The organism is Phycicoccus mangrovi (assembly GCF_018729305.1).
Taxonomy (GTDB): domain Bacteria; phylum Actinomycetota; class Actinomycetes; order Actinomycetales; family Dermatophilaceae; genus Phycicoccus; species Phycicoccus jejuensis.
Genome location: NZ_JAHHWP010000006.1, coordinates 1 through 325,342, shown reverse-complemented (window position 1 = coordinate 325,342; position 325,342 = coordinate 1). Strand labels below are relative to the sequence as shown.

At 73.6% G+C, this 325,342-nt stretch carries 307 protein-coding genes, 5 tRNA genes, 1 pseudogene and 1 riboswitch; of the genes and pseudogenes, 192 read left to right on the top strand and 121 right to left on the bottom strand.

Annotation, left to right across the window (positions count from 1 at the left end; translation table 11 throughout):
- The first annotated feature begins 100 nt into the window (after positions 1 to 100).
- Both KMZ30_RS04195 and aat read left to right on the top strand, forming a co-directional pair.
- Entirely contained in the window at positions 101 to 1,084 is a 984-nt protein-coding gene (locus KMZ30_RS04195) for a carbohydrate kinase family protein (RefSeq protein ID WP_215511460.1), read from the top strand.
- A 16-nt stretch (positions 1,085 to 1,100) separates the two neighbouring features.
- Positions 1,101 to 1,805, top strand: a complete 705-nt coding sequence (gene aat / locus KMZ30_RS04190; protein ID WP_215511461.1) for a leucyl/phenylalanyl-tRNA--protein transferase — start codon at positions 1,101 to 1,103, stop codon at positions 1,803 to 1,805.
- Here the strand turns inward: aat and KMZ30_RS04185 are convergent.
- Together KMZ30_RS04185 and KMZ30_RS04180 are read right to left on the bottom strand one after the other, a co-directional pair.
- Positions 1,763 to 2,008 carry a sulfurtransferase TusA family protein gene (locus KMZ30_RS04185; protein ID WP_215511462.1) on the bottom strand — a complete coding sequence of 82 codons (246 nt, stop codon included), beginning with the start codon at positions 2,006 to 2,008 and terminating at the stop codon, positions 1,763 to 1,765. The two genes, aat and KMZ30_RS04185, sit on opposite strands and share 43 nt — an antisense overlap.
- Positions 2,005 to 3,135, bottom strand: a complete 1,131-nt coding sequence (locus tag KMZ30_RS04180; protein WP_226901682.1) for an aminotransferase class V-fold PLP-dependent enzyme — start codon at positions 3,133 to 3,135, stop codon at positions 2,005 to 2,007. Before KMZ30_RS04180 ends, KMZ30_RS04185 begins: the two co-directional genes overlap by 4 nt.
- A 130-nt stretch (positions 3,136 to 3,265) precedes the next feature.
- On the opposite strand from KMZ30_RS04180, the gene ctaC reads away from it, so the two are divergent.
- Genes ctaC through KMZ30_RS04165 form a run of 3 tightly spaced genes read left to right on the top strand, consistent with a single transcriptional unit; the run spans position 3,266 to position 6,347 of the window.
- On the top strand, positions 3,266 to 4,159 hold the full coding sequence (gene ctaC, locus KMZ30_RS04175; RefSeq protein ID WP_215511464.1) for an aa3-type cytochrome oxidase subunit II: 894 nt from the start codon (positions 3,266 to 3,268) through the stop codon (positions 4,157 to 4,159).
- Positions 4,160 to 4,184: 25 nt separating this feature from the next.
- The gene (ctaD, locus tag KMZ30_RS04170) at positions 4,185 to 5,930 is read left to right on the top strand and encodes an aa3-type cytochrome oxidase subunit I (protein ID WP_226901712.1); all 1,746 of its coding nucleotides are present in this window, start codon (positions 4,185 to 4,187) and stop codon (positions 5,928 to 5,930) included.
- A 3-nt stretch (positions 5,931 to 5,933) separates the two neighbouring features.
- Entirely contained in the window at positions 5,934 to 6,347 is a 414-nt protein-coding gene (locus KMZ30_RS04165; protein WP_030528228.1) for a cytochrome c oxidase subunit 4, read from the top strand.
- Between the two features lie 76 nt (positions 6,348 to 6,423).
- Here KMZ30_RS04165 and KMZ30_RS04160 read toward each other — a convergent pair whose 3' ends face one another.
- The 6 genes from KMZ30_RS04160 to ctaE all read right to left on the bottom strand — a co-directional run bounded on the left by KMZ30_RS04160 (position 6,424) and on the right by ctaE (position 12,750).
- Complete coding sequence (locus tag KMZ30_RS04160; RefSeq protein WP_215511466.1) at positions 6,424 to 6,777, bottom strand: metallopeptidase family protein; 354 nt, start codon at positions 6,775 to 6,777, stop codon at positions 6,424 to 6,426.
- Positions 6,765 to 8,189, bottom strand: a complete 1,425-nt coding sequence (locus tag KMZ30_RS04155) for a serine hydrolase domain-containing protein (RefSeq protein WP_215511467.1) — start codon at positions 8,187 to 8,189, stop codon at positions 6,765 to 6,767. The genes KMZ30_RS04160 and KMZ30_RS04155 overlap by 13 nt, the downstream gene beginning before the upstream one ends.
- 97 nt (positions 8,190 to 8,286) lie before the next feature.
- A complete protein-coding gene (gene qcrB / locus KMZ30_RS04150; RefSeq protein WP_215519859.1) occupies positions 8,287 to 10,026 on the bottom strand; it encodes a cytochrome bc1 complex cytochrome b subunit in 1,740 nt (579 codons plus the stop codon).
- Position 10,027: 1 nt separating this feature from the next.
- On the bottom strand, positions 10,028 to 11,173 hold the full coding sequence (qcrA, locus tag KMZ30_RS04145; protein ID WP_215511469.1) for a cytochrome bc1 complex Rieske iron-sulfur subunit: 1,146 nt from the start codon (positions 11,171 to 11,173) through the stop codon (positions 10,028 to 10,030).
- 41 nt (positions 11,174 to 11,214) lie between these two features.
- Positions 11,215 to 12,027, bottom strand: a complete 813-nt coding sequence (gene qcrC / locus KMZ30_RS04140; RefSeq protein ID WP_215511470.1) for a cytochrome bc1 complex diheme cytochrome c subunit — start codon at positions 12,025 to 12,027, stop codon at positions 11,215 to 11,217.
- 54 nt (positions 12,028 to 12,081) lie between these two features.
- Positions 12,082 to 12,750 carry an aa3-type cytochrome oxidase subunit III gene (ctaE, locus tag KMZ30_RS04135; protein WP_443678498.1) on the bottom strand — a complete coding sequence of 223 codons (669 nt, stop codon included), beginning with the start codon at positions 12,748 to 12,750 and terminating at the stop codon, positions 12,082 to 12,084.
- Between the two features lie 137 nt (positions 12,751 to 12,887).
- On the opposite strand from ctaE, the gene KMZ30_RS04130 reads away from it, so the two are divergent.
- Together KMZ30_RS04130 and trpD are read left to right on the top strand one after the other, a co-directional pair.
- The gene (locus tag KMZ30_RS04130) at positions 12,888 to 13,334 is read left to right on the top strand and encodes a response regulator transcription factor (RefSeq protein ID WP_030528235.1); all 447 of its coding nucleotides are present in this window, start codon (positions 12,888 to 12,890) and stop codon (positions 13,332 to 13,334) included.
- A gap of 5 nt (positions 13,335 to 13,339) precedes the next feature.
- On the top strand, positions 13,340 to 14,413 hold the full coding sequence (gene trpD / locus KMZ30_RS04125) for an anthranilate phosphoribosyltransferase (protein WP_215511471.1): 1,074 nt from the start codon (positions 13,340 to 13,342) through the stop codon (positions 14,411 to 14,413).
- Between the two features lie 25 nt (positions 14,414 to 14,438).
- Here the strand turns inward: trpD and KMZ30_RS04120 are convergent, their stop codons facing one another.
- From KMZ30_RS04120 to KMZ30_RS04110, 3 genes are all read right to left on the bottom strand, one after another.
- Positions 14,439 to 14,720 carry an Lrp/AsnC family transcriptional regulator gene (locus KMZ30_RS04120; protein ID WP_030528237.1) on the bottom strand — a complete coding sequence of 94 codons (282 nt, stop codon included), beginning with the start codon at positions 14,718 to 14,720 and terminating at the stop codon, positions 14,439 to 14,441.
- Positions 14,721 to 14,743: 23 nt separating this feature from the next.
- Positions 14,744 to 15,499, bottom strand: a complete 756-nt coding sequence (locus tag KMZ30_RS04115; protein ID WP_215511472.1) for a dienelactone hydrolase family protein — start codon at positions 15,497 to 15,499, stop codon at positions 14,744 to 14,746.
- A 126-nt stretch (positions 15,500 to 15,625) separates the two neighbouring features.
- Positions 15,626 to 16,027 (bottom strand): VOC family protein, encoded by a 402-nt coding sequence (locus KMZ30_RS04110; protein ID WP_215519858.1) that lies wholly within the window; start codon positions 16,025 to 16,027, stop codon positions 15,626 to 15,628.
- Between the two features lie 158 nt (positions 16,028 to 16,185).
- Between KMZ30_RS04110 and KMZ30_RS04105 the strand changes: the two genes are divergently transcribed.
- Positions 16,186 to 17,001: a polysaccharide deacetylase family protein gene (locus KMZ30_RS04105; RefSeq protein ID WP_215511474.1), complete on the top strand. Its 816-nt coding sequence runs from the start codon at positions 16,186 to 16,188 to the stop codon at positions 16,999 to 17,001.
- Positions 17,002 to 17,017: 16 nt separating this feature from the next.
- Here KMZ30_RS04105 and KMZ30_RS04100 read toward each other — a convergent pair whose 3' ends face one another.
- Complete coding sequence (locus KMZ30_RS04100) at positions 17,018 to 18,736, bottom strand: DEDD exonuclease domain-containing protein (RefSeq protein ID WP_215511475.1); 1,719 nt, start codon at positions 18,734 to 18,736, stop codon at positions 17,018 to 17,020.
- A gap of 160 nt (positions 18,737 to 18,896) precedes the next feature.
- Between KMZ30_RS04100 and KMZ30_RS04095 the strand changes: the two genes are divergently transcribed.
- The 3 genes from KMZ30_RS04095 to KMZ30_RS04085 are packed head-to-tail and all read left to right on the top strand — an operon-like array spanning position 18,897 to position 26,842.
- Positions 18,897 to 25,250, top strand: a complete 6,354-nt coding sequence (locus tag KMZ30_RS04095; protein WP_308279545.1) for an Ig-like domain-containing protein — start codon at positions 18,897 to 18,899, stop codon at positions 25,248 to 25,250.
- A gap of 57 nt (positions 25,251 to 25,307) precedes the next feature.
- Positions 25,308 to 25,556 carry a hypothetical protein gene (locus KMZ30_RS04090; protein ID WP_226901683.1) on the top strand — a complete coding sequence of 83 codons (249 nt, stop codon included), beginning with the start codon at positions 25,308 to 25,310 and terminating at the stop codon, positions 25,554 to 25,556.
- A 23-nt stretch (positions 25,557 to 25,579) separates the two neighbouring features.
- Positions 25,580 to 26,842 (top strand): gluzincin family metallopeptidase, encoded by a 1,263-nt coding sequence (locus KMZ30_RS04085; RefSeq protein WP_215511477.1) that lies wholly within the window; start codon positions 25,580 to 25,582, stop codon positions 26,840 to 26,842.
- On the opposite strand, the gene KMZ30_RS04080 is transcribed toward KMZ30_RS04085, so the two are convergent.
- Both KMZ30_RS04080 and KMZ30_RS04075 read right to left on the bottom strand, forming a co-directional pair.
- Complete coding sequence (locus tag KMZ30_RS04080; protein WP_215511478.1) at positions 26,799 to 28,181, bottom strand: hypothetical protein; 1,383 nt, start codon at positions 28,179 to 28,181, stop codon at positions 26,799 to 26,801. The genes KMZ30_RS04085 and KMZ30_RS04080 overlap by 44 nt on opposite strands.
- On the bottom strand, positions 28,174 to 29,964 hold the full coding sequence (locus tag KMZ30_RS04075; RefSeq protein WP_215511479.1) for an AMP-dependent synthetase/ligase: 1,791 nt from the start codon (positions 29,962 to 29,964) through the stop codon (positions 28,174 to 28,176). The genes KMZ30_RS04080 and KMZ30_RS04075 overlap by 8 nt, the downstream gene beginning before the upstream one ends.
- Before the next feature lie 74 nt (positions 29,965 to 30,038).
- Between KMZ30_RS04075 and KMZ30_RS04070 the strand changes: the two genes are divergently transcribed.
- Genes KMZ30_RS04070 through KMZ30_RS04055 form a run of 4 tightly spaced genes read left to right on the top strand, consistent with a single transcriptional unit; the run spans position 30,039 to position 32,585 of the window.
- Positions 30,039 to 30,482: an SRPBCC family protein gene (locus tag KMZ30_RS04070; RefSeq protein WP_215511480.1), complete on the top strand. Its 444-nt coding sequence runs from the start codon at positions 30,039 to 30,041 to the stop codon at positions 30,480 to 30,482.
- 8 nt (positions 30,483 to 30,490) lie between these two features.
- Positions 30,491 to 30,859, top strand: coding sequence for a hypothetical protein (locus KMZ30_RS04065; RefSeq protein WP_215511481.1), 369 nt, complete (start codon positions 30,491 to 30,493; stop codon positions 30,857 to 30,859).
- Entirely contained in the window at positions 30,852 to 31,892 is a 1,041-nt protein-coding gene (locus tag KMZ30_RS04060) for an ROK family glucokinase (RefSeq protein WP_215511482.1), read from the top strand. The genes KMZ30_RS04065 and KMZ30_RS04060 overlap by 8 nt, the downstream gene beginning before the upstream one ends.
- A gap of 9 nt (positions 31,893 to 31,901) precedes the next feature.
- Positions 31,902 to 32,585 carry an endonuclease/exonuclease/phosphatase family protein gene (locus KMZ30_RS04055; protein ID WP_215511483.1) on the top strand — a complete coding sequence of 228 codons (684 nt, stop codon included), beginning with the start codon at positions 31,902 to 31,904 and terminating at the stop codon, positions 32,583 to 32,585.
- 9 nt (positions 32,586 to 32,594) lie between these two features.
- Here the strand turns inward: KMZ30_RS04055 and KMZ30_RS04050 are convergent, their stop codons facing one another.
- Complete coding sequence (locus KMZ30_RS04050; protein ID WP_215511484.1) at positions 32,595 to 33,146, bottom strand: hypothetical protein; 552 nt, start codon at positions 33,144 to 33,146, stop codon at positions 32,595 to 32,597.
- 144 nt (positions 33,147 to 33,290) lie between these two features.
- On the opposite strand from KMZ30_RS04050, the gene KMZ30_RS04045 reads away from it, so the two are divergent.
- The 5 genes from KMZ30_RS04045 (at position 33,291) to KMZ30_RS04025 (ending at position 38,463) form a co-directional block, all read left to right on the top strand.
- A complete protein-coding gene (locus tag KMZ30_RS04045) occupies positions 33,291 to 34,097 on the top strand; it encodes a lysophospholipid acyltransferase family protein (protein ID WP_215511485.1) in 807 nt (268 codons plus the stop codon).
- Positions 34,098 to 34,104: 7 nt separating this feature from the next.
- Positions 34,105 to 35,286: a MacS family sensor histidine kinase gene (gene macS / locus KMZ30_RS04040; RefSeq protein WP_215511486.1), complete on the top strand. Its 1,182-nt coding sequence runs from the start codon at positions 34,105 to 34,107 to the stop codon at positions 35,284 to 35,286.
- Positions 35,283 to 35,984, top strand: a complete 702-nt coding sequence (locus tag KMZ30_RS04035) for a response regulator (protein WP_308279546.1) — start codon at positions 35,283 to 35,285, stop codon at positions 35,982 to 35,984. The genes macS and KMZ30_RS04035 overlap by 4 nt, the downstream gene beginning before the upstream one ends.
- 70 nt (positions 35,985 to 36,054) lie before the next feature.
- Positions 36,055 to 37,407 (top strand): class II 3-deoxy-7-phosphoheptulonate synthase, encoded by a 1,353-nt coding sequence (locus tag KMZ30_RS04030; protein WP_372447500.1) that lies wholly within the window; start codon positions 36,055 to 36,057, stop codon positions 37,405 to 37,407.
- A 9-nt stretch (positions 37,408 to 37,416) separates the two neighbouring features.
- On the top strand, positions 37,417 to 38,463 hold the full coding sequence (locus KMZ30_RS04025) for a threonine aldolase family protein (RefSeq protein WP_215511489.1): 1,047 nt from the start codon (positions 37,417 to 37,419) through the stop codon (positions 38,461 to 38,463).
- A gap of 23 nt (positions 38,464 to 38,486) precedes the next feature.
- On the opposite strand, the gene KMZ30_RS04020 is transcribed toward KMZ30_RS04025, so the two are convergent.
- From KMZ30_RS04020 to KMZ30_RS04010, 3 genes are read right to left on the bottom strand one after another with little or no spacing between them, the layout of a single operon-like run.
- Positions 38,487 to 39,416 (bottom strand): DMT family transporter, encoded by a 930-nt coding sequence (locus tag KMZ30_RS04020; RefSeq protein ID WP_215511490.1) that lies wholly within the window; start codon positions 39,414 to 39,416, stop codon positions 38,487 to 38,489.
- A 5-nt stretch (positions 39,417 to 39,421) separates the two neighbouring features.
- A complete protein-coding gene (gene pknB, locus KMZ30_RS04015) occupies positions 39,422 to 41,332 on the bottom strand; it encodes a Stk1 family PASTA domain-containing Ser/Thr kinase (protein WP_308279547.1) in 1,911 nt (636 codons plus the stop codon).
- 50 nt (positions 41,333 to 41,382) lie between these two features.
- Positions 41,383 to 42,498, bottom strand: a complete 1,116-nt coding sequence (locus KMZ30_RS04010) for a LysM peptidoglycan-binding domain-containing protein (RefSeq protein ID WP_215511491.1) — start codon at positions 42,496 to 42,498, stop codon at positions 41,383 to 41,385.
- Positions 42,499 to 42,660: 162 nt separating this feature from the next.
- On the opposite strand from KMZ30_RS04010, the gene KMZ30_RS04005 reads away from it, so the two are divergent.
- Positions 42,661 to 43,050, top strand: a complete 390-nt coding sequence (locus KMZ30_RS04005) for an Rv2175c family DNA-binding protein (protein WP_308279548.1) — start codon at positions 42,661 to 42,663, stop codon at positions 43,048 to 43,050.
- Between the two features lie 9 nt (positions 43,051 to 43,059).
- Here KMZ30_RS04005 and KMZ30_RS04000 read toward each other — a convergent pair whose 3' ends face one another.
- On the bottom strand, positions 43,060 to 44,145 hold the full coding sequence (locus KMZ30_RS04000) for a polyprenyl synthetase family protein (RefSeq protein ID WP_308279549.1): 1,086 nt from the start codon (positions 44,143 to 44,145) through the stop codon (positions 43,060 to 43,062).
- A gap of 94 nt (positions 44,146 to 44,239) precedes the next feature.
- Between KMZ30_RS04000 and KMZ30_RS03995 the strand changes: the two genes are divergently transcribed.
- A complete protein-coding gene (locus tag KMZ30_RS03995) occupies positions 44,240 to 45,145 on the top strand; it encodes a methylenetetrahydrofolate reductase (protein WP_215511493.1) in 906 nt (301 codons plus the stop codon).
- Positions 45,146 to 45,670: 525 nt separating this feature from the next.
- Positions 45,671 to 46,081 carry an MmcQ/YjbR family DNA-binding protein gene (locus KMZ30_RS22240; RefSeq protein WP_215511494.1) on the top strand — a complete coding sequence of 137 codons (411 nt, stop codon included), beginning with the start codon at positions 45,671 to 45,673 and terminating at the stop codon, positions 46,079 to 46,081.
- A 39-nt stretch (positions 46,082 to 46,120) separates the two neighbouring features.
- On the opposite strand, the gene KMZ30_RS03985 is transcribed toward KMZ30_RS22240, so the two are convergent.
- The 3 genes from KMZ30_RS03985 to KMZ30_RS03975 all read right to left on the bottom strand — a co-directional run bounded on the left by KMZ30_RS03985 (position 46,121) and on the right by KMZ30_RS03975 (position 48,494).
- Complete coding sequence (locus tag KMZ30_RS03985; protein ID WP_215511495.1) at positions 46,121 to 47,440, bottom strand: hypothetical protein; 1,320 nt, start codon at positions 47,438 to 47,440, stop codon at positions 46,121 to 46,123.
- Positions 47,437 to 47,952 carry a SigE family RNA polymerase sigma factor gene (locus KMZ30_RS03980; protein ID WP_308279550.1) on the bottom strand — a complete coding sequence of 172 codons (516 nt, stop codon included), beginning with the start codon at positions 47,950 to 47,952 and terminating at the stop codon, positions 47,437 to 47,439. The genes KMZ30_RS03985 and KMZ30_RS03980 overlap by 4 nt, the downstream gene beginning before the upstream one ends.
- A 206-nt stretch (positions 47,953 to 48,158) precedes the next feature.
- Positions 48,159 to 48,494, bottom strand: coding sequence for a hypothetical protein (locus tag KMZ30_RS03975; protein ID WP_215511496.1), 336 nt, complete (start codon positions 48,492 to 48,494; stop codon positions 48,159 to 48,161).
- A 424-nt stretch (positions 48,495 to 48,918) separates the two neighbouring features.
- Between KMZ30_RS03975 and KMZ30_RS03970 the strand changes: the two genes are divergently transcribed.
- Positions 48,919 to 50,970 carry a beta-propeller domain-containing protein gene (locus KMZ30_RS03970; RefSeq protein ID WP_215511497.1) on the top strand — a complete coding sequence of 684 codons (2,052 nt, stop codon included), beginning with the start codon at positions 48,919 to 48,921 and terminating at the stop codon, positions 50,968 to 50,970.
- A gap of 189 nt (positions 50,971 to 51,159) precedes the next feature.
- On the opposite strand, the gene KMZ30_RS03965 is transcribed toward KMZ30_RS03970, so the two are convergent.
- Positions 51,160 to 51,984: an SDR family NAD(P)-dependent oxidoreductase gene (locus KMZ30_RS03965; protein WP_215511498.1), complete on the bottom strand. Its 825-nt coding sequence runs from the start codon at positions 51,982 to 51,984 to the stop codon at positions 51,160 to 51,162.
- Positions 51,985 to 52,360: 376 nt separating this feature from the next.
- On the opposite strand from KMZ30_RS03965, the gene KMZ30_RS03960 reads away from it, so the two are divergent.
- The 20 genes from KMZ30_RS03960 (at position 52,361) to KMZ30_RS03870 (ending at position 72,074) form a co-directional block, all read left to right on the top strand.
- A complete protein-coding gene (locus KMZ30_RS03960; RefSeq protein ID WP_215511499.1) occupies positions 52,361 to 53,539 on the top strand; it encodes a pyridoxal phosphate-dependent aminotransferase in 1,179 nt (392 codons plus the stop codon).
- Positions 53,536 to 53,949, top strand: a complete 414-nt coding sequence (locus KMZ30_RS03955; RefSeq protein WP_215511500.1) for a Rid family detoxifying hydrolase — start codon at positions 53,536 to 53,538, stop codon at positions 53,947 to 53,949. The genes KMZ30_RS03960 and KMZ30_RS03955 overlap by 4 nt, the downstream gene beginning before the upstream one ends.
- Positions 53,950 to 54,256: 307 nt before the next feature.
- Positions 54,257 to 55,315 (top strand): ABC transporter ATP-binding protein, encoded by a 1,059-nt coding sequence (locus KMZ30_RS03950; RefSeq protein WP_215511501.1) that lies wholly within the window; start codon positions 54,257 to 54,259, stop codon positions 55,313 to 55,315.
- 37 nt (positions 55,316 to 55,352) lie between these two features.
- A complete protein-coding gene (locus tag KMZ30_RS03945; protein ID WP_215511502.1) occupies positions 55,353 to 56,957 on the top strand; it encodes an ABC transporter substrate-binding protein in 1,605 nt (534 codons plus the stop codon).
- Positions 56,958 to 56,960: 3 nt separating this feature from the next.
- Complete coding sequence (locus KMZ30_RS03940) at positions 56,961 to 57,914, top strand: ABC transporter permease (protein ID WP_215511503.1); 954 nt, start codon at positions 56,961 to 56,963, stop codon at positions 57,912 to 57,914.
- Complete coding sequence (locus tag KMZ30_RS03935) at positions 57,911 to 58,801, top strand: ABC transporter permease (protein WP_207021614.1); 891 nt, start codon at positions 57,911 to 57,913, stop codon at positions 58,799 to 58,801. The genes KMZ30_RS03940 and KMZ30_RS03935 overlap by 4 nt, the downstream gene beginning before the upstream one ends.
- Before the next feature lie 41 nt (positions 58,802 to 58,842).
- Complete coding sequence (locus tag KMZ30_RS03930; protein WP_215511504.1) at positions 58,843 to 59,883, top strand: ABC transporter ATP-binding protein; 1,041 nt, start codon at positions 58,843 to 58,845, stop codon at positions 59,881 to 59,883.
- Positions 59,880 to 61,004, top strand: coding sequence for a Gfo/Idh/MocA family oxidoreductase (locus tag KMZ30_RS03925; RefSeq protein ID WP_207021616.1), 1,125 nt, complete (start codon positions 59,880 to 59,882; stop codon positions 61,002 to 61,004). The genes KMZ30_RS03930 and KMZ30_RS03925 overlap by 4 nt, the downstream gene beginning before the upstream one ends.
- The gene (locus tag KMZ30_RS03920) at positions 61,001 to 62,512 is read left to right on the top strand and encodes a TldD/PmbA family protein (RefSeq protein ID WP_215511505.1); all 1,512 of its coding nucleotides are present in this window, start codon (positions 61,001 to 61,003) and stop codon (positions 62,510 to 62,512) included. Before KMZ30_RS03925 ends, KMZ30_RS03920 begins: the two co-directional genes overlap by 4 nt.
- Positions 62,509 to 63,909, top strand: a complete 1,401-nt coding sequence (locus tag KMZ30_RS22235; protein ID WP_215511506.1) for a TldD/PmbA family protein — start codon at positions 62,509 to 62,511, stop codon at positions 63,907 to 63,909. Before KMZ30_RS03920 ends, KMZ30_RS22235 begins: the two co-directional genes overlap by 4 nt.
- The gene (locus tag KMZ30_RS03910; RefSeq protein WP_215511507.1) at positions 63,906 to 64,772 is read left to right on the top strand and encodes a DUF4438 family protein; all 867 of its coding nucleotides are present in this window, start codon (positions 63,906 to 63,908) and stop codon (positions 64,770 to 64,772) included. Before KMZ30_RS22235 ends, KMZ30_RS03910 begins: the two co-directional genes overlap by 4 nt.
- The gene (locus KMZ30_RS03905; RefSeq protein ID WP_215511508.1) at positions 64,769 to 65,644 is read left to right on the top strand and encodes a DUF4438 family protein; all 876 of its coding nucleotides are present in this window, start codon (positions 64,769 to 64,771) and stop codon (positions 65,642 to 65,644) included. Before KMZ30_RS03910 ends, KMZ30_RS03905 begins: the two co-directional genes overlap by 4 nt.
- Positions 65,641 to 66,300, top strand: a complete 660-nt coding sequence (locus KMZ30_RS03900) for a GntR family transcriptional regulator (protein ID WP_215511509.1) — start codon at positions 65,641 to 65,643, stop codon at positions 66,298 to 66,300. The genes KMZ30_RS03905 and KMZ30_RS03900 overlap by 4 nt, the downstream gene beginning before the upstream one ends.
- Entirely contained in the window at positions 66,297 to 67,265 is a 969-nt protein-coding gene (locus KMZ30_RS03895) for a Gfo/Idh/MocA family protein (RefSeq protein WP_207021622.1), read from the top strand. The genes KMZ30_RS03900 and KMZ30_RS03895 overlap by 4 nt, the downstream gene beginning before the upstream one ends.
- A 56-nt stretch (positions 67,266 to 67,321) precedes the next feature.
- The gene (locus KMZ30_RS03890) at positions 67,322 to 68,368 is read left to right on the top strand and encodes a D-2-hydroxyacid dehydrogenase (RefSeq protein WP_215511510.1); all 1,047 of its coding nucleotides are present in this window, start codon (positions 67,322 to 67,324) and stop codon (positions 68,366 to 68,368) included.
- 43 nt (positions 68,369 to 68,411) lie between these two features.
- Positions 68,412 to 69,257 carry an LLM class flavin-dependent oxidoreductase gene (locus tag KMZ30_RS03885; RefSeq protein ID WP_207021624.1) on the top strand — a complete coding sequence of 282 codons (846 nt, stop codon included), beginning with the start codon at positions 68,412 to 68,414 and terminating at the stop codon, positions 69,255 to 69,257.
- A 91-nt stretch (positions 69,258 to 69,348) separates the two neighbouring features.
- Positions 69,349 to 70,269 (top strand): LysR family transcriptional regulator, encoded by a 921-nt coding sequence (locus tag KMZ30_RS03880; protein WP_207021625.1) that lies wholly within the window; start codon positions 69,349 to 69,351, stop codon positions 70,267 to 70,269.
- Positions 70,270 to 70,535: 266 nt separating this feature from the next.
- Positions 70,536 to 70,754 carry a hypothetical protein gene (locus KMZ30_RS21450; RefSeq protein WP_226901687.1) on the top strand — a complete coding sequence of 73 codons (219 nt, stop codon included), beginning with the start codon at positions 70,536 to 70,538 and terminating at the stop codon, positions 70,752 to 70,754.
- A complete protein-coding gene (locus KMZ30_RS22605; RefSeq protein WP_264318884.1) occupies positions 70,751 to 70,852 on the top strand; it encodes a hypothetical protein in 102 nt (33 codons plus the stop codon). The genes KMZ30_RS21450 and KMZ30_RS22605 overlap by 4 nt, the downstream gene beginning before the upstream one ends.
- Positions 70,853 to 70,949: 97 nt before the next feature.
- Positions 70,950 to 72,074: a threonine aldolase family protein gene (locus KMZ30_RS03870; protein ID WP_215511512.1), complete on the top strand. Its 1,125-nt coding sequence runs from the start codon at positions 70,950 to 70,952 to the stop codon at positions 72,072 to 72,074.
- On the opposite strand, the gene KMZ30_RS03865 is transcribed toward KMZ30_RS03870, so the two are convergent.
- Both KMZ30_RS03865 and KMZ30_RS03855 read right to left on the bottom strand, forming a co-directional pair.
- On the bottom strand, positions 72,034 to 72,441 hold the full coding sequence (locus KMZ30_RS03865) for a heme-degrading domain-containing protein (RefSeq protein ID WP_215519861.1): 408 nt from the start codon (positions 72,439 to 72,441) through the stop codon (positions 72,034 to 72,036). The two genes, KMZ30_RS03870 and KMZ30_RS03865, sit on opposite strands and share 41 nt — an antisense overlap.
- 123 nt (positions 72,442 to 72,564) lie before the next feature.
- Positions 72,565 to 73,101 (bottom strand): YbaK/EbsC family protein, encoded by a 537-nt coding sequence (locus KMZ30_RS03855; protein WP_215511513.1) that lies wholly within the window; start codon positions 73,099 to 73,101, stop codon positions 72,565 to 72,567.
- 222 nt (positions 73,102 to 73,323) lie between these two features.
- On the opposite strand from KMZ30_RS03855, the gene KMZ30_RS03850 reads away from it, so the two are divergent.
- The 6 genes from KMZ30_RS03850 (at position 73,324) to KMZ30_RS03825 (ending at position 80,484) form a co-directional block, all read left to right on the top strand.
- Positions 73,324 to 73,596 carry a DUF6504 family protein gene (locus tag KMZ30_RS03850; RefSeq protein WP_372449518.1) on the top strand — a complete coding sequence of 91 codons (273 nt, stop codon included), beginning with the start codon at positions 73,324 to 73,326 and terminating at the stop codon, positions 73,594 to 73,596.
- A gap of 14 nt (positions 73,597 to 73,610) precedes the next feature.
- On the top strand, positions 73,611 to 74,024 hold the full coding sequence (locus KMZ30_RS03845) for an SAV_6107 family HEPN domain-containing protein (RefSeq protein WP_036830319.1): 414 nt from the start codon (positions 73,611 to 73,613) through the stop codon (positions 74,022 to 74,024).
- An 8-nt stretch (positions 74,025 to 74,032) separates the two neighbouring features.
- On the top strand, positions 74,033 to 77,905 hold the full coding sequence (locus KMZ30_RS03840; protein ID WP_308279551.1) for a DNA polymerase III subunit alpha: 3,873 nt from the start codon (positions 74,033 to 74,035) through the stop codon (positions 77,903 to 77,905).
- Positions 77,906 to 77,950: 45 nt separating this feature from the next.
- On the top strand, positions 77,951 to 78,724 hold the full coding sequence (locus tag KMZ30_RS03835) for a class I SAM-dependent methyltransferase (RefSeq protein ID WP_215511515.1): 774 nt from the start codon (positions 77,951 to 77,953) through the stop codon (positions 78,722 to 78,724).
- An 18-nt stretch (positions 78,725 to 78,742) separates the two neighbouring features.
- Positions 78,743 to 80,041: a DNA polymerase IV gene (gene dinB / locus KMZ30_RS03830; RefSeq protein WP_215511516.1), complete on the top strand. Its 1,299-nt coding sequence runs from the start codon at positions 78,743 to 78,745 to the stop codon at positions 80,039 to 80,041.
- Between the two features lie 62 nt (positions 80,042 to 80,103).
- A complete protein-coding gene (locus KMZ30_RS03825; RefSeq protein ID WP_030528973.1) occupies positions 80,104 to 80,484 on the top strand; it encodes an SCO2097 family morphological protein in 381 nt (126 codons plus the stop codon).
- Between the two features lie 51 nt (positions 80,485 to 80,535).
- Here KMZ30_RS03825 and KMZ30_RS03820 read toward each other — a convergent pair whose 3' ends face one another.
- Complete coding sequence (locus KMZ30_RS03820; protein ID WP_215511517.1) at positions 80,536 to 81,018, bottom strand: DUF456 domain-containing protein; 483 nt, start codon at positions 81,016 to 81,018, stop codon at positions 80,536 to 80,538.
- A 31-nt stretch (positions 81,019 to 81,049) separates the two neighbouring features.
- On the bottom strand, positions 81,050 to 81,262 hold the full coding sequence (locus KMZ30_RS03815; protein WP_030528975.1) for a DUF7455 domain-containing protein: 213 nt from the start codon (positions 81,260 to 81,262) through the stop codon (positions 81,050 to 81,052).
- Between the two features lie 236 nt (positions 81,263 to 81,498).
- Here KMZ30_RS03815 and KMZ30_RS03810 point away from each other — a divergent pair, with 236 nt between their 5' ends.
- Complete coding sequence (locus KMZ30_RS03810) at positions 81,499 to 83,625, top strand: DNA gyrase/topoisomerase IV subunit B (protein WP_215511518.1); 2,127 nt, start codon at positions 81,499 to 81,501, stop codon at positions 83,623 to 83,625.
- Positions 83,626 to 83,760: 135 nt separating this feature from the next.
- The gene (locus KMZ30_RS03805; RefSeq protein ID WP_226901688.1) at positions 83,761 to 85,206 is read left to right on the top strand and encodes an APC family permease; all 1,446 of its coding nucleotides are present in this window, start codon (positions 83,761 to 83,763) and stop codon (positions 85,204 to 85,206) included.
- On the opposite strand, the gene KMZ30_RS03800 is transcribed toward KMZ30_RS03805, so the two are convergent.
- The 6 genes from KMZ30_RS03800 to KMZ30_RS03775 all read right to left on the bottom strand — a co-directional run bounded on the left by KMZ30_RS03800 (position 85,199) and on the right by KMZ30_RS03775 (position 92,994).
- Positions 85,199 to 86,200 carry a LacI family DNA-binding transcriptional regulator gene (locus tag KMZ30_RS03800; RefSeq protein WP_308284302.1) on the bottom strand — a complete coding sequence of 334 codons (1,002 nt, stop codon included), beginning with the start codon at positions 86,198 to 86,200 and terminating at the stop codon, positions 85,199 to 85,201. The two genes, KMZ30_RS03805 and KMZ30_RS03800, sit on opposite strands and share 8 nt — an antisense overlap.
- A 41-nt stretch (positions 86,201 to 86,241) precedes the next feature.
- Positions 86,242 to 87,192, bottom strand: a complete 951-nt coding sequence (locus KMZ30_RS03795; RefSeq protein ID WP_030528978.1) for a carbohydrate ABC transporter permease — start codon at positions 87,190 to 87,192, stop codon at positions 86,242 to 86,244.
- Positions 87,193 to 87,195: 3 nt separating this feature from the next.
- Positions 87,196 to 88,215: a carbohydrate ABC transporter permease gene (locus KMZ30_RS03790; protein WP_226901689.1), complete on the bottom strand. Its 1,020-nt coding sequence runs from the start codon at positions 88,213 to 88,215 to the stop codon at positions 87,196 to 87,198.
- Positions 88,216 to 88,305: 90 nt separating this feature from the next.
- Entirely contained in the window at positions 88,306 to 89,679 is a 1,374-nt protein-coding gene (locus tag KMZ30_RS03785; RefSeq protein ID WP_215511519.1) for an ABC transporter substrate-binding protein, read from the bottom strand.
- 171 nt (positions 89,680 to 89,850) lie between these two features.
- Positions 89,851 to 92,295 (bottom strand): DNA gyrase/topoisomerase IV subunit A, encoded by a 2,445-nt coding sequence (locus tag KMZ30_RS03780; RefSeq protein WP_215511520.1) that lies wholly within the window; start codon positions 92,293 to 92,295, stop codon positions 89,851 to 89,853.
- Between the two features lie 93 nt (positions 92,296 to 92,388).
- Entirely contained in the window at positions 92,389 to 92,994 is a 606-nt protein-coding gene (locus KMZ30_RS03775; RefSeq protein ID WP_215511521.1) for a nitroreductase family protein, read from the bottom strand.
- A gap of 53 nt (positions 92,995 to 93,047) precedes the next feature.
- Between KMZ30_RS03775 and KMZ30_RS03770 the strand changes: the two genes are divergently transcribed.
- From KMZ30_RS03770 to KMZ30_RS03755, 4 genes are read left to right on the top strand one after another with little or no spacing between them, the layout of a single operon-like run.
- Positions 93,048 to 95,711 carry a bifunctional acetate--CoA ligase family protein/GNAT family N-acetyltransferase gene (locus KMZ30_RS03770; protein WP_215511522.1) on the top strand — a complete coding sequence of 888 codons (2,664 nt, stop codon included), beginning with the start codon at positions 93,048 to 93,050 and terminating at the stop codon, positions 95,709 to 95,711.
- A 49-nt stretch (positions 95,712 to 95,760) separates the two neighbouring features.
- Positions 95,761 to 96,351, top strand: coding sequence for a DUF5998 family protein (locus KMZ30_RS03765; protein ID WP_215511523.1), 591 nt, complete (start codon positions 95,761 to 95,763; stop codon positions 96,349 to 96,351).
- Between the two features lie 2 nt (positions 96,352 to 96,353).
- Positions 96,354 to 97,487: an alkaline phosphatase family protein gene (locus tag KMZ30_RS03760; protein WP_215511524.1), complete on the top strand. Its 1,134-nt coding sequence runs from the start codon at positions 96,354 to 96,356 to the stop codon at positions 97,485 to 97,487.
- Positions 97,488 to 97,498: 11 nt separating this feature from the next.
- Positions 97,499 to 98,176 carry a thymidine kinase gene (locus tag KMZ30_RS03755; RefSeq protein WP_030528987.1) on the top strand — a complete coding sequence of 226 codons (678 nt, stop codon included), beginning with the start codon at positions 97,499 to 97,501 and terminating at the stop codon, positions 98,174 to 98,176.
- Positions 98,177 to 98,409: 233 nt separating this feature from the next.
- On the opposite strand, the gene sepH is transcribed toward KMZ30_RS03755, so the two are convergent.
- A complete protein-coding gene (gene sepH, locus KMZ30_RS03750; RefSeq protein ID WP_215519857.1) occupies positions 98,410 to 99,555 on the bottom strand; it encodes a septation protein SepH in 1,146 nt (381 codons plus the stop codon).
- A 108-nt stretch (positions 99,556 to 99,663) separates the two neighbouring features.
- Here sepH and KMZ30_RS03745 point away from each other — a divergent pair, with 108 nt between their 5' ends.
- The 7 genes from KMZ30_RS03745 (at position 99,664) to KMZ30_RS03715 (ending at position 104,450) form a co-directional block, all read left to right on the top strand.
- Complete coding sequence (locus tag KMZ30_RS03745; RefSeq protein WP_215511526.1) at positions 99,664 to 100,770, top strand: ferrochelatase; 1,107 nt, start codon at positions 99,664 to 99,666, stop codon at positions 100,768 to 100,770.
- Positions 100,770 to 101,636: an inositol monophosphatase family protein gene (locus KMZ30_RS03740; protein WP_215511527.1), complete on the top strand. Its 867-nt coding sequence runs from the start codon at positions 100,770 to 100,772 to the stop codon at positions 101,634 to 101,636. The genes KMZ30_RS03745 and KMZ30_RS03740 overlap by 1 nt, the downstream gene beginning before the upstream one ends.
- A gap of 160 nt (positions 101,637 to 101,796) precedes the next feature.
- Complete coding sequence (locus KMZ30_RS03735; RefSeq protein ID WP_030528991.1) at positions 101,797 to 102,096, top strand: DUF4193 domain-containing protein; 300 nt, start codon at positions 101,797 to 101,799, stop codon at positions 102,094 to 102,096.
- Positions 102,097 to 102,128: 32 nt separating this feature from the next.
- On the top strand, positions 102,129 to 102,581 hold the full coding sequence (gene dut, locus KMZ30_RS03730) for a dUTP diphosphatase (protein WP_308279552.1): 453 nt from the start codon (positions 102,129 to 102,131) through the stop codon (positions 102,579 to 102,581).
- A 35-nt stretch (positions 102,582 to 102,616) separates the two neighbouring features.
- A complete protein-coding gene (locus tag KMZ30_RS03725; protein ID WP_215511529.1) occupies positions 102,617 to 103,360 on the top strand; it encodes a DUF3710 domain-containing protein in 744 nt (247 codons plus the stop codon).
- Positions 103,360 to 103,719, top strand: a complete 360-nt coding sequence (locus tag KMZ30_RS03720) for an OB-fold nucleic acid binding domain-containing protein (RefSeq protein ID WP_030528994.1) — start codon at positions 103,360 to 103,362, stop codon at positions 103,717 to 103,719. The genes KMZ30_RS03725 and KMZ30_RS03720 overlap by 1 nt, the downstream gene beginning before the upstream one ends.
- On the top strand, positions 103,716 to 104,450 hold the full coding sequence (locus KMZ30_RS03715) for a DUF3159 domain-containing protein (RefSeq protein WP_215511530.1): 735 nt from the start codon (positions 103,716 to 103,718) through the stop codon (positions 104,448 to 104,450). The genes KMZ30_RS03720 and KMZ30_RS03715 overlap by 4 nt, the downstream gene beginning before the upstream one ends.
- Before the next feature lie 27 nt (positions 104,451 to 104,477).
- Here KMZ30_RS03715 and KMZ30_RS03710 read toward each other — a convergent pair whose 3' ends face one another.
- Both KMZ30_RS03710 and KMZ30_RS03705 read right to left on the bottom strand, forming a co-directional pair.
- Entirely contained in the window at positions 104,478 to 105,170 is a 693-nt protein-coding gene (locus tag KMZ30_RS03710) for a potassium channel family protein (protein ID WP_207021645.1), read from the bottom strand.
- Positions 105,171 to 105,187: 17 nt separating this feature from the next.
- Complete coding sequence (locus KMZ30_RS03705) at positions 105,188 to 105,850, bottom strand: potassium channel family protein (RefSeq protein ID WP_215511531.1); 663 nt, start codon at positions 105,848 to 105,850, stop codon at positions 105,188 to 105,190.
- Positions 105,851 to 105,938: 88 nt separating this feature from the next.
- Between KMZ30_RS03705 and KMZ30_RS03700 the strand changes: the two genes are divergently transcribed.
- The 4 genes from KMZ30_RS03700 (at position 105,939) to KMZ30_RS03685 (ending at position 113,098) form a co-directional block, all read left to right on the top strand.
- Positions 105,939 to 107,945 (top strand): APC family permease, encoded by a 2,007-nt coding sequence (locus tag KMZ30_RS03700; RefSeq protein ID WP_372447501.1) that lies wholly within the window; start codon positions 105,939 to 105,941, stop codon positions 107,943 to 107,945.
- A complete protein-coding gene (locus KMZ30_RS03695; RefSeq protein WP_215511533.1) occupies positions 107,945 to 109,240 on the top strand; it encodes a class I SAM-dependent RNA methyltransferase in 1,296 nt (431 codons plus the stop codon). The genes KMZ30_RS03700 and KMZ30_RS03695 overlap by 1 nt, the downstream gene beginning before the upstream one ends.
- Positions 109,237 to 110,082: an alpha/beta hydrolase family protein gene (locus KMZ30_RS03690; RefSeq protein ID WP_215511534.1), complete on the top strand. Its 846-nt coding sequence runs from the start codon at positions 109,237 to 109,239 to the stop codon at positions 110,080 to 110,082. The genes KMZ30_RS03695 and KMZ30_RS03690 overlap by 4 nt, the downstream gene beginning before the upstream one ends.
- A gap of 235 nt (positions 110,083 to 110,317) precedes the next feature.
- Positions 110,318 to 113,098: an aconitate hydratase gene (locus tag KMZ30_RS03685; RefSeq protein ID WP_215511535.1), complete on the top strand. Its 2,781-nt coding sequence runs from the start codon at positions 110,318 to 110,320 to the stop codon at positions 113,096 to 113,098.
- 85 nt (positions 113,099 to 113,183) lie between these two features.
- Here KMZ30_RS03685 and KMZ30_RS03680 read toward each other — a convergent pair whose 3' ends face one another.
- Genes KMZ30_RS03680 through KMZ30_RS03665 form a run of 4 tightly spaced genes read right to left on the bottom strand, consistent with a single transcriptional unit; the run spans position 113,184 to position 117,579 of the window.
- Positions 113,184 to 114,116 carry a carbohydrate ABC transporter permease gene (locus tag KMZ30_RS03680; protein ID WP_215519856.1) on the bottom strand — a complete coding sequence of 311 codons (933 nt, stop codon included), beginning with the start codon at positions 114,114 to 114,116 and terminating at the stop codon, positions 113,184 to 113,186.
- Positions 114,113 to 115,273, bottom strand: coding sequence for a carbohydrate ABC transporter permease (locus KMZ30_RS03675; protein ID WP_308279553.1), 1,161 nt, complete (start codon positions 115,271 to 115,273; stop codon positions 114,113 to 114,115). Before KMZ30_RS03675 ends, KMZ30_RS03680 begins: the two co-directional genes overlap by 4 nt.
- Entirely contained in the window at positions 115,270 to 116,520 is a 1,251-nt protein-coding gene (locus KMZ30_RS03670; RefSeq protein ID WP_215511537.1) for an extracellular solute-binding protein, read from the bottom strand. The genes KMZ30_RS03675 and KMZ30_RS03670 overlap by 4 nt, the downstream gene beginning before the upstream one ends.
- Positions 116,521 to 116,559: 39 nt before the next feature.
- Positions 116,560 to 117,579: a LacI family DNA-binding transcriptional regulator gene (locus tag KMZ30_RS03665; RefSeq protein WP_215511538.1), complete on the bottom strand. Its 1,020-nt coding sequence runs from the start codon at positions 117,577 to 117,579 to the stop codon at positions 116,560 to 116,562.
- 92 nt (positions 117,580 to 117,671) lie between these two features.
- Here KMZ30_RS03665 and KMZ30_RS03660 point away from each other — a divergent pair, with 92 nt between their 5' ends.
- Positions 117,672 to 119,780, top strand: coding sequence for an amylo-alpha-1,6-glucosidase (locus KMZ30_RS03660; protein ID WP_215511539.1), 2,109 nt, complete (start codon positions 117,672 to 117,674; stop codon positions 119,778 to 119,780).
- An 83-nt stretch (positions 119,781 to 119,863) separates the two neighbouring features.
- On the top strand, positions 119,864 to 121,138 hold the full coding sequence (locus KMZ30_RS03655) for a NupC/NupG family nucleoside CNT transporter (RefSeq protein ID WP_308279554.1): 1,275 nt from the start codon (positions 119,864 to 119,866) through the stop codon (positions 121,136 to 121,138).
- A 21-nt stretch (positions 121,139 to 121,159) separates the two neighbouring features.
- Here KMZ30_RS03655 and KMZ30_RS03650 read toward each other — a convergent pair whose 3' ends face one another.
- Together KMZ30_RS03650 and KMZ30_RS03645 are read right to left on the bottom strand one after the other, a co-directional pair.
- Entirely contained in the window at positions 121,160 to 121,885 is a 726-nt protein-coding gene (locus KMZ30_RS03650; RefSeq protein ID WP_215511540.1) for a phosphoadenylyl-sulfate reductase, read from the bottom strand.
- Positions 121,882 to 123,591, bottom strand: a complete 1,710-nt coding sequence (locus tag KMZ30_RS03645) for a nitrite/sulfite reductase (protein WP_215511541.1) — start codon at positions 123,589 to 123,591, stop codon at positions 121,882 to 121,884. Before KMZ30_RS03645 ends, KMZ30_RS03650 begins: the two co-directional genes overlap by 4 nt.
- A gap of 107 nt (positions 123,592 to 123,698) precedes the next feature.
- Between KMZ30_RS03645 and KMZ30_RS03640 the strand changes: the two genes are divergently transcribed.
- Positions 123,699 to 124,157 carry a hypothetical protein gene (locus KMZ30_RS03640; protein ID WP_308279555.1) on the top strand — a complete coding sequence of 153 codons (459 nt, stop codon included), beginning with the start codon at positions 123,699 to 123,701 and terminating at the stop codon, positions 124,155 to 124,157.
- Between the two features lie 113 nt (positions 124,158 to 124,270).
- On the opposite strand, the gene KMZ30_RS03635 is transcribed toward KMZ30_RS03640, so the two are convergent.
- Together KMZ30_RS03635 and KMZ30_RS03630 are read right to left on the bottom strand one after the other, a co-directional pair.
- On the bottom strand, positions 124,271 to 124,891 hold the full coding sequence (locus KMZ30_RS03635) for a DUF305 domain-containing protein (RefSeq protein WP_215511542.1): 621 nt from the start codon (positions 124,889 to 124,891) through the stop codon (positions 124,271 to 124,273).
- Positions 124,888 to 125,520 carry a thioredoxin-like domain-containing protein gene (locus KMZ30_RS03630; RefSeq protein WP_308279556.1) on the bottom strand — a complete coding sequence of 211 codons (633 nt, stop codon included), beginning with the start codon at positions 125,518 to 125,520 and terminating at the stop codon, positions 124,888 to 124,890. The genes KMZ30_RS03635 and KMZ30_RS03630 overlap by 4 nt, the downstream gene beginning before the upstream one ends.
- A 200-nt stretch (positions 125,521 to 125,720) precedes the next feature.
- Between KMZ30_RS03630 and dxs the strand changes: the two genes are divergently transcribed.
- From dxs to KMZ30_RS03615, 3 genes are read left to right on the top strand one after another with little or no spacing between them, the layout of a single operon-like run.
- Positions 125,721 to 127,589 (top strand): 1-deoxy-D-xylulose-5-phosphate synthase, encoded by a 1,869-nt coding sequence (gene dxs / locus KMZ30_RS03625; RefSeq protein ID WP_215511544.1) that lies wholly within the window; start codon positions 125,721 to 125,723, stop codon positions 127,587 to 127,589.
- Between the two features lie 8 nt (positions 127,590 to 127,597).
- Entirely contained in the window at positions 127,598 to 128,245 is a 648-nt protein-coding gene (locus KMZ30_RS03620) for a class I SAM-dependent DNA methyltransferase (RefSeq protein ID WP_308279557.1), read from the top strand.
- A 10-nt stretch (positions 128,246 to 128,255) separates the two neighbouring features.
- Positions 128,256 to 128,585 carry a VOC family protein gene (locus tag KMZ30_RS03615; protein ID WP_215511545.1) on the top strand — a complete coding sequence of 110 codons (330 nt, stop codon included), beginning with the start codon at positions 128,256 to 128,258 and terminating at the stop codon, positions 128,583 to 128,585.
- Positions 128,586 to 128,592: 7 nt separating this feature from the next.
- Here KMZ30_RS03615 and KMZ30_RS03610 read toward each other — a convergent pair whose 3' ends face one another.
- Positions 128,593 to 128,937, bottom strand: a complete 345-nt coding sequence (locus tag KMZ30_RS03610; protein ID WP_215511546.1) for a putative quinol monooxygenase — start codon at positions 128,935 to 128,937, stop codon at positions 128,593 to 128,595.
- Positions 128,938 to 129,005: 68 nt separating this feature from the next.
- On the opposite strand from KMZ30_RS03610, the gene KMZ30_RS03605 reads away from it, so the two are divergent.
- Entirely contained in the window at positions 129,006 to 129,590 is a 585-nt protein-coding gene (locus KMZ30_RS03605; RefSeq protein WP_215511547.1) for a DUF1349 domain-containing protein, read from the top strand.
- 12 nt (positions 129,591 to 129,602) lie between these two features.
- Here the strand turns inward: KMZ30_RS03605 and KMZ30_RS03600 are convergent, their stop codons facing one another.
- The 4 genes from KMZ30_RS03600 to KMZ30_RS03585 all read right to left on the bottom strand — a co-directional run bounded on the left by KMZ30_RS03600 (position 129,603) and on the right by KMZ30_RS03585 (position 132,272).
- A complete protein-coding gene (locus KMZ30_RS03600; RefSeq protein WP_215511548.1) occupies positions 129,603 to 129,833 on the bottom strand; it encodes a hypothetical protein in 231 nt (76 codons plus the stop codon).
- Positions 129,834 to 129,873: 40 nt separating this feature from the next.
- Positions 129,874 to 130,185, bottom strand: coding sequence for a PLD nuclease N-terminal domain-containing protein (locus KMZ30_RS03595; RefSeq protein WP_215511549.1), 312 nt, complete (start codon positions 130,183 to 130,185; stop codon positions 129,874 to 129,876).
- A 184-nt stretch (positions 130,186 to 130,369) separates the two neighbouring features.
- Positions 130,370 to 131,284 carry a cysteine synthase CysM gene (cysM, locus tag KMZ30_RS03590; protein ID WP_215511550.1) on the bottom strand — a complete coding sequence of 305 codons (915 nt, stop codon included), beginning with the start codon at positions 131,282 to 131,284 and terminating at the stop codon, positions 130,370 to 130,372.
- Between the two features lie 58 nt (positions 131,285 to 131,342).
- Positions 131,343 to 132,272, bottom strand: a complete 930-nt coding sequence (locus KMZ30_RS03585) for an SDR family oxidoreductase (protein WP_215511551.1) — start codon at positions 132,270 to 132,272, stop codon at positions 131,343 to 131,345.
- A gap of 125 nt (positions 132,273 to 132,397) precedes the next feature.
- Between KMZ30_RS03585 and KMZ30_RS03580 the strand changes: the two genes are divergently transcribed.
- The 3 genes from KMZ30_RS03580 to KMZ30_RS03570 are packed head-to-tail and all read left to right on the top strand — an operon-like array spanning position 132,398 to position 133,991.
- A complete protein-coding gene (locus KMZ30_RS03580; RefSeq protein WP_215511552.1) occupies positions 132,398 to 133,270 on the top strand; it encodes a helix-turn-helix transcriptional regulator in 873 nt (290 codons plus the stop codon).
- Positions 133,267 to 133,551: a VOC family protein gene (locus KMZ30_RS03575; protein ID WP_215511553.1), complete on the top strand. Its 285-nt coding sequence runs from the start codon at positions 133,267 to 133,269 to the stop codon at positions 133,549 to 133,551. Before KMZ30_RS03580 ends, KMZ30_RS03575 begins: the two co-directional genes overlap by 4 nt.
- Positions 133,548 to 133,991: a hypothetical protein gene (locus KMZ30_RS03570; protein WP_215511554.1), complete on the top strand. Its 444-nt coding sequence runs from the start codon at positions 133,548 to 133,550 to the stop codon at positions 133,989 to 133,991. The genes KMZ30_RS03575 and KMZ30_RS03570 overlap by 4 nt, the downstream gene beginning before the upstream one ends.
- A 21-nt stretch (positions 133,992 to 134,012) precedes the next feature.
- Here the strand turns inward: KMZ30_RS03570 and KMZ30_RS03565 are convergent, their stop codons facing one another.
- The 5 genes from KMZ30_RS03565 to KMZ30_RS03545 form a co-directional block, all read right to left on the bottom strand.
- On the bottom strand, positions 134,013 to 134,255 hold the full coding sequence (locus KMZ30_RS03565; protein WP_215511555.1) for a hypothetical protein: 243 nt from the start codon (positions 134,253 to 134,255) through the stop codon (positions 134,013 to 134,015).
- A 51-nt stretch (positions 134,256 to 134,306) separates the two neighbouring features.
- Positions 134,307 to 134,648, bottom strand: a complete 342-nt coding sequence (locus tag KMZ30_RS03560) for an antibiotic biosynthesis monooxygenase family protein (protein ID WP_215511556.1) — start codon at positions 134,646 to 134,648, stop codon at positions 134,307 to 134,309.
- 10 nt (positions 134,649 to 134,658) lie between these two features.
- The gene (locus tag KMZ30_RS03555) at positions 134,659 to 136,200 is read right to left on the bottom strand and encodes a helix-turn-helix domain-containing protein (protein WP_308279558.1); all 1,542 of its coding nucleotides are present in this window, start codon (positions 136,198 to 136,200) and stop codon (positions 134,659 to 134,661) included.
- A 141-nt stretch (positions 136,201 to 136,341) separates the two neighbouring features.
- Complete coding sequence (locus KMZ30_RS03550; RefSeq protein WP_215511558.1) at positions 136,342 to 138,468, bottom strand: 3-hydroxyacyl-CoA dehydrogenase NAD-binding domain-containing protein; 2,127 nt, start codon at positions 138,466 to 138,468, stop codon at positions 136,342 to 136,344.
- Between the two features lie 3 nt (positions 138,469 to 138,471).
- Positions 138,472 to 139,683, bottom strand: coding sequence for a thiolase family protein (locus tag KMZ30_RS03545; RefSeq protein ID WP_030529026.1), 1,212 nt, complete (start codon positions 139,681 to 139,683; stop codon positions 138,472 to 138,474).
- Between the two features lie 130 nt (positions 139,684 to 139,813).
- Here KMZ30_RS03545 and KMZ30_RS03540 point away from each other — a divergent pair, with 130 nt between their 5' ends.
- Positions 139,814 to 140,449, top strand: a complete 636-nt coding sequence (locus KMZ30_RS03540) for a pyridoxamine 5'-phosphate oxidase family protein (protein ID WP_215511559.1) — start codon at positions 139,814 to 139,816, stop codon at positions 140,447 to 140,449.
- Positions 140,450 to 140,515: 66 nt separating this feature from the next.
- The gene (locus KMZ30_RS03535) at positions 140,516 to 140,797 is read left to right on the top strand and encodes a YrhK family protein (RefSeq protein ID WP_308279559.1); all 282 of its coding nucleotides are present in this window, start codon (positions 140,516 to 140,518) and stop codon (positions 140,795 to 140,797) included.
- Between the two features lie 42 nt (positions 140,798 to 140,839).
- On the opposite strand, the gene KMZ30_RS03530 is transcribed toward KMZ30_RS03535, so the two are convergent.
- Both KMZ30_RS03530 and KMZ30_RS03525 read right to left on the bottom strand, forming a co-directional pair.
- Positions 140,840 to 142,096, bottom strand: coding sequence for a ribonuclease D (locus KMZ30_RS03530; RefSeq protein ID WP_215511560.1), 1,257 nt, complete (start codon positions 142,094 to 142,096; stop codon positions 140,840 to 140,842).
- A gap of 7 nt (positions 142,097 to 142,103) precedes the next feature.
- A complete protein-coding gene (locus tag KMZ30_RS03525; protein WP_030529030.1) occupies positions 142,104 to 142,688 on the bottom strand; it encodes a DUF3000 domain-containing protein in 585 nt (194 codons plus the stop codon).
- 308 nt (positions 142,689 to 142,996) lie between these two features.
- On the opposite strand from KMZ30_RS03525, the gene KMZ30_RS03520 reads away from it, so the two are divergent.
- Genes KMZ30_RS03520 through KMZ30_RS03505 form a run of 4 tightly spaced genes read left to right on the top strand, consistent with a single transcriptional unit; the run spans position 142,997 to position 145,925 of the window.
- The gene (locus KMZ30_RS03520; protein WP_215511561.1) at positions 142,997 to 143,821 is read left to right on the top strand and encodes a DMT family transporter; all 825 of its coding nucleotides are present in this window, start codon (positions 142,997 to 142,999) and stop codon (positions 143,819 to 143,821) included.
- A gap of 25 nt (positions 143,822 to 143,846) precedes the next feature.
- Entirely contained in the window at positions 143,847 to 144,923 is a 1,077-nt protein-coding gene (gene hemE, locus KMZ30_RS03515; RefSeq protein ID WP_215511562.1) for a uroporphyrinogen decarboxylase, read from the top strand.
- 32 nt (positions 144,924 to 144,955) lie between these two features.
- Positions 144,956 to 145,411, top strand: a complete 456-nt coding sequence (locus KMZ30_RS03510) for a DinB family protein (protein ID WP_215511813.1) — start codon at positions 144,956 to 144,958, stop codon at positions 145,409 to 145,411.
- Between the two features lie 4 nt (positions 145,412 to 145,415).
- On the top strand, positions 145,416 to 145,925 hold the full coding sequence (locus tag KMZ30_RS03505; RefSeq protein WP_308279561.1) for a GNAT family N-acetyltransferase: 510 nt from the start codon (positions 145,416 to 145,418) through the stop codon (positions 145,923 to 145,925).
- A gap of 3 nt (positions 145,926 to 145,928) precedes the next feature.
- Here the strand turns inward: KMZ30_RS03505 and KMZ30_RS03500 are convergent, their stop codons facing one another.
- A complete protein-coding gene (locus KMZ30_RS03500) occupies positions 145,929 to 146,888 on the bottom strand; it encodes a DUF4349 domain-containing protein (protein ID WP_215511563.1) in 960 nt (319 codons plus the stop codon).
- 174 nt (positions 146,889 to 147,062) lie between these two features.
- On the opposite strand from KMZ30_RS03500, the gene hemG reads away from it, so the two are divergent.
- From hemG to KMZ30_RS03485, 3 genes are all read left to right on the top strand, one after another.
- Positions 147,063 to 148,535, top strand: a complete 1,473-nt coding sequence (gene hemG, locus KMZ30_RS03495; RefSeq protein ID WP_215511564.1) for a protoporphyrinogen oxidase — start codon at positions 147,063 to 147,065, stop codon at positions 148,533 to 148,535.
- Positions 148,532 to 149,257, top strand: a complete 726-nt coding sequence (gene hemQ / locus KMZ30_RS03490) for a hydrogen peroxide-dependent heme synthase (protein WP_215511565.1) — start codon at positions 148,532 to 148,534, stop codon at positions 149,255 to 149,257. Before hemG ends, hemQ begins: the two co-directional genes overlap by 4 nt.
- A 211-nt stretch (positions 149,258 to 149,468) precedes the next feature.
- Entirely contained in the window at positions 149,469 to 150,344 is an 876-nt protein-coding gene (locus tag KMZ30_RS03485) for a type IV toxin-antitoxin system AbiEi family antitoxin domain-containing protein (protein ID WP_215519855.1), read from the top strand.
- A 162-nt stretch (positions 150,345 to 150,506) separates the two neighbouring features.
- Here the strand turns inward: KMZ30_RS03485 and msrB are convergent, their stop codons facing one another.
- Positions 150,507 to 150,938: a peptide-methionine (R)-S-oxide reductase MsrB gene (gene msrB, locus KMZ30_RS03480; RefSeq protein ID WP_215511567.1), complete on the bottom strand. Its 432-nt coding sequence runs from the start codon at positions 150,936 to 150,938 to the stop codon at positions 150,507 to 150,509.
- Positions 150,939 to 151,019: 81 nt separating this feature from the next.
- Here msrB and KMZ30_RS03475 point away from each other — a divergent pair, with 81 nt between their 5' ends.
- Positions 151,020 to 153,188, top strand: a complete 2,169-nt coding sequence (locus KMZ30_RS03475; protein WP_215511568.1) for an ATP-dependent DNA ligase — start codon at positions 151,020 to 151,022, stop codon at positions 153,186 to 153,188.
- Positions 153,185 to 154,369, top strand: coding sequence for an alpha/beta hydrolase family protein (locus KMZ30_RS03470; protein WP_215511569.1), 1,185 nt, complete (start codon positions 153,185 to 153,187; stop codon positions 154,367 to 154,369). Before KMZ30_RS03475 ends, KMZ30_RS03470 begins: the two co-directional genes overlap by 4 nt.
- 19 nt (positions 154,370 to 154,388) lie before the next feature.
- Here KMZ30_RS03470 and KMZ30_RS03465 read toward each other — a convergent pair whose 3' ends face one another.
- Positions 154,389 to 155,132, bottom strand: a complete 744-nt coding sequence (locus tag KMZ30_RS03465; RefSeq protein ID WP_215511570.1) for a dihydrofolate reductase family protein — start codon at positions 155,130 to 155,132, stop codon at positions 154,389 to 154,391.
- 39 nt (positions 155,133 to 155,171) lie between these two features.
- On the opposite strand from KMZ30_RS03465, the gene KMZ30_RS03460 reads away from it, so the two are divergent.
- Positions 155,172 to 156,143 carry a polyphosphate kinase 2 family protein gene (locus KMZ30_RS03460; RefSeq protein WP_215511571.1) on the top strand — a complete coding sequence of 324 codons (972 nt, stop codon included), beginning with the start codon at positions 155,172 to 155,174 and terminating at the stop codon, positions 156,141 to 156,143.
- Here the strand turns inward: KMZ30_RS03460 and KMZ30_RS03455 are convergent.
- Positions 156,133 to 157,812 carry an acyl-CoA dehydrogenase family protein gene (locus KMZ30_RS03455; protein WP_215511572.1) on the bottom strand — a complete coding sequence of 560 codons (1,680 nt, stop codon included), beginning with the start codon at positions 157,810 to 157,812 and terminating at the stop codon, positions 156,133 to 156,135. The two genes, KMZ30_RS03460 and KMZ30_RS03455, sit on opposite strands and share 11 nt — an antisense overlap.
- 32 nt (positions 157,813 to 157,844) lie before the next feature.
- Between KMZ30_RS03455 and KMZ30_RS03450 the strand changes: the two genes are divergently transcribed.
- From KMZ30_RS03450 to KMZ30_RS03425, 6 genes are all read left to right on the top strand, one after another.
- The gene (locus KMZ30_RS03450) at positions 157,845 to 158,966 is read left to right on the top strand and encodes a YihY/virulence factor BrkB family protein (RefSeq protein WP_215511573.1); all 1,122 of its coding nucleotides are present in this window, start codon (positions 157,845 to 157,847) and stop codon (positions 158,964 to 158,966) included.
- Positions 158,967 to 159,074: 108 nt separating this feature from the next.
- A tRNA-Gly gene (locus tag KMZ30_RS03445) sits at positions 159,075 to 159,147 on the top strand.
- 22 nt (positions 159,148 to 159,169) lie between these two features.
- A tRNA-Cys gene (locus tag KMZ30_RS03440) sits at positions 159,170 to 159,240 on the top strand.
- Positions 159,241 to 159,257: 17 nt separating this feature from the next.
- Positions 159,258 to 159,332, top strand: a tRNA-Val gene (locus KMZ30_RS03435).
- Between the two features lie 893 nt (positions 159,333 to 160,225).
- The gene (locus KMZ30_RS03430) at positions 160,226 to 160,819 is read left to right on the top strand and encodes a DUF6328 family protein (protein WP_215511574.1); all 594 of its coding nucleotides are present in this window, start codon (positions 160,226 to 160,228) and stop codon (positions 160,817 to 160,819) included.
- A 118-nt stretch (positions 160,820 to 160,937) separates the two neighbouring features.
- Complete coding sequence (locus tag KMZ30_RS03425; RefSeq protein WP_215511575.1) at positions 160,938 to 161,726, top strand: ANTAR domain-containing protein; 789 nt, start codon at positions 160,938 to 160,940, stop codon at positions 161,724 to 161,726.
- Positions 161,727 to 162,023: 297 nt separating this feature from the next.
- Here the strand turns inward: KMZ30_RS03425 and KMZ30_RS03420 are convergent, their stop codons facing one another.
- Positions 162,024 to 162,497: a MarR family winged helix-turn-helix transcriptional regulator gene (locus KMZ30_RS03420; RefSeq protein ID WP_215511576.1), complete on the bottom strand. Its 474-nt coding sequence runs from the start codon at positions 162,495 to 162,497 to the stop codon at positions 162,024 to 162,026.
- A 72-nt stretch (positions 162,498 to 162,569) separates the two neighbouring features.
- On the opposite strand from KMZ30_RS03420, the gene KMZ30_RS03415 reads away from it, so the two are divergent.
- The 3 genes from KMZ30_RS03415 to KMZ30_RS03405 are packed head-to-tail and all read left to right on the top strand — an operon-like array spanning position 162,570 to position 165,573.
- On the top strand, positions 162,570 to 163,571 hold the full coding sequence (locus KMZ30_RS03415) for an SDR family oxidoreductase (protein WP_215511577.1): 1,002 nt from the start codon (positions 162,570 to 162,572) through the stop codon (positions 163,569 to 163,571).
- On the top strand, positions 163,568 to 163,825 hold the full coding sequence (locus KMZ30_RS03410) for a hypothetical protein (RefSeq protein ID WP_215511578.1): 258 nt from the start codon (positions 163,568 to 163,570) through the stop codon (positions 163,823 to 163,825). The genes KMZ30_RS03415 and KMZ30_RS03410 overlap by 4 nt, the downstream gene beginning before the upstream one ends.
- Entirely contained in the window at positions 163,825 to 165,573 is a 1,749-nt protein-coding gene (locus KMZ30_RS03405; protein ID WP_215511579.1) for a glycoside hydrolase family 15 protein, read from the top strand. The genes KMZ30_RS03410 and KMZ30_RS03405 overlap by 1 nt, the downstream gene beginning before the upstream one ends.
- Positions 165,574 to 165,586: 13 nt before the next feature.
- On the opposite strand, the gene KMZ30_RS03400 is transcribed toward KMZ30_RS03405, so the two are convergent.
- The 5 genes from KMZ30_RS03400 to KMZ30_RS03380 form a co-directional block, all read right to left on the bottom strand.
- Positions 165,587 to 165,883 (bottom strand): hypothetical protein, encoded by a 297-nt coding sequence (locus KMZ30_RS03400; protein WP_215511580.1) that lies wholly within the window; start codon positions 165,881 to 165,883, stop codon positions 165,587 to 165,589.
- A gap of 2 nt (positions 165,884 to 165,885) precedes the next feature.
- Positions 165,886 to 168,999 carry an FAD-binding and (Fe-S)-binding domain-containing protein gene (locus KMZ30_RS03395; RefSeq protein WP_215511581.1) on the bottom strand — a complete coding sequence of 1,038 codons (3,114 nt, stop codon included), beginning with the start codon at positions 168,997 to 168,999 and terminating at the stop codon, positions 165,886 to 165,888.
- Positions 168,996 to 170,147, bottom strand: a complete 1,152-nt coding sequence (locus KMZ30_RS03390; protein ID WP_308279563.1) for an enolase C-terminal domain-like protein — start codon at positions 170,145 to 170,147, stop codon at positions 168,996 to 168,998. Before KMZ30_RS03390 ends, KMZ30_RS03395 begins: the two co-directional genes overlap by 4 nt.
- Entirely contained in the window at positions 170,144 to 171,943 is a 1,800-nt protein-coding gene (locus KMZ30_RS03385; protein WP_215511582.1) for a thiamine pyrophosphate-requiring protein, read from the bottom strand. The genes KMZ30_RS03390 and KMZ30_RS03385 overlap by 4 nt, the downstream gene beginning before the upstream one ends.
- Positions 171,944 to 173,020: 1,077 nt before the next feature.
- Complete coding sequence (locus KMZ30_RS03380; protein WP_308284301.1) at positions 173,021 to 173,926, bottom strand: LysR family transcriptional regulator; 906 nt, start codon at positions 173,924 to 173,926, stop codon at positions 173,021 to 173,023.
- 105 nt (positions 173,927 to 174,031) lie between these two features.
- Between KMZ30_RS03380 and KMZ30_RS03375 the strand changes: the two genes are divergently transcribed.
- Positions 174,032 to 175,195 (top strand): TDT family transporter, encoded by a 1,164-nt coding sequence (locus KMZ30_RS03375; RefSeq protein ID WP_215511584.1) that lies wholly within the window; start codon positions 174,032 to 174,034, stop codon positions 175,193 to 175,195.
- A gap of 110 nt (positions 175,196 to 175,305) precedes the next feature.
- Here KMZ30_RS03375 and KMZ30_RS22710 read toward each other — a convergent pair.
- The 4 genes and pseudogenes from KMZ30_RS22710 to KMZ30_RS03355 all read right to left on the bottom strand — a co-directional run.
- Positions 175,306 to 175,800 (bottom strand): annotated as a pseudogene (locus KMZ30_RS22710) (uracil-DNA glycosylase family protein); the annotation flags it as partial.
- Between the two features lie 152 nt (positions 175,801 to 175,952).
- Positions 175,953 to 177,122: a Nickel transporter NicT gene (gene nicT, locus KMZ30_RS03365; RefSeq protein WP_308279564.1), complete on the bottom strand. Its 1,170-nt coding sequence runs from the start codon at positions 177,120 to 177,122 to the stop codon at positions 175,953 to 175,955.
- A gap of 234 nt (positions 177,123 to 177,356) precedes the next feature.
- Positions 177,357 to 177,962, bottom strand: coding sequence for a thioredoxin-like domain-containing protein (locus KMZ30_RS03360; protein WP_215511586.1), 606 nt, complete (start codon positions 177,960 to 177,962; stop codon positions 177,357 to 177,359).
- A gap of 73 nt (positions 177,963 to 178,035) precedes the next feature.
- Positions 178,036 to 178,425, bottom strand: a complete 390-nt coding sequence (locus KMZ30_RS03355) for a DUF302 domain-containing protein (protein WP_215511587.1) — start codon at positions 178,423 to 178,425, stop codon at positions 178,036 to 178,038.
- Between the two features lie 524 nt (positions 178,426 to 178,949).
- Here KMZ30_RS03355 and KMZ30_RS03350 point away from each other — a divergent pair.
- Both KMZ30_RS03350 and KMZ30_RS03345 read left to right on the top strand, forming a co-directional pair.
- Positions 178,950 to 179,543, top strand: coding sequence for a DUF305 domain-containing protein (locus KMZ30_RS03350; protein WP_308279565.1), 594 nt, complete (start codon positions 178,950 to 178,952; stop codon positions 179,541 to 179,543).
- Positions 179,544 to 179,727: 184 nt separating this feature from the next.
- Entirely contained in the window at positions 179,728 to 180,039 is a 312-nt protein-coding gene (locus tag KMZ30_RS03345; RefSeq protein WP_215511588.1) for a rhodanese-like domain-containing protein, read from the top strand.
- Positions 180,040 to 180,051: 12 nt separating this feature from the next.
- Here KMZ30_RS03345 and KMZ30_RS22230 read toward each other — a convergent pair whose 3' ends face one another.
- Both KMZ30_RS22230 and KMZ30_RS22225 read right to left on the bottom strand, forming a co-directional pair.
- Positions 180,052 to 180,921, bottom strand: a complete 870-nt coding sequence (locus KMZ30_RS22230; RefSeq protein ID WP_308279566.1) for a multicopper oxidase family protein — start codon at positions 180,919 to 180,921, stop codon at positions 180,052 to 180,054.
- Positions 180,922 to 181,053: 132 nt separating this feature from the next.
- Positions 181,054 to 181,515 carry a multicopper oxidase domain-containing protein gene (locus tag KMZ30_RS22225; protein ID WP_308284300.1) on the bottom strand — a complete coding sequence of 154 codons (462 nt, stop codon included), beginning with the start codon at positions 181,513 to 181,515 and terminating at the stop codon, positions 181,054 to 181,056.
- Between the two features lie 345 nt (positions 181,516 to 181,860).
- Here KMZ30_RS22225 and KMZ30_RS03335 point away from each other — a divergent pair, with 345 nt between their 5' ends.
- The 4 genes from KMZ30_RS03335 to KMZ30_RS03320 all read left to right on the top strand — a co-directional run bounded on the left by KMZ30_RS03335 (position 181,861) and on the right by KMZ30_RS03320 (position 185,217).
- Positions 181,861 to 182,274 (top strand): DUF2752 domain-containing protein, encoded by a 414-nt coding sequence (locus KMZ30_RS03335; RefSeq protein ID WP_215511589.1) that lies wholly within the window; start codon positions 181,861 to 181,863, stop codon positions 182,272 to 182,274.
- Between the two features lie 79 nt (positions 182,275 to 182,353).
- Entirely contained in the window at positions 182,354 to 182,647 is a 294-nt protein-coding gene (locus KMZ30_RS03330) for a metal-sensitive transcriptional regulator (RefSeq protein WP_215511590.1), read from the top strand.
- 32 nt (positions 182,648 to 182,679) lie between these two features.
- Complete coding sequence (locus tag KMZ30_RS03325; protein WP_215511591.1) at positions 182,680 to 182,898, top strand: heavy-metal-associated domain-containing protein; 219 nt, start codon at positions 182,680 to 182,682, stop codon at positions 182,896 to 182,898.
- A gap of 39 nt (positions 182,899 to 182,937) precedes the next feature.
- Entirely contained in the window at positions 182,938 to 185,217 is a 2,280-nt protein-coding gene (locus KMZ30_RS03320) for a heavy metal translocating P-type ATPase (protein WP_215511592.1), read from the top strand.
- A 38-nt stretch (positions 185,218 to 185,255) separates the two neighbouring features.
- Here the strand turns inward: KMZ30_RS03320 and KMZ30_RS03315 are convergent, their stop codons facing one another.
- Positions 185,256 to 186,119: a F510_1955 family glycosylhydrolase gene (locus KMZ30_RS03315; protein WP_226901692.1), complete on the bottom strand. Its 864-nt coding sequence runs from the start codon at positions 186,117 to 186,119 to the stop codon at positions 185,256 to 185,258.
- A 189-nt stretch (positions 186,120 to 186,308) separates the two neighbouring features.
- On the opposite strand from KMZ30_RS03315, the gene KMZ30_RS03310 reads away from it, so the two are divergent.
- From KMZ30_RS03310 to KMZ30_RS03265, 10 genes are all read left to right on the top strand, one after another.
- Complete coding sequence (locus tag KMZ30_RS03310; protein ID WP_215511818.1) at positions 186,309 to 187,001, top strand: response regulator; 693 nt, start codon at positions 186,309 to 186,311, stop codon at positions 186,999 to 187,001.
- Positions 186,998 to 188,128, top strand: coding sequence for a sensor histidine kinase (locus KMZ30_RS03305; protein ID WP_215511593.1), 1,131 nt, complete (start codon positions 186,998 to 187,000; stop codon positions 188,126 to 188,128). Before KMZ30_RS03310 ends, KMZ30_RS03305 begins: the two co-directional genes overlap by 4 nt.
- Positions 188,125 to 188,466: an NADH-quinone oxidoreductase subunit A gene (locus tag KMZ30_RS03300; RefSeq protein WP_215511594.1), complete on the top strand. Its 342-nt coding sequence runs from the start codon at positions 188,125 to 188,127 to the stop codon at positions 188,464 to 188,466. Before KMZ30_RS03305 ends, KMZ30_RS03300 begins: the two co-directional genes overlap by 4 nt.
- A gap of 95 nt (positions 188,467 to 188,561) precedes the next feature.
- Positions 188,562 to 189,599: a hypothetical protein gene (locus KMZ30_RS03295; RefSeq protein WP_215511595.1), complete on the top strand. Its 1,038-nt coding sequence runs from the start codon at positions 188,562 to 188,564 to the stop codon at positions 189,597 to 189,599.
- Positions 189,592 to 190,536, top strand: coding sequence for a complex I subunit 1 family protein (locus KMZ30_RS03290; RefSeq protein ID WP_215511596.1), 945 nt, complete (start codon positions 189,592 to 189,594; stop codon positions 190,534 to 190,536). The genes KMZ30_RS03295 and KMZ30_RS03290 overlap by 8 nt, the downstream gene beginning before the upstream one ends.
- Positions 190,537 to 190,541: 5 nt before the next feature.
- Positions 190,542 to 191,105, top strand: a complete 564-nt coding sequence (locus KMZ30_RS03285) for an NADH-quinone oxidoreductase subunit J (RefSeq protein ID WP_215511819.1) — start codon at positions 190,542 to 190,544, stop codon at positions 191,103 to 191,105.
- On the top strand, positions 191,102 to 191,404 hold the full coding sequence (locus KMZ30_RS03280) for an NADH-quinone oxidoreductase subunit NuoK (RefSeq protein WP_215511597.1): 303 nt from the start codon (positions 191,102 to 191,104) through the stop codon (positions 191,402 to 191,404). Before KMZ30_RS03285 ends, KMZ30_RS03280 begins: the two co-directional genes overlap by 4 nt.
- A gap of 13 nt (positions 191,405 to 191,417) precedes the next feature.
- On the top strand, positions 191,418 to 193,292 hold the full coding sequence (locus tag KMZ30_RS03275; RefSeq protein ID WP_215511598.1) for a proton-conducting transporter transmembrane domain-containing protein: 1,875 nt from the start codon (positions 191,418 to 191,420) through the stop codon (positions 193,290 to 193,292).
- Complete coding sequence (locus tag KMZ30_RS03270) at positions 193,289 to 194,782, top strand: complex I subunit 4 family protein (RefSeq protein ID WP_308279569.1); 1,494 nt, start codon at positions 193,289 to 193,291, stop codon at positions 194,780 to 194,782. The genes KMZ30_RS03275 and KMZ30_RS03270 overlap by 4 nt, the downstream gene beginning before the upstream one ends.
- Positions 194,783 to 194,796: 14 nt before the next feature.
- Positions 194,797 to 196,200, top strand: a complete 1,404-nt coding sequence (locus KMZ30_RS03265; protein ID WP_215511821.1) for an NADH-quinone oxidoreductase subunit N — start codon at positions 194,797 to 194,799, stop codon at positions 196,198 to 196,200.
- 96 nt (positions 196,201 to 196,296) lie between these two features.
- Here the strand turns inward: KMZ30_RS03265 and KMZ30_RS22600 are convergent, their stop codons facing one another.
- Entirely contained in the window at positions 196,297 to 196,566 is a 270-nt protein-coding gene (locus tag KMZ30_RS22600; RefSeq protein WP_215511599.1) for a cupredoxin domain-containing protein, read from the bottom strand.
- A 400-nt stretch (positions 196,567 to 196,966) separates the two neighbouring features.
- On the opposite strand from KMZ30_RS22600, the gene KMZ30_RS03255 reads away from it, so the two are divergent.
- A complete protein-coding gene (locus KMZ30_RS03255; protein ID WP_215511600.1) occupies positions 196,967 to 197,728 on the top strand; it encodes a GVDTG sorting domain-containing protein in 762 nt (253 codons plus the stop codon).
- A gap of 1 nt (position 197,729) precedes the next feature.
- Positions 197,730 to 198,419 (top strand): class F sortase, encoded by a 690-nt coding sequence (locus tag KMZ30_RS03250; protein ID WP_308279570.1) that lies wholly within the window; start codon positions 197,730 to 197,732, stop codon positions 198,417 to 198,419.
- A 238-nt stretch (positions 198,420 to 198,657) separates the two neighbouring features.
- Here KMZ30_RS03250 and KMZ30_RS03245 read toward each other — a convergent pair whose 3' ends face one another.
- Entirely contained in the window at positions 198,658 to 198,864 is a 207-nt protein-coding gene (locus tag KMZ30_RS03245; RefSeq protein ID WP_308279571.1) for a helix-turn-helix transcriptional regulator, read from the bottom strand.
- 310 nt (positions 198,865 to 199,174) lie between these two features.
- On the opposite strand from KMZ30_RS03245, the gene mobF reads away from it, so the two are divergent.
- The gene (gene mobF, locus KMZ30_RS03235; RefSeq protein WP_215511603.1) at positions 199,175 to 202,996 is read left to right on the top strand and encodes a MobF family relaxase; all 3,822 of its coding nucleotides are present in this window, start codon (positions 199,175 to 199,177) and stop codon (positions 202,994 to 202,996) included.
- A 45-nt stretch (positions 202,997 to 203,041) separates the two neighbouring features.
- Here mobF and KMZ30_RS03230 read toward each other — a convergent pair whose 3' ends face one another.
- Entirely contained in the window at positions 203,042 to 203,608 is a 567-nt protein-coding gene (locus KMZ30_RS03230) for a hypothetical protein (protein ID WP_215511604.1), read from the bottom strand.
- A complete protein-coding gene (locus KMZ30_RS03225) occupies positions 203,566 to 204,543 on the bottom strand; it encodes a plasmid pRiA4b ORF-3 family protein (protein WP_215511605.1) in 978 nt (325 codons plus the stop codon). Before KMZ30_RS03225 ends, KMZ30_RS03230 begins: the two co-directional genes overlap by 43 nt.
- A 90-nt stretch (positions 204,544 to 204,633) precedes the next feature.
- Between KMZ30_RS03225 and KMZ30_RS03220 the strand changes: the two genes are divergently transcribed.
- Positions 204,634 to 204,915 (top strand): hypothetical protein, encoded by a 282-nt coding sequence (locus tag KMZ30_RS03220; RefSeq protein WP_215511606.1) that lies wholly within the window; start codon positions 204,634 to 204,636, stop codon positions 204,913 to 204,915.
- A 203-nt stretch (positions 204,916 to 205,118) separates the two neighbouring features.
- On the opposite strand, the gene KMZ30_RS03215 is transcribed toward KMZ30_RS03220, so the two are convergent.
- Positions 205,119 to 205,679 carry a hypothetical protein gene (locus KMZ30_RS03215; RefSeq protein ID WP_215511607.1) on the bottom strand — a complete coding sequence of 187 codons (561 nt, stop codon included), beginning with the start codon at positions 205,677 to 205,679 and terminating at the stop codon, positions 205,119 to 205,121.
- A gap of 328 nt (positions 205,680 to 206,007) precedes the next feature.
- Positions 206,008 to 206,574: a hypothetical protein gene (locus KMZ30_RS03210; protein WP_215511608.1), complete on the bottom strand. Its 567-nt coding sequence runs from the start codon at positions 206,572 to 206,574 to the stop codon at positions 206,008 to 206,010.
- 286 nt (positions 206,575 to 206,860) lie between these two features.
- On the opposite strand from KMZ30_RS03210, the gene KMZ30_RS03205 reads away from it, so the two are divergent.
- Positions 206,861 to 208,060: an IS110 family RNA-guided transposase gene (locus KMZ30_RS03205; protein WP_215511823.1), complete on the top strand. Its 1,200-nt coding sequence runs from the start codon at positions 206,861 to 206,863 to the stop codon at positions 208,058 to 208,060.
- Positions 208,061 to 208,237: 177 nt separating this feature from the next.
- Here the strand turns inward: KMZ30_RS03205 and KMZ30_RS03200 are convergent, their stop codons facing one another.
- From KMZ30_RS03200 to KMZ30_RS03180, 5 genes are all read right to left on the bottom strand, one after another.
- Positions 208,238 to 208,495: a Txe/YoeB family addiction module toxin gene (locus tag KMZ30_RS03200; RefSeq protein ID WP_215511609.1), complete on the bottom strand. Its 258-nt coding sequence runs from the start codon at positions 208,493 to 208,495 to the stop codon at positions 208,238 to 208,240.
- Between the two features lies 1 nt (position 208,496).
- Positions 208,497 to 208,754 carry a type II toxin-antitoxin system Phd/YefM family antitoxin gene (locus KMZ30_RS03195; protein WP_215511610.1) on the bottom strand — a complete coding sequence of 86 codons (258 nt, stop codon included), beginning with the start codon at positions 208,752 to 208,754 and terminating at the stop codon, positions 208,497 to 208,499.
- 76 nt (positions 208,755 to 208,830) lie between these two features.
- Positions 208,831 to 209,997 carry a tyrosine-type recombinase/integrase gene (locus tag KMZ30_RS03190; RefSeq protein ID WP_215511611.1) on the bottom strand — a complete coding sequence of 389 codons (1,167 nt, stop codon included), beginning with the start codon at positions 209,995 to 209,997 and terminating at the stop codon, positions 208,831 to 208,833.
- 248 nt (positions 209,998 to 210,245) lie between these two features.
- Positions 210,246 to 210,947: a haloacid dehalogenase type II gene (locus tag KMZ30_RS03185; protein WP_215511612.1), complete on the bottom strand. Its 702-nt coding sequence runs from the start codon at positions 210,945 to 210,947 to the stop codon at positions 210,246 to 210,248.
- A 56-nt stretch (positions 210,948 to 211,003) separates the two neighbouring features.
- On the bottom strand, positions 211,004 to 211,477 hold the full coding sequence (locus KMZ30_RS03180) for a hypothetical protein (RefSeq protein ID WP_215511613.1): 474 nt from the start codon (positions 211,475 to 211,477) through the stop codon (positions 211,004 to 211,006).
- A 13-nt stretch (positions 211,478 to 211,490) separates the two neighbouring features.
- Here KMZ30_RS03180 and KMZ30_RS03175 point away from each other — a divergent pair, with 13 nt between their 5' ends.
- Together KMZ30_RS03175 and KMZ30_RS03170 are read left to right on the top strand one after the other, a co-directional pair.
- Positions 211,491 to 211,706, top strand: coding sequence for a hypothetical protein (locus KMZ30_RS03175; protein WP_215511614.1), 216 nt, complete (start codon positions 211,491 to 211,493; stop codon positions 211,704 to 211,706).
- A gap of 28 nt (positions 211,707 to 211,734) precedes the next feature.
- Positions 211,735 to 213,009, top strand: a complete 1,275-nt coding sequence (locus KMZ30_RS03170) for a competence/damage-inducible protein A (RefSeq protein WP_215511615.1) — start codon at positions 211,735 to 211,737, stop codon at positions 213,007 to 213,009.
- A 7-nt stretch (positions 213,010 to 213,016) separates the two neighbouring features.
- Here the strand turns inward: KMZ30_RS03170 and KMZ30_RS03165 are convergent, their stop codons facing one another.
- The 5 genes from KMZ30_RS03165 to KMZ30_RS03145 are packed head-to-tail and all read right to left on the bottom strand — an operon-like array spanning position 213,017 to position 217,272.
- On the bottom strand, positions 213,017 to 213,532 hold the full coding sequence (locus KMZ30_RS03165; RefSeq protein WP_215519854.1) for an RrF2 family transcriptional regulator: 516 nt from the start codon (positions 213,530 to 213,532) through the stop codon (positions 213,017 to 213,019).
- On the bottom strand, positions 213,529 to 214,533 hold the full coding sequence (locus KMZ30_RS03160; protein WP_215511617.1) for a sulfate/molybdate ABC transporter ATP-binding protein: 1,005 nt from the start codon (positions 214,531 to 214,533) through the stop codon (positions 213,529 to 213,531). Before KMZ30_RS03160 ends, KMZ30_RS03165 begins: the two co-directional genes overlap by 4 nt.
- Positions 214,530 to 215,339, bottom strand: coding sequence for a sulfate ABC transporter permease (locus KMZ30_RS03155; protein WP_215511618.1), 810 nt, complete (start codon positions 215,337 to 215,339; stop codon positions 214,530 to 214,532). Before KMZ30_RS03155 ends, KMZ30_RS03160 begins: the two co-directional genes overlap by 4 nt.
- Positions 215,336 to 216,229, bottom strand: a complete 894-nt coding sequence (gene cysT / locus KMZ30_RS03150; protein WP_308279573.1) for a sulfate ABC transporter permease subunit CysT — start codon at positions 216,227 to 216,229, stop codon at positions 215,336 to 215,338. The genes KMZ30_RS03155 and cysT overlap by 4 nt, the downstream gene beginning before the upstream one ends.
- An 8-nt stretch (positions 216,230 to 216,237) precedes the next feature.
- Positions 216,238 to 217,272, bottom strand: coding sequence for a sulfate ABC transporter substrate-binding protein (locus tag KMZ30_RS03145; protein WP_215519853.1), 1,035 nt, complete (start codon positions 217,270 to 217,272; stop codon positions 216,238 to 216,240).
- 250 nt (positions 217,273 to 217,522) lie between these two features.
- Between KMZ30_RS03145 and KMZ30_RS03140 the strand changes: the two genes are divergently transcribed.
- From KMZ30_RS03140 to KMZ30_RS03130, 3 genes are read left to right on the top strand one after another with little or no spacing between them, the layout of a single operon-like run.
- Positions 217,523 to 220,597: a bifunctional diguanylate cyclase/phosphodiesterase gene (locus KMZ30_RS03140; protein WP_215511621.1), complete on the top strand. Its 3,075-nt coding sequence runs from the start codon at positions 217,523 to 217,525 to the stop codon at positions 220,595 to 220,597.
- Complete coding sequence (locus tag KMZ30_RS03135; RefSeq protein ID WP_308279575.1) at positions 220,594 to 222,048, top strand: glycosyltransferase family 2 protein; 1,455 nt, start codon at positions 220,594 to 220,596, stop codon at positions 222,046 to 222,048. The genes KMZ30_RS03140 and KMZ30_RS03135 overlap by 4 nt, the downstream gene beginning before the upstream one ends.
- Complete coding sequence (locus KMZ30_RS03130) at positions 222,045 to 222,293, top strand: hypothetical protein (protein WP_215511622.1); 249 nt, start codon at positions 222,045 to 222,047, stop codon at positions 222,291 to 222,293. Before KMZ30_RS03135 ends, KMZ30_RS03130 begins: the two co-directional genes overlap by 4 nt.
- On the opposite strand, the gene KMZ30_RS03125 is transcribed toward KMZ30_RS03130, so the two are convergent.
- Positions 222,283 to 222,963, bottom strand: a complete 681-nt coding sequence (locus KMZ30_RS03125; RefSeq protein ID WP_308279576.1) for an alpha/beta hydrolase — start codon at positions 222,961 to 222,963, stop codon at positions 222,283 to 222,285. The two genes, KMZ30_RS03130 and KMZ30_RS03125, sit on opposite strands and share 11 nt — an antisense overlap.
- Positions 222,964 to 223,042: 79 nt before the next feature.
- On the opposite strand from KMZ30_RS03125, the gene KMZ30_RS03120 reads away from it, so the two are divergent.
- From KMZ30_RS03120 to KMZ30_RS03080, 9 genes are all read left to right on the top strand, one after another.
- Positions 223,043 to 223,837: a lysophospholipid acyltransferase family protein gene (locus tag KMZ30_RS03120; protein WP_215511623.1), complete on the top strand. Its 795-nt coding sequence runs from the start codon at positions 223,043 to 223,045 to the stop codon at positions 223,835 to 223,837.
- 232 nt (positions 223,838 to 224,069) lie between these two features.
- On the top strand, positions 224,070 to 225,923 hold the full coding sequence (locus KMZ30_RS03115; RefSeq protein ID WP_215511624.1) for a phosphoenolpyruvate carboxykinase (GTP): 1,854 nt from the start codon (positions 224,070 to 224,072) through the stop codon (positions 225,921 to 225,923).
- Between the two features lie 73 nt (positions 225,924 to 225,996).
- On the top strand, positions 225,997 to 227,037 hold the full coding sequence (locus KMZ30_RS03110; protein ID WP_215511625.1) for a chorismate-binding protein: 1,041 nt from the start codon (positions 225,997 to 225,999) through the stop codon (positions 227,035 to 227,037).
- Positions 227,034 to 227,879, top strand: a complete 846-nt coding sequence (locus KMZ30_RS03105) for an aminotransferase class IV (RefSeq protein ID WP_215511626.1) — start codon at positions 227,034 to 227,036, stop codon at positions 227,877 to 227,879. Before KMZ30_RS03110 ends, KMZ30_RS03105 begins: the two co-directional genes overlap by 4 nt.
- Complete coding sequence (locus tag KMZ30_RS03100; protein WP_215511627.1) at positions 227,876 to 228,319, top strand: TIGR02611 family protein; 444 nt, start codon at positions 227,876 to 227,878, stop codon at positions 228,317 to 228,319. The genes KMZ30_RS03105 and KMZ30_RS03100 overlap by 4 nt, the downstream gene beginning before the upstream one ends.
- 77 nt (positions 228,320 to 228,396) lie before the next feature.
- Positions 228,397 to 228,473: transfer RNA gene (locus tag KMZ30_RS03095), tRNA-Val, on the top strand.
- A gap of 112 nt (positions 228,474 to 228,585) precedes the next feature.
- Positions 228,586 to 228,930, top strand: coding sequence for a hypothetical protein (locus KMZ30_RS03090; protein ID WP_215511628.1), 345 nt, complete (start codon positions 228,586 to 228,588; stop codon positions 228,928 to 228,930).
- Positions 228,927 to 230,309, top strand: coding sequence for an FAD-binding oxidoreductase (locus KMZ30_RS03085; RefSeq protein WP_308279577.1), 1,383 nt, complete (start codon positions 228,927 to 228,929; stop codon positions 230,307 to 230,309). The genes KMZ30_RS03090 and KMZ30_RS03085 overlap by 4 nt, the downstream gene beginning before the upstream one ends.
- A 21-nt stretch (positions 230,310 to 230,330) precedes the next feature.
- Positions 230,331 to 231,590 (top strand): class I SAM-dependent methyltransferase, encoded by a 1,260-nt coding sequence (locus KMZ30_RS03080; protein WP_215511629.1) that lies wholly within the window; start codon positions 230,331 to 230,333, stop codon positions 231,588 to 231,590.
- Positions 231,591 to 231,596: 6 nt separating this feature from the next.
- Here KMZ30_RS03080 and KMZ30_RS03075 read toward each other — a convergent pair whose 3' ends face one another.
- Positions 231,597 to 232,211, bottom strand: a complete 615-nt coding sequence (locus tag KMZ30_RS03075; RefSeq protein WP_308279578.1) for a TetR/AcrR family transcriptional regulator — start codon at positions 232,209 to 232,211, stop codon at positions 231,597 to 231,599.
- A gap of 100 nt (positions 232,212 to 232,311) precedes the next feature.
- Here KMZ30_RS03075 and KMZ30_RS03070 point away from each other — a divergent pair, with 100 nt between their 5' ends.
- From KMZ30_RS03070 to KMZ30_RS03055, 4 genes are read left to right on the top strand one after another with little or no spacing between them, the layout of a single operon-like run.
- Positions 232,312 to 233,595 (top strand): acetyl-CoA C-acetyltransferase, encoded by a 1,284-nt coding sequence (locus KMZ30_RS03070; RefSeq protein WP_215511631.1) that lies wholly within the window; start codon positions 232,312 to 232,314, stop codon positions 233,593 to 233,595.
- A 1-nt stretch (position 233,596) separates the two neighbouring features.
- Positions 233,597 to 234,946, top strand: coding sequence for a 3-oxoacyl-ACP reductase (locus tag KMZ30_RS03065; RefSeq protein WP_215511632.1), 1,350 nt, complete (start codon positions 233,597 to 233,599; stop codon positions 234,944 to 234,946).
- A gap of 2 nt (positions 234,947 to 234,948) precedes the next feature.
- The gene (locus tag KMZ30_RS03060) at positions 234,949 to 235,800 is read left to right on the top strand and encodes a MaoC family dehydratase (protein WP_215511633.1); all 852 of its coding nucleotides are present in this window, start codon (positions 234,949 to 234,951) and stop codon (positions 235,798 to 235,800) included.
- A gap of 44 nt (positions 235,801 to 235,844) precedes the next feature.
- Complete coding sequence (locus KMZ30_RS03055; protein WP_215511634.1) at positions 235,845 to 237,119, top strand: aromatic acid exporter family protein; 1,275 nt, start codon at positions 235,845 to 235,847, stop codon at positions 237,117 to 237,119.
- Here the strand turns inward: KMZ30_RS03055 and KMZ30_RS03050 are convergent.
- Genes KMZ30_RS03050 through KMZ30_RS03040 form a run of 3 tightly spaced genes read right to left on the bottom strand, consistent with a single transcriptional unit; the run spans position 237,102 to position 241,328 of the window.
- Positions 237,102 to 238,979 (bottom strand): alpha/beta hydrolase family protein, encoded by a 1,878-nt coding sequence (locus tag KMZ30_RS03050; protein WP_215511635.1) that lies wholly within the window; start codon positions 238,977 to 238,979, stop codon positions 237,102 to 237,104. The two genes, KMZ30_RS03055 and KMZ30_RS03050, sit on opposite strands and share 18 nt — an antisense overlap.
- Positions 238,980 to 239,004: 25 nt before the next feature.
- Positions 239,005 to 240,348, bottom strand: a complete 1,344-nt coding sequence (locus tag KMZ30_RS03045) for an HNH endonuclease (RefSeq protein ID WP_215511636.1) — start codon at positions 240,346 to 240,348, stop codon at positions 239,005 to 239,007.
- Positions 240,349 to 240,404: 56 nt separating this feature from the next.
- The gene (locus KMZ30_RS03040) at positions 240,405 to 241,328 is read right to left on the bottom strand and encodes an aminoglycoside phosphotransferase family protein (protein ID WP_308279579.1); all 924 of its coding nucleotides are present in this window, start codon (positions 241,326 to 241,328) and stop codon (positions 240,405 to 240,407) included.
- A gap of 50 nt (positions 241,329 to 241,378) precedes the next feature.
- Between KMZ30_RS03040 and KMZ30_RS03035 the strand changes: the two genes are divergently transcribed.
- The 6 genes from KMZ30_RS03035 (at position 241,379) to KMZ30_RS03010 (ending at position 247,475) form a co-directional block, all read left to right on the top strand.
- Positions 241,379 to 242,401 carry a phosphotransferase enzyme family protein gene (locus KMZ30_RS03035; RefSeq protein ID WP_215511637.1) on the top strand — a complete coding sequence of 341 codons (1,023 nt, stop codon included), beginning with the start codon at positions 241,379 to 241,381 and terminating at the stop codon, positions 242,399 to 242,401.
- Between the two features lie 43 nt (positions 242,402 to 242,444).
- A complete protein-coding gene (locus KMZ30_RS03030) occupies positions 242,445 to 243,170 on the top strand; it encodes a GOLPH3/VPS74 family protein (protein ID WP_215511638.1) in 726 nt (241 codons plus the stop codon).
- A gap of 105 nt (positions 243,171 to 243,275) precedes the next feature.
- Positions 243,276 to 245,261: a threonine--tRNA ligase gene (gene thrS, locus KMZ30_RS03025; RefSeq protein WP_215511828.1), complete on the top strand. Its 1,986-nt coding sequence runs from the start codon at positions 243,276 to 243,278 to the stop codon at positions 245,259 to 245,261.
- Positions 245,262 to 245,605: 344 nt separating this feature from the next.
- Positions 245,606 to 246,079 (top strand): GNAT family N-acetyltransferase, encoded by a 474-nt coding sequence (locus tag KMZ30_RS03020; RefSeq protein WP_215511639.1) that lies wholly within the window; start codon positions 245,606 to 245,608, stop codon positions 246,077 to 246,079.
- 9 nt (positions 246,080 to 246,088) lie between these two features.
- Positions 246,089 to 246,904: an SDR family NAD(P)-dependent oxidoreductase gene (locus tag KMZ30_RS03015; RefSeq protein ID WP_215511640.1), complete on the top strand. Its 816-nt coding sequence runs from the start codon at positions 246,089 to 246,091 to the stop codon at positions 246,902 to 246,904.
- 31 nt (positions 246,905 to 246,935) lie between these two features.
- Positions 246,936 to 247,475: an HIT family protein gene (locus tag KMZ30_RS03010; RefSeq protein ID WP_207021713.1), complete on the top strand. Its 540-nt coding sequence runs from the start codon at positions 246,936 to 246,938 to the stop codon at positions 247,473 to 247,475.
- 7 nt (positions 247,476 to 247,482) lie between these two features.
- On the opposite strand, the gene KMZ30_RS03005 is transcribed toward KMZ30_RS03010, so the two are convergent.
- On the bottom strand, positions 247,483 to 249,588 hold the full coding sequence (locus tag KMZ30_RS03005) for an elongation factor G (RefSeq protein WP_215511641.1): 2,106 nt from the start codon (positions 249,586 to 249,588) through the stop codon (positions 247,483 to 247,485).
- 70 nt (positions 249,589 to 249,658) lie between these two features.
- On the opposite strand from KMZ30_RS03005, the gene pgsA reads away from it, so the two are divergent.
- The 5 genes from pgsA to pdxS are packed head-to-tail and all read left to right on the top strand — an operon-like array spanning position 249,659 to position 253,951.
- A complete protein-coding gene (gene pgsA / locus KMZ30_RS03000; protein WP_030529114.1) occupies positions 249,659 to 250,273 on the top strand; it encodes a phosphatidylinositol phosphate synthase in 615 nt (204 codons plus the stop codon).
- Positions 250,270 to 251,211 (top strand): phosphatidylinositol mannoside acyltransferase, encoded by a 942-nt coding sequence (locus tag KMZ30_RS02995; RefSeq protein ID WP_308284299.1) that lies wholly within the window; start codon positions 250,270 to 250,272, stop codon positions 251,209 to 251,211. Before pgsA ends, KMZ30_RS02995 begins: the two co-directional genes overlap by 4 nt.
- Positions 251,208 to 252,395 carry a glycosyltransferase family 4 protein gene (locus KMZ30_RS02990; RefSeq protein WP_215511642.1) on the top strand — a complete coding sequence of 396 codons (1,188 nt, stop codon included), beginning with the start codon at positions 251,208 to 251,210 and terminating at the stop codon, positions 252,393 to 252,395. Before KMZ30_RS02995 ends, KMZ30_RS02990 begins: the two co-directional genes overlap by 4 nt.
- Positions 252,392 to 252,985 carry a hypothetical protein gene (locus tag KMZ30_RS02985; RefSeq protein ID WP_308279581.1) on the top strand — a complete coding sequence of 198 codons (594 nt, stop codon included), beginning with the start codon at positions 252,392 to 252,394 and terminating at the stop codon, positions 252,983 to 252,985. Before KMZ30_RS02990 ends, KMZ30_RS02985 begins: the two co-directional genes overlap by 4 nt.
- A 54-nt stretch (positions 252,986 to 253,039) precedes the next feature.
- The gene (gene pdxS, locus KMZ30_RS02980; protein ID WP_215511643.1) at positions 253,040 to 253,951 is read left to right on the top strand and encodes a pyridoxal 5'-phosphate synthase lyase subunit PdxS; all 912 of its coding nucleotides are present in this window, start codon (positions 253,040 to 253,042) and stop codon (positions 253,949 to 253,951) included.
- 10 nt (positions 253,952 to 253,961) lie between these two features.
- On the opposite strand, the gene KMZ30_RS02975 is transcribed toward pdxS, so the two are convergent.
- Together KMZ30_RS02975 and kynU are read right to left on the bottom strand one after the other, a co-directional pair.
- Entirely contained in the window at positions 253,962 to 255,794 is a 1,833-nt protein-coding gene (locus KMZ30_RS02975; protein ID WP_215511644.1) for a DHA2 family efflux MFS transporter permease subunit, read from the bottom strand.
- A gap of 26 nt (positions 255,795 to 255,820) precedes the next feature.
- A complete protein-coding gene (gene kynU, locus KMZ30_RS02970) occupies positions 255,821 to 257,059 on the bottom strand; it encodes a kynureninase (protein ID WP_215511645.1) in 1,239 nt (412 codons plus the stop codon).
- Positions 257,060 to 257,249: 190 nt separating this feature from the next.
- Here kynU and KMZ30_RS22220 point away from each other — a divergent pair, with 190 nt between their 5' ends.
- Entirely contained in the window at positions 257,250 to 258,782 is a 1,533-nt protein-coding gene (locus tag KMZ30_RS22220; protein ID WP_215511646.1) for a GGDEF domain-containing protein, read from the top strand.
- A gap of 18 nt (positions 258,783 to 258,800) precedes the next feature.
- On the opposite strand, the gene KMZ30_RS02960 is transcribed toward KMZ30_RS22220, so the two are convergent.
- Entirely contained in the window at positions 258,801 to 259,316 is a 516-nt protein-coding gene (locus KMZ30_RS02960) for a GNAT family N-acetyltransferase (RefSeq protein WP_308279582.1), read from the bottom strand.
- Positions 259,317 to 259,357: 41 nt separating this feature from the next.
- On the opposite strand from KMZ30_RS02960, the gene pdxT reads away from it, so the two are divergent.
- The 10 genes from pdxT to KMZ30_RS02910 all read left to right on the top strand — a co-directional run bounded on the left by pdxT (position 259,358) and on the right by KMZ30_RS02910 (position 269,340).
- The gene (gene pdxT / locus KMZ30_RS02955; RefSeq protein ID WP_215511647.1) at positions 259,358 to 259,978 is read left to right on the top strand and encodes a pyridoxal 5'-phosphate synthase glutaminase subunit PdxT; all 621 of its coding nucleotides are present in this window, start codon (positions 259,358 to 259,360) and stop codon (positions 259,976 to 259,978) included.
- A complete protein-coding gene (locus KMZ30_RS02950; protein ID WP_030529124.1) occupies positions 259,975 to 260,736 on the top strand; it encodes a YebC/PmpR family DNA-binding transcriptional regulator in 762 nt (253 codons plus the stop codon). The genes pdxT and KMZ30_RS02950 overlap by 4 nt, the downstream gene beginning before the upstream one ends.
- A gap of 91 nt (positions 260,737 to 260,827) precedes the next feature.
- Positions 260,828 to 261,340 carry a crossover junction endodeoxyribonuclease RuvC gene (gene ruvC, locus KMZ30_RS02945; protein WP_215511648.1) on the top strand — a complete coding sequence of 171 codons (513 nt, stop codon included), beginning with the start codon at positions 260,828 to 260,830 and terminating at the stop codon, positions 261,338 to 261,340.
- Positions 261,337 to 261,942, top strand: a complete 606-nt coding sequence (gene ruvA, locus KMZ30_RS02940; RefSeq protein ID WP_215511649.1) for a Holliday junction branch migration protein RuvA — start codon at positions 261,337 to 261,339, stop codon at positions 261,940 to 261,942. The genes ruvC and ruvA overlap by 4 nt, the downstream gene beginning before the upstream one ends.
- On the top strand, positions 261,939 to 263,069 hold the full coding sequence (gene ruvB, locus KMZ30_RS02935; protein WP_215511650.1) for a Holliday junction branch migration DNA helicase RuvB: 1,131 nt from the start codon (positions 261,939 to 261,941) through the stop codon (positions 263,067 to 263,069). The genes ruvA and ruvB overlap by 4 nt, the downstream gene beginning before the upstream one ends.
- Positions 263,070 to 263,225: 156 nt before the next feature.
- Complete coding sequence (gene yajC / locus KMZ30_RS02930) at positions 263,226 to 263,504, top strand: preprotein translocase subunit YajC (protein WP_207021723.1); 279 nt, start codon at positions 263,226 to 263,228, stop codon at positions 263,502 to 263,504.
- Between the two features lies 1 nt (position 263,505).
- The gene (gene secD, locus KMZ30_RS02925; protein WP_215511651.1) at positions 263,506 to 265,299 is read left to right on the top strand and encodes a protein translocase subunit SecD; all 1,794 of its coding nucleotides are present in this window, start codon (positions 263,506 to 263,508) and stop codon (positions 265,297 to 265,299) included.
- Entirely contained in the window at positions 265,296 to 266,459 is a 1,164-nt protein-coding gene (gene secF, locus KMZ30_RS02920) for a protein translocase subunit SecF (protein ID WP_215511652.1), read from the top strand. The genes secD and secF overlap by 4 nt, the downstream gene beginning before the upstream one ends.
- Positions 266,456 to 266,998, top strand: a complete 543-nt coding sequence (locus KMZ30_RS02915) for an adenine phosphoribosyltransferase (protein ID WP_215511653.1) — start codon at positions 266,456 to 266,458, stop codon at positions 266,996 to 266,998. The genes secF and KMZ30_RS02915 overlap by 4 nt, the downstream gene beginning before the upstream one ends.
- Positions 266,999 to 267,018: 20 nt before the next feature.
- Positions 267,019 to 269,340, top strand: a complete 2,322-nt coding sequence (locus KMZ30_RS02910; RefSeq protein ID WP_215511654.1) for a RelA/SpoT family protein — start codon at positions 267,019 to 267,021, stop codon at positions 269,338 to 269,340.
- Between the two features lie 39 nt (positions 269,341 to 269,379).
- On the opposite strand, the gene KMZ30_RS02905 is transcribed toward KMZ30_RS02910, so the two are convergent.
- Positions 269,380 to 270,741 (bottom strand): DUF349 domain-containing protein, encoded by a 1,362-nt coding sequence (locus KMZ30_RS02905; RefSeq protein WP_215511655.1) that lies wholly within the window; start codon positions 270,739 to 270,741, stop codon positions 269,380 to 269,382.
- Between the two features lie 2 nt (positions 270,742 to 270,743).
- Positions 270,744 to 271,556 (bottom strand): peptidylprolyl isomerase, encoded by an 813-nt coding sequence (locus KMZ30_RS02900; protein WP_215511656.1) that lies wholly within the window; start codon positions 271,554 to 271,556, stop codon positions 270,744 to 270,746.
- 77 nt (positions 271,557 to 271,633) lie between these two features.
- Between KMZ30_RS02900 and KMZ30_RS02895 the strand changes: the two genes are divergently transcribed.
- Both KMZ30_RS02895 and hisS read left to right on the top strand, forming a co-directional pair.
- The gene (locus tag KMZ30_RS02895; RefSeq protein ID WP_215511657.1) at positions 271,634 to 272,335 is read left to right on the top strand and encodes an MBL fold metallo-hydrolase; all 702 of its coding nucleotides are present in this window, start codon (positions 271,634 to 271,636) and stop codon (positions 272,333 to 272,335) included.
- Positions 272,332 to 273,681: a histidine--tRNA ligase gene (hisS, locus tag KMZ30_RS02890; RefSeq protein WP_215511658.1), complete on the top strand. Its 1,350-nt coding sequence runs from the start codon at positions 272,332 to 272,334 to the stop codon at positions 273,679 to 273,681. Before KMZ30_RS02895 ends, hisS begins: the two co-directional genes overlap by 4 nt.
- On the opposite strand, the gene KMZ30_RS02885 is transcribed toward hisS, so the two are convergent.
- Complete coding sequence (locus tag KMZ30_RS02885) at positions 273,665 to 274,285, bottom strand: hypothetical protein (protein ID WP_215511659.1); 621 nt, start codon at positions 274,283 to 274,285, stop codon at positions 273,665 to 273,667. The two genes, hisS and KMZ30_RS02885, sit on opposite strands and share 17 nt — an antisense overlap.
- Positions 274,286 to 274,408: 123 nt before the next feature.
- Between KMZ30_RS02885 and ald the strand changes: the two genes are divergently transcribed.
- The 10 genes from ald to KMZ30_RS02835 all read left to right on the top strand — a co-directional run bounded on the left by ald (position 274,409) and on the right by KMZ30_RS02835 (position 283,849).
- Positions 274,409 to 275,524 carry an alanine dehydrogenase gene (gene ald, locus KMZ30_RS02880; RefSeq protein ID WP_215511660.1) on the top strand — a complete coding sequence of 372 codons (1,116 nt, stop codon included), beginning with the start codon at positions 274,409 to 274,411 and terminating at the stop codon, positions 275,522 to 275,524.
- Positions 275,525 to 275,562: 38 nt separating this feature from the next.
- A complete protein-coding gene (xerD, locus tag KMZ30_RS02875) occupies positions 275,563 to 276,501 on the top strand; it encodes a site-specific tyrosine recombinase XerD (RefSeq protein ID WP_308279583.1) in 939 nt (312 codons plus the stop codon).
- 128 nt (positions 276,502 to 276,629) lie between these two features.
- Entirely contained in the window at positions 276,630 to 277,445 is an 816-nt protein-coding gene (locus KMZ30_RS02870; protein ID WP_030529140.1) for a ParA family protein, read from the top strand.
- A 4-nt stretch (positions 277,446 to 277,449) separates the two neighbouring features.
- Positions 277,450 to 278,337 carry a segregation and condensation protein A gene (locus tag KMZ30_RS02865; RefSeq protein WP_215511661.1) on the top strand — a complete coding sequence of 296 codons (888 nt, stop codon included), beginning with the start codon at positions 277,450 to 277,452 and terminating at the stop codon, positions 278,335 to 278,337.
- Entirely contained in the window at positions 278,330 to 278,956 is a 627-nt protein-coding gene (gene scpB, locus KMZ30_RS02860; RefSeq protein WP_215511662.1) for an SMC-Scp complex subunit ScpB, read from the top strand. Before KMZ30_RS02865 ends, scpB begins: the two co-directional genes overlap by 8 nt.
- On the top strand, positions 278,953 to 279,864 hold the full coding sequence (locus tag KMZ30_RS02855) for a pseudouridine synthase (RefSeq protein ID WP_215511663.1): 912 nt from the start codon (positions 278,953 to 278,955) through the stop codon (positions 279,862 to 279,864). Before scpB ends, KMZ30_RS02855 begins: the two co-directional genes overlap by 4 nt.
- Positions 279,864 to 280,946, top strand: a complete 1,083-nt coding sequence (locus KMZ30_RS02850; RefSeq protein WP_215511664.1) for a prephenate dehydrogenase — start codon at positions 279,864 to 279,866, stop codon at positions 280,944 to 280,946. The genes KMZ30_RS02855 and KMZ30_RS02850 overlap by 1 nt, the downstream gene beginning before the upstream one ends.
- Positions 280,947 to 280,970: 24 nt before the next feature.
- Positions 280,971 to 281,666 (top strand): (d)CMP kinase, encoded by a 696-nt coding sequence (gene cmk, locus KMZ30_RS02845; RefSeq protein WP_215511665.1) that lies wholly within the window; start codon positions 280,971 to 280,973, stop codon positions 281,664 to 281,666.
- A 550-nt stretch (positions 281,667 to 282,216) separates the two neighbouring features.
- A complete protein-coding gene (gene der / locus KMZ30_RS02840) occupies positions 282,217 to 283,686 on the top strand; it encodes a ribosome biogenesis GTPase Der (protein ID WP_308279584.1) in 1,470 nt (489 codons plus the stop codon).
- An 89-nt stretch (positions 283,687 to 283,775) separates the two neighbouring features.
- A tRNA-Pro gene (locus tag KMZ30_RS02835) sits at positions 283,776 to 283,849 on the top strand.
- A gap of 139 nt (positions 283,850 to 283,988) precedes the next feature.
- Here the strand turns inward: KMZ30_RS02835 and KMZ30_RS02830 are convergent.
- Positions 283,989 to 285,146, bottom strand: a complete 1,158-nt coding sequence (locus KMZ30_RS02830) for a MalY/PatB family protein (protein ID WP_215511667.1) — start codon at positions 285,144 to 285,146, stop codon at positions 283,989 to 283,991.
- Positions 285,147 to 285,229: 83 nt separating this feature from the next.
- Here KMZ30_RS02830 and clsA point away from each other — a divergent pair, with 83 nt between their 5' ends.
- From clsA to gcvP, 10 genes are all read left to right on the top strand, one after another.
- Positions 285,230 to 285,826, top strand: a complete 597-nt coding sequence (gene clsA, locus KMZ30_RS02825) for a cardiolipin synthase ClsA (protein ID WP_215511668.1) — start codon at positions 285,230 to 285,232, stop codon at positions 285,824 to 285,826.
- Positions 285,823 to 286,716 (top strand): DUF881 domain-containing protein, encoded by an 894-nt coding sequence (locus KMZ30_RS02820; RefSeq protein WP_215511669.1) that lies wholly within the window; start codon positions 285,823 to 285,825, stop codon positions 286,714 to 286,716. The genes clsA and KMZ30_RS02820 overlap by 4 nt, the downstream gene beginning before the upstream one ends.
- On the top strand, positions 286,713 to 287,045 hold the full coding sequence (locus KMZ30_RS02815; protein ID WP_215511670.1) for a small basic family protein: 333 nt from the start codon (positions 286,713 to 286,715) through the stop codon (positions 287,043 to 287,045). Before KMZ30_RS02820 ends, KMZ30_RS02815 begins: the two co-directional genes overlap by 4 nt.
- Positions 287,042 to 287,812 (top strand): DUF881 domain-containing protein, encoded by a 771-nt coding sequence (locus KMZ30_RS02810; RefSeq protein ID WP_215511671.1) that lies wholly within the window; start codon positions 287,042 to 287,044, stop codon positions 287,810 to 287,812. The genes KMZ30_RS02815 and KMZ30_RS02810 overlap by 4 nt, the downstream gene beginning before the upstream one ends.
- A 27-nt stretch (positions 287,813 to 287,839) precedes the next feature.
- Positions 287,840 to 288,226 carry a glycine cleavage system protein GcvH gene (gcvH, locus tag KMZ30_RS02805; RefSeq protein WP_030529152.1) on the top strand — a complete coding sequence of 129 codons (387 nt, stop codon included), beginning with the start codon at positions 287,840 to 287,842 and terminating at the stop codon, positions 288,224 to 288,226.
- A gap of 106 nt (positions 288,227 to 288,332) precedes the next feature.
- Positions 288,333 to 288,791, top strand: a complete 459-nt coding sequence (locus KMZ30_RS02800; protein WP_030529153.1) for an FHA domain-containing protein — start codon at positions 288,333 to 288,335, stop codon at positions 288,789 to 288,791.
- 10 nt (positions 288,792 to 288,801) lie between these two features.
- Entirely contained in the window at positions 288,802 to 289,530 is a 729-nt protein-coding gene (gene ftsR / locus KMZ30_RS02795) for a transcriptional regulator FtsR (protein WP_215511672.1), read from the top strand.
- On the top strand, positions 289,527 to 290,018 hold the full coding sequence (locus KMZ30_RS02790; protein ID WP_215519852.1) for a bifunctional nuclease family protein: 492 nt from the start codon (positions 289,527 to 289,529) through the stop codon (positions 290,016 to 290,018). Before ftsR ends, KMZ30_RS02790 begins: the two co-directional genes overlap by 4 nt.
- Before the next feature lie 159 nt (positions 290,019 to 290,177).
- Positions 290,178 to 290,765: a MerR family transcriptional regulator gene (locus KMZ30_RS02785; protein ID WP_215511673.1), complete on the top strand. Its 588-nt coding sequence runs from the start codon at positions 290,178 to 290,180 to the stop codon at positions 290,763 to 290,765.
- Between the two features lie 49 nt (positions 290,766 to 290,814).
- Positions 290,815 to 290,911: riboswitch (glycine riboswitch) on the top strand.
- 72 nt (positions 290,912 to 290,983) lie between these two features.
- On the top strand, positions 290,984 to 293,860 hold the full coding sequence (gene gcvP, locus KMZ30_RS02780) for an aminomethyl-transferring glycine dehydrogenase (protein ID WP_215511674.1): 2,877 nt from the start codon (positions 290,984 to 290,986) through the stop codon (positions 293,858 to 293,860).
- Positions 293,861 to 293,864: 4 nt separating this feature from the next.
- On the opposite strand, the gene KMZ30_RS22215 is transcribed toward gcvP, so the two are convergent.
- Positions 293,865 to 296,864, bottom strand: coding sequence for an AAA family ATPase (locus tag KMZ30_RS22215; RefSeq protein ID WP_215519851.1), 3,000 nt, complete (start codon positions 296,862 to 296,864; stop codon positions 293,865 to 293,867).
- Positions 296,861 to 298,033 carry an exonuclease SbcCD subunit D gene (locus KMZ30_RS02770; RefSeq protein WP_215511676.1) on the bottom strand — a complete coding sequence of 391 codons (1,173 nt, stop codon included), beginning with the start codon at positions 298,031 to 298,033 and terminating at the stop codon, positions 296,861 to 296,863. Before KMZ30_RS02770 ends, KMZ30_RS22215 begins: the two co-directional genes overlap by 4 nt.
- Positions 298,034 to 298,125: 92 nt before the next feature.
- Between KMZ30_RS02770 and KMZ30_RS02765 the strand changes: the two genes are divergently transcribed.
- Positions 298,126 to 299,607: a glutamate-cysteine ligase family protein gene (locus KMZ30_RS02765; RefSeq protein WP_030529160.1), complete on the top strand. Its 1,482-nt coding sequence runs from the start codon at positions 298,126 to 298,128 to the stop codon at positions 299,605 to 299,607.
- Between the two features lie 4 nt (positions 299,608 to 299,611).
- On the opposite strand, the gene KMZ30_RS02760 is transcribed toward KMZ30_RS02765, so the two are convergent.
- A complete protein-coding gene (locus tag KMZ30_RS02760; RefSeq protein WP_215511677.1) occupies positions 299,612 to 300,220 on the bottom strand; it encodes a histidine phosphatase family protein in 609 nt (202 codons plus the stop codon).
- Between the two features lie 85 nt (positions 300,221 to 300,305).
- Between KMZ30_RS02760 and KMZ30_RS02755 the strand changes: the two genes are divergently transcribed.
- Positions 300,306 to 300,758, top strand: coding sequence for an OsmC family protein (locus KMZ30_RS02755; RefSeq protein ID WP_215511678.1), 453 nt, complete (start codon positions 300,306 to 300,308; stop codon positions 300,756 to 300,758).
- 20 nt (positions 300,759 to 300,778) lie between these two features.
- Positions 300,779 to 301,402 carry an L-threonylcarbamoyladenylate synthase gene (locus KMZ30_RS02750; protein WP_207021746.1) on the top strand — a complete coding sequence of 208 codons (624 nt, stop codon included), beginning with the start codon at positions 300,779 to 300,781 and terminating at the stop codon, positions 301,400 to 301,402.
- A 315-nt stretch (positions 301,403 to 301,717) separates the two neighbouring features.
- On the opposite strand, the gene KMZ30_RS02745 is transcribed toward KMZ30_RS02750, so the two are convergent.
- The 6 genes from KMZ30_RS02745 to KMZ30_RS02720 form a co-directional block, all read right to left on the bottom strand.
- Entirely contained in the window at positions 301,718 to 302,542 is an 825-nt protein-coding gene (locus KMZ30_RS02745; RefSeq protein ID WP_215511680.1) for a DUF1028 domain-containing protein, read from the bottom strand.
- Between the two features lie 37 nt (positions 302,543 to 302,579).
- The gene (locus tag KMZ30_RS02740; protein ID WP_215511681.1) at positions 302,580 to 303,710 is read right to left on the bottom strand and encodes a methyltransferase domain-containing protein; all 1,131 of its coding nucleotides are present in this window, start codon (positions 303,708 to 303,710) and stop codon (positions 302,580 to 302,582) included.
- A 28-nt stretch (positions 303,711 to 303,738) separates the two neighbouring features.
- Positions 303,739 to 304,467, bottom strand: a complete 729-nt coding sequence (locus KMZ30_RS02735; RefSeq protein ID WP_215511682.1) for an SGNH/GDSL hydrolase family protein — start codon at positions 304,465 to 304,467, stop codon at positions 303,739 to 303,741.
- A gap of 229 nt (positions 304,468 to 304,696) precedes the next feature.
- A complete protein-coding gene (locus KMZ30_RS02730) occupies positions 304,697 to 305,488 on the bottom strand; it encodes a 2-phosphosulfolactate phosphatase (RefSeq protein WP_215511683.1) in 792 nt (263 codons plus the stop codon).
- Positions 305,485 to 307,839, bottom strand: a complete 2,355-nt coding sequence (locus KMZ30_RS02725) for an ATP-binding cassette domain-containing protein (protein WP_215511684.1) — start codon at positions 307,837 to 307,839, stop codon at positions 305,485 to 305,487. Before KMZ30_RS02725 ends, KMZ30_RS02730 begins: the two co-directional genes overlap by 4 nt.
- A 9-nt stretch (positions 307,840 to 307,848) precedes the next feature.
- A complete protein-coding gene (locus KMZ30_RS02720; protein ID WP_215511685.1) occupies positions 307,849 to 308,211 on the bottom strand; it encodes a single-stranded DNA-binding protein in 363 nt (120 codons plus the stop codon).
- 343 nt (positions 308,212 to 308,554) lie between these two features.
- On the opposite strand from KMZ30_RS02720, the gene KMZ30_RS22210 reads away from it, so the two are divergent.
- The 3 genes from KMZ30_RS22210 to KMZ30_RS02705 all read left to right on the top strand — a co-directional run bounded on the left by KMZ30_RS22210 (position 308,555) and on the right by KMZ30_RS02705 (position 312,014).
- The gene (locus KMZ30_RS22210) at positions 308,555 to 309,883 is read left to right on the top strand and encodes a D-alanyl-D-alanine carboxypeptidase family protein (protein ID WP_308279585.1); all 1,329 of its coding nucleotides are present in this window, start codon (positions 308,555 to 308,557) and stop codon (positions 309,881 to 309,883) included.
- Between the two features lie 70 nt (positions 309,884 to 309,953).
- Positions 309,954 to 311,516, top strand: coding sequence for an MFS transporter (locus tag KMZ30_RS02710; RefSeq protein ID WP_215511686.1), 1,563 nt, complete (start codon positions 309,954 to 309,956; stop codon positions 311,514 to 311,516).
- 138 nt (positions 311,517 to 311,654) lie between these two features.
- Entirely contained in the window at positions 311,655 to 312,014 is a 360-nt protein-coding gene (locus KMZ30_RS02705; RefSeq protein ID WP_030529172.1) for an RNA polymerase-binding protein RbpA, read from the top strand.
- A gap of 72 nt (positions 312,015 to 312,086) precedes the next feature.
- On the opposite strand, the gene KMZ30_RS02700 is transcribed toward KMZ30_RS02705, so the two are convergent.
- From KMZ30_RS02700 to kamD, 6 genes are read right to left on the bottom strand one after another with little or no spacing between them, the layout of a single operon-like run.
- Entirely contained in the window at positions 312,087 to 312,575 is a 489-nt protein-coding gene (locus KMZ30_RS02700; protein WP_308279586.1) for an FxsA family protein, read from the bottom strand.
- A complete protein-coding gene (locus KMZ30_RS02695; RefSeq protein ID WP_215511687.1) occupies positions 312,572 to 313,351 on the bottom strand; it encodes a polyprenol monophosphomannose synthase in 780 nt (259 codons plus the stop codon). The genes KMZ30_RS02700 and KMZ30_RS02695 overlap by 4 nt, the downstream gene beginning before the upstream one ends.
- Positions 313,344 to 314,906 carry an apolipoprotein N-acyltransferase gene (lnt, locus tag KMZ30_RS02690; protein WP_308279587.1) on the bottom strand — a complete coding sequence of 521 codons (1,563 nt, stop codon included), beginning with the start codon at positions 314,904 to 314,906 and terminating at the stop codon, positions 313,344 to 313,346. The genes KMZ30_RS02695 and lnt overlap by 8 nt, the downstream gene beginning before the upstream one ends.
- 14 nt (positions 314,907 to 314,920) lie before the next feature.
- Entirely contained in the window at positions 314,921 to 315,313 is a 393-nt protein-coding gene (gene kal, locus KMZ30_RS02685; protein WP_173028750.1) for a 3-aminobutyryl-CoA ammonia lyase, read from the bottom strand.
- The gene (gene kamE, locus KMZ30_RS02680; RefSeq protein ID WP_215511689.1) at positions 315,310 to 316,101 is read right to left on the bottom strand and encodes a lysine 5,6-aminomutase subunit beta; all 792 of its coding nucleotides are present in this window, start codon (positions 316,099 to 316,101) and stop codon (positions 315,310 to 315,312) included. Before kamE ends, kal begins: the two co-directional genes overlap by 4 nt.
- Complete coding sequence (gene kamD / locus KMZ30_RS02675) at positions 316,098 to 317,705, bottom strand: lysine 5,6-aminomutase subunit alpha (RefSeq protein WP_215511690.1); 1,608 nt, start codon at positions 317,703 to 317,705, stop codon at positions 316,098 to 316,100. Before kamD ends, kamE begins: the two co-directional genes overlap by 4 nt.
- A 465-nt stretch (positions 317,706 to 318,170) precedes the next feature.
- Between kamD and KMZ30_RS02670 the strand changes: the two genes are divergently transcribed.
- Entirely contained in the window at positions 318,171 to 318,389 is a 219-nt protein-coding gene (locus KMZ30_RS02670; RefSeq protein WP_308279588.1) for a GNAT family N-acetyltransferase, read from the top strand.
- 105 nt (positions 318,390 to 318,494) lie between these two features.
- Positions 318,495 to 319,937: an HNH endonuclease gene (locus tag KMZ30_RS02665; RefSeq protein ID WP_215511691.1), complete on the top strand. Its 1,443-nt coding sequence runs from the start codon at positions 318,495 to 318,497 to the stop codon at positions 319,935 to 319,937.
- Positions 319,938 to 319,967: 30 nt separating this feature from the next.
- Here the strand turns inward: KMZ30_RS02665 and KMZ30_RS02660 are convergent, their stop codons facing one another.
- From KMZ30_RS02660 to kdd, 3 genes are all read right to left on the bottom strand, one after another.
- A complete protein-coding gene (locus KMZ30_RS02660) occupies positions 319,968 to 320,381 on the bottom strand; it encodes a hypothetical protein (protein WP_215511692.1) in 414 nt (137 codons plus the stop codon).
- A 122-nt stretch (positions 320,382 to 320,503) separates the two neighbouring features.
- Positions 320,504 to 322,057 (bottom strand): amidohydrolase, encoded by a 1,554-nt coding sequence (locus tag KMZ30_RS02655; protein WP_215519850.1) that lies wholly within the window; start codon positions 322,055 to 322,057, stop codon positions 320,504 to 320,506.
- Between the two features lie 27 nt (positions 322,058 to 322,084).
- Positions 322,085 to 323,143: an L-erythro-3,5-diaminohexanoate dehydrogenase gene (gene kdd, locus KMZ30_RS02650; protein WP_308279589.1), complete on the bottom strand. Its 1,059-nt coding sequence runs from the start codon at positions 323,141 to 323,143 to the stop codon at positions 322,085 to 322,087.
- 87 nt (positions 323,144 to 323,230) lie between these two features.
- Here kdd and KMZ30_RS02645 point away from each other — a divergent pair, with 87 nt between their 5' ends.
- A complete protein-coding gene (locus KMZ30_RS02645; protein ID WP_207021761.1) occupies positions 323,231 to 324,676 on the top strand; it encodes a KamA family radical SAM protein in 1,446 nt (481 codons plus the stop codon).
- 24 nt (positions 324,677 to 324,700) lie between these two features.
- Positions 324,701 to 325,186, top strand: a complete 486-nt coding sequence (ybaK, locus tag KMZ30_RS02640) for a Cys-tRNA(Pro) deacylase (protein ID WP_215511694.1) — start codon at positions 324,701 to 324,703, stop codon at positions 325,184 to 325,186.
- Positions 325,187 to 325,199: 13 nt separating this feature from the next.
- On the opposite strand, the gene KMZ30_RS02635 is transcribed toward ybaK, so the two are convergent.
- A partial coding sequence (locus tag KMZ30_RS02635) for an integrase core domain-containing protein (protein ID WP_215512587.1) occupies positions 325,200 to 325,342 on the bottom strand: 143 nt, incomplete at its 5' end.

The following is a 325,342-nucleotide window of genomic DNA, read 5'->3' as shown; positions in this document are numbered from 1 at the left end:
GCGGGGCCCCCCGATGCTGCGGACGCCCCGCGGCGGGCCCGCCCCCTCCGGGGGGGGCCGGGCCCCGTCCGCGTCCCCGGCCGCCGGGTAGGTTGCCGGTGTGCAGATCGCCGTCACCGGGTCCATCGCGACCGACCACCTCATGACCTTCCGCGGCCGCTTCGCCGACTCCCTCGTCGTCGAGCAGCTCGACAAGATCTCGGTCAGCTTCCTCGCCGACCAGCTCGACATCCGGCGCGGGGGCGTCGCCGGCAACATCTGCTTCGGGATGGGCGTCCTCGGGGCCCGTCCGCTCCTCGTCGGCGCGGCGGGCGAGGACTTCGCCGACTACCGCAGCTGGCTCGGCCGGCACGGCGTCGTCACCGACCACGTGCTCGTCTCCGGCACCCGGCACACCGCCCGGTTCGTCTGCACGACCGACGACGACATGGCCCAGATCGCGACGTTCTACGCCGGCGCGATGAGCGAGGCCCGGATGATCGAGCTCGGCCCGATCCACGACCGCTGGGACCTCGACCTCGTCCTCATCGGGGCCGACGACCCCGAGGCGATGCTCCGGCACACCGACGAGTGCCGCGAGCGGGGCATCCCCTTCATCGCCGACCCCTCGCAGCAGCTGGCCTTCGCGGACGGGCCGTTCATCCGCAAGCTCGTCGACGGCGCCGAGATCCTCATCACCAACGAGTACGAGTCGCACCTCACCTCGACCAAGACCGGGTGGAGCCAGGACGAGATCGACTCCCGGGTCACGACCCGCGTCGTGACGCTCGGCAAGGACGGCGCCGAGATCAGGACCCGCGGGCAGGAGGCGGTGCACGTCCCCGTCGCGGGCGATGTCGAGCGGGTCGACCCGACCGGGGTCGGCGACGCGTTCCGGGCCGGGTTCCTCGTCGGGCTCTCCGGCGGCCTCTCGCACGAGCGCTCGGCGCAGATCGGCTCGGTCCTCGCGGCGTTCGTCCTCGAGACGGTCGGCACGCAGGAGTACCAGGTCGGTCGCGCCGGGTTCCTCGCCCGCGTGGAGGCGGCCTACGGCAGCGACGCGGTGGCGGAGATCGCGCCGCACGTGCGCTTCGCCCGCGACTGACCCCGGCGCCCCCGCCGTGGCCTTCCCTCCCGTCGAGCCGCCGCCCACCGGCTGGCTGCTCGACGCCGCCGACGCGGTCGAGGGCGACGACCTCGTCGCCGCCGGGGCCGACCTGGACCCCGGGACGCTCCTCGCCGCCTACCGCCTCGGGCTGTTCCCGATGGGCCTGGGTCGCGACGGCGCCGGCACGGTGGGCTGGTGGTCGCCGGACCCGCGCGGCGTCATCCCGCCCGGTGCGCTGCGCGTGCGGTCCTCCCTGCGCAAGGTGCTGCCGCGCTTCGAGGTGACCGTCGACACCGCCTTCGCGGACGTCGTCGCCGGGTGCGCCGACCCCTCACGGGAGGGGCGGTGGATCACCGACGAGTTCGCCGCGGCCTACGAGGAGCTGCACCGGCTGGGATGGGCCCACAGCGTCGAGGTCTGGCAGGACGACGCCCTCGTCGGAGGGCTCTACGGCGTGTCGGTCGGGGGTCTCTTCGCCGGCGAGTCGATGTTCCACCGGGTCCGTGACGCCTCGAAGGTCGCGCTCGTCGGGCTCGTCGGGCGCTTCTTCGCCGACGGTGACCCGCGCCGGCTCGTCGACGTGCAGTGGGCGACCGACCACCTGCGCCGGATGGGGGCCCAGGAGTGGTCGCGGGCGGACTACCGCGCCGCGCTCGCGCGCGCCCTCGAGGCGCCTCAGGTTGACCTGGCGGCCGTCGCCCCGACGACGACGGTGTAGCGCGTCCAGGACCCCTCGTCGTCCAGGGTGAGGGCGTGGCCGCGCATCCGCGCCCACGCGGGGACGTCGGACCGGGCCGCGACGTCGTCGGCGAGCAGGACGACGGTGCTGCCGGGGGAGAGGTCCTTCGTGGCGCGCGCCACGCGGATGACCGGCACGGGGCAGCGCGTGCCCCGGGCGTCGACGACGGGCGCGTCGCTCACAGGTCCTCGGTCCCCATCCGCACCCGGACGGCCCGGACGGCGTCCGGCAGCTCCCGGCAGAGGAGCGCGACCGCCTCCTCCCGGTCGGGGGCGACGGACGCCAGCGGGAGGGTCACCCGGACGTTCCCGTGGGTGAGCACGCCCATCGCGGCGAGGACGTGGCTCGGCCGCAGCGTGCTCGAGGTGCAGGCCGACCCGGAGGCGACGGCGACCCCGCGGGCCGCCAGCTCGTCGACGAGGGCCTCCCCGTCCGCGAGCAGGACGCTGAAGGTGACGACGTGGGGGAGCGCGTCCGTGGGGTCGCCGAGGACCTCGACGTCGCGCACGTCGGCGGCGGCGGCCCGGATCCGAGCGACGAGGGAGCGTGCGTCCCGCGCGTCGTCGGAGGCGGCGTGCTCGGTCTGGCGCCACGCCTCGGCGGCGGCCAGCGCGAGCGGCACCCACGGCGCCGCGAGGGCGCGCCCGTGCTCGGCCTCGCGGCGGGGGGCGGGCAGGGCGGACCGGGTGCCGGTGCGGACCACGAGCAGGCCGAGCGGCGGCCCGCCGAAGGAGGCGGCGTCGGCGACGACGACGTCGCCCGCGCCGGCGGGGAGGGGCTCGCGCCCGACCGTGGCCGTCGCGTCGAGGAGGAGCGGCACCCCGACGGCCCGCGCGGCGCGGGCGAGCCGCTCGACGGGCTGACGCGTCCCGACCTCGCCGTTGGCGGTCTGCAGGACGGCCGCGGCGACCCCGGGGGCCGCGACGGCCCGCTCCCACGCGTCCGCGTCGACCCGGCCGGTCCCGTCGACGGGCACGGCGTCCTCGGCGTCGGCGCGCAGCAGGAGCACGGAGCGCTCGGCGGCGCCCGCCACCGTCCGGTCGCCGGTGCGCCGCCGGGCGTGGAGGAGGCCGTCGAGCCCGACGGCGAGGGCCTCCTCGGCGCTGCCGTGCAGCGACAGCTCGTCGGGGCGGGCGCCCAGCGCGCCGGCCAGCACCGCGCGCGCCGTGTCGAGGTGCGCCCGGGCGGCGCGACCCGGTGCGTGGCGGGCGCCCGGGTCGGCCCAGGCGACCCCGAGGGCCGCCGTCAGGGTCTGCGCCGCGAGGGGGTGGAGGGGGCCGCGCGAGGCGTCGAGGAGGCCCGCCGTCAAGGAGGCTGTGGAAGGTTGAACGGTGGTGTGCGCCACGGCTCGACGGTAGCCCCCCTCCATGCCCGGTGAGGTACCCGTGCAGTAGGGTTTGCCTCGATCGTCCTCGCTCCACGACACGAAGGGTGCAGCGGTGCGCCAGCACGACTCCTCCTCGCCCCGTCGCCCACGGCGGCGGCTCGGCACGACGGTTCTCGTCGGTGCCCTCGCCACCCTCGCGCTCGGCGGCTGCGCCAGCGGCGACCTGCGCGGTGACGCCTCCACCGGATGGCTCCCGCACGCGGTGACCGAGGGGGGCGAGCGCGTCACGACCCTCTGGATCGGCGCGTGGATCGCGCTCATCGCGGTCGGCCTGCTCGTCGTCGGCCTCACGGTCTGGTGCATCGGCGCCTACCGCCGCCGCCAGGACGACACCGAGCTCCCGGTGCAGCTGCGCTACAACATCCCGATCGAGATCCTCTACACGGTCGTCCCGATGCTGATGATCGTCGTGTTCTTCTACTACACGGCGCGCGACGAGGCCGCCCTCATCGACACCTCGAAGAAGCCGGACGTCACCGTCAACGTCGTCGGCAAGCAGTGGAGCTGGGACTTCAACTACCTCGAGGACGACGTCCACGAGGTCGGCACGCAGGCCATCCTCACCGGCGAGCCCGGAGCCGAGGAGACCATCCCCACCCTGTACCTGCCGGTCGGCGAGCGGGTCGAGTTCGTCCTCACCGCCCGTGACGTCATCCACTCGTTCTGGGTGCCCGCCTTCCTCCAGAAGATGGACATGATCCCCGGGCGGGTCAACCGCTTCCAGGTCGTCCCGACCGAGGAGGGGCAGTTCAAGGGCAAGTGCGCCGAGCTCTGCGGCGCGTACCACTCCCAGATGCTCTTCAACGTCAAGGTCGTCTCGCGCGCCGAGTACGACCAGCACATGGCCGACCTCCGGGCGGCCGACCAGACCGGCCTGCTCAACAACACCCTCAACCGCGAGGCCCTGATGAGCGGCCAGAACGTCCAGCCCGGCGGAGGTAACTGACATGAGCGCCGCGACCGACACGACGATGCTGCGCGAGGCGGGCGTCCGCCAGCGCACCCGCCGGCTCTCGCCCGGTGCCACCGTCGTCAAGTGGGTGACGACGACCGACCACAAGGTCATCGGCAACCTGTACTTCATCACCTCGTTCGCGTGGTTCCTCATCGGCGGCGTCATGGCGCTGCTCATCCGGGCCGAGCTCGCCGAGCCCGGTCTGCAGATCGTGGACAACCCGGACCAGTACAACCAGCTGTTCACGATGCACGGCACGATCATGCTGCTGCTCTTCGCGACGCCGCTGTTCGCCGGGTTCGCCAACGCGCTGATGCCGCTGCAGATCGGGGCGCCCGACGTCTCGTTCCCGCGGCTCAACATGTTCGCGTACTGGCTCTACCTCTTCGGTGGCCTCATCGCCGCGGCGGGCTTCATCACCCCCAACGGCGCCGCCGCCTTCGGCTGGTTCGCCTACGCGCCGCTGTCGGACAACACCTACAGCCCGGGCATCGGCGGTGACCTCTGGGTCTTCGGCCTCGCGCTCGGTGGCTTCGGCACCATCCTCGGTGCCGTCAACTTCATCACGACGATCCTCACGATGCGCGCCCCCGGCATGACGATGTTCCGGATGCCGATCTTCACGTGGACCGTCCTCGTGACCTCGATCCTCGTCATCCTCGTCTTCCCGGCCCTGGCCGCCGCGCTCTTCGCGCTCGGCGCCGACCGGAGGTTCGGGGCGCAGATCTTCGAGCCCGCCAGCGGTGGCGCCATCATGTGGCAGCACATCTTCTGGTTCTTCGGGCACCCGGAGGTCTACATCATCGCGCTGCCGTTCTTCGGCATCATCTCCGAGGTCCTCCCGGTGTTCTCGCGCAAGCCGATCTTCGGCTACAAGACCCTCGTCTACGCGACCATCGCCATCGCGGCCCTCTCGGTCAGCGTCTGGGCGCACCACATGTACGTGACCGGCCAGGTGCTCCTGCCGTTCTTCGCGATCATGACGATGCTCATCGCCGTCCCGACCGGTGTGAAGTTCTTCAACTGGATCGGCACGATGTGGGGCGGCAAGCTCGACTTCTCGACGCCGATGCTCTGGGCGCTGGGCTTCCTCATCACCTTCCTCTTCGGTGGCCTGACCGGCATCATCCTCGCGAGCCCGGCGCTGGACTTCCAGCTCTCCGACAGCTACTTCGTCGTGGCGCACTTCCACTACGTCGTCTTCGGCACCGTCGTGTTCGCGATGTTCGCCGGCTTCTACTTCTGGTGGCCGAAGTTCACCGGGCGGATGCTCGACGAGAAGCTCGGCAAGATCCACTTCTGGATGCTCTTCCTCGGCTTCCACCTCACGTTCTTCGTCCAGCACATCCTCGGTGCGCAGGGCATGCCGCGGCGCTACGCCGACTACATGCCCGAGGACGGGTTCACCCTCGGCAACCAGATCTCGACCGCCGGGGCCTTCCTGCTCGGCGCCTCGATGCTGCCGTTCTTCTACAACGTCTGGAAGACGTGGAAGTACGCGCCGCTCGTCGAGACCGACGACCCGTGGGGCTACGGCGCCTCGCTCGAGTGGGCGACGTCCTGCCCGCCGCCGCGGCACAACTTCGACCGCATCCCGCGGATCCGCTCCGAGCGCCCGGCGTTCGACCTGCACCACCCCGAGGCGGCCGTGGCCGGCGTCCACGACGCCGCGCACAGCTCCGACAGCGGGCTGGTGTCCGCCCTCGGCCCGGCCGACCTGCACGGCGAGGCCTTCGTCGACGAGAAGAACAAGGAGGCCTGAGCCATGCGGGCGATGGAACGGATCGGCATGCTCATCGGCGTGTTCGCGTTCGTCATGGCGGCCATCTACGGCACGTGGACGTCCTCGACGGTCATCGGCACGGAGTGGGTCGGCACGATCGGCCTCATCCTCGGTGGCCTGCTCGGGATGATGATCGCGTGGTACCTCTGGATGACGCGGCGGCGCCTCGACCGCGACCCGGCCGACGACCCGCTGGGCGAGATCGACGAGATCCAGGGCGAGTACGGCTTCTTCAGCCCGCACAGCTGGCAGCCGCTCTTCCTCGCGGGCGCCGCGGCCGTCTGCTTCCTCGGCCTCGCGGTCGGTTGGTGGCTGTTCATCATCGGCGCGTTCTTCGCGATCCCCGCGCTCGTCGGCTGGACCTTCGAGTACTGGAAGGGCCCCAACGCGCTCTGAGCACCCGACCCACGACGAGGGCCGCCCGGGAGGTTCCGGGCGGCCCTCGTCGTCGTCCGACCGGGCGCGGGTGGCCTCAGCCCCAGCCGAGCTCGTGGAGCGCGGCGTCGTCGATCCCGAAGTGGTGCGCGATCTCGTGGACGACCGTGACGGCGATCTCGTCGGTCAGCTCGTCGAGGTCCTCGCACATCCGGGTCAGGGGACCGCGGAAGAGCAGGATGCGGTCAGGCAGGGCGCCGGCGCCCCAGCCGTCGCCGCGTTCGGTCAGCGGGACGCCGTCGTACACGCCGAGCAGCTCGGGGTCGTCGGCCGGCGGCTCGTCCTCGACGAGGAAGACGACGTTGTCGAGCATCGCCATCAGCTCCTCCGGCACCTCGTCGAGCGCCTCCTCGACGATGGCGTCGAACTGCTCGGGCGTCAGGGGGTCCACGGTCGGTCCCGGGGGGCCTGGAGGGCGACGAGGGCCGGCCACCCGAGCGGACGACCGTTCCACGCCGCGGTGAGGACGCCGTCCTGCGCCCGCAGGCGCAGGACGTGGGGTGTCTCGCGGGCGACGACGACCGCCTCGAACACGTGCGGGGCGGTCCAGCCGGCCGAGGCGGACCACGGTCCGTCCCCGGCCCAGGCGCCGTCACCGGCGGTGAGGACGAGCACCTCCCCGTCCTCGACGGTCAGCTGCCAGGGGGCGTGCGGGTCCTCGGTGACCCGGACCGAGAGCGACCGGAGCGAGGGGTGGTCCTCGTCGGGCTCGTGGTGGGCCGTCACGGGCGCGTCAGCGGCCTCGGGGACCGAGGTGTGGTCCGAGGCGACCGGCGGCAGGTGGGCGCCGGAGAGGCGCTCCTCGAGGCGTGCGTGGGCCTCGTCGTCGCGGGGGAGCGGCGCGGGGGAGAGCCTGGGCAGCAGCTCCTCCCAGAGAGCGTCCAGGAGGGCCTGGGTGTCGGTGGCCATCGAGGTGACGGCGACGACGAGCCCGGTCGCCGGGTGGACGACCGAGAACTGCCCCCAGGCGCCGTCGGCGCGGAAGGCGTCGTGCCGGCAGCGCCAGACCTGGTAGCCGTAGCCCTGCTGCCAGTCCACCGTCTCCGGGTGGGGTGCCGTGTCGACGTGGACCGACGTCATTTGCGCGACCCATCCCTCGGGCAGCACGCGGCGGCCCTGCCAGACCCCGTCGGCGCGCAGGAGCTCGCCGAGCCGGGCCAGGGCCTCGGTCGTCACGTGCAGGCCGGAGTAGCCGAGGTCGAGGCCGTCGGTGCCCTGCCAGGCGGCGTCGTCGAGGCCGAGCGGGTCGAGCAGGCGGGGGCGCAGGTGGTCGAGCAGGCGCTGCCCGGTGGCCCGCTGGACCGCCAGGGCCGCCATGAGCGTGGCGCCGTTGTGGTAGACGAACCAGGAGCCCGGCTCCTCGTCCGGCTCGGTGGCGAGGAACTGCGCGGGGAAGTCGGCGACGTCGAGCCCGCGCCACGTGAGGGTGTCCGTGCGGTGCCCGGTCGACATCGACAGGACGTGGTGCAGCGTGAGGCGGCGAGCCCGGGGGCCGGCGGCGTCCGCGGCCTCCGGGAAGAGGTCGACCAGGCGGTCCTCGAGGCGCAGCAGGCCGTCGGCGACCGCGAACCCGACGGCGCACGCGGTGAACGTCTTGCTCACCGAGTACACGAGGCGGATGCCGTCGGCCGTGTACGGCGCCCAGTCCGCCTCCGCGACGACCTCTCCGTGCCGCAGGACGACGAGCCCGTGCGCCTCGACACCCACGCGCTCCCAGCGCTCGAGGAGGGCCTCCACGGCGTCCGGGGGCACCCCCGCGTCCTCGGGCCGGGTGCGGGGCAGGGGAGGTGCCGGGGTCGTCACGGGACCCACCCTAGGTGGCGGCCCGTCCGCCGGCCCCGGACGCGACGAGGCCGCACCCGGCGGACGGGTGCGGCCTCGGTCGGTCGGGCGGGGCGCCTCAGTGGCGGCCGGCCGTCTCGGCGGACTCGATCTCGCCGGCGGCCTGCGAGCCCTCGATGGCCTCGGTCTCGTGGCCGTGGTGGTGCGCCGCCGCGAGCTCGGCCGGGGTGACCGGGTTGACGGCGTCCTGGAAGTAGAACCGCGACAGGCGGGCGCGCATCCGGTCCTTGCGGGCCGCCGGTCGGGCGACGCCGTGCTCGTCGACCTCGGGCTCCAGCTCGAGCGGCGCGACGGCCTCGTGCTGGACGAGGATCCACTGGTCCTCGGGCAGGCCGGCCTCGTGGCGCTCGAAGAAGCGGCCGTCGGGCGTGCGGATGATCGTCCCGGACTCGCGGCCGTGGAGGACCGTGTCGCGGTCGCGGCGCTGGAGCGAGAGGCAGACCCGCTTGGTCACCCAGAAGACGATGGGCGGGGCGACGAACAGCGCGATGCGGAAGAACCACGTGATGTCGTTGATCGACATCCCGAGCTTGATCGCCATGATGTCGTTGCCGGCGGCGAACATGAACACCGTGTAGGCGGTGATGCCCGCCATGCCGATGCCGGTGCGCACCGGGGCGTTGCGCGGACGGTCGAGCAGGTGGTGCTCGCGGTCGTCACCGGTGACCCAGCGCTCCACGAACGGGTAGACGCCGAGCACGGTGTAGACGAGCGGGAGCAGCACGAGCGCGCCGAGCGCGATGTTCAGCGACAGGGTGAACCCGAGGAAGCTGAACTCCAGCCAGCCGGGGAGCAGGCGCAGGGCGCCGTCGGCGAAGCCCATGTACCAGTCCGGCTGCGACCCGGCGGTCACCGGCGACGGGTCGTAGGGGCCGTAGCCCCAGATCGGGTTGATCTGGACGAGGGCGGCCATGAGGGCGATGACGCCGAAGACGATGAAGAAGAAGCCACCGGCCTTGGCCGCGTAGACCGGCATCACCGGGTAGCCGACGACGTTGTCGTTCGTGCGGCCCGGGCCGGGGAACTGAGTGTGCTTCTGCAGGGCGACGAGCGCGATGTGCGCCGTGAAGAGGCCGATGAGGATGGCCGGGATGAGCAGCACGTGCGCCGAGTACAGGCAGGGGATGATCATCTCGCCGGGGAAGGGGCCACCGAAGATCCCGTAGACCAGGTAGGAGCCGATGACCGGCGCCGTCTGGACGAAGCCGGCCATCGCGCGGATGCCGGTGCCGGAGAGCAGGTCGTCCGGGAGGGAGTAGCCGGCGAAGCCCTCGATGATCGCGAGGAGCGCGAGCACCGAGCCGATGACCCAGTTGAGCTCGCGCGGCTTGCGGAAGGCGCCGGTGAAGAACACCCGGAACATGTGCACCGTGAGCGCGACGATGAACATCAGCGCGGCCCAGTGGTGGATCTGGCGGATGATCAGGCCGCCCTTGATGTCGAACGAGATGTGCAGGGTCGAGGCGTACGCCTCGGACATCTGCACGCCGCGCAGCGGCACGTACGAACCGTCGTAGATCGTGTGCCCGGCGCTGGGGATGAACCAGAAGGTGAGGAAGGCCCCGGTGATCAGGCAGATGATCATCGAGTACATGGCGATCTCGCCGAGCATGAAGGACCAGTGGTCGGGGAAGACCTTCTTCATGAGGTAGCCGACCGGCTTGGCGGCACCGGTGCGGTCGTCGACCCAGCCGGCGAGCCCACCGATCTTCTTCGCCCCCGCCGACGGCGCCACGTGGCGCGGGCCGTCACCGGTGCGCAGGGCGTCCGCGGGACGCTGGTTCGCGGTCGTGGTCATGTCAGCCACGCTCCCAGAAGCTCGGGCCGATCGCTTCGCGGAACGGCTGGGCGGAGACGAGGTAGCCCTCGTCGTCGACGGTGATCTTCAATTGTGGCAGCGGACGCTTCGCAGGGCCGAAGATGACCTTGCAGTCCTGGGTCACGTCGAAGGTCGACTGGTGGCACGGGCACAGCAGGTGGTGCGTCTGCTGCTCGTAGAGGCCCACCGGGCAGCCGACGTGGGTGCAGATCTTCGAGTAGGCGACGATGCCCTCGTAGCCCCAGTCGAGCTCCTTCTGGGACTGGATCTGCGCCGGGTCCAGGCGCATGACGAGCACGGCGGCCTTGGCCTTCTCCTCGAGCAGGTGCTCCGCGCCGCCGTCACCGGTCTCGGGGTCGGGCAGGAGGCCCTGCGGCATCACGTGGTAGACGGACCCGATCGTCACGTCGGCGGCCCGGATCGGCTCGTTCTCGGGGTCCTTCATGAGGCGCAGCGGCTTGAAGGTGGGCTCCTCGCCGGGGCCGCTCGGGCCACCGTTCCACCAGGTGAGGGAGAGGCTCTTCTTCGGCAGCTCGCCGAGCGAGCCGCCGACCTGCAGCACGAGCGGGACGGCGAAGAGGCCGAGCGCGCCACCCATCGTCATCTTGATGAGCGGACGGCGGGTGATCTGGGACTTGCCACCCTCCTCGGTCATGACCCGGACGACCTCGGCGCGGTCGGCGTCGCTGGCGCGCATCGGGTGGCGCTCCTCGACGACCTCCTCGTCGGGCATGAGGGTCTTGGCCCAGTGCACGGCACCGAGGCCGATCCCGAGCAGGCTGAGCGCGAGCGCGACGCCGAGGCCGACGTTCGTGGCGCTCGTGGCGCCGATGCCGGGGACGAACACCGTCTGGTCCACGTCGAGCGCGAAGTACAGGACGATGAACAGGAGCGTGCCGACGATGGAGAGGCCGAAGAGGGCCGCGACCTGCTTCTCGGCCCGCTTGGCGGCGGACTCGTCGAGGTCCGCCATCCGCGGCACGTGGTGGGGGAGCCCGGGGTTGGCGAAGCGGTCCGGGAGGCCGCCGGTCCCGACGACGTGGCCCTCGTCGAGGCGCACGGCCTCACCGTGGGACCCGGTCGGGGTCACCTCGGTGCCGGGGGTGTGGGGGTCCTGCTCGTTCATCGGGGTACCGATCTGTCGTCGACGGAAGGGAACGGTGGGGGTCAGGCGGCCTTGGAGCCGAGCCAGACGGCGCAGCCGACGAGGATGCCCAGGCCGAAGACCCAGGCGAACATGCCCTCGGTGACCGGGCCGAGCGACCCGAGCGTCATCCCGCCCGGGTTCTCCTGCTGGTTGAGCGTGTCGAGGTAGGCGATGATGTCGCGCTTGCTGTCCGGGGTCATGTTGGCGTCGTTGAACACCGGCATGCTCTGCGGGCCGGTGGCCATCGCCTCGTAGATGTGCTTGCCCGAGACGTCCTTGAGCGACGGGGCGTACTTGCCGCGGGTCAGCGCGCCACCGGAGCCGGCGAAGTTGTGGCACATCGCGCAGTTGACGCGGAAGAGCTCCCCGCCGACGGCCGCGTCACCCTTCGTGGGGTCGACCGCCTCCTCGGAGGGGACCGACGGGCCCGGGGCGAGGGACGCGATGTAGGCGCCCATCGAGGCGATCTGCTCGTCGGTGAACTTGACGGTGTCGGAGCGGGCCGCCTGGACGCCGGGCTGCGTCATCGGCATGCGGCCGGTGCCGACCTGGAAGTCGACCGCGGCGGCGCCGACCCCCGCCAGCGGCGGGCCGGCGATCTGGTCGCCGTTGCCGGTCTGGCGGCCCTCGGCGTTGAGGCCGTGGCAGGAGGCGCAGTTGGCGCGGAAGAGCGCCTTGCCCTCGGCGACGGACTGGGCCGGCAGGGCCTGCGTCGTCGCGTCGGCCGGCTCCGGGGCCACCGCGGCGTACACGGCCCCCGTGAGGAACAGGCCGATCATGAGGAGGACGGCGATCGCTGCGGGGTGCCGGCGGCGGGCTGCCAGTGCGTTCACGGAGGGGTTCCTGTCGTCTGCTGCGTTACGTGTCGAGTCGGCGTGCGGGAGAACTTACTTGAGGACGTAGATCATGAGGAACAGCGCGATCCAGACCACGTCGACGAAGTGCCAGTAGTAGGACGTGACGACGGCGCCGGTGGCCTGCGCGTGCGTGTAGCGGCGGGTCGTGAAGGTGCGGCCGATGATGAGGAGGAAGGCGATGAGACCGCCGGTGACGTGCATCCCGTGGAAGCCGGTCGCGAGGTAGAAGATCGACCCGTAGGAGTCGGACGAGAGGGTGACGCCCTCGGTGACGAGCGTGGCGTACTCGAGCACCTGGCCGGCGATGAAGATCGCGCCGAAGACGTAGGTGACGACGTACCACTCGCGCATGCCCCAGGCGCTCACCTTCGTGAGGCGGGTGCCCGCCGGGCGGGCGACGACGCCGCGCTCGGCCTGGAGGACACCGAGCTGGCACCACACGGAGGAGACGACGAGGATGATCGTGTTGGCCGTGGCGAACGGCACGTTGAGGATCGCGCTCTCCTCCGCCCACATGTCGGGGAGGTGCCCCCGCAGCGTGAAGTAGAACGCGAAGAGCGCCGCGAAGAACATGAGCTCGCTGGAGAGCCAGACCATCGTCCCGACGGCCACCATGTTCGGCCGCGTCGCGGGGCCGGAGCCGGGGATGGACGGGACCGGTCCCGCGTTCTTGACGGAAGCTGCTGCAGAAGTCGCCACGGACGCATTATGCCGACACCGGAGGGGGTGTGACGAGGCGACCCCCCGAAAGGCTCGACAACGCCCCGCACCGGTGGTGTGTTCCCGCCGAGCGGTCGGGTCCGGCGCCCCGGGACGTCCTCGCTACGATGCACGTCATGACCGATGCGCACGCCCCCGCGGGCCCGTCCACCTCGAGCGCCGACGGCATCCACCGGGTGCGCGTCCTCCTCTACAGCGACGACATCACGACCCGTGACGCCGTGCGCGCCGCCGCCGGTCGCCGGCCCGCGCGTGACGTCGAGGTCGCGTCGTGGCAGGAGTGCGCCACCGCCGAGGCGGTCATCGAGGCGATGGACGCCGGCGGGTTCGACGTCGTCGTGCTCGACGGCGAGGCCGCCCCGGTCGGCGGGCTCGGGCTGTGCCGCCAGCTGAAGAACGAGATCTTCCGCTGCCCGCCGATCCTCGTGCTCACCGGCCGCCCGCAGGACGCGTGGCTCGCCGGCTGGTCGCTCGCGGACGACGCGGTCCCGCACCCGCTCGACCCGATCGCGGTCGCCGAGGCCGTCGCCGGTCTCGCGCGCGGCCGGGCCACCGTCGGCTGAGCGGCGTGACCGCCTCCCCGTCCGGCGCGCTGACCTGGCCGGACCTCCTCGCCGCGCTGCTGCGCGGGGAGGACCTGTCGACGGACGCCGCCCGCTGGGCGATGGACCGCGTGATGTCCGGCGAGGCCTCGCCGGTGCAGCTCGCAGGCTTCCTCGTCGCGCTGCGCGCCAAGGGCGAGACCGTCGACGAGCTGCGCGGGCTCGCCGACATGATGCTCGAGCACGCGAACCGCATCGAGGTGCCCGGCGAGAGCGTCGACATCGTCGGCACCGGCGGCGACCGGATGCACTCGGTCAACATCTCGACGATGGCCTCCGTCGTCGTCGCCTCGACCGGCCTGCGCGTCGTCAAGCACGGCAACCGGGCGGCGTCGTCGTCGTCCGGGTCCGCCGACGTCCTCGAGGCGCTCGGGGTCGACCTGTCGCTGCCGCCGTCGCGAGTCGCCGAGGTCGCGGTCCGGGCCGGCATCACCTTCTGCTTCGCCGCGGCCTTCCACCCCTCGATGCGGCACGCGGCCCAGGCCCGCTCCGGTCTCGGCGTGGGGACGGCCTTCAACGCGCTCGGGCCGCTGACCAACCCAGGGCAGCCGACCTACGCCGCCGTCGGGGTCGCGGACGCCCGCATCGCGCCGCTCATCGCCGGCGTGTTCGCCGGGCGCGGCCGGGCGGCCGCCGTGTTCCGGGGCGACGACGGCCTCGACGAGCTGACCCTCGCGACGACCTCGACCGTCTGGTGGGTGCGCGACGGCGTCGTCACCGAGCTCGCCGTCGACCCGACCGACGTCGGCGTGCCGACCGCGCCGGTCGAGGCGCTGCGCGGCGGGGACCCGGCCTTCAACGCCGACGTCGCCCGGCGGGTCTTCGCCGGAGAGGCGGGCGCCCCGCGCGACGCGGTCGTCCTCAACGCCGGGATGGCCCTCGCCGTCGCGGCCGGGCTGGACGGCGAGCCGACGCGGGAGTCGCTGACGGCCGCCCTCGCCACCGGCGTGCGCCGGGCCCGGCAGGCGCTCGACTCGGGCGCCGCGGCGGGCCTGCTCGAGCGCTGGGTCGCGACGACCCGCGAGATCGCCGGGGCCTGAGGGCCCGTCGCCCTCGTCCCGACCCTCAGTCCTCGAGGCCGAGGCTGAACGCCGACTCGAGGTCGTGCGAGGAGTAGGTGCGGAACGCGATGTGCGTGTTCGTCCCGGTGACGCCCGTGACCTTGTTGAGCCGGTCCGCGATGACGTCGGCGAGCGCTTCGTGCTGGCGGACGCGGACCATCGCGACGAGGTCGGCGTCGCCGGCGACCGAGTAGACCTCGGTGACGCCGTCGATGTCGGCGATCTCCTGGGCGACCTCGGGGATGCGGTCGACGTCGGCGGTGATGAGGACGATGGCGGTGATCACGCGGCCAGCCTAGCCAGCCGCCGTCAGGGCCGCAGGATCCGGTCGAGCAGCCCGCGCAGCTCGGCGAAGTGCCGCTCGGCGCCCGCCTCCTGGTACATCGAGGTGTCGGCCATCGAGTAGCCGTGGGGAGCGTCCGGGTACACCGCGTTGCTCACGGTGAGGCCTGCCGCGGCGGCCGCGGCGCCGAGCGCCTCGACGGCCTCCGGCGGCATCGAGCGGTCGTGGTCGGCGTGGCCGAGGACGAGCTCGGCCCGGGCGGTCGCGAGCGAGAGGTGGGGGCTGTCGGGCTCGTCGGTCACCAGCCCGCCGCCGTGGAAGCCACCGCAGGCCGCGACGACGTCCGGGTGGTCGCCGGCCGCGCGCAGGGCGATGCGCACGCCCATGCAGTAGCCGGTGACACCGACCGGCCCGTCGTCGGTGGCGTCGAGACCGCGCAGGTGGTCGAGGTACGCGGCGACGTCGGGCCGGGAGAGGTCGCTCGTCAGGTGCCCGACGCGCGGCATCGCGAGCTGCATGAACGCGTCGCGGCCCTCGGGGGTGCGCAGGTCGCCGGTCGGCATCAGCTCGGCGACGGTGCCCTCGCGGTGGAACACGTTGGGGGCGAGGACCGTGTAACCCCACGAGGCGATGCGCTCGCACATCGCGGCGATCTGGGGGCGCAGGCCTATGGCGTCCATGACGAACAGCACGCCGGGGCCGTGGCCGTCGGGCGGGAGGGAGAGGTGGGCCTCGGCGGAGCCGCCGGGCACGGGGACGTCGACGAGGTGGAGGTCGCTCACGGGGGCGACGCTACGCCGCGCGCCGTGTGCCGAGCTCGCACGTGCGGGGTTATCGCTGTCTCACGACCGGACGGACAGCGATAACCCGGCACGTGCGGGCTTGTCGGAGGTGGGGAGGCCGGCGCCTCAGCCGCGCACGAGGCAGAAGGGATGGCCGGCCGGGTCGAGGTAGACGCGGAACCCGCCGTCGGGGGAGGGCTGCTCGGCGTGCACGCTCGCGCCGGCCGCGAGCACGGCCGGCTCGGCGGCGTCGATGTCCTCGACCGAGAGGTCGAGGTGGAACTGCTGCGGGTGGGCCCCGCCGGGCCAGGTCGGGGCCACCCAGTCGTCGATGCGCTGGAAGGCGAGGGTCGTGCGCCCGTCCGGCCGCTCGGGAGACACGCCGCCACCCGGCGGGACGAGGGTCGCCCAGTCGGCGTCCGACCCCTCCTCCGCGTCCCAGCCGAGGACGTCGCCGTAGAAGCGGGCGAGGCGCATCGGGTCGGGGCAGTCGAGGACGACGAGGTCGAGGATCGGGTGCGTTGCCATGGGAGGGACCCTAGGAGCGGAAGCGGACGGGACGCGTCCGCATCGGCCGAACGGCCCCTCGGAGGGCCGGCCCGAGCGCTCACGGGCGGAGCCGACCCTAGGGTCGGCGGGCGGAGAGTCCGACCGACCGGGTCGGCTCCCGGGGGAGAGGGGTGGATGTGCTCGCGCGTGCTCGCAGGACGTCGGTCGTCGGCGTCGTGGCCCTGGTCGTGTCGGTGCTGGCGGGCGGGGTGGTCGGCGCCGCTCCGGCGCCGGCCCGCAGCAGCTGCCCGACGCCGGAGCGAGGGGTCCTGTCCACGGCGCCCTCGCGCACGGCGGCGCGCACGGTGGCGCTGACCTTCGACGACGGCCCGAGCCGCTTCACGCCGCAGATCCTCGCCGTGCTGAAGGCGAAGAACGTCCGGGCGACCTTCTTCGTCACGGGACGGGCGGCCCGCCGCGACCCGGCGATGCTGCGACGCATCGTCGCCGCCGGGCACCGCCTCGGGAACCACTCCGACACCCACCCCCAGGACGCGCGCGGATCCGTCCCCCGCGGGGCGTTCGACCGGTTGTCCTCGCGGGTCCGGGCGGCCCAGATGGACGCCACCACCCGCGCGATCGTCGCCGCCACCGGCCGTCGGCCGTGCCTCTTCAGGGCGCCGGGCGGGAGCCACTGGTCGACGACGACGGGCAGCCTCGCGCGGGCCCGGGGGATGAGCGTCGTCAACTGGACGGTCGACACCCGCGACTGGACCCAACCCGGGCACTCGACCCGCGCCTCGCGCGACGCCATCGTGCGGGCCGCGACGGCCACCCGGTCCCGGCACGCCATCGTGCTGTTCCACGACGGGAAGGAGTCGCCCGAACCCGAGAGCCGGGTGTCGTCCAACCGCTCGAACACGGTCGCCGCGCTCGGCCGGGTCATCGACACCTACCGGGCCCGGGGCTACGTCTTCGTGGACCCGACCGGGAGGGCCCTGCCGGCACCCTGAGCCGACGGGGGCGAGGTCAGGAGACGCCGGCGAAGCCGGCGGTGCGGCGGCGCGAGGTCTCGAGCGGCTCGAGCTGCTCGCGCACGGCCGCGGCGCCGCCGACCGGGCAGGTCCAGTCGCCGTCGACGTCGACGACGCGCACCCCGGGCGACTCGAGCCAGCGCAGGACCTTCTCGCTCTCCTCGGCGGTGGCCGCGGTGGCCGGGGCGACCGGCGCCGCCACGACCTCCGCGCTCGCCCGCAGCGCGCCGATGTACGGCATCGGGTCCGCGCCCCGCGGCGAGCTGGTGCTCCCGGCGAGCCGGCCGTAGCGGACGCAGACGACCTCCCATCCGCCGGTGACCGAGCGCCGGGCGGCGACGAGCTCGGGGATGCGGGCGAGCGGGTGCAGCCGCTGGCTGCGGGTCGTGCCGCGCACGAGGGCCACGAGCCGGTCGCGGACCACCTGGGCGTCCTCGAAGCGTTCCGCTCCCGAGAGCGCGGCCATCCGCTCCTGGAGCGCGGTGAGGAGACCGCGGGCGTGGCCGTCGAGGAGGGCGGCGGCCTCGGCGACGACCTCCGCGTACTCGTCGACGCCCTGAGCGCCGGTGCAGGGCGCCCCACAGCGGCCCATCTCGGCGAGGGCGCAGGCGGTGCGCGGGCGGCTGGGGGAGAGACGCTCGACGCACTGGCGCAACGGGAGGACCTCGTGGACCGCGGACACCGCGGCCTCCGCCGCCTGCCGCGAGCCGAACGGCCCGGCGTAGCGGGCGCCGTCGGCGGCGACGGCGCGCACGATCGAGAGTCGAGGGAAGGGCTCGACGGTCAGCTTGACCCACAACGCCTTCTCGGGATGGCGCGAGCGGCGGTTGTAGCGCGGCTTGTGCTGCGCGATGAGGCGCAGCTCGCGGACCTCCGCCTCGAGCGTGGTCGCGCAGACCACGGGCGAGACGGACTCCGCGAGACGCACCATCTCGCCCATCCGGCGACGGTGCTCGGACGCCGTGAAGTACGAGCGGACGCGGGTGCGGATGGACACGGACGTGCCGACGTAGAGGACGCGGTCGTCGCCGTCCTTGAAGAGGTAGACGCCGGGCGCGTCCGGGAGGCCGTCGGCGAGGTGGCGCTTGCGGCGCCGCGCCGGGGAGACCCGGGCGGTGTAGTCGAGGAGCTCCTCGAGCGAGTGCACACCGAGGCTGCCGACCCGGCCGATCAGCGCGTGGAGGACGTCGACGGTGGCGCGCGCGTCGTGCAGCGCCCGGTGGTCGGGCGTGGTCGTGGCGCCGAAGTGCGCGGCGAGCGTGCCGAGGCGGTGGTTGCGGACCTCGTCGCGGGGCACGAGCTGGCGGGCGAGGTGCACCGTGTCGAGGACGGCGAACGACGGCCACTCGCGGTCGCAGCGCAGCGCCGCGGCCTTGAGGAACGACACGTCGAAGCGCGCGTTGTGCGCGACGAGCACCGACCCGGCCGCGAACTCGAGGAACTGCGGGAGCACGGTCTCGATGCGCGGCGAGCCGGCGACCATCGCGTCGGTGATGCCGGTGAGGACCGAGATGAACGCCGGGATCGGCTCGCCGGGGTTGACGAGCGTCTGGAACTCGCCGACGACGACGCCGCCGCGCACGCGCACGGCGCCGATCTCGGTGATGCCGCACTCGGCCGGGCTGCCGCCCGTGGTCTCGAGGTCGACGACGACGAAGTCGACGGACGACAGCGGGGTGCCCAGGTCGTCGAACGTGCCCTGGACCATCGTCATGCCCCGAACGGTAGGTCGGGGCACCGACAGGTCCGTCGAGGCGCGCGGGGAGTGCTCCCCTCCGGGTCCGGGCCCGACGGCGGGCCCGCGCGGTTACAGTGTGGCGACGTCGCGCCGGCCCGGAGGCCGTGGGCACCGGGGGAGCACGAGGGAGGCAGCAGTGGCACGTGGCGGTGGCGCACGCGCCCGGAGCCGGCAGGCCCGCCGTCGCGTCGCGAGCCTCCTCGCCGTCGTCCTCGTCGCCTCCGGCCTCGGGTACGCCGCGGTGGCGAGCGACGGCACCACGGTCCACGAGGCCGACCTCAACGACGCCGGTGTCTGGGTCAGCTCCGGAGCCCAGGCGAAGTACGCCAAGGCGAACGTCCCGATCGGCCAGCTCGACACCGGGATCGCCACCGACGCGGCGCCCGGCGCCGGGTTGGACCTCCTCCAGGACGGAGCGGTCGTCCTCGGCCTCGACACCGGCACCGGCGAGCTCTCCGCCCTCGACGTGGCCGCCTCCACGGCCGGCGACCCGGTCGCCGTCGTGCCCGGCCCGGGGCGCGGCACGGCGAAGGGCTTCCGCCCGAGCCCGGTCGACCTGCGCGGCGGCACCCTCGCGCTCCTCGACCCCGCGAGCGGCAAGGTCTGGGGCCAGCGGGTCGATCCCCGTAGCGGCACGACGGAGTTCCCCGGCGTGGCGGCGGGCGCCAAGCCCCTCGCGACCGTCGGCCGCCACGCGGCGCTCGCCGTGGGGCTCGACGGCGCGATCCACCTCGTCTCCGGCGCCGACGGCAAGGTCACGACCCTCGTCCCCACGGCTGCCGGGGGCTTCTCGCGTCCCGTCGTCACGCCGACCGCCCTGCGGTCCCCGGCACCGGACGTCACCGCCGTGGGCTCGCGCTGGGTCGCGTACGACCCGGCGTCGGACCGGGTCTTCACCGCCGACGCGCCGGACGGCGTCGACGCGCAGGTGACGACGGACGGCGCGCGGCTCGCGGCGCTGCAGGTGCCCGGTCCGGAGGCCGACACGGTCGTCGTCGAGTCGGCGGCCCGTGCGGCGCAGGTGCCGCTCGACGGTGGTCTCCCCCGGGGCGGAGTCGTCGTCGGCGAGCAGGTGAACCGCGTCCCCGGCGCCACGCTGCTCAGCCGACCGGTCGTCCTCGGCGGCTGCGTGCACGCGGCGTGGGCGGAGGAGGGGCGCGTCTTCTACGGGGCGAACTGCGGGCGCACCGGCGACGAGCAGACGGCCACCCTGCCCGCCGACGGCGAGCAGCCGACGCGCGACGGCGTGGCGCTGCGGGTCAACCGCGGCCTCGTCGTCCTCAACGACCTCGACAACGGCGGCGTCTGGGACCTCGAGGACAAGCCGACGAAGATCGACAACTGGGACGCGCTCACGCCGCCGACCCGGCAGGACGACGAGAACCAGAAGAAGGACGAGAACCTCGTCGACGAGGCCGCCGTCCAGCAGCCGCCGAAGGCCGTGCCCGACGCGGAGACCGTGCGCCCCGGCCGCACGAGCAAGCTGCACGTCCTCGACAACGACACCGACGTCGCCGGGTCGGTCCTCGCGATCGACCAGCGCGACGTCACGGCGCCGAACCTCCAGGGCGCCACCGCCACGGTCTCCTCGGACGGCCAGGCCATCGACCTGTCGGTGCCCGCCGGGACGGAGGGGCAGCAGCTCGAGCTCTCGTACAAGGTCAACAACGGCAAGGTCACCTCCAAGGGCGCGGCCCGCGTCTCCGTGCGCATCGTCGGTGACGAGGTCAACTCCGCGCCGACCCTCCGGCCCGGCGGCGCCCAGCTCACGCAGCGTCGCTACCCGGTCATCGCCGGCAAGCGCCTGTCGGTGCCGGTGCTCGCCGACTGGCGCGACCCCGAGAACGACACGCTCGCCGCGCGGGCGGACGCCGAGGGCGCGGTCGTCGACGGCGCGGGGCGGGTGACGCTCACCGCGCCGGTGGAGGAGGGGCGTCAGCCGATCGCCTACGTCGTCACCGACGGCCGGGGCGGGTCGACGAAGGGGACGGTCGAGGCGCAGGTGCTCGGCACCGGTCCCGAGGTCCGCTTCCAGCCGCCCACCACCCAGCCGGATGCCGTGCGCGGTGTCGTCGGCAAGCCCCTGCAGGTCGAGCCGCTGGGCAACGACATCGCCGGCGCCGACCCGGGGGAGCCGGATGCCTCGCTCCGGCTGCGCTCGGAGGTGCGGCCGGTCGGTCCGCTGCAGGTCGACACCGACCTGGCGACCGGCACCGTCACGGTCACCGGCAACGCCCCGGGGACGTTCGAGCTGAGCTACTCGGCGGTCACGGGTGCGGGCGCGGCGCCGGGTCGCATCCGGGTCGACCTCACCGCGCCGCCGGAGGGTGCGCCGCCGGTCGCGGTGCCCGACACCGCGACCCTGCACGACCAGGCGCCCGCCCTCGTCGACGTCCTCGCCAACGACTACTCGCCGCGCGGTGACGTCCTCGTCACCGCCTCGACCTCACCGGCCTCCGGCTCGGGCTGGGTGCGCGCGTCCATCTACCAGGGTCGGTGGCTGCGGCTCGAGGCCGGTGAGCCCGCTCCCCTCGACGCGGGCGCCGGCCGCCGGGGCACAGTCCAGTACACCGTCAGCGACGGCACGCAGCAGGTGCGTGGGGAGGTGTCCGTGCTCCAGCAACCCCCCGCCGACGACGCCGTCCCGCTCGTGGAGGACGACACCGCCACGGTGCGCGAGGGCGACACGGTGAGCATCCCGGTGCTGGACAACGACACGATGGCCGACGGCATCCCGCTGCGGCTTGACCCCGAGTCGGTGAAGGTCGTGAGCAAGGGGGATGCCCAGCGTGCCTTCGCCTCGGGCAACGTCGTGCGCTACGTGCCCGAGGCGCGCGGGCTGCGCGCCCCGAAGTTCGTGACGATCGAGTACGCCGCGTACGCCGAGGGCGCAAAGGGCCGGGCCCAGACGGCACGAGCACGGGTGCAGGTCAACCCTCTCCCGACCAAGCAGCAGGTCAACCAGGCGCCCGTGGCACGCAGCTTCACCGCGACCGTGACGGCGGGCGACCCGTTGACGATGACCATCCCGACCTTCGGGGTCGACCCCGACGGCGACAGCGTCACCCTCACCGGGGTCGTGGGCGCCGACGACGGCCCCGTCGACCTCGCGCTGGGCCGGGTCGTGGGGGTCGGCCCCACGACCATCCGCTACGAGTCCTTCCCGCTCGCCGCCGGCACCGAGGTCATCACCTACGAGGTGCGTGACCGCTTCGGCGCGACGAGCCGCGCGTTCGTCCGGGTCGGCGTGGTCCAGCCCGGCGACCCCCAGCCGCCGGTCGCCGTCGACGACGAGGTGTTCGCCGCGCCGGGCAAGACGGTGACGGTCAAGCCGCTCGTCAACGACCTCATCGCCCGCGGTGACTCCGTGGAGGTCGACACCGAGTCGCTCAACCCGGCCGACGCCCTGCGCGCCTGGCGCGTGGACGAGGACCACACGGTGCGGACGAAGGTCCCCGACGACACGGCCCGCGTGCACCAGCTGGCGTACGGCATCAGCGACGGTCTGTACGACCCGTCGCGGGCGAGCATCCTCGTCAGGCCCGTCAAGGGCTACAAGAACCCGCCGGTGGCCAACGACGACGTGGCGGCGCCGAAGCCGGGGGAGACCTCGACGGTGGTCGACGCTCTGGCCAACGACACCGACGTCGACTCCGACCCGGCGACGTTGCGCATCAAGGAGGTCCTCTCCCCGGACGCGCAGGTCACCGCGGACGGGCGCGTGTCCGTGAAGATCCTCGACCACGCCTACTCCGTGCCGTACGTCATCGTCGACGAGGACGGCGAGGAGGCGATGGCGCTGATCCACGTGCCGACCGGCGCCAACGGGCAGCCGTTCGTCGTGGCCGGCTCGCTCATCACGATGGACCCCGACTCGAGCAAGACGGTCAACCTCGGCGACTACGTGCGCTCCCCGCGCGGGCGGGTGGTGTCGGTGACGACGGCCTCGACGGTCTCGGCGTCCCCGGCGGAGAACCTGTCGGTCAGCCTCGTCGACAACCGCACCCTGCAGCTGACCTCCTCCAACGGGTACGTCGGCCCGGCGGCGGTGATGCTGGAGGTGACCGACCAGGACGCGGTGGGCCAGAAGGACTTCGGCACGGCGTACGTGTCGGTGCCGGTGCAGGTCGGGCCGTTGGTGCCGCTGCTGCGCTGCCCCGACGGCGCCGTCACCGTGACCGCGGGCGGGCTGGACCGCACGGTCGACATCCCCACCGTCTGCCACGCCTGGCTCCCGGTCGGGATGACCCTCGACGACGTGGAGTTCTCCGCCCGGTGGCGCGAGGCGCCGGACGCGGACCTGCGCGTCGACGGTCCGGGCAACCGACGCCTGACGGTCCACGCCGACGCCGACGCCCGCAGCAGCAACGGCACCGTCGAGGTGTCCGCGCCCGGGCTCAAGGAGCCGTCGACCATCGCGGTGCGCGTCATCGGGCGCGAGGACGCCGCGGGAGCCGACGGTGGTGACGCCTCCTCGCCCGAGGACCCGCTCCCGCCCGCACGGGTGCGCCCCGTGACCGTCGACGGCCTCGAGGCGGGGCAGTCGCGGACGGTCGACCTCCGCCCCTACCTGGACTCCCCTCTGCCGCAGCCGCAGTGCACGGTGACCGCCGCGGCGGTCGAGCAGGGGACCGGCCTGACGGTCGCCCGGTCCGGGTGCACCGTCACGCTGACCGCGGGTGACCGCCCGTCGCAGAAGGCGGCGGTGGCGGTGACCCTCAGCGACGGCCCGAAGCGCAGCGCGCGCGGTCGCATCACCGTCACGCTCCTCGGTCGTCCCGACCCGCCGCGTCGCGTCCAGGCGGTCGCCGACCGCGACGCCGGCGGCCAGGCCCGCGTCGCGTGGCTGCCCCCCACGTACGACGGCGGCTCCACCATCACCTCGTACGTCGTCCGCTGGACCGGCGGCTCGTCCGGTAGCACCACGTGCACCGCCTCGCCCTGCACCGTCCAGGGGCTGACCAACGGCAAGGACTACACGTTCACCGTCGCTGCCGTGAACGGTGTGGGAGAGGGCGACCCGTCGGCACCGAGTGCCGCCGTCCGCCCCGACACGCTCCCGCGCGCCGTCACCGGCGTGCGGATGGTCGACCGCGGTGACGGCAGCCTGACCGTCGCGTGGGACCAGCCCGTCAACGAGGGCAGCCCCCTGCGCAAGTACGTCGTGCGCCTGATCTCCTCGACCGGGCAGACCAGGACCCAGAACGTCGTCGCTCCCCAGCGACAGGCCACCGTCACCGGCCTCGACAACATGGCCGAGCAGGACGTGCAGGTCCAGGCGTGGAACGAGCTCGGCGCCGGCCCGTTCGGCCCCGCGGTCTCGATGCAGTCCGCGGGCACCCCGCCGGCGCTGCCGGCACCCACCATCGCCGCGAGCGGCCCCGGCCCGGCGAAGGACTCGGCGACGCTGACCATCTCGTGGGAGCAGGGGTCCCCGAACGGCCCGGCGACGAAGGGGTACACGCTCTACCAGTCCGTCGATGGCGGCGGGTGGACCGTGGCGGCGCGCACCGGTGCCGGTGACCGCACCGCGAGCGTCGTCATCCCCTACGACGGGCGCCAGTACCGGTACACCGCGACGTTGACGAACGGGGCCGACCTCGAGGGGCCGAAGTCCAACGCGTCGTCGTTCACCTCGGTCGGGCAGCCGTCGACCCCCACCGTCACGGCGTCGACGCCGTCGGCGAACCGCCAGATCCAGCTGACCGTCGGCGTCGGCCAGCCGCGCGCGGGGTCCTTCAGCGCGATCCGCTGGTCCGGCGGCGGCAAGAGCGGCTCGGTGACGTGCGGGTGCGCGCCGGGCTCGCAGAAGACGTTCTCCGTCGGCCCCTTCGACACCAACCCGACGCGTCAGTACGACATCACCGTCTGGACGGTGAACTCCGGCGCCCAGGAGTCGGTGCGCAGCTCGGCGACGGCGCAGCCCTACGGCGACACGCTGACGCCGACCGGCCTCACCAGCTCGCGCAGCGGCAACACCATCACGTGGTCCTGGAACCTGCCGGAGAACGGCCGGCGGATCACCGACGTCCAGGTCCGCGGCGCCGTCGACCAGACCTTCGGCGGCAACCGCACGCAGGTGAGCTACACCGGGTCGCCCGGCAACACCTACCGGCTCGAGGTCCGCTCGAAGTCGGAGGCGGGCTGGTCCGCGTGGGCCGGCCCCCGGGCCGAGACGATCCCGGATCCCAAGGCCATCTCGCTGAGCAGCCGGCAGGGCGCGGCCGAGCCGGGGGTCTGCGGCAACTGCTACCGCCTCGTGTGGACTCCGTCAGGGGTCGCGAACGGCACCTACGACTTCGCCTGCTACCGGACGGGCGGGGTGCGCTTCTACCCGCCCTCCGGGACGAGGACCGTGACGGTGAGCGGGTCCTCGCACTCGGGGGCGTGGTGCGCCGTCGACCCGAACTACGGCTACGACCTGTGGGTCGTGCTGACGAACGGTCCCTCGGGGAGGGTCGAATCCAACCACGTGAAGATGCAGCGCTGAGCCCTGTCGGTGGTCGCCCCTAGCGTCGGTCACGACAACGAGGACGAGGTGAGACGCATGACCCGTGACGACGTGATGACCATCGACTGCCGCACCTGCCCGGTGCGCGAGCTGCACTGCGACGACTGCATGGTGCCCGTGCTCCTGAGCATCACCGGCACGCGCACCGACGGCGCCCTCGACGCCGAGGAGCGGGCCGTGGTGACCCGCCTCGTCCGCGCGGGCCTCGTCGACGCCGAGACCGCCGCCACCGTGCGGGCCACGGTCGAGCCCGGCGCCGGGCACGGGAGCCGCGCCGTCGGCTGAGCCGCGCTCCGTACGATGACGCGGTGCCCGCCCACCGCTCGACCCGCCCGCTGACGGCGGCGGTCGCCGGGCTCGTGCTGCTCGCCGGCTGCAGCGGGGGTGACGCGCCGCAACCCCCGGTCGCGTCGCCGACCACGGCGGCCCCGACCGGCTCTCCCGGGATCGACACGGCCTCCACGACCGCCGCCGCCCTCGACGAGCTCCTCGCGCGCCGCGACGCCGCCGTCCTCGACGGCGACCGGGACGCGTTCCGCGCCACCGTCGCCGACCCCAGTGGCGCGGACGGTCGCGCCCAGCTCGCCGCGTTCGACGCCGCTCGAGCGCTGCGGCCGGAGCGCCTCGCCCACGACGTCGTCGCGCCCGTCGACGACCCCTCCGCCGTCGACGTCGGCGTCCGCTACCGCCTCGCGGGCCTCGACCGGGGCGACCGGACGGCCCGCACCCGCTACGACCTCGTCCGGGACGGGGACCGATGGCTCGTCGCGTCCGAGTCACCGGTCGCCGACGTCCAGGCGCCTCCGTGGACGGCGATGCCGGGCCTAACCGTCCGCCGCACGGCGCACGCCGTCGTCGCCGGCACCCTGACGTCGACCGACCTCGACGCCGCCGGCCGGACCGTGGACGACGCGCTGCCAGGTCTCACCGAGCGGTGGTCACGCACCCCGGGCCGCGTGCTCGTCCTCGCCCCGGCCACCGTGGCCGAGGGCGAGGCGCTCCTCGGTGCCCCCGCGGACGGTGGGGTGGGGGCGAGCACCGACGGCCCGACGGGTGACGACGGCCGGGCCACGGGTGACCGCGTCGTGCTCGACCCGGCGGCGCACGCGCGCCTGACCCGCACCGGGCGCGCCGTCGTCCTCACGCACGAGCTCGCGCACGTCGCCGTCCGCGCCACGCTGCCGGGCGCTCTGCCCACGTGGCTCTCGGAGGGCTACGCCGACCACGTCGGGTACGCCGGGGCGAACGTGCCCGTCGCGGACCTGCTCGCGCCGCTGACCACCGCCGTCCGGGCCGGCGCCGCACCCCGGGACCTCCCGGACGCCGCGGCCTTCGCCGACAGCGGCGGGTCGCTCGAGGTCACCTACCTCGCCGCGTGGCAGGCCGTCGAGCTCCTCGCCGACCGGGGCGGCGAGAAGGGCCTTGATCGGCTGCTCCGGGTCTGCGCCTCCCGCGACGGCGAGCAGGCCGCCGAACGTGCCTGCGACGCAGCCCTGCCCGAGGTGACGGGGCTGGACCGTCAGGCCCTCACGCGGCAGTGGCGGCAGCGCCTGGACGACCTCGCGCGCTGAGCTCGTCCGGGTCGTCGGCGTCGGACGGCGGGTCGTCGGCCCCGGACGGCACGACCACCGACGCCAGCACGAGCGCCGCCACCAGCCAGAACTGGTTGTAGAACGCCTGCTTGTTCACGAGGTTCGCGACGGCGAGCACGAGCGCGGCCCACCGCAGCACCTCGCCGACCGCGGGCCGGCGCCGCCACACGGCCCACATCGCGCCGCCGACCGCGGCGAGCATCGCGAGCCCGGTGACGGCGAAGGGGAGCGTCACCCCGTGGACGTTGAGGAAGTACAGGTACCAGGTGTTGGCGAACCGGATCGGGTGGAAGGTGAGCAGGGTCGTCACGGTGTCGTCGACGAACGCCGCCGGGTCGGCGAGGAGCCACGGCAGGACGAGGACGCCGGCGAGACCGCCGGTGGCGAGGGTGCGCCGCCACCCGAACGGCTGCCACACGAGGAGCACCGGGGCGACGAGCGCGAGGTGCTGCTTGCTCGCGCAGGCCAGCGCGAGGGGCACGACGGCCCACCAGGCGTGCCCACGGCGCACGAGCGCGGCCCACCAGACGAGGAGGGCGGCGAGCACGGGCTCGGTCCAGGCCTGGTCGACCTGGGTGATGGTGCCCGGCGCGACGACGAGCACCGCGGCCGCGGCGGCCGCCCGGACCCGGCCCGAGGACATCCCGCCGGCGAGGTACCAGAGCCCGGCCAGCAGCACGAGGGTCCACAGGAGGAGCATCCAGCGCACGTCGCCGGCGAGCCAGCGCCCCGGCGCGGTGAGGACCATCATCCAGGGCAGGTACGTGAAGTGGTCCTGCACACCGGGGGAGCCGGTCCACTGCGCCGTGTAGACGTTGCCGAGGCGCGCCGAGACGTCGGCGCCCTGCTGGAGGATCACCCAGACGTCGATCTTCGGGGCGCGGTCGCCGAGCACCGCGACGGTGGCGAGCACGGTGTGGGTCAGGGCGGCCCCGCCGAGCACCGCCGTCGGACCCCACGGCGCGCGGACGAGGAGCAGGCCGGCGAGCACCACCCCTCCCACCGCGACGACGACGAGGGCCGCCGTCAGCCACCCTCCGCGCAGGTACGAGAAGAGGGGGACGGTGAGGGTGAGCACGACCGAGCCGAGGACGAGCACCGGTGCGAGCCAGCGGGGCAGGGGCACGTCGACCCGCCGGACGAGCCACCACGCGAGCAGCGCCGTGCCGGCCGTGAGGACGAGCAGGATGGGCACCCGGAAGCGCACGACGCTCCACTGCGCGACCCCGAACCAGGCCAGCCACGTGACCGCGAGGACGACGGCCGGCACCACCGTCCGCACCCCGGGGGGCCGGCGGACGGCCGCAGGCTCAGCCACCGTAGAGCGCGTCGACCTCGTCGCCGAAGTCGCGCATCACCACGTTGCGCTTGAGCTTGAGCGACGGCGTGAGGTGGCCCGACTCCTCGGTGAAGTCGGCGTCGAGGACGACGAACTTGCGGATCGACTCCGCCTTGGAGACAGCCGTGTTCGCGTCGTCGACGGCCCGCTGGATCTCGGCCTGGATGCGCGGGTCGTCCTTCGCCTTCGAGAACGGCAGGTCGTCGAGCCCGTGGTTCGCGGCCCAGCCCGGGTACATCTCCTCGTCGAGCGTCACGAGCGCGGCGATGAACGGCTTGCCGTCGCCGACGACGATGCACTGGCTGACGAGCGGGTGCGCCCGGAGGCGGTCCTCGAGGACGGCGGGTGCGACGTTCTTGCCGCCGGCCGTCACGAGGATCTCCTTCTTGCGGCCGGTGATCCGCAGATAGCCCTTCTCGTCGAGCTCGCCGATGTCGCCGGTGTGGAACCAGCCGTCGCGCACCGACTCCCGCGTCGCGTCGTCGTTGCCGCGGTAGGTGCGGAAGACGTTGACGCCCTTGATGCAGATCTCACCGTCGTCGGCGATCTTCAGGTCGACGCCCGGCAGCGGCGGGCCGACCGTGCCGATGCGCATCGCGTCGGGGAGGTTGACGCACGCCGGGGCGGTGGTCTCGGTCAGGCCGTAGCCCTCGAGGATGGAGACGCCGATGCCGCGGAAGAAGTGCCCCAGCCGCGTCCCGAGCGGCGCGCCACCCGAGACGGCGTACTGCACCCGGCCACCCATCGCGTCGCGCAGCTTGCCGTAGACGAGCTTGTCGAAGACGGCGTGCTTGACGCGCAGCCCGAGCGGGACCGACCCGGCGTCGAGCGCCTCGGACCAGGCGATGGCGGTGGCGGCCGCGCCGGCGAAGATCTTGCCCTTGCCGCCGGCCTCCGCCTTGGCCTCGGCGCTGTTGTAGACCTTCTCGAACACCCGCGGCACGGCGAGGATGAACGTCGGCCGGAAGGACGCGAAGTCGTCCATCAGCGTCTTGAGGTCCGACGAGTGGCCCATCCGCACACCGGCGGTCACCGCGAGCACCTCGATGAAGCGCGCAAAGACGTGGGCGAGCGGCAGGAAGAGCAGGGTCGAGGCACCGTCGGCCTTGACGACCGCGGCGATCTGCTCGGCGGTGTTCTCGGCGAGGGTGAGGAAGTTCCCGTGCGTCAGCTCGACACCCTTGGGGCGACCGGTCGTGCCCGAGGTGTAGATGACGGTGGCGAGCGAGTCGCGGTCCATCCCGGCGCGGCGGTCGGTCAGCTCGTGGTCCTCGACGTCCGCCCCGTCGCGGCTCAGCGTGTCGACGTCGCCGTGGTCGAGGACCCAGACGTGCGCGAGGCCGGGCAGGCGCCCGCGGACCCGCTCGATCGCCGCGAGGTGGGACTCGGACTCGACGAGCACGCCGACCGCGCCGGAGTCGCCGAGGATCCACTCGACCTGGTCGGGGGAGGAGGTCTCGTAGATCGGCACGGGCACCGCGCCGGCCGCCCAGAGGGCGAAGTCCGCGAGGGTCCACTCGTATCGGGTGCGGCTCATGATCCCCACGACGTCGCCGACCCCGATGCCGGCGGCGAGGAACCCCTTGGCGAGCGCCGCGACCTCCGCGGCGAACGTCGCGCTCGTGACGTCGGTCCATCCCGCGCCGGAGCGGACCGAGAACGCCACCCGCCCGGGCCGGTCCGCGGCCAGACGGGCCGGGAGGTCTCCCAGCGTGCCCTCGTTCGTCGCGGGCAGGACGAGGGGCGTGGAGGTCTCGTGCACCGTCGGACTCCTTCGGTCTCGGGTGGGGAAGCCCCCCAACTCTAGGCCCCGGCCTACGGGTAGCCTGCGGTGCCATGGCCGACCGCACCCGTTCCTCCACCGAGATCGCCGCCTCCCCGGGCGAGGTGCTCGACGTCATCGCGGCGTTCGAGGACTACCCCGAGTGGGCCGAGCAGGTCAAGGCGTGCTCGGTCCTCACCGAGGACGGCGACGGCTGGGCCGACCAGGTCGAGTTCACCCTCGACGCGGGCGCCATCAAGGACCAGTACGTGCTCGAGTACGACTGGGCCGTCGCGGAGGACGGCACCGGCGTCATCTCCTGGCACCTCGTGCGGGCCTCGCTGCTCAAGGGCCTCACGGGCAGCTACACCCTCGAGGCGGTCGGCGTCGGCACCCGGGTGACCTACGACCTCGAGGTCGACCTCACCATCCCGATGATCGGGATGCTCAAGCGCAAGGCCGAGAAGCTCATCATCGACGCTGCGCTCAGCGAGCTGAAGAAGCGCGTCGAGGGCTGAGCGCCACGATGACCGCGCAGCGCTGGCACGAGGACGTCGGGAGCGTCGCCGAGGAGGCCGGGCGCCTCCTCGAGAGCCTGCGCCGTGCCGGTCGCGACTCCCCGACGGACGCCGGAGCCACCGGAGCGACGGGGGCGGGGGACGCCGGACCGGACGACACCCGCACCGACCCCCCTGCGGCGGAGGCGTTCTCGTGCGACGACCCCGTCTGCCAGTGGTGCCCCGTGTGCCGCGCCTCGGCCTTCGTGCGCCAGCTGAGCCCGGAGACGCTCGGGACGCTCGCCGAGCTCGCGGGCTTCGCGGCCGCCGTCCTCGGCGACCTCGCCTCCGCCCGCGGGCGGACCCACGACGAGCAGCAGGGAGGCGACCGTGGCTGAGGGACCCCTCGCGGTCGGTGTCGACATCGGCGGCACGAAGGTGGCGGCCGGCCTTGTCGACGGCACCGGGGCCGTGCTGCGCCGCACCCGCCGCGACACCCCGCACCGCTCGACGAGCCCGCGGGTCGTCGAGGACACCATCGTCTCCGCCGTCGAGGAGCTGCTCGGCGCCGGGACCGAGGAGGTCGTGGCCGTCGGGATCGGCGCCGCGGGCTTCGTCGCGGCCGACCGCGCGACCGTCGTCTTCGCCCCGCACCTCTCGTGGCGCAACGAGCCGCTGCGCGCGGCCCTCGGTGAGCGCCTCGCGATGCCGATCTTCGTCGACAACGACGCCAACGCCTCGGTGTGGGCCGAGCACCGCTTCGGCGCCGGACGCGGCGAGAGCCACCTCGTGATGGTCAACCTCGGCACCGGCATCGGTGGCGGCATCGTCCTGGACGGCCGGGTCGTGCGCGGTCGCTTCGGCATCGCGGGGGAGTTCGGGCACATGCAGGTCGTGCCGGACGGCATCCGCTGCGAGTGCGGCAACCGCGGGTGCTGGGAGCAGTACGCCTCCGGCAACGCCCTCGTCCGCGAGGCGCGGGCCCTGATGTCGGCCGGCAGCCCGGTCGTCTCGGACCTGTTCGAGCGCGTGGGCGGCGACCCGAGCGAGCTGACCGGGCCGCTCGTCACCGAGGCCGCGCGCGACGGCGACGCGCTGGCCCGTGAGCTGCTCGGCGAGATCGGTCGCTGGCTCGGGGTCGGGATGGCCGACCTCGCGGCGGCGCTCGACCCGGGCACCTTCGTCATCGGCGGCGGCGTGAGCGCGGCCGGCGAGCTCCTGCTCGGACCGGCGCGCGAGGCCTTCCGGCGCCAGCTGACCGGCCGCGGCTACCGCCCGGAGGCGACGATCGTCGCCGCGCAGCTCGGCAACGAGGCCGGTCTCGTCGGGGCCGCGGACCTCGCGCGGGTCGGTGCGGCAGACCTGGCGTGGGCCGACGCGGCCGACCACGCCTCCGGCGCGGCGGCCGCCGACGCACCGGCCGCCGGCTGACCGGACGCCGTGCCGGTCGAGCGGTTCCGGGTCGCGACGTACAACACGCGCGACTTCCTCGACGACCACCGGCTCGCCGCCCGGCTCGTGCGTGCGGTCGACCCCGACGTGCTCTGCCTCCAGGAGGTGCCCCGGCGCCTGCTCGCGCCGTGGCGGCTGCGACGCTTCGCCGACGTCTGCGGGATGCGCTGGAGCGGCCGGCAGCGGGGCAGCGGGGGGACGACCGTCCTCACCGCCCCGCACGTCGAGCTGCTGGACGCCGCCCACCACCGGCTGCCGGTGCGCTGGCCCGACCGCACCCGGGGCTGGGCGCGGGCGACCGTCCGCCTGCCCGGAGGGCACGAGGTGACGGCCGTGTCGCTGCACCTGTCCCTGCGGGCGGCCGAGCGGGTGCGCCACGTCGAGGCGGTCCTCGCCGCGCTCGACGGGGTCGAGCCGCTCGTCGTCGCCGGCGACCTCAACGAGGACGAGGACGGAGAGGCGTTCCGTCGGGTCGCGCAGCCGGACCGGCTCGGCGTCGCGGGCCCGCACGTCCCGACCTTCCCGGCGCGGTCACCGCGCAGCCGGCTCGACGTCCTCTTCGCGTCGCCCGGCCTGCGGGTCCTGCCGTTCCGCGAGGTCGCGGTGCCGGACACGGTGTGGGCGCGGGCGAGCGACCACCGCCCGGCCTGGGTCGACCTCGAGGTCGGCTGAGCCCTCGCGTCAGACGCGGGCGCCGTCGTCGCTGTCGTCGCGGTGGCGGGGTTGGCGCAGGACGAGCAGCGCGAAGCCGGCGAGCGAGAGCACGAGCCCGGCGACGAACCAGCGGGTGCTGTGGAACGGGCGGGCCAGCGCGACGTACAGCAGGCAGAGCGGCCCGGCGACGAGGCCGACGACCGCACCCCAGAAGTGCAGGTCCTCCTGCGGGGGCAGCTCGACGGCGGGCGGATCGTAGTGCTCGTCGTCGTCCGACGCGTCCTCCTCGGCGGCGGCCGCGGCCGGTTCGGGCGTCGGCTCGGCGGCGCGCCACGCCGAGGCGGGGACGACGACGTCGACCGGCGGGTTGACCCACGGCGAGCGGCCGGCGGGCGGGGCCGGCGTCGACGCGGCGGGCTCGTCCGGGTCGTCCAGCGGGGGAGCGGACTCCCGGGCCGTGGGGGTCTCGTCGACCTCGGGGTCGTCGGCCGAGGGGAGGGCCCCGTCCCACGCCGCCACGATGGACGCGAAGCGCTCGTCGACGTCGCGCTCGTCCATCTCGCCTGGCCGCTCGTTCACGGTCACTCCTGGGGGTCCGGGGCAGGGCATGATCTTCGCACGGCCTGCTGTGCGAGCGAAGGGGTCGCCCGTCGTCCGTGACGGGGGGAGCAACACCGCGGGGGTGCACTAGGCTTCCCGGCACAGACGCGGAAGGGTGGATCGGTGTTCTACTGGGTGCTGAAGACGGTCGTCCTGGGGCCGATCCTCCGCCTCCTGTTCCGGCCCTGGGTCGAGGGCGAGGAGAACATCCCCGAGGAGGGGGCCGCGATCTTCGCGAGCAACCACCTCTCCTTCAGCGACTCGATCTTCCTGCCGCTCGTCGTGCCGCGCCGGATGACCTTCCTCGCCAAGGCCGACTACTTCACCGGCGTCGGCCTCAAGGGCCGGCTCACCGCCGCGTTCTTCAAGGGAGTCGGCCAGCTGCCGATCGACCGCTCCGGCGGCCGCGCGAGCGAGGCCGCGCTCACCTCCGGCCTGCGCGTCCTGCACCGCGGCGAGCTCCTCGGCCTCTATCCCGAGGGCACCCGCAGCCCCGACGGTCGCCTGTACAAGGGCCGCACCGGCGTCGCCCGGATGGCCCTCGAGGCCGGTGTGCCCGTCATCCCCGTCGCGATGATCGACACCGACAAGGCGCAGCCCACGGGCACGAAGGTGCCGAAGCTCGTGCGCATCGGCGTCCGGATCGGCGAGCCCCTCGACTTCTCGCGCTACGAGGGGATGGAGGGCGACCGCTTCGTCCTGCGCTCCGTCACGGACGAGATCATGTACGCGCTGATGGAGCTCTCGGGGCAGGAGTACGTCGACATGTACGCGACGGCGATGAAGGACCGCATCGCCCGCGAGAAGAAGAACAAGGCCAAGGAGGCCGCCGAGGCCGCCACCCCCGGGCGCGCCGCGAGCGAGCTCGAGGCCGCGCTCGACGCCGAAGGGCTGGAGGGCGACGCCGGTCCGGAGCGTCGCGCGAGCTGAGGCGCACGTGGGAGTCCTCGGACCGCGCTCACCCCGCACCGGCCGCCGCGAGCCGGTCGTCGTCGAGGCCTTCCTGCGCGGGCTCGACGTCTTCCGACCGCTCGGCACCGCCTACGCGGCCTTCCTCGCGTGGACCCGCCGCGACGACATGGTCCGGCCGTGGGTCGCCGTCCTCGTCCTCGGTGTCATGGCCGCGTGGTCGCTCGGGCTGCTGCTCTACCGGCGGCGCAGCCGGGTCGTCGTCGGGGTCGAGGTCGTCATCGCCGTCCTCGCCATCCTCGCGACGCCGCTCGCGGACGGGATGGACGCCGTCAGCGCGGGCCAGTACACGCTGCCGACCGTGTGGGCGGCCGGGTCGGTCTCCGGGAGCGCGGTCGTCGCCGGGGCCCGCGGCGGCCTGCTCGCCGCGCTCGTCATCGCTGCGGCCGACCTCGTCGAGATCGCGGGCCGCCCGACGCAGGCGACCGTGCACAACATCGTCATCCTCGTCCTGCTCGGTGGGCTCATCGGCCTCGCGGTCGACCTCGCCCGCTCCGGCCTGGCCCGTGCCGAGCAGGTGCTGCTCGAGCGCGAACGGCTGCGCGAGCGCGAGCGCATCGCCCGGGTCGTCCACGACGGCGTGCTGCAGTCCCTCGCGTGGATCCACCGCCGGGGCGTCGAGCTCGGGGGCCCGGCGCAGGAGCTCGCCGACCTCGCCGCCGACCAGGAGCGGGCGCTGCGCCGCTTCGTCTCCGGGGCGGGCGCCCCGGGCGACGAGCCCGTCGACCTGCACGGCGTCGAGGGCGCCGAGGTCGACCTGCGCCTGCTCGTCACCGCCCACGAGCGCCCCGGGGTCGGCGTGGCCGTGCCCGGCGACCCGCTGCTCGTCGACCCCCAGGTGGCGCGCGAGCTCGACGCCGCGCTGACGGCCGTCCTCGACAACGTCGAGCGGCACGCCGGCCCGGGGGCCCGGGCCTGGGTGCTCCTCGAGGGCGACGCGACCGGCGTCGAGCTGACCGTCCGCGACGACGGCGCGGGCGCCGAGCTCGCCGAGCTCGTGTCCGCCTCCTCGCGCGGACGGCTCGGGGTCTCGTCGTCCATCCGTGGCCGGGTCGAGGACCTCGGCGGAACCGCCACGTGGACCACGCGCCCCGGGGCAGGATGCACCGTGCACCTCACCGTCCCGCGCCGAGCCCAGGAGCTGCCGTGACCGACGCCCCGCCGACCGGGACGGACGCGGCCCCTCGCGTGCTCGTCGCCGATGACCACCCGCTCTGGCTCTCCGCGCTCGAGCGCGACCTCGTCGCCCGCGGCGTGCAGGTCGTCGGCACCGCGGCGGACGGCCCGTCGGCCGTGCGCCGCACGCGCGCGACGACCCCGGACGTGCTCGTCCTCGACCTCAACCTGCCGGGGATGCGCGGCGACGAGGTGTGCCGGGCCCTCGGCGACCTGCCGACGCGCGTCCTCATCCTCTCCGCGAGCGGCGAGCAGCAGGACGTGCTCGCGGCGATCAAGGCCGGCGCCACCGGCTACCTCGTGAAGTCGGCCTCGCCCGGCGAGATCCTCGACGCCGTGCTCGCGACGGCCCGCGGCGAGGCGGTCTTCACGCCGGGCCTCGCCGGGCTCGTCCTCGGCGAGTTCCGCCGCCTCGGGGCCGAGGAGGAGCCGGCGGAGTCCGCGCCCGAGCGGCCCATCCCGCAGCTGACCGCCCGCGAGACCGAGATCCTGCGCCTCGTCGCGACGGGGATGACGAGCAAGGAGATCGCCGCGCAGCTCGTGCTGTCGCACCGCACCGTCCAGAACCACGTGCAGAACACCCTCGGCAAGCTGCACCTGCACAACCGCGTCGAGCTCGTCCGGTTCGCGCTCGCCCACGGCCTCGAGGACGACGAGCCCGCCTCGCCCTGACGCGTGGCCGGCCATCCGGCATCCGGGCCCCGTGTCCCGGATGCCGGACGCGCACCTACCATTGACGCTCGTGAGCACGACCACCTCCTCCACGCCCCTCCAGCGGCTCGCCGCCGGTGCCGACCTCCCGGCTGCGCAGCAGCCGACCTGGCCCGACCGCGCCGCCCTCGACGAGGCCGTCGGGACGCTCGCGACCTATCCGCCGCTCGTGTTCGCGGGGGAGTGCGACGTCCTCAAGGCCCGGATGGGCGCCGTCTCGCGCGGCGAGGCGTTCGTCCTCCAGGGCGGCGACTGCGCCGAGACCTTCACCTCGGCGACGGCCGACAACATCCGCGACCGCGTCAAGACGATCCTCCAGATGGCCGCCGTCCTCACCTACGGCGCGTCGGTGCCGGTCGTCAAGGTCGGGCGGATGGCCGGGCAGTACGCCAAGCCGCGCTCGAGCGACGAGGAGACCCGCGAGGGTGTGACCCTGCCGGCCTACCGCGGCGACATGGTCAACGACTACGAGTTCACCGCCGAGTCGCGCCGTCCGGACCCGATGCGCCTGGTCCGCGGGTACCACGCGAGCAGCGCGACCCTCAACCTCGTGCGCGCCTTCACGACCGGCGGCTTCGCCGACCTGCGCCACGTCCACGACTGGAACAAGGGCTTCGTCGCCAACGCGGCCAACGCCCGCTACGAGCGCCTGGCCAAGGACATCGACAAGGCGATGCGCTTCATGTCCGCGTGCGGCGCCGACTTCGACGCGATGCGCACGACCGAGTTCTTCTCCGCGCACGAGGCGCTGCTGCTCGACTACGAGCGGCCGATGACCCGCGTCGACTCGCGCACCGGCGATCTCTACGACACCTCGGGCCACTTCATCTGGGTCGGGGAGCGCACCCGCGACCTCGGCGGCGCGCACATCGACTTCGTCTCGAAGGTCCGCAACCCGGTGGGCGTCAAGGTGTCCGCCGGCGCCGACGTCGACGACCTGCTCCGGATGATCGACGTCATCGACCCGCAGCGTGAGCCCGGCCGGCTGACCTTCATCACCCGGATGGGCGCCGGCCGCATCCGTGAGGCGCTGCCGTCCATCGTCGAGAAGGTCACCGCGTCCGGGGCGCAGGTCTCGTGGGTCTGCGACCCGATGCACGGCAACACCTTCTCGTCGGCGTCCGGGTTCAAGACCCGCGACTTCGACGACGTCGTCGACGAGGTGCGCGGCTTCTTCGAGGTGCACCAGGGCCTCGGGACGCACCCGGGCGGCATCCACGTCGAGCTGACCGGCAACGACGTCACCGAGTGCATCGGCGGGTCGGAGAAGATCCTCGACGCCGACCTCGGGACCCGGTACGAGTCGGTCTGCGACCCGCGCCTCAACCACCAGCAGAGCCTCGAGCTGGCGTTCCTCGTCGCCGAGATGCTCTCGCAGGACTGACCCCGAGAGGTGGCCGCCATCCGCGCCGACCTGCTGTCCGACACCCTGACCCGACCGACCCCCGCGATGCGCGAGGCGATGGCCCGCGCCGACGTCGGTGACGACGTCTTCGGCGAGGACCCCACGGTCCGCGCCCTCGAGGAGCAGGTCGCCGGCCTGCTCGGCCACGAGGCCGGGCTCTTCACCCCCACCGGGTCGATGGCCAACCAGCTCGGGCTGCGGCTGCACGTCGCACCGGGTCGCGAGCTCGTCGCCGACCAGCAGGCGCACGTCGTGCGCGCCGAGCTGGGTGCGGCAGCGGTGTTCTCGGGCATCACGAGCCGTACCTGGGCGAGCGAGCGCGGCCTGCTCGACCCGGCCGGGCCGATGTCGCTCGTGACGACCGGGGTCGGTCCCTACCAGGTCGAGACCTCGCTCGTCGTCGTCGAGAACACCCACAACTTCGGGGGCGGCACCGTCCAGCCGATCGGGGCGATCCGCGAGGTCCGTTCCGCGACAACGGCTCTCGGCGTGGCGATGCACCTCGACGGCGCGCGGCTCTGGAACGCCCACGTGGCGTCCGGGGTGGCGCTGGCCGACTACGGCCGCGAGTTCGACACCGTGTCGGTGTGCCTCTCCAAGGGTCTCGGTGCGCCCGTCGGTTCGGTGCTCGTCGGGTCCGCCGACGCGATGGCCGAGGCGCGCATCTGGCGCAAGCGCTACGGGGGCGGGATGCGCCAGGTGGGCATCCTCGCGGCGGCCGGCCTGCACGCGCTCGGGCACCACGTCGAGCGGCTCGCCGACGACCACGCCCGGGCGCGCCGCTTCGCCGACGCCTGTGCCGAGGCGGTGCCCGGCGTCATCGACCCCGCCACCGTCGAGACCAACATCGTCGTCCTCGACGTCGGGGCGGCCGGGCTCACGTCGGCCGCGTTCGTCGAGGCGCTGCTCGCGCACGGCGTGCGGACCTACGCCGTCGGCCCGCGGGCCGTCCGCCTGGTCTGGCACCTCGACGTCGACGACGCCGGCACCGACGCGGCCATCGCCGCGGCGCGCGAGGTGCTCACCGCGGCCTGACGCCCGGCGGGGCGACCCGCGGCTCACACCTCGTGGTGCAGGGCCTCGACGGGCGGGTCGTCCGCGGCGCTGGCTCCCCGCCGGCGCCGGCGGGCGAGCATCCCGCGCAGCTCGACGAGGTACATCGAGGCCACGACGAGGCCGCCGCCGAGCAGCAGCCGGGGCGTCGCCGACTCGCCGCCGAGCAGCACCGCGAAGAACGCCGCGAACACCGGCTCCATCGCCATGACGATGGCCGCCCGCGTCGCCGTGAGGTGTGCCTGCGCCCAGGTCTGCGCCCAGAGGGCCGCCGCGCCGGCGACGAGGGCCATGTAGAGCACCGACGCCCACTGGCCACCCCCGCTCGGCAGGGTCAGGCCGCCCGGGACCGCGCCCACCGCGCAGACGAGGGCGATGACCGCGGCCTGGACGGTCGCCAGCCCGACGGCCGCCGACGGCGTCGACCACCGGCCGAGGACGATGATGTGCCCGGCGTAGAGCACGGCCGACGCGAGCGTGACGCCCTCGCCGTACCCGACCGACAGCCCGCGCAGCGACAGAACCGCGAGCCCGACGGTCGTCAGGGCCACGGCGCCCCACGTGACGGCGTCGACGCGGTCGCGCAGGAGCAGGGCGCCGAGCACGGGCGTGAGGACGACGTAGGTGCCGGTGACGAACCCCGACACCGACGCGTCGGTGTGCGCGAGCCCGACGGTCTGGAGCACCTGGGCCAGGCCGTAGAGCACGCCGAGGGCGACCCCGAGGCGCAGGTCGGCCCGGGACAGGGCGAGCGTCTGGCGGCGGAAGACCGCGAACATCACGACGGCCGCGATCGCGAAGCGCACGGCGAGGAAGTCCGACGGCGGGACGGTCTCGACGAGGTCGCGGATGAGGAAGAACGTCGAGCCCCAGACGGCCGTGACGAAGAGCAGGAGCAGCGTCGCCGCGCGGGCGAGCCGGGGGGAGGCGGTCACCGTCGTCAGACGATGGTCACCGTGACGGTCGAGCCCTTGGGGGCCTTGCCGTTCTCGGGGTCCTGGAAGCGGACGGTGCCGAAGATGCCGCCGAGGGCGCGCTCGACCTTCACCTGGAAGCCGGCGCCCTCGAGGATGCGGCGGGCCTCCGGCAGCTGCTTGCCGATGACGTTCGGGACGTCGACGAGCACCGGCCCCTTGGAGACGACGAGCGTCACCTCGTCGCCGCGGAAGAGGGTGCCGTCGCGCGGTGACTGGCTGACGACGCCGCCCTTGGCGACGGTGTCGCTGTTCTCCTGGCGCGAGGCGTCGACGGAGAGGCCGAGGTCCTCGAGCGTCTTCTGTGCCTGCCCCGCGTCCTTGCCGGTGAGGTCGGGCACGGAGATCGGCTGGCGGCCCTTCGAGACGACGAGGGCGACGCTCGCGTCGCGCTTGAGCTGCGTCCCGGCCTTCGGCGTGGACGAGACGACCTGGCCGTCGGGCACCTTCTCGGAGAAGGCCTCCGTCACCTTGCCGAGCGCGAGCGTGTTGGACTCGAGCTGGCGGCGGGCCTCGGCGAGCGAGGACCCGGCGAGGTCGGGCACGGCGTAGCGCTCCTTGCCCTTGGAGACGGTGAGGACGACGTCGCTGCCGCGGCGGACGGTCGAGCCGACCCCGGGGCGTATCTCCATGACGGTGCCGCTCGCGACGTCCTCCGAGAACGCCTGCTGCACGGTGGGGTCGAGCTCGGCGGCCCGCACGGCGGCGACGGCCTGCTCCTGCGGGCGGTCGACGACGGAGGGCACGGTGGCGGTCGCCCCGGGCCCGAGGAAGAAGAACCACGCGGTCGCGGCGGCGAGGAGCACCGAGGCCGCGGCGGCCGGCCACCAGTTGCGCGGCCGGCGGTGGCGGTCGGCCACGACGACACCCTCGAGCGGGCGCGACCCGACGTCGATGGCGGTCGTGCGCGCGGCGTCGGAGGCGGGGGCGAGCGCGGTGCGGTCGCGCACGGGGAGCGCGGCGGTCGCGGTCGGCACGCTCGCCGCGGCGGCCGCCGCGACCCCGGCCGGACGGGCGTCGAGGTCGCCCGCGGTGAGGCCGGAGCGCGTGCGACGCAGCAGCGCGAGCAGCTCGGCGGCGTCGGCGGGACGCTCGTCGGGGTCGCGCGCGGTCGCCTCGGCGACGAGCTCGTCGAGCGAGGCGGGCATCCCGGGGACGCGCTCGGACGGGGCGGGGACGCCGCCGTGCACGTGCTGGTAGGCGACGTGGATGGGGGTCTCGCCGGTGAAGGCCTTGGTGCCGGTCAGCATCTCGAAGAGGACGAGCCCGGCGGCGTAGACGTCGGAGCGGGCGTCGGCGACCCCGCGCTCGACCTGCTCGGGGGAGAGGTAGGCGACCGTGCCGAGCAGGACGCCCGACGAGCTCGTCATCGTCTGGCTCGAGACGGCCCGCGCCAGCCCGAAGTCGGCGACCTTGACGGTGCCGTTGTCGTTGATGATGACGTTCTCGGGCTTGACGTCACGGTGGATCAGGCCCTTGCCGTGCGCCTCGGCGAGCGCCATGAGGACCGGCTCGAGGAGGTCGAGCGCGGCCCGGGGCGAAAGGGCTCCCTCCTCGCGCAGGACGTCGCGGAGGGTCTGGCCCGGTACGTACTCCATCGCGAGGAAGGCGTGGCCGTCGTCCTGGCCCTGGTCGAAGACCGCGACGACGTTGGGGTGCGAGAGCGAGGCGGCCGAGCGGGCCTCGCGCCGGAAGCGGCTGACGAAGGCCTCGTCGTGGACGAGGTGGGGGCGCATCACCTTGAGCGCGACCTCGCGCTCGAGGCGCTCGTCGAGGGCGAGGTAGACGGTGGCCATCCCGCCGTCGGCGAGGCGCGACAGCACGCGGTAGCGGCCGTCGAGGGTGCGCCCGATCAGCGCGTCGCCGGTGGATGACACCGTTGGAGTGTACGTAGTCACGCCCTCGCCCCCGTCCCGCGCCCGGCCGGTCACATGGTCGCGCGCAGGCGCTTGATCGAGCGCACGTAGGCCTTCGTGTCGCTGTACATCCCGTGCCGCTGCACCGACGCCAGCCCCTGGTAGTAGCCGGCGATGGCCTGGTCGGTGCCCGACGCGGCGCGGCCGAGGGCGCGGAGCATCACGACGCCCGCCGTGATGTTGTCGCGCGTGTCGAGCAGGTCCAGCCTGCGCCCGACGAGCGAGGAGGCCCAGTCACCGCCCGAGGGGATGACCTGCATGACGCCGACGGCGTTGGCGGGGGAGACGGCGCGCTGGTTCCAGCCGGACTCGTGGTAGCCGACGGCCATCGCGAGGCGGGGGTCGACGCCGTGCCGGCGAGCGGTCTCGGCGATGATCCGCTTGGTCTCCGTGCGGCTCGGCACCGACCGCCGTGCGAGGACGTCGTGGTTGCGGCGGGCGGCCGCGACGACGCCGGAGGGGTAGCGGACGCCGTTGAACGTGTCGGACACCGCGTGCGCGGCGGTCGTCGGCACCCGCAGGCGCTGGCCGACCTGCAGCAGCGAGCGCGACGAGATGCCACTGGCCCGGGCGAGGTCGGCGACCGTCGTGTCGTAGCGGGCCGCGATGCCGCCGAGGGTGTCGCCCGAGCGCACGACGTAGGTGCGGGAGGCCGGCTTGGAGGAGCGGGAGGCGGCCTTGGACGAGGACGAGCCGGTCTTGCCGCCGCGGACGACGATGCGGTCGCCGGGGTGGATGAGGCTGCCGGCGGAGCGGTGGTTGGCCTTGAGGAGGCCGGCGAGCGAGACGCGGTAGCGGGCGGCGATGCCGCTCATCGTGTCGCCGGAGCGCACGACGTGGACCGCGCTGCTCGAGCCGCCGGAGGATCGCGAGGAGCCGGTGGACGGGCTGCCGGAGGTGCGGGGGACCGACAGGCGGTCGCCGGCGTGGATCATCCCGGGGTTGCGGATGCCGTTGTGCGAGGCGAGGACCCGCACGCTCGTGCGGTAGCGCTGCGCGATGCCGTCGAGCGTCTCGCCGTCCCGGACGGTGTGCGTCGTCCAGCCGTGCGGCGCGACCCGGACGGGTGCGACGACGGCGTGCAGCGTGGCGGCGGGGGCGGCGGGCGGAGGTGCGGCGGTGACCATGCGGAGGGGTCCTTCGTCGGGGGTGCCCGGGCGCGCGCGGGCGCTCCGGCTGTGGTATCTGGGACTCAAGGTACCGGAGTTACGCCTGATGTGCGTGGTGTCCGCGTGACGACGGCCGGTGGGGTGGCCGCGGGGCGGTTCGGCTGTGGCACGCTGGCCACCGTGAGCGAGACCCCCAGCACCCCCGGCAGCGCCCCCGACCTCGACGCCCTCGTCCCGGTGTGGCTGACCGTCCCGGACCTCGTCGAGCGCCTCGGCCGCCGGCTCTCCGACGTCCGCACCCTCCTCGAGGAGCGCGAGCTCATCGCGGTGCGCCGCGGCGAGCGCAACGTCGTGTCGGTGCCGGCGGGCTTCGTCGACGACGACGGGCCCCTGCCGGCGCTGCGCGGGACGTTCACCGTGCTCGCCGACGGCGGGATGGACGACGCCGAGATCATCCGCTGGCTGCACACCCCGGACGAGACGCTGCCGGTGCCCGGCACGCCGCTCGACGCCATCCGCGCCGGCTTCAAGACCGAGGTCCGCCGGCGGGCGATGGAGGAGGCCTTCTAGGCCCTCGCGTCAGGCGCGGCGGGCGGTCGCGGTCGCGACGAGCTCGAGCAGCACCTCGCGGGCCTGCGGGTCCAGCGTGGGCGCGGCGTTCAGGGCGGCCCGGGCGGACTCCGCCAGCCGCCCGATCTCGTCCTCGAGGACGCCGACGGCGCCCGAGCCGGTGATGAGGCCGCGCAGCTCGTCGACGTCGCCGACCGCGAGGTCCGGACGGCCCACGAGCTGCTCCACGCGTGCCCGACCCGAGGCGTCGCTGCCCGCGAGCGCGTGCGCGAGGAGGACGGTGCGCTTGCCCTCGCGCAGGTCATCGCCGGCGGGCTTGCCGGTCTCGCCGGGGTCGCCGAAGACGCCGAGCAGGTCGTCGCGCAGCTGGAACGCGCGACCGACGTCGAGGCCGTAGCGCGAGAGCGCGTCGAGCCCGGCGGCGTCCATCCCGCCGACCGTCGCGCCGATGAGCAGCGGGTGTTCGACGGTGTACTTGGCGCTCTTGTAGCGGATGACCCGGCCGGCGCGGGCGACCCGCTCGTCGTCGGGGAGGCCGGCCCAGGGGCGCACCGACTCGACGACGTCGAGGAACTGGCCGGCCATCAGCTGGGTGCGCATCCGGTCGAAGACGGGGCGGCCGCGGGCGACGTCGGTGTCGGGCAGCCCGCACGTCGCGTACAGCTCGTCGGTCCACGTGAGGCAGAGGTTGCCGGCGAGCACGGCGCCCGCGAGGCCGAAGCGGGCGTCGTCGCCGGACCAGCCGCGGTCGGCGTGCCGGGTCGCGAGCGCGCGGTGGGCGGCGGGCATCCCACGGCGGGTGTCGGAGTCGTCCATGACGTCGTCGTGGATGAGCGCCGCGGCCTGGAACAGCTCCATCGCGGCGGCGAGGCGCACGAGGGACTCGGAGTCGGGGAGCCCGGCGGCGCGCCCGCCCCAGTAGAGGAAGGCGGCGCGCAGGCGCTTGCCGCCGCGCAGGAGGTCGCCGATGGCCAGCAGCAGGTCCTCGACGTCCGGGCCGAGCTCGGCGAGGACGCGAGCCTGGGCGGCCAGCTCGTCGTCGAGGACGCGCTGGACCCGTCCGCGCAGGTCGGCGGTGTCGAGCACGCTGGTCACGCGGTGGCTCCTCGGCGGGGTGGTGGCGGGCCGGTGGCGGCCGGATGGTGGCGCCCCGAGCCTACGGTGTCGGGCCTCGCGTACCCTCGCCGCCATGGCCCACTTCGGCGGGGGCGGCCGCCCCGAGCACCTCGTCGCGTCGATCCCGGCGCGCCTGCGGGATGCCCGTCCGGCCGTCAGCTTCGAGTTCTTCCCCCCGAAGGACGACGCCGCGGAGGTGCTGCTCTGGGACGCGATCCGCCGCCTCGAGCGGGTCCGGCCGGCGTTCGTGTCGGTCACCTACGGCGCCGGAGGCACGAGCCAGGACCGCACCGTCCGGGTCACGGGCCGGATCGCCGACGAGACCTCGCTCACCCCGCTCGCGCACCTCACGTGCGTCGACCAGTCGGTCGCCGACCTGCGCCGGGTCGTCGGCCAGTACGCAGCCTCCGGCGTCCGCAACGTCCTCGCGCTGCGCGGCGACCCGCCGGGCGACGTCCGCGGCACCTGGCACAGCCACCCGGACGGCCTCGACCACGCCGAGGACCTCGTCCGCCTCGTCCGCGGGCTCGGCGACTTCACGCTGGGCGTCGCGGCCTTCCCCGACGTCCACCCGGACAGTCCCGACCTCGACCACGACGTCGAGGTGCTCGTCCGCAAGGCCGACGCCGGCGCCGAGTTCGCCATCACCCAGATGGTCTTCGACCCCGCCACGTGGCTGCGGCTGCGCGACCGCGTGGCCGCCCGCCGCGACCTGCCGGTGACGCCCGGGCTCATGCCGGTGACCAGCTACCGGCAGATCCAGCGGATGAGCGAGCTCATGGGCACGCCCCTGCCGCCCGGCGTCGTCGAGCGCCTCGAGGTCGTGAAGGACGACCCCGCCGCGGTGCGCGCGGCCGGTGTCGAGATCGCCGTCGAGATCGGTCGCCGCCTGCTCGACGAGGGCGCCCCGGGCCTGCACTTCATCACGATGAACCGCTCGACGGCCACGCTCGAGGTGCACGAGGCCCTCGGCCTCTGACGTCCCTGCCGCGCGTCCCCGACGGCCGAGGAAGCCAGGGGAGTGGCAGGACCGGCTTCCGTCCTTGGCCCGTGCGCTTCCGATCGCGGACGTCGGCCGGAGTGCGTCACCGCGCCCCAGTGGGCTGTAGCTCGGATTCTTGCTCTCATGGCTCTAAGCCCCAACTTCCGCGTCGTCACGGTGATGACGCGGAAACCGTCCGGTGACGCGGTTGTATCCGCGTCCCGCGCCAGCTTCCGCGCCGTCACCGTGACGCCACGGACGTTGCGCGATGACCCTGCAGTTGCCGCACCCCTGCGCACCATCCCCGGCGGTCGGGGAAACCGGGGTGGTGGCACCGGTGTCGCCGGTTGCCGGCGCCGGCTGAGCTCTTGCCGCTCATGCCGCTGGTGGTGCGTCACACCGCCGCCAGCGGTGCCACCTGCGACGCCTTCCGCGAGGCGGGGCCGGCCCACGGTCGCTGGACGATCCCGCGGTGCATCACCGGTTCGGGGAACTGTCGGAAGGCGCTGGGACACTCGACGGGTGGCCAGGGAACCGCGCATCGAGCCGTCCGGTGACGTCGTCGACCGTGTCGCGTCCACGGCTCTGTCGCTCCCCGAGGCGTACGAGGAGGACGCCTGGACGGGCGTGAGGTGGCGGGTGCGGACCAGGACCTTCGCCCACGTCCTGGTCTCCCAGGAGGGTTATGCGTCGGCATACCGGGACGTGACCGGGGTGGCCGCAGCCACTACGGTCCTGACCTTCCGGTCAACTGGGGAAGAGCTGCAGGCACTGACACACGTGGGCCTGCCCTTCTACCGACCGTCATGGTCGCCCACGGTCGTCGGCATGGTGCTCGACGACGAGACCGACTGGCAGGAGGTCGCCGAGCTGGTGACCGAGAGCTACCGGTTCTGCGCACCCCGGAAGCTCGGGCGGTGGCTGGACGGATGACGCCCGGCCATCACTCGGCGCCGAGTACCGAGCGGTGACTCAGAAGAGACGACCCAGCACGATGGGCAGGAAGTCCTCGCCGTGTCGACGGCTGCGGCGCAGGGCGGTCACGCTCCATGCGGTGACCCACAGCGCCGCGGCCACCAGGAGCACCCAGAACACGGGCAGCGCGACCCGCCACACCTGCTCGACTGCGGCGCGCCCCGGTGCCGGCGTCCCGGTGAGGTCGTTGCCGGCCAGGCTCACACAGCGGGCCTCGACCCGGTCGGAGAAGGCGAGGACGGTCCTGCCGTCGGCCGGCCGGTGGAGGCCCCCGGACGCCCGCAGTGGCTGGTCGTCGAGCCACACGGGATCGCAGCCGTCCCAGGCCGCGTCGACCGATGCCGACGCCGCGCCGGCGAAGGCCACCCGCTGCCCGGTCACGGTGTCCACGAGCATGCTGTGGACTCCGCTGTCGACGATCAGCAGGCGCGAGCCGTCGGGCGACGCGAACACCGCCGACGGCGTGACCTGCCCTGTCGCGTCCCGGACTGCCACGGCATCCGTGTTGACGGTGCTGAGCGTGCGCCACCCCGGGTCGCCCAGGCGCCGGGTGACGATGTCGAACGCCGACCCAGCCGTCCCGGAGGTCGTGCGCAGCCCGAGCAGCGTGGTGTCGTCGCGCCACCCGGCGACCAGCACGCCGGTGTCGCCCCCGGCGGGCGCGAGCACCACGTCGGCACGGCGGTCGATGACGGTGGGACCGTCGATGCCACCGAACGCGACGTACTCGGAGCTCGGGCTCCAGACGGCGCGACTCCCGATGGCCACCTGCGACACGCCCTCGACCATCAGCGGGCGCGCGAGCGAGCCATCGGTCAGGTCGAGGATGCCGTCGCGGACGAGCAGGTGGACACCGTCGGGGGCGAGTGCGCCGACGGGGTTGCCGAGCGAGTGGAGGTCGACCGTCGCCGTCGGGGCGGACCACCGGGGCGGAGCGGTCAACGCCCCGCCGCGGTCGAGGACGCCCAGGTCGGACCCCGTGCCCTCGACCGAGGGCAGCGCGACGAGCCCGAAGACCGGCCCCGGGGCGGCCGCGTCGTCACGGGTGAAGAGGTCGGAGACCAGCTGCGGGTAGGTCGCCGCCGACCCGTCGGCCGGCACGGTGGCCGGAGTGGCACGGACGACGCCGACGAGGGTGCCGCCCAAGAGGACGAGCGCGACCGCGAGCCCGGCGGCCGCGCCGCGGACGAGCCACGTGGCGCGTCGACCTCGCCTCCACAGCAAGGGAGTTCGGGGTGCGGAGTCCTGCCGACGCCGCACGATGTCGTCGGCGGCGTCCGTCAGCAGGCGGCCGAGCTCGTCGGTGGGCTGGGTCATCGTGGGGCCTCCTCACGGCCGAACGTGGGGGCGAGCTCGGGCGCCAGCTCCCGCAGTCGCGACAGCGCGTGACGGGTCTGTGACTTGACGGTGCTCACCGAGCAGCCGAGCACCCTGGCGGTCTCGACCTCCGTGCGGTCCTCGTAGAACCGGGCGACCAGCACGGCCCGCTGGCGTGGAGTCAGGCGGGAGAGGGCGTCGACGAGAGTGACCCGGGCGGCCACCTCGTCCGTGCCGTCGGCGCCCGGCCGCTCGTGGCGGACGGGGTCGACCGGGTCCGGCTGGCGGCGGCGCCAGCGCCATGCGTCGATGGACCGGGTGTACATGACCCTGCGCACGTAGGCGTCGACGGCGCCGGGATCGACGCGGTGCCAGTGCCGGGCGGCGCGCACCAACGCCTCCTGCACCAGGTCCTCGGCCGATGCGGGGTCGCCGGTGAGCAGGGCAGCGGTGCGCAGGAGGGGATCCCAGCGCTCGCGGACGTAGGCGTCGAACGCCTGCCGGTCGGCCACCTCGTCCCCCTCCGTCGCAGCTCTGGGTGTCACGTCACCCAGGAAGACGTACGCCGACCCTCCCACGGGTGGAAGGCCCGGCCCGCACGTCGATGACAGCGGGGCGTCGCCCGCGGGATGCCTCGGCCAACGGGGCCGACGGAACGGGGCCGCATCGAGCAGCCGGCCTCACCGCCGCGAAGGGTGCACTTCCCCGCGACGGGAACTCACCCGTCGCCCGCGTCAGCCGGGCAGAAGACGGTGTCTCCGCGCTCCATGTCGCCTCGAGCGATGGCCTGCTCGACCTGGGTGGCGCAGTCGACCCCGGGTTCCGGCAGCTCGTCGTCCCTCAACGGGGGCAACGCGCCCTCCGGCACCATCTTTCCTGACTCGTACTCCCTCACGCGTGCGTCGTCCGGATGGGGAGCGGGCGCGTTCGGGTCGTACACGACGACACGAGACTGTTGAATGTCTTCGGCCGCGTCGCCACCGACCACGTCGCGATATCCCACCCCGCCGACGATGGCTGCGGTGACCAGGCAGGCAAGCAGCAACGCCTTCACAGAACTCCCCCCTTCGACTTTCCGGTGAACCTACCCGCGGCCTCGCCTGCGCGTCGTCGACCCAAGGGGCGGCATGTGCTCGGCCGATCGGCCAACTGTGGGAGTGACTCAGCGTTGACTGGAGCGAGTGTGGCGCGCCACCTCGAGACCCACGGATGAGCCGCGCCTTCCGTGACCTCCTGCCACCGGCCGAGCCGGCAAGCCGTTCCACGTTCGTGAAGGGAGGTCTTCGAAAGTCGTCGGCTCGAGGAACCGGGGCTGACTCCTCGGTGTTCGTGGGGGGTTCGGACTTCCCCGAATCCCACTGGGTGGCAGGACTGTCGGGGCTACCATCTCGTCACAGCCCGGCCGGGTTGCTGTGAACTGGGTGGGGAGCTTCCTGATGCGTGCTGCCGCGAGCGGCGTGTGGTCGAGCGTGGTGTCAGTGGCCTTTCTCCTGACGCCGGTCGCTGCGCAGGCCGCGCCGGGTGATCTTCCCTCGCCGGCGACTGCCGTCAGTGTTCTTCGAGTGCCCGGCGGTGGCGTCGACCTCAGCTGGGATCTCCCGGTCGACTACGGCGACGGCGGTCTCACGGGGTTCGTGGTGCACCGCTCGTCGGCCGGCGTCGACACCAGCTACGCCGTGCCCTTCTCGGCGTCCCTGTCATGGTCCGAGTCGGACGCGCCGCTCGATGCGGCGTACGCGGTGTCGGCGACCAACCCTGTGGGGGAGGGAGACACCGGCAGCTATGTTGCTCAGACGCCGGTCGGTGAGGCGCTGATCGCGGCGGCCTCCGACCGTGACGGCGGTCCTGTTCGGATGACCGAGTGGGCGCTCCCTCAGCCCGTGGCGAGCGTCTCGAGACCTGCTGGCCAGGGCCAGAGTGACGCCGCCCTGGGCATGTCGCTCTCGCCTGACGGCCGGATGCTCTTGTCGACCCGGCCGGCCCCCGGTGGCTGGCAGCTGTGGTCCGAACCGGTGGACCGCTCCGCACCGCCGGTTCTGCTGTGGAGCTCCGCAACGGTCCTGGATCACCCTGCCTGGTCACCGGACGGGAGTCGGGTGGCGGTCGGTACCCAGGCGTCGGTCCCGTCGACCTATGTCCTGGCCTCCACCGGCGGAGCGCCCGTCCGGGAGATCCCTGCCACGACCGATCCCTCGTGGATGCCCGACGGGAGCACTCTGGTCGTCAGCCGGACAGCGGGTGGTCCGTCGTTGCCCCTGGCCCTGGTGGACGCCACCTCAGGTGCGACGAAGGGCACCCTGACCGGGACCGAGGGGGCGACGCGCCCCGAGGTCTCGCCGGATGGTCGCTGGATCGCCTTCCGGAGAAGCCGCGTGGGTGACGTCAACCCGCGCGGTGTGTATGTGATGCCGGCGGCCGGCGGGGTCGCACGAGTGGTTCCCGACACCGCGGTAGCGGTCGGGGACCTGACGTGGTCGCCTCGAGGGGACGAGCTGGGCATGGTCCTGACGAACATGCCGGGTTCTCCGAACAGCCTCTACAGATCGACGATCGGGGTGGACGGGACCCCTTCGGCGGTGTCCGCCCACCTTGGGGCTCGTGTGTACCAAGGGATACAGCGTGGGGTGTGGGTGGGCGCCAGAGTGGCGATCGGCCCGGCACCGAGCATCACAGGACCCGGCAGCGCCCTCCCGCTGGACGCTTCCGCCCTGCCGCCAGGGACCGGCCTGACCTGCACCCTGGATGCCTCACCCGCCATCCCCTGCACCGGTGCGTTCAGCATCGGAAAGCTGACGACAGGTAGGCACCTGCTGCTGGTCCGTTCGCGGGAGCCCAGCGGCCGGGAGAGTGTCGCCGCCAGGGCGTTCATGCACGACAGCACCTCTCCGGTCGTGCGCCTCGGCACCACGGTCGGAGCCGTCACCCTGGCGTCGACGACGGCCGCGACGTACTCGGCGACCGATGCCTCCGGTGTCGCGAGCTACGACGTCAGGTCCCGCCGCGCCGCGCGTGGCGGCACGTTCGGCGACTTCGCCACCGTTGCGGCTTCCACGACATCGACCCGGGTGGCCGTGCCCCTGAGTGTCGGGTATCAGACGTGCTGGTCCGTGCGGGCCCGCGACCAGCTCGGGAACACCTCGGCCTGGAGCTCGGAGAGGTGCACGGCCCGCCCGATCGACGATCGGGCCCTGACCCGATCGACGACGGGATGGACGCGACGGACCGGCTCGTCCTCGTACCTCGGCACGCACACGTCAACCACGCGGTCGGGCGCACGACTCACCGTGGCGTCGGTGAAGGCGCGTCAGATCTACCTGGTGGCGACGCGGTGCCCCAGCTGCGGCACCGCCACCATCTATGTGGGCTCCACCAAGATCGGGTCGGTGTCCCTCGTCTCAGCAACGACCCGCAGGCAGAGCATCCTCGCCCTCCCCGCCAGGTCGCTGCGCAGCGGAACCCTCTCCATCGTGGCCACCTCGAAGAGCGGGAGGCTCGTCCAGGTGGACGGCATCGCGCTGCGGACCGTCTAGCGCGCTGTGGCTTGGACGCCGGGACACGTGTCGGGCGTCGCAGCACGAGGATCCGGGCTCAGCACATCCATATCTCCCCGCGGAAGCTCGCGCTCATCGGCATGAGCGCTCTCGCGATGAGCGGTCGAGCCTCACGGCACGGCGCACGTGGGGGAGGGCAACGGGCTCACAACCAGCGCCCCACGGGGGCTAGCTCCGGCCCGCCCCCGTGACCCAGTCGTAGCGGACGTCCTCGTCGACGACGACGCCGTTCCAGCGCCCGCCGATGCCCGCACCACCGTCGACGTGGCAGAGCGACCCCGTCACGTAGGCCGCACCCTCGGAGCAGAGCCAGAGCACGAGGTGTCCGACCTCCGCCGGCTCTCCCGCCCGTGCAAGTGGCAACGCGGGGATGCGCGAGGCCAGCGATGAGGCCATCGACGGCGGCAGCGGCTTGGGCTGTGTGTCGATCAGGCCGGGGCTCACGCAGTTGACGAGGATGTCATGAGGCGCCAGCTCGATGGCGGCCACCCGTGTGAAGCTCTCGGTGGCGGCCCGGCTGCTCGCGTAAGCCGCCGCCCCGGCCGACCCGCGGTTGGAGACGCCCGACGAGAAGTTGATGATCCGCCCGCCCTCGCCCTGACCGATCATGACCCGGGCGGCGGCCTGGGTCATGAGGAACGTGCCGCGGCAGTTCACCGCGAAGACGGTGTCCCACACCTCGACCCGTTCGTCGAGCACGCTCGCGTGGGGAGCGACGGCGGCGTTGTTGACGCAGAAGTCGAGGCGCCCGAAGCCGTCACGTGCCGCCGCCACGACGCGTTCCGCGTCCTGAGCCGACCGGATGTCCGCGACGACCGGTCGGGCGAGGTCGCCGTGCGGCGCGCAGGTCTCGGCGAGGCCCTCCTCGTCGCGGTCGGCGGCGATCACGCGAGCCCCCGCCGCGATGAGCTGCGCGACGAGGTCGCGGCCCACGCCGCGGGCGGCGCCCGTGACGACGGCCACGCGGCCGGTGAAGTCGTAGGACACGTTCATGAGCGGCTCCTGATGGCCTCGGTGGGAGTGCGTCGTGGGGGAGGTCAGGCTCAGGGCGGAGGTCGCCGGCGCTGACGCCGCGAACGCTAGGTCGACTGTCGACAGTTCGTCAAGAGGTCCGAGAGGACTCCGAGCCGCGCTCTCCCGAACCGGTAGAACCCCTACCGGGTGAGCACCAGATTCTGTTGCTTGTCGACAGTCGACGTGCTGGACATACTTGGCCCCCATCACCAACGAACCCTGTGCCACAACCGGTTTGGGGATCCACTTGCTTCTCGATCGGAGGCCGTTGATGGCTCACCTTGCTGACGGGCCGGAGTCCCACCGACTCCGCCGAACCCACCTCCCGGAGCGCCGGCCGCTGCTCGGGTCGTCGGTGCGCGAGGCCGACCTGTCCCTCGGGCTCAACGGCGCAGGGGACGGGCTCCTCGACACGACCCACTTCGACACCGTGCGCTTCCCGCCGCCGGACTGGGCGCTGGCCAGCTTCGCATCGGCGTACGAGGACGGCGAGACGGCGTACACGGCCTACCGGGGCAGTAGCGAGGTGCGCGAGGCCTGCGCACAGTCGGTCTCGCGGCTCATGGGGCTGGACCTCGATGCCGCACGGCATCTGGCCATCACTGCCGGCACCCAGAGTGGCCTTTTCGCCGTCCTCTCGGCGCTCGTCGACGAGGGCGACCTGGTCGTGCTCGCCGACCCCGAGTACCTCTTCGTCGAGCGGATGCTCCGCTTCCTCGGCGCCGAGGTCCTGCGGCTGCCCTTCGTCGAGACCGAGGACGGGCTCCAGCCTGATCTCGACCAGCTGGAGGAGTGGAGCGACCGGGGCATCGCCCTGTACGTCACCTCCAACCCCAACAACCCGACAGGGACGGTGTTCAGCAGCGAGACGGTCGCACGCATCGGCCGCATCGCGCGCGCGGGGGACTTCCGGGTGCTCATCGACGAGCTGTACTGCCGGTTGGTCTACGACGGTGCGTACGCCCACCTCGCGGCGGAGCCCGGCATGTTCGAGCGCACAGTCACCCTCTTGGGTGGGTCGAAGACCGAGTCGCTCAGCGGGTTCCGCGTCGGCATGGTCGTCGCGGACGCACCGGTGGTCGACGCCATCGAGCAGGCCCTCGCGATGATGTGCCTCCGGGCGCCCGCCTACGCGCAACACGTGCTGTCGCGGTGGCTCGTCGACGACATCGAGTTCGTCGCCCGTCGGGTGCGCGAGCTGAGGGCTCTGCGCGACGAGACCGTCGTGCGGCTGCGCGCGGTGCCCGGGCTTCGGGTCAGCCCGGGGCGGGGGACCGCGTACCTGTGGGCCGACGTCTCCGAGCTCGGGCTGTCCGATGTCGAGGTCGCGCGGCTCCTGCAGCAGGAGGCCGGCGTCGTCGTCAGCCCCGGGTACCAGTTCGGGCCGTCGGGAATCGGGCGCTTCCGCATCTGCTACGCCCGGGAGGAGCAGGGATGGTGGGAGGCGCTGGACCGCATGACGACCGCCCTCACGAGCGCGTCGGACACCACGCACGACGAGCACGTCCCGGCATCCCAGGGGTCGGCGCCGTGACCGCCTCCGACCACGGCGCGGGCCGGCCAGAGCCCACCACGGTCGTGCGGACGGACCGGGCCCCGAGGCCGGCCGGGCCCTACTCCCAGGCCGTCCGCGCCGGGGACCTCCTCTTCGTCTCCGGCCAGGTGCCCCGTGAGCCCGACGGGTCCTACGTCCCCCGAGACGTACATGCGGAGACGGTGCGCACGCTGGAGAACCTCGCCGCGGTGGCGGCGGCCGCTGGCGCGAGCCTCGCCCAGTGCGTCAAGGTCACCGCCTACCTGGCCGACGGCGCGGACTTCTCAGAGTTCAACCGGGCCTGTGCGGACTTCTTCCGCGAGTCGCCGCCGGCGCGGACCACCGTGGTGGCCGGTCTGCGCGAGGTGAAGGTGGAGATGGACGCCGTCCTCCACCTGGGGACGCCATGACCGCCCGGGAGACGGGCGGGGCTCGGTGCGCCCGGGGAGGACGGCACCGGCGCGCCATGAAAACGGCCATGCGGCAGGGTGATTCGCGAGCCAACGTCATTGTCACCGACCTCGCAGCGGGGCTGTGCTCGCCGGCCGAGAGGGCATTGACATGGGGGGTGAAGGGCGTCATGGTGAATTGTCGACAAGCGACAATTGTGGTCGAGGTCCTCGGAGGCTCCATGTCTGCTGCACACGTGACCGACGCCCGCGCCTCGGTGAGGTCCCGGACCGGAGCGGTGTCGCCGCGCGTCGGCGGGGGGGCATCGTGAACTCGCCGCTGCTCGAGGCGCGCGGCCTGTCGAGGCACTACGCGCTGCCGCGCTCGGCGCGTCAGTGGCTCGGCCGGCGGGCCCCGCGCACCCTGCGTGCGGTCGACGAGGTCGACCTGTCGGTGGAGCGCGGTCGCACCCTCGGCATCGTCGGGGAGACCGGCTCGGGCAAGAGCACGCTCGGGCGGCTCCTGCTCCAGCTCGAGCGGGCCGACGCCGGGCAGGTCCTCGTGGACGGCGTGCCCGCCACGGGCCCCGGGGCGGACGCCGGACGGCGCCGACGTCGCGACATCCAGGTCGTTCTCCAGGACCCGTACACCTCCCTCAACCCGTACCTGACCATCGGGAGCGCGATCGAGGAGGTCCTCACGGTCGGCGGCATGACGTCGCGCGACGCCCGGCGCGAGCGGGTCGGTGAGCTGCTGGAGCAGGTCGGGTTCCCCGCCGAGTGGGCCGAGCGCAAGCCCGGCCAGCTGTCCGGCGGAGGGCGGCAGCGGGTCAGCATCGCGAGGGCGCTGGCCGCCGAGCCGCGGCTCATCGTGGCCGACGAGCCCGTCTCCGCCCTCGACGTCTCCGTCCAGGCGCAGGTGCTCAACCTCTTCCAGCGCCTCCAACGGGAGCTCGGCCTCGCGTACGTGTTCATCACGCACGACCTCGCCGTCCTGGAACGGATCGCGGACGAGGTCGTGGTGCTCTACCTGGGCCGCGTCGTCGAGAGGGGACCCGCCGACAAGCTGTTCGCCGCGCCGAAGCACCCCTACACGCAGGCCCTGCTCGCCGCGGCTCCGTCGCTCGGCCGCAGCCGATCGACCTCGAGCGTCGTCGCCGGCGAGCTGCCCGACCCCGCCTCGCCTCCTCCGGGCTGCACCTTCCACACCCGGTGCCCGTTCGTCATGGAGGTCTGCCGCACCACCCGCCCGCGACTGACGACCACGGGCGAGGGCCAGCAGACCGCGTGCCACCTGCACGCCGACCCGGCCCCCGCCTCCCTCCCGCCGACGGACGGCCGGTACCGGCCGGCGCCGCCCGAGGCGAACCCCACGGCAGCTCCGTGAACACCCGCAGGTCACCCCACCTCCCCAGGAGAAGCACATGAAGTCCTCGACCAGCTCGTCCATGCGCCGTACCCGCCGGGTACGCGGCACCGCGACCCTCGGCGGGCTCCTCACGCTCGCGGTCACGCTCAGCGCCTGCGGCGGGGGTGCGGAGCAGACCTCGGACGACGCGCCGGCCGCCTCCAGCGCCGTCGACACGCTCAAGCTCGCCAACGCCGTGGCGGTCGACACGCTCGACCCCATCCAGGCCTCGGCCAACGAGTCGATCTGGATGGACCAGAACCTCTACGCCCGCCTGGTCCAGACCGACCCCTCGGGCAAGGAGATCGTCCCCGACCTCGCCGACAAGTGGGACATCAGCGAGGACAAGCTGACCTACACGTTCCACCTGCGTGACGGCGTGAAGTTCGCCGACGGCACCCCGGTCACCGCGCAGGACGCCAAGTGGTCGATCGAGCGGGCCCGCGACGGGGAGGACAGCGCCTGGGGCTTCCTCATCACGCCCGTCACCGACATCACGGCGACGGACGACCGCACGCTCACCATCACCCTGTCCAAGCCCCACGCCCCGCTGCTGGCCGACCTCGCGATGTACGCCTACGCGGTCCTGCCGCAGAAGGCGGTCGAGGCCGACAAGGACTTCTTCAACAAGACGCCGTACGGGGCGGGTCCCTTCAAGGTCACGAGCCTGTCGCCTCAGAGCAGCGTGGTCCTCACCCGCAACGACAACTACTGGGGCCCCAAGCCCAAGCTGAAGACCGTCGAGATCAGCATCGTCACCGACGACAACACCCGTCTCCTGCAGCTCCAGGGTGGCGAGGTGGACGTCATCGAGAACCCGGCGGGCAACGTCCTCAAGCAGATCGAGGCGAACCCGAAGTTGCGCGTGGACCTCTTCGACTCCACGCGGGTGGACTTCGTGTCCCTGCCGCTCAAGACCAAGCCGCTCGACAACGTCAAGGTGCGCCAGGCCATCAAGGCCGCCCTCGACCTCGGCCGGATGAACACGCTCGCCTACCAGGGCAACGCGAAGGTCGCCACGACGTTCTTCCCGTACCAGATGCTGTTCTGGGACCAGTCCGCCGTCGAGCCGAAGCAGGACCTCGAGGGAGCCAAGCAGCTCCTCGCCGAGGCCGGCTACCCCGACGGCTTCACGATCCCCCTCATCGCGGTCAGCGCGGACGCCGCCGGCCAGGCGCAGGCCGTCGTCATCAAGGACGACCTCGCGAAGATCGGGATCACCGTCGACATCCAGTCCTTCGAGCTCTCGACGGCCTACGACAAGCAGCGCCCAGGGACCAACGGCATGGGCATGCGCTACTGGACCAACGACATCATCGACCCCGACGAGGTCGCGACCTTCGGCGCCGACGGCGACGGCGGGGCCAACGCCTTCAACAGCTACTGGAAGGACGAGGCGGTCAGCGCGCTGGTCAACGAGGCGCGCTCGGAGACCGACGAGACCAAGCGGGCCGCGCTCTACGCCCAGATCCAGGGGGCGATCGCCGACCAGGTGCCCTTCATCCCGCTCGCCTACGCCCCGTTCCGGTACGCCAGCGGCACGTGGGTCAAGGGCTTCAAGGTGTCGCCGCTCGGCAACTACAACGACTCGCTGCTGACCCTCACGGTCGAGGAGCACTGAGCCATGGGGTCGTCGGTGAACCTGCGCTGGTCGAGGGTGGCGAACCTGGTGCCGGTCCTGTTCGGGATCACGCTCGTGAGCTTCCTGCTCCTGCGTCTGGTTCCCGGCGACCCTGCCCAGCAGATCCTCGGCAACCGCTACACCCCCGAGGCCGCCGCGGGCATCCGCCGGAGCCTCGGGCTGGACCAGCCCCTTCTCTCGCAGTACTTGCTCTTCCTCAAGGGGGCCGCGTCCGGCTCCTTCGGCGAGTCCTACCAGTACCACCGCCCGGTGGGCGAGCTCCTCCTCGACCGGACCGGGGCATCGCTCCTGCTCGTGGGCCTCACGGCGGCGTTCTGCGCCGCGCTGAGCATCCCGCTGGGGATCTGGGCGGCGGTGCGCCGCGGCGGGATCGTCGACCAGGCCACCCGCATCTTCTTCACCCTCGGGTTCGCGCTGCCGGCCTTCCTCGTCGGCATCCTGCTCATCCTGGTCTTCGGCCTCAAGCTCGGGTGGGCGCCGATCGGTGGCTACGGGACGGGTTTCCTCAGCCACCTGGGGCACCTCGTGCTCCCGGCCCTCACGCTGGCCATCCCGCTCTCGACCGTGCTCGTCCGCTCGCTGCGGGCCAGCACGATCACCATCCTCGAGTCGGACTTCGTGACCATCGCCCGGCTCAAGGGCATCTCCGAGGGCCAGATCCTCCTGCGTCACGTCCTGCGCAACGCGATCGGGCCCGTGGCCGTCGTGTTCGGCATCAACCTGGCGTTCCTCGTCGGCGGGACGGTGGTCGTGGAGAACGTCTTCTCCGTGCCGGGCCTGGGCAGCCTCCTCGTGGGGGCCGTCTCGACCCGCGACTACCCGGTCGTCCAGGCCGTGGCGCTCGTCCTCGCGGTCTTCGTCGTCGTGGTCAACCTGTTGACGGACGTGGTCCACGGCCTCCTCGACCCGCGGCTCACCGTGGGGGTGCAGCGATGACCGTCATCGACCCCACCGCCGTCGGCACCGACCCCGTGGCCCGGCGCGGACGCCGCTTCGCGCTCCCGCTGCCCCGCGGGCTCCGCGGCCGTCCGGCCCTGTACCTGGGCCTGGGGATGCTCACCGTCATCTCGGTGCTGTGCCTCGGCGCCCCGCTCTTCACCTCGTACTCGCCGACCGACATCGACGCGCTCGCCGTGCTCGTGACGCCCGGCACCGGGGGCCACCTGCTGGGCACCGACGAGTTCGGCCGGGACCTCTGGGCCCGCCTGCTCTACGGCGGCCGGTACGACCTCGCCATCGCCTTCGGCGCCACCTCGGTGACGCTGGTCGTCGGCACGGCCATCGGGATGGCCAGCGCCTACGCCGGGGGATGGGTCGACTCCGTCGTCATGCGCATCGTCGACCTGTTCTTCGCCTTCCCCTTCATCGTCCTCGTCATCGCGATCGTCGCCGCGCTCGGGCCGAGCCTGCGCAACATGTTCATCGCCCTGTGGATCGCCAGCTGGGTCGGCTACGCCCGGATCGCCCACGGGCAGACGCTGTCCGCGAGCCGGTACGGCTACGTCGTCGCGGCGGGGTGCCTCGGGTACTCGCGGCGACGGGTGCTCGTCCGGCACGTGCTCCCGAGCGTGCTGCCCTTCGTCACCGTCTTCGCGATGGTCGACGCCGTCGGCAACGTGCTCCTCGGGGCCTCGCTCGGCTTCCTCGGCATCGGCATCCCCCAGCCCACGCCCGAGTGGGGATCGATGATCTCGGGCGGCCAGGCGTACGTGCTGTCGAACTGGCAGCTCTCGCTCATCCCGGGCCTGGCCCTCGTGCTGCTCGGCGTGGCCTTCAGCCTCCTGGGCGACGGCCTCGCCGACCTGTTCCGGGCCAAGCAGTGAGCACCACCGGCCGCCACCCGTCCCCGACCCGGGAGACCCCCATGACCCCGCACGAGCCCCCGCCCGGCGCGCTGCTCCTCGACGTGCGCGACCTGCGGGTCGCCATCCCCACCGAGGCCGGCGACGTCATGGCCGCCGACGGCGTCGACCTCCAGCTACGCCAGGGCGAGGTCCTCGGCGTGGTCGGGGAGACGGGCTCGGGCAAGAGCGTGACCTGCCGGGCGCTGCTCGGCCTGCGCCCGACCCCGCAGGCGCGCATCAGCGGCACGGTCGCCTACCCGGCGCACGACGTCGACGACATCCTCTCGCTGCCCCCGCGCCGGCTGCGGGCCATGTGGGGCCGTCGCGTGGCGATGATCCCGCAGAACCCGATGACCTCGCTCAACCCGGTGCGCCGGATCGGCGACCAGGTCGCCGAGGCCGTGGCGGCCTCCGGCGGCCCGACCGGCGCCGCGGGGGAGGCCCGCGTGCTCGAGCTGCTGCACCAGGTGGGCCTGCCGGCGCCCGAGACCCGCCTGCGCGACTACCCCCACCAGTTCAGCGGGGGCATGCTCCAGCGCACGGTCATCGCGATCGCCCTCGCCCAGCGGCCCGACCTCATCGTCGCCGACGAGCCGACCACGGCCCTCGACGTCCTCATCCAGGACCAGATCCTCGCGCTGCTGCTCTCGCTCCAGCGTGACCTCGGGACCAGCCTGGTCCTCGTGAGCCACGACCTGTCGGTCGTCTCGCAGGTCTGCGACCGGGTCGCGGTGATGTACGCCGGGCAGGTCGTCGAGCTCGCCGACACCGCGACGCTGCTCGCGTCGCCCCGTCACCCCTACACCCGGGCCCTGCTCGGGGCCCTGCCCGGAGCCGTCCCCCGCGACCAGGAGCTGCGCGTCATCCCCGGCAGCCCCCCGCAGCTCGTCGGCCTCGGACCCACCTGCCGCTTCGCCCCCCGCTGCGAGCTGCGCGAGCCGGCCTGCGACGAGTGGCGGACCGCGCTGCTCGACGTCGGCCCGGCGCACACCAGCCGCTGCCGTCGGGCGAGCGCCGAGAACCTTCCCACCCCCTCAACCCACCAGGAGACCCAGTCATGACCGCTCAGCCCCTTCGCATCGGTGTCGTCGGCACGGGCCGATGGGCCGTCCGCTCGCACATCCCGGGCTGGCAGCGCGACCCGCGCTGCGAGGTGGTCGGGCTGTCGGACGTCGACGCCGACTCGCTGGCCCGCGCCGGCGCCGAGTTCCACGTCGACCGGACGACCACCGACTACCGCGAGCTCGTCGAGGACCCGGACATCGACGTCATCGACGTCGTCACCGGCGACGCCGCGCACTTCGAGGTGACGATGGCCGCGCTCGAGGCCGGCAAGCACGTGCTGTGCGAGAAGCCGGTCAACCACGACTACCGCGAGGTGGTCCGGGCGGCCGACCTCGCGAAGAGCAAGGGCCTGAAGACCAAGCTGGGCTTCACCTTCCGGTACGCACCGGCCGTGATGTACGCCGCCGAGCTGATCCGGGACGGCTGGGTCGGCACCCCGTACATGCTCAACGCCTACGAGCAGAACAGCCAGTGGCTGGACCCGCAGACGCCGCTGCGCCAGCAGAGCGACGCGACCGACCCCGACTTCCTGCAGGTCGCCTCGATCGAGGGCTACGGCGCACCGGTCATCGACATCATGCACTGGTGGATGGGCACCGCCCTGGAGTCCGTCGTCGGGACGATGCGCAACTTCGTGCCGGAGCGCGTCGTCCGCGACACCGGCGCCATGACCCGGATGAACATCGACGACGGCGACATGTTCATCGCCGAGTTCGCCGGTGGCGGTCTCGCGTCGGTGCAGTCCTCGTTCGTGACGGTCGGCAACTTCCCGGGCATCGAGGTGCGCATCTACGGCTCCGAGGGCGCGCTCGTCGTGCGTCTCGTCGAGGAGGAGGGCATCTGCCAGACCCTCAAGGGCGCCACCAAGGGCTCGGTGGAGTTCAAGGAGATGGAGATCCCCGAGCGCTTCTTCCCCGAGGGCGGGTCCTCGCTCGAGCCGTGGCCCTTCCTCTTCTACTCCAATCTCGTCCGCAACTTCGCGACGGAGATCCTCGAGGGCGGCCCCGAGAACCAGGGGGACTTCCGGCAGGGCGCGCTGGTCCAGGAGACCATCAATGCGTTCGAGGCCTCTTTCCGGCGGCGGGCCTGGGTCGACTTCCCGCTGACCGACGCATGAGCGGCCCGGGAGCGGCGGCGCCGACGGCGCACGCCTGGGGCGACCTCGCCGACGACGCCCGCGCGTGCGGGCTGCTCGACGAGGCGATCGCCGCGACCGACGTGGGGGGCGTGACGTTCGCCGACGCACGGCTGGTGGAGGCGGAGGAGCTGCGGCTCTACACCTCCCGCGCGGGCGGGCTCGACGAGCGTCACGAGCACACGGCCGGCATCGGGGTGCGCGTCCTCGTCGACGGCGCCTGGGGCTTCGCCGCGGTCGCCCTCGCCGGGCCCGGCTCGTCCGATCGCGCTCCTCGCGAGGCCGCCGAGCAGGCCGTGCGCTCGGCCCTCGCCGGCGCCGGCCTGGCGCGGACGGAGCTCCCCCCGCGGGAGCCGTCCAGCGGGCGGTGGGAGGTGCCGGTCGAGATCGACCCCTTCGCCGTGCCCGACGAGGAGCGGCACGCACTCCTCCAGGAGGTGGTGCGGGCGGCGTCCTCCCCGCAGGCCGTCCGTGCCGTGACCGCAGGGCTCAACGCCAAGCGCCAGCACCGGCACTACGCCGACAGCGAGGGCTCGCGCCAGCACCAGCACCTCGTCGAGTCCGGGGCCGTCCTCCAGGCGACCGCGGCGGACGAGTCGGGCGTACAAAGGCGCAGCTACCCCAACTCCTTCCACGGCAACACCGCGGCCGGTGGCTGGGAGTACGTGCTGGGTCTCTCCCTCCCGACGGAGGCCGCCCGGGTCGGTGAGGAGGCGATGCAGCTGCTCACGGCGCCGCAGGCACCGTCCGGTACGGCGGACCTCGTCATCGGCCCCGCACAGATGGCCCTGCAGATCCACGAATCCGTCGGGCACGCCATCGAGCTGGACCGGATCCTCGGCGACGAGACGAACTTCGCTGGAGCCTCCTGGGTCCGGCCGTCGGACGTGGGCTCTCTGCGCTACGGGTCCCCGGCCGTGACGATCGTCTCCGACCCGACGGCCCCCGGCACGCGCGGCACCTTCGCCTGGGACGACGAGGGCACACCCGCGGTGCGTCGCACCCTCATCGAGGACGGAGTCCTGCGGGAGGCCCTCTCCAGCCGGGAGTCGGCCGCCCGGGCGGGACGCACGACCTCGGGCGCGGCCCGCTCGGACGGCTGGTCCTACCTGCCCGTCCCCTTCGCGACCAACGTCTACCTCGAGCCCGGCCGCGGGAGCCTGCCAGAGCTGTTCGAGCGGATGGGAGACGGGTACTACGTGGACGACAACCGCAGCTGGTCCATCGACGACCGGCGGATGGCCTTCCAGTTCGGCACCGAGGTGGCCTGGGAGGTTCGAGGCGGCCGCCGGGGCCGCCTCATGCGGGGGTTCTCCTACGGGGGGATGACGCCGCAGTTCTGGGGTTCCGTCGAGGCCGTCGCCGGCCCTGATGAGTTCCGGGCCTTCGGGATGCCCTGTGGCAAGGGCGAACCCAAGCAGTGGGGCTTCCTCGGCCACGGGTCGTCACCGACGCTCGTGCGCGGCGTGCGGATCGGGGTGATGGGGTGAGCACCGTCGACCGGATCGCCACCGAGCGGCCCCTCGAGGTGGCCGTCGGCCGGGACCGCGCGCTGGAGGCGTGCCACGCCGCCGTCGCCGCGGCGCTGGCCGCGGGCGCGGACCGTGCGAGCGCCTTCCTCACCGGCCGGCGCTCCGGGTACACCCGCTTCGCCGTCGACCGCGTCCACCAGCCGCAGGACATCCGCGAGTGGACCCTCATGGTGCGGGCCGAGTCCACCGGGCGGGCCTCGCGGGTCGCGACGACGGACCTCACGGCGGCCGGTGCCGTCGGGAGACGGGCCGCGGACCGCGCCCGGGCCCTCGCGACGGCCTTCGGGTCGCTGCCGGCCGGCTCGGCGGCCCCCGCAGTAGCCGGCGACGACGCCGACGCCTCGCTCTGGGTCGAGGAGACCGCCCACTGGGACGCCGCCGCCCGGACCGCCGCTGCGCGTCGGACGATGGACGCGGCGGCGCGTGCCGGCGGCGCGGCCTACGGCATGGTTCACCACGCCGCGACGGAGCTCGCCGTGGTGACCGGGGAGGGCGTGGAGCGCTATGCCCGGGCGACGGAGGCCCACGGCAGCCTCACGGTCAAGGTCGCGGACGGGACCTCGCACTGGACCGACGTCGACCGCTCCCTCGCCGTCCTCGACCTGGAGGCGGCCACGGCGCGCACGGTGCGCGAGGCCGACGCGGCGAAGGGCCGTATCGACCTGCCCGACGGCACGTACGACGTCGTGCTGGGCCCGCTCGCCACCGGCGGTCTGCTGGAGCGGATCGCCGCGTTCGGCTTCACGGGCGAGGCCGTGGCCGACGGGGTCGGCGCCGTGGCGCGGCGTCGCGGCCAGCAGGTCGTGGTGCCCGAGGTCGACGTTGCCGACGACCCCACCGCGCGACGCGGCCTGCCGTTCCCGTTCGACCTCGAGGGCACGGCCTCGGTGCGCGTCCCCCTGCTCGACCGGGGCCGCGTAGCGGGGGCCGTGACGGACCTCGCGAGCGCCGCCCGGTCCGGGCTCCCCGCCACCGGTCACGCGCACATCGCCCGGGAGGAGACTCCCCACGCCGTCCCGGCGAGCATCACGATGGCGGCCGGGGGCGACGAGGACCTCGTCGCGGGCGTCGAGCGCGGGCTCTACGTCCAGCGGCTCTGGTACCTCAACGTCATCGACCCCGAGACCACGACGTTGACCGGCGGCAGCCGCGACGCGTGCTTCCTCGTCGAGGACGGCCGGCTGACCCAGCCGGTGTCGCCGGCCCGGTTCTCGGAGTCGGTGTTCGGTGCCCTCGGGCGCGTCGACGGCATCGGCCCCGACGTGCTCGCCCAGCCGTTGATGAACGTCTGGAACGGGTGCGTCAGCGCCCCGGCCGTCCGGGTCCGGGGCTTCCGGTTCGGAGGAGCACGATGAAGGTCTCGAGCAACGCCGACCGCCTGGTGACCCAGGTGCTGTCGGGAGAGGTGTGGCCGGCGACGGCCGACCGTCACGCCTACCGGGTCGACGCGGACGGCACGCCCTTCGTGCTGCCGGGTATGGGAGCGGTCACCCTCGGGACGCACCTCGGCGACCCCGCGACGGGCCTGCGCGCCGACCACCTCGAGCCGGGGCTGTCGGTCCGCCACCGCGACCCGTCCGCCAACTACGCCCTCCAGTACCTCACCTGCGTGGGCAACACGGTGACGATCGTCTCCGGCGAGTCCGCCGGCCGGACCGGGACAGTCATCGGGCAGCACGCGTACGTGCTCGTCGACGCCCCGGACGAGGTCCTCGAGGGCACGACCGTGGGCGACCACGTGCGGGTCCGCGCCCGCGGCCAGGGGCTGGCGTTCGGCGACCACCCCCAGGTCGCCGTGAAGAACCTGTCGCCCGAGGTGCTCGACCGGATGCCCGGCGGGACCCGCTCCGACGGGCGGCTCGAGGTGCACGTGGCCGCCCGGGTGCCGGCCGAGGCCGCCGGCGCGGGCGGAGGCATGTTCTCGGAGTTCGCGAACACGGACCTCATGGGGGCCTACGCCGGGCTGTCCGACGACCTCTCCCTGGGTCTGGAGGGCCTGCGCATCGGCGACCTCGTCGTGCTGGAGGACCAGGACCACACGTGGGGCCGGGGCTACCGGCCCGGGTGGCTGACCGTCGGGACGATCTCGACCGGGCAGTGCGCGCTCTTCGGTCACGGGCCCGGGCCCAGCACCCTCTTCAGCGGTCCCGCGGAGGCCTTCGTCGTCGTCGACGACCCGTCCGCCAACCTGCAGTCCTACGTCCCGGAGGAAGCATGATCCCCGTCGCGATGAACCTCGCGGGCACCGTCGAGAGCCCGACCGTCGGCCCCACGCCCTACCGCGTCGACCGTGACGGGCGACCCTACGTGCCCGTCGGCGACGGGGGTGTGGTCCTCGGCGTGCACCTCGGCGACCCCCTCGACGGGGTCGACGGGGACCACGTCGCCCCCGGCGCGACACTGGCCCACCCCGACCCCGCCGCGTCGCTCGGCCTCACCACGTACGCGTGCATCGGCAACCCCGTGACGGTGCGCGACGGGGCGGCCGCCGGCGCTCGGGGGTGGGTGCTCGGCAAGCGCGGCGAGCACGGACGCGTCCTCGTCACCCTGCCCGACGAGGCGCTGGCGGTGCTCCGGCCGGGCGACGGGGTGAGCGTGCGCGCCTACGGCCAGGGCGCCGTCCTGCCCGGGACACCGGACGGCGTCCAGCTGCTCAACCTCGGCCCCGGGATGACGGACGTCCTCGGGATCGCGGTGGGCCCCAGCGCGATCGAGCTCTCCGTCCGGGTCGTCGTCCCTGGCCGCCTGGCCGGCAACGGTGTCGGTCGGCCCGCGCACCAGTGGGACGTCGACCTCGCCTTCCCGGCCGGTGACCCGGATCTCGCCGTCCTGCGCTTCGGGGACCTCGTGGCCGTCACCGACCTCGACGTCCGCCACAACATCGGCTTCCGCCGCGGCTGGACGACGGTGGGGGTGCTCGTCCACGGCGACAGCCCGCAGCCGGGCCACGGGCCGGGAATCACCCCGGTCCTCACCGGCCCGTCGACCGCCTTCGAGCTGACCGTGGACCGCACCGGTCCGACACCGCTGACCTGGGACTCCCTGGCCGCCCGGCCGGTGGCGACCGGCGCCGGGCGCAGGGCACGATGAGCGACATGCTGGAGCACTCGTCCCTGCCGGAGTCCGTGCACCGGGTCCTGCGACGCCGGATCCTCAACAACGAGATCCCCAGCGGGGCTCGGCTCATCGAGGCGTCCCTGGCGAGCGACCTCGGCGTCAGCCGGGCGACCATCCGCGAGGCCATGCGCCGCCTCGCGGGCGAGGGCCTGGTCAAGATCACCCCGCGGCGGCACAGCGAGGTGACGCGGATGAGCGCCGAGGACGCGGACGACGTCTGCTTCGCGCGCTACGTCCTCGAGGCCGGTGTCGCTCGGACCATCCCGGTCCGGGTGCGCCGCACCCTCGCCGAGCCGATGGCCGCAGCCCTCGACGAGATGGACGCGGCGGCCCGCGCCCACGACGTGGAGGCGATCGTCGCCGCGGACGGCCACTTCCACCGCCTCATCGTGCAGGCCTCCGGACGGCGTCGGGCCTGCGAGCTGTGGGCCGGGCTGGACGGCCAGATGGGAGCCCTCATGCGCTCCTCGATCGACCGCCAGCACATCGACCTCGCCGAGGTCCGTGGGCGGCACGAGGTGGTCCGGGACGCCCTCGTCGGGGGCACCGCCCGTGAGGTAGACCGGGCGCTGTTCGACCACTACGTCAACACCGACCACGGCCGCCCGACCGCGCCGGACGCCGGGTGAGCGCCCTCCGGTGGGGTGTGCTCGGCACCGCCAACATCGCTCGCGCGCAGTTCCTCCCGGCGGTCCGCGAGACCGGCCAGCGCGCCGTGCTCGTCGCGGGCCGTGACGGGGACGCCGCGGCGGAGTTCGCCCGCGAACACGGCGTCGAGCGCTCCGTGCAGGGGTACGCGGCGGTCATCGAGGACCCCGAGGTCGACGCGGTCTACGTCCCGCTGCCCAACCCGCTGCACGCGGAGTGGACCACGGCCGCGCTGCGCGCCGGCAAGGCGGTGCTCTGCGAGAAGCCGCTCTGCCTGGACCCCGACCAGGTCGAGGAGGTGCTGGCCGTCGCCGCGACCGCCGAGCAGCCGTTGTGGGAGGCCTTCGTCTTCCCGTTCCAGGCGCAGCACCGCCGTGTGGTCGAGCTCCTCGCCGACGGCGCGATCGGCGAGCTGCGCGAGATCGTCGGCTCCTTCCACTTCGAGGTCGGCGCACCCGGGAACATCCGCCTCTCGCGGGCGATGGGGGGCGGCGCGCTCGCCGACGTCGGCTGCTACCCGATGCGCCTGGCGCACGAGCTCTTCGCGGCGCCCGCCGGGTCGGCCTCTGTCGTCGCCGTGCACGGTGAGGAGGTGGAGGTCGACGCCTCGGCCGTGCTGACCTACCCGGACGACCGCCGGCTCCTGCTCACGTGCGGGTTCCGGCGCAGCCACGACACCACGACCGTCCTCCTCGGCACGGAGGGGTCGCTGCGCCTCGACAACCCGTACCACCCGATACCTGGTGCGGCGCTGGAGGTTCGGCGCCCGGGGTCCGCCCCCGTCGTCGAGAGCCCCACCCGGGACGCTCGCTCGTTCAGCGCGGCGCTGCGCCACGTCGCCGCGGCGCTGGCCGGCGCGCAGGAGCCCGCCCACACCGCCGCGACGTCCGCGCTGCCGGTGGCGCGAGCCCTCCGGCTCGCGCAGTCCGCCGTCCCGGCACCCTGACACCACACCCCGGAGCCGTCGACACGGCTCCTCCGCCCGACCACAGGAGACCCTTCATGCCGCGTCCGACCGCGCTCCCCGACGAGCCCACCGTGCTCGTGTCGACCTACCTCGAGCCCGAGCTGGTCGAGAGGATCGCCACGGAGCTGTCCGTCGAGGTGCTCTACGACCCGGCGCTGCTCCCGACGCCGAGGTACGGCAACGACCACGGGGGCGTGCGCCCCGAGCTCTCGACCGACGAGGAGCAGCGCTGGCTCGACCAGCTGGCCCGCGCGGACGTGGCCTTCGACTTCGACTGGCGCGCACCGGAACAGATGTGGGCCAACGCGCCTCGTCTGGTCTGGGTGCAGGCGACGAGCGCGGGTATCGGCGGCTTCGTCAAGCGGTACGGGCTGGACGGGGGAGAGGTCGTGCTGACGACGGCGGCGGGGACCCACGCCCGGATGCTTGCCGAGTTCGCGCTGGCCGGTGTGCTGCACTTCGTCAAGGACGTCCCGCGCCTCAGGGCCCACCAGGGCGAGCGGCGCTGGGAACGGCACGTCAGCGGGCAGCTGGCCGGCCGCCGGGCCACCGTCGTGGGCCTCGGCTCGATCGGGCGCCAGGTCATCGAGACCTTCGCCGCGCTCGGGATGCGGGTCACCGGCGTCGGGCGCGAGGGCGGCACCTACGACGTGCCGCCGGGGACGCGCGTGGTGACGACGGCCCAGCTCGACGAGGTGCTGCCCACGTCCGATGTGCTCGTCCTCGCGGTCCCGCTGACCGACGAGACCGACGGGATGATCGACGCGCGCCGGGTCGCCGCGCTGCCGGACGGCGCGCTCGTCGTCAACGTCGCCCGCGGCCAGGTCATCGACGAGGTCGCGCTCACCGAGGCGCTGCGGACGGGACGGGTCGGCGGGGCGGCCCTCGACGTCTTCGCGGTCGAGCCCCTCCCGGCGGACTCGCCGCTGTGGGACATGGACACGGTCCTCGTGTCTCCCCACTCCGCTTCGACGGCGGCCTCGGAGAACCAGGTCCTCGTGGACCTCTTCATCGAGAACTTCCGCCGTCTGCGCGACGGGCGGCCGCTCCTCAACCGCTACCACGCGGACCGGGGGTACTGATGAGCACGTGGCTGCCCCACCGCGACGCCCTCGGCGCGCACTCATGAGCCTTCGCCGTGGCCTGGCGGCCCCCAACTTCGCCCGCACCCCGGAGGAACTGGTCCGCCTCGCGGTGCTCGCCGAGGAGGCGGGCTTCGACGGCTTCTTCCTCTGGGACCACATGGTCTTCGCCAACGACGGTCGCGGGCCGGACGTCCAGGACCCGTGGCTGGTCCTGGCCCTCGTCGCGGAGCGCACCGAGCGGATCACGATGGGCACGATGATCACACCCCTGTCGCGGAGACGGCCCTCGGTCCTCGCGAGGCAGACGACGACGCTCGACCTCCTCAGTGGCGGACGCCTCGTGCTCGGCGTCGGCATCGGGTCCCCGGCGCGGGGCGACTTCGAGCTCTTCGGGGACGAGGCCGACGCGGTCGTGCGAGCCGAGATGCTCGACGAGGGGCTCGAGGTTCTGCAGGGGCTGTGGAGCGGTGAGCCCTTTTCCCACGAGGGTCCCCACTACACGGTCACCGACGTCCGGTTCACGCCCACCCCGGTCCAGCGACCCCGCATCCCGGTCTGGGTGGGCGGCACCCTGCCGCGGCGTCGACCGATGCTGCGCGCCCTGCGCTGGGACGGGGCCGTCCCGATCACCTGGGCGGACGGACGCCTGGCGCGACCCTCGGTGGAGCAGATCCGGTGGGTCCGCGACCTCGCCAGGACGCACCGCGACGGCGGGGAGCGCGACTTCGAGCTGGCGGTGTGGGCCGAGGTCGCGGACCGACCAGGCTCCCTGGCGCCGGAGCTGCCCGACTACGTGGACGCAGGGGCGACCTGGTGGATCGAGACCGCCAAGCCCGAACCGGGGTGGTACGACGGACTCCTCGCCCGGATCGAGGCGGGCGTCTAGCCGCCTTCGGCGAGACCGGCTGCCGCCCCCGTTCGGGCGGCACTAGGCTCGCAGAGGCCGGCGTGCGTACACGCTCGTGGACGGAGGGGTGATGTCGCAGCTGACCGTGAGCATCGTCGGGCTCCGAGCCGTCGAGGCCCTCGCCGAGCACGGGTCCATCGCGGCCGCGGCAGCCGCCCTCGGCTACACCCCGTCGGCGGTGTCCCAGCAGATCGCCCGCCTGGAGCGTGACCTGGGGCAGGCCGTCGTCGAACGGCAAGGGCGGCGAGCGGTGCTCACGAAGTCCGGCGCGATCCTCGCCGACTCCGCCCGGCGGATCATCGTCGAGCTCGAGAGCATGAACGCGACCATCCAGGCGCAGGCGCAGACCGTGACCGGCGAGGTGAGCATCGCCGCGTTCCCCAGCGCGGCCCGGGGCATCCTGCCGTCGGCCATGGCGCGACTTCTGCGGTCGTGGCCCGCGCTCGACCTGCGCGCGGTGGAGGTGCCGTCCCACCGCGCGGCGCAGCTCGTGGGCTCCGGGGCGGTCGACGTCGCCGTGGTCCACGACTGGGAGGGCCTGCCGATGGAGGTCGCCGACGGCCTGCGCGGTCGACACCTCGGCGACGACGTCTCCGACGTCCTCGTGCACGAGGAGCACCGGAATGCCGCGGGTGAGGAGGTCGACCTCCGGGACTTCGAGGGGGACCGGTGGCTCTATGAGCCCGGCTCGGTTGCGCACGAGCTCCTCGAGAAGGTCTTCGGCGCGACAGCCGGTCAGCTGGTGCTCGGTCACCAGGTCAGCGAGTACCCGACCCAGATCGAGATGGTCGCAGAGGGGCTGGGTATGGCACTCGTCCCGAGGATGGGGCGGGGCCCGTTGCCGGCGTCGGTGCGGGTGGTCCGGGTCTCATCGCCGCCGATGCGTCGGATCCACGCTCTGTGGCGATCCTCCGCTGACGGTCGCCCGGCCATCACCGCGACCGTCGATGAGCTTGCGCGAGCCTGCGGGACCGGGGACCTCGGGGGTTGACGGCCGCAGAGCGGCATGAACCGTCCGAGGGCGTCGACGTCGCCGGGCGGGACAGGTGGTCGTCGCCGGGACATCATGGTGCGCCGCCGGTCCCACACTGAATGGCCGGCGATGGCTGGAGTCAGTGCAGCGAAGCGGCGGACGAATGAGCGGCGATCGACCACGGGACGACCGAGCCCCACCTACACGCGCACCGCCCCGACTGCTCAGGGCCTTTGAAGCACACCACCGGCGAAGCGACCTCGTCGCGCAGTTCATGCGCCACCATGACCGTCTTCCACGCGGCAGATGAGTACGGACGGCCGAGAAACCGTGCCATCACCGTGGTGTCGCGGACGCTCGCGCTCGTCGGCACGAGTGATGAACTCGATCAGTGGCTGCGGGCGGACGTCGCAGAGAGCGGCCGGATCGGCCGTGTCGCGTCCCGGAGGCCGACCGCTGGGATCTGTTCTTCCGGGTCGACAGCGATGACGACCTCGACATGATGTGGGGCGACGTCGGAACCCTCTACTGGCTGGCACGCACGGGCGACCCTGCGAGCGACGACCCCACCGCGATCTCGTTCACCTGGCAGTGCTGCTGAACCACCGTCACGGACTCCGCGTCGTCGCCGCCAGTCGCGGTGCGGCGCAGGGGACATCAGCCCTGACGCGACCGTCCCGGCGGGCTACGCTCGCCAGATGACGGACGACGCGACACCTGCCGATCGTCGGGCGGCGGCTCGTCGTGGATGTACCCGATGGCTGGCCGGGCACGGTGACCTCACGCCCCGGCGGTGGCTCGTGGAGCTGGCCGAGGCAGCGACGGCGCCCGACCTCGACCGGTACGGCGCCGGCGGCGAGGTCGAGGCGCTGGAACACGAGGTGGCGCAGCTGTTGGGCACCGAGTCGGCGGTGTTCATGCCCAGCGGGGTCATGGCGCAGCAGGCCGCGATGCGCTCCTGGGCCGAGCGGTCGTCCACCGACGCGGTGGCCGTGCACGGGCTCTCCCACTTCGTGGTGCACGAGCTGGACGCCCTGTCCGAGATGCACCACCTGCGGGTGCAGCACCTGACCGACGAGCCACGTCCCGCGACCGTCGCCGACCTCGACCGGCTGGCCGGGCCGCTGGCCGCGGTGAGCCTCGAGCTCCCCCTCCGGGATGCCGGCTACCTGCTGCCCTCGTGGGAGGAGCTGGTCGCCTTCACCGACCGGGCGCGCGAGCGGGGCGTGCCGGTCCACCTCGACGGGGCCCGGTTGTGGGAGAGCCAACCCTTCTACGACCGCACGCACGCGGAGATCGCCGCCCTGTTCGACTCCGTGTACGTCTCGTTCTACAAGGGACTCGGTGGGGTCGCCGGCGCCGCGTTGGCCGGTCCGCAGGACCTGGTCGCGCAGGCCCGACGCTGGCGGGCCAGGCACGGGGGGACGCTGTTCTCGATGCTGCCCTACGCCGTCGGCGCGCGTGACGGGCTGCGCCGCCGGCTGCCCCGGATGGCGGCGTACGCCACGCGGGCCCGGGAGCTCGCCGCGGGCCTGGGCTCGGTCGACGGCGTGCGGGTCCACCCCGACCCGCCGCACACCAACGCGTTCCGGGTCTTCGTGGACGCCCCGGTCGAGGCGCTGGAGGAGGCGACCCTCCGCGCCATGGAGACCGACCACGTCGCGCTGGCGAGCTGGTGGCGCCCGGCCGAGGTGCCGGGCTGGGCGATGACCGAGCTCACCGTGGGCGACGCGACCCTCGACTGGGACATCGAGGACCAGCTGGCCGCGATGAGGACCCTGGTCAGCGCCGCGCGTCGAGGTGCTCGCGCAGGATCCTCATGACGAACCGGTGGTCCTCGAGCTGCGGCAGCCCGGAGACCCCCATCCACCCGACGACGCCGGCTCCCCGGACGTGCAGCGGGACGGCGCCGCCGGCAGCGGCGAACCGCGACGAGGGCAGCGCGAACTTCTCTGCGAGAGTAGTCCCTTGGTCCTTGCACAATCGGGCGACGTACAGCGAGGAGCGTTCGAACCGCATCACCACGCGCCCCTTGCGGCGCAGCCACTCGTCGTTGTCGCGGGTCGAGCCCGGGAGTGCGCAGTGGAACAGCTGGCGCTCTCCTCGCCAGACCCCGACCGCGATCGGCAGCCTCTGCTCCAGGCCCGCCTCCACTGCCTCGCGGCGCCATCCTCGGCGCAGTGCCAGCACGTGCGGTCCGTGGCCACCGCGCGCATCCACGGACGAGTGGGCAATGTCGGCCCCGTGGTCCTCGGCGAGGTCCGCGAGACGTTGGCGCTGCTGCTGGACGTCTGACCTCGGCCCGGCGTCCCCTCAGGCGACGTCCATCGCCTGGCCGCCGGTGATGCGGATCAGCTCGTCGTAGGTCGTCGCGAAGACGGCGTGGCTGTGGCCGGCGGCCGCCCAGACCCGGTCGTAGCGCCCGAGGGTGACGTCGACGACCGTCCGCAGCCGCTGCGGATGCCCCACGGGCGCGACGCCGCCGATGACCATCCCGGTGTGCTCGCGGACGAAGTCGGGGTCGGCCCGTTCGAGCGCGTCGACCTCGAGGAGGCTCGCGACCTTCGCGGTGTCGACGCGGTGCCCGCCCGAGGCGAGGACGAGCAGCGGCGTGCGGCTGCCGTCGGCGCCGACGGTGACGAAGACGAGGCTGTTGGCGATCTCGGCGGGGGAGACCCCGAGCGCGTCCGCGGCGGCCTGCGCGGTGCGGACCGCCCCGGGCAGCTGGCGCAGCTCGGGGCGGACGTGGTGCAGGGCGAGGGTCTCGAGGACCCCGGCGACGCGCCGGTGGGTCGTGAGGTCGCGCTCCGGAGGGGGTGCGGCGGCCACGCCGGCGGGGTCGGTCGACATGACCGCAGCGTAGTGACGCGGGGCCCCGCGCGGGAGGTGTGCGGGAGGTGTCGCGGCGCCCCGGACGAGCCGGTCCGGGTCCTCGGAACCGCTTGACGGGATGTCGGGACGGGGGTCTACAGTGGTCATCAGGTCGAACACGCGTTCGAACATCCCCCACCGGTCCACCGGCCCCGCGAGGTCGCCGGGCGATCGGTCCTGCCCGTCCGGAGGTGCCTCATGGTGCGTCGTCACGACGACCCGCTCGAGGTGGCGGGGGCCGACCCGGCTCCGCGCTCCTTCGTCTGGCGTGGGCGGCGCTACACCGTGTGCGCCGTCCTCGACGCCTGGCAGGAGCGGCGCGCCTGGTGGCGCGAGGTGGGGGAGGACGGTACGGCCACCGCGACGGAGCGGCGGGTGTGGCGGGTCGAGGCCCGCCCGCCGTCCGGGCCGGTCGGGGTCTTCGACCTCGGCCGTGACGACGACCACTGGCTCCTCCTGCGGGCCCACGACTGAGACGGACGAGACCGATGCCCCACGCCGCCACCACCCTCGACCTCCTCGAGCGCTCCCGTGCCTCCCTCGCCGACGCGTGCGTCGCGGGCCGGGCCTCCACCCGCTACCTCGCGGCCTCGCTCGCCGCGCTGCGTGCCGCCGCCGCGCTCGTCGCCTCCCGGCCGGCGCCCGAGGCCCCCGGCGCCGGGCCGCACGACGTCTGGGCGCTCGTCGCCCGCACCGCGCCCGAGCTCACCGAGTGGGCCGAGCGCTTCGCCGCGGTGACCGGGCACCGGGTCGGGGTCGAGACCGGCCTGGTCCGGGTCACCGCCCGCGAGGCCGACGACCTCCTGCGCGACGCCGAGGTCCTCCTCGACCTCGTCGCGGCCCGCCTCGGGGTCCCCGTCGCCCCCGCCGCCCGCCGGCTCGCGCCCGTCCGCTCCGCCTGAGGCCCGCCGTGCCCACCGCCGACGGGTTCGCCCACCTCCATGTCGCCTCCGGCTACTCGATGCGCTACGGCGCCTCGCAGCCCGAGGACCTCGTCGCCCGCGCCGTCGACCTCGGTCAGGGCGCGCTCGCGCTGACCGACCGCGACGGCCTCTACGGCGCGGTCCGCTTCGCCCAGGCGTGCGGCGCGGCGGGCGTCGACCCCGTCCTCGGGGTCGACCTCGCCGTCGAGGACCTCCTGCCCGCCCCGCCCGTGCGGCGGGCGCGCACGCCGGTGCGCGGCGGCGCGATCGTCGACCCGCGCCGGCCCCGGGTCACCGTCCTCGGCCGGGGCGGCGGCGGGGGAGCGGCCGCGGGCGCCGGCTGGGCCTCCCTCTGCCGCCTCGTCACCGAGACCCACCTGCGCGGCGAGCGCGGCGTCCCGGTCACCACCCCCGCCCTCCTCGCCCGGTGGACCGCGCCGGCCGGTGACGACGCCGCGGCCCCCGCACGCCTCGTCGTCCTCCTCGGCCCCGACTCCGACGTCGGGCGGGCCGTCCTCGCCGGGCAGCGCGAGCACGCCCGCGACCTCCTCGCCCGCTGGCGCGCGCTCCTGCCGCGCGACGGCCTCGCCGTCGAGGTCGTCCTCCACGGTGGCCCCGAGGGCACCCCCGGCTGCCGGTCGCACGCCGGCCGGATGCTCGCCCTCGCCGACGCCGCCGGCGTGACGGCCGTCCTCAGCGCCGCCGTCCGGCACGCCGAGCCGGGGCAGGTGCGCACCGTCGACGTCCTCGACGCCGCGCGCCGGCTCGTCGTCCTCGACTCCCGCCACCTCGACCGGGTCACCGACGCCGGCCACCTCGCGAGCACCGCCGACATGCACGCCCGGGCCCTCACCGTCACCGGTGGCGACACCGCCCGCGCGCAGCGCCTCCTCGCGATGACCGCGCGGGTGGCCGCCGAGTGCGTCCAGCACGCCCGCGACGACCTCGGCATCGGCGCGGTCCACCTGCCCGAGCCCGAGATCCTCGGCATCGAGCCCGGCACCGACCCGATGGACGTCCTCGCGCAGCGCTGCCGCGCGGCGGTCGGCCGGCGCTACCCGGACGCCACCGACACCGAGCGGCAGGTCGTCCTCGACCGCCTCGACGCCGAGCTCACCGTCGTCCGCTCGCTCGGCTACCCGACCTACTTCCTCACCGTCGCCGAGGTCACCGACCTCATCCGCGCGCGCGGTGTACGGGTCGCGGCCCGCGGCTCGGGCGCCGGCAGCCTCGTCAACCACCTCCTCGGCATCAGCGGGGTCGACCCGATCCGCCACCGGCTGCTCATGGAGCGGTTCTGCTCCCCGCTGCGCGCCGAGCTGCCGGACATCGACGTCGACGTCGAGTCCGCCCGCCGCACCGAGATCTACGAGGCCGTCCTCGAGCGCTTCGGCGGCGAGCGCGTCACGTGCGTCTCGATGATGGACACCTACAAGGTCCGCCACGCCGTCCGCGACGTCGGGGCCGCGCTCGGGATGCCCCCGCTCGAGGTCGACGAGATCGCCAAGGCCTTCCCGCACGTGCGCGCCAAGGACGCCCGGCACGCCATCGCCGACCTGCCCGAGCTGCGCAGCCGCGGCCTGGACTCCCCGCGGATGGCGCAGTTCTTCGACCTCGTCGAGTCCCTCGACGGCCTGCCCCGCCACATCGCCCTGCACCCGTGCGGTGTCGTCCTGTCCAACGCCGGGATGCTCGACCGCACGCCCGTCGAGGCGTCCTGGCTCGGCTTCCCGATGAGCCAGCTCGACAAGGACGACGTCGAGACCCTCGGCTTCCTCAAGCTCGACGTCCTCGGCATCCGGATGCAGTCCTCGATGGCGCACGCCGTCGCCGAGGTCGAGCGGGTCACCGGCGAGCGCATCGACCTCGACGACGAGGCGCAGGTGCCGCTCGACGACCCCGACACCTTCGAGCTGATCCGCACGACCCGCACCCTCGGGACGTTCCAGATCGAGAGCCCCGGCCAGCGCGAGCTCGTCGGCAAGCTCGGGCCGACCGCCTTCGACGACCTCATCGTCGACATCTCGCTCTTCCGGCCCGGCCCGGTCAAGTCCGACATGATCACGCCGTTCCTCGAGTCCCGGCATGGCTGGCGCGAGACGCGCTTCCTCCACCCGAGCCTGGTCCCCGCGCTCGCGGAGACCGAGGGCGTCGTCGTCTTCCACGAGCAGGTGCTCCTCATCGTCGCCGAGACGACCGGGGTGAGCCTGGCCCAGGCCGACGAGGTCCGCCGCTCGATGGGCACCCCGCACGGCCAGCAGGAGGTCGAGGCGTGGTGGCGCCCGGCGGCCGCGGCCCGCGGCTACGCGGCCGAGGACCGCGACCGGATCTGGGAGGTCCTCAAGTCCTTCGCGTCCTTCGGGTTCTGCAAGGCGCACGCCGCGGCCTTCGCGCTGCCGACCTACCACTCGGCGTGGCTGAAGACCCACCACCCGGCGGCCTTCCTCTCCGGCATCCTCACGCACGACCCGGGGATGTACCCCAAGCGGCTGCTCCTCGACGACGCCCGCTCCTTCGGCATCCCCGTGCTCGGCCTCGACGTCAACGCCTCGCGCGAGGTGTACCGGATCGAGCCGGTCGAGGAGGCCGCCCCGGACCCGCGGCCGGGATGGAAGCAGGACCCCCAGCCCTACGGCATCCGGCTCTCGCTCGCCGACGTCAAGGGCATCAGCGAGGCCGAGGTCGCCCGCGTCGTCGCCGGCCAGCCCTACGCCGACCTCGGCGACTTCTGGGCCCGGGCCCGGGTCAGCCGCCCGGTCGTCGAGCGGCTCGTCCTCGCCGGTGCCTTCGACTCCCTCCACGGCACGACGGCCGACGGTGGCCTCGGGCGGCGCGGCCGGGTCACCCGCCGCGACCTGCTCCTCCACGTCGCCGAGCTCGACCGCTGGGACCGGGGGAGCGGGCGTCCCCGCCCGAGCCGCCGCCGTGCCCTGCCCACCTCGGCCGCCCGGGAGGTCGAGGACGCCGGGGTCGACGTCCGGCTGCGCGCGGCCGCGCAGAGCCGGGCCGCCCGCGAGGTCGTGCCCGCCGCCGAGCAGCCGACCCAGCTCACCCTCGACCTCGGCGACCGCCCGCGCCTCGTCGCCGGGGCCGGGCTGCCCGAGATGACCGGGGCCGAGCGGGTCCGGGCCGAGCTCGACGTGCTCGGCCTCGACGTCTCGAGCCACGTCGTCAGCTTCTACGAGCCGCTGCTCGAGGCCCTCGGGGTCACCCGCAGCCGTGACCTCGTCGGCTCCCGGAGCCGCTCGGAGGTCTGGGTGGCCGGGGTCAAGGTCGCGACCCAGACCCCGCCGGTGCGCTCCGGGCGGCGGGTGGTCTTCCTCACCCTCGACGACGGCACCGGCCCCTCGGACTGCACCTTCTTCGAGGACGTCCAGGGCCCGTACTCCGGCGTCGTCTTCCACTCGTGGCTGCTCCTCGTCCGCGGGGTGCTGCGCCGCACCGGCGACCGCGGCGTCTCGATCCGCGCCACCGGCGCGTGGGAGCTCGCGGCGCTCTGGGACGCCTGGCAGCTCGGCGGGCTCGAGGCCGTGCGGGCCGCCGTCGCGGCGGGGGAGGCCGAGGCGGTCGCCCGCGCCGAGGCCGCCGAGCACGCCGCCCGCGAGGCCGCGGAGCGCTCCGGGCGCCGGGTCCTCGTCCACGCCTCGGGCTTCCGCCAGTCGCCGTACGCCGACATCAAGCCGGCGGGCGCCGACCCCCGCGCCGGCCGCGGGGCGCCGGTCCTCGACCACCCGGGCGGGATGCCGCGGCCGGTCCCGGGCACGCCCCCGGGGCGGGTCGTCCCGGCCGCGGCGGCCGCGACCCCGGCGCTGCCGCCGCGCAAGCTGTGGCACGCGAGCCCCGGCAGCTCGGGACACTAGGGTGGGCACCGCACCAGCGCCCCACCGTCCCGGAGGAGACCCACCGTGTCCGACGACCGCGGCCGGCGGCCCGGCCCCGCGAGCGGGTCGCGGACGACGGCGGTCCAGCGCGTCCTCGACGCCCACGCCGAGCAGCGCCGCACCGCGCTCGGCCGGCCGCTGCGGGTCCTCGACCTCGGCGGCGGCACCGGCGGCACGGCCGTGCCCCTCGCCGTCGCCGGCCACGAGCTCACCGTCGTCGACCCCAGCCCGGACGCCCTCTTCTCGCTGCGCCGGCGCGCGAGCGAGCGCGGGGTCGAGGCCCGGGTCCGGGCGCTGCAGGGCGACGCCGACACCGTCGCCTCCCTCGTCGGCGCCGACGAGCCCTTCGACCTCGTCTGCCTCCACGGCACCCTCGAGGTCGTCGACGACCCCGCGGCCGCGGTCGGGGCGGCCGCCGGCCTCCTCGCCCCCGGGGGCACCTTCAGCCTCGTCGTCGCGCAGCGCCTGCACGCCGTCCTCACCCACGCCCTCGCCGGCCGGCTCGACCGGGCCCGCGCGGTCCTCGAGCGGCCCGACGGGCGCTGGGGCGAGGACGACCCCGCGCCCCGGCGGTTCGACGAGGCCGCGGTCGTCGCGCTCGTCGAGGCACAGGGCCTCACCCCGGTCCACGTCCAGGGCGTCCGGGTCTTCGCCGACCTCGTGCCCTCCGCGCTGCTCGACTCCGAGGCCGACCGCACCGCCCTCGCCGCCCTCGAGGAGGCCGCGGCGGCCGACACCGGCCACCCGCTGCTCGGCAGCCTCGGCAGCGCCCTGCACGTCCTCGCGACCCGGGGCTGAGCGCCGGGGGAGCACCCCGTGAGCCGGCGCCGGTTCGCGCTGCCCGAGCGGCTCGTCGACACCCCGCCCGACGACACCGGCTGCACCGTCCTCCACGTCGACATGGACGCCTTCTACGCGTCCGCGAGCCTGCTCGCCCACCCCGAGCTCGTCGGCACGCCGGTGATCATCGGCGGCGGCACCCGCGGTGTCGTCCTGTCGGCGACCTACGAGGCGCGCCGGTTCGGGGTCGCCGCGGCGATGCCGATGTCCCGGGCCCGCCGCCTCTGCCCGCAGGCCACCGTCCTGCGTCCCGACCACGACCTCTACGCGACGATCTCGGCCGGGGTGATGGAGACCTTCCGGTCGGTGACCCCGCACCTGGAGCCACTTTCGCTCGACGAGGCCTTCCTCGACGTCTCCGGGGCGCTGCGCCGCCTCGGCAGCCCCGCGGCCATCGCGCAGATGCTCCGCGACACCGTCCACGACGAGCAGGGCATCACCTGCTCGGTCGGGGTCGGGCCGAGCAAGTTCGTCGCGAAGCTCGCCTCCGGGCTGGCCAAGCCGGACGGGATGGTCGTCGTCCCGCGCGACGAGGTCGTGCCGTTCGTCCAGCAGCTGCCGGTCGGAGCCCTCTGGGGGGTCGGCGACCGTACCGAGGAGGCCTTGACCCGGCTCGGCCTGCACACCGTCGCCGACATCGCGCACACGCCGCTCGCGACGCTCGAGCGCGCGCTCGGCACGGCCACCGGGCGCCACCTCCACGAGCTCGCCTGGGGGCGCGACCGCCGGCCGGTCGAGCGCGAGCAGCGCGAGAAGAGCATCGGCAGCGACGAGACCTTCGAGGCCGACATCGACGACGCCACCGAGATCCGCCGGCGCCTCCTCGGGCTCGGTGACCGCACCGCGGCCCGGGCCCGCGCGGCGGGGCTCACCGGGCGGACCGTCACCCTCAAGGTGAGGTTCAGCGACTTCACGACGATCACCCGCTCCCGGACGCTGCGCGAGCCGACCGACAGCGGGCGCACGCTCCACGCGACGGCGGTCTCCCTCTTCGACGCCCTCGGCCTCCAGCGCGCCCGCATCCGGCTCGTCGGGGTTCGCCTCTCCGGTCTCGTCCCGGCGGCGGAGGCCCCGCTGCAGGGGGTGCTCGGCGAGCCCGAGCACGGCTGGCGCGACGCCGACCGGGCGGTCGACCGGGCCCGCGCGCGGTTCGGCTCGGGGGTGGTCCGGCCGGCCAGCCTCGTCCGTCCCCGCCCCGCGGACGTCGAACCTCGTCCGTCTGGTGTGCAACCTCGTCCATCCGCTTCCGTGGGAGGACGACGCGACATATCCTGACATTCCAGAGCTACACCCCCGGGGGCGTCGTGAGGACGCCTTGGGCCGACCAGGGAGGATCTGTGCCCCTCTCCGACCACGAGCAGAAGATGCTCGAGCAGATGGAACAGGCGCTCGCCGCCGAGGACCCGAAGTTCGCCTCCAGCATGAAGGGCGGCGGGTCCCTCCAGCGACGACGGTGGATCATCGGCGTGCTCGGGCTGGTCGCGGGGCTCGGTCTCGTCCTCGTCGGGGTCAACACGACGATGTGGGTCGGGGCCATCGGCTTCGCCCTCATGGTCGCCTCGGTCGCCTACGCCGTCACCCCGCCCCGCAAGGCCCACCTCGGCGTCGTGAGCCCCGAGGGCGGCGTGCAGCCGGCCAAGGGCCGCCCTCGTCGCAAGAGCTCCCTCATCGACCGGCTCGACGAACGCTGGGAGCGCCGCCAGGGCGGCAACTGGTGACCCCGGCCGCCCGCCACCGCAGCGGTGGGCGGGTCTTCAGGTGAGCAGTCGTCAGGTGAGCAGCAGGCCGAGCACGTAGAGCCCGGCGACGACGAGCGCCGCCGCGAGCTCGATACCCATGCTCTGGGCCACGGCCACGACGGCGTGCTTCGTGCGCGCCCACGCCTCGGCGCGGGAGGCACCCCGGCCGGTCTCGACGAGCCAGATGCCGAGCACGAACCCGATGACCGCCCCGATGACCGGGACGACGAAGAACCCGACGACCGCCAGGACGAGGGCCAGCGCGAGGGTCGAGGTGCGCACGCCCTGCGCCTTCATCCGCCGCCCGGGGACGAGGTACTGCAGCACGCGACCGGCCACGGCGACGAGGACGGCGAAGGTCAGCAGGACCCATGCGGTGGGGGTGTGCGTGACGACGGCCCAGACGGCCATGCCCGCGACGACGAGGAGGGTGCCGGGCAGCGCCGGGACGACGATCCCGACGAGCCCCAGCAGGATGAGGAGCGGGGGAAGGACGAGCCAGATGTCATCCACCGGCGCGTCCACGGTGAGGGGTGGGGTGAGGTCAGTCGCCGACGACGGGCTGGCGCTCGGTCAGCCGCTCGCTCTCGTCGATGATGTCGGCCTTGTCCACGAGGGCTGGCACGTGCTCACGGCCGTGGTGGGCGCAGAACAGGAGCTCTCCGCCGGCGTGGAGGCGGGCGCGGATGTACGCCTGGGCCCCGCAGCGGTCGCACCGGTCCGCGGCGGTCAGGGTGGGTGCCAGTGCGGCGTTCACGTCGGCCTCCTCGGCTCGTCCGGGTCAGTGCTAGGTGTTCGGTCCACCGACCCTGTGCGGATCGGCAGGCGTTGCAACAGTCAAGCACGCCGTTTCCTTCCCGGGGCGGAGGGGGTGCCGAAGTGACCGGGCGGTGTCGAGATCGTGACCTTTCGACCGACCCCCCGGACGCGTCGGCACCGGGCCGCCCGGTGCGCCTGTCGGGGGCCGTCGGGGCCGCCGGATACCCTGCGGACGTGCCTGCGACCGCTGCCAAGAAGACCGCGACGAGCAAGTCCGCGACCGAGTACACCGCCCACCACCTCCAGGTCCTCGAGGGCCTCGAGGCGGTGCGCAAGCGTCCCGGCATGTACATCGGGTCCACCGACTCCCGCGGCCTCATGCACTGTCTGTGGGAGATCATCGACAACGCGGTCGACGAGGCCCTCGGTGGTTTCTGCGACCGGGTCGAGGTCATCCTCCACGGCGACGGCTCGGTGGAGGTCCGCGACAACGGCCGCGGCGTCCCGGTCGACATCGAGCCGCGCACCGGCCTGACCGGCGTCGAGCTCGTCTACACGCGCCTGCACGCGGGCGGCAAGTTCGGCGGCGGCTCGTACACCGCCTCCGGCGGCCTCCACGGCGTCGGCGCCTCCGTCGTCAACGCCCTCTCCTCCCGGCTCGACGTCGAGGTCGACCGCGCCGGCAAGACCTACGCGATGAGCTTCCGCCGCGGCGAGCCGGGTGTCTTCTCCGACGTCGCGGGCGCCCAGGGCCGCAAGGACCCCGAGCACGCCTTCACCCCCTACACGGCCACGAGCGACCTCGAGGTCGTCGGCAAGGCCAGGCGCGGGGTCACCGGCACGCGCGTGCGCTACTGGGCCGACCGGCAGATCTTCCTCAAGGACGCCGGGCTCGACCTCGAGGGCCTGCTCGGCCGCGCCCGGCAGACCTCCTTCCTCGTCCCCGGCCTGACGATCGTCGTCCGCGACGAGCGCGGCGAGGAGCCGACCGAGGAGGTCTTCCTCCACGACGGCGGCATCTCCGAGTTCTGCGAGTACCTCGCCGCCGACGCCCCCGTCACCGACGTCTGGCGCCTCCAGGGCACCGGCACCTTCACCGAGACCGTCCCCGTCCTCGACGCCGCCGGCCACATGACCCCGACCGACGTCGAGCGCGAGTGCGTCGTCGACGTCGCCGTGCGCTGGGGCAGCGGCTACGACACGACGCTGCGCTCCTTCGTCAACATCATCGCCACGCCGAAGGGCGGCACCCACGTCGCGGGCTTCGAGCAGTCGCTGCTCAAGGTGCTGCGCAAGCAGGTCGAGGCCAACGCCCGCCGGCTCAAGGCGGGCACCGACAAGCTCGAGAAGGACGACGCGCTCGCCGGCCTCACCGCCGTCGTCACCGTCCGCCTCGCCGAGCCGCAGTTCGAGGGCCAGACCAAGGAGGTCCTCGGCACGGCCGCGGTCCGCCAGATCGTCTCGCGCGTCGTCGAGCGCGAGCTGACCGCGCTGCTCACCGAGACCAAGCGCCCGACCAAGCAGCAGGCCGCGACCCTCCTCGAGAAGGTCGTCGCCGAGATGAAGTCGCGGATCAGCGCGCGGATGCACAAGGAGACCCAGCGACGGAAGACGGCCCTGGAGTCCTCCTCGCTCCCGGCCAAGCTCGCCGACTGCCGCAGCAGCGACCCCGAGCACACCGAGCTGTTCATCGTCGAGGGCGACAGCGCGCTCGGCACCGCGAAGCTCGCCCGCAGCAGCGACCACCAGGCCCTCCTGCCGATCCGCGGCAAGATCCTCAACGTCCAGAAGGCCTCGGTCACCGACATGCTCGGCAACGCCGAGTGCGCCTCGATCATCCAGGTCATCGGCGCCGGCTCCGGGCGCACCTTCGACCTCGAGTCGGCGCGCTACGGCAAGGTCATCATCATGACCGACGCCGACGTCGACGGCGCCCACATCCGGACCCTCCTGCTCACCCTCTTCTTCCGGTACATGCGCCCGCTCGTCGAGGCCGGCCGGGTGTTCGCCGCGGTGCCGCCGCTGCACCGCATCGAGGTCGTCAACCCGGGCAGCAAGGCCAACGAGGTCATCTACACCTACTCCGAGGCCGAGATGCGCCGGACGATGGCCTCGCTCGCCAAGCGCGGCAAGAAGACCAAGCCGCTCCAGCGCTACAAGGGCCTCGGCGAGATGGACGCCGACCAGCTCGCGGAGACGACGATGGACCCCGCCCACCGCACGCTGCGCAAGGTGACCCTCGGCGACCTCGACACCGCCGGCAAGGTCTTCGAGCTGCTCATGGGCGGCGAGGTGGGGCCGCGCAAGGACTTCATCATCGAGAGCGCCGGCGCGCTCGACCGCGAGCGCATCGACGCCTGAGCGGGCGGCCCGGGTCGCGCACCACCCTCGACGCGACCGCGACCCGCCCGCGCGCCCTGTTGCCGACGCCCGCGCGCTGGGCCATGGTGGGCGGACCGACGCCGGACGGGAGGCGTCCCGCAGAGGGGACCGACGATGAGTACCGAGGTCGAGCAGGGACGGGTCGCGGGCGAGGAGCCCACCGAGCTCAAGCGGGTCATGGGGCCGAAGCTCCTCCTGCTGTTCATCGTCGGGGACATCCTCGGCACCGGCGTCTACGCGCTGACCGGTGAGGTGGCCGCAGAGGTCGGCGGTGCGGCGTGGGTGCCCTTCCTCGTCGCGTTCGTCATCGCGACGATCACCGCGTTCTCCTACCTCGAGCTCGTGACGAAGTACCCGCAGGCCGCGGGCGCCGCCCTGTACACGCACAAGGCGTTCGGGCTGCACTTCGTCACCTTCATCGTCGCCTTCACCGTCATGTGCTCCGGCATCACGAGCGCGTCGACGGCCTCGCGGGCCTTCGCGGCGAACTTCGCCGTCGGCTTCGGGCTGGACGCCGACAACGCGACGCTCGTCATGGCGATCGCGCTGCTGTTCATGGGCCTGGTCGCGCTCGTCAACTTCCGCGGGGTGGGGGAGTCGGTCAAGGCGAACATCGTCCTCACCTGCGTCGAGCTCTCCGGTCTGCTCCTCGTCATCATGGTCGGCTTCTACGCCCTCTTCGCCGGCCGCACCGACTTCAGCCGGACGGTCGTCTTCGACAGCCCCGGCGACAAGAACGCCTTCCTCGCCGTCACGGCCGCCACCTCGCTCGCGTTCTTCGCGATGGTCGGCTTCGAGGACTCGGTCAACATGGCCGAGGAGACCAAGGACCCGGTCCGCAACTTCCCGAAGATGATGCTCACCGGCCTCGGCATCACCGGCGCCATCTACGTCCTCGTCGCGCTCTTCGCCGTCGCGATCGTCCCGGTCGGCGAGCTCTCGAGCGGTGACACCCCGCTGGTCACCGTCGTCGAGACCGCGGCACCGGACATCCCCATCTCGACCCTGCTGCCGTTCATCTCGATGTTCGCCGTCGCCAACTCGGCCCTCATCAACATGCTCATGGCCAGCCGCCTGCTCTACGGCATGGCCCGCCAGGAGGTCCTGCCGCCGTTCCTCGGGAAGGTGCACCGCGGGCGGCAGACCCCCTGGGCGGCCATCCTCTTCACGACGGCCATCGCGGTCGGGCTCATCGTCGTCGTGACGCAGAACGCGGAGGGCCAGGTCATCTCGGCGCTCGGTGGCACCACGGCGCTGCTCCTGCTCGGCGTCTTCACGATCGTCAACGTCTGCGTGCTCGTCCTGCGCCGGGACCGGATCGACCGGACGCACTTCGTCGCGCCGACCGTCCTGCCCGTGATCGGCGCGGTGCTCTGTGCGTTCTTCGTCGGCCCGTGGACCGGCCGCGACGGGTTGCAGTACCAGATCGCCGGGTGGCTGCTCGCGATCGGCGTCGTCCTCTGGGCCGTCACGTGGTTCGCCAACCGCGCGATCCGCGGGAAGAAGACCTACCTTCGAGACCCCGAGGACCTCGCGGAGTCCGAGGGCAGCGTCAACTGACGGGGACGGGGCCGGTCGACTCGCGCACGACGAGCTCGGTCGGCATGACGACCTGCTCGAGCGCCGGCTCCTCGCCGGTCAGGGCGCGCAGCAGCAGGACCGCGGCCTCGCGGCCCTGGGCGGCGACGTCCTGGCGCACGGTCGTCAGCCCGAGGACGCCGGAGAGCACGTAGTCGTCGATCCCGATGACCGAGAGGTCCTCCGGGACGCGCAGGCCGCCCTTGCGGGCGCTCTCGCGCACGCCGATGGCCATCTCGTCCGACGCGGCGACGACGGCGGTCGGGCGCTCGGAACGGGAGAGCAGGACCGCGCTGTCGCGGGCGGCCGCCTCGGCGGTCCAGTCCGAGCCGAGGATCCAGTCCTCGACGACCTCGAGGCCGGCCTCGGCCATCGTCGCGCGGAAGGCGGTCAGGCGGTCCTGCGGCGTCTGGACGTGCGCGACGTTGCGCGGGACGTCGCCGATGTAGCCGATCCGGCGGTGGCCCAGGGAGATGAGGTGCTCGACGGCGGTGCGCATCGTCGCGCCGTCGTCGATGCGCACGCAGGCGCGGCCGGGGACCGCGGAGCCGATCGCGACGAGCGGGAGGCCGAGCCGGTCGACGAGGTCGACCTCCTCCTGCTCCATCGGCACGTTGAGGGTGATGACGCCGTCGACCCGCTTCCAGAGCATGTTCTGGGTGAGGGGGAGGCGCTGGTCGTAGCTGTCGTCCTCGAGGTCGAAGAGGATCGCGTGGTGCCCGTGCGAGCGCAGCTCCTTCTCGATGGCGCTCACGAGGGTCGCGAAGAACCAGCGGGTGAGGAACGGCGCGACGACCGCGACGACCCTGGTCCGCCCGGAGGCGAGGGACGTCGCCGTCGGCGACGCGACGTAGTGCAGCTCCTCGGCGACCTCGAGGACCCGCTGCCGGGTCTCGGGGGAGACCCGGTCCAGGCCCCGGAGCGCGCGGGAGACCGTGGCCACGGAGACCCCGGCCGCCCGCGCGACGTCCGTGATGGTGCTGATGACGAGACCTCTTCCCGGTGGTCCGGCCGCGCTCAGCCCTTGAGCCCGCCCGCGAGCAGGCCGCGGACGAAGAAGCGCTGGAGGGCGAGGAACACCGCGACGGGGACGACCATCGAGATGAACGCACCGGCCGAGAGGATGTACCAGGCGCTGCCGCGCGACCCGGACAGCTCCGCGACGCGCACCGTCACCGGCGCGACGTCCGGTGTGCCGCCGAGGAACACGAGCGAGACGAGCAGGTCGTTCCAGACCCAGAGGAACTGGAAGATGCCGAACGCCGCGAGGGCCGGGGTGAGCAGCGGCAGGAGGATCTTGAAGAAGATCGTCACGTGCCCCGCACCGTCGACCCGGGCGGCCTCCATGAGCTCGCCGGGCAGCTCCTTCATGAAGTTGTGGATGAGGAACGTCGCCAGCGGTAGCGCGAAGATCGTGTGCGACAACCAGACGCTCCAGTAGGACGCACCGAACCCGAGCTTGTTGACGTAGATGTCGAGCAGCGGGATGAGCGCGACCTGGAGGGGCACGATCTGCAGCGCGAAGACGGCGACGAAGAGCCAGTCGCGCCCCGGGAACGGCATCCACGCGAAGGCGTAGGCCGCGAGCGAGGCGAGGAAGATCGGCAGGAGCACCGCCGGGACGGTGATGACGATCGTGTTGATGAAGTACTGGCTGAAGCTCGAGGTGCTGCTCGGCGCGAGCGCCTGGCGGTAGTTCTCGAGCGTGAAGTCACCCGGGTTGCTGAACGCCGTCCACCAGCCGGTGCGCTGGATGTCGATCTGGCGGCGGAACGATGTGACGAGCAGGCCGATCGTCGGGAGCGTCCACAGGACCGCGATGACGACGGCGACGAGGGAGGCCCACGGCGAGGAGATCGCCTTGGCGGCGTTGCCGGCGGCGGACTTCTTGCGGCGCTTGCCGGTGACGGTGACGCCGCTCTCGGTGGTGACGGACTCTGGCGTGGCGGCGGGCTGGAGGGTGCTCACGGCTCAGGCCTCCTTCCGCATCTGCACGATGTTGTAGGTGACGATCGGGATGACGAGGATGAAGAGCAGGACCGCGAGCGCCGCGCCGAGGCCCGGGGCGTTGTAGCGGAAGCTCTGGTTGTAGAACTCGTTGGCCACGACCGAGGTGTCGAACTGGCCGGCCGTCATGGTCCGGACGATGTCGAAGACCTTGAGCGTGCCGATGCCGATCGTCGTGAGGACGACGACGAGGGCGGAGCGGATGCTCGGCAGCGTGATGAACCGGAACATCCGGAAGCCGGAGACGCCGTCGAGGCGGGCGGCCTCGATGATGTCGTCGGGGATGGCCTTGATCGCGGCCGAGAGCACGGTCATCGCGAAGCCGGCCTGGATCCAGACCATGACGACGATGAGCATGAGGGTGTTGAGCGGCGCGTCGAGGAGGAACTGCTGGGTCTCGAAGCCCAGCGCCTTGAGGACGCCGTTGAGCAGGCCGATCTGCGGCCGCTCGGTCTGCTTGTACTGGTAGACGAACTTCCAGATGATGCCGGCGCCGACCATCGAGATGGCCATCGGCAGGAAGATCAGGGCCTTGGCGAAGGCCTCGCCGCGGGCGCGGTCGATGAGGATCGCGTAGAGCAGGCCGATCGCCGTCGCGAGGAACGGCACGAGGACCACCCAGAGCGCGGTGTTGCGCAGGACGGTGAGCAGCTCGGGCTGCGTGAACATCTGGACGTAGTTGTCGAGCGAGAAGCCGGCCTCGCCGGAGCGGCCGCGCAGCGACTGGATGATCGTGAGGATCGCCGGGTAGAGCAGGCCGACGGCCAGGAGGAAGATCGCGGGGAGGGCGAAGAGGAAGCCCTGGACCTTCTCTCCCTCGCGGCCCTTGAACAGCGAGGCGAGGAAGAGGACGAGGCCGAAGATCGCGGCGAACAGCAGGACCGCGAAGGCCATGAGGAGGAACTTGCCGCCGGTGCTCTCGGCACGCAGCAGGGGTTCGGGGAGGATACCGACCGGGAGGGCCTGCACCACGCTGGACACCATCACGACCGCCTTTCGGGGTGTCTCGGAAAGGGGGAGCCGGGGCAGGGCGGGAACGCCCACCCCACCCCGGCTCGTGGACCTGTGGTCAGGTCAGGACTTCGGCCAGGACTGCTCGATGTAGTCGAGCGTGGACTTGTCGTCCTTGCCGGTGATCCAGTCGGTCATGCCCTTCCAGAAGGTGCCCGCACCCACGGCGCCCGGCATGAGGTCCGAGCCGTCGAAGCGGAAGGTGGCGTTCGCGTCGGTCAGCTGCTCGGCCGACAGCTTGTCGACCGGGTTCTTCAGCAGCGAGGCGTCGGCGTTCTTGTTGGCGGTGACGCAGCCACCGGAGCCGCAGGTCTTCGCGCGCTCGTTGGCCCACTCGACCGAGGAGAGGTAGGTCTGGAAGGCCTTGACCTCGGGACGGTCGGCGAAGGCGGCGACGAACTCGCCACCACCGAGGACCGGGCGGTCCTCCGCGGTCTTCGACGGCAGGTAGAAGGCCCAGACGTCGCCGTCCTCGGCGACCTTGGTGCCCTCGGGCCAGTTGGCCGCGTAGAACGAGGCCTGGCGGTGCATGTAGCAGGAGCCGTCGAGGATCGGCTGGCCCGCGTCCTGGAAGGACGTGGAGGCGATCGTCTTGACGTCACCGAAGCCACCGTTGACGTAGGCCGGGTTCTTGAGGATCTTGCCGACCTCGGCGAGAGCCGTGGCGACCGACGGGTCGTTGAAGGGGATCTCGTGCTTGACCCACTTGTCGTAGGTCTCGGCACCCGCGGTGCGGAGCATGACGTCCTCGACCCAGTCCGTCGCCGGCCAGCCGGTGGCGTCGCCGGACTCGATGCCCGCGCACCACGGCTTGGCGTCCGGGTTGTCCTTGGAGATCTTGTCGGTCAGGGCGAGGAGCTCGTCCCAGGTCTTCGGGATCTGGTAGCCACCGTCGGCGAACATCTGCGGCGAGTACCAGACGAAGGACTTGACGTTGGCGCCGAGCGCGGCGGCGTAGAACGTGCCGTCGACGGTGCCGTACTCCTTGAAGTCGGGCATGTTCTTGTCGACGTTGGCGGTGACCTCGGCCGGGGCCGGCTTCACCTGGCCGGTCGCGACCATCGTCTGGAGCAGACCGGGCTGGGGCAGGTACGCGATGTCGGGGGCGTTGCCACCCTTGACGCGGACCGGCAGCTGGGCCTCGAACTCCTTGGAGCCTTCGTACTTGATCGTGACGCCGGTGCAGTCCTCGAACGGCTTGTAGGACGCGATGTGCGGCCCGTCCTCGGGCGCGGTGATCGAGGTGTAGACGGTGACCGTCTTGCCCTTGAGGTCGCCGAACGCCGTGTAGGGCGCGCAGTCGATGCTGCTGGTGCCACCGCTGCTCGCGGTGTCGCCGGAACCGCCGGAGTCACCGGAACCGCAGGCCGTGGCGCTGAGGGCCACCGCCAGGACTCCGGAGAACGCCAGGGCGCGGCGCGTCGAGATGAGGGCCATTGCCCGCCTCCATTTCACTGGGTCGCACCGAGGCGGGATGCCTCGGCGGTGAGGGGAACCGGGAGTAACGTAAAAGCGTTTACACATGCGGGTCAACGCCCTGTCGAGCGTGTGCGGTAACGATTACGTAACACGGCCGTCGCCCGACTGGCGATCCGGCCGCTCGTGGCCCTAGCGGACGGGCGCGCCGATGCCCGCGACGACCGTCGGGTGCGGCGCACCGGAGCCGTCGCGCCTCCCCGTCGCCGCGGGGAGCTCGAGGGCGACGCCGCCGGCACCCGACGCGCGGGCCGGCAGCGCGCCGACCCAGGCGAGGACGAGCGTGTCCTCGCCGCGCAGGAACCGGTGCGCGCGCACGCCGCCGGTCGCCCGACCCTTGGCCGGGTACTCGGTGTACGGCGCGACCTTGAGCGAGCCCGGCTGGGTGCCCGGCAGCGCGTCCGACGAACCGGACGAGGTGACGACGACGTTCTCGGCCGCCGGGTCGACGGCCCCGAAGAAGACCGCAGACGCCTTGGGGGAGAGGCGGATCCCCGCCATGCCGCCGGCGGCGCGACCCTGCGGCCGGACCGACGACGCAGGGAAGCGCAGCAGCTGCGCGTCGTTGGAGACGAACACGAGGTCCTCGGCGCCGTCGCGCAGCTCGACCGCGCCGACGACCGTGTCGCCGTCCCTGAGCGAGACGACCTCCCAGTCGGGGCTCTTCGGGTACTCGGGCACGACGCGCTTGACGACGCCCTGCGCCGTGCCGAGCGCGAGGCCCGGGCCGTCGGGGTCGAGCGAGACGATGGTCAGCGGCTCCTCGCCACGCGGCAGGTCGACGTAGACGGCGAGCGGAGCGCCCCCGGAGAGGCTGGGGGAGCCGCCGAGCGGCGGCAGGGCCGGCAGCTCGAGGGCGGACATCCGGACCATCCGGCCGCGGGAGGTGACGAGTGCGAACTCGCCTCTCGCGGTGGTGCGCACGGCCCCGACGATCGCGTCGTGCTTGGCGCGCGGACCGTCCGCGGGGATCGGTTCGGCGGAGGAGGTACGGGCCAGCAGGCCGGTCGAGGAGAGCAGCACCCAGCACGGGTCGTCGCTCACCTCGAGCGGCGTGGTCTGGGTGACCGGCGTGCCGGCCGACTCCAGGAGCACCGTGCGGCGGGGTGTGCCGTGGGCCTTGGCGACGTCGGCGAGCTCGCCGGAGACGGTGCGGCGCAGCAGCTTCTCGTCGGCGAGGATGGCCTCGAGCTCCTCGATGAGGCGCTTGAGCTCGTCGCGCTCGGCCTCGAGCTCGATCCGCGAGAACTTCGTGAGCCGGCGCAGCTGGAGCTCGAGGATGTACTCGGCCTGGACCTCGGAGAGGTCGAAGACGTCGATGAGCCGGGTGCGTGCGGCGGCGGCGTCGTCGCTGCCGCGGATCAGCTGGATGACCTCGTCGATGTCGAGGATCGCGACGAGCAGGCCCTCGACGAGGTGCAGCCGGTCCTTGCGCTTGCCGAGGCGGTACTCGGTGCGCCGGCGCACGACGTCGGTGCGGAACTGCACGTAGACGCGCAGCAGCTCCTTGAGCCCGAGGGTCTGCGGCTGGCCGTCGACGAGCGCGACGTTGTTGATGCCGAAGGAGTCCTCCATCGGCGTGTGCTTGTAGAGCTGCTCGAGGACGGCCTCGGGGTTGAAGCCGTTCTTGACCTCGAAGACCAGGCGCAGGCCGTTCTTGCGGTCGGTGAGGTCCTTGACGTCGGAGATGCCCTGGAGCTTCTTGGCCTGGACGAGGACCTTGACCCGCTCGATGACCTTCTCGGGGCCGACGAGGTAGGGCAGCTCGGTGACGACGATGCCCATCCGGCGTGGGGTGAGCTTCTCGACGCGGGCGGTGGCGCGGGTGAGGAACTTGCCGCGGCCGGTGAGGTAGGCGTCGCGGATGCCGTCGAGCCCGACGATCCGGCCGCCGCCGGGCAGGTCGGGGCCGGGGACGAACTTCATGAGGTCGTCGAGCGAGCAGTCCGGGTGGTCCAGGAGGTGGCGGGCGGCGCCGATGACCTCGACGAGGTTGTGCGGCGCCATGTTCGTCGCCATGCCGACGGCGATGCCGCTCGTGCCATTGACGAGGAGGTTCGGGTAGGCCGCGGGCAGGACGCCGGGCTGCTCGAGGGAGTCGTCGTAGTTGGGGACGAAGTCGACGGTCTGCTCGTCGAGACCGGTGACCATGAGCAGCGCGGCGGGGGCCATCCGGGCCTCGGTGTAGCGCGAGGCGGCCGGGCCGTCGTCGAGGGAGCCGAAGTTGCCGTGGCCGTCGACGAGCGGCAGGCGCATCGTCCAGGGCTGCGCCAGGCGCACGAGGGCGTCGTAGATCGCCTGGTCGCCGTGGGGGTGGTACTTGCCCATGACCTCGCCGACGACGCGGGAGGACTTGACGTGCGGGCGCTCCGGGCGCAGGCCGAGCTCGGACATCCCGTAGAGGATGCGCCGCTGGACCGGCTTGAGGCCGTCGCGGGCGTCGGGCAGCGCGCGGGAGTAGATGACGCTGTAGGAGTACTCGAGGAACGCGGTGCGCATCTCCTCCTCGACGTCGATGTCGACGACGGTGCCGAGGGAGTCCTCGGGGGGAGGCGGGGGGGTCGTGCGCTTGGCCATGGGGTGGCGGCCGTCCTCGTGCTCGTGCGGTGCGCCGGGGTCAGACCCCGGCAGGGGTCGCCCCCATCCTCACAAACGCCCCCGTCGGGGTCGTCACGACACTCCGAACCGGCCCCGGTGCAGCACCTCGTCGACCCCGCGGCGGCGGCGCGTGCGCGCCGACCCGGACACCCGCTCGGCCTCGTGGCCCAGGGCGACGACCCCGACGAGCCGGCGCCCGGCGGGCACGTCGAAGGCCGCCAGGACCTCGTCGTGGCGCTCGGCGGGCACGCCGAAGAACAGCGCCCCGAGCCCGCGGTCGACCGCGCCGAGCAGCACGAGCATCGCCGCCATCGCCGTGTCGGTGTCCCAGTAGGGGACCGGCCAGCGGGCCGGGTCGCGGTCGGCCCACCCCTTGTCGGGCTCGGCGTAGCGGTCGAGGTAGGCGTCGGGGTCGGACAGGCACAGCAGCAGGACCGGCGCGGCCGAGACGCCCCGCAGCCAGGCGTCGGGTGCGCCCGGGCCGGACGCCGCGGCCCAGTAGCGCTCGCGGTCGGCCGCGTCGGACAGCGCGACGAAGTCCCAGCCCTGGCTGAAGCCCGCGCTCGGCGCCCGGACGGCGAGCGCGACGAGGTCGCGGACCACCGCCTCCGGCACCGGCCGCGCCGGGTCGAACCGTCGGACCATGCGCCGCCGTCGGACGGCCTCGTCGAGCTCCACCCCGACAGTGTGCCCGTCACGCGCGGGCCGTCCCCGGGTGGCAGGATGGAGGCATGGCGGAGGCGACGCTCCCCCCGGGCTACCCCATCGCGTGGGAGGCCGACGTGGTGCTCCGCGACGGCACGGTGGCGAGCGTCCGGCCCATCCGCCCCGCCGACGGCGACGCCCTGCGCCGCTTCCACAACGCGCAGTCCGACGAGTCGATCTACCTGCGCTTCTTCGCGCCGCTGCGCCGCCTCTCGGACGCCGACGTCCACCGGTTCACGCACGTCGACTACACCGACCGCGTCGCGCTCGTCGTGACGATGCGCGAGGAGATCATCGGGGTCGGGCGCTTCGACCGGCTCGACGCCCGCAGCGCCGAGGTCGCGTTCAACATCAGCGACCACTACCAGGGCAAGGGCATCGGGTCGGTGCTGCTCGAGCACCTCGCCGCCATCGCCCGCGACGTCGGCATCGCCCGCTTCACCGCCGAGGTGCTGCCGCAGAACCGCAAGATGCTCGCCGTCTTCTCCGACGCCGGCTACGAGGTGGCGCGTCGGGTCGAGGACGGCGTCGTCGAGGTCGGCTTCGACATCGAGCCCACCGACCGCTCGCGGGCCGTCGAGATGAGCCGCGAGCACCGCGCCGAGGCCCAGAGCCTGCACTCGGTGCTCACCCCGGACACCATCGCCGTCGTCGGCGCGAGCCGGCGCACCGACACCTTCGGCGGACAGCTGCTCGACCGGCTCCTGGAGTCGGGGTTCGCCGGCCGGGTCGTGCCGGTCAACCCGAGCTCGAAGAAGGTGCGCCGGCTGACCTGCTACCCGACCGTGCGCGACGTGCCCGGGACGGTCGACCTGGCCATCGTCGCGGTGCCCGCCGCGGCCGTGCTCGACGTCGTCGACGACTGCGCGGAGGTGGGCGTCAAGGCGCTGCTCGTCGTGTCCGCGGGCTTCGCCGAGGACGGCCCGGAGGGGGCCGCGCGCCAGGCCGAGCTCGTGCGGCGGGCCCGCGGCGCCGGGATGCGCGTCATCGGCCCGAACTCCTTCGGCATCATCAACAACGACCCCGAGGTGCGGCTCAACGCCACCCTCGCGCCGACGCTGCCGCCGCCCGGCCGGCTCGGGCTCTTCGCGCAGTCGGGGGCGCTCGGCATCGCCGTGCTCGCGTCGGCCGCCCGGCGCAACCTCGGCATCTCGACCTTCGGCTCGGCCGGCAACCGGGCGGACGTGTCCGGCAACGACTTCATGCAGTACTGGATCGACGACTCCTCCACCGACGCGGTCGGCCTGTACCTGGAGTCGATGGGCAACCCGCGCAAGTTCTCTCGGATCGCGCGCAAGCTCGCGCTCATCAAGCCGGTCATCGTCGTCAAGTCCGGCGTCTCGCGCTTCGGGGTCCCGCCGGGGCACGCGGTGCGCGAGACCAAGGCGCGCCCCGAGGTCTTCCGGGCGATGCTCAACCAGGCGGGCGTCATCCGCGTCGAGAACGTCCACCAGCTCTTCGACGTCGGCCAGCTCGTCGTCCACCAGCCGCTGCCGGCGGGCGACCGCGTGGCCGTCGTCGGCAACTCCGCCGCCCTCGGGGCGCTGACCGGCGACGCGTGCGCCAGCTGGGGGCTGACCGTCGCGCACGGGCCGGTCAGCCTGCCCAGCGAGGCGTCGGCCGAGGACTTCCACGCCGCCCTGCGGCGCGCGTTCGAGGACCCCGGGGTCGACTCGGTCGTCTCGTGCTTCATCCCGCCGCTCGCGACCGGTGACGCCGACGTCGCCGCGGCCGTCCGCGCGGCGGCCGCCGAGTCCGACAAGCCGTGCGTCGCGACCTTCCTCGGCCTGCGCGGCGTCGACGACCGCGGCTCGGTGACGGGCACCGGCGGCGAGGTCCGGGCCATCCCGGTCTACGCGATGCCCGAGGACGCCGTGCGCGCGCTCGCCGCCGCGACCCGGTACGGGCAGTGGCGGGCCCGCGACCACGGCACCCCGGTCGCACCCGTCGGCATCAACCGGCGCGTCGCCGAGGACGTCGTCGAGACCGTCCTCTCGGTGCACCCGAACGGCCGCCGGCTCACCCACGACGAGGCCACCGCCCTGCTGTCGGCCTACGGGGTCGACCTCTGGGGGCAGCAGGAGGTCGCGACCGTCGAGGACGCCGTCGCCGCCGCCGAGCGTGTGGGCTACCCGGTCGTCCTCAAGTCCGTCGCCCCGATGGTGCGCCACCAGGGCGGCTCGGGCGGCGTGCGCGTCGACCTCGACGGCGAGCGCTCGCTGCGCGCCGCGTGGGCCTCGCTCAGCGAGCGGCTCGCCCCGCTCCAGGCCGACCGCTTCGTCGTGCAGCGGATGGCCAGCCAGGGCGTCGCGTGCGTCGTCTCCTCCGACGAGGACCCGCTCTTCGGCCCGGTCATCGGCTTCTCGGTGGCCGGCCTGCCGACCGAGCTGCTCGGCGACGTCGCGTACCGCATCCCGCCGCTCACCGACGTCACCGTCTCCGAGCTCATCTCGTCGGTCAAGGCCGCGCCGGTGCTCCACGGCTACCGCGGGCAGACCCCGGTCCATCGCGCCGCGCTCGCGGACCTCATCGCGCGCATCTCCGTCCTCGCCGACGACATGCCCGAGGTCGCCTCGCTCGTCCTCAACCCGGTCAACGCGCACCCCGGCGGCGTCGAGGTGCTGGGGGCCGAGATCTCGGTCGCGCCGGCGCCGCGTCGCATCGACCCGGGGCGCCGCTCGCTCACCTGATCGACGACTCGCACGGGGGACGTCGCCGGCGCGCGGCACAATGGGCCCCATGACCAGCGCCCACCACGCTCCCGCCCTCCCGGCGGACCTCATCGCCTCCATCGACCGGGCCGGCTACTTCCCGGCCCTCGTCGCGGACGTCGTCTCCGCGGCCCTCGGGAGCGAGCGCATCGACAACCACCTCGTGCACCTCGAGACGACGTTCGACCGCGACGTCGTCCGGCGGCACATCACGGTGCTGGTCCTCACCCCGACCCGGCTGCTCATCGCGCACGCCGACGACCACGCCGACGAGCCGCCGGCCCCGCAGGAGGTCGCGACCGCGACGACGGAGTCCATCCCCCTGTCCGCGGTCAAGGGCGTCATGCTCACCCACGTCGTCGAGAAGCCCGAGTCGTACGTGCCGGGCACGCTCGGCCGCGAGGTGACGCTGACCCTCGGCTGGGGCACCGTGGCCCGCATCGACATGGTGCCGGCCACGTGCAGCGACCCCGACTGCGACGCCGACCACGGCTACGAGGGGACGATCACCGGCGACGACATCGCGCTGCGCATCTCGGCCGCGGCCGACGGCGACGACAAGCTCCAGCGGGCGCTGGCCTTCGCCCGCGACCTGTCCGGCGCCATCGGGCAGCGCTGAGCGTGCTCCTCCCCGCCGCGCCCGACTACGCCTCCGGCAGCCTCGCCGACGTCCTCCCGTGCGTGTGCGCGTCGCTCGGCGTGCCCGGGGCGGTCGGCGGGCTGGGGCTGGCCCCGGCGCGGCGGGCCGTCGTCGTCCTCGTCGACGGGCTCGGGGCCGCGCAGCTCTCGCGGCGGCTCGGCCACGCGCCCTGGTTCCGGTCGCTCGCGGGCTCGACGCGGCGGGTGCCGGCCGGCTTCCCGTCGACCACCGCGACCTCGATGGGCACCTTCGGCACCGGCACGACGTCGGGTGCGCACGGGATGCTCGGGTACGAGGTGATGGTGCCGGGGGAGGACCGCATCTTCAACGAGCTGTCGTGGGAGGACGGCCCGGTGCCCGAGCGCTGGCAGAGCCTGCCCACGTGGTTCGAGCGCGCCGAGGCCGACGGGGTGGCGGTGACCCGCATCGGCCCGGCCTTCTTCGACGGCTCGGGCCTCACGCAGGCCGCGCTGCGCGGCGGGCGCTTCCGGGCCGCCGACGCGCTCGCCGCCCGGGTCGACGCCGCCCTGGCCGCCGTGCGCTCGGCCCCTCGCTCGCTCGTCTACCTCTACTGGGGCGAGGTCGACAAGCTCGGCCACGTCCACGGGCCCGAGTCCTTCGAGTGGACGACCGAGCTCGAGGCCGTCGACCGCGAGCTCTCGCGCCTCGCGGCCCGGCTGCCCGACGACACCTCCCTCACCGTCACCGCGGACCACGGGATGGTCCTCTGCCCGCAGGAGACGCGCCTCGACGTCGCCCGCGAGCCGGGGATGCTCGACGGCGTGCACCTGCTCGGCGGCGAGCCGCGAGCCACCCACGTCTACTGCCGCCCCGGGGCCGCCGCCGACGTCGCCGCCGCGTGGTCGGGGTGGCTGGGGGAGCGCGCGAGCGTCGTCCACCGCGCCGACGCCGTGGCCGCCGGCTGGTTCGGGACGGTCGACCCGGCGCACCTGCCCCGCATCGGCGACCTCGTCGTCGTCGCCCACGACGACTTCTGCCTCGTCGACTCCGCGCGGATGCGCCCGCAGCTGCTCGCGCTCGCGGGGATGCACGGGGCGCTGACCGCCGAGGAGCTCGACGTGCCGGTGGTCCACGCGCCGGCCCGCGTCGCCTAGGGTGTTCGCCCGTGGCGGATCTGGTGTTCTTCTCGGGGACGATGGACTGCGGCAAGTCGACCCTTGCCCTGCAGATCGACCACAACCAGCGCGCCCGCGACCGGCAGGGCATCATCTTCACGAAGCTGGACCGGGCGGGGGAGTCGGTGCTGTCCTCGCGCCTCGGGCTCGAGACGAGCGCCGTCGAGGTCGGTGACGACCTGGACTTCTGGGACGTCGTCGTCGAGCGGCTGACCGCCGGCGGGCGGGTCGACTACGTCATCTGCGACGAGGCGCAGTTCTACACGCCGCGCCAGGTCGAGCAGCTGGCCCGGCTCGTCGACGAGCTCGGCATCGCGGTGACGGCGTTCGGCATCACCGCCGACTTCCGGACCGAGCTCTTCCCGGGCTCGCGCCGCTTCATCGAGCTCGCGGACCGGGTCGAGGTGCTCCAGGTCGAGGCGCTCTGCTGGTGCGGGCGCCGGGCCACGCACAACGCGCGCATCGTCGACGGCGTCATGGTCGTCGAGGGCGCCCAGGTCGTCGTCGGCGACACCGCGGCCGCGAGCGAGGGGCTCGTCGAGTACGAGGTGCTGTGCCGCCGCCACCACATGCGCCGGATGAACAGCCACGCGGCGCGCCAGGCGTCGCCCACGCCGGACACGCTCCCGTTCGACCTCGACGCCTGCCCGGTCCCGCCACCCGCCTGAGCCCCACGCGTCCCCCGCGCCTCACCTTTTCGGGGTCACCCCGAAATGTCCACGAGACCCCGGTTCCGAGCCGGGGTCTCGCCGACGAACCGCCGAAGCGTCATTGGGTCGAGGTGAAACCCGACCGCGAGAGGGTCGAGTTTCACCTCGAACCGCCGGGGTCTCGCTGGGTCGAGGTGAAAAGCGACCGCGAGAGGGTCTGGTTTCACCTCGAACCGCCGGGGTGGCCGGGGTCAGGAGGGGCCGGAGCCCTTCGTGCCGAAGACGATGTCGTCCCAGCTGGGGACGCTCGGGCGGCCCTTGCGGCCGGCCGACGGGCGCGCCGAGGCGGCCGGGGGCTCGACAGGATCGGGCTGCGAAGGCGTCGCGGGCTCGGGAGCCGGGGAGACCGGTGCCTCGCGGACGGCGCGGTCGGCCTCGGCCTCCTCGCGGGCGTCGTCCTCGGGCCAGCCGCCGACGAGGGCGGTCGACGTGGTCGGCTCCTCGAGGTGCTCCTGGACCGGCTTCCGGGCGCGTGCGGCGGGCGGCGGCGGCGCGAGGACCGGGTCCTGGGCCAGCTCCTCGATGGGCAGCGCGTCGGGGCGGCCGTCGTCCTCGCCGGGCGTGTGCGTCGGGGAGGTGCGCCGCTTGGAGCGCCGGCCCCGCGCGCTGTGCTCGCGCATCGCGGCCATGAGGTCGATCGGCTCGTGCGGCTCGCGGGCCCGCGGCGCGGGCGAGCCCCCCGCGCGCTCGATGCCGCCGTCGGCGTCGACGTCGTACACGTCGAGGTCGCCCGGGGTCGGCGCGCGGTGCGGGGCGGGCAGCAGGCCGGAGGTCGTGTCCTCGCTCAGCCAGCGCGCCTCGTCGTTGGTCGGGGTGACGGAACCGCCGAGCGGCTCGTACAGCCAGGTGGCGGTGCGGCGGCGCCCGCCGGCGGCGAAGCCCATCGAGACCTGCCAGACGCCCTCGTCGTCGCGCGCCGAGTCCCACTCGACGTCGTCGCGGTCGACGTCACGGTCGCGCAGCCGCTCGGCGACGCGCTCCTCGAGGGTGACCGGGGCCGGGCCGCGGGTCCCGACGGCGCAGCGACGGGCCACGCGGGCGACGTGCTCGCGCTCGGCGAGGATCGGGCCCTCGAAGCGGTGCACCTTCTCGACCGGCCAGCCCGAGCGCTCGGCGACCTCCTCGGCGGACAGGCCACGCCGGATGAGCGCCTGCACCTCGCGCGGGCGCATCCCGCCGGACATCTCGATCTGGAGCTGGCCGAGCCGGGGCCGGTCGCGCCGCGCGGCGGCGCGCAGCGGCTCGTCGAGCGGCAGCCGGTAGCGACCACCCTCGGCGTCCGCGAGCAGGAGGTGCTGACCGTCCTCGTGGACGCCGATGAGGCGAAGGTCCTGCATGTCCGTACTCCCGGGTCGCTGGTCGTCAGGATGACGATGCCACCCTCGCGCACGTCGAGGGTGGAGCCCACGCCGGGTGTCCGCCGATTGCCCGGATAACCTCGTGCCATGACCGCTGCGACCGGCGACCTCGCCCCCTACGACGTCGTCCTGCTGGGCTCCTTCGGCGGCCCCGAGTCCGAGGACGAGGTCATGCCGTTCCTGCGCCGGGTGACCGCCGGCCGCAACATCCCCGACGAGCGCCTCGTCGCCGTCGGCGAGCACTACTACGCGCGGGGCGGCCGCAGCCCGATCAACGACCTCAACCGCGACCTTCTCGCCCGCCTGCGGGCCGAGCTGGGGCGCCGGGGCATCGACATCCCCGTCGTCTGGGGCAACCGCAACTCCGAGCCGTTCTTCGCCGACGCCCTCCACGAGGCCCTCGACGGCGGCGCGACGCGGGTCGTCTCGCTCTTCACGAGCGCCTACTCCTGCTACTCCTCGTGCCGGCAGTACCGCGAGGACCTCGCGAGCGCGATGGAGCAGGTCGGTCCGGCCGGTGACGGGCTCGCCGTCGACAAGGTGCGCCAGTACGTCCACCACCCGCGGCTCGGTGCCGCGTGGGCGCGGGCGCTCGCCACGGCGCTGCGCGGCCTCGACGACCCGGCCGCCGCGCGCATCCTCTACGTGACGCACTCGATCCCGCTCGCGATGGACGACACCTCCGGGCCGGGCGACGGCGAGGGCAACCTCTACACCGACCAGCACCTGCGGCTCGGCCGGCGCCTCGACGAGGTCGTCGGCGCCCAGCTCGGCGTCCAGCTGCGCGGCGAGCTCGTCTTCTGCTCGCGCTCCGGACCGCCGAGCCAGCCCTGGCTCGAGCCGGACGTCAACGACCGCATCGAGGAGCTCGCCGCCGAGTCGAGCGCCCCGGTCGTGTGCGTCCCCATCGGCTTCGTCTCCGACCACATGGAGGTCGTCCACGACCTCGACACCGAGGCGGCCGAGACCGCCGAGCGGGTCGGGGTGCCCTTCGTCCGGGTGCCCACGCCGCACGCCGACGACGAGTTCGTCGAGGGCCTCGTCGACCTGCTCCTCGAGCGGGCCGCCGAGGCGCGCGGCGAGGTCGTCGTCCCGGAGTCCTGGCTGCCCGGCGACGTCCGGCCGTCGGTCTGCGCTCCCGGCTGCTGCCCCAACCTGCGGGTGGCCAAGCCGGCCCTGTGCGGCAGCGACTGATGCTCCCCGACGTCCCCGCCGGGCTCGACCTCGCGCAGCTCGAGGACGTCGCCTGCCGCGTGGCCCGCGAGGCCGGGGGGCTCGTGCGCGACGAGCGGCCCGACGACCTCGGGTTCAGCACGAAGTCGACGGGCACCGACGTCGTGACCGAGATGGACCAGCGCAGCCAGGAGCTGCTGCTCGACCGGCTCGGCGCGCTGCGCCCGGACGACGCCGTCCTCGGCGAGGAGGAGGGCGGCCGCGAGGGGACGAGCGGGGTCACGTGGGTCGTCGACCCCATCGACGGGACGACGAACTACCTCTACGGCGTGCCGGCCTACGCGGTGTCGGTGGCGGCCGTCGTCGGTGACCCGACCCGGCCCGGGCACTGGCGCAGCGTCGCGGGCGCGGTGCTCGACCCCGAGCGCGACGAGCTGCACCACGCCCGCCTCGGTGGCGGCGCCTGGCTGACGACGGCCGCCGGCACCCGCCGCCTGCGCGCCCGTGGCACGACCGACCTCGCGCTCGCGCTCGTCGGCACCGGCTTCGGGTACGACGCCGCCGTGCGCGCCCGGCAGGCGGCCGTCCTCGCCGAGGTCCTCCCGCGGGTGCGCGACGTCCGCCGGCACGGCAGCGCCGCGCTCGACCTGTGCGCCGTCGCCACCGGCCGGCTCGACGGCTACTACGAGAGCGGGCTCAACGCCTGGGACCGCGCCGCCGGCGAGCTCGTCGCCCGCGAGGCCGGCGCGGTCGTCGGCGGGAGCGTCGACGACGTCGCCTCGCGCGACCTCACGTGGGCCGGGGCGCCGGGCATCGCGGACGCCCTCGCGGACCTCGTCCGGCCCCTCACCGCCGCGCACGTCGGGAGCCTCGGGCAGCCCCGTTGACCACCCGCTCCGAGCGTCCCGGGCCGTGGGGTGGACCCGCGTGGCGGGGGTGTCCGGCGATGGTGCACAATTCGGCGCGCACGATCGTCCCACCGGGCACAAAGACGCCACCCCGTGCGTTGTCCCGGCCGATCGGCACGACGAAGGGTGGAACACCAGCATGGCAACCGACTACGACGCACCTCGCAAGACCGAGGAGGACGTCTCCGAGGACTCGATCGAGGAGCTGAAGAACCGGCGCGTCGACTCCCGGTCCTCGAGCGTGGACGTCGACGAGACCGAGCAGGCCGAGGGCTTCGAGCTGCCCGGTGCCGACCTCTCGGGCGAGGAGCTCTCGGTGCGGGTCCTCCCGCGCCAGGCGGACGAGTTCACCTGCTCGCAGTGCTTCCTCGTCCACCACCGCAGCCAGCTCGCGAGCGACGCGAAGGGCGTCCTCGTCTGCCGCGACTGCGCGGCCTGAGCCCCACCGCACCCGTGGGAGGCCCGACCCGCGTGCCCGTCGCCGTCCGGCGGCTGCACGAGGACGCCGTCCTCCCGCGCTACAGCACCGAGGGGGATGCCGGGGCCGACCTCAGCAGCGTCGCCGAGGTGACCCTGGCGCCGGGGGAGCGGGCGCTGGTCCCGACCGGGATCGCGCTCGCGCTGCCGCCGGGCACCGTGGGGCTGGTGCACCCCCGCTCGGGCCTCGCGGCCCGGCACGGCGTGAGCATCGTCAACGCCCCGGGCACCGTCGACTCCGGCTACCGCGGCGAGGTGCTGGTCAACCTGGTCAACCTCGACCCGACCGAGAGCTTCACGGTGCGGGTCGGCGACCGGATCGCCCAGCTCGTCGTCCAGGAGTACCTCCACGCCGACTTCTCGGCCACCGATTCGCTTCCCGGCAGCGCCCGGGGAGAGACTGGACACGGGTCCACCGGGGGCTTCGGCTTGACCGACACCCCGTGACCCACCGACCACCACACGTTTCGAGGACCACCGCCGTGAGCATCTTCCGCAGGAGCAAGCGCACCGAGACCGAGCCGGCGTCCGCGCCGGAGGTCGAGGACGCCACCACCGTCGAGGACGAGGTCACCGACGTCGCGCCGGAGACCGACGCGGCCGACCGGTCGAGCGGCCCCTACGACGTCAGCGAGGTCGACGGGCGCGACGGCCGCCTCGACCTCGGCGCCCTCTGGGTGCGCGGCGTCCCCGGGATGGAGCTGCGCCTCGAGGTCGAGCAGGAGACGCAGGTCGTCAACGCGGCGACGGCGGTGTTCGGCGAGTCCGCCCTCCAGGTGCAGGCCTTCGCGGCGCCGCGCACCGAGGGCCTGTGGGCCGACATCCGCCGTGAGATCGCGATGTCCGTCGAGCGGCAGGGCGGCACCGTCGAGGAGGTCCCGAGCGACCTCGGGACGCGGCTGCGGACGCGCCTGCCGTCGGCCGGCCCGGACGGGCGCACCGTCTTCGCCCCGGCGACCTTCGTCGGCGTCGACGGCCCCCGCTGGTTCCTGCGCGGCGTCCTGTCCGGGCGCGCGGCCATCGACGACGAGGCGGCCGAGCCGCTGCTCGAGCTGCTCCGCGAGCTCGTCGTCGTCCGCGGCACCGACCCGATGGCCCCGCGCGAGCTCCTGCCGCTGCGCCTGCCCCAGGACGAGCCGGCGGCGACCGCTGACGAGCCCGACGACGACGGCCCCGCGACGCTCGACCCCTTCGAGCGCGGGCCCGAGATCACCGAGGTGCGCTGATGACCCTCCGCGAGCGCCTGCGCGACCTCTCGCGCACGCCGCTGGAGCAGGACGCCGACGAGCTGCAGCAGCAGTCGGCCTCCGAGGGCGGCGACGACCTGTCGGCCCTGGCCCCCCGCTTCTCCGCGTGCGTGTGCGGCTCGGTCCGCGCCGTGACGCTGCCCCCGCGCCGCAGCGTGCCCGCCCTCGTCGCCGAGGTGTGGGACGGCAAGGGCGCGGTCAACCTCGTGTGGGTGGGCCGGCGCTCCATCGGCGGCATCGAGCCCGGGACGTTCGTGCGGGCCCGCGGCCGGGTCACGACGGTCCGCGGGGTGCAGACGATCTTCAACCCCGCCTACGAGATCCTCCCGAAGCAGTGAGCGCGGCCCACCCGGCGCCCGCGGCCGAGACCGTCGAGGCGCTGATCCGCCACCGCCTCTCGGTGGCGCTCGGCGGGTGGCGCGGGTCGGTCGAGACGGCGCTGCCGACCCTCGTCTTCGTCGTGGCCTGGTCGGTGAGCGACCACGACGTCAAGGTCGCCGCCGTCGCCGCGGTCGCGGTGGCCCTCGTCCTCGCGGTGCTCCGGCTCGTCCAGCGCTCGTCCCTGCAGCACGTCGGCGGGGCGGTGTTCGCCACGGCGATCGCCGCGTTCTTCGCGCTGCGCTCCGGGGAGGCGCAGGACGCGTTCCTGCCCGGCATCCTCACGAGCGTCGGCTTCCTCGTCGCGACGCTGGTCTCCATCGTCACCCGCTGGCCCGCGGTCGGCTTCATCGTCGGCGCCGGCGACCCGCGGGCCGCCGAGGACCCGTTCGGCTGGCGCCGCGACGCCGGGATGGTCCGCGTCTGCATCCGGCTCACGTGGGTGCTCGTCGCGATGTACGTCGTCCGGGTCGCGGTCATGGTGCCGCTCTACCTCGACGAGCGGGTCACGCTGCTCGGCGTCGCCAAGGTCGCGCTCGGCTGGCCGCTGTGGGTGGCCGGCATCGCCGTCATGGGCTGGCTGCTCGTCTCCGGACACACGCCGCTCGAGCCCGGGCGTGGGCCCGCCGCCGCTGACGACGCCGACGCGAGCGACGACGCCGACGAGCCGCTGACCGGCCGCGACGCCTGACCCGGCGCCGCCCGACCGGCCTGCGGCTCAGGCCTCCTCGTCGTCCTCGCGCTTCTGGCGACGGCCGGGGGAGAGCAGCGACTCGAGGTCCGACTCGGCCTCCGGGGTCGTGACGAAGAGGAGCTCGTCGAGCGGCTCGAGGGCGTCGTCGCGGCTCGGGGCGATGGGGTGCCCGTCGCGGATGATGCCGGTGAGCACGGTGTCGGCGGGGAAGGGCACGTCCCCGACGCGGGCCCCGGCGTAGGGGCTGCCGAGCGGCAGGGTCATCTCGACCATCATCGCCCGGCCCTGCTGGAACTCGAAGATGCGCACGAGGTCGCCGACGCTCACGGCCTCCTCGACGAGCGCGGTCATCAGGCGCGGGGTCGAGACGGCGACGTCGACGCCCCAGGCCTCGTCGAACATCCACTCGTTCTTGGGGTTGTTGACGCGGGCCACGGTGCGGGGCACGCCGAACTCGGTCTTGGCGAGCAGCGACAGCACGAGGTTGACCTTGTCGTCACCGGTCGCGGCCACGACGACGTCGCACTCGGCGAGGCCGGCCTCGGAGAGGGTGTCGATCTCGCAGGCGTCGGCCTGCAGCCAGCTGGCGTCCGGGACCTTGGACACCCGCTCGCCGTCGGCCTCGCGGTCGACGAGGAGCACCGAGTGGCCGTTGCGGATGAGCTCGCGGGCGATGGACCGCCCGACGGAGCCCGCCCCGGCGATGACGACGCGCATGGAGGAGCCTTTCGGGGTCAGTGGGAGGGGGGCGGCGCGTCGAGGACGCGCTCGGCGGTCGCGAGGTGCTCGCGGAGCAGGGCGAGGTGCACGAGGTCGCCCTCCTGGTACACGGTGTCGGCGCCGGGGATGAACCCGTCGCCGAGCCGGGTCACGTAGGCCAGCCGGCCCTCGGTGGCCGTCTCGACCTCGGTGTAGCGGCGGCCGATCCACGACGCCGCCACCGGGATCTCGGCGATGACGACGTGCCCCGACGGGTCGGTGAACTCGGGGACGTGGCCCTGGGGGAGCAGGCGGCGGAGCATCTGGTCGCTCGTCCACTTGACGGTGGCGACGGTGGGGATGCCGAGGCGCTGGTAGATCTCGGCGCGGCCGGGGTCGTAGATGCGGGCGACGACGTTCTCGACGCCGAACTTCTCGCGGGCCACGCGGGCGGCGAGGATGTTGGAGTTGTCACCGCTGGAGACCGCGGCGAACGCGTAGGCGTCCTCGATGCCAGCGGCCCGCAGCGTGTCGCGGTCGAAGCCGACGCCGGTGACCGTGCGCCCCTCGAAGGAGGTCCCGAGGCGCCGGAAGGCGCTCTCGTCCTGGTCGACGACGGCGACCTCGTGGCCGGCGCGTTCGAGGGCCCGGGCGAGGGAGGCGCCGACACGGCCGCAGCCCATGATCACGAAGTGCACGACAGGGACGCTACTACGCGCCCGCAGCCGACGGACCGCAGTCCGGGACGTGCACGCGCCACGTGCGCTTCTGCCTACAGTTGTCCTCGTGTCAACACCCGGACGTCTCGTCAAGCGCGTCATCCTCGGGCGGGCGATGCGCAGTGACCGTCTCGGAGAGACGCTGCTGCCGAAGAAGCTCGCCCTGCCGGTCTTCGCGAGCGACGCACTGTCGTCGGTGGCCTACGCCCCCGACGAGATCCTGCTCACCCTCGGGCTCGCGGGCGGCACGCTCGCGCTGACCCAGTCGTGGAAGATCGCGCTCGTCGTCGTCTTCGTCATGGCGATCGTCATCATGAGCTACCGGCAGAACGTCCACGCCTACCCCAGCGGTGGCGGCGACTACGAGGTGGCGAGCGTCAACCTCGGGCCGCGTGCCGGCCTGACGGTGGCGAGCGCGCTGCTCGTCGACTACGTCCTGACGGTCGCGGTGTCGGTGTCGTCGGGCGTGCAGAACGCCGCGGCGGCCTTCGGCTTCGTCCGGGGGCACGAGGCGGTCGTGGCGGTGCTCATCATCGTCGCGCTGACCGCGATGAACCTCCGCGGGGTGCGCGAGTCCGGGACGGCGTTCGCCATCCCCACCTACCTCTTCATGGCGAGCGTCCTCGGCATGGCCGCGTTCGGCTTCTTCCGCAAGGTCTCCGGCGACCTGCCGCTGGCCGAGAGCGCGTCGCTGACGCTGCGCGCCGAGAGCGGCTTCGAGGAGCTCGGCACCGTCGCGATGGCCTTCCTCCTGCTGCGCGCGTTCTCGTCCGGCTGTGCCGCGCTCACCGGCGTCGAGGCCATCTCGAACGGCGTGCCGGCCTTCAAGAAGCCCAAGAGCCGCAACGCCGCGACGACCCTGCTCCTCATGGGCGTCGTCTCGGTGACGATGCTCATGTCGATGATCACGCTGGCCGCCTGGACGGGCGTCCACTACGCCGACGACGAGGCCAACCAGCTGCTGCGCGACGGCGTGCCGGTCGGCGACGACTACGTCCAGGACACGGTCATGGGCCAGGTGTCCAAGGCCGTCTTCTCCGACTTCCACCTCGGCGTGGTGATCGTCTCGATCGTCACCGGCCTCATCCTCGTGCTCGCCGCGAACACGGCCTTCAACGGCTTCCCGGTGCTCGGCTCGATCCTCGCGCGCGACGGCTTCCTGCCGCGCCAGCTGCACACCCGCGGCGACCGCCTCGCGTTCTCCAACGGCATCCTCATCCTCGCCGGCGCGGCGGCCGCCCTCGTCGTCGTCTTCAACGCCGACGTCACCCGGCTCATCCAGCTGTACATCGTCGGCGTGTTCGTGTCGTTCACGCTCTCGCAGATCGGGATGGTCCGGCACTGGAACCGGTACCTGCGCGTCGAGAAGGACCCCGCGTCCCGGGCCCGGATGATGCGCAGCCGTGTCATCAACGGCGTCGGCGCGGCGATGTCCGGCACCGTCCTCCTCGTCGTGCTCGCGACGAAGTTCACGCACGGCGCGGGGTACGCGATCGCGGCGATGGCGGTCCTGTTCTTCCTCATGCTCGCGATCCGCAAGCACTACGACCACGTCCGCGACGAGCTGAGCGTCGAGGAGCGCGACACCAAGGCGCAGATGCTCCCGTCGCGCGTCCACGCCATCGTCCTCGTCGCGAAGATCCACAAGCCGACGCTGCGCGCGCTGGCCTACGCCCGGGCGACCCGTCCCTCGGTGCTCGAGGCGATCACCGTCTCGGTCGACCCGGACGAGACCAAGGGCCTGCAGCAGGAGTGGGACCGGCGCGACATCCCCGTGCCGCTCAAGGCCCTCGACAGCCCGTACCGCGAGATCACCCGCCCGGTGCTCGACTACGTCAAGTCGATCCGCACCGACAACCCGCGCGACATCGTCGTCGTCTACATCCCGCAGTACGTCGTCGGGCACTGGTGGGAGCAGATCCTCCACAACCAGAGCGCCCTGCGACTGCGCACCCGGCTGCTCTTCACGCCCGGGGTCATGGTGTCGTCGGTGCCGTGGCAGCTCGCGTCGTCCGAGGGCGCCGAGGACCGGATGGACGGGCCGGTGGCGGGCGACGTCCGCCGCGGCGAGTGATGGCGGAGCACCCCGAGGGGCTCGCGGTCGGCGACGAGGTCGAGGTCGAGGTCACGGCCTTCGCCCACGGCGGGCACTCGATCGCCCGCGCCGACGGCCAGGTCCTCTTCGTCCGCCACACGCTGCCCGGTGAGCGGGTGCGCGCGCGGGTGACCGAGACCGGCTCCGGCGGGCGGTTCGTGCGCGCCGACGCGGTCGAGGTGCTCGACGCCTCCCCGGACCGCGTCGCGCCGCCGTGCCCGTGGAGCGGTCCGGGGCGCTGCGGCGGCTGCGACCTCCAGCACGTCGCGCTCGGCGCGCAGCGCCGGCTCAAGGCCGGCGTCGTCCGCGAGCAGATGCGCCGCCTCGCCGGGCTCGAGGTCGAGGTCGACGTCGAGCCCGTGCCGGGGGACGACGGCGGGCTGGACTGGCGCACGCGCGTCGAGTTCGCCGTCGACGCCGAGGGCCGGGCGGGCCTGCGCCGGCACCGCTCGCACGAGGTCGTGCCGGTCGACCACTGCCGCATCGCCGCCCCCGGGGTCGACGCCCTGCGCGTGACGGAGCGCACCTGGCCCGGCGCCGAGCTCGTCGATGTCGTCGCGCCCTCGGTCGGGGCGCCCGTGGCCGTCGAGGTGCCGGGCGGCCCCGTGCCGGACGTCGTCGAGCGGGTCGAGGTGCCGGCCACCGACGACCGCCCGGGGTTCGTGCACGACTTCTCCGTCTCGGCCCGGGGCTTCTGGCAGGTGCACCCCGGCGCCGCCACGACCTTCCTCGCCGCGGTTTTCGACGGGCTGCGGGTCCGCCCGGGCGAGCGGGCGCTCGACCTGTACTGCGGCGTCGGGCTGTTCGCCGCCGCGCTGTCCGAGGCGGTCGGCCCGGACGGTCAGGTCGTCGCGGTCGAGGCCGACCGCGACGCCGTCGCCCGGGCGAGCGAGGACCTGGGGGCCGCGGGCAACGTCGCCGTCGTCGGGGCCCGGGTCGACGACGCCTTCGGCCTGGCCCGAACGGACCGTCGCCGGGGCGCGCCGCGCGGGCGCGGTCGTCGGCCGGCGCGCTCGCCGCTGCTGCCACAGCGGGCCGACGTCGTCGTCCTCGACCCGCCGCGCACCGGTGCCGGCCCCGCGGTCGTGGGGGCCGTCGCCGACCTCGCGCCCCGGGCGGTCGCCTACGTCGCCTGCGACCCCGCGGCGCTGGCGCGCGACACCGCGGCCCTGCTCGCCCGCGGCTACCGGCTCGTCTCGCTGCGGGCCTTCGACGCCTTCCCGATGACCCACCACGTCGAGTGCGTCGCGATCTTCGAGCCCTCGACGGCGTGACGGCTCGACCGGGCCGGCGCGTCGTCGTCACGGCGGCGCTCGGGGTGCCGTTCCTCGCGGCGGGCTGCTCGGCGTCCACGACCGGCGGCGACGACGCTCCGGAGGGGCCGGCGCCGGAGCGCATCACGTACGGCCCGCACGAGGCCCAGTTCGCGGAACTCACGCGGCCGACCAGTCGCTCGCGCGGTGTCGTCGTCGTGCTCCACGGCGGGTTCTGGCTCGCTGAGTACGACATCTCCCTCGCCCGCCCCCTGGCCGCCGACCTCGTGCGGCGGGGCTGGACGGCGCTGGCGGTCGAGTACCGCCGCGTCGGCGACGGCGGCGGCGTGCCCGCGACCCTCGACGACGTCTCGGCCGCGCTCGACCTCCTCGCCGACCGGGGTCTCGCCGACGGTCCGGTCGTCACGCTCGGCCACTCCGCGGGCGGCCAGCTCGCCGTCTGGTCGGCGGCCCGGCGGCGGCTCGAGCGCTGGCGCGGGGCGCAGGTCGTCCCGACGCACGTCGTGTCACAGGCCGGCGTCCTCGACCTGCGGACCGCCGCCGACGAGGACCTCGGCGGGGGAGCGGTGCCGGGCTTCCTCGGCGGCTCGCCGCAGGAGCGGCCGGAGGCCTACGCCTGGGCCGACCCGGTCGCGCTCGTACCCGTCGAGGCACCGGTCTGGTGCGTCCACGGCCCGGACGACGGCACGGTCCCGATCGCCCAGTCGCAGGCGTACGTCCGCGCCGCCCTCGCGACCGGGGGAGCGGCCACGCTGGTCGAGGTGCCCGGCGACCACCTCGACCAGGTCGACACCGGCTCGGACGCCTGGGCCCGCACGGTGGCCGTGCTCGACGGCCTCTGAGCAACCCCGCCGTCACCGTGATGGCGGGGAAAGGCTTTCGGGACGGGGATGCATCCGCGGCCCGGGCAGCTTTCCGCGTCGTCACCGTGATGACGCGGAAGCTCCCACGCGAGGCCGCGCGACACCCGGTGGGCGGGCATAGGCTCGACGCCACCGACCCGGTGTGGTTAGATATCTTGACGTCAAGATAAATAGCGGGTCCGTGCGACGACGCAACGACCCGGAAGGAGACCCGGTGGCCAGCACGAACAGCTTCGACGCCCACGGCACGCTCGAGGTGGGCGAGAAGTCCTACGAGATCTACCGGCTGTCGACGGTCGAGGGCAGCGAGTCCCTCCCGTACAGCCTCAAGGTCCTCCTCGAGAACCTCCTGCGGACCGAGGACGGCGCCAACATCACCGCGGACCACATCCGCGCGCTCGGCGGCTGGGACGAGAACGCCCAGCCCGACACCGAGATCCAGTTCACCCCGGCCCGCGTCATCATGCAGGACTTCACCGGGGTGCCCTGCGTCGTCGACCTCGCGACGATGCGCGAGGCGATGAAGGACCTCGGCGGCGACGCCTCGAAGATCAACCCGCTCGCCCCGGCCGAGCTCGTCATCGACCACTCCGTCCAGATCGACGTCTTCGGCCGCGCCGACGCCTTCGAGCGCAACGTCGAGATCGAGTACCAGCGCAACGGCGAGCGCTACAAGTTCCTCCGCTGGGGTCAGACGGCGTTCGACGACTTCAAGGTCGTCCCCCCGGGGACCGGCATCGTCCACCAGGTCAACATCGAGCACCTGGCCCGCACGGTCATGGTCCGCGACGGCGTCGCCTACCCCGACACCTGCGTCGGCACCGACAGCCACACGACGATGGTCAACGGCCTCGGCGTCCTCGGCTGGGGCGTCGGCGGCATCGAGGCCGAGGCCGCGATGCTCGGCCAGCCCGTCTCGATGCTCATCCCGCGCGTCGTCGGCTTCAAGCTGACCGGCGAGATGAACCCCGGCGTCACCGCGACGGACGTCGTCCTCACGATCACCGACCTGCTGCGCAAGCACGGTGTCGTTGGCAAGTTCGTCGAGTTCTACGGCGCCGGCGTCACGGCCCTCCCGCTCGCCAACCGCGCGACGATCGGCAACATGAGCCCCGAGTTCGGCTCCACCTGCGCGATCTTCCCGATCGACGACGTCACGCTCGAGTACCTGCGCCTCACCGGCCGCGCCGAGGACGACGTCGCCCTCGTCGAGGCGTACGCCAAGGAGCAGGGCCTCTGGCTCGACCCGGCCGCCGAGCCGCGCTTCTCCGAGAAGCTCGAGCTCGACCTCACGACGGTCGTCCCCTCGATCGCCGGCCCGAAGCGTCCCCAGGACCGCATCGAGCTGACCCAGGCCAAGAGCGCCTTCCGCGAGGTCCTGCCGACCTACGTCGCGCACGAGGAGGGCTCCGACGGCGAGGCCTCGTCCTTCCCGGCGTCCGACCCGACCCCGCAGGGCAGCCCCGACGGGCAGAACGGCGGCGAGCCGCCGGCCCACGAGGGCACCCCGAGCGGCCGCCCGAGCCGTCGCGTCCCGGTCACGCTCTCGGACGGCACGAGCTTCGAGATCGACCACGGCATCGTCTCGATCGCCTCGATCACCTCGTGCACGAACACCTCGAACCCGTCGGTCATGATCGCGGCCGCGCTCCTCGCGAAGAACGCGGTCGAGCGCGGGCTCACCGCGAAGCCGTGGGTCAAGACCTCGATGGCGCCCGGCTCCAAGGTCGTCACGGGCTACTACGAGGCCGCGCGCCTGTGGCCCTACCTCGAGAAGCTCGGCTTCCACCTCGTCGGCTACGGCTGCGCGACGTGCATCGGCAACTCCGGCCCGCTCGACGAGGAGATCTCGGCGGCCATCCAGGAGAACGACCTCGCCGTCACGGCGGTGCTCTCGGGCAACCGCAACTTCGAGGGCCGGATCAACCCGGACGTCAAGATGAACTACCTCGCGAGCCCGCCGCTCGTCATCGCCTACGCCCTCGCCGGGACGATGGACTTCGACTTCGAGTCCGACGCCCTCGGCCAGGACGCCGACGGCACCGACGTCTTCCTGCGCGACCTGTGGCCGGCCCCGGCCGACGTCGAGGACACGATCCGCGGCGCCATCACCCGCGACCTGTTCGAGCAGGACTACGCCGACGTCTTCGCCGGCGACGAGCGCTGGCGCTCGCTGCCGACGCCCGAGGGTGACACCTTCGCCTGGGACGCCGACTCGACCTACGTCCGCAAGCCCCCGTACTTCGAGGGCATGCAGATGGAGCCCTCGCCGGTCACCGACATCACCGGGGCGCGCGTGCTCGCCAAGCTCGGCGACTCGGTGACGACCGACCACATCAGCCCGGCCGGCTCGATCAAGGGCGACAGCCCCGCGGGCCGCTACCTCGCCGAGCACGGCATCGAGCGCAAGGACTTCAACTCCTACGGCTCGCGGCGCGGCAACCACGAGGTGATGATCCGCGGCACCTTCGCGAACATCCGCCTGCGCAACCAGCTGCTCGACGGCGTCGAGGGCGGCTTCACCCGCAACTTCCTCGCCGGCGGCGAGCAGACGTCGATCTACGACGCGTCGGCCGCCTACCAGGAGGCCGGGGTGCCGCTCGTCGTCCTCGCGGGCAAGGAGTACGGCTCCGGGTCCTCGCGCGACTGGGCCGCCAAGGGCACCGCGCTGCTCGGCGTCAAGGCCGTCGTCGCCGAGTCCTACGAGCGCATCCACCGCTCGAACCTCATCGGAATGGGCGTCCTGCCGCTGCAGTACCCGCAGGGCGAGAACGCCGAGTCGCTGGGCCTGACGGGCACGGAGACGTTCTCGGTCACCGGGATCGAGGCGCTCAACGACGGCACGACGCCGCGCACGGTCTCGGTCGTCGCGACCGCCGAGGACGGCACGGAGACCTCGTTCGACGCGGTCGTGCGCATCGACACCCCCGGCGAGGCGGACTACTACCGCAACGGCGGCATCCTCCAGTACGTGCTGCGGAGCCTCGTGCGCTGACGCACGCGACACCCGAACGCGCCGCCCCGGACCTCACCGACCGGGGCGGCGCGCTCGTCTCCTCGCGGGCTCGCCGCGAGGGGTCTCAGCCCTTCTCGGCGCCCGCGTTCGCGCCCTGGGTGAAGTAGCGCTGGAACACCGCGAAGATGATCGCCGACGGGATGGTCATGAGCAGCGCGGCCGCCATCGAGATGGGGTACTGGTTGCCCGAGCCCAGGCCGCCGGAGGTCAGCTGGCCGACGCCACGGGTGAGCGTGAAGAGGTTCGGGTCGTTCGTCGCGATGATGAAGTGCGCCAGCTCGGTCCACGATCCCTGGAAGGACAGGATCGTCAGGGTGATGACCGCCGGGCGGGCCATCGGGAGGACGACCGACCAGAAGATGCGGAAGGTGCCGGCGCCGTCGATGCGCGCCGCTTCCTCGACCGACGGCGGGATCGACTCGAAGAACTGCTTCATGATGAACACGCCGGCGGCGTCGACGAGCAGCGGGACGATGAGCGCCGGGTAGGTGTTGTAGATCCCGAGGTAGTTGAGCACGAGGAACTTCGGGATGAGCAGCACGATCCCCGGCACCGCGAGCACGGCGAGGATCGCCGTGAACACGGCGTCCCGGCCACGGAACTTCAGCCGCGCGAGGGCGTACCCGGCGAGCGAGTTGAAGAACACCCGACCGATCGTCACGCACACGGTGACGATGACGGAGTTCGTGAACCACAGCGGGAAGTCGGTCTCGGCGAGCCGCTGGAACGCCGCGGTCGTCAGTGGGTCCGGGACGATCCCGAGGGGGTTGGCCACCGCGTCGCCGTTGGTCTTGAGCGAGGTCGAGACCTGGACGACGAACGGGTAGATGTAGACGACCGAGAACGCGACGAGCGCGAGGTAGACCGCAAGCCGCTTGCCGCGGCCGGAGCGGTGCACCACGGCCCCGCCGTCACCCGCCGGCTTCGTCCCGAGCGTCGATGTCGCCTCGGACCGGGTCCGCGGATCGACGGTGTCCGTGGAGAAGGTGTCCCTCATGCCGTCGCCTCCTTCTTCTTCGCCGCGCGCTGCTGGGCGCGCCGGGCCTTCTTCGCGGCCGCCTCGTCCTTGTCGCGCAGGACGAACCGCTGGAACGTCGTGAGCACGAAGATGAGGACGAAGAGCAGGAACGCCATCGCGGCGCCCTGGCCCCACTGCTGCTGCCCGAACGCGGCGGTGTACGACAGGTACGCCGGCGTCAGCGTCGTCTTCGCGGGGCCGCCCTGCGTCATGACGTACATCTGGTCGAACACCTGCCAGGTGCCGATGACCCCGAGGGTGACGACGAGCAGCACGGTCGGGCGCAGGTGCGGCAGGGTGACGGCCCGGAACCGCTGCCAGCGGTTGGCGCCGTCGACGAGCGCGGCCTCCTCGACCTCCGTCGGCAGGTCCTGCAGGGCCGCGAGGAACATGAGCATGAACGTGCCGGCCGTGGTCCAGACGACCTGGAGCATGATCGCCGAGAGGGCCACCGAGGGGCCGCTGAACCAGTCCCAGAGCGACAGGCTCATCACCTGCGTGTCGGCGAGCGCCCCGGGCGGGGAGTCCAGGCTCCACAGCCCCAGGCCCTGCCCCGCGAGGTGGATCAGCCCTCTGGGGTCGGAGAACCACGTCGGGCCGTCGATGCCGAAGATCCCGAGGAACTGGTTGACGGCGCCCGTCCCGGTGAAGAGGAAGAGGAACACCAGCGAGATCGCGACGGACGACACGACCGAGGGGAAGTAGAAGGCCGTCCGGAAGAACGTGCGGCCCTTGAGGAAGCGCTGGTTGACGATGACGGCCAGGCCGAGCGCGAGGAACGTCTGGAGCGGGACGACGCCCACGACGTAGTAGAAGGTGTTGCGCAGCGAGATCATGAAGTCCTGCCGCGACAGCCCCTGCTCGGTGAGGAGCGCCTGGTAGTTCTCGGTGCCGACGAAGCCGACGCGGGACGAGAACGGGCTCCCGCGACCCGTCCAGTCCGTGAAGGACACCCAGATCGCCATGAGGATCGGGATGACGAGGAAGAGCCCGAGGACGACGAGCGTGGGGGTGACGAACAGCCACCCCGCGGTGGACTGACGCTGTCCGTCACCGCGGCGGCGGCGCCGCGGGGCCCGGCCGGAGCCGGTCCCCGCGGCCGTGCCGCGCTCGGTGACCGTGTCGGCGGTGCTCACTGTCCGAGCGCGGAGCCGGCGTTGGTGTCGAAGCTCTCGAGGACCTGCGGCAGGTTGGCGTTGCCGAAGCTCTCGAGCTTGGAGTTGAGGTCGGCGACGACCTGCTCCATGCCGGGGGCGTTGATCGGGCCGTGGCCGTACTCACCGCCGGCGATGAAGGGGGCGTCCTCGGGGAACTTGCTCTTGTACTGGTCGGCGGCCGACTGGCGGCTCGGCATGACCCCGAACGCGTCGGCGAAGGCCATCTGCTGGTCGACCGTCGTCAGCGACTTCACGAGGTCGACGGCCTGGGCCTGGGCCTTGGAGTCGGACGCGACGCCCCAGCACTGGGTGAACTGGAGCGTGCCCTTGCCCGCCGGGCCCGCCGGCAGCTCGACGGTCGTGTACTTCAGGTCGGGGTAGTCGTTCTTGACGGCGCCCTTGATCCAGTTGCCTTCGATCGTCATCGCGGCCTTGCCGGTACCGAACGCCTCACCGCCCCACCCGGAGTCGAGCTGGTTGGACATCTTGAAGTTCCCGGCCTCGACGTTGCGCTGGACGTACTCCAGGGCGTCGGTGACCGCCGGGGTGTTCGCGGACGCGCTCTTGCCGTCCTCGGACAGCCACCAGCCGCCGTTCTGGACGACGAACGCGCCGAGGCGGTCGATGCCGACCCCGATGCCCAGGCCGACCTGGTCCTTCGTGGTCAGCTTCTTCGAGACGGCCTCGAGCTGGTCCCACGTCGTCGGGACGTCGGCGTCGGTCAGGCCGGCCTTCTCCCACGAGTCCGTGTTGATCTCGAGGGCGAGGGTCGAGAAGTCCTTGGGTGCGCAGTACTGCTTGCCCTCGTACGTGAAGGTCTGGCGCAGCGACTCGTAGAAGTCGCTGTTGTCGGAGAGCTGGTCCGCGTACGGGTAGAGGCTGCCGTTCTTCGCGTAGTCGGCGAAGCGCGAGGCGTCCATGTAGAAGACGTCGGCGGGCTTGCCGCTGGCGAAGCCCTGGGCGAGCTGCTGGTTCATGTCGCTGGCGACCGTGACGGTGACCTTGTTGCCGGACTTCTGCGCCCAGGCGTCGGCCGCCGCCTTGACGGCGTTGGTCTCGGCGTCGCCGGAGGACGCGATGAGCATCGTCAGGTCCACCGGCCCGCTGGCCGACGCCGGTGCGCTGGATGCACCCTCCTCCTCGAATCCTCCTCCGCCGCAGGCGGACAGGGCCAGGGCGCCGGTGAGGGCCAGGACCAGGGCGGTGCTACGGGTCGTGCGCGTCATCGTGACTCCTTCGTCGGGGTGGTGCGCGGGGTGGCCGGGTCAGGCCCGGGTGCTGCGGGCGGTGGTCAGGGTCGGCCGGAGCAGCGAGCCGTGCTCCGGCGGGGGAGAACCCTCGAGGGCGGCGCTCACGAGGTCGAGGCAGGTCTCGGCGATGGCCTCGAAGGGCTGCGCGACCGAGGTGAGGTGGTGCATCGTCGCCGTCTCGGAGCCGTCGAAGCCGACGACGCCGACGTCGCGACCGGGCTCGAGGCCGCGGCGGACGAGGGCGTGGTGGACGCCGAGGGCGAGGACGTCGGAGGCGCAGACGACCGCGTCGCCGGGGGAGAGGTGCTCGAGCAGCGCGGTGGCCGCCGCCGTGGCGTCGTCGAGGTCCTGCTCGGCCACGGCGTCCGGGCCGGCGACGCCGCCGGCGTCGGCGCAGGCCCGGGCCCAGCCCCGGCGCCGGTCGTCACCGACGACCGAGCCCGCCGGCCAGCCGAGGAACGCCACGCGCTCGTAGCCCTGGTCGCGGCAGTGCCGGACGGCGTCCTCGGTGCCGGCGCCGCCGTCGACGTCGACCCAGCGGGTGAACGTCGGGTCGTCCCAGACCCGGCCGAAGGTGGCGTAGGGGATGCCCTGCTCCTCGAGCCACGGCGGGCGCGGGTCCCCGTGGTGGGTCTCCGCGAGGACGAAGGCGTCGACGAGCCGGCCGGCCCACATCGAGCGGTAGCCCTCGAGCATCGGGTGCCCGGACTGCGAGCCGAACGGCACGATGTGGCAGCCGTGGCGGGCGGCGCCGATGCTCAGGGCGGTGAGCACGGGGGCGGTGGTGGCGTTGTGGGCGCCGAGGGTGTGCAGCTCGATGCCGACGGCGCCCGCGCGCCTGCTGCGCAGCGACTGGGCGGAGCTGGAGGCGCGGTAGCCGAGCTCGTCGATGGCGGCGCGCACCCGCTCGAGGGTGTCGGGGCGGACCCGCTCGGGGTTGTTGACCGCGTTGCTCACCGTCTGGCGCGACACGCCGGCGGCCCGCGCGACGTCGTGGATGGTCACGCGGTCTCCGTCGCCGGGCTGCGGGGTCATCGGTCCTCCTCGTCGAGGGTCCTGCGCCTGTGAACGTTCAAACGATCCGCACGGCGGTTGATTTGAACGATCAAATGGATAGGGTCGTCACTGTGCATCGACCTGACACCGGAAGTCAAGAGGCCGCCGTCGACCCCGAGCGCTCGCGCCAGCCGTGGCTCCACGAGCTCGAGGTGGCGGTCCGGGGGCCGGTGACCTGCCTGGCCGCGCGCAGCGGCGACGTCGACGCCGGGTGCGAGGGCGGCGAGGCCACCGGCCTGCTCGTCGACGACCGACGCGTCGTGCACCGGCTCGTGCTGCGGGTCGACGGACGCGCCCCGACCCCGGTCGTCGCGGCGAGCCGCGGCGGCACCACCGAGACCCTCGCCGTCGCCCGCCACCTCGGTGACCCCGGACCCGACCCCACCGTCGAGGTCGCCCGGCACCGCGTGCTCACGGACGACGGCCTCACCGAGTCCGTTGAGGTCCGCAACCGCTCGGCCGAGCCCGTGCGTTGCGTCGTCGAGCTGCTGGTCGCCGGCGACGGCGCCGACCTGCACGACATCAAGCACGGTGTGGCACAGCCGCGTCCGCTGCCGGTCGCCGTGTCCAACGAGGTCGCCTCGTGGTCCGACGAGCGGCACGCGGTGACCGTCCGCGCCGAGGGCGCGCAGGTGTCGGCCGACGGTGCCGACGCGTCCCTGCGGTGGTCGCTCGAGGTCCCGTCGGCGGGAACCCGGACCGTCGTCGCGGAGGTCACCGCCCGGCGCCTCGCGGCCACGGCCTTCGACGCCGACGCCGGGTCCGACGCGCTCGGCTTCGATCTCGTCCACGTCGACGCCGTCGACGCCCGGTTCTCGCGCACCGTCGAGGACGGGCTCGAGGACCTGCGCCACCTCGCGATGCGCGACCCGCTCGCGCCCGCCGACGTCTTCGCCGGCGCCGGCACCCCGTGGTACCTCACCCTCTTCGGGCGCGACGCGGTGTGGGCCGCCCGGCTCTCGCTCCCGTTCGGCACCGACCTCGCCCGCGGCACGCTCCGCGCGCTCGCCCGGCGCCAGGGGCGGCACGACGACCCCGTCACCGCCGAGGCGCCCGGCAAGATCCCGCACGAGATCCGGCGCACCGCGTTCGGCAGCGAGGGCGGCATGGTGCTGCCGACGACCTACTACGGCACCGTCGACGCGACCCCGCTCTGGGTCTGCCTGCTCCACGACGCCTGGCGGTGGGGCATGGACGCCGCGGTCGTCCGCGAGCTCGAGCCCGCCCTGCGCGCGGCGCTCGGCTGGATGGAGCGCGCGGCCGACGGCAGCCCCGACGGCTTCCTGCGCTACCTCGACGAGACGGGGACCGGCCTGGCCAACCAGGGCTGGAAGGACTCCGGCGACTCGATGCGCGACGCCGCCGGGCGCATCGCCGAGGGCCCGATCGCCCTCGTCGAGACCCAGGCCTACGCCGTCGAGGCGGCCCGCGCCGCGGCCGACCTGCTCGAGCAGGTGCTCGGCGCCGACGGCGGCCGCTGGCGCGCCTGGGCCGAGGCCCTCGCGGGCCGCGTCGAGGCGTCGTTCTGGTCCGACACCGGCGGCCGACGGGTGCTCGCGATGGCCCTGGACGGCCGGGGCGCGCCCGTCGACGGCCTCGGCAGCAACATCGGCCACGTCCTCGGCACCGGCACGCTCGGTGCGGCGGGCGAGGCCCGGGTCGCGGCGGCCCTCGCGAGCCCCGACCTGCTCGGCCCGCTCGGCATCTCGACCCTCGCCCGGAGCAACCCGGCGTTCAACCCGATCGGGTACCACACCGGCTCGGTGTGGACCCACGACACCGCGATCTGCGGTCTGGGCCTCGCGCGAGCCGGGTTCCGCGACACCGCAGCCCGGGTGGCCCGGGCCCTCGTCGACGTGTCCGCCGCGAGCGGCTACCGCTGGCCCGAGCTCTACGGCGCGGACCCTTTGCTCGGCCGTCCCGCGCCCTACCCGGCGAGCTGCCGCCCGCAGGCGTGGGCGGCGGCGAGCGCCGGCGCGCTCGTGACGACGGTCCTCGGCCTGCGCGCCGACGTGCCGGCCGGCCGGCTGCACCTCTCGCCCCTCCCGGACGCGCCGTTCGGGGCGCTGCACGTGCGGGGGCTGCGCCTCGGCGACGGGCTCCTGGAGGTCGAGGTCGACGCCGAGGGCCAGGTGCGTGCGGTGCGCGCGCCCGACGGCATCGACGTCGAGGTGGGCTGACCGGCTCGCAGGCCCTCTTGTTAGCGTGACCGTCCGGCCGCGGCGGGGGACAGGTCCTGCCCGGCACGACGGAAGGACCGACCGTGCTCGACGTGCTCTGGGGACTCGGCGGGATGGCCGCCCTCCTGCTGGCCGCCGTGGCCATCTCGACCGACCGCCGGGCCATCCGCCCGCGGACCGTGGCGGCGGCCCTCGGCCTGCAGGTGCTCTTCGGGGTCCTCGTCCTCTACGTCCCGCCGGGTCGCGCTGCCCTCGACGCGGCGACCCGGGCGGTGCAGGCGGTCATCGACTCCTCGAAGGAGGGCATCGCCTTCCTCTTCGGCTCGCTCGTGCCCGAGGACGGGGTGGTCTTCGCGCTGCAGGTGCTGCCGGTCATCGTCTTCTTCGCGGCGCTGACGTCCGTGCTGTACCACTGGAAGGTCCTCCAGCGCGTCGTGCGCGTGCTCGGCTCGGGGCTGCACGTCCTGCTCGGGACCTCGCGCGCCGAGTCGGTCAACGCCGCGACGAACGTCTTCCTCGGCCAGACCGAGGCGCCGCTCGTCATCCGGCCCTACCTGCCGCGGATCTCGACCTCCAGCCTCTTCGCCGTGATGACGGGCGGGCTCGCGACCGTCGCCGGCTCGGTCCTCGTCGGGTACGCGCTGCTCGGCGCGGAGCTCGACCAGCTGATCGCCGCCGCGTTCATGGCGGCGCCCGGCGCGCTGCTCATGGCCAAGATCGTCGTGCCCGAGAGCCAGGAGGTCGACGCCGACGGTGTGCCGGTGCGGGTCGCGGCCGGGGGCGGCGGGGTCGCCGACGACGAGGACGCCCCGGAGGAGGCCGCCGAGCCCGAGGAGGAGGAGCACGTCAACGTCATCGACGCGGCGGCCAACGGCGCCGCGCAGGGGCTCAAGCTGGCCGCCAACATCGGCGCGATGCTCCTCGCGTTCATCTCGCTCATCGCCCTGGTCAACCTGCTGCTCGGCGCCGTCGGCGGGTGGTTCGGGCAGCCCGACCTCACCTTCGAGCGGCTGCTCGGCTGGCTCTTCGCACCGGTGATGTTCCTCGTCGGCGTGCCGTGGGACGAGGCGGTGCGCGCCGGCAGCTTCGTCGGGCAGAAGACGGTCGTCAACGAGTTCGTCGCCTTCAGCAACTTCGGCCCGGTCGCCGACGAGTTCAGCGCGAAGACCAAGGCCATCGTCACGTTCGCCCTCACCGGCTTCGCCAACCTCGGCTCGCTCGCCATCCTCCTCGGCGGCCTCGGCGGGATGGCCCCGAACCGCCGGTCCGAGATCGCGACCTACGGCGTGCGCTCGATCGCGGCGGCGACGCTGGCGAACCTCATGAGCGCGGCGATCGCCGGGATGCTCCTCGCCTGAGCGCGCGAACGAAGGACCGGCTCAGGCCGGGTGCAGCCCGCACTCGGTCTTGCCGAACCCGACCCAGCGCCCGGAGCGCTCGTCGGCGCCGGCCTCGACGCGCTGGGTGCACGGGGCGCAGCCGATCGACGGGTAGCCGTCCGCGAGGAGCAGGTTGACCGGCACACCGTGCTCGAAGGCGTAGGTCGTCACGTCGTCGCCGCTCCACGTGGCCAGCGGGTTGACCTTGACCAGCCCGAACGTCTCGTCGAAGGTCACGACGGGCGTGGTGGCCCGCGTCGGGCCGTCGGCGCGACGGACGCCGGTGGCCCAGCACTCGTAGTCGGCCAGGGCCGCGCGCAGCGGCTCGACCTTGCGCAGGCGGCAGCACTCGGCGGGGTCGCGCTCGAACAGGCGGGGGCCGACGCGGATGTCCTGCTGGGTGACGGACAGCCGCGGGCGGACGTCGACGACGGTGACGTCCAGCTCGGCGGCCACGCGGTCGCGGGTGTCGTACGTCTCGGCGAAGTGGTAGCCGGTGTCACCGAAGAGGACGTCGACGCCCGGCAGGTGCTGCGAGACGAGGTGGGGGAGGACTGCGTCCTGCATGCTGCTCGCGACGGCCAGGCCCTCGCCGAACGCCTCGACGGCCCAGGCGACGACGTCGTCGGCCGCGGCGTCGGGGCCGAGCTCGCGCGCCCCGGACGCGGCGATGGCGCGCAGGGCGCCGGGGTCGCGGCGGGTGGAGGTGCGGGCGGTCGCGGTCATCGGAGCTCCTCCTCGTCGACCCGGTGGACCCAGGACGAGAACGACTCGCTGCCCTCGCGCTGGGCGAGGAAGCGACGGACCAGGCGCTCGACGAGGTCGGGCAGGTCGTCGGCGGTCACCTTGAGGCCGCGGACGGTGCGGCCGAGTCCGGCCTCGTCGCGGTCGGCCGAGGCGAGACCGCCGCCGAGGTGCACCTGGAAGCCGGGCAGCTGCTCGCCATCGACGGTGACCAGCTGGCCCTTGAGGCCGATGTCGGCGACCTGGATGCGGGCGCACGAGTTGGGGCAGCCGTTGACGTTGAGCGTGATGGGGGTGTCGAGCGACGCCGTGACGTCGGCGAGGCGCTGCTCGAGCGTCGCGACGGCGGTGGCCGCCGTCGCCTTGGTCTCGACGATGGCGAGCTTGCAGTACTCGATGCCCGTGCAGGCCATCGTGTTGCGGCGGAACGGGCTGGGGGACACCGAGAGCCCGAGCTCCTCGAGGCCGGCGACGAACGCGTCCAGTCGTTCCGGGGCGACGTCGAGGACGACGAGCTTCTGGTGCGGCGTGAGGCGGACACGGTCGGTGCCGGCGGCCTCCATGAGGTCCGCGAGCCCGGCGAGGACGTCGCCGCTGACCCGGCCGACGACCGGGGCGGCGCCGACGTAGTGGTTGCCGTCCTTCTGGAGGTGGACGCCGACGTGGTCGCCGGGCGTCGTCGGCGTGGGCGGGGGAGGTCCGTCCGGGAGGGCGTACCCGAGGTAGTCCTCCTCGAGGACGCGGCGGAACTCGGCCGCGCCCCACTCGGCGAGAAGGAACTTCAGGCGCGCCTTGGTGCGCAGCCGGCGGTAGCCGTGGTCGCGGAAGATCCGGATGACGCCGAACCACACGTCGGCGGCCTGCTCCTGCGTGACGAACACGCCGAGGCGCTCGGCCAGCCGGGGCGCGGTCGAGAGCCCGCCGCCGACCCAGAGGTCGTAGCCGGCGCCGAGCTCGGGGTGGACGACCCCGACGAGGGAGATGTCGTTGATCTCGTGGACGACGTCGAGGCTCGGGTGGCCCGTGACCGCCGACTTGAACTTGCGCGGCAGGTTGGCGAGGTCGGGGTCCCCGACGAAGCGGGAGACGATCTCGTCGATGACCGGCGTCGGGTCGATGACCTCGTCCGCGGCGATGCCGGCGAGCGGGCTGCCGAGGACGACGCGCGGGGTGTCGCCGCACGCCTCGGTCGTCTGGAGACCGACGGCCTCGAGGCGGCGCCAGATCTCGGGCACGTCCTCGACCCGGATCCAGTGGTACTGGATGTTCTGCCGGTCGCTGATGTCGGCCGTGCCGCGGGCGAACTCCTGCGAGATCCCGGCGACGACGCGCAGCTGGGGCAGGGTCAGGGCCCCGCCGTCGAGCCGGATCCGGAGCATGAAGTACTCGTCGGAGAGCTCGGTGTCGGACAGCTGCGCCGTGCGGCCGCCGTCGATGCCGGGGCGGCGCTGGGTGTACAGGCCCCACCAGCGGAAGCGGCCGGCGAGGTCCTCCGGCGGGATGGAGCCGAAGCCGTCGCGGCTGTAGACGGTCTCGATGCGCTCGCGCACCGACAGGCCGCCCTCCTCCTGCTTCCACACCTCGTTGGCGTTGAGCGGCTCGCGGCCGTCGACGGCCCACTGCCCGTTGGACCGCCCGGTGCGGGGCGGGCGCAGGGCGCGCGACGGGGTGGAGTCGGTGGTGGTCATGAGGTCCTCACGCAGGGGGTGATCACGTTTCGTTGTCCAAGGTATAACACCCCATTATCGTCGCCACCCGGGTCCACCATGTGGTCGCCATCGGTATGATCGAACACGTGTTCGACGACGCGGCTCCGGGTGGTGGGCCTCCGCTGCGGGCCGGCACCCCGGCCGCGCCCGTGCGCCAGCGCTCGGGTGCCGGGGCCACCGGTGCGGGCGGGCCGCCGGGCTGGCCGCAGGGCGTCCCGCCGCCGGGCACGCACGGCTGGGAGCAGCGGGCGGTCGCCTGGCTGCTCGACCACTGCCCGCCGGACTACCGGCTCTACCCGGCGTGGCGGCGCCACCCCGTGGCGCTCGCCTGGCTCGCCGTGCGCCACCTCGACGCGCAGCTCGACGCGATGCGCTCCTCCTACCGCGAGGTGCGGGTCGCGCTCGTCGACGACATCGGCCCCGAGGGGGTCACCCAGGTGCTCGCCGACCTCGAGTGCGAGGGGGTGCGGCTCGTCGCCGCCCGGCGCGCGGCGGGGCTGGTGCTCGACGGGCTGCGCGGCCTCGAGTTCGTCCCCCGCCTCTGACCACGGGCCGGGTCGTCACCGGGGCGACGCGGTTGTTGGCGCGGGACACGGATGTATCCGCGTCCAGGAAGGACTTCCGCGTCATCACTGTGACGACGCGGATGCTCGCGCCTCTAGGAGCGCTCGGCGAGCATCTGCTCCATCAGGGTGATCTCGGCCGTCTGCGCGCGGCGGATGGCGCCGGCGAGGGTGCGCACCTCGTCGGTGCGGGCGTCGGCGAGCGCGGCGTCGGCCATCTGCACCCCGCCCTCGTGGTGGGCGATCATCAGCCGGAGGAAGAGCCGCTCGGCCTCGACCCCGCGGGCGGCGCGCAGCTCGTCGAGCTGCGCGGGCGTCGCCATCCCCGGCATCCCGTCGCCGGAGGCGCCGTGGGCGGCGTGCTCGCCGCCGACCCACGCCATCGGGGCGCGGGAGGCCGTCTGCGGCAGGCCCCACTGGACGAGCCAGCCGTACATCTGGCCGGCCTGCTGCTGCTGGCTCGTGATGATGTCGAAGGCGAGCGTGCGGACGGCCTCGTCGTCGGTGTCGTCGCGCACCGCGAAGGCCATCTCGACGGCCTGGAGGTGGTGGGTCTGCATGTCGCGGGCGAACCCCGCGTCCGCGCCGAAGTCGGTGACCTCGGACGTCGAGGCCAGGCGGCCGACCGCGATCGTGCCGCCGACGCCGACGCCGACGAGGAGGGCGAGGACCGCGACGAGGACGAGGACCCCGCGCGGGCGGGCGGCGGTCGTCACGAGGTCGGCTGGTCGCCGGCGCCGGTCTGCGGGAGGGTGCCGTCGCTGCCGCCGGTGCACGCCGCGCCCGGCTCGGGCGTCTGCGGGCCCTGCCGGTACTCACGGACGAACTCGTCGAGGCGGGCGTCGTCGACGCCGGTCAGGTCGAGCTGCTTCCCCCACGCGGACGCGACGACCGGCGCGCGCAGCCCGTCGACGGGGGAGACGACCATGTACGTGTCCGGCACGCGGTCGACGAGCGTCTGCACCTGCGCCGCGGGCAGGTCCGAGCGGTAGGTGACCCAGACGGCGCCGTGCTCGAGGGAGTGCACGGCCAGCTCGTTCGGCACCGGCTGCGGGTAGACGCCGCAGTTGAGCCAGACCGGGTTGTGGTCGCCACCGACGGGCGGGGTCTGCGCGTAGGTGACCGGGGTCGTCACGTGGTTGGCGCTGACGTCGTCGTAGCTCTTGACGGCGTCGAGGGTGGGGCGCGAGGAGGTGTCGCGCCAGATCGTCACGCCCACCGTCGCGACGATGGCGAGGACGAGCAGCGAGACACCGCCCACGACGAGCAGGCGGGAGCGTCGCTCCTTGGCGCGCTGGGTCTTCTGCACCTCGGCGAGGGCGCGGGCGCGGGACGACGAGGGCACAGGGAGCCTCCTGGGTCGGGCCCACCGGGTGGTGGACGGTTCAACCATCTCCAGCGTCCTGCGCGAGCGGTGAGTTCCCGGTTCGTGGAGGTCTCGTGGAGATCCTTCCCACCCCGCCCCGGGGTGCCGGACGCCGCGACCACAGCACCTAGACTCGTCGGGATACCCGGACCCCGAGGACAGGACGAGGAGGTAGGCGCGTGAGCCTGCTGGAACGGATCGCCGGCCCCCGCGACCTCAAGGCGATCCCCGCGGACCGGCTGCCCGAGCTCGCCGCGGAGATCCGCACCTTCCTCGTCGAGCAGGTCTCGCGCACCGGCGGCCACCTGGGCCCCAACCTCGGTGTCGTCGAGCTGACCATCGCCATCCACCGGGTGTTCGACAGCCCGCACGACGCGGTCGTCCTCGACACCGGGCACCAGTCCTACGTCCACAAGCTGCTCACCGGCCGCCACGACTTCTCCGGCCTGCGCACCGAGGGGGGCCTGTCCGGCTACCCGAGCCGCGCCGAGTCGCCGCACGACGTCGTCGAGAACTCGCACGCGTCGACCTCCCTGTCGTGGGCGCACGGCATCGCCGCCGGCCGCGTCGTGCGCGGCGAGCGCAACCGGCACACCGTCGCGGTCATCGGCGACGGTGCGCTGACCGGTGGGATGGCGTGGGAGGCCATCAACAACATCGCGGCCGAGCAGGACCTGCCGCTCGTCATCGTCGTCAACGACAACGAGCGCTCCTACGCCCCGACCCGCGGCGGCCTCGCCGACCACCTCTCGACGCTGCGCACGACCCGCGGCTACGAGCGGTTCCTCGACTGGGGCAAGCGCAACGTCTCGCGCACCCCGGTCGTCGGCGGCGCGATGTACGAGACGCTGCACGGCGTCAAGAAGGGCATCAAGGACATCGTCGCCCCGCAGGGGATGTTCGAGGACCTCGGCCTCAAGTACGTCGGCCCGATCGACGGCCACGACGAGCCGGCCGTCGAGGCGGCGCTGCGCAAGGCCAAGGCGTTCGGCGGGCCGGTGCTCGTCCACGTCATCACCCAGAAGGGGCGCGGCTACGACCCCGCCGTCTCCGACGAGGCCGACCAGTTCCACGCCGTCGGCGTCATCAACCCCGAGACCGGCCTGCCCCTCGAGATCGCCGGCCGCTCCTGGACCGACGAGTTCTCCGACACGATGGTGCAGATCGGCGAGGAGCGGCCCGACGTCGTCGCGCTCACCGCGGCGATGATGATGCCCGTCGGGCTGCAGCCGTTCTGCGAGCGCTTCCCCGAGCGCACCTTCGACGTCGGCATCGCCGAGCAGCACGCCCTGACGATGGCCGCCGGCCTCGCCTTCTCGGGGCTGCACCCGGTCGTCGCCGTCTACGCGACCTTCCTCAACCGCGCGTTCGACCAGCTGCTCATGGACGCCGCACTGCACAAGGCCGGCGTCACCGTCGTCCTCGACCGCTCGGGCGTCACCGGGCCTGACGGGGCCTCGCACCACGGCATGTGGGACATGACGATCTCCGGCGTCGTGCCCGGCCTGCACCTGGCCGCGCCGCGCGACGGCCAGCAGGTGGCCCGCGCCGTCCGCGAGGCCGTCGACATCGCCGACGCGCCGTCGGTCGTCCGCTTCCCGAAGGGCACGGTGGGGGAGCCCCTGACCGCCGTACGGACCGTCGACGGCGTCGACGTCCTGTCCGAGCCGGACGACGGTGACGTCGACCTGCTGCTCGTCGGCATCGGCTCGATGGTCGCCACCGCGCTCGCAGCGGCCGAGAAGCTGGCCGCCGAGGGGCACCGGGTGCGCGTCGTCGACCCCGTGTGGGCGCTGCCCGTGCCGGCGGCCCTCGCGTCGCTCGCCGGCGCCGCCGGGCGCGTGGCCGTCGTCGAGGACAACGTCGTCGTCGGGGGCATCGGCACGCAGGTCGTCCAGGCGCTGCGCGACGCCGGCCTCGGGCTGCCCGTCGACACCTTCGGCCTGCCCAAGCGCTTCCTCGACCACGCCTCCCGCGGACGGGTCCTCGACGCGGTCGGGCTGACGCCGGACGCCGTCGCCTCTGCCCTGCGCGAGCGCCTGGCCTGAGCGGCGTCGTGGAGAGCCGCCGCGACGAGGTGCGCGCCGCCTACGACGCCATCGCCGAGGACTACGCCGCGACCTTCCCGTCGACCGAGCCCGAGCTGCCGGTCGACCTCGCGATGCTCGACCACTTCGTCGGGCGGGTCGTCGCCGGCGGCGGGGCGCACGTGCTCGACGCCGGCTGCGGCACCGGCCGCATGGCCCGCTACCTCGTCGACCGAGGCCTGTCGGTGGTCGGCGTCGACCTCTCGCCGGGGATGCTCGCGATGGCCCGGCGCGACCACCCGGACCTCGAGCTGTACGAGGGCTCGCTCACCGCACTGCCCCTCGACGACGACTCCGTCGACGGAGTCGTGTTCTGGTACAGCCTGATCCATCTCGCCGACGACGAGCTGCCGCACGCGCTGGCCGAGGCCGTGCGGGTGCTGCGTCCCGGCGGGCACGTCCTCCTCGCCTTCCAGAAGGGCGAGGGGACGTACGACGTCGGGGCCGGCCTGCGGGAGCGCGGTCACCACGTGTCGCTCGTCCGGTGGCACCGCGGTCCGAAGCAGGTGCTGGACGCCCTGGCCGACGCCGGGTTCGTCAAGGAGGCGCGGCTCGTGCGCGAGCCGGTCGGCCGCGAGCGCCACGGTCAGGCGTTCCTGCTCGCCCGCCTCGGCTAGCGTCGCGGTCATGGTCCGCATCGGAGCGATCGTCCTCAGCACCACCGACACCGAGCGCGCCGGCGCGTTCTGGAGCGAGGCGCTCGGCTACGACCGGGGGCCGAACCCCGACTTCCTCGCCCCGCGGGGTGACGGCCCGACACGCCTGCACCTCGACCGCACCGACCGCACCCACCTCGACCTCTGGGTGGACAGCGCGGAGGAGCAGCGCGCCGAGGTCGAGCGCCTCGTCTCGCTCGGGGCGGAGCGCATCGAGTGGGACTACCCCGACGACGCGGACTTCGTCGTGCTCGCCGACCCGACGGGCACGCTCTTCTGCGTCGTCGACGCCGGCCGGTAGATCCGGCTCAGCGGCGGGGCGACGACCCCGGCTCGCCCGCGAGGTCCGCGATGCCCGTGGCCGTCACGAGGTGCAGCCGCTGCACGTCGACGCTCGTCACGTACTCGTCGACCCGGTCGAGGAAGTCACGCGTCGTGGGCTGGGCCTCGTGCTCGCCGAGGGCGGCCTCGTCGTCGTAGAGCTCGTAGAAGATGCGCACGTCCGGCTCGCCCTCGAGCGCGTGCACCGCGTAGGCCAGCGTGCGCGGCTCGTGGGTGGCGATGCCCGCGACCGTCTCGCGCATCATCGCGTCGAACGCCTCGGCCCGCCCGGGCCGCAGCTCGAACCGGACCACCAGGCCGAACCGGGTCATGTGTCGCTCCTCGTCACGTGCCGACCCTTCCACGTCGCGGGGCCGTGCGGCGGGGGAGACTGGGACGCATGTCCGCCGTCAGCGTCCCGTGGTCGGAGGGCTCGTGGACGCACGAGCCCGTGCAGGTCGAGACCGACGCGGAGGACCTCCTCGTGACGGCGGCCGAGGGCTCGGACGCCTGGCAGACCACCTCGTACGGGTTCGTCCACGACTCCGAGCACGCCCTCCTGCGGCCCCTGGACCGGGGCGGTGCGGTCGAGGTGACGTTCACGGTGGCCTTCACCGACCAGTTCGACCAGGCCGGCGTGTTCCTGCGCGCGTCGACGACGCAGTGGGTCAAGGCCGGGGTCGAGCACGTCGACGGCGCCCCCTCCGTCGGGGTGGTCGCGACGAGGGACCGCTCGGACTGGTCGACCTTTCCTGTGCCGTCGTGGGCGGGGCGCCGGGTCACGGTGCGCGCCAGCCGATCCGGAGACGCGGTGACGGTCCGGGCCCGGGTCGACGACGAGCCGTTCGTGATGATCCGCGTCCTGCCGCTCGACCCCGACCTGGACGTGGCGGCCGGCCCCTTCGTCTGCGCGCCCACCCGGTCCGGGCTCACCGTGCGCTTCCACTCGTGGGAGGTCTCTCCCGCGGACGCCACCCTGCACTGAGCGGGCGCTCTCCTACAGCCGGTCGAGCACCTTGCTGACCAGGTACACGAGGGCGCCGAGCGTCACGGAGGTGGTCGTCACGGCAGCACCGACCACGAAGGAGCCCGTCTCGGACAGGGCGGTCACCACGCCGACCACGACGCCGGCGGCAGCGGCCAGCAGACCCAGCCAGACGACGCCGTAGATGCGCGTGTCCGCCGCGTCGAGGTCCTGACGCTCCTGCCCCTCCACCGAGCTCGTCATGGACGGATCGTAGGGTGTGCGGCCCGTCCCGCGCAGCGGTCTAGAGACCCTTGAGGAAGTCGGGGTCGTCGTCCGGACCCTGCGAGCGACGGCGCTCCTGCGCGCGCAGCCACTCCTGCTCGCGGCGGTGGTCCTCCCAGCGCTGCTGCTGGGTGCGCCCCGACCAGGAGTCGCGGGTCGGGCGACCGGCCACGAGCCACGCCACGCCACCGACGATCGGGAACAGCAGGATGATGAAGATCCACGCGAGCTTCGGCAGGTTGCGGATGACGAGCTCGTCGGTCTGGACCGCGTCGATGAGGCAGTAGACGGTCAGGGCGAGCTCGAGCAGCACCGGCAGGTAGCGGATCACGGGGGGCAGCGTCGCACGAGAACCCCCCGCGTCGTCATCCGATCGGGGCAGGTCAGCAGTGCCGGTGCCCGGTTCGTCACAGGGACGGCGCGGAAAGTGGCTCGGGACGGGGATACGAGCGCGTTGTGGACGAACTTCCGCGTCATCACCGTGACGGCGCGGAAGTTCGCTCGACAGCAGGCGCTCAGGCGGGGAAGACGCCGCTCGAGAGGTAGCGGTCGCCGCGGTCGCAGACGACGAAGACGATCGTCGCGTCCTCGACCTCCTGCGCCACCTGCAGGGCCGTCCAGCAGGCGCCGGCCGCCGACGGACCGCCGAAGATGCCCTCCTCACGGGCCAGCCGACGGGCCATCTCCTCGGCGTCGGCCTGGGTCACCTCGACGGTCCGGTCGACCGCGGACGGGTCGAAGATGCGCGGGACGTACGCCGGCGGCCAGGCGCGGATGCCGGGGATCTTCGAGCCCTCGGACGGCTGCGCGCCGACGATCTGCACCTCGGGGTTGCGCGACTTGAGGTAGCGCGAGACGCCGGTGATCGTGCCGGTCGTGCCCATCGCGGAGACGAAGTGCGTGATGCGGCCACCGGTCTGCTCCCACAGCTCCGGCCCGGTCCCGAGCTCGTGGGCCCGGGGGTTGTCCGGGTTGCCGAACTGGTCGAGCACCCGGCCGCGGCCCTCCTGCTCCATCCGCGTCACGACGTCGCGGGCCTCCTCCATCCCGCCGGACGCGGGCGTGAGGACCAGCTCGGCGCCGAACGCCCGCATCGTCTGGGCCCGCTCGACGGAGGCGTCCTCGGGCATGACGATGACCAGCGGGTAGCCGCTGATGGCCGCCGCCATCGCGAGGCCGATGCCCGTGTTGCCGGAGGTGGCCTCGAGCAGCGTGTCGCCGGGGGAGATCTCGCCGCGCGCCTCGGCGCCGCGGATCATGCTGATCGCCGGCCGGTCCTTGACCGAGCCGGCGGGGTTGTTGCCCTCGAGCTTGGCGAGGAGCACGTTGCCGCGCCGGTCGTTCTCCGCCCCGGGGAGCCGCTGCAGACGCACCAGCGGCGTACCGCCGATGACGTCCTCCATCGTGGGGTACGCCGGGGGAGTGGTCACGGCCCCGAGTCTAGGTGGGCGCCACCCCGGCGAACGGCCGGCGTCCGGCTCCGTCGCCTCACCCCACGGGCAGCCCCACCATCTCCAGCGACGCGTCCCACAGCCGGGAGGCGGCCACGGTGTCCTGCAGCGGTGGCCAGAGCGTCTGCTCGGCCGGCGCACCACCGGCGCCGCCGGGGCCTCGCGGCCCGTAGAACCGCCCGCCCGCGTCGGGCGCCGTGGCGGCGAGCAGCGCGGGGAGGGCCGCGCTGTCCGGGGTGCCGGTGAGTCCGACGGCCGACAGGCGGCGGATGACGCGCACCTCGATGCCGTCGCGCGTGCGCCCCGTCTCCGGGCGCGCGGCCAGCAGGCTCGTCGGGGCGACGCCGGGGTGCGAGAGGGCGCTGCTGATGCCCCAGCCGTGGGCGCGGCTGCGTCGGTCGAGCTCCAGCCCGAACAGCCCCGCGGCGATCTTCGACTGCCGGTAGGCCCTCATCGGGTCGTAGGCGCGCTGCCAGTCCAGGTCCTCCCAGTGGATCTCGCCGCGGCGGGCCGCGATGCTCGTCTGAGAGACCACCCGGGCCGCACCCGCCCGCAGGAGCGGGAGGAGGCGCGTCACGAGGGCCACGTGCCCGAGGTGGTTGGTGCCCAGCTGCAGCTCGAAGCCGTCCTGCGTGGTCCGGCGCTCCGGCGGCGTCATGAGGCCGGCGTTGGCGACGAGCAGGTGCAGGGGCGCGCCGTCCGCGAGCATCCGGCCGGCGAGCGCCGCGACCGACTCCAGGGAGGCGAGGTCGAGCGGCTCGAGGGTCAGCCTCGCCCCCGGGACCTCCCGGCGGATGCGGTCGGCGGCGGCCTGGCCCTTGGCCGTGGACCGCACCGGCATGACCACGTCGGCGCCGGCGGCGGCGAGCCGGGTGGCGATGCGCAGCCCGATGCCGTCGCTGGCGCCGGTCACGAGGGCACGGCGTCCGGAGAGGTCGGGCAGGGAGAGGTCGGGGCGGCGGGGCATGGTGGGCTCCTCGGGGAGATCGGCACCCGGGTCGGCGCCTGCCCTCAGCCTCACCGCTCTCGCCGGTCCGAGCCACGGCCTGACGATCCGTGGCTGCCCGGTCCGCCCCGGGGGAGGATGGCGGCATGGTCATCGACAGGGCGGGACTGGCCGACTTCCTCCGGGGGCGGCGCGAGTCGCTGCAGCCCGAGGACGTGGGCCTGCCGCGGGGCGCCCGCCGGCGCACCGGCGGGCTGCGCCGCGAGGAGGTCGCGGCCCTCAGCCACATGTCCGTGGACTACTACGCCCGGATCGAGCGGCAGCGCGGCCCGCAGCCCTCCGAGCAGATGCTGGCCGCCATCGCGCAGGGCCTGCACCTGAGCCGGGCCGAGCGCGACCACCTCTACCGGCTCGGTGGGCACCCGGCACCCGTCCCCGGGTCGGGCACCGACCACGTGAGCCCGGGGATGCTGCGGGTGTTCGACCGGCTCGGTGACACCCCCGCCGAGATCGTCACCGAGCTCGGGGAGACGTTGCGGCAGAACGCTCTCGGTGCGGCTCTCGGGGGTGACGCGAGCCTGCGGACCGGCCCTGCGCGCAGCATCGGCTACCGGTGGTTCACCGACCCCGCGGCCCGACGGCTGCACCCCGAGGAGGACCACGCCTTCTACTCGCGGCTCTACGCCTCGGGCCTGCGGAGCGTCCTCGCGCTGCGCGGACCGGGGTCGCGCGCGGCCGACCTCGCCGAGCGGCTCCTGGCGCAGAGCGAGGAGTTCCGGGACGTGTGGGCGCAGCACGAGGTGGGGCTGCGTCCCCGGGAGGTCAAGCGGTTCCTCAACGCGGAGGTGGGGCTCCTCGAGCTGGGCTGCCAGGTCCTGCTCTCACCCGACGACTCCCACTCGTTGCTCGTCTACACGGCGGCGCCCGGCAGCCCGAGCGACGAGCGGCTGCGTCTGCTCTCCGTCATCGCGTCGCCGCCCTCGCCGGTGGACGACCGCCGTCCTAGGGTGAGGCCGTGATCACCAACCGCTCGGCGCCCCACGCCCGGGTCACGCCGGTGCTGACCGTCGCGGACGTGCGGGCCGCCGTCGCCTGGTACGGCGAGGTGCTCGGCTTCGTCGAGCACGTGCGCATCGGGGAGGGGCACCGCGCGCAGCTGGGGCTGCCCGACGCCCCCGCGGCCGAGCTCGTCGTCGCCGAGGTCCGGCCCGGGCGACGCACCCCGCAGGAGAGCCGCTCGCACCAGGTGATGCTCAAGGTCGAGGACGTCGCCGCCGTCGTCGCGGCGGCGGCCGGATGAGCACCGACCCCGTCGACGCGGCGGCCGAGCGGCGGCGGCAGGCCCGCGAGAACGCCGAGTACCACCACGCGGCGGCGCAGCGGGCGGCCGAGGCCGAGGCCCGACGCACCGCCCCGATGGTCGCGGAGTTCGCCGAGGCGATGCGCGCGGCCGGCGTCGAGCCCACCCGGCTGCGCGCGCGACCCTACAGCGGCAGCGGGACGCTGCGGACCGACGTCGAGGGCTGGTACGTGCGCCGCGACCACCGGGCCGCGGTCGGCACGGACGGGCGCTGGTACGTGCTCGTCGTCGCGCCCAGCCTGCGCGGGCGCCTCAAGGGCATCCACGTGGAGCCGAGCGACGCGCCGCTGCAGGTCGGCGCCGGGGGGCGCGACGGCGACTCGGTGGCGCTCGACGTGCTGCTGCGGCTGCGGCTCGAGGCCGGCCACGACTTCCCCTGACGAGACGTCGCGAGCAGCGGCTCAGCCGGCCTCCGGATGCGCCTGCCGCACCCCGTCGTAGCCGTCGGCGAGGCCGGAGGCCAGCACCTCGACGAGGTCGGCGGCCTCGTCCGGCGCGAGCCGGGTCGTCGCGACGCAGACGTTGTCGCGCCAGACCGAGAGCACCACGACGCCGGCCTCCGGGTGCCACGTCACGCGCAGCGCACGCCCCTCGCCGCGGGCGTCGGCGACGACCGCGCTGCGACCGGGGGCGGAGCGCTCCATCCCCGCAGTGTGCGCCGGGAGAGCACTCGCTGTCGAGGCCCGACGGGGCGCTCAGGCCTCGGGGCGGTGGGTGAACGACGACGCGTACGACGTCTCGCCGACGGCGATCGAGTACTCGCTGTAGTACTCGTCGATGCCGTGGCGCTGCGCCTCGCGGTGGCGCGGGTGGTCGCGCCATGCCCGGTGCGACGCGGCGTCGGCGAACGTGACGATCGTCGCCCGCTCGCCGTCCTCGGCGACGAAGGTCTTCGTCTCGACGAACCCCGGCATCGACCGGGCGAGCCCGGCCACGACGGCGAGCTCGTCCCGGTAGGCACCCTCGTGCTCCGGGCGCAGGCGGTTGCGGAAGACCGTCACCACCTGGCCCGGCAGCGGGCGCTCGACGCCGGTCACGTCAGGACCCTCAGATGTCGCGGAAGGTCTCGATCGTCGCACCGAGGGCGTTGAGGCGCTCGGCGAGGTCCTCGTACCCGCGGTTGATGACGTAGACGTTGCGCAGCACCGAGGTGCCGGGCGCGGCGAGCATCGCGAGGAGCACGACGACGCCGGGGCGCAGTGCCGGCGGGCACATGACCTCGGCGGCGCGCCACTTGGGCGTCGGGCCGGTGATCATCACCCGGTGCGGGTCGAGCAGCTGCACCTGGGCGCCGATCTTCGTCAGCTCGGTGAGGTAGATCGCGCGGTTCTCGTAGACCCAGTCGTGGATCATCGTCGTGCCCTCGGCGCACGCGGCGATGAGGGCGAAGAACGGCAGGTTGTCGATGTTGAGGCCCGGGAAGGGCATCGGGGCGATCTTGTCCACCGGTGCCGTGAGCGGACCGGGGTGGATCGTCAGGTCGACGAGGCGGGTGTGCCCGTTGTTCGCGAGGTACTCCTCGGTGAGGTCGAACTTCAGGCCCATCTCCTCGAGGGTGGCCAGCTCGATCTCGAGGAACTCGATCGGCATCCGCTCGATGGTGATCTCGGAGCCGGTGACCACCGCGGCCGCGATGAGGCTCATCGCCTCGATCGGGTCCTCGGAGGGGAAGTACTCGATGTCGGTGTCGACGCGGCCCACGCCGGTGACGGTGAGGGTCGTCGTGCCGATGCCGTCGATCTCGACGCCGAGCCCGCGCAGGAAGAAGCACAGGTCCTGGACCATGTAGTTCGGGGAGGCGTTGCGGATGACCGTCGTGCCCTCGTAGCGGGCGGCGGCCAGCAGGACGTTCTCGGTCACGGTGTCGCCGCGCTCGGTGAGGACGATGGCGCGCTTCGGGTGGCGGCTGCGGTCGACGGCGGCCTCGTAGAAGCCGTGCGTCGCCGTGACGTCGAGCCCGAAGTGGCGCAGCGCCGACAGGTGCGGTTCGACCGTGCGCGTGCCGAGGTCGCAGCCGCCGGCGTAGGGCAGCTGGAAGTCGTCGTACTCGGCGAGCAGCGGCCCGAGGAACATGATGACGGTGCGCGTGCGGCGGGCGGCCTCGACGTCGATGCCGTCGAGGTCCAGGCGCGCCGGCGGCACGATCTCGAGGTCGTTGCTGTCGGGCAGCCAGCGGACCTTGACGCCGATCGAGGTGAGGACCTCGATGATCCGGTTGACCTCCTCGATGCGCGCGAGGTTGCGTAGCGTCGTGCGGCCCTTGTTGAGCAGGCTGGCGCACAGGAGGGCGACGGCGGCGTTCTTGCTCGTCTTGACGGGGATCGAGCCGGAGAGCTTGTGCCCGCCGACGATCCGCAGGTGCTGGGGACCGGAGTGGCCGAGCGAGACGAACTCGCTGTCGAGCTTCTCGCCGACGCGGGCGAGCATCTCGAGCGAGAGGTTCTGCTTGCCCTGCTCGATCCGGGCGACCGCGCTCTGGCTGGTCCCGAGGAGCTCGGCGAGCTCGCTCTGGGTCAGCCCCTGGTGGCGGCGGGCGTCCCGGATGAGGGTGCCGATCCGGGTCAGGTACGTGTCGGTGGTGGTCGTCACGCAGACCATGGTAGATCAGATATGAGATATCGCGATGTTCGCCACGGGGTGTCCTGGGGGGTCTCTCAGGGAGCTCCGTGACCTGCGACGACGGCACGGACCGGGTGGTCCGTGCCGTCGTCGGGCGGGTCGTGCGGGCGGTCAGGCGGTGACCGGGACGCTCGCGACGCCGTGGGGGAGGACCCGGCGGCCGAGCACACGCTGGGTCACGCCCTCGCGGTCGAGCAGGGGGATGATCCCGCCGTTCCAGAACTGGAAGCCGGCACCGGTGATCATCGCGAGGTCGATGTCCATCGGGGCCTCGACGACGCCCTCGGCGAGCATCAGCCCGACCTCCTCGGCGATGGCGCCGAGCACGCGGGCCCGGACCTCGTCGACGGAGAGCTCGACCGGCTCGGCCGGCTGCTCGCGCATGGCCTCGACCTCGGGGTCGGGCGCCGGGCGGCCGCGCTCGTCGGTGGCGTAGTAGCCGCGCTTGCCGGCCTCGACGATGCGCCGCAGCGTCGGGGAGACGAAGAAGCGGTCACCGAACGCGCGGTGCAGGGTCTCGCTGTTGTGCAGCGCGATGGCCGGGCCGACGAGGCCGAGCAGGACGAACGGCGGCATCGGCGCGAGGCCGGCGACGGCGCGGTCCGCGACGGCGACCGGGGTGCCCTGGTCGACGACCCGCGAGTACTCGCCCATGAAGCGGCCGAGCAGGCGGTTGACGACGAACGACGCCGAGTCCTTGGAGCGGATGCACGTCTTCTTCAGGCCCTTGCCCACCGCGAAGCCGGTGGCCAGGGTCGTCTCGTCGGTGTGCTCGCCGGGGATGACCTCGAGCAGCGGCATGACCGCGACGGGGTTGAAGAAGTGCAGGCCGACGACCCGCTCGGGGTGCGTGAGCCCGCTCGCCATCTCGGTGATGGACAGCGACGAGGTGTTGGTCGCGAGGACGCACTCGGCGGAGACGACGGCCTCGACCTCGGCGAAGACCTGCTGCTTGACCGACATCTCCTCGAAGACGGCCTCGATGACGAGGTCGGCGTCGGCGAAGCCGTCCTTGCTCGTCGAGCCGGTGACCAGGCCCTTGAGGAAGGACGCCTTGTCGGGGGAGACCCGGCGCTTGGCGAGCAGCTGGTCGACCTCGTGGTGCACGTAGCCGACGCCCTTGGTCACGCGCTCCTCGTCGAGGTCGGTCATGACGACCGGCACCCCGAGGCGGCGCGCGAAGAGGAGCGCGAGCTGGCTGGCCATGAGCCCTGCGCCGACGACGCCGACCTTCGTGACCGGGCGGGCGAGCGCCTTGTCGGGGGCACCGGCCGGCCGCTTGGCCCGCTTCTGGACGAGGTCGAAGGCGTAGAGGCCGGCCCGCAGCTCGTCGGACATGATGAGGTCGCCGAGCGCCTCGTCCTCGGCCGCGAAGGCGTCCTCGCGCGACGCGGTGCGCGCGGCCCGGACGAGCTGCACCGCCCGCAGCGCGCCGGTGGCCCGTCCGCCGGTCTTCGCGACGACGAGCTTGCCGGCGCGGTCGCACGCGGCGTCCCACGCCTCGGCGGAGCGGTCGACCTCGGCGCGCTCGACGGTGACGGCGCCGGTCAGCACGCCGGCCGCCCAGCGCAGCGAGTCCTCGAGGAAGTCGGCCGGCGGGAGGAGGACGTCGGCGATGCCCATCGCGGCGACGTCCTTCGCGGAGAGCATCCGGTTCTGCGACAGCGGGTTCTCGATGACGACCTTGAGGGACGCCTCGGCGCCGACGAGGTTCGGGAGCATCCAGCAGCCGCCCCAGCCGGGGACGAGCCCGAGGAAGGTCTCGGGGAGGGCGAAGGCGGGGACGCCGGCCGAGATGGTCCGGTGGTCGGCCGCGAGCGCGAGCTCGACGCCGCCGCCCATCGCCGCGCCGTTGACGAACGCGAACGTCGGCACGGGCAGGTCCATGAGGGTCGCGAAGGCGCGGTGGCCGGCCTGCGCGATCTCGACGGCCTGGCTGCGGTCGGTGACGTACGGGATGCCGGACAGGTCGGCGCCGACGGCGAAGACGAACGGCTTGCCGGTGACGCCGACGGCCTGGATCTCGCCGGCCTCCGCGCGGGCCCGCAGGGTGTCGAGCGTGGTCTGGAGCCCGGCGACGCCCTCGGGGCCGAAGGTGTTGGGGCGGGTGTGGTCCTTGCCGTTGTCGAGCGTGACGAGGGCGAGGGTGCCGGCGCCGCCGGGGAGCGTGACGTCCTGCACGGGGGTGCGGGTGACGACCTCGGCGGGCAGGGCGGGGGCCTGGGTGGTGGTGGTCATGGCTCAGGCGTCCTTCCGGTAGTCCGCGTGGTTCGGGTTCTCCCAGATGACGCAGCCGCCCATCCCGATGCCGATGCACATCGCGGTGAGGCCGTAGCGCACCTCGGGGTGCTCCTCGAAGTGGCGGGCGAGCTGGGTCATGAGGCGCACGCCGGAGGACGCGAGCGGGTGGCCGGTGGCGATGGCGCCGCCCCACGGGTTGACGCGCTCGTCGTCGTCGGCGATGCCGAAGTGGTCGAGGAAGGAGAGGACCTGCACGGCGAAGGCCTCGTTGAGCTCGAAGAGGCCGATGTCGTCGATGGTCAGGCCCGCCTTGGCGAGGGCCTTCTCGGTCGCGGGGACCGGGCCGATGCCCATGACCTCGGGCTCGACGCCGACGAAGGCGTGCGAGACCAGGCGCATCCGGACCGGGAGGCCGAGCTCGTCGGCGGCCGCCTGGCTCGCGAGGAGGCAGGCCGTGGCGCCGTCGTTGAGGCCCGCCGCGTTGCCGGCGGTCACGTTGCCGTGCGGGCGGAACGGGGTCTTGAGCCCGGCGAGCTCCTCGAGGGTCGTGCCGGGGCGCGGCGGCTCGTCGGCGGTCGCGAGGCCCCAGCCCTTCTCGACGTGGCGGGTCGCGACGGGCACGAGGTCGGGCTGGACCTTGCCGGCCTCGTAGGCGGCGGCGAGCTTGCGCTGGCTGCCGACGGCGAACGCGTCCGAGCGCTCCTTGGTCAGCTGCGGGAAGCGGTCGTGGAGGTTCTCGGCGGTCTTGCCCATGACGAGGGCGGACTCGTCGACGAGGCGCTCGGCGACGATCCGCGGGTTGGGGTCGACGCCCTCGCCCATCGGGTGACGGCCCATGTGCTCGACGCCACCGGCGACGGCGATGTCGATGGCCCCGACGCCGATGGCCGACGACACGGTCGTCACGGCGGTCATCGCGCCGGCGCACATCCGGTCGATCGAGTAGCCCGGCGTCGACTTCGGCAGCCCGGACAGCAGCGCCGTCATCCGGCCGAGGGTCAGGCCCTGGTCGCCGATCTGCGTCGTCGCGGCGATGGCGACCTCCTCGACCCGCTCGGCCGGGAGCTCGGGGTGGCGCCGCAGCAGCTCGCGGACGCACTTGATGACGAGGTCGTCGGCGCGGGTCTGGGCGTACATGCCCTTCTCGCCGGCCTTGCCGAAGGGGGTGCGGACGCCGTCGACGAAGACGACCTCCTGGAGCTCACGGGGCACGAGGTGGCCTCCCTGGTCGGGGACGTGGGACCGCCCGGCGGGGACCGGGCTGCGTCGATCCTACTAAGCAAGCGCTCAGTCATCGAGAGGCACCGGGGTGACCGGGGTCACGCGCCGTAGCCTGAGGGGCATGGACGAGCGCGGGTGGACCACCGTCGACGACGTCGAGGCGCTCGCCGCGCTCGTCGGGGAGCCGGCCCGGCGGGCCGTCGAGAAGGAGCGCGACCACCTGCTCGACGTCGACCTCGCGTGGCTGCGGGCGGCGCCGTTCTGCGTCCTGGCCACCGCGGGCGCCGACGGCGCGTGCGACGCCTCGCCGAAGGGCGACCCCGCCGGGCGCCTGGTCCACGTCCTCGACCGCCGCACGATCGCCGTGGCGGAGCGCCCGGGCAACCGCCGCGTCGACGGCTACCGCAACGTGCTGGCCAACCCGCACGTCGGCCTGCTCTTCCTCGTGCCCGGCCGCGGCGACACGCTGCGCGTCAACGGCCGCGCCCGGCTGGTCGCCGACGCGCCGTTCCTCGACGAGATGACGGTGCGCGGCCACCGACCGCTGCTCGCCCTCGTCGTCGACGTCGAGCAGGTGTTCTTCCACTGCAGCAAGGCGTTCCTGCGCGCCGGCCTCTGGGAGCCGGAGACGTGGCGGCCCTTCGACGAGGTGCCGCGGCGGGCGGTCATCGCGCACGACGTCGAGCCCGACGGCCGCAGCCTCGAGGAGCTCGACGCCTACTACGGGCCGGCGTACGCCGAGGGCCTCTACGGCTGAGGGTGCGGGACTCGCGGTTTGCCACCATGGACGGGACCGACCCCTGACCTGCGGGAGGAGAAGACCGTGGAGCTGACGCTGCCCTGGACCGACGACGAGCTCGTGCTGCGCAACCGCTACGAGACGCTGAGCATCGTCAACGACCTCCTCATCGCCGTCTGGTTCCTCGTCGGGAGCATCCTGTTCTTCCGGGAGTCGACGACGTACGCGGGCACCTGGTTCTTCGTCGTCGGCTCGGCCCAGCTGATGCTCAGGCCCTCGATCCGGCTGTCCCGGCGCATCCACCTGCGGCGCCACCGGCAGCGGCACGGCGGGAGCGGGCCGACCGAGAGCAGCCAGGACTTCTGAGCGAGGCGGCCGGCCTCGCAGGGGTGGCCGAGGAGGCTGCCGTCAGGAGTCGGGGTGCGCCTCGAAGGCCGCGACGAGCATCGGCGCGACGACGTCGGCCTGCCAGCGGCGCACGCCGTAGGCGGCCAGCGCGGCCGAGAAGGCCTCGACGTCGCGCTGCTCCGGCGGCGTCCAGACGACGCGGCGCAGCGGGTCGGGGGAGCAGACGTTCTCGACGGGGATGCTGTGCTCCTCGGCGAACTCGGTGAGGGCGGCGCGCGTCGCCGAGAGCCTGGCCGCGGCCGCGGGGTTCTTGTCGGCCCACACGCGCGGCGGTGGGGGGCCGTCCGACGGCAGGGTCCGCGGCGGCAGCTTCTCCTCCGGGAGGGCGACCGCCCGCTCGACCGCCTCGACCCACTGCCGGCCGTAGCGCTTGATGGCGCGGTGGCCGGACGGCAGGGCCGCGGTGTCGCGGGGGAGCGCGGCCGCGATGTCGACGAGCGCGGCGTCAGGCAGCACGCGGCCGACCGAGGTGTCGCGCTCGCGGGCGATCGTGTCGCGGGCGTACCAGAGCTCGCGGATGACGCCGACGGCCCGGCGCGAGCGCAGCGTGTTGATGCCGGAGGTGCGCCGCCACGGGTCGACGCGCTCGGTCGGGGCCCAGGTCAGCAGCGCGGTGAACTCCTGGCGCGCCCACTCGTCCTTGCCCTGGGCAGCGAGGTCGACGCCCATGAGGTTGCGCAGCTCGCCGAGGACCTCGACGTCGAGCGCCGCGTAGCGCAGCCACGGGTCGGGCAGCGGGCGGGTGGACCAGTCGACCGCGGAGTGCTCCTTGGCCAGGCGCAGCCCGAGGTAGTGCTCGACCACGGCGGCGAGGCCGACCCGCGGCAAGCCGAGGATGCGGGCCGCGAGCTCGGTGTCGAACAGCTGGCGCGGGCGCAGGCCGACCTCGGCGAGGCAGGCGAGGTCCTGGGTGGCGGCGTGGAGGATCCACTCGGCGGCGCCGATCGCGTCGTTGACCGGTGTGAGGTCGGGGACGGCGACGGGGTCGATGAGCCAGGTGCCCGAGCCCTCGCGGCGCAGCTGCACGAGGTAGGCGCGCTGGCCGTAGCGGTAGCCGGACGCACGCTCGGCGTCGATCGCGACCGGGCCGACGCCCGCGGCGATGGCGGCGGCGGCCTCGTCCAGGCCTCGCTCGGTCTCGACGACGGAGGGCACTCCCTCGGCCGGCTCCTCGAGCGGCACGGGCTCCGCGACGGGGGTGGCGGGCACGTGGTCGTCCTCCGGGGTCGGGTCGGTGTGGGGGGTCTCCTGGCTCATCCGGCGGTCACCGTCGAGGGCCCGGGAGGGCGACGACGCCGTCGGGAAGCGGGGGCAGCCCGGCGATCGTGCACAGGAGGTCGGACCAGGCGAGGAGGTGCTCGCCGGCCTCGGGGCCGAGCGGCGTCCACGACGCCCGTAGCTCCATCTCGACGCTCGCGGGGCGGTCGGCGAGGCCGCCGAAGCTCTCGGACACGACACGCGTCACGGTGCCGGCCTCGGCGATGAACGGCACACCGCGCGCCGTGAGCGCGTCGGTCAGCCAGCTCCAGCCGACCTCGCCGAGCAGCGGCTCGGTGGCGAACTCCTCCTCGAGCTCGGCCCGGGCGAAGGTGACGGCGCGCCAGGCGCCGCCCCACGGCTCGGGCTCGGAAGGGTCGTGGAGGAGGACGAACCGGCCCGACGCGAGCTCGGAGTCGGGGTCGTGCGGGTCGATGACGTCGGCGGTCAGCGCGACGGCGTGCGGGGCGATCCGCTGGGGCGCGGGCACCTCGGTGAGCCGCACCTCGGGCCTCAGCCGCGCACGGTGCAGCTCGTCGAGTGCCCGGGTGAAGTCCGGGGACTCCCTCCCGGTCACGGTGCTGCGCGCCACGTGGAGCACAGTAGGACGCGCGCCCGCCCCAGCGCGGCAGGGCGCGCCGAACGGCAGCCGACCGGTCGACCCCTTCCACGCCGCAAGGTTTCCCTTCCACCCCGCAGGGCCCCCGGGGGTCGAGGTGAAAGCAGACCGCGAGAGGGTCCGGTTTCACCTCGACCCGGACGGGCTCGAGTGGGTCGAGGTATCCCGCTACCGGCAGAGGGTCGCCGAATACCTCGACCCGTCGGGGGGAACCGCCCGACCGTCCCCACCGACCCCGGACGCCGCCGCCGGGCCCGCCCCTCGTCGCCTAGCCTGCGGCTGTGCTGAGCCTCCTCGCCCTCGCCTCGTCGGCGGTCTGGGGCACCTCGGACTTCTTCGCCGGTCTCGCGTCGCGGCGCCGCCCGCCCGTCGCGGTCGTCGGCTGGACGCAGGGCTTGGCCCTCCTCGTGGTCTCGGCGATCGTCCTCGTCCGTCGCGACACCGTCACCTTCGAGGGGTGGCCCCTGTGGTCGGTCGCCGCCGGCCTCGCGGGGATGACCGGCCTCGTCTGCTTCTACTCCGCCCTGTCCGCCGGGACGATGGGCGTCGTCGCACCGATCGCCGCCCTCGGCGTCGTCGTGCCCGTCGTCCTCGGCGTGGCGGGCGGCGACACCCCCTCGCCGTGGGCCTGGGTCGGGATGCTCGTCGCGATCATCGGCGTCACGCTGGCCAGCGGCCCCGAGCTGACGGGCGAGGTCTCAGCCCGGCCGGTCGTCCTCGCCTCCGTCGCGGCCCTCGGCTTCGGCCTCGCCCTCTACTGCCTCGACCGCGGCGCCCGCGAGTCCGCGCTCCTCACGCTCTGGGGGATGCGCCTGACGTCGGTGAGCATCCTCGTCGTCGTCGCCCTGCTCGTGCGCTCGACCGGCGGCGTCACCCCGCGCGAGGTCCCCGGTCTCCTCCTCATCGGCTGCGGCGACCTCGGCGCGAACTTCCTCTTCGGCATCGCGTCCTCGCGCGGCGAGGTGAGCATCGCCTCCGTGCTCGGCTCGCTCTACCCCGTCGTGACCATCGTGCTGGCGCGCGTCGTCATCAAGGAACGGCTGCGGCGGGTGCAGCAGGCCGGCGTCGTCCTCGCCCTCGGCGGCGCGGTGCTCATCGCCCTCTGACCGCGGCGTCCGACCCCGCCGGCGGATGGGAGGATGTCGAGCCGTGACGACCTCCCCGAGCCCGGCCGCCGCGCCCGCCTCCGACTCCGCCCTCGTGCGGGCCGCCCGCGGCCTGCCCGTGCCGCACACCCCGGTCTGGTTCATGCGCCAGGCCGGCCGCTCGCTGCCGGAGTACCGCAAGGTCCGCGAGGGCGTCGGGATGCTCGAGTCCTGCCGACGACCCGACCTCGTCACCGAGATCACCCTCCAGCCGGTCCGCCGCCACGGCGTCGACGCGGCGATCTTCTTCTCCGACATCGTCGTGCCGCTCGCCGCCGTCGGCATCGACCTCGACATCGTCGCCGGTGTCGGACCGGTCGTCGCCGAGCCGGTGCGCACGCGCGCCGACCTCGAGCGGCTGCGCGACCTCGTCCCCGAGGACGTCCCCGACATCACCGAGTCGGTCCGGATGCTCACCGCCGAGCTCGGGGCGACGCCGCTCATCGGCTTCGCCGGCGCGCCGTTCACCCTCGCCTCCTACCTCGTCGAGGGCGGCCCGTCGAAGAACCACGAGCACACCAAGGCGCTCATGCACGGCGACCCCGAGCTGTGGCACGACCTGTGCGCCCGGCTCGCCCGCATCTCGGGCGCGTTCCTCCGGGTGCAGGGCGAGGCCGGCGCGTCGGCCCTCCAGCTCTTCGACTCGTGGGCCGGTTTCCTCAGCCGCGCCGACTACGAGCAGTTCGTGGCACCGCACTCCGCCGCCGCGCTCGCCTCCGTCGCGGACCTCGGCGTGCCGCGCATCCACTTCGGCGTCGGCACCGGCGAGCTCCTCACCCTCATGGGCGAGGCGGGCGCCGACGTCGTCGGGGTCGACTACCGGGTGTCGCTGACCGACGCCCTCGAGCGCACGCGCGGGCGCTGGCCGCTCCAGGGCAACCTCGACCCCGCGCTGCTCTTCGCCCCGTGGGAGGCGCTCGAGCGCCGGGTCGTCGAGATCGTCGAGGAGGGCCGGGCCGCTCCCGGGCACGTCTTCAACCTCGGCCACGGCGTCCTGCCGCACACCGACCCCGACGTGCTCACCCGCGTCGTCGAGCTCGTCCACGAGGTCTCCGCGCGGTGACCGGCGACCCGGCGGTGCCCGACGAGCGCGCCATGCTCGACGCGTTCATCGACGAGCACCGCGCCGGGCTGCGCGAGACGCTCGCCGGGTTGACCGAGGAGCAGGCGCGACGCCGGCTGGTGCCGTCCGCGACGACGCTGCTCGGGCTGCTCAAGCACGTGACCTTCGTCGAGCGCGTGTGGTCGGAGGAGGCCGTGCTGCAGCGGCCGCGGACCGAGATCGGGCTGCCCGCGGCGGTCGACGAGACGTTCGTCCTCGACGACGGCGACACGATCGCCTCCGTGCTGGTTGACCACGAGAAGGCCTGCGCCACAGCGCGGTCCATCGCGGCGACCGTCGGCCTCGACGAGCTCGTGCACGGCAACCGGCGCGGGCCGCTGCCGATGCGGTGGGTGCAGCTGCACCTGCTGCGCGAGCTCGCGCAGCACGCGGGGCACGCCGACATCCTCCGCGAGCAGGTGCTCGCCGCGGACGCCCGGGACGCCTGAACCCGTGCCCGCCGACCGTGTCCTCACCGGTGACGGGCTGGCCCTCGAGCCGCTGCGCGTCGAGCACGCCGAGGAGATGGCGAGCGCCCTCGGCGACCCGGCCCTGCACACGGTGATCGAGGGCCGTCCGGCGAGCGCCGACGAGCTGCGCGCCCGCTACTCCCGGCAGCTGCGCGGGCCTGCGGACCCGAGCGAGGAGTGGTGCACCTGGGTCGTGCGCGACGGCGGCGACGGCCCTCTCGTCGGCTACGTCCAGGCGACGCTGACCCGCGACGGAGCCCGCGCCGAGCTCGCGTGGGTCGTCGGGACCCCGTGGCAGGGCAGGGGCGTCGCGCGCCGGGGGGCAGCGCTCGTGCTGGTCGAGGTCCGGCGGCGGGGCGCCGAGGTGGTGCTCGCCCACGTGCGACCGGGCCACGCGCCGTCGGAGGCGGTGGCCCGGTCGCTCGGGATGCGGCCGACGGACGTCGTCGTCGACGGCGAGACCCGGTGGTCCCTGGAGACCGGGGGCCGCTGAGCCTCAGGCCGAGGGGGCGGCCGGCGGGGTCTGCGTCGTCGCGACGGCGACCGGCCGACGGCGGCGCAGCCACGCGACGAGCGGCACGAGGACGACCGCTGCCGCGACGCCGAAGGGCAGGACCGCGCCGAGCAGCGTGAGCACCAGCTGCACGGAGCGGGTGAACGCGTGCCAGCCCGCCGCGAGCCCGGCGACGAACCCGGTCGGCTCCTCGGTCGGCGCGGCCGCGTCGGGTGTCGCGAGCCGGACGGTGACGGGGGAAAGGCTCACCTGGTCGTCGAGCGCGGCGAGCTGCTGCTCCATCGACTCGAGGTCCGCCTGCCGGCGGGACAGCTCGGCCTCGAGGCTGACGACGTCGGCCAGCTTGTCGGCGCGGCCCATGAGGAGGCGGACGCGCTCGACGCTGGCCTTCATCGTCTCGACGCGGGCCGCGGTGTCGACGTACTGACCGGTGACGTCGTCGGTGCTCGTCTGCCGCGAGAGGACCTTGCCGGCCTTCCCGACCTCGTCGAGCGTCGCGTCGAGCTTCGCCGTGGGCACCGAGATGGTGATGGTGCCCCAGCTGCCCTGCGCGGCAGGGTCGCTCGAGACCTCCTCCGCGACGACGAGCCCGCCCTGACGCGTGGCGATCGCTCGCAGCGTCGAGGCGGCCCTCGCGACGTCGCCCACCTCGAGCGAGACGTCGGCGCGCCGCGCCAGCTTGCGCTCGGCCACGGCCGGGACGACCGCCGCCGAGGCGCCGCCCGCTGCGGCCTTGCCGTCCGTGCCCTGCTGGTCCACGGCGGTCGCCGCCTGGTCGCGCGCCTCGACGCTCGCGGCCGGCGCATCGGCCGCACCGCCGGCCGCGGACGACGAGGCGCCGGAGTCGGACGCGCTGCACGCGGCGAGGGCGGTGACGGACAGGACGCCCGCGGCCAGGGCGGCGGCGAGGCGTCGGGACGGGGGGAGGGAGGTGGTGGGCACGGTGACTCCTTCGTCGGTGGCTCGGTCTCCGCTGGGGCGCCGCACCCTCCCGTGGAGTTCCCCGCCGGCGGTCTCGATGTGGTCACGGCTCGGCATCGGCCGGGTCTCGCCGGACCCCGGTCCGCCGCGCCACCCGCGCGGGGGCGCCCGGACGCCCCGTGAGAACCTGAGGACATGCCCGACGCGCCCCCGACCCGGCCCCACGTCGCCGTCGTGGGAGGCGGCATCGCCGGGCTCACCGCGGCGCTCGAGGTCCTCGACGCGCTGCCGGACGTCGACGTCACCGTCCTCGAGGCCGGGGACCGCTTCGGTGGCAAGCTGCGCACCGACGCCGTGGCGGGTCTCCTCGTCGACGTCGGCGCCGAGTCGCTGCTCGCCGTCCGTCCCGAGGCGGTCGGGCTGGCCAAGCGGGTCGGCATCGAGGACGACGACCTCGTCACGCCGGCGACGACCTCCGCCACCCTCTGGTCCCGCGGCGTGCTGCGGCCGCTGCCGCAGGGCACGCTCATGGGCGTCCCGACCGACCCGGAGTCGGCACGCGGGGTGCTCTCGGACGACGAGGTCGCACGCGCGGCCGACCCGCAGCCGTGGCCCGGAGGCGCCGTCCACGACGACGTCTCGGTCGGCGAGTACGTCTCCCACGTGATGGGCCGCGCCGTCGTCGACCGGCTCGTCGAGCCCCTGCTCGGCGGGGTCTACGCCGGCCACGCCGACCGGCTCTCGCTCCGGGCGACGATGCCGGCGCTGTGGCAGCGCGCGGCGGCCGGTGACGCCCCGACCGCTGCACCGCCCGTCCGGCCGCCCGGGCCCGACGCCCCCGCCGCCGCGCCGCGCCAGCCGTTCGCGGGCATCCGCGGCGGCATCGGCCGGCTGCCCGTCGAGGTCGCCGACGCCCTGCGCGCGCGCGGGGCCCTGCTGCGCACCGGTGCCGTCGTCCGTGGCCTCGAGCGCGCCGGCTCGCGCTGGCGCCTCGTCGTCGGCTCCGCGGCCGACCCCGTCGCGGTCGAGGCCGACGCCGTCGTGCTCGCCCTGCCGCCCGCCCCGACCGCACGCCTGCTCGGTGACCTGGCGCCGGCCGCGTCCCGGCTGCTCGGCGAGGTGGAGACCGCGTCGATGGCCGTCGTCACCCTCGCGGTGCGCCGGGACGGGCTGCCCGAGCTGCCCGGGTCGGGCTTCCTCGTGCCGCCGGTCGACGGTCGGAGCATCAAGGCGAGCACCTTCAGCGCGAACAAGTGGGCGTGGGTCGGCGCGCTGTCGACCGACGTCGTGCACCTGCGCGCCTCGCTCGGCCGGGCGGGGGAGGAGGCCGTCCTCCAGCGGGACGACGCGGACCTCGTGACCCTCGCGGTCGCCGAGGTCGGCGAGGCGCTCGGCGCCCCGCTGACGCCTGTCGTCGACCACCACGTCCAGCGCTGGGGCGGCGCGCTGCCGCAGTACGCCGTCGGCCACGTCGAGCGGGTCGCGGGCGTGCGAGCCGACGTCGCGCGCCTCGCCGGCGTCGAGGTGGCCGGCGCCACCTACGACGGCGTCGGCGTGCCGGCCGTCATCGCCTCCGCCACGAGCGCCGCCCGCGCCGTCGTCGAGCACCTGACCTCCGCCGCGGCAGGCGCGGCGAGCACCGCAGCACCCCGAGGAGAGTCGCGATGAGCACCCCCAGCCGCCCCGCCCCGAGCAAGCCCGGCGCGAGCCGCATCCGCGAGATCAACGACACCATCCGCTACGCCATGTGGTCGGTGTTCGCCCTCGCCGAGCCGCTCGGGGACGCCGACCGCGCCGCCCTCGCCGACGAGGTCGAGCAGCTCTTCGCGTCGGTCGGCGCCGAGGACGTCGTGGTCCGCGGCGTCTACGACGTCGCCGGCCTGCGCGCCGACGCCGACCTCATGGTCTGGTGGCACGCACCGACCATCGAGGCGCTCCAGCAGGCGTACCACGCGCTCCTGCGCACCGAGCTCGGGCAGCACCTCGAACCGGTGTGGTCGGTCGCGGCGCTGCACCGCCCGGCCGAGTTCAACAAGAGCCACATCCCGGCGTTCATGGCCGACGAGGAGGCGCGCAAGTACGTCTGCGTCTACCCGTTCGTGCGCTCCTACGAGTGGTACGTCATGGACGACAAGGAGCGCCGCGACATGCTCGTCGAGCACGGGCAGATGGCGCGCGAGTACCCGGACGTGCGCGCCAACACCATCGCGGCGTTCGCCCTCGGCGACTACGAGTGGGTGCTGGCCTTCGAGGCCGACGAGCTGCACCGCATCGTCGACCTCATGCGCGAGCTGCGCGCGTCCAAGGCGCGGCTGCACGTCCGCGAGGAGATCCCCTTCTACACCGGCCCCCTCGTCGAGGTGCGCGACCTCGTCGCCCGCCTGCGCTGACCTCAGCCGCCCCACCCGACCCACCCCGTCCGCACCACGCGTATCGGGTGACCCGATACGACCGCGCTGTACCCGAGAACGGTTGTCGGGTACAGCGCGGCCTTGTCGCCAGCAAGGGCCGTCGTCCACAGGGCGCGTCACCGAGCGCGTTCGTCCACAGATCAGGTCGACCCCGATGACGTGACCCGCCGCGCCGCCCCACGCTGGCCCGATGGACGACGCACTCCGAGCACTGGCTGATGCCCAGGGCGGTGTCTTCACGACGATGCAGGCGCGGCGCGTCGGGGTGGGGGACCGCGGCCTGGCGCGGCTGCGGCGGGACAAGGAGGTGCACGCCGTCGCGCGCTCCGTCTCCAGCACCACGCCGTGGCGCGACGGCCGGCTCGATGCACGGCTCCTCGTGCGGACGCGCGGAGCCCTGGCGCTGTACCCGGACTCGTACGCGGTCGGTGCCTCGGCCCTCGTGCTCGCCGGAGTGCCGATCCACCGGGTGGGCTCCGACCGGGCCGACGTCGCGCGACCCGTCCATCGCGAGGTCCTGACCGACCTGTGCCGGATCCGTCCACCGCACCCGTCGCTGCGGTCCTCGACGCTCCCGTCGACGGCGCCGGCTTTGGCCGAGGCCATCGTGCAGACCGCGCTCGACCACGGCCACGTCGCCGCCGTCGTGGCGGCCGACCATGCCCTGCACCACGGGCTGGTCACCCGCGCCGAGATCGAGGCGGTCGCCGACCTCGTCGAGGGATGGCCCGAGTCGGGCCGAGTGCGGACAGCCGTCGCCCTCATGGACGGACGCTCCGAGTCGGTCGGCGAGACGCTGGCACGCCTGTTCGTCGTGGGCCTGGGCTGGCGCGTCACGCCGCAGCTACCCCTGCAGGACGCCGCCGGGGTCTTCGGCTACGGGGACCTCGGGGTCGACGGCACGAACCTCGTGCTGGAGTTCGACGGGCGGGTCAAGTACGCGAGCGACGCGGACGCGCTCTGGAAGGAGAAGCGCCGCGAGGACCGGGGTCGCAGGCCGGCTACCTCTTCGAGCGCATCATCTGGTCCGAGCTCGATGCGCCGGAGGTCCTGGGACCGCGGCTGACGGCGGCGCGCGCCCGGGCCGAGCGCCGGCCGGACGCCTGACGCAGACGTGCATCCCGGACAACGATGCGCCTCACCCAAGAACGAAACTCGGGTGAGGCGCGGTCGTATCGGGTGACCCGATACGCGTGTGACGAGTGGGGTCGGGGGCGGTGCGGGCGGGTCAGGCGTCCGCGGCGGGGCGCAGCGTCATGCTGATCGAGTTGATGCAGTAGCGCTGGTCGGTCGGGGTGTCGAACCCCTCGCCCTCGAAGACGTGCCCGAGGTGGCTGCCGCACGAGGCGCACCGCACCTCGATGCGCTTCATCCCCATCGAGCGGTCCTCGAGCAGCTCGACGGCGTCGCCGGCCAGCGGGCTCCAGAACGACGGCCAGCCGCAGTGCGACTCGAACTTGGTGTCGGACTCGAACAGCTCGGCGCCGCACGCCCGGCACGCGTAGACGCCGGTCGTCTTGCTGTCGGTGTACTCCCCGACCCACGGGCGCTCGGTCCCGGCCTCGCGGAGCACCTGGTACTCGGCGGGCGAGAGCTGCTCGCGCCACTCGGCGTCGGACTTGCGGACGGCGTACTCGTGACCGGTGGGCTTCATCGTCATGTCCGTCCCAACACCACGCGCGCCCCGATGGTTCCCGCTGCGTCCACCCGCCCGTCGGCACCCGTCGTTAGGCTCCGGGACATGGCCGATGCACAGATCGTCGAGGTCGAGGGGCCGCACGGCGTCCGGCAGGTCCGCCTGAGCAGCCCCGACCGGCTCATGTGGCCCGACGCGGGGATCACGAAGGGCGACCTCGCGGGGTACGTCCAGGCGGTCGGCGACTGCCTCGTGCGCCACATCGGCGACCGCCCGGTCACCCTCCAGCGCTTCCCCGAGGGGATCGAGGGCGAGGAGTTCTACCAGAAGAACCCGCCGAAGGGGATGCCCGACTGGGTCGGCACCGTCGGCTGCCGCTACCCGAGCGGCCGGCGCCACCCGCAGATCGTCGTCGACGAGGTCGCGACCGCCGTCTGGGCCGTGCAGATGAACACGGTCACCTTCCACCCGTGGCCGGTGCGCACCGCCGACACCGACCGTCCGGACGAGCTGCGCATCGACCTCGACCCGCAGCCCGGGCGCACGTTCTCCGACGCCGTCGAGGCGGCCGTCGCCCTGCGCGAGCTGATGGGCGAGCTCGGACTCACGGCCTGGGCCAAGACGAGCGGCAACCGCGGCGTCCACGTCTACGCGCGGGTCGCGCCGACGCACGAGTTCCTCGACGTGCGCCACGGCGTCATCGGCATCGCCCGCGAGCTCGAGCGCCGCCTGCCCGACCTCGTCACCGCGTCGTGGTGGAAGGAGGAGCGCGGTGAGCGCGTCTTCGTCGACTTCAACCAGGCCTGCCGCGACCGGACCATCGCGTCGGCGTACAGCCCGCGCCCGCTGCCCGGTGCACCGGTCTCGATGCCCGTCACGTGGGACGAGCTGCCTACCGTCTCGCCCGGCGACTTCACCGTGCTGACCGTCCCCGACGTGCTCGAGGACCGCGGCGACGCCTGGGAGGGCATCGACGGCGCTGTCGGCGACGTCACCACCGCGATCGCCCTGTGGGACAGGGATGTCGAGGAGCGCGGCCTCGGGGAGCTCAACTTCCCGCCGGACTACCCGAAGATGCCCGGCGAGCCGCCGCGCGTGCAGCCGAGCAAACGCCGCCAGGACAAGGCCGACGCCGAGTACATGGCGCCCAAGGCCGAGCGCGACGCGGCGCTTCGCGAGGAGTGGGGGATGCCCGTCGTGCCCCCGGTCGCGCCGATGCTCGCCAAGCCGGTCAAGGGCCTCGACGCGAAGGTGCTGCGCGACACCGAGGTCGTCTACGAGCCGAAGTGGGACGGGTTCCGCTCCATCGTCTTCCGCTCCGGCGACCGCGTCGAGATCGGCAGCCGCAACGAGAAGCCGATGACGCGCTACTTCCCCGAGGTCGTCGAGGCAGCGCTGGCCAACCTCCCCGAGCGCTGCGTCGTCGACGGCGAGATCATCGTCGTCCGCCCGGGCGAGGACCGGCTCGACTTCGAGCTGCTCAGCCAGCGCATCCACCCGGCGGCCAGCCGGGTCACGAAGCTGTCCGTCGAGACGCCGGCCCGGTTCGTCGCCTTCGACCTCCTCGCGCTCGGCGACGACGACCTGACCGGCCGGCCCTTCGCCGAGCGCCGCGCCCTGCTCGAGGAGGCCCTCGCCGACGCGCAGGCCCCCGTCCACCTCACGCCCGCGACGCGCGACCCCGAGGTCGCGGCCGGGTGGTTCACCGAGTTCGAGGGGGCGGGACTGGACGGGCTCGTCGCCAAGCCGGCCGACGGGGCGTACGAGCCGGACAAGCGGACGATGCTCAAGATCAAGCACGAGCGCACCGCCGACTGCGTCGTCGCCGGGTACCGCACCCACAAGTCCGGCGACGACGTCATCGGCAGCCTGCTCCTCGGCATCCACGACGCCGGCGGAACGCTCGTGTCCGTCGGGGTCATCGGCGCGTTCCCGATGGCCCGCCGCAAGGAGCTGTTCGAGGAGCTCCAGCCGCTCGTCACCGACTTCGACGACCATCCGTGGGCGTGGGCGAAGCAGGAGGAGGGCAACCGGACCCCGCAGAACGCGGCCGGCAGCCGGTGGGCCGCCGGGAAGGACCTCTCCTTCACGCCGCTGCGGCCCGAGCGCGTCGTGGAGGTGCGCTACGACCACATGGAGGGCGTGCGCTTCCGGCACACCGCCCAGTTCGTGCGCTGGCGTCCCGACAAGGACCCGGCGGACTGCACCTACGAGCAGCTGGACGAGCCGGTCTCGTACGACCTCTCGGCCGTCCTGGCCGGGGAGCCCACGTGACCGAGCGCGCGCCGGCCCGCGCCGGCCGTGCCCGTCGTCTCGCCCTCGCCGGCGCTGCCGTCGGGGGGACGGCCGCCCTCGCGTCCGGTGGGGGCTCCGTCGCCGCCGCGGCCTACTTCGCGCGGAGGGTCGTCACCCCGGAGCGGGCGCGACCCGACGACGTCGTCGTCCACTCCGCCGACGCCACGAGCGTCGTCCTCGGCACGACCGCCGAGACGGTCGTCCCCGGCCGCTACGGGCTGTGGCTCGAGGGCGGACTCGGGCACGCGCGCTACGGGGAGGTCCTCGAGCTCGACGCGACGGCCGGCCGCGTCCGCCGCGAGCTGCTCGGGGTCGACCGCGGCGTGCTCGCGCCCGGCACCGCGCGCTTCAACCCGTACTTCCACGGCAGCGCCCCCGACGACAGCCTCGACCTGCCCACCGAGCACGTCACCTACGACGGCGAGCTCGGCCCGATGCCCGCGTGGGTCGTCGCCCCGGGCGGGGTGCCGACCACGCGCTGGGCGGTGCTCGTGCACGGCCGCGGCGCCCGGCGCGAGGAGACGGTCCGCGCTCTCGCGCCCTTGCTCGCCGAAGGATGGACCTGCCTCGTGCCCACCTACCGCAACGACGAGGGCGTCCCCGCCGGCCCCGACGGCCGGTACGCCCTCGGCCTGTCGGAGTGGCGCGACATCGACGCCGCGATGGGCTACGCCCGGCGTCGCGGCGCCGAGGAGCTGCTGCTCGCCGGCTGGTCGATGGGGGGAGCCATCGTGCTCCAGGCCCTCGACCGGTCGGTGCACGCCGACGCGGTCGGGCGGGTCGTCCTCGACGGGCCGGTCGTCGACTGGGGCGACGTCCTCGCGCACCACGCGCACGAGCACCACATCCCGCCGCCGGTCGGCTCGCTCGCGCGCCTGCTGATGCGACACCGGCTCGGGCACCGGCTGGTCGGGGTGCACGAGGGCGTCGACCTCGCCCTCACGGACTGGGTGCGGCGCGCCGACGAGCTGCGCCACCGGGTGCTGCTCATCCACTCCGCCGACGACGAGTTCGTGCCGTTCGGCCCGTCGCTGGCGCTCGCCCAGGCGCGCCCGGACCTCGTCGAGTTCCACGAGTGGCGGCTGGCCCGGCACTGCAAGGAGTGGAACACCGACCCGGAACGGTGGGAGTCGCTCGTCCGCGAGTTCGCTTCGGGCTGAACCGAGTCGGTCGCAGCGGTCAGCGGCGGACGCGCCAGAGGCCGAGCAGGGTGCCCGACTCCTCGAGCAGGAGGTGGGGCCGGAGCGCGACCCCGTCGGGGGCGGCGATCGCCGGCCCGCCGACGATCCGCGGGAAGTCGCCGCCGACCACCACCGGAGCCGTCGTCAGCGCCATCTCGTCGACGACGCGCGCCGCGAGCGCGGTGCCGAGGAGCGACGGTCCGCCCTCGACGAGCACGTGCCGCAGCCCGCGCTCGGCCAGGCGGTCCAGCGCCCCCGGGAGGTCGACCTCGTCGTCGCCGCACACGAGCACCGACTCCTCGCCGAGCACGGAGCGCGCCCGTGAGAGGGCCGCGTCTCCGGCGGACGCGCAGGTGACGAGCAGGCCCGCGCCGCGACCCTCCGTCGGCGTGCGCAGACCCTCGGGCACGCGACCGCTGCGGGTCACGACGACGAGGGCCGCCGGGACGGGGGAGCGGCGGGTCGGCGGGACACGGGTGTAGCCCTCGTCGCGGACGGTGCCGGCCCCCACGAGCACCGCGTCGGCGTGGTCGCGCAGGACGGCGAAGACGCGGTGGTCGGCGGGGGTGTTGACCGAACCGCTCGTCCCGTCCGCGCCGGTGGCGGAGCCGTCGAGCGTCGTCACCATGTTGGAGCGCACCCAGCGGCGGTGCCGCGCAGGGGCGTAGAGGTCGACGAGGTCGGCGGCCGTGACCCGGCTCCCGGGGGAGGCGGGACGGCGGGAGTCGATGAGCACGCGCACGACGGCATCCTCGCAGCCCGGTTCTGCGAGGATGCCGAGATGGGCAAGCGCAAGGGCAAGGGGACGAAGGCCGGCCGGGCCGTCGAGGCGGCCGACCTCGAGGGCAAGGCGGCGAAGAAGGCACGCAAGAAGCGCGAGGCGGCAGCCGAGGCCCGCGCGGACGAGGCGGTCGAGGCCGCGTCCTGGTCGGAGGCCCTGCGGTTCCGTCCCGGCGTCCGGCTCAGTGACATCGACCCGCGCTCGACGCCCGGCTTCGACGGCAAGAAGTCAGACGGCGAGGAGGTCATGGTCGAGCTCCAGCAGCGGCTGTCCGACCTCCAGGAGCGGCTCTTCGCCGAGTCCAAGGGCGGCGGCACCCGCTCGGTGCTCCTCGTCATCCAGGGGATGGACACCTCGGGCAAGGGCGGCATCATGCGCCACGTCGTCGGCGCCGTCGACCCGCAGGGCGTGCGGATCACCTCCTTCAAGGCGCCGAGCGCCGAGGAGAAGCGGCACCCGTTCCTCTGGCGCATCCGCAGGGCGCTGCCGACGCCGGGGCTCATCGGCGTCTTCGACCGCTCGCACTACGAGGACGTGCTCATCGTCCGCGTCCACGACCTCGTGCCGCGCACGACGTGGTCGCGGCGCTACGGGCAGATCAACCGGTTCGAGGAGCAGGTCGTCGCCGACGGCACGACGGTCGTCAAGGTGATGATGCACCTCTCGCCCGAGGAGCAGAAGGAGCGCCTCGGGGAGCGGCTCTCGCGGGGCGACAAGTACTGGAAGTACAACCCCGGGGACCTCGACGAGCGCGCCCGGTGGACCGACTACATGGAGGCGTACCAGGTTGCGCTGGAGCGGTGCTCGACGGACGCCGCCCCTTGGCACGTCGTCCCCGCCGACCGCAAGTGGTACGCCCGGCTGGCCGTGACCAACCTCCTGCTCGAGGCGCTCGAGCGGATGGACCCGCAGTGGCCCGCGGCCGACTTCGACGTCGAGGCCGAGCGCGAGCGGCTCGAGCTCAGCCCCTGACCGGCCCGTCCGCGGCCCCGGGCGGTAGTGCCCGGTCGACGACGATGCCCGCCGTCGTGGCCCCGACGGCGTCCGACAGCGTCCCGAAGACCGCGCCGTGCTCGCGGCGGACGCGGCTCGCGACGAAGGCGTCGGCGACCGGGCCGGGGGAGTGGCGCACGAGGAGCGCCGCCTGCAGGGTGACGGCCAGCCGCTCGACGACGCGGCGCGCGTTCCAGGCGGCCTCGGGCTCCAGCGCCTCGGCCCCGGCGTGCTCGCACGCGTCGATGGCGGCGTCGAGCGCGGGGTCGTGCCCGCGGGCCAGGGCGAGCTCCTTGCCGAGCGCGGCGAGCGAGGCGGGCTCACGCGTCAGGGCGCGCAGCACGTCGAGCGCGCCGACGTTGCCGGAGCCCTCCCAGAGCGAGTTGAGCGGCGCCTCGCGGTAGAGGCGGGCGAGCCCGTTCTCCTCGACGTACCCGTTGCCGCCGAGGCACTCCAGCGCCTCGGCGACCATCGGCGCGGTGCGCTTGCACACCCAGAACTTGCCGAGGGCGACCCCGAGCCGCGCGAGCTCGTGCTCGCCGGCGTCGACGGCGTGGGCCAGGCGCATCCCGAGCACGGTGGCCGCCTCGGACTCCAGCGCGAGGTCGGCGAGCACGTTGCGCATGAGTGGCTGGTCGACGAGGGCCGCCCCGAAGGCCCGGCGGTGGCGGGCGTGGTGCACGGCACGGGTCAGCGCGGCCCGCATCGTCGCGGCCGAGCCGAGGACGCAGTCCAGCCGCGTCGAGGACACCATCTCGATGATGGTGCGGACCCCGCGCCCCTCGTCGCCGACGCGGGAGGCCCACGCGCCGTCGAGCTCGATCTCGGAGCTCGCGTTGGCGCGGTTGCCGAGCTTGTCCTTGAGCCGCTGGAGGTGGACCGCGTTGCGGGTGCCGTCGTCGAGGACGCGGGGGAGCAGGAAGCAGGTGAGCCCGCCGTCGGCCTGCGCGAGGACGAGGAAGCCGTCGCTCATCGGGGCGGAGCAGAACCACTTGTGGCCGGTCAGCCGGTAGGTCTCACCGGGCAGCGGGCCACCGGCGGCCGGGACGGCCCGCGTCGTGTTGGCGCGCACGTCCGAGCCCCCCTGCTTCTCGGTCATGCCCATGCCGAGGGTGAGGCCGGCCTTGTCGGTGCGCGGCCGCAGGACGGGGTCGTAGGCCCGGGCCGCGAGTCCCGGCACCCAGGCGTCGGCGAGCTCCGGCGCGTGGCGCAGCGCCGGCACGGCCGAGTAGGTCATCGAGACCGGGCAGAGGTGCGCCGCCTCGGCCTGGGACCAGAGGGTGAAGCCGGCCGCTCGCCGTGCGTGCGCCGCGCTGCCCGCCGGCCGCGTCCACGGTTCGGCGGTCAGCCCCTCGCCGACCGCCACCGCGAGCAGCCGGTGGTAGTCCGGGTGGTAGTCGACCTCGTCGAGGCGCTCACCCGTCGGCGCGTGCGTCCGGAGGACCGGCGGCACCCGGTCGGCGTGGTCCGCCCAGGCCCGCACCTCGGGGGTCCCGGCGAGCCGGCCGAGGTCCCCGAGCGCGTCGGCGCCGGCGGGGTCGGCGGGCCGGACCCAGCGCTCCACGGCCTCGGTGAGGGCCGCGTCCGCGGCGAGGACGTCGTGCCCCTCCATCGGCGGCACCTGGTTGGTCACGTCGTGGGTGCGCACCGATGCACTGTACGGCGGATACCGTGGTCGGCATGACCGACGCGAAGCGCCGCGTGAGCCGGGCCCTCGCGCGGGTCCCGGGGGCGCTGCCGGTCGCCCGGCTGACCGTCGTGACGACGCGGATCTGCCTGCGCTACCGGGTCACCGGGCTGGCCTCCGAGGCCGGCTTCTTCGCGCTGCTCTCGCTGCCGCCGCTCGTCCTCGGGCTCTTCGGCGGGCTCGGTTACCTCGGGGGAGCGCTCGGGCCGGACACCGTCGACGACGTGCGCGTGGCCATCCTCCGGTACGCGACGCAGTTCCTGACGCCCCAGGTCATCGACACCGTCCTCGGGCCGACGGTCGACGACGTCCTGCGCGGAGGCCGCTTCGACCTGCTGTCGATCGGCTTCGTCCTGTCGCTGTGGTCCGGCTCGCGCGCCGTCAACGTCTTCGTCGACACCATCTCGATCATGTACGGCCAGTCGGGCGTGCGCGGCATCATCCAGACCCGGGCGCTGTCGTTCTCGCTCTACGTCGTCGCGCTGCTCCTCGGGATCGTCACCATCCCCCTCGTCCTCCTCGGGCCGACGCTCCTCGGCGACCTCCTGCCGACCGCGTGGCACCCGCTGACGCTGCTCTACTGGCCGCTCGTCACCCTGCTGACCGTCGGGGGGCTCACCAGCCTCTACCACGTGTCCACGCCACGCCGGTCGCCGTGGACCCGGGACGTCCCGGGTGCCGTCCTCACCCTCGTCATCTGGGCGCTGGCCTCGTTCGTCGTGCGCGGCTCCATCGCCGCCTCGCTCGGCGGCACGTCGATCTACGGTCCGCTCTCGGCGCCGATCGTCATCCTCATCTGGCTCTACGCCCTGGCCATCGCCGTCCTCATCGGCGCCGCGCTCAACGGGGCCATCCGCGAGCTGTGGCCGGCCGACGAACGCCGCTCGCTGCACACGCGCCTCATCGACCGGATCCGCCACCGCTCGGTGGCCGCGCCGGCCGCGCCGCGCGACCCCTTCGGCGACTACCGGCGCACGGGCGAGACCGATGAGCTCGACCTGCGCAGCCTGCGCACCGCCGCCAACCAGCCGATCACGCCGCTCTCCAACGCCGCCGAGCCCGCCGAGACGCCGGCCTCGCGAGAGGTCCTCGCGGGCTCCGAGACCGACCGCTGAGCACCCGGCCGGCCTCCCGCGGCCCCGGTTTGGAGTTCGCGGCACGGGTCGGATACTGTTTCGGAGCACGCCGAGAGGGGATGCCGAAAGGGATCGCTTCCGACGCGCGCGGATGTAGCTCAGTTGGTAGAGCGCAACCTTGCCAAGGTTGAGGTCGCCGGTTCGAACCCGGTCATCCGCTCGGAGGGTTAGCCGCCCCCAATGGTGGAGTGGCCGAGAGGCGAGGCAGCGGCCTGCAAAGCCGCGTACACGGGTTCAAATCCCGTCTCCACCTCGAGTAGGACCCGACACGGGCGATTGGCGCAGCGGTAGCGCGCTTCCTTGACACGGAAGAGGTCACTGGTTCAAACCCAGTATCGCCCACCATGAAACCGCAGGTCAGGCCCCCTTTCGAGGGGGTCTGACTCGTTCCGAGGAACATGCGAGGAACAGCGGCTGAGCATCGTGTGTCACATGTTGGCCACGGCAGACCCGATCGGCGGTCCCGGGCCGTGAATCGGTGCCGGTCCGAGCCCGGCCTAGGCGCTGGCGGGAGAGGCCCTCCCGGTCTACCGCCACGAGACGGTCGGGCCTTGTGAGCGGGTCGCATGGTCGTTCGAGACGGCACCCTGGGGTGGCAGCCCCGCCGGTCGACTCGCCCACCGTTCACGCTTTGGCAGTGTCCGGCTCTCCGACCCGGACCCGCTGCGGTGGCTGGGTACTCCGAATCCACCCCACCCCACCCCACCCCGCGGCCCGCGAACCTCCCGGCATGGAGGACAAGAGTCTCCTCGCAACCTCGTGACAGGTCTTGCGCTCCGGAACTACGAATCCCCATCTCCGCCCGGGCTCCACGTGGCGAGCCGAAACCACCCGCAGAAGCCCATAGACCGTCAGAGCCCGCCCAGCAGTCCACCGATACCACCGGCCCGGCCGTCGAGGTCACGCTCAGCGATGCCCTCTCGCCGTCCTGAACGACAGCGAAACGGATAGGCCACGTCCTTGGGCAGCGCGCCGGACCTTCGCAGGTTCAGCGTCGTGACATGTCCAGCGCCCGGGCTGCAGCACGAGCGTGTGGTGGCGCGTCGTTCCGAGGCCGAGGCCGAGGTCGCTCGCGGGGGCGGTGTCGGCGCAACTAACGTCGGGTCGTCCGCAGAGGTTTCGCTACCGGTCGCCCGGTCCCTGTCGCGTAGCCATGGCGCCGCCAGCTGGTGGTCGGCCCAGATCGTGTCGAGGTGGATAGGCCCTCGTTCGCGCTGCGGACCCGGATGATGCGGTGGATGGCGGACAACAACTCAACCCAGCCGTCGGGCCGCACCTTGAGGAGGAACTGGGATGAGCTCCTGCAGGAGATTCGCGTGACTCAGACAGGAGTGCAGATTCTCACAGGTTTCTTGTTGACCGTGCCCTTTTCGGCGCGCTTCGGGGACCTCACGACGGCGCAGAAAGGGCTCTACCTTGCCGTCCTGGGCGGGGCGGTTCTCACGACCGGTCTGGTGGTGGCACCGGTGGCGTTTCATCGGTTGCTGTTTCGGCGGCGCCGACGCGAGCTGCTGGTGGACGCTGGAAACCGGCTGGCAATTTGGGGCCTTGCAATGCTCAGTGTGACCGTGGCCGGGGTGGTGACCTTGGTGGTCGACGTCGTCATCGGCGCCTGGGAGTCCGTGGTCGCAGGTGGGTTCGCATTGCTAGTGTTGGCCCTCCTCTGGGGGGTTTGCCCCGACTGGCCGACCGGATCGACGACACCCCACATAACCCCCCGCCCGATGCGGGACGTCCTTGATGCTGGTGAGTTGCCGCAGTTCGTCGTGACCTCGGAGCCTGTGTGCCGGGATCCTTCGTGGGCTTGCTCCTGGGACCGCAGGTCTTTGTGATGCGACACACGTCGCGTCGCGTCGATCACCCTACGGATCGAGGCGGCGAGTCCCCAACTAGCCGTGTGACCTGCAGCGATGGCATGGTCTGTTCATCGGTCGTCGTGTGATCGTGAGGATGGTTGACGTGGGCTGTCGTGTCGTGTCGGATGCCGTGGATTCGCGACGGCCGTGGCTGCCGCAGGTGGCCGTGGATCCCGAGTTGATCATCCGCGGATGCAACCGAGCATTCTCTCAGGCCATCGGTTGGCCGACCAGTGACCTGCTGGGATGCCCGGTCGCGCACGTGGTCGGCGATCGGCCACGAGAGGTTGTGGCCGATGGCGGGCCCCAGCTTCTGGCATCCCTCGAGCGAGTCCTCGATGGAGGCAAGGCCCACCACATGACGATCCAGCGGCATGACCTGCCTGCTTCAGGTCGCCACGGCGAGCTCATCCGCAAGTACTGGATGCCCATCAACCGCCCGATCCTCGACCACGGACGGGTGTGTGGGGTCCTACACGAAGTTCGCGACGTCACCTACCTCGACAGGTCCGTCATCACGTTGCTGGAGCGACTGCGGGACCTACGCCAGAGCGAGGGTGATCTTGGGGTCGATGGGACGCCTGTTGTGGTGGCCGTCACCGAACTCGTCGACCACGCCGTCCGCTTGGGTGCCGAGGCCGACCACCTGCGCCGAGCATTGACGTCCCGCGCGACAATCGATCAGGCCCGAGGTGTGGTGATGGCCGTGCAAGGTTGCGACCCGCAACAGGCCTTTGGCGTTCTTCGCAAACTCTCCAATGACCACAACGTACGCCTGGCTGACCTCGCGGCCGCGATTGTCCGCAATGTCGACGTCGTGGGCGAGTCCATGGGAGCGACGGACGCGAGTGCGGGCGCTTGCCCGCGCGCGACACGACCATGATCAGTTCGCAGCGGCCCACTCGGGGTGCGGCTCTTCCGGTTCCCGGACATCGGCGTCGTGCCGCCGGTGCACACCCCCAGGACGGTGCGCATCGCAGCGGTCTGGCCTCATCGAGTGGACTGGTCCGCTCAGGTATCTCTTCGCCAAGACCGACTCCAGGAGTCGATGCGGCACGGCGGGATCGCCATCGGGCATTTCGGCTCGGCCGGTGTCGTCGCCGTCTACGGCGTCGGTGTGCGCTCGCGCAGGATGCCCCCCCCGTGAAGGGGGCCGCGCGAGCGCAGCACGCCCGCGTTCTCACCGCGGGTCTCTCTGAACGCTGGGGACGACGTCGGTGGTGGCGACCAGCGCGTCGAGGGCTTGGACCAGGACCGCACGGTCGTCGGGCGACAACGTATCGACCAACCCGGCGAACACTTCGCGACGGTGGTCCATGACCGACTGAACGAGTCGGCGACCCTCCGGCGTGAGGGACAGCCGCACACGGCGTCGATCACTCGTCGCCTGCCGGCGCGCGATGAGCTTCGCAACGGCGAGTCGGTCGCACAACCGGGTGGCGCTGGACGGGTCGGTGCCAAGGGTTTCGGCGACGTCGGCGGTGCCGGCCTCGGGGTGGTCGGCGATGAACACGAGGACCCGGAGCTGGGTAGGGGTCACCCGTCCACCGGTGCGGGCCAGTGATGCAGCCAGGAACGCGTTGAACATCCGGGCCGCGCGCATCATGGCCTCGACGGCCTCGGTTTCCCCTTCGAGGGAGGGCGTCCTACCCATGGAGCTCCTCGTCGCATTAGTTGCCCAACAGCAAGTATCTTGACATGGTCGGCCACCTGGAAGGGAGTACGCATGTCACGAGTCGTCGCGATCACCGGAGCCAGCGGGGGGATCGGGCGGGCCACCGCCCGCGAGTTCGCGCGGCGTGGGGACTCCGTCGCGCTCCTCGCCCGGGGCGAGCGCGGGCTGGAGGCCGCGGCCGAGGAGGTGCGCGGGATGGGCGGCCGGCCGCTCGTCGTCCCGGTCGACGTGGCGGACGCCGACGCCGTCGAGTCCGCCGTCGAGCGGGTCGAGTCCGAGCTCGGGCCGGTCGACGTCTGGGTCAACGTCGCCTTCACGTCCGTCTTCGCCCGCTTCGACCACATCCGGCCCGAGGAGTACCGCCGCGTCACCGAGGTCAGCTACCTCGGCTACGTCTACGCGACGATGAGCATCCTGCGCCGGATGAAGGAGCGCGACCGGGGCACGATCGTGCACGTCGGCTCGACGCTCGCCTACCGCGGCATCCCGCTGCAGAGCGCCTACTGCGGGGCCAAGCACGCCATCCAGGGGTTCCACGAGTCGGTGCGTGCCGAGCTGCTGCACGAGAAGAGCCGGGTGCGGGTGACGATGGTGCAGATGCCGGCGGTCAACACCCCGCAGTTCTCGTGGGTGCTCTCCCGGCTGCCCGAGCAGGCCCAGCCGGTGCCCCCGATCTACCAGCCGGAGGTCGCGGCGCGCGCCGTCGTGTTCGCCGCCGACCACCCCAGGCGGCGGGAGTACTGGGTCGGCGCGTCGACCGTCGGCACGCTGCTCGCCAACGCGGTCGTGCCCGGGCTGCTCGACCGCTACCTGGGCCGCACCGGGTTCGCCTCGCAGCAGACCGGCGAGGCCAAGCCCGAGGACCAGCCGGCCAACCTGTGGGAGCCGGCGGACGGGCCGGACGGGCGCGACTTCGGGGCGCACGGCGCGTTCGACGGTCGCGCGCACGGGCGCAGCCCGCAGCAGTGGGCCGCGCACCACTACCCCGTGCTCGCCGGGGCCGGGGTGGCGCTCCTCGCCGGTGGCGCGGCGCTGGCGAGCCGGCGCCGGTGAGCGGGCGCATGCTGGTCGTCCGTCTCGCCGGGGTCGGTGGGATGGCCTGGGGCGCAGTGCTGCTCGCGCGCGGCGACGAGGTGTGGCGGCGGCTCGAGGCGCGTGACCCGGACGTCGTCGAGGAGCTCGGCATCCGCGCGCTGGGCGGGCGCCACCTCGTGCAGGGCTCGGCCCAGCTGCTGGCCCCACGGGCGACCGGCGGGGTCGCCCTCGCCGCCGCGGCGGTCACCCGCACCGGTCTCGGAGAGCGCTGATGACCGCGTCCACGAGCCGGATGCCGGTCGAGTTCGCACCCCATGTCCTGCGCGAGTACGCCCTGCTGGCCGACGGCCACCGAGGGGCGGTCATCGGGCCGCGGGGTGACGTCGGGTGGATGTGTGCACCGGGCTGGGACGACGAGCCGCTCTTCGCTCAGCTCGTCGGCGGCGCGGGTGTCTTCGCCGTGACGCCGAGCCGGCGGTGCGTGTGGGGCGGGTACTACGAGCCGGGCTCCCTGATCTGGCGGAGCCGATGGACCACGGATGTCGGCATCGTGGAGTGTCGCGAGGCGCTCGCCGCCCCCGCACACGAGCGGACGGCGGTGGTGCTGCGGCGGGTCGAGCCCCTCGACGAGGCCGCCGAGCTCGACGTCGTGCTCCGGCCCGCTGCAGGGTTCGGCGCGGGTCGGCGGCTGTCGTGGCAGGTGGAGGGCGGGGTGTGGACCGTCCGGGCCGGAGGACGCCGGCTGCGGCTGTCGGGGGTTGCCGGTGGCCACGTCGACGACCACGGGGTCCTGCGGGCCCGGCTCTCGGTCCCTCCGGGGACACGGCACGACCTCGTCCTGGAGGTGTCGGAGGGACGACTCCGCGGACGACCCCCGGACCCGGACCAGCTGTGGGAGGAGACTCGTGCGTACTGGAACGAGAGCGTCCCGGACCTGACGGGGAGCGTGGCTCCTCGCGATGCGCAGCACGCCTACGCGGTGCTCCGCGGGCTCACGGCGCCCGGAGGCGGCATGGTGGCGGCCGCGACGGTGGGGATGCCCGAGCGCGCGGAGGCGGGTCGCAACTATGACTACCGCTACGTCTGGCTCAGGGACCAGGCGTACGCCGGGCTCGCCGCCGCCGTCGCCGAGCCGCACGGGCTCCTCGACGAGGCGGTGCGGTTCACGACGGCGCGTGTCCTGGAACGAGGCCCTGACCTCGCCCCCGCCTACCGGCTCGACGGGTCGCTGCCCCCGCGCGAACGGCACCGGCGTGTCCCCGGGTATCCCGGCGGGAGGGTGGTCACCGGCAACTGGGTCCGGGGGCAGTTCCAGCTGGACACCGTCGGTGAGCTGTTGCAGCTGTACGCGGCGGCAGGGCGTCACGACCGGTTGCAGACCGACGACGTCCGCGCCGTGTCGGCGCTGGTCGACCTCGCCCGTGACCGCTGGACCGAACCGGACGCCGGCGTCTGGGAGCTCGAGGACGCGTGGTGGACCCACTCCCGGCTGGCCTGCGTCGCCGGGCTGCGCAGCGCGGCCTCTGTCGTGGCCCGCTCCGAGGCGTCCCGGCTGGAGACGCTGGCCGACGGCATCCTCGCGGAGACCTCGCGCCGGTGCCTGCGCCCGGACGGCGCGTGGCGACGCGCTCCAGGCCTCCACGGTGTCGACGCGTCGCTGCTGCTGGCGCCCGTGCGTGGCGCCCTCCCGGCGGCGGACCCGCGAAGCGCAGCGACTCTCGACGCGGTGACGCGCGAGCTGGTCCAGGACGGGTTCGTCTACCGGTACCGGCCCGACGAGAGACCGCTCGGTGACGCCGAGGGGGCCTTCCTCATGTGCGGATTCGCCATGAGCCTGGCCCTCCTGGAAGGGGGCGACCGAATCGGGGCGTTCCGGTGGTTCGAACGTCAGCGGTCGGCCTGTGGCCCGCCGGGCCTGTTCTCCGAGGAGTTCGACGTCCGCCAACGTCAGCTGCGGGGCAACCTGCCGCAGGGGTTCGTCCACGCCCTGCTGCTCGAGACCGCCCAGCGGCTTGCGTGACTGCTCCGACGCCTCAGTCGATGACCTCGTCGCGCACCGGGTCCTCCGGCGCCGGTACGTCCGCGGTGTCCAGGGTGAAGGGCGACACGACGTAGGGGTTGCCGTGGCCCAACGCAGTACTCACCGCGTCCAGCCAGGGTTCCGGCAGGCCGACGACCCCTCGGTCGGCAAGGCGCCGGACGAGCCGGCGACGCAGCTCGTCCGGAGAGAGCTCGCCGCGATGACGCACCAGGTCGTCGATGGCCTCCTGGATGACGACGTCGCGCCCACGCCGGTGCTGGAGACGCGGCGGCACCGAGTCGCCCGTCATCGCTACCCCTCCTCCCGGGTGCGTTCGGCACGGACCGCGTCGCGCAGCAGCTCGGCCAGGTGTCGCGGCCGGCGCTCGGTCAGGTGCTCGATCTGCTCACGGCAGGAGAAGCCGTCGGTGACCACCTGGGTCGCGGGTTCCGCCGCCCGCACCAGCGGCGCCATCTTGCGCTCCCCGACCCGGACCGAGACCTCGTACTTGTCCGCGGAGAACCCGAAGGACCCCGCCAGGCCACAGCACCCGGCGTCCATGACGTCGGCGTCGACGCCCATCCGGCGCAGCAACGCCTCCTCGGCGTCGGTGCCGAGGACGGCCACGTGGTGGCAGTGCATCTGGACCAAGGCCTCCTGCGGGAGAGGTGGCGGCTGGTAGCGCTGTCGCTCGAGGAACTCGGAGAGGATGAACGTCTGCTCGGACAGTCGCCGAGCGTCGTCGTCGCCCGGCAGCAGCCCGACGAGCTCGTCGCGGAACGCGGCCACGCAACTGGGCTCGACGCCCACCACCGGGACCCCGGCTCGGATGTCGTCGCGCAACGTGTCGAGCACCTGCCGCCACAGGTGCTCGGCCGTGGTGAGCATGCCGGCGTCGTACAGCGGCCGCCCGCAGCACAGCGGACGGGACGGCAGGGTCACTTGGTACCCGGCGTGCTCGAGCACCTCGACGGTCGCCTCGAGCACCTCGGACTCGAGGTAGTTGTTGAAGGTGTCGGGCCACAGGATGACCCGGTCGGTCTCGATCGGGGCGTCGGTGCCGTGCGGGTGCAGGGTGTTGCGCCGGCCGCCGTGCTGCATCGACAACGTCGAATAGGACTCTGCCCGGTAGCGCATCGCGTCGCCGTGGGTGATCGCCGCCGAACCGTCGTGGACCGGCCGCGGGGCATCCTCCCGGGGGCGGGCGCGGAACGACCGCGAGAACGGGGTCGACCGGAACCGCGGGATGGCGCGCTGGGTGGCGACCCCGCCGGCCTTCTGCAGCACCCGGGCCAGCACTCGGTTCTGGGTCACCGCGTTGACCAGGCGCGGTGCGCGGCTGGCGATGCGGGCCCACCAGTAGATGAGGGTGATGGCGTAGTCGCTGCGCGGGCGCAGCCGCCCCTTGTAGTAGTGCGAGAGGAACTCCGCCTTGTAGGTGGCCATGTCGACGTTGACGGGACACTCGTGCCTGCACGCCTTACACGCCAGGCACAGCTCGAGGGCGTCGGCGACGTGGTCGTCGCGCCACCCCGTCAGACCGTTGTCGTCCCGGAGCATCTCGAACAGCATCCGGGCGCGTCCGCGGGTGGAGTCCTCCTCCTCGCGGGTGGCCATGTAGCTGGGGCACATGCCGCCGGTGTCCACGTTGCGGCACTGGCCGACGCCGACGCAGCGGGCCGCGGCCTTGCCGAAGTCGTGGTCGTCGTCTGGGAAGGCGAAGTGCGTGCGCACCGGGGTGAGGCGGACGGCCGGCCCCCGCCTCAGGTCGTCCGTCGGCGCGTGGGGGCGCACGACCTTGCCGGGGTTCATCAGGTCCTCGGGGTCCCAGACGGCCTTGAACTCGGCGAATGCCTCGACGAGCTCCGAGCCGTACATGGTCTCGAGCAGGGCGGCGCGGGCCTGCCCGTCGCCGTGCTCTCCCGAGAGGGAACCGCCGTAGGAGGTGACCAGCTCGGCCGCGCGGCCGAGGAACTGCCGCCACTGGGTCACCCCGTGCGCGGTGTGCAAACGGAAGTCGATACGACAGTGGATGCAGCCCTGGCCGAAGTGTCCGTAGAGGGAGGCGTGGTAGTCGAACTCGTCGAGCAGGTCGCGGAAGTCGCGCAGGTAGTCGCCGACCTTCTCGGGCGGGACGGCCGCGTCCTCCCAGCCTGGGTGCGTCTCACCCATCCCCGGCACGTGGGCGGTCGCCCCTAGCCCGGACTCGCGGACCTGCCACAGCTTCTGGGCCTCCCAGGCGTCGGTGAAGGTCTTCGTCGACGGGGAGGTGTCGAGGTTCTCGCAGGCATCGACGAACCTGGCCGCCTGCTCGTCGGCGTCCGCCTTGTCGTCGGACCCGAACTCCACGAGGAGGAAGCCGTCGCCGTCCGGGAGCAGGTCGACGTCCTCCGGGTGCAGCCCCTTCGCCGTCATGAAGTCCACCAACTGTCGGTCGATGCCCTCGCAGGCCACCGGTCGGTGCTCGCGGACCATGGGGACGTGGTCGCCGGCAGTGGCGGCGTCGGTGAACCCGACGACCACGAGGGTGCGTTCCGGTCGCGCGCCGATGAGCTGCAACTTGGCCCGCAGCACGGTCACGCAGGTGCCCTCGGTGCCCACGAGGGCCTTGGCCACGTCGAACCCGTTCTCGTCCAGCAGCTGCGGCAGGTTGTACCCGGACACCCGGCGCGGGATCTGCGGGAACCCGGTGCGGATGGCCCCGAGGTGGCGGTCGCGCACGTCGCGCAGCCCCGCGAGGATGCGGCCGCGCTCGCCCCCGTCGGCGATCGCGGCATCGAGCTCCTCGCGGGAGGTGCGGCCGACGGTGAAGCGCGCGCCGTCGACGGTCAGGACGTCGAGCTCGAGGACCTGGTCGACGGTCAGGGGACCGGGGCCGTAGAACTCGGCCATCACCGAGTGGGTGCCGCAGGAGTTGTTGCCGATCATCCCGCCCAGCGTGTTCCGGTTGTGCGTGGCCGGGTCGGGTCCGTAGGTGAGGCCGTGCGCGGCGGCGGCGTCCCGCAGCCAGTCGAGGGTGCAGCCCGGCTGCACCCAGGCAGTCCGTTCCTCGGGGTCGATGGACTCGATCCCCGTCAGGTACTTGGAGAAGTCGATGACCACGCCGACGTTGCAGGTCTGCCCGGCCAGGCTCGTCCCGCCACCTCGGCTGGTCAACGGGATCTTGGCCTGCCGGCAGCAACGCACGGTCTCGACGACGTCCTCGACCGTTTGGGGCAGGACGACGCCGACCGGGAGCTGTCGGTAGTTGGACGCGTCGGTCGCGTAGGCTGCGCGGGTCCCCTCGTCGAATCGGACCTCACCGCTGACCCGGGAGGCGAGCTCTGCGGCGAGCGCGCGCACGTGGTCCGGGAGGGTGCCGCCGGCGTCGGAGTCCTCGACCGTGGTCATCCCGTCCCAGTGCACGGGCAGGCCGGTGCTGGTCATCGTCTCTCCTCGGGTCGGGTGCGGTAGCGCTCGATGTCGGCCCAGCGCACGTCGAGGCCGTGGCCCGGGCGTGCGCGGTCGGGGCGCAGGGCTCCGTCGACGGGCTGCAGGACTCCGTCGAAGACCATCGCCTCGAGCCGGACGTGGTCGGCGAAGTACTCCAGGTGGCGTGCGTGCCACACGGCAGTCAGGGCGTGCGCGCTCAGCTGGGGGGCACAGTGGGCCGACAGGTCGAGGCCGTGCGCGTCGGCGAGGGCGGCGACACGGAGCAGCCCGGTGATGCCGCCCACTCTCGTGACGTCGGCCTGGACGCAGTCAACTGCGCCGGCGTCGAGGAGACGCCGGGCGTGGGTGACGTCCCACCCGTACTCGCCGGCGGTGACCTCCATCCCGGCGGGAGCCCGGTCACGGAGTAGTCGCAGCCCGTCGAGGTCGTCGGAGGTGACGGGTTCCTCGAACCAGCGCACGCCGTGCTCAGCGAACCGCTCCGCGAGGAGGAGCGCCTGCTTGCGATGGTAGGCGCCGTTGGCGTCGACGAACACCTCCACCTGCGCGCCGACGGCCTCACGGACGAGGGCGACCCGCCGGGGGTCGTCGGCCGGGTCGCTGCCGACCTTGACCTTGACCGCGGGCAGGCCCTGCTCGGTCCAGGCGCGGACCTGCGCGGTCAGCGCCTCGTCGGTGAGGTTGGTGAACCCGCCACTGCCGTAGGCGATCACGTGGTCGTGGTAGCCGCCGAGGACGTCGACAAGGGGTCGGCCGACGAGGCGCGCCTTGAGGTCCCACAGGGCGATGTCGACGGCCGAGATCGCGGCGCTGACGGGTCCGCGCCGTCCCTGGTTGCGGACGGCGTGCGCCATCGCGCCCCATGCGGCGCCCACGGCCATCGGGTCCCGGCCGGTGACGACCGCGGCGAGGGTGTCCTCGACAACCGCGGCCGCGGCCCGTGGTGCGTAGGTGTAGCCGATGCCGGAGCGGCCGTCGGCGCGGGCCTCCACGACAACGATGGTGGTCGAGTCCCAGGTGAGGGTGCCGTCCGACTCCGGCTCCTCGAGCGGGACCTCGTAGACGTTTGCCTCGAGCGAGGACACCACGGCTGCGCCAGAGGGCGTGCCGTGCCGGCCCAAGGAGGTGTCCGGGTCGGTCACGACCGGGGGCCCCGCGCCCGCGCGAACAGCTCGGCTGCCATGGCACGGGCTCCCTCGATCGCCACCCGCCGGCCCTCCGGATCGCCGGAGACGAGGGCCTGGGCGAGACCCTTGGCCTGGTCGAGGGTGATGTGCGCCGGCAGCGGGGGGACGTTGCGGTCGACGATCGCGTCGATGAGGACCGGCCGGTCGGCGGCGAAGGCACGCTCCCACGCGTCGTCGACCTCGTCGGGGCGCTCCACCCGGATGCCTTCGAGCCCGAGGCTGCGGGCATAGCCGGCGTAGTCCATGGACTCCACGAGCTGAGCCGTGTCCCACCGGGGGTCGCCGACCTCGCGCATCTCCCAGGAGACCTGGTTGAGGTCGTCGTTGTGCAGGACGAGGACGACGAACGTCGGGTTCGCCCACTCCCGCCAGTGCCGCTTGACGGTGACCAGGCCGTTCATCCCCAGCATCTGGAACGCGCCGTCACCGATCGTGCACACGACCGGGCGGTCCGGGTACGCGAACTTGCCGGCCATCGCGTACGGCATGGCCGCCAGCATGGTCGCCAGCCGCCCGGAGAGGTTGCCCATCTGCTCGCCGCGCAGGTGGATGTGGTGGCCGTACCAGTCGGCGGTCGACCCGGCGTCCGCGGTGACGATGGCCCGTTCCGGCAACCGCTCGTTGAGGGAGTGGAAGACCCGGCGCGGGTTGACCGGGTCGGCATCGGCCATCGCGACCCGGGTCGTCTCCTGCACCCACTCACGCATGCCGGTGGCGATGCCCTCCTGCCACGACAGGTCCTCGGTCTGGCGCAGGTGGGGCAGCAGCCCCGCGAGGGTGGCCCGTGCGTCACCCCAGAGGTTGACCTCGGTCGGGTACCGGATCCCGAGGTGACCGGGGTCGGTGTCGATCTGGACGGCCCGGGCCTGACCGGTGGGCGGGAGGAACTCCGCATAGGGGAAGTTGGTGCCAACCAGCAGCAGGGTGTCGCAGTCCTGCATCATGTCGTAGCTCGGCCGCGAGCCCAGCAGCCCCAGCTGTTGGGTGTGGAAGGGTACGTCGGCAGGCACGACGTCCTTGCCGAGCAGGGCGGTGACGACGCCCGCCCCGAGCCGCTCGGCCACGGCGAGCACCTCCTCACGCGCGCCGCGGGCGCCGGCCCCGACGAGCATCGCCACCTTCTCACCGGCGTTGAGCACTTCGGCCGCGGCGCGCAGCGCGTCCTCGTCCGGGGCGAAGTGGGTCGAGGCGTAGCCGATCCCGCTGCGGGAGACGCCGTGCGCGACCTCCGGCTCCTCCATCTCCAGCTCTTGGACGTCCGAGGGCAGGATGACGACGGCCGGACCCCGGCGGGCCGCCGCGAGGCGCACCGCCTTGTCCACGACCAGCGGTGCGTGCTGCGCGGTGAGGACCGTCTGGACGAACACCGCAACGTCCGCGAACGTCCGTTCGAGGTTCAGCTCCTGCTGGAAGTCGGTCCCGGTCGCGACCCTCGCCTGCTGCCCCACGACGGCCACGACCGGCTGGTTGTCGCACCGCGCGTCGTACAACCCGTTGAGCAGGTGCGCCGCGCCGGGCCCGGAGGTCGCGATGCACACACCCACCTCTCCGGTGAACTTCGCATGGGCGGTCGCCATCAGCGCCGCCTCCTCCTCGTGGGTCGGACGGATGTACACGAAGTCCTTGCCGTCCCGCTCCGCCCGCCCCAGGGCGCCGTCGAACCCGCCGATCCCGTCTCCGGGGAAACCGTAGAACCGGTGCAGGTCCCAGGCGATCAGACGGTCGATCACGTAGTCGCTCACCGTGGTCATGCAACTGCCTCGCTCTCGTCGTCGGTCACCGGCCCGGTGATGGACCCGGTGACGAGCCCATACCCGGCGCCCGCCCGCACAACCAGTGCACGCCGCGGCTCTCGACCACCAGAGGGGCACCGGTCGGGCATGTACTTGTCGTACGCCTATAGATGACTATAGACAAATACCATGGTGATGCACATCGTGGCGGTCGGTGAGGAACCGGAGAGTCTGTCGGTGGCCCCGGGACACCCATCAGAGCTGCCCCTTGATCGGGCACACAGCACTGCACGGCGCGCTGCCCGCTGGGTCGCGGGTCCGACAGGCCCGAGGACACGAACATGCACTCCTTCACAGCTTCGACCCGCACCACGCTCATGTAGTCCAGAGGGCGACCCTGGTCCGTTGACCCGTACTGAGGCGCCCCTCGCCCTTGCCGCCCCGCGGCCGGTGGGCGAGGGATCGACGCACTCGTGCGGAAGGTGTGAATCGGGGCAGACTCGCGCACCGAGCCGCGCTCCCTCTTGGCTCCGGCGGGTCGACCATGCACGCAGCGGGAAGCCAAAAGGAGCCGGGAGCCGGCTGAGCGCGACGCCGCCTGGGGCCTGGCGGACGAGCAGCGACGTGCGATTCGGGCCGGACTAGTAGGTGGGTCAGTACCCATGACTACGGGACGGGACACTGCCGAGGACCAGACCTTCTGGGTGACGCCACTGCCGGTCGAGCGATCGGTGACCGTCGTCGTACGATGGCCGATCTTCGGCACCGCCGAGGCGCGTGCCGACTTCGACGGGGACGCGATCCGGGCCGCGGGTTCCGCTGCGCGGATCCTCGACCGGATGCACCGTCCTCGCGTCCGGCATCGGGCTGGTTCGCCCACCCGCCGCACCGCTAGGGCACCAGCGCCGACGGCGCGGACCAGAGATGGACGGTAGACGCCCTTGTGGCTCGTCTCGATGGCGATGACCTCGACGAGGCCGGGCTACCTGCCGACCTCGGCCGATCGCCCGCTGCCATTCAACGCGGCCACAGATCACCACGAGGGGGAACGTCCTTCGTGGCCGCTCGATGTGCCACGCGCCGCGGGCCGGCGTGCTAGTCCGCGCGATGAGGTCTGGCAATGGCGATGAGGTCGCGCACCGGGCCGGCGGGAGGGGTGGCGGTGCCGACCCAGCAGGCGCGGAAGTGGCGCCGGAGGTCGAGGTCGGCGACGTCGACGATGCGGAGGGTTCCCGAGCCGACGTCGCGGGTAACAAGGCGCCGGCTGAGAAAGGCGGGCGCGCTGCCGGCGATCACGGCCTCCCGAATTGCGACGACGCTGGTGAGCTCTACGTCCGGCTCGCGGGGGGTCAGGCGATGATGTGCCAGGGCTGCGCCGAGCACGTCGCGGGTTCCGGAACCGGGTTCGCGGCTGGTCAGGGACAGGGCCGCCACCTCCTCGGGAGACAGCGGTGTGCGGCGCCTGCTCAGCGGTGTGCCGGGTGCGGTGACCAGGACGAGGTCGTCGTGGGCGACGACGACGGAGCGCACTCCCACGGGCTTCGACACACCTTCGACGAAGCCCACGTGGGCCGAGCCCTCCTGGATCGCCTTGAGCACCTGTCGGCTGTTGGCCGCGGTCAGGGTCACGCCGGTGGGGGAGTGGGGACGGAGCTGGTGCAGGCGGACCAGCCAGCGTGGCATGAGGCTTTCTGCGACGGTCATGCTCGCCCACACCACCAGGTCGCGACCCCGGTCTCCCCGCAGCCCCTCGATGGCGGTGTCGATCTCCTCGGCCAGGTCCAGCAACCGGGTGGCCCACTCGGTGATGACCACGCCGGACTCGGTGAGCTCGGATCCGCGAGGTCCCCGTCGGACCAGCGTGACTCCGACCTGCGTCTCGACCGCCCGCAGCCGCTGGGAGGCGGCCTGCTGGGTGATGCCCTCGGCCCTGGCCGCGGCGCCGATGCTGCCGGCTCGGGCGACACCGACGGGTAGCCGCAACCCGTCGAGGTCGGGCACGCGCGACGCCATGGCCCGAGCGTAGCCCAGCCACAAGGGAACGTTGTGGATGCACGCTCGAGCGGGGTCTACTGAGACATCCGGCGAGGTCGAAGACTGGTGGACATGATCACCACGGATGTCGCCGACAGGGCCGACCGGCAGGACTTTCACAGTCCTGGTGAGGACGAGGCTGACCGTTCGCCGCTTCGGGCGTTGGAGGGCCAGTCGGCGTTCGGGTTCATCGGACCCAACTGGTTCGCGTCGGTGATGGGGACGGGGATCGTCGCCAACGCTGCGGCGAGGTTGCCCGTCCAGATCCCGGGTCTGCTCGCCGCCGCGCGAGTGGTGTGGGTGCTGGACGGGCTCCTGCTCGCCGCGGTGGTGGCGGCGACCGTCGTGCACTGGCGCCGTCACGGCGCGACGGCGCGCGGCCACCTCGACGACCCGACGATGTCCCATTTTTACGGGGCGCCCGCGATGGCCCTGATGACAGTCGGGGCCGGGGCTCTCCTGGTCGGCGTTCCTCTCGTCGGGGAGTCCGTCGCGGTCGGTATCGACGCGGTGCTGTGGACGGTGGGGACGGCGCTGGGCCTGTGGACGGCGGTCGCGGTCCCCTACAAGACGTTCACGGCGCACGAGGTGCGGCCGGACTCCGCGTTCGGCGGGTGGCTGATGCCGGTCGTGCCGCCGATGGTCAGCGCCGCTACCGGACCCCTGCTGCTGCCCCACCTACCGGCGGGTTCCTGGCAACAGGCGATGCAGCTGGCCTGCACCATGATGTTCGGTCTCACCCTGGTGACCAGTCTCGTCGTCATCACGTTGATCTGGAGCCGGTTGGCGCACCACAAGGTCGGAGCGGCGGCCGCGGTCCCGACCCTGTGGATCGTGCTGGGGCCGCTGGGCCAGTCGGTCACCGCCGCCCACACCCTGGGACACACCGCACCCGCCGTCCTGCCGGACCCGTACGCCTCGGCGTTCGAGGCCATGGGGCTGGTGTTCGGGCTGCCTATGTGGGGGTTCGCCATGCTGTGGCTCGCCTTGGCCGCCGCGATCACCGTGCACACCAGTCGGGCGCACCTGCCCTTCTCCCTGACCTGGTGGTCCTTCACCTTCCCTGTCGGTACCGTCGTGACGGGCACGTCCGGGCTCGCGGCTGTGACGCGTGCGCCCTTCCTCGACGTGGCCGCCGTGACGCTGTACGCCGGGCTGGTGCTTGCCTGGGCACTAATCGCGGTCCGCACCGCCGGCGGCGTTCGCACCGGCCGGCTGCTCGCCCGACCCAGGTGACGCACCGTGAGCAACACCCGGCCGCTTCTCACAGGTCGCCGAGGACCGCTGCTCGGCGCAGGGCGTTGACGGTCCGGACCCGCTGTTCGGCTCGATGCGCAACCGTTGGCCGGCGACGGATGCGGGGCCGCCAGGACCGTGCGGATGACCGGGTCGTCATGGAGCGTGAGGTAACGCATGACCCCATCGAGGGCTGGTCGGCCCAGGGTGACGATGACCCTGAGTTGCGGCAGGCACCGCAGGAGTGCGTGCAACGCGGGGCGTGCGTCATCGAGGTCGGCTCGGGTCGGCGGTCGTGCGGTAGCGGTGTCCGGGTGGGCCCAGGGCACGATGTTCCAGCGCAGGTAGTCCTTTCGCTGCAGGCCGGCGGCTTCTCGGCAGGACACGAGAGTGTGCACCGCGCGGCTCGCGCTGTCTTCGCCGCACGTTCCCGACGTCCCCTGCGCGACGGTCACGACCGCGGGTCGTTCTGTCAGGACGAGAATTCGTGCAGTCGTCCCGGCGCCCAACGGGTCGAAGCCCGGGACGAACCGCCGCCCCCCGCCCTCGACGGAGCGCCACTCTTCGGCCAACCGTGTGAGTTCAGGGGCGAGAGGGCGGTGCACCGTGAGTTCGCCTTTCCCTCGTGCCGCTGATGACCATGGTGACGGGCTGTGGCGGTCGTGGCTCCCCGCCGAAGGCCCGGCTCAAGCGTCCAGCGAGACAGTACGCCGAGCAGCAGAGCCCACGATGTCGACGGTGTCATCCGCGATCGGGGTCACGGGTTTGCGGACTCACGCCCCTCATGGAGGTGGGCGCTCCAGCGTTCCTCGATGTGGCCGAAGTGCCACACGGCGATGGCGAGAGCCCAGGCGAGGAGGAAGAGGGCGACGATGCTGTAGCCGGCGTAGTCCAGCGGGATGGCGGCGACTGCTGCGAGCGGACCGTCGTCGATGCGGGCCTGGTCGGCGATGACGCCGATGAGCTCGATGGTCCCGATGACCAGGGCCACCGCGACCGAGATCGCGGTGATGGTCATGTTGTAGAAGACCTTGCGGACGGGCTTGAGGAAGGCCCACCCGTAGGCGCCGTTCATCAGCACTCCGTCGGTGGTGTCCATCAGGCACATCCCGGCGGCGAAGAGGATCGGCAGGACGAGGATGGCGTAGAACGGCAGGCTGAACGCGGCCGCTCCGCCGGCCAGGACGAGCAGGCCGACCTCGGTGGCGGTGTCGAACCCGAGGCCGAAGAGCACACCGATCGGGTAAATGTGCCAGGGCTTGCGGACGGCCTTGGTGAGGCCACCGAGGAAGCGGTTCATCAAGCCGCGGTTGTTCAGGTGCTCCTCGAGCTCGGCCTCGTTGTACTCCCCGTGTCGCATCCGGCGGAAGACTCCGATGATCCCGATGAGCGCGGCCAGGTTCAGCAGGCCGAGGACCCACAGGAAGACGCCGGAGACGGAGGCGCCGATGACGCCGGTGACCGAGTGCAGCTCGGATCCGTCGTCCTCGACCTGGCCGGCGAGGGCCTTGACACCGACGGAGAGCAGAAAGGCCAGGACGAAGACGATCGTGGAGTGCCCGAGGGAGAACCAGAACCCCACGGACAGGGGTCGATGTGAGCGCCCCTGCTGGACGCGGTCGGTGAGCAGCTTGCGGGTGGTGTTGTCGACGGCCGCGATGTGGTCGGCGTCGAACGCGTGCCGCAGCCCGAAGGTGTAGGCCAGTATCGCGACCCCGACCGTGTACACCGGTGTGTCACCGCCCAACCGGTAGTGCTGAGGCACCACGACGGCCAGCAGCACCCCGAACCCCACGACGTGGAGGAGTGCGATGAACGCGTACATGCCGGTCAATGACCGCTTGTCGGTGCGGTCCAGGTCACGCACGAACTGCACGATGCGTCCGGCGGTCGACGGGCCGGTGGCGGGTGCCTCGGCTACGGTCACGATGGTCCCTCCCGGGAAGCTGGACGGGCGGTGCTCGGCGCGCGACATATTGCGAACCGCATGCAACAGGACCGAGTCAACACCCGGCGGCGGCCGTTGGTGCTGCCCGTGCGGGCAGTCGTCGGAGAAGCTCTCAGCGATCCCTCATCCGCAGAGCAGCGGCCCCACCGTCCGAGGGCGCGTGACCGCCTCGTCGTGACGTATGGGTCGGAGTCGTGGTGCCATGACGTTCGGCTAGGCGGGTTCGCCGTCCGTTCCCCCGCTGCACGCGGCGCCGGGCTCGGGGCTCTGCGGCCCCTGACGGTACTCGCGGACGAACTCGGCGACTCGGGGGTCGTCGACGCCGTCCAGGACGAGCTGGGCGCCCCAGGCGGAGGCGACCACGGGTGCGGGCAGGTCCTCGTGTGGCGAGACGACCACGTAGTCCGCTGGAAGGTTCGAGAAGAGGCTGTGGACCTGCCTGGCGGGGAGGTCGGGGGAGTAGGTGACCCACACGGCTCCGTGCTCCAGGGAGTGCACAGCGTTCTCGTTCGGCACGGGGGCGTCGTAGACGCCGCAGTTGAGCCATACGGGGTTGTGGTCGCCACCGACGGGCGGAGCCTGGTCGTAGGCGACCGGGGCCGTCACATGGGTGGAACTCGGCTCGTAGGTCGTGACCGCGTCGAGAGAGGGCCGGCTCGCCACGTCACGCGCCACGGTGAGGACGACCGCTCCGACGATGGCCAGCACGGCGAGGGAGGTGCCGACGACCCAGAGCCACCGAGTACGGCGTTCGCGGGCGCGCTGCTGGTTCTTCAGCTCCTCGAGCCGGGCACGGGAGGGACGATCGGGGCGGGCCAATGACGAGCTCCTTGCATTCGGGACTCGACCGGGGTCCGACCTTGGTCGAGGCGTGGGGGTGTGAGCGGCCGGGTCAGGCCGTGATCGAGGTGAGCGCAGCCTCGAGACGGGCCCGCGCGTCGTCTGCCACGCCGTGCAGCTCCTCGTTGCCGGTGACCTGCACCATGACCTCCGGATCCATCGCCTCGACGAGCACCCGGTCGTCCGACTCCCGGACGACGACGTTGCAGGGGAGGAGAAGGCCGATACCGGGCTCCGTCCGAAGTGCGTCGAGGGCGAGCGGCGGACGGCACGCTCCGAGAATCACCTGCGCCGGGATGGTCGCACCGGTCTTCGCCGCGAGGGTCTCGGCGATGTCGATCTCCGTGAGGACGCCGAAGCCGTACTCCTCCAGGGCGGCCCGGGTCCGCGTCAGAGCGTCTTCGAAGGGGCGGTCCGTCAAGACGGACAGGGCGTAGGGCATGGCTCATCCTCCTGTGGGGGTGTCGGACGTTCCGACGGTCGCAGTCCACTCCTCGGGCGGCTGTTGAGGATCCATGAACGTTGCGTCAAGACGGTGGACGGTTGCCCCGCCTCGTCGCCCGTGTCCGGGCGCGAGAGTCCCGACGGCCCCCGAGAACCGGGCGACGGACGGATCGGGCGATCTGCCCATCTTCGGCAGGCTGCCGACGCAGCGGATCACGGCGTAGACCACACCGCTCCACAGGAGGGAGAGGGCCACTCCGGCAGCGAGGAGGGACTGAATACTTCCCGTGACCTCGAACACGCGGTCCACGGTGACGAGCGCACATGAAGGCTCCGACGACGATCGTGTTGAGATTCCGTCAAGCCCGGGGCTCCGGCGCGTGCCGGAATTGCATCTACACGAAGTCTTCATGGTTCGGGCGGGCTGCCGGTCGTGGAACGGTCCGCACACTGGGATTACGGCGGGTGGACCGCCACCGACACCGGCTCTCGAGCGCGGGTCCTCATCCCGGAGGAGCCCACGTGGCGAACAAGACTCTGGCCGCCTCGCTCATGCTCGTCGCCGTGACGTTGACGGCGTGCGGCGGCACCACGAGCGAAGGGACAGCGACATCTCCGGAGATGTCGTCGTCTCCGTCCTCGACGACGTCCGCCACCTTCAACGACGCCGACGTCGCGTTCGCGACCGACATGATCTCTCATCACCGCCAGGCCGTCGAGATGGCCGAGCTGGCGGGCAGTCGGGCGGAGAGCCAGGAGGTCAAGGATCTCGCTGCGCAGATCCGAGACGCTCAGGACCCGGAGATCGAGACGATGTCCGGGTGGCTGAACGCATGGGGTCGGCCGATCCCGGCTGACATGAGCGGCATGGACATGTCGGGATCGATGCCCGGGATGATGAGCACCGCCGACATGGCGGCCTTGGGCGAGGCCGATGGTACGGACTTCGACACCCGGTTCCTCAGGATGATGGTGGCTCATCACGAAGGCGCCATCGAGATGGCACGCACCGAGATCTCGGACGGTGCCGACCCCGACGCCGTCGCTCTGGCGGGACAGATCGAGAAGGCGCAGACTGCAGAGATCGCGATGATGAAGAAGCTCCTCGGCTCCTGAGAGTCCCAAGGGTCAGGACCGCGTCGCGCAGAAGCAGGAGGTTCGTCATCGACGAGGCGAGGACGAGTGACGGGATGTCCCGTCGGGCGCTGGTGCTCGTCCTGCCCCTCGCGGCGGTGGGTGCCACGGGCTGCGGAGCGCAGGCGGAGAAGCCCGCGACTTCCGGCTCCCGGCGGCGCGACTGATGGACCCGGCCGCGTTCGCCGAGATGATCACGGAGCCGAGTGTGACGACGGTGAGCGTCCACACGCCGTACGAGGGGGAGCTCCCGGCGACCGATCTCTTCGTGGTCTTCGACCGGGTCCGTGAGGAGCGCGACCGCCTCCCTGCGGACCGGTCGGCCACGGTGGCGGTCTCCTGCCGCAGCGGGCGGATGAGCAGCGACGCGGCGCGCACCCTGGCCGAGCTGGGTACACGGACGTCGTGGACCTCGAGGGTGGGATGGACGCGTGCGAGGCCAGCGGCCGTCGCGTGGAACGGTCGCGGGGGCGGCTGACGTCCGCGGTGATCACACCGCAGCGACGACGCCCATCATCCCGAGGTCCTCGTGGTCGAGGATGTGGCAGTGGTAGACAGTCCGCCCGGGGTGGTTGCGGACGTCGACCCGGACGGTGATCTGTCCGTTCGCCGGCACGATGACGACGTCGCGCCATTCCGGCTCGGCGGACTCCTCGGGACCGACGATCTGCATGGGCCAGACGTGCAGGTGGAAGGGGTGGTCCATCGTCGTCGTGTTCGTGATGGTCCACTCCTCGACGGTCCCCAGCCGGAGCTCCTGGTCGACCCGGTCGGGGTCGAAGGTCCGTCCGTCGAAGCCGAACTCGGTCATGCCCATGCCCATCCCGCCGCCGGTCATCGTCAGCGTGCGGCTCCGGTCCACCTGGGCTCGGCGCAGGTCGCGGGCGGAGACCCCGGGGCCGCGCCACGGGACGGCTCGTGAGGCATCGGGCCCGGGTGTGACGGTGACCGCCGCGAGCGTGACGTCCGACGAGGTGTCGTCGCTGCCGCCCATCATTCCTCCGCCCATTCCCATCCCCATGTCCCCGCGGTCGTAGCCGCGGCTGCGGAGTGTCGTCGACCCGGTGGCCGAGGGCGAGACGAGGACGTCGACGCGGTTGCCGGGGGCGAGCAGCAGGGAGTCCCGCTGCTGCGGAGCGCGGAGAGCCTGGCCGTCGTAGCCGAGCAGCTGCCAGGGCCGGCCCTCCAACTCGAGGTCGAGGAAGCGGGAGGCGCAGGTGTTGACGACGCGCCACCGCTCGGTGGTCCCGGCGGCCACCTCGATGCGCGGCTGCTGGAGACCGTTGACGAGGACGAGCTCTCCCTCGCGGCCGAGCATGGCGTCCATGTGGTCGGCCGCGGCGACGGTGCCGTTGCTCATGAGGGTGGTGTCGCTGACGGCGAGGAGCCGGTCGCGGTCGACGACCGGCTCGTCGGGTCCGGTGACGACGATGGCGCCGAGCAGCCCGCCGAAGACCTGGTCGGTGACGGTCCCGTGGTGGTGCGGGTGGTATCAGAACGTGCCCGTCGGGTGGTCGTCGGGGATGCGGTACTCGTAGTCCGTGTCCGTGCCGGGGACGACGACGCGGAACACGTTGTCGCTCTTCCCGGTCGGTGAGACGTGCAGGCCGTGCGTGCGGAGGTTGGTGGCCTGGTCGAGGCGGTTGCGCAGGGTCACCCGCACCAGGTCCCCCGGGCGGACGACGAGCGTGGGTCCTGGCGAATGCCCGTTGTATCCCAGGGCGTGGGTGGACCGCCCTGCCAGGGTCACTCCGGGTGCGGCTTCCAGTACGACATCGAGCAGTCCGTCGGCGCTGCGCCTGACTGGCGGCTCGGCGAACGAGGCCCCGCCGGTCGAGGATCGGCCTACGGCCTGCCAGGTGCCCCAGGCCCCGACCGCGAGAGCGGCCGCGCCCAGGCCGCCCGCTGCGACCACGGCGCGTCGGCTCACCAGGGGTTGCGGGTCCGGCGTCATCGTCGCCGCCGGCCGGCGGCCCACCAGGCTGCGAGTGACACCAGTGCGACGAGGGCGACCGCGACCCCCCCCACCCGCGGAGACCGCCGACTCCCGGCCCGGCCGAGGCGGCGGTGAGGGCCGCCTCCGGGGGCACAGCGTCCAGAACGTTCGCGTCCATGGCTCCACCGTGACGAGGACGGATGGATACGCGGCTCGGGTCCCGTCAAGAAGCCATGAAGATCCGTGGGTGCCGCTCGACCCGCCGAGGTCCGGTCCAGCACAGTGGTGCGGTCGTCGTGTCGTGAAGGAGATGGGAGCGTGGGAGTGCGCCCGGGACCCGTCCCACGAGCGTCCGGACGGCCGTTGGCGGTCGAGGACCATGACCGCTACCGCTGGCTGACCGTTGTGGCGATCGGCGGAGTGGTCGCGGCCACCGTGCTCGCGGTGGTCGGGCTGCCGTCGGTCGACACCCACGGACCGCTTCATCGCTGGGGTGTCATGGGCCCCACGTGTGGGGCGACGCGGGCGGCGGTGTTCACCGCCCGCGGCGAGCTCGGCCTGGCCTGGACCTACAACCCGTTGGGGATCGCGGCGGTCGCCGGGGCCGGTGTCATGGTGCTCCGCGCCGGATGGGGGACCCTCACGTCGAAGTGGCCGGCGTGGGTCTGGTCCCCGGCGCCGACGACGAGACGGGTGCTGTGGGGAACCGCTTGGCTGCTCGTCGTGCTGCTCGAGGTACGGCAGCAGGGACGAGCCGACCTGCTGATGGGCCCCTGAGGAAATCACTTGACTCATACCCCCCATGGGTACTAGCCTCATCCAGAGATACCCGCATGGGGTAATTGAGGAGGCAGAGATGGCACACACGGTCCCGGGCTACATCGGGGAGAAGCAGTCGGTGCAGAACCGGCTGCGGCGGATCGAGGGCCAGGTCCGCGGTCTGCAGCGGATGGTCGACGAGGACGTGTACTGCATCGACATCCTGACGCAGGTCGCAGCCGCCACGAAGGCTCTCGAGACCGTGGCGCTCGGCCTGCTCGACGAACACCTCCGGCACTGCGTCACCGACGCGGTCCGAGCCGGAGGCGACGAGGCCGAGGTCAAGCTGGCCGAGGCGTCGGACGCCATCGCCCGGCTCGTCCGCTCCTGAGCACACCACCACCCATCGAGAGGAACACCACCATGCCCACCCAGACCTACAGCGTCACCGGCCTCACCTGCGGCCACTGCGTCCACGCCGTCACCGAGGAGCTGTCCGGGATCGACGGTGTCACCGACGTGACGATCGACCTCGTGCCCGGGGACGCCTCCGCCGTCGCTGTCACGAGCGCGGAGCCCCTCGACCAGGAGGCCGTCGTCGCCGCGCTGGACGAGGCGGGCGACTACCACCTCTCGTCCTGACCCACACGCTGGCGACCGCACCAGGAAGGAAGACCAGTCATGACCGACGTCACCGCAGGCGCCGCGACCCACGACACCGAGCTCGTGATCGGCGGCATGACCTGTGCCTCGTGCGCTGCCCGGGTGGAGAAGAAGCTCAACCGGATGGACGGCGTCACCGCGACGGTGAACTACGCCACCGAGAAGGCCAAGGTGACCTTCGTCGACGGCATCAGTGCCGCCGACCTCGTCGCGACGGTCGAGGCCACCGGTTACACCGCACAGCTCCCGCCCGAGTCGTCGGCGACGCCCGCCGACACGGCGCCCGCCGGCGAACCGGACGAGGCGGCCGGCTGGCGGCAGCGGCTCGTGGTGTCGGCGGTCCTCGCGGCCCCGGTCGTCGTGCTCAGCATGGTGCCGTGGCTCCAGTTCGACGGCTGGCAGTGGATCACGCTCACCCTGGCCTCGCCGGTCGTCGTGTGGGGCGCGCTGCCGTTCCACCGCGCAGCCGTCACGAACGCCCGGCACGGGGCGGCGACGATGGACACCCTCATCTCGGTCGGGGTGGCCGCGGCCTACCTGTGGTCGCTGTGGGCGCTGCTCTTCACGATGGCCGGCGAGCCCGGGATGCGGATGGAGTTCACACTGCTGCCGAGCGCGGCGGGCAGCGAGCCGCACCTCTACCTCGAGGTCGCGGCGGCGGTCACGGTCTTCATCCTCGCCGGGCGGTACTTCGAGGCGCGAGCCAAGCGGGACTCGGGCGCGGCGCTGCGCGCGCTCCTCGACCTCGGCGCCAAGGACGTCGCCGTGCTCCGCGGCGCCGCCCCGGAGGAGGCGGAGGTCCGGATCCCGGTGTCGGACCTCGCGGTGGGGGACCGCTTCGTCGTCCGGCCCGGTGAGAAGGTCGCCACGGACGGCGTCGTCGAGTCGGGGACGTCGGCGGTCGACGTGTCCATGCTCACGGGGGAGTCGATCCCGGTGGAGGTGGGTCCGGAGGACGCCGTTGTCGGCGCCACCGTGAACGCCGGTGGCCGGCTCATGGTGCGGGCCACCCGGGTCGGGTCCGACACCCAGCTCGCCCGGATGGCGCGGCTCGTCGAGGACGCGCAGAGCGGCAAGGCGGAGGTCCAGCGGCTGGCCGACCGGGTCTCGGCCGTGTTCGTGCCGGTTGTCATCGTCCTGGCCCTGGCGACCCTCGCGGTCTGGCTGCTCCTCGGACACCCGGCGGCGGCGGCCTTCACGGCCGCGGTCTCGGTGCTCATCATCGCCTGCCCCTGTGCTCTGGGGCTCGCCACGCCGACCGCCCTGCTCGTCGGGACCGGTCGTGGGGCGCAGCTCGGCATCCTCATCAAGGGTCCGGAGGTCCTGGAGTCGACCCGGGTCGTCGACACCGTCGTGCTGGACAAGACCGGCACCGTGACGAGCGGACGGATGCGGCTCGTCGAGGTCGTGCCCGCCCCGGGGGAGGAGCGCGACGACGTCGCCCGCCTGGCCGGCGCGGTCGAGAGTGCCTCGGAGCACCCGATCGCCCGGGCCGTCGCGGACGGGGGGCGCGACCTCGTCGGGGGCCGGCTGCCCGGGGTCGAGGACTTCTCGTCGACCGCCGGGCTCGGGGTGCAGGGGGTCGTCGACGGCCGGGCCGTGCTGGTCGGCCGACCCTCCTGGGTGCGGGACGCGCACGACGTCGTCGTCGACGACGCGCTCCTCGCCGTCGCGGCCGAGTCCGAGGCGGAGGGCGCGACCGTCGTCCTCGCCGCATGGGACGGCGTGGCCCGCGGCCTCCTCGTCGTCGCCGACACGGTGCGGTCGACGAGCCCCGACGCGGTGCGGGCCCTGCGCGGCCTCGGGCTGCGTCCGGTGCTCCTGACCGGCGACAACGACCGCGCCGCGCGGTCCGTGGCGGCGGCGGTCGGGATCGACGAGGTGCACGCCGAGGTGCTGCCGCAGGACAAGGTCGACGTCGTGCGGTCGCTCCAGGCGGAAGGCCGCGTCGTGGCCATGGTCGGTGACGGCGTCAACGACGCCGCTGCCCTGGCCACGGCCGACCTCGGGATCAGCATGGGGACCGGAACCGACGTGGCCATCGAGGCCTCCGACCTCACCCTCGTGCGCGACGACCTGACCGCCGCCGTCGATGCCATCCGGCTCTCGCGGCGGACCCTGGCGACGATCAAGGGCAACCTGTTCTGGGCGTTCGCCTACAACGTGGCCGCGATCCCGCTGGCGGCGCTCGGCCTGCTCAACCCCCTGATCGCCGGGGCGGCCATGGCCTTCTCCTCGGTGTTCGTCGTGACGAACAGCCTGCGGCTGCGAGGCTTCCGGGCATCGACGACGCCGTGAAAGGGTCGGCCGAGCCGGTCCGCCGGCGACGGGCGAGGTCAGGCGACCCGTTCGAGGGTCTCTCCCAGGTCGGTCGTGCGCACCACGGTCTCGCCGACGACGAGGAGGACGTCCAGCCCGTCGGCGGTGCGCGTGGCGGACACCGCGGAGGCCTGACCGACCGACCCGCCGGCCGTCCAGGTGCCGCCGGCGTCCTCGCTGATGACCAGGGTGCCGGTGACGCTCACCCCGACGAGGGTGTCGTCGTCGGCCCACTCGACGGTGACGAGCAGGTCGGGCGTCGCGACCGGTGCCCAGGCCCGGCCCTGGTCCTCGGACGAGAGCAGACCCTGCTCGGTGGTCGCGAGCAGCCGGTCGCCGCTGGGCGAGGCCGACATCGTGCGCGGTGGCGCCGGGATCGGACGTTGCTGCCAGGAGGAGCCGTCGGTGCCGACTCGCAGGGCTCCGTCGAAGCCCGCGACGACACCGGGGCCCACGGTGAGGGTGTGGAAGTCGGACTTCCCGGCACGGGAGACCGCGGCCCAGGACTGGCCGCCGTCCTCGGATCGGATGAGCCCGACGGGCTGGTCCAGGTCGGTGCCGGGGCCGGGGTGGCCGGACGCGAGGTAGGCGCCGTCGGGAGCGACGGCGAAGCCCATGAGGTCGACGGCTGGCCCCACCGGCGTGGTCCCGGACGGACCGAGCCGGAACAGACCGCCGTGCGTCGCCAGGAGGACGTCTCCGCTGCCGGGGTCCGACGCGACGGCGTGGATGTGTCCCATCGGACGTGCGTCCGCGCTCGACGCGCCGCGGTCGGCATCCTGCGAGGTGGAGCCGCACGAGGCGAGGAGCAGCGCTGCGACGGCGGTCGCGAGGTTGAGGGCGATGCGGTGAGGACGAGCGGCGGCTGGCCGGCGAGGCATGAGTGGCGTCTCCAGGGCTCGGGGTCGAGATCGGGGGCGGCTGGCCGCCCCGGTCGGCGGGCATCGAGCGTCTCAGCCGCAGGTTCAGGTTCCATGAAGAATCGACGAAGGATGGTGGCGCGCGGTCCCGGGCCCTCGTCGTCCCGGTGGCCGGTCCGACAGACTGGCGACGTGCCTGCTCCGGACGGTATGCCACCGGCGAGTGTGCTCGTCGTCGACGACGAGACGGCCCTTGCCGCCATGGTGTGCACCTACCTGCAGCGCGCCGGTTACCGCACCGAGCGGGTCACGACCGGTCCGGAGGCCGTCCGCACGGCGCGGGAGACGGAGCCGGACGTCATCGTCCTCGACCTCGGCCTGCCCGGACTGGACGGGGTCGAGGTCTGCCGTCAGGTCCGGACCTTCAGCGACTGCTACATCCTCATGCTCACGGCTCGGTCGGAGGAGACGGACCGGATCATCGGACTCTCGGTGGGGGCCGACGACTACATGACCAAGCCGTTCAGCGTGCGCGAGCTCGTCGCCCGGGTCCACGTGCTGCTGCGCAGACCCCGGCGCGGTCCGGTCCCGGACGGCGCCGACACCCGCGTGTTCGGTGACCTGGAGATCGACCCGGGAGCGCGGCAGGTTTTCCTGGGCGGACACCTCGTCGACCTCACCCGGACCGAGTTCGACCTCCTCGAGGTCCTGTCCAGCAGACCGCGGTACGCCTGGGCGCGGCGGCAGCTCATCGACGAGGTCTGGGACCCGGCCTGGGTCGGGGACGAGCACATCGTCGACGTCCACATCGCGCATCTGCGGCGCAAGCTCGGTGACGACGCGGGCGAGGCGCGTTTCGTCGAGACGGTCCGCGGGGTCGGCTACCGGATGCTGCCGTCATGACCGGGCCCCGGGCGGGACGGTGGGACGGCTTCGCGACGCGGCTGATGCTCGCGCAGCTCGGGGTGCTCGTGGCCAGTGTGGTCACGGCTGCCGTGGTCGCGGCCGTCCTCGGGCCGCCCCTCTTCCACTCGCACCTGCTCCGCGCCCGCGGGTCGTTGAACGACAGCCAGGTCGACCACGTCGAGCGGGCCTACCTCGACTCCAGCCTCCTGGCCTTCGGGGTCGCGTTCCTCATCGCGATCGCCAGTGCGGGGGTGGTCACGTGGGTCATGGCCCGGCGGTTGCGTCGCCCGCTGGACGACCTGTCGTCGGCGGCTCGCGCGATCGCCGGCGGCCGCTACGACCGGCGGGTGGCACCGACGGGCGCGGGTGCGGAGCTCGACGTGTTCGCGGAGTCCTTGGGCGAGATGGCAACGCGCCTCCAGACCACCGAGGACACCCGACGCCGGCTGTTGGCGGACCTGGCCCACGAGATGCGAACGCCGCTGGCGACCTGCTCGGCCTACCTCGAGGCGCTCGACGACGGCGTCACCGCGTGGGGCCCGGACACGAGCGGGATCATGGCGCAGCAGGTGATCCGTCTGTCCCGGTTGGCGGCCGACCTGGAGGACGTGAGCCGCGCGGAGGAGGGCCGGCTCTCCCTCGACCTGCGCGAGGTCCCGGTGGCCAGGCTGGTGGACACCGCCGTCGCCACCGTCCGGCCCCGGTTCGAGAACAAGGCGGTCTCGCTCGAACGCGTCGACAGGACGGGTCCGGCGCCGACCGTGCGGGTGGACGCGCAGCGCTTCGGACAGGTGCTGACGAATCTGTTGGACAACGCGGTGAGGCACACCCCGGGCGGGGGCCACGTGCGGATCGGCAGCAGGGTCGAGGCCGAGGAGGTCGTCATCACCGTGCAGGACGACGGTGAGGGCATCGGTGACGACCAGCTGCCCCACGTGTTCGAGCGGTTCTACCGGGGGGACACGGCCCGCGACCGCACCGACCGCGGATCCGGGATCGGGCTGACCATCAGCCGCGCCATCGTCGACGCCCACGGCGGCTCCATCACGGCGCAGAGCGGTGGGCCGGGTCGAGGGGCGACCCTCGAGGTGCGGCTGCCGACCCGGGCGGCGGTGCGGACATGAGTGGCCTGCTCGCGATGGCGACCCTCGCCATCGGCGGGGTCGCTGTCGTGTACGCCGCCCACTGGTTGCTCGTGCCGTGGCGTGGTGCGCTCCGCCCGCTGCCGTACCAGTCCGGCTGGGAGCCGGACGCCCATGCCCTCTCGCGCTACCACGTGCGGTGGTACCTCGCGACGCTCCTGTTCCTGGCGTTCGACGTCGAGATGCTCTTCATGTACCCGTGGGCGGTCGTCGTCGCAGACCTCGGCGCGAGCGCCGTCACCGAGATGTTCGTCTTCCTCGGTGCGCTGCTCGTCGCCGTCGCCTGGGCCTGGCGGGAAGGGGCGCTGCGGTGGGTGTGAGGTCCTGGCTCGCACGCCGGGCCGTCCGCGCAGCGCGTGTCCTCGTCGTCGAGTGCCCGGGCTCGTGGGAGGTCCGGGTCGCTGTGGAACGAGCCGTGCGCGACCGAGGGTGGCGGCTCGCGCTCTCGCCGGCGTCCGCCGACGTTCTTGTCGTCACCGGCCGTGCGGACGGCGAGATGACCGAGATCGTCGAGCAACACTGGGATGCCATGCCGGGACCTCGTGCCCGTGGATTCGCCGAGAGTGCGGATGCCGTGGCGAACGTGCTCGACGCCGCGGCCGTCGACCTTGTCGACGACGGGACACAGCGCACGGACGCCGACGGACGGTCCGGGTCGGCGAGTGACGACGCGGCACGCGCCGACGACTCCACGAGCCACGACGGGATGGACCACGACGGGATGGGTCACGGCGGGATGGACCACGGCGAGATGGACCACGACGGGATGGACCACGGCGAGATGGACATGGCGCCGGACGGGATCCCGCTCGCCGGCGCGTCCGAGCACGACCGTGACGGGCTCGAGATGGACGAGCTGCCGCTGCGGCTGGGTCCGATTCTGCCCGCGTGGCCGGCGGGTCTCGTCCTCGACCTGGTCCTGCACGGGGATCTGGTGGTGGCTGCGACCGGGTCCTTCGTGCCCGCAGGGGCCTCCACCGAGGCCGGGGCGGCCCTGCTGGGGGCCCGGCGCTGTGACGACCTTGCTGCCATGCTCGACCTGGCCGGGTGGGCGGACGGTGCGGCCCGCGCCCGACGGGCGAGGGACGCGGCACTCGACGGCCGGGACGAGGTCGCGGCGACGGTCCTGTCGGGCCTGCGCCGCCGGATCGAGAGGTCCCGGACGATGCGGTGGTCGCTGGCGGGAGCCGGCACCGTCTCGGCGGAGTCCGCGCCGGGGTTCGACGTGCCGGACTGGCTCGTCGGCGACTGCCGCGACCGGCTCCTCGTCCTGGTCGACCGGGCTCGGGCCGCGATCTCTAACGAGGGCGCCCACTCCGCCGACGTCTCCAGCGCGGAGCTCGTGGGGCCCGAGATGGTGGCGGCTCTCGTCACCGGGCTCGACGTGGGGGTGGCGCGGCTCGTCGTCGCCAGTCTGGGCGCCACCGCGGTCCGGGAGGTCGTCGATGTCTGACGCGTCGTCGCTCACGACCGTCGGTCTGCCGGGTCTTCTCCTGTGGGCCGCAGCCCTGCTCGCGTTGGCCGTGGGGGCCGTCGCTCTCGACGGCGTGCTGGCGGCGAGGTCGGAGAGAGCCCCCCTGCGGCCGAGCCTGACCCGTGTGGTCGACGAGACGGCCCGTCTGCTGCGTCAGCGGCGCCGCGCGCCGGTGTCGGCCGACACCCTGGTGTGGCGCGTCGGAAGCAGCGGGCTCGTGGTCGCCGCTCTCCTCATGGTCGCCGTCGTCCCCTTCGGCGACCACGTGGTGTCCGACCTCGACGTCGGCATCGTGTGGTTCAACACCATGGACGTCCTCGTCTGGGCCCTGGTCTGGCTGCTCGGCTGGGGGGCCAACTCGGCGCACTCCCTCATCGGGGGTTACCGCTTCCTGGCCCTGGCGTTGGCCTACGAGCTGCCTCTGATGTTCGCCCTCGTCGCCCCGGCGGTCGGAGCCGCCAGTCTCGGGCTCGGTGACGTGGCGGCGGCCCAGTCCGGCCTCTGGTTCGTCGTGTGGATGCCGGTCGCGTTCGCCGTCTACTGTCTCGGCGTCCTCGCCTTCTCCGTGTGGGGCCCGTTCGCGGTCCCGGCCGGCCGCGACCTGGCCGGTGGGGTCTTCGCCGAGCTCAGCGGGGTCGACCGGCTCCTGGCGCAGGCGGGCCGCTACGCCCTGCTCGCGGCGGGTGCCCTGTTCGCCGTCCCTCTGTTCCTCGGTGGCGGTGCGGGACCGGTGCTCCCCGGGTGGCTGTGGGTCCCCGTGAAGGCCGGTGTGCTCCTCGCGCTGTTCGTCCTCGCCCGGCGGGCCCTGCCGTCGGTGCGTCCGGAGCGGCTGATGGAGGTCGGTTGGGTCGTCCTGCTGCCCGCCGTCCTCGTGCAGGACCTCGTCGTCGCCGTCGTCGTCGCGGTGCTGGGGTGAGTAGGGTGCTCGTCGACATCGGCTTCTGGGTCCTCGGGATCCTGGCCGTCGCCTCCGCGGTCCTCGTCTTCGTCGTGGACTCGATGGCCCGCGCCACCTACGCCCTCGCGCTGTCCTTCGTGGCGGTGGGGCTCGCGCTGCTCCTCATGCAGCAGAATTACGTCGGCGTGGTGACGGTCCTCATGATGGTCATGGAGATGGCCGTCATGGCCGTCTACATGGTGATGTACATGGGGATGAACCCGGCTCTGATGCCGATGTCGATGGTCCACGACAAGCGGGCCGCCCTCGCCGTGTCCGTCGCCGCCTTCGTCGTCCTCGGCGCCGGAGCGCTGCTCGTGCCGTGGCCGGTGCGCCGTGGGGTCCCGTCGCCCGACGTCACGGCCGCGCTGGGTGAGTCCCTCATGGGGAAGCAGATGCTCGTCATGGTCGTCGTCAGCCCAGTCATGGTCGCGACCATCGTCGGGGGGATCGTCCTGGCCTCCGGTCGCACCCGCTACGACCGGTTCGGCGACGACCTCGACGTGCGAACGCCGCGCGACCCAGAGCGGGGAGGCGTCGGCCGATGACCCTCCAGACCGTCCTGCTCGTCGCGGCCGCCCTGTTCGCGGTCGGCCTCTACGGCGCCATCTCCCAGCAGGTCGTCGTCATGGTGATGATGGGCCTGGAGGTCATGGTCAACGCCGTGATCCTGGCCGCCGGCGCGATGTGGTGGTTCCTCGCCCCGGACCCCACCGGCCAGGTGCTCCTCCTCGTCGTCCTGGCCGCGATGACCGTCGAGATGGCGATGGGGTTCGCGGTCGCCACCCTCGTCCACCGCCACCGCGGCAGCGACATGACCGACTCCGCGACGGACCTGGCCGGATGAGGGGCTCGACTGGATGACCTTGGCGCAGACCGCCCTCTGGGCTCTCGTCGCGCTGCCCGCGGTCGCGGGGGGCGCGTTGGTGACGGCGCCTTCCTGGGCGGTGCGCGGACGCGCCGCGCCGGCGGTGGGCGTGGGCGTTGCTGCGGTGACGAGCCTGCTGGCCGTTGCCGTCGCGACGATGCGGCCGTCCGTCGGGGTGCCGTTCCTCGCGGGGTCCGACCTCGCGCTGGAGGTCGACGGCCTCGCGGCGGTGGTCGCCCCCGTCGTGTCGGTCGTGGCGACCCTCGCGCTGCTCGGCGGGGCGGCGGACGTCCGCGAGTCACGCCGCCGCTTCCACGGCCTGATGCTGGTCTTCACGGCGGCCGCCCTGCTGACCGTCACGGCGACGACACTGCCCACCCTCCTTCTCGCCTGGGAGGTCATGGGCGCGACCTCGTACGCCCTCATCGGCTTCGAGTGGCGAGAGCGGCGGCGGGTGGCCTCCGGCCTCACCGCCTTCCTCACGACGCGGGCCGCCGACCTCGGCCTGTACGTCGCGGCGGGAGCGGCCCTGGCAGGGGGTGCCGGACTGGGACTGGCCGACCTCTCCACCGCACCACCCGGGTGGCGGGACGTCCTGGCTGCCGGCGTGCTCGTCGCAGCGCTCGGGAAGGCCGCCCAGCTCGTCCTCGCCTTCTGGCTGTCCCGGGCGATGGACGGTCCGGCGCCGGTCAGTGCGCTGTTGCACTCGGCCGCCATGGTCGCCATGGGTGGGTACCTCCTGCTGCGCCTGAACCCGCTGCTGCTGTCGACCTCGTGGGCCGGGTCCGCCACGGCGTGGTCGGGCGCCCTGACGACGGTCGCCCTCGGGCTGGTCTCGGTGGGGCAGCGCGACCTGAAGCAGCTCCTCGCGGCCTCGACGTCGGCCCAGCTGGGGTTCGTCGTCCTCGCCGCCGGGCTCGGTGCCACGACCGCGGGAACGGCTCACCTCGTCGCCCACGCCGCGACGAAGGCCGCGCTCTTCCTCACCGCCGGGGCCTGGCTCTCGGCCCTCGGCACCAAGGCGCTGGACGGGTTGCGCGGCGCCGTGGGGGAGTGGCCGCTGGTGCGGGTCGCGGCGACCGTCGCGTTGCTCTCGCTCGCGGGCCTCCCCCCGCTGGCGTTGTGGGCCACCAAAGACCTCGTCCTGGCCGCGGCCTTCGAGCGGTCCACCGTGCTCGGGCTGGTCGCCGTCGTCGGCGCCGGGCTGTCGGCCGCGTACGCGGGGGTCGTCCTGAGGGTCCTGTGGGCACCCGTGGGACCGGGCGAGGCCGAGCGGGCCCGGGATCTAGGGGGCTCGGAGGAGGAGGCCCGGGGAGGGGTGCCCCGTTCGCTGGCAGCGGCGATCGTCGCCCTGGCGGCGGGCGCGGTGCTGCTGGGCGCTCTTGCCATCCCGGCCGTCGCCCGGCGGACGGAAGAGGTGGTCGGGGGGCCGCTCGTCGAGCCCGGAGTCCCGGCCATAGCTGCCAGTGGCGTCCTCTCGGTTCTCGTCGTCGCCGTGCTGTGGTGGCGCCCCGTCAGCCGCGACGGCCGGTGGGTCGCCCTCGTGCGGACCTGGGGTGGCGTGGAGCGCGCGGTCCATCGCTCCGTGGTCCGCCCGACCGTGCTCCTCGCGCAGGCGCTGGACGGGATCGACCGGAAGATCTCGGAGGGCGTCATCGGGCTGGCCACGGCAGCGCGCCGAGTGGCGTCGTTCACGGGGACCGTGGACGAGCAGCGCATCCACGGCACGGTCCTCGCGGTCGCCGGTGCCGTCCGGCGGGCCGGGAGGGCGGCCCGACGGCCGCAGACCGGGCAGCTGCACCAGTACTACGTCCAGGCCGTCGCGCTCGTCGCGTTCGGCGTCGTCCTGCTCCTCGTCGTGAGGTGACCGTGCTCTCGCTGACCGTGTTCCTTCCGCTCGTGGCGGCGTTGCTGCTGCTCGCTCCCGGCGTCGGTCCCACCGCCGGACGCTGGGGGTGGGTGCTCGCGTCGGCTCTCGAGCTCGTGCTCGTCGGGGTCCTGTGGGTGCGCTACGAGACACCGGCCGACGGATCCCTGGCCTTCGACGAGCAGGTGCCCTGGATCCCCGGGGTCGACTCGAGCTACCACGTCGGCCTCGACGGGCTGTCGCTCCCGCTCGTCGCGATGACCGCCGTCGTCTTCCTGGCCTGCGCCGTGTACTCGGTGCATGACCCCGACCGGCCACGCACGCGCGCGGCCCTCTTCCTCGCACTGGAGACGGTCTGTCTCGGCGTCTTCGCCGCCGCGGACCTCATCCTCTTCTTCGTCTTCTTCGACCTGTCCATCGTCGGCATGTACGTCGTGATCGCAGGGTGGGGCCACGGCGACCGCGCCCGCTCGGCCCTGCAGTTCTTCCTCTACACCTTCCTCGGCTCCCTCGCGCTGCTGGCGGGGTTCATCGGCCTGTACCTCGCCGCCGACCCGCACACGTTCGACATGCTGGAGCTCGCCCGGCAGGACCCGTTCGCCGGTGGCGGAACCGTGGCGGCCGCGGTGCTGGGTGCGATCCTCCTCGGGCTGGCCGTGAAGACGCCGACGGTCCCGTTCCACACCTGGCTGCCGCCCGCGCACACCGACGCTCCCGCCGTCGGGTCGGCGGTCCTGGCCGGGGTGCTGCTCAAGCTCGGGACCTACGGGTTCGTCCGGTTGGGGATGGTCCTGCTGCCCGAGGCCTGGCGGGCGTGGGCCTGGGTCGTGCTCGTCGTCGGGCTGGTGTCGGTGCTGTGGGGAGCCCTGGTCGCGTTGGCCCAGAAGGACCTCAAGCGGATGATCGCCTACACCTCGGTCAACCACATGGGGTACGTCGTCCTCGCCGTCGGTGCGGCGGGGGTCGTGTCGTCGGGGACGACGGAGGCGCGGAGCATCGCCGTGTCCGGCGCGGTGACCCAGATGGTGAGCCACGGCCTCGTCACAGCAGCACTGTTCCTGATCGCCGGTGTGTTCCTCGACCGCTCGGGAACCTACGAGATCGACCGCTTCGGAGGGCTGGCCGGGCCGGCGCCGCGCACGACGGGGCTGTTCGCCGTGGCCGCGTTCGCCTCGCTCGGGCTGCCCGCGCTGTCCGGGTTCGTCGCCGAGTTCCAGATCTTCACCGGCAGCATCGCCGCCGTCCCGTGGAGCGCGGTCGGCCTGCTCGGGATCCTCGTCGTGTCCGGGGTGTTCCTCTGGACCCTCGCACGGGTCTTCACCGGCGACCTCGGACCGTCCTCCCGTGGCTTCACGGATGTCGCAGGTCACGAGCTGTGGGCCATCGCACCCCTGCTGGTGCTCTCGCTCGCCATCGGTGTCGCGCCGCGCCCCCTCCTGGACGTCGTCGAGCCTGCCGCGAGGTCGGTCGTCGGCCTTCTCGGTGGGTGAGGCCGGTGGAGTCGATGGACATGCGACCGCTGGCCATGCTGCCGGAGATGCTGCTCTTCGGGGGCGGACTGGTGTGCCTGCTGGGCGGCTCGTTCACCGCACGTCGCCGCCAGTGGCGCCTGCGGGCCGTCGCCGCACTCGCTCTCCTCGGGTGTGCCGTCGCCGCCGTCCTCGGCTCGCTCGTGCCCGGCTCCGCCTTCGAGGGTGCCTTCGTCGTCGACGGCGTGACCACCGCGGGACGGGTGACCGTCGCCGTCGCGACCCTGCTCGTCCTGCTACTGGCCGGTGACGAGGTCGCCGGGAACGACCGCGAGAGCGAGACCTACGCCCTGCTCCTGTTCGCGGCCACCGGGGCCCTTGTGCTCACTGGAGCACGCGACCTCCTCGTCCTCGCCGTCGGCTTTCTGCTCGCCAGCCTGCCCGTGTATGCCCTCGTCGGGCTGCGCCGCACCGCTCGTGGCGCCGAGGCCGCGCTCAAGACCTACCTGGTCGGGGCGATCTTCGGGATCCTCATGCTCCTCGGCGTGACCCTCGTGTACGGGCTCGCCGGAAGGACCTCCTATCCGGATCTCGCCCTCCGCCTCGAGGGCTTGCCGACCGTCGCGGTCGCGGCCGGAGTCGTCCTCGTCGTCGCCGGTCTGGCGTTCGAAGCCGGGGCGGTCCCGGCGCACTTCTGGGTCCCGGACGCGGCGCAGGGCTCCACCGGGCTGGCGGCGGCCTTCGTCACGACGGTGCCGAAGGTCGGTGCGGTCATCGCGTTGTACCGCCTGCTCCTCGCCCTTTCCGACTCGCTGGCTTGGGGCCTGCTGGTCGCGGTGATCGCGACGGCGAGCATGACCTTGGGCAACCTCGCGGCGTTCGGCCAGGAGGACCCGCGACGACTCCTCGGCTGGTCGACCGTGAGCCAGGCGGGCTACCTCCTGGTCCCGGTCGCCGTCGCAGGCAGGAGCGACCTGGCGCTGCCATCGATGCTGCTGTACCTGGCCGCGTACGCGGTGACGAACGTCGCCGCCTTCGCGGTGACGACCGCGTTCCCGGACGTGCGCGACCTCGCGGGCTACGCCGGACTCGTCCGTCGCCGGCCGGGCCTCGCTGTGGCCCTCGTCGTCGCCCTTCTCGGCCTGGTCGGCACGCCCCCGACGGCGGTGTTCGTCGGCAAGCTGACGACCGCGACCGCGGCCTGGGACGGCGGGATGCCGTGGCTCACCGTCGTCGTCCTCGGCAACTCGCTGGTGTCGCTGTTCTACTACCTCCGGTGGGTCGCACCGGCTCTGGCTCGCGCGGAACCGGCTGCGGGGCTGGCGGTGCCGCGACCCTGGTCCGAGCGGACGGCGGTGCTCGCCGCCCTGCTCTCGATCATGATCGGTCTTGGTGCCGGCGTGCTCTGGACCATGTTCGATGTAACACCCCATATCTGAACGTGGGCTGGCGGCCGCCACGTCCGGCGGTAGTGGAAGCCGGCGGGTACGCCCGTGCGGAGTCCGGAACGTTGCCCCGTCTCGACGCCCGGATGTTCACTCCGCGACCAGAACACCGGACATGTTCGCGTGGAAAGAGCACACGAAGCCGTAGCGGCCAGCCGAGTCGGGCGCCGTCATGGTGACCGTCTGCCCGGACCCGACCTTGACGTCGAAACCGCCATCGTCGGACGTGACGGTATGGGCCTGGGAGTCGTCGTTCGTGACGGTGACGGTGGCTCCGGGAGCAACGGACGTCGGCGAAGTCCTTGATGACGATGGATGCGTCGGATGTCGGCGGCGCTGGTGGTGACGTCGCGACGGCACTGGACGTCGAGGCAGGCGTTTCGGCGGTTGACCGGGAGGCCGGTGTCGAGTCCGCGGCGGTCGGTGACGAACCACACGCGGATGGCACCGCGACCATAGCGGGGACGAGCAGTACTTGGGCGATCGTGCGGGCCATGTGGTGCCTCCGAGGTGGGTGCTCGATCAGAGTCGACGACCGGTGTTCGTCGCGGGGACCGGGTCGGCTTGGGTGGCCGTCAGCGTGGGATGCACCACCCGAGCCGTTGATGCCTTCTCACGATGCTTTTCACTTGCTGCGCGACCTTCAGGACACGGACCAATCCGGAACTGGGTTCGCGCCGAACACAATGCGGAGGACAAGGTGGTCTCGTCGCGGCCTGTTGACGGGTCTTGTGCTCCGAACCCTGAACGGAGATGACACATGCGAAAGTCACTGACCGCTGCTGCCGCCCTCGCCCTCGGAGCCCTGCCGTTGGCCCTCTCGGCGCCGGCCGCACACGCGGCGGACGGCACCTTCACGGCGAACCTCACCCAGCTGAACGACTCCGGGGTGACGAGCACCGCCACCACCACGCTGAAGGGCAACACGCTGGACATCAAGCTGCAGAGCCAGGGCCTTCTCGAGGGCGCCCCGCACGCGCAGCACATCCACATCGGCGGGATGGGCGTCTGCCCCACCAACGACCAGGAGGGCAGCGGGGCCGACGGTGCTCTGCAGGTGAGTGACGCGGCCGACCAGTACGGCGGCATCGCGGTCTCGCTGACCACCGACGGCGACACCAGCCCCGACAGCGGCCTCGCGGTCGACCGCTTCCCGACCGGGAACGCCAGCTACTCGCGGACCATCGAGGTCGACGACAAGACCGCCGCCGCGATCAGCGACGGCAAGGCCGTCGTCGTCGTCCACGGTGTCGACCTCAACGGCTCCGGCGAGTACGACGGCGACGTCAAGTCCGACCTCGACGACTCGCTGCCCGAGGAGGCCACCGACCCGGCCGCCTGCGGCGTGCTCCAGGCCAGCCAGATGAGCCAGATGCCGGGTGGCGGCGTCCAGACCGGCGGCGGCTCGACGGCCGGCACCGAGGACGCCGGCCTCATCGCCCTCGGTGGGGCGCTCCTCGTCGGTGGCGCCGGTGCCGCGGTCGTGGCCGCGCGCCGTCGGACCGCGAGCGACGACGCCTGACGTGAGGTTTCTCGCGAGCGGCCACCACCGCCTTCTGGCGGTGGTGGCCGCCGTGCTCGTCCTCGCCGGGGTCGGGCTGCTGGGCAAGGCGGCCGCAGACCAGCGGTCCGCCCCCCAGCCCCCGCTCACACTGACCACTCCCACTCCCGAGGTCGGCACCCCGACCCCGACGCGGGCGGGTGCGTCGAGCACCCACAGTTCGCCCGCCTCGCCGACGGCGACGGGACTGTCGCGGTCCCCGGCCACCCGCGTCCGGATCGCTTCCGTCGACATCGACTCCGTCGTCAACCGCACCGGTCTCGACGCCGACGGCGCGATCCAGGTGCCGGTCCACGGCCCGCGCTACGACCAGGCCGCGTGGTTCACAGGTTCCCCGGCGCCCGGACAGGTCGGTCCGAGCGTCATCCTCGGCCACGTCGACTCCGTGAAGACCGGGCCGTCGGTCTTCTTCGAACTCGGTGGCGTGAAGAAGGGCGCCAAGGTCGAGGTCACCCGTAAGGACGGGAAGACCGTGGCCTTCGAGGTGTACCGAGTCGACCGCTACCCCAAGGATGCCTTCCCCACCGGCGCGGTGTACGGGAACACCAGGGGACCCGAACTCAGGCTCATCACCTGTGGCGGCACCATCGACGACACCACCGGCCACTACGTCGACAACGTCGTCGTGTACGCGCGGAGCACGAACGCCTGACGGAGCAGGCGGGCACAACGTCCACGACTCCGCGCCGTCAGCCGGAACCATTCTGTTGTCGGCGAGGACGAGGCGGTCGGTCGGAGGTCTCTGCTGGTCGGTTCGACCTTCGGCGAGGCGGGACAACGCCGAGGCGATCTCCCGGTCCCGGGCCGCGCGGCGTGCTGGTAGCGCAGCGCTGCCTGCGGGGTGGAGTGCCCGAGTGGACCCATGAGCTCGGCGAGGGTGGCACCGGTCGTCAGGCGGCGCCGCGGCGGGGTCTCCCGACCGGGCGGGCCGTGACGAACCGGTCGATGGACTCGACCCGGATCCGTAGCGTGCGGTGCCCGAGGCGGACGGCGTCGAGCTGCCCGTCGGCGATGTACCTGCGCACGGTGCGCGTCGACACCGCGAGGGCGTCGGCGGCGTCGGCGAGCGAGACGAGCTGGTGGTTGATCGTCGTCACGGTGATCTCCTGGGCTGGGCGGGCCCGACCGTCGGACCTCCGTGTCCCCAAAGGCCAGATTCCGGACGCCGGTGGACACATTCGGCAGAACTGGACGCGACGTCACGCACGGTCACAACAGCGACGACCTTGCCCACGCAGATCCCCCCTTCCCGCAGCCGACGTCTCACAGTCGACCAAGCCCATGACGCCCGACCCAGCGAACCAGTCTCCTGATCGAGCCGAGAGCTTGGGCGGGACACACACCTCTTTCATCCAGGTCGGCACCGTGTCCACCCAGCGACCCGTCCGGGCCTTTGGGGGTGTGACGATGACGCTGCACAAGCTGTCGGCCGGCTCGGGCTATGAGTACCTGACCCGGCAGGTCGCGGCGCATGACGCGACCGAGCTCGGGCGAGGCGGGCTCGAGGGCTACTACTCCGAGAAGGGCGAGGCGCCGGGACGGTGGGTCGGCTCCGGACTGGTCGGGGTCGACGGTCTCGAGGCGGGGGACGTGGTCACCGCGGAGCAGATGCGCCACCTGTTCGGCAGCGGCTCACACCCAGTGACGGGGGTCGCGCTCGGCGCGCGCTACCGGGTGCAGGGCACGGATGGGTACGCCGGGTTCAACCGTGAGGTCGCTCGGCGGGTGGCGGAGAGGGGCTCCACCGGGCCCGGTGACCCCGACCCCACGGTGTCGGCAGCGGCGGTGCGCAGCGAGGTCGCCCGGGAGCTGTTCTTTCGGGAGCGGGGGAGGGCGCCGCGGGACGAGCGCGAGCTGGCCTCCGCCGTGGTCCGGTACTCGCGTCCGCAGCGGGTGACGGTGGCGGGGTTCGACCTGACCTTCAGCCCGGTGAAGTCGGTCTCAGCGCTGTGGGCGGTCGCGCCGCCGGAGGTGGCCCGGGCGATCGAGCGGGCGCACGTCGCGGCCGTGGCGGACGCGTTGGCCTACATCGAGCGAGAGGTCCTCTTCACCCGGGAGGGGAAGGACGGCGCGCGACAGGTGGAGACCCGGGGGCTGGTCGCGGCGGCGTTCACGCACCGGGACTCGCGGGCGGGTGACCCGGATCTGCACACCCATGTGGCGGTCGCGAACAAGGTGCAGACGCGGGAGGGGAAGTGGCTCTCGGTGTACGGGAGGGTGCTGCACCAGCACGTGGTCGCGGTGTCGGAGACCTACAACACAGCACTCGAGCGGCGCCTGGTCACCGACCTCGGGGTCCGGTTCGCCGACCGGACCGAGGTGACAGGTGAGCGGCACCCGGTCCGCGAGATCGACGGCGTCGACCCCCGGCTGTGCCAGCGGTGGTCCCGCCGACGCACCGACATCACCGCCCGGCAGCGCGATCTGTCGTCCGAGTTCCGGCGCGCACACGGCCGACCACCGACGCCGGTCGAGGCGATCGCCCTGGCCCAGCGGGCCAACCTCGAGACCCGCGAGGCGAAGCACGAGCCGCGATCCCTCGCCGAGCAGCGGGCGGCCTGGCGGGTGCAGGCCGTCGAGACCCTCGGCCCTCCTGCCGGAGTGGAGCGGATGGTGGCGGCCGCGCTGCAACCGAACAGGACGACGCAGCCCGGGCTCTCGGCCGTATGGGTGCGGGCGGCGGCGGGGCGGGTGGTCGCGGAGGTGGAGTCGCGGCGGGCGACCTGGCAGACCTGGCACCTGACCGCGGAGGCGCAGCGTCAGGTGCGAGACCTCGACATCGCACCGGGTGATATCGCCGAGGTCGTCGCCCACGTGGTGCAGGTCGCGGCCGCCGAGCTGTCGGTCAACCTCACCCCGGAGCGTGACCCGATCATGGACCCGGCCGTCCTGCGCCGGTCCGACGGCACGAGCGTGTATCGGCACACCGGCAGCAACCTGTTCACCAGTCCTCGGATCCTGGCTGCAGAGCGGCGTCTGACCACTGCGGCCGGCCGCGCCGACGGGGTCGCCGTCGACCTGCAGGACGCGCGGTTTGCGGTCCTGGAGGCCTCGCTACGGGGTGTCGCGCTCAACCGCGGGCAGAGCGACCTCGTGGTCTCCCTCGCCGCCAGTGCCCGCCGTGTCCAGCTCGTCCTCGCCCCGGCCGGCTCCGGCAAGACCACCGCCCTGGCCGTCCTGGCCGACCTGTGGCGGGGCCAGGTCGGGCCGGTGGTCGGGATGGCGCCGTCCGCGGCCGCCGCGAGCGTGCTCGGGGACGCGACTGGGATCCCGGCCGACACCCTCGCCAAGGTCGTCCACGACCTCGACCGCGGCGGCGGGTCCCCGGTCGCCGACACGATCGGGCTCGGCGCGCTGGTGCTGGTCGACGAGGCGGGGATGGCTGACACCCTCACCCTCGATCGCGTCGTGGCCCACGCGCTCGGGCGCGGCGCTTCGGTCCGGTTGGTGGGGGATGACCAGCAGCTGGCCGCCGTCGGGGCCGGGGGAGTGCTGCGCGACATCGCCGCCACCCATGGCGCTATCCGCCTGGACGAGGTCGTCCGGTTCCGGGACCCGGTCGAGGCCCACGCCACGCTGGCCCTACGCGAGGGCGACGCGAGCGCGCTGGGCTTTTACCTCGACCGGGGCCGGGTCCACGTCGGTGACCTCGCCGGCAGCATCGACGCCGCCTTCGAGGCATGGCGCTCCGACCGCGCCGCCGGTAGGGACTGCCTCATGCTCGCGCCGTCGCGGGACCTCGTCGCCGCCCTCAACGACCGGGCCCGAGCCGCCCGCCTCGACGGACAGGCCCCCGGCGTCGAGATCGTCCTCGCCGACGGGTCCCGTGCGTCCGCCGGTGACGTCGTCATCACCCGCCGCAACGATCGACGGCTCGAGACCGGCGGAACCGACTGGGTCAAGAACGGCGACCGCTGGCTCGTCACCCACACGGGCGGTGGTGCGCTCACCGTCCGCCGCACCGGCTCGCGGGCCAGGGTCGTACTGCCCGCCGACTATGTCGCCTCTCACGTCGAGCTCGGCTACGCCACCACGGTCCACACCGCCCAAGGTGTCACCGCGGACACCGTCCACGGCATTGTCACCGGCCACGAGACCCGGCAGCTGCTCTACACGATGCTCACCCGGGGCCGGCTGGAGAACCACGTCCACGTCCCCGCGCCGGGCGATGTCGACCCACACCTGCCACCGGTGACCGACACCACCAGTCCGGCGACCGCGACCGAGACCCTCGAGGCGATCCTCTCCCGCGACGGGGCCGCGCTGTCCGCCACCAGCACCCAGGCCCACGCCAACAGCCCGGCCGTCCAGCTGCGCGACGCCGCCACCCGGTACGACGACGCCCTCCTCGCCGGCGCCGAGACCATCCTCGGCGACGCCTGGTTCCGCCGGCTGCAGGAGTCGGCCGACCGGCTCGTCCCCGGACTCACCGAGGCCGCCGCCTGGCCCGGGCTGCGAGCCCACCTCGCCCTCACCGAGGCCGACGGGCACGACGCCACCACGGCGCTTCGCGTCGCGGCCGGCCGCGCCGGCCTCGACGACGTCGTCGACCCCGCCGCCGTCCTGCTGTCCCGCCTCGAACAACCCTGCCCCGCAGGGCCGCTGCCGTGGCTGCCCGCCATCCCGCGGCGACTCACCGACGACCCAGCGTGGGGGCCCTACCTCCAGGCCAGGTCGACCCGGGTCGCGACACTCGCCACCGCGGTGCAGCAGCAAGGACCACCCGCGGCCGCGGCCTGGGTCGCCTCACTGCCCGAACACTCCGGCCCCGACCTGCTCGCCGATCTCACCCTCTGGCGGGCGGGCCGCGGCGTCGACGACGCCGACCGCCGGCCCACCGGGCCCACACCGGTCGGCGGGGGAGCGGCCAGGCGCCATGCCGCACACCTCGACCAGCGCATCCGCGCCGCCTACCCCGACCCGGTCCGGTACTGGGAGCACGTCGTGGTGCAGCACGTCGGTCGGCGCGACGGCTTCACCAACCAGCTCGCCGAACGACTCGACCGCATCAGCCGAGACGGCACCGACGTCCCCGCCCGGCTCGCCGAGGCAATGACAGCCGGCCCGCTCCCGGACGACCACCCCAGCGCCACGCTCTGGTTCCGCATCCTCGACCCGGACCCCGCATCGACCCCCGCCACCCCGCAACCCGAGAGATCCCCGGCTCCACGGCCGGAGGACCAGCAGCGCATCACCGCGCCGGCACCGCGGCGCAGCATCGGCCGGTGACCCAGGCAGGCGACGAAGGAGCGGTCCCGGCGACTGCCGGCGTGCTCAGGACCGTGCGAACCCGAAGAGGGTGGCGCGCGCCAGGGTGGTGAGCAGGTCGGCATCGAGCGTCCGTCGGCCGCTGGCCATCAGCTCCAGGACCTCAACGGTCGGCCGCGCTCCGTCGGCGGCCTCGGCGGCGGACAGGGGCGACCTGTTCCGGTGGCGCCACCCGAGGTCGGTGAGGACCGGGACCAGGTGGTGCCCGAGGGCTTGCTTGGGGTTGCCGGCCGCGAGGGCGACGATGGCGCACCATCCGGCCTCGGCCTCGAACCCGCGGCCGAGGGGCAGCCGTTCGAGCACGGCCGCGACGAGCGCGAGATCGGTGGCCGCCGCGGTCCCTGCCCGTGCCGTGGGGGCCATCCGTCCCTTGGCCTTGCGCAGCAGTCCGAGCCGCTGGGTGGCGTCTCGCAGGGAGGGGACCGGTGGGGTCAGGTCCTCCCGGTTGGCCTTGCCGATCCACCAGTCGCTGACCCCGCTCCGGTGGGCGATCTCCTCGACGACGGCCGGTGGCAGGTAGCCGGCCGCGGTCAGCTGGACCCGGGGCCGATCGCGTCGAGGACGGCCCGCCACGGTTGGGCAGCCGCTCGTGCGTGGGCATCGTCGAGGGTCACCGGCTCGCGCGGTCCCACCTGCGAGAGCCATGCCGCGAGAACGCCGTACCCCTCGCCTCGGAGCCGCTGCATCAGGTCGGCCGCGGGGGTCGGGAGCCCGTGCCAGGACAGGTGCTCGCCGGCGCCCCACCGGCGCATTGCGGCCGTGGTCTCCTCCACGTCGAAGGCGTCGGGGGCGTAGTCGACCGGGAGCCAGTCCCATGCCTGGGCCGCATCCTCGAAGGGGGCGGGCACGGCGTCGGCGGGTGCGCCGGCCCGCAGCCAGACCGCGAGCTCGTGGTGGCCGTGGATGCCGCCGACGTCCTCCGGCGGGCAGGCCCTCGCCCCGGCCAGGCACGCCGGTTGCCGGGTCTCAGGGGTCAAGGGTGACACGGACTCGAGGGTGAGCCGGTGCTCCCAGCCGTCGCCGAAGTCGTAGAGGTAGAGCATCCGGTCGCCCGGGTCACGCAGGACCTGGTCGATCCGGGCCTCGGCCTCAAGGACGCCCTCGTCACCCTCCTCGACGTCGAACTCGGTGAGGAAGTACGGCTCGTCGTAGCGCCGGCCGGTCCCGGGCTGGAAATGGTGCAGGTGAAAGTCCGTCCAGCCCATCGCAGCCTGCAGCAGCGGATGGACCCGGTCGAGCGTCAAGTCCCCGGGCAGCACCAGTCGCCGCCAGATCCGGGGCTTGGAGCCGACCAGCTCGATCGTCACTGTGAGCAGCCCCGGCTCCGGCGGCGGTGGATCAAGCAGGATCTCACGACGCCGTGGCTCCACGGCCATGCCCGCGAGCCCGCCGGTCATCGACCCGCCGAGCAACTGCCCCGCGAGGTCGGCGAGCTCCTCACGGCTCAGCGAGGCGACCCACTCCTTGAGGGCGGCGGGATCCCGCGGCACCGGACTCAAGTCGCTCATGACAGCAGTGAACCAGCCGGCCCGTACCTCGGGAACCGACCACACGCTGGGCTGTGGCTCCTGCACCCAGGGCGGCGTAGCCTCGCCCGGGTGTCGAGCAAGTCCGAGCGGCGTGACGCCCGCGCAGTCGTGGCCCAGTACCACGAAGCACAGCTGCAGGTCCTCGCGAGCCACCGAGGCCACGCCCTCGACCGGTACCGCGCCGGCGAGCTGGACGCCTTCGACATCGACCGCGCTGCCTTCCAGTTCCACCGGGCCGCGAAGGAGCTGTGGAAGTTCTGCAGCCTCGGACGCGCGGAGATCACCGCGGCCACCATCATCCGCGAGCCACCTGACGACTGGTGGGAACTCAGCGCTCCCCGCGAGCGATAGGACTGTCCATCGGCACCGGGCTAGAAGTCATCCGGAGGGCTGGTGCACCCCTTCGGCAGGCTGCCAGCATCAGGTCGACGTTACCGATGTGGGCGATGGCGGGGGAGCGCAGCGGTTCCGACGATGTCTTCTGATCACTGACCCGGCTGGTGACGCGGGCCGGTTGTGTCCCATGCGGGTCAGCCAAAGGGTTATCTGCCTACTCAGATATCTACGACATAGGTGATGCTGGTGCTGCCGACGGTCTCCGTGATGCGCCAACAGCCAGGACCGGAGAATTGGATGCCGGTCGGCCACCAGTGAAGCGTCTTGCCGGAGTCATCCTTCGCCGTGGCATATCCCCCGGTGTCGCCGGCGATTTCGCCCCCTCCGTCGAGCCGTTTGGCCGACACCTGAGGCGGTCCGAGCTCGTCGGTGACGTCGTCGTCCTGGATCGTGAACGACGGGTACTTGATGCCGCCGTGCTGGCGGGCCTCTTCGAGCAGGGCCTCGTCGGACCACCAAGCCCCCACCCACAGCTGTTCCTGGCCGAAGGCGGGACCATCGTAGGTCTGGCGCACTCCGGTTGGGATGCCCTCGGTCGTCGGACGGGTGACGCTGCAACCAGCTGATGTCGGCTTAGGCGTCGCGGCCGACGTCGCTGCCGTATTGGACGGACGTTCGACATCTCTCTCGGCAGCCGCGCACCCTGCGGTGAGAAGAATGGTTGAACACACGCCTGTAAGCGTCGCGCGCTCAACTTTCGACATTTCCGTCACGGCCATAACACGTCACCTGAGGTCCAAGATTCCACAGGTACCACCGAAGTCGCCGTCCGCCAACTGGTCCCGGTGACCGAACGCACTCCGGTTGCCATTCTGGCGGCGGCTCACCATTCTGCCTTCGCCCGGAAGAGGCCTGGACGCGATCGCTCCCGAGGCGCTTGTCGGTGCTCTGGAGCGACCGTGCGCCTTGCTCGAGCCCAGTTCAAGTACCTGCATCCGCACCGGTGGCCGAACCTGGCCTGCAACCACATGAACCCTCTCGCGACGGAATACGCGCTTCGCGGCGGTTTGACGCGGGTCGCCACGTGTGGTGCTGCGACCGGCTCGGCTACAGATCGCCGTTCTCGGCGCCCTCGGCGAGATTGGACCAGAAGGGCACGTGGACTCGGGCTGAGGGGTGTAGTGGCGGCACCTTGAACTCGTGTGCGACGTAGTCGAGGAGATTGTCACCGTAGAAGATGACGTCGGTCTGATGGACTGAAAAGACCGGGCTGGGCGCGAACTGCGCACCTGACGGCAGGCAGCGATGCGAGAACACCGGGACCAGTCTCGCGACATCGGCAAGTCGTGAGCGGGCCTCGCGTTCCCGGTCTTCACTGCCATCGGGACGATGCCCCCATGAGGCCGGCCAGAAGCCGTTGTTGCGTACGTCGAAGATGACACCTTCGATCGGCCGGTCGAGACGTCCTCGCAGCTCGTCCTCGGGATCGTTCCGCCAGTCCGGCCACGACCTGCCCACCGGCATGGCCGACTGGAGAAGCTCTCGGTGCTCGGGGCCGAAGGTGAAGCCCAGCCTGTCTTGGACTCGCGAGAGCTCGCGGTCCGATAGCCCTCGCTCGAGTTGCACCCCACCCGCAGTCAGGCGTTGGAGCACCCGGGCGGCGAGATCAGGCACGGGTCGATCATGTCGCAACAAGCGCAGACACATCACGAGTTCCGACGGTCGATAGGCGGCTACTAGAGGATTCACGTAGGACCGGTGTCCGGCCAGACTCGGTCCAGGTGATCGGCGGGCGGCTCTCTATGCGGCTGCCCACCAGCAGGACCGGTGTGGCTCTCTTTCGGGCTGCGGCCCGCCGGTCACCGTGACGAGGCGTGGCTCAAGAAGGGACTGCCCTGCTCGTAGTAGCACTGCCCACCTCGCCGACCAGTTCGGTCCGATCGAGGCGGGAGCCAAGAGCATGCAGAGAGTCATCATCGGGGTCGATCCCCACAAGCTGTCAGCGACGATCGAGGTCGTCGACGACCGGGAGCACAAGCTCGCCGGTGGCCGGTTCACCACCGACAAGCCCGGCTACGCCGCGATGGTCAAGTACGCCAAGACCTGGCCGGAACGGACGTGGGCGGTCGAGGGCGCCAACGGTGTCGGGAGGCCGTTGGCGCAGCGGCTGCTCGAGGCCGGCGAGCAGGTGCTCGACGTCCCGGCCAAGCTCGCCGCCCGGGTGCGGCTGTTCGACACCGGGCACAACCGCAAGACCGACGCCCACGACGCGCACTCCATCGCGATGGTCGCGGTGCGCACCAGCGGCCTGCGGGTGCTCACCCTCGACCCGGACCTCGAGGCGCTGCGGATGCTCGTCGACCGGCGCGAGGCCTTGAGCCGTAGGCGGGTGCAGACCGTGGACCGGTGGCAGGCCCTGCTGGCGGAACTGCTTCCCGGACAGGCCAAGAAGGACATCACCACCGGGCAGGCCAAGCGCATGCTCGCCTCGGTGCGTCCGCGTGACATCGCCGGGAAGACCCGCCGCCGGATCGCCGTCGAGGAGCTGGCGGAGCTGGTCGCGGTCGAGGCGAAGATGAAGAAGGCCACCGCCGAGCTCAAGACCATCGTCCTGGCCCGTGGGTCACACCTGATGGATCTGCCCGGTGTCGGACCCATCGTCGCCGCGCGGATCCTGGCCGACGTGGGTGACGTGTCACGGTTCGCCGACCGCAACCGTTTCGCGTCCTGGACCGGGACCGCCCCGCTGGACGCCTCGTCCGGGGAGCAGTCCCGCCAACGGCTCTCGCGCGCTGGGGACCGTCGGGTGAACCACATGATTCACATTGCCGCGATCAGCCAGCTGCGCCTGGACACCGAGGGTCGGGCCTTCTACCGGCGCAAGCGCGCCGCGGGGAAACGACCGCTGGAGGCGATCCGGTGCCTGAAGCGGCGGATCTCCGACGCGATCTTCCGACAGCTCCTCGCCGACGCCGAAGCCGCACAGCTCATAGACGTGGACGCGGGTCCGGGAGGGCAATGCGGGGCGTCTGAAGAATCCAGCGCGGCTGGCTCCAACCCGCTCACCAGCGCTTCCGATCAGCCACTTCCCGGACCCGCATCCACGACGCTACGCCCGAGCCCGCCGGCTGTGAAGAGCCTCCTCGACGCCACCGGTTGACAACAGAAGGGAGCCGAAGAGACGACCGGCCGAGTCGAGTGAGTAGGACACGCCGTCTGCGGGAGTCCCAGACGGCGTGTTCTGTTCACTCGACGGAGTGGAGCCGAGGTAGCCCCTTCTGGGCGAAGTGGGTCACTTATGTGACGTCGCTCTCGCCGAGAGACCTTCGGTCGCGGCCTACCCGTAGTGGTAGCGGCACGAGGCGATGCGGATCTCGTCTCCGACGATTTTGTAGACGAGGCGGTGCTCGTCCGTGATCCGCCGGGACCAGTAGCCGGCGAAGTCGTGCCGCAGGGCCTCGGGCTTGCCGATGCCCTCGTTGCCATTGCGTTTCACATCGGCGAGCAACACGTTGATCCGCTTCAGGACGCGGCGGTCCTGGGCTTGCCACCAGAGGTAGTCCTCCCAGGCGTTGTCGTCCCAGACGAGGAGCACCTCAGTCGGACTCGACGGTCTCGTGGGTGGTGCCGCGACCGGACTCCAGCCGCTCCATCGCGTCGAGGAGGCGGCGGGCGTTGGCGGGGGAGCGCATGAGGTAGGCGGTCTCGCGCAGGGACTCGTAGTCCTCGAGCGAGACGATGACGACCGGCTCGTGCCCCGCCCGGGTGATGACGACCTCCTCGCGGTCGTTCGCGACCCCGTCGAGCACCTCGGCGTAGCGTGCGCGGGACTCGGTGTAGCTCATCGTCTTCATGGCGACCTCCTGTACGGAATACTGTACGTCACGGTGCGTGTCGGCGCACCGGTGTCAGCGCAGGACGTCCTCGCGGTCACGTGGAGATGTCGGACCGGCCGGCGAGGTCGGACAGGCGCCGAGCGATCTCGGCGTCGCGATCGGCGGCGGCGTGTTGGTAGCGCATCGCCGCCCCGGGGGTAGAGTGGCCGAGACGCAGCATCAGCTCCGCGAGGGTGGCGCCGGTCCGGGCCGCGAGCACGGCGCCGGTGTGTCGGAGGTCGTGCCACCGGAGGTCCTCACGACCGGCGGCGCGGCGCGCGGGGTAGTAGACCTTGTAGAGCGTCGAGGGAGCCAAGTGCTGCTCGGCGTTCGCGGCGGACGGGAAGAGCAGCGCCTCGCGTCCGGGCCCGGTGTGCTCGGCCAGGTGGTGCCGGAGCGCTGGCAGCAGGTGGGGCGGGATGGCGATGTCGCGGACGCCGGCCTCGCTCTTGGGCGGTCCGATGATGTAGGCGCCGCCGGCGTGCACGACCCCCCGGCGCACCTTGACGCGCAGGTTGCGCAGGTCGATGTCACCACGCCGGAGCTCGGTGAGCTCACCGAACCGCATCGCACACCACGCGGCCAGCAGGGTCATCAGGCGGTAGCGGTCCGGCATGGCCGCGACGATGGCCTCGAGCTCGGCCAGCGTCGCCGGCTCGACCCGGTGGACCCGACGCGACGTGCCGGCCCCGCGGATCGTCGCGGGGTTGTAGGGGACCAGGGGAGCGGGGCGGGTGGCCGCGGCACTCGCGAAGATCGTGCGCAATAGGCTGTAGGTGTGGGCCCGTATCGTCTCGCGGCCAGGTGCCAGCTGGTCGTACCAGGCGCCCACGTCCTCGGGTGAGATCCGGTCGATGGGCACGTCGCCGAACGTCGGGTAGATGTGCCGGTCCAAGATCACCCGGTACATGGCCTTCGTCCGCGGCCGCAGCTCTCGGCCCCTGACCCGTCGGGTGGCGAACCAGTCCTCCGCGTAGGCCCGGAAGGTGGGCATCTCGCGGCTGCGGGCCGATCGTGCCGCGGTGTCCGGCGCCCAGAGCTCCATCGCGATCTCCGCCCGACGGGCCGACAGCCACGCGACGGCGTCGTCCTTGGCATCGAAGGTGGCGGGCGCACGGTGCAGGAGCCCGTCGGGCCCGGTGTACGCCGCCCGGTAGCGGCCCGAGCGGACCCGCTCGACCCGCCCGAACCCACGCCGGGCCCGCCTCGATGTGGCCGCCACCTAATGTCCTCCCAGTGTCGCCTCGCGAGGAACATACGAGGAACATAGGCGTCGTGTCGTGTCCGCTGACGTCCTCGGCTGTCCCGGCGTCGCATGCCGTCTGACCTGCGATATTACGCGTCAGAATGGACGCGTGAGAGGGACCGTGGTAGCTCTCAAAGAATTAGTTCAAACCCAGTATCGCCCACCACGAGAAACGGCCCCTGACCTGCAGAAATGCAGGACGGGGGCCGTTCCTGTGCGCGTGGTCAGACCTGCGCGCCGAGCCGCTCCGCGAGCTCCGCGAACCCCCTGGCCGTGACGTCGGGGGCGGCGAAGCACGACGGCCAGCCGTGACCCGAGCGGTCCAGCCACGCCGTCCGCATCCCGGCGCGGTGGGCGCCCTCGAGGTCCCACGGATGCACCGCCACGAGCAGCGCCCGGTCCGCCGGGACGCCGGTCGTCGACAGCGCGTGCGCGTACGCCTCCGGTGCAGGCTTCCAGCGGCCCGCGTCCTCGACCGAGAGGTAGGCCTCCACCACTGCCTCGGCGTCCGTACCGCTCAGCAGGGTGCGGGCGACCGAGGCCGACCCGTTGCTCAGGGTCACGACCCGGCACCCGAGGCCCGCGAGGGCCACGAGGCCGGGGACGACGTCGGGATGGGGCCTCAGCGCGACCAGCGCCTGCAGGACTTCCGTGGCCGCGGCGTCGGGGTCGCCGGAGCCGACGGCGGCGAGGCGGGAGCGCAGCGTCGCCGTCGCCACGTCGGCGAAGCCGGGGTTGTCGCCGAGGACGGTGAGCGCGAACGCATCCCGGAGCACGCCGGCGAACCAGGTCTCGACGTCGCGGGGGTCCAGCCCGACCGCGACGAAGGCGTCGGCCAGGCCCCCGAGGTCCGAGAGCGTCTCGTTGACGTCGAGGACGACCAGCTCGGGCACCTCGGGGCGGGCGTCCGTGGGCGTCGCGGTCATGGGTCCTCCGATAGTGGGTGGCGGGGGCGAGTCTCACCCGGGCGCGGTGCACGGGCTCAGGTGCCGCCCCTGCGCGCCGATAGGACGAGCGTGGGTCGTGCCAGTCTCCCCGGGAGCCGCGGCCGCCGCAGCCCGTGGCGGTCGCTGGTCGTCGTCCCCGGCGTGCTGGCGCTGGCCGCCTGCGGTCCCACGGGGCTGTTCGCCGGACCCTCCGACACCGGTGGGACGACGGTGCCGCGCCCGGCGCCACCGGTGCTCGCGCCACCGGTCGTGGCGCCGCCGGTCGTGGCGCCGCCGGTGCTCGCGCCACCGGCCGGAGCCGTGACGTCCGGGTCGTCGTCGTCGCCCACGTCCGGCACGGCACCCCCGAGCCCGAGCGCCACACCCACCGTGGCGGCGCCGAGCCCGCGCCCGTCGGTCTCCTGTCCTCCTCCGCTGGGGCCGGCGTCGACGATCCGGTTGACCGTGACCCCCGGGGTCGGCTCCGCTGTCGTCTCGTGGGCCGCTCCGCTCTCCCGCGACAGCGCCATCCAGGGATGGCTCGTGGCCGCCGTCCGCGAGGACCAGCCCACGGCGGCGCCCGTGCGCTGGCAGAAGGTCGCGGCGGGTGCCGGCTGCCGGACCCTGACGACGCGCCTGACCGGGCTGGCGCGGGGGCACGCCCACACCGTCTGGCTCGAGGCGGTCGTCCGCGGGGCCGCCACCGGGTCGCCGCTGCAGCGGCAGGTCGGGACGGAGCCTGCGGTCGGCATCCGGTGACCGGCCGCCCGGACCTAGGCTCGGGCGCATGGCAGCGCGAGCGGGCATCGTCGTCACGGGCACCGAGGTGCTCACCGGCCGGGTCACGGACCGCAACGGACCCTGGCTCGCCGAGCGGCTGCGGCTGCTCGGCGTGGACGTCGGTCAGGTCGTCGTCGTGGGGGACCGCCGCGAGGACCTCGCGTCCGCGCTGCGCCATTTGGCCGGCGGCCACGACCTCGTCATCACGACCGGCGGGCTCGGGCCGACCGCCGACGACCTGACGGCCGAGGTCGTCGCCGACGTGCAGGGCGCCGTCCTGCGCCTCGACCCCGACCTCGAGGCGCGGATCGGGGCCCGCGTGGCGTCGCTCACGGCCGCCCGCGGTTGGTCCACCGCCCCGGAGACGATGGACCGCGGCGTCCGCAAGCAGGCCATGGTGCCCGACGGGGCCCACGTCCTCGAGCCGGTCGGCACGGCGCCGGGGCTGGTCGTCCCGTCGGCCGAAGGTCCTGCGGTGCTCGTCCTGCCGGGTCCGCCCGGTGAGCTGCGGCCCATGTGGGAGGACGCCGTGCGGGACGCGCTCGTCCTCACGGCGCTCGGCGGACGCGAGGAGCTGCGCCAGGAGACGGTGCGCATCTGGGGGCCGCCCGAGGCCGAGCTCGCCGAGGTGCTGCGCGCCCACGAGGCGGAGCACGGGCTGGAGGGCCTCGAGATCACGACGTGCCTGCGCGAGGGCGAGCTGGAGGTCGTCACGCGCTTCGCGCCCGGCGCCCAGGACGCGTACGACCGGCTCGAGGCGTCCCTCGTCGCCGCCTTCGCCGACGCCGTCTACAGCACCGACGGGCGGACCGTCGACGAGGTCGTCTTCGACCTGTTCGGCAGCAGCGGCGCCACGCTCGCGACCGCCGAGTCCTGTACGGCCGGGCTGCTCGCGGGACGCATCGCCGACCTGCCGGGCTCCTCGGCCCACCTCGTGGGCGGCTTCGTCACCTACGCGAACGAGGCCAAGACCGCGCTCGTCGGCGTGCCCCCGCGGCTGCTCGAGGAGCACGGGGCGGTGAGCCCGGAGGTCGCCGAGGCGATGGCCCGGGGCGCGCGGGAGCGGCTGGGCACCACGTGGGGGGTCGCGGTGACGGGGGTCGCCGGCCCGGGGGGAGGGACGCCCCGGAAGCCGGTCGGCCTCGTCCACGTCTGCGCGAGCAGCGCCGACCGCACCGAGCACCGGGTGCTGCGGCTCGGCGGATCGCGGGAGGCCGTGCGCCGGCGCACCGTCGCGGAGTGCCTGCACCTGCTCCGGGTGCTGATGGCCGAGCGCCGCTGACGGGCCGTCAGGCGCCCGCCCGCCCGGAGGGCTCCACGAGGCTCGCGACGTGCGGCGGCAGGTCGCCGTCGAGAAGCTCCTGGAGGCTCGTGCCGTCGAGCACCTCGCTGAGGCTCGAGCGCACCGCGACCCACACGGCCGGCAGGTGCTCGGCCACGCCCTCGTAGGCGGTGTCCTGCGGCCGCAGCCCGCGCACCTCGGCGAGCGGGCCGTCGACCGCCCGGAACACGTCGCCGAGGGAGATCTCCGCGGCCGGACGGGCGAGGACGTAGCCGCCCCGCGGCCCGCGACGGCTCGTCACGAGCCCGGCGACCCGCAGCTCGAGGAGGACGGACTCGAGGAACTTGTGGGGGAGCGACTGCCGCCGCGCGAGCAGTTCCGAGGTGAGGTGCTCGGCGCTCGCCGTCCGGGCGTCGGCGAGCGCCAGCATCGCCCGGACGGCGTAGTCGGTCCGGGCCGAGATGCCGAGGACGGCGCTGTGACGCGCCGGCCGTCGCGCCCCGTCGCGCAGCTCATCGGTCATGCCACGGGTCCGGCGCCGGCCGGCTCCTCGCTGCGCAGGGCCCAGGCGACGACGTCCTCCCCGGCCGTGTACCGACGGCGCTCCACCTCGGCCCGGGTCACCTGGGCCACGAACCGCTCGCCGTCCTGCGCGGTCAGCTCGATGCGGACCTCGAACCCGAGCCGGACGACCCGGTCGACGCGGGCGGCGACGAGCGGGCCGACCTGCCCCTCGGCGGCCTGGCGCGACGCAGCCGTCGCGTGGTCGCGCTCGAGGACGATGTCGTGCGGACGCACGAGCCGGTCGCCCAGGCGCGAGACGGCGCCGAGGAAGGACATGACGAAGTCGTTCTCGGGCCGCTCGTAGAGGCTGACGGGGTCGCCCACCTGCTCGATGCGCCCCTTGTTGAGTACCGCGATCCGGTCGGCGACGTCGAGCGCCTCCTCCTGGTCGTGCGTCACGAGGACGGTCGTCACGTGCACCTCGTCGTGCAGGCGGCGCAGCCAGCGCCGCAGGTCGGCCCGGACCTTGGCGTCGAGCGCGCCGAACGGCTCGTCGAGGAGCAGCACCTGCGGGTCGACGGCCAAGGCTCGCGCGAGGGCCATCCGCTGCCGCTGCCCGCCGGACAGCTGCGCCGGGTAGCGGTGCTGGAACCCGTCCAGCCCGACGATCTCGAGCAGGTCGTCGACCTTGCGGGCGACCTCGGCCTTGGGGCGGCGGCGGATGGTCAGCCCGAATGCGACGTTGTCGCGCACCGTCATGTGCTTGAAGGCGGCGTAGTGCTGGAAGACGAAGCCGATGCCGCGGCGCTGCGGCGGCTGGTGGGTCACGTCCTCGCCGTCGATGCGCACGATGCCGCCGTCGAGGTCCTCGAGCCCGGCGATCGAGCGCAGCAGCGTCGACTTGCCGGAGCCGCTCGGGCCGAGCAGCGCGGTGAGCGACCCGGCGGGGATCTCGAGGCTCACGTCGTCGAGGGCGACGAAGTCGCCGTAGGTCTTGCGGGCGTCGGTCACGGTGATCATCGGTGGGTCGTCTTCCGGTCGAGCAGCGTCATGCCGAGGAGCGTGAGCAGCGCGAGGCCCATGAGGAGGGTCGCCGCGGTGTACGCGCCGTAGGTGTTGTGGTCGTCGATGTAGCGCGAGTGGACGAGGAGGGTGAGGGTCTGGCTGACGCCCGGGAAGCCGGACGAGACCATGATCACCGCCCCGAACTCGCCGAGGGCTCGCGCGACGGTGAGCACGACGCCGTAGGTCAGGCCCCATCGGATGGCCGGCAGGGTGATGCGACGGAACGTCTGCCAGCCGGACGCGCCCAGGGTGGCGGCCGCCTGCTCCTGCTCGGTGCCGATCTCGTGGAGGACGGGCTCCACCTCGCGGACGACGAAGGGCAGCGTGACGAAGACGGTCGCGATGACCATGCCCGGCAGGCCGAAGATCACCGTGATGCCGGTGCTCTGCTCCAGTCCGCCGAACCACCCGCCGACGCCCCACAGCATGATGAGCGAGACACCGACGACGATGGGGGACACGGCGAACGGGAGGTCGACGACGGCCTGGACCACCCCGCGGAACGGCACCCGCCACCGGGCGAGCGCGATGGCGGTGACGACGCCGAAGACGACGTTGAGCGGCACCGTGATCGCGACGATGAGCAGCGAGAGGTTGAGCGCCGAGACGGCCGCGGGTGTGCGCACCGAGGCCAGGAACGGGCCGAGACCCTCCCCGAAGGTGCGCCAGAGGATGACGACGATCGGGACCGCGAGGAGCCCCACGAGGTAGACGAGGGCGAGCGTGCGCAGGGCGACGGTGGCCCGACGGGAGGTCCTCATGCGGTGCTCGCCTCCCGTCGCTGGCTGAGGGTCGCCCAGCCCCGCAGGACGAACAGGGTGAGGAAGGACACCGACAGCAGGGCCACCGAGACGGCGGCCGCGGCGGCCGGGCTGTCGACCTCGATCTGCTGCTGGATGTACTGCGACACCACCTGCGTCTCCCGCGGGATGTTGCCCCCGATGAGGACGACCGAGCCGTACTCGCCGACCGCCCGGGCGAAGGCGAGCCCCGTGCCGGAGATGACCGCCGGCGCGAGGGAGGGCAGGACCACCCGGCGGAAGATGGTCGCGTTCGAGGCGCCGAGCGAGGCCGCGGCCTCCTCGACCTCGCGGTCGAGCTCGATGAGGACCGGCTGCACGGACCGGACGACGAACGGCAGCGTGACGAACGCGAGGGCGACGCCCAGCCCCCAGCGGGTGGCGTTGAGGTGCACCCCGACCGGGCTGTTCGGGCCGTACAGAGACAGCAGGACGATGCTGGCGACGATCGTCGGCAGCGCGAAGGGCAGGTCGATGAGCGCGTTGACGACACGCTGCCCGGGGAACTCGTCGCGGACGAGGACCCAGGCGACGAGCGTGCCCATCACGGCGTTGACGAGGGCGACGACGACGGAGACGCCGAGCGTGACCTCGAGGGCCGCGAGGGCCGCGGGCGCGGTGACCGCGGCCCAGAACCCGGAGAGGCCGTCGTCGAACGAGCGGACGGTGAGGGCCGCCAGCGGCAGCAGCACCATGACGCTGAGCCACAGGCCGACGACCCCGAGCCCGAGGGCGCGGCCCCCGGGACCACCCCGGCGGCGCCTCCCTCCCTGTGAGGAGGCGCGGGCCGGGGCGGCCGACGGTGGAGCCGGGGACGGGGGGGCCCCGACCGGCTGGGTGGTGGTGGACACGCCTGCGCTCACTGCGTCGCGGCGCTGTAGATCTTCGCGACGGAGCCCTCCTCCTTGTCGAAGAGGGCCGGGTCGACCGTGCTCCAGCCGCCGAGGTCGGCGATCGTCCAGAGCTTCTCCGGCGTGGGGAAGTCCGACGCGAACTCGGCCGCGACGGTCTCGTCGACCGGGCGGAACCCGGCCTGCGCCCAGAGCTTCTGCGCCTCGGGGGTGTAGAGGAAGTCGTCGAAGGCCTTCGCCTTGGCCGCGTTCTTGCTCGTGCTGAGGACGGCCACCGGGTTCTCGATCTTGAAGGTCTGCGGCGGGGTGACGTGCTCCACCGGGTCGCCCTCGCGCTCGATGAAGAGCGCCTCGTTCTCGTAGCTGAGCAGGGCGTCGCCGCTGCCCTGGAGGAAGGTCTCGGTGGCCTCGCGTCCCGACTTCGGCTGCACCTTGACGTGGTCGCTCACGAGGGCGTTGACGTAGTCGAGGCCGGCCTGCACGTCCTGGCCGCCCTGGCTCTTCACGGCGTAGGGCGCCAGGAGGTTCCACTTCGCCGAGCCCGAGCTGAACGGGTTGGGCGTCACGACGTCGACGCCGGGCTTGAGCAGGTCGTCCCAGTCCTTGATGCCCTTCGGGTTGCCCTTGCGGACCACGATGGTCACGACCGAGCCGAAGGGGATGCCCTGGTGCTCGCCGGAGCTCCAGCCCGGGTCGACCATCTTGGCGTCGACGAGGCGCGTGACGTCGGGCTCGACGGAGAAGCTGACGATGTCGGCCTCGGCGCCGGCGGCGACCTTGCGCGACTGGTCGCCCGACGCGCCGTAGGACTGCTGGAACTGCACCCCCTTGCCCGCCTCGGTCTTCTGGAAGGCGGGGATCACCTTGTCGTAGCCCACCTTCGGGACGGCGTACCCGTAGAGGTTGAGCGTCGTCGTGGCGCCTGCGGCCCCCCCGCCGGCGGCGGCGTCGACGCTGTCGCTGGCCCCGCCCCCGGCGCAGGCGCCCACCATCAGGGTCGCCCCCGTGAGGAGGGCAGCCAGTGCGGTTCGTCGGCTCGTCATCATGTGCTCCTGCGGCTCGTGCGTGTCGCGGACCCCTGCCCGCCACACGAACCCTATGGGCTTAGTAGGAATTGCCGCAAGGAAACGGAGAAGATGAACAGCGGGGCACAGGAGCTGGGCCCGAAACCCTCAGGTCGGGGCTCGTGCGACCGATGGGGCGGGCGTGGTGGACCGTCTCGACCTGCCGACTCGGCGCGCCCGGTCCATGATGGGCACACACCCTCGTCGTCCCCTGTCCCCGAGGTCCCGCGTGCTCGTCCGTTCCCTGTCCTTCGGTGTCGCGTACGCCCTGGCCACCGTGCTCGGGCGGGCCGTCGTCGACCCCGCGACGGGACTCGCCCTCTTCTGGCCGGCCGCGGGCGTCGGCGCCCTCTGGGGGCTCATGGCCCGCGGACGCCGCGAGCTGGCCGTCGTCACCGCGACCGCCGGTGTGGTCGCCGCGCTCGCCAACGGGCTGACCGGCTTCGGCTGGGGCACCGCGCTCCTGCTCGGCGTGGCCAACGCGGTCGTGGCCGCGGGCACCCGTCTGGCCTACAGCGAGCTCCGGGTACGGACCAGCCGCCGTCAGGGAGCACGGCCGCGGTGGGACGCCGAGGGCTACGCGAGCCTGTCCGACTTCTGGCGGCTGATGCTCGCGGGGCTCGTCGCGACGGTCGCGAGCGCCGTCGTCGCCCTCGTCGCCCTCGGACCCGTCGGCGGCGCCCCGGTGACGGGGTCGACGGCCCTGGCCTGGGTCCTGCGCAACGGCGCGGCGGTCGCGGTCCTCACCGCCCCGGGTCTGACGACCCGCCACGCCCGGGCCCGCACGACGTGGGCGCAGCTCGCCGAGTTCGCCCTCGTCCTGCTCGTCACGGTCCCCGTCGTCTGGGCCGTCTTCGGGACGCGCCACACCCTGCCGCTCGCCTTCCTCCCGATCGCGCTGCTCCTGTGGAGCGGCATCCGGCTGCCCGTCCCGCTCGCGGCGGCCCACGGGGCGACCATCGCCCTCGGGACCTTCCTCCTCGTGCGCTTCGCCGGCGGCGGACCCTTCGGGGCCATCGCGGACCCGGTGTCGGCGGCCCAGGTCCTGCAGGCCTTCATGATCCTCGCGTCCGGTCTGGCGGTGATCCTCGCGACCGTGCAGACCGAGCGCGACCGGCTGCTGGAGTCCCTCTCGGTCTCGAGGCGCTCCGCGCGCATCCAGGCCGCGGACCTCGTCGCCATCACCCAGACCATCCCGGACGCGCTCGCCGTCGTCGATCGGCTCGGCCGGATGCGCCCGCTCAACACCGCCGCCCACCGTTGGCTGGGGCCGCCCCTGCCCGACGGCTTCGCCGCGCGCCCGCCGCTGGCGCTCTCGGCCGATAGCCTCGACCGGGCCGCGGACACCAGCGCCCCCGGCCGGGCCCTGCGGGGCGAGCGGGTCGAGGACGAGCTCGTCCTCCTCGACGACGTCGAGAGCGGCGAGACGCGGATGGTGACCGTCCACGCGGTCCCGCTGCGCGACCTCGACACCCGCAGCCCCGACCGCGCCCTCGTCGTCCTGCACGACAGCACCGAGGAGCACCGGCGGGTCACCGACCTCGACGCGGCGCGCGAGCGCTCCGAACGGCTCGTCGCCGACGCGCCCCACGGGATCGCCGTGCTGGACCGCCAGGGCCGGATCATCCGGGCCAACGACAGCCTCGCGGAGGTCACCGGGCGGCCGCTGCACGAGCTGGAGGGCCTGCCGGTCGACGGTCTCTCGCCGCGCCACCCCGACGACGTCGCCCGTCACCTCGAGCGGGTGCTCCACGAGAACGGCCGCCCCGTGCGGGACGAGTGGACGCTCACCCGCCCCGACGGCACCGACGTCCGCGTGTCGCTGACCAGCCGGGTGCTCTCGGCGGGGGAGGAGCGGGCCGAGACCGACGGCGTCGTCGTCATGAACGTCATCGACGTCTCCGAGCGGCACCGCTACGAGCAGCGCCTCACCCACCTCGCCGACCACGACGTCCTCACCGGCCTGCCCAACCGGCGCCGCTTCGAGGAGGACCTCGAGCGGCAGCACCGCCGCGTCGAGCGGTACGGCCCGAGCGGGGCCCTCATCCTCCTCGACCTCGACAACTTCAAGGACGTCAACGACACGCTCGGCCACGCGGCCGGCGACCAGCTGATCGTCTCGACGGCCCACGTGCTGCGCGCGACCGTGCCCGCCTCCGACCTCGTCGCGCGCCTCGGTGGGGACGAGTTCGCCGTGCTCCTGCCGGATGCGGACCGCGCCGGCGCGGAGATCGTCGCGGCCGAGATCGTCGAGCGGGTGCGGGCGCACACCTCCACCCTCGACGGCGTCAACCGGCGCGTCACCGCGAGCGTCGGCGTCGTGACCTTCGCCGACGCCCAGCGCCAGGACTCCGACATCCTCGCCCTCGCCGACATGCTCATGTACGACGCCAAGGACGACGGCCGCAACTGCTACGTCCTCCTCGGCGACTCGGCGCGACCGGAGCCACGCTCGGGCGCGCGGCTGGCGTGGCGCTCCCGCCTCGAGAACGCCATCGAGCACGACCTCTTCGAGCTCTACCTCCAGCCGATCGTCGACGTCCGCACGAACCGCGTCAGCGGCGCCGAGGCCCTGCTCCGGCTCGTCGACGAGGGCGAGCCGGTGGCGCCCGGCCGCTTCGTGTACATCGCCGAGCGGACCGGTCTGGCCCCCGCCATGGACGCCTGGGTGGTGCGGCACGGGATCGAGATGCTCCGCCGCCTGCAGGCGCTGGCCCCGGGGCTCACGCTCGCGGTCAACATCTCGGGCAGCTCGATGGGTGACCCCGGCATCGAGGCCGAGCTCGTCTCCGGCCTGGAGCCGCACGACATCGACGCCGGGTCCCTCGTCGTCGAGGTCACCGAGACGGCAGCGGTCTCCGACGTGCTCGCCGCCCGCGCCTTCGCCGCCCGCCTCGGCGCCCTCGGCGTCCGTTTCGCCCTCGACGACTTCGGCACGGGGTTCGGCTCGTTCTCCTACCTCAAGCACATGCGCTTCGACGTCGTGAAGATCGACGGGGAGTTCGTCGCGGACTCCGACCAGAGCGACACCGACCGCGCGATCCTCGAGTCGATCGTCCGGATCGCACACTTCCTCGGCAAGCGCACGGTGGCCGAGTTCGTCGGTCGGTGGGAGACCCTCGACGTCGTCCGTGACCTGGGCATCGACTACGCTCAGGGCTACCTCCTGGGGGAGCCGGTGCCGTTCGACGAGTTCGTGGCCCGCCACCTGGGGGAGGCGGTGGGGGTCCCGGGGGCACCGCACCGCGACCTTGCCCGGGCAACGACGCCGCACGTCATCGACCCGCGGAGGGACCTTCCGTGAGCAGCTCGACCAACCGGCTCCAGCGGGGCACCGGCATCTTCGTCGTCCTCATGGCGACGGCCGCCGCCGGGATGCTCTGGTTCGCCCTCACCCTCACCGACCCCGAGGCGCGGCGCCCCGCGAAGGAGGGCGCGGTGTTCGGGGTCTGGCAGGTCCTCTACGACACGCAGGCGCCCTCGACCCAGCTGCTCGTCGCCGCGGTCGGTCTCGCCCTCCTCCTGGCCGCCGGTGTCGCGCTCGTCGAGAGCCGCATCACCAAGCGCTACCGCCGGTCCGAGAACACGGGCGAGACCCCGCTGGCGCCCAAGCTCGTCATGGCCCGCACCGCCGGGGTCTACCACGGCCCGGTCACGGTGACGGTCCTCATCCCCGCGCACAACGAGGAGGACCGGATCGTCGCCACGCTCGCCTCCCTCCAGGAGCAGACGAGCCGTCCCGACCGCGTCGTCGTCGTCGCCGACAACTGCACCGACGCCACCGAGGAGCTGGCGCGCGCGGCGGGTGTCGAGGTCTTCACGACCGTCGACAACGCGCACAAGAAGGCCGGCGGCCTCAACCAGGCCCTCGCGAGCCTGCTGCCCGAGCTCGGCGAGAACGACACCGTCATGGTCATGGACGCCGACACCGTCATCGGCCGCGAGTACCTGGAGACGGCGAGGCGCCGGATGACCGAGGACCGGGCCCTCATGGCCATCGGCGGCCTCTTCATGGGCGAGGACGGCCACGGGCTCGTCGGGCAGTTCCAGCGCAACGAGTACATCCGCTACAGCCGGGACATCAAGCGCCGGCGCGGGCGGCTGTTCGTCCTCACCGGCACGGCGTCGGTCTTCCGGTCCGCGGCCTTGCGCGAGGTGGCTGCCCAGCGCGGCCGGCGGCTCCCCGGCGTCCCCGGCGACGTCTACGACACGGTCGCACTCACCGAGGACAACGAGCTGACGCTCGCGCTGAAGTCCCTCGGCGCCCTCATGACCTCGCCCGCGCAGTGCACGGTCGTCACCGAGGTCATGCCGACCTGGCGGGCGATCTGGCACCAGCGCCTGCGCTGGCAGCGCGGGGCGCTCGAGAACCTCGGGGCCTACGGCCTCACCCCGCAGACCTCGCGGTACTGGGTGCAGCAGTTCGGCATCGGGTACGGCTCGGTGGCCCTGCTCAGCTACTACGCGGCGATCTTCACGATGGCGATGTCGCTCGACGACTGGGTCTGGTTCCCGTTCTGGCTCGGCGTGGGTGGGCTCTTCATGGTCGAGCGCGTCGTCACCGCCTGGCGTGGCGGTTGGCGGGCCCGTCTCGTCGCGGCGACGCTCTTCCCGGAGCTCGTCTACGCGACGTTCCTCAACGTCGTCTTCCTCAAGGGCGTGGTCGACATCCTCGTCGGGCGGCAGGCGCAGTGGTCCCACGTGACCCGGTCGGCCGACGGCAAGGTCGTCGTCCGGGACGGACAGCACGCATGACCGCCGTCGCCGTCCCGGCCGGGCTCCTGTTCCCCGAGAGCACGATCTTCACCCCGTGGTTCGCCGTGCTCAGCGTCTTCGTCGCCATCAACACGGTCATGTACGTCGCGCTGGCCGTCGCGAAGATCCTGCCCAAGGTCGACCCGCGCGAGTGGCTGCCCCGGCGCTACGAGCGCGCCCAGTCGCGCAGCATCCACCCGGTCGCCACGGACGCCGGGGCGGACGAGGACGCCGTCAGGCGCTGACCTCCCGCTCCCGCCCCGCGAGCAGGGGCGCGAGCGTCGGGCCGGGCTCGTCGCCGAGCAGCGAGGCCGCCACCCACCGGGCGGCGAGGCCGTCGAACGTGCCGAGGTGGCGCAGCATCGAGTGGCTCCCGCCGGGCACGGTGACGATGCCACCGCGCGTGCCCGGCCCGAGCCGGTGGGCGACGTCGCGCGCGAGGTCCGATCTCGCGACGCGGTCGGCGTCGCCGTGGACGAGGAGGACGTCGCGGCCGGGGAGCGGCCCGACGGGATCCCCGGGGGCCAGCCACGTGGCGAGGCCGACGACGGCGCGCACGCGCTCGTCCCCGGCGGCCAGCAGGGCGGCGCGACCCCCGAGGCTGTGCCCGACGAGGGCGACCGGGACGTCGCCGACCTGCTCGGTCACCCGGTCGAGCGCCCACCGGGCGTCGTCGACGGGGTTCGGGTGACCGGACCAGCCGCGGGTCGAGTTGAGCAGCCGCCAGACCGCGAGCCGGCGCCGTCCGGTGGTGGCCAGGCGGCCCGCGACGGGCACCATCCGCAGGACCGAGAGCTGGGTGGGGCTGACGGGGACGCCACCGGTCCGGCTGCCGCCCCCGTGCAGCACGACGACGGCGCCGCGCGGCTCGGCGGGGACGGTCGTCGGCTCCAGGCGGCTGCGCACGTCGGTCACGGGTCCTGTCTACCCCGGTCACCCGTGTCCCACCCGGCCGGCTCCGATCCGGTGGGCGGGAGCGGGCCGAACCCCCGGCGTGCACACCCGCAGTGACCGTCCGTACCGCGCCGTCGTCTCCGTCGCGCGCTTCCTGTTCCGCGTCCTCGGCCTCCGGGTCGAGGTGCGGGGCGCGGAGCACCTGCCGGCCACCGGGCCGGTCGTCGTCGCGGCGAACCACCAGAGCTTCGCCGACTTCGCGGTCGTCGGCCTGCCCGCGGTGCAGCGGGGTCGGCTCGTGCGCTTCCTCGCCAAGGAGGCCGTCTTCCGGGCGCCCGTCGCCGGCCGGCTGATGCGCGCCATGGGGCACGTCCCGGTCGACCGCCGGGCGGGCGCGGCGGCCGCGGTCCGGGCGCTGCGGCTCCTGCGGGCGGGCGAGGTGGTCGGCGTGTACCCGGAGGCGACCATCGGGCACGCCTTCCTGCTCAAGGAGCGTGCGGACCTGCGACGTGGTGCGGCCCGGCTCGCGCTGGAGACCGGCGCCCCGCTCGTCCCCGTCGCGCACTGGGGCCTGCACCGGGTCCTCACCGTCGGCGGCCGGGTCTCGCTGCGGCGCGGTCGCTGGGTCGGCGTCGTCGTCGGCGAGCCGTTGCTGCCCCGGCCGGGGGAGGGCGTCGAGGAGCTGACCGACCGGCTGCACGCCCGCCTCGAGGCGCTCGTCGAGGACCTCGTGGACCGCTATCCCGACCCGCCGCGCGACCCGGTGTCCGCATGGTGGTGGCCGGCCGCCCGAGGCGGCGGGGCTCCGGACGCGGCGGACGCCGCGCGGCTGGACCGGGCCGCGATGGACGAGGCCGACGACCACACGGCTCGTCGACGGGCGGGACGGCGTTGACATCGTTGTCGCACAGGCGGAATCGTTTACATCACACGTAACCGGGCAGTAGGTGTGAGCAGGATCTCTGGCGGCAGTCCGGATGTGACGAAGGACTCCCGCGTCGAAACGCTTCGACCATGGACCCGCCACCCGCGCCTACGGTGCAATGGCTGTCTCGCAGGGCGGGATGCACGACGTCGTGGTCCCGCCCTCGGGTTGACCTGCGTGACGACCGAAAAGGGTGAGCATTGTGGCCGACCTGGAGAAGTCCCTGGATGATGCGGGACTGACCAACGAGAGCGTCCGGGAGTACGTCCGTCACTGGGCGGACTTCCTCGGCGCCGAGCGCATCGAGGTGGTCTCGGCGTCCGACGACGCCCGCCTCGTGCAGGAGGCCCTGGAGGCGGGGGAGATCGAGCCGGCCGGGGAGGGGCTCTACTACTCGCGCAGCTACTCCAAGGACACCGCGCGCTCGGAGGAGCGCACGATCGTCGCCACCAGCCGCCCCGAGGACCGGGGCGTCTACAACAACTGGCGCCACAGCGACGAGATCCGGCCGGTCGTCGAGGGGCACATGAAGGGCGCCATGGCCGGCAAGACCATGTACGTCATTCCCTACCTCATGGCGCCGCCCGGCAGCCCGCTCGAGCGCTTCGCCGCGGGCGTCGAGATCACGGACAACCGCACCGTCTGCCTCCACATGATCCGGATGGCGCGCGTCGGCGTGAACCACATCAACTCGCTGGCGGAGCAGGACATGTTCGTCCGCGCCGTCCACGTGACCGGCGACCTGCCGAACCTCGGCCAGGGCACGCCCGACGACAAGCGCTACTTCGTCACCGTCGCCGACGAGCGGACCATCCTCCACTTCGGCAGCAGCTACGGCGGCAACGCGCTGCTCGGCAAGATCGCCCACGGCCTGCGCCAGGCGGCGTACGACGGCTGGGCGTCGGGCGAGTTCCTCGGCGAGCAGTTCATGCTCCTCGGCATCACCGACAAGGAGACCGGCGAGACCCACCACGTCTGCGGCGGCTTCCCCAGCGCCTCGGGCAAGACGAACCTCGCGATGACCCTCGCCCCGGACGCGCTCGGCGACCGGTACCACGTCAGCTTCTACGGCGACGACATCGCGTGGCTGTGGGTCGACCCGAGCGACGGCCAGCTGTACGGGCTCAACCCCGAGAACGGCGTCTTCGGCGTCGCGAAGGACACGAACGAGAAGACCAACCCGACCGCGCTGGACTCCATCGCCGAGGGCACGCAGGCCCTGTTCACCAACGTCGCCTACAACGAGAGCACCCACGAGGTCTGGTGGGAGGGCAAGACGCCCGAGCGCCCCGCAGACGTCACGGGCTGGCGGGACTGGAAGGGCGAGCTCATCGCCGACCGCAACCCCGACGAGGCGAACGACCCCTGGGCGCACCCGAACTCGCGCTTCACGACGACGCTCGCGAACGTGCCGAACGTCGCGCCCGACTTCGAGGACCCGAAGGGCGTCAAGATCGACGCGATCATCTTCGGCGGCCGCACCCGCGACCGCGAGCCGCTCGTGCGCGCCATCACCGACCTCGCCGAGGGTGTCTACGACGGCCTGACGCTCGGCGCCGAGGCGACCTTCGCCGCCGAGGGCGTCGACGGCAAGCTGCGCTACGACCCGATGTCGATGCGCCCGTTCATGTCCTACCCCGAGGGCCCCTACGCCGCGCACTGGCTGAAGATCGTCGGCGCCGCGAAGGACCAGCCGATCTTCGCGCACGTCAACTGGTTCCAGCGCGACGAGGAGGACGGCCACTTCCTCTGGCCCGGCTACCGCGAGAACCTCCGCGCGCTCCTGTGGCTCGTCCAGCTCAAGAAGGGCGAGGTGACGGGTCGCCGCACCGCGGTCGGCATCCTCCCGACCAGGGACGAGCTCGACCTCGTCGGCCTCGAGATCGACGCGGACGACCTCGACACCATCCTCGACGTCGACGTGCAGCGCTGGCGCGAGGAGATGGGCCACCGCGAGGAGCACCTGCGGCAGTTCGCGGACCTGCCCGAGGAGATCTGGGAGGCCCACCGCCGCGTGGCCGCCGCCCTCGAGGCGGACGCCAGCGTCCGCGCCTGAGCGACCTCGGTCGGGCCCGGGCCCCGTGGGTGCGAACCCGCAGCGCCCGGGCCCCGTCGCGTCCACCCCTACGATGCTCGGCGTGGCGGTCGCACGGTTCGCAGGGCTCGAGGCCCGGGGCGTCGAGGCGGTCGTCCACGACCCCGACGCGCTGACGAGCGGCTTCTGGGCGGTCGTCGTCACCTTCGAGGGCGAGCTGACCGCCGTCCGGATGGGGGAGGTCCGCCGCGGGACGCCGCCGGTCGCCGACGCCGGCTGGGCCGGCCTCGCGGGGGAGTGGCGCACGAGCCTTGACCGGGACGGGTACGTCGCGGCGGTCGAGGAGGTGCGAGCGCGCATCGCGGCCGGGACGGTCTACCAGGTCAACGTCTGCCGCGTGCTCGAGCACGACCTGCCCGACGACGCCTCGGTGCTCGGGCTCGGAGCGGTGCTCGCCCGCGGCAACCCCGCGCCCTTCGCCGCGACCCTCCACCTCCCGGAGGCCGGCCTCGAGATCGCCTGCGCCTCACCGGAGCTGTTCCTCCAGCGACGCGATGACCTGGTCCGCTCCGGACCCATCAAGGGCACCGCCCCGACCGCTGACGGACTGCTCCCCAAGGACTACAGCGAGAACGTCATGATCGTCGACCTCGTCCGCAACGACCTCGGGCACGTCAGCCGTCCCGGGACGGTCGAGGTCGAGGCGCTCTGCCGGCTCGAGGAGCACCCCGGGCTCGTCCACCTGACCTCCGACGTCACCGGCCGTCTGCGGCCGGGCACCGGGTGGCGCGAGCTGCTCGCGGCGACCTTCCCACCGGGCTCGGTCAGCGGCGCGCCGAAGCACACGGCGTTGCAGGCCATCGCCGACCTCGAGCCGGTGCCGCGCGGCCCCTACTGCGGCGCGGTCGGCTGGGTCGACGCCGACCGCGACGAGGCCGAGCTGGCCGTCGGCATCCGCACCTTCTGGGCCGCCCGCACCGACGACGGACGGCGCGTCCTGCGCTTCGGCACGGGCGCCGGCATCACGTGGGGCAGCTCGCCGGAGGGGGAGTGGGCCGAGACCGAGCTCAAGGCGGCGCGTCTCGTCGCCCTTGCCGCGGGGCGGCCGGTCGCGTCTGGGACAGTGTGCGCATGAACGACATCCGCGTGTGGGTCGACGGTGCCCGGGTGGCGGCGGACGGCCCGGCCGTCAGCGCCGTCGACCACGGGGTGACCGTCGGCGACGGGGCGTTCGAGACGGCGAAGATCGACGCGGGCGTGCCGTACGCCGTGAGCCGGCACCTGGCCCGGATGGACCGCTCGCTCGCCGGCCTCGGCCTGCCGGCCGCCGACCACGACCGTGTCCGTGAGGGCATCGCGGCGGTCCTCGACGGTCCGCCCATCCCCTTCGGTCGGCTGCGCTGGACGGTGACCGGAGGCCGTGGGCCGCTCGGCTCGGACCGGCTCGACGCGGGGCTCACCTACATCGTCACCGCCGTCGAGCACGCGCGCCCACCCGCCACCGGCGCGGTCGTCACCGTCCCCTGGGTGCGCAACGAGCGGTCGGCGACCGCCGGGCTCAAGACGACGTCCTACGCCGAGAACGTCGTCGCCCTGGCGCGCGCGCAGGAGCAGGGCGCCGTCGAGGCGCTGTTCGCGAACACGCGCGGCGAGCTGTGCGAGGGCACGGGCAGCAACGTCTTCGTCGTCACCGACGGGGTCGTGCGCACCCCACCGCTGTCCAGCGGGTGCCTCGCCGGCATCTCGCGCGAGCTCGTCCTCGAGTGGTGCCGCGCCGAGGGCGTCGAGGTGCTCGAGGAGGACCTGCCGCTGTCGGTGCTCACCGACGCCGACGAGCTCTTCCTCACCTCGTCCGTCAAGGACGTCATGCCCGTCTCGGCGGTCGACGGGCGGCCACTGCCGGCGCCCGGACCGCTGACCACCGCCGTCCGGGCCGCCTGGGCCCGTCACGCCGCCGCCGAAGGAGTCGACCCGTGACCGAGACCCCCACCCGCCGACCGTTCTTCCGGCCGGCCGACGACCACGACGAGTGGGCGTGGCGGCAGCGGTTGCGGGCCAACCCCGGCACGCGGATGGCGCTGCGCCTCGTCGTCGCCGTCGTCGGGCTCGTCCTCGTGCTCGGCGGCTTCGCGCTCGTGCCCCTGCCCGGCCCCGGCTGGCTCATCGTCATCCTCGGTCTCGGCGTCTGGGCCTCGGAGATCGAGCCCGCGTCCGACCTCCTCGAGTGGGTCAAGAAGCAGGTGCGCCGCTGGGAGCACTGGATGCGCCGGCAGTCCCGCGGCGTGCAGGCGCTCGTGGCCCTCGCCACCTTCCTGTTCGTCCTCGCCGTGCTCTGGGTGACGTTCCGGCTCACCGGGGTCCCCACGTTCCTGCCCGACGGGCTCGAGGCCTGGATCCACGGCCACCTCGCCCTCTGACGGGGCCGCGCCGCACCGGTGACCCCGATTTCCGCCGGGCCCCCGGCGCCGGGTATCCTCGGCAGGCCGCACGGCGCGGATGTGTAGCTCAGTTGGTCAGAGCGTTCGCTTCACACGCGAGAGGTCGGGGGTTCGAGCCCCTCCACATCCACCAGCACCACGACAGGCCCCGGACCGCGACGCGGACCGGGGCCTCACGCGTCCCACTCCTCGACGCGTGACAAACGGAGGGGTGCGACGTCGTCGCGGAGGTGTATGCATGAGGCATGCAGCTGACCGTCCGGGCCATCCACACCTTCCCGGTGCGCGGTGGGGACGCCGTGGCGCACGAGTCCGTCGCGGTGGAGGCCGACGGCCTCGAGGGCGACCGGCGCAAGCGCGCGGCCGTCTCGATCGTCGGCCACGACGCGCCGCGCACCCGGGCCAACCTCGTCCTCGACGCACCGACGGCGGCCGTCGAGGGGCTGGCCGGCACCCTCGTCCGGGTCGGGGGCACGCTGCTCGCCGTCGAGGGCACCGGCAACGCGTGCCCGGGGCTGTACGCGGCGGTCGGGCAGGTCGGCACGGTGCGGGTGGGTGACGTCGTCGAGCGGGTGGAGCACGAGGCGTGAGCACGGTCGCCACCACCGCCCACGACGCGGGCGTCGAGCGGCTGCTGGCCAGCCACCGGGCCATCCCCGACGGCGCCCCGGTCCGCCTGGCCAAGCGCACGAGCAACCTCTTCCGGGGCCGCACCCCGACGGGGGTCCCCGGGCTGGACACGAGCGGCCTCGGGGGTGTCGTGTCCGTCGACCCCGACGCGCGGACGGCCGACGTCCAGGGCATGTGCACGTACGAGGACCTCGTCGACGCCACGCTGCCGCACGGGCTGACGCCCCTCGTCGTCCCCCAGCTGCGCACCATCACGCTCGGGGGAGCGGTGACCGGCCTCGGCATCGAGTCGACGTCGTGGCGCAACGGCCTGCCGCACGAGTCGGTCCTCGAGATGGACGTGCTGACCGGCGGCGGCGACATCGTCACCTGCGACGCCGGCGGCCGGCACCCCGACCTCTTCCACGGCTTCCCCAACTCCTACGGGACGCTCGGGTACGCGACCCGGCTGCGCATCGAGCTCGAGCCCGTCGGCCGGACCGTGTCGTTGCGCCACGTGCGCTTCCACGACCTCGACGCCCTCCTCGCGGCCGTCGGCGACGTGATGTCCACCGGCGCCCACGAGGGCGAGGAGGTCGACTACCTCGACGGCGTCGTCTTCAGCGCGGACGAGTCCTACCTCGTCCTCGGCCGGCGCAGCGACGAGCCCGGGCCGACGAGCGACTACACGGGGCAACGGGTCTTCTACCGCTCCATCCAGCACGACCACCCGCGCCCCACCCGCGACACCCTGAGCACCCTCGACTACCTCTGGCGCTGGGACACCGACTGGTTCTGGTGCTCGCGCGCGTTCGGGGCGCAGAACCCCGCGCTGCGCCGGGTGTGGCCGCGACGCTGGCTGCGCTCGAGCGCCTACTGGCGGCTCGTCGCCCTGGACCGCCGGTTCGACGTCGCCGACCGGCTCGAGGCGCGCAAGGGGCGCCCTCCGCGCGAGCGCGTCGTCCAGGACGTCGAGATCCCGCTCGAGCGCACGGCCGAGTTCCTGCGCTGGTTCCTCCGCGAGGTCCCCATCGAGCCGATCTGGCTCTGCCCGTTGCAGCTCCGTGACGAGCGGACGTGGACCCTCTACCCCCTGCGTCCCGGCGAGCGGTACGTCAACGTCGGGTTCTGGTCGACGGTGCCGGTCGACCCGGCGCAGCCGCCCGGCGCGGCGAACCGCCGCATCGAGGACGCGGTGAGCGCCCTCGGCGGGCACAAGTCCCTGTACTCCGAGGCGTTCTACGACGAGGAGACCTTCTGGCGCCACTACGGCGGCGACCACTACCCGGCGCTCAAGGAGCGCTACGACCCCGGTCACCGGCTGCCCGACCTCTACGCGAAGGCCGTGCGCGGTGCCTGACCACCACCCAGGAGGAGAAGCGTGAGCATCGCCCAGATCGTCGAGTCCGTCGTCGACGGACCGCTGCCGCTGCGCGTCGAGGCGTACGACGGGTCGAGCGTCGGCCCCGTCGGCGCCGACGTCCGGCTGCGCATCGAGAACCGGCGCGGGATGTCGTACCTCGCGACGGCGCCCGGGGACCTCGGGCTGGCGCGCGCCTACGTCACCGGCGACCTCACGGTGCACGGCGTGCACCCCGGCGACCCCTACGACGTGCTCGCCGCGATGTCGAGCATCCGGTTCCGCCGCCCGGGGCGCGAGCAGGTGCTCGAGCTCTCGCGGATGCTCGGGATGAAGGGCTTCACGCCGCCGCCCCCGCCGCCCCAGGAGAGCCTGCCGCGCTGGCGGCGGCTGGCCGAGGGGCTGCGCCACTCGACGGTGCGCGACGCCGAGGCGATCCACCACCACTACGACGTCTCGAACCGGTTCTACGAGATGGTGCTCGGGCCGTCGATGACGTACACGTGCGCCTGTTACCCGACGGCCGACGCGTCGCTCGAGGAGGCGCAGGAGAACAAGTACCGGCTCGTGTTCGACAAGCTGCGCCTGCAGCCCGGTGACCGGCTGCTCGACATCGGCTGCGGCTGGGGCGGGATGGTCCGCTACGCCGCGCGCCGGGGTGTCTCGGTCGTCGGCGCGACCCTCTCGCGCGAGCAGGCGCTCTGGGCGCAGAAGGCCATCGCCGAGGAGGGGCTGGCCGACCTCGCGGAGGTCCGGCACACCGACTACCGCGACGTGCGCGACACCGGCTTCGACGCCGTCTCGTCGATCGGCCTGACCGAGCACATCGGCGTGCGCAACTACCCGGCGTACTTCGGGTTCATCCGCGACCGGCTGCGGACCGGGGGGCGCCTGCTCAACCACTGCATCACCCGGCCGCACAACCGGCGCACCGAGACCGGTGCCTTCATCGACCGCTACGTCTTCCCCGACGGTGAGCTGACCGGCTCGGGGCGGATCGTCAGCGAGGTGCAGGACGCCGGCCTCGAGGTGCTCCACGAGGAGAACCTGCGCGAGCACTACGCGCTGACCCTCGCCGGTTGGTGCGCGAACCTCGTCGAGCACTGGGACGAGGCCGTCGCCGAGGTCGGCGAGGGCACCGCCCGCGTCTGGGGCCTGTACATGGCCGGGTCGCGACTCGGGTTCGAGCGCAACGAGATCCAGCTGCACCACGTGCTGGCCGTCAAGACGGACGCGGAGGGCCGGCACGACGTGCCGCTGCGTCCGTGGTGGTCCGCCTGACGCGGCTCAGGCTCGCGGGCGCAGCCCGTCCCACACGAGGTCGGTGAGGTCGTCCGACAGCTCGTCGGCGGTGCGGCCACCGGCGGCCGCGCCGTCGGCGAGCCATGCGTCGGCGGCGGCCCGGACCATCCCGACGAGCGCGACGCCCCAGAGGTGCCGGCCCCCGAGCAGCCCCGCGACGTGGTCGGCGATGCGGCCGGTCATCCCGGCGGCGACGTCACCGGCCGGCCGCTCGCCCGGCGGCAGGATCGGCGCGTTGACGATGAACCGGTAGACCTCCGGGTCGTCCTCGACGAGGTGCAGGTAGGCGCCGATGACCGCGCGGACCAGTTCGCGCGTCGGGGTGGCCCCGGCGGTGTCGCCGGCGGCGCGGGTGATGCCGCGGATGATCGTGCCGTCGACCCGGTCGGCGACCGCGGCGTAGAGGCCGGCGCGGTCGGTGAGGTGGCGGTAGACGACGGTCTTCGAGGTGCCGGCCTCGGCCGCGATCTCGTCCATCCCGACCTGGGCGCCGTGCCGCCGCACGGCCCGGACGGCGGCCTCGACGAGCTCGCGGCGGCGGGCGAGCCGGTGCTCGTCCCAGCGCGCGCTGCGGCCGTCCGGGGCTGCGCTCGAGGTCACGGGAGCCGACGCTAGCAGGGACCGGCGGTACCTGTTACCTTCGGTATCGGATACAAGCGGCGGGGACCCCCGTCGCCCCGGCAGACCCAGGAGCCACCCGGTGCCCACCACCCGTCGCGCCGCCGTCCTCGGCGGTAACCGCATCCCCTTCGCCCGCCAGTTCGGCCCCTACGCGGAGGCGTCGAACCAGGACATGCTCACCGCCACGCTCGAGGGGCTCGTCGCCCGGCACGGGCTCGCGGGGGAGCGCGTGGGGGAGGTCGTGGCCGGCGCCGTCATCAAGCACAGCCGCGACTTCAACCTCACGCGGGAGGCGGTGCTCGGCTCGAGCCTCGCGCCCGACACCCCGGCGTACGACATCCAGCAGGCTTGCGGCACCGGCCTCGAGGCGACGATCCTCGTGGCCAACAAGATCGCGCTCGGCCAGGCCGACTCGGCGATCGCGGGCGGGGTCGACTCGGCCTCCGACGCGCCGATCGTCGTGCCCGAGCGGCTGCGCCGCAAGCTGCTGCGCCTCTCGCGCGCGAAGACCCCGGCCGACCGCGCCCGGGCCGCGATCACCCTGCGCCCCACCGACCTCGGCATCCAGGTACCGGCAGCCACCGAGCCGCGCACCGGCATGTCGATGGGCGAGCACATGGCGGTCACCGCCGCCCGCTGGGGGATCACCCGCGAGGCGCAGGACGAGCTCGCCCTCGCGTCGCACCAGCACCTCGCGGCCGCCTACGAGCGCGGTTTCTTCGACGACCTGGTGACGCCGTACCTCGGGCTGACGCGGGACCAGAACCTGCGCCCGGACACGACGCTCGAGAAGCTGGGGTCGCTGCGCACCGCCTTCGGCTCCGGCCCCGACGCGACGATGACCGCCGGCAACTCGACGCCGCTGTCCGACGGTGCCTCGGCGGTGCTGCTCGGCTCGGAGGAGTGGGCCGCCGCCCACGGGCTCAAGCCGCTCGCGTGGTTCGTTGACGGCGAGACCGCCGCGGTCGACTACCTCGGCGGCGAGGAGGGCCTGCTCATGGCGCCGGCCTACGCCGTCCCGCGGATGCTCGCCCGCCAGGGCCTCACCCTGCAGGACTTCGACCTCTACGAGATCCACGAGGCCTTCGCGGCGACGGTGCTCTCGACGCTCGCCGCGTGGGAGAGCCCCGTGTTCTGCCGCGAGCGCCTCGGCCTGGAGGCACCGCTGGGGAGCATCGACCGGTCGAGGCTCAACGTCAACGGCTCCTCGCTGGCCGCCGGTCACCCGTTCGCGGCCACCGGTGGGCGCATCGTTGCGTCACTGGCCAAGCAGCTGCACGAGAAGGGCTCCGGCGCACGGGGACTCATCTCCATCTGCGCCGCCGGTGGGCAGGGCGTCGTCGCCATCCTCGAGGCGGCCTGAGATGCCCCGCTCCGATGGCTACACGTCCTTCGTCAACAGCGGCCTCGGCCGGCGGCTCGCCTCCTCGCTCGGGCTGCCGCAGCCGGTCCCGCTGCGCCGGTACTCACCCGGCGCGCCGCTCGTCGACGGTCCGGTCCTCGTCGGCGGCCACGACGACACCCCCGCGGTCACCGCCCTGCGCGACGGGTTGGCCGCCGCCGGCGCCGAGCTCGTCGACACGGTGCCCGACGGCGCGCGCCTCGGCGGTGTGGTCGTCGACCTCACGGCGGCGCGGACGCCCGAGGACCTCGAGTCGCTGCGCGCGACCCTCGGTCCGGCGCTCAAGCGGCTCGGGCGCTGCGCCCGCGTCGTCGTCGTCGGCCGTCACCCCGAGGGAGCGGCCACGGTGGCGCAGCGGGCTGCGCGGCGGGCGCTCGAGGGCGTCACGCGCTCGGTCGGCAAGGAGCTGCGGGCCGGCGCCACCGCCAACCTCGTGCTCGTCACCGAGGGGTCCGAGGCCGCGGCCCTCGGGACGGTGACGTTCCTCCTGTCCGGCCGGTCGGCGTACGTCGACGGCCAGGTGTTCCGGGTCGGCGAGGGGGAGGCCACCGCGCCCGCGGACGCCGAGCGCCCGCTGGCCGGCAAGGTCGCCGTCGTCACCGGGGCCGCGCGCGGAATCGGCGCCGACATCGCCCGGACGCTGCACCGCGACGGCGCCACCGTCGTCTGCGTCGACGTCCCCGCCGCCGGCGCCTCGCTGGCCACCGTGGCCAACGCCGTCGGGGGCACAGCGCTCCAGCTCGACGTCACCGCGCCCGACGCGGGTGCGCGCATCCTCGAGCACGCCCGCACCCGGCACGGCGGCCTCGACGTCGTCGTGCACAACGCGGGCATCACCCGCGACAAGCTGTTGGCCAACACCGACGCCGACCGCTGGGACTCCGTCGTGCGCGTCAACCTCCTCTCGATCCTCGCGATGAACGAGGCGCTGCTCGCGAAGGACGGTGTGCGCGAGGGCGGCCGGGTCGTGCTCGTGTCGTCGATCGCCGGCATCGCCGGCAACCGTGGACAGGCGAACTACGCGGCGTCCAAGGCCGGCGTGATCGGGCTCGTCGACGGGTACGCGGACGACCGCGGGCTGCGGCACCGGGGCATCACGGTCAACGCCGTCGCGCCGGGGTTCATTGAGACCGAGATGACCGCGCGCATCCCGCTCGGCACCCGCGAGGTGGGGCGCCGGCTCAACAGCCTCGCGCAGGGCGGGCTGCCGGTCGACGTCGCGGAGTCCATCGCCTTCTTCGCCGGCGACGCCCAGGCCGCGGTGTCCGGCAACGTCGTCCGCGTGTGCGGCCAGAGCCTGCTCGGGGCCTGACCGTGGCCGTCGAGACGTTGGCCGCGCTGCCCGCGGCGGCGCCGCTGCTCGCCCGGGCCGCCGTCACCGCGCGTGGCCGCCGGGGGAGCGAGGTGCCCGAGCGGACGCTGCGCGTCGAGGACGTGCCCGTCGACCGGGGCCGGCTGGCGGCCTACCAGCGGCTGACCGGGTACGACGTGTCCGACACCGTGCCGCAGCCGTACCCGTGGGTGCTGGCCTTCCCGCTGCAGACGGCGCTCATGACGCGACCGGACTTCCCGCTCGCCCTGCCGGGGCTGGTCCACCTCGAGAACCGGGTCACGACGCACCGGGCCCTCGACGCCTCCGAGCCGCTGACGCTCGACGTGACGGCGGGCGGCCTCCGACCGCACCGGAAGGGGCGCACGCTCGACGTCCACCTCGAGGCGCGGGCCGGCGACGAGCTCGTCTGGACGTGCGACAGCGTCTACCTCTCCCGCGGTCGCGGTGACGAGGACGCGCCCCGCGGTGACGCCCCGCCGCACGCCCCGGACGGGCCGGCCGTCGCCGTCTGGCGGCTGCCCGACGGTCTGGGTCGCGAGTACGCCGGCGTCTCCGGCGACGTCAACCCCATCCATCTGCACCCGCTGGCGGCGCGGGCGATGGGGTTCCGTCGGCAGATCGCCCACGGCATGTGGACCTACGCGCGCACCCTCGCGGCGCTCGGCCGAACCTCGCTCGGGCCCTCGACGAGCCGGGTGTGGTTCACGAAGCCGGTGTTCCTCCCGAGCACGGTCGAGCTCGTCGTCGGCCGCGCACCGGGTGCCACCACGGCGGCGCTGCGGTCGCGTCGGGACCCCGCGACGACGCACCTGGTGCTCACGCTGGACGCCTGACCCGGCGGCTCCACCGCGCTCCCGCGGTGGCTAGGGTCGGGAGGATGACGACCCAGGCCACGGCCCGCCGCGGCGTCCACGCGACCCTCGAGCGATGGGGTGGCACGGTGCGGGCCGTGCTGCGCGGCCCGGGGCCCGAGCGCGACGACGCGCTGATGCTCGTGAAGTCGGCGGCAGCCGCCGTCATCGCGTGGCAGCTCGCCGTCGTCGTCGTCGACAGCAGCACCTCGTTCTACGCGCCCCTCGCGGCGCTCCTCGTCGTCGACCGGACGATCGTCCGGTCGCTGTGGCAGAGCGTCGAGCGCCTCGTCGCCGTCGTCGTCGGGATGAGCGTCGCGTGGGGAGTCGGCAACCTCGTCGGCGTCACGTGGTGGTCGATGGTCCTCGTCCTCCTGCTCGCGCTCGTCATCGGCCGGTGGGACCGCTTGGGCGCGCACGGCATCCAGGTCCCGACGATGGTCCTGCTCTCGCTGCTCAGCCTCCAGTGGGACAGCGTCTCCTTCACCGCGGCGACCATCCTCGACACGATGCTCGGCGGTGTCGTCGGCGTCGTCGTCAACGCGGTGGTCCTCGCCCCGATGCACCTGACCGGTCCGCGGCGCGCCGTCCTGGAGCTGACCGAGCGGCTGCGGGGCCTCCTCGACGACATGGCCGAGGGGCTGCGCGCGGGCTGGGACGCCGACGACGCCCGCGGCTGGCACGACCGGGCGACCAGCGTCGGGGTCGACGTGCCGGCGGTCCTCGAGGCGGTCGAGACCGGCCGCGAGAGCACGCGGCTCAACCTGCGGCACCGGCTGCGTCCGGCCCGCATCGACTGGGACGGGTACGTCGGGGCGGCCCACGCGGTGCAGCGCAGCCAGTGGCCGGTCGCCGGGATCGCGCGGACCCTCGCCGACGCGGCGGCCGAGTCCCCGTGGCAGGCGTCGCCGTCGCCCGAGTGGCTCGGGTGCTACGCCGAGGTGCTCGAGCACCTCGGCGCGGCGGCGGCCCGGTTCGGGGTGCACCGCGGCGAGTCCGACCGTGAGGTGCAGGAGCACCTCGACGCCGCCGTCGCGGCCCTCGAGCAGCTCGCGGACGAGGTGCGCTCGACCCCGCTCGACGACCCCCGGGCCTGGCCGGCGTACGGCAGCCTCGTCGTCGAGGCGCACCGGCTCGTCGAGGAGATCCGCGCCGGCCACGCCGGGGCGTCCGTGCCGACCGACACGGGGGCGCTGCGCGCGCCGCTGGCCGAGGGCATCGCCGGGATGGCCGGGGCCCGGGCGCAGGAGGCGCTGCGGCGGCGCGAGGGCGCCGACCGCGCGTCAGGATCCGAGGCGTAGCACGCGGGTGTAGAAGGCGAGCTCGCGCTCGAGGGCGTCGACGACCGTCTCCGGGCGGCGGAAGCCGTGGCCCTCGCCCTCGTAGACGGCGAGCTCGACGTCGTGGCCGGCGGCGCGCATCGCGGCGGCCATCTCCTCGGCCTGCGCGAGCGGCACGACCCTGTCGTCGGTGCCCTGGAGGAGGAGCAGCTCGCCGTGGAGGCGGTCGGCGTGGTGGACCGGGGAGCGGTCGCGGTAGACCTCCTCGCCCTCGGGCCACGGCGCGACGAGCCGGTCGCAGTAGCGGGACTCGAACTTGTGCGTGTCGCGGGCGAGGGCCGCGAGGTCGGCGACCCCGAAGAGGCTCGTGCCGGCCGCGAAGACGTCGCTCGTCGTCATCGCGCGCAGGACGACGTACCCGCCGGCGCTGCCGCCACGGACCGCGATCCGGGTCGCGTCCGCGCGCCCCGCCTCGGCGACGGACCGGGCGCCGGTCACGCAGTCGTCGATGTCGAGCACACCCCAGCGTCCCCGCAGGCGGTTGCGGTAGGCGCGGCCGTACCCCGTGCTGCCCGAGTAGTTGACGGTGAGCACCGCGAAGCCGCGGGTGGTCCAGAACTGCGTCGAGGACAGGTACGAGGTCTCGGCGCGGCTCGTGGGTCCGCCGTGCGCGAGGACGAGCAGCGGGGGCCGCTCGTCCTCCGGCCCCGTGACGCCGTCGAGGCAGGGCGGGTTGAGGAACCCGTGGACGACGTCGCCGTCGGTGTTGGTCCACGACCACGGTTCCGGCTGCGAGACCGACGCCGGGTCGGGGTCGCTCGGGGCGGAGGAGGCGAGGACGCGGAAGGGCCCGCCGGCCGGGCCGCGGACGACCTGCGGCAGGCCGTCGGTGCGGCCGCGCTTGAACGCGACCTCGTCCCCGGCGGCCGTGAGGTGGTCGTGGAAGGAGCCCGCGCCGGCGCTGGGGACGACCGCGCCGGTCGACGCCTCGAGCACCCCGAGGCCCTGACCGGCCTCCTCGAACCAGCGGACGAGAGCGCGGTCGGCGTCGAGGACGGCGAGGTCGCGCATCCCGAGCGACCACTGGGGCTGCGCGTGGTCGGCCTCGGTGGCGTGGACCGGGTGCGGACCGTCGCCGGCGTCGCGGTGGACCAGCCACCAGCCGGACTCGTCGGAGACGAACCACAGGGCGCCGTCGGGGCCGAAGGTCGGCTGGGAGACCGAGACCTCGTCGCCGCCCGCGACGACGTGGGGCTCGCCGGCGCCCTCGTCGGTGAGCCGGGCGCGCAGGAGCCGCGTGGTGTCCCACGGCATGTCGGGGTGGTCCCACGTGACCCAGGCGAGGTCGGTGCCGTCGGGGGAGACCGCCGGCCGCGAGACGAAGTCGGTGCCGGTGTGCAGCACGAGCCCGCCGTCGATGTTGTCGCCGTGGAGGTCGAGGCGGACCAGCTCGTTCGCGGGCTCGCCGTCGCCGGTGTGGTCCTCGCGCACGGCGAAGACGTGCTCGCCGTGGAGCACGAACCCCGCGTAGCGCCGGTTCGCCGCGGGGGTGACGGCCACCGGGTCGGTGCTGCCGGGGTCGAGCCGGTGGACGCGGTCGTCGCCGAGGTGCGAGAAGACGACGGTGCCGTCGGCGACCGCGTACGCCCCGCCGCCGTACTCGTGGACGCGGGTGCGGACGTTCCAGGGCGCGGGGAGGAGCTCGGTGCTCGTCGTGCCGTCGTGGCGGACGAGGGTCTGGCGTCCACCCTCGCGCGGGCGCGACTCGAGCCAGTAGGTGTGCTCGCCGTCGGTGCGCACCTCGTCGAGCATGACCTGCCCGCCGGTGAGGTCCTCGGGGGAGATCGGGGAGGGCCAGGTGCCGTAGGGGAGGGTCCGCATCGGGCGAGCCTAGGCGTCGGGGCGCTCAGGCGGGCAGGAGTGTGAGCAGGTGGTCCTCGAGGACCGAGCGTCGGGGCGGGTCGGTGCCCCACCCGAGCAGCGGCGGCGCGGTCCCGTGGTGGGTGCGGCCGGTCGGGGTGGTCGTGCGCAGGGTGTGCGGCGAGCCACGGACGAGGTCGACCCGCCAGCCGGGTGCCTCCTTGACCTGGTTGCACCGGGCGCACCGACCCCCGGCGTTGGCGTAGCTCGTGCGTCCGCCGAGGCGCACGGGCTCGGTGTGGTCGGCGTGCACGACCGGGGCGTCGCACCACGGGGTGGAGCAGACGTCGTCGCGCAGCACGACCATCCGGCGTAGGAGACCGGCGAAGGTGCGCCGGCGCGCGTCCATCGCGACGAGGTCGCGGCCGTCCGGTGTCGTGAAGAGCCGACGCAGCCACACCGCGGCGGGTCCGGCGTCGCGCACCCAGGCGCGAGCCACCGGGGCGGGGACCGAGCCGTGACCGGGGACTCGGGCCGGCTCGTCGACGAGGCGGTCGGGGTCGCCGAGGCCGAGGAGGGCGCGGTCGGTCATCACGAGGTGGACCTCGACGGGCTGCACCTGGCCGGGGAGGAGGCCGGCGAGCAGCCGAAGCGCGGTGTCGGCGGCGACGGCCCCGGCGCCCCGGCCCTCCGGGGACTCGTCCGGGCACTGCCCACCGACGACGGCGCGGGCGCGGGCGGTCAGGGCCGCGTGGGCGCCGATGACCTCGCGCATCGGCCCGAGCACCGTGAGCCAGGCCATGCCGTCCGGAGCCGGGCGGACCGACACCCGTCGCGAGCGGACGGCGGCCTCCATCCGGGCCACGACCGAGGCGGCGTCGAGCTCGGCGGCGACGCGCCGGGCCGCTCGACCGAGCGCGCGCGGGGAGATCGCCGGCATGACGGCGGCGAGGCGGGCGTCGACCTCGGCGCGGTGCTCGCGGGTGAGCGTCGCGGTCTCGCGCGTGATCTCGACGGCGTGCCGCTCGCCGATGGCGCCCGTCGTGAGGTGGGCCAGCGTCGCGGGCAGCTCCTCGACGAGCGCCCGCGAGATCCCGACGAACCGGTCACCGAGCGTCGGCGACTCCCGCCGGGCGAGGGCGACCTCGGAGCCCACCGAACGCAGCGCGTCCTGCGGGGCAGCGGCCTCGCGCGAGCGGCGGACGGCGTGCACGGCGCGGGCCTGGGCGGCGGTGGCGGCACCCTTGAGCCGCTCGAGCTCGTCGACCAGCGCGAGCCGGTCGTGGTCGCTCATCGCCGCGATATCGATGTGCGCCAGCGACTTTCGCACGTCCGCCATCCCCTCGACCGGCCCCCGGTCGAAGGCCGCGGTGCGAGCCGTCCCCTCCATGACCCAAACCTAGACGTGACCACCGACAGCCCCCTTCGACTGGGAAACGCGGGCGCTCAGCGCAGGTCGACCCCGACCTCGGCCGCCACCGCCTCGACCATCGTCGTCAGGCGGGCGGCGCGGGCGGGCATCGTGCGGCGGTAGGTGGCGAGGGTGAGGATGCCGGGGCCGACGAAGGACCAGGCGCGCGCCCGGGCCCACGTCGCGTCGTCGGCACCCGCGGCGGCGCGGAAGGTCTCGCGGGCGGGGGCCCCGAACAGCCCCCACGCGTAGAGCAGGTCGACGGAGCGGTCGCCGATGCCGAGCCCGCCGAAGTCCACCACTCCGGTGAGGTGCCCGTCGTCGGCGCAGAGGACGTTCTCGGGCGAGAGGTCGGTGTGCACCCAGCTCGGGGGAGCGGACGCCGGCGGCACGTCCCGCAGCCGGCGCCACGCCTCGCGGACGGCGCTCGGGTCGAGGAGATCGGCGAGCGCGTCCGCCGCCTCGTCCGCCCAGGCGTCGATCGTGTCGGTCACCGGCTCGCCGCTGCGGTACCCCCAGTGCGCGGGCCCGACCGGCACCCCGGCGACCGGGACCGCGTGCAGCGCGTCGACGAAGGTCCCGAGGTCGCGCGCGAGGCGCTCCTCGTCGTCGGCCGTCAGCGCCAGCGGCACCTCGCCCGGCAGCCAGGTGACGACCGACCACGGCCGCTCGAAGGTCGCCGAGGCACGGCCCACGGCGACGACCTCCGGCACGGGGGTGGGGAGCGACGGCCCGAGGTGGGGCAGCCAGCGCGCCTCCGTGAGCAGGTCCGGCACATAGCGCTCCTCGCGCGGCATCCGGACGGCGAGGTCGTCCCCGAGCCGGAAGACCACGTTGCTGCTGCCGCTCGTCGGGCTGGGGCGGACCGGCAGGTCCGCGAGGTCGGGCAGCTGCTCGTGGAGCAGCCGCGTCACGAGGTCCGGGGAGGGCGGCACGGCGACGGGCGAGGACGGGGGCACCGGGACATCATGCGGGCGGCGCGGCGCCGGTCGGTGCCAGACTCACCGCCATGACGGACCCAGGGACGGCCCCGCGCCCCTACGACGAGCTCGACGAGGAGGGGCAGGTCGAGGCGCTGCGCCCCGCCGCGCTCGACGCCGCCGCGGAGTTCGGGCTGGACGTCGACCGGATGGAGGTGTTGCTCCACGCGTACAACACGACCTTCCGCGTCGACACCCGCGACGGCCGGCGCCTGGCGCTGCGGGTGGGGACGAACTCGAAGAGCACGCCGGCGAACGTCCTGGCCCAGCAGGCGTGGCAGGAGGCCATCGCGACGGAGACCGATGTCGCGGTGCCGCGACCGCTGCGCACGCGCAAGGGGGAGTGGTTCGCCCGCACCACGCCCGCCGCCCTGGGTCGCACGGTGCTCGTCACCGCCGCGTCGTGGCTCGAGGGCGGCGACGCGCGCGACGGGGCCGGCGCGCAGTGGGCGCACGCGCTCGGCCGCGCGACGGCCACCCTCCACCGGCACGCCGCCGCCTGGCGGATGCCGGAGGGCGCCGGGCTGCCGCGCTTCGACGAGCCGCTCTTCGGCGACCCGGACGAGCTGAGCAGCGCGCCCGGGCTCGACGGCGACGGCCGCGCGGTCGTCGCCGAGGGGATGGCCCGTGCCCGCGACACCTTCGACCGCCTGTACGACGGCGCCGAGCTCGTGCCGCTGCACGCGGACCTGCACGGCGGCAACCTCAAGTGGCACGAGGGGCGGCTCGCGGTCTTCGACTTCGACGACGCCGGCCTGGGCCTGCCCGTGCTCGACCTCGCCATCACGACGTTCTACCTGCGCCGTGGCGGGGACGGGGTGGCCGAGGTGGCCCTGCGCGAGGGCTACACCGAGGTCCTGCCGTGGCCCGACGTCGCACCGGCCGACCTCGAGGCCCTCGTCGCGTCCCGCCAGCTGCTCCTGGCCAACGACCTCCTCGGGTCGAGCACGGCCTCGCTGCGCGCCATGGCCGCCGACTATCTCGTCACGACGGTGGCGAGGCTCCGCCACTGGTTCGACACCGGGACCTTCCGCCTCGACGTCGAGGGCTGACTCCGCCCGCAGGGGGAGGCGCCGGCTCCGCGACCGTGGTCCGATGGAGGCATCCGACACCCCCGAGGAGGCGACGATGACCCTCTCGCTGACCGACGAGCTGCTGCTGCTCGTCCTCGACCCCGCGAGCGGACGACCCGCGATCGACAGCACGCGGCTGCGGGCCGTCGTGGGAGGAGCGACCGTGGCCGGTCTCGTGCTCGACGGCGCGCTCGCGCTCGACGGCACCGACAAGCGGGCCCGGCTGCGGCAGACCGGCACCGCCGTGCCCACCGAGCCCCGCCTGCGCGAGGTGCTCGACCTCGCGGAGGGCCGTCGGCCCAAGGACGTCGTCTCGAAGCTCGGCGGCGCCGGCGCGTGGCGGGACCGCGCGGGAGCGCTGCGCGACCTGTCGTTCCAGCGGATGACGGCCGCCGGGGTGCTGCGCCACGAGGAGACCAGGGTGCTCGGGCTCTTCCCGCGCTCCCGCTGGACGGTGCTCGACCCCTCGCTCGTGCCGGCGCTGCGCCACCGCGTCGCTGCCGCCCTGGCCGACGGCGCGCCGGTGCCCGACGCCCGGACGGCCGCCCTCGTCGCGCTCCTGTCGTCGGTCGACCACCTCGCCGCCCTCACCGGGCTGCCGAAGCGTGAGGCCAAGCGGCGCGCCGACGCCGTGACCGCCGGGGACTGGGCCGCCCCGGCCGTCCGGGCCGCCGTGGAGGAGGTCAACGCCGCGGTCGTGGCCGGCGTCATCGCGGCGACGGCCGCCACGACCGCCGCCACGAGCTGAGGGTCCCCCGCCACAGGAACTGCCGCGACCGGCACGGTCACGCCTCGCTAGCATCGGGGCGTGCCGGGATCCCGGCACGCCCACCACCACGAGGAGACCCTCACCATGGCTGCCCAGATCACCGTCCACGTCGCCGGGAGCGAGCGATCGGTGGCCGAGGGCACGACCTACGGCGACCTCTTCGAGGGCGACCGGGCCGTGCTCGTCGCCCGGGTCGACGGCGAGCTGCGCGACCTCCACCTCCCCGCCGCCGACGGCGAGGCCGTCGAGCCGGTGACCGCCGCCGAGCAGGACGGCCTCGACGTCCTGCGCCACAGCGCCGCCCACGTGCTCGCCCAGGCCGTGCAGGAGGTCCACCCGTCCGCGAAGCTGGGCATCGGCCCGCCGGTGCGCGACGGCTTCTACTACGACTTCGACGTCGAGACCCCGTTCACCCCGGAGGACCTCAAGTCCCTCGAGAAGGTGATGCAGCGCATCGTCAACGAGGGCCAGACCTTCCGCCGGCGCGAGGTGTCGGACGCCGACGCCGCCGTCGAGCTCGCCGACGAGCCGTACAAGATCGAGCTCATCGGCCTCAAGGGCGGGGCGGCCGAGGACGCCGCCGAGGGCGCGAGCGTCGAGGTCGGTGGCGCCCAGCTGACCATCTACGACAACGTCCGCCGCGACGGCACCGTCGCGTGGGGCGACCTGTGCCGCGGCCCGCACGTCCCCTCGACCAAGGTCCTCGGCAACGCCTTCAAGCTGATGCGCAGCGCCGCCGCCTACTGGCGCGGCTCCGAGAAGAACCCGCAGCTGCAGCGCGTCTACGGCACCGCGTGGCCGACCAAGGACGAGCTCAAGGCCTACCTCGACCGGCTCGCCGAGGCCGAGAAGCGCGACCACCGCAAGCTCGGCGCCGAGCTCGACCTCTACTCCTTCCCCGACGAGATCGGGTCCGGGATGGTCGTCTTCCACCCGCGCGGCGGTGTCATCAAGCGCGAGATGGAGGACTACGTCCGCCGGCGGCACATCGAGGAGGGCTTCCAGTACGTCGGGACCCCCCACATCAGCAAGGACGGCCTCTTCCACACTTCGGGCCACCTGCCGTACTACGCCGACACGATGTTCCCGCCGATGGAGCTCGAGCACGCCGAGTACCGGCTCAAGGCGATGAACTGCCCGATGCACAACCTCATCTTCCGCTCGCGCGGCCGCTCCTACCGCGAGCTGCCGATGCGCCTCTTCGAGTTCGGCTCGGTCTACCGCTACGAGAAGTCCGGCGTCGTCCACGGCCTGACCCGCGTGCGGGCGATGACCCAGGACGACTCGCACTCCTACGTCACCCCCGAGCAGGCCCCGGCCGAGATCGAGCACCTGCTGAGGTTCGTCGTCGGCCTGCTCAAGGACTTCGGCCTCGACGACTACTACTTCGAGCTCTCGACCCGGGCGACCGAGGGTGACAAGAAGGACAAGTTCATCGGCTCCGACGAGCAGTGGGAGGTCGCGACCGAGGTCCTGCGCTCCACCGCCTCGACCTTCGGGGTCGAGCTCGTCGACGACCCGGGCGGCGCCGCGTTCTACGGCCCGAAGATCTCCGTCCAGGCGCGCGACGCCATCGGCCGCACCTGGCAGATGTCGACCATCCAGTACGACTTCAACCAGCCGCACCGCTTCGGCCTCGAGTACCAGGCCGCCGACGGCTCGCGCCAGGAGCCGGTGATGATCCACTCGGCGAAGTTCGGCTCCATCGAGCGCTTCATCGGGGTGCTCGTCGAGCACTACGCCGGCGCCTTCCCGGTGTGGCTCTCGCCGGTCCAGGTGCTCGGCGTGCCGGTGGCGGAGGAGTTCGTGCCCTACCTGCGCGAGATCGGCGCGAAGCTGGCGGAGCACGGTGTCCGCTTCGAGGTCGACGAGTCCGACGACCGCTTCCCGAAGAAGATCCGGACCGCGAGCAAGTCCAAGGTGCCCTACGTCCTCATCGCCGGCGGCGAGGACCGGGACGCCGGAGCGGTCTCGTTCCGCTACCGCGACGGGTCGCAGAAGAACGGGGTGCCGGTCGACGACGCCGTGGCCGAGGTGCTCGAGGCGATCCGCACGAAGGCCCAGGTCTGACCACCCGTCACGTCCGTCACACGACACGCCGACGACACGCCGCGCACCTCACAGGTCCGACATTTCTCGTCGGAAACCCTTGCGGCGCAGGCTGACCGAGGAGCAAGATCAGACCACTCCACCACTTCGGTGGCGGAGGGAACGGACCGGACGAAGGACACCAGGCCCCGCGGCCACGCCGCGAGGAGCCACCGGGTGATGACGGTGGTGGTGACCGGGGAGCCGGACCGCGAGACGCGGAGCATCACGACGCGTCACCCGAGGCCCCGGAACCACTCATACTGGTTCCGGGGCCTCACCCATTCCACCTCCCGCGAGGGCGCCGGATGGGTCATGCTGGGCACGTGGAGACGGCGAGGGACGTGCGGGTGCGCGAGGCGCTGCCCACCGACGCCTTCTCGGTCGCGGCGCTGCACATCCAGGACGAGCGGGAGCAGGGGTACGCGCTGCCGCCGGGCTTCCTCGACTCCTTCGCCGACGCCTGGCTGGCCGACCGTGCCCGCCGCACCTGGCTCGCCGAGGACGGCAGCGGCCGGCCGCTCGGGCTCGTGCACGGCACCCGGGTCCAGAAGCTGCCGAGCGCCCGTCGCCCGGCGGACGCCTGGTTCCACGTCAGCCTGCTCTTCGTCACGCCGGACGCCCGCGGCGCCGGGGTGGGGGAGCGCCTGCTGCGCACCCTCGTCGCGTGGGCCGCGACCGACCGCGTGACCCGCATCCAGCTCAACGCCGTGCCCGAGGCGCGCGGGCTCTACGCGCGGGTCGGGTTCGGCGCCCCGTCCGAGCGCCTCATGGAGCTGAGGCTCGACCGCCCGACCTAGGGTGGGCGGATGCAGCCCACCACCTCCCGCGGAGTCCTCGTCACCGGCGCGTCCCGAGGGGTGGGAGCCGCCGTCGCGCGGGCCTTCGCCGAGCGCGGCGACCGCGTCGTCGTCCACCACCGCGGGCCCGGCAGCGCCGACCGGGCGGACGAGGTGCTGGGCTCCTTGGCCGGGGAGGGGCACGTGCGCCTGGCGGCCGACCTCGCCGACCCGGCCGCCGTCGAGGCCCTCGCCGCGGACGCCGTGGCGGCGCTCGGGCGGGTCGACGTGCTCGTCAACAACGCGGCGATGATCGCCGAGCCCGGCTCGTCGGCGAGCCGCCGGGGCGACCACCCCCTCGACGCGACGTCGTACGAGGACTGGGTCGCGGTGTGGCAGCGGACGATCGCCACCAACCTCCTCGGCCCGGCGAACCTCACGTGGTGCGTCGCCCGGCACATGCTCGAGGTCGCCCCGGCCGACGGCGTCCCGGTCGGTCGCGTCGTCAACGTCGGCTCGCGCGGGGCCTACCGCGGCGAGCCCGAGATCCCCGCGTACGGCGCGTCCAAGGCGGGCCTGCACTCCTTCGGCCAGTCGATGGCCCAGCACCTCGGTCGGCACGGCATCGCCGTCACGAGCATCGCCCCCGGGTTCATCGCGACCGAGATGGCCGGCTACGCGATGGCCGACCCGGACGCCGCCGAGGCCACCCGCGCCCAGAGCCCGTTCCGCCGGGTCGCCCGGCCGGAGGAGGTCGCGGCGGCGGTCGTCGCCCTCGCGGAGCCCGCCGCGGAGTGGGCCTCCGGCGCGGTGCTCGACTTCAACGGGGCGTCGTACCTGCGCTGAGCCGGCCGGGCGGCACACCTAGGATCGGGGCATGGCCGACCTCGAGAGCACCGCCGACTTCGCTGGTGAGCCGGACGGATTCGAGCGGCTCTGGACCCCGCACCGGATGGTCTACATCCAGGGGGACCGCCCCGACCCCGACGCCGGTGACGGCTGCCCGTTCTGCGCGGCCCCGGGCAAGAGCGACGAGGAGGGGCTCGTCGTCCACCGCGGCGAGCACTGCTACGTCGTGATGAACCTCTTCCCCTACAACCCCGGCCACGTCCTCGTCTGCCCCTACCGGCACGTCCCGCTCTACGTCGACCTCACCGACGAGGAGACGGCCGAGTTCACCCTCCTGACCAAGCAGGCCGTGCGCGCGCTCGAGGCGGCGTCGGCGCCGATGGGCTTCAACCTCGGGATGAACCAGGGTGCGGTCGCCGGGGCCGGCGTCGCGGCCCACCTGCACCAGCACGTCGTGCCGCGCTGGGGCGGCGACAGCAACTTCCTGCCCATCGTCGCGCGCACTAAGGCCGTGCCGATGCTGCTCGAGGACGTCCGTGCCCGGCTCGCCGAGCACTGGCCCGCCTGAGGCACCGTCAGGCGGAGTCGGCCGTGGCCTTCAGGTGCTCCCGGGCGAGGCGGTCCGGCAGCACCTCGTAGCCGCGCGGCTCGCGCCGGAAGGTTCCCGTGCCGTGCGCGAGCGAGCGCAGGGCGACGGCGTAGTCGAGCAGCTCCAGGCGCGGCACGGCCGCCGTGAGCACCGAGCGGCCGGTGTCGCCCTCGGCCGGCTCGGAGCCGATGATCTGCCCGCGCCGGGTGCTGACGTCGGTCATCACCGCGCCGAGGTGCTCGTCGTCGACCTCGACCGTCACGGTGTCGATCGGCTCGAGCAGGCACAGCGACTGCGGCGAGGCGAGCTCGCGCAGCGCGAGCCCGGCCGCGGTCTGGAAGGCCATGTCGGAGGAGTCGACGCTGTGCGCCTTGCCGTCGGTCAGCGTGACGCGGACGTCGGTGACCGGCCACCCGGCGAGCAGGCCCTTGGCCAGCTGCGCGTGCACGCCCTTCTCGACGCTGCCGATGAACTGCCGCGGGACGGCGCCGCCGACGACGACCTCGGCGAACTCGACGCCGGAGCCGCGGGGGAGCGGCTCGAGGGTGAGGTGGCAGACCGCGTACTGGCCGTGGCCGCCCGACTGCTTGACGTGCCGGCCCTGCGCCTGCGAGCGCGTCACGGCGGTCTCCTTGAGGGCCACGGCCACCGGCTCCTGCTCGACCCCGACGTTGAAGCGGTCGCGCAGGCGGTGCAGGACGAGGTCGAGGTGCGCCGGGCCGGTGGTCCACAGGACGACCTGGCCGGTCTCGAGGTCGTGCTCGATCCGCAGCGACGGGTCCTCGGCCGCGAGCTCGCGGAACGCGACGGGCATCCGGTCCTCGTCGGCGCGCGTCGCGGCCCGCACGGCCGCCGGCAGCAGGGCGTCCGGCAGGGCCCACGGGGTGACGAGGAGCGGGCGCGCGGGGTCGGACAGGGTGTCGGAGGTCTGGGCGCCGGCGAGCTTGGTCACGACGACGACCTCGCCGGCGACGGCCTGCTCCTTGGCGAGCAGCTCGCCGTCGAGCGGCGACCCGAGCGACCCGGGCCGCACGTCGTCGTCGTGCGCCTCGTGCCCCTCGCCGGTCGGGCCGTCGAGCAGCTCGAGGTGGCCGGACACGTGCACCGGCCGGTCGACGCGCAGCGTCCCGGAGAAGACGCGCACCAGCGACAGGTGGCCGACGTAGGCGTCGGACTCGGTGTGGACGACCTCGGCGACGAGCGGTCCGTCGGGGTCGGCCGTGATCGCCACCGGGTCCCCGCCGCCGACGGGGGTCACGGTCGGCAGCGGACGCATCCCCGGGTGCGGGAACGCCGCCTCGACGAGGTGCAGCAGCACGTCGACGCCCGCGCCGGTCTCACCCGAGACCGGCAGCACGGGGTGGAACGCGCCGTGCGCGACCGCCTGAAGCAGGTCGCGCTCGAGCGTCTCGAACGGCAGGTCCTCCCCGGCGAGGTAGCGGTCCATCAGCTCGGGGTCCTCGGACTCCTCGATGATGCCCTCGACGAGCCCCGGACGGTGGGTGTCGAAGGCGTCGGCGTGCTCGGCGCCCGCCGCCCGCACCGTCCGCGCGCCCCCGGCGTAGTCGTGGATCTCGCCGAGCAGCAGGTCGGCGATCGAGGTCACCGCGCCGTCGGCCCCGGCCACCGGGACCCCGAGCGGCTGGATACCGGCGCCGAAGTGGGCCCGGCAGTCCTCGAGCGTCGCGACGAAGTCGGCGTCGCGTGCGTCGAGCTGGGTGACGACGACCGCCCGCGGCATCCCGACGACCGCGCACTCGTGCCAGAGCTGGCGGGAGCGGGCGTCGGCGCCGTCCGCGGCCGAGACGACGAAGAGGGCGGCGTCCGCAGCACGCAGACCCGCCCTCACCTGCCCGACGAAGTCGGGGTTGCCCGGGGCGTCGAGGAGGGTCATCACCACCTCCCCGCACGCGAGGGTGGCGGCCCGCAGGCCCGCCGGCTCCGAGCCCTTGGAGCGCGTCCCCGACCGTGGGGCGAGCTCCTCGACGACGCGGTCGAAGAGCCGCGAGGTCCCCGCGCCGCTCGGTCCGAGGAGGAGGACGGTGCGCAGGCGGGTGGTGTCCGTGACGGTCGGGGCCGGTGTTCCGCTCATGCCCCCCAATCAACTCCTCCCCGGCACCCAGCACAAGGGGATCGCGGGCCCCCACTACGCTGGCCGGACCATGCTCAACCGATACGCGCGCGCCTTCTTCACGAAGCTCCTCACCCCGGTCGCCTCGCTGCTCCTGCGGCTCGGCATCAGCCCCGACGTCGTCACCGTCATCGGCACGATCGGCGTGGCCGCGGGCGCGCTCGTGTTCTACCCGCGCGGCGAGTTCTTCGTCGGCACCCTCGTCATCACGGCGTTCGTCTTCTCCGACACCGTCGACGGCATCATGGCGCGGCGCCTCGGGCGCTCCAGCAGCTGGGGCGCCTACCTCGACTCCACCCTCGACCGGGTCGGCGACGCGGCGGTCTTCGGGGGCCTCGTCCTCTGGTACGCGGGCAACGGCGGCAACGCGTACATGGCCGCGCTCGCGCTCGCCTGCCTCATCCTCGGCAGCGTCGTCTCCTACGCCAAGGCCCGCGCCGAGGGCCTGGGGATGACGGCGAACGTCGGCATCGCCGAGCGCGCCGACCGGCTCGTCGCCGTCCTCGTGGCCACCGGCCTCACCGGGCTGTTCTCCATCCCCACCGTCTTCCTCGGGGTCGTCCTCGCCGTCCTCGCGCTCGCGAGCCTCGTCACCGTCGTCCAGCGCATCCTCGAGGTGCGTCGGCAGGCGCTGGGCGCCGCGTGAGGGGAGTGCCAGCGCGGCTCGGCGACGCCGCCGTGCTCGCCGGGCACCGTCTCGGCTGGGCCGCCGTCCGGCGGATGCCCGAGCGCGCCGCCTACCGGCTCTTCGACGCCGTCGCCGACGTCACCGTCGCCCGCGGCGGTGCGGCGCGGATGCGTGCCAACTACGCCAGGGTGCGCCCCGAGCTCGACGACGCCGCGCTCGACGCCCTCGTCCGCGACGGGATGCGCTCCTACCTGCGCTACTACTGCGAGGCGTTCCGCCTGCCCGAGCTCGGCCCGGACGAGCTCGCCGCCCGCGTGCGGCTCGAGGGCGACGGCCCGGTGCGCGAGGTGCTCGACGCCGGCGGCAGCATCGTCTGCTTCCTCGGCCACCTCGGCAACTGGGACCTCGCGGGCGCCTGGTGCACGGTGCACCTCGGCCCGGTGACGACCGTCGCCGAGCGGCTCGAGCCCGAGGAGGTCTTCCGCGAGTTCCTCGCCTTCCGCGAGGGCCTGGGGATGACCATCCTGCCGCTCACCGGGGGGCCCGCCGTCTTCCCGGCGCTGCGCGAGGCCGCGCGCCGTCCCGGCCTCGTCCCGCTGCTCGCCGACCGCGACCTCACCCACCAGGGCGTCACCGTCGACCTCTGCGGCCACCCGGCGCGGATGGCGCCCGGTCCCGCGGCCCTCGCCCTCGCCGAGCGGCGGCCGCTCTTCCCGGTGTCGATCCGGCACGAGCGCCGCGGGCGCGGCTGGGGCATCGTCATCACCTTCCACCCGGCCGTCACCGTGCCGGAGCGCGGCGCCACCCGCGAGAAGGTCGTCTCGATGGTGCAGCAGTGCGCGGACGCGCTGGGCTCCGCGGTGCGCGAGCACACCGCCGACTGGCACATGCTCCAGCGCGTCTTCCTCGAGGACCTCGACGAGGACCGCCTCGCGCGGCAGGGTGTGACCTCGTGAGGATCGGGATCGTCTGCCCCTACTCGTGGGACGTGCCGGGAGGCGTGCAGTTCCACGTCCGCGACCTCGCGGAGGTGTTCATCGCGCAGGGCCACGACGTCTCGGTGCTGGCGCCGGCCGACGAGGACTCCGACCTCCCGCCGTACCTCACCTCGTGCGGGCGCGCCGTGCCGGTGCGCTACAACGGCTCGGTGGCCCGGCTGACCTTCGGCCCGGTCACCTCCGCGCGGGTCACGCGCTGGCTCGAGACGGGTGGCTTCGACGTCGTGCACCTGCACGAGCCGGTCACGCCGTCGGTCTCGCTCATGGCGCTCTGGGCGGCCGAGGAGCCGGTCGTCGCGACCTTCCACACCTCGACCGTCCGCTCCCGGGCGATGCACGCCGCCAACCCGCTGCTGCGACCCTCGCTGGAGAAGATCCGCGCGCGCATCGCCGTCTCGGAGGACGCCGCGCGCACCGTGCACCGGCACCTCGGCGGCGACACCTACATCATCCCCAACGGCGTGCACGTCGACGCCTTCGACGTCGCGCCCCGACGCCCGGAGTGGACCGGCACCCCGGACGCGCCGACGCTCGCGTTCCTCGGCCGGGTCGACGAGCCGCGCAAGGGCCTCGAGGTCGCGCTCGCGGCGCTGCCGGCGGTCCTCGACGCCCACCCGCGGGCCCGGCTGCTCGTCGCCGGCCCGGGGGAGGCGGACGACCTGCTCAAGCGGGTCGAGCCGCGCGTGGCCGCCGCCACCGTCGTCCTCGGCGCCGTCTCGGACGCCGACAAGGCGAGCCTCCTGCGCTCGGTCGACGCCTACCTCGCGCCGCACCTCGGCGGTGAGAGCTTCGGCATCGTGCTCGTCGAGGCGATGGCCGCCGGCGCCCCCGTCGTGGCGTCCGACCTCTCGGCCTTCGTCGCGGTGCTCGACGGGGGGCGCGTCGGCGTCACCTTCGAGGCGGGCTCGGCCGCCGCGCTCGGTGACGCCGTCGTCGGCCTGCTCGCGGACCCCGCCCGCCGCGAGCACCTGTCCCGCGAGGGCCGCGACCAGGCCCGCACGTTCGACTGGTCGCGCGTCTCCGGCCAGGTGATGGCCGTCTACGAGACGGTGCTCGAGGGCGCGCACGCCGAGCTCGCGGAGCCGCCCCGCGGCCTGTGGAGCCGGTTCGTCCGCAGCGTCCCCGGGACGGGGGTCTCGTGAGCGACGTCGACATCCTCCAGGTGACGACCTTCGTCGTCATCGTCCTCATCGTCGCGGCCTGGTACCTCTCGTACGCGGCGGCCCGGCTCGACCGGCTGCACGCCAAGGCCGAGGGCGCGATGTCCGCGCTCGACGCCCAGCTCGTGCGCCGCGCCGAGGCCACGCTCGAGCTCGCCAACTCCGGGGCGCTCGACCCGGCCACCGCCCTCCTGCTCGCGGACGCCGCGACCGAGTCGGTCGAGCGCACGACGGAGCACCCGCTCGCCGAGGACCTCCTCGACGGGCAGCACTTCGGCGGGCGCGAGGAGGTCGAGTCCGCGCTGAGCGAGGTGCTCTCGGTCACCCTCACCGACGACGTCGTGACGCGGCTGCGGGCCGACGGCGACGAGCTCGTCGAGGAGTCGCTCGACCGCATCGCGGCGAGCGCCCTGCGGGTGCGGATGGCCCGCCGGTTCCTCAACGACGCGGTGCGCGAGGTGCGCCGCGTGCGCGGCAAGTGGGTCGTGCGCGTCTTCCGGCTGGCGGGTCACGCGGCGCTGCCCGAGCGGGTCGAGTTCGACGACGACCTTCCCTCCGCCCTGGCCCGCTGAGCGCTGTCGAACCGTGGTCGGGAGCACCCGCGCGACCGTCCTAGAATCGCGCCCATGACCGAGCAGCAGAGCGCCCCCACGACCACCGGCACCGGCACGACCCGCGTCAAGCGCGGCATGGCCGAGATGCTCAAGGGCGGCGTCATCATGGACGTCGTCACCGCCGAGCAGGCGAAGATCGCCGAGGACGCCGGCGCCGTCGCCGTCATGGCCCTCGAGCGCGTCCCCGCCGACATCCGCGCCCAGGGCGGTGTCTCGCGGATGAGCGACCCCGACATGATCGACTCGATCATCGAGGCCGTCTCGATCCCCGTCATGGCCAAGGCGCGCATCGGCCACTTCGTCGAGGCGCAGGTCCTCCAGTCCCTCGGGGTCGACTACATCGACGAGTCCGAGGTGCTCACCCCGGCCGACTACGCCAACCACATCGACAAGTGGCAGTTCACCGTCCCCTTCGTCTGCGGCGCGACGAACCTCGGTGAGGCCCTGCGCCGCATCACCGAGGGCGCGGCGATGATCCGCTCCAAGGGCGAGGCCGGCACCGGCGACGTCTCCAACGCGACGACGCACATGCGCTCGCTGCGCAAGGAGGTCAACCGCCTGCGCTCGATGGAGCCCGACGAGCTCTACGTCGCCGCCAAGGAGCTCCAGGCCCCGTACGACCTCGTCAAGGAGGTCGCCGAGACCGGCAAGCTGCCCGTCGTGCTCTTCACCGCCGGCGGCATCGCCACCCCGGCCGACGCCGCGATGATGATGCAGCTCGGCGCCGAGGGCGTCTTCGTCGGCTCGGGCATCTTCAAGTCCGGCAACCCGGCGCAGCGCGCCGAGGCCATCGTCAAGGCGACGACCTTCCACGACGACCCCGACGTCATCGCCAAGGTCTCGCGTGGCCTCGGCGAGGCGATGGTCGGCATCAACGTCGACGAGATCCCGCAGCCGCACCGCCTCGCCGAGCGCGGCTGGTGACGACCGGCGCTCAGGGGTGGCTCGGCGCGCGTGGGGCGCCGGGCACCTCGAGTGCCACGTCGTCGACGTAGCAGTAGAACCACTCCTCGCCGGGCTCGAAGGAGCGCACGACCGGGTGCTCCGTGGCGTGCGCGTGCGCCGTCGCGTGCCGGCCCGGTGAGGAGTCGCAGCAGCCGACGTGGCCGCACTCCTGGCACAGCCGCAGGTGCACCCACGTGCCGCCGTCGCGGAGGCACTCGACGCAGCCGTCGCCGCTCGGGGTCGGGGGCGTGGGGTCGGTCAGGTGGGTACAGGGCATCGGGTCCTCCTCGGTGGTGGTGACGAGCCGGAGCGGCTCGCAGTCGGGGCGGCCCGCGGCGTCGACGCGGGTCGCGAGGGGTGGTGCGCCCACCCCGGCGCAGAACGTCAGCTGCCGGTCGCCGGCCGCGGGGGCGAGGACGTCGTCGCGCACGGTGAGCCACGCGAGCACGCCGCCGGCGGCGAGGGCGGCCGCGCTGACCCACAGGGCGACCCCGAAACCGCCGTCGAACGTGGCCGGGTCGTCGTAGGCGCGACCGGACAGCCCGGCCACGGCCGGGACGACGGCGACGGCCAGCAGGCCGGCGGTGCGGGCCACCGCGTTGTTGACGCCCGAGGCCATCCCGGCGTGCTCCGCGGGGGCGGCGGCCAGCGCCGTGGCGGTGAGCGGCGAGACCATCGTGACGAGGCCGAGGCCCAGGACGAGGACCGCCGGCAGCACGTCGAGCAGGTACGAGGCCCCCGGGCCGAGGCGCAGCATGAGCAGCACGCCGGCGGCGGCGACGACCGGCCCGGCCGCCATCTGCCGCCGGGGCCCGAGACGCGCGGCGAGGGCGCCGGAGGTCGAGGAGAGCAGGAGCATCACCCCGGTCACCGGCAGCAGGGCCGTCCCGGCGGCGATCGGCGAGAAGCCGGACACCACCTGGAGCTGGACGACGAGGAGCAGGAAGACCGCCCCGAGGCCCGCGTAGACGAGGAAGGTCACGAGGTTGGCGGCGCGGAACTGCGCCCCCCGGAAGGCGGCGAACGGGAGCATCGGGGAGGGGGCCCGTCGCTCGACGACGACGAAGGCCGCCGCGGCGAGCAGCCCGGCGGCGCCGGCGACGAGGACGGCGGGCGAGACGCCGGACTCCCCGGCCGAGATCAGGGCGTAGGTGGCTCCGCCGAGGGCCAGCGCGCCGAGCACCGCGCCGGCGACGTCGACCGGGCCGCCCGCGCCGGGGTCGCGGCTCTCCGGGACGTGCCGCACCGCGAGGACGACGACCACCGCGGCGAGCGGGACGTTGACGAGGAACACCCACCGCCACGAGAGGGACTGCACGAGCCAGCCGCCGACGAAGGGCCCGACCGCGGTGGCCACGCCGCCGAGGCCCGACCACGCGCCGATGGCCCGGCCGCGGTCGGCGGGGGCGATGCTCGCCTGGATCATCGCGAGGCTGCCCGGCGTCAGCAGCGCCGCGCCGACCCCCTGGAGGGCCCGGGCCGCGACGAGGAGCCCGGCGTCCGGGGCGGCGCCGCACAGCAGCGAGGCGGCCGCGAACCACACGACCCCGACGACGAACACCCGCCGGCGGCCGAACCGGTCGCCGAGGACGCCGCCGAGGAGGATGAAGGCCGCGAGCGTCAGGGCGTAGGCCGAGACCACCCACTGGAGGGTCGCGAAGTCGGCGTCGAGCGAGGTCCCGACGGCGGGCAGCGCGACGTTGACCACCGTCGCGTCGATGCCGGCGAGCGCCGAGCCGAGGATCGAGGCGACGAGCAGCCATCGCCCGCCCGCCGAGGCGAGCGGGAGCCCGCGGTCGGTGGTGGCGGAGGCGGCGCTCACCGGACCATCGAACCAGCCGCCGGGGCTCAGGTCACCTGGGCGCGCTCGGCGAACTGGGGCCGCTCGTGCTCGCCGCGCTCGAGGACCGCGACGAGCTCCTCGGCGGCGCGCAGGACGTCGGCGTGGGTGAGGTACATCGGGCTGACGCCGAGCCGCACGATGTCGGGCTCGCGGAAGTCCCCGACGACGCCTCGCGCGATGAGCGCCTGGACGACCCCGTAGGCGCCCTCGTGGCGGATGCTCACCTGCGAGCCGCGGCGGGCGCCGTCCCTCGGGGTCGCGACCTCGAGGTCGGGCAGGAGGGTGTCGAGGCACTCGAGGAAGAACCCGGTGAGCGAGAGCGACCGGGCCCGCAGGTCCGCCACGTCGACGTCGTCGTACGCGGCGAGGGCGGCCTCGAGCGCGAGCATCGACAGCAGCGGGGGCGTGCCCACGCGGCCGCGCGCGATGCCGGCGGCCGGCGCGAACTCGGGCGCCATCGCGAAGGGGGTCGCGTGGCCGTTCCACCCCGACAGCGGCTGGTCGAAGGCGTCGTGGTGGCGCCGCGCGACGTAGAGGTACGCCGGGGCGCCCGGCCCGCCGTTGAGGTACTTGTAGCCGCACCCGACGGCGAGGTCGACCTCGTGGGCGTCGAGGTCGACGGGCAGCACCCCGGCCGAGTGGCAGAGGTCCCAGCACACGAGGGCGCCGACGGCGTGGGCCGCGCGCGTGACCGCCGGCAGGTCCCACAGCTCGCCGGTGCGGTAGTCGACCGAGCTGTAGGACGCGAGCGCGAGGTCGTCACCGAGCTCGGCGATGCGGGCCGGGGCGTCGGCGGGGGAGACGTGCTCGACGACGAGCCCGGTGTCGCGGGCGGCGGCGGCCGTCACGTAGAGGTCGGTGGGGAAGGAGGCAGGGTCGGTGAGGACGACGCGCCGCCCCGGGCGCATCCGGGCGGCCGCGACGACGACCTTGAAGAGGTTGACGGTCGTCGAGTCGGTGCAGACGACCTGCCCCGGCGCGGCGCCCACGAGCGCACCCACGCGGTCGCCGACGCGGGTCGGCGCTCCCCACCAGTCGGACTCGTTCCAGCTCGCGATGAGCCGCTCGCCCCACTGGCGGTGCACCACCTCGGCGACGGCCTCGCCGACGCCGACGGGCAGGGCGCCGAGCGAGTTGCCGTCGAGGTAGACGAGTCCCTCGGGCAGCACGAAGCGGGAGCGCAGGTCCGTGCCCGCGTGGGCGGCGTCGAGGTCCCGGGCGCGGGCGGTCAGCACTGACGACATGGCCCCGACGCTAGCCGCTCCGTCCGTACGACACCTCGGGCGGCGTCCGGCAAGCAGCCCGGGCAGGTCATGGACGTTCGGCCAGACTTGGGCCCCCGAGTTGCGGACATCCCTGCGGTGCAGTGACGGACGTCGCACACTCGACGGCATGCGGGGAGCCACGACGACACAGCCACCGGACCGTCCACAGGTGCGCAGCTCGGAGCACCAGGAGCTGCTGGAGGAGTCGCGCGCGCTCATCCTCACGGCGCAGACCCCGGACGCCCTCGACCGTGGCCGGCTCGAGGACATCGCCTCCCGCGCCGCACAGGAGGACTGGGTCGACGTCCTCATGGTGCTGGAGTACGTGCGGCTGCTCGCCGCGGACGGGGCCGCCGCACGGCGCCGCCACCTCGTCCGGCTGCGCGAGCGCGCGCGGGCCCAGGGCGACATCGTCTGGGAGGCGCTGGCGCTGGCGCAGGGCGCGACCGCCGAGATGTGGGACGACCGTCCGCGGCTGGACGCCGACCGCGACCTGACCCGCGCGACGGTCCTCCTGCGCGGGGCACCGCGGGGCCACGAGATGCTCGGCTCGGCGCACGTCGAGTGCGCGACCGGCTACCTCGACCGGGACATGTGGGACCTCGCCCTCGAGCACACCTCGTCGGCCGCCGACCAGCTGGGGAGCGACGAGCGCGACGCCTGGCGGATGGCCACGGCGATGTACAACCGGGCCGAGATCCAGCTGCGCCGGCTCTGCGTGACCCGGCAGACCGGCCCGAGCGAGGAGCTCCACGAGCTCGGCGTCCTCGCGCGCGGCGCGGTGCAGCGGGTCCCGCTCGAGCTGCTCCCCGAGAGCTGGCAGGTCGACCTGCACATCTTCGAGAACCTCATCGACGCCATCGCGCCGCCCGCCTCCGGGACGCCGCGCCCGCCCGCGGACGAGGAGAACGCGGAGTTCGCGACCTACCTCGGTCTCGCACGCTCCTTCACCGAACCCGACCCCCGCACGGCGCGCGAGCACCTCGCCGCCGCGATCGAGGCGTGGGACCGGGTGCGGATGCCCGAGCTGTACCTGCTCGCGCTGACCCGCGACGCCGAGCTCGAGGCCGAGGAGCTCGGCTACGAGACCGCGGGGCTGCGGGTCGCGCGGGAGCTCGCCCAGCGCCGGCAGGAGGCGCGCCTGGCCGCGCTCGAGGCCATCGGCTCGCTCATCCAGAACGAGTACCTGTCGAGCGAGCACGCCCGGCTGCGGGTGGCCGCCGAGGTCGACGCGCTGACCGGGGTCGCCAACCGGCGCGGGCTCGAGACCCACGTCGACGGGCTGCTCGGCGCGGAGCCGGGCACGGTGCGCGACGAGGTGACGCTCGTCCTCGTCGACGTCGACCACTTCAAGACGGTCAACGACACCCACGGCCACGAGGTCGGCGACGAGGTGCTCGTCCGGGTGGCGAGCTGCCTGCGGACGGTCGTGCGCGGCACCGACCTCGTCGTGCGCTGGGGTGGGGACGAGTTCCTGCTCCTGCTCGACACCGACCGGCTCGACACCGCCCTGCACCGGTGCCTCGACCTCGCCGAGCTCGTGCGCAGCGACCACTGGGAGGACCTCGCCGACGACCTGCGGGTCACGGTGAGCGTCGGGCTCGCCGTGGGCAAGGTCGCCGACCTCGACGGCCTGCGGCACATGGCCGACCGCGCGCTCTACCGCGCCAAGGAGCGCGGGCGGGACGGCGTCTCGACCTGACGCGGGGCGCTCCCGACCTCAGGCGTCGAGGGTCATCAGCAGCACCGGCTCGCGGTCCGGGGGCAGCCAGTGCGGGCGTGCCTCGCCGACGACCCGCCAGCCGCGGCGCCGGTAGAGGTCGGCGGCGACGGAGTGCTCCTGGACGACGTCGAGCACCGGTGTCCGCCCGAGCGACCGGACGTGCCCCACGGCCACCTCGAGCAGCCGGGAGCCGAGCCCGAGGCCGCGGCGCGCGGGGTCGACGAAGAGCGTCGACACGGTGCCGAGCCGCACGGCGGGCAGCCCGGTCGCCTCGACGAACGCCGCGGTCTCCCAGCCCTCCCCGGGCTCGAGGACGGCGACGTGCCCCGCGACCGCGCCGTCGACGGTCGCGACCCAGGCGCCGAGCTCGCCCGGCCGGACGACGAACTCCTCGACGGGGAAGGGCAGCGGCCAGCGCACCGGGTAGCGCGAGGCCGGCTGCTGGGCCGCGAGCACCTCGACGAGGGCAGGGACGTCGGCGGGCCGGCGGGGGCGCACGGTGGGCTCGGGCACCGGTGCAGCCTAGGTCGGGGCGGCCCGTAGAGTCGGTCGGCGTGACCACCACCCCCACCGTCGGCGTGCTCGCCGTGCAGGGCGACGTGCGCGAGCACCTCGTCGCCCTCGAGCGCGGCGGCGCCCGCGCCGTCACGGTGCGCCGGCCCGCCGAGGTCGAGGCCGTCGACGGGCTCGTCCTGCCCGGCGGCGAGTCGACGACCATCGACAAGCTCGTGCGCGCCTTCGACCTCCAGGCCCCGCTGCGCGAGCGCATCGCGGCCGGCCTGCCGGTCTACGGCTCCTGCGCCGGGATGATCCTCCTCGCCGACCGCCTCGCGGACGGCGCGGCCGGCCAGCAGACGCTCGGCGGGATGGACATCCTCGTGCGCCGCAACGCCTTCGGGCGGCAGGTCGACTCCTTCGAGGAGGACCTCCACATCCGGGAGCTCGGCGGCCAGCCGGTGCGCGCGGTGTTCATCCGGGCGCCGTGGGTGGAGGAGGCGGGGGAGGCCGTCGAGGTCCTCGCGCGGGTCGAGCACGGCCCGGCCGCGGGTAGGATCGTCGCCGCGCGGCAGGGGAACCTGCTGGTCACGTCCTTCCACCCGGAGGTGACCGGTGACCACCGGGTCCACCGCCTGTTCGTCGACATCGTGAAGCAGAGCCAGAGGGAGCGTTCATGAGCGGCCACTCCAAGTGGGCGACCACCAAGCACAAGAAGGCGGCGATCGACGCCAAGCGCGGCAAGCTCTTCGCCAAGCTCATCAAGAACATCGAGGTCGCGGCCCGCACCGGCGGCGGCGACCCGGCGGGCAACCCGACGCTCTACGACGCGATCCAGAAGGCCAAGAAGTCGTCGGTCCCCAACAACAACATCGACAACGCGGTCAAGCGCGGCTCCGGTGCGACGGCGGGCGGGGCCGACTGGCAGACCATCACGTACGAGGGCTACGCACCCGGCGGCGTGGCCCTGCTCATCGAGTGCCTCACCGACAACCGCAACCGCGCGGCGGCCGAGGTGCGCACCGCCCTGACCCGCAACGGCGGCCAGCTCGCCGACCCGGGCTCGGTGGCCTACGTCTTCAACCGCAAGGGCGTCGTCATCGTCCCCAAGAGCGACGACAAGGGCGAGGACGAGATCCTCGAGGTCGTCCTCGAGGCGGGGGCCGAGGAGGTCAACGACAACGGCGACGCCTGGGAGGTCGTCTCCGAGGCGACCGACGTCGTCGCGGTCCGGACCGCCCTCCAGGACGCCGGCATCGACTACGACTCGGCGGAGGCCTCCTGGGTCCCGAACCTCCAGGTCCCGCTCGACGCCGACGGCGCGAAGAAGATGATCCGCGTCATCGAGGCGCTCGAGGACTCCGACGACGTCCAGGACGTCTTCGCCAACGGCGACATCCCCGACGACGTCCTCGCCGAGCTCGACGCCGAGGACTGACCGGCGCCGCGTGTCGGTGCCGGGGGAGCGACCCGCGGGGTCGTAGCGTGGGTGTCGAACACCTGTTCCATCGGTCGGTGAAGGAGCCCGCGTGCGCGTCCTCGGTGTCGACCCCGGCCTCACCCGCTGCGGCCTCGGGGTCGTCGACGGTCGGCTCGGGCGTGCCCGGATGGTCGCCGTCGGCGTCGTCCGCACGCCGAGCGACGGCGACCCGGGGGAGCGGCTGGTCTTCCTCGAGCGCGAGATGGAGGGCTGGCTGGACCGCTACCGGCCCGACGTCGTCGCCGTCGAGCGGGTCTTCGCCGACTCCAACATCACCAACGTCATGAGCACCGCGCACGCCACCGCCGTCGCGCTGCTCGCCGCCACCAAGCGTGAGGTGCCCGTCGTCTTCCACACCCCGACCGAGGTCAAGGCCGCCGTCACCGGCTCCGGCCGCGCGGACAAGGCCCAGGTGACCGCGATGGTCACCCGCATCCTCGGCCTCGCGAGCCCGCCGAGGCCGGCGGACGCCGCCGACGCCCTGGCCCTCGCCATCTGCCACGCCTGGCGCGGCGCCCAGTCCGCGCGCCTCGACGCCCTCGCGAAGGCGGCCCGCGGATGATCGCCTCGCTGCGCGGGCCGGTCGGCCACGTCGGGCTCGACCACGTGGTCCTCGAGGTCGGCGGCGTCGGGATGCTCGTCCACACGACTCCGGCAACGGCCGCGGCCTGCCACCGCGGCCAAGAGGCCTCGCTCGCGACGACCCTCGTCGTCCGGGAGGACTCCCTGACCCTCTACGGCTTCGGCAGCCCGGCCGAGCGCGACATGTTCGAGACCGTCCAGACGGTCTCGGGCGTCGGGCCGCGCCTCGCCCTCGCGATGCTCTCGGTCATGGGGCCGGACCAGCTCGCCGCGGCGCTGTCCTCGGGCGACGCCAAGGCCCTGACCGCCATCCCCGGCATCGGCGCGAAGTCCGCCCAGCGGCTCGTCCTCGAGCTGCGCGACAAGGTCGGCGTGGTGCGCACGGGTGCGGGCCCGGGCGCCCCGGCGCCGGTCGTACCCGGCGAGGAGCCGTGGCGCGGCCAGGTCACCGAGGCGCTCGTCGGCCTCGGCTGGTCCGCCAAGCAGGCGGGCGACGCCGTCGAGCGGGTCGCCGGCAGTGCCCCCGCCGACGCCGACATCGCGGCGCTGCTGCGCCTGGCCCTGCGGGAGCTGCGCCCGTGAGCGCGTCGCGGGCCTGGGGGAGCGAGGTCCACGAGGCCGACGACCGCGAGGACGACGGCTCGTTCGACGCCACCGCCCGCGTCGTCGACGCCGGGGGCAGCGACGACGAGCGCGTCGTCGAGGCCGCACTGCGCCCCCGCAGGCTCGCCGAGTTCCCCGGCCAGCCCCGCGTGCGCGACCAGCTCGGCCTGGTCCTCGAGGCCGCGCGCCGCCGCGGCAGCCCGCCCGACCACGTCCTGCTCTCCGGCCCGCCGGGCCTCGGCAAGACGACCCTGGCGATGATCGTCGCCGCCGAGCTCGAGCGCCCGATCCGCGTGACGAGCGGCCCGGCCATCCAGCACGCGGGCGACCTCGCCGCCGTCCTCTCCAGCCTCGACGAGGGCGAGGTCCTCTTCCTCGACGAGATCCACCGGATGAGCCGCTCCGCGGAGGAGATGCTCTACCTCGCGATGGAGGACTTCCGGGTCGACGTCATCGTCGGCAAGGGCCCCGGCGCGACGGCGATCCCGCTCGAGCTGCCGCCCTTCACCGTCGTCGGCGCGACGACCCGCGCCGGTCTGCTGCCGGCCCCGCTGCGTGACCGGTTCGGGTTCACCGGCCACCTCGACTACTACGACACCGCCGACCTCGTGGCCATCCTGCGTCGCTCGGCCGGCCTGCTCGGCGTCGAGGCCGACGCCGACGGCATCACCGAGGTGGCCGGCCGCTCACGGGGGACGCCGCGCATCGCCAACCGGCTGCTGCGGCGGGTGCGCGACTGGGCCCAGGTCCACGGCGACGGGCACGTCGACCACGCCGCCGCCCGGGCCGCCCTCGCCCTCTTCGACGTCGACGACGCCGGCCTGGACCGCCTCGACCGCGCCGTCCTCGAGGCCCTCTGCCGGCGGTTCGCCGGCGGGCCGGTCGGCCTCTCGACCCTCGCCGTCGCCGTGGGGGAGGAGTCGGACACCGTCGAGACGGTCGCCGAGCCCTACCTCGTGCGCGAGGGCTTCATCTCGCGCACCCCGCGCGGGCGGGCCGCGACGGCCCGGGCCTGGAGCCACCTCGGGCTGCACCCGCCGGCCGGCGCCCCGCAGCAGGGCGCCCTGCCGCTGCTCGACGACGGCCCGGGCCGGCTCGGCGGCTGACCCGTGCCGCCGCGGCGTGCCGGGCACGCGCGGGCGTGTCGGATCGTTGGTGGGGCGTCCGCGTCTCGCCTACAGTGAGTCCTCGGCCCGGTGCTCCCGGGCCGACCCACTGTTCACCACAGCGCGGGGGACCCCCGCTCCGAAGGACCAACTCCGATGTCTTCCGGCTCCGGCTCCGGCCTCGCCTACCTCCTGATCCTGGGACTGCCGTTCCTCCTCCTCGTCTGGATGTTCTTCACCCAGCGCAAGCGCGGGCAGCAGGTGCAGGCCCTCCAGGCCTCCCTCGCCGTCGGCGAGGAGGTCGTGACGACGTCGGGTCTCTACGGCACGATCACCGCGCTCGACGACCAGGTGGCGACGCTCGACGTCGGGAACGGCGTCGCGCTGCGCTTCGACCGCCGGGCCATCGGGATGCGCGCGGGAGAGGTGCGCTGACGTGGCGAGCACCGCACCGCGCACGCTGGCCCGGCGCGCCCTCATCGGCCTGACGGTCCTCGTCGTCGCCCTCGGCGGCGTCCTCACCGGGTCGATCCTCTGGAGCGACGGACAGGCCACCCCCAAGCTCGGCCTCGACCTCGAGGGCGGCACCCAGATCATCCTCGAGCCGCGGGTCAGCAGCGGCCAGGCGGTCTCCGCCGAGGCCCTCGCCCAGGCACGCGACATCATCGTCCAGCGCGTCGACTCCAACGGCGTCTCCGGCGCCGAGGTGACGACCCAGGGCGACAGCAACATCGTCGTCAGCATCCCCGAGATCCCGACCCAGGCCGTCCGCAACGCGATCAGCCAGTCCTCGCAGATGCAGTTCCGCGCCGTCCTCGCGATCGGCTCCGGCGTCCCGGTCCCGACCGGTTCCCCGAGCGCGTCGCCGAGCGCCTCCGCGAGCGGTGCGGCGTCCCCGTCCCCCTCGGCCTCGGCCTCGGCCACCGCCTCCCCGGCCCCGAGCGCGTCCTCGACGCAGAACAGCGCCGTCAACGAGGCGCTCACCGCGGCGAGCCCGAGCCCCTCCGCCACGGCGAGCCCCTCGGAGGCCGCCAGCCCCTCCCCGTCCCCGAGCAGCAGCGGCAGCGCGGCGCCGAGCGGCCCGACCGACCTCGCGTGGATCACGCCCGAGGTCCAGCAGGCCTACGACGACCTCAACTGTGCGGACCCCAAGGCCCTCGACAACGTCAAGGACGTCGAGTCCGAGCCCCTCGTGACCTGCTCCGACGACGGCTCGACCAAGTACATCCTCGGCCCGGTCGCGGTCTCCGGCGACAAGATCACCGACGCCACCGCGGGCTACCAGACCAACCCGCAGGGCGTCGTCACGAGCACGGTCGAGATCGCCCTCACCTTCAACAGCGAGGGCGCCCGCCAGTACGCCGACATCAGCCGCACGATGGTCTCGCTGCCCTCGCCGCAGAACCAGCTCGCGACCGTCCTCGACTCGCGCGTCATCGTCGCGCCGCAGTTCAACGAGGCGATCCCCAACGGCCGCGCGAGCATCACCGGCGGCTTCACGCTCGCCGGGGCCAAGGAGCTCGCCGACCAGCTGAAGTTCGGCGCCCTGCCGCTGTCGTTCACCGAGCAGTCGAGCGTCGACATCAGCCCGACCCTCGGTGGCGAGCAGCTGCGCTACGGCTTCGTCGCCGGTCTCATCGGCCTCCTGCTCGTCGTCGTCTACTCGCTCTTCCAGTACCGGGTGCTCGGGTTCGTGACGATCAGCTCGATCGTCGTCGCCGGCCTGCTCACCTACCTCGCGATCACGATCCTCGGCTGGGCCCAGAACTACCGGCTCGACATGGCCGGCGTCACCGGTCTCATCGTGGCCATCGGGTTCACCGCCGACAGCTTCATCGTCTACTTCGAGCGGGTCCGTGACGAGCTGCGTGAGGGACGCTCCCTCGCGAGCGCCGTCGAGACCGGGTGGAACCGCGCCAAGCGCACGGTCCTCATCGCCGACGGCGTCAACTTCCTCGCGGCGATCGTCCTCTACGTGCTCGCGAGCTCGAGCGTGCGCGGCTTCGCGTTCACACTCGGCCTCACGACCCTCATCGACCTGCTCGTCGTCTTCTGGTTCACCCACCCGCTGCTCACGCTGCTGACCCGGGTGCCCTTCTTCCGCGACGGCCACCGGCTCTCCGGCCTCGACCCGCGCAGGCTCGGCGCCAAGAAGCGCTCGTACGCCGGCCGCGGGCGGTTCACCCCCGTCGAACCCTCCGCCCCCGCCACCGAAGGGAGCCGCGCGTGAGCACCTCCTTCGCCGACTTCGGCAACGACCTCTACACCGGCAAGCGCTCGATCCCGGTCGTCGCCAAGCGCCGGTCGTTCTACCTCGGCTCGCTCGTCCTCATCGTCATCGCCGTCCTCGGCCTGACGCTCCAGGGCCTCAACCTCGGCCTCGAGTTCCGCGGCGGCTCCGAGTTCCGCGTCGCGACGAGCTCGGCGCCCAGCGGCTACGAGCAGACCGCCCGCGACGCCGTCGGCGCCGCCGAGGACGCCAGCGGCGTCAACGTGACCCTCGTCGGCAACAACACGGTCCGCGTCCAGACCGAGAAGCTGTCCGACACCGACAGCCAGCAGGTCCGGGGTGAGCTCGCGCAGGCCTTCGGCGTGCCCGAGGAGAACGTCAGCGCGACGTTCATCGGCCCGTCGTGGGGCGCGTCGGTCAGCGGCCAGGCGCTGCGCGCCCTGGTCATCTTCCTCGTCGCCGTCGTCATCATGCTGAGCATCTACTTCCGCAACTGGAAGATGGCCGCCGCCTCGCTCGTCGCGCTCGTGCACGACCTCGTCATCACCGTCGGCATCTACAGCCTGAGCGGCTTCGAGATCTCGCCGGCGACGATGATCGGCTTCCTCACCGTCCTCGGCTACAGCCTCTACGACACCGTCGTCGTCTTCGACAAGGTGCGCGAGAACACGAACGAGGCGTTCGCCAACGGCCGGATGACCTTCGCGCAGGCCGCGAACCTCGCGGTCAACCAGACGATGGTCCGCTCGATCAACACGACGGTCATCGGCCTCCTGCCGATCGCCGCGGTGCTCGCCGTCGGCACGGTCTTCCTCGGCCCCGGCGTGCTCGTGGACCTCTCGCTCGTGCTGTTCGTCGGCATCCTCGTCGGCGCGTACTCGTCGATCTTCATCGCCACGCCCGTGCTCGTCACGCTGCGCCGCAACGAGGAGAAGGTCGTCGACCTCGAGAAGCGTGCCCGCCGCCACCAGGCGAAGCAGGCCAAGGAGGCCGGCCAGCCGGTGCCCGCGGCGGGCGACGACTCCGTGCCCGCCGCCTCGGTCGCGGCCGGTCAGGTCGACCGCGAGGAGGGCGCGACCCTCACCGGTCGGGCCGTCCACGAGTACGCCCGCTCCGGCCCGCGCAACCAGCCGCGCCGGACGCCGAAGTCCAAGCGGTGACCGCGCAGCCCCACGGCGGCGTCGACGAGGTCGTCGCCCGCTCGCTGCGCGACGTCGCCGACTTCCCGAGCCCCGGGGTCGTCTTCAAGGACATCACCCCGCTGCTCGCGGACCCCGTGGCCTTCGGCGAGGTCATCGGCGCGCTGGCCGACGGCCGCCGCGGCGAGGTCGACCTCGTGGCCGGCGTCGAGGCCCGCGGCTTCGTCGTGGGCGCCGCGATGGCCCACGCGATGGGCGTCGGGTTCGTGCCGGTCCGCAAGGCGGGCAAGCTCCCCGGCGACACCGTCGCGGCGTCCTACGACCTCGAGTACGGCTCGGCGACCATCGAGGTGCACGCCGACGCCGTCCCGGACGGCGCCCGCGTCGTCCTCGTCGACGACGTGCTCGCCACGGGGGGCACCGCCCTCGCCGCCTGGGAGCTGCTCGAGCGGGTCGGTGGCCACGTGGTCGGCTTCGACTGCGTCGTCGAGCTCGCCTTCCTCGGTGGCCGCGACCGGCTCGGCGAGCGCGAGGTGCGGGCGCTGCACGTCGTCGCCTGACCCGCGACTAGACTCCCGGCATGGCGGAGCACACGACAGCCGCCACCCCGGGGAACGCCGCTGCCGGGGTGGGGTCCCGGGCCAGGGCGCGGGCCGCCCTCGCGCGCGTCGGGCGCAACCGCCCGCCGAGCAACCCCGTGCTCGAGCCTCTGCTCCAGACCGTCCGCAGCACGCACCCCAAGGCCGACATCGCGCTCGTCGAGCGCGCCTACGCCGTCGCCGAGCGCGCCCACCAGGGCCAGAAGCGCCGCAGCGGCGACGACTACATCACCCACCCGCTCGCGGTGACGACGATCCTCGCCGAGCTCGGCATGACGCCGACGACCCTCGCGGCCGCGCTCCTGCACGACACCGTCGAGGACACCGCCTACAGCCTCGAGGCGCTGCGCCGCGACTTCGGCGACGAGATCGCGATGCTCGTCGACGGCGTGACCAAGCTCGACAAGGTCACCTACGGCCAGGCCGCGCAGGCCGAGACCGTCCGCAAGATGGTCGTCGCGATGGCCCGCGACATCCGGGTGCTCGTCATCAAGCTCGCCGACCGCCTCCACAACGCCCGCACGTGGCGCTACGTCTCCCAGGAGAGCGCCCAGCGCAAGGCCAAGGAGACCCTCGAGATCTACGCGCCGCTCGCGCACCGGCTCGGGATGAACACGATCAAGTGGGAGCTCGAGGACCTCTCGTTCCAGACCCTCTACCCGAAGGTCTACGACGAGATCGTGCGGCTCGTCGCCGAGCGCGCCCCGGCCCGCGAGGAGTACCTCGCGCAGGTGCGCGACGAGGTCGGCTCCGACCTGCGCTCGGCGAAGCTCAAGGCGACCGTCACCGGCCGCCCGAAGCACTACTACTCCGTCTACCAGAAGATGATCGTCGGCGGCCGCGACTTCGACCAGATCTACGACCTCGTCGCGGTCCGCGTCCTCGTCGACACGGTGCGCGACTGCTACGCGGCGCTCGGCGCCCTCCACGCGCGGTGGAACCCGGTCCCCGGCCGGTTCAAGGACTACATCGCGATGCCGAAGTTCAACATGTACCAGTCGCTGCACACGACGGTCATCGGCCCGGGCGGCAAGGCCGTCGAGATCCAGATCCGCACCCACGACATGCACCGCCGGGCGGAGTACGGCGTCGCCGCGCACTGGAAGTACAAGGAGGACCCCAACGGGCCGGCCCCCGGAGCCCACGCCCGTGACGGGCAGACCGGCCCGGTCAACGACATGGCCTGGCTGCGCCAGCTCCTCGACTGGCAGAAGGAGACCGCCGACCCGGGGGAGTTCCTCGAGTCGCTGCGCTTCGAGATCACCGCGAGCGAGGTCTACGTCTTCACCCCGAAGGGCCAGCTCGTCGGGCTGCCCGCCGGCGCGACGCCCGTCGACTTCGCCTACGCGGTGCACACCGAGGTCGGCCACCACTGCATCGGCGCCCGCGTCAACGGTCGCCTCGTGCCGCTCGAGAGCCGGCTCGACAACGGCGACGTCGTCGAGGTGCTCACCTCCAAGGCCGACTCGGCCGGTCCCTCGCGCGACTGGCTCTCGTTCGTGCGCTCCGCCCGGGCGCGCAACAAGATCAAGCACTGGTTCACCAAGGAACGCCGCGAGGAGATGATCGAGGAGGGCAAGGAGGCCCTCGCGAAGGCGATGCGCAAGCAGGGCCTGCCGCTCCAGCGGCTCACCTCCGTCGAGTCCCTCACCGGCGTCGCCGAGGAGCTGCGCCACCCCGGCATCGAGGCGCTCTACGCCGCGGTCGGGGAGGGGCACGTCAGCGCGCAGCACGTCGTCTCGCGGCTCGTCGCCTCCGTCGGCGGCGAGGAGGGGGCCAGCGAGGACATCGCCGAGGTCGCGTCCCCCGTGCTCAGCCGCCCGAGGTCCCGCCGCTCCGGCGACCCCGGCGTCGTCGTCAAGGGGATGTCGGACGTCTGGGTCAAGCTCGCGCGCTGCTGCACGCCGGTGCCCGGCGACGAGATCCTCGGCTTCGTGACGCGCGGCAACGGCGTCTCGGTCCACCGGCGCGACTGCACCAACGCCGACTCGCTGCTCGCGCAGTCGGACAAGATCATCGAGGTCGAGTGGGCGCCGACGTCGGCGAGCCTGTTCCTCGTCCAGCTCCAGGTCGAGGCGCTCGACCGCTCACGGCTGCTGTCGGACGTCACCCGGGTCATCTCCGACCACGGGGTCAACATCCTCTCGGCGTCGGTCCAGACCTCGCGCGACCGCGTCGCGATCCTGCGCTTCACCTTCGAGATGGGCGACCCGGGGCACCTCGGTCACGTCATCCGGGCGGTGCAGAACGTCGACGGCGTCCTCGACGCCGAGCGCGTCACCGGCGGGCGCCGGGACCACTGAGGTCCGCGGCGCCCCGCCGGGTGGGCGTGGGTCGGGGCGTCAGCCGCCGAACTCGTCCAGGCCCGCGCGCGCCTGGTCCAGCCACTGCTGCTGCGACGCCAGCCGCTCGCGGGCGGCCGCGGCCTTGCGCTCGTCACCGGAGGCCTCGGCCTTCGCGACGTCGGCCTCCGCCTTCGCGACGGCCGCCTCGAGCTGCTCGGCCATGCTCCGGGCGCGGGCGGACAGCTCGGGGTTGGTGGCCTTCCACCGCTGCTCGTCGGCCTCCCGCACGGCGGTCTCGACGCGGCGCATCCTCTTCTCGACGCGCTCGATGTCGGCACGCGGGACCTTGCCCGCGGCCTCCCAGCGGTCCTGGATGCCGCGCAGCGACGCCTTGGCGGCCTCGAGGTCGGTGACCGGGAGCAGCGCCTCGGCCTCGACGAGGAGCTCCTCCTTGACGGCGAGGTTGCCGCGGAACTCCTCGTCCTCGGCGGCCGAGGCGGCGTCCTTCGCGGTGAAGAACGCGTCCTGGGCGGCCCGGAAGCGCTCCCACAGGGCGTCGTCGTCGCTGCGGCTGGCCCGGCCGGCCTGGCGCCACCGGTCCATCAGCTGCTTGTAGGCGCGCGCGGTGGGACCCCAGTCGGTGCTCGTCGACATCGACTCCGCCTCGGCGACGAGCGACTCCTTGGTCGACTTCGCGTCGGCGCGGGTCGTCTCGAGCTCGGCGAACCACGCACGCCGTGCCTTGTCGAAGGCGTTGCGGGCATGGCTGAAGCGCTGCCACAGCGCGGTCTCGGTGGGCTTGTCGAGCTTGACGTCGCTGCGCTGGTGGCCCTTCCACTCCTCGAGGAGGGCCCGCATCCGCTCGCCGCTCTGCTTCCACTGCGTGCTGCCCGGGGGCTGCGCCGCGATGGTCTCGGCCTCGGCGACGATCGCCTCGCGGCGGGTCGCGGCCTCCGCGCGGGCGGCACGGCGCTGCTCGGACTCGGCCGAGCGCTTGGCCTCGAGGCCGGCCTCGACCCGCTCGACCGTGGCGTGCAGCGCGGGCAGGTCGCCGACGACGTTGGCCTGCTCGACGTGCTCCTTGAGCGTGCCCAGCCCGTCGGCGACCTCCTTCGCGGAGACGTCCGGGTTGGCCAGGCGGGCCTCGAGGAGCGCGGCGGACGCGGCGAGCTCGTCGTACTTGCGGGCGAAGTACTGCAGGGCCTCGTCCGGCGTCGCGCCCGGGTAGGAGCCGACCTCGCGCTCCTCGTCACCGACGGTGACGAACACGTGGCCCTCGTCGTCGACGCGACCGAAGCGGGCCGACTCGGAGTGCTCGGGCACCGCGGCCGGCGGCGCCGCGGGACGCGGGGCGACCCGCTTGGCGAGCGCGGCCGGGGACGGCACGGGGGGACGGGGTGTGGGCTGGTCCTCGGACACGGTCAGGACTTCTCCTCGGTGACAGCAACGCTGAGGATGCTGATCGGTGCGGCAGGCGATCCGTCGTCGGGGGAGCTCGTGTTGGGAGCGACCCCTTCGGCGGCGACGCGGTCGACGATATCCAACCCGGAGGTGACCGTGCCGAACACGGTGTACCCGTCGGGGTCGGGGAGGCTCGAGTCGCCGTAGACGATGAAGAACTGGCCGCCGTTGCCCTCCTTCGGGTCCTGGGTGCGTGCCATCGCGAGCGTGCCCCGCGGGTAGCTGCCGTCCTTCGGCGCGTTCTCGACGCCGAAGCCGTACCCGGGGCCGCCCTGGCCGGTCCCCGTCGGGTCGCCGCACTGGAGCACCTTGAGGGTCTCGGCGGTCGTCAGCCGGTGGCAGGGGGAGTCCTTCCAGTAGCTCTCGCGGGCCAGCTGGAGGAAGGAGGCGACGGCCTGCGGGGCCTTGGTGCCGTCGAGGCGCACGACGATGTCGCCGCAGTTGGTCGTGATCGTCGCGTCGAAGACCTTGCCCTGGGCGGAGGCCTTGTCCGGCAGCGTCAGCTCGGAGCGGGTGCCGAGCGGGCTGGGCGGCGGCTGGCAGCCGGCGACGACGGTCGCGGGGGTGTTGTCCGCGCCCGGTGCGGCCTCGTCACCGCCGCCGCGGCCGACCGTCACGGCGAGGACCCCGACGACGCCGAGCACGACGACGACCACGGCCACGACGGCCGAGAGCCGCTGGAGCCGGGCCCGGTCGCGCTGCCGCTGCGTCTGCTTCGCCTGCTGCTTCTCCCAGCGGCGGCGGGCGCGGGCCCGCTCCTGCTTCCTGGTCACCCCGTGGTCCTTCGTCGTCGTCGTCGTCGATCGAACAGCGGCGCCCAGTCTAGGCACGGCGCCGTTAGGCTCGGCGCGTGCTCGCCGTCGCATTCCCCGCCGCCGCCTTCGCCACCAACTGCTACGTCCTCGCGACCGGCCCGGGGGAGGAGTGCCTCGTCGTCGACCCCGGCATCGGCGTGGAGGACACGCTGCGCGAGGTGCTCGCCGAGCACCGTCTGCGCCCGGCCGCCGTGCTGCTCACGCACGGCCACCTCGACCACGTCTACTCGGTGACCCCGGTGTGCGGCGGCGACACCGCCGCGTACGTCCACGCCGACGACCGCTACCGGCTCGCCGACCCGCTCTCGACGATCGACCCCGGGACCCTCGCGATGATGGAGTCGCAGTTCGGGCAGCGGGCGACCTGGCGCCAGCCCGAGCGCGTCCTCGAGGTCACCGACCGGCAGCGTCTCGAGGTCGCCGGGCTGCCGCTGGAGGTCCTCCACGCGCCCGGCCACACCGAGGGCTCGGTGATGTTCGCGCTCGACGCCGTCCCGGACGGCCTGCCCGCCGACGAGGGGCTGGACCGTACCGTCGTCTCCGGCGACGTGCTCTTCGCCGGCTCGATCGGCCGCACCGACCTCCCGGGCGGCGACGGCGCCGCGATGCAGCGCTCGCTGCGCGACGTCGTCCTGCCGCTGCCCGACTCCACGCTCGTCCTCACCGGCCACGGGCCGGCCACGACGATGCGCCGGGAGCGGGGCACCAACCCGTACCTGCGAGGATTGGGCGCGTGACTCCTCCCGCCCAGAAGGTGACGCCCATCTCGGGTTTCCCCGAGCTCCTGCCCGCCGAGCGGCTCCTCGAGCTGCACTTCCTCGACACCGTCCGCGAGGTCTTCGAGCTGCACGGCTTCGCGCCGCTCGAGACGCGGGCCGTCGAGCCGGTCGAGCGCCTCCTCGGCAAGGGCGGCGACGCCGACAAGGAGATCTACGGCATCCGCCGCCTCGCCGGCGAGGACACCGGGCGCGAGTCCGAGCTCGGGCTGCACTTCGACCTCACCGTGCCCTTCGCGCGCTACGTCCTCGAGAACGCCGGGAAGCTGTCCTTCCCGTTCCGTCGCTACCAGGTGCAGAAGGTCTGGCGCGGCGAGCGCCCGCAGGAGGGCCGCTTCCGCGAGTTCACCCAGGCCGACATCGACGTCGTCGACGTCGGCACCCTCGCGCCGCACTTCGAGGCCGAGATGCCGCTCGTCATCGCCGAGGCCTTCCGCCGGCTCCCGGTGGGGGAGTTCCGTATCCAGGTCAACAACCGCAAGGTCCCCGAGGGCTTCTACCTCGGGATCGGGCTGACCGACGTCGCCGGCACGCTGCGCGTCGTCGACAAGCTCGCGAAGATCGGCCCCGAGAAGGTGGCCGCCCAGCTCGTCGAGGCCGGCGCCACCGACGAGCAGGCGCGGCTGTGCCTCGCGCTGGCCGGCATCCGCAGCGAGGACCTGTCGTTCGTCGACGAGGTGCGCGCCCTCGGGGTCGAGCACCCCGTCCTCGACGAGGGCCTCGACGCCCTGGCCGCGGTCATCCGCGCCGGGACGGAGCAGGCCCCCGGCACCCTCGTCGCCGACCTGTCGGTCGCCCGCGGTCTCGACTACTACACCGGCACGGTCTACGAGACCCAGGTCGTCGGCAACGAGGAGTGGGGCTCGGTCTGCTCCGGCGGCCGCTACGACTCGCTCGCCTCGGACGGCCGGACGACCTACCCCGGCGTCGGCATCTCCATCGGCCTCTCGCGGCTGGTCCACCTCCTCGTGACCAAGCGCGGCCTGACGGCGAGCCGGTCGACACCGGCCGCGGTCCTCGTCGCGGTCGTCGACGAGGACACACGGGCCCGCTCGGTCGCCGTCGCGGCGGCCCTCCGGGCGCGCGGTGTGCCCTGCGAGGTCGCGCCCAGCGCCGCGAAGTTCGGCAAGCAGATCCGCTACGCCGACCGGCGCGGCATCCCGTTCGTCTGGTTCCCCGGGGCCGGTGACGACGACGGCGACCAGGTCAAGGACATCCGCTCCGGCGACCAGGTCGACGCCGACGCCGCCACCTGGGAGTGCCCCGCGGCCGACCTGCGCCCGGGCGTCGTCATCCCGCAGCACTGACCGGCGGCGGGCGCAGGCCGACCTCCTTGAGCTCGAGGACGGCCAGCGCCCGCACCACGTCCGGGTCGCCGCGTCGCCACGCGCCGGCGGGGTCGGGGGAGATGCGCGCGAGCCGGGTCATCGGCTGGTTGGCCATCGCCCGCAGCGCGAAGAGGTCGAGGTCGGGCGCCCCGTCGACGAACCGCTGCGCCGCCGTGGCGCGCCGGACGAAGCGCCAGCGCAGCACGAGCCACAGGCCGACGACGAGGACGATGGGCGTCAGCGCCGTGACCAGTCCGAGCACCGTCGCGAAGCGCTCGACCGCCCCGACGAGGTCGCGCCCGGCGGAGGCGAAGTCGTCGCCGACCCCGGCCGCGGACCGGAAGGGGGCGGCGATCCGGTCGTCGAGCAGCGGCAGGTCGTCGACCGAGTCGCCCGCCTGGTTCATCCGGCCGGTGAACCCGGTGCCGGCGGCCTCCAGCCGACGCCCCGGCTCGGCGAGCCCCAGCGTGGCGTCGTGCACCCGCTGGGCGACCCGCACGCAGAGGTACACCCACGCGACCATCCCGAGGTCGGCGAGCACCTGGACGGCGCGGCGGGCGGGGAGGTCGCTGTAGAGCTTCACGCTGGTCTCCTGCGGTGTCGGGGCCGGTCCGGCTCGGCACTAGACTTCCACCGCACTCCAGCAGGAGGCACCACCACGGGCAGCGTCGCCCGCGGTCATCGACACGAGACAGGGCTGGTATCCGTGAAGGTCGGCATCCCCACCGAGGTCAAGAACAACGAGTTCCGCGTCGGGATCACCCCCGTCGGCGTCCACGAGCTCGTCCGTCGCGGGCACGAGGTCCTCGTCCAGAAGGGCGCGGGGCTCGGCTCCTCGATCACCGACGACGAGTACGTCTCGCAGGGCGCGTCGATCATCGACTCCGCCGACGACCTCTGGGGCGCGTCGGACATGGTCATGAAGGTCAAGGAGCCGGTCGCCGAGGAGTACCACCGCCTGCGCGAGGGCCTGACGCTCTTCACCTACCTCCACCTCGCCGCCGACGAGCCGCTCACGAAGGAGCTCGTCGACAAGAAGGTCACCTCCATCGCCTACGAGACGGTCCAGCTGCCCTCGGGCCTGCTGCCGCTGCTCTACCCGATGTCCGAGGTCGCCGGCTGCCTCGCGCCCCAGGTCGGCGCGCACTCGATGATGAAGGCGCAGGGCGGCCGCGGCGTCCTCATGGGCGGCATCGGCGGCGTCGCGAACGCCAAGGTCGTCGTCCTCGGCGCGGGCGTCGCCGGCCAGAACGCGGCGAACATCGCGCTCGGCATGGGCGCCGACGTCACGCTCCTCGACACCGACCTCGACAAGCTCCGGATGAGCTTCTGGCGCTACGACAACCGCGTCGCGCAGATCGCGTCCTCGGCGATGTCGGTCCGCGAGCAGGTGCTCCAGGCCGACCTCGTCATCGGCACCGTCCTCATCCCCGGCGCGAAGGCGCCGAAGCTCGTCACCGACGACATGGTCGCCCAGATGAAGCCGGGCTCGGTGCTCGTCGACGTCGCGATCGACCAGGGGGGCTGCTTCGAGAACTCGCGTCCGACCACGCACGCCGAGCCGACCTTCGAGGTCCACGACTCGATCTACTACTGCGTCGCCAACATGCCCGGCGCGGTGCCCCACACCTCGACGTGGGCGCTGACCAACGCGACGCTGTCCTACGCCACGAAGCTCGCCGACCACGGCTGGCAGGAGGCCTCGCGCGCGGACCGGTCACTGGCCCTCGGCCTCAACACGCACGCCGGCCACATCACCTACGGCGCCGTCGCCGAGGCCTTCGGGATGGACAGCATCTCGCTCGACGAGGCGCTCTCCTGACCCACGACACCCCGCCGCCGACGGCCCGCCCCACCCCCGTGGGGCGGGCCGTCGACGCGTGGCTGACCCACCTCGACGTCGAGCGCGGCGTGTCGGCCAACACGCTCGCCGCCTACCGGCGCGACCTCGCCCGGTGGTGCGCCCACCTGACCGCCCGCGGCGTGCAGCGGCCGGAGGACGTCACTGAGGCCCACGTCGCCGACTTCCTCGCCGGCCTGCGCGAGGGCGACGACGACCACCGGCCGCTCGCCGCGTCCTCGGCCGCGCGGACACTCGTCGCCGTCCGCGGCCTGCACCGCTTCCTCGCGCTCGAGGGCGTGCTCGAGGCCGACCCCTCGCGCGACGTCGCCCCACCGCGCACGCCCGACCGGCTGCCCACGGCGATCCCGCTCGCGGACGTCGAGCGCCTCCTCGAGGCCGCCTCGCTCGGCGACACCCCGGCGGCCCTGCGCGACCGCGCCCTGCTCGAGGTCCTCTACGGCACGGGGGCCCGCATCTCGGAGGCGGTCGGGCTCGACGTCGACGACCTCGACACGCAGGAGCGGGTCGTGCGGCTGCGCGGCAAGGGCGGCAAGGAGCGCATCGTCCCGCTCGGCTCGTACGCCGCCGAGGCGCTGTCGGCCTGGCTCGTCCGGGGGCGACCGGTGCTGGCCGGGCAGGGGAGGGGGACGCCGGCGGTGTTCCTCGGCGTGCGCGGCGCCCGGCTCTCGCGGCAGAGCGCCTGGGCGGTGCTGCGGGTCGCGGCCGAGCGAGCCGGCCTGCGCGGGCACCTCTCGCCGCACACGCTGCGGCACTCGTTCGCGACCCACCTGCTCGAGGGCGGCGCCGACGTCCGGGTGGTCCAGGAGCTGCTCGGCCACGCATCGGTGACGACGACCCAGATCTACACGCGGGTCACGGTCCAGCAGCTGCGCGAGGTCTACGCCCAGAGCCACCCGCGCGCCCGAGGGGTCCCGGGCGGGGACGCCGCACGCTGATAGGGTCGACACCGATCAGCGAGAGGCTGACCGACGCACGAGAGGGACCGGGGAGTACACAGGTGGCCGAGACCGAGGCGGCGTTCCAGATCCGCATCGACGGGCAGGTCGGGCCCACCGGGCGCCCGATGCCGGAGTTCCCCCAGCCCGAGCCCCTGGCCTCCCACGGGCCGGCGCGCATCATCGCGATGTGCAACCAGAAGGGCGGCGTCGGCAAGACGACGACGACCATCAACCTCGGGGCGGCCCTCGCCGAGCTCGGGCGCAAGGTGCTCCTCGTCGACTTCGACCCCCAGGGTGCGCTCTCCGTCGGGCTCGGCATCCCCACGCACGACCTCGACACGACGATCTACAACCTCCTCGTCGAGCGCGGCCTCGACGTCCGCGACGTCATCAAGCACACCAAGGTCGCGAACCTCGACGTCGTCCCGGCCAACATCGACCTCTCCGCGGCCGAGGTCCAGCTCGTGGGCGAGGTCGCCCGCGAGCAGATCCTCGCCCGCGTGCTGCGCCCGGTCCTCGACGACTACGACGTCGTCCTCATCGACTGCCAGCCCTCGCTCGGCCTGCTCACCGTCAACGCCCTCACCGCGGCGCACGGCGTCGTCATCCCGCTCGAGTGCGAGTTCTTCGCGATGCGCGGCGTCGCCCTCCTCGTCGAGACGATCGAGAAGATCATCGACCGGCTCAACCCCCGCCTGCAGATCGACGGCATCCTCGCGACGATGTACGACGGGCGCACGCTGCACTCGCGCGAGGTCGTCGCGAGCGTCGTCGAGCACTTCGGCGACCAGGTCTTCCACACGGTCATCTCGCGCACCGTCAAGTTCCCCGACGCCTCGCTCGCGGCCGAGCCCATCACGACGTACGAGTCGGCCCACAAGGGCGCCGACTCCTACCGTCAGCTGGCCCGCGAGCTCATCGCGCGGGGCGGGGCGGCCTGACCCGATGTCCTCGCCCCCCGGGGCCGCGGAGCACGAGGCGGTCGTCCCCGGCGGGGTCATCACCCGCCGGGCCGCGGCCACGCCCTTCGAGGTCCACCTCGAGAACTTCACCGGCCCGTTCGACCTGCTCCTCGGGCTGATCAGCAAGCACAAGCTCGACGTCACCGAGATCGCCCTGGCCACCGTCACCGACGAGTTCATCGCGTTCATCCGCGCGGCGCGCGAGCAGGGCGATGCGTGGGACCTCTCGCAGGCCACCGAGTTCCTCGTCATCGCCTCGACGCTGCTCGACCTCAAGGCCGCCCGCCTGCTGCCGCAGTCCGGGCCGGAGGACGAGGAGGACCTCGCCCTCATCGAGGCCCGCGACATCCTCTTCGCGCGGCTGCTGCAGTACCGCGCGTTCAAGGACATCGCCCGCACCTTCGCCGACCGGATGGCCACCGCCGGCCGGCGCCACCCGCGCGCGGTCGCGCTCGAGCCGCACCTCGCCGCGCTCCTGCCCGAGCTCGTCATGACGGTCTCGCCGGACCGGCTGGCCATCATCGCCGCGCGGGCGCTGTCCCCGAAGCCGGTCCCGACGGTCGGCCTGGCCCACCTGCACGCGCCCCAGGTCAGCGTCCGCGAGCAGGCCGCCGTCATCGGCGAGCGGCTGCGCCGCGACCGGGTCGCGTCCTTCCGCAGCCTGGTCCAGGACGCCGACAGCACCCTCGTCGTCGTCGCGCGCTTCCTCGCCCTCCTCGAGCTCTTCCGGGAGGCCGCGATCGGCTTCGAGCAGGCCGAGGCGCTCGGCGAGCTGACCGTGCGCTGGACCGGCCCCGACGACGGCGAGGTGCAGGTGACCGACGAGTTCGACGACCTGCCCGACACCCCCGAGGAGACCCCCGATGAGTGACCCCGCGCCCGACGTCGTCCCCGAGGCCGTGCCCGAGGACCAGCTGGCGTTCGACGTCGCCGACTTCCCCGGCGGCATCCGCGGCGCCCTCGAGGCCGTGCTCATGGTCGTCGACGAGCCGGTGACGACGATGGCCCTCGCGTCCGCCGTCGAGCAGCCGGTCGGCGACGTCGAGGCGGCCCTCGCCGAGCTCGAGGCCGGCTACGCCGAGCAGCTGCGCGGCTTCACGCTGCGCCAGGTCGGCGGCGGCTGGCGGATGTACAGCCGCCACGAGTACGCCCCGGTCGTCGAGAAGTTCGTCCTCGACGGCCAGCAGGCCCGCCTCACGCAGGCCTCCCTCGAGACCCTCGCCGTCATCGCCTACCGCCAGCCGGTGTCCCGCTCCCGCGTCGCGGCGGTGCGCGGCGTCAACGTCGACGGCGTCATCCGCACCCTCCTGACCCGCGGGCTCATCGAGGAGCTCGGCCAGGACGAGGAGTCCACCGCGACGCTGTACGGCACCACCAGCTACTTCCTCGAGCGCCTCGGCCTGCAGTCGATCGACGACCTGCCGGCGCTCGCCCCCTACCTGCCCGAGGTCGACGTGCTCGACGAGATCGCCGAAGGAGGCCGCGCATGACGCCGCCGAAGAACCGTGGGAACACCGGACGAGGAGGTCGCCCGCAGGGTGGTCGCCCGCAGCAGGGTGGTCGCCCCCAGCAGGGCGGCGGCTCCGGCCGGGCCCGCGGCACCGGGACCACCCGGGCCAGCCAGCCGACCCAGACCAAGCGCGAGCCGCAGCGGCCCGTCGTCGACGTCCATGACCCCGACGGCGTGCGCCTCCAGAAGCTGCTGGCTGCCGCGGGTGTCGGCTCGCGGCGGGTCTGCGAGGACCTCATCGCGCAGGGCCGCGTCGAGGTCGACGGCCAGGTCGTGCGCGAGCTCGGCGTCCGCATCAAGGCCACGCAGACGGTGCACGTCGACGGCGAGCGCGTGCAGCTCGACGAGTCGCGCGTCTACCTCGCCTTCAACAAGCCGCTCAACGTCGTCACCTCGATGAGCGACGAGCTCGGCCGTGTCGACATCGGCGACTACTTCGGCGACCGCAAGGAGCGGCTCTTCCACGTCGGCCGGCTCGACGCCGACACCGAGGGTCTGCTGCTGCTCACCAACGACGGCGACCTCGCCCACCGCCTCCAGCACCCGCGCTACGGCGTCCTCAAGACCTACCTCGCGCAGATCCCCGGCCCGGTCCCGCGCGACCTCGGCAAGCGGCTTCGCGAGGGTGTCGAGCTCGAGGACGGGCCGGTGCGCGTCGACTCCTTCCGGGTCGTCGACTCGCAGCCGGGCAAGGCGATCGTCGAGGTCGTCCTGCACGAGGGGCGCAAGCACATCGTCCGCCGGATGCTCGCCGAGGTCGGCCACCCCGTGCTGTCGCTCGTGCGGACGCAGGTCGGGCCGGTGCGCCTCGGCGAGACCAAGCCGGGCAAGTTCCGCGCCCTCTCGAGCGCGGAGGTCGCCGCCCTCTACAAGGCCGCAGGGCTCTGATGCGCGTCCACGTCGTCGGCACCGGGCTCATCGGCGCCTCGCTCGGGCTCGCGCTGACCCGGCACGGCGACGACGTGACCCTCGAGGACGCGGTGCCGACGCACGCCGCGCTGGCCCGTGACCTCGGAGCCGGGCGGCTGCCGTCGGACGGCGAGGAGCTCTCGCCGGACCTCGTCGTCGTCGCCGCGCCGCCGGACGTCACGGCGGGGTGCGTCCTCGACGCCCTGCGCCGCTGGCCCTCCGCCGCCGTCACCGACGTCGCGTCGGTCAAGGGCGCGGTGCTCGCGTCGCTGCGCGCGGCCGGCGCCGACCTCGGCCGGTACTGCGGCTCGCACCCGATGGCCGGGCGCGAGCGCTCCGGTGCCGTCTCCGGGCGGCACGACCTCTTCGACGGCCGCGCCTGGGTCGTCACGCCGACCGACGAGACGCTGCCCGAGGTCGTCGACCTCGTGACCGCCGTCGCGACGGCGGCCGGCGCCGCGGTGCGCCGCCTGCCGCCGGACGCGCACGACCGCGCCGTGGCCGCCGTCTCGCACGTGCCGCAGCTGGCCGCGAGCCTCGTCGCCGCCCGGCTCGAGGACCTCGACGAGCCGGCCGTCGCCCTCGCCGGCCAAGGACTGCGCGACGTCACCCGCATCGCCGCGAGCGACCCGCACCTGTGGACCCAGATCCTCGCGGGCAACGCCGGCGCGGTGCGGGCCGTGCTCGCCGACCTCGCCGAGGACCTCACCGCCGTCGTCGACTCGCTCGCGGCGCTCGAGGCCGGGGGAGACCCGGTCGGGGCGCGCGGCACGCTGGCGCGCACCATCGCCGCCGGGAACGCCGGCCACGCCCGCATCCCCGGCAAGCACGGCGCCGCGCCGACGGCCTACACGACGGTGCGCGTGCTCATCCCGGACGAGCCGGGGCAGCTCGGCCGGCTCTTCGCCGACGTCGGCGAGATCGGCACGAACATCGAGGAGTTCCACCTCGACCACGGGCTCGGCCAGCCGTTCGGGCTCGCCGAGGTCGACGTCGTCCCGAGCGCGGCGGCCGGGCTGGCCGAGGCCCTCGCGGAGCGGGGCTGGCGCCTGCACGGCTGACCGGCGTCAGTAGGCTCTCCGACCATGACCGCGCCCCTCACCATCGCCATCGACGGTCCCTCCGGCTCCGGGAAGAGCAGCGTCGCGCGGGCCGTGGCGCGGCGCCTCGGCATCGGGTTCGTCGACACCGGGGCCACGTACCGGGCGCTCACGTGGTGGTGCGTGGAGCGGGGTGTGGACCTCGCCGACACCGCAGCCGTCGCAGCCGCGGCGCGGGCGCTGCCGCTCGAGCTGGGCACCGACCCGGCCTCGCCGCGGGTCGTCGTCGACGGCACCGACGTCACCGAGGCGATCCGCACCTCCGAGGTGAGCACCGCGGTCTCGGCCGTCGCGACCAACCGCGAGGTGCGCCCCGTCCTCCAGCAGCTGCAGCGCGACCTCATGACGGCCGCCGCCGAGCGCACCGGGGGAGTCGTCGCCGAGGGCCGCGACATCACGACCGTCGTCGCCCCGGACGCCCGGGTGCGGGTCCTCCTCACCGCCTCCGAGGAGGCGCGCCTGCGCCGGCGCAGCACCGAGCTGCACGGCACGGCCGACGCCGCCGCAGTCGAGGCGACCCGCGACCAGGTCGTGCGCCGCGACCGCGACGACTCGACCGTCTCGACGTTCACCGAGGCCGCGGAGGGCGTCGTCCTCGTCGACACCTCCGACCTCGACCTCGACGAGAGCATCGAGGCCGTCCTCGACGTCGTCGCCGCGGCCGACGAGCCGGGCGCCTGACCTCCCCGCCCGGCAAGCGCGCACGTGCGGGGTTATCGCTGTCGGGTCCGGTTCCTGGGCTCGGGAAGCGCGCACGTGCGGGGTTGTCGCTGTCGAGTCGCGTCCGGCGCCTGACCTCCCCGCCCGGCAAGCGCGCACGTGCGGGGTTATCGCTGTCGGGTCGTGTCCGGGGGCTCGGGAAGCGCGCACGTGCGGGGTTATCGCTGTCGGTTCGCGTCCGGCGTCTGACCTCCCCGCCCGGCAAGCGCGCACGTGCGGGGTTGTCGCTGTCGGGTCCGGTTCCTGGGCTCGGGAAGCGCGCACGTGCGGGGTTGTCGCTGTCGGGTCGTGTCCGGGGGCTCGATGAGCGCGCACGGGCGGGGTTGTCGCTGTCGGGTCGTGTCCGGGGGCTCGATGAGCGCGCACGGGCGGGGTTGTCGCTGTCGGGTCGCGTCCATGGGCTCGGCAAGCGCGCACGTGCGGGGTTGTCGCTGTCGAGTCGCGTCCGGCGCCTGACCTCCCCGCCCGGCGCGATTCGGGGGAGCGGGCCCCCGTGCGGGAGGATGGACCCGTGAGCACCGACGACCCGACGCAGACGCAGGACCCCGAGGCCGTCGAGCGCGCCCTGCGGGCCGGACTCGAGGACTTCGACCTCGACGACGAGGACCGCGCCCTCCTCGACTCCGAGGGCGACCCCGACGCCGACGACGAGCGCGGCGGCCCCGCGCCGGTCGTCGCGATCGTCGGCCGTCCGAACGTCGGCAAGTCGACCCTCGTCAACCGCATCCTCGGCCGTCGCGAGGCCGTCGTCGAGGACGTCCCCGGCGTCACCCGCGACCGCGTCGCGTACGACGCCGAGTGGACCGGGCACAACTTCACCGTCGTCGACACCGGCGGCTGGGAGGTCGACGCCACCGGCATCCACCTGCGCGTCGCCGAGCAGGCCGAGATCGCCGTCGAGCTCGCGGACGCCGTGATGTTCGTCGTCGACGCGACCGTCGGCGCCACCGACGACGACGAGGCCGTCGTCCGGATGCTCCGCCGTGCCGGCAAGCCGGTCGTCCTCGTCGCCAACAAGGTCGACGACCAGCGCACCGAGGCCGATGCCGCCTCCCTGTGGAACCTCGGGCTCGGCCAGCCGTGGCCCGTTTCGGCCCTTCACGGCCGGGGGAGCGGGGACGTCCTCGACGCCCTGCTCGAGGTGCTGCCCGAGGTCTCGGCCGTCGGCGCCTACGCCCGCGGCGGCCCCCGCCGCGTCGCGCTGCTCGGCCGGCCGAACGTCGGCAAGTCCTCGATGCTCAACAAGCTGACCGGCACCGACCGCGTCGTCGTCGACGACGTCGCCGGCACGACGCGCGACCCGGTCGACGAGGTCGTCGAGCTCGGCGGGCGCACCTGGCGCTTCGTCGACACCGCGGGCATCCGCCGCCGCGTGCACCAGACCCGCGGCGCCGACTTCTACGCCTCCCTGCGCACGCAGACCGCCCTGGAGAAGGCCGAGGTGGCCGTCGTCCTCGTCGACTCGAGCGCGACGATCGCCGAGCAGGACGTCCGCGTCATCCAGCAGGTCATCGACTCCGGCCGCGCCCTCGTCATCGCCTACAACAAGTGGGACCTCACCGACGAGGAGCGCCGCCACTTCCTCGAGCGCGAGATCGAGCGCGACCTCGTCCAGGTGCCGTGGGCGCCGCGGGTCAACGTCTCGGCCCGCACGGGCCGCCACCTCGAGAAGCTCGTCCCGGCGATCGACCGCGCGCTCGACTCGTGGGAGACCCGCATCTCGACGGGGCGCCTCAACGCCTTCCTCGGCGAGGTCGTCGCGGCCCACCCGCACCCGGTGCGCGGCGGCAAGCAGCCGCGGATCCTCTTCGCGACCCAGGCCGGCACCCGCCCGCCGCGGTTCGTCCTCTTCGCGTCGGGCTTCATCGAGGCCGGCTACCGCCGCTTCGTCGAGCGCCGCCTGCGCGAGGAGTTCGGCTTCGAGGGCACCCCGATCGAGATCTCGGTCCGGGTGCGCGAGAAGCGGCGCGACCGACGCTGACCTCGCGCGCGCGTCCGCGGGGCAGGCCGATTGGGTCGCGCGGGCGCGCGTGGGATAAGGTTTCGACGCTCCCGCGAGGGGGCGAGCCACGGGCTGTGGCGCAGCTTGGTAGCGCACTTGACTGGGGGTCAAGGGGTCGCAGGTTCAAATCCTGTCAGCCCGACAGATGCGAAGGGCCCGACCGTCACGGTCGGGCCCTTCGCCGTGCCGGGCCTGACCGGATGCGGGGAGCGCGAGTGCCCCGCGAGGGACGAGCGGGGCAGGAGCGCGGCGTCCGGTCAGCCCGACCTACCCGCTGCCGGTCAGCCGACCACGGTGGCCATCCGCCGGACGGCCTCCTCGAGGATGGCGGGCGAGGTGGCGAAGTTGAGCCGGACGAAGCCGCGGCCGGCCTGCGCCCCGTAGCGCGGCCCGGAGCCGAGGGCGACCCGGCCCCGCTCGCGGAAGGCGGTGGCGGGGTCGTCGCCGAGGTCGAGCGTCCGGCAGTCGAGCCAGCCCAGGTAGGTGGCCTGCGGCACCGTCCACCGCACCCCGGGCAGGTGCTCGGCGAGCAGCCGGCCGACGAGGTCGCGGTTGGCCGTCAGCTCGGCGCGCAGCCGGGCGTGCCAGTCGAGGCCGTCGCGCATCGCGGCGACGTGCGCGATCTCGCCGAGGTGCGAGCTGCCGTGGGTGTGGACCTCGGGCAGCCGCGCGAGGTCGTCCCGGGCCTGCGGGCCGGCGACGACGACCGCGGACTTGAGGCCGGCGAGGTTCCAGCCCTTCGACGGCGAGAAGACCGCGAAGGCGTCCTCGGCGCCGGGGACGGTGAGATAGGGGGTGAACGCGGGCCCGTCGTCGTGGACGAGCGGCGCGTGGATCTCGTCGGCGACGACGCGCACACCGAACTCGCGGGCCAGCGCGGCGAGGGTCGCGAGCTCGTCGGGGGAGTGGACCGTCCCGGTCGGGTTCTGCGGGTTGCACAGGAGGTAGCCGACGCGGCCGCCGCCGGCGGTCGCCTCGCGGAACGCCGCCCGCAGCGCCTCCGGGTCCAGCCGCCCGTCCGCACCGAGCGGGGCGTCGACCCGCCGCCGGCCGATGGCGTCGACGAAGCCGAAGAAGGAGTCGTACACCGGCGGCGAGACGACGACCGCGCCGCGCTCGTCGGTGAGCATCCGCAGCACCTCGCTCGCGCCGATCATCACGTCGGTGACGACGAGCATCGAGGACGGGTCGACGTCCCAGCCCCACGTCTCGCCGGCGTAGCGCGCCACCTCGCCGGCGTAGCGGGGGGCCCAGCCGTAGCCGGTGTCGCCGCGCGAGACCGCGGACGCGACGGCGTCGGCGACCGCGGGGCAGGGGTCGCAGTCCATCTCGGCCACCCACAGGGGCAGGACGTCGGGCGGGTAGGCGAGCCACTTGACGCTCGTGCGGTCGCGCCGCAGCTCCGCCTCGGAGGCCCCCAGGATGCTCGTGGTCGTCATCCCGCCACCCTAGGTCGCGGACCCGCGGCCGACCGGCGGGGCGACGGCGCGCCGACCGGCCGCCACCCCATACAGTGGCGCGCATGACGCACGAGGGGTCCCCGGCACCGGCCAGCACCCGGGTCCTCACCCTCCCCAACGTCCTCAGCTCGCTCCGGCTGGTCGGCGTGCCCGTCTTCCTCTGGGCCATCGTCACCGAGCACGACGTCCTCGCGCTCGTGCTCCTCATGGCGTCGGGCGTCACCGACTACCTCGACGGCAAGATCGCCCGGGCCTGGGGCCTGGAGTCGCGCCTCGGTCAGCTGCTCGACCCCGTCGCGGACCGGCTCTACATCGCCTCGACGCTCCTCGGCCTCGCCTACCGCGACATTCTCCCGTGGTGGGTCGTCGTCGTCCTCTTCGCCCGCGAGGCGTTCATGGCCGTCGTCGTCCTCGTGGCCAAGCGCCACGGCTGGGTCGGGCTGCCCGTGCACTTCGCCGGCAAGGCCGCGACCTTCAACCTCCTCTACGCCTTCCCGCTGCTCCTGCTCGCCGACGGCGACGGCACCCTGGCGCGCGTCGCCGAGCCGGTGGGCTGGGGCTTCGCGTGGTGGGGGATCGTCCTGTACTGGCTCTCGGCGTTCATCTACGCCGCGCAGCTGCGCCACCTCCTCGCCCACGAGCGGGCGGTCCCGGCGTGAGCGCCGCGGGCGAGCGCCGACCGGACGCGTCGATGACGCTGATCCGGACGATGATGGAGCGCCCGCTCGACCCGGGGTACGCCGCCGCGGCGGCCCGGCGCGAGGCGGCCGGCCTGCCGGGCTCGACGTCGCTGCGCGCGCCCCGGCTGCTCGCCGCCACGCTCGCCCTCGGGCTCGTCGTCGGGGTGGCCGCCTCCAACCTCACCGCCCCGGACACGCCGCGCTCCGCGGCCCGGGCCGACCTCGTGCGCCAGATCGAGGAGCGCCGGACGCAGGTCGAGCAGCTGTCGGCGCAGCAGCTGCGCCTGCAGGCCGAGGTGTCGACGCTCGAGGCCGCCCAGCTCGGCCCGTCGGCGGCCGGCGGCGCCCGCGGACGGGTCCTCGCGGAGTCCGTGGGGGCGTCCGCGATGACCGGTCCGGGGATGGTCGTGACGCTCGACGACGCCCCGGCGGGCGACACGGGGGACGGCACCGACGGCACCGAGGAGCAGCGCGTGCTGTCCAAGGACCTCCAGTACGTCGTCAACGCGCTCTGGCAGGCGGGCGCCGAGGCGGTGAGCATCAACGGCAACCGGATGACGTCGGTGTCGGCCATCCGCTTCGCGGGGTCGGCGCTCGTCGTCGACTTCCGGCCGCTCGCCCGGCCCTACCGGATCACCGCCATCGGCGACCCGCAGCGGATGCCCGCCGCGTTCGCCGACGGCGTGGGCGGCAGCTATTTGTCGACCCTGCACTCCACGTTCGGCATCCGCGCCGACACCGACGTGCCCCGGGAGGACCTGTCCGTGCCCGCCGGCCGGCGCCTCACGCTGCGCTTCGCGGAACCGGTGGATACTGGGGCGTCCCCGACCAGCGGGGCCCGCACCGACCAGGAGGACGGCCCGTCGTGATCCCAGCCCTCGGCCTGGCCATCGGCGTGCTCGTCGGTCTGCTCCTGCAGCCCACCGTCCCGGTGTGGCTCCAGCCCTACCTGCCGATCGCCGTCATCGCCGCCCTCGACGCGGTCTTCGGGGCGGTGCGCGCCATCCTCGACGGCATCTTCAGCGACAAGGTCTTCGTCGTCTCGTTCCTCTCCAACGTCGTCGTCGCCGCGTTCATCGTCTTCCTCGGCGACAAGCTCGGGGTCGGCAGCCAGCTCTCGACCGGCGTCGTCGTCGTCCTCGGCGTCCGGATCTTCTCCAACGTCGCGTCCATCCGGCGCCACCTGTTCGACGCATGAGCGAGCCGCACGACTCCACCCCGACGGGACCCCGGGACGCGCGCCACGCGTGGGCCCGGCTGCGCCGCGCGGGCTCGCCGCGCCCGAGCCGCTCCAACCTCCTCGCGATGCTCCTCGCGCTGGCGCTCGGGTTCGCGATCATCGCCCAGGTGCGCCAGACCTCGCTCCAGGGTCTGGAGACCCTCCGCGAGGACGAGCTCGTGCGCATCCTCTCCGACGTCGACCAGGACGGCGACCAGCTCTCCGGCGAGGTCCGCGACCTCCAGTCCTCCCTCGAGCTGCTCAAGAGCCGCACGACCGGTGAGCAGGAGGCGCAGCGCGCCGCCCAGGAGCGCCTCGACGCCCTCGGCATCCTCGCGGGCACGGCGCCGGCGAAGGGCCCGGGCATCCTCCTGCGCATCGAGGACCCGCAGCGCCTCGTCCGCCAGAACCTCCTCCTCGACGCCGTCCAGGAGCTGCGGGCCGCCGGCGCCGAGGCGATCCAGGTCGGTGACGTCCGCGTCGTGGCCTCGACGTGGTTCGCCGACACCGAGGGCGGCGGCATCTCGGTGTCCGGGTCCGAGGTGACGCCGCCCTACGTCATCCGGGCGATCGGCGACCCCAACACCCTCGCCGGGGCCATGCAGATCCCCGGCGGCGTGACGGCCACCGCGCGCCGGGTCGGCGCCGAGGCCTCCGTCGACATCCGCGACGAGGTGGAGGTCGACGCGTTGCTGAGCGTCACCACGCCTCAGTACGCTCGCCCCGTACCCACGAGCACCCCCTGACGCGACCGCGTCCGAGACAGGAGAACCATGAGCGACCTCGAGTACCCCGCCGGCCTGCGCTACACCGCCGAGCACGAGTGGGTCCGCGAGGAGGACGGGGTCGTGCGCATCGGCATCACCGCCTTCGCGCAGGAGGCCCTCGGCGACGTCGTGTACGTCAGCCTGCCGGCGGTCGGCGACTCCGTCGTCGCGGGCGACACCTGCGGCGAGGTCGAGTCCACGAAGTCGGTCAGCGACCTCTACGCGCCGGTCGCCGGCGAGGTCACGGCGGTCAACGACGCCCTCGACGCCACCCCGGAGCTCGTCAACTCCGACCCCTACGGCGAGGGCTGGATGTACGAGCTGCGGCCGTCGGACGCCGCGGCCGTCGCCGCGCTGCTCGACGTCGACGCCTACCGCGCCCAGCTCTCCTGATCGCTGCCCTGCGCAACCGGTTTCCCCCGGGACCGGGACTTCCGCGCCGACGTGATCTAGGGTGGCAGGTCCCGGCGACCGCCGACGGAGAGGGTGGTAGGACGACATGACTGGCGACGAGCGCGGCGAGCAGCAGCAGCCGCCCGTTCCCGAGCCCACGACGATGCGCCTGCAGGCGGTCGAGGGGACCCGGGTCGAGCCGCAGAGCGAGGCCGAGCACGTCCTCACGAAGGCGGACCTCGCCACCGTCGAGGCGCTGCGGGCGGGCACGGCCCTCCTCGTGGTGCTCCGCGGGCCGAACACCGGCGCGCGCTTCCTCCTCGACGACGACGAGGTCGTCTCCGGTCGCCACCCCGACAGCGACATCTTCCTCGACGACGTGACGGTCTCGCGCCGGCACGCGGTCTTCCAGCGCTCCGGCGGGACCTTCGTCGTGCGCGACGTGGGCTCGCTCAACGGGACGTACGTCAACCGGGACCTCGTCGACGAGGCGGAGCTGTCGACGGGCGACGAGGTGCAGATCGGCAAGTTCCGGCTCGTCTTCTACGCCTCGGCCCAGGCCTGACGTCCCCGCCGTGCGACCCCTGACCATCGGGGCGGTCGTCGCGGCCCTCGCCGAGGACTTCCCGGACGTCACCGTCTCCAAGGTGCGCTTCCTCGAGGCCGAGGGCCTCGTGACGCCCGAGCGCACCGGGTCGGGCTACCGGCGCTACACCGAGGCCGACGTCGAGCGGCTGCGCTACGTCCTGCGGGCCCAGCGCGACCTGTTCTGGCCGCTGCGGGTCATCAAGGACTCGCTCGAGGCCCTCGAGCGCGGCCTGGTCCCGGACGGCCCGGGGCGCCCGCCGGTCGTGCCCGACCCCGCCCCGGACCCCGCCGTGCCACCCGTCGCCGAGCTCGTCGAGACCGGCACCCCGCTCCGGCTGACCCGGACCGAGCTCGCGAGCGCCGCAGGCCTGGACGACGGCCTCGTCGCCGACCTCCTCGACCACGGGCTGCTGCGCCCCGGGGCCGACAGGATGCACGGGAGCGAGGACCTGCGGGCCGCGCGGGCGGCCGCCGGCCTGGCCCGCTTCGGCGTCGAGGCCCGGCACCTGCGCGCGGCGCGGACCGCGGCCGACCGCGAGGTCGGGCTCGTCGAGCAGGTGACCGGCGGCCTGCGCGGCGAGGACCGGCGCCGCGCGGCCGCCGAGGTGACCCACCTCGTCCTCACCCTCCACACCGCGCTCGTGCGCGCCGGCCTCGACACCCCGGCCGAGCGGCCCGGCACGGCGTCGGGGTCGCGGGGTACGGTGACGGGGTGAAGCTCATGGACGTCCTCGGCGTGCGGGTCGAGATGCCGGGCAACCAGCCGATCGTCCTGCTCAGGGAGCGCGACGGTGTCCGCTACCTGCCGATCTGGATCGGCGCGGCGGAGGCCACGGCGATCGCGTACGCCCAGCAGGGTGTCGTGCCCCCGCGCCCGCTCACCCACGACCTGGCGCGCACCGTCATCGACGACCTCGGGCACACGCTGACCCGGGTGCGGATCGTCTCGCTCCAGGACGGCGCGTTCCACGCCGCGCTCGACATCGACGGCGGCGGCGAGGCCGGCGGCACGACGATCGACTCCCGCTCCTCGGACGCCATCGCCCTCGCGCTGCGCGCCGGCGCCGACATCGTCGCCGAGGAGGCGCTCCTCGACGAGGCCGGGGTCGAGATGGCCGAGAGCGAGGACGACGAGGTCGAGAAGTTCAAGGCCTTCCTCGAGGACGTCTCCGCCGACGACTTCGACACCGAGACGGGGTCCTGACCGCGACACGCCGGTGAGCGTGCGGGGCCCGCGGTCGTTGACCGCCGTCACAGCCGCCCCTACTGTCACACCAGTCACAGAAGTGGCCGGGAGAGTGACGTCGATGTCATTCCCGGGCGTATCGTCGTCCGGAGCACCCGGCACCATCAGGAGGTAGGCGTGGGCTCCACCGGAGAAGCGCGACAGGGCGGCACCCCCGCGCCCGTCGTCGCGCAGGGCGTGCTGTTCGCCGACGACCTGCCCCAGCTCGACGACGAGGTCGGCTACCGCGGCCCCACCGCGTGCAAGGCGGCGGGCATCACCTACCGCCAGCTCGACTACTGGGCGCGCACCGGGCTCGTCGAGCCCTCGGTCCGCTCGGCCGGCGGCTCCGGCACGCAGCGCCTGTACGGCTTCCGCGACATCCTCGTGCTCAAGGTCGTCAAGCGCCTCCTCGACACCGGGGTCTCGCTCCAGCAGATCCGTGGCGCCATCACCGTGCTGCGCGCCCGCGGGGTCGACGACCTCGCCGGCATCACCCTCATGAGCGACGGCGCCTCGGTCTACGAGTGCACCTCGAACGACGAGGTCATCGACCTGCTCCAGGGCGGCCAGGGCGTGTTCGGCATCGCTGTCGGCAAGGTCTGGCGCGAGGTCGAGGGCACGCTCTCGGACCTGCCGAGCGAGCGCGCCGCGTCCGAGGGCGGCGCCGAGGCGGTCCAGCCGGGCGACGAGCTCGGCGCCCGCCGCATCGCGCGCCTCGCCTGATCCGCCGCCCCGGCCGCCGGCACCGCCGGTGGTAGGTTGAGCCTGCCGCTCACACCGTGCGGGAGAGTCCCCGGCACTGCCGGCCGGGGCGCCGAAGGGGCAATTCTCCCCAGAACCTCTCAGGCGCAAGGGACCGCACGGGACAGGCACCTCTGGAGGGTCCACCGACCCGACAGAGGGGGAGGACGCCAGCATCGTCTGCCCTCCGGAGGACCTTCGTGAGCACGCCAGCCCTTCCCGCCTTCGCCGCCCGCCACATCGGCCCCCGCGAGTCCGACCTCGCCGGGATGCTCAAGGTCGTCGGGCGCGAGTCGCTCGAGGACCTCCTCGCCGCCGCCGTGCCGGACGGCATCCGGTTCGAGGGCGTCCTCGACGTCGAGGCCGCCGGCTCCGAGGCGGCCGTCATCGGCGAGCTGGGCGAGGTCGCGGCCCGCAACCGCGTCGTCCCGTCGCTCATGGGCCTCGGGTACTACGGCACCCTGACGCCGGCCGTCATCCAGCGCAACGTCCTCGAGAACCCCGCCTGGTACACGGCCTACACGCCCTACCAGCCCGAGATCTCGCAGGGCCGCCTCGAGGCGCTCCTCAACTTCCAGACCGTCGTCGCCGACCTCACCGGCCTGCCGACCGCCGGCGCCTCGCTGCTCGACGAGGGCACCGCGGCGGCCGAGGCGATGACGCTGATGCGCCGCTCCTCGAAGGCCGCCGGCGACGCCGTGCTGCTCGTCGACGCGGCCGTCTTCCCGCAGACGCTCGCCGTCGTGCGCACCCGCGCCGTGCCGCTCGGGCTCGACGTCGTCGTCGCCGACCTCACCGAGGTGGGGTCGGCCGAGGCGCTGCGCACCGCCGCCGGCGACCGCGACGTCTTCGGCGTCCTGCTCCAGTACCCGGCCGCGGACGGCCGCCTCCACGACCTGCGGGCCGTCGCCGACGCCGCGCACGCGGCCGGCGCGCTCGTCACCGCCGCCGCCGACCTGCTCGCCCTCACCCTCGCCACCCCGCCGGGGGAGTGGGGCGCCGACGTCGCCGTCGGCACGACCCAGCGCTTCGGGGTGCCGATGGGCTTCGGTGGCCCGCACGCCGGTTACATGAGCGTGCGTGCCGGGCTCGAGCGCACGCTGCCCGGCCGTCTCGTCGGCGTCTCCGTCGACGCCGACGGCGCGCCGGCCTACCGCCTGGCCCTCCAGACCCGCGAGCAGCACATCCGTCGCGAGAAGGCGACCTCGAACATCTGCACCGCGCAGGTGCTGCTCGCCGTCATGGCGAGCATGTACGCGGTCTACCACGGCCCCGACGGCCTGCGCGCCATCGCGCTGCGGGTGCACGCGCACGCCGTGGCCCTCGCCGAGGCGCTGCGCGCCGCCGGCGTCGAGGTCGCCGACGTGCCGTTCTTCGACACCCTCGCGCTGCACGTGCCGGGGCGTGCCGACACCGTCGTGGCCGCAGCCCTCGCCGAGGGGGTCAACCTCTGGCAGCACGACGACGACACCGTCTGGCTGAGCGTCGACGAGACCACCGACACGACCGTGCTGGGGAAGGTGGCCCGCGCCCTCGGCGCCACGGCCCCCGAGCGGGTCGAGGTCGCCGCGCCGGCGTGGCCCGAGGCGCTCGTGCGCACCTCCGAGTACCTCACCCACCCGGTCTTCTCGGCGCACCGCTCCGAGACCGCGATGCTGCGCTACCTGCGCCGGCTCGCCGACCGCGACTTCGCGCTCGACCGCGGGATGATCCCGCTCGGCTCCTGCACGATGAAGCTCAACGCGACGACCGAGATGGTCGCGGTCACCTGGCCCGAGTTCGCGAACCTGCACCCCTTCGCGCCGCACGAGCAGACCCGCGGCATCCGCGGCCTCGTCGACGAGCTCTCGGAGTGGCTCTGCGAGGTCACCGGGTACGACGCGGTCTCGCTGCAGCCGAACGCGGGCAGCCAGGGCGAGCTCTCCGGTCTGCTGGCCATCGCCGCCTACCACCGCGCGAACGGCGACGACGCGCGTCGCGTCTGCCTCATCCCGAGCAGCGCCCACGGCACGAACGCCGCGAGCGCGGTCATGGCGGGGATGAAGGTCGTCGTCGTCGGCACCGACCCGGTGTCGGGCAACGTCGACCTCGACGACCTGCGCGCCAAGATCGAGCAGCACCGCGACACCCTCGCCGCGATCATGGTCACCTACCCCTCGACGCACGGGGTCTTCGAGGACACGATCACCGAGCTCTGCGGGCTCGTCCACGACGCCGGCGGCCAGGTCTACGTCGACGGCGCCAACCTCAACGCGCTCGTCGGGCTCGCCCGGCCGGGCAGGTTCGGGGCGGACGTCTCGCACCTCAACCTGCACAAGACCTTCTGCATCCCGCACGGCGGCGGTGGCCCCGGCGTCGGCCCGGTCGCGTGCCGCGAGCACCTCGCGCCGTACCTGCCGAACCACCCGCTCGACGCGGCGGCCGGCCCCGAGACCGGCGTCGGCCCGGTCGCGGCGGCGCCGTACGGCTCGGCGAGCATCCTGCCGATCTCGTGGGCGTACGTCCGGCTCATGGGCGGCGAGGGCCTGCGCCACGCGACCGAGGTCGCCGTCCTCAACGCCAACTACGTCGCCGCGCGGCTGCGCGACCACTACCCGGTGCTCTACTCCGGCGCCGGCGGCCTCGTCGCCCACGAGTGCATCCTCGACCTGCGGGGCATCACGAAGGAGACCGGCGTCACCGTCGACGACGTCGCCAAGCGCCTCGTCGACTTCGGCTTCCACGCCCCGACGATGTCCTTCCCCGTCGCGGGCACGCTCATGGTCGAGCCGACCGAGAGCGAGGACCTCCAGGAGATCGACCGGTTCTGCGACGCGATGATCGCCATCCGCCGCGAGATCGACGAGGTCGCCGCGGGTTCGGTGGCCGTCGCCGACAGCGTGCTGCGCCAGGCGCCGCACACGGCCGTCTCCCTCGTGGGGGAGTGGGACCACCCGTACGACCGGAGGACCGCCGCCTACCCCGACGGCGTCGACGCGACGGCGAAGTACTGGCCGCCGGTGCGCCGCATCGACGGCGCGTACGGCGACCGGCACCTCATCTGCTCGTGCCCCTCGCCGGAGGCGTTCGAGGACTGAGGCCCTAGGCCGCGGGGGCGGCGTCACCGGCACGGACGGTGACGCCGCTCCCGGACACCCCCTTGGTCACGACGACCTGGTGGGTGATGCGCGAGCGCAGGTCGGCGACGTGGCTGACGACGCCGACGGCGCGTCCGCCCTCGCGCAGCCCGTCGAGCACCGAGACGACCTGCTCGAGGCTGTCGTCGTCGAGGCTGCCGAACCCCTCGTCGACGAAGAGCGTGCCGAGGTCGAGCCCGCCGACCTCCTCGCGGACGGCGTCGGCGAGGCCGAGCGCGAGGGCGAGGGAGGCCATGAACGCCTCGCCGCCGGAGAGCGTGGCGGTGTCGCGGACGCGGCCGGTCCACTGGTCGAGGACCTTGAGGCCGAGCCCGGACCGCGCGCCGCGCGCCGCGCGGTCGTCGGAGTGCTCGAGCAGGTAGCGGCCGGCGCCCATGACGGCGAGCCGCTCGTTGGCCAGGGCGGCGACCTTCTCGAGGCGGGCGGCGAGCACGAACGCGCTGAGGCGCATCCGCAGGGTGTTGTCCGCGCCGGTCCCGGCGACGGTGTCGGCGAGGTCGCGCACCCGCGCGTGGCGCTCGGCGAGGCGGACGACGAGCGCGGCCTGCTCCGCCAGCGCGGGGCGCAGGCGGTCCAGGGCGCGGCCGGCGCGCACGAGGACGTCGTGGGCCGCGCTGCCGGCGAGGACGGCGCGCCGGGCGGCGCCGTGGGCCTCGACCAGCGCCGCGAGGTCGGGTGCCGGGGAGGCGAGGGCGGCCGCGACGTCAGGGTCGTCGAGCACGGCGAGGGCGGCGGCGCGGTCGCGGCCGTGCGCGAGGACGAGGTCGCGCAGCCGGTCCGTCTCGGCGACCGGGAGGAGCGCGGCGGCCACGTCGTCGACGGCGGCGAACCCGGCCTCGTCGAGGGCGGCCTCGAGGGCGGCGGCCGCCTCGTCCCGGCGCTGGTGCGCGGCCGCCAGGGCCTCCTGCTCCCGCGCGAGGGACGTGAGCAGCCGGTGCACGGACCGGTGGTGGGCGGGCTCGGTGCCGCGGCACGGGCAGTCGGCGTGCGCGGCGAGGCCCTCGGACAGCCGGTCGCGGACGGCCTCGGCCTCGGCGGTGACCTCGCCGAGCCGCTCCTCGAGCGTGCCGAGCGCCGTCGCGGTCTGCTCGACGAGGGCGGACAGGCGGTCGGCCTCGGCCGCGGCCCGGGCCTGCTCGGCGGTGGCCTCGGCGAGGCGCTGCTCGGCGGCGCGGGCCTGCGCGAGGGACGCGGTGGCCGCGTCGCGCGCCGCCACGACCGTGGCGCGGTCGGCGCCGTCGAGCACCTCGAGGCGGGTGCGGACGGCGGCGTCGAGGGCGCCCGCGCGGGCCTCGAGCCCGGAGAGCGTGGCGCGCGCGGCGGCGGCCTCGTCCTCGGCGGCGGCCAGCTGCTGCGGTGTGACGGGGTCCGTGGCGTGGGCGGGCCGCGGGTGCTCGGTGCCGCCGCAGACCGGGCACGGCTCCCCGTCGGCGAGCGCGGTCGCGAGCTCGGCAGCCATCTCGTCGAGGCGGCGCTGGCGCAGCGCGATGAGCTCCGCGAGCCGGTCGGAGAGGGCCTCGCGGGCCGCGAGCAGCGCCGGGTCGAGGGCGGCGCGCACGGCGCGGTCGGCCTCGACCTCGTCGAGCAGGGCGAGCCGGCGCTCCTCCTCGGCGACCGCGGCGCCGAGGTCGGTGGTGCGCCCGCCCTCGACGCTGAGCCGGGTGACGAGGGCGGCGGCGTCCGCGGCGAGCGTGCGCGCGGTCGGGAGGTCGAGCAGGAGCCGCGCGTGGCGGGCCCGGAGGGTCTCGGCCCGGGCGGTGCCCTCCGCCAGCGCCGTGGCGAGGTCGCGAGCGGCCTCGGTGTGCCGGGCGACGGCGGCGACGGTGTCGTCGAGGGCGGCGACCCGCTCGGCGAGGAGGTCGGCGTCGTCGCCGGCCTCGACCCCGAGGTCCGCGACGCGGCGACGGCCGTCCCCCACGGCGCGCTCGAGGTCGGTGGCCTCGCGCCCGAGCCGCTCGACCGCGGCGAGGTGGCCGCGCAGGCCGGCGGCGCGGTCGGCGGCCTCGAGCCGCCTGGTGCGTGCCTCGTGCTCGGGGGCGGCGGCCTCCAGCGCGTCGAGCCGGGCCTTGGCCGCCTCGCCCCGGGCGCGGGCCGCGGCGACGGCCCGGCCGTCGGCGAGCGCCTGCTGGGCGGCGCCCTCGGCGCCCTCGGACGTGTCGAGGGCGGCCAGCGAGCCGGTGAGGCGCTCGGCGAGGTCGGCGGTGACGGCACCGAGCCGGTCCGCCAGCTGCTCGAGGGGGCCCTCGGCGAGGGCGGTGTCGGCGTCGGCCGTCGCGAGCGGCTCGAGGGCGTCCGCGAGCCGCAGCAGGTCGGCGTCCAGCGCCGAGCGGGCCTCGTCGAGCTCCGCGGCGCCGGTGCGACGGGTGTCGGCCAGCCACTGCTCGACGTCGGAGTACACGCCGATGTCGAAGAGCCGCTCGAGCAGCGCGCGTCGCTCCTCGGGCTCGGCGCGCAGGAAGCGCGCGAACTCGCCCTGGGGGAGCAGCACGACGGTGGAGAACTGCTGCAGGCCCATCCCGAGCAGGTCCTTGACGACGTCGGCGACCTCGTCGTGCCGGGTGCTCAGCGCCTCCCAGCGCCCGGACCGCAGCGCCTCGAGGACGACCGAGGGCTGCACCCGGGTCGTGCCGTCGCCGCGCCGCTTGGGGCGGTACCACTCGGGGGAGCGGGTGATGCGCAGCCGCCGGCCGGCGACCGTCACCTCGAGGACGACCTCGGGCGGGGTCCCGGGGTCGGCGTGGTCGGAGCGCAGCGAGCGCCGCGAGCGGCTGCCCGGGACGTCGGCGTAGAGGGCGAAGCAGACGGCGTCGAGGAGGCTGGTCTTGCCGGCCCCGGTCGGGCCGTGGACGAGGAAGAGCCCCGCCGAGGCGGCGGCGTCGAGGTCGACGTCGACCCGCCCGGCGAAGGGCCCGAAGGCCTGGACCTGGAGGCGGTGGATCCTCACGCCGCGCCCGCTCCCCGGCTCGAGGCGACGCCCTCGTCGTCGGCGAGGCCGCGCGCGACGCGCGCCGCGGTGACGGCCTCGTCGAGCAGCCCTCGCTCCTCCTCGTCGGCGGGGCGCCCGCCCCGGACGTGGTCGAGGAAGTCGCAGCAGACGTCGACGACGGAGGCCGCCTGCACCCGCGCCGCGTAGGAGCGCAGCGGCACGGCGGCGCCCTCGGGCTCGAAGCGCAGCTCGAGGGTGTGCGGGAAGCGCCGGCGCACCCGCTCCATCGCCCCGAGCGGGCGGGCGGGGTCGGTGAGTGTCACCTGGCACCACGCGCGCTCCGCCGGCGTGTGCCGCGGGTCGGCGAGCAGGTCCTCGAGGGTGCCGCGCAGCACCGCGAGGGGACGCTCCACCGGCGCGTCGACCTCGGTGGCGACGAGCTCCGCCCCGCCGAGGTCGACGAGCAGGGCACCCTTGCGGTGGCTGTGCTCGCTGAAGCTCATGGCGACGGGGGAGCCGCTGTAGCGCACGGTGTCGGAGACGCGCTGGCGCCCGTGCAGGTGCCCGAGGGCCGCGTAGTCGACCCCGTCGAGGACGTCGAGCGGCACGGCGGCCACCCCGCCGACCGAGATGTCGCGCTCGGAGTCGCTGGAGAACCCCCCGGAGACGAAGGCGTGGGCCATGACGACGGTGCGCCCGCCGCGGGTCGCCGCGTCGGCGCGCACGCGGTCGAGGGCCGCCCGGAGCACCGCGGCGTGGGTGCGCTCGGGGGCACCGAGGGCGTCGGCGACGAGGGCGGGCTCGAGGTAGGGGAGGGGGTGGACGGCGACGTCGCCGACGAGCACCGGCCGGCCGACGTCGGCGACGGAGGTGCGGATGTGCACGCCGGCGCGCTCGAGCAGGCCCGAGGCGAACCCGAGCCGCACCGCCGAGTCGTGGTTGCCGCTGGAGACGACGACCTGCGCACCCGCGTCGACGACCCGCTCGAGGGTCTGCGACAGCAGCGCGACCGTGTCGGGAGCCGGCATCGCCCGGTCGTAGACGTCGCCGCTGACGAGGACGGCGTCGACCCGCTCGGCGCGCACGACCTCGACGAGGTGGTCGAGGTGGGCCGCCTGGGCAGCGAGGAGCCCGACCCCGTGGAACGAGCGTCCCAGGTGCCAGTCGGAGGTGTGGAGGAACCGCACGGGGTCCACGCTAGGAGACACCCCCGACAGCCCCGTGGACCGAAACGCGGCTCCGGCTTCCGCGCCCCCACCGGATGTGGTTGGTTGTCGTCATGGGTGCGGAGGTCACGGCGCAGAGCTACTCGCGCGAGGAGCGTCAGCGGTACCGCGAGAAGGTGCGGCAGAACCTCGACGTCTTCGAGCGGATGCTCACGACGAGCTCGTTCGAGTTCGACCGGCCGATGACCGGTCTCGAGATCGAGCTCAACCTCGTCGACGAGCAGCAGGACCCGCACTTCCACAACGCGGCCGTCCTCGAGGCCATCGCGGACCCCGGCTACCAGACCGAGCTGGCGCGCTACAACATCGAGCTCAACGTGCCGCCGCGGCCGCTGCCGGGCGACTCCGCGATCGAGCTCGAGCACGACCTGCGCGAGAGCCTCAACGCCGCCGACCAGGCGGCCAAGGAGGTGGGCTCGAAGATCGTCGCGATCGGCATCCTCCCGACGATCATGCCCGAGCACTACGAGGGCGACTGGATCAGCGCGAACAACCGCTACACCGCGCTCAACGACTCGATCGTCCTGGCCCGCGGCGAGGACGTCTACCTCGACATCGAGGGCCCGACGGGGGAGCGGGTGGCGACGTACTGCTCCTCGATCGCCCCCGAGTCGGCGTGCACCTCGGTCCAGCTGCACCTCCAGGTCGCGCCGCACGAGTTCGCGCAGCACTGGAACGCGGCCCAGGCGCTGTCGTCGGTGCAGCTGGCCCTGGCCGCCAACAGCCCGTACTTCTTCGGCAAGCGGCTGCACGCCGAGACGCGCATCGAGCTGTTCAGCCAGGCCACCGACACCCGCCCCATCGAGCTGAAGAACCAGGGCGTGCGCCCGCGCGTCTTCTTCGGCGAGCGCTGGATCACCTCCATCTTCGACCTGTTCGAGGAGAACGTCCGCTACTTCCCGACCCTCCTCGCCGAGATCACCGACGAGGACCCGATGGCCAAGCTCGAGGCCGGCGTCGCGCCCGAGCTCGCGGAGCTGCGCCTGCACAACGGCACGGTCTACCGCTGGAACCGCCCGATCTACGACATCGTCGGCGGCACCCCGCACCTGCGCGTCGAGAACCGCGTCCTGCCCGCCGGCCCGACGATCGCCGACGTCCTCGCGAACGCCGCGTTCTACTACGGCGCGGTGCGCCACCTCGCGGCCGCCGACCGGCCGGTGTGGACGAAGATGAGCTTCGCCGCGTGCGCCGACAACTTCGAGCGGGCGGCCCGCTCGGGGATGGACGCGCGCCTGTACTGGCCGGGCTTCGGCGAGGTCTCGGCCGACGAGCTCGTCCTGCGCCACCTGCTGCCGATGGCCCACGAGGGGCTGCGGTCGTGGGGGGTCTCGGACGCCGTGCGCGAGCGCTACCTCGGCATCATCGAGGGCCGGGCCACGACCGGTGTCAACGGCGCCGAGTGGCAGACCCGCACCGTCGAGCACCTCGAGGCGCAGGGGCACGGCCGCCGCGACGCGCTGCGCCGGATGCTCGCCCGCTACTCCGAGCTGATGGACTCCAACGAGCCGGTGCACACCTGGCCGCTGCCGTAGGGCGTCAGCCGGTGGGCCGGTCGCGCGCGTTCCAGGCGAGGATGGCCGGGCGGTCGTGCTCCTGCCCGAGGACGCACAGCGCCCCCGCGTCGAGGACGACGCAGGCCCCGAACCGCGGCTCCTGCCGCAGGTAGGTCGCGGTGAGGACGCGCAGGGCGTGGCCGTGCCCGACGAGGACGACGTCGCCCGTGGCGAGGTCGGGCTCCACCCGCTGCAGCACCCGCGAGGCCCGCGCCGCGACCTCCTCGACGGTCTCGCCGGGGGTGTCGCCGGGCACCACGCCGTCCTCGAACACCGTCCACGCGTCGCCGCCCCGCTGCTCGCGCACCTGGGGGGTCGTCAGCCCCTCGTAGCCCCCGTAGTCCCACTCGTGCAGGTCCGGGTCGAGCCGGTCCACCCGCAGCCCGGCCAGCTCGGCGGTGCGTCGGGCGCGCTGGAGCGGGGAGGAGACGACGAGGGCGACGTCGAAGGCGCCGAGCGGCCCGCGCAGCGCCGCGGCGTCGCGCTCGCCCGCCGAGGTCAGCGGCAGGTCGGTGCGACCGGTGTGCCGTCCGGTGGCGGACCACTCGGTCTCGCCGTGGCGGAGCAGGACGAGGCGGCCGCGCGAGGACATGCCCGCATCCTTCCAGCCCCCGGGTGACAGGATGGCGCCCGCGGCCGGCGGACGTCGGCCCCGGACGCGAGAGGACGGAGCAGGCATGGTGCAGCCCCAGGAGGAGACCGGCGGGACCGGCCTCGGCCACCGCAGCGTGTCGATGACCCGCGTCGGCAAGGGTCTCTACGAGGTGACCAACGAGCGCGGCGGGACGATGCTCGTCGGGGGCGGCGGCGACTCGCCGGACTTCACGCCGGTCGAGCTCTTCCTCGTCTCGATGGCCGCCTGCAGCGCGACCGACGTCGACTTCATCACGAGCCGGATCGCCGAGCCGACGTCCTTCGACGTCGTGTCCGAGGGCGAGAAGAGCAAGGACGAGGGCGGCAACCACCTCTCCGACATCGAGATCACCTTCCGCGTGCGCTTCCCCGAGGGCGCCGACGGCGACCGCGCCCGCGCGCGCCTGCCGCGGGCCATCGCCCAGAGCGGGGACCGCCTCTGCACCGTCTCGCGCACCGTGCAGCGTGGTGCCCCGGTGACGTACCACGAGGACTGACGCGGGCCTAGGCTGACGGGATGGCGCGCTACCTCGACGTCCACCCGGTCGACCCCCAGCCGCGCTCGATCGCGCAGACCGTCGCCGTGCTCGACGAGGGCGGGCTCGTCGCGTACCCCACCGACTCCGGCTACGCGCTCGGGGCCCGGATGGGTGACCAGCAGGCCAAGGAGCGGATCCGGACGATCCGCCGCCTCGACGACCGCCACCACTACACGCTCGTCTGCCGGGACTTCGCCCAGCTCGGGCAGCTGGTCCACGTCGACAACCACGTCTTCCGCGCGGTCAAGGCGGCCACCCCCGGGCCGTACACGTTCATCCTCCCGGCGACGCACGAGGTGCCCCGGCGGCTGCTGCACCCGAAGAAGCGCACGGTCGGCGTCCGCATCCCCGAGCACCCCGTCGTGCGCGCGCTGCTCGCGGCGCTCGGTGAGCCGATGCTCTCCTCGACGCTCATCCTCCCCGGCGAGAGCGAGCCGATGACCGACGGCTGGAGCGTCAAGGAGGAGCTCGACCACGTCGTCGACGTCGTCATCGACTCGGGGGAGTGCGGCACCGAGCCCACGACGGTCGTCGACTTCACCGGCGCCGACCCGTCGGGCGAGGTCGTCCGCCAGGGGGCCGGGGCCTGGCCCGCGCGCTGAGCGAGCCCCCGGGGAATGGTTGTCGGCGTCGCGCCGGACCGGGGTACCCACGGCCTGCGGCGCGACGCCGACGGGTCTGTGCGCCTCGGCGCCGGTGAGCCGGCCGGCGCCGAGGCGGCGGTCGGTGGTCGGTCCCCGGCCGCGGCCGGAGGGGGAGGACAGGCGGCACCTCGAGGGTGCCGGGCCTGCGGCCCGAGGACCTGCTGACCACCTGCCGACAACGCTATCGCCGGTGGGTCAGGCGGTGGCCAGCGTGGCGTCAGGAGTCGGTCAGGGTTGCGAACAGTTCGGTCAAGGACGGGTCCGCAGGCGGTCTCAGCCCTGCTCCTCGCCGCGCAGGACGGCGAGGACGCGGGCGTCGATGCCGCCGGCGGCGTGCCGGTTCTCGAGGTTGGCCTCGCCCATCCACGCCTCGAGCGCGCCCTCGACCTCGCCGGGAAGGCCGAGTGCGGCGAGGCGGGCTCCGACCTCGTCACGCAGCTCGCCGCTCAGCGGCCGCACGTCCTGCGCCGTGCCGAAGTACAGCGTCGAGAGGCCGTGCAGGCGGGCGAGCTCGGTCGTCGCGTCCGGGTGGTCGTCGACCCGCAGGTCCGCGACGACGCCGCTCGCGTCGTAGCCGGCGCCCGGGGCGCGCACGAGGAGGGCCGCACTCTGCCGGCCGCGGGAGTCGCCACCGGCCGCGTCGCCCGCCAGCAGCACCGCCATGAGCCGGGTCTCCAGCGGCAGGTCCCCCTGCGCTCGCCAGGCGGTGACCATCGCCTCGACGACCTCCGGCCCGGTGAGGATGTTGCCCTGCACGGCGAAGGCCGTACGCCCGTCCCCCTCGGCCTCGCCACCGGCCCACGTCATGCAGCCGGAGCCGGTGAACGTCGCGGCGCCGTCGGGGCCGACGACCCCGACCTGGCGGTCCTCGTGGCCGGGGTCGGCCGCGGTGGCCGCGGCGAGGACGGCGGACGTGGCCTCGCCGGCGCGCAGCCCGGCCTCGAGCTCGTCGAGGTAGGCGACGCGGGCCATCGCCTGGGTCGCGACGGCGCAGACACCGGGGACGACCCGGGGCACGACGGAGCCGACGGCGAGAAACTTGCTGGCGACGGCGACGCCCCAGGCGTCCCCGTCGCGGGCGGCGATGGAGAAGGTCATGCCCCGACCCTAGGTCGGCGCCGGGGACGGGGGTGGGTCAGGCGCGCTCGAGGAGCAGGACGGTCTCGACGTGCCGGGTCTGCGGGAACATGTCGACGACGCGCCCCTCCCGGACGGCGAAGGACGGCATCGCGCCGAGGTCGCGGGCGAGGGTGTCGACGTTGCAGCTGGAGTACACGACGTGGCGGGCCGGCGAGGCCTCGAGCCGGGCGGCGAGGTCGGCGCCGATGCCCCGTCGCGGCGGGTTGACGACGACGAGGTCGGGGTCGCCGGGCACGCCGTCGGTCGCGTCCCCGGCGGTGAAGGTGATGTCGAGACCCGCTGTGCCCGAACACATCTCGTCGGCCGAGGCCTGGGCGGCCGCGACCGCCTCGGACGACACCTCGACGCCCGTGACGCGGCGGCCGGGGGTCGCGAGGTGCAGCGCGAAGCCGCCCACGCCGCAGTAGAGGTCGGTGACGGCGGTGGGGGAGAGGCGGTCGGCCCACTCCGCCGCCTGGGCGTAGAGGGCGGTGGCGACCGTGGTGTTGGTCTGGAAGAACGCGCGCGGCCCGAGCCGCAGCGTGACCCCCCCGAGGCGCATCGGCAGCACCGCCTCGTCGGTGAGCACGACCTCCGTCTCGCCCTCGAGCACGGCCTTGTGCTCGGGGTGGAGGTTGACGGTGACGACGCGCGCCGACGGCAGCGCCTCTCGCAGGTCCGGCAGGAGCCGACGCACGGACTGCAGCCCCTCCTGCGTCCGGACGACGAAGCGCACGAGGTGCTCGCCGTCGGGGGAGTGGGTCACGAGCAGGTGCTTGAGCTCGCCGCGGCGGGCCGGGACGTCGTAGGGCACGACGCGGTGCTCGGCGAGGAGGCGGTGCAGCGGGTCGAAGGTCGTCGACAGGCCGGGTTCGTAGAGGCCGCAACGGCGCAGGTCGACACCACGGCCGCCGGGGTCGAGGATGCCGAGCGTCGGGCGCCCGGCGCTGCCGCCGACGACGAGCTTGGCCTTGTTGCGGAAGTGCGACGCGGGGGAGCGCACCGGCTCGAGCCAGGTCGTGGCGCCGGTGTGCGCCGCGAGCGTGCTGCGGACGTGCCGGACCTTCTCCGCCAGCTGCTCGGCGTAGGGCGTGCCCATGAGGGTGCACGAGCGGCACCGGCCGGCGTCGTAGTAGTCGCACTGCATCGCGGGACAGCGTACGGCGGCGCGGCGGTCAGTCCCGCAGGGCGGCGCGCAGGTGGGGCACGACGGCGCGGGCCAGCTCGGCGTAGCCGGCGTCGTTGGGGTGGAACAGGTCGGCGGCGAGACGACCGCGCCAGCTGCTCGGGCCCTCGGCGCGCATGTCGACCAGGCGCAGCTCCCCACGGGCGACGGCCTGCTCGAGGTGGGCGTTGGCCCGGTGCGCCGCGGTGCGCGGCTGGGGGAGCGTCGCGACGACGGCGCCCCGGGGCAGGGCGGCGACCATCCGGCCGAACTCGTCGGGGAGACGGTCGCGCACGGCGCCGCCGGCGAAGAGGTCGTTGGACCCGACCATGACGGAGACGAGGTCGGGGGCGTCGGTGCCGAGCGCCGGCGGCAGGGCGCGCAGGACGGGCAGCTGCTGGTCGACGACGTCGGCGGTGCGCGCGCCGGTGGCCGAGAGGTTGACGACGACGAGGGGGAGGCCGTCGTCGGCGAGGCTCGCGGCGGCCCGGTCGACCCAGCCGCTGTCCCAGGCAGAGGCGCCGACGGCCTGCGACATCGAGTCGCCGAGGACGACCCACCGGCGACCGGGCGTCGTGAGGGCCCGGCGGTTGTGCGCGGCCCAGGCGTCGGCCCACGGGGCGGCCGTGCCCTGGACCCGGCGCACGCCCGGCAGGACGACACCGAGCGCCCGCACGCCGCGTCCCGGCGCACGGCCGGTGCGGTTGGCGTAGCCCAGGAGCGGGTCGAGGTCCGGCACGGCCTCACTGTAGGTGGCGCCGTGCGGCGGACGGCGTCTGACCCGTCACACCTCGACGCCGCCGTGGCCGCCCGTGCCTACGCTGGGAGCAGGCGCAGCCGTCACGGCAGGGATCGGCAGCTCCGCCCGGGAGGGTGACGCACTGGGGACGCGTCAGGGTGCGCACCCTCGGGGAGCGGGTCGGCCGTCGCACCGTCACCCCTGCTGACGCGTAATGACATAATGTCGATTATCGGCGTTCCATGGGAGTGGCTCCCGCGGCGACGAAACCCCGCTCGGTGAGCACCGGCACCACCTCGCTCGCGTCGAGGTCCGCCGCGACGTCGACGTCCTCCCCGAAGCCGGCCGCGGCGAGCTCGCGTCCACCGACGCACGCCCGCAGCCGTTCGCGCAGCCGCGGCCGGACGGCGTCGAACAGCTCGGTCGCGCTCTGCGCCTCGGCGCTCCAGGTGGACGTCGACGCCGTCTCGTCCCGCAGCGCCGCCAGGACGGCTCCCGCGCCGAGCTGGTCCTCGAGCGCCGGACGCAGCGACCCGTCGGTGCCCCAGCGCTCACCCGCGGCCAGGACCACCACGCTCGACCCCGCCGCCACCGACGGTGCGAGCCACCGCCCGACGGCCGAGGCGTTGCGCAGGCACCCGGCGGCGACGTGCGCGCCGGCGTCGCGCAGCAACGCGCTGATGGTCGAGCCGTTCGGCGACGGCAGCACCAGGCGCGGCACGACCGGCCCGGTGAGCAGTCCGGCCGGTGACAGGGACGGTGCCCCGACGGCCCCGGCCCGGCGGGCCTCGAGGCGGCCGACGGCGAGGACGGCGTCGTGGGCCGCGGCGTACGCCGCGGCCCGCTCGTCCCGCCAGGCGAACGGCAGCACGGTGCTCCCCCGGCCCACGGCGACGGTGACGGCCGTCGTGAAGCTGAGCACGTCGACGACGACGGCGAGGTCGGCGCGCACGACGGCCGCGCCGACCGGCCCCCACTCCAGCCGGACCGCGGCGTGGGCCTGGTCGAACGGCGCGCTCACGACGCGCAGTAGGCGGCGAGGTGGCGCCCGGTGAGCGTCGAGCCGTCGGCCACGAGGTCGGCCGGGGTGCCCTCGAAGACGACGCGCCCGCCGTCGTGGCCGGCGCCCGGCCCGAGGTCGACGACCCAGTCGGCGTGCGCCATGACGGCCTGGTGGTGCTCCACGACGAGGACCGAGGTGCCGCCGTCGATGAGGCGGTCGAGCAGCGCGAGCAGGTTCTCGACGTCGGCCAGGTGCAGACCGGTCGTCGGCTCGTCGAGCACGTACAGGGTCGTGCCCGACTCCCCCATCCGCGTCGCGAGCTTGAGCCGCTGGCGCTCGCCGCCGGACAGCGTGGTGAGCGGCTGCCCGAGGGTCAGGTACCCCAGGCCCACGTCGGCCAGCCGGCGGAGCACCCGGTGGGCGGCCGGGACGCGCCCCTCCCCCGTCGCGAAGAACGCCTCGGCCTCGGTGACGGTCAGGTCGAGGACGTCGGCGATCGAGCGGCCGCCGAGGGTGTGGCCGAGCACCTCGGCCCGGAACCGCCGGCCCTCGCACTCCTCGCAGGGGGTCTCGACGCTCGCCATCACGCCGAGCTCCGTCACGACGACCCCGGCCCCGCCGCAGGTGGGGCACGCGCCCTCGGAGTTGGAGCTGAAGAGCGACGCCGGCACCCCGTTCGCCTTCGCGAAGGCCTTGCGGACCGGGTCCAGCAGACCGGTGTACGTCGCCGCGTTGCTGCGGCGCGAGCCCTTGATGGCGCCCTGGTCGACGACGACGACCCCGTCGCGTCCCTCGACGGACCCGCTGACCAGCGAGCTCTTGCCCGAGCCCGCGACCCCCGTGAGCACGCAGAGGACCCCGAGCGGGAGGTCGACGTCGACCTCCCGCAGGTTGTGCGTCGACGCGCCCCTGACCTCGAGCACGCCCGTGGCGGTGCGGACCGACCGCTTGAGCGCGACGCGGTCGGCGAGGTGGCGACCGGTGACGGTGTCGCTCCTGCGCAGCTCCTCGACGCTCCCCTCGAAGCAGACCTCTCCCCCGGCGCCGCCGGCTCCCGGCCCGAGGTCGACGACGTGGTCGGCGACGGCGATGGTCTCGGGCTTGTGCTCGACGACGAGCACGGTGTTGCCCTTGTCGCGCAGCCGCAGCAGCAGCTCGTTCATCCGCCCGATGTCGTGCGGGTGCAGCCCGATCGTCGGCTCGTCGAACACGTAGGTGACGTCGGTGAGGGCCGACCCCAGGTGCCGGATCATCTTCGTGCGCTGGGCCTCCCCGCCGGACAGGGTGCCGGCCGGCCGGTCGAGGGAGAGGTAGCCCAGCCCGATGTCGACGAAGGAGTCGAGCAGGTGGCGCAGGCCCGCGAGCAGCGGCGCGACGGACGGCTCGTCGAGATCCGCGACCCAGGCGGCGAGGTCGCTCACCTGCATCGCGCACAGCTCGGCGATGTTCCGTCCGTGCACGCGCGACGCGAGGACCTCGGGCCCGAGCCTGGCCCCGTCGCAGTCCGGGCAGGTCTGGAAGGTGACGGCCCGCTCGACGAACCGCCGGACGTGCGGCTGCATCGCCTCCGGGTCCTTCCTGAGCATCGAGCGCCGGATGCGCGGCACGACCCCCTCGAAGGTGAGGTTGACGCCCTCGACGCGGATCTTCGTCGGGGAGGCGTGGAGCATCGTGTCGAGCTGCTTCGCGGTGAACGACCCGACGGGGACGTCCATCGGCAGGCCCATCCCGGCGAACAGCCGCCCGTACCAGCCGTCCATCGAGTAGCCGGGCACGAGCAGCGCACCGTCGGCCAGGGAGCGCTCGGCGTCGTAGAGGGCGCCGAGGTCGATGTCCGTCACGTGGCCCATGCCCTCGCACCGGGGGCACATCCCCCCCAGATAGACCGCCCCCCTGACGACGCTCTTCTCGACGCGTCCCCCCTTCTCGGTGGACATGACCCCGCTCGCGGTGCGCGTCGGCACGTTGAAGGAGAACGCGGTCGGCGGGCCGACGTGCGGTCGGCCGAGCCGGCTGAAGAGGATGCGCAGCATGGCGTGCGCGTCGGTCGCCGTGCCGACGGTGGAGCGCGGGTTGGCACCCATCCGCTCCTGGTCGACGATGATCGCCGTCGTCAGCCCCTCGAGCCGGTCGACGTCGGGCCGGGCGAGGCTCGGCATGAAGCCCTGGACGAAGGCGCTGTAGGTCTCGTTGACGAGCCGCTGGGCCTCCGCGGCGACGGTCCCGAAGACCAGCGAGCTCTTGCCCGAGCCGGAGACCCCGGTGAACACCGTCAGCCGGCGCTTGGGCAGGACGACGCTGACGTCCTTGAGGTTGTTCTCTCGGGCCCCCTGGACCCGGATGACGTCGTGCGAGTCGGCCCCGTCCATCCGCCCACCCTAGGGCGAGCCCCCCGGGACCCGCCGGAGCCGACGGGCCTCGACCTCGTACCGGCTCGCCGGCGCGCCGCCGGTGCGGAAGAAGCGCCGTCGCAGGCTCCCGTCGACCTCGACGCGGTCGCCCACCTCCAGCCGCCCCGCGACCCGGCGGGTCACGGCGCTCCAGCAGGCCACGTCGACGGCGTCGACGCCGGGACGGGCCCGCGCGTCCCGGCCGACGGTGACCCGGACGCCGTGGACGACGTCGCCGCTCGGCAGCGTGCGCGGCGGGTCGAGCGAGGTGACCCGCCCGACGAGGTGCACCGTGTTGACGTCGCCGGTGCGGTCGACGCTCGCGCGCTCGGCGGCGCTGGTTCGTGCCATGAGACCCCCTCGAGCCGGGCCCGGCGCCGGTCGCCGGGTCCCGGGACCAGCACACCGCCGGACGGAGGCCGGGGCAAGGGCCGCCGTGCGACCTGTGGACGAGCGCACGGCGCTCCCCCGCCTGTGGACGACGGGGCCGAGCGGCCGACCCGGGTCCGGCCGGCCGGCTGACGTGCACCTGACGATCGGGTGACCTTTCGCGGCGGAGCCGGGACAGGCGCCGGGTCGGCGACCTATGGTGGGGGCAGGTGCGCGGTGCAGGGCTGCGGACCGGGTGTCGTCCGCGACGCCCCGAGACCATTCGAAACGAGTCGTGGTGCGTTCTTCCGTCGTCCGTGGGGCCGTGCTCCGCCGCGCACTCGTGGTCGCGGTCGCCGTCGCCGTGCCGTTCGGGCCCGCCGCGACCGCCGCCGTCGCCGGCCCGGTCGCGACCCCCACGCCGACCGCCTCGGCCACCCCCTCGCCCAGCCAGTCCCCCACCCCCACACCGACTCTCGCGCCGGTCGTCACCGGGACGCCGGCGGAGGGCGACACCGAGCCCGACGCCGACCCCACCCTCTCGCCGGAGGTCGTGGCCGCCCAGGTCGCCGAGGCGGACCGCATCTCCGCCGTCATCGAGGGCTCCACGTCCGAGCTCGCGGTGCAGACCCGCAGGATGGACGCCCTCTCGGCCCGCTCGAACACCGTGCTCGAGGAGCTCGCCTCCGCGACCGACACCGAGAACTTCGCCCACGAGGAGGCCGACGGCGCCCGCGCCGACCTCGCCGCGCTGGAGGACCGGCTCGCCCGCGCCCGCGCGGTGGTCAAGGACTGGGTGTTCGACGTGTACTCCAACGGCGGGGGCAACTCCGACCTCACCGGGATGCTCGACGCCCTCGACGCGCGCGACGACGAGGTGAGCGACCCCCTCGGCGACCTCTCGTACCTCACGGGTGAGCGCACTCGGGCGCTGCAGGAGGTGCGCGTCCTCACGGCCGAGCAGGTCCGCCTCACGACGACGGCCGAGGAGGCCGAGCGCACCGCGACGGAGGCCCGGACCCGCGTCGCCGCGGCGAAGAAGGAGCTCGACGGCGTGATGCGCGCCCAGCGCGAGAGGATCGGCGCGCTGCGCGAGCTGCAGATGAAGGAGGTCGACAAGGCCGGCCCCATCGCGAGCGCTCTCGTCGGCGCCCGGACCCCCGAGGCGAAGCAGGCCTCGGCCCGGCTGCGCGAGGCCCTCTCGAACGCGGTCGTCGAGACCGCGCACGTCGGCAAGCCGTGCACGGACGACAGCGGTGACCACCCCAACGGCCAGTTCCCCGACAGCGCCCTCTGCCCGCTGTGGAGCGCCCCGGGCGAGCGCCTCTCCCCCGCCGCGGCCGCCGCCTTCAACGCGATGAGCCAGGCCTACGCCGCGCAGACGGGCAGCCCGCTGTGCGTCACCGACTCCTACCGGTCCTTCCCCGAGCAGGTCGCGATCAAGGGCACCCGCGGCCGGTTCGCCGCCACCCCCGGCACCAGCCGGCACGGCCTGGGCCGAGCGCTGGACCTCTGCGGCGGCGTCGACGACTTCGGGTCGGCGGCCCACCGGTGGATGCGCCAGAACGCGCCCCTCTACGGCTGGTTCCACCCCGCGTGGGCGGAGGCCGGGGGGAACCTCCCGGAGCCGTGGCACTGGGAGTACGCGGGCTGACCGGTGACGCGCCCGACCGAGTAGCGCGACCTACGGCGGCGGCACCCCTGCGTGTGGAACGCTGCCGCTCATGACGACGCAGTCCGAGGCCACCGACGCCTGGGCCGACACCACCCGCTACCACCGCCCCTGGTACTGGTACGACTGGGCCAACTCGGCCTTCGTGACGACGGTCGGCACCGTCCTCTTCGGCCCCTACCTCACCGAGGTCGCGACCGAGGCGGCCTGCCCCGGCCTCGCCGAGGACGCCCGCTGCACCACCGACCTCTACGTGGTCCCGGCGGCGGAGGGCCTGCCCGGCTGGGTCCCCGGCCTCGCGATGGTCGCGGCCGTCGCGCTGCTCGTCGGCCTCGTCCTCTCGCTCGTGGCCTACGCGCGCGACGCGGAGCTGCCCTACCGTCCCTCGACGCTCGTCCCGCCGCTGGCGCTGGCCACCGTCGTCCTCGTCCTCACCGCACCGCTGGACCCGGGGTCGGTCGCGCCGTACACCGTCACGCTGGCGACCATCGCCTCCGCGGTGCTGCTCGTCTTCGTCGGGGCTGTCACGGACCGCACTCCCCGCCCGGCGCGCCTCATGGGCGTCTTCGCGTGGACCGGCTCGGCGGCGGCGGTGCTGCTGTACTTCCTGTCCGGCACGAACTGGCGCTTCGGGGCGCTGATGATGATCATCGCCTCGATCAGCCTCGGTGCCTCGCTCGTCGTCTACGACGCGCTGCTGTGCCGCATCGCCCGCCCGGACGACCGCGACCGCGTCTCCAGCCGGGGCTGGGCGCTGGGCTACCTGGGCGGCGGCCTGCTGCTCGCGGTCAACCTCGTCATCGTCAGCAAGCCCGAGCTCGTCGGTGCCACCACCGGGACGGCGGTCCGCATCAGCCTGCTCTCGGCCGGCCTCTGGTGGGCGCTGTTCACCCTCATCCCGGTCGTCGGGATGTGGAACCTGCGCGGTGCCCCCCGCACCGAGCTCGCGGACGCACCGCGGGCCGGCATCGTCGGGGGCAGCCTCAGCCAGCTGGGGCACACCTTCCGCGACCTGCGCGCCTACCCGAACACCCTGCTGTTCCTGCTCGCCTACCTCTTCTTCAACGACGGCATCCAGACGGTCATCTCCTCGAGCAGCCTCTACGGCGCCGAGCAGCTGAAGTTCGAGCAGAGCCAGCTCATCGCCCTGATCCTCCTCGTGCAGTTCGTCGCCTTCGGCGGCGCGCTCCTCTTCGGCTGGCTCGCCGCCCGCTGGGGCGCCTGGCGCACGATCCTGCGCAGCCTCGTCGCGTGGTCGGCGATCGTCGTCCTCGCGTTCTTCCTGCCCGAGAAGGCGTTCCTGCCCTTCCTCGTCCTCGGGATCCTCATCGGGATCGTCCTGGGCGGCAGCCAGGCCCTCAGTCGCTCGCTGTTCTCGCAGCTGGTCCCCCGCGCCCGGGAGGCGGAGTTCTTCGCCTTCTACCAGGCGATGGAGCGCGGCACTTCCTGGTTCGGGGCGCTGATCTTCGGTGTCGTCCACCAGCTGACCGACTCCTACCGCCCCGCGATCGTCGCGCTCGTCGTCTTCTTCGTCCTCGGCTACCTCGTCCTTCGGCGTGTCGACGTCCGACAGGGCATCATGGACGCGGGGAACGAGCTGCCGCGGATCGTGTGAGCCTCCGGGTGATCTGCGTCACACGCCCGCCTGCCATCCGGTGACCCCCGGAACAACGAACCCCGGGCGCACGTTCTCCAACCATTGACCCGGCCGCGAGGACCCCGGCCCGGGACATTCGAACTCCGGGAGACACCCATGGCAGAGCGAAGCCTGCGCGGCAGCCGGCTCGGCGCCCTCAGCATGGAGACGGACGCGAACGTCGTCCCCTCCGACCGCAACATCACGACCTACCTGTGCCCCAACGGCCACACCATCGAGCTCCCCTTCTCCGTCGAGGCCGACGTGCCGCCGACGTGGGAGTGCCGGTGCGGCGCCGAGGCCAAGCTCCAGGGCGGTGGCCCCGAGCCCGAGGCCAAGCCCGTCAAGCCGCAGCGCACCCACTGGGACATGCTGCTCGAGCGTCGCTCCATCCCCGAGCTCGAGGAGCTGCTCGAGGAGCGCCTGACGCTGCTGCGCCAGTCGCGCGGCGAGAAGACCTCGCGCAAGACGGCCTGAGCCGTCCACCCCGCGCCGGAGCCCCGGTCACCGAGCAGGTGACCGGGGCTCCGACGTGCGTAGGGTGCCGGGTCAGTCGACGATCTGACCCTGGACGACGTCGGGCGGGCCCTCCCCCGGGCGCCGGGGGCCGCCGAAGGGCGCGAGCAGCCGCCTCGCGACGGCCGCCTCGAGCCACACCCGGGCGAGCGGACGCGTCCACGGCAGGAGCACGAGCGCCCCGAGCAGGTCGGTGAGGAAGCCCGGCACGAGCAGCAGCACTCCCCCGACGAGCACCAGTACACCGTCGGCCAGCTCGCGGGCCGGCATCCGGCCGCTGCGCAGGGCGTCGTGCAGGGCTGCCCAGGCGCGGGAGCCCTCCCGGCGGATGACCCACGCGCCGAGCACGGAGGTGAGCAGGAGGAGCAGGACGGTGGGCCAGCCGCCGATCGCGTCGCCGACGAGGACGACGGTCGAGATCTCGAGCAGCGGGACGAGGACGAGGACGACGACGAGCAGGCGGCGCACCAGCCGGCCACGTCGGCCGCGGCCGGCGTAGGGGGTGGCACCGGGGTGGTTCACAGCTCGTGCCAACGCTCCGGGCGGCGCGCCAGTTCCCGGGCCTGGCGGGCCCGGTGCCGCACGCCCCAGCCGGTGATCCGCCGCAGCGACTCCGTCATGATGTCGCGGCTCATCTTCGAGGCGCCGACCTCGCGCTCGACGAAGGTGATGGGGACCTCGACCACCCGCAGGCCGGCGCGCACGGCGCGCCAGGTGAGGTCGGTCTGGAAGCAGTAGCCCTGCGAGGCGACGTCGTCCAGGCCCATGACGCGCAGCGCGTCGGCCCGGTAGACGCGGAAGCCGGCCGTCGCGTCGTTGATGGGCATCCCGAGGAGGACCTTGACGTAGAGGTTGCCGCCGACCGAGAGGGCCTTGCGGTGCAACGGCCAGTTGACGACCTTGCCGCCCGGGACCCAGCGCGAGCCGATGACGGCGTCGGCGTCCGCGGCCGCGGCCAGCAGCGACGGGAGGTGCTCGGGGCGGTGCGAGCCGTCGGCGTCCATCTCGACGACGGCGTCGTAGCCGCGCTCGAGCGCCCAGCGGAAGCCGTCGAGGTAGGCGGCGCCCAGGCCCTCCTTGCCGGCGCGGTGCAGGACGTGCACCTGCGGGTCGGCGGCGGCCAGCTCGTCGGCGACCTGGCCGGTGCCGTCGGGCGAGGCGTCGTCGAGGACGACGACGTCCGCGGTCGGGACGGCGGTCCGGACGCCGCGCACGGCGGCGGGGAGGTTCTCGCGCTCGTTGTACGTGGGGACGAGGACGGCGACACGCGTGATCGGCGGACGGGGACTCTCAGTCAAGGGGGCGTTCCTCGGGTGGGCTGGACTCTGCCGTCACCCTAACGCGCCGGCCCACCCGCGCCGACGACAGGACGAGCAGGGCCAGCAGCGCGCTCGCGAGGAGCACCGGGGCCTCCCCCACCCGGTCGGCCGGCGTCGTCCCCGTCCGGACGACGACCGGCTCGGCGCCCTGCGCGGCGGTGAACAGCCCGGTCTTGCCGGAGACGCTGCCGTCGGGTGCGACGAAGCCCGACACGCCGACGGTCGACACGTGGACGACGCTGCGGCCGTGCTCGATGGCCCGGATGCGCGAGATCGCGAACTGCTGCTCGCTCTCGGCGGTGTAGCCGAAGGTCGCGTTGTTGGTCTGGACGACGAGCACCGACGGCGTGCTGCCGGCCGCGGCGACGCTGTCGCGCATCAGGCCGTCGTAGGCGACCTCGAAGCAGATGGTCGGCAGGGCCGCGTACTCGCCGCCCGCCGCCGGAACCCGGAAGACGCCGATCGTGTCGCCGGCGACGAAGTTGCCGGCGAGGTTGGCCATCGGCGTGAACATCGCGAAGAACTCGCGGTGCGGGATGTACTCGGCGAACGGCACCGGGTGCAGCTTCGTGTAGCGCTGCGGCTCACCGGAGCCGGTGTAGAAGAGCGACACGTTCGAGTTGGCCCCCACGGGCTCGGCGAGCACCGCGCCGATGAGGAGCGGGACGCCGACCTCGGCCTGCGACGCGCGGATCTCGGCGTCGGCGTCGGCGTTGCGGAACGGGTCGATGTCCGAGGCGTTCTCGGGCCAGACGACGAGGCTGAGGTCCTCGGGGGCCTTCTTCGCGAGCTCGACGGTGCCCTTGACGTGGTTGTCGAGCACGGCCCGTCGCTGGGCGTTGAACTCCAGGCCGGCCGTCGGGACGTTGCCCTGGACGAAGCCGATCGTCTCCGGGCGGCCGTCGGTGGGCAGGGGCAGCAGCCCTGCGGCGAGAGGGACGACGGCGACGAGGAGCCCCGCGACGACGCGGCCCGGTCGGCGTCCGGCGAGGCCCCACCCGAGGGCCAGCAGGCCGGTGCCGACGACGGCCACCGCGAAGGTGACCCCGGGGGCCCCGAGCCAGCGGGCGACGTGCGCCAGGGGGCTGTCGGCCTGGCTGAACGCCAGTCGCGCCCACGGGAACCCGCCGTACGGCGTCGTGGAGCGCGCCCACTCCTGGGCGACCCAGGCGAGCGGGACGACGAGCAGCGCCGCGCGAGCGTGACCGGCGGCGACCAGGCGTCGTCCGGCGTACCCGACGACGGCGCCCATCACGGCGAGGTAGAGCGCCTCGAGGGTCGCGAGGGCGAACCAGGGCAGCCTGCCCACGTACACCCCGGACCACGAGAGGGTCGGGACGAAGAACGCCAGGCCGGCGATCAGGCCGAGGAGGAACCCCCGGGCCGCACCGGCCACGAGGACGACGGCCCCGAGCAGCGCCACGCCGACCGGCGCGAGCCACCACAGGTCGTGCGTGGGGAAGGCGAGCCAGAGCGCGAGGCCGGCGAGGACGGCACCGACGAGGGCGACCGGCAGCCGGAGCGGGGTGGGCACCGGCCCACGGTAGGTCACCCGGCTGGGGGGACCACGACCACCCCGCGGGCCGTCGTCGCGACGACCGGCGGGTCGAGGACGTCGGCGGCCGACTCCCCGCGCTCGGGCGCCCCGCGACCGACGACGCGGACCTCGAACTCCATCTCGCGCGAGCGGCTGCCGACCCGGACGAGGCGGGCCTCGATCTCGATGACGTCACCGGCCCGCACCGGCGCGCGGAACTGCACGTCGGAGTAGGACGCGAAGAGGCCCTCGTCGCCGTCGGTGACGATGCACATCTCGGTGGCGACGTCGCCGAACGCGGCGAGGCTGTAGGCGCCGTCGACGAGGTTGCCGGCGTAGTGCGCGTGCGAGTACGGGACGTAGCGGCGGTGGGTGACGGTGCGGCCGACCTCGGCTCGGGTCATCGCTGCTCTCCTCGGGGGTCGGTGCTCGTGCGGGGGGCGACGAGCTCGTGGACGAGGTAGGACGCCACCTCGCCGGGCGTGGTGCCACGGCCGAAGACGCGGTCGACACCGAGCGCCGAGGCCGAGCCCTCCTCGAAGCGGGGGCCGCCGACGACGAGCAGCGGCACCTCCCCGGCGGGGAAGGCCTCGCGGAAGGCGGCGGACATCGTGGTCGTGTTGTGGATGTGGGCGTCCTTCTGGGTGACGACCTGCGAGACGAGCACGGCGTCGGCGCCGACCTCGCGGGCGCTGGCCACGAGCTCGGGCACGAGGACCTGCGCGCCGAGGTTGACGACCTTCATCTCGCGGTAGTACTCCAGGCCCTTCTCGCCGGCGAAGCCCTTGATGTTGAGGATGGCGTCGATGCCGACCGTGTGCGCGTCGGTGCCGATGCAGGCGCCGACGACGACGAGCTTGCGCCCGAGGTGGGTGCGGATGGCCTGGTTGACCTCGGCCGAGCCGAGCAGCGGGAACTCGCGCTCGACGACCTGGACCTCGCGCAGGTCGACGAGGTGGGTGACCGAGCCGTAGACGACGAAGAACGTGAAGTGCGGCCCCATCGCCTTGGCGTGCACGAGCAGCGCCGGGCTCATCCCCATCTTCGCGGCGAGCTGGAGGGCGGCGCCCTCGGCGCGCTTGTCGTGCGGCAGCGGCAGGGTGAAGGAGACCTGCACCATCCCGTCGCCGGTCGTGTCGCCGTAGGGGCGCACGAGGGGGCCGGGCGTGGCCGGGGTGGGGGTCGCGCTCATCGGGTGGCCCCTTCCTCGAGGAGGGCAATCGCGGGGTTGTCGTAGCCGTCGGCCTTGACGAAGACGCCGTCGAGGCCCTTGCCCTTGGTCGGCGGCCGCTTCATCGCGCCGAAGGTGCCGTCGGTGATCGCGGCGAGCAGCGGCTGCGGGTACTGCGTGCCGCGCGTGCTCGTGTCGGTGACGATCGTGTCGAGCAGGTCGACCGCCTCCGAGAGCACCTGGCGGGCGCGGGTCTGGATGAAGCCGTCGCGCGGCGGGTGGAAGTCCTCGGTGAGCCCGCCGGCGGCGTCCATGACGTAGCGGACGTTCTGGAGGGCGAGGTCGCGGTCGGAGAGCCACGGCGTGACGACGGCCTCGGTCATCATCCCGACGAGGAGGATGCCCTGCCCGGTCATCGCGCCGACGAGGTTGAAGAAGCCGTCGAGGAGGTAGCCGCGGAAGACGTCACCGGTCATGTGCTTCGTCGGGGGCATCCACTTCAGGGGCGCGTCCGGGAAGAGCTGGCGGGCGAGCAGCGCGTGGGCGAGCTCCATCCGGAAGCTGTCGGGGATGTCGGGGTTGATCTCGAAGGCGTGCCCGAGGCCGAGCTGCCAGTCGTCGAGGCCCGCCTCCTTGGCGAAGTACTCGTTGAGCAGCTGGCTGACCGTGACGGTGTGCGCGGCCTCGACGGCGTCGGCGGTCGTCAGGTAGTTGTCCTCGCCGGTGTTGATGATGATGCCGGCGCGCGCGTGGACCTGGCGGCTGAAGCGCTGGTCGACGAAGGTGCGGATCGGGTTGATGTCGCGGAAGAGGATCCCGTACATCGAGTCGTTGAGCATCATGTCGAGCCGCTCGAGCCCGGCGAGGGCGGCGATCTCGGGCATGCAGAGGCCGCTGGCGTAGTTCGTCAGGCGGACGTACCGGCCGAGCTCGCGGCTGCTCTCGTCGAGCGCGGCGCGCATCAGGCGGAAGTTCTCCTGGGTGGCGTAGGTGCCGGCGTAGCCCTCGCGCGTCGCGCCCTCGGGGACGAAGTCGAGGAGGCTCTGCCCGGTGGAGCGGATGACGGCGATGATGTCGGCGCCCTCGCGCGCGGCGGCCTGCGCCTGCGGGATGTCCTCGTGGATGTCGCCGGTCGCGACGATGAGGTAGACCCACGGGGTGCGCGGCGCGTCGCCGACCGTGGCGATCATCCGCTCGCGGGCGCGACGCTGGGAGTCGACCGTGCGGACGCCCTTGGCGACGGCGCTGCGGGCGGCCTTGCGCGAGCCGGTGAGGTCACGCCCCTCGGGGAGGCGGAAGGACACTCCCCCGCTGCTCGCCTTCTGGGCGAGCGTCAGCAGGTCGGGGGCCTCGCCGCGGCGCAGGGCGTCCCAGACCGGCGTGGTGACGCCGTGCTCGAGCCCGACCTCGCCGCGCACCGCGTCGACGAGGTGGTTCACCCAGGGCGTGCCCTCGTGGTCGGCGCCCGAGAGCCCGGCCAGGCGCAGCGTGGCGCGCTCGACCGAGACGGTCGTGTGGGCTCGGGCGAGGTCGACGACGGGCTTGCCGGCGCGCCGTGCGAGGCTGCGGGCCTTGCGGACGACGGCGGGGTCGAGGTCGAGCAGGGCGGGACGACGCGAAGACACGGCGTCAATCTAGCAATTCGGCCGCAGGACTTGTAGCGGATCCGGCCGCGTGCCGCAGATCCTCGCGCACCCGCCAGGGATTGGGACGTCGAGGGACGGCGCGCTCCCCGCTCTGGTTCGATCGAGGGATGAGCGACGACCCCGGCCTGCCCCCGGTCCGCCCGCGCCGGGACGGGGACCTCGTGCTGCGGCCGGCCGTCGAGGCAGACGTCGCGGCCGTCATGGCGTGGCGCAACCACCCCGACGTGACCCGGTGGCTGCTGCGCACGACGACGCCGCGATCGACCGGAGTGGACCCTGCTGCTCGCCGTCGAGCACGAGGGGCGCGTCGTGGGCACGGCGTTCGTCGACGTCCTCGACGGCATGGGCCAGGACGGCGGCACGGAGCACCTGCGCTCCGAGGGGCTCGTGGGGTAGCTCTTCGACCCCGCGGTCCACGGGCGGGGCCTCGCGAGCCGCACGCTGGTGCTGCTGCTCGAGATCGCGTTCGAGGACCTGCGGCTGCGCCGGGTGACGGCCGGCTGCTTCGCGGACAACGTCGGCTCCTGGAAGGTCATGGAGAAGGCGGGGATGCGGCGCGAGCAGCACGGCGTCCGTGACTCGTGGCACGCCGAGCTCGGGTGGGTCGACGGGCTGACCTATGCCCTGCTGCGCGAGGAATGGGTGGGGCGAGGGTCGTCCTGAACGTCGTGGCGATCCGCGCGAAACCGACTGTCGTGCGCGCGTATTCGTTGTCCACAGGTGCCTGCTGAATCTTGTCAGTCGAACAGATGTTCGGTACACTGAGGCATGGACACCGAGACCCTCTCCCGCCGCATCGCGGGGCTGCGTGAGGAGTGCGCGCGGCTGGGTCGTGAGCTGGCCGAGCAGGGTCACGGGCTGTCGTCGGAGGAGGCCTTCGCGATCGCGGGGGAGCTGCAGGGTGTCGTGAACGCGGCCGAGGGGGCCACGGCGGTGGCAGGGGCGTGGGGTGCTCGGGTGGAGACGACGGTGCGGTCGGGGTCGTGGGAGCGGGTGCACCCGGTGGGGTTCGTCGACGCGATGGCCGCGACGCGGATGAGTCTGGCCACGGGTCTGACCGAGGGGGTCGCGGGTCGGAAGGCGGCGCTGGGGGCCGCGCTGGGTGAGCGGTTCCCGCAGGTGCGTGACCTGCTGGTCGAGGGTGCGGTCGCCACCGTGAACGTGCAGAAGGTGGTCGACGCGTGCGCGGGGCTGGACGTGCAGGCGTGTGTGCGGGTCGATGCGGACTTGGCGCCGCGGCTGGCTTCGATGGACCCGGCCCGGGTCGCGGGTGAGGCCCGGCGGGTCGCGACGCGGGTGGCGGCCGACCAGGTCGCGGCGCACGTGGCCCGGACGCGCAAGGGGCGCCGGGTGGAGGTGTGCCCGGGCGAGGACGGGCTGACGGAGTGGTTCGCGTCGTTGCCGACGGCGACGTCCTCGGCGATGTGGGCGGCGGTGGAGGAGCTGGCCGGGGACTACCGGCAGGTCGACGAGGCCCTCTCGGTGCCGGAGTCGCGGGCGGACGCGCTGGCCGACCTCGTGCTGCGCAACGTCAAGGTGAGCGCGCAGGTGACGCTCGGGGTGCCCGTGGTCACGGACCATCCCGCACCCGAGGAGCAGTGCGGGACGTGGTTCCGGGTGGAGTGGGACGACGACGAGACGGTCATCGACGCGGTGACCGGGCTGGAGACGCGCTACGGCGATCTCGACCCGGCCAGCCGGGAGGCCCTGTCGTGGCTGGAGGAGCCGGTCGACGACCCGAGCGACCGCAGCGTCCTGCAGGCCGAGGTCACGCCCGGGTACGCGGTGTCGGGGACGCAGCTCCCGGGTCTGGGCTGGGTCGACCCCGCCACCCTGGCCAACCTGCTCAAGCTGCTGCCGTTCGAGGTCGCCCGCGCGGTCCTCGAGGCCGACACCGGGACCCTGGCCTCCCTCACGAGCGGCGCGTACAAGCCACCGAAGGCGATCAGCGACTTCGTCAAGACGAGGGACGGGACGTGCCGGATGTGGGGCTGCACCCGACCCGCCGAACACTGCGACCTCGACCACGTCCGCCCCTGGCCCACCGGTGCGACCACCCCCACCGGGCTGGCGGACCTCTGCCGCCGGCACCACCGCTTCAAGCAACAAGGCCGGTGGCGACCCCGCCTCGCCCCGGACGGGACCGTGACCTGGCGCGGCCCTGACGGTGCCACCCGCACCACCGAACCCCAGCACCGCGCGCAGCGCTGACGCGCGGGTGGACGCCGCAGGGCGGCGACGTCAGGGCTCCTCGGGGAGGTCGAACGGTACGTCGCCCGAGCCGCCGTCGAACACCTCGCTCGAGGGGACGCCCGGGTAGACCTCGGTGGAGCGGGAGGCGATGTTCGAGAACACGACGAGCGCGATGATCGCGACCACGACGAACAGCACGATGCCGACCGGGCTCGTCGGCAGGCTGCCCCCGGACCGTCGTGACCGATGGTGGCGCATCTGCTGCTCGTGCATCCACAGCGGTGAGTCCGCGCCGTGCATCCCGTGAACCCCGTGCATCCCGTGGGGGTCGATGCCCCCGGTGGCACCGGGGTCGAACGAGGGACTCCCGGAGTCGAACCCGCCTCCGCCGAACGAGCCGGAGTCGAAGCCTCCCCCGCTCGACCCGGAGTCGAACCCGCCGCTCGCGCCGCCGTCGCTCATGACTGCCTCCCCGCTGCCGTGGTGTGGTCCTCGTGCCGTGGACGCACGCGACGGCCGAAGCGTTGCACGTCGCCCGTCCCCGCGGGAAGGGATCCGGCGGCACGCAGCGACCGACGTGGGCGTCAGGCCGAGGCGTCGTGGAGGACGACCCCGTCACGCACGGTGAGCAGGCACTCCGGCAGCGGCGCGCCGCCGCCGAGCACGGGCAGGCCGTCCGGGGCGTGGGCCGGGACCGAGAACACCGCGAAGGAGGCGGCCGCGCCGACCGTGAGGACGCCACCGTCCCGTCCGGCGAGGTCGTGGCCGCCGACGGTGTGGGCCGCGAGCGCGGTCGCGGTGTCGATGCGCTCGGCGGTGTCGCGGTGCTCGACCGCGGCCCGGACGGCGACCCACGGGGCGAAGGGCGTGACCGGGGAGTCGGCGCCGAACGCCAGCCGCACCCCCGCCCGGCCGAACGACGCGAACGGGTTGGTCGCCACCCCGCGCTCGGCGCCCAGCCGCGCGGCGTACATCCCCTCGCGGCCGCCCCAGTAGGCGTCGAACGCCGGCTGCACGCTCGCGGCGATCCCCAGCCGGGCCATCGTCGCGATGCCGGTGGGGTCGACCATCTCGGCGTGCTCGAGGCGGGGCCGCGAGGCGCGCACGGTCTCCTCCCCCACCAGCTCGGCCGCCTTCACGTACCCCTCGAGGACGAGGTCGAGACCGGCGTCGCCGATGACGTGGAAACCGCTCTGCACCCCGGCGGCGGCGCACGCCGCCACGTGGTCGCGGACACCGGCCGCGTCGCGGTACGCCGTTCCACGGCAACCGTGCTCGTCGAGGTAGTCGTCGCGCAGCAGCGCCGTGTGCGACCCGATGGACCCGTCGATGTTGAGGTCGCCCCCGAGCCCGACGGCTCCGTGCAGCCCGGCCAGCGCGCGGGCCTGGCCCGGCTCCGTCACGGCCTCGGCCCAGTAGCCGACGGTCTCGGGCAGGTCGGCCCGGCGGCCGAGGTCGAGGACGTCGGCGAAGTCCTCGGCGGAGGTGAGCAGCGGTCCACCGCACTCGTGCACGGACACGATGCCGAGGGCCGCCGCGGTCCGCAGGGCCACCTCGATGTCCTCGCGCCGGTCGGCGTGGCTGCGGGAGGCGTCGAAGGCCGACCGGGCGGCGTTCTTCGCGTCCCGGACGACGAAGCCTGAGGCCGACCAGCCATCGAGGGCGTCGGCCCCGGAGAGGGTCACGAGGGCGGTCGAGACGACGGCCGAGTGCCCGTCGATGCGCGACGCGTAGACCACCCCTCCCCCGGTGGCGCGGTCCAGCTCCAACGCCGTCATCGCCCGCTCGCGGGTCCAGTCCTGCTCCTGCCAGCCGTGCGCGAAGACCGGCGCGCCGGGGAGCTCGCGGGCCGCCGCGGCGACGAGGTCCAGCGCCTCGGTGACGGTGCGCGTCCCCGACAGGTCCACCCCGCGCATCCCGAGGCCGGTGTGCGACACGTGCGCGTGCGCGTCGACGAACCCGGGCAGGACGAGCGCCCCGCCGAGGTCGACGACAGCGTCCACCGCGTCCGCGTGGCCGTCCGCTCCGGCTTCGTCGCCGAGCCAGGCCACGCGTCCGTCGTCGCCGACGACGAGCGCCGTGCACGCCGGGTGCTCGGGGGTGCGGACACGGGCGTTGCGGTACAGGGTCGTCGGCACGGCGCCACTCTAGGAGCAGGGGTGGGCTCAGCCCTCCGCGGCCAGGCGCGACTCGAACAGGCCGCGCACCGCCGGGTCGCGCCGGACGATGTCGACGGCGAGGTCGGCGTGCCCCGGGACGTAGCCGTTGCCGACGAGCATCCGCACGTCCGCGGCGAGCCCCTCCGCCCCGAGCGCCGCGGCGGCGAAGCTCGTGGCCATCGAGAAGTAGATGATCGTCCCGCCCTGGGCGGTCGCGAGGACGGCGGGCTGCTCGCAGCCGGGCACGTCGACGCAGACGACGGTGACGTCGGCCGGTCCCCCGGCGGTGGCCACGGCCTCCGAGAGCCCCAGCGGGGAGCGGGCGTCCGTGACGACGACCTCGTCGGCCAGCCCCGTCGGCCGCAGGAGGTCGGCCTCGGCCTGCGTCGGCACCACGCCGATGCGACGGCCGGCGCCGGCGTCGCGCGCGGCGGCGAGCGACAGCGACCCGGACTTGCCGGCCGCGCCGAGCACCGCGACGGTCGGGGCGCTCCCCCGCGCGAGGTGCTCGGCGACGACGCGGGCGACGAGCGCCGGGGCGCCGCAGACGTCCATGACCATGAGCGCGAGCTCGGGCGAGAGGTCCTCGGGCAGGCGCGCGGCGATCGAGCGGCCGAAGAGCACGGCCGTCCCCGAGGCGGGCACGCGCTCGGAGCGGCCGTCCCAGCGCTCGAGGCCGTCGGCGATGACGAGCGGCGTCAGCGAGAGCGAGACGAGCGTGGCGACCCGGTCCCCCACCGCCAGCCCGAGCGGCGACTCCGGCCCGACCTCGGCCACCGTGCCGACGAGCATCCCGCCGGACCCCGTCACCGGGTTCTGCATCTTGCCGCGCTCCCCGACGATGGCGAGCACCTCGGCGCGGACGGCCTCGCCGTCACCCTCGTGCTTCTCGGTCAGCTGCCGGAAGGAGGCGGCGTCGAGGTTGAGTGTCTCGACGTCGATCCGCACCTCGTCCGGCCACAGCTCGGGGCCGGCGTCGAGCACGCGCGCCGCCTGCGGCAGCGACGCACCCGCGGGCTCGAGCACGCGGTGGAGGCCGACGGGTGAGCTGGGGGTCGTCCGCACAAGAATCTCCTCGATATCCGACACGCCGCCGCATTTCTTGCGGTGAGCGCGTGCAAGGGGCGCCATCCGTCCCGTATCCTGCCACGCATGGCGACGAGCATCGAGCAGCCCTACGCGTACCGGCGACGTGAGCTGGTGGAGCCGGACTGGACCCGCCTCCCCGGCTGGCGGGACGTCACGCGCGAGGAGTGGGAGAGCGCGCAGTGGCAGCGGTCCCACTGCGTGAAGAACGTCGGGCAGCTGCGCGCCGTCATGGGCGACCTGCTCGAGGAGCGCTTCTACGCCGACGTCGACCGCGACCAGGCCGAGCGGGCGACGATGTCGATGCTCGTCCCGCCGCAGATGCTCAACACGATGGTCGCCTCGACCGACAGCCCGATGCCGGCCGCCGGCGCCGCGTTCACCGACGCGTTCTACGCCGACCCGGTGCGCCGCTACATGCTGCCGGTGTTCTCCGACCGCCGCACCGACTGGGCGAGCCACCCGTTCGCCACGCGCGACAGCCTCCACGAGCACGACATGTGGGCCGTCGAGGGACTGACCCACCGCTACCCCACCAAGGTGCTCGCCGAGATGCTGCCGACGTGCCCGCAGTACTGCGGCCACTGCACGCGGATGGACCTCGTCGGCAACTCCACCCCGCAGTTCACCAAGCTCAAGCTCGCGGGCAAGCCGGTCGACCGCTACGCGGCGATGCTCGACTACCTCCAGCGCACCCCCGGCGTCCGGGACGTCGTCGTGTCCGGCGGCGACGTCGCGAACATGCCGTGGAAGAACCTCGAGGGCTTCCTCGACAAGCTCCTCGACGTCGAGAACATCCGCGACATCCGGCTCGCGACCAAGGCGCTCATGGGCCTGCCGCAGCACTGGCTCCAGCCCGACGTCGTCGAGGGCGTCGCCCGGGTCAGCGCCAAGGCCCGCTCGCGCGGTGTCTCGCTGGCCATCCACACGCACGTCAACAACGCCGAGTCCGTGACGCCCCTCGTCGCGCAGGCGGCGAAGGCGATGCTCGAGGCCGGCGTCCGCGACGTGCGCAACCAGGGTGTGCTCATGCGGGGCGTCAACGACTCGTCCGAGCAGCTGCTCGACCTCTGCTTCGCCCTCCAGGACGAGGCGAGCATCACGCCGTACTACTTCTACATGTGCGACATGATCCCGTTCGCCGAGCACTGGAGGCTCTCGCTGGCCGAGGCCCAGCACCTCCAGCACTCGATCATGGGCTACCTGCCCGGGTTCGCGACGCCGCGCATCGTCTGCGACGTGCCGTTCGTCGGCAAGCGCTGGGTGCACCAGGTCGACAGCTACGACACCGAGAAGGGGATGTCGTTCTGGCGCAAGAACTACCGCACCTCGATCGAGGGTGACGACGCCGAGGCGCTGTCGCGCGAGTACGTCTACTACGACCCGATCTACACCCTCCCCGAGTCCGGCCAGGAGTGGTGGCGCGCCAACACCGACGTCGAGGCCGTGCACGAGCAGGCCGTCGCCGGCGCCGGGGCGTCCCGCGCCGCGTCGGTCGCCGACCTCGTCTGAACCGCCGGCCCTAGGCTCGGCGGCATGGTCCGCCGCGCACCGTCCGGGACGCCCGCCACCGTGGCCCTCACGGCGGCGGGCGTCGCGTTCACCCAGCACGCCTACGAGCACGACCCGGCCGCGCCCTCCTACGGGCTCGAGGCGGCGCACGTCCTCGGGCTGCCCGCCGAGCAGGTGTTCAAGACCCTCCTCGTCGACACCGGCGCCGGGCTCGCGGTCGGCGTCGTCCCCGTCGCCGGGCAGCTGGACCTCAAGGCGATGGCGAGCGCGCTCGGGGTCAAGCGCGTGACGATGGCCGACCCGGCGGCCGCCGAGCGCTCGACCGGCTACGTCGTCGGCGGGATCTCGCCGGTCGGCCAGAAGCGCGCCCTGCCGACCGTCGTCGACGAGTCCGCGGAGCTGTTCGACGTCGTCTACGTCTCCGGCGGACGCCGCGGCCTCGACCTGGGGCTCTCTCCGGCCGACCTCGTCCGGGTCACCGGCGCGACCCTCGCCGACATCGGGCGCTAGTTGTACCCGGCCATCAGGTTGGTGACAGGCGGCTGGTCGGTGGGAGTCCGCCGAGGGCGGTGTGGCGTCGCTGAGTGTTGTACAGCTCGAGCCAGGGGGCAAGGGCGTCGGCGCGGGCTTGGTTGCTGGTGAAGACCTGCCGGTAGGCCCATTCGG

Excerpts from the sequence above, each read along its gene's own strand:
- KMZ30_RS04010 (WP_215511491.1), bottom strand. The coding sequence starts at position 42,498 with ATGGTCACCGCCGCACCTCCGCCCGCCGCCCCCGCCGCCACGCTGCAC.
- KMZ30_RS03930 (WP_215511504.1), top strand. The coding sequence starts at position 58,843 with ATGACCCCGCACGAGCCCCCGCCCGGCGCGCTGCTCCTCGACGTGCGC.
- KMZ30_RS03165 (WP_215519854.1), bottom strand. The coding sequence starts at position 213,532 with ATGACCGATGAGCTGCGCGACGGGGCGCGACGGCCGGCGCGTCACAGC.
- KMZ30_RS03005 (WP_215511641.1), bottom strand. The coding sequence starts at position 249,588 with ATGAGCGGAACACCGGCCCCGACCGTCACGGACACCACCCGCCTGCGC.
- KMZ30_RS03315 (WP_226901692.1), bottom strand. The coding sequence starts at position 186,119 with ATGCCTCGCCGGCCAGCCGCCGCTCGTCCTCACCGCATCGCCCTCAAC.
- KMZ30_RS03805 (WP_226901688.1), top strand. The coding sequence starts at position 83,761 with ATGAGTACCGAGGTCGAGCAGGGACGGGTCGCGGGCGAGGAGCCCACC.
- KMZ30_RS03900 (WP_215511509.1), top strand. The coding sequence starts at position 65,641 with ATGAGCGACATGCTGGAGCACTCGTCCCTGCCGGAGTCCGTGCACCGG.
- KMZ30_RS03550 (WP_215511558.1), bottom strand. The coding sequence starts at position 138,468 with ATGACCACCACCACCCAGGCCCCCGCCCTGCCCGCCGAGGTCGTCACC.
- hemQ (WP_215511565.1), top strand. The coding sequence starts at position 148,532 with ATGAGCACCCCCAGCCGCCCCGCCCCGAGCAAGCCCGGCGCGAGCCGC.
- KMZ30_RS03215 (WP_215511607.1), bottom strand. The coding sequence starts at position 205,679 with ATGGCCGTGACGGAAATGTCGAAAGTTGAGCGCGCGACGCTTACAGGC.
- pgsA (WP_030529114.1), top strand. The coding sequence starts at position 249,659 with ATGCTCAACCGATACGCGCGCGCCTTCTTCACGAAGCTCCTCACCCCG.
- KMZ30_RS03195 (WP_215511610.1), bottom strand. The coding sequence starts at position 208,754 with ATGAAGACGATGAGCTACACCGAGTCCCGCGCACGCTACGCCGAGGTG.
- KMZ30_RS03160 (WP_215511617.1), bottom strand. The coding sequence starts at position 214,533 with ATGATCACCGTGACCGACGCCCGCAAGACCTACGGCGACTTCGTCGCC.
- KMZ30_RS04100 (WP_215511475.1), bottom strand. The coding sequence starts at position 18,736 with ATGACGATGGTCCAGGGCACGTTCGACGACCTGGGCACCCCGCTGTCG.
- KMZ30_RS03205 (WP_215511823.1), top strand. The coding sequence starts at position 206,861 with ATGCAGAGAGTCATCATCGGGGTCGATCCCCACAAGCTGTCAGCGACG.
- KMZ30_RS02865 (WP_215511661.1), top strand. The coding sequence starts at position 277,450 with ATGTCCTCGCCCCCCGGGGCCGCGGAGCACGAGGCGGTCGTCCCCGGC.
- KMZ30_RS02710 (WP_215511686.1), top strand. The coding sequence starts at position 309,954 with ATGACGACGCAGTCCGAGGCCACCGACGCCTGGGCCGACACCACCCGC.
- KMZ30_RS04065 (WP_215511481.1), top strand. The coding sequence starts at position 30,491 with ATGACCGCGCAGCGCTGGCACGAGGACGTCGGGAGCGTCGCCGAGGAG.
- KMZ30_RS03785 (WP_215511519.1), bottom strand. The coding sequence starts at position 89,679 with ATGGCCCTCATCTCGACGCGCCGCGCCCTGGCGTTCTCCGGAGTCCTG.
- KMZ30_RS03310 (WP_215511818.1), top strand. The coding sequence starts at position 186,309 with ATGCCACCGGCGAGTGTGCTCGTCGTCGACGACGAGACGGCCCTTGCC.
- KMZ30_RS03225 (WP_215511605.1), bottom strand. The coding sequence starts at position 204,543 with ATGAGCGACTTGAGTCCGGTGCCGCGGGATCCCGCCGCCCTCAAGGAG.
- KMZ30_RS03845 (WP_036830319.1), top strand. The coding sequence starts at position 73,611 with ATGCCCCACGCCGCCACCACCCTCGACCTCCTCGAGCGCTCCCGTGCC.
- KMZ30_RS03180 (WP_215511613.1), bottom strand. The coding sequence starts at position 211,477 with ATGGCGCTGTCGCGGGAGAGCGGAGCGGCCCACGAGACGACAGCGGAG.
- KMZ30_RS02740 (WP_215511681.1), bottom strand. The coding sequence starts at position 303,710 with ATGCAGTGCGACTACTACGACGCCGGCCGGTGCCGCTCGTGCACCCTC.
- KMZ30_RS02705 (WP_030529172.1), top strand. The coding sequence starts at position 311,655 with ATGGCAGAGCGAAGCCTGCGCGGCAGCCGGCTCGGCGCCCTCAGCATG.
- KMZ30_RS03605 (WP_215511547.1), top strand. The coding sequence starts at position 129,006 with ATGTCCGCCGTCAGCGTCCCGTGGTCGGAGGGCTCGTGGACGCACGAG.
- KMZ30_RS03330 (WP_215511590.1), top strand. The coding sequence starts at position 182,354 with ATGGCACACACGGTCCCGGGCTACATCGGGGAGAAGCAGTCGGTGCAG.
- KMZ30_RS03065 (WP_215511632.1), top strand. The coding sequence starts at position 233,597 with ATGCCCCGCTCCGATGGCTACACGTCCTTCGTCAACAGCGGCCTCGGC.
- KMZ30_RS03935 (WP_207021614.1), top strand. The coding sequence starts at position 57,911 with ATGACCGTCATCGACCCCACCGCCGTCGGCACCGACCCCGTGGCCCGG.
- KMZ30_RS02750 (WP_207021746.1), top strand. The coding sequence starts at position 300,779 with ATGGCGCGCTACCTCGACGTCCACCCGGTCGACCCCCAGCCGCGCTCG.
- KMZ30_RS22225 (WP_308284300.1), bottom strand. The coding sequence starts at position 181,515 with ATGACGCCGGACCCGCAACCCCTGGTGAGCCGACGCGCCGTGGTCGCA.
- KMZ30_RS03170 (WP_215511615.1), top strand. The coding sequence starts at position 211,735 with ATGGCAGCGCGAGCGGGCATCGTCGTCACGGGCACCGAGGTGCTCACC.
- KMZ30_RS03450 (WP_215511573.1), top strand. The coding sequence starts at position 157,845 with ATGACCGACGCGAAGCGCCGCGTGAGCCGGGCCCTCGCGCGGGTCCCG.
- KMZ30_RS02665 (WP_215511691.1), top strand. The coding sequence starts at position 318,495 with ATGGACACCGAGACCCTCTCCCGCCGCATCGCGGGGCTGCGTGAGGAG.
- KMZ30_RS02910 (WP_215511654.1), top strand. The coding sequence starts at position 267,019 with ATGGCGGAGCACACGACAGCCGCCACCCCGGGGAACGCCGCTGCCGGG.
- KMZ30_RS03300 (WP_215511594.1), top strand. The coding sequence starts at position 188,125 with ATGAGTGGCCTGCTCGCGATGGCGACCCTCGCCATCGGCGGGGTCGCT.
- gcvH (WP_030529152.1), top strand. The coding sequence starts at position 287,840 with ATGAGCGACCTCGAGTACCCCGCCGGCCTGCGCTACACCGCCGAGCAC.
- KMZ30_RS02800 (WP_030529153.1), top strand. The coding sequence starts at position 288,333 with ATGACTGGCGACGAGCGCGGCGAGCAGCAGCAGCCGCCCGTTCCCGAG.
- KMZ30_RS03415 (WP_215511577.1), top strand. The coding sequence starts at position 162,570 with ATGTCACGAGTCGTCGCGATCACCGGAGCCAGCGGGGGGATCGGGCGG.
- KMZ30_RS02745 (WP_215511680.1), bottom strand. The coding sequence starts at position 302,542 with ATGACCTTCTCCATCGCCGCCCGCGACGGGGACGCCTGGGGCGTCGCC.
- hemE (WP_215511562.1), top strand. The coding sequence starts at position 143,847 with ATGGGAGGATGTCGAGCCGTGACGACCTCCCCGAGCCCGGCCGCCGCG.
- KMZ30_RS03375 (WP_215511584.1), top strand. The coding sequence starts at position 174,032 with ATGATCACCACGGATGTCGCCGACAGGGCCGACCGGCAGGACTTTCAC.
- KMZ30_RS03870 (WP_215511512.1), top strand. The coding sequence starts at position 70,950 with ATGACGGACGACGCGACACCTGCCGATCGTCGGGCGGCGGCTCGTCGT.
- KMZ30_RS04090 (WP_226901683.1), top strand. The coding sequence starts at position 25,308 with ATGACCCGTGACGACGTGATGACCATCGACTGCCGCACCTGCCCGGTG.
- KMZ30_RS04130 (WP_030528235.1), top strand. The coding sequence starts at position 12,888 with ATGACCGATGCGCACGCCCCCGCGGGCCCGTCCACCTCGAGCGCCGAC.
- KMZ30_RS03405 (WP_215511579.1), top strand. The coding sequence starts at position 163,825 with ATGACCGCGTCCACGAGCCGGATGCCGGTCGAGTTCGCACCCCATGTC.
- clsA (WP_215511668.1), top strand. The coding sequence starts at position 285,230 with ATGACGCACGAGGGGTCCCCGGCACCGGCCAGCACCCGGGTCCTCACC.
- KMZ30_RS03145 (WP_215519853.1), bottom strand. The coding sequence starts at position 217,272 with ATGACGAGCCGACGAACCGCACTGGCTGCCCTCCTCACGGGGGCGACC.
- qcrB (WP_215519859.1), bottom strand. The coding sequence starts at position 10,026 with ATGACCACGACCGCGAACCAGCGTCCCGCGGACGCCCTGCGCACCGGT.
- sepH (WP_215519857.1), bottom strand. The coding sequence starts at position 99,555 with ATGCAGGACCTTCGCCTCATCGGCGTCCACGAGGACGGTCAGCACCTC.
- KMZ30_RS03745 (WP_215511526.1), top strand. The coding sequence starts at position 99,664 with ATGACCGCTGCGACCGGCGACCTCGCCCCCTACGACGTCGTCCTGCTG.
- KMZ30_RS03305 (WP_215511593.1), top strand. The coding sequence starts at position 186,998 with ATGACCGGGCCCCGGGCGGGACGGTGGGACGGCTTCGCGACGCGGCTG.
- KMZ30_RS03650 (WP_215511540.1), bottom strand. The coding sequence starts at position 121,885 with ATGACCGCGACCGCCCGCACCTCCACCCGCCGCGACCCCGGCGCCCTG.
- KMZ30_RS03015 (WP_215511640.1), top strand. The coding sequence starts at position 246,089 with ATGCAGCCCACCACCTCCCGCGGAGTCCTCGTCACCGGCGCGTCCCGA.
- ctaD (WP_226901712.1), top strand. The coding sequence starts at position 4,185 with ATGCTGCGCGAGGCGGGCGTCCGCCAGCGCACCCGCCGGCTCTCGCCC.
- KMZ30_RS02760 (WP_215511677.1), bottom strand. The coding sequence starts at position 300,220 with ATGTCCTCGCGCGGCCGCCTCGTCCTGCTCCGCCACGGCGAGACCGAG.
- KMZ30_RS03645 (WP_215511541.1), bottom strand. The coding sequence starts at position 123,591 with ATGACCACCACCGACTCCACCCCGTCGCGCGCCCTGCGCCCGCCCCGC.
- KMZ30_RS03460 (WP_215511571.1), top strand. The coding sequence starts at position 155,172 with ATGGGCAAGCGCAAGGGCAAGGGGACGAAGGCCGGCCGGGCCGTCGAG.
- KMZ30_RS03885 (WP_207021624.1), top strand. The coding sequence starts at position 68,412 with ATGAGCCTTCGCCGTGGCCTGGCGGCCCCCAACTTCGCCCGCACCCCG.
- KMZ30_RS02850 (WP_215511664.1), top strand. The coding sequence starts at position 279,864 with ATGCGCGTCCACGTCGTCGGCACCGGGCTCATCGGCGCCTCGCTCGGG.
- KMZ30_RS03510 (WP_215511813.1), top strand. The coding sequence starts at position 144,956 with ATGCTCGACGCGTTCATCGACGAGCACCGCGCCGGGCTGCGCGAGACG.
- KMZ30_RS03740 (WP_215511527.1), top strand. The coding sequence starts at position 100,770 with ATGCTCCCCGACGTCCCCGCCGGGCTCGACCTCGCGCAGCTCGAGGAC.
- yajC (WP_207021723.1), top strand. The coding sequence starts at position 263,226 with ATGTCTTCCGGCTCCGGCTCCGGCCTCGCCTACCTCCTGATCCTGGGA.
- KMZ30_RS21450 (WP_226901687.1), top strand. The coding sequence starts at position 70,536 with ATGACCGTCTTCCACGCGGCAGATGAGTACGGACGGCCGAGAAACCGT.
- KMZ30_RS03030 (WP_215511638.1), top strand. The coding sequence starts at position 242,445 with ATGGAGGCATCCGACACCCCCGAGGAGGCGACGATGACCCTCTCGCTG.
- KMZ30_RS03985 (WP_215511495.1), bottom strand. The coding sequence starts at position 47,440 with ATGACCCAGCCCACCGACGAGCTCGGCCGCCTGCTGACGGACGCCGCC.
- pdxS (WP_215511643.1), top strand. The coding sequence starts at position 253,040 with ATGACCGAGCAGCAGAGCGCCCCCACGACCACCGGCACCGGCACGACC.
- KMZ30_RS03855 (WP_215511513.1), bottom strand. The coding sequence starts at position 73,101 with ATGTCGACCGACCCCGCCGGCGTGGCCGCCGCACCCCCTCCGGAGCGC.
- KMZ30_RS02660 (WP_215511692.1), bottom strand. The coding sequence starts at position 320,381 with ATGAGCGACGGCGGCGCGAGCGGCGGGTTCGACTCCGGGTCGAGCGGG.
- KMZ30_RS03770 (WP_215511522.1), top strand. The coding sequence starts at position 93,048 with ATGGCGGAGGCGACGCTCCCCCCGGGCTACCCCATCGCGTGGGAGGCC.
- KMZ30_RS02765 (WP_030529160.1), top strand. The coding sequence starts at position 298,126 with ATGGGTGCGGAGGTCACGGCGCAGAGCTACTCGCGCGAGGAGCGTCAG.
- KMZ30_RS03090 (WP_215511628.1), top strand. The coding sequence starts at position 228,586 with ATGCAGCTGACCGTCCGGGCCATCCACACCTTCCCGGTGCGCGGTGGG.
- KMZ30_RS03790 (WP_226901689.1), bottom strand. The coding sequence starts at position 88,215 with ATGGTGTCCAGCGTGGTGCAGGCCCTCCCGGTCGGTATCCTCCCCGAA.
- KMZ30_RS03425 (WP_215511575.1), top strand. The coding sequence starts at position 160,938 with ATGGTTGACGTGGGCTGTCGTGTCGTGTCGGATGCCGTGGATTCGCGA.
- KMZ30_RS02950 (WP_030529124.1), top strand. The coding sequence starts at position 259,975 with ATGAGCGGCCACTCCAAGTGGGCGACCACCAAGCACAAGAAGGCGGCG.
- KMZ30_RS03710 (WP_207021645.1), bottom strand. The coding sequence starts at position 105,170 with ATGCGCGTCGTCATCGCCGGGGCGGGCTCCGTCGGGCGGTCCATCGCC.
- KMZ30_RS03530 (WP_215511560.1), bottom strand. The coding sequence starts at position 142,096 with ATGAGCCAGGAGACCCCCCACACCGACCCGACCCCGGAGGACGACCAC.
- KMZ30_RS03355 (WP_215511587.1), bottom strand. The coding sequence starts at position 178,425 with ATGCCCTACGCCCTGTCCGTCTTGACGGACCGCCCCTTCGAAGACGCT.
- thrS (WP_215511828.1), top strand. The coding sequence starts at position 243,276 with ATGGCTGCCCAGATCACCGTCCACGTCGCCGGGAGCGAGCGATCGGTG.
- KMZ30_RS03880 (WP_207021625.1), top strand. The coding sequence starts at position 69,349 with ATGTCGCAGCTGACCGTGAGCATCGTCGGGCTCCGAGCCGTCGAGGCC.
- KMZ30_RS03155 (WP_215511618.1), bottom strand. The coding sequence starts at position 215,339 with ATGAGGACCTCCCGTCGGGCCACCGTCGCCCTGCGCACGCTCGCCCTC.
- KMZ30_RS03735 (WP_030528991.1), top strand. The coding sequence starts at position 101,797 with ATGGCAACCGACTACGACGCACCTCGCAAGACCGAGGAGGACGTCTCC.
- KMZ30_RS03050 (WP_215511635.1), bottom strand. The coding sequence starts at position 238,979 with ATGCGGACCCTCCCCTACGGCACCTGGCCCTCCCCGATCTCCCCCGAG.
- KMZ30_RS03290 (WP_215511596.1), top strand. The coding sequence starts at position 189,592 with ATGTCTGACGCGTCGTCGCTCACGACCGTCGGTCTGCCGGGTCTTCTC.
- KMZ30_RS03940 (WP_215511503.1), top strand. The coding sequence starts at position 56,961 with ATGGGGTCGTCGGTGAACCTGCGCTGGTCGAGGGTGGCGAACCTGGTG.
- KMZ30_RS03615 (WP_215511545.1), top strand. The coding sequence starts at position 128,256 with ATGGTCCGCATCGGAGCGATCGTCCTCAGCACCACCGACACCGAGCGC.
- KMZ30_RS03585 (WP_215511551.1), bottom strand. The coding sequence starts at position 132,272 with ATGCCCCGCCGCCCCGACCTCTCCCTGCCCGACCTCTCCGGACGCCGT.
- KMZ30_RS02810 (WP_215511671.1), top strand. The coding sequence starts at position 287,042 with ATGAGCGAGCCGCACGACTCCACCCCGACGGGACCCCGGGACGCGCGC.
- KMZ30_RS03945 (WP_215511502.1), top strand. The coding sequence starts at position 55,353 with ATGAAGTCCTCGACCAGCTCGTCCATGCGCCGTACCCGCCGGGTACGC.
- KMZ30_RS03320 (WP_215511592.1), top strand. The coding sequence starts at position 182,938 with ATGACCGACGTCACCGCAGGCGCCGCGACCCACGACACCGAGCTCGTG.
- KMZ30_RS02870 (WP_030529140.1), top strand. The coding sequence starts at position 276,630 with ATGCCGGAGTTCCCCCAGCCCGAGCCCCTGGCCTCCCACGGGCCGGCG.
- qcrA (WP_215511469.1), bottom strand. The coding sequence starts at position 11,173 with ATGAACGAGCAGGACCCCCACACCCCCGGCACCGAGGTGACCCCGACC.
- KMZ30_RS03185 (WP_215511612.1), bottom strand. The coding sequence starts at position 210,947 with ATGACCGCGACGCCCACGGACGCCCGCCCCGAGGTGCCCGAGCTGGTC.
- scpB (WP_215511662.1), top strand. The coding sequence starts at position 278,330 with ATGAGTGACCCCGCGCCCGACGTCGTCCCCGAGGCCGTGCCCGAGGAC.
- KMZ30_RS03395 (WP_215511581.1), bottom strand. The coding sequence starts at position 168,999 with ATGACCAGCACCGGCCTGCCCGTGCACTGGGACGGGATGACCACGGTC.
- ybaK (WP_215511694.1), top strand. The coding sequence starts at position 324,701 with ATGGTCCGCCGCGCACCGTCCGGGACGCCCGCCACCGTGGCCCTCACG.
- KMZ30_RS04070 (WP_215511480.1), top strand. The coding sequence starts at position 30,039 with ATGGCCGACCGCACCCGTTCCTCCACCGAGATCGCCGCCTCCCCGGGC.
- KMZ30_RS02830 (WP_215511667.1), bottom strand. The coding sequence starts at position 285,146 with ATGACGACCACGAGCATCCTGGGGGCCTCCGAGGCGGAGCTGCGGCGC.
- KMZ30_RS03105 (WP_215511626.1), top strand. The coding sequence starts at position 227,034 with ATGAACGACATCCGCGTGTGGGTCGACGGTGCCCGGGTGGCGGCGGAC.
- KMZ30_RS03485 (WP_215519855.1), top strand. The coding sequence starts at position 149,469 with ATGGACGACGCACTCCGAGCACTGGCTGATGCCCAGGGCGGTGTCTTC.
- kal (WP_173028750.1), bottom strand. The coding sequence starts at position 315,313 with ATGACCCGAGCCGAGGTCGGCCGCACCGTCACCCACCGCCGCTACGTC.
- kamE (WP_215511689.1), bottom strand. The coding sequence starts at position 316,101 with ATGAGCGCGACCCCCACCCCGGCCACGCCCGGCCCCCTCGTGCGCCCC.
- KMZ30_RS02725 (WP_215511684.1), bottom strand. The coding sequence starts at position 307,839 with ATGGACGGGGCCGACTCGCACGACGTCATCCGGGTCCAGGGGGCCCGA.
- KMZ30_RS03720 (WP_030528994.1), top strand. The coding sequence starts at position 103,360 with ATGACCCTCCGCGAGCGCCTGCGCGACCTCTCGCGCACGCCGCTGGAG.
- KMZ30_RS03265 (WP_215511821.1), top strand. The coding sequence starts at position 194,797 with ATGGACATGCGACCGCTGGCCATGCTGCCGGAGATGCTGCTCTTCGGG.
- KMZ30_RS03540 (WP_215511559.1), top strand. The coding sequence starts at position 139,814 with ATGGACGAGCGCGGGTGGACCACCGTCGACGACGTCGAGGCGCTCGCC.
- KMZ30_RS03430 (WP_215511574.1), top strand. The coding sequence starts at position 160,226 with ATGGCGGACAACAACTCAACCCAGCCGTCGGGCCGCACCTTGAGGAGG.
- KMZ30_RS03110 (WP_215511625.1), top strand. The coding sequence starts at position 225,997 with ATGCTCGGCGTGGCGGTCGCACGGTTCGCAGGGCTCGAGGCCCGGGGC.
- cmk (WP_215511665.1), top strand. The coding sequence starts at position 280,971 with ATGACCGCGCCCCTCACCATCGCCATCGACGGTCCCTCCGGCTCCGGG.
- KMZ30_RS22230 (WP_308279566.1), bottom strand. The coding sequence starts at position 180,921 with ATGAGCAACGGCACCGTCGCCGCGGCCGACCACATGGACGCCATGCTC.
- KMZ30_RS03890 (WP_215511510.1), top strand. The coding sequence starts at position 67,322 with ATGCCGCGTCCGACCGCGCTCCCCGACGAGCCCACCGTGCTCGTGTCG.
- KMZ30_RS22605 (WP_264318884.1), top strand. The coding sequence starts at position 70,751 with ATGATGTGGGGCGACGTCGGAACCCTCTACTGGCTGGCACGCACGGGC.
- KMZ30_RS03255 (WP_215511600.1), top strand. The coding sequence starts at position 196,967 with ATGCGAAAGTCACTGACCGCTGCTGCCGCCCTCGCCCTCGGAGCCCTG.
- KMZ30_RS03910 (WP_215511507.1), top strand. The coding sequence starts at position 63,906 with ATGAAGGTCTCGAGCAACGCCGACCGCCTGGTGACCCAGGTGCTGTCG.
- KMZ30_RS03130 (WP_215511622.1), top strand. The coding sequence starts at position 222,045 with ATGACCGCCGTCGCCGTCCCGGCCGGGCTCCTGTTCCCCGAGAGCACG.
- KMZ30_RS03665 (WP_215511538.1), bottom strand. The coding sequence starts at position 117,579 with ATGACCCCGCAGCCCGGCGACGGAGACCGCGTGACCATCCACGACGTC.
- KMZ30_RS03010 (WP_207021713.1), top strand. The coding sequence starts at position 246,936 with ATGGCCGACCTCGAGAGCACCGCCGACTTCGCTGGTGAGCCGGACGGA.
- hemG (WP_215511564.1), top strand. The coding sequence starts at position 147,063 with ATGCCCGACGCGCCCCCGACCCGGCCCCACGTCGCCGTCGTGGGAGGC.
- KMZ30_RS03765 (WP_215511523.1), top strand. The coding sequence starts at position 95,761 with ATGACCAGCGCCCACCACGCTCCCGCCCTCCCGGCGGACCTCATCGCC.
- KMZ30_RS03475 (WP_215511568.1), top strand. The coding sequence starts at position 151,020 with ATGGCCGATGCACAGATCGTCGAGGTCGAGGGGCCGCACGGCGTCCGG.
- KMZ30_RS02755 (WP_215511678.1), top strand. The coding sequence starts at position 300,306 with ATGGTGCAGCCCCAGGAGGAGACCGGCGGGACCGGCCTCGGCCACCGC.
- KMZ30_RS03680 (WP_215519856.1), bottom strand. The coding sequence starts at position 114,116 with ATGAGGGACACCTTCTCCACGGACACCGTCGATCCGCGGACCCGGTCC.
- KMZ30_RS04165 (WP_030528228.1), top strand. The coding sequence starts at position 5,934 with ATGCGGGCGATGGAACGGATCGGCATGCTCATCGGCGTGTTCGCGTTC.
- KMZ30_RS03325 (WP_215511591.1), top strand. The coding sequence starts at position 182,680 with ATGCCCACCCAGACCTACAGCGTCACCGGCCTCACCTGCGGCCACTGC.
- KMZ30_RS03995 (WP_215511493.1), top strand. The coding sequence starts at position 44,240 with ATGGCCCACTTCGGCGGGGGCGGCCGCCCCGAGCACCTCGTCGCGTCG.
- KMZ30_RS03925 (WP_207021616.1), top strand. The coding sequence starts at position 59,880 with ATGACCGCTCAGCCCCTTCGCATCGGTGTCGTCGGCACGGGCCGATGG.
- msrB (WP_215511567.1), bottom strand. The coding sequence starts at position 150,938 with ATGACGATGAAGCCCACCGGTCACGAGTACGCCGTCCGCAAGTCCGAC.
- KMZ30_RS03695 (WP_215511533.1), top strand. The coding sequence starts at position 107,945 with ATGGCGGAGCACCCCGAGGGGCTCGCGGTCGGCGACGAGGTCGAGGTC.
- KMZ30_RS03670 (WP_215511537.1), bottom strand. The coding sequence starts at position 116,520 with ATGACGCGCACGACCCGTAGCACCGCCCTGGTCCTGGCCCTCACCGGC.
- KMZ30_RS03055 (WP_215511634.1), top strand. The coding sequence starts at position 235,845 with ATGACGACCCAGGCCACGGCCCGCCGCGGCGTCCACGCGACCCTCGAG.
- KMZ30_RS03600 (WP_215511548.1), bottom strand. The coding sequence starts at position 129,833 with ATGACGAGCTCGGTGGAGGGGCAGGAGCGTCAGGACCTCGACGCGGCG.
- KMZ30_RS02855 (WP_215511663.1), top strand. The coding sequence starts at position 278,953 with ATGACGCCGCCGAAGAACCGTGGGAACACCGGACGAGGAGGTCGCCCG.
- KMZ30_RS04110 (WP_215519858.1), bottom strand. The coding sequence starts at position 16,027 with ATGGCAACGCACCCGATCCTCGACCTCGTCGTCCTCGACTGCCCCGAC.
- KMZ30_RS03580 (WP_215511552.1), top strand. The coding sequence starts at position 132,398 with ATGGTCATCGACAGGGCGGGACTGGCCGACTTCCTCCGGGGGCGGCGC.
- KMZ30_RS03385 (WP_215511582.1), bottom strand. The coding sequence starts at position 171,943 with ATGACCACGGTGAGCGACTACGTGATCGACCGTCTGATCGCCTGGGAC.
- KMZ30_RS03345 (WP_215511588.1), top strand. The coding sequence starts at position 179,728 with ATGGACCCGGCCGCGTTCGCCGAGATGATCACGGAGCCGAGTGTGACG.
- KMZ30_RS02645 (WP_207021761.1), top strand. The coding sequence starts at position 323,231 with ATGGCGACGAGCATCGAGCAGCCCTACGCGTACCGGCGACGTGAGCTG.
- ruvA (WP_215511649.1), top strand. The coding sequence starts at position 261,337 with ATGATCGCCTCGCTGCGCGGGCCGGTCGGCCACGTCGGGCTCGACCAC.
- kynU (WP_215511645.1), bottom strand. The coding sequence starts at position 257,059 with ATGTCGTCAGTGCTGACCGCCCGCGCCCGGGACCTCGACGCCGCCCAC.
- KMZ30_RS03920 (WP_215511505.1), top strand. The coding sequence starts at position 61,001 with ATGAGCGGCCCGGGAGCGGCGGCGCCGACGGCGCACGCCTGGGGCGAC.
- KMZ30_RS03275 (WP_215511598.1), top strand. The coding sequence starts at position 191,418 with ATGACCTTGGCGCAGACCGCCCTCTGGGCTCTCGTCGCGCTGCCCGCG.
- KMZ30_RS03610 (WP_215511546.1), bottom strand. The coding sequence starts at position 128,937 with ATGACCCGGTTCGGCCTGGTGGTCCGGTTCGAGCTGCGGCCCGGGCGG.
- KMZ30_RS03420 (WP_215511576.1), bottom strand. The coding sequence starts at position 162,497 with ATGGGTAGGACGCCCTCCCTCGAAGGGGAAACCGAGGCCGTCGAGGCC.
- KMZ30_RS03780 (WP_215511520.1), bottom strand. The coding sequence starts at position 92,295 with ATGGCCAAGCGCACGACCCCCCCGCCTCCCCCCGAGGACTCCCTCGGC.
- KMZ30_RS03400 (WP_215511580.1), bottom strand. The coding sequence starts at position 165,883 with ATGACGGGCGACTCGGTGCCGCCGCGTCTCCAGCACCGGCGTGGGCGC.
- KMZ30_RS03965 (WP_215511498.1), bottom strand. The coding sequence starts at position 51,984 with ATGAACGTGTCCTACGACTTCACCGGCCGCGTGGCCGTCGTCACGGGC.
- KMZ30_RS03280 (WP_215511597.1), top strand. The coding sequence starts at position 191,102 with ATGACCCTCCAGACCGTCCTGCTCGTCGCGGCCGCCCTGTTCGCGGTC.
- mobF (WP_215511603.1), top strand. The coding sequence starts at position 199,175 with ATGACGCTGCACAAGCTGTCGGCCGGCTCGGGCTATGAGTACCTGACC.
- KMZ30_RS03045 (WP_215511636.1), bottom strand. The coding sequence starts at position 240,348 with ATGGAGGGGACGGCTCGCACCGCGGCCTTCGACCGGGGGCCGGTCGAG.
- KMZ30_RS03565 (WP_215511555.1), bottom strand. The coding sequence starts at position 134,255 with ATGGAGCGCTCCGCCCCCGGTCGCAGCGCGGTCGTCGCCGACGCCCGC.
- KMZ30_RS03570 (WP_215511554.1), top strand. The coding sequence starts at position 133,548 with ATGAGCACCGACCCCGTCGACGCGGCGGCCGAGCGGCGGCGGCAGGCC.
- KMZ30_RS03905 (WP_215511508.1), top strand. The coding sequence starts at position 64,769 with ATGATCCCCGTCGCGATGAACCTCGCGGGCACCGTCGAGAGCCCGACC.
- KMZ30_RS03035 (WP_215511637.1), top strand. The coding sequence starts at position 241,379 with ATGACGGACCCAGGGACGGCCCCGCGCCCCTACGACGAGCTCGACGAG.
- KMZ30_RS02720 (WP_215511685.1), bottom strand. The coding sequence starts at position 308,211 with ATGGCACGAACCAGCGCCGCCGAGCGCGCGAGCGTCGACCGCACCGGC.